The organism is Yersinia ruckeri ATCC 29473 (genome assembly GCF_000754815.1).
Lineage (GTDB): Bacteria > Pseudomonadota > Gammaproteobacteria > Enterobacterales > Enterobacteriaceae > Yersinia > Yersinia ruckeri.
In genome coordinates, this window is record NZ_KN150747.1 from 1418951 (window position 1) to 1880323 (window position 461373).

The following is a 461373-nucleotide window of genomic DNA, read 5'->3' on the forward strand; positions in this document are numbered from 1 at the left end:
CTACTTACTCAAATCAGTCATCCAGATGAACGCATGGCGCGAACAATTCTGTGGCTTCAAGTATCACGAGTATCAATACGGCGTAAAGGCTAGATGCTACAATGCCTGACTGTGAAAGTTAACCTTCGTGGAGTGTGCTGTGTCTTCTTTACCCGTCAGTGTGGTGGTTGACGATTTGCTCTCTGCGCTGAAATCCTCGCCGCAAGTCTTGCTTCATGCCCCAACCGGGGCGGGGAAATCGACTTGGCTGCCGTTGCAGATTTTACAGCGTGGCGGATTGTCAGGGCGGATTATTATGCTTGAACCGCGCCGGCTGGCAGCGAAAAACGTGGCCTATCGGCTGGCGCAACAACTGGGGGAAGAACCCGGCCAAACCGTGGGCTATCGGATGCGAGCAGAAAGCAAAAGTGGGCCCAATACTCGGCTGGAAGTGGTCACCGAAGGTATTTTAACGCGAATGTTGCAACAGGATGCCGAGTTACAGGGCGTATCGCTGGTGATTTTGGATGAATTCCACGAGCGCAGTCTACAGGCCGATTTGGCCTTGGCGTTGTTGCTGGATGTACAACAAGGGCTGCGGGATGATTTAACCCTGCTAATTATGTCGGCTACGCTGGATAATCAACGACTTTCTGCCCTGCTGCCCGATGCGCCAACGATAGTTTCGGCTGGCCGCAGTTTTCCAGTATTACGCAGTTATCAACCCTTATCCAGCCATGAGCGTCTGGAGGATGGTATCGCCAGTCGGGTCAAGCGCTTGTTGAATGAGGAATCCGGCTCGCTATTGCTGTTTTTACCCGGCCTGAGTGAAATTCATCGAGTGATGGAGCGGCTAAACGGTGAGGTGGCGGAAGATACCGATCTTTGTCCACTTTACGGCGCATTACCCCTTGGAGAACAGCAGAAAGCCATTCAACCGGCGGCTGCCGGTCGGCGAAAAGTGGTGCTGGCGACCAATATTGCTGAAACCAGTTTAACCATTGAAGGGATACGTCTGGTGGTGGATAGCGGGCTGGAGCGGGTTGCCTGTTTTGACAGCAAAAATGGCCTGACTCGCTTGGTGACGCAGCGTGTCAGTCAGGCGTCAATGATTCAGCGAGCGGGGCGGGCTGGGCGACTGGAAGAGGGGATCTGCTGGCACCTATTTGCCAAGGAGCAGGCCGAGCGTGCTCCCGAATATGCGGAACCGGAAATTCTCAATAGCGACTTATGCAACTTCTGGCTGGAACTGCTGCATTGGGGTTGCCAGGACATCTCCCAGTTGTGTTGGCTGGATCGCCCTCCGGCTCTGGCACTCACTGTAGCACAAAGCCTACTGAGGCGATTGGGTGCGACAGATGAGAACGGCCAGTTGACGGCAGTTGGCCGATCGATGGCGACGCTGGGCTGTGAACCCCGTCTGGCGGCGATGCTGTGCGCGGCAGCGCAGCAGGGAGGCGATGCGCTGGCAACGGCCGCACTGCTGGCGGCCATGATCGAAGAACCGCCGCGTAGCGGTCAGATCGATCTGCGTTATTGGCTGAGTCGACCTCAGTCGAATTGGCAGCGGCGCGCCAGACAATTGCAACAGCGTCTTAACTCGCGAACGGGCAGTATTGATAGCGATATGGCGGGTGGGTTGTTGGCGCTGGCCTATCCCGATCGTATTGCCCAGCAACGCGGCCAAGATGGACGCTACCTGTTGGCTAATGGTATGGGCGCGGCTATGGCTCAGGATGAGGCGCTGTCACGTTCTCCCTGGCTAGTGGCGGTTAGTTTACTGCAAAGCTCTGGTGGGCCGGATGCACGCATTCTGCTGGCATTGCCGGTAGATATTGATCAACTGGTTAAACAGTCCCCTGAGAGTGTCAACGAGCAAACGGCGGTAGAGTGGGATGAAGAGAAAGGGACTTTGCGTGCATGGCGGCGCTGGCAAATAGGCCGACTGACTCTGAAGGCGCAGCCGTTGGCCAGACCCAACGACGAAGCTTGGCAACAGGCGCTGCTCAATTGGGTACGTGAGCAGGGCCTGAACGTGTTGAATTGGGATGAAAATGCCCGACAAATGCGCACCCGCTTGCGATGTGTGGCGCGGTGGCTACCGAATGTAGAATGGCCAGTAGTCGATGATGAAAGTCTGTTGGAGAAACTTGAGCTGTGGCTACAACCTTCATTGCAGGGTGTGCGTGACTTGCGTGCGTTGCGACAGGTCAATCTGGCTGAGGCGCTTGGTCGATTATTGAGTTGGCAACAACGTCAGCGGCTGGATAGTGCGTTACCAAGTCATTACACTGTACCGACAGGTAGTCGCCTACCTATACGTTACGATGATGATAAACCGCCGATGTTGGCGGTGCGGCTACAGGAAGTCTTTGGCGAACAGTGTAGTCCTCGGCTGGCCGAAGGTCAGGTTGCGGTGGTGCTGGAATTATTGTCGCCAGCCCACCGGCCGTTGCAGATTACTGGTGATTTGGCCGCCTTCTGGCAAGGTGCTTACCGGGAAGTGCAAAAAGAGATGAAAGGGCGTTATCCCAAACATGTCTGGCCGGATGATCCGGCCAATACGCTGCCGACCCGGCGTACCAAGAAGTATCAAAGCTGATGAATTCAGATGTTTCCTCTTCCCCACTGATGAGGCTGAGGAGACATTAAGCGGCTTGCCCGCCAATATGCGTGGAAGTAGTGGAGAAAATAGATGTCTGATGACCGCGAGCCTACGGGGCGCAAAGGTAAGAAACCAGCGGCCAAGGCTGCGCCGAAGAGGCCACTGCGCCGTCGGCGCGATGAAGATGATTATGATGAAGACTATCTGGATGACAATGATCGTGACGATGATGAAGATAGCTATGATGATGATGACGATGAGGATCAACCCATGCCAAGAAAGGTAAAATCGACTCCGGCGCGGAAAAAGCGTCGTTGGCTTGGGTTACTGATTAAGCTATTTATCGTTGCTGTGGTGCTGTTGGCGATCTATGGCGTCTATCTGAACTCGCAGATCCGCAGCCGTATTGATGGCAAAGTCTGGCAACTGCCAGCGGCGGTCTATGGTCGTATGGTCAACCTTGAACCGGGTATGGCTTACAGCAAGAAAGAAATGGTGAATTTGCTGGAAGGCATGCAATACCGCCAAGTGAGCCGCATGACTCGACCAGGTGAATTCACGGTGCAGAACAACAGTATCGAAATGCTGCGTCGGCCATTTGATTTCCCAGATGGTAAAGAAGGCCAGATCCGCGCCCGATTGGTGTTTAAGGATGATCGTTTAGCGCAGATCATCAACCTGGATAACCAGCGTGATTTCGGCTTTTTCCGCCTCGATCCCAAGTTGATCACCATGTTGCAGTCGCCGAATGGCGAGCAGCGCCTGTTTGTGCCTCGCGCTGGTTTCCCTGATCTGCTGGTGGATACTTTGTTGGCCACCGAAGATCGCCACTTTTATGAGCATGATGGCATCAGCCCGTATTCTATTGGTCGCGCGGCCATTGCTAATCTGACTGCTGGCAAAGCGGTACAGGGCGGCAGTACACTGACGCAACAGTTGGTAAAAAACCTGTTTCTAACCAATGAACGCTCTTTGCTGCGTAAAGCCAACGAAGCCTATATGGCGCTGTTGGTGGATTATCGTTACAGCAAGGATCGTATTCTCGAACTGTATCTCAACGAAGTGTATCTCGGCCAAAGTGGTAGCGATCAGATTCGCGGTTTCCCGTTGGCCAGCCTGTATTACTTTGGCCGCCCAGTGGATGAGTTGAGTCTGGATCAACAGGCGATGCTGGTGGGAATGGTGAAAGGGGCGTCGCTGTATAACCCGTGGCGCAACCCGACACTGGCGTTGGAACGACGTAATCTGGTACTGAAACTGTTGCAGAATCAGGGCATTATCGATGAAGAACTGTACACCATGCTCAGTGCTCGACCATTAGGCGTACAGCCGAAAGGCGGGGTAATTACACCGCAACCCGCCTTTATGCAGATGGTACGTCAGGAACTACAGCAGAAACTGGGTGACAAGGTTAATGATCTGTCCGGCGTGAAGATCTTTACCACCCTCGATCCCGTTTCACAGGATGCCGCTGAAAAATCCGTTGAAGATGGTATTCCTGCACTGAAAGCGGCGCGTAATATCAAAGACTTGGAAGCGGCGATGGTGATTGTCGATCGCTTTAGTGGTGAAGTTCGCGCGATGGTTGGTGGGGCACAGCCGCAGTTTGCCGGCTTTAACCGTGCCATTCAGGCTCGTCGTTTGGTGGGTTCTCTGGCGAAACCGGCAACGTATCTGACGGCATTAAGCCAGCCGGATAAATATCGTCTCAATACCTGGTTGGCCGATCAGCCGATTTCACTTAAACAGCCGAACGGCTCGATCTGGCAGCCGAAAAACTATGACCGCCAATTCCGTGGGCAAGTGATGCTGATGGATGGGCTGGTGAATTCTCTGAACGTACCGACAGTTAATCTGGGGATGGCGCTGGGGCTGGATCAAATCAGCGCGACCTTGCAGCGTTTGGGCATTCCAAAATCGGTGATCAATCCGGTTCCGGCCATGTTGCTGGGAGCCATCGATCTGACGCCGGTAGAAGTGGCACAGGAATATCAGACTATTGCCAGTGGTGGTAATCGTGCTCCGTTGTCAGCGGTGCGTTCGGTGATGGCAGAAGACGGTACCGTGTTATATCAGAGCTTCCCTCAGGCCGAACGTATGGTACCGGCACAGGCGGCTTATCTGACGTTATATACCATGCAGCAAGGCGTGCAGCGCGGCACATCCCGTTCATTGTCGGCGAAGTTTGGCAAATACAATCTGGCGGCAAAAACGGGTACTACCAACGATCTGCGTGATAGCTGGTTTGCCGGTATCGACGGTAAGGAAGTCGCGATTGTGTGGGTTGGTCGTGATAACAATGGCCCGGCCAAACTGACCGGTGCCAACGGCGCGTTAACCCTATATCGCCGTTATCTGGAAAACCAAACACCGTTGCCACTGGTGCTGCAACCACCGGAAGGCATTAGCCAGATGAACATTGATTCTGCCGGTAACTTTATCTGTGACGGCGGAAGCTGGCGTACCATTCCTGTGTGGACAGAAAATCCGCAAGGTCTGTGTCAGGCTGCCGCTGCACCGGTTGAAGGTGATGGCGTCGCTGGCTGGATCAAAGATATGTTCGGGCAGTAAGACGACCTGGCTGGACGATGGCGTGTCGCGTAACTGGGGATGAGGGTTTTCGCTGGCACGTATCGTAACGCCAGGGCGGATAATTATCTTCAGTACGATGTGGGTTAATGCGCAGGCCAATTTGCTAGCGAGCGTTATTGGCGCACTTTATTGTGTTTGCCTGCGGCCGGTGACCATCCTGGGAATTGTGGCCTTCTGATCTGAGTTCGATAATAAAAACCCGCAGCGTCATTGCGGGTTTTTTATACGAAAAATCAAGCGGAACTTACAGCTTGGCGAAGCAGCGGCGGGCAGCATCCACGGTGTTCTGAATGTCCTCTTTGCTGTGAGCGATGGACATAAAGCCTGCTTCAAACGCCGAAGGTGCCAGATAAACGCCTTCTTCCAGCATCAGATGGAAGAAACGTTTAAAACGCTCAACATCGCAGCCCATGACATCCTGATAGCAAGTCACTGATTCGGCGGTGGTGAAGAACAGGCCGAACATACCACCAACATGGTTGACGACCAACGGAATGTTTTCTTCTTTTGCTGCGCACAGCAGGCCAGTAGCCAGCAGCTCGGTCAGCTCGGTCAGCGTTTCATGTACACCAACCTGCGATACTTCAGTCAGACAGGCATAACCGGCGGCCATGGCAATAGGGTTACCGGACAGTGTCCCAGCCTGATAAACCGGGCCGGTGGGTGCCAGTGCTTCCATAATTTCCTGACGTCCACCAAAGGCACCGACTGGCATGCCGCCACCGATGATTTTACCCAGACAGGTTAGGTCCGGCTCTACGCTGTAATAACTTTGTGCGCCAGCCAGTGCGACGCGAAAGCCGGTCATCACTTCATCGATAATCAGTAACGCACCAAATTCATCACAAAGTTCGCGCAAGCCTGGCAGGAACTCTGGCAATGGCGGTACGCAGTTCATATTGCCAGCAACCGGCTCGACAATAATACAGGCGATATCCTGTGGATATTGCTCAAATGCAGCACGGACCGAGGCCAGGTCATTGTAAGTGCAAGTTAAAGTGTGCTTGGCAAAATCAGCGGGAACCCCCGGCGAGTTTGGCTGACCGAGCGTCAGGGCTCCGGAACCGGCTTTAACCAGCAGGCAGTCAGCGTGACCGTGATAACAGCCTTCAAACTTAATGATTTTATCGCGATGAGTATAACCGCGCGCCAGACGAATGGCGCTCATGGTGGCTTCGGTACCCGAGTTAACCATCCGCACCATATCCATGGTGGGAACCAGATTGGTCACCAACTCAGCCATTTTGACTTCCATTTCGGTTGGCGCACCGAAGCTCAGGCCACGTTCAACGGCTTCAATCACCGCATTACGCACTGCCGGATGGTTATGACCGAGCACCATCGGCCCCCAAGAGCCGACATAATCGATATAGGCTTTGCCATCCACGTCGAACAGGTAAGCGCCATCAGCCCGGTGGATAAATAGTGGTACGCCACCGACACCGGTGAATGCACGCACCGGAGAATTAACCCCGCCTGGGATCAACTGTTGCGCCTGGGCATACAAACTTTCGGACTTATTCATTAACTGGCTCCTGAATTGGGCGTGGCGAGGAATTTATCCGGTCATTCTAAAGTACTGGCGACGGTTATCAAATAATTGGCTATCTTTTGTGGGGAAATGAGGCTATCAACCTGATTTTGTATCAGGATTCGGTGCTTGGATAACGGACAGCATCCTGCGCCAGATCATATCCTGGCGGATTATTGGCAGGCGAATCGGCTGGTTGTGCGCTAAAATCGGCACACCGTCTATTTGTATTACTTATTGTTCAACTGATACATAACCTCACTATGACTGACTCAACAGAACAGACTTCCAATATTGGCGATTTACGTATGCGCCGTGGGCACTTTATTCGCACATTGATTAACCGAGACAAAACACCCCTGATTATTTTGGTCATGGCTGGCGTTGTCGGGGTGATTACCGGTTTGCTGGGTGTCGGCTTTGATCGCGGTGTCGATTGGATTCAGCAACAGCGCCTGGGAACTTTGGCGAAAGTCGCGGATTACGCCATTCTGGTCTGGCCGCTGGCCTTTATCATGTCTGCCTTACTAGCGATGGTTGGTTATTATCTGGTGCGCCGTTTTGCGCCGGAGGCGGGTGGATCCGGTATTCCCGAAATTGAAGGCGCACTGGATGAAATGCGCCCAGTACGCTGGTGGCGGGTCATTCCGGTGAAATTTATCGGCGGTCTCGGTACGCTGGGTGCCGGAATGGTGCTCGGCCGTGAAGGGCCGATGGTGCAAATGGGTGGAAACACGGGCCGCATGGTGGTGGATATTTTCCGATTGCGTAGCGCGGAAGCGCGCCATTCGCTGTTGGCTACTGGTGCTGCTGCCGGTCTATCGGCGGCGTTCAATGCGCCACTGGCCGGCATTTTATTCGTGATCGAAGAAATGCGAACCCAGTTCCGCTACAGCCTGGTTTCCATCAAAGCGGTGTTTGTCGGCGTGATCATGTCGACTATTGTCTACCGCTACTTTAACGGACAAAAAGCGCTCATTGATGTCGGTCGCCTCGGCGATGCGCCGCTTAATACTCTGTGGTTGTATCTGGCGCTGGGTATTTTGTTTGGAGTGGTAGGGGTGATATTTAACGCGCTGGTATTTCGTACTCAGGACATGTTTATACGTTTCCACGGTGGGGACTGGCGTAAGCTGTTAATTATCGGCGGGTTGCTGGGAGGACTCTGTGGTCTGCTGGGCGTAGTTCAAGGCGAAACGGCCGGCGGTGGATTCTCGCTGATCCCGATTGCGGCGGCGGGGAATTACGGCGTCGGCATGTTGTTATTTATCTTTATTGCCCGCGCAATTACCACATTGCTGTGTTTTGGCTCTGGCGCGCCGGGCGGGATTTTTGCACCTATGCTGGCTCTGGGCACTATGCTGGGAACGGCATTCGGCTTGTCTTGCGGCCACTTTTTCCCCGAATATAATATTGAGGCGGGCACCTTTGCCATTGCGGGTATGGGCGCACTATTTGCCGCTTCGGTTCGCGCGCCGTTGACTGGCATCGTGTTGGTGTTGGAAATGACCGACAACTATCAACTTATTTTACCGATGATTGTGACCTGCTTGGGTGCGACACTGATAGCCCAGTTTATGGGGGGTAAGCCATTGTATTCCGCCATATTAGCCCGCACATTACAACGTCAGGAGCAGGCAGCAGAAGCGGCGAAAACCAGCAAAAGTGCGCTTGAAACAGGTAAATAAAATATAACATTGAATGCCAATACTTGAACCAATTACTCAGGTATTGGATAATTGGCTCATAGATCAGGCTGCCATTGTAGTAACCTGCAACTCGAACATCGGTTGGGAGTAAAGAGTATGAGCGATGAAACGGTATTGCCCCTTCAGTTTACCGAGGCTGCGGCGAAGAAAGTAAAACTGCTGATTTCTGATGAAGAAAATCCGAATATGAAACTGCGGGTGTACATCACCGGTGGCGGCTGTAGTGGGTTTCAGTATGGTTTTACTTTTGACGATCAGGTTAACGATGGCGATATGACTATCGAGAAAGAAGGGGTTGAGTTGGTTGTTGATCCGATGAGTCTGCAATATCTGGTGGGCGGTGCGGTGGATTACACTGAAGGTCTGGAAGGTTCACGTTTTATCGTAACCAATCCTAACGCCAAATCCACCTGTGGTTGCGGTTCTTCCTTTAGTATCTGATTATTTTCGCCCTATTGAGGCATAAAAAACCGCGACCTACAGGTTCGCGGTTTTTTTTAATCTGGCCATCACCATTCAAAAGTGGGTAATTTCAACCGCCAACGAATGGCCGCCAGCCGAATACCCAGTGTCATTATCATGCCGAGCATCATCGCCTGTTGCAGCGGCAGACCAAAGGTGTAGTAAGCGGTGGCGTGGGCAATACCGCCGATAATACAGGCGGTGGCATAGATTTCGGTACGCAAAATCATCGGTATTTCCCGCGCCAGTACGTCGCGGATAATACCGCCACCTACGCCGGTAATTACACCCATACAGATGGCAATCAGCGGGCTAGCTCCAGCGGCAAAGGCTTTATTCACGCCAATGCCGACAAATACCGCCAGACCGATGGCATCCAATACGGGCAATATCCACTTGGGTGTACGCCGGGGTTGCCGTACCAGTAAAATAGTCACCAGACAGGTCACCATCGCTACTACCAGATCCGTCGGATCTTTAACCCAAAATACCGGACCATTGGCCAGTGCCATATCACGGATCGTCCCGCCGCCAACGGCTGTCACTACCCCCAGCACCAAGACACCAAAAGGATCCATCCGCAGTTTGCCTGCCAGCAATACGCCGGAGATCGCAAAAACCGCCGTACCTAAAATATCCAGCCAGTAGACCAACATCAAGATGACTCCGAGACAGGAGAGGGAACGCTGGCCAATTGTTGGCACAGTTGGTGAGCGGCCAGCAGGATACGCGGCCCTGCGCGATTAAACCAGTCTTCATTGATGGCGACAATCGGCACATTGAGCTGCGGTTGCCAGAAGGCGGAAACCGCTTTGATTTGATCGCTTCCTCCGGCAATGATAATGGCGTCAGGTTGACGGCTTAAAACTTGTTCACGACTGATCTGGGGCCAGGGAACCCGGCTAGTGGCAAAGATATTTTTGCCGCCACATAAAGAAACCACCTCACTTTGTAAGGTATGACCCGAGGTTGTGAAGAGTGGCTGGGTACCAAATTGTAGAAATACCCGTAATGGTACTGTTCGGGCATAGCGTTGCACCAGTTGGTCGCGCTGTTGACGAATGTAGTTGGCAGTGTGATGAGCCTGTTGTGGCTTGGGACTGTGGATCGCTAACCGATCCAGATCGTCGGCGATCTGGTCAATAGTGTCGGGATCGGAATAAAAAATCGGAATACCAAAACGGGCTAACTGATCTAATGGCCTTTGGGCATTACCGCCGCGCCAGGCTAAGATCAGATCCGGTTTTAGCGCCAGAATTCGCTCGACGTTAATACCTTGCCAGGAAGCGACGTGCTCCAGTTTTTTAGCCGCTTCGGGATAGTCGGAATAATCGCTGACAGCCACCAATTTGTCACCTAAACCGGCAGCATAGGCCAACTCAGTCGTACTGGGTGCCAGACTGATCACGCGTTCGGCAGCGGATGCCGATATGGGTATTCCCAAGGTCAAAAAGCCGCAAAGCAAGAGTCTGCGGCAAGAGGTCAGTATTAAGCCGGCTTTCATTTTTACGCGCGCTGTGCCAGTGTTTTCAGCATCGCTTCAATCATCAGCGTCGACTGTTCAGCGGCCTTCACCAGGAACTCATCAAAGCTCAGGTGAGATGCCTTATCGGCAACGTCAGAAATGGCTCGTACCACCACAAATGGGGTGCCGAAAGCGTGACAGACATGACCTATCGCTGCCGCTTCCATTTCTACTGCGGCGACGCTCGGGAAAGTGTTACGGATACGCGCCAGAGGCTCTGCACCGTTGATAAAGGCATCACCGCTGCAAATCAGGCCACGGACGGCGTTCAGATCTAATTTTTTGATGCAGGTTTCAGCCAGCTCAATCAGGTTGGCATCCGCGACAAATGCCGCAGGACAACCCGCCATTTGACCCGGTTCATAGCCAAAAGCGGTCACGTCGGCATCGTGGTAACGTACTTCCTCTGAAATCACAATATCGCCAACGTTCAGTGTTGCCGCCAGGCCGCCAGCCGATCCAGTATTGATCACGACATCAGGCTGGCAATGTTCCAGCAACAATGTGGTCCCCATCGCCGCAGATACTTTACCAATACCTGATTTCAGTAGCGCCACTTCTACACCGTGCAACTTGCCAGTATAGATTTCACATCCTGCGCGGGAAAATGTCTGACGGTTTTCAATCTTGTCACGCAGCAGGGTAACTTCTTGCTCCATTGCACCAATGATGCCTACTTTCATAACGGTTCTCGCTGATTTTAATCGATGGATAAGCATGTTTTTATTACAGGGTAGTTTATCATGGTAATGAGCCGTAGATAATGCACAAAGGCATTGCATCTCAGGAGTAGTGAAGATGTTATATCACCCAGTGCCGCACCTTTAGGGGGAAGTATGTCCGGGATCGACTTTAAGCAGAAAATCAGTTTTCAGCGGCCATTCGGCAAAGCGATTACAGCTGAGGATGAATACGACATCATTCGTCAGTTCGAAAGTGATCGTGGGCGTATCGTCAATTCGGCGGCTATTCGTCGTTTACAGCAAAAAACCCAGGTATTTCCACTTGAGCGCAATGCTGCGGTGCGTAGCCGTCTGACACATTCGCTGGAAGTTCAGCAGGTGGGGCGGCATATTGCCAAAGAAATTCTTAATCGCTTTAAACAAGAGAAGCGCATTGATGAACTGGGTTTGAGTAAACTGCTCGATCCTTTTGAAAGCATTGTTGAAATGGCCTGCCTGATGCACGATATTGGCAATCCGCCATTTGGTCATTTTGGTGAATCCGCCATTAATAACTGGTTTGCCAAGCGAATGGATCCCACCCGTTGCGGATCGGAACCGCACAGTCACGATCGTTGTGAGGTCAGCTTCTTGCGTTTATCTGAAGGGCAACCGGAACTGAACCTGCTACGCAGCCGTATCCGTCAGGATCTCAGTCACTTCGAAGGCAATGCGCAGGCTATTCGCTTGGTTTATTCGCTACTGAAACTTAACCTGACCTATGCTCAGGTTGGCTGTATTTTGAAATATACCCGTCCGGCTTATTGGTCAGCGCCGCTACCGGAGAGCCACAGTTATTTGATGAAAAAGCCCGGATTTTATTTGGCCGAAGAAGCTTATGTCGAAAAACTGCGACGGGAACTGAATATGGGTGAGTTCGACCGTTTCCCGCTAACTTATATTATGGAAGCTGCTGATGATATTTCCTATTGTATTGCTGATTTGGAAGATGCAGTAGAGAAAAATATCTTTACTGTAGAGCAGCTATTAGGCCATTTAAGAAATGAATGGGGCGAAGGTGTTCCAGGCGATCTGTTTGATAAGATTATAGGTCAGGCCGCCGGTAAAATTGAATCGGTTCAGGGAAGAAGAAGTTCAGAAGACCAATTCTTTATGTATTTACGGGTTTATACCGTGGGTCGATTAGTTCCTCATGCGGCCAAGCGATTTATTGATAATTTGCCTGCGGTATTTAATGGCATCTTTAATCAGACTTTATTGGAAGATTCCAGCCCTGCGTGTCAGTTATTGCAAGTTTTTAAAGCCGTAGCGGCAAAGCATGTATTCAATCACCATGAAGTTGAACAATTGGAGCTGCAAGGCTATCGTGTGATTAGCGGTCTGTTAGATATTTACAGTCCGCTATTATCTATGCCACAGCCTGCTTTTGCCCAGTTAGTGGCGCAAGACAGCCACCGTGGTTACGCGATTGAAACGCGGCTGTACCATAAACTCTCGATTAAACACCGTCTGGCTTATGTCGAGGCCGTAGAAGGGCTACGTCATTTATCCCCGGAACAACAAGAAATTCGCGAGTATTATTATCGAGCCAGATTGATTCAGGATTATATCAGTGGCATGACGGATCTGTATGCCTATGACGAATATCGCCGGTTGATGGCCGCAGAATAAAGCCACTAATGACAGATTATTTAAGCATAATTAAGTCGAGTTTTGTAAAGACGGAAAATAATTTTTACTATTACAAATTAAGCATTAATGAACTTAACGGAATGCAGTTAATCTTATTTCACATGGCGCCATGAGCTAGCCAGAAACGATTAATTAACTTGTTATTTGTATATAGAGAGAAAGAGAACCGACCCATGAAAAAAACTACGTTAGTGTTAAGTGCATTGGCATTAAGTATCGGTTTCGCCATGGGGCCGGTCTCTGCCGTTGCCGCAGAAACCGCCTCGTCCAGCACCCAGCAGCTCCCTAGCTTGGCACCGATGTTAGAGAAGGTTATGCCGTCGGTGGTCAGTATCAATGTCGAAGGCAGCGCACCGGTGCAAAATGCTGGGGTGCCAGATCAACTTCAACAATTCTTTGGCGGGAACTCTCCGCTGTGCCAAGAAGGATCTCCTTTCCAGGGATCGCCATTCTGCCAGGGTGGACCGGGCACCAACGGTGGTGATCAGCCAAGCCAGAAAGCTTTTCGCGGGTTGGGAGCCGGTGTCATTATTGACGCGACTAAAGGTTATGTCGTCACCAATAATCACGTGGTAGAAAATGCCAACAAAATTCAGGTACAGCTGAATGATGGGCGTAAATTTGATGGCAAAGTGATCGGTAAGGATCCTCGTACCGATATCGCTCTGATCCAGCTTAAAGACTTTAAAAACCTGACCGCGATTAAATTGGCCGATTCCGATCAACTCCGTGTGGGCGATTATACGGTAGCGATAGGTAACCCTTATGGCTTAGGAGAAACCGCTACCTCGGGTATTGTTTCGGCATTGGGGCGCAGTGGTCTGAATGTGGAAAATTATGAGAACTTCATCCAGACGGATGCGGCGATTAACCGTGGTAACTCCGGCGGTGCCTTGGTCAACCTGAACGGTGAGCTGATCGGGATTAATACCGCAATTTTGGCACCGGACGGCGGCAACATCGGCATCGGTTTTGCTATTCCGAGCAATATGGTGAAAAACCTGACGGCGCAGATGGTGGAATTCGGTCAGGTAAAACGTGGTGAACTCGGTATTATGGGCACTGAGCTGAATTCCGAATTGGCTAAGGCGATGAATGTGGATGCACAGAAAGGTGCCTTTATCAGTCAGGTATTGCCGAAGTCTTCAGCCGCTAAAGCCGGAATTAAAGCCGGTGACGTGATCGTCACCATGAACGGTAAGGCCATTTCCAGTTTTGCGGCCTTCCGTGCTGAAATCGGTACGCTGCCGGTGGGCAGTAAAATGACGTTGGGTCTGCTGCGGGACGGTAAGCCACTGACCGTGGATGTGACGCTGGAGCAAAGCACTCAGGCACAGGTTGAATCCGGCAATATTTATACCGGTATTGAAGGCGCTGAACTGAATAACTTTGATTCTGCTGGCAAGAAAGGAGTGAAGGTTGATAACGTGAAACCTGGCACTGCTGCCGCACGCATCGGCTTGAAAAAAGGAGATATTATCGTTGGTATTAACCAGAAACCGGTACAGAATCTGGGCGAGTTGCGCAAGATTCTCGACAGCAAACCACCAGTGTTAGCGTTAAATATTACCCGTGGTGATGCCACTATTTACCTGTTGATGCAGTAGTTATCTGTCTGTTTGCGAGGAGGGCAGGGTGATGAATCCTGCCCTTTTGTGATTGTTCAGTCTGCTTTACTTATTGATTCGTCAGCGCGTGGTGGCATCGTAATAGGGTTTTTTGCCGCTTGAATGACATTATCTATTTCATCAAGCAGTTCCAGCCATTCCGGCATTAAATCCTGACTTCCCACTTTTTGCCGTAGTTGCTGTTCAATATAGAAGCACAGCCGCTTTAACCGCGGTACACCGCTACAGGCGCAGCTACCATGCAACTTATGGATTAAATCGACGATATGGCCATCTTCTGCGCCATCGATAATCGCTTGTACTCGCTGTATAACCTGCGGCAGAAACGCCACCAGCATCGACAGCAACTCCTGCGCCAAATCTTCTTTATTGGCCGCCTGGCGAATCGCCAACGGCCAGTTGATCGAGCCTTCCCAGGCATTCGGCAGTGCATTTATCACGCTGACAGTCTTTTGCTGATGGGCGGGTTCATGTTGATAGAACCGCGCCAACGCCTGCGTCAAGCGGGTTTCATCAATAGGTTTGGCCAGATAATCGGCCATGCCGATCTTGAGAAACTGTTCCTGCTGACCACTGATTGCGTGGGCGGTGACGGCGATAATGGGCGTATTAGTATGGTTGGGTAGCTGGTGGATAAGCTCGCTGGCACGAATACCGTCAACTTCAGGCATCTGAATATCCATCAAAATCACATCCAGCGTGTGGTCACGAGCGATAGCGATGGCGGCTTCGCCGCTTTCACACAGGATAGTTTCTTCTACCTGTTCTTCCAGTAAGGTGCCAATGAGTTTCAGATTCGCGGGGTTATCATCGACCGCCATGACTCGTAGAGGCAAACGTGAGCCTTTGGTGACCGGTTCTACGGGGGCAGGCAGCGCGAGAGGGGTTTCTTTCAACAATAGTGGCATAAGCCGATTGGCAGAAACAGGCTTCACTAGACAGGCTTTGGCTCCTAGCTGTTTTAGCTGTTCTGCATCGATCTGCGATTGGCTTGGCAGAGCGAGAATAACCTGATCGGCCATTTTCAGCGCGGCGATTAACTTATCCTGATGACCTGCCATATTGGTGCGGAAGGGAATAGGGACACCGAGCAGCAGAATATCGTAGTGTTTATCGGCTAACTGAGCCAACGTCGGGCTGTGTGTTACCCGCAGCGGCGTGATGCTCAACATATCCAATGTGGCCTGCGCCGCCGCCGGATTCCGTTCTACATAGGCAAGATGCTTGCCAGCCAGGCTCTCCATCGTGGGTTGGCGGTATACCATGCCTTCATGCAGGTCGAGAGTGATATGGAAACGGAAGGTTGAACCTCGGTTCAGCTCGCTGTGGAAGCTGATATCGCCATCCATCTCTTTCACCAGACGTTCGGTGATAACCAAGCCTAATCCTGTGCCACCGTGGCGACGTGAAATACTGGCATCCGCCTGACGGAATGCTTGGAATAGTTGGGATTGCTGCTGTTCGGAAATACCAATACCGGTATCCTGAATTTCTACCGCCAGCTTGATTTGTCGACGGGTGTGAGAACGCAGGCTGACATGAATATCGACGTTGCCATTCTCGGTAAACTTAATCGCATTACCCAATAGATTGGTCATCACCTGTTGCAGACGCATTGAGTCGCCGACTACCTGTTCCGGCACATCGTTATTGACCTGCATGGTGAGTTCCAGCCCTTTCTCATGGGCGGTATGAGCCAGCAAAATCACCACTTCATCCAGCGTTTCCCGCAGTGGGAAAGGAATATGTTCCAGCACCAGTTTTTCTGCTTCCAGCTTGGAAAAGTCCAATACATCATTAATGATGGATAACAGATTATTCGCCGAACGTTGAATAGTTTGCAGGTAATCGGTTTGTGTCGGCGTGAGTGAGGTTTTTAACGTTTGTCGGGTAAAACCGATAACGCCATTCAACGGCGTCCGCAATTCATGGGACATATTGGCCAGAAACTCGGATTTAATGCGCGCGGCTTCCTGAGCCCGCTTTTTGGCTAACCCCAGCTCGACGTTCTGGATTTCCATCTGCTCCAGCGTTTCCCGCAAATCCGACGTTGCCTGATCAATATTCTGTTGCATTTCCTCATGATAGGCTGCCAACGACATGGCCATCGAGTTAATCCCGTTTTTCAGAATATTCAATTCTCCCAGCATATGCCCCTCAACCCGACTGTCTAGTTGACCACGTCGAATCCGATCGACGGTATTGACCATATTACGGATTGGGCCGGTCACGTCACGCATCAGACGATAGGCAAACAAAATGGCAATACACAGGCTGAACAACAGTAACAGCGTGGAAATAAACACTTCTTTGTACTGTTGCAGTCGAACCGATTGTAAATCCAGATCTATGGAGATATAGCCCAGCGGGCGGTTATTAATATTGTCTTCTGGCGGTTTATCGCTGGATAAATTGTATTCCGAAACGATTGGCATACGCAGTATCAGTGAATCACCGCGATAGGTCAGCATCAGGGAATTGGGGATCGGTATGTTATTCGGCAGTCTTAATTGTGACGAGTTGTAATTATAGTTAGAAGTGACAAAAAGATTATTATCTGTGTCAAAAACGGCAATTGACCGAACAATATATGAATGGCGTCGATGTAACAGATTAATTAACTGTCTTACTGTATCGCGGTTGCGAAATGTCATGCCGTATTCACTGGCCACAGCTAGCGGTTCAATAATACTGGTACCGGCGTTAACTACTTGGTTTTGCAGCTCATTATAGCGATGCACCATAAAAGATGTACTGAGTAACAGCCCAAGAAGCAGCGTAGGGGCTAAGATTAGTATCATCATGCGCGCGCGAAGACTGTATTTGGTCATGGTATTCCAATGTGGGAGAATGAGCAGCTTACAAAACCCAGTGCATAATCAATCAACTATTATGGCGCAATTCTACTCTCCAAACCGTCGCGTGACGACACGACAAATGATAACTGTGACCGCAAACGATCTCGATCCCTTCGGGCAGGGTGTTGCACATTATCGGGGCAAAGCAATTTTCGTCCCCGGCATATTGCCCGGTGAACAGGCTGAGATCCAATTAACTGAAGATAAACGCCAATTTTCCCGAGGCAAGGTTAAACAGCGCCTAAACACTAGTGATGAAAGAGTTTCTCCTCGCTGCCCACATTTTGGTACTTGTGGTGGCTGCCAGCAGCAACATGCCGCGACAGATTTACAGCAGCGCAGTAAAGCTGCTTATCTGCAACGCCTGATAGCGCGCGAAACCGGGGTAGCACCTGAAGCAGAATCAATCATTTGTGGGCCGGAATACGGTTATCGACGGCGGGCGCGTTTGGGGTTGTGCTATCAATCTAAGCAGCATCGTCTGGTTATGGGATTTCGTCAGGTGGCTTCTCACGATTTGGTGGCCATCAACCAATGCCCGGTGCTACGGCCTGAATTGGAGTGTTTATTAGCGCCACTTTACCGCTGTTTGTCAGCATTGCCGTCAGTTAAGCGTCTCGGGCATGTAGAATTGGTGCTAGCTGACAATGGACCATTGCTGGTATTACGTCATCTTGATAACTTAAAATCGACTGATCGTGCAGCACTGTTGGCTTTTTCTCTACAGGAAAATGTAGCGATATATCTGGCTCCAGATGAAAACCATCTGGAGAGGCGGGTGGGTGATGAACCTTATTACCAGATAGACGGTCTACGCTTAGCCTTTAATCCACGCGATTTTATTCAGGTCAACCCTACGGTTAACCAGAAAATGGTTGCGCAGGCGCTGGAGTGGCTGGATGTACATCCCGATGAGCGGGTGCTGGATTTATTCTGCGGTATGGGGAATTTCACCTTGCCGCTGGCGCGCCATGCCCGGCAGGTTGTCGGTATAGAAGGGGTTGCGACGCTGGTAGCGAATGGGCAGTATAATGCGCAGATTAATTCGCTATCGAATGTTTCGTTCTTTCATGAAAACCTGGAAGAAGACATTGATAAACAGCCGTGGGCAGCGCAGGGCTTTGATAAAATATTATTGGACCCGGCGCGGGCTGGTGCTGCTGGAGTGATGTTACATATAGTGAAGCTGGCGCCGAAACGTGTGGTGTATGTCTCTTGCAATCCCACCACGCTGGCACGAGACAGTCATGTGTTATTAGACGCCGGTTACCGTCTTGCTCGTGTGCGTATGTTAGATATGTTTCCGCACACGGGGCATCTTGAGTCAATGGCGCTGTTTATACGATAGAGGCCAATGACCACTGAGTAGGGAGAAGTTATGGTTGCGGTAAGAAGTGCACATTTGAATCCGGCGGGCGAGTTTGCTCTCGACGATTGGATCGCCAGCTTGGGTCTTCCCAACCCGCAGTCATGTGAGCGATTAGCCGAAACCTGGCGTTACTGTGAACAACAAACAACAGGCCATCCTGATGCTTCGCTATTACTATGGCGCGGCTTGGAAATGGTCGAAATACTCTCAACTCTGAGTATGGATAATGACAGTATGCGCGCTGCGCTACTGTTCCCGTTGGTCGATGCCAATATCATCAACGAAGAAACCCTTACCGAACAATTTGGCAAGGGCATCACCTATCTGGTACATGGCGTACGGGATATGGATGCCATTCGCCAGTTAAAAGCCACCACCAACGATTCGATGAGCTCCGAGCAGGTGGATAATGTCCGCCGGATGCTATTGGCAATGGTGGAAGATTTCCGCTGCGTGGTCATCAAACTGGCGGAACGTATCGCCCATCTGCGGGAAGTGAAAGATGCCCCGGAAGATGAAAGAGTATTGGCGGCTAAAGAGTGTTCCAATATTTATGCGCCATTGGCTAACCGTTTGGGTATCGGCCAGATCAAATGGGAACTGGAAGATTTCTGCTTCCGTTATCTGCATCCCGATGAATACAAACAAATTGCCAAACTACTCCACGAGCGTCGCATCGATCGCGAGCAATTTATTGATGATTTTGTCGCTTCATTACGTCAGGCCATGGCTGATGAAGGTATAAAAGCTGATATTTATGGTCGCCCCAAACATATCTACAGTATCTGGCGCAAAATGCAGAAGAAGTCACTGGCATTCGACGAGCTGTTTGATGTCCGCGCCGTGCGGGTGGTGGTAGAGCGTTTGCAGGATTGCTATGCGGCACTGGGTATCGTTCATACTCATTTTCGGCATTTGCCCGATGAGTTCGATGACTATGTCGCCAATCCAAAACCCAATGGCTACCAATCAATCCACACGGTGGTGCTGGGGCCGCGCGGTAAAACGCTGGAAATTCAGATCCGTACCCGCCAGATGCATGAAGATGCCGAACTGGGCGTCGCCGCACACTGGAAATATAAAGAAGGTGCGGTGGCAGCAGGGCGTTCTGGCTATGAAGGCCGGATTGCCTGGTTGCGCAAGCTGATTACCTGGCAGGAAGAAATGGCGGATTCCGGTGAAATGCTGGATGAAGTCCGTAGCCAGGTCTTTGACGATCGAGTGTATGTGTTTACGCCAAAAGGCGATGTGATTGATTTGCCAGCAGGTTCCACGCCGCTGGACTTTGCCTATCATATTCACAGTGATGTCGGTCACCGGTGTATCGGTGCGAAGATCGGTGGGCGCATTGTGCCTTTCACTTATCAACTGCAAATGGGGGATCAGATTGAAATCATCACCCAGAAGCATCCCAACCCAAGCCGTGACTGGCTGAATCCGAATCTCGGTTATGTGACCACCAGCCGTGGCCGCGCCAAAATTCATAACTGGTTCCGCAAACAGGATCGAGATAAAAACATTCTGGCGGGTCGCCAAATGCTGGATGACGAATTGGAACATATGGATATCAGCCTGAAAGAGGCCGAAAAACTGTTGGTTCCACGTTATAACATGAATTCTTTGGATGAAGTGTTGGCGGCTATTGGCGGTGGCGATATCCGTTTGAACCAGATGGTGAATTTCCTACAAGGGAAACTCAATAAACCGACGGCGGAAGAGGCCGATCTGCAAGCGTTGCGCCATCTCACGCAGAAAACCCAGCAGCCAGCCCGTAACAGTAGTAAAGACAGTGGCCGCATTGTGGTAGAAGGTGTGGGTAATCTGATGCATCACATTGCCCGTTGCTGCCAGCCGATTCCAGGCGACGAAATCATCGGCTTTATCACGCAGGGGCGAGGGATCTCCATCCACCGTGCTGATTGTGAACAATTACAGGATCTGCAATCTCACGCCCCGGAGCGCATTGTCGATGCGGTGTGGGGGGAAAGCTATTCCAGTGGTTATTCGCTGGTGGTGCGTGTAACAGCGAATGACCGCAGCGGCTTATTGCGTGATATCACTACCATTTTGGCGAATGAAAAAGTGAATGTTTTGGGTGTCGCCAGCCGTAGTGATACGAAAAAAATGCTGGCGACCATCGATATGAATATCGAAATCTATAATCTACAGGTATTAGGACGCGTGCTGGCGAAGCTCAACCAGTTGCCGGATGTGATCGATGCCCGGCGGTTACATGGTAATTAATAGGTAACTTTAACTTTAATGATAATGGCTTCTTGCCATTTTAATCGTGGTCAGCGCTGCTCCTCCAGGATACGCGCTGACCACGATCCACAATCCAGCACTCGCTACGCTTTGATTATCCAAAATAAAAGTGAATAAATAACTATGACCACCACTGAAAACACCCCAGCGTCCGCGGCTTTGGCCTTACAGCGCCTGTTGGATATCATGCGTACTTTGCGTGACCCTGAGAATGGCTGTCCATGGGATCGTAAACAGACTTTCGATACCATCGCACCCTACACGCTAGAAGAAACTTACGAAGTGCTTGATGCGATTCAGCGGAAAGACTTTGACGATTTACGAGATGAACTCGGGGATTTACTGTTTCAAATCGTGTTTTACGCGCAAATGGGACAAGAACAGGGACGATTTGCCTTTGACGATATTTGTCACGCTGTCAGTGACAAGCTGGAACGTCGTCATCCTCATGTCTTCCCACCATCTGGGCAATCGATGGCAGAAAGCGTGCCGGACAGCGCAGAAATCATTGCTGGTTGGGAACAGCGCAAAGCCGGTGAGCGAGCGGACAAAGCCCTGTATTCTGCATTAGATGATATTCCCAATGCGCTGCCAGCCTTGATGAAGGCGCATAAAATTCAGAAGCGTTGTGCGGCAGTCGGCTTTGATTGGAATACGCTTGGCCCAGTGCTGGATAAAGTTTACGAAGAAATCGACGAAGTGATGTTCGAAGCGAAACAGGCTGTAGTGGACGAGGAAAAACTGGGCGAAGAAATCGGAGATTTACTGTTTGCTACGGTCAATTTATCCCGCCATTTGGGGCATAAAGCGGAAAATGCTCTACAGGCGGCAAATCGTAAATTCGAACGGCGTTTTCGTAAGGTAGAACAAATAGTTACAGCTTCTGGTCGCACAATGGAAACCGCTTCACTGGCTGAAATGGAAGCGGCCTGGCAGCAAGTTAAAAAGCAAGAAACTGAAATCTAAGGTGTTTTAATTCATTTGAACGATGGTTGTTGAATTTTAATTACGTTAATATATTGAATTATAACGGATAGGAAGACGATGTTCAGCGCGCTTTATACCGGGAAAACCCGCTAAGGCGTTTAGATCATTTGTAGCGAAACCAAGGTTCGAGTATACTACTTTCCCGTCCTGGTACTTCCATCGTCTTTAAACCTAAACTCTCAGGTTCAGCATGACAACTAATTATATTTTTGTGACCGGCGGGGTTGTATCCTCTCTGGGTAAAGGCATTGCCGCAGCCTCTCTCGCGGCTATTCTTGAAGCCCGTGGCCTCAAAGTTACCATCATGAAACTGGACCCGTATATCAACGTGGATCCGGGCACCATGAGCCCGACACAACACGGAGAAGTTTTCGTCACCGAAGATGGTGCTGAGACCGATCTGGATTTAGGGCACTATGAGCGCTTCATTCGCACCAAAATGACTCGTCGCAACAATTTCACTACGGGTCGTATCTACTCTGAAGTTCTGCGTAAAGAACGCCGTGGTGACTATCTGGGTGCGACTATCCAGGTTATTCCTCATATTACCAATGCTATCAAAGAACGTATCATTGAAGGTGGCGAAGGTCACGACGTGGTATTGGTTGAAATTGGTGGCACTGTAGGTGATATCGAATCTCTGCCATTCCTGGAAGCGATTCGTCAGATGGCGGTTGATGTTGGCCGCGAGCATACTTTGTATATGCACCTGACACTGGTTCCTTACCTGGCTGCGGCTGGCGAAGTGAAAACCAAGCCAACACAACATTCGGTCAAAGAACTACTTTCTATTGGTATTCAGCCAGATGTGCTGATTTGCCGTTCAGATCGCGCCGTTCCTGCTAATGAGCGGGCAAAAATCGCCTTGTTCTGTAATGTGCCAGAGAAGGCGGTTATCTCCCTTAAAGATGTTGATTCCATTTATAAAATCCCTGGCCTCTTGAAATCACAGGGCCTTGACGATTATATTTGTAAACGATTCAGCTTAACTTGTCCTGAAGCAAATCTTGCCGAGTGGGAACAGGTATTATACGAAGAGTCCAATCCGGGTGGTGAAGTCACTATTGGGATGATCGGTAAATACGTTGAACTGCCGGATGCCTACAAATCCGTGATCGAAGCCTTGAAGCACGGCGGGTTGAAAAACCGTCTTACCGTGAACATCAAGCTGATCGATTCTCAGGATGTAGAAACCCGCGGCGACGAAATGCTGAAAGGGCTTGATGCTATCCTGATTCCGGGTGGTTTCGGCTACCGTGGTGTGGAAGGCAAAGTGGCTGCGGCACGTTATGCTCGTGAACACAATATTCCTTATCTGGGTATTTGCCTGGGTATGCAAGTTGCACTGATGGAGTTTGCCCGTCATGTCGCGGGTATGGAAAACGCCAACTCCACCGAATTTGTGCCAGACTGTAAGTATCCGGTGGTCGCGTTGATCACTGAATGGCGTGATGAAGACGGTAACGTCGAAGTCCGTACGGAAGAAAGCGATTTGGGCGGTACCATGCGTGTCGGTGGGCAGCAATGCAACCTGACCGACGGTAGCTTGGTACGTCAGATGTATGGTGAACCAACGATTGTTGAACGCCATCGCCATCGCTATGAAGTAAACAATATGTTGTTGAAGCAGATTGAAGCTGCCGGTTTACGTGTTGCTGGGCGCTCTGCGGATAACAAACTGGTGGAAATCATTGAGTTGCCAAATCATCCGTGGTTTGTTGCTTGTCAGTTCCACCCTGAATTTACTTCGACGCCACGTGATGGTCACCCGTTGTTCGCCGGCTTTGTGAAAGCGGCTGGTGAGTATCAGAAGCGCCAGGTGAAATAAAATATTTGATAGGGGGGCGGCTGAGATGTCGCCCCCTCTGTCTGGAGTTTTAGTTTAACTTGTACTGAGGAAAATCTAATGTCCAAAATCGTTAAAGTCATCGGTCGCGAAATCATCGACTCCCGTGGTAACCCAACTGTAGAAGCTGAAGTTCATCTGGAAGGCGGTTTCGTTGGTTTGGCCGCTGCACCATCAGGTGCTTCTACCGGTTCCCGTGAAGCACTGGAACTGCGTGACGGTGACAAGTCCCGTTTCCTGGGCAAAGGCGTTTTGAAAGCGGTTGCTGCGGTTAATGGCCCGATTGCTCAGGCTGTGATGGGTAAAGATGCTAAAGACCAGGCGAACATCGATAAAATCATGATCGATCTGGACGGTACCGAAAATAAATCCCAATTCGGTGCTAACGCTATTCTGGCTGTGTCTCTGGCTGCTGCCAAAGCTGCCGCCGCGTCTAAAGGCATGCCTCTGTACGCACACATTGCTGAACTGAACGGTACTCCAGGCCAATACTCTATGCCACTGCCGATGATGAACATCATCAATGGCGGCGAGCACGCAGACAACAACGTTGATATCCAAGAGTTTATGATTCAGCCTGTTGGCGCTAAAACGCTGAAAGAAGCTGTCCGTATGGGTTCTGAAGTGTTCCATCATTTGGCTAAGGTATTGAAAGCCAAAGGTATGAACACTGCTGTGGGTGACGAAGGTGGCTATGCGCCAAACCTGGGTTCTAACGCCGAAGCACTGGCTGTTATCGCTGAAGCGGTAAAAGCAGCGGGTTACGTGCTGGGCAAAGACATCACTCTGGCTATGGACTGCGCAGCGTCTGAATTCTACAAAGACGGTAAATATGTTCTGGCTGGCGAAGGCAACAAAGCTTTCACTTCTGAAGAGTTCACTCACTTCCTGGAAGAACTGACCAAACAGTACCCAATCGTCTCTATCGAAGACGGCTTGGACGAATCTGACTGGGCTGGCTTCAAATATCAGACCGAAGTTCTGGGCGACAAAATCCAGCTGGTGGGTGATGATCTGTTCGTCACCAACACCAAGATCCTGAAAGAAGGTATCGAAAAAGGCGTTGCTAACTCTATCCTGATTAAATTCAACCAGATCGGTTCTCTGACTGAAACTCTGGCTGCTATCAAGATGGCGAAAGACGCCGGTTATACTGCGGTGATCTCGCACCGTTCAGGTGAAACTGAAGATGCGACCATTGCTGACCTGGCGGTGGGTACTGCAGCTGGCCAGATCAAAACCGGTTCAATGAGCCGTTCTGATCGCGTTGCCAAGTACAACCAATTGATCCGTATTGAAGAAGCTCTGGGTAACGCAGCACCATTCAACGGCTTGAAAGAAGTTAAAGGTCAGTAATTTCTGAACCTGATATTTATTAAAGAACCCGCTTCGGCGGGTTTTTTTTTGTTCTTTATCTGTATGGTTAGCCAAAATGAATTTTACCTGGTTTGGTGCCTACGGCAGAATCTGCGATAATTGGCGATTACCCGTTGCCAGATAGAGATACTGATGCTGTACCCGATTAATGAGATGTTCCAGACTTTGCAGGGTGAGGGTTTTTTCACCGGCGTTCCAGCGATATTCGTCCGTTTGCAAGGTTGCCCAGTAGGGTGCAGCTGGTGTGACACTAAGCATACCTGGGAGAAGAATGTCGATCGGGAAGTCGATGTGCAGCGAATTTTAGTGAAAACTGAAGAAAGCGATGCTTGGGGAAATGCCAGCGAACAGCAATTATTAGCGATTTTTCGCCAGCAGGGTTACACGGCACGCCATGTAGTGATTACCGGTGGAGAACCTTGTATTTACGACTTGTCACCGTTAACTACTTTGCTGGAGCAAGAAGGTTTCAGTTGCCAGATTGAAACCAGCGGCACTCACGAAGTCCACTGTTCGGCTACAACCTGGGTGACTGTCTCGCCAAAAGTAAATATGCGCGGCGGATTAACGGTGCTGGATCAGGCATTAATCCGGGCTGACGAAATAAAACATCCAGTCGGACGGATAAGAGACATTGAAGCGCTGGATATATTGCTGGAAAGATTACATGACGATAAGGCGCGGATTATTGCATTACAGCCAATTAGTCAAAAAGAAGAGGCGACTCGGTTGTGCATCGAAACCTGTATTGCCCGCAACTGGCGTTTATCCATGCAGACTCACAAATATCTGAATATAGCCTGATATTGGTAGGCACAGGGCTGAATGATGCTCTCCAGCCCTGACCTTACCTTGCCATATTAACCGCGATAAATGCAGCCTGCCGAGCAGGTTTCTTTTACCATTACTGCACTTAGCTCCGGCAATTGTGGTTTTAGCTGCTGCCAAATCCAGGCTGCCAATACTTCACTGGTTGGATTCTCCAAACCAGCAATATCGTTCAGATAATGGTGATCCAGACGATCCCAAATAGGCTGAAAGGCCGCTTTCAGCTCGGCGAAGTCCATCACCCAACCGCTATGAGCATCGACTTCACCAGTTACTTCCAAGCGAACCATAAATGAATGGCCGTGTAATCGACCACATTTGTGGCCTTCCGCGACATTCGGTAACCGATGTGCAGCTTCAAACTGAAAATCTTTAAACAAAGTGGTGCTCATCATTCAGGCCTTTTTGACTCAAAAACCGCCGCATAGTACCGGAAACTGGCCGCGCAAGCTATGTTTGCCGTCATCGTCGGACAGGAATTCTGCATCGGCTATCCACTATGTTTTTGATTTTCCCTCCCCAGTCAGCCATTTTTTCGGATAATTGGGGACGGATAAATTTTCCCATCAGTTGAACAGTTTAATTCGTATCCCATAGCGGAAAAACTGCTTAGTTGTTTTGGTTATTAATTATTTCTATCGCTTCTTTAAGGGTTACCATCCAGATGGTTAACCTTACAAACATAAAGATTTAGTTGCCGAAAAAATATCGGACTGACATTGGCTAAAGCACAAGGGAATTCGTACTGCGATGACGACTCAGGCTCCTCCAACTTCATTACTCCCGCTTTCGCCGGAGCAACTTGCGCGCTTGCAAGCGACAATCGGTGAGTTTTCACCGACACAACTGGCCTGGCTGTCTGGTTATTTCTGGGGCAGGGCTAATCAACAACCCGAAACGGCAACGCCAGCCGTTGCTGCGCCGGAAGCATTGACCATCACCGTAATTTCAGCCTCGCAGACCGGTAATGCTCGTCGTCTGGCGGAACAGCTACGTGATGATTTATTGGTGGCAAAGCTCAATGTCAATCTGGTGAATGCCGGTGATTACAAATTCAAGCAAATTGCGCAAGAACGGCTATTAATCATTATCGCCTCAACCCAGGGCGAGGGGGATCCAGCAGAAGAAGCGGTAGCGCTGTATAAATTCCTGTTCTCTAAAAAAGCCCCCACGTTGCCTGAAACCGCATTTGCGGTATTGGGTCTGGGCGATAGCTCCTATGAGTATTTCTGTCAGGCTGGGAAGGATTTCGATACTCGCTTGGCCGAGCTGGGTGCCGAGCGTTTGCTGGAGCGTATCGATGCTGATGTTGAATACCAAGCACCGGCTAGCCAATGGCGGCAGCAGGTCGTTGCCCTTCTGCAAGCTCGAGTGCCAGTGCAGTCAGCCAGCGCTGTGGCACAAACGCTAAGCGGTACGCTTGATGAGATCACCAGCAGCCCCTATAGCAAAGGCACACCGTTAACGGCACAGTTGGCGCTTAACCAGAAAATTACCGGTCGCTATTCAGAAAAAGATGTTCGTCATATTGAGATCGATCTCGCTGATTCCGGTTTGCGTTACCAACCGGGGGACGCGTTGGGAGTATGGTATGAAAATGATCCGGTATTGGTCGATGAGTTGCTGGGCTTATTGTGGTTGAAAGGTGATGAGCCGGTAACCGTTGATGGCAAGACGCTCCTATTGGCGCAGGCATTGTGTAGGCACTTTGAATTGACGCAAAATACCGCAATAATTGTGGATAAATACGCGGCACTGTCCCGTGATGAAAAACTGATTGCCTTACTGGCAGATAAAACCGAATTACAGTATTACGCTCATAACACGCCGATCGTTGATATGGTGCGTCAGGCACCGGCGGACTTGAATGCCGATCAACTGATTACCTTGTTACGTCCACTTGCCCCTCGTTTGTATTCAATTGCCTCGTCTCAAGCGGAGAATGAAACAGAAGTGCATATCACCGTTGGTATCGTGCGTTACGATATTGATGGACGCCCACGGAGCGGCGGAGCCTCTGGATTCCTTGCCGATCGTTTGGACATTGACGGTGATGTCCGCGTGTTTATCGAGCATAACGATAATTTTCGTCTGCCAGCCAGCCCTGAGACTCCAGTAATAATGATTGGCCCAGGCACGGGTATTGCGCCATTTCGCGCCTTTATGCAACAGCGTGATGCCGAAGGTGCTACGGGTGAAAACTGGTTGTTCTTTGGCAATCCGCATTTTACTGATGATTTTCTGTATCAGGTTGAATGGCAGCGTTATGTCAAAGAAGGCCTGCTAACGCATATCGATCTGGCTTGGTCGCGGGATCAGCCACAAAAAATATATGTGCAAGACAAACTGCGCGAGAAAGGTGCGGAGGTGTGGCGCTGGATTCAACAAGGTGCCCATATTTACGTCTGTGGTGATGCAAATCGTATGGCTAAAGATGTGGAAAAAGCGTTACTGGATGTGGTGGCTGAGCACGGTGGGATGGATGCCGAGCAAGCTGACGAATTTTTAAGTGAGCTGCGCTTTGCGCGCCGTTATCAGCGAGATGTGTACTGATGAATGATAAACACCCTGGACCACGGGTAGTGATGGGTAAATTGTCTGACGGCGAACGGATGAAGTCGCAAAGCAATTACCTGAGAGGCACGATTACCGAAGACTTGAATAACGGTCTGACTGGCGGTTTTACCGGTGATAACTTTCTGTTGATTCGGTTTCACGGAATGTATCAGCAGGATGACCGCGATATTCGTGCCGAGCGGGCCGAGCAAAAGCTGGAGCCACGCCATGCCATGATGCTGCGCTGCCGTTTACCCGGCGGGATTATTACGCCACAACAGTGGCTAGGCATTGATAAATTTGCTGCGGATAACACCCTGTACGGTAGCATCCGTATTACCAATCGTCAGACTTTCCAGTTCCACGGTATTCTGAAAGATAAGGTAAAACCTGCTCATCAGTTATTGAATCAACTGGGGCTGGACGCGCTGGCGACCGCTAACGATGTTAATCGTAACGTGCTTTGTACGTCTAACCCGGTGGAGTCCGAACTGCATCAGGAAGCCTACGAGTGGGCGAAAAAGATTTCCGAGCATTTGCTGCCCCGCACTCGTGCCTATGCGGAAATCTGGCTGGATGCGGAAAAAGTGGCGACAACCGATGAAGAGCCGATTCTGGGGGCGACATATTTACCCCGTAAATTTAAAACCACTGTAGTTATTCCTCCACAAAATGATGTGGATCTGCACGCTAATGATTTGAACTTTGTGGCTGTGGCTGATAAAGGTAAATTAGTTGGTTTTAACGTATTGGTGGGTGGCGGTTTATCCATTGCTCACGGTGATAAAAATACTTATCCGCGTCAAGCCAGCGAATTTGGTTTCATTCCGTTGTCTCACACCTTGGCGGTGGCTGAAGCCGTCGTCACGACTCAACGTGATTGGGGCAATCGTACGGATCGTAAAAATGCCAAAACCAAGTATACGTTGGAGCGCGTTGGTGTAGAGGTGTTTAAAGCAGAAGTCGAGAAACGCGCGGGTATCAGCTTTACTGCGGTTAAACCCTATCAATTTACAGGGCGTGGTGATCGTATCGGCTGGGTAAAAGGGATAGATAAAAAATGGCATTTGACGTTATTTATCGAAAATGGTCGTCTGTTGGATTATCCCGATCGCAGCCTGAAAACTGGCGTGGCAGAAATTGCTAAAATTCATCAGGGTGATTTCCGTCTAACCGCCAATCAGAATCTGATTGTGGCAGGCATAGCGGAAAAAGATAAAGATCGCATCGAAGCATTAGCCCGCCAGCATGGTTTGATCGATGGCAGCGTGAGTCGCCAACGTGAGAATTCAATGGCTTGCGTCTCTTTCCCCACTTGTCCGTTGGCGATGGCGGAGGCGGAGCGTTTTCTGCCAGAGTTTGTTACTCAGATTGACCGTATTCTGCAAAAGCACCATTTAGCCGACGAACATATTGTTATGCGCATCACTGGCTGTCCGAACGGCTGTGGTCGTGCATTGCTGGCAGAAATGGGATTGGTGGGCAAAGCCGTTGGACGTTATAACCTGCATTTGGGCGGTAACCGCCAAGGCACGCGGATCCCACGGATGTATCGTGAGAATATTACCGCTGATGAAATTTTGGCGATTACCGATGAATTGGTCGGACGTTGGGCTAAAGAGCGTCATATTGATGAAGGTTTTGGTGACTTTGTTATCCGCGCTGGAATTGTAAAACCGGTGATTGATTCAGCCCGCGACTTTTATGAATGACAGGAGATAATGTGAACACATTTAATCTCAATGAATTAAATGCGTTACCGAAAGCAGAACAGGCGGCAGTGCTGGCGTTGGTTAATGACCAGTTAGCGCTATTATCCGCGCAGAGTCGGGTGCAATGGGCGCTGGAAAACTTGCCGGGCGAATTTGTGCTCTCTTCAAGCTTTGGTATTCAGGCTGCAGTATGCCTGCATTTGGTGACCCGTCAGCGGCCTGATATTCCGGTCATTTTGACGGATACCGGCTATTTGTTCCCTGAAACTTATCAGTTTATTGATGATCTGACTGAGAAATTGCACCTGAACCTACAAGTGTTTCGCGCTGCGCACAGCCCCGCTTGGCAGGAGGCTCGCTACGGTAAACTGTGGGAGCAGGGGGTAGAAGGGATTGAACGTTACAATGAACTCAATAAAGTGGAGCCGATGAGTCGCGCGCTGGAAACGCTTGGTGCACAGACCTGGTTTGCTGGCCTGCGCCGTGAGCAATCGGGTAGCCGGGCAAACCTGCCAGTATTAGCCGTACAGCGCGGAGTGTTCAAGGTATTGCCGATCATTGATTGGGATAACCGGCAGGTCTACCAATACCTGACTGAACACGGCCTGCATTACCATCCATTGTGGGACCAAGGGTATCTATCCGTTGGTGATACCCATACCACTCGAAAATGGGAACCGGGTATGAGCGAAGAAGAAACGCGCTTTTTCGGCCTAAAACGAGAGTGCGGATTGCACGAAGGTTAAGGTACGTGGTTGATACGATTTCTCAGAGAGTTAGCGGGTTATTAATCGGGAATCGGGTTACACGAGGGCAGCTGCCGTCCCTCGTGGTGAGTTTACAATAACCTGATAGCACAGACGGTTTTTTACATCGCTAACTCACGATTTTGTCTCTTGCCAGTTCGGCTAAAAATTGGCTGCGATTTTTATACGCCGGGTGTGAAGCAATAAATTTATCGATGGCAGTGAGCAAGTTTTGTGACATCGTCAGATTGAATTTTACCGCTTTTCTTTCGTATCGGGTCGGATCGATGTCGACAAACCCCAATATCCCGCCTTCCTCTTTTAAACGTGGGTCGCCAATATAGCGCTGCGGATCTCTGGGTGGAGTGGGTAACGGAAAGCCTTCATCCATCAGCGTTTCGATATGCACCGCGAAAGCCTCTTCGGCATTTTTGCTGATATCGGCAAAGGTATTACCGGCGAAAAAACAGCCTTCAATATCGGGAAAGTAGCCATCGAATCCTTCGGTGCTACTGAAAATAAAAATTGGGTAGATCATAGTAACCCCCTAACGTATTTTAGCGTTGGTTAACTCAGTGTAATCCCAGAGATTCGCTGAATTTGCTTCAGCAAGCCTTTGGAAATATCTTTACGCGGATGAGGGAGCGTGATGATTTTAGGTACTCCGGGCCGGATCATGGTGATATGGCTGCCACCATTGTTTTTTTTCCGCCTCTGATTTGCCAACCCGCATCCTGCAACTTTTTCATTAATTTTCCACTGTCCATGTGGTCTCCTGAGTGAGTTGCTGGTGGTTATTATACCCACCATTAATGTCCCGTCAATAAGCTATGGGTATGATACCCACTGCGATTTATACGTGAAAAGAACGAAAAAGGGCGATCATAGTGATCGCCCATCGCTGTATTTACGGGGTTTTTTATCAATACTGCGTGCGGTCTCGCAGGTGAAGCATTATTTTTCCGCCTGAGCCAATTTTTCTACCAAGGGTAATAAAATCTTCACGCTATCCCGTGAACGTTTGCTGATCCTGCCGGGCAAGTGGCGGTCGAGATAATTCAGGTTATCCCACTGACTTTGGTGGCGGCTTTCCCCTTGTGGGAAGTGTGGACTGATCGCCCGTTGCTGACAGCCATCTTTTTTACCTAATTGATAATTAGTGGCTTCAACGGAAAGCACCGCAATACCAGCTTTATCAAAGGCATCCTGATCGGCGCGACAAGTCGTTTCCGGTGTCTTGGTTGGGCGAGTCATCGCGGGAATACCCGCTTGGCGCGCCAACTTCAACGCCAGATCGCGGCTTTGAGTGGCGAGGCCTTTGCTATCATGCTGGCCGGGATTGAAATACAAACGATCGCCAGTGATCAGGCTATCCAGATTGATCACCAACAGCGTATTCTGTTTTTCTTCGGCACTCATACGTTTCAGGTAATTGTCGCTGCCCTGTGCGCCGACATCTTCTGCACTTAATGCGACAAAGCGCAAGCTGTAACGAGTCGGAATATCTTTCAGCCGTTCAGCCAGCTCCAGCATGACCCCAACGCCCGAGGCGTTATCATCGACACCTTGCAGTGTCAAACCACCGAGGTTCTTGTCCAAATCCAAATCGCTGTGCGGCGTATAAGTATCGAAATGAGCCATGATCACCACTTGCTGTGGCTCATTGCCGCTACGTGCGGCGATCACCGAGGTGGCGCTGAGGGTTCGCCAACTCTGCTTACCATTTTTGCTGGTATACAAGTAGCGAGTGTTAAAGCCGCGCTGGTTACTTTGATAGCCCATTTGCTCAAAACGTTGATTGATGTAATCGGCGGCGAGTAATTCAGCAGGGCTGCCAGCCATACGCCCGGGGAAGTAGGTAGCGATATGGCGAATCTGTTGTTCCGCAATACTCCCCAAGGGAGCATTTTTAACCGTAGAGGCCGCCGCGTGCAGTGGGTATACGGTGCTACAACAAAGAGTAAAAAGCGCCAGCTTTAGGTGAAGGCGGGAAAACATACCGAAATATCCTTTTTATATTGTCATGTTGGTGCAAATGGGTATGGGCAACGCTGCTCTTTCCGTGGCTTAGTATGAGACCGGCAGCGCAATTAGACAATTTCCACCGCTCCTAATTATCATTATTTTTTATGTCTTAACAATTAAGATTTTATTGGAGAATGATTATCTTCGCCTCTGCGAGGCTGACAGCATCGGCTTTATATCATTACGGAACTTGTAATTACTTTTCGTCATTTCATAAGGTCATAGCCGCCCCCTATAGTCACCTTACGCTTTATCATGAAATCGAAGGCTGCTGTGGACTATCTACCAATATTTGCCGACTTGAAACAACGTCCGGTGCTGGTCGTTGGCGGCGGCGAAGTCGCTGCGCGAAAAATAGATTTACTCCATCGCGCGGGCGCTCAGGTGCGGGTAGTGGCGCAGACACTCGCCTCCGAAATCCAGTCACAATATGAGGCTGGCCGATTGCATTGGGTGGCTAAAACCTTTGTACCGGAACAGCTTGATGATGTTTTTCTGGTTATTGCCGCGACCAATAATAGTGCGCTGAATGCTGAGGTTTTTGCTGCGGCAGATCAGCGGCGAATTCTGGCCAATGTGGTGGATGATCAGCCACGCTGTTCCTTTATCTTTCCTTCTATTGTCGATCGTTCTCCCTTGGTGGTGGCGATTTCTTCCAGTGGTCAGGCTCCGGTACTGGCGCGGATCTTACGTGAGAAACTCGAAGCCTTACTGCCCACCAGTTTAGGTCAGGTAGCCACCGTTGCTGGGCGCTGGCGTGGCAGAGTTCAGCAGCGATTGAACTCAATGAGTGCCCGCCGTCGCTTTTGGGAGAATGCATTCACTGGCCGTTTTGCCGCGTTGATGGCTAATGGGCAATTAAAGCAGGCAGAAAGTGAGCTGGAGCATCACCTCAGTCAACCACCGTCTGAAAGCGGTGAAGTCGCACTGGTTGGTGCCGGTCCCGGTGATGCGGGTTTACTGACATTGCGTGGTTTACAGGTTATTCAGCAGGCTGATGTTGTGCTGTATGACCACTTGGTCAGCGCGGAAGTACTGGATTTGGTACGCCGAGATGCAGAGCGAATTTGTGTGGGAAAACGCGCAGGTGCTCATTCCGTTGCACAGGAAGAAACTAATTCTTTGCTGGTAAAACTAGCCCGTCAAGGAAAGCGGGTAGTGCGTCTGAAAGGTGGCGATCCCTTTATTTTTGGCCGTGGAGGTGAAGAACTTCAAGTGGTTGCGGCGGCGGGAATACCTTTTCAGGTTGTTCCCGGTGTTACCGCGGCTGCGGGGGCCACGGCTTATGCGGGGATTCCATTGACTCATCGGGATTACGCCCAAAGCGTTACCTTTATAACGGGTCATTGTCGGGCTGACGGCGACGCACTGGATTGGCCAACTCTCGCGCGCGGACGTCAAACATTAGCTATTTATATGGGAACGGTTAAAGCTGCTGAAATTAGCCAACAATTGATTGCTCATGGCCGATCGGCGCATACGCCAGTCGCGGTGATTGGTCGTGGAACCCGTGCCGACCAGCAGGTATTAACCGGCACATTGGATCAACTGGATACATTAGCACACCAGGCACCAATGCCAGCATTGCTAGTGATTGGTGAAGTGGTGGATTTACATCACCAGATTGCCTGGTTTGGGCAGCAACCGCAGATTGAGCAGCCGATCAGGCCGTCAATCATGAATTTGGCATAAAGGATCTGTTATGGACGAAAAACGACTCACTCATTTACGGCAATTGGAGGCGGAGAGTATCCATATCATCCGTGAGGTGGCCGCTGAATTCGGTAATCCGGTGATGCTGTATTCTATCGGCAAAGATTCCTCGGTCATGCTGCACTTGGCGCGCAAGGCTTTCTTCCCCGGCAACTTGCCGTTTCCATTGCTGCATGTGGATACTGGTTGGAAATTTCGTGAAATGTACCAATTCCGCGATGATACGGTTAAAGCATTCGGTTGCAAATTGCTGGTACATCGTAATCCAGAAGGTGTGGCGATGGGGATTAACCCCTTTAAGCACGGTAGCGCCAAACACACCGATATCATGAAAACCGAAGGGTTGAAGCAGGCTCTGAATAAATATGGTTTTGACGCGGCTTTCGGCGGTGCGCGTCGTGATGAAGAGAAATCTCGTGCTAAGGAGCGGATTTACTCGTTCCGCGATCGTTTCCATCGTTGGGATCCAAAAAATCAGCGACCGGAGCTGTGGCATAACTACAATGGCCAGATTAATAAAGGCGAAAGCATTCGTGTTTTCCCGCTTTCCAACTGGACCGAACTGGATATCTGGCAGTATATCTTTCTAGAAAATATCGAGATTGTTCCGTTGTACCTGGCTAAACCACGGCCAGTGATTGAGCGAGACGGTATGCTATTGATGGTGGATGATGATCGTATCGACCTGCAACCCGGCGAAGTCATAACGCAAAAAATGGTGCGTTTCCGCACCTTGGGCTGCTGGCCACTGACCGGCGCGGTGGAATCACAGGCTGAAACCCTGCCGACGATTATTGAGGAAATGTTGATTTCCACCACCAGCGAACGTCAGGGGCGCATGATCGACCGCGATCAATCCGGCTCCATGGAACTTAAAAAGCGTCAGGGATATTTCTAAGGAGCGGCCCGATGAGCAATATGATTTTACACAATACGGCAATGGCGCAACAAATCGCAGATGAGGGCGGCGTTGAAGCTTACCTGCACGCTCAGCAGCATAAAACGATGCTGCGTTTCCTGACCTGCGGCAGCGTGGATGATGGAAAAAGTACCTTGATTGGCCGTTTACTGCACGATACCCGCCAGATCTACGAAGATCAGTTAACTACGCTACATACCGATAGCAAGCGTATCGGTACACAGGGCGAGAAACTGGATTTGGCCTTGCTGGTAGATGGCCTACAGGCTGAGCGTGAACAAGGCATCACTATTGATGTGGCTTACCGCTATTTTTCCACCGAAAAGCGTAAATTTATCATTGCCGATACGCCCGGACATGAGCAATACACGCGCAATATGGCCACTGGCGCATCAACTTGCGATCTGGCGATTTTGCTGATCGATGCGCGTAAAGGGGTATTGGATCAGACCCGCCGCCACAGTTTTATCGCTACTCTGCTGGGGATTCGTCATTTGGTGGTAGCGGTAAACAAGATGGATTTGGTGGATTACCAGCAGTCAGTTTTTGAACAATTTAAAGATGATTACCTTAGTTTTGCCGAACAGTTACCGACAGATCTAAATATCAAATTTGTACCGCTGTCAGCGCTGGATGGCGATAACGTTGCCACGCCGAGCGAAAAAATGAGCTGGTATACTGGCCCGACATTGCTGGATGTGCTGGAAACCGTGGATGTGGTGAATGCCAGCCGCCAGCAGCCGCTGCGTTTCCCCGTGCAATATGTTAACCGCCCAAATCTTGATTTCCGTGGTTATGCTGGCACCTTGTCTGCCGGTGTGTTGCGAGTGGGACAAAAAATCAAAGTCCTGCCATCTGGCGTTGAATCTACCGTAGCAAGAATTGTGACTTTTGACGGTGACTTGCCACAAGCGACTCCCGGCGAAGCGATCACGCTGGTTTTGAGCGATGAAGTGGATATCAGTCGCGGTGATTTATTGGTTGATGCGAACGATCCCCTGAAACCAGCGCAAAATGCGTTGGTGGATGTTGTTTGGATGGCAGAGCAACCGTTGGTGGTTGGCCAAAGTTACGACATCAAAATTGCCGGTAAAAAGACCCGAGCAAGAGTAGAGAATATACAGTATCAGGTTGAAATCAACTCACTGACACAGCGGGTGGTGGAAAGTCTGCCATTGAATGGCATTGGTTTGGTGGAGTTGGCTTTCGATGAGCCATTGGTATTGGATAGTTATCAGCGTAATCGCGATACTGGCGGAATGATCTTTATTGATCGCTTAAGTAATGTCACCGTCGGTGCGGGTTTGATCCGCGAAACCCTGGAGTCGGTTTATCAGGAAACCAACGCATTCAGTGCCTTTGAACTGGAGTTAAACGCCTTGGTTCGCCGCCACTTCCCGCATTGGGGTGCGCGTGATTTGTTAGGAGGGAAGTAACTTGCCAGCTAACCCTAAGGCTTTTGATAGCGGACAAATTCGGCCTGCGGATGAGAATGTTGTCTGGCATCCTCATGCGGTGACACGGCAAGATCGTGAACGGAAACAGGGCCATCAGGGCGTAGTACTCTGGTTTACGGGTCTGTCGGGTTCGGGAAAATCAACGCTGGCGGGTGCACTGGAACAAGCGCTGTTTGCCCGCGGTGTCTGTACCTATTTATTGGATGGGGATAATGTACGCCACGGGCTCTGTCGGGATTTGAGTTTTTCCGATACCGATCGACGGGAAAATATTCGTCGGGTAGGCGAGGTGGCGAAACTGATGGTGGATGCGGGACTGGTGGTGCTGTCCGCCTTTATTTCACCTCATCGCGCCGAGCGGAAGATGGTGCAGAATATGCTGGCTGATGGCCAGTTCATTGAGATCTTTGTCGATACGCCTTTAGCTATTTGTGAAGATCGCGATCCAAAAGGCCTGTATAAAAAAGCCCGAGCCGGGGAACTGAAAAACTTCACCGGTATTGACTCGGTTTATGAATCGCCAGAGCCGGCGGATGTTCATTTAAAAGGTGAACAATTAGTAACACATTTGATTGAACAATTGTTAGACGTACTGCGTGAGAGAGCTATTATCAAATCCTGAATGTACCCGCGGCGAAGCGCCAACAGAGCGCGCCGGTGAAGAATAATCTTAGGGATTTTATGCAGAATGTCACTCAAATCATGATAGATGAACAACAGGAAACGGAAGAACCATCACACTCGTTTCTTGGTGGAATCTCGGGCTTTAGCTTCTATTGGTTAGCTTTTGCCATCCCATTTCTGGTTTATGGTTCGAATACCGTATTTTTCTTGCTCTATACTTGGCCGTTCTTTTTGGCACTGATGCCGGTATCGGTGTTAATTGGCATTGTCCTGAGTCTGTTTCTACGCGGAAATATCGTCTTTACTCTTGCCGGAACCGGCATGGCGGTGATGTGCCTGTTTTGGATGCTGTTCTCATTTCTGAGCGGCTGGTAAAAAATTGGCGGGTCATTTGCCGGATACTTTCGTCAGATTACCGCCATTAATCGCTGTTTTATTGCCTTTTCGCGACTTTCTTCCGTTTGCTATTCTGCTGTGTGTCTCACCTTCACTCATTGTTTTAGGCTTTTTCCGCTGATTAAGTCTGAGGAATTCCGTGACAGACAAAATCTAAAGCCAACGCGGATAGTTGCAGAATATCCCACCGATAAGCTATCGAGTAAAAGTTCATTAATAGTGATGGAAATTGCGTAATGATTGCGCTTATTGCCACTGTTTTGCAGATTTGCATAGTATTTTTGTCAGAAATCGTCCTTAATCTTACACTCTGAGGCAATTTCCCACTCAGAGTGGAGTCCGACGAAAAGTTATGGGATGATTAGTCAGTTTTTCAGGGGGCGGAGATGGGAAAACTTACGCTACTATTGCTGGTTTTACTTGGCTGGTTACAGTATTCACTGTGGCTGGGCAAGAATGGTGTTCATGATTTTGTCCGCGTGCAAGACGATGTTGCGGCCCAAGAGGGTAACAACGGCAAGCTCAAGGCGCGGAACGATCAGCTATTTGCTGAAATTGATGATTTAAACGGTGGTCAAGAGGCGATCGAAGAACGCGCACGCAACGAACTGGGCATGATCAAGCCCGGTGAAAGTTTCTATCGTTTGGTTCCTGACCAATCCAGACGTAATGCGGGTAACCCTTCGACACAAAATAACGCGCAACAATAAATAATGAGTAACTTCGCAGGTTCCCTTCCTGAAGTCATTGCTGTATTGCCGGCTGCTGGAATAGGCAGTCGTATGCAAGCCGATTGCCCCAAGCAGTATTTGACCGTGGGTGGCAAAACAATACTTGAGCATGCTATTGGTGCGTTGCTACGCCACCCACGAATTCAGCGTGTCATTGTGGTCATTAGCCCGAATGACAGCCAGTTTGCTAGGTTGTCGATTGCACAGGATCCACGAATCAAGTGGGTTTATGGTGGCAATCAACGAGCCGACTCCGTGATGGCAGGCTTATTGAGTGTAGCGCGCGAGGAGAATCCGGCCTGGATATTAGTGCATGATGCCGCCAGACCTTGCCTGCATCTGGATGATTTGAATAATTTACTGTTGATTATTGGTCGTTCCAAAATAGGTGGTCTGTTGGCTGCACCGGTACGGGATACCATGAAGCGCGGTGAAACAGGGGTTGATGCGGTGGCTCATACGGTAGATCGACAGGATCTCTGGCACGCATTGACGCCGCAGCTATTTCCATTCGAATTGTTAAAACACTGCCTGACCCGCGCCCTGAATGAAGGTGCAACGATAACGGATGAAGCTTCGGCTCTTGAATACTGTGGCTATCACCCACTGCTGGTCAATGGTCGGTCAGATAATATTAAAGTCACACGCCCGGAAGATTTGGCGCTGGCTGAATTTTACCTGACCCGTCTCTATCATAAGGAAGGCTCATAATGCGGATTGGACATGGTTTTGATGTACATAAATTTGGTGGGGAAGGCCCGATCATTATTGGCGGTGTGCGGATTCCTTATACGCAAGGGTTATTGGCGCATTCCGATGGTGATGTCGCGCTGCATGCAGCCACTGATGCCCTGTTAGGGGCCGCCGCTTTGGGTGACATCGGCAAGCTGTTCCCGGATACCGATCCTGCTTTTAAAGGTGCTGATAGCCGCGGCCTGCTGCGTGAGGCATATCGACGTATTCTTGAAAAAGGCTATCAGATCGGTAACTTGGATATCACCATCATTGCTCAAGCGCCAAAAATGGCTCCCCATATTCCACAAATGCGCGTCAATTTGGCAGAAGATCTACAGTGCCATATGGATGATGTTAACGTTAAAGCCACGACTACAGAGAAACTGGGTTTTACTGGTCGTGGTGAAGGCATTGCCTGCGAAGCTGTCGTGCTGTTGGTCAAGAGAGATAAGCAGTAATGGATATGGAAAATCTGACATGGCTGCACGGCCAGCCCGAGGCTAGCGGCGTGTTGAAAGCGAACCCTGAAGATTTCGTCGTCGTCGAAGATCTGGGCTTTGAGCCAGATGGTGAGGGCGAACATCTTTTAGTGCGTATCCGTAAGAATGGTTGTAATACGCAATTCGTTGCTGATTACCTATCGCGATTTGCCAAAATTCATCCTCGGTTGGTGAGTTACGCTGGCTTGAAAGACCGCCACGCGGTTACGGAACAATGGTTCTGTCTGCATTTGCCAGGTAAAGAAACGCCGGATATGGCAGCCTTCGAACTGGAAGGTTGCGAGGTGCTGGAAACCGTAAGGCAGAAACGTAAATTGCGTATTGGCTCGCTGAAAGGTAATGCTTTTACGCTGGTTTTACGTCATATCAGCAATCGTCAGGATGTGGAGTCGCGCCTGAATTTAATTGCCGCTCAAGGCGTTCCCAACTACTTTGGTAGCCAACGCTTTGGTCGTGGTGGCAATAATCTGGTGCAAGCGCGCCGCTGGGCCAACAATGAAATTCAAGTAAAAGAGCGCAGCAAGCGCAGTTTCTATCTGTCGGCCAGCCGCAGCGCCATGTTTAACCTGATTGCCAGCGCCCGTTTAGCTGAGCAGCGCGCAACCCAAGTGCTGGAAGGTGACGCTTTGCAGCTTAGCGGTCGTGGTAGCTGGTTTGTCGCTCAAGCGGAAGAGTTGGCAACGTTACAACAACGTCTGGATGCCGGAGAGTTGAAGGTTACGGCACCGCTGCCGGGTGACGGCGATTTAGGCACTCAAGGTGAGGCGTTGGCTTTTGAACAACACTGCCTGACCGAGCAAACTGAGCTGTTATCACTGATGCAGCGTGAACGCGTTGAAGGTGCGCGCCGAGCCATATTGCTACAGCCACAGAATATGAGTTGGGACTGGTGGGATAATGTCACCCTTGAGTTGCACTTCTGGTTGCCTGCGGGCAGTTTTGCAACTAGCGTAGTCAGAGAAATCATGAGATTGGATAACGGCGATGCTGCGGATCTTACTGAGTAATGATGATGGTATTGCCGCGCCGGGTATCCAGATACTGGCGATGGCATTGCGTAAATTCGCTCATGTGCAGATTGTTGCACCAGATCGTAATCGTAGCGGCTCATCCAACGCATTAACGCTAGAAACATCGTTGCGAATCACAACGTTGTCGAGCGGTGATATTGCCGTTCAGCACGGTACTCCGACAGACTGCGTGTATCTTGGCGTCAATGAATTAATGACTCCGCGGCCAGATATCGTGGTTTCGGGAATCAATGCTGGCCCCAATTTGGCGGATGACGTTATCTACTCTGGAACCGTTGCGGCAGCGATGGAAGGGCGTCATCTCGGATTCCCTGCGTTGGCAGTTTCGTTAAACGGTCATCAGCATTATGATACCGCTGCGGCAGTGACTTGCCGCTTGTTACGAGCGTTGCAGGACGCACCGCTGCGGACTGGCAAAATTCTTAATGTCAATGTGCCGGACCTACCGCTAAACGAGATCAAAGGTATAAAGGTCACACGCTGTGGCAGCCGACATCCGGCCGATAAAGTCTTTCGCCAACAGGATCCGCGTGGCTTAGATATGTATTGGATTGGTCCTCCGGGCGATCAATGTGATGCTGGACCGGATACCGATTTTTCCGCAGTGGAGCAGGGATATGTTTCAGTAACACCACTTCAGGTGGACTTAACGGCTTATACGGCACAAGAAGTTGTTAAAACCTGGTTAGCCAGGACTGAGGTTGATGGAGAATGGTAAATAAAGCGATGCAAACTTTGCTGCTGCAATTGCAACAACAAGGCATTCGTGATGAACGCCTGTTACAGGCAATTGAAGCTGTACCACGCGAGCAATTTATTGATGAAGCGTTTGCGCATAAGGCTTATGAAAATACGGCACTGCCGATAGGCTCCGGCCAGACGATTTCTCAGCCTTATATGGTGGCGCGGATGACAGAACTGCTGCAACTGACGCCAACATCCAAAGTGTTGGAGATAGGTACCGGTTCCGGTTATCAAACCGCGATTCTGGCGCATCTGGTTGATCATGTGTGCTCGGTTGAACGAATCAAAGGGTTACAATGGCAGGCTAAACGTCGGCTTAAATTATTGGATCTGCACAATGTCTCAACCCGCCATGGTGACGGCTGGCTGGGATGGGCATCGCGCGGGCCATTTGATGCGATCATTGTTACGGCGGCACCACCAGAAATTCCAGAAGCCTTATTGCAGCAACTTAATAACGGTGGAAGATTGGTTCTGCCAGTGGGAGAGCAAAGCCAAACGCTAAAATATGTTCAGCGTCGTGATCGCGAATTTATGATTGAAACAGTGGAAGCGGTTCGCTTCGTTCCGCTGGTGAAAGGAGATCTGGCCTAAGCCGAATTTATAAATAACATTTTTAACTTGGGCTATTTATTATGGCCGGGTGTCCGTTGGGCTGATGCCATCAATGGATAATACAGGTTTACGGTAGGGCAGAGGTGGTGCTAACAACACCCAAGGTGCTGCATCTTGTTTCTTCTGTGCTTTTACTTTGATATTCAAAGTACGCAGGAGGACCTTTCATCATTAGAAAAATGAGTGAAACATTCACACTCAACTAGGATGTAAAGGGTATTTGGAAATATCGCTTATTATTGCTGTGATGGGGGAAGCATGAGCACGGGAAGCCCAATGATTACTTTACGCCGGGTTGCGGCGTGTACGGTTGTGAGTTTGTGGTTGGCTGGTTGTACAAATGATGCCTCAACATCTGCGCCGATATCGACCGTTGGTGGTCAATCGTCAGGTTCAGTGATGAGTAGGAATAATACATCAGGTGAGAGAATTGTTTATAACCGCAGCTACAATGCTATCCCCAAGGGGAGCTATAGTGGTAGCACATATACAGTGAAACGGGGCGATACCCTGTTTTATATAGCTTGGATCACAGGTAACGATTTCCGAGATCTCGCCAATAAAAATAATATTTCAGAACCCTATGGTCTGAATGTGGGCCAGACAATCCAATTGGGCAACGGCTCAGATGGCGGAATGATCACGGCTTCTAATGCTACCTCTAATGGGGTATCAAAAGCACCTTCCAACATCCAAAACTCCTCTTCAGTGGTTGATTCACAATCAACTAGCGCGTATTCTGATAATTCGGGTAAACAGAGTGTTGGTAGAATGTTGCCATCATCAGGTGCTGTTGCTTCTACAACTACACCTGTTACCGCACCGAGCAGTCCTGTTGGCATCCCTACCAGCAATGGTGGTCCAGTCAGTAGCTGGAAATGGCCGACCGACGGGAAAACCATCGATAGCTTCTCTGCTTCAGAAGGAGGCAATAAAGGGATTGATATCGCGGGTTCGCGTGGGCAACCGATCTTCGCCACAGCAAATGGGCGAGTGGTGTATGCTGGCAATGCGCTGCGAGGCTACGGTAATCTGATAATCATCAAACATAATGATGACTACCTGAGCGCCTACGCTCATAACGATACAATGCTGGTCCGGGAACAACAAGAAGTGAAGGCGGGACAAAAAATAGCGACTATGGGTAGCACCGGAACCAGCTCAGTTAGATTGCATTTTGAAATTCGTTACAAGGGGAAATCCGTAAACCCGCTGCGTTATCTTCCGCAGCGATAGATTGGGCAGAATACGCTGATATTCTGCTCGCGGTATCTCACGGGTAGGAGCAGCATATGAGCCAAAATACGCTGAAGGTTAACGAGTTAAATGAAGATGCGGATTTCGATGAAAACAGTACGGAAACTGAAATTTTTGATGAAAAAGCATTAGTAGAAGATGAACCTAGCGAAAGTGAATTAGCAGAAGATGAGCTGCTGGCGCAGGGTGTTACCCAGCGAGTGCTGGATGCCACGCAGCTCTATCTCGGTGAGATTGGTTATTCGCCGTTGTTGACCGCCGAAGAAGAGGTTTATTTTGCCCGACGCGCATTGCGCGGAGATGTGCCGTCGCGTCGGCGCATGATTGAAAGTAATTTACGGCTGGTGGTGAAGATTGCCCGTCGTTACAGTAACCGTGGCTTGGCATTGCTCGATTTGATCGAAGAAGGAAATCTTGGTCTGATTCGGGCGGTGGAAAAATTTGATCCAGAGCGCGGTTTCCGTTTTTCCACTTACGCAACCTGGTGGATTCGTCAGACGATCGAACGGGCGATTATGAATCAAACCCGAACAATTCGTTTACCGATCCATATCGTCAAAGAATTGAACGTCTACTTGCGCACCGCGCGAGAACTTTCTCATAAATTAGATCATGAACCGAGTGCAGAAGAGATTGCTGAGCAACTTGATAAACCGGTTGATGACGTAAGTCGTATGTTACGCCTGAATGAACGTATTACTTCCGTTGATACACCATTGGGCGGCGACTCTGAGAAAGCACTGTTGGATATTCTTTCTGACGAGAATGAAAACGGGCCGGAAGATACCACGCAAGATGATGATATGAAACAAAGTATCGTCAAGTGGCTGTTCGAACTGAATGCCAAACAGCGTGAAGTGTTGGCTCGTCGTTTTGGTTTATTAGGCTACGAAGCAGCAACCCTAGAGGATGTTGGTCGGGAAATTGGCTTAACCCGTGAGCGTGTTCGTCAAATTCAGGTTGAAGGCTTACGCCGCCTACGTGAAATATTGCAAACACAAGGTTTGAGTATTGAAGCTCTATTTCGTGAGTAATAAATAAGGTTTGTCTGTCTATATCAGACTTACTGAATAATTGCGCGATAGATTCAATATTAACCTAAGCACCATAGCGTTATGTCATGATGATTTTAGGGTGAGATAAAAGCGGTAGTGAAATTAAATAAAAACGGTGAGCATTTTGCTCACCATTTTTTTGCTTATATTAACTCAATCAACAACGTGAATGTGACGGTACTCAGTTTGTTTATTGTATTCTGACTCACCAAGATGAGCCGCGAAAACAATTTCTGATAACATAAATCCTATTGCCAGTTCTGAGCCGTTGTTACACCATACCTTTCAATCGATAAAGCCATTCCAGTGCTTGGCGTGGGCTTAGCGAATCCGGATCCAGCATTTCTAGCGCTTCGACTGCCGGTGACACTTCCTCATTCAGTAACGTCAGCTGTGAGCCATCAATATTACTGCTGGCTGCGTTATTGGAGAGTGACTCCAATTCCTTCAGCTTTTGTCGCGCACGCTTAATCACTTCACGAGGGACTCCAGCCAGTGCGGCAACCGCCAGACCATAACTTTTACTGGCGGCGCCCTCCTGTACGCTATGCATAAAGGCTATAGTCTCACCATGCTCCATTGCGTCGAGATGTACGTTGACGACACCTTCCATTTTCTCCGGTAGCGTAGTTAACTCGAAGTAATGGGTAGCAAAGAGCGTCATTGCCTTGATGCGGCTCGCCAGATTTTCGGCGCAGGCCCAAGCTAAAGACAGACCATCATAAGTAGACGTCCCTCGGCCGATTTCATCCATGAGTACCAGGCTTTGCTCGGTCGCGTTGTGCAGAATATTGGCCGTTTCGGTCATTTCAACCATAAAGGTTGAGCGGCCAGATGCCAAATCATCTGCGGCACCGACGCGGGTAAATATGCGATCAACAGGGCCAATAACCGCATTATCTGCTGGTACAAAGCTCCCCATATGCGCCAGCAGCACAATTAATGCCGTTTGACGCATATAGGTACTTTTACCTCCCATATTTGGCCCAGTAATGATCAGCATTCGACGTTGTGGTGAAAGTGACAGGGGGTTGGCAATAAAAGGATCGCGTAGCACCTTTTCTACAACGGGATGGCGGCCTGCAACGATTTTGATGCCTGGATTATCACTAAGCGTTGGGCAGGTATAATTGAGTGTTTCTGCGCGTTCTGCCAAATTGGCAAGCACATCAAGTTCTGCCAGAGCGCCTGCGCTTGATTGAAGTGCCGTAAGGTGGGGCAGTAACCTATCGAAGATCTCTTCATACAGCGCTTTTTCAATCGCTAATGCCTTTCCTTTGGAGGTGAGAACTTTATCTTCGTACTCTTTTAATTCCGGAATAATATAGCGTTCGGCATTTTTTAGCGTCTGTCGTCGGACATAGTGGATCGGTACCAAATGGCTTTGGCCCCGACTGACCTGAATAAAATAGCCATGAACGCCGTTAAAGCCAACTTTCAGCGTATCCAGACCCAGTTTTTCTCGTTCGCGGATTTCCAGACGATCGAGGTAGTCAGTCGCACCATCAGCCAGACTGCGCCATTCGTCTAATTCTGCATGATAACCAGAAGCAATGACGCCACCGTCGCGCACTAAAACCGGAGGGGTTTCTACAATTGCCCGCTCTAGCAGATTCTGCAATTCGTCAAACTTACCCACTTGCGATAATAGATATTGTATGTGTGGAACAGCAATTTGGCTCAATAGTTGATGAATTTCAGGTAATTGCTGAAAAGCGTGGCGCATACGAGCCAGATCCCGAGGACGTGCGGTTCGTAAGGCCAAACGAGCCAATATACGTTCCAAGTCACCCACCTGACGTAGCGGCTGCTGCAATTCAGCGGTGATATTCTGTAAGCCGCCTATTGCCTGCTGGCGGTGGGCCAAGGCATCTCTATCTCTAATGGGCATATGCAACCAGCGTTTAAGCATTCGGCTACCCATTGGTGTGACGCACTGGTCTAAAATAGCGGCGAGCGTATTATCACTACCACCCGACAAATTTTGTGTCAGCTCCAGATTACGGCGGGTTGCCGCATCCATAATGATGCCATCTTGTTGCCGCTCCATCGTCAACCCGCGAATATGTGGCAGAGAGGTTCGCTGAGTATCTTTAACGTATTGCAACAAGCAACCTGCAGCGCGTAGCGCTTGATGTGCCTGCTCTACGCCGAAGCCGATAAGATCGTGGGTACCAAATTGCATATTGAGCTGCTGGCGAGCCGTATCCAGTTCAAATTCCCAAAGAGGCCGACGGCGTAAGCCGTGTCGTTGTTCAATCAATGGCATTTGTTCAAAGGTTTCTGGATAGAGCAACTCTGCCGGATTGGTGCGCTGTAGCTCTGCCGCCATTGTCTCTGTATCCGAGGGTTCCGAGACACGAAAACGGCCGGAGCTGATATCCAAAGTGGCATAGCCGAATCCACGGGCATCTTGCCATATAGCCGCCAGCAGGTTGTCCTGACGCTCTTGTAGCAAGGCTTCATCGCTGACGGTACCGGGTGTGACAATGCGTACGACTTTACGTTCTACAGGGCCTTTACTGGTCGCGGGATCGCCTATTTGCTCACAGATGGCTGCGGACTCACCCAGTTGAACCAATTTGGCCAGATAGTTTTCAATGGCATGATAAGGTACACCGGCCATAGGAATAGGTTCACCGGCAGAGGCTCCGCGCTTGGTTAGCGAGATATCCAGCAGCTGAGATGCACGTTTGGCATCATCATAAAACAACTCGTAAAAATCACCCATCCGGTAAAACAATAGAATTTCAGGATGCTGAGCTTTTAATTTCAAGTACTGCTGCATCATCGGGGTGTGTGAATCTAAATTCTTATTGTCAATCATAGACATATTTTGTTTATTCCATTGAATTTAAAGTGAATTGTGATTTTTATTGTTATCATTAAGTATCACGTTGTCTCGTGAAGAATCACTAAAACCCGCTTGTAAGTGTAGGTTGTTATGTAGGTTATGGTAAATTGCACTAAATAAACGCACAACCTACACTTGGGAAAAAAGCTGGATTTCAGTCTCTGTAAATCAAGTGGTTAGCCATAAAATGGATCTTATATGACGGATAAACCAGCAGGCAAACCTTTGTCATCCAAAGCTATTGAAATGATGAAGCCTAGGGACAAAAACAAGGCTGATATAGGTGAAAACTGGGGCTTGCGTGTGACTTGCGGCGCTTCGGGTATCAAGACCTTTTTCTACCGCTATACTAGCCCAGAGACCAATAAGCTGTCACAGGTAAAAATTGGAAGCTTCCCGCAAACCTCGCTGGCAATGGCAAGGATATGAAAATCTGGACCTCGGTGGACAGTTAGTGTTTTCTAACTGTAGCCGGAGGTCTGGATATGATGAATGCTAAAGCGAAGCGAGATATAGCGCTCAAAACAAAAGCCTTAAACTATGCAAATAATGCCAAAAATGTCGCTAAAACCTGCCGACATTTTAGTATTAGCAGGCAAACCTATTACACATGGAAAAAAGCCTATGAGTGCTATGGAGAACAAGGGTTAATCAATCATAAGCCTTGCCCAGAAAATCCTACTCGACGAGTGGCAAAGCACATTGAAGAGCAAATAATTTACTTGCGCACAACCTATCATTTTGGACCTCAGAGAATATCGTGGTACTTGTTACGATTTCATAATATCAAGGTATCTCGCTCTGGCTGTTATTACGTCCTTCTTCGAAATAGACTAAATCAACTTCCACAAAATCAACGACAACGCTCTAAGCCGTTGTTCAAGCGCCATGAGAAACAGGTTGACCTGCCCCCAGGATTAGATACAACCTTCAGTTAGTAATGTCGGTTGGTTTTTCTTCATATTTCCTGTTTCGCCAGTCCGTTGCGAATTCAGCTGGTGTCTGGTAATCCAGCGATGAATGGGGACGGCACTCGTTATAATCCTGCCGCCAGTCATTAATCGTTTTCCGGGCATGAATAATATCGCTGAACCAGTGTTCATTCAGACACTCATCGCGAAAGCGTCCGTTAAAACTCTCAATAAATCCGTTCTGCGTTGGCTTACCTGGCTGGATAAGCCGTAGTTCCACACCATGCTCAAAGGCCCATTGATCGAGCGCGCGACAGGTAAATTCCGGGCCCTGATCGGTTCTTATTGTCGTCGGATAGCCCCGAAACAACGCGATGCTGTCCAGAATACGCGTGACCTGAACGCCTGAAATACCGAAAGCAGCGGTGATCGTCAGACACTCCTTCGTGAAATCATCCACACAGGTCAAGCACTTGATCCTGCGACCGTTGGCCAGTGCGTCCATAACGAAATCCATCGACCATGTAAGGTTCGGCGCATCCGGGCGCAGAAGCGGAAACCGTTCGGTCGCCAGCCCTTTACGGCGTCGTCTGCGTTTTACGCTCAGTCCATTAAGGTGGTAAATACGGTATACCCGCTTGTGATTGACGTGAAGGCCCTCCCTACGCAGCAACTGCCAGATGCGCCGATAACCAAAACGTCTGCGTTCAAGCGCCAGCTCAGTAATACGCCCTGATAAATGTGCATCAGCAGCCGGACGCTGAGCATAATAACGGCAGGTCGACAGGGACAAACCTGTAAGCCTGCAGGCACGACGTTGCGACAGACCGGTCGCATCACACATCAACACCACGGCTTCCCGCTTCTGGTCTGTCGTCAGTACTTTCGCCCCAGAGCCACCTGAAGCGCCTCCTTATCCAGCATGGCTTCGGCAAGCAGCTTCTTGAGCCTGGCGTTCTCTTCCTCAAGCGACTTCAGGCGCTTAACCTCGGGCACCTCCATACCGCCATACTTCTTACGCCAGGTGTAAAAGGTGGCGTCGGAAATGGCGTGCTTACGGCAGAGCTCACGGGCAGAAACCCCGGCTTCAGCCTCGCGGAGGATACTGATGATCTGTTCGTCGGAAAAACGCTTCTTCATGGGCATGTCCTCATGTGGCTTATGAAGACATTACTAACATCGCCGTGTATTAATCAACTGGGAGCAGGTCAAGGTTCCGGGGCATCATGTGCAGGTTGATGTTAACTTCTTGTTTTTTAATAGCCTTAATGGCCAACGGATTAAGCGTTTTCAATATACCGCAATTGATGATGCGACTCGGATACGTGCCTTAAAAATTTATGGGCGGCATAATCAAGCCAATGCGATTGATTTTATTGATTACGTTGTGAATAAATTTCCTTTCCGAATAAAAACCATCAGGACAGACAATAGCCATGAATTCCAGGCGAAATTTAACTGGTAGGTGCACGAGTTAGGTATGGAGCATGTTTATATCAAACCAGCGACACCGAGATTAAATGGAAAAGTAGAACGTTCTCATCTGACCGACAAACAGGAGTTTTATCAGCTTATCGATTATACGGGTGATGTTGACCTCCATGAAAAATTAGCGGAATGGGAGGCATTTTATAACTGTCATCGCCCCCATTCAGCACATGGTGGAAAAACACCTTATGAAGTGTTAAAAACTAAATTGGGTATGTAAGCTCAAATGTCAACCGAGGTCCTGAGTGACACACCTGCTGGCCACGTTCGTTATTGTTGCCCTACCTGTCCCCATGTTTTTCAGCTTGGTTTTATCATCAGTGATAGCTGGGGCAGCTACTACGCACGGGAGGTTCCACGCGAGATGTATCTGACCGGGAAAATCTTCACGCAGCGTATCGAACGCAACAACTTGACGTTCAGAACGCGCCTCAGGCAACTGCACGCTTTATTGAGCTCCACGAGAAAGTCATTGGCACCTTCATCGAAAAATACCACTTCAACTGATTGGATGAATTACCGTCGAGACTAATACAGATAAACACTAGATAAATATCACACTTAAGGTAAGATCAGGCATACAAAATTTTCGCTACTAATCTGTACAATCAATAATAGGTTAATTTATGAAAAAAATCATTTTAGAAAAACTTAATGAAGCTTTAGAGCAAACTGACGTAGAACAACGTTATGAGGACATACGTGATGATCAAATCTTACTCGAAAGCGGATTAGACTCACTAGGATTTGCGATTCTTGTTGCGTTACTTGAAGAAGAACTCGACTTTGACCCATTCCAACAAATGGAAGATGCTGTATATCCAACAACCTTCGGTGAATTTGTAGCTATTTATGACAAGTACTCTGCCTAACCCAAATTATTTGATTGATCTTGTAAAACGCGTGCCTCGTAAAAGGTTTTTTCTTTCCACACAGGCATCATCTTATACCTATAACGATGTCGTTGAGCTCTGCGATAATTTCCGCATGAGTTACTCTCAATTAACGAATAAAAACTGTGCCATTATTTCTGATGACCGCGAGTCATTAGCATTACTCCTTCCTGCAATCGACAGCATTTGTCACAATGTTTTGTTGCTACCTAAAGACGCAGAAGGACACGAAGATGAATTCTATCAATCTGCTGATATCCACTACGTTGTCTCTTTATCAGCAGGCCAAGTCCGAGACATAAAAGAAGTATCAGTCCAACAGTCCATTAAAGGTCAAACAAAAAGGGCTTATATTCTCGCGACATCAGGAACCACTGGTATACCCAAATTAGCCAGTTACTCATTACCAGCATTACTCGCAACATCGAAAAACGATATCAAACGAGGGGAAGAGTTTACTTGGGGGTTAACCTATGATGTTAATCGATTTGCAGGTTTGCAGGTTTATCTTCAAGCTCTAGCTTCTGGTTCAAAGCTCGCTGTACCATCAAGCACGGCAAGCATGGGGGAAGTTATTGCGCTTTTTATTAACTCGTCTGTGAACTGTTTATCGGCGACACCGTCTTTTTGGCGCAAACTGATGATGGAGCCTGAACACTCTCGGCTTAGTCTAAGGCGAATTACGCTCGGGGGAGAAATCAGTAACCAAAGCGTACTTTCAGCGTTAGAACAACGTTACCCTTCTGCGGCAATTATCCATATTTATGCTTCAACTGAAGCGGGTGTAGGTTTTGTGGTTAAAGATAAAAAAGAAGGCTTTCCTTCTTCATATCTAACTAATGAGTCCAATCTTGCCTGCCAACTAAAAATTATTGATGGCATCTTATGGATAAAAAACGCTAATAGTTGCACTAAGTTTGTAAAAGGAGATTTAGAAGTCAATGATGAGGGGTTCGTCAATACGGGTGATATGGTCAATCTCGAAGAAGGTCGTGTACTTTTCTTAGGGCGTGAAAGTGGCTCAATCAATGTTGGCGGCAATAAAGTTATGCCCGAAAAGGTGGAGTCTGTACTTGAACAACATTCATACATTATTATGGCAAAGGTTTTTTCCAAAGCCAATCCAGTACTTGGATCCCTCGTTGCCTGTGAAGTCGTTATTAATGAGAGCGCAAAAGGACTATCCCCTAAAGAGATCAAGCGTGAAGTTTTATCATTCTGCAAAGCAAAGCTTCAACCATTTGAAATGCCAGCATTGCTCAAAGTTGTTGAGTCAATAAAAACTAATATGGCAGGTAAAAAGGTAAGAAATTAATGAAAAATGTCATCATTACAGGTTGTGCAAAAGGACTTGGTCTAGAAACATCAAAAATGCTTGCTGACGCAGGGTATAATGTCCTTGGTATTAGCCGCACACCAACTGAAGAATATCAGCAACTACAAGCAAACAACCCTAAAACAGTCTTCTTCTATCAATTTGACTTTGCCGAAGTAAAAGAGATATCAGCACTCGTTAAACAACTCACTAAAGAGCATGGGCGTATTTTTGGCTTAATCAATAATGCCGCACTTGGACATGATGGGGTATTGGCAACGATGCATGAAACTGATATATCCCTGCTTCTGAAGGTTAATGTTGAAGCACCGATCATACTGACAAAGTATGTGTCTCGCTCCATGCTACTCAATCGTGTTGGCCGTATTATCAATGTTGGCTCAATTATCGGGTCTACAGGTTTCAATGGGTTAAGTGTTTATGGTGCAACCAAGTCGGCATTGGGTGGTTTTACTAAGTCATTAGCAAGAGAATTAGGGAAATCGCAAATCACAGTAAATACGCTTGCACCTGGATATATGGAAACCAACATGACCGAAGGTTTGGTTGGAGATAAGCTAGAAAAAATCAAAAGACGAAGCTGTTTAGGACGCCTAGCCAATGTGAAAGACGCAGCTAGCATGACCCTTTATTTACTTTCGGATGATGCCGCAGGTATAACTGGCGCTACGTTTACAATTGATGCAGGGAGTACAGCTTAATATGGGATTGACAATTAATTTATGTGCTGTTTCTGATGTTGAAAATCTAATCTCTTTTATAGATTCGGATTGGAAAAAGGATCATATTTTTGTTCGGGATCGAGAACTTTTTGATTGGCAACATAACGGTTTAGATTGTTATCATTTCGTTGTAGCTAAAGACGATGATGAAATTGTTGGAATTCTTGGCTATATCCCATTATCTCAATACTCTCCTTTGTTAGTTGAAAATAATGAGTTATGGCTTGCAATTTGGAAGGTCAAGGAAGGGGTAAAAAAACCGGGCCTTGGCTTGATGATGCTAAACCACTTAAATAGGGTATATAAAAAACCAACAATATGCTCTATAGGCCTAAGCCCTCAAGTTATTTCTATCTATAAAGCTTTAAAGTATAAAGTAGGTGTTCTTTCTCATCATGCTTTTTTTAATCAATATTTCAATGATTTTAGCATTGGAAAGCCTGATGGAAGCCACTTAGTATCAATTCTAAAAAATAATTTAATCCACGAAGTGTCTGATAGCATCGATGCCATCCCTGATTCATTCTTTTCCAATAATCCTAAGAAAAACAATGAGTATATAAAAAATAGATATATAAATCACCCAAGGTATAATTATAGGTTTTTATCTATCTATGATAATAGAGATCTGTTATCGGTTTCTGTTTATCGAGAAATAAAAATGAATGATACTAAAATAGGTAGAATTGTTGATTCTTTTGGTGAGAATATAATGAATTCTAAGTTTAATTATGCGCTATCTAATTTTTTAGATAAATCCAAATATGAATATGTGGATTTGGTTTCCAATTTGCCGTATAATTCTGGTAGTGGCTTTATAAGCTCTAGTGACTCTGTCATTATCCCCAACTACTTTGAACCATTTGAAATGAGAAACATTAAAATAGACTATGCTTACAAATCAGATAAAGAGTTAGTCATTTTCAGAGGCGATTCAGATCAGGATAGACCAAATATATGAATAAATTAACAGTGGTAATGTATCATTACGTAAGAAACATAAAAGAGTCTAGATACCCAGATATAAAAGGGTTAGAACTAGACTGTTTTATTGAGCAGTTGGATTTTTTCATTGATAACTATCACATCGTCACCATGGAGGAAGTCATATCTTCTTATGCTGGCAAAACTGAGCTACTCAGCAATTCTCTCTTGTTAACATTTGATGATGGGTATGCTGAGCATTTTAATCATGTGTATCCTATTTTAAAGGAGCGTGGAGTCCAAGGTTCATTTTTTGTTCCAGCAAAAGCTATTTTAGAGCACCAGTTATTAGATGTGAATAAAATACATTTTATATTAGCATCAATAAGTAATATTGATGATATGTTGTGTGATATTCGCAATGATATTAACTATTACAAAGAAGAATATAATTTACATTCTTTTGATGAATACTTTTCAGAGCTCGCTATACCTAATCGTTTTGATACGAAAGAGATCATTTTTGTAAAACGTATCCTTCAACATGCACTTCCTGAAAAACTAAGGAATTTACTATCTGCTAAGTACTTTAAAAAGTATTTAGGTATCCCTGAGGTGGTTTTTGCGAAAGAGCTATACATGAGTCAAGAGCAACTTAAGCAACTTGTACGAGATGGAATGCACGTCGGTTGTCATGGTTACGATCATTATTGGTGGAATAAATTAGACCAAGAGTCATTAAAAGTTGAACTTGAAAAGTCTAAGGGGTTTCTTAAATCTTTAGGTTGTGATATGTCGAAATGGACAGCGTGTTACCCCTATGGCTCTTCTAGTGATTTAGTTGTTGCTGAACTGAACTCACAAGGTTGCAACCTCGCATTCACTACAGTTGTAAAGCTAGCAGATATTGATTATAACTCTAAATTATTGATACCTAGATTAGACACCAATGACTTTCCTCCAAAGAGCGATAACTACAAGTGTTACAGAACATAAAGTCTAAGTAGTTGCCAAGGAAAATCATAAATACCTAGTGAGTAGCTCATTATTTTAGACTGTAAATTCAGATCCGGCTGGAAATTAAAAACTAGAGTCGCAGTCACTGGGAATTTGTAAATATCTCAGCGCAGCATGTCGTCTGGATGTAAGTACACCCATTTTAGTTCCACGTACTTTTTGAGATTTCCGGTTTTTCAGCCATCAACCGGTATTCTTCCGGCGTCAGGTTATTCAGGGATTCATGAGGTCGCTCGCTGTTATATTCATTCAGCCAGCGCTCCGTGATTTCCCGTGCTTCATTCAGTGTCCTGAACAGATAAAAATCCAGCACTTCTGTCCGGTAAGTTCGGTTAAAACGTTCGATAAATGCATTTTGTGTCGGTTTACCGGGCTTAATAAACTCCAGCATCACGTCATGTTCTTCAGCCCATTGTGCCAGAACAAGTGATATCAGTTCCGGCCCATTATCCATCCGCATTTTCAGCGGATATCCACGATTTGCCACGATCCTGTCCAGCACACGCACAACCCGTTGCGCCGGAATATTCAGGTCAATTTCAATCGCCAGAGCCTCGCGGTTAAAGTCATCCACGACATTGAACGTCCTGAATCGTCTGCCACAGACCAATGCATCATGCATAAAATCAATTGACCAGCTCTGATTCAGTTGCTCCGGTGTTGCCAGTGGTGCCGGATTACGCACCGGCAGACGTTGTTTTCCCTTACGACGAAAATTTAATTTCAACAGACAATAAATTCGGTGAACCCGTTTATGGTTCCAGCGGTGACCCTGCCTGCGCAGCACCTGAAACAACTTCTTAAAGCCGTATCGCGGATAGCGTTCTGCTGCCTCAGTTCGCCCCTGAATCACCGGTTGTAGTGGATCAATAATTCAGGACACCTCGAAATCCTGTTAATGTTAAAACAGTGAACGTGAGGTGATGCATGATCAAAAATCGTCGGATTAAACGCACATTTTCCCCAGAGTTCAAACTCGAAGCTATCGAACAGGTTGTTGAATACCAGCGAGATGTACGGGAAGTCGCTCAGGCGCTCGAACTCAACCCTGACCATTTGCGCAAATGGATACGGCTGTATAAGCAGGAAATTCAAGGTATTGAGCCCGTTGGCAATGCCATTACTCCTGAACAACGCGAAATTCAGCAGCTTAAAGCACAGATAAAGCGTCTTGAGATGGAAAAAGAAATACTAAAGCAGGCTGCCGTGCTGATGAGCGAAGCCCCCGGAAAGTTATCGCGCTAATCACACGGCTAAAAGCAAAGTTGGCCTGTGCAGATCCTTTGTCATTTATTCGGTATTCACCGTAGCGTTTATTACGCGCAGGTAAAGCGTCCTGTTAATGCACAAAGAATTGAAAATGCACAAAGAATTGAATTACGAAGTCGGGTGAGAGAATTCCATGACTCTCAGTCGTGGTGCTGCAGGTAGTCGGGCAATCAGTCAGATATTGCGCCAGAGTGGCGTTAATGCAGGTCGATGGCTGGCGCGACGACTGATGCAGGAATGCGGGCTGACTAGTCGCCAGCCTGTTAAACATCGCTACCGGGTAAATGAAGACAACAGTCCGGCATTACCAAACTTATTGAACCGGCAGTTTAACCCCGCCACACCAAACCGCGTCTGGTGTGGTGATATCAGTTTTATTCGCCTGCAGGACAGATGGTGCTATCTCGCGCTTGTTATTGATTTATATTCACGCCGGATTATCGGTTCAGCCCTCTCATTAACCGCTGATGCTGATGTGGTGTGCCGGGCTTTGCGTAACGCTCTGGAAACACGACCTCGTGATGGCCGTCTGCTGTTTCATTCAGATCAAGGGGTTCAATATAAAAGCAATAAATACAGGAAATTACTCTGGCGTGATGGGGTAATGCAAAGTATGAGTCGCAGAGGGAATTGCCTGGATAATTCGCCGATAGAAAGAGTCTTTCGCAGCCTTAAAAGTGAATGGCTTCCGAAAGGTGGTTATAGTGATTTTAGCCATGCAGTACGCGATATAAACCAGTGGATAAATGGTTATTACAACGTTTATCGCCCTCATACGAACAACGGTGGTTTACCGCCTTGCCTGCATGAAGAAAAGTGGAGACAGGTTATTCCGGTGTCCTGATTTTGTGATCCACTACACATAGCGATCTCCTCAAAGGGACATAGTCAGTATGTCGGAAGATCTCTAAAAGTGAATGGTTCTTTTAAGTGTGATACTTACACTATAGCCAGCAACATCTCAAATACTCATAGTGAGAGGGCAAAAAGCTCACTGCATTCTTGCCAGCAATTTTTCTAACTCAATAGAGGCACTGGATAGAGACTTTGCATTCTCAAGTGACTCACATAACTCGGCGAGGTCAGGGCGATCAAAAATCTGACATAACCCCAATACCTTATGGCTTATATGTTGCGCTTTTTTGAGATCTGCGGCTGCCAGAGCATTTTGGATGCTGGTTGAGTAGTCATGTATGGCAACGTGGAATGCAGCAACTAATTCGGGGCTATGCATTTTAAGCGCTCCTGTTACCAAAATGTTCAATGATTAACGAATGCCATGTTTTAACCGATACTGGTTTACGCATGATATGGTTCATGCCCACTTCTTTGGCACGCATATAATCGTCATCTTTCAATGAAGCTGATTGTCCAATGATAAGCACCGACTCGCTATTATTTTGCATTAACTTTCTCAGATGCAGTACTAGCTCAAAACCGTCACTGTTATCAAGACGGCAATCGGTAATAATCATCGGATGCTGATATTGAATCCAGCTTTTATACGCACTTTGAGCATCGGCCGCCGCGTCTACAATAAAGCCCATGGAAGTAAACATTTCGCTTTGAACCGCTCTTAGCAACGGCTCATCTTCTACTATCAACAATCTAGTCCCTTCGGGAAGGGGTAATTTTACACAGTCTTTTGTATTGGTAACCGGTGTGATCTGGTTTTCATCTCTGTGGCTATTGGTTAGCGACAAAATAGCCTGGAAAAACTCCGAGGCATAAATAGGAGCGTTGGATAACTTTCGTTGTTCGTTATTTCTATTACTCAAAATCCACAGAGTATTATTGAAATTGGGTTGCATAAAGAGTGCATGCTCTTCAGTCACGGTGGAAAATGACTGCACTCGAGGAACAACGCCCCAGGGATTAAGGAGATCTTTAATATCATCAATATCTGCCTGCGCGGTTCCCTCAGGCATGATAATCAATAAATGGTTAGGGAAGCGCTCTTGTATTGCATAATGAGCCGGCATAATAGGGAACACTATTTTTACCCGAGAACCTATACCCTGTTTACTGAATATAACCAGGTTTCCACCAATCAAATGTATATTTTTCTTGGCAACAAACAGACCTAGCCCAGTACCTTTAGGGATATAGTTTTCTGATTCATTACTCGTGGGTTGTTGACCCTGATAATAAGGCTCAGATAGCTTTTCAAGCGTCTCCGCAGGTATACCAACACCGGTATCTGTAATCTCAATTGAAAATTTATCTCTATCATCAACACGAACAACAGAGCATTCAATCAGCACGATACCCGAGCGTGTATGTTTTATCGCGTTATTGACAATGTTATTCAGAGCTTGCGAAATTAGTTGTGAATCAATCAGATGCGGCATGAAAAATTCTGGTGACAAGTAGCTGACTTTTATTTTTGTCTTATGTTTCTCAGCAAAACTTGCGAATAATTTGACTGTCGTATCACAAATATCTGATAGATTATGCGGATGAGGATTAGTTTGTACCTGTTTAGCATTGATCTTTGCATAATCGAGTGATAGATCAAGATTATCAAGCAATGACTTCGTCACATGTATAACATTAAGTAAACGATCTTTATGGGCAGTGACAGATATTTTATTTGATAGATCTTCACATGCGGTAAGAATACCAATAAGTGGCGTCCGCAATTCATGGGACATGACGGATATTTCTAGCGTGTTTTTATCTGCAATGCTATGAAGCTCACTCTTTAGCTTTCTGATATTTCTTATAGTGTAAATAAGCATAATGAATAAGATAAAAAGAGCAGAAAATGAAATTAATTTTATTAATTCATTATTTTTTTTGACATCATCAATTGGAATAATCCATTTTGATGCAAGATCATTTTGTTTCTGAGCAGAAATCGACGTTATCACTTTGTTCAGGATATCCACCAGAATTTTATCCTCTGGCTTGGTGCTCATCACGAGAGGGATTTTTTTCCCGGATGGTCGGGAAATTTTCAAAACCCCTTGATACAGTAAATTAACGTTATAGGTGGCATGCGGAGCAAGAACAATGGCCGCCGCAGCATTGCCTTTAGCGACACTTTCAATCGCTGTAGCGGGTGACTTCATGATTTTGTAGGTAATATTTGGATATTGCTCTTTAAACCAATTGATTAAAGACAAGTTGTCAGAAATGCTAACATAGCCTTCGTTAATATCATCTGGAGTATATAAATAAGTGCTTTTACTCCGTTTTACCATAGTTGGCCATGCGGAAAAAAAAGGAATGGTACTAATCAATCCATTAGCTTTAGGATAGTCTTCGGATGTACTAGTGAGTAACTTAACCTTACCGCTCTTTAAATTACTGTATGACTCAACATAGTTTTCACTTGGGACTAACTGAAATTTTATTCCGGTAATTTCCGAAAGCAAATTGATATAATTTCTCGTTAAGCCAGTGTGTATGCCTGAAGCATTAATTGACTCAATAGGGTAGTTATGTGGCTCAACACTATAGGTGATAACAGGGTTATCCTGGATATAACGCTGTTCCTCAGGAGTCAAACTGATTTTATTGTCTGCCTGAATTTCCAATGAAAATAAATTCAGTGAAAATAAAAATATTAATTTATAAGTCGATTTCATTGGCATATTTGAAAAAATCTGCATTAGAGGTGATGCCCAGTTTTTTAAAAGCTCGTATCTTGGTATTTGAAACAGTTTTAAAACTTATATTCAGTTGATGACCAATATTCTTCTGATCTAACCCTGATAGTAGTAAGCGGAGAACTTCAGTCTCGCGTTCGGAAAGATTATTAACAGAGTCATTTTTCCCTGCGGATAGATTACCCATGAGATCTGCAGGGAAATATTTTTTACCCTGTGCAGCATGTGTAATAGCAAAAAACAGCTCCAGTATGTTGCCACTTTTATTGACGAAAGCATGTGCACCAGCCTGGTAGACGATCCTCGCAACAGAAAGATTATTGTGAGCAGTATGCACGATCACTTTTAAGTCAGGTTGAATCTTGAGTATACGTTTTAGTAATGTAATGCCATCTAGCGGGATGTTTGGCTGCTGAAACGCCTCAGGGGACGGTGCCAAAGCATAATCTAACAATAATAAATCAACTTTATGATCTTTTAATAATTTTATTAATCCAGCAGCATGTTCCGTACTACCAACGACATCTAGCGTAAAATCGCTATAAATTAACGGTCGGGTAATATCCCTATTATCAAAAGGGTAATTCTCTAGAATGGCTTTTAGTGCCACACGACTTAAGGATTCATCCTCAGCGACAATAATATTAAGTTTCGAAGGCGTGGGCATATTAATTCTCTAGTGCAGGATGACATCCAATCTGGCCGTGTCAGTAACACATTAGGATGGCGTAACAGTTAATAGTATGTTTTTTATGATTTTTTTATTTTCGTCAATCTTACTAATATCTACAGTGATTATATTATCACTCATCATCTGTAATTCATCCTCTTTTTCTATCCGGGCACTTAGATAAACTTGCTGTTCGGATAACAAAATATCATCTGACATTTTAAAACGAAAGTGATGTGCCTGCGCGCTCTTTGACGTTAAAAAGGCAAATTCTTGAATAACTAAGCTACTATTAGATTGAGGTTTTTTTCTACTAATAGTGATAATTACATTAGAGTTATTAGGAATATCCTTAGCGAAGGAAGAAACTCTCCCTTCAATAGTGATTGCATAATTATTCGAATTTCCGCCTTGAGTTATTGAACATCCATTTAGGATAAAAGCCATTAAGAGCACTAACCCTAGCTTGATATGGAAATGCTTTGTTACATTAAAAAAATCATTCTATAACTCTCATATAGTGACGTAGTCAAAAATAAATATGGTTGCAGCTACAAGCAGCAGCGAGGTTGCCAGCGTTTTTAAAGAGCGGGTCTTTACAGAAATACTCCCATGGCTATGAGAACTGGCCGCTTCGGGTTCAATGATCTCTTGTGTTCCAACATATCTGACGCCAATACGAGGGAGGGTCATAATTGGATCTTCCTCAACACCGATGTTTGAAAACGAATATCTCAGTTGCTTAATTAACTTGTAGTAACTGCTATCCGTTACAATAATGCCGCGAGATTCCCAAATAGTATGTATTATTTCTTTTTTTTCACACGTTCTCTCTAATAACATCTGAAGAAGTCGAGACTCATTTTCAGAAAGACGAGTTTCTTTCTTATGCATTGATAACGTTCTTTGCAATGGATGGAAAATTATATTTCCATTAAGTCGTGAGATTTTAGCTGTATGCATATCATCGTTTCCTTATATAAATTTATTCGTTACCAGGTGTAGTATTTTCTGGGGAGTATTAAACGATATAAAATTCTATAAGTCTAACGGTCTATATCAATTGAAGAGTAATCTCCATTCCTATAGAGATTATTCCGCATATATATTAATAGTATTTGAAATTAGATGGTTGATATTTCAGTGTTAAAAATGGCGTTAATGAACGTGAATATAAAAATGAGATTGGACATAAATACTAGGATAAGAAAAGGAATTTTATAATTCCACACCAAAAATACGCTTTTTATGCTTTGAAAAGTCAGCGCCAGAACTCACTGTTTTCATTATATCATCCGCATATTTATCTCGCCGATATGGGGTTTCGGAGTGATAAGCTCCAACGGCCTTCCAGCTATAGCCATATTTTTTAAATTTTAGACTGAGTAAATAAGCACCTGCATGAATGTTATTGCAAGGGTCTAGAAGCATAGGTTTGCTGGTGATGATTCCGGCTGATTTCAATGAAGCAATATGAATAGAGTTGACCTGCATGAGTCCGAAGTCGTGACTACCATTCTTGTTACTATTGAGTGCTTTCTCTTTCCAGCTAGATTCTTTGTTGATAATAGCCTCAAGAATTATAGGGGGAATGTTCCACCGTTTAGAGGCTTGAATAAGATAACTGGCCGAAGCGGGCGATAAAGTTGCCAGAAAGGTGAAGATGGAAAGTATTATATATAGTGTATTTTTCATATTCTGTTATCTATAAATTTCTTTTTCGTCGTCATCATCATCAAAGTTCGATGATTCATTTAAAATTTTATTTAAGTACTCTGAAGTGATATTTTTAGTGATGGTGTATAGGGTATATGCCGGTGAAATAACCTCTTTTAATAAAGTGATATCATTCGTATCGGTTGAGCTATTTAGCTGTGAAAAAAATTCGCTTACGATCTGATTACTACTTTTCTGATCAATACCTTTTAGATGCTCATGGATGTATTGGATAGCTGTTTTTATATTGATGTTTTTATCATTCTTCAGCGTATCAGTTAAATTTTTTATTATTTTATTAATATCATCATTACTTTTAGATTTGTGAGTCACTGTGGTTACAGATGAATCTAAAATAGGTAGTGATGTAGAGTAATTATTAATTATTGTCATTTTTAACGCATTCCTTTAGTAGCGTATTTGAAATTATTTTTTTTAATTCTTTATATTTTTTAACATTCTCAACAGTTAGTTGATGAGATGCAATAGGTGAAAAAATGCTGCTTAATACCTGATTTGGGCTACTATCAGGATTGAAATTTATAATCTTGTCACCTGTCTTTAGTAAGAGATGCTGTCGATGGCTTTTTTCTATTTTTATTTCCTCATTGTCTTTAAATGTTGATTTTACTTTTTCGTAATATTTACTTGGTACGTATATTTCTAGAGCAGAATGATGAGTATTCATATTAGCGAAATGTTCTGCGACAATCTCGACGGTTCTTGGGTCGCTAAATATTTCAACTAACTTGTGTTTCAACCGCTTTTCTGTTTCGCCAACGGCCTGATGATAGGCATGTTGATAGTGGCTCAGTGATGATATTAAGTCTTTTAAAAACAACCGAATACCAGCCTCGTAACCCTGCTGTTGTGACTGGTTCTTGATATGTTCACCGTCGTTACAGGCTTGCTGAAAATACAATTTAGCTTATTTTTTAGCATAACTAATAATACGACGATGATAATCATCTGCCTTTATTACGGTGTTCTTTATTAATACTTTTTCCTGTGCTACTTTATGAGCCAGGAGGTTATTATCTGCCGACATAGTGACATACCTTTTCTACGACATTGTAAGGTTGACGTGGAAAGTAAAATGAACCCAATAATCTTCTTACCTGATTACTGAACATATATTCAGATCTGCTTTTTAGCATGGGATCAAATAGAGAAATCAAATCGATTATCTGAACTGCGCCCGCAGCAACAATATGATTGGGGGTCACAGTACTAATTTTTTCTGCCATCAACAAAGTGCTACGAGTTTCTGCTAAAACATACTTTCTCATCTCAACATCAGCCGGGCTCAAAAAATAGGGGCAATGTGTTGTATCTAGTGAGAGTAATCCTAGTCCCCAGGCTATTTCACGCAAATTTCCCCACGACTTTTTAATCATCGGGGGAAGGTTGCTAGTCATTTTCTCTGGTAGTGGAAGTTGAAATTTCTCTATCAAATACTGGTTTTGAATTGCTTGTAACATTTCCGAAAGGCCATGATAAGGGCGATTCATATGATCGTGATGAAAGTAGCTACCAGGTGACAACAATATTTGTAGATCTTGCATGATATCAATACCTACTTGGATTTATCACTTTCAATGGGCGCTTGTGTAGGTATATTCTTTTTCGTACCAGCAACAAAAATAGATCGACGGAAAAAGAAAATAACAGCAACAAGCAAACCTATACCAGCAATACCCAGGGGTATAATCTTGGATATTGAATTATTTGATTGAGTACTCGAAGCCACCATACGTTGAATAATAGGGCGTTCGACAATTACGACAGAAACATTATCGTAAGTACTATCTGAAAAACTGTTTTTAAGGAACAGTTTGATTTTACTCATCAAGATCTTAGTATCTTCACTACCAGCATAAGTGACCAGACTGGAGATACTCTGTGGCTGAGTCACTTTAGTATTTGTCGATAATGGATAACTGACATGTACCCGAGCGTTAACCACACCAGGAATAGTCGTAATGGATTGCTCAAGCCGCTGTTCAATTAATGATAACAGGCGTGTTCGTTCAGCCTGAGGTGAGGCTACGAGTGAATCACCGGGAAAAGCTTGAATAATCTCAACCGCATCTTTTGACGGCAAATTATATTGCTTGAGTAAATCTACGGCGGCAATGAAGTCATTTTTTGCTACATTGATAGAAAAGCCCAGTTTGCCATTCTCATGTTTGGTACCTTGAATACCATTTTGTTGTAGCGTAGCCAGGACTTCATTACTTTGTCGCTGATCCAGTTCAGTCAATAAATTTTGTTTATCGCAAGCTGTTAACAATAACGTTGAACCGGCAAATAACAGTGCACGTATGATTTGCATAATTATTGAGACTTAATCAGTGTTTCTACCGCTGAAACGGCTTTGTGGGTAAGAGAACTGGCGAACGTCATGGTAGTGGTATACTCATTATGGCGTTTTTGGTAAGCCAGCAGTTCTGCCGGGTTGGTAATATTACCGTGAGTAACCCAGTCTTCAAGCGCAGCTTTTTCCTGGCTACTGGTTACGGCCTGTTGAGAGAATAAATTTTTCACTTTTTCTTCAAGTGATGCTGTACCTACGGCTGAAATTTCTTCAGCGGCAGAGATTACGCTTTTAATCGGCAAAAAATTGATAAAATAAGACATGAAAACCTCAACGTTAAATAGCGGCTGACTGACTATCAGCCGCAGAGATATTAGGTATTACGAATAAGGGTCATAACCAGATCTTTCAGGTTTTTTGCCGTATTCGATTGAATGTTACGTAAGGCATTATATTCTGCGGATAGCTGGGTAAATTTTACTATTGCCACCGGATCCGTTGGATTATCTGCCATTTCTTTCTCTGCCGCGGCGAGAGCCTCCATTTTCCCTACTACAGGGGCATGAAATATATTGGCTTTATCAAGTAGGAAATTATTACCTACACCTGTTGCAGTAGGTTTTTCATAATTAGATAGGTCCCAACTTTTAGATGGAAGTGTTAGTGGGTCTGATGCCATGATGTTCTCCAGTGATAAATATAGAGGTTAATTTATTGTTTAAAATACCAATGATTATTGTCTAACAAGATATAACCACTTTGACTATTCAAAAATGATTTTCCTGCCAGATAATCGGTAGCTAATGAAATTGAGAACTGAACATAGTTATCGCCCCAATTCTGATTAAACTCGGTTACAAATTTAATTAATGACATAAACTGCTTATCATTAAGGTCGGTGTTAACAATAATGACCGGTTTTTTACTGTCATTAATTAACTTGAAAGGAATGTTATTGGATTTTATACCATTAATCGCTTCGTCAAGAATATCTTTTCTGTCATAGCTTTTGATCTCAATCTGGTTGGCACATTTTAGTTTTGACCGCACAGTGGTTTTAATCGTTTCTATTTCTGTTTGGTTATTAATCCTTCTGACTAGCTTAACCAAGGGAGAGCATGGCGTAGTGAGATCAACTTTAAGTACTGAACCTGTACTTGTTTGCACTAAGGCTTCCAATTCTTTCTCAAAACTATGAATAAGTTTAGTTGTAGCTTGTCCTGAATAACTCTCAGTGATCAATCGCTGAGAAACCCAATCCATATCCCGCTGTGTTTTCGCCAGTATCAAACTCGTATTCTCACCTGAATTAAGTATCGTCAAGGGAGCCGAGCTACCGGCTAATAATTCTGAAAGTGTAATGATTTTTTGCGAGTCCTTATCTCCACTGGCCAAAATAAAGGCAAAGAGACCGGCAATCAACAAAATAAAAATCACCAAGCAGGGAAGCGGCTTTAATTTATTTTTTCTTACTTTCTCTGACAATTCCAGATTTTCTATGAGAGTTGGGTTATGCTTATCCGCAGGTAATACCTGTGAATTGTAGTGCCACTCATCATTGACTGGTTTAATCAGTATCGGAAAATTGTCAGCAAATAATAGAGTATGAAAAACGATATCAATACGTTCATGTCGTTTCTCGCTATCTTCCAATATGGCATATAGGCCACCAGGTAAATCCTCACTATCGCTTTGACGATGCAGTGTAAATTTGTACTCACCTTCATCAGTCGGTAAAGAATAGGTTGTTAACTCGGAGTCTTCCTCCGTCACTGTTTCGTATTCGATACCCGGGGCTACGACGATCTGGCAGAAGTTGGGCTTGACCAACAGTTCAGTACCCGCCATTGGCCCGAAGGCAATTTTTATTATGTAGAGTTCAGTACTCATATTATCCATTAGAATAGATCCTGTCTCAGGGATGGCTTTAGGTATATCAGTGGCATACGGATATGTCATTTTGCCGCCTACCCTTGCAATAGAGCTATTATTAATCATTCAAAATAATTTTATTCGGAATAACTCTGACTCTCCTAGACCTGATATTAAAGAAACCTATATTCATAAGAGGTGGATTTTTTTCCATCTAATTCTGTAGAGCGAGGAGTGAACTTTCGTTAGATTCTTATTCAGAAACTTGGCGGTTGATGAAACTGGCAATCAATAACTAAGGTATGCCTAGTGATGAATATGCTAATAAACAAAGAAACAGAGGTTGAAGAGTATCTTCCAACGCTAGAATGCATGGTTGTTTATGTCCAGCCTGAGACAAACGATGCAAAATTATTACATTCTTCTATGATAGATAGATGTAATAATGTGATTGTTTCCCCTGCGGTAATTATTACACCATCGTTAGATGAACTTGATCCACTATCCGGTAGTTGGTATATCACGAGTATACCAATATTTAGCGCCATCGAGATACTCGCAACGCTTGATGAAGCAAAATATAAAACTGGTACTAAAGATAATATGACTCATGGTCGTGAAATTAAAATGAGTGATTTTATTACGTTACCGATGGATTATGTAAGCCCTGAAACCAATAAATTATCGGTAAGTGACCTGCTTATTGATGAAGTCATGGGGAGTAAAAATAATATCTCCCCGTTATTGGCTATTTTACGAAAATACGAAGCTTATGGGATGTTTCGCTATCTTATTTCACAGTCTGCCAATGGAGAACATATTAAAGTTGAGCAGCTAAGTAAGAAATATGGGTTGTCATCACCTTACTTTAGATTTCTTTGCCGTAAAAATTTCAATTCATCAGCCAAGAAAAAAATGATGAGTTGGCGTACGGCTACGGCGGTATTACTGCTTATCGAAAGCGATATGTCAATATTAGATGTTGGTCTGAGCTGTGGGTACTGCTCGGCATCTCATTTTACGTTAGATATTAAGAAAAACTTTGGTCTTACCCCATCAGAGATCAGACGCCTGGAGATGAATTTATATGAAAGGTAATCCTTTCGTCCACATTAAAATAGCGATGTTGCTATCTACAGTTGCTCTGACTGGTTACGTTTCCTCTGCCTCAGGGGAAATTATGATTGCAACCCCCGTCGCTCAAGAAAAAAGCTTGGATTCGTTCGTCGCTAACAATGTTCCGATCGCCAAGGTATTTGATGCGGTCTCATCCCGATTAGGGAAACCTATTATTCTCAGCAAAACTGCGCTGCAGAAGAAGGTCACGGGTAATTTTGATCTCTCTCAGCCAGCTGAAATGTTCAAATCGTTGGCCCGTCGTACCGCATTAGTCTGGTATGACGATGGAGCAAGTATTTATATTTACGATAATAGTGAAATTCGGAACCAGCTAATCAGCACTCGTTCAACAAGTTGGAATGAATTGATCAATTATCTTAAAACTGCGGGGATTTACGATTCCCGGTTCCCCGTTCGTTCACAAAATAAGAGCTCGGTGATTTATGTATCGGGTCCGCCGATGTATGTAGAGCTGGTTACTGCTGCCGCTCACTATCTTGATGAACAGAATCAGATGCAAGAAACGGCTGGTCGCGACGTTACGGTTATTCCACTGAAACATTCATCAGTCAATGATCGTGTTTACACTCAGCGCGGCCAAACAATTACCATACCGGGCATGGTCTCGGTGATTAATTCTTTATTCGAGAACGGTATTCCGGGTAATAAAATCACTGTAGTGCCGCGCGGAGATACGGCGGAACATCAAATCGAGGAAGGTTTTCCCAAGCCGCCTTCGGTGAAGAATTTAACCGCCAATAACGTTGGAATAAATCGTGGTGAGAATAGCGATAAGTTTGCGGTAGTTGCGCATCCAAACAGTAACAGTTTATTGGTGACTGGCTCTGCAGAGCAAACTCGCTATATACATCAATTGGTGAGAGCTTTGGACTCTTCGCGCCGGCAGGTAGAGCTTTCATTGTGGATTATTGATATATCCAAGAAAAAGCTTGATGAAGTCGGGGTTCGTTGGAGTATCGGTGATCTCAAAGCCGGCGGCGGCGGCATTGCTTTTAACCAAAGCACATTATCAAATAGTGCCAAGTTTTTGGCTCGAGTGGATGCGATAAGCCGCACCGGTGATGCGCAAATAGTGTCTCGCCCGATTGTATTGACCCAGGAAAATATTCCTGCGTTATTCGATAATAATTCAAGTTTCTATGCTCGCCTGGAAGGCGAACGGGTCGCTAAACTTGAGCAAGTGACATACGGCACTATGGTCAGCGTATTACCGCGAATTTCTCAAGGTGATCAGGTTGAGATGGACGTTAATATTGAGGACGGTAGTCCTGGACGCGCAGGCAGTAATGATGTTGATCAAATTGGCGGTTTACCTATCGTCAATAGAACCAATATCAGCACCGTAGCGCGTATTGCGAAAGATAGCAGCTTGCTTATTGGTGGTTATACTCGTGATCAGTTAGAAGAAAGTGATGAAAAGATTCCGCTGCTAGGTAGCATCCCTTATTTGGGGCGGTTATTTAGTTATCGTAGTAGTAATCAACAAAAAATGATCCGTGTTTTCCTTATTCAACCACGCTTGTTAAATGAATCTGAGAGCTGGGATGGACGACAGTTCTCCGAAAAAGATCGCTTAAGCGATCGAATTATCAATAAAAATGAGCAGTTGCAGGCTTCGGTCAAATTACTGCAAACCTATATGAGTCGCACATGGCAATAAGTCCTTTAGGAGGAAACTCTCGCTATTTGGTGGCTCAACGGGATAAAGGTGGCGAAGCGCCAGAAGTTCTAGATGATGCTGAGGAAACATTGCGTGGGCAAGGTGTTATCAATAACACCAGCGAGTATGCCTCTATGGCAATGCTGGCATCGCAATTTAATCGACGCAAAGAATTACGATCTCAGAGTGAAGAGAGCTCGCTGTATACCGACAGGATTCTTGATGATAATGCCGACGAGAAAATCAGTCACATTGAGAAAGTATTTAATCGTGAGGTAATGACGCCTAAACAGTTACGTTCTTATTTGGCTCAATATTTTCCCGATGCCAGCGATATGTTGATGGCTATTTTTGAGTTACTGCGCAGAAAAAAACTGACCGAGAAAATACTCAAAGCACTCAACGAGTTAAAATCGCAGTTACAGGAAGAAGATATTGATCGTGGAACTGAGGCTGGGGTTAATGTCGCATTGTCGGCACGGCTGTTTTCTTCATCGTTAAAAAAATCCTCAAGTGAGTTGAGGAATATCTATCGTGAGTTTATTTGCTATGACGGCCCGACTATATATATTTATGAACAGTGGGTTGATGAAATTGATGGGCAACAGAGAGAAGTGATGCTGCGTTATCTTACCCGCGCGTTAGCTTGTGATTTACAAGCAATACCGACGGGTAACATCAATGTTATCGAATTTGGTAATTTATTTCGTCGGGTAGGTAGTTTACGTGAACTACATTCTGCGGAATTTATGTTCCTGCAAAAAATAATACGATCAGATTTAATTGATAAAAATAAAGGGAATGAGACAGCCCTGGCAAAAATATTCATTACCGGCATCCGGAATGCTGATGATTACGAAAGAATTTTGAGTGAATTTATTGAGAATTTTTTCTCTGTTACAACGCTAGAGACTAAAGCTATTTTTATACAGATGTTAATTACAGGTTTTTCAACGATATCTGTTGATTTGTTTTTTTCTTTAGAGCTAAGAAATGATCTAATTGATTTACTCAAAGATTATATGAGTCGAGTAAAACAGAGAGAAGAAGAACTGGCTAGAGAAGTCTATTGTCAAGGTGCCATTAGAAATGAATAAAATAACAGGGTTACTTCTGAGTTTACGTAATAAACCGGAACTGATGGTATTGTTGGTCATGGTGACGGTTATTGCCATGTTGATTGTTCCATTACCAACATTTCTTATCGATTTTTTGATTGGTCTAAATATTATGATATCCGTGCTCATTTTTATGGGCTCGTTCTATATTACTAAGATCCTTAACTTTAAATCATTCCCATCAATTTTGCTTATCAGCACATTATTTCGCCTGGCTTTATCGATCAGTACCAGTCGATTAATTCTGCTTGAGGCTGATGCTGGTGATATTATCGCAACATTTGGCCAATTTGTTATTCAAGATAACTTGGTTGTCGGGATTGTTGTTTTCGCTATCGTCACTGTTGTGCAATTTATTGTGATAACCAAAGGTTCGGAGCGTATCGCAGAGGTTGCTGCCCGTTTCTCTCTGGATGCTATGCCGGGCAAGCAGATGAGTATTGATGCCGATGCGCGTTCGGGCATCATTGATAATGACCAGGTGAAAATCAGACGTGGTGAGTTAGAGCAGGAAAGTCAGCTATTTGGTTCTTTCGATGGTGCAATGAAGTTTATCAAAGGTGATGCAATAGCCGGCATCATTATTATTTTTGTTAACCTGATTGGTGGTATTTCAGTCGGTGTTGCTCAGATGGGAATGGACATGTCCACCGCGTTGAGTAGCTACACTTTACTGACTATTGGCGATGGTTTGGTGGCACAAATTCCCGCATTACTGATTTCTATTAGCGCCGGATTTATTGTTACCCGAGTGGGCGGAAATGATAAGAATCTAGGTGAGAATATTGTCGCTGAATTATTCGACAATGATTTTTCTTTATTAGTCACTGCGATTATAACCTGTGCTATTGGATTTTTACCTGGCTTCCCAACGTTCATTTTCCTCTTACTGGCTGGTTTATTATTCTCGCTCTACTTTTATCGTTTCTATCAGGGTAAAAAAGGTAATAAAGACTCTGATCATTCGACACAGGAAAGAGAAAATATTCCCAATGATGCGATATCAGGTGAGACAACCAGAGTAAAGAATGATATCGATAATTTTATTCCGGAAACATTACCGATTATTGTTTCTGTATCCATAAATCATAAAGAATCTCTTGAGTCACGAGATTTCTCATTACGAATAAAAAAAGATATATTTATTAAATTTGGCTACCGAATTCCTGATGTTGCGATTAACTACTCTCCTACAGTAGATAATAATAAAATCATTATACTGATTAATGAAATTCCTGCGGGTGATTTTCCTATTCAGTTTGATAGTTTTAAGGTTGTAGGGGCAGCAGAAGAGCTGGATGCTTTGGGATTTGATGTTACTGTTGTTAATGATAACAATGGTTCGGTCAGTACCTGGATAAACCAGAAAGATGAAAGCAAAGCAAAATCTCTGGATGTTAACTTGTGCGACGATATAACAGAAATGACTAACTGTATTAGCGTATTACTATTACGTCATATTCATGAGTTTTTTGGTATTCAGGAAGCAAAAAATCTACTAGATGATTTAGAAGTTAAATATCCAGAACTTCTGAAAGAGTGTTATCGACATGCAACGGTACAAAAAATAACAGAAGTTTTCCAACGGTTATTGGTGGAAAAAATATCGATACGTAATATGAAGCTTATTTTGGAGGCTTTAGTTCAATGGGCACCAAAAGAAAAAGATCCCCTAATGCTGGTTGAGCATATCAGAAGCGCATTGAGTCGATATATTTCTGATAAATTTTCTATCGGCAATGTAATGCATGTTTTGATGGTAGGCAGCAATATTGAAGACACTATTCGCCAGAGTATTCGTCAATCTTCGGGCGGGACATTTTTAAATCTCGAACCCGAGAAGGCAGAGAATATTCTTCAATATTTCTCCGTCGCTACCAGTGATTTAAATGTTTCATTACGAGATATCACGGTATTGGTTCCAGTTGATATTCGTCGTTTTGTCAAAAAAATATTAGAAGGCCGCTATCCGGATCTTGAAGTGATTTCATTCAACGAAATTTCCGAATCAGTAAAAATAAATGTCATAAAAACCATCTAGTGGAGTTGCAAATGAAATACCGATTTATTGAGATGTTAAACGAATTTCTTCAGTCCGTTGGACGTGATGATTTAATTAATGCCGAGCTTGATTGTCATTCAACAATTCAACTTGAGCTGGATAATATGCCGCCAATTAATGTTGATATGCAAACCGATGACGTCATTTTATGGACTGTTATTTCTGAATATGAACCGGTTCGAATCGAAGTTGCCAGTATTCCCTTGCTTAACTCGATTCTGGAATACCAGACATCCTGTTTTATGCCTGGACAGCCAGCATTACAGATAAATGATAATAGCTTGATTATGAGCTGTATTTTACGCGATGAAGCTCTGACTGAACCGATGTTATTCGGTGCCAGCCTTGAAGAGTTCTTTGATCGTAGCGTTCAGATTAATAAAATTCTAATGAACTAAGTCATGAAATTATTTGACTATTGTGCTCACCCCACTCGAATTAATGATGTACTGATTGAGGCCCCTTTGCAGGGGGTCTTTATTGGTGAGGTTTGTGCTATTGAGCGATCGGTTGCGGATGCAGAGATCATCGGAAAAGCGCAGGTCATTGGATTTCATTCAGGGAAAACTCAGCTCAGCCTGATTGGCCGAGCCAAGGGACTTTCTTTAGAAGTCGTGCTACGGCCAACAGGAAAAGCCTATCAGTTCTTGATGGGAGAGCACTTACTGGGCAAAGCCTACAAAGCCTCCGGTGAAGCGATTTGTTCGTTTAGTGACCAGCCAATGGATGCCGCGCCCATGACGCCAACAGAATGGCGATGCATCGATTCACCACCGCCAGAAATGACGCTCAGGCATCCGATTAATAGCCAATTTTCTACTGGCATCAGAGCTGTTGATGGCTTGCTGACCTGTGGGAAAGGGCAGCGGTTTGGTATTTTTGCCTCTGCGGGTGCGGGTAAAACCTCATTGATGAATATGATTATTGCCCATTCAGATGCCGATGTGTGCATTGTCGCTTTGGTGGGGGAACGTGGCCGTGAAGTGACTGAATTTATTCATGAACTCTCTTCATCTCCACGACGAGACTCTACTATTCTCGTTTATGCCACATCGGATAGCCCTTCTATTGAACGCTGTAATGCCGCGTTATTGGCCACCGCTATGGCTGAGTATTTCCGCGATTTAGGGCGCAATGTGGTGCTCTTTGTCGATTCTATGACGCGTTATGCACGGGCATTGCGCGATGTCGCACTCGCCGCAGGTGAATTACCTGCCCGCCGCGGCTATCCAGCATCGGTATTTGAACGGCTTCCTTCCCTACTTGAGCGGCCAGGTAATATGCAGAATGGCTCAATTACCGCTTTTTATACCGTATTGCTGGAAAGTGAGGATGAACCGGATCCGATTGGAGACGAAATTCGCTCCATTCTAGATGGACACATTTATCTCAGCTACAAACTGGCTGGTCGAGGGCATTATCCGGCTATCGATATTTTGAGCAGCATCAGCCGGGTCTTTCCGCAAATAACCACTGACAGCCATCGGAAATCTGCTGCTGAAATGCGCGATATGTTGGCTCGTTTAGATGAAATTCAACTTTATCTGGATCTGGGTGAATATCAACGTGGCGAAAATCCTGCCAATGACCGCGCATTGGATCGTAAAAGCGAGATTGAGGCCTTCTTACGCCAAAGTATGGCGATGAATAGCCCGTTTGAGGAAACGCAAAAGGCGTTGAATGGACTTATATCTTAAAAGTAAAAACTACTTACGGATGATTGAACGACGTTTGGATCGTGCCAGACGGGAATTAAATGTTGTTAACCGAAATATCCTCGAAGTCACCCAACGCATAACTGAAACACATACCCGGGTTGAGGTTTTACATGTGCAAACCCGGCTATTTGAACAACAGGCAGAATTCACCCGTAACGCTTTCTTTGATAGCCGTCGGCAGAAAGCCATCGTTTTGTCTGAAATTGCCGGACTGAAGTATCAATCGGAAACATTAGAGAACGATCTCTCCAAACTTGAAGCAGAAAAACAACGGAGTGTACTGCGGATCGCGGCTTTTAATGGGAAGTGCGTGAAATTCCAAAGTTATCTTGAAGGGTTAAGCCGTAAGCAGCGTTTAAAATTAGACGCTTATCAAGAAGGCGAAATAGAGGAGTTATCAATCCATGGTGGTGTCAGGAACCAGAATGAACGTCGCGGTTAGTACTGTGAGTCACGATGCAGTGCCATACGAAGCGGCACCTTTACTGCCTGCGGCGAATCAGGTTGCCGATCGCCAACAACAGGTCAATAAAAAGAAAATAAATGCGCAGTTAAACCGCCTCAAAGAGCAGCAACAAATGCAGGCCATGCGTAAGAAGAAGCAAGAAGAACTGGCATTAGCGGCACCTCCATTATTTGTGGCATTGCAGCCGGTGGGGATGGGGGCTCAGTTAGAATTATGGCAGAGCTTGCATGAGCAAATTGGCCGGGAAGAAAGGAACATACCTCAGAATCTAACCGTGACTCAGCCCAAGCTGACGAAATTAGATAAAGGTGAAGAACCCGGCGGTGTGAATCAGAGCACGATCCGACCCGGCGCACTGGGTTCAGTGATTTTGGGTGAGAGACTGCCACAAATCGCTGCCACTGATCTGTCTGCGACAAAGATGCGTGAGGCGCTGATTCAAGCTTATGGCATTCAAAATGACAATAGTTCGTTAGCTACGTCTGGTATGCGTGATACCACATTGGCCGCTATGCCGAATGTGCATGATACGACATCGGCCGCTATGCCGAATGTGCATGATACGACATCGGCCGCTATGCCGAATGTGCATGATACGACATTGAGCGCTGTGCCTGAGACTACATCGATATTGACTTCGTCGGGTGTCAATGAGAATCGTGGCCAATTCGCTGAGTCAGCCAGAATGCTTTCAGCATCGGATATTAGTCGTCCCGCTCTACCAACAAGCATTAATGGTAATGAATTCAGGTTGGCTCAATCGAGTTTTGGCGTGCCAGTCAATATCAACAAAACGAGTGAATTAGCGGTAGCAGAATCAACACCAGATATTAATTCTACTGAAAAAGGTGAGTCTGTAGCCGAAATTAAAGATGTCACTTTAAAGAGTGCATCTCGCGATGATGAAGGGCGTTCGTTCTCACAACTAACGGTAAACAACGCACGGACGACTTCGTTGCAAGAGAGTGCTGCAACGCCTGAAAATACGCCAAATAGCAGCAACGCATTGACCCCACAGCCAGAGGAGAGGGTCGGGCAATTGCAGCGTGGGCTGAATTATAAATTTACCTCATGGAATGATGGCTCCTCAGTGAGAGTTGAACTGGCTAAAGCACAGGAAATTCACGCCACGACTTCCAGTGACACTGTTCAGCAAGTTTTGGACGACAGTCAGCATTTACTGGAAACCGAAAGGACGTTGGTGATCGATGAGCACCGAGACGATGAAGAAAGAAAACAGCGGTATCAGCAGCCAGATCATGAAGAAGAAGGCTCGTGATGTTTAATTTTCGCCGGGTTACACGCCATCAGGCGTGTATGAGTCAACAGCAAGTGACCTATGCACCGCAAGCATTACCCGTTACACCAACTGCGGAGCGGAAATACGCAAGGTTTCAGCTTTGTGCAGCAGAAGAGCGTATTACAGCTCTGATTGACTTGGTTGAATGGTGCCGCCACGCTTGGCCAGAGATGGAAAGTCTGGCCTGGGAATGTATCAGTGAAGGGCAATTGCGGCAGCTCTTTAGCGCCGAGATTGAACATCATCGTTTTTTCTCAGGACGTTATGTACCACTAAATATTGAAGTTATCAGCGGCGATATTGTTCAGCAGCCTTGGCTTACGGTGCAAGAAAAACGTTTGGGACGAGTTTTGCTTGAACGAGCACCACTTGGCATGGCTCCCCATCCGATTAATATCGCTGGGTTTATGCACCTCCCTCTGGCAAGTAAATGGATATTGGGTACCAGCATAATCAGTGCCAGTTTATTGCATACATTGGCACTTCGCGATGTATTGCTGATACAAAACCTACTAATGCAGTTAGATATTTCCGGTAAGCGGATAGCGAGATTCCGATCTCAGGATGATGGAGTAATGGTTGTGGAAGAAGTCATACATAATGAATTGGAACCCGAACGTATTGATATTGAAGACGAGACGATGATGGAGGAGCAGGTATTGGTTCCTTTTGATGTTTCGGCAATCAGTATCACATTAACTTTTGTTCTGGGGCAGCGTTCGATAACAATTAATGAGTTGTCGAGCATTCAGTCTGGTTCACAATTTGCTCTTGGGCAGAACACTGAGAAATCTGTCAAGGTTTATGCGAATAAACAGCTAATCGCCGAAGGCGAGCTGATTTATATTGATGATGTGCTTGGGCTTGAAGTAACAAAAATGGCCACTATGGGCTCACTGGAGTAATATATTATGCCCAGTGATGTACCATTAATAGCCATTGTTGCGTTAACAACGTTACTTCCATTTATTATTGCTGCTGGCACCTGTTTTTTAAAGATATCGATTGTTCTGATCATGGTTCGTAATGCTATGGGGGTGCAACAAATACCCTCTAATATTGCTTTGAATGGTATCGCATTACTTTTATCTTTATTTGTTATGATGCCGGTTATTAATGATATTAACGATTATGTACGTGAACAAAAAGTAGAAATGACTGATGTTGACTCTGTTAATCGTTTTGTTGATGGAGGATTGGGTGGCTATAAGTCCTATCTGAAAAAGTATTCTGATCCAGAACTGCTTTCATTTTTTGAGTCAGTTCAACGTGGGCGCAGTGAACATGAGATTGATGTAGAGAAAGAAGAAGTTACATTATTCTCACTATTACCCGCTTATGCACTGAGTGAAATTAAATCGGCTTTTGAAATTGGTTTCTATATCTATTTACCTTTTGTTGTGATCGATTTGGTTATCTCCAGTATTTTACTGGCACTGGGTATGATGATGATGAGTCCAGTAACTATCTCGGTACCTATAAAGTTGATCTTATTTGTTGCTATGGATGGCTGGGCCTTGATTTCAAAAGGACTCGTAATGCAATACATAGAACTTGCGCAACAGTAGCGGCCTATGGAACAGATTATTTATGCTAGTAACAAGGCGATGCTATTAATTGTTGTTTTATCAGCAATTCCGGTATTAGTCGCTACCGTGGTAGGGTTGTTTGTTGGCCTGATTCAGACAGTCACCCAACTTCAGGAACAAACACTGCCCTTTGGTTTGAAGCTGTTGGCAGTATTCGGCTCACTATTTATGATCTCTGGCTGGTTGTCAGACAAAGTGATGAGTTACGCCATGGAGGTTTTATCCATCGCTCTCCAACCGATAGGATAAGGTCGATGAATAAGGAAATGTTAAACCTATATAGTTCGCTGTATGGCACGTTTAATTCAGGAATGATAACCCTGGCTCTAGCCTATATGCGTATTGCTCCGGTATTTTTTTTATTACCTTTTCTCAATACAAAATTACTGAATGGCGTTGTCGTTAAAAATAGTTTAATTATCTATATTTGTTTAGGGTTGTGGCCTTATTTATCTCGGGGGGAGTTCGTTCGCCAGCAGCTAGGAATTGTGGATATTATCCTTTATGAGTTATCTATTGGGGTTATATTGGCATTCTTTATTTGCATGCCATTTTTGATTGCTAATATTATTGGGGAAATAATTGATAACCAGCGTGGTGCCACTATCAGTGACACGATAGATCCAGCCAATGGCATCGAGTCATCTGAATTCTCTGCCTTGCTGAATTACATTGTATGTATGGTGTTTCTTTCCCAAGGAGGAATGTATAAGTTGGTCGAATCGTTTGCAGATAGCTATAAGCTGATGCCATTCGGCCAAGGTTTCTCCCTCTTCGAACCGCTGTTATTGGGAAGCTGGCTCAATACATTAGTTAGCCAGGGATTTATTATGGCGTCGCCAGTATTGGTAACCTTATTCTTGAGCGAAGTGGCTCTTGGGCTTTACTCCCGGTTTTGTCCACAACTGAACGCCTTTTCACTTTCTCTGGCGGTAAAGTCGATCATCGCATTTAGCGTTTTTTTACTTTATTTCCAAAATGAAGTGCCGTCGTTGCTGGTCACAATGGTAGATATTTCTCCGTTGGGGAAAATATTTACTCTTAAATAATAATCTAAGCGTCCTGAATTATTTAACGACGGTTCTTGAGTTGTTGGATTAGGAAATATGATATGGCAGAAAAAACAGAACAACCCACAGATAAAAAGGTACGAGACTCGGCTAAAAAGGGGCAAAGCTTTAAGGGTAAAGACCTGATTGCTGCCGCAGTTTTAGTCTGTGGTGCTTTAGCCATTAGTGGATTCTCAAGTCTGACCGCTTTGGGGCATTTACTGCAAAAAGTGCTTTTATCACCATCAGAGATAAAGATATCTGCATATTTAGATGAATTATATCGTCTTTTTTTGTACGCGGTAATACCGGTATTACTGTGCTGTTTATTACCCGGTATGTTACTTTCTTTGTTACAGAGTCGATTCCGTTTGGCTACTGAAGCATTAAAAATAAATTTTTCGCATCTTAATCCTATCTCTGGGTTTAAAAAAATATTTGGTATCCGTCCGTTAAAAGAATTAGTAAAGGCATTGTTGTATTTATTGGCTTTTGGTACGTCAATTTATACGTTTATTCTGCTATGGCGGCGAGAGGTTTTTATGCTTTACCATGCTGAGTTGGAAGAAATGATCACTCAGTGGGGAAGGTTGTGCATTATATTTATTTTTGTTTTTCTCGCGTCTTCGTTAATTCTATTGCTATTGGATACCCTGACTGAGCTTTTTCTGTTTATTAAAGATCTAAAAATGGAAAAGCAAGAAGTTAAAAAAGAATATAAAGAAAACGAAGGTGACCCGCAGATAAAACAGGCGCGTAAAGAAATACATCGGGAAATATTATCGGAAGAAACTAAAAATGGTATTAAAAATTCTCAAGTGGTCATGGCTAACCCAACTCATATTGCGTTAGGCATCTATTTTGATCCGTCGGTAGCCGAATTGCCTCTGATTATTGTTAAGGCTCAGAATGCTCAGGCCAGGGCGGTGATCGCTTATGCTGAAGAACAAGGGATTCCAGTAGTACGAGATATCCCATTAGCGCGACGGCTTTATCGGAACAACAGTATATTCAGCTTTATACGCGATGATGACCTGTTGGATATTATGAATATTCTCATCTGGTTGAAGAGAATTGAATTGGAAAAACTGGGTATATCGCTTCCTTCTGCGCTAGAGAGCATAAACCAGGAACTCGATGCTACCGACATTGAGGTGCAGGATGAAAACAGCGTGGTTAGTCAAGCGCTGCATAGCGAGCCACCTGAGAAAAAATCGGATTAGGTCGGTAAACAATATAGTTAAATCGGATTGATAACTTTCTGTGTTATTCAAGCGTTTTTTTAAAGAAGGTCTGATAGATCAAATTTAAAATAGCTTTATTGCATAGGGAACGTCTGATTTGAGTGTTAATAACATTAAAGGTATTTGTAATGAATGACTCAAAAGATATGAACCTACCCCAAGATATTGAAAGTGAAGCGGAAGCCGAAAAGTATATTGATGAAGTTTGTCAGGCATTACTTGACGGCGTGACATTTAAAGATATTCACGGCATTCCTGAGTCCACTATGCAGGGGATTTATGCCTATGCCTATGAGTTTTATCATCAAGGAAAATTAGACGAAGCTGAAACATTTTTCCGTTTTCTCAGTATTTATGATTTTTATAACTCTGATTATGTCATGGGGTTGGCGGCAGTTTATCAGCTTAAAAAACGCTATGACAAAGCGACAGAATTATATGCGCTGGCATTTATGTTAGCCAAAGACGACTACCGACCGCTGTTCCATGCGGGTCAATGTAATTTGATGTTAAAGAAAACTTCAGCTGCATTGCATTGCTTTGAATCCACAGTGAACAGCACCACTGACCCTGAGTTGAAACAAAAAGCTCAGGCTTATTTATCCGCACTAACGCAGAACCTGCAAGAGGCCACACCTTAAGCTGTCGATGCGTGAAGATTAACGGAAGGAAAAGGGTATGGCTGTTGATATTAGTAAAATCTCCAGTGAGCGAATCAGGAATGTTCAGCTATTTGCCGGGCAAGGAAATATAGTAAAAATCCAGGATGAGGCAACCAAGGCGCTGTTGGCCTGTGAGGATGCCTGTCGTGAATTGGGTGCCGAGGAGCAGCAACGTCGTCATGGTGTTGAAAATGCACCACAGCTGAATAAACCGGAAAGCCGATCGAATATATCGCTGCTGGCACGGGTAAAAAGTATTTCCGAAGGTGATTCCGCAGCGGAACCCACCACGTCACGGGCAGCAACATCTGAGGGAGCAGAGCATAAATCAACGACTGCTTTCAGCGAAATGCTGGGTTCGATGCTTAACTTGCGCAACATGATGCATGATGTTTCTGTGACTGAAATGCGCAACCGCCTTAAACTGCTTAACATTGAATCCGAGCAGCTGCGTGCTCAGGGCGATAAGCTCGTGGGAGCGTTTGAAGAAAGTAACAATCAGGCTAATAGCGCCAAGCAGCAGGCAGAGAGTAGTCAAAGGACTTACGATCAGGCAAAAAACCATCTGGATGGTTTGAATTCGCAACAGGCTGGCAATGTTAAGCAATTGGACAGCCTGCGGGATGAGCTGACGGCGGTAAAAGCCCAGTGGGCGGCAATCAGTGACGACCTGGCAGCATTACCCTCGCCTCTGACTACCGAAGCTGATAAGCAACAACATCTGACCCTCACACAACAACAAAACCAGTTGTCTGAACGACAGAACCTACTGGCCCGGCAAGTTCCGTCAATTGAGCAAAAAATAAACAGCTTGAATGCTCGTATTATTGACGGAAAAAATTCGTTGGCGCAGTCGGAAAACGAATTAAAAACGGCGATAAATATCGCCACCAGTAAAGTGGAGGATGCATCTTTAAAGCAAAATCAAGTCGAGAAATTTATTCAGACCGTATCCAGCCGTGCGGCCAGCGCGTTGGACACTCCGCGTTATCAAGATGCGATGTCGCAGTTGACCTTGCTCGCTGCACAGTTAAAAGAATTGATCAGTAAACTGACTGTGGATGGCTTAAGCCGGCAACAGGCGGTGCTGGAAAAAATCAACGAAACCGCCCGCCAGAACGCTGAAAAGAAAGCGGAAGAAATGGAAGAGGCGCAGAGAAAATCGGAAGAAGCCAGTAAAGCTGCGTCTTGTGCCAGCAAAATTTTAAGCTATGTGCTCATTGCCGTTTCAGTGATAGCGACGGTCGCCTCACTGGGAACCGCATCTGCTCTGACCGTTGGCATCGCGGCGATCGGTATCGCTATGGCGGTGGCTGATGTGGTGCTAGAAGAAACCGGAAACAGCAGTTTGATGCAAATGCTAGCCACGGAAATTTCCACCGGCATAACCAATATGCTGATTAGTTTTGGTGTTCCCAAAGAGAAAGCCGAAGAGATTGGCAAAATCGCCGGAATGGTACTGGCCGCGATCGCTTTCCTGGCTGTTTCGTTAGCTTCCATGTCCTCCTTTGTGAAAAACGCAGCATCCACAGTAGCCAAAATTGTCGGTAATAGTGTGGTGAAGGTGAGCGCTAAGGTCTTGCCGAAGGCAACCCAAGCGGTAGGCAATATGGCGAGTAAAGTGGGTGAAAAAATCAGTAGCGGCATGTCCAAAGTGAATAAGGCGATGGATATGGGGGAAGTTGTCCAGCGTAAAATTGAGGTGGGCACCAAGGTAGCAGGTGCGGTAACCAGTGCCGCCAGTGTCGCGGTGCCGGGATCGCTGAATCTGGTCGCCGCCGATCATAATTTGGATATGAAAAAGGCGCTGGCTGCTCTGATGTTAAATGTGGAGTTTATTGAAGCAATTAACGATCTGATTAAACGCCTCATTGAGGCGGCGTCCAAGACGACTGAAATGGCAAGCGATAATTTAGAAAGCATGATGGCTGGCATGAAACAGTCACAGGAACAGAAGCAAGCGATTATCAGAACGGCATTTGCTTAAGCCTCTTTTTTCACTCAACGTCCAACTAAAAAAACAATCGGAGCTATCATGACCGCAATTATTGACACCAGACCACAGCAGCAGATTTCCTCTTTATTTAACCAAAGCAATCAGAGCATTAAGGCTGCTGATAGCGAGACTACACATGAGGCTAAAAAAAGTCTCCCTCTCAGCGCATTGAGCCAGAAGGCCGCGAGTTTGGTTGAGTCTTCAGATAAAACCGTAGTTTTGACACCACCGCAGGTCGCGGTGAATGACGCTGACATTCTGTCTGAACTGGACAATATTCAGGCCGTAATGACTCATAGCCAGCAAGGTAATCTGGCTCCTCAATCGTTATTGCAGGCCTTTAGCATTGGCATTTTATCAGGCAGCCTGGCGGAGCCAGTCAACGGCTCGGTGAGTCCTCAAGCTGCTGCGGTTCCTCAGGCCAACGGCTCGGTGAGTCCTCAAACTGCTGCGGTTCCTCAGGCCAACGACGCGGTGAGCCCTTTGGTTGCTGCGGCTCCTCAACTCAAAGGCTCGGTGAGTCCTCTGGCTGCTGCGGTTCCTCCAGTTAAACAAGATATCCCGGTACCCATTACTGATATTGAGCAATTTAGTACGCTACTGGCCGATCCTGACTTTTCCCGCAAAGTCGCTGGTGCCTTGGCTGCGATGGGTATGACGCCACAGGCGCTCAAAGCCGAAAGCCTGACGGTGCAAAATGCGCCGGATAATATCGAGAAGAAAGGGCAGTCTATTGATACGGTCAAAGCGAACAATTTGGTTGGATTCCAAACGGAAGATTTGATTCTGGTTCTGATGTCATTACTGAGCAAAATTCGGGAAAGCGTGGATAAAGGCGATCGTCAGCTACATAGCCGCTTTGCTGAGTTGAGCGCCAATATGTCAGAAAAGGCAGCCCAATCGACGATCAATGAAGGGAAGCAACAAATGATAGGGGCGGTGATTGGTTTTGCTATCGGTGGCTTGATTGCCAGTGCCGGCACCATGACGCAACTCAAAGGGTTGAGTAAGCAGAATAAAGCGATCAACAGCGATCTTAAACAAGTTCATACTTCGAATAATAAAGCGAGTGAACTTAAGCAAAATATGAATATGGGCGCTCGTGACGTGAGTGGCTCTAAAACAACGATTCAGGGTAAAGATAATAAAGCGCTGAAAGTTAGCGAAGAAATCAATCCAGCTCAGAAAGAATTCCGAACGCAGGAACACCAGGCCGCAGAACTTAAATTGCAGCAACAAGCCAATGCCCATCAGATGAGTTTTGACATCAAAACCCATAAGGCACAGAAAATAGAAGCGGCTGGGCAGGCCGTCTCCCGCATGTCTGATAACAGTAATCAGATGGTCACGGGAGTGAATGGGATGGCGGTGAAAAATATCGAAGCCCAAAAAATGACCGAGGATACCGCAGCGGGTACGTTGAAAAATGTGGCGCAGGACAAGGAAAAACAGATCGATAAAACCTCGGACTTGCTGAAAACCATCAGAGAAACCCTGAACGGCATGCAAAACGACAGAAATGCCACTATTAGGGCGATGATTCGCGGTTAATCCGTTACGAGGTAGGGAAACAGTATGAATAATATAGTGATCAGCGATCTGCTGAAAACGAAACCGATGGCTTTCGTCAGCGAGCAGCCAGTAGCCATTGATAATACGCCACAGCATACACCCACAGTCGTGCAGAGCATGGCTAAGTTTATGCATGAAGTATCCCCCCTGGTCGGGGGGGATTTACCGCTGGCAGACAATCTGGATCAGCTGTTAAGGGAAACTACGCTGGTGACTACAGAAAGTCATGCCGTAGCCAATCTTGATAAGGCCATGCAACGTTACCAACGCAGTATGCAAGAGTCACAGTTTGATGATCAGCAGGTGGCGGAGGCAAGCCGTAATGTAAAGCATGCCGTCAACTATACGGTTGATGAATTTAGCCAAAAACAACGTCAACTTATCAAGAGTCTGTCTCAGGCTAGTAAGAACAGCGGCACGCAGCTAAGCAACTATCCAGCCCATATTGCCAATCTGGAGACTGTGGTTAAGGACGTTAAGGCAAACTTTCAGGATGTTTATTCTGAGGTGGTGAAGCAAGCTACGGAATACTTTAAAGATTTTAACCTGGCAATGAGCGAGTTAGATAAATGTATTGAGAGTGGAAGTGATGCCAATAAATTAAACTTTAAGAAAAGAAGCTTCGCCCGTGCTATAGAATTAATCATGTCGAAGTACAGTAATAATGATGATTTATATGACGGTAATGGCATCATATTGAATAATTCTTTCATTGACGCAAAATCTATTTATGAATTTAAAGGAAGTGAGGAAGCGCTGACTTTCTGGCAAGAGAAATTATCGCCAACATTTAATGTAAAGAGAGATGGGGAGATGATAAAGATCTCACCTAATCTTGATACATTAAAAGATGTTTTTGAAAGTCTAAAAGGCCCGGATGGAAAAATAGAGCCATTTGTTTCAGAAAGAAATAATATATTAACCGCCACTTTCCAAGCCTGGCAGGCTGGCTTTGATAGCCTTAAAAATCGTCAACAAACGGCGATAAATCAATTGATGGAAAAATATCGTCATGATATTTCTACTTTTGATAATCTAATTCAGATTCTAATAAAATCCATTGATGATCATTTTAGATATAACGAAGGTTATTTCCGTTAGTTTATTTTGACATGGTTACGCCATATATTTATTACCCAGATGATTTTTCTGGGTAATATTTCATTATTGCCAGGAGATATTTTATGCTACGTGCAAATGCGCCTTTCAGGCCGACGCCTCAAGTAAGACGTTCTCAGCCGGCGCAACCAACCTTATCTTCACCCACATTATCAACGACATTGTCGGGTATTAATCCTGGCGGAGCCGACGCAACGCTTCCGGCAAATTGTGTTATCTCGCCAGGTAACGTCTGTAGTCAGCGCGGTGGAATAAAGAATACGCTTGATAGTGACTGTCATGATAATTTTCGTCATGCCATTGGTGGTGAGATTGCAGAAAAATATCACCAATATTCCTCTGCAATCAGTGCTAGCTGTGTCAGTGATGTTGTTCATATGGGTAATAAGAACGGCATTAAAATTATTGAACGATTATATTCTTTTGCATCTGAAGATACTAAGGTGGAATTGAAAAAAGAAATTCAATCATTTGCAAAGGCATTAACTGATAAAGCCAGCAGGAAAGAGAGTGAGGGGCGTAATAAAGATATAAACAAATTAATTAACACATTCAGTGTTCATTTGATTGATAAAGTCATCGGTAATGATCTTGATGGTTTTAAAGGTCATTATGAAAAGACGATGGTTGATCCTCAGTGCATCAAGATGATGGCTCCCTTTATTGCCAGCGAACAGTTGACGATACCCTTAGATAGTTCGTTATTTAATCAGCATAATATGCAGACGCGCCAGGCTAATACGGAGAGCTGTTTAAATAATGTAAAAGGGTTTGAAGGGAAGAATAAGGCGGGCGGAGCTTACATTACAGATATGCTCAATCTTATGCAGCAGATTGAAAGCAAAGCTTCTTTTATCAATAGTTTCTCTCGTACTTCTGTCGAGTCTGCCATGTTACAGCAGAGCAATGATGATGTTGATAGCATCATGCCATTTCCTCGATCAACTTTACCGCTGTCAGGTATTTAATCCCAACCACAAAATCATCCATTCTCTGGGACGGATGGTGTTAAAGACCCCAATAGGGATATACCGGCGGGAAGTGGTGAGAGTACGACAATTACTTATAATGATCACTCTACAGTTAATAACATCTATATCGAAGGGAATACCGTTGAACCGGCAGGCTCGCCGCTAAACAGAGAGGGTTCCCATAAACTGGATGCCTTGGGTGATATGCTAAATTCACTCACTGATAAGATTCGTGATTTATATCAGAAAATAGACAGTTTGAGCGCGGGTTCTGAAAATCCGGTGTTAAAACAATCTGTGGCGGCAATGAAACCAGAAAATATGGAGCCTCACAAGACTAACCATACTGATGGTGTCATCTCAGCGACACGCTTATCGTCCAGCGGCGGTATTGTCAGTGAGGCGCCAGTGTTATCAGCTCCGGTGACGTTCTCTAACCCGGCATCTGCGGTGGCTGAACATCGGATAAATACGCAGTCCACTGTTGCTCGCTCTGCTACTGAGCCATCATCACGAGTCTACCGTACAGAGATGACCATCAATTTGGAGAGCGTCTCCCAGAAAACGATGAGCCAAACTGGCCGTGTATTGCCTTTAGCTGCGCCAGTAAAAATGATGGTTGAATCGACCACATTGCCGGCTTTATCTGAGTCTGAAGCGAAAAATACAGACAATCAGCCACTCGGTTTATCGGCACAGTTGGCTGAGGCGGCGGCTGAAGTCATTAAAGCAACCAGCGAAATGCTCAGTGCGGCTGAACCGGGTTTCACCTCGGCCAAAAACATAGAAAGCAATGTCTTGCCTTTATCAGAGCCGGTTAAAATGATGGCAGAATCTATGCCATTACCGACCTTACTTCAGTCTGAAGCGAAAAACATAGACAGTCAGCCGTCAACGTTATCTGCTCGCCTGTTTGAAGCGGCAACTGGGGTAATTAAGGCCACGGGTGAAATGATCGATGCGGCTGAACCGCGCCCAGTATCGGCAAAAGAGGCCCCCGGTTTGGCGGCAGATAATGTCCGCGAAAAAGTGACGCTGCGCCACCGTGAGTTTGAAAAACCGGTTGAAGAAAAAGCGCCTCTGGAATTTCAGGTTCTTGCCAGCCAGATGAAAGCAAGAAGAGAAAGCATGGGGAATACCGGCAACGCGGCTGGCAGTCCCCTCCGCAATGTTTCCTTGTCGGCTCTTGGAAAGAGTTCAACGGCGGAGAATACTTTAGGGCTCGATAGGACAAATATCTCTGTGGCGGAATTCCAGCTTAAAAGTGGTGAATTAAGCTCTACGGATGAAGTGAAGGAAGTGAAGGCTCAAGGCTCTTTGCTAAAAAATATTTCCCGCAACGCCTCCGCTCCCGCACGAAGCTGGCCAACGGTTGAAACGGATAACCGCGTATTATTAACTGAAAGAGGAGCACTGCGTAAAAGTATTCCGAAATAATCAGTAACTGATTACCGCTCCCGCGATTAAGATGAAATTTGTTAATTAGAACGGGTATAAGTATGGGAACGTTAACCAATAACACTGTCGGTGATGGTATTGTGGTGGAAAGCAGTTTCGATTGGTTTCAGCGCCAATTGAGGCTGATATCTATTAGCAATCCGTCGGAATATCGGCCTGAGTCTCGCTTGATCTTGGATTTACATATAGATTCACTAGAAATGCTCGAGTTGGTCATTGCCGTGGAGAAAAAAACCGCCCGACCATTGGCAGATGACATATGGTTAGAGTGGACAACGATCAAGGATGTGACTGATTATCTTGATTTAGCCAACGCAGAGCCAGTTAGGTAGTCAGCAGGAAGGATGTTTCCTTCCTGCTGTGATCTTCATTAAATTTATTCCCTATATTAACTTTAAGCTTATTTATCACCTCATAATCATTATTTTATATTTTCCAATCGTAGCTCTATGAGACTGTTACGGGTAGCGACTAAGCTATTTTTGATTTAAATATCAATAATAGATGTATTTAACTGCTCTATTTAATGGTTGCGGGAGAATAGCGTGGAACAGGATTTACAAAAATTTCATACTGCCATTACTGAACTGCTTATTATTATGGGGTTTGAAGCCCCCGATCTTGATAGAAATCAAACGGTGATTACGTTAACCATTGATGATTTTTTTCAAATAGACTGCTGTGCCATTGATCAGGAATCATGGGTAGTCTCGGCCAATCTGGGCCCGGTTGAACGCTACAGTTTACCTAAGTTACAGTCTTATTTGAGGAAGAATTCCCCAACTGATTATATCTGGCAGCCGACGTTTTCCATTGATGAAACCAATAGATTGCTTTACTGGTTGCGCTTACCTCTAAATGGAATAGAAATGCCCATGTTGTTATCGATTATTACCGCGTTTATCTCTGATGTAAACGAACAGGCAACCATAGAAAATATATTTAACCTCTCATCTGATGGAGTCGCACGTTTATTATAAATGGAGTTTTTATGGATAAAATTTCAAGGGTCACTTCTATTAAATTATGCAGTAAACTGAATGAATTGAATAAGGATGTTGATAAAATATACGCGGCGAAAGATCAGGTTTTGGGTTTAAGTAAAAGCGGAAAAGTGGTGATGTTCAATCATTTCAAGGCTTATCTTCACCCACGGCAGGTCAACCGTTTTCAGTGTGCTTATAATGGATTACCGTGCAAGAACAGTTTCTTTCCTACCAAGATAACGGTAGGGCATGCTGCATCAAGATTATCTAACCTATCGGGTGAGCAATTCAACTTTCTCACACTTGAAAAAACGTATTATAATTATAATAAAATCAATGATAAAGAATCATTTTCGGCTGTCGATCCTAAAAGTACTTCTGAATATATAAAAAACAAATCAGTCGACTTTGCCGGGCATGGAAAAGGTCAAAAGCAGCAGGATGGATTGTATCAGGGCCGTTATATTAAAGGACTTTCACATTTTAAAGACATACTGACTGCTTACGATACCATTGTTCGATCTGATGACGGGAAGTTATCACCGGTGAATAGACTGTCAGTGAATGGCGTAGAGGCTGGTTTTCGCAGAGATTACCCGAAGCATGAGAGTCTGGGGCAACATTTTAATATTCTTTATAAAGAACGTCCATCGGTCAATGTCGTATTAGCGACTGATGAAGATATTACAGAATATCGCCTTCCTCGCTATTTTGAACAAGAGGGGGATTATCAGTATGGCGATGAGACTTATCGGGTAAAGATCCTTGCTGAAAAGATATTAGCTGTCGGTAAATTACACGGCAAGGTCACGACTATAGCGATCGACAAAAATAAGGGTCAAGAACCGCCGTTAACGCTCTCAACTTTGCATATTAAAGATTGGAGGGATTTTGGTTCAGTCGATAACGCTGATATGGCGGCGATTACTGCGGAAATTGCTAACCTGCGTCAGATTTCCGGCCGCCCAGAGCATTGCACTATGATGCATTGCCGGGCTGGGGTAGGACGAACCGGCGTAATGGCGGCCTATCAAATGCTCAGCAATCCTGATAATCACTTTTGTCTGGATGAAATTGTGATCGGATTACGCCTGACGGGTAATAACCTGATGGTGCAAAATGATGAGCAATACCATTCATTGCGAAAAGCGGCAGAGAGCTTTAATAAGCCGATAACTTTTGCTGATAAACAGCAAGATAATAAAAAGGATAACCGACCTGCCGATGAGCGTTGGCAGACTCCGTTACCATTAGTCGTGCCTAAAAGTGACTATGCCAAAATATTGCAACAGAGGCTGAAAAATAGTTGAAGCTATCGACAGGTAAAGTGTCGCGATGGCCTATTTGTACATGTACGCATGATTAATTAATTGGCTTGTTTGTAAACGCCCTGCTAATAACAGGGCGTTTTTCTGTCTGTTATTGAGCTGTCTATTTGCGCATCTTCAAAGCAAGATTTTTTAATCTGTTAGCTTTTATCCAACACAATCCATCAATAATCAGGAAGGCCGCCAGGCTGACTCCCATTAGGGGTAGACAGCAGGCCAGCAACAGGGTTGGGGTCAGGCATAGGACTTTACCCATCAACGTTAAGCGGCCAAGTGAGGACAGCAGGGAACCTTGTAGCGGGAAGCGTTGATGCTTAGGGCGACGTCGCCACCACATACTGTAGCCAATAACAATGGTACTGCACAGGCCTGCACCAAAGGCGACCAACAAGAGTTGATTGGCCACGCCGAACAGAATGCCCATATGAGCATCAATGCCCCAGCGAATCAGTTTTGCTACCAGAGGAAACTGTTGAAAATTGAGCTGATCGACCACTTGCATCGTGGTGATATCAAACGCCCTTGCATCCACCTGCGTGGGCCAACTACGATCGATTTCGGTCACGGTCCAAGCATGATTGGCACTGGCTCCGGGGCGAATTTCTACTCTGGCTGCGTCAATTCCTGCTAATCGGGCCTGTTCCAGTACCGCGTCATATCGCCAAAGTCGGTAGGACGGCATTGCCATCCCGGTAGAATGGGCATGGCAGTGAGGGGCGGGTTCTCCGTGGGGTGAATAGACCCGGGTTTCGTAGACACTTTTTTGCCTCATAATGGAGGCCTAATGAAGGAGTGTTTATGTCAGTCAAAACGTTCACTGAAGAATTCAAAATTGAAGCTGTAAAACAGATTAACGAGCAGGGATACCCTGTTTCTGAGGTTGCGGCACGACTTGGTGTTTCCACCAATAGCCTTTACGCATGGATCAAGCGTTACCAAAAACCCGAACCACAGCGCAAGCAGGACGATGCCCTCCAGCACGAAGTAAAGCGCCTCAGGCAAGAACTTAAGCGGGTGACTGAAGAGCGAGATATTTTAAAAAAGGCCGCCGCGTACTTTGCAAGAACGTCAGGCTGAAGTACGCCTTCATTAAAAAAATGTCGACCTTTTATGCGGTACGCCGGTTGTGTCTGGTTCTTGGCCTCCATTACAGCGGTTATTACCAGTGGCTAAAACGGCCTCAATCTCTGCGCGCCAGGCAAGATGAGCGCCAAACAGGCCTCATTAAACAACTGTGGCTTGAAAGTGGTACGGTTTATGGTTATCGAAAAATCTGGCTCGACATGAAAGACTTGGGTGAGCGAGCTGGGCGTAACAGGATCGCGGGCCTAATGAGGCTTGCAGAGTTGGCTTCTCAAACCGGATATCGGAAACGCCGCTATACGGCGGCGGAAAACATCAGTTGCCAACCCTAATTACCTTGAACGCCAGTTCATTGTTCCTACCCCCAATACGCATTGGGTGAGTGACATGACCTATATCAGAACGCATGAGGGATGGTTGTATCTGGCCGTTGTTCTCGATCTTTTCTCGCGTCGGGTTATCGGCTGGAGTATGGGGGGGCGAATGACAGCAGAGCTGGTGATGGACGCGTTGTTGATGGCAGTGTGGCGACGTAAACCAACGGCAAAAGTACTAATCCATTCGGATCAGGGCTCGCAATATACGAGCGAAAGATGTCAGCATTTTATGACCGCTCACAATTTAAAAAGCAGCATGAGTCGCCGAGGTAATTGCCATGATAACGCGGTGGCTGAAAGCTTTTTTCAGTTGCTAAAACGAGAACGCATAAAGAAACGGATCTATAAAATAGAGAAGAAGCGAAGGCGGATATCTTCGATTATGTAGAGATGTTTTATAATGCTAAACGGCGTCACAGTGCCTGTGAAGATCAACCACCTGCAGTTTATGAAAGTGCCTGGTTCATGAGGCACGCAACCGTCTAGGAAACTGGGGTCTATTCAGGGGGCGGATTCTTCCGGGGTGAGTGCCGTAAGCAGTGAGGGTGTTTTCCATGCCAGCGTATCGCGCAAGAGTGAAATATTATCACCAGCCCATTTTGACCATGTCAGGCCGGTAACGGAGATAAACAGTAATAAAGGCAGAAGCGTCAGACCAATCAGCATATGACGTCGGCGATTATGTTGTTTCGAGTGCCTAGCCTGATGTTTTTTACGGCGTTGCGCTGCCCACATAATGACACCACCTAGTGCTGCTACCCACATCCATGAGGCTGCCAACTCGCTGTAATTACGGCCAACATCACCCAATAGCGCTCCGCTGTGCAGTTTATCCAGCCAGGTACGCAAGGGTAAGGAACCGCTGGAACCATATACCGCCATATCACCCAACACATCAAGAGTGACCGGATCAATAAATATTGCCCGACTTTCACCGCTATTCAGCCCCGTAGCATTAAACATGACCCGAGTGCTTTCACCGCTGTGCGGCGCAGGGCGAACAGCAATAATATTGGCCTCTTTACCGACGGCTCGTTGGGCTACGGCGATTTGTTGCATTAATGGTTTAGCGGAACCTTCGCTGGCTGGATACAGCTGTTCCGCATACAGTATTTTTTCAATATTGGGTGCAATGACATACAGGGTGCCGCTTAAAGCGGCAAAAAAAATAAACGGCGCAATAAAAAGGCCAATATAAAAATGCAGACGGGTTACCAGTGCCAGCCAGGCGGCGCGGCTTGAGGAAGTGATTGCGGTCATAAAATTTCCGATAGCGTTAAATAATATCAATAACCCGTTTTCTCCAAATTTTGCCGTACAAACGGGTGAGGCAGGGTTTCCCCTGCCTCTTGTTAGAACGCGGTATTAATCTTGCTTAATTAGCACGCGCCTTTATCTTCCCACACCAGACCCCAACCAGTGGAATCGCCGGTGGTGTCGGTGACTGCTGCATCGCCAGGTACGGAGTTGCCGTCAACCCACCATTTGCTCATATAGATACGGCCGTTATGAGTCACGGTATCATTAGCATTGTAAGAGGATTGTTTGCTCCAAGCTGGTGCAGAACATTGCTTGTCAGCGCCGTCAACTTCAGGTTTAACTTCCGGTTTGACTTCTGGCTTGACGGCTTCAACTTCGCCTTTAACCATAAAGTCGAAGCTCTGCTGCTGAGATTTACCTTGCGCATCGGTGCCGATGATCACCAGAGTGTGTTTGCCGGCTTTCAGGTTAGTCATTGCCATGGAGATATGCTTAGAGCTATCTTCCAGAGTGATATCTTCATAAGCTTTGTGCGAGTTATCAGGTGCGATAACTTCAGCCGTCAGCTCCATCTTGCCAGTGACTTCCAGATTGAAATGAATGGTCAAAGCGCCGGCAGCCATTTGGTATTCTTTTTTCATGCCGTTGGCAGAGAAGCTGGTTTGTACTCCTGTCGCTGCATCTACCGGAGCTTTTTCGATCTGAGTTTCAACACGAACCACTTCGCTGTTGGCATTGGTATAAACGGTATTGGCACCGTGGGTGGCCACTACCTTGCCGGAAGCATTTTTGTTACCTGCACGCAGATCTTTGTGGGTGTTGTTAACCTTGGTCGCCAGTGCGTAAGCCCAGTTGTTTTTCTTGCCTTCTTTCGCATCGGCAATAGCAATTTCCACCGCCAGATCGCTACGCTCACCGCGTTTGTCGAACATGCGCAGTTTCACGATGTCACCGGCACTCAAATCTTCACGCGGCTGAATGCTGCCGACGTTGGTAGCCCATTCAGAAACCACCACTTCACCGGATGCGCTACCGAATTCGGCGTCGATCATTTGATAGAATGTGCCCGGAGTATCAGAAACATCCCAAGCACCGTAAATGACTTGGTAACCGGTACGCTCTGGGACATCACATTCGTGAGTGGTTGAACTTGTGGTTGATGCTGGGCCACCAGGAATCACGCAGAATGGTGTCAGATCGAATGAATCACGCGTCAGAGGTTGGTTAGGGTTCCAATCCTGCTTGGTCATGTAGTATTTGAAGTCGGTAATAGGATGTGCGGCAAGGAATGTCCATTTGAAATCCTGCGGGCCAGACTGCATTTTGACTTTATGCCAGCGTGTTGCGGTTTGCTGATTCAGATTGACACTAAGATAGTTGGTGCCACTGGCCAGTTTGCCGTCTTCTGGACCTTGTTCCGGGAAGCCATCGGCGGTCTCACCAGAACTTTGTGGTTCATATTGTACAGCACCACAATCTTTGTTCATGTTTTTACCCATTTCACTACACAGGAAGTTACGTGATGGTGGGGTTTCGATGTAACCATGGGCCAATGCACTACCGCTGATCGACATAACGACCATCGCTAACATAATTTTATTCAATTTCATATTTTACTCATTATCCTATTAGATAAATAGATTCCGTTGCTCTATGCCAATGGAGTCCAGTTTTATTGTTTAACCTGAAGATTATGTTTTACAACTATTTTGTTACCGAATAATACTATCGGCGGTACAGAACATAGATGAATAGGGTGGGATATCGAAGTGTTTCGTCATTATAGAAATTAAACGATATAAATTAATGCATTAGGTTATTTTTTTAATGGCTGAGTCACTAACTTTATGATTGTTTTTATGATTGTTGTTTTTTATAAGGTGCGAGTGAGTAACTTAATAATAAGGAATTTGCTTATTACAAAAAATGATGGTTTTATTTTATGTAATTAAGGAACTAGTGGTGTTATGGATTTATATCCTGTACTAAAATTATCCTTTATTTATTTTTAACGAGATAATCAATGTTATCAGCTATGCGTAAGTTATCCTGGTGTTTGCCTTTACTATTATTAGCCGGTTGCCAGAATTCGGTGACTCAGGTCAGCCAACCGACGGCTCAACAGCAAATCAAGCAGTTGTCGGCACTGATTGCTGGGGCGCATTATTTACAGAAGGATTGCCAGCGGACGGATGTGCCTGATGAGGCTATCTTGGTTAAAACCGCGTTAAAACTGGCGACGGAACGTCATTGGGATATTAATACACCAGCTTATCAATTACTTGGCGAACATAGCCAGAAACGCTACCAGATGTTGGTGAAAGAGAACAATGCTGATCAGCAGTTGTGTACAGAACTTAATTTATTGATGGTCGATTTTGTGCATGAAGCGCAGCGCAGCGTAAAATAACACCGCGCTGTAATAAGAGTTAACGGTAGTACTGAAGGAATAGAATCCAGCCACCGAATGCGAGAAACGGCCCGAATGGCAGTGCCGTATTCAGTGGTCTGCCCCGTAGGAGACGTGCGGCCAGTGCGAAACTCATGCCGCAGAGCGAGGCGATCAAAAGTAAAGAGGGTAACGCCATCCATCCTAGCCAGGCACCTAATGCGGCTAATAACTTAAAGTCTCCGTAGCCCAGAGCTTCCCGCTTCGTCAACAGCCAGAACGACCAGTAAAGGCACCATAAGATCAAATATCCTGCGACAGCACCAATCACTGCCTCACTTAATGCCAACCGACTATCAAACAGGTGAAAAAGTAGCCCCATCCATAGCAGAGGCAATGTCAGATTATCCGGTAAGAGCAAGTGGTCAATATCGATCATGGTTAACGCGATCAGCATCCAACTGAGTAGTAGTGCGGCCAGTAACGGGCTGCCCAATGGGATGACTGCAGCAATAAACAAGGTCATCAACATCGTCATGATTTCAACCAGCGGGTAGCGCACTGGGATAGATGCCCGACAGTAACGACATTGTCCTTGCAGGAATAGCCAACTGAATACAGGAATATTATCTCGCCATTTCAACGAATGTTTACACTGAGGACAGTGGGAATGAGGTAGACACAGATTAAAACCATGCGGATTTTCGCGGGTTAACATCAGCGGTAGCCGATAAATAGCGACGTTGAGAAAACTACCGACACACAGGCCAAGAACCGCCAGCCCGCCCCACCACAGTGGCGCTATCATTTGAGCCATATAGAGCGCATCCATCATAATATTGCCGCCTCAGCACGTTGTAATACCAAGCTGGTGATATGAACCGCATTAGGGTTCTGCGCATCGACCGCCAGTTTTAGCTGGCTGGCTTGTAAGCCGTACTTTCTCTCGAGTAGTTCCAGCCAGCTCAATAATTGGGGAAAGGGCAATGTAAAGGGGGCTAAAACGGCTCGATTGGCACCGGCTTTCTGCAATGCAATGGTCAGATTTTGTTGTCTCGCACTTTCATGTACTGCCCGATCTGCCGGTACATCAGACCGCAGGGGGTGCTGTGCCTGTAGACGTACAATCCGCTCTTGTTGTTGCAACAAGGTGGCAAAGTCACGTTTAGCCTGCTGTAGGTTCAGTTCGCTTTGCTGCTGATAGTGATTCAGCGGTGCGAGAATGCCCCGAATCAGAATCAGTCCCAGGAGTACCAATCCACCGAGGGAGAAAATCCATTGCTCGCGTTTACTGTAGGTTTGCCAGTGCAGCTTAATCTTTGTCATCATGATGAATTCCTTTGACACTTAACATCGTGTTTTGCCGATCCAGTGCTTGGATGGCAATGCCGAGTTCCTGTGAATATTGACGTGGTAAACGCGACAAGAGTTCCTGTTCGGTCAACTTAAAAGTTAAAGTCAGGGTCTTTTCCTGCCATTCCAGTGTATTTGTTTTCGCTTCTTTCAGCGGCTGTAGCAGCGGTATCATGGCTCGGAGTTGTGCCAGTAAACCCGGTGGCGTGATACCTTTTTCCAATTGACTCATCTGCTGGGCGATGCCCTGAATCCATGATGTTGGCATGACGGCGTCAGGGAAGTTTTTCAGATATAACTGGCGGGTTTGGGCTTGTATTTGGTCAGCTTGTTGCTGGATACGGTAACCGTTGAGTATCGGTTGTATGGCAAAAGTCAGGAGATATATTGCAGCCAAAGCGATCGGTAATTTATTACGACGAGATTGGGGAGGGCGAGGCGGACTGAAATCACCCTGTAACAGGTTGATCGGGCTTTTCTGTGCACCTTCGGCTAACAGGGACCAAATTGGCTGAACGGTTTTTTGTAGCCAGGTTGATTCGTTATCCGGCCGCGGGCTGTAGGTTAGTATGTTTGGCAAGGTAGCATAGCGACCTAAAATACAGTCCAGTTCTTGTTCATCAGCACTGAATCCTTGCTCCGCCGATTGGCGTATCAGCCAGGTGTTTTTTAAGCGAGCGGCAGTCCAGCCAGCGGAAGGTGAAGGCAATGCCAATACATCAGGTAGCGCCTTGGTGGCACGTAAGCCCGCGTTTTGTAACCAGTCTAACCACTGTTGCAGCAGGTTTTTATCCACTGCGGCCAGAGCAAACTGTGCGCCTTGCCGATGCAGTACCGTAAGATGCAACTGCTCGACATCGCCTGGGCAGAATGTTTCCAGTTGCCAGGCAAGCGCTGAAAGGTGCTGACGACGATATTTCCCATTGAATGTGACGGTGTGAAATAGCACGCTTTTAGCGGGAATCAATAATGTTATCTGGCTGGTTGCGGCCAAAGGTTGCAATTCATGTAATGCTGTTTCATCAGCCAGTTCCCCTTCCTGCGAATCGCCCTGTCGCGGACGGTGATGCCAATGGATGGGCTGTCCCGCCTGACTATCGAATGCAATGAATAATTCATTGGTTATTTTTTTGTTGTTGTTTAATAACATGTTTTTCATTTCAATCACCAAAACCGTATTGACGGGAAAGGACGCTAATAGTCTGCCGGTTACGTTGGAGTCGGCTGCGTAACCTATTACTGTGTTGTTCTTCATCCAGCCATAACAACAGCTCAAAGTGGTCGCTGGTCAGCGTGATGGCGGTTTTCGCCCGAGCAAAAGCGCCATGGTTCTCTTCGATAAAGGGTTTGAGATCATTGACGCTGTTCCAGCCATTAGCTGGTCGGCTGGCAATAAGCTGCTGTGCCTCCTCAACAGACATTTCCCCAAGGAACAGGGCTGATAACAGCGGCGCTTGTGCTTGAGATAACGTATTAATATTGATGCGTAAATTCTGATTTGGCAGTGTACAAATCAGCGGCTTCAACCGTAGGTATAGCGCCTGATCGACACCGGGCAGCACTCTGAACTCGCTGATATCCAACAGTGGACGGTTAGCCGGAACCAGTATCGGTCGCTGCTCAAGATACTGTGCAGCCTCGCTGCCTCCACTACGGGAGATATCGTCGTTATCGATCCAGTCGGCCAGCGCAAAAGTCACTTGTTGCGCCCGGGCAGCATCCAAGCCTTGCGTACGCAAGAGATGCTGAAAAACTTGTTGGGAATAAGCTATCGAGGTTTTTTCTTCCTTATTGTTCTCTTTTCCTTGTTCCGGCATCGGCGGCTTTTTCGCGTCCGTATCGACCTCTATTGGGGATTCTGCCTCTGGTTTTGTTTCAGTCGTCCCCCCTACGCCACGGCCCTGAGCTATGCCATTCAGATTAAAACAGGCCTGACGGTCTCGAATACTAAAGTTGACCTGATTGCCGTCCAATGTGAGGTGTTGCGGCGTCCGCGCCCAAGCCTGGCCCAAGTGAACGCTATCTGTGGGTAACGGCAATAATTGTTGGCGCTGAACCAGCGATTCCATACTGAGCAACAGCCACTTGCTTTGCTGATGAAATTGCGCGCTGCTGGCACGGTTAAATGCCCGTAACCCGTAGTCATTCATATTTACCGCGATCATGGTCATCATGGCGGTAATCATCAATACGACCAACAGAGCCATTCCTCGCTGGTGGTGGTTTCTTATCGTTCTATTTTTCATGGTTCGTCGTCAGGAAGATAACCCGTTGCAAGATGCCAAAATCGTCGGTATCCAGCGTGACCTCCACGCCCTCGGGCAGGATTCGGCCATGACTCCAGCTATCCTGCCAACGGCCCTGTGACCAAAAACGCAGCTTGAAGGCGTTAATATTGTCCAGAGTGACACTCAATTGATGCGGTATTTGCTGGTGACTATCTGGTTGCTGATGGCTCACTCGCTGAAGCTTTCCTTGCTGAAAACGCCAGGTTACTTTTTCCAGACTAGAGCGATGGAGAAAAGCCGCAGGATTACGCCAGTTATCGTGAATCAGTGTCAGACTGCGGTTATTTCCGGCCTGCGAAAGGCGAAAGTCATCGGGAAAAGGGGGTAATGCCGACTGCGCAACGGGGCGAATTCGTGCCTGAGAAATATCGCGCTCCATCAGCGTAAAAGCGCGCTGAATAGCCGCCAACCGGGTAGCGTGCTGCTGGGTCAGTTCGCTGTTACGCAAAACCGCTTGCAGTAGTTGATAACCGGCGATGCAAAGGATCGAAAACAAAGTGATGGCCAGCATCATTTCTAACAGGGTGAAGCCCTGCTGTTTAGGCGGGGTCATGATTTAACCTGATAGCTGCGTAATTGGGATAATGGCGCGGCGTAGTGATCGTCCTGACTGACTTCAATTTCCAGTGCGCGTAATTGCGCATCCGAAGTGGCGACCCCACGCCAGCGCCAATACCAAGTGAGATCGGCCATCGTGCTCTCGCCCTGATGCCAATTCTCGGCTGGCCAGACATTTTGCAGGCGCAGCCTGACTAATTGGTTTTCTGCAACCCAGGCGGCAAATTGTTTCTTTTCGAGGTGACTCAGATTTCTGACTTGTTCACCGGTACTTTTAATGACGGCCAGACCGGCTAACGCCAGCACAGCAAGGGCAACCAAAACTTCCAGTAGTGTCATTCCACGGCAATTCATGCGGATGAAGTCCTCTTGGGTTGGTTATGGCTCAGTGCATTATCAGATATTGGCGCAGCCTCAGCATCAGGCTGTATACCTTGCTGGGTGATACGTCGGGTTTGTCCATCCGACTCAGTCAGCGTTAGTTCGAATATCGAGCTTTCTCCGCCAGGGAAAAAGACAATTTTCGGCTCATTAGCCAGGCTATCATCCAGCGTCGAACTGAGTGGAACCGGTTGATCTTGCAGAGTCAGTTCGAGGCTCAGGCTCTCAGGTAACTGGTGCTGTGGCCTTAATTTACGGTGGCTGATGGGGTGCCAGTAATGGCTTGGCCACAGGTAACTTTCCCCTTTATCGTGGGGTTGACCATTCAGTGTCATTAACTGCCATGTATTATTGGTAACGGAAAGCCCGTAGATCTTGCCATCCTGTTCGGCTTGTTGTGCAGCCCACTGTAACGCCATGGCTAACCGGTCTGTTTCCTGATTTATTTCGCGTGAAGACGATAGACTATTGAGTACCAGCGTCGCCATACTGCCCAGTAACACCAGGACCAGCATGATTTCCATTAAGGTAAATCCGCATGCTTTGGTTGTAGCTGCTCTCAAATGCATTAGTGCTTTTCTCCGCCATCAGCACCAATGTCCCAGTTATTAATATCGTCAGCTGTTTGCGAAATGCCATCGGGACCAACGGAATAGACATCTACTGCGCCGTGCTCTCCCGGGCTAGTCAATTGATATGGGCTGCCCCACGGATCGGACGGTAGACGGCGAATATAGCCTTCGGCTCGATAGTTTCGTGGTATCGGTGAAAGAGTCGGTTTAGTGACTAACGCATTCAAACCCTGATCGGTGCTGGGATAGCGATTGTTATCCAATTTGTACATATCCAACGCATTCTCCAGCGTTACCAGATCGCTCACTGCTTTTTGATTATCGGCCCGGTCTTTATTTCCCATCAGGCTGGGAATGGTGAAGCTGGCGAGCACGCCAAGAATAACGATTACCACCATAATTTCCAGCAAGGTAAAACCACCTTGGCAATGTTTATGCGATAACGTAACAGGCTGATTTTTCATGCGTAAATATTCCTTGAATCAATAAATAGGGAATTAACCCATCATGCTATTGAGTTGCAAAATGGGTTGTAGAATGGCGAGGATGATAAACAGCACCACACTGGCCATACTGACGACCAACAGTGGTTCAAATAGTGTCAGTGCGATGGTCATCCGGCTGACGAAGGCGCTTTCCTGAATATCGGCCGCCCGTTCCAGCATGCTGTCCAATTCGCCGCTATTTTCTCCGGAGGTAATCATATGGCGCATCATCGGCGACAATAGGCCGGTATAGTCCAACGCCAGTGCCAAGCTGCTTCCTTCCCGCACTCTCTCGCTGGCCTCAATCAACCGTTGGCGAGCATAGTTGTTGACCAGCACCGAAGCGCTGATATGCATCGCATCCAGTAGCGGTACGGCGCTGGCGTTGAGAATACTGAGCGTGCGGGCGTAACGCGCGAGATTAAGGTCTAGAACAACCCGACCGATTGACGGTAAGCTCAGCATTTTTTTATGCCACCACAGCAGATTTTTGGCGGATTTCAACCACTGACGTACCGCCAGCGCAGTCAATAGACCCGCCAGCAGTATCCATAGGCCAACGTCGCGTAATCCATCACTCAGCGAGATAAGAATGCGGGTAGAAAGTGGCAGAACTTGCTGCATATGGATAAATTGCTCGACCACTTTGGGCACCACGGCGGTGAGTAGAATGGCCACTACGGCAATAGCAACCAACGTCAGCACCAGCGGATAAATCAGCGCCTGTAGCATTTTGCTTTTTAACTTCTGACTCTGTTCAGCATTATCAGCCAGCCTTAATAACACCTTATCAAGATGACCGGATGCCTCGCCGGCCGCGATCATGGTGCGAAACAGCGGCGTGAAAGTTTTTGGAAAACTGGCCAGTGCATCGGCCAACGGCAAACCTTCCAATATTTTATTGCGGACTTGTTCCAGCAATGCACGATGGCGTGGTTTTTCACTTTGCTGCGCCAGCGCCTGCAAAGCTTCCTCCAACGGTAATGCAGCCGCGACCAGCGTCGACAATTGGCGGGTGAGTAACACCAATTCGCTGCCGCTAATATTGTCCTGAGAACCCCTCCAGGGATGGGAAAGCGTGCGTGAGGTGCTGCTTTCCTGTGTCAGACTGATCAGCGTCAATTGTTGCTCGCGCAATTGTGCCCGCGCGGCACGGGATGATTCTGCGCTGAGTGTCCCTCGGCATTTTTTCCCTTTATCTGTAACAGCCAAATAACGGTACTGCATCATGGTTCAGTTGCTCTTGTTACGCGTAAGACTTCTTCAAGACTGGTGATTCCCGCCAGCACTTTCTCTATTCCGTCATGGCGAATAGTTTGGGTTTGCCGATAAAGTTTCCTTTCTAATTCAACCTCGCTACATCCTTGTGAAATGGCTTCGCGTAATGAGTCTGTAACCTGCATCAGTTCATGTATGCCGGTACGGCCGCGATAGCCGGTGAAATTACAATGTTCGCAGCCTTCGGGATGATAAAGGCTATGTGTCCGATGATCGGATGGCGTAAAACCAAAGCGTTGCAAAAACTCGGCGCTGACCTGTTCTTGACGGCGGCAGTGTAGACAGAGTGTGCGCACCAGCCGCTGAGCCAGAACACCGATAAGGGAACTGCCGAGTAGAAACGGCTCCACGCCCATATCACGTAAGCGGCCAATGGCACCGCTGGCGCTGTTGGTGTGCAAGGTGGAGAGCACCAAATGCCCAGTTAACGAAGCCTGTACGGCAATTTGTGCGGTTTCGGTGTCGCGGATCTCACCAATCATGACGACATCAGGATCTTGCCGTAGGATCGCCCGTAGCCCACGGGCAAAAGTCATCTCTACTTTGGGATTAACTTGAGTCTGGCCAATATTGTCCAGATCGTATTCGATGGGATCTTCTACCGTCATAATATTGAGTGACTGGTTATTTATCTGCTGAAGAGCCGCATAAAGCGTGGTACTTTTGCCCGATCCGGTCGGCCCCGTCACCAGAATAATACCGTGAGGCTGTGCCAGAATTTGACCAAATAGTTCACGCTTATCTTCGGTCATACCCGAATGAGACAGGTCGAGTCGCACATTGTTTTTATCAAGCAAACGCATGACTACCCGTTCGCCGTGGTTTGACGGTAAGGTGGAAACACGAATATCGATCGCCCGACCAGCAATACGCAAAGAGATTCGTCCATCCTGGGGTAAGCGTTTCTCAGCAATATCCAACTTGGCCATGACCTTAATTCGCGATACCAACAATGCCGCTAGTTGACGGGGGGGGGAAAGAATCTGGCGTAATTCACCATCAATGCGAAAACGAATGGCGAGTTGGCGTTCGAAAGGCTCGACGTGAATATCTGAGGCGCCTTCTTTAATCGCTTCCCCCAGCATTGCATTAATAAGGCGGATTATTGGTGCGCCATCATCACTGTCTAGTAGGTCATCACTTTGTGGTAGCGCATCGACTAATTGATAAAAATCGATCTCGTTGCCCAGACTTTCCATCATTTGGCGGGCTTGATCGGAGTCTTGCTGATAGCGCGCCACCATACATTGATCGAAAACTTCGTCACTGACGAGTTGCAACTGACAGTGCGGCAGAATCCGTCGGGCTTCCAGCAAGGCTTCCGGGCTGGTGGTTTGTCGAAACACCAGTTGTTCGCCGAAAGTCGGGTGTTGCTGATGCAACACCCCGTGCTGTTGTGCCCAAGCAAAAGGCAGTTGTGGCAGTGACGTCGATACTTGGCTCATCACGCCCCCTTGGTATAAAAGGAATCAACATCTTTTAGCAAATCGCTTAGAGAGCGACCATGGGACAGCGCCTTATCTAAATTTTCATTCACTCTCTGCCCGTTAGCACCTTTATCCGCGCCTTGTTCCTGGCGAAACTTATCGAGTTTTTGCTGACTGGCATCAATATAGCTGTCTTGCTCACGAATGATTGTCGGGCGAATAAACAGCATTAAATTTCGTTTAACCATTTTCTGCGAGGTTGAGCGGAACAAAAAACCAATGCCAGGAATATCGCCTAGCAGGGGAACCTTGCTGGTAATATCATGGCTGGTGCTATCCAGTAATCCACCCACCACGACAATATTGTTGCTCCCAACCATCACGGCATTTTTTACTGTGCGGGTATTGAAAGTCGCGCCAAGATCACCGGTTCCGCCCGGCGTTTTTTCGGCCACGCTGGAAACTTCCTGTTCAATTTCAAGCAACACGGAGTCGCCTTTATTGATTTGCGGTTTGACTTTTAATTTAATACCGACGCTTTTACGGTCTACTGTTCTGAAAATATTATCCCCAGTCGTGGTTTGGGAACCGGTCAGAATAGGAACTTCTTGACCGACGCTGAATTCGGCTTCCATATTGTCAAGCGTGACAATACTCGGCGTTGCCAAAATATCGTTCTGACTATTCGTACGCAGTGCCGTAAACAGGCCACTCCAGTTACCACGATAAAACCCGGTTGCCAGACCCGCGACACCATTCAGTGAACTACCGATATTGTTAGCAGAGATAGAACTGGCCGATGCGCCGGTATCCGGGAAATTGCTTCCACCGCCATGACGGTTAAACCATTGCACGCCGAGATTCAGATCGTCATTGTCCTGAACTTCCACAATGATGGCTTCGACCAAGACTTGCGCCCGACGAATATCTAACTGAGTAATGACTTGTTCAAGATCACGCAGTAGGTCTGGCGCGGCATTGATAATGAGAGAGTTAGTCTGTGCGTCGGCTTTAATAACCACATTTTTTAGCATGGAAACGGCTGCTGTGGTTTGGCCTTTGCCTTCAGGTTGGTGGCTACTGACACCGCTGAGGACGTCCAACAGGCTTTCAGCCTTAGCAAATTTCAGATAAATAACTTTGGTATTACCGTGGATATCACCTTGTTTATCCAACTCTTGCACCGTATCGACCATTCGTTTGCGAACTTGCTCTTCGCCGCCGATCAATACTGAATTGGTGCGCTCGTCAGCGACAATTGTTGCCGACATCCTGCCGTTGGAATTTTTTCCGCTGCTTTTATGCAAGGATTCGGCAATACGAGCGACTTCAGTGGCTGAGGCATACTGCAATTTGATGGTTTCAACCGTATGATCACCGGCTTTATCCACATTTTTAATAATAGCGACCAATTGATTAACCACTGCCGCCCGGCCCGTCAATAACAAGACATTTGACGGATCGTAGTGAACCACAGTACCGAAGGCAGCATCGTTTAACTGGCGCAATAAAGGAGCCAGTTCTTTGGCAGCAACGTTATGCAATGAAACCACGCGCATAACGACCTCATCACCTTCAACCGGGTTTTCACCTTCGATTAACGGAATGGCAGAACCTTTGGCATTTTTGGCTGGGATAATCTTGATTACATCACCGGGCATATTGACCACGGTAAAACCATAAACTTCTAATACACTGAGGAAGAAGGGATAATAGCGTTCAGGTTCCAGTTCCTGATAGCTGCGCACACTGATATTCCCTTTTACTGCCGGATCGATAATGGCGGTTTTATTCAGATTTTTACTGACGGTATTGATAAACTCGTTAATATCCGTGTTCTTGAAGTTTACAGAAAACGTTTCTGCACGAGAATATGGTGCGTAAAGTGCATAGGTCAGGAGTAGCATGATCACGCAGAAAGATAGCGTTCGACGGCTTGATTTATGGGCGCTACGATTAAAATTTAAGGATATATCGCGTTTAAATATCATTTTTTTCATCTTTAATCTAATAGTAAGAGTAAGGCCAGCTAACGCTAATTCAATAACAGAGATTCGTAATTTCCCTGATGATTAATGATGACGCGATCGCCAAAAATCTTTACTACCTCGGCATGGTTTTCTGGTAGTTTATCGCCCTGGCTATATGACTGTTGGCGTTTGTTTTTTTCAATAATAGCTATGCTCTTTTCACGTACTGTACTGCTCAATATTCCTACCAGGCTAACTGCCAATTTGCTATTGGGAGCCTGAAATAATAATGGGTCATCGTAAGATAAATTACCCACACGAAAAGGAGATGGATAAGAGTTTATTGATTTAGATGAGAATAAATTCAACTGTTCCAATCCGGGAATATCTGGCTCTCGTGCGTTTTTCTTATTTTCTGGGAGCACTGGCATCGCTGCATCGGTTGGTTCAATAGACAACCAAAGTGGAATGACATGATGCTCTATGCGCAGCATAATCAGAATGAAAAGCAGTAAACCGACAAAAGTGTTTATCACTGTGTGGTTTAAGTACTTTGTCAAAACAGATGAACGAAAATAATTGTGTATAATCAAATTAAGACCATTAATTAAGGTGTGAAAAAGGAACGGCCAAGGTTAAAAATTCGGGTTAGCGTCGAATTAAGGTGGCTTTTTCGTACTGTATTATTTCCTTTTTTCTTACGCTGATTTATTTTTTGGCTAAAATGAAGGCTATTGGTAGTCAATAAACTTTCGTTCAATTTAAGACCATAATTAGGGATGGTGACAATTAACTCTCCAGCAATATTGTAGCGTTGCAATAATGCTCGCAACTGAAAGATTAGTTGATGGTAATTATTATCACTTATCCGTTGATGGTTTTCGTACCACACCAGATTAATGATTTGTCGTTTACAATTAATCCCTTTAAGTAAGGCAACTAAAAGTCTTTTCTGTCCTTCATTCAACGAGATGGTTTGTTGGCAACTGTTGATAACTAGCTTATTTAGCGAACACTGTAAGGTGAAAATATCTTTATAAGTGAGGGTCTCATCGCTAAGTAATTGGATACATTCCTCTCGCATTAACATGTTTTTACATCCTCAACTTGTACATTAAATTTAATGTTTTTATGATTTAATTCTAGGTGCGCAGTATGCCTTGCATTTTACGCTCAGGCACCCAGCGCTATCTCTCTGTGATAGAGAGTTGTCTTAAAATGGATTTTTTTCTTGCTCCATTTAATAGAACGAAATTAAGTTAACTGATTGATTTTAATTGAATATATTTAACATTCAATTCATCTTAATCCGTAAGAGAGTCTTAGTGATAAACTAATCATTTCTAAAGAGACATACGGCGGAGTACTTTTTTACCACACAATTCATGTTTAACCACTGCTGCTATATGTAGCACTATCAATGTACCCAGCGTAGCGCAAGAAAAGACATGGACAGTGTTAAACATTCCGGTAAGAGATAAGTCATGAATAGGTTGTGGAATAATGAAAAGATCAAAAACATTGATATCTCTTTCCATCATAAGAACACCGGTAATCAAGACTAACGTGATATTCAGATAAAGAAGAAAATGCACAAAATGTGCTATGAATCTGGTGAGTGAGTTGGTATTAATCTCTTCCGGATTTTCTGATGTAAAGTAAAAATAAATTCGGATAATAAAGACAGGGATAAGTAATGTTGTTAGTGAAACATTGATAAATGCGGTCAGAGTTTTTAACTCATCCGAAACATTAAATAGGCCAACATAAAAGCCGGTTACTGTAGCCCAAATGATCACAACAGCAGAAATCCAGTGTAATATCACCTGCTGCCAGGAATAATTTTTCTTCATTTAATTTCCTATTAGAATTAATAGTATGGGGTTGTATAACTCGTTTTTCGCTTTACCCGTCAAAAAAAATTGCCCTATACAAGCGGCAATGAGGGCGTTAACTGGACTAATAAGCGGTAAAGATAATAATAGTAATAACTGACTTTCCGCTTTTGGAGCGAGTGTTACCTGATTACTACTTAGAAATATAGGCAATAAAAATAAACAGCGTTGTTAGATATTAATTCACATTGCTATATTCTGAATGTAGTCTAATAGGAATAGTTGCAAAATGTAATTGGGTGCACTCTCCAATTGTTGTGGGAGTTATCTTACTCGTCATGTTTTGACTTAACGTGGTAGCTATGTAATAAAACATCACTGATGTGTTTTTAAACTTATCTATTTCACTATGCTGAAAATATTATTGTTAACATATCCGTCAATATTTTTTGACAATCATTATCAGAAGATTGACCTCTATTCTACCGGATTGGGCTTTTATGCTGTTTAGTTGATGTAATCTAAAAATTATAGAGTGAGCGCTCTTACACCTCTAGAGTTATTGGCTATCGGTAGCAAGTATGTTTGATATTGCTCCACGATTTTCTGGTGACTAACCGCTAATGATAAGAGGCCGTCTATGAGTAACCATATAATTACGCCATCCCCTGTAAAACTGATTAGCTTCGCAAAGCTAAGCCAACATCATCAAGATAATGACTCTCGCGGAGAAATAAGACGGTCGGGCCTCAGTGTCAAGATGATAAGTCCCCCATTTAATGTTAGCGACAGCCAGCATAATCTAGAGACTGCTGTGAACCGCTATGGAAGAGAGGGCCTTAAAAATGTCAAAAATGAAAAATCAGAAAGCGAGAATTTCATTCCTGGCATGGTGGTAGAAGAGACGAAAACGGGTGGGTTGAAAGTCAATATTTTGATGGGCTCAGTTCCGGCTGAATCTAACTCTAACGTGCAAAAGACGGCACCTGAATGGGGACAAAAATTTGCTGAAGTTAATAACTGTAAACTTAAATGGGAGATGGTCAACTAGCGATAATACCGATCTTTCTTGCTGCGAATTACATCGTAGTACAGATTTATTCGTTAATAAGTAGAAGTATTAACTCGGCGTCTGGCCGTGGTTATTAGAGCCAGACGCTGAGTTATCCTACCGTTTTTTATTGTTTATCTTCATTCCAACCCGGAGATGTCATATCCTGCTTGCTTTCAAAATACAGGAATGCGGGTTTACTTCCTTCTTGAGAACCCAGGCGTGTTTCGATATTTTTATCATCTGTGTTTACACAGAATGAAATTTCACTCTGGCCTTTTTCCCAAGCGGCTTTCACCACATTGGCAATACTTTCCGAATTTCGATACATGGCATTACCAGACCAACCCATCCAAGATCTCGCCACCCATTTCCCTGAACAAGAAGGGGCATTTTCCTGAGTAATTCCATACTCATCCCAATCATTGCTGGTTTCATAGAAATAGAGCATATGCTGTTCTTTAGACGCAACATTCGCGCCATAAAAATGGATATAGATATCTTTATAGGGAAGATCTTCGACGACAGATTTGTCTGGCACATTGAATTTAAGATAAGCAACTTTCTGCTGCTCAGGTGACTGTCCCTTTCCTTTCTTTATCAGCATGCTATCTGCATCACCAAAACGAGACGTCGCATAATCACCACCGCGAACATAACTGTCTGCGCTAGTTGGAAAGGCAGTGAACGGGATGTTCTTGTCACATTTTCTTTCCTGATTCAAACAGTTATCAACGACATACTCTATTGCATCCTCTTTCCATCCATTAAAGAAATCAGCGTGGGCAGTGTAAAGACTACCCCATTTTGGGATCGCCTGACCTTTTACCATCTCAGGATTCATCGATAATTTAAGTGCCGAAATATCGGTGTTTTTGGGTAGATGGTAGCCAATATTCATTTGTAGCTGTGGTATTTTTACCGGATAGTCTGACGGACAGACGCCGTTGATATCATGAACCGCATTTCTTGGCCCGTGGTGCGGCGGTTTGATGTTTTTGCCATCCCAGCAGTTTGGGAAGCTAAATGAAAGACTAAATAGCGTATTTTCACCGTCATAAAGTGGGCAAGATGCCGGAGGGTCATTGTAGTAAGTGCCCCCGTTTTTATTAATGTGACATAGATAGGATACTCCCGGTTTAGAGCGGGTACTTTCATGTTCGCCAATCATTAACTGTAAACCTGCCGGGAATGGGACAACCGGATAGCGAATGTCGGTATTGCGATAATAGGTTTTCATCATCGACGGTTTGATGATTTCGCCGGTACTGGTGTTCAGCATCTGTGGTGACCAGTAGGCTGAGCTGTCCGCTCTTGAAGTACAGGTTGTTTCGGGGGTGGCATGTAAATCACCAACGGTAGTAAAGGCATCAGTTTCTTTATTACCGTAAAAATCATGTACCATTGATTCTCCCGGCAGTCCAAACGCCATCATCGGGTCATCAGGCAAGGTGTGGGATAAACCACATTCTACGTTGAATATTCCCCATTTGGTTGGCGTTTTTTGCTGGGCATTAATAGTGGGTTTGTCACTATTCTGATGGGCAACAACAGTGGCTATTGCATGACCACTTACACTACCAATGAGTAAACTTCCTGATATAAGTAATAGCTTTTTTCTTGCCTGATATTTCATCATAACCCTGTTTAAAGAGACGAATAGAATATGACTATTCTCCATTTCATACGGATAAATGCCCGTGAGAAAAGGTTAAAAACTGGGTTATGTTCTTAAAATAAGCTCGACTAAGGACTTAAAAAAACTCCCAACAAATATCTTGTCAGGAGTCAGTTAACGCTCGGGCAGGTCGTTACGATTGATTTATCCGCAGCGGTTACATTTGGCAGCTTGAATTATCTGGAAGAAATCGTTGCCTTTATCATCAACCAGAATAAAGGCTGGGAAATCTTCAACTTCGATTTTCCAGATGGCCTCCATACCCAGCTCTGGGTATTCCACACACACCAGACTCTTGATGCTATTTTGTGCCAGTACTGCAGCTGGGCCGCCAATACTGCCCAGATAGAAACCGCCATGTTTATGGCAGGCATCGGTGACTTGCTGGCTGCGATTGCCTTTGGCGAGCATAATCATACTGCCACCATGGGATTGCAGTAGGTCTACGTAAGAGTCCATGCGCCCGGCAGTCGTTGGGCCAAGCGAGCCGGATGCATAGCCTTCTGGTGTTTTTGCCGGGCCAGCATAATAGATTGGATGATCTTTTACATACTGCGGTAACCCTTCACCATTCTTCAGGCGTTCTTCCAATTTTGCGTGCGCAATATCACGGCCTACAATAATGGTGCCGCTAAGGGAAAGACGAGTGGAAACCGGATATTGAGACAGTTCGTGCAGAATCTCTTTCATTGGCCGGTTCAGATCAATTTTCACGACTTGACCTTCAGTCGATTGGCGCAGATGTTCAGGGATATATTGCCCCGGATTTTGCTCCAGTTTCTCCAGCCAAATACCTTTACGGTTTATTTTGCCTTTAATATTACGGTCAGCAGAGCAGGAAACCCCCATTCCTACAGGACAGGAAGCTCCGTGGCGAGGTAAACGGATCACTCGTACATCGTGGGCAAAATATTTGCCGCCAAATTGTGCACCTAATCCTAATTCTTGCGCTTCTTTCAGTAGTTCCTCTTCCAACTGAATATCGCGGAATGCCTGACCGTGTTCATTGCCCTCAGTCGGCAAGCCATCGTAATATTTGGTAGACGCCAGTTTTACTGTCTTCAGCGTACTTTCAGCCGAGGTGCCACCGATAACAAAGGCAATATGGTACGGTGGGCAGGCTGCGGTACCCAAAGTCCGCATCTTCTCGACCAAGAAGGTTTTTAGTCGCTCTGGAGACAACAGCGCCTTGGTTTCCTGATACAGATAGGTTTTATTCGCCGAGCCACCGCCTTTGGTCACGAACAGGAATTTGTAATCTTCCCCTTCTGTACTGTACAAATCAATTTGTGCAGGCAGGTTACTGCCGGTATTCACTTCTTTATACATATCCAACGCTGCATTTTGCGAGTAGCGCAGGTTATCCTCTATAAAGGTGTTGTAAACACCACGGGACAATGCTTCTGCATCATTGCCACCGGTCCAGACTCGCTGGCCTTTTTTCCCGACGATAATTGCAGTACCGGTATCCTGGCAGGTTGGCAGAATGCCTTTGGCGGCAATTTCAGAGTTACGTAGAAATTGCAGTGCAACATATTTATCGTTTTCGCTGGCCTCGGGATCATCAAGAATAGCGGCCACTTGTTTTTGGTGAGCAGGACGAAGTAAAAACGAGGCATCGTGAAAGGCTTGTTGTGCGAGTAAGGTGAGGGCTTCTGGCTCGACCTTCAGAATATCATGACCTTCAAACTGCGAAACGGAGACATGATTATTGCTGACCAGATAATACTCGGTATCATCTTCCTTTAAGGGGAAGGGGTCTTGATAGTGGAACGGTTTATTAGACATTTTATCTCACTTGCAACATCAGTTATCGAAACTAAGGTAAATCAAGCCGGTATATTTTTTTAAGTATCCTTTGGCTCCGATCCTACTATATGTGGAGATAGCTAAGCGATGATGCCATACCTTTTATAGGGGGTAGATCGCATTTTCAGTACCTATTTATGGCGTAATCAAAAATAAGCTGTTTCAACGTAGCATTACTGAAGGTTATTTTTTATTTTTCCAAAAAGTCATTACGCCCCCGACGACAATCCCTAGAACGATACCGGTTAAAATCCACTCTGTTAATGTCATTTTACGTTTCCTTTTTATTCTCTATATACAGGTTTCTTTACTCAATAACGGTGTTACTTCTTTTATTTTTGACGTCAGGAACTAAAAAAAATAGTCAGCCGAAGTGGTTATTCGGAGAAATTAAACGCGTGGAACCGTGATAGTTTCAGGATCATCATTCTGATCCAGTGGCGGCATAGTATCTTGAATCATCTGCTCGTCAAAACTAGGGTTCAGCGCTGGGGAAAGTGGTGAACTGACCAGACTGTCCGGCATGGCGATATGGGGTACTGGCGCATCGTTAACAAAGTTGGATTCATCTTGTTTTACCGTGCGACTGAGAGAAACCAACGCGACGCCGCATAAAGCAAAGAAGGCGTATAAAATATTACCGCCCAATGGAGCAATCAATGCCCCCACTGCCAATGGCCCAATACTGGCGCCGACACCGAACGACATAAGTAGACAGGCAGCCAGAGAAACCCGTCTTTCGGGTTCAATCATATCGTTTGCCAGCGCGACAACCAGTGGGTACAAGGTGAATTGCAGCATACTGACGACGAATCCCACACCCAATAGCAGATAAAAGGGAATATGTGACCAGATGGCCAGCGGCAGTGCGGTAACAATGAGTAAGGTGGCATTGATACGAATTAACACAGTTCGATTATAACGATCGGACAATCTGCTCAATGGAATCTGTGCCACCAACCCGGCAAAAATAGACAGCGCCATAAACAGCCCGGTTTGCTCAGTTGTTAATGATTGTAGGCTCGAATACACCGGAGCCAGACCGTAGAAAGAGCCGACGATCATGCCGATGACCAGAGTTGAAGCAAGAATCTTCGGAATTGAACCGATAAAGAATTTTAACTCCATGGGGGCTGGAGACATCTGCCGAGCGTTGCTACGGGTAGTGAGAGCCACGGGGACTAGACACAGGGCGAAGAACAGGGCGACAACCATTAATGTACTGATGCTTAAATCAGGTTGCAGCATTAGTACCACCTGGCCTAGGGCCATACCGGCATAAGTCGCCGCCATGTAGAACCCGAATACGGTGCCGCGCTGATTAGATTCCGCTTGATCGTTAAGCCAACTTTCCAACACCATAAACTGACACATCATGCACAGGCCGATAATCAGACGCAGCACCACCCACGCAGGAATAAACTCGGTTAATCCATGACTCAATACTGCCGCAGTAATAATACCGGCACAGGCAACATAGGCACGAATATGCCCAACTCGGGCAATCAAAAAGTGCCCGATTTTCCCACCGATCACCAGACCGATGTAGTTTGCAGCAATAATAGCTCCAATCAATGTGCCTGATACATTAATCGATATCAAACGCAGTGAGATATAGGTTGTTAGCAGGCCTGAACCCAACAACATGAGTACCGTAGCGGTGTAAAGGGGGAAGAATGCATGCAGAATTTTTTTCACTATATCGTCCTGGTTTATCTTTCTGAAAAATTTTTGGTGTACAGACCTGAAAGTTGGACGCGAAACCGCCGGATCGAAGTATGACGTCAAACCAGTCTGTTCAGGTATGGCCTCTCTATAATCAATTTGATGATTTATAAGTTTCTTCGATACTACCAGCTAAGACTGATAGGTAAAGAGCCGTCTGGGCAAGAGCCTTTGAGGTGACATGCGAAACGTCTCGCATCTCTTGGCAGAAGTGCAGCAGAAATTAAGAGAAGTGCTACTATCGGCACTTCAATATTTCATAGAGTAGGGGGCATGATGAGCGAGACGCTATTACGCCAGCTAAGTATCAAGGTCGGTGAGCGGCTTAAGGCCCGTGGAGCATGGGTGACCTGTGCTGAATCTTGTACCGGCGGTTGGATCGCCAAGGTGTTGACTGATGTTGCCGGTAGCTCCGCCTATTTTGATCGCGGCTACGTGACTTATAGCAATAGCGCGAAACATGACCTGCTGAGTGTGGCAGAAGCAACGCTAGATGAGCACGGAGCTGTCAGTGAAGAGGTGGTTCGCGAAATGGCCGTGGGAGCATTACATGCCGCTCAGGCGGATTTCGCCTTATCTGTCAGTGGAATTGCCGGACCTGATGGTGGAACGGCTCATAAACCTGTTGGTACCGTCTGGTTTGGTTTTGCCACAAAGAGTGGTCAGGTGACAGCGCATAAGTGCATTTTTGATGGTAACCGTGATGAAGTACGCTTGCAGGCTGCTGTTTTCGCGTTGCAAACACTATTCGATGACTTTCTGAAAAAATAGGCTTGATACTGTATGATTGTACAGTATAATTGAGCGCAATTTCCTGCACAAAACAACATTCAGTGGCAACGATGAGGGTGACCTTACCTTGCCTGAGAGGGAGTAAAAATGGCTATTGATGAGAACAAACAAAAGGCATTAGCAGCAGCACTGGGCCAAATTGAAAAACAATTCGGCAAGGGCGCAATTATGCGTCTCGGCGAAGACCGCTCAATGGATGTTGAAACCATTTCTACCGGTTCATTGTCTCTGGACATCGCTCTGGGTGCTGGTGGCTTGCCAATGGGGCGTATCGTTGAGATTTATGGCCCTGAATCATCAGGTAAAACAACGCTAACACTACAGGTTATCGCCTCTGCACAGCGTGAAGGCAAAACCTGTGCCTTTATCGATGCTGAGCATGCTCTTGATCCTATCTACGCAAAAAAACTGGGCGTGGATATTGATAATCTGCTTTGTTCTCAACCAGATACGGGTGAGCAGGCGCTGGAAATTTGCGATGCGTTGACCCGTTCTGGCGCGGTAGATGTCATTATCGTTGACTCGGTAGCGGCCTTGACACCAAAAGCTGAAATTGAAGGCGAAATTGGTGATTCTCATATGGGACTTGCCGCTCGTATGATGAGCCAGGCAATGCGTAAGCTCGCCGGTAACCTGAAAAATGCGAATACCTTACTGATTTTCATCAACCAGATTCGTATGAAAATTGGTGTGATGTTTGGTAACCCGGAAACGACTACCGGTGGTAATGCATTGAAATTCTATGCCTCTGTGCGTCTGGATATTCGTCGCATTGGTGCGGTCAAAGAAGGCGATGTTGTGGTTGGTAGTGAAACCCGTGTCAAAGTCGTCAAAAATAAAATTGCTGCGCCGTTTAAACAGGCAGAGTTCCAAATCCTTTACGGAGAAGGCATTAATATTAACGGTGAGTTAGTTGACTTGGGCGTTAAACATAAACTGATTGAGAAAGCGGGTGCATGGTATAGCTACAATGGCGATAAAATTGGTCAGGGTAAAGCTAATGCCAGCAATTATCTGAAAGAAAATCCAGCTATTGCCGCTGATATCGATAAGAAATTGCGCGAGATGCTACTGAGCGGTACTGGTGAGCAAGGTGCAGTAACTCCTGCTGTAGACTTTGCTGATGAAGCCAGCGATGAAACCAGCGAAGAATTTTAAGCTATTGAACCTGAAGCTCGGGCTATATTAGGAATAATATGTCCCCGATAGATTTCGAGTTGCGGCAAGGCGACAATGGAGTGAATCCCCGGGAACTGAGTCCACTAAGTGACTGGGGTGAGTGATGGCAGCCAACACCGCAGCAGCTTGAAAGATTAAGGGGATATTTTGGCTAAAAACGAAACAGAACTACTCACTCGCGCAATGAGATTACTTTCCCAACGTGACCACAGCGAAATAGAACTGCGTCGCAAACTTGCGGCGCAGCCATTTTCAGCTAAAGGGAACTGGGGACGCGGACAAAAAAGATCGCCTTTGGGGATTTGCAGCAATAATGATGGTAATAACGACAGTTGCCATGACAGCAATATTCATAGCGGGCACAACGCGCATGATGCCGCAGAAGACATTGACCTGAAGGCGATCGACGAAATTATTGCTTATTGCTATCAACATAATTGGTTGGATGATGCTCGTTTTGCTACCAGCTACATTAACAGCCGTAGCCGTAAGGGATATGGAGTTCAGCGAATCAGGTCGGAACTGTCACAGAAAGGTATAGAAAAAGAGCTCGCGCAGTCTGCTTTCGAAATAAGTGAGATCGACTGGTGTAAGTTGGCAAAAGATGTCGCCCAGCGCAAATTTGGTGAAACCCTACCTGTCGAATGGAAGGAAAAAGCAAAAGTTCAGCGTTATCTCCTCTATCGTGGCTTCTTTCAAGAAGAAATTCACTCGATTTACAATGATTTTATCGAATGAATGCACGCGGTATTTTACTTCCCTCCGAAGAAAATTTATCTTATTCCCACTTTTTGTTTGTGAGCTGATTTACAGTACTCCCAATTAGGGAGGCGTTATCGGCTCGCAACCTATTCTTTTAGCTTGATTCCGGGACAATTATGAGCAAGAGCACCGCTGAGATCCGTCAAGCGTTTCTCGATTTCTTCCATAGCAAGGGACACCAAGTTGTATCAAGCAGCTCATTGGTTCCTAACAATGACCCGACATTGTTGTTTACCAATGCCGGGATGAACCAATTCAAAGATGTTTTCCTCGGTCTGGATAAACGTGCTTACACGCGTGCAACCACCTCCCAACGTTGCGTACGCGCAGGCGGGAAACACAATGATCTAGAAAATGTCGGTTATACCGCACGCCATCATACTTTCTTCGAAATGTTGGGTAACTTTAGCTTCGGCGATTACTTTAAACATGACGCAATTAACTTTGCGTGGGAACTGCTGACGAGCGAAAAATGGTTCAATCTACCGAAAGAGAAACTGTGGGTTACCGTTTACGAAACCGATGATGAAGCTTACGACATCTGGGCTAACGACGTTGGAGTGCCGCGTGAGCGCATTATCCGTATCGGAGATAAAGGTGCGGCCTTTGCGTCTGATAACTTTTGGCAGATGGGTGATACCGGACCATGTGGCCCATGCAGCGAGATTTTCTACGATCATGGCGATCATATCTGGGGGGGGCCTCCGGGTTCTGCCGAAGAAGATGGCGATCGTTATATTGAGATCTGGAATATCGTCTTTATGCAATTCAACCGTCAGTCAGATGGCACTATGTTGCCGCTGCCGAAGCCATCCGTTGATACCGGCATGGGGTTGGAGCGTATAGCCGCTGTATTACAGCATGTTAATACTAACTATGAGATTGACCTGTTCCGCGATTTGATTACTGCGGTTGCAGACGTCACTGGTGCGAGCGATCTCAGCAGTAAATCACTGCGCGTGATTGCCGATCATATCCGTTCTTGTGCATTCCTGATTTCCGACGGCGTTATCCCATCAAATGAAGGCCGTGGCTACGTGCTGCGTCGCATTATTCGTCGTGCTATTCGTCACGGAAATATTCTGGGTGCGAAAGAAACTTTCTTCTACAAACTTGTTGCGCCATTAATCACCGTTATGGGGCCCGCTGCGGATGAGCTGAAGCAGCAACAGGCAATGGTTGAGCAAGTTCTGAAAACGGAAGAAGAACAGTTCGCCCGTACATTGGAACGCGGTCTGGCGCTGTTGGACGAAGAATTAAGTCAACTGACCGGCGATACGTTGGACGGCGAAACGGCATTTCGCTTGTATGATACCTACGGTTTCCCGGTTGATTTAACCGCAGACGTTTGCCGAGAGCGCAATCTGAAGGTTGATGAAGCTGGTTTTGAGCAGGCAATGGAAGCTCAACGCCGTCGGGCTCGTGAATCGAGCGGTTTCGGTGCTGACTATAACAGCCTAATTCGTGTTGATACTGCCAGCGAATTCTTGGGCTATGACCACATAGAGCAGCAGGCGACTGTGATCGCGTTGTTCCGCAATGGCGAAGCTGTTGACGAAGTCCATACCGGTGAAGATGCCGTTGTGGTGCTGAATCAGACACCATTCTACGGTGAGTCAGGCGGTCAGGTTGGCGACGAAGGCGTATTGAAAAGTGCAATGGCCGATTTTATTGTGTCTGACACACAGAAATACGGTCAGGCTATTGGCCATTTAGGCCAACTGTCACGAGGCATTTTGCGTGTTAACGATAGCGTTGATGCTGTTGTTGATAGCATGCGTCGTAACCGCATCCGATTGAACCACTCTGCAACCCATTTATTACATGCTGCATTGCGTAAAACTCTGGGCGAACATGTGGCTCAGAAAGGTTCATTGGTTAACGACAAATATCTGCGTTTTGATTTCTCTCATTTTGAAGCCATGAAACCAGAACAAATTCGTCAGGTTGAAGATCTGGTGAATGCGCAAATTCGTCGTAATTTGCCAATCCAAACCGAACTCATGGAGTTGGATGAAGCAAAAGAGAAAGGGGCGATGGCACTGTTTGGCGAGAAATATGACGACCAGGTTCGTGTGTTGACCATGGGTGATTTTTCTACGGAACTTTGCGGCGGTATTCATGCCAACCGTACTGGTGACATTGGCTTATTCCGTATTCTGACCGAGTCTGGTACTGCGGCAGGCATTCGTCGTATCGAAGCTGTAACCGGCGAAGGTGCTATGGCGTTGCTTCATCAGCAAAGCGATCTGTTACAGAATATTGCTCACTTGGTAAAAGGTGACAGCAATAATCTGACTGATAAAATCCGTACGGTACTGGATCGCAGCAAGGCACTGGAAAGAGAGCTACAACAGCTTAAAGACCAGCAAGCAGCACAAGAAAGTGCTTCATTGTCAGCCAGTGCTAAACAGGTGAATGGCGTGAAACTGTTGGTCAGCCGGTTGGATAATGTTGAAGCCAAGATGCTGCGTACCATGGTTGATGATCTGAAAAACCAGTTGGGTTCTGCCATTATTGTTCTGGCGACAACGGCAGATGATAAGGTGAGTCTGATTGTCGGCGTTACTAAAGATCTGACCAACCGAGTTAAAGCAGGTGAGTTGATTGCAGATATCGCCCAAAAAGTGGGTGGGAAAGGCGGTGGACGCCCTGACATGGCTCAGGCTGGCGGTACTGATGTGCAGGCTTTGCCATCGGCGCTGGCTAGTGTAGAGGCGTGGGTCGCATCTCGGCTGTAAGCATGCAATGGTCGTGTAAAATAAATACGCCATACCCCAAAAATAGAGTGTGGCGTTTTTCAAGTTTCTTGTCATAACTTGGTTACAAAGTTAAACGCAAAATTGTTCGTGTCGTCTAAACTTGTATTAGTTAGGCACGCGACCAAGCTACTTACATTTTATGTAGGGGCGATGGCTTACGTTTTCACGGTGTATGATGGATAATGGCGGGGAAACTGAGAGACCCGACTCTTAAAATTTTTCAAGGAGCAAAGAATGCTTATTCTGACTCGTCGAGTTGGTGAAACACTCATGATTGGCGATGAGGTTACGGTTACTGTATTAGGAGTTAAAGGCAACCAGGTTCGAATTGGTGTAAATGCTCCGAAAGAAGTTTCTGTTCACCGTGAAGAAATCTACCAACGTATTCAAGCAGAGAAGTCTCAACCGACGACTTACTGATATTGAAGCAGCGTCTCGCGATATGCGAGGCGCTACTGCTTTACCTTTTCCCTCTATTCTTTCTGTCACTTCTTGTTTTCTTGGTGCTATTTCCTCTGTATTTCCTTTGCTTCAGACCCGCTCGATAATATTTCTTCATTTGTCAGCTATATCTATTTGGATGAGAGTCTGTTCTTGCCTGTTGATAAAATACTCTTTTCGATGGCAAATTGCTCATCTTGGCTGCGAATCGTCCAAGTGAGCGTTAGTTGGGAAAAATTGTTTGACTTATAAGTGCGAGAAAGTAATATGTGCGCCACGCAGTGCCGATGAGCTTCTTTAAAAGCAAGTTAGGCACAATTCGAAAGAAGCGTATGGTGAGGTGGCCGAGAGGCTGAAGGCGCTCCCCTGCTAAGGGAGTATACGGTCAAAAGCTGTATCGAGGGTTCGAATCCCTCCCTCACCGCCATTTACTATGCACCCATAGCTCAGCTGGATAGAGTACTCGGCTACGAACCGAGCGGTCGGAAGTTCGAATCTTCCTGGGTGCACCATATTTTGCAGTATGGTGAAATAGTTAAATGAACGTCAGATAGTATCAGAGATCTATTTGCACCCATAGCTCAGCTGGATAGAGTACTCGGCTACGAACCGAGCGGTCGGAAGTTCGAATCTTCCTGGGTGCACCATCTTTGTTGTTATAGTTTCACTCAGTGAAACACCTCGTAGTAAAAAATCAAACGCACCCATAGCTCAGCTGGATAGAGTACTCGGCTACGAACCGAGCGGTCGGAAGTTCGAATCTTCCTGGGTGCACCATATTAAGAAACCTCGCTTCTGCGGGGTTTTCTGCTTTTAGCGGTATCCTAATGACACTTGCTACGAACCGAGTGGTCGGAAGTTCGAGCCGAGCGTAGCGAGACAACGTTGCTTTAGCAACGGCCCGAAGGGCGAGGCGCTAGCCGAGTCATCTTCCTGGGTGCACCATATTAAGAAACCTCGCTTCTGCGGGGTTTTCTGCTTTATGAGCTTCAAGCGATCTTTTGCATCAAGATCTACGCTGAATGATCAATTCCCTTCATCTGCAATTCTCGTTTTTCTGGTTAAACCGTAATAGGTCCGTTTGTTATCTTGGTTGAACATTACCCATAAACTATTCATGCCATTATTCCGACTGAGTTAATGCCATCACTTAAATCACACGCATGACCGTCATCATGGGAAAACGTTAGCGATACGCGTCACCAATGCGTCAGTGTACTTTTGGCAAATGTAGCCGATGCGGGTATGAGGTTGGTGAGCATGTAGTCTCACAGTGAATAAAACCGCATAGACAGTGATTAGTGCAGGTTTTGCTGCTGATTGCAGTCGCGTCTGGTAGCCCGGGAGATAGCAAAGTAAAACGAGGTGACGATAAACTGTCCCTCATTCGCGATGACGCGGTTTTCTGAATAATTTATCTTTCCCATTTAATTGATTTCTTTAGGTTCACGGAATAACCACTTTAAGTGGGAATTATAATATTATTGTTTAAATACAATTAGTTATACAGTGAGCGACAATTTGGACGGTTTGCGATAAAGTAGCTTTTCCTTTTCTCAATGATCCTGGGATAACGATGTACGATCGCTACGAAGGCTTGATCTTTGATATGGACGGCACGATTTTGGATACCGAATCGACCCATCGTCGTGCGTGGTGCCAAGTATTGATGCCTCATGGTATTCAATTTGATGAGCAGGTAATGGTTGCCTTAAACGGATCACCAACCTGGTTTATTGCTAAGACGATAATCGATAATCACCGGTTAGATCTGGATCCCCATCATTTAGCGGCAAAAAAGACCGCGGCTGTTACCGCGATGCTTATGGATAATGTGAGACCCCTGCCGCTGATTGACGTGGTTAAGGCTTATCATGGGCGTAGACCTATGGCTGTGGGCACTGGGAGTGAGCACAGTATGGCTGAGGCGCTTTTACGCCATCTTGGATTACGACATTACTTCGATGTGATTGTCGCTGCGGATGATGTTACGAAGCATAAGCCGGAGCCAGATACCTTTTTACGCTGTGCCGAGCTACTTGGCATCGCGCCAATGCGCTGCGTGGTATTTGAAGACGCTGATTTCGGCATAGAAGCGGCAAAACGGGCGAATATGGACGTGGTGGATGTCCGCTTGCTGTGAGTAGCATACTGGCGGTAGCAACTTTGTTTGGCAGCAGTTTTCTCAGCGCGACGCTTTTGCCTGGCAGTTCTGAAATTCTATTAGTGACCTTGCTAACTGCTGGCAGTGCGCCCACGGTAATTTTGTTGTTATCTGCAACTCTAGGTAATACGTTGGGTGGCTTAACAAATGTAGTTATAGGGCGTTTTTTACCGGAGTTAAAACCGCAGCGTGGGCTGAATATGACGTTGGGCTGGCTCCAGCGCTTTGGCCCAGCAGCACTATTGCTGAGTTGGTTACCGGTAGTTGGCGATTTGATGTGTGTGTTGGCAGGTTGGCTACGTATGCCCTGGGCTCCAGTGGTTTTTTTTCTTTGTGTGGGAAAAGCTTTGCGTTACATCGTATTAACGGTGCTAACGCTGGAAGGTATCGCCTTGTGGCAATAAAGATGTGGCGGTTTACGTAGTCACATTGGCGTAGTTTCAGTATGCTGACGAGTTATGGTTTTTAACTGCGGGAGGTCGATTTGATCCCGGATGTATCACAGGCGCTAACTTGGTTGGAAGCGCATCCAAAAGCATTAAAAGGAATCCGCCGCGGTATTGAGCGGGAAACATTGCGTGTCACCGCAGATGGCCAATTGGCTGCGACGAGCCACCCTGAATCACTTGGGGCGGCGTTAACACATCAATGGATCACCACCGACTTTGCCGAAGCGCTGTTAGAGTTTATTACTCCAGTTGACGGCGATATCGATCATTTGCTGGCTTTTTTACACGACATTCATCGCTACACGACTCGTAAACTGGGTGACCAGCGTATGTGGCCGCTCAGTATGCCGTGTTTTATCGGTGCAGAGCAGGACATTGAGTTGGCCAAATATGGCTCGTCCAACATGGGTCGATTCAAGACACTGTACCGTGAGGGTTTGAAAAACCGTTATGGTGCATTGATGCAGACCATTTCTGGCGTGCATTACAATTTCTCCCTGCCAATTGAGTTCTGGCAGGCTTGGGCGGGCGTAGAAGATGAACAAAGTGGCAAAGAAGAGATTTCGGCTGGTTATTTCCGTCTGATCCGCAACTATTACCGCTTTGGCTGGGTGATTCCGTATCTGTTTGGTGCTTCACCAGCAATTTGCTCTTCATTCCTACAGGGGAGAGAAACCTCGTTGCCGTTCGAGCGTAATGACAATGGCATGTGTTATTTACCTTATGCCACTTCGTTGCGTTTAAGTGACTTGGGCTATACCAATAAATCACAAAGTAATTTAGGCATTACTTTTAATGACCTGAACACTTATGTGGATGGGTTGAAGCGTGCGATTCATACGCCATCGGAAGAATATGCGGCTTTGGGTGTAAAAGATGGCGATCGTTACTTACAGCTCAACAGCAATGTGCTGCAAATCGAAAATGAGCTGTATGCACCAATCCGACCAAAGCGTGTCACTAAATCCGGTGAGTCACCTTCGGATGCCTTACTGCGTGGTGGGATCGAATATATCGAAGTGCGCTCGTTAGATATCAACCCGTTCTCGCCAATTGGTGTGGATGCAGTTCAAGCCCGTTTCCTCGATCTGTTCCTGATCTGGTGTGTGCTGGCTGATGCGCCGGAAATGAGCAGTGACGAGTTGCTGTGTACCCGTAAAAACTGGAATCGTGTGATTCTGGAAGGGCGTAAGCCGGGGCAGACGATTGGTATCGGCTGCGATAGCACCCGTGAACCTCTGGAAACGGTCGGTAAAGCCTTATTCGATGATTTACGCCGTGTGGCGGAAGTGTTGGATGGGAAAGATAGCCGAGCGTATCAGGATGTTTGTGATCAGTTGGTGGCTTCTTTCGATAACCCTGAACTGACGTTCTCTGCCCGAATTTTGCAGGAGATGAAAGAAAAAGGCATCAGCGGTGTCGGGCTTGAGCTAGCTGAACGTTATCGTGAAATGTTGTGCAGTGAACCGTTGGAAATACTAACGGAAGAACAATTGGCAATAGAGCGTGATGCTTCCTGGATTCGTCAAGATGAGCTGGAACATGGCGATGAGCTAAGCTTTGAGGAGTATCTGGCGATACATGCAGGTCGTTAGAAAAAGAAAAGGCCACAATCAATGTGGCCAAATAACATCACTGTAGACAGGGATGATGATAACAAATGCGCGTCTTTCACTTATTAAGACGGCGGTGATCTGAATAAGTTTCATTGGTTCGAAAAAAAATTCTTCTATAAGAAATAATTTTTTTGAGGAGGTAACACCATGCCATTATTAGATAGTTTTACAGTTGACCACACCATCATGAATGCGCCAGCTGTTCGCGTGGCTAAAACCATGAAAACCCCTCATGGTGATGAAATTACCGTATTTGATTTGCGTTTTTGTAAGCCAAATGAAGAGATTTTGCCGGAAAAGGGCATTCATACTCTGGAGCACTTATTCGCCGGCTTTATGCGTGATCATCTGAACGGTAGTGGGGTCGAAATTATCGATATTTCCCCAATGGGCTGCCGTACTGGTTTTTATATGAGCCTGATTGGAAAGCCTGATGAGCAACGTGTGGCGAAGGCGTGGAAAGCGGCAATGGACGATGTGTTAAAAGTTACTGATCAGCGTAAAATCCCTGAGCTGAATGAATATCAGTGCGGCACATACCATATGCACTCGTTGGAGGAAGCGCAGCAAATCGCTAAAAATATTATTGAGCGTGGCGTCGGCGTGAACCACAACGATGATTTGGCATTACCGAAAGAAAAATTGGCGGCATTGCATATTTAGTCCGATTGACATTAGCGGAAAAAAGACGCGAGAGCGTCTCAGACTGCGATCTCTGGTGGGGAAAACCGGTAGAAGAGTCAAGCGTCCGCGCCAGGGATGGCGCGGAACGAGCCTACAAGGACGTATTCACGGCGTCTTGACGATCTGCCGGTTTTCACCGCAGCTAGCACTTCGTCATTAACCTCAGACGCGAGAGCGTCTTTTTTATTGGCTGAAGAAAGCGAGTCCGTCTTTATTCTTGCGGATGGAGGGACGAATGTGGATGATCAATTGGCGTCACTCTAACCCGCTTAATCATGTTGTCCTGCACATCCAGCACTTCAATTTCGTAATGACCGATACGTACCTGAGCATTAACCTGAGGAATGTCTTCCAGCGTTTCCAGCAGCATGCCGTTAATGGTGCGGGCATCGACAGGCAGCGACCAGTTAAAGGCTTTATTGAGTTCGCGGACGTTGGCTGTACCATCAATAATTACCGAGCCATCGCTCTGCGGATTGACCTCTTCCGCCAGCGTTGGTGACATGGAGGTGGTGAAATCACCGACAATCTCTTCCAGAATATCCTCAACGGTAACCAACCCTTGGATATCGCCGTATTCGTCAACAATCATGCCCACTTTTTCTTTATTACGCTGGAACTTAACCAGTTGAACGTTGAGCGGCGTACCTTCTGGGATAAAGTAGATTTCATCAGCAGCACGTAACAGATTTTCTTTATTAAACTCTTTTTTCTCGGTCATCAATCGATAGGCTTCCCGCACTCGCAACATCCCGATAGCGTCATCCAGAGATTGTCGATACAGCACAATGCGGCCATGAGGCGAATGTGTTAGTTGGCGCATGATAGACTTCCAGTCATCATTAATATCAATGCCTACCACTTCATTACGTGGAACCATAATGTCGCTCACTGTGACCTTTTCCAGATCCAGTACTGATATCAACATGTCTTGATTGCGGCGAGAAATCTGCGAGTGGGATTCATTCACGATGGAGCGCAATTCGTCTTTGCTTACCGCATCACTGGTATGCACATTCCCTTTGATTCCACATAACCGCATCAGCAGGCGGGTAATCGAATTCAGCAACCAAACCAGCGGCAGCATGATTTTCTGTAATGGTGCCAACAGCACGCTACTGGGAAATGCCACCCGTTCAGGATAGAGCGCGGCAATAGTTTTTGGCATAACTTCAGCAAAAATCAAAACCATAAAGGTCAGGACACCGGTGGCAATGGCGACACCAGCGTTACCATATAAACGGATGCCGACAATAGTCGCAAGCGCAGATGCCAGAATATTGACCAGATTATTGCCAATCAAGACCAAGCTAATCAGCCTATCTGGACGGCGCAATAGTTTTTCTACCCGACGAGCAGCACGGTTCCCCTGCTTGGCCAAATGGCGGAGACGATAGCGATTCAGCGTCATCATGCTGGTTTCTGAGGCAGAGAAGTAGGCTGACACTACGATCATAATGATTAAGATAATGATAAGTGTACTAGTTGAGACCTGGTCCAACGCAATATTCCTTATAGCGATAGATGAAGGTTCCTGTCAGGGCAACAGGAACCTCGCTGACGGTTGCTAGTGAACCATGACTTCTTGCAGCAGGCGGCTGCCAAAATAAGCCAGAGTGAGCAAAAATGCGCCAGCAAAGCTGAACCAGACGACACGGCGTCCACGCCAGCCTTCATGATAGTGGCCCCACAATAAAATAATGTAGACAAACCAAGCCATGATCGACAGGACGGCTTTATGGATATTTTCTTTGCTGAATAAATTATCCATATAAAGCAAACCAGTGCAGAGTGTCAGTGTCAGCAGTACTACGCCAATTTGCGTAATGTGGAACATTTTACGCTCAATACTCATCAGCGGTGGCATATCGGCAGTGAATGTCAGCTTCTTGTTTTTCAGTAAATAATCCAGCCAAGCCAACTGCAACGCATACAGTGCAGCAATAATCAGCGTAGCGTAACCCAATAGTGCTAACCCAATGTGGATAAACAACGCTGGGCTACCTTCCAGATGAGTGATAAATTCGCCTGGCATCAGACTGGCCAAAGCCAGATTGATCATGGCGAAGCTGTAGACAATCGGCAGCAAGAACCAACCACGCCCACGAGAAGCAACGAAAGTCATGATCGAACAGATCATCAAACCAACAATAGAACCGATATTCAGCAGGGTTAGGTTTTGGCCATCGCCAACATCAAATATTTGATGTTTCAATGCGATACCGTGGCAAAAGAGTGCCACAACGGCAGAAACCAGAGCCAGTCGTCGGTAAGCGTTGCTCTTCCTCACCAAACTGGGAATAATCAGCCCCAGACTGAGTAAATAGGCAATCAAAGCCAAAATAGAGAACACGGGCATAACGGTTATATAGACATCGGCTGAGTGAATTAGATAGCCAGTATAGCCTTAGCCGCGCCACGCTCCAACCGTTCTCCTACGTGAAGGCAGAGATCGTGCGAGAGCTTCGTGTTATAATCCCATCAATTGTGTCGCCCGGGCGGCCTGTTTCCACGTTGAGCATGAGACGATGTTTGAGAACTTAACCGATCGATTATCGCGCACACTGCGTAATATCAGCGGCCGTGGCCGGCTGACAGAAGAAAATATTAAAGAAACCTTGCGTGAAGTTCGCATGGCTTTGCTTGAGGCTGACGTCGCTTTGCCGGTGGTACGCGACTTTATCAACCGTGTAAAAGAGCGAGCTGTTGGCCATGAGGTCAATAAAAGCCTGACTCCAGGCCAGGAATTCGTAAAAATAGTCAAGAATGAGCTGATCGGCGCGATGGGCGAGGTCAATAACGAGCTCAACCTGGCGGCGCAGCCGCCTGCGGTAGTCTTGATGGCCGGTCTGCAAGGGGCAGGTAAAACGACCAGTGTGGCTAAACTGGGTAAGTTCCTGAAAGAAAAGCATAAGAAAAAAGTGTTGGTGGTGTCTGCTGACGTTTATCGCCCTGCGGCGATTAAACAGTTGGAAACGCTGGCACAGCAGGTTGGCGTTGATTTCTTCCCGTCTGATGTACAGGAAAAACCGATTGATATCGTGAGTCGGGCCTTGCAGCAGGCGAAGCTGAAGTTCTTTGATGTACTGATTGTCGATACCGCTGGTCGTTTGCACGTTGACGAAGCCATGATGGACGAAATCAAACAGATTCACGCCGCGATTAACCCGGTTGAAACGCTGTTTGTTGTCGATGCTATGACTGGTCAGGATGCTGCCAATACCGCTAAGGCGTTTAATGAAGCTTTGCCGCTTACCGGTGTGGTACTAACCAAGGTTGATGGTGATGCGCGTGGCGGTGCGGCTTTATCTATTCGTCATATTACCGGCAAGCCGATTAAATTCCTCGGTGTAGGTGAAAAAACCGAAGCATTAGAGCCTTTCCATCCAGATCGTATCGCCTCACGTATTCTGGGAATGGGGGATGTTCTTTCTCTAATTGAAGATATTGAAAGCAAAGTTGACCGGGCTCAGGCGGAGAAACTGGCAACAAAGCTGAAGAAAGGCGACGGGTTTGACCTGAATGATTTCTTGGATCAGTTAAAACAAATGCGCAATATGGGTGGCATGGCCAGCATGTTGAGTAAGATGCCCGGTGCAGGCCAGTTGCCTGACAACGTGAAATCGCAAATGGATGACAAAGTGACGGTACGGATGGAAGCCATCATTAATTCGATGACGCTGAAAGAACGTGCCAAGCCGGAAATCATCAAAGGTTCTCGTAAGCGCCGTATTGCGGCTGGTTCCGGTATGCAGGTTCAGGATGTGAACCGCCTGCTGAAACAGTTCGATGAAATGCAGCGCATGATGAAGAAAATGAAAAACGGCGGCTTGGCCAAAATGATGCGTGGCATGAAAGGTATGATGCCACCAGGTTTCCCAGGCCGTTAATGCCTTCGTTAACTGCGGTTAATCGTCGCGGTAACAGGGTGATCAATTTCCCGTCGAAAACGGCGGTAAACAATGAAAATTGGGCTCATTGTAAAAGTAGCGGAGAGGAATCTACGCTTTAGATTGCTTTTTGCGCCAAAATGAGTAAAATTTTCGGGCTTTTTATATTGCAACGGAACCCCGTTCCCCGATGGGGTTCCGTTGTTTTATTAACTAAAGAGGATGTTATGGTAACAATTCGTTTGGCTCGTGGCGGCGCTAAAAAGCGTCCGTTCTATCAAGTAGTAGTGACTGACAGCCGTAATGCTCGTGACGGCCGTTTCATCGAACGTGTAGGCTTCTTTAACCCGATCGCATCTGGTCAGGCTGAAGCTCTGCGTTTGGACCTGGACCGTATCGAACATTGGGTAGGCCTGGGTGCAACTGTTTCTGATCGCGTTTCTGCGCTGATCAAAGAAGCTAAGAAAGCAGCTTAATCTGTCGCGGTGGTGGTTATTATGAGCAAACAACTCAATCCAGTGGTTCCCGAGCAGCCGATTGTTCTCGGCAAAATGGGTTCAACTTACGGCATTCGCGGTTGGCTCAGAGTATTTTCATCCACCGAGAACGCCGAAAGTATTTTTGATTACCAACCTTGGTTTATCCAAGTGTCAGGTAAGTGGCAGCATGTCGAGTTGGAAGACTGGAAGCGCCACAGTCAGGATCTGATCATCAAAGTCAAAGACGTTGACGATCGGGATGCGGCGAATCTACTGACTAATTGCGAAATTATTGTAGATTCGAAACAACTACCAGAATTGGACGGTGACGACTACTACTGGAAAGACCTTATGGGTTGCCAGGTAGTGACCACCACCGGCTACGAACTGGGTAAAATCATTGATATGATGGAAACCGGTTCTAACGATGTCATGGTAGTAAAAGCAAACCTGAAAGATGCATTCGGTATGAAGGAGCGGTTGGTCCCGTTTCTTCATGGGCAGGTTATCAAGAATGTCGATCTCACTGCTCAACGTGTTGAAGTAGATTGGGATCCTGGTTTTTGACCTCCGAATTAAACGGTAACGGCGAGTGGAACAAAACAATGTGGATTGGTGTTATTAGCCTGTTTCCTGAGATGTTCCGCGCAATAACCGATTTTGGGGTAACTGGCCGGGCAGTAAAAAATGGCCTGCTGAGCGTGCAGTGTTGGAGTCCTCGTGACTTCACCTACGATCGGCATCGTACCGTGGATGACCGCCCTTACGGCGGTGGCCCGGGAATGCTGATGATGGTGCAACCCTTACGGGAAGCCATTCATGCAGCAAAAGCAGCGGCAGGCGAGGGAGCAAAGGTGATTTATCTGTCACCTCAAGGGCGCAAACTGGACCAACAGGGTGTTTGCGAACTGGCAACGAATCAGAAGATTATTCTGGTGTGTGGCCGATACGAAGGTATAGATGAGCGCGTAATCAAAACCGAAATTGATGAAGAATGGTCAATTGGTGATTACGTTCTCAGTGGCGGTGAACTGCCAGCAATGACGTTGATTGATTCTGTATCCCGCTTTATTCCGGGTGTACTGGGTCATAAAGATTCAGCAGAGGAAGATTCCTTTGCTGATGGATTGCTGGATTGCCCGCACTATACCCGTCCTGAGGTGTTGGAAGGGATGGAGGTTCCGCCGGTATTACTGTCGGGCAACCATGCTGAGATTCGTCGCTGGCGCTTAAAGCAGTCGCTGGGCCGTACCTGGCTTAGAAGACCTGAACTTCTGGAAAGCCTAGCTCTGACTGACGAGCAAATGGTGTTGCTGGCTGAGTTCCGTAAGGAACAAGAGGCCGGAGCGACAGAACTATGAAAGGAACGTTATGCCTTGTGCTAACGATCCTGATATATCAGTTTACCTAGGGTAAGAGACTTATTATGAGCAATATTATCAAGCAAATCGAACAAGAGCAGATGAAGCAAGACGTGCCTGCATTCCGTCCGGGTGATTCCGTGGAAGTTAAGGTATGGGTTGTTGAAGGTTCTAAAAAGCGTCTGCAGGCATTCGAGGGCGTGGTTATCGCTATTCGTAACCGCGGTCTGCATTCTGCGTTCACCGTTCGTAAAATTTCCAACGGCGAAGGTGTTGAGCGTGTATTCCAAACTCACTCCCCAGTAATTGACAGCATTACTGTGAAACGTCGTGGTGCCGTTCGTCAAGCGAAACTGTACTATCTGCGTGAGCGTACTGGTAAGTCTGCTCGTATCAAAGAGCGTCTTAACCGCACTAACTAAGGTATAGCTCAGGCTTCATCCAAAAGTTAATAGTTATGAAGGGGTTAGCCATTGGCTGACCCCTTTTTTTATTTGAGTGGTGGCAACGTGGTGGCAGAGATTTAATCACTGGTGAGAGACATAACAACGCTGCTTTCGTAGACTTCTTTTAAATTGATGGATTCTGTCTGGATATGGTGGCGCGGATATTCACGCTATTCATTTTCAGGAACCTAATTGCGAGCAATGGGAGTCGCAAAATAAGGTAACAGCAGAGATAAGAAAAGAGGTGCAAATATTAGCGTGGCCAGTGCCACGCTAAGAGTATTTATTCACTATTTGGTCGATTATAGACCGTAAACCAGGGTTACTGATGTGGTGGTATCAGTATTTTTTGGGGCGCTGGCCGGTGGTTTGGTATTGTAAGTTACGATGTAAGCCAGGCGCAGAGCAAAGCTTTTATTGATTGCTACGTTCAATGCCGTTTCAGAGTTCAGCGTAGTATCTTCGTTAGCCAGAGCAGAAACACCTTCACTCAATACGGTATTATCAGTCAATTGATAGGTATAATTTGCGCCAGCGTAAGCCAGTGCGTTTGTTTCACGACCACCGCGATAGAATTCGTCATGGCGTACGCCGGGACCAAATTCTACCCGCAGATCGTGTAAACCACCCGACAATACTTGGCGGCCATAGCCGGTAGTCACGACAGAACGGGAATCATAGCCGTTATAGCGATCATTCAGCCAACTGGCTTGCCCGAATATGTAGTTGCGATCGGTCAGGTTGTAACGCGTGCGCCCACCTAACTGATAACGTTCAGAGGACCTCACCTCATTGGAGCTAGTGTTTCTTGCTGACCCCCAAAGGCTATAGGCGGTATTCGGCTGGAACCAGGTTAAGGTCGAGTTGGCTGTCAGGGTTGAGTTATTAGTATTTCCTGATTGAGCGTTATAACCCGCCTCTACATTGCCAACAAAACTGTGTTTAGCCGTAGATGGGTCATCAAGAGCAGTAAACACCGTTGCATCTGCAAATGCGGATGTTGTAAATAATGAAATGGCTAACGTACTGAAATAAAAAGGTAACGCCTTGGTGTGACGCAAAGAAAACATAGTGCTTCCATGGTGAAAAAATAAAATTGAGAATGCGGGCAGCATTGTAGCAACTTGCGATCAAACTTATTCATAAGATATTGCCTATCTTCAAAGAAGTTATATCAAATGACTTTTAAAGATAAGATTATTATTGGCAATTGCTTAGAGTGAGGGAAATTAATGGCAAAGAGAGCAGTCAAAAAGTTATAAACCCTATTTATGTAAATTAATAAGTAATAGTTTTGTCGCCCAATATTTTATTTTTTCGCGTTAACTCATCCGATTTAACTTAACTGGGTGGTTTTTTTTTAAAAAAAGGGGCCATCTTTCAGCCCCTTACTTTTACATGAATGTAGTCACCAGTAGATAGCCGGTAATGCAGGAACAAGCCACGCCAATCAACCCAGGGATGATAAAGCTGTGGTTAATAATAAAACGGCCAATCTTAGTCGTACCTGAGCGGTCAAAGCCAATGCAGGCTAGATCGCTAGGGTAAGTTGGCAACACAAAATAACCATAGGCTGCAGGGAAGAATGCAATCAGCATTTTTGGATCGACGCCTAACTGCAAGCCCATTGGTGCAATAGCTGCTAATGCTGCGGCTTGGCTATTCACTAACTTGGAAACTAAAAATAGCACAATGGCGTAAGTCCAAGGCTGACTTTTTACCACGTCTTCCAGCACCAGTTTCAAGTCTTCCATATGAGCCTGGAAAAAGGTATCACTCATCCAAGCGACACCAAATACTGAGAAAATGGCGACCATCCCGGCTTTAAAAACGGCACCGTTAGCGATATCGCTGGGTTTTACTTTACAACCTATAAGAATAACTGCGCCGGCAATTAACATCATCATCTGGATAACCAGATTCATCGATAAGGGTTTGAATATACCTTTTACTTCATATGCCGGACGTAAATCACCAAATGCACCTAATAACACGACAATGGCAATAGCACTGAAAAATATCCAGGTAGACCAGTAAGCTTGTTTGGGGAAAACCTGATTGAGTAAGGTATCATTACTGCCATAAATGAAGGCACGTTGTTCTGGATCTTTAATCCGCGCCTGAAAATCAGGATCCTTATCTAAATCTTTACCACGACGCAAGCTCCACAATGCTGCAGCCAGCACACCAACTAATGACGCGGGAACAGAAACTGCCAGAATTTCCAATATGCTGTAGGCATGGCCGATGCCATGGGCTGCGCCAATAATAGAAACCAGAGAAACGACAGCCACCGACACGGGTGATGCCGTAATTGCCATTTGTGAAGCGACGGAAGCGACCGCCATTGGCCGTTCAGGGCGAATTCCTTTTTTTATCGCAATATCAGAAATGATCGGGAACATGGTATAAACCACATGTCCAGTCCCGCATAAAAAGGTTAATGTCCAGGTAGTAAAGGGTGCTAATAGCGTAATATGTTGCGGATGTCGGCGTAATAAACGTTCGGCAAATTGCATCATAACATTTAATCCGCCAGCGGTTTGTAATACGGAAGCACAACCAATAACAGCTAATATCGTCAGCATGACATCAACTGGTGGTTTACCCGGTTCAAGGCCAAATATAAAGGTTAAAATAAACAGGCCGATCCCACTAATAAGGCCAAGCCCCATGCCCCCAAAGCGAGTACCTACCAGTAGGCACATAATAATAATTGCAAATTGCAGCGTTATCATAACTATCCTTTGTATTTTTCGGTATTAAAAGAGGCTATTAGCCAATCCTGGTTTTAAATGACATAGATTTATTTACTGCAACCATCAAAGCACAGATCGCTAAAGTAAAAACTTGGCTAATATCAAGGGAGTGTTTTTTATTTAATGAATGAATTAAAACCGAGAGCAAGATCTTGTTTTTATTATTTTTTATCGATAAAAAAGAATAGGGATAATTGGCGTTATGATAACGGAGAATTAATGTCAATAATTTGTTTTAATATTGTTCTTTATGATGATGCGTGTTGAGTTCGTGGTTATATTATTTTGACCAGTGTCGTTCCAGCATTTCGATATTAGCGGAGTTTATACTATTTTCAGTGTTGCCATATTCTCATCATGGAGAATGATAAATCACTGAGTAAACGAAGAGTATTAGATTTTTATATTTTATTGGGTGAGATTTTCAGCATGACTTTTGCTGGTTTTTTATTAAAACGATAAGGTTACGTAATTCCAAGCTTTTCTTTTAGTGTTTTAAGATAACGTCGACTAACTGGAATATGTTTCCCCGTACGCGTCACCACTTCAGCAGAACCATTATCCAGTAGCTGTATTTCCCTCAGTTGCTCAGTATTCACCATATATTGGCGATGACAGCGAATAAACGGCGTTTTTTCCTCCAGTGTTTTCAGCGAAAGTTGGGTATACCCAGATTGAATCACGCCAACGACATGTACGCCGCTTAGTTCAGAACTGAGGTATTCGACCTCTTCTATTTTCAGCAAAAATATTCGGTTATGGCCAGAGCAGGGGATATGTCTAAGCATCGGCTCAGTGATTTTGTGTAAATTATTATTTACATTCAAGCCGCGGCGTAACCGGGTCAGTGTTTTTGCTAATCGTTGCTGATCGAGCGGTTTTAACAGATAGTCAAAAGCATGCTCTTCAAACGCTCTAATAGCATATTCGTCGTAAGCGGTAACAAACACAATATGGGGCATGTTCTCTGGGTTCAACATGCTGGCTAACTCTAGCCCGTTAATGCGCGGCATTTGAATATCGAGAAAGATAACATCCGGTTGTAACCGTTGAATCGCGGGGATTGCTTCAATAGCGTTACTGCACTCGGCGATAACCTCAATATCCTGTTCTTCACTCAATCGCTCGCGTAAATCTTCACGGGCGGGTTGTTCATCATCGACGATGATCGCTCTCAGCATACTGCCTCCACAAATTTTCCTCATTTTATCATGGTGATTTACTGTCTGGAGAACCAACATTGCAAACTGCGACATCCCGCAAAGTTAGCTTCAATGTCGCTGTAAATTTAGTGGTAATTATTTATTTACATATATGGATTGAAAAGTTTACATGACATGATATTGTGAAGCTCAGAAACAACATCGCACACCAAACGACATTCGCTCAACAGAGATAGGTAGGGAATATGATCATGCAAAAAGATGCACTCAATAACGTTCATATCAGTGCTGAACAAATACTGATTACGCCAGAAGAACTGAAAAATCAGTTCCCATTGAGTGAAAATGATCAATATGCAATCGCCTCGGCGCGCAACACTATTGCTGATATCGTTCAGGGGCGTGACCCACGCTTATTAGTGGTTTGCGGTCCTTGTTCCATTCACGATGTGGATGCTGCGTTGGATTACGCTCGTCACCTGAAACTTCTCTCTGCCGAATTAAGCGATAGTCTGTATATCGTGATGCGTGTGTACTTTGAAAAACCCAGAACGACCGTGGGTTGGAAAGGGCTAATTAACGATCCGTATATGGATGGATCTTTTGATATGGGAGCCGGTTTGCATATTGCTCGCCGTCTGCTACTTGATTTGGTGGGGATGGGGCTGCCGCTGGCAACTGAAGCCCTGGATCCGAACAGTCCGCAATACCTGGGTGATTTATTCAGTTGGTCGGCTATTGGTGCTCGTACCACAGAATCACAAACGCACCGCGAAATGGCATCCGGTTTATCGATGCCCGTTGGCTTTAAAAATGGCACTGATGGCAGTTTGGGTACGGCGATTAATGCGATGCGTGCTGCATCAATGGCACACCGTTTTGTCGGTATCAACCAATCAGGGCAGGTTTGCCTGTTACAGACGCAGGGCAATCCTGATGGACATGTGATTCTACGTGGTGGTAAGACGCCAAACTACAGTGCTCAAGATGTCGCGCAGTGTGAAAAACAAATGCAAGAAGCAGGGCTTACTCCATCCTTAATGATAGATTGCAGTCACGGTAACTCAAATAAAGATTTCCGTCGTCAGACGGCGGTGGCCGAATCAGTGATGGCGCAAATTAAAGACGGTAACCGTTCGATTATTGGTGTGATGCTGGAAAGTAACATTCATGAAGGGAATCAGTCATCTGAGCAACCAAGAGAATCCATGCATTACGGTGTTTCAGTGACAGATGCGTGTATTAACTGGGAAACGACCGAAACCCTGTTACGCACCATGCATAAAGAGTTAAGCTCGGTACTGACGGCGCGGACTGTAGGGGAAGAGTAGATGGTGGCTGAACTGACCGCATTGCGCGATCAAATTGATGAAGTGGATAAAGCACTATTGGATTTATTAGCCAAGCGACTCAGTCTGGTGGCTGAAGTCGGCGAAGTGAAAAGCCGCTTCGGTTTGCCGATTTATGTACCCGATCGGGAGTCAGCGATGCTGGCTTCCCGCCGAAAAGAGGCTGAGGCGCTGGGTGTTCCACCTGATTTAATTGAAGATGTTTTACGCCGGATTATGCGTGAGTCATATACCAGTGAGAATGATAAAGGCTTCAAAACGCTGAATCCAGATTTGCGGCCAGTGGTGATCATTGGCGGTAATGGGCAAATGGGTCAATTGTTCAGCCGGATGCTGCTGCTCTCTGGGTATCAGGTCAAAACGCTGGAGCAAGAAGATTGGCCACAGGCCGAATTTATTCTGGCGGATGCTGGTATGGTGATTGTCAGCGTACCGATTCATGCCACCGAAGAAGTGATTGCTCGTTTACCTAAATTGCCGCCAGATTGTATTTTATTGGATCTGGCCTCGGTGAAAAATCGGCCGTTACAATCAATGCTGGCGGCGCATGATGGCCCAGTTGTAGGGCTGCATCCCATGTTTGGGCCAGATGTTGGCAGTTTGGCGAAGCAGGTTGTGGTGTATTGCGATGGACGTCAACCAGAAGCTTATCAATGGCTCTTGGAACAGTTGCAAGTCTGGGGCGCGCGGTTACATCGAATCAGTGCCGTTGAACATGATCAGAATATGGCCTTTATTCAGGCTTTGCGCCATTTTGCAACTTTTGCCTATGGTTTACATCTGGCGGAAGAGAATGTGCAGCTTGAGCAACTGTTAGCACTATCATCGCCTATTTACCGTCTGGAGCTGGCGATGGTTGGGCGGTTGTTTGCCCAGGATCCGCAGCTTTACGCAGATATTATTATGTCGTCGGAAGATAATTTGGCACTGATTAAGCGCTACTACCAACGCTTTGGTGATGCAATCAAACTGTTGGAACAAAGCGACAAACAGGCATTTGTTGCCAGTTTCCAAAAAGTGGAACATTGGTTTGGCGATTACGCCGAGCGCTTCCTACAGGAAAGTCGCTCACTGCTACGTCAGGCTAATGATAATCGGCAATAATCAGGGTGATTGATTGAGGCTGGTGATAAAGTCATCCTGTTGCTGGGATGACTTTTTTATGGGGGTAATAGCGGATTTAACTCGGATTAACCGGTACAACGTTTTCACTTGGATAGCAGCCAAGCACTTTCAATGACCGGGTAATCGGCATTAAGTCGCTCAACGCTTTCTGCATGGCCTCTGAACGCAGGTTAGCCTGCACATCAATATAAAACATTTCCTCCCACGGGTTTCCATTGATTGGTCGGGATTCCAGCTTGGTCATAATGATACCGTGCTCTTTCAATACCAAAAGAGCTTCAACCAATGCACCAGATTGCTGGCCTGTCGCCATAATCAGGGTGGTTTTGGCCGGAATCTGTTCGGAAACATCGATAGCTTTACGCGCCAGCACGATAAATCGAGTGATATTTTGCTGCTGGTTGGCCAAATCATGTTCCAGTACTTGCAAACCGTAGAGTGCGCCTCCGGCTTCGCTGCCTAGTGCCACCGCTTTCGGGGAGTTTAACTGCGCGACTTTCTCCATCGCTGCCGCAGTGCTTTCGCAATATTCAATTTTCCAGTGTGGAAAGCGATTAATAAATTGGCTGCATTGCTGGAAAGGTTGTGGGTGGCTATAAACCGTTTCAATCTGGTTTAAATCGGTTTCTGTTGCCGTCAATACACAGTGGTTAATTGGATTAGTTAGCTCGCCAACAATAGACAGGCTGGTGTGCTGGAGTAAGTCGTAGACATCATTGATTGAGCCGGAACTGGTATTTTCAATCGGTAAAATGGCGTAATCCGCCTGCCCGGTTTCAGCCTGAGTGAAAATATCCTGAAATTTTAGGCAGCCGCACTCAATCAGACTCTCAAAATGGCGGGCGGCATACTGGCGGGCAGCCAGATGAGAGTAGGAGCCTTTTGGTCCAAGGAAGGCGATTCTGGCAGAATGAGCGGCGGTTTGATTAAGTTGATGCTGTAACAATGCCTGCTGCGTCAGTACTGAGTCTTCAATAATCAGTTGGAATAAGCGGGTAATATAAAATCCGTCGAGGTCATAAGGCTTAGCCGCAGTAATCAGCGCCGCTAGCAAATCGCGCTCCCGCTCTTTATCACGAATAGGACGGTGACTGTGTTGTTTGGCTCGTGCAACTTCAACGGCTAATTCACGCCGTTCCGCTAATAGTGCCAGCAGCTTTAAATCTAATGCGCTGATGCATTCTCGTAGCACCAGTAACGGCTTATCTGTCATAGGTCTGCCTTATTATATTCTCAGAATGATTTATGCATAAAAAAAGCCTCCCGCTTGGGAGGCTTGTTTGTTCGTCTTCGCATTCTTTATCACACGACGAAACGCCTCCCAATCAGGGGAAGGTAAAAAAGAATGCGAAGAAAAACACTTTGTGGTTCATGGTATGACCTAATAAATGGTGACTAAAGTTAACTTAACCGTCGCAGGTTATGGCGTCAATAAAAAACGCGCCCGAAGGCGCGTTAGATCCTCAATAAGATGGTCTACCCGTTACTCTTCCTGTTCAGGTTCCTCAATCAGATTGACATCTTTGATACTGGCTGCAGTACGTCGCGCTTCACCTTTATGCTGAACTTTATTGAGTTGTCGTTCGAGTTTCGCGATTAGCTCGTTGATTGCGGCGTACATATCATCATGCTTGGCACTGGCAACCAAAGGGCCGTTAGGCGTACTGATGGTGGCATCAACGACAAATCCTTCAGGGTCTTTAGACAGCACGATATGTGGATTGATCAGTTGGGCCTGCCATTTATCCAGTTTGGTCAGACGGTCTTCAACATGCTTACGAATTGCTGGGGTAATATCCATTTGTTTGCTGGTAATGTTGACTGTCATATGACTTACCTCTTTGTCTTGTCCGTCTTGGATAACTTCAGCATACCTCTCTTTTCAACAAATAGAATGATCTAAATCACATTTATTTGTCACGTTTTGCAAAGACAGATTGAACTGTGAGCCTTTCTAGATAAAGTGATTTAAGGGATTGAATTATTGGATAAAGTATTGCAGCATCGATAGGTATGTCCCGCTGTGTTTTGTTAAACTTTCCGATTTATAACAACCATCATTGAACAACCATTATTGGCTAATGCCAACCAAACTCCATTCGTTGAAAGAATAATGCGGCTTTGCTGCAGACGGTGATTAGCATGACGAATTTAACGCTATTCCTTATTGTGTAGCAACAATGGGGATTACCGTAAATCGCAGGGGGCAAGAACAAAAACGGCAGCTTAACTTTAAGCTGCCGTTTATTTTATATTGGTAACGAGGAACGGTTATGCCGGATTAGCAGCAATCACTTTATTCACTTTGTCGGCTTGCGCATTTAACTGGATTTGCTTGTAGGCATTTTCCATCAGTGGTAGCGCATCACGAGTGGCTTGAGTGCCGGGATAATCCCGCATCATTTGCTCAACGCGGTTAATTACCGCAACGTAAGCACCACGCTTAGTGTAGTATTCAGCAACGGCCAGTTCATGCTTGGCCAGTCGATTCTTTAGATAAACCAGGCGTTTTTGGGCATCTGTTGCATACTGACTATTAGGATGACTTTGAATTAACTGGTTAAAATCGCGGAAGGCAGCTTTTGCATGCTGCGGATCGCGGTCTGAACGGTCAATGCCGAAAAAGCCTTGCAATGCACTGTCATCCAGAGCCATGTCAGTCAGACCACGCATGTATAATACGTAATCAATGTTAGGATGTGTGGGATTGAGCCGCATAAAGCGATCGATCGAGGCTTGAGCCAGTGGCAAATCGGCAGATTTATAATAAGCATAAATCAAATCCAACTGCACTTGCTGGGAGTAAGGCCCGAAAGGATAGCGATTATCTAACGCTTCTAGTTGCGTAATAGCTCCCTTAAAGTTACCGTCCTGCAGTTTTTGCTGCGCGGTAGCATAGAGCTCAGAAGGCGGGTTGTCGGGAACCACGTCCTTGTTACTGGAGCAACCGGTCAGCACCAGGCTCAACGTGGCGGCAGCCACCAGATATTTCATACGCGTCATGACGTTTTGATTATCCTCGAAGTGTTATTCCGGGAGACTGTCCGTTAAGCTCCCGACAAAGATCTAGATACAATAGCACATTATATTAAACGGCATCGCCGTCAAAACCCAACGTTAACGAAGAAGCTGCATATGGCACAACAAGTACAACTCAGCGCAACGGTGGCCGAATCTCAACTCGGACAACGTTTAGATCAGGCTTTGGCCGAATTGTTCCCTGATTATTCACGATCTCGTATAAAAGAGTGGATTCTGGATGATAAGGTTTCGGTCGATGGTAAGACAATTAATAAACCAAAAGAAAAAGTGTTGGGTGGCGAGATCGTCGCGATTGACGCTCAAATAGAAGAGGCCGCTCGCTGGGAACCGCAGGAAATCCCACTGGATATCGTGTATGAAGACAGTGATATCCTGGTTATCAACAAACCACGCGGTTTGGTCGTGCACCCCGGTGCTGGCAATCCAGATGGCACGGTATTAAATGCATTGCTGTATTACTACCCTGAAATCGTCGATGTACCTCGTGCAGGTATCGTTCACCGCCTGGATAAAGACACCACTGGGTTGATGGTCGTGGCGAAAACCGTGCCAGCACAAACCCGTCTGGTTGAAGCGTTGCAAGCGCGTGAAATTACTCGTGAATACGAAGCCGTTGCCATTGGCAAAATGACGGCGGGTGGCTTGGTGGATGAACCTATTTCTCGTCATTCAACCAAACGTACTCACATGGCGGTTCACCCGATGGGCAAACCGGCAGTAACACATTACCGTATTATGGAACATTTCCGCGCCCATACTCGTTTGCGTTTGCGTTTGGAAACGGGCCGTACCCACCAGATTCGTGTGCATATGTCTCATATTAATCACCCGTTGGTGGGCGATCAGCTTTACGGTGGCCGTCCGCGTCCACCAAGAGGCGCGTCGGACAACTTTATCACTGTCCTGCGTGGCTTTGACCGTCAGGCGCTGCATGCCACCATGCTGCGTTTGTATCACCCAATCAGTGGCGTTCAGATGGAGTGGCATGCCGCTCTACCGGAAGACATGATTGAGCTGATCACGGCACTGAAAGCTGACACTCTGGAGTTCAAAGACCAGATGGATTGGTAATGCAGTCGCTGATTCTGCCGCAGTGGCCTCAGCCTGAGCGCGTCAAATCGTGTAGTACAACTCGCGAGGGCGGAATCAGTTCGCCACCTTATCATTCCTTGAATTTAGGGACACATGTAGGTGACGTGGTTGCTGATGTCGCAAAAAATCGTCAGCAACTGATGCTGTTGGCGAATTTGCCACAGGCGCCATTGTGGCTGGAACAGGTTCATGGTACTCGCGTGGTGCGCCTGACTGGCGAACCCGTGGTGGATTTGCAGGCTGACGCTGTATACAGCAACGTTCTGGGGCAAGTTTGTGCGGTTATGACTGCCGATTGTTTACCGGTACTGTTTTGTTCACTGGCGGGAGATGAAGTCGCGGCGGCTCATGCTGGCTGGCGCGGATTATGTGCCGGTGTACTTGAGCAGACGCTCGTGGCATTCAGTGCAAAACCTGCTTCTATTATTGCTTGGTTAGGGCCTGCCATTGGGCCTCGGCAATTTGAAGTGGGTGCAGAAGTGAAGCAGGCATTCGTTAGCGCAGACTCCCAAGCTGCGCTGGCGTTTACTCCGTTTGGTGATAAATATCTCGCAGATATTTACCTGCTGGCCCGTCAGCGGTTACAGGCTGCGGGTATCCATGGGGTATTCGGTGGCGACCTTTGTACCGTCAGTGATGAACAGCGTTTCTTCTCTTATCGCCGCGAAGGAATCACTGGCCGCTTGGCAAGTTTAATCTGGTTGATATAACCTATTGAATCAAGACGGTCCACTGACGCATACCGCAAAACTCAAATATACTTGTTAAGACAACCTTGAAAACTTGAGGGGTGACCTCATTTAATCTCCAGTAGCAGTCTTGACATGTATTGGAGGTGTTATGCGTTTGGATCGTCTTACCAGTAAATTCCAGCTGGCCCTCGCCGATGCGCAGTCTTTGGCTCTTGGGCGTGATAATCAATTTATTGAACCACTGCATTTAATGAGCGCTTTGCTGACTCAAGATGGCGGTACCGTTCGCCCGTTATTAACCTCTGCCGGTATTGATGTGGCGCGTTTACGCACTGAAATCGATCAGGCTCTGGGGCGACTTCCTCAGGTTGAAGGTACTGGCGGTGATGTTCAACCTTCGCATGAATTGGTACGGGTACTAAACCTGTGCGACAAATTAGCGCAAAAACGTGCAGATAAATTTATCTCTTCAGAGTTGTTTATACTGGCGGTACTTGAAGATCGTGGGTCACTGACCGACTTGCTCAAGGCCGCGGGTGCCACAGCCGACAAAATCAGCAAGGCTATTGAACAAATGCGTGGTGGAGACACTGTTGATGATGCTGGCGCGGAAGATCAGCGTCAGGCATTGAAAAAATACACCATCGACCTGACCGAACGTGCCGAATCTGGAAAACTCGATCCGGTTATTGGTCGCGATGAAGAAATTCGCCGCACCATTCAGGTATTGCAGCGTCGAACAAAAAACAATCCGGTACTTATCGGTGAACCCGGCGTTGGTAAAACTGCCATAGTTGAAGGCCTGGCACAGCGTATCGTTAATGGTGAAGTGCCTGAGGGCTTGAAGCATAAACGTGTGCTGTCACTAGATATGGGGGCGTTAATCGCTGGCGCTAAATATCGTGGTGAATTTGAAGAGCGCCTGAAAGGGGTACTGAACGATCTCTCTAAACAGGAAGGCAGCGTTATTCTGTTTATTGATGAATTGCACACCATGGTCGGCGCAGGTAAAGGTGACGGTGCGATGGATGCCGGTAACATGCTGAAACCCGCACTGGCTCGTGGCGAATTACACTGCGTAGGTGCGACAACCCTTGATGAGTATCGTCAGTATATAGAAAAGGATGCCGCGTTAGAGCGTCGCTTCCAGAAAGTGTTCGTTGCCGAACCAACGGTCGAAGATACCATTGCGATCCTGCGTGGTTTGAAAGAACGCTATGAATTACACCACCATGTGCAAATTACTGACCCGGCGATTGTCGCGGCGGCAACATTGTCGCATCGCTACATTGCGGATCGTCAGTTACCGGATAAAGCCATCGACTTGATCGATGAAGCCGGTTCCAGTATTCGTATGCAGATGGATTCCAAACCGGAATCATTGGATCGTCTGGAACGTCGGATTATCCAGCTAAAACTGGAACAGCAGGCGCTGAATAAAGAGTCTGACGATGCCAGTAAAAAACGGTTGGAAATGCTCAACACAGAATTAGAGCAGAAAGAACGTGAATATTCAGAGCTGGAAGAGGAGTGGAAAGCTGAAAAAGCCTCTTTAACCGGTACTCAGAATATTAAAACCGAGCTAGAGCAGGCCAAAATCAGTCTGGAACAGGCGCGCCGCGTCGGTGATCTTGGCAAAATGTCAGAATTGCAGTACGGAAAAATCCCGGAACTGGAAAAACAGTTAGCGGCCGCGACTCAGGCCGAAGGCAACACCATGAAGTTGCTGCGTAACCGCGTAACCGAAACGGAAATTGCCGACGTTCTGGCGCGCTGGACCGGGATCCCAGTTTCGCGGATGCTGGAAAGTGAGCGGGATAAACTGCTGCGGATGGAGCAGGACTTGCATAAACGGGTAATTGGTCAAAACGAAGCAGTTGAGGCGGTATCTAATGCGATTCGTCGTAGCCGTGCCGGTTTGTCCGATCCTAACCGTCCGATTGGCTCATTCCTGTTCCTCGGGCCTACCGGGGTGGGTAAAACCGAATTGTGTAAAGCGTTGGCTACTTTCCTGTTTGACAGTGACGACGCGATGGTTCGTATCGACATGTCCGAGTTTATGGAAAAACACTCCGTATCTCGTTTGGTTGGTGCACCTCCGGGCTACGTTGGTTATGAAGAAGGCGGTTACCTGACTGAAGCGGTACGCCGTCGTCCTTATTCAGTGATTTTGCTGGATGAAGTCGAGAAAGCACACCCGGATGTCTTCAACATCTTATTACAGGTGCTAGATGATGGACGGCTGACCGATGGGCAGGGGCGAACTGTAGACTTCCGTAATACAGTGGTCATCATGACGTCTAACCTGGGTTCGGATTTGATTCAGGAACGTTTCGGTGAAAGAAGTTATACCGAAATGAAGAACATGGTTATGGAGATTGTCGGTCATCACTTCCGCCCTGAATTCATTAACCGTATAGATGAAGTTGTTGTCTTCCATCCGTTAGGTCGGGCACAGTTGGCATCAATCGCCAAGATTCAATTGGCGCGGTTGTACAAACGCCTGGAAGAACGTGGCTACGAAGTCACTATTACCGAACCGGCTCTAGAGTTTCTGGGCGAAGCTGGGTTCGATCCGGTATACGGGGCACGGCCATTGAAACGGGCTATCCAGCAGGAAATCGAAAATCCGCTGGCGCAGCAGATACTTTCAGGCAAGTTATTGCCGGGTATCCCTGTCACATTAGATGTCGTCGATGGGCACATCGTGGCCAAACAGTAAATCGTGGAATGGAACGGGGCAATATTTCGCCCCGTTCTGTTGTTTATTTATCCATAAATGGCGTTTTTGGCGCATTTATAGCCGGTTGGAAAATTATTTGAAATTAGGGGTTGCAGCCTGTCAGGAACTCCCTATAATGCGCCTCCACTGACCGGGAACAACGAAACATACTTCGCCGGGTCAGGAAGAGAACAGATGAGTTTGACTTCGAAAGAAACCAAATAAAACCTTGACTCTTCAGCGGGAAAGCGTAATATGCACCTCCCGCGTTACCGTAAGATTCGCCGCAAGCGAACAGGTAACGAACGCTCTTTAACAATTTATCAGACAATCTGTGTGGGCACTCGCAAGGCGATATCTAGCCTGTTTCGGCAGGCAGAAGAAATATCAAAGTCTTGAAGAGTGACCAAAGCAGTACACATTTGAACTTCGGTTCGAATGCATATTTGCAGAAAGTAATCTTTGAGCATCGCTACCCTCGGGTAGCAAATCAAACAAATCTTAAATTGAAGAGTTTGATCATGGCTCAGATTGAACGCTGGCGGCAGGCCTAACACATGCAAGTCGAGCGGCAGCGGAAAGTAGCTTGCTACTTTGCCGGCGAGCGGCGGACGGGTGAGTAATGTCTGGGGATCTGCCTGATGGAGGGGGATAACTACTGGAAACGGTAGCTAATACCGCATAACCTCGCAAGAGCAAAGTGGGGGACCTTCGGGCCTCACGCCATCGGATGAACCCAGATGGGATTAGCTAGTAGGTGGGGTAATGGCTCACCTAGGCGACGATCCCTAGCTGGTCTGAGAGGATGACCAGCCACACTGGAACTGAGACACGGTCCAGACTCCTACGGGAGGCAGCAGTGGGGAATATTGCACAATGGGCGCAAGCCTGATGCAGCCATGCCGCGTGTGTGAAGAAGGCCTTCGGGTTGTAAAGCACTTTCAGCGAGGAGGAAGGGTTAAGTGTTAATAGCACTGAACATTGACGTTACTCGCAGAAGAAGCACCGGCTAACTCCGTGCCAGCAGCCGCGGTAATACGGAGGGTGCAAGCGTTAATCGGAATTACTGGGCGTAAAGCGCACGCAGGCGGTTTGTTAAGTCAGATGTGAAATCCCCGAGCTTAACTTGGGAACTGCATTTGAAACTGGCAAGCTAGAGTCTTGTAGAGGGGGGTAGAATTCCAGGTGTAGCGGTGAAATGCGTAGAGATCTGGAGGAATACCGGTGGCGAAGGCGGCCCCCTGGACAAAGACTGACGCTCAGGTGCGAAAGCGTGGGGAGCAAACAGGATTAGATACCCTGGTAGTCCACGCTGTAAACGATGTCGACTTGGAGGTTGTGCCCTTGAGGCGTGGCTTCCGGAGCTAACGCGTTAAGTCGACCGCCTGGGGAGTACGGCCGCAAGGTTAAAACTCAAATGAATTGACGGGGGCCCGCACAAGCGGTGGAGCATGTGGTTTAATTCGATGCAACGCGAAGAACCTTACCTACTCTTGACATCCACAGAACTTGGCAGAGATGCCTTGGTGCCTTCGGGAACTGTGAGACAGGTGCTGCATGGCTGTCGTCAGCTCGTGTTGTGAAATGTTGGGTTAAGTCCCGCAACGAGCGCAACCCTTATCCTTTGTTGCCAGCACGTAATGGTGGGAACTCAAGGGAGACTGCCGGTGACAAACCGGAGGAAGGTGGGGATGACGTCAAGTCATCATGGCCCTTACGAGTAGGGCTACACACGTGCTACAATGGCAGATACAAAGTGAAGCGAACTCGCGAGAGCAAGCGGACCACATAAAGTCTGTCGTAGTCCGGATTGGAGTCTGCAACTCGACTCCATGAAGTCGGAATCGCTAGTAATCGTAGATCAGAATGCTACGGTGAATACGTTCCCGGGCCTTGTACACACCGCCCGTCACACCATGGGAGTGGGTTGCAAAAGAAGTAGGTAGCTTAACCTTCGGGAGGGCGCTTACCACTTTGTGATTCATGACTGGGGTGAAGTCGTAACAAGGTAACCGTAGGGGAACCTGCGGTTGGATCACCTCCTTACCTAAAGATACGCATTGCGTAGTGTCCACACAGATTGTCTGATAGAAAGTAACGAGCAAATAAGGCCGGACTGAGAAATTGGTCGGGCTTTAGTACCTTGTTGGGTCTGTAGCTCAGGTGGTTAGAGCGCACCCCTGATAAGGGTGAGGTCGGTGGTTCAAGTCCACTCAGACCCACCAACTCATCTTCCTACTCCGTTGCAGCGGCATTCGTTTATCACCATCAACGTCATGTCACTGTATGTTGTCTGAGAATGAGTTATGCCGATAAGGTATTTTGCTTTTTATATGGGGCTATAGCTCAGCTGGGAGAGCGCCTGCCTTGCACGCAGGAGGTCAGCGGTTCGATCCCGCTTAGCTCCACCATATAAAAAAACTATTTCAAAACGTATTGCTACCGCAAGGTGAGCAGTGTGTTGTGAAATATTGCTCTTTAACAATCTGGAACAAGCTGAAAATTGAAACGATACAGCTGAAACTTGTCTCTCCGTAGCAGTACTGAGATAAGGAGTACCCTGTATCAGAGTCTCTCAAATAATTGCAATGCGATGTGTTTATCCTTTGTTGCAGTGTGAGTGAGAAGATACTCGGCGAAGCGTACAGCGCACGGCAACCGAAGTGAACTTGAGGTTCATGAGGATGGCGCGTACTGCACAATAACGCAGAGTGTGTTCACCACCACACCAGTAAAGAAAAGACACCTTCGGGTTGTGAGGTTAAGCGACTAAGCGTACACGGTGGATGCCTAGGCAGTCAGAGGCGATGAAGGGCGTGCTAATCTGCGAAAAGCGTCGGTAAGCTGATATGAAGCGTAATAACCGACGATACCCGAATGGGGAAACCCAGTGCAATTCGTTGCACTATTGCATGGTGAATACATAGCCATGCAAGGCGAACCGGGGGAACTGAAACATCTAAGTACCCCGAGGAAAAGAAATCAACCGAGATTCCCCCAGTAGCGGCGAGCGAACGGGGAAGAGCCCAGAGTCTGAATCAGTTGGTGTGTTAGTGGAAGCGTCTGGAAAGTCGCACGGTACAGGGTGATAGTCCCGTACACAAAAACACACTGGCTGTGAACTCGATGAGTAGGGCGGGACACGTGACATCCTGTCTGAATATGGGGGGACCATCCTCCAAGGCTAAATACTCCTGACTGACCGATAGTGAACCAGTACCGTGAGGGAAAGGCGAAAAGAACCCCGGCGAGGGGAGTGAAATAGAACCTGAAACCGTGTACGTACAAGCAGTGGGAGCACCTTCGTGGTGTGACTGCGTACCTTTTGTATAATGGGTCAGCGACTTATATTTTGTAGCAAGGTTAACCGAATAGGGGAGCCGTAGGGAAACCGAGTCTTAACTGGGCGTCTAGTTGCAAGGTATAGACCCGAAACCCGGTGATCTAGCCATGGGCAGGTTGAAGGTTGGGTAACACTAACTGGAGGACCGAACCGACTAATGTTGAAAAATTAGCGGATGACTTGTGGCTGGGGGTGAAAGGCCAATCAAACCGGGAGATAGCTGGTTCTCCCCGAAAGCTATTTAGGTAGCGCCTCGTGAACTCATCTTCGGGGGTAGAGCACTGTTTCGGCTAGGGGTCCATCCCGGATTACCAAACCGATGCAAACTCCGAATACCGAAGAATGTTATCACGGGAGACACACGGCGGGTGCTAACGTCCGTCGTGAAGAGGGAAACAACCCAGACCGCCAGCTAAGGTCCCAAAGTCATGGTTAAGTGGGAAACGATGTGGGAAGGCATAGACAGCCAGGATGTTGGCTTAGAAGCAGCCATCATTTAAAGAAAGCGTAATAGCTCACTGGTCGAGTCGGCCTGCGCGGAAGATGTAACGGGGCTAAACCATGCACCGAAGCTGCGGCAGCGACGCTTAGGCGTTGTTGGGTAGGGGAGCGTTCTGTAAGCCGTTGAAGGTGGCCTGTGAGGGCTGCTGGAGGTATCAGAAGTGCGAATGCTGACATAAGTAACGATAATGCGGGTGAAAAACCCGCACGCCGGAAGACCAAGGGTTCCTGTCCAACGTTAATCGGGGCAGGGTGAGTCGACCCCTAAGGCGAGGCTGAAAAGCGTAGTCGATGGGAAACAGGTTAATATTCCTGTACTGGGTGTGACTGCGAAGGGGGGACGGAGAAGGCTAGGCTAGCCGGGCGACGGTTGTCCCGGTTTAAGCATGTAGGCGGAGTGACTTGGTAAATCCGGTTGCTTATCAACGCTGAGGTGTGATGACGAGCCACTACGGTGGTGAAGTAGTTGATGCCAAGCTTCCAGGAAAAGCCTCTAAGCATCAGGTGACATTCAATCGTACCCCAAACCGACACAGGTGGTCAGGTAGAGAATACTCAGGCGCTTGAGAGAACTCGGGTGAAGGAACTAGGCAAAATGGTGCCGTAACTTCGGGAGAAGGCACGCTGGCATTAGGTAAAGAGACTTGCTCTCGGCGCCGAAGCCAGTCGCAGATACCAGCTGGCTGCAACTGTTTAATAAAAACACAGCACTGTGCAAACACGAAAGTGGACGTATACGGTGTGACGCCTGCCCGGTGCTGGAAGGTTAATTGATGGGGTCAGCCGCAAGGCGAAGCTCTTGATCGAAGCCCCAGTAAACGGCGGCCGTAACTATAACGGTCCTAAGGTAGCGAAATTCCTTGTCGGGTAAGTTCCGACCTGCACGAATGGCGTAATGATGGCCAGGCTGTCTCCACCCGAGACTCAGTGAAATTGAACTCGCTGTGAAGATGCAGTGTACCCGCGGCAAGACGGAAAGACCCCGTGAACCTTTACTATAGCTTGACACTGAATATTGAGCCTTGATGTGTAGGATAGGTGGGAGGCATCGAAGCGTGGACGCCAGTCTACGTGGAGCCAACCTTGAAATACCACCCTTTAATGTTTGATGTTCTAACTCGGCCCCATAATCTGGGGTGAGGACAGTGTCTGGTGGGTAGTTTGACTGGGGCGGTCTCCTCCCAAAGAGTAACGGAGGAGCACGAAGGTTAGCTAATCACGGTCGGACATCGTGAGGTTAGTGCAAAGGCATAAGCTAGCTTGACTGCGAGAGTGACGGCTCGAGCAGGTACGAAAGTAGGTCTTAGTGATCCGGTGGTTCTGAATGGAAGGGCCATCGCTCAACGGATAAAAGGTACTCCGGGGATAACAGGCTGATACCGCCCAAGAGTTCATATCGACGGCGGTGTTTGGCACCTCGATGTCGGCTCATCACATCCTGGGGCTGAAGTAGGTCCCAAGGGTATGGCTGTTCGCCATTTAAAGTGGTACGCGAGCTGGGTTTAGAACGTCGTGAGACAGTTCGGTCCCTATCTGCCGTGGGCGTTGGAAGATTGAGAGGGGCTGCTCCTAGTACGAGAGGACCGGAGTGGACGCATCACTGGTGTTCGGGTTGTCATGCCAATGGCATTGCCCGGTAGCTAAATGCGGAAAAGATAAGCGCTGAAAGCATCTAAGCGCGAAACTTGCCTCGAGATGAGTCTTCCCTGGGGCTTTAAGCCCCCTGAAGGAACGTTAAAGACTATGACGTTGATAGGCTGGGTGTGTAAGTGCAGCGATGCATTGAGCTAACCAGTACTAATGATCCGTGAGGCTTAACCTTACAACACCGAAGGTGTTTTGTGTTTGAGAGAATATGATTTTCAGCGAAGTATCCAGATTGGATTGACTGGTTGTGCAGAGATGCATGGCGGGTTGATTGAAACAGAATTTGCCTGGCGGCCATAGCGCGACGGACCCACCTGAACCCATGCCGAACTCAGAAGTGAAACGTTGTAGCGCCGATGGTAGTGTGGGGTCTCCCCATGCGAGAGTAGGACACTGCCAGGCATCAAACACAAGTGATCAGAGTGACATCTGGTGACTAAACAGCAGGGAAATGCTGACCCTAACGGGATTATATACGGAAGTATAAGTAAAAGAATCGGTGGAGCGGTAGTTCAGTTGGTTAGAATACCTGCCTGTCACGCAGGGGGTCGCGGGTTCGAGCCCCGTCCGTTCCGCCACTTATTGCATAACCCTGAATCCTAGATTCAGGGTTTTTTGCATTCTATTGTTCCATGAATTTTTATCAAGGCTTTAGTAATTCAATATCGTTATGTTTTCTGCCCATTTATCCTTTCAGTGTTCAGTGTTCAGTGTTCAGTGTTCAGTGTTCAGTGTTCAGTGTTTAGTTCAAAATGTTAGAATAAATCTTCATCGAAGAATACAACGTCCACTATCTTGTCATACGGGTTTATCTACCCTGATGCTACTTTTCTATCTCTGTACTTTTTCTCTCAAGACATCTCAACATGCTGATATCTTGGCTAAATAGCTAAAGATTAAAAAACATCGAAGAGTTGGTGATTAATTACTCTACTGCAGATCAGTATTGCTAGTCAGTATGGTATTACTTTTTATATGCTCATGAATTATGGTAAAACTCTAGAAAAATAGGTTATCCAGTTGATTGCTAAATTGCGTGATGCAATATCGGCACAGATTATTTTGTGTCAAGGTAATGCAGTCAGGCTACACAGTTAGCATAAATGGGATCAGAGTCCATATTTGTGTTTTTTTATGATACTAATCATCGCTATTATCCATTTAGATTTTAGATAACTGATGCAATTAGCCAGTATCCCATAATGATATGAGTCTACAGCCAACAAAAGAAATGTCGGGTTGAGCAATATCTAAGCGTATAATCACTGAACTATCGGCTGGTTTATCCGGCCAGCTTGCATTTAATGAAAATGGGCAATAGCGTGCCGAAAAGAACATATGCAATGCGGTATGTTGCGGGTCAACCGGTCGAACAAATATTTCCTGGTTCTGCTAGTCAACTGGGGTTGGGGCTACCATTGGGTGTGCCATTGCCGACATCTGAAAACTTGCGGATCATGGTATGGAATATCTTTAAGCAGCAGCGGCCGGACTGGCTGTCGGTACTTAGAGGGTTTGGCCGAGATGCGCAATTGATATTGCTGCAAGAAGCACAGACTACGCCTGAGCTGGTGAGATTTGCTACATCCAATTTTCAGGCTGCCGATCAGGTTCCTGCATTTTCGCTGCCTCAGCACCCTTCAGGCGTGATGACACTGGCAGCCGCTCATCCAGTTTATTGCTGTCCTCTGCGGGAGCGTGAACCATTGCTCCGATTGTCTAAATCGGCATTGGTAACGGTATATCCTATTCATGATGGTCGATTGCTTATGGTTGCAAATGTTCACGCGGTCAATTTCAGTTTAGGTGTGGATGTTTACAGTAAGCAGTTGGAACCTATTGGTGAACAGATCTCTATGCATCGTGGACCGGTTATTCTAGCCGGGGATTTCAATGCCTGGAGCCGACAGCGGATTAGAGCGTTGCAGCAATTTTCTAAAAAAGTTGGATTATCAGAAGTGGAGTTTCTTGCCGATAATCGTAGTCGAGCCTTTGGGCGTCCATTAGACTATGTTTTTTACCGCGAATTAAAAGTGGCAGATGCCGAAGTTCTGGTTACCCGAGCGTCAGATCACAATCCCCTTTGGGTCGAGTTTAAGCTTTAACTTATCGCTATACTTTTTTTAAGCATAAAAAAAAGCACCCCGTAGGGTGCTTTTTAGCAGTTATCTACTTGATTCTCTATGCTTCAGGCGCTTGCTGCCCGTTAACATACAGCGTCAATTTTAAACCAGGTTGCAAACTATTGCCTTTGCTGACTACCGAATTCCATCGCATCACATCGCTGGTATTTACACCGTGACGCTTGGCAATACTGGCGAAGGAATCACCCTTACGAACTTGATAGGTGATACTCTTGCTGGCTGTATTGCTTGCCAGTTGCAGGGTTTGCCCAACTTTTAAGGTACTCGAGGTACGTAAGTTGTTCCAACTCTGCAAATCGCTGGTCTTGATATTCAACCGCTTGGCTATCGTAGATAAGGTATCACCAGAGCGAACCTTATACTGCGAACCTGATGCCGATGTTTTGATGTTTTTCGCCAATTGAGTTGGTTTGGAAACAACAATATCAGCCTCAGCCAGTGAGTCTTTAAACTGCTCTGCATGGGTTTTTGGTAACATAATGTAATGAGGACCGTTAGGTGCCGTTACATTGCGCTTATACCCAGAATTATAAGCTTTCAGCTTGGTCAGTGACATACCCGCCATCTCAGCCGCCTGAGTTAGCTCAATCTGCTGACCTACGTCCACACGCGCTAATGCACGGTTTTCGTTAGTTTCAGGTAACTTGATACCGTATTTCTTGCTGTTCTTGATAATGTCACTCAAGGCCAGCACTTTGGGGATATAGATTGACGTTTCACGCGGAAGCGACAATGCCCAGAAATTGGTCGGTTTACCCTTAGCTTTATTGGCTTTCACTGCTTGCATGACTCGACCTTCACCACTGTTATATGCGGCGATGGTTAATAACCAATCACCGTCAAACATTTTGTTCAGGCGTTCCATCATATCAAGCGCTGCTTTGGTCGAGGCAACCACATCGCGGCGACCGTCATACCATTGGTTTTGCTTTAATCCATAATTTCGACCGGTACTCGGTACTATCTGCCATAACCCTGCGGCGTTGGCGGAAGAAGTAGCGTGTGGGTCAAAAGCGCTCTCCACTATGGGTAGCAGTACCAGCTCCATCGGCATCTTACGTTTCTTAATCTGCTCGACTATCAGGTACATGTACGGCTCTGCCCGTAATGTTACATCGTGGAGATAGCTCTTATTTTTTAAATACTTTCTTTTTTGTTCACGGATCAGGTTGTTTTCCTGAACCTCCATCTTCAGCTCGTCGCTAATGAAGTTCCACAAATCTTTCTGCGCGAGGCCGCCATTACTACTTTCCAGCCATCGCGCGGAACCCTCTCGGGCACTATCTGTGTACTCTCCTGCTTCACTTTCTTGACCTGCCGAAGACAAACTCTGTGCATGCTGCACGGGAACCTGCGCGTCCTGCTTGGACGTTTGGCACCCTACAAGCAAGACTGAGGCGAGAAATATCGCTTTGGTCTTCATGTGTGTGTCAATGTTAGTTGCTTAAAAGACGAACAATCATACTTTGCTTCGACAAATAACACAACTAAAAGCTTCAGAAGCTATCTTTCCTGGCCCTTAATTCAGCAAAAACAAGGGAGTAGTCATTAGATAGTGGGTGAAAGCCTAATTTTCTTTGTAAATCAACGTCATTGCAACGTAAAAAAACATTAATTTCACGCTCTAATTGCAACGTTGAAGGTAGGCTTGATTGGTTTTTTGCTCTTAATATCCTTATTTGTTGCTGATATGTTTCAATTCGTCGATCTTCCGGCAAAACCGTACGGGCAAAGTTAAGATTTGAGAGAGTATACTCATGTGCGCAGCAAATTAAGGTGTCATCAGGCAATGCTGTTAGTTGCTGAATTGAAGCATACATTTGCTGCGGGGTGCCTTCAAATAGTCGGCCACAGCCACCAGAGAACAGCGTGTCACCACAAAATAGATAAGGTGCGCTGTAGTATGCGATATGGCCGAGGGTGTGTCCGGGCACTGCGATAATGGTGAAATCTAGCCCACAAAGTGACAACTGATCGCCATCATTTACTATGATGGTGGCACCTTTATGAGCTGTTTCTTGCGGGCCATAGACCGGAAGGTTAGGGTAGTGGTTGAGTAATTCGACGACGCCACCGACGTGATCATGATGATGATGAGTCAGTAAAATTGCTTCGGGAGTCCACTTTTTTTCTTTCAATTCCGCCAATACAGGCGAGGCCTCTCCTGGATCGACAATCAGACAACGCTGCTGTCGGTTAACCAATAGCCAAATGTAATTGTCTTGAAATGCAGGAATGCTGATAAGATTCATGAGATACCATCGTTGGCACAGCTGATAGAAGATAATAAAATATGAAACCTGCCCAGACACGCCAAAAAATGCATGCTCCCGCTTCCTGGGCTGAGTTGCCTTGGGGGGAATACTATCGTGCGGCGATTGAGCAGCAGCTACAACCTTGGTGGCCAAAATTTTTCGGTTTTCATCTGCTAAAAATTGGGCAGCTAAGCGCGGAAATTGCCAGTGGGAGTTGTGCTATTTCCCATCAGGTTAATGTGGGAGAGCAAGGTCGTAATATGCAGGTCCTCGCCAGTCCTTACCAATTGCCGTTTGCCGAAAAATCAGTAGATGCGTGTCTTTTATCTCATTCACTCACTTATTCAGTTGATCCTCATCGAATTTTGCGCGAAGCCGATAGAGTATTAATTGATGATGGTTGGCTGATTATCACGGCTTTTAACCCGATGAGTTTACTGGGTGTTGGAAAATTGCTGCCAGTGATCCGAAGCCGCCAACCTTATGCCAGCCGGATGTTTACTCAAATGCGTTTACTGGATTGGCTTAGTCTGCTGAATTATGAAGTGATGCATCAATCCTGTTTTCATGTGCTGCCTTGGCATAAACAAGGTGGGCGCTTTCTTGGCACCCACTTACATGCATTGGGCTGTATTAGCTTGATTGTCGCCAGAAAGCGTACGATCCCCCTGACGTTTAATCCGATGAAAATGGGCGTGCGGAAACCTTGGTTAAGCCGCGCTGTCGGTGCAACAAAAAGTTACCGCAATCGGCCCTGAGACACTGAGTTAATCCGGATTGTAGCCAGTATCCTCTAGCGTTGGCGCGTTAGCCGCATCGCGGGCTAATACGTCGCAACGTTCGTTTTCTGGATGCCCGGCATGGCCCTTAACCCATTCCCACTGTACGTTATGACCCAAGATTGCTGCATCCAGCCGCTGCCAAAGATCGACATTGCGTACTGGTTTGCGATCAGAGGTTTTCCAGCCACGTTTCTTCCAGTTATGTATCCATTGGGTGATACCTTGGCGCACATATTGGCTATCGGTGCTGAGTGTGATTTCACAAGGAGATGTCAAGGCTTCCAGTGCGACAATTGCCGCCATCATTTCCATTCGGTTATTGGTGGTGAGGCGATAGCCTGCGCTGAAAGTTTTCTCATGTTGTTTGTAACGTAAAATTGCGCCATAACCACCGGGACCCGGATTGCCGAGGCAAGATCCGTCGGTGAAAATTTCTACCTGTTTGGTCATCTCTGGTAGACTCTTCCTAATCGGTTTAAACCCTAAGTCTGACATAAACGAGCGCTATGAGCACTGCAATATGATCCCTACTCCAACCAGACAGATTGTTCTCGATACTGAAACCACCGGTATGAATAAGCTGGGTGTTCACTATGAAGGTCACCGTATTATTGAAATCGGTGCCGTGGAAGTGATTAACCGGCGGCTGACCGGACGTAATTTCCATGTCTATATCAAACCGGATCGTCTGGTTGATCCCGAGGCTTATGGCGTTCACGGTATCAGTGATGAGTTTTTGCTTGATAAGCCGACTTTCGCCGATATTGCTCCTGAATTTATTGAATTTATCCGCGGTGCGGAGCTGGTTATCCATAACGCCACGTTTGATATCGGCTTTATGTATTACGAGTTTCGCATGTTGCAGCAAGCTATTCCGAATACAGACACCTTCTGTACCATAACTGACAGTCTGTTAATGGCGCGTCGGCTGTTCCCCGGCAAGCGGAACAATCTCGATGCGTTATGCGATCGCTATCTGATAGATAACACCAAGCGTACCTTGCATGGCGCGTTGCTTGATGCCGAAATTCTGTCTGAAGTCTATTTGGCGATGACGGGGGGGCAAACCTCACTTTCTTTCTCGATGGAAGGGGATCAGAATCAATCGGATTCTGCGGCGGATATTCAGCGGATTGTACGCCCAACGTCTGGGCTGACAATTATTTATGCCAATGATGAAGAGCTGGATGCTCATCATCAGCGCCTGGATCTGGTGCAGAAAAAGGGAGGAAGTTGTTTATGGCGTATTTCTCCTGAGGATGAAAATGCCGCAAATGTGGGTTAATTCTCCGTTTGGGTGAAAATATGTGCAAACGGCTTATTTGTCTGGAAAAAGTGTTGACGAAATGAACCCGCAACCGTAGTATTTACCTCGTTCTTAACCGGAACACAGCGTGGTGCGGTAGTTCAGTCGGTTAGAATACCGGCCTGTCACGCCGGGGGTCGCGGGTTCGAGTCCCGTCCGCACCGCCAATATTCAGAAGCCCTGAGTTAGCAATAACTCAGGGCTTCGTCGTTTCTGCGCTTTACCATTTATTTTCCATTCCTTTCTAGCACTCAACCGCATAAAAACCCAGCCGCGAGGCTGAATGCCAGTCACTTCAGGTTTGGTTGAATGATGCCAGTACGATGAGAACTGTCCCGTGATATCCAGAGGCTAGTGCAGTTTTGTACTCGCATTATATAAACCCCCCGGTTTAAGCCAGGGGGTTATGTTAGACACTTAACTTATCAATGGGGGTTATCAGTTACGCCGCTTCGGTTTGACGTGGCTGATTGAGTTGCTTTACCGCTGGCTGGGTAGCCAGCGCCTCCGGTTCAAATTCGTCAACGTTGATCGATCGTAAGCGGCTGGCTTCAGCTTTAATCAGCACATTCGCTTCCTCAGCGCTGATTTTACCCTCTGCCAGAGCACGTTTGGCTAGTTTGTCCAAACGGGTAAATGGCAGGCTTTTTCCGGCTTCTTTACTCAGGCGCTTATGGATTGGCTCTGCGGCAATAACGTCTTGCAGTGCGGCTTCCAGTAGGCCAACCGGGTTGAATTGACTTGGCGTCAGATATTGACCGCGACCAATGCGTGAACGGGTTGCTGATGGCAGTTGCAGCAGTTGCGCCAGTTGGTGATCCAGACGGTCAGACGGTGCGCTGTGAACGCGGCCCAACGGGAATATCACCACGCGCATTAAACCACCAATCAAGCGATTCGGGAAGTTGCGCAATAAGTCGTCCAGGGCTTGTTCCGCCTGATACAACGCATCTTGCACTCCCCAGTGAACCAGTGGCAGATCTTCTTTCTGACGACCTTCATCTTCATAACGTTTCAGCGTGGCGGTCGCCAGATACATTTGGCTAAGAATATCTCCAAGACGTGCAGAGATACGCTCGCGACGCTTCAAGCTCCCACCCAGTACGCCCATGGAAACATCGGACATCAGCGCCAGGTTGGCACTCAAGCGGTTAAGCTGTTGGTAGTAACGACGAGTGCTGTCACTAACCGGAGCGCGGCTGGTACGGCCATTGGTCAGGCCAAGCCAGAAACTACGAATTTTGTTGCTACCGACGTGACCCAGATGGCCAAACAGAGCATCATCAAATCCATTGATATCATTACTTTGTGCTGCGGCCATTTCCGCTAATACATAGGGATGGCAACGAATGGCACCTTGACCGAAGATAATCATACTGCGGGTTAGAATATTGGCACCTTCAACGGTGATACCAATTGGCGCTCCTTGATAAGAACGGGCAATAAAGTTGGATTCACCCAGACAAATACCTTTACCGCCAGCGATGTCCATCGCATCCATGACCGCGCGCTGGCCACGGTGAGTACAGTGATACTTTACAATGGCGGAAAGCACGGCTGGTTTTTCGCCCAGCATAATACCGCTGGTGATGAGAGTTGCCGCTGCATCCATCACGTAGGCGTTACCGGCAATGCGTGCCAACGGCTCTTCAATGCCTTCCATTTTACCGATCGAAATTTTGAACTGCCGGCGGATATAAGCATAAGCACCGATACCCATAGCCACACTTTTCAGACTGCCTGTCGCATTCGATGGTAACGTGATTCCGCGGCCAACGGACAGACACTCAACCAGCATTCGCCAACCTTGACCGGCCATTTTTGGCCCACCGATGATGTAATCAATGGGAACAAAGATGTTGTTACCGCGTGTCGGACCATTCTGGAATGGTACGTTAAGCGGGAAGTGGCGGTGACCAATTTCAACCCCTGGGGTATTTGTCGGGATCAAGGCGCAGGTAATGCCCAAATCAACGGTTTCACCCAGTAAATGCTCAGGATCAGAGAGTTTGAATGCCAAACCCAACACGGTAGCGATAGGAGCCAAAGTGATGTAGCGTTTGTTCCAGGTCAGGCGCATGCCTAATACTTGTTTGCCTTGCCATTCACCCATGCACACGGTGCCAGTATCGGGAATGGCACCCGCATCTGAACCCGCTTCCGGGCTGGTCAGTGCGAAGCAAGGAATTTCCTCACCACGTGCCAATCTTGGCAGGTAATGATCTTTTTGCTCGTGGGTACCGTAATGTTGTAGCAACTCGCCGGGGCCGAGAGAGTTAGGCACGCCAACGGTAATAGCCAGAATGCCGGAAACGCCCGAGAGTTTCTGCAATACGCGTGCCTGAGCATAAGCAGAGAATTCCAAGCCGCCATATTCTTTTTTGATGATCATGGCGAAGAAACGATGCTCTTTCAGGTAAGCCCACAATTCTGGCGGTAAATCAGCCAGTTCATGAGTAATTTGGAAATCATTGGCCAGATGGCAAGCCTCTTCCACTGGCCCATCGATAAAGGCTTGTTCTTCGGCGGTTAACTGCGGTTTAGGGTAGTTATGCAGTTTATTCCAGTCAGGTTTCCCTTGGAATAAATCACCTTCCCACCAGGTTGTGCCCGCATCGATCGCTTCCTTTTCCGTCCGTGACATAGCGGGCATCACTTTGCGGAAAGTACGCAGTGCTGGGGCGGAAAATAGCGAACGGCGCAGCGGTGCGAAGTTCAGCGGCAGTAACACAATCAGCAAGGGCAGCAAGGTCCAGAGCGACCAGACTTGCATTGCACCCATAGCGGCGGTGTATACCAGAAGAAGTAAACTACTGAGGTAAAGGTTCACCCGGTGATAAAACAACACACCAATAAGAACCAGCAAGGCAACAATGCTAAGAATCATCATATGAAGCTCCTGAGTTGTAGGAGGTCTGACCTGTTGAGTGATGTATTGGTTTTAGTTCATCCGATTGTTTTTATCAATACCATTACATATCAATTACAACTTGGTTCACAAATTCGCAGCATTTAAAGTCAAACGGCGTTGCAACAATTCACAACAGCGCTTCTCGCAGTTTGCGCTATCCGGTACACTTCCCGTGGAAGATTATTGATGTCACAGGGCATATAAAGGGGTCCCATGTACCATAATTTAATTCGAAGTGAACTTAATGAAGCGGCTGATACTTTGGCTAAATTCCTCAGTGATGATGCCAATATTGATGCTATTCAACGGGCTGCGATATTGCTGGCGGATTCCTTCAAAGCCGGTGGGAAAGTGCTGTCCTGCGGTAACGGCGGTTCTCATTGTGATGCAATGCACTTTGCTGAAGAGCTAACGGGGCGTTATCGCGAAAACCGGCCAGGTTATCCGGCGATTGCGATTTCGGACGTCAGCCACCTATCTTGCGTCAGTAATGATTTCGGCTACGATTATGTGTTTTCCCGGTATGTTGAAGCCGTAGGTCGTGAAGGTGATGTTTTACTGGGTATTTCGACTTCAGGAAATTCAGGCAATATCATTAAAGCGATTGAAGCCGCGAAGGCAAAAGGGATGAAAGTGATCACCCTGACCGGTAAAGACGGCGGTAAAATGGCCGGTACTGCCGATATTGAAATTCGGGTTCCTCATTTCGGCTACGCCGATCGTATTCAGGAAATTCATATTAAAGCGATTCATATCTTGATTCAGCTTATTGAAAAAGAGATGGTTAAAGGCTGATTACTGTTCAGTATGATATAGCCCGATCACGCCGTGACTTTCCCGGCGTATTATGCTGTTTTCTACCCTGTTCTAGAGGCGGTTATAGCCGCCTCATCGCATGATTTATCTCCAGTCGCATTGACCGAATATTTTGATTTTAGTGACTGCGGTACGCAGTAGAGGAGGTTGGTGATGTGCGAGTTGTTGGGGATGAGCGCGAACGTGCCCACGGATATCTGTTTCAGTTTTACCGGTCTGGTTCAGCGTGGTGGTGGTACAGGACCCCATAAAGATGGTTGGGGTATTACCTTTTATGAAGGTCGTGGTTGCCGCACATTTAAAGATCCACAACCCAGTTTTAATTCACCAATCGCTCGGCTGGTACAAGATTACCCGATAAAATCCTGTGCGGTGATTTCTCATATCCGTCAGGCAAATCGGGGAGAAGTGGCATTGGAGAATACCCACCCCTTCACTCGAGAGATGTGGGGACGTAATTGGACTTATGCCCATAACGGGCAATTGAACGGTTATCGGCAATTAGATACCGGAGCATTCAGGCCTATTGGTCAGACCGATAGCGAATATGCCTTCTGTTGGTTATTAAACCAATTGGCTAGCCGTTATCCCCGCACACCAGGTCATTGGCCTGCTGTATTTCGTTATATTGCGACCTTATCTGAACAATTACGCGCCAAGGGTGTATTTAATATGCTGTTGTCGGACGGGCGTTTTGTTATGGCATATTGCTCTACCCATTTGTATTGGATAACGCGACGAGCGCCTTTTGGTAAAGCAACTTTGCTGGATCAGGATGTAGAAATAGATTTTCAGCAACAAACCACACCCAATGATGTGGTTACAGTGATTGCGACTCAGCCACTGACGGCCAATGAAACCTGGCACAAAATTGCGCCAGGTGAATTCGCTCTATTTTGCCTGGGAGAGCGCATACTCTGAGGCTGGTGTACTGGATATTAACGGGCGATTGATGACATATTGTCCGTTAATAACACCCACTGGCGGTGGCATACGGTTTTTGGCAAAGTAGGTGTAGCCCGGCTGTAATTGACGCCAGAAGTTAATATATGTCGAATTGCGGTGACGCTGCATGTTTTGCTCGGTCATGCGGAAAGGGTAAATACTGATATCTACCTTGCTCTGCCCGTTAATAAATGCCATTTTGACATAGTTGAATATTTCATCCATGTAGGCATCGGTCATGGCATAACAGCCAATTGATTGACAGTCTCCGTGGATCATCAGATATTTCCCCGAGTATCCTTGAGACTTGTCAAAATCATTTGGAAATCCAATATTGATCGCCCGATAAAACTTACTGTCTGGCTTTAAATGCTGCATATCAATGCTGTAGAACCCTTCCGGGCTTTTAAAGTCCCCCTCGCGGCGTTTTGGCCCGAGGCCACCGGAGAAGTTACAAATCCGATAACTTTGGAGAAGACGATATTCTCCCTGTAAGCGGGCATATAACTCCAACGTCCGTTCTTCTTTGAATATCTGAATATAGACGGATGAACCCAGTAATTGCTGTTTTAGCTCTTTGGCCATCGTCACCGGTTCACTGGCTGAACTGGTCACTGATACCGCAGGCAAACAAATTATCAACGCGAGCAACAGCGTGATTTTGCCCATTATAATCCCTGATTATTTTAACTGGAGCCTAGCCAGGCGATCGACTAGGGAGCCACTGTTTTTGTTAGTTTGGATGCGCAGATTATCAGCCAGGATATTTTTATCAATAATTGATTTGTATAAAAAAGGAACTGTGATCGGTTAAATCGAATTAATACCAAGATATTATCGAGTTTTGGTCTAAATTTTAAGCAATTTAATGTCGTTTGCTTGAGCCAGGTCACTGCTTTTATCAGACAGTCACAAGCTAAAATGCTAAAATCGGCGGCATACTTTAGGTATGCTTGTTTTATGGATATCTGACCATTTTATCAAAGGCTGATAGTTTGGTTTTTGTATCTATTAACGCTATTTCTATCAACAGAAATTAACGTCGTTATTTAAATCATTCAATGCCTTCGAGTAAAATGCACGCCATCGCGCTGCCAGTTAATACATCAAATATTAACTGAACGGTTAAAATATCTAATCTTCGCGTTGCTGTACGCCTCTGGATTACGTGCAGCATTTGATACACCTGACAGAATCGTGCAAACCTTATGATTAAAATAAAAAAAGGACTCGACCTACCTATCGCTGGAGCACCTGCTCAAGTCATACAAGAGGGTCCTGTCATTCATCATGTTGCACTGCTCGGTGAAGAGTATGTAGGCATGCGCCCTTCAATGCTGGTGCAAGAGGGCGAACAGGTAAAAAAAGGCCAGGCGCTTTTTGAAGATAAAAAGAATCCCGGGGTACTTTTCACTGCGCCTGCTGCTGGCAGAGTGATTGCAATTAATCGCGGTGAGAGACGGGTACTACAATCGGTAGTCATCGCTGTTGAAAGCGACGAACAAGTGCCGTTTTCTCGCCATGAACCGGCCGAACTGACCAATCTGAGTGCTGAACAGGTACAGAGCACTCTGCTGGCATCAGGTCTATGGACAGCTTTACGTACCCGCCCATTCAGCAAAACCCCCAAACCTGGCACGCAGCCACGAGCAATCTTTGTTACGGCAATAGATACTCAGCCACTGGCTGCTGATCCGCAGGTAATTATTGCCCTGCAAATCGACGCCTTTAACCACGGTTTGAACGTGTTAACGCGTTTGACTGAAGGCAAGGTTCATGTTTGCCACGGTGCAGGGGAAATTATTCGCAGCCAGCAATATGGGCAAATTACTTATAACGAGTTTTCTGGGCCTCATCCCGCAGGGTTGGTTGGCACTCACATTCACTTCCTTGAACCGGTTAGCCAGAAGAAAATGGTTTGGCACATCGGTTATCAGGATGTGATTGCTATCGGAAAACTGTTTGTGGAAGGCGATCTATATACTGATCGGGTGGTGGCACTCGGTGGCCCACAGGTAAGCGAACCGAGATTATTGCGTACACGTTTGGGCGCCAATCTTGCTGAGTTGACCGCCGGTGAGCTGAAAGATGGCGATAACCGCATTATTTCTGGCTCGGTATTGAGCGGCACGGCTTCCTCGGCTACCCACGGCTATCTTGGACGCTTCCATCAGCAGGTTTCGGTGCTGCGAGAAGGGCGGGAGAAAGAGTTGTTCGGCTGGATCATGCCCGGCAGTGATAAATACTCCATTACACGAACCACTCTTGGCCATTTCTTTAAGCGCAAACTCTTTGCCTTCTCCACCGGATTGAATGGTGGTGAACGTTCGATGGTACCGATTGGTAACTATGAGCGGGTGATGCCACTGGATATTCTGGCGACACATCTGCTGCGGGATCTTTTATCTGGTGATAGCGACAGTGCTCAGGCGCTGGGGTGTCTTGAACTGGATGAAGAGGATCTGGCGCTTTGTACTTTTGTCTGCCCCGGTAAATATGAATACGGTCCGGTACTGCGCGACATTTTGACCAAGATTGAGCAGGAAGGATAACTCATGGGCCTGAAAAGTTTTTTTGAGAAAATCGAGCACCACTTTGAAGCGGGTGGAAAGCTAGAGAAATACTATCCGCTGTATGAAGCGGCCGCGACGATCTTTTATACCCAAGGTAACGTGACGCCAGGGGCTTCCCATGTGCGTGATGCTATCGATCTGAAACGTATGATGATCCTGGTTTGGCTGGCGGTATTCCCTGCTATGTTCTGGGGGATGTATAACGTTGGGCAACAGGCTATTCCGGCACTGAATCATTTGTATTCTGGCGCGGAACTGCAACAGGTTATTGCCAGTGATTGGCATTACTGGTTGGCACAAATGTTGGGCGCTTCTCTGGCTCCTGATGCCGGCTGGGTCAGTATGATGACGCTGGGTGCCGTTTACTTTATACCGATTTATGCCGTGGTATTTTTGGTGGGGGGCTTCTGGGAAGTTCTGTTCGCCATTATCCGTCGGCATGAAATCAACGAGGGTTTCTTCGTTACTTCCATTCTGTTTTCCCTGATCGTTCCGCCAACCTTGCCGTTGTGGCAGGCAGCGCTGGGGATTACTTTTGGTGTGGTCATCGGTAAAGAGATTTTTGGTGGCACCGGACGCAACTTCCTCAACCCGGCACTTGCCGGTCGTGCATTCCTGTTTTTCGCCTATCCGGCACAGATCTCCGGTGATCTGGTATGGAATGCCGCTGATGGTTTCTCTGGTGCAACACCATTATCGCAATGGAGTGTTAACGGTAGTCACAGCCTGATGAACGTCGTAACCGGCCAGCCAATCAGCTGGATGGATGCCTTTATGGGCAATCTTCCCGGTTCTATTGGCGAGGTTTCTACGCTGATGATTCTGATCGGCGGAGCCATCATCATGTTCGGCCGCGTGGCTTCCTGGCGCATTGTTGCCGGAGTTATGATCGGCATGATTATCACAGCCTGCTTGTTTAACTGGATAGGTTCCGCGACCAATCCACTGTTTGCTATGCCGTGGTACTGGCATTTGGTGCTGGGTGGTTTTGCTTTCGGCATGATATTTATGGCGACCGATCCAGTATCAGCATCCTTTACCAATAAAGGAAAGTGGTGGTACGGCGGCCTGATTGGCGTGATGTGTGTATTGATCCGAGTAGTCAATCCGGCTTATCCGGAGGGAATGATGCTGGCGATTCTGTTCGCCAACCTGTTTGCACCACTGTTTGACTATGTGGTTGTTCAGGCCAACATCAAACGGAGGAAAGCCCGTGGCGAGTGATAAACCAAGAAATAATGACACCATTGGCAAGACGTTGATGGTGGTGGTCCTACTGTGCCTGGTTTGTTCCGTGGTGGTTTCTGGCGCTGCAGTAGGGTTGAAATCCAAACAACAGGAACAGCGTTTGCTGGATAAGCAACGCAACATTCTGGATGTGGCCGGTTTGCTGCAACCGAGAATGGAAGCCGAGCAGGTCAAACAGGCGTTCACCGCCCGTATTGAGCCGCGTTTACTGGATTTACAAAGTGGCACTTTTGTCGATATTGATCCGGCCAGCTTTGACCGTTCACAAGCCTTACGTGATGATAATCAGAGTATTGCTCTGACAGCAGCGCAGGATCGAGCTGGTATTAAACGTCGAGCTAATCTGGTGGAAATTTATCTGGTACGTGATGAGCAGGGTAGAACCAGCGAGATCGTGTTACCGGTATATGGTTCCGGCTTGTGGTCGATGATGTATGCCTTTGTAGCAATAGATACTGATGGTAAAACCGTACGCGGCATCAGCTATTACGATCAAGGTGAAACGCCGGGGTTGGGTGGGGAAGTTGAAAACCCGATCTGGCGTAATCAATGGATTGGTAAGCGGCTGTTTAATGAGCAAGGCGAACCGGCTATTCGCGTAGTCAAAGGGCGCGCCGATGCTAATGATCCTTACGCCATCGACGGTTTATCCGGTGCGACGCTGACCTCCAACGGGGTGCAGAACACCTTTGATTTTTGGCTGGGTGAAAACGGTTTTGGCCCGTTCCTGAAAAAAGTGCGCGAAGGAGCGTTAAAAAATGGCTGATAGCAAAGAGATTAAACGGGTTTTACTGGGGCCGCTATTTGACAATAACCCCATTGCATTGCAAATCCTCGGAGTCTGTTCAGCGCTGGCGGTAACCACTAAATTGGAAACTGCACTGGTAATGACGCTGGCGGTGACGATGGTGACTGCCTTTTCCAGTTTCTTTATCTCGCTGATTCGAAACCATATTCCTAACAGTGTTCGTATCATCGTTCAGATGGTTATCATTGCATCACTGGTTATTGTGGTCGATCAGATTCTGCGGGCTTATGCCTATGAAATATCCAAGCAGCTGTCGGTATTCGTTGGCCTGATTATTACCAACTGTATCGTAATGGGTCGTGCCGAGGCTTATGCCATGAAATCTCCGCCGATTGAGAGCTTTATGGATGGGATTGGTAACGGTCTGGGTTACGGCGTAGTGCTGGTGCTGGTGGGATTTGTACGCGAATTGATTGGGTCCGGTAAACTATTTGGCGTTACCGTACTGGAAACGGTACAAAACGGCGGATGGTATCAACCAAACGGGTTGTTCCTGTTGGCACCTAGCGCGTTCTTTATCATTGGCATGTTGATTTGGGGCTTACGTACCCTGAAACCTGCGCAGATTGAAAAGGAGTAATTGACGATGGAACATTACATCAGTCTGTTTGTCCGCGCGGTGTTTGTCGAAAATATGGCGTTAGCTTTCTTCCTCGGCATGTGTACCTTCCTCGCGGTATCGAAAAAAGTGTCTACTGCGTTCGGGCTGGGTATTGCCGTCATCGTAGTGCTGGGCATCGCCGTCCCTGCCAATAATCTGGTTTATAACCTGGTGCTGAGAGATGGCGCGTTGGTGGAAGGGATCGATCTGAGTTTCCTTAACTTTATCACCTTTATTGGCGTGATCGCCGCTATTGTGCAGGTATTGGAGATGATTCTCGATCGCTACTTCCCGGCACTTTATAACGCCTTGGGGATCTTCCTGCCGCTGATTACCGTGAACTGCGCTATTTTTGGTGGCGTATCCTTTATGGCACAACGGGATTATAACTTCCCGGAATCCATAGTGTATGGGATTGGCTCTGGCGTAGGTTGGATGCTGGCTATCGTCGCGCTAGCCGGTATTCGTGAAAAAATGAAATATGCCGATGTACCGGGGGGCTTGAAGGGGCTAGGGATTACCTTTGTCACCACCGGGCTGATGGCACTGGGCTTTATGTCCTTCTCCGGTGTGCATCTATAAAGGCAGGAAGAACTCATGGAAATAATTCTGGGCGTAGTTATGTTCACTCTCATCGTGCTGGCATTGACGATGATGATTCTTTTCGCCAAATCGAAGTTGGTTAACACCGGTGATATTCAGGTGGAAATCAATGATGACGCGGAAAAAAGCTTTACCGCACCGGCCGGTGACAAATTACTGAATGTGCTCTCTGGGCACGGTATTTTTGTTTCATCTGCCTGTGGCGGCGGTGGTTCTTGCGGGCAGTGTCGCGTCACGATAAAAGAAGGTGGTGGCGATATTTTACCGACTGAGCTTTCCCATATCTCCAAACGTGAAGCTAAAGAAGGTTGCCGTTTGGCTTGTCAGGTCAGCGTGAAGCAAAACCTGAAAATTGAACTGCCGGAAGAGATCTTTGGTGTCAAAAAGTGGACCTGCGAAGTCATTTCTAATGATAACAAAGCCACCTTTATCAAAGAATTGAAATTAAAAATTCCTGATGGTGATGTCGTGCCATTCCGTGCTGGGGGCTTTATTCAAATTGAAGCCGAGCCTCATCATGTGAAGTATGCCGATTTTGATGTTCCGCAAGAGTACCGTGGCGACTGGGATAAATTTAATCTGTTCCGCTTTGAGTCTGTGGTGACGGAACCTACCGTTCGCGCTTATTCAATGGCCAACTACCCGGATGAGCACGGTATTATCATGCTGAACGTGCGTATTGCTACTCCGCCGCCGAATGTACCGGATGCGCCTCCGGGCATTATGTCTTCGTATATCTGGTCATTAAAAGCGGGTGATAAGGTAGTGATTTCAGGGCCATTTGGTGAGTTCTTCGCCAAAGATACCGATGCCGAAATGATCTTTATCGGTGGCGGTGCTGGTATGGCACCGATGCGCTCGCATATCTTCGACCAGCTCAAGCGCCTACATTCTAAACGCAAAATCAGCTTCTGGTATGGTGCGCGTTCTAAACGTGAAATGTTTTACGAGCAAGATTTTGACCAGTTGCAGGCAGAGAATGACAACTTTAGCTGGCATGTCGCATTGTCAGATCCTCAACCCGAGGACAATTGGACTGGCTATACTGGATTTATCCACAATGTGTTGCTGGAAAATTATCTGAAGAACCATCCTGCTCCGGAGGACTGTGAATTTTATATGTGTGGTCCGCCAATGATGAATGCGGCAGTCATTAAGATGCTGAAGGATCTAGGGGTAGAAGATGACAATATTATGCTTGATGACTTTGGTGGTTGATGTTCTGTCTGACAGCGTTCAACAATAATAGGATTATTGTGTATAAAAAGATAACTCTTTGGCTGGTGTTGCTGATGGGCGCATCATTGCTGGCGGGCTGTGGGCCTGAACAGGTGAATCTCAAGGGTAAAACCATGGGCACTTATTACTCAATAAAATATGTGAGTGACTCGTCCAGCCCATCACCGGAACGCCTTCAGGAGGAAATTGATCGAGCCTTGGAACAAGTCAACGACCAAATGTCGACCTATCGACCAAATTCCGAACTGAGCCGTTTTAATCAAAGCCGGGAAGTGAATAAACCGTTCCCGGTTTCAGCCGCGACAGCCAAAGTCGTGCAGGAAGCGATTCGTATTAATCGACTGACCGATGGTGCATTGGATGTTACCGTCGGTCCGTTGGTTAATCTTTGGGGATTTGGTCCAGAAGGACGTCCCGATAAAGTGCCTTCTGCCGAAGAATTGGATAAACGCCGCAGTTGGGTGGGAATAGAAAAGCTTGCTGTGGAAGGTCATGCGTTAATTAAACGTGTTCCTGAGCTGTATGTTGATCTGTCCTCGATTGCAAAAGGCTATGGTGTCGATGTGGTTGCGGAATATCTGCAATCACAAAACATCAAAAACTTTATGGTCGATATTGGCGGCGAAGTACGCACCCGTGGGAACAACGGGGAAAACAAACCCTGGCGTATCGCGATCGAAAAGCCGGGAGCTGGTGTTGAGCAAAGTGCGCAGGAGATTATCGAACCTGGCAGAATGTCACTGGCAACCTCGGGTGATTATCGTAACTATTTCGAAGAGAATGGGGTGCGTTATTCTCACACCATAGACCCGGCGACTGGGCGGCCTATCAATCATCGACTGGTTTCAATTACCGTGTTGAATACCAGTTGTATGACAGCGGACGGTCTCTCTACCGGGCTGGATGTCCTTGGTCCAGAAAAAGGTATGGCGCTGGCCAATCTGCTCGGTATACCGGTGTTTATGATTGTCAAAACAGAGAACGGTTTCGAAGAACGCTATTCGAAAGCCTTTGAACCTTTCCTGATAAATCGATCCTAGGGGGAGTTTATGTTGACGGTCTTTATCGCTTCTTTTGTCTTCTTTCTTCTGGTGATGGGTGGCATGTCTATTGGCTATGTCATCAAACGTAAGACTTTGCAGGGAAGCTGTGGTGGGATCAGCACCTTGGGAATGGATAAAGTGTGTGATTGTCCTGAACCTTGTGATTCCCGCAAAAAACGAATGGAAAAGGAAGCTGCTCGCCAGAAAAAACTCGATCAGTTCCGTATTCTTTGACATGACAGCCCGGCGCTATGGCCGGGCTGTACTTACCTAGACTTTCTTGTTCAGTATCTTTTTAAACTTTTTGGGCGAATCGACCATGACTGCATCTACGCCCAACGCTTTGGCTTGTTTGTAATCCTCTTCTCCATTGATACCAAAGAACACTATGTGGGCTTTCCCCTGTGAGCGGAAACAGTCCATTGCATTTTTATCCCAAGTCAGTTTGGTTTTAGTCTGTGAGTGTCCTTCACCCAGGGTGAATTTTTCTACCACCACCACTTCAACATCACGTTTCATTTCCAGCCCGTACCAGCGGCCATGATTAACCGTCGGCAATTTACATTGGTGACCCATAGTAATGTTGACCAATATATCTCGTGTATCATCTCGGCTTTCAAATCGCTGAATTCTATTGTTGTCGCTTTCCTCTTTATTAACCTTATCTATTTCATCAAGATAAATTTTTTCTGTTGAGTAAACTCGAGTGCGTTGAAAACCATTGTTTTCTTGTAATGTATTCTTTAGTGCCCGAATAAATTCAGGCGATATCTTTTCAGCATCAGGAGCTTTTATATCAAGATAGAATGTATTTTCAGGATATTTAACCAGTACCTCTTTTAATGTGGGGACATAGGCAGAAAATGCTGTGTTATGGATGTGGTTATAACGTTTTGCTGCATCTGCTTTTGCCAGTTCGGTGGCAGTAAAGTCGCGCACTTTCCCTGATTTATTAGTCAGTTCTTTGAGATCGGATGGCCGGTAGAGTACCGGAATATTATCTTTGGATAACTGCAAGGTAATCCAGATAACATCAGCACCGTTATCAAGCGACTTTTTGATCGCTGGAAGCGTATTTTCTGGTGCATCTGCGGTACCTGCCCGATGAGCGATAATTTGAGGGTGATGAATAATTGATGTATTAGCTGCAACTGAAATGGAACAGCATAATAAAGTGACTGCCATAATATAATTCCGCATAATATAAGCCTCGTATAACTCACTAAAATAAGAAAACAATATGCATACATTAAACTTTACATAAATAGTCAGGAGCGTGTGACTTTATCGAATCTAATGCTTTTTTATTAAAAATAAATGAAAAAATAACGGAAAGCTTAATAACAGTATTCAATCTGGAAATTGGAAATATTTATTGGTGATTAATTTAGGATAATCTTGATAATCGTCTCTTTGGCTGTATACTTATACAGTAGTTGGTTGTCGGTGGGAGATGAAATGCGCAAAATTATCCATGTTGATATGGACTGCTTTTTTGCAGCTGTAGAGATGCGGGATGACCCGAGCCTGCGCGAAATTCCTCTGGCTATTGGCGGTAGTGCTGACCGTCGTGGCGTGATTAGTACGGCGAATTATCCCGCTCGCCGCTATGGCGTTCATAGCGCCATGTCTACTGCAATAGCGCTTAAGCTGTGCCCGCAGTTGAAAGTTATTCCTGGGAGGATGGCGGCCTACAAAGAGGTTTCTTTGCAAATCCGCGAGATATTCTCACGTTATACTTCGCTGATTGAACCTTTATCTCTGGACGAAGCTTATCTGGATGTGTCTGATTGTCAGCAATTCAGCGGTTCCGCTACTCTGATCGCTCGTCAGATCCGTCAGTCTATTTCTGATGAGTTGCGGCTGACAGCTTCGGCAGGTATTGCGCCGATCAAGTTTCTTGCCAAGATCGCATCGGACTTGAATAAACCCAATGGACAATATGTGATTACGCCCAATCAGATCCAGCCATTCTTGCAAAACCTTCCTTTGAGTAAAATCCCTGGCGTTGGCAAGGTTACTGCGAAGCGTTTACAGGATTTGGGACTCACCTATTGCGTGGATATACAACACTATTCACAGGCCAAGCTACTCAAGCGATTTGGCAAGTTTGGCCAAGTGCTATGGGAACGTTGTCATGGTATTGACGATCGTGAAATTTCTCCCGAACGTTTGCGTAAATCTGTTGGTGTCGAAAGAACGCTGGCACAGGATATTCACTGCTGGTCTGATTGTGTTGCGGTCATTGAAAAACTTTATCCTGAGTTGGAAATGCGTTTGCGCAAAGTCAGGCCAGACCTGCAAATTGCCCGACAGGGAGTGAAACTTAAGTTTCAGGATTTTCAGCAAACGACCCAAGAGCATATTTGGTCGGTGTTGAATAAAGAGGATTTATTGCAAGTTGCAAAACAGGTTTGGCATGAACGGCGCGCTGAGCGAGGCGTTAGGCTGGTGGGATTACAGGTGACTTTGCTGGATCCACAAATTGAACGGCAGTTGTTATTGAATTGGGAATAGCCAAGAAATCACCATAAAAAAACGGCGTGCCCACAGGCAACGCCGTCTATATCACTCAATGACTCACCGCGCTTATCGGCGTTCAGGAATCGCTTTCAGCAATGCAGTCAGTAACTGCCAGTATTGGCCTACGCTTTCGATATGTACTTGTTCATCCGGTGAATGTGGGCCGGTCATGGTTGGGCCGATTGAGACCATGTCCATCTCCGGGTAAGGTTTTTTGAACAAACCACACTCCAGACCAGCATGAATCACCATGATGTTTGGCGTTTTATTGAACAGTTTTTCATAAGTTTCCCGCACCAGATGCATAACCGGTGAATTAGCGTCTGGCTGCCAGCCAGGGTAACCACCTTTTGGTGCAGTCTGTGCGCCAGCCAACTGACCCACGGCTGTCAGCATGCTGACCACATAATCTTTACCGCTGTCGATCAGGGAACGAATCAGGCACATAATTTCAGCCTTGTCTTCTTCCATGGTGACGACGCCCACGTTCAATGAAGTTTCAACCACGCCTTTTACTTCATCACTCATGCGAATGACACCGTTTGGTGTCGCATTCAGCAATGCCAGCAAACGATGCTGGGTATCCGCGGTCAGGGCTTTGGCGTTGCTGCTGGTTGGCTCCAGTAACACGGTCAGGTTTTTTTCTACCGTATACAGTTCATTTTTTAGAGTATCCAGATAATTCTGAGTCAGTGTTTTCAACTGATCCACTTTATCGGCGGCAATGGCCAGGATGGTAGAACCTTCACGAGGAATGGCATTACGCAGAGTGCCGCCATTCAAATCCAGAATCCGCAGACCCAGCTCAGCTTCATGTTCGAACAGGAAACGAGCCAGCAGTTTGTTGGCATTGCCCAGACCCAAATGAATATCGGCGCCGGAGTGGCCGCCTTTCAAACCCTTGATGGTCAGTTTCAGCGTTTGATAGCCAGTTGGTACAGCTTCACGCTGTAATGGCAAGGTACTGATAAAATCGATACCACCGGCGCAACCCATATAGATTTCGCCTTCTTGCTCAGAGTCGGTATTGATCAGAATATCGGCTTTCAACCAGTTAGGCTGAAGCCCGAATGCACCATCCATGCCCGCTTCTTCGGTCATGGTCAGTAACACTTCCAGCGGACCGTGTTCTACGTTGTCATCAGACAATACTGCCAGCGCTGAAGCCATGCCGATGCCATTATCAGCGCCCAGCGTGGTGCCACGAGCTTTTACCCATTCACCGTCAATGTAAGGTTGGATAGGATCTTTGGTAAAGTCATGAACAGTGTCGCTATTCTTCTGTGGAACCATATCCAAATGGGCTTGTAGCGCCACCGGTTTACGGTTTTCCATACCTTTGGTCGCGGGTTTGCGTAACAGGATGTTGCCTACTTGATCGCGTTCAGCATGTAAGCTTTTTTCTTTTGCCCAGGCAACGATGTACTGCGCCAGTTCTTCTTCGTGGTAAGAAGGGTGGGGAATAGAACAAATTTTAGCGAAAATATCCCACAACGGCTGAGGCGAAAGTTTAGACAGTTCAGACACTGTAAGTCTCCTTTAACAGCATATTCATATAGGAACCAGATTATTGCCGAGGTACCTGAGATACTGTAGGTTTTAGGGTTGATAACTAATCACCATTGCTATGGCGCGATCGGTCGAGAATATCACTTTCATTGGCATCGCGCGCGTTTAGCTGCACAATTCCCACATTCGATTCACTGAATTACCGGGATAATTGCTGGTTTTTATGTCGTTGTCTCACTATAATCTCGCGCAACCTTTTTCCCCCCTTCTAGACATGACAAGCCACCTCAACACTGGCTGGGACTACATTTTATGAGCGAAAAATACGTCGTAACTTGGGATATGTTGCAAATGCAAGCCCGCAAGCTGGCCGCGCGTTTACTTCCTGCAGAACAATGGAAAGGCATCATCGCGGTGAGCCGTGGCGGTCTGGTTCCTAGTGCAATTCTGGCGCGTGAATTGGGTATCCGTCATGTTGATACCGTATGTATTTCCAGCTATGACCACAATAACCAGCGCGAGCTGACGGTATTGAAACGGGCTGAAGGTGATGGCGAAGGTTTTATCGTTATTGACGATCTGGTCGATACTGGCGGTACGGCGAAAGCGATTCGTGATATGTATCCGAAAGCGCATTTTGTGACGATTTTCGCTAAACCGGCTGGACGCCCTCTGGTTGATGACTATGTTGTTGATATTCCTCAAGATACATGGATCGAGCAGCCGTGGGATATGGCCGTGACCTTCGTGGAACCCCTTGGCGGCAAATAATTTACATAGCTTTAAACGTCCGACGTCGTCGGGCGTTTCATTTCTCCTACGGTATTAGTACACTAACCCCATACTCCCCAAGCCTCAACCGAGGCGGGATCGCGGCTTATGGAGGCTATCGTAACCATGGCACAAGCCAACCTTTCTGAAATCCTGTTTAAACCAAAATTCAAGCATCCTGAAACCTCGACGCTAGTCAGACACGCAGGCTGTAATCAGACAGTGAATATCCATTCTGCATTGGATGGTGATACCGCGTGTCATTGGTATCGGATGATTAACCGTTTGATGTGGACCTGGCGCGGTGTTGATCCTATTGAAATAGAAGATGTGCTGGCGCGGATTGCGATATCCAATGCCGAGCACAGCAATGATGAACTGCTGGACACGGTCATTGGCTATCGCAACGGTAACTGGATTTATGAATGGTCTCACCAAGGCATGATGTGGCAGCAAAAAGCCATGGAAGAGACGGACCCACAGAATGCTGGGCAATATTGGTTGAATGCCGCCAATATGTACAGTATCGCCGGTTATCCTCATCTGCGTGGCGACGAACTGGCTGAGCAGGCCGAAATTTTGTCTAACCGGGCGTATGAAGAAGCGGCCAAGCATCTGCCTTATACCTTGAAGGCTCTCAGTTTTCCTATTCAGGACGGTGGTACATTAACCGGATTCCTGCATATGCCGACTATCGGTTGTGCACCATTCCCGACGGTACTGATGTGTGGTGGTCTGGATATGTTGCAGAGCGATTATTACCGTCTTTTCCGTGATTATCTGGCTCCAGCGGGTATCGCCATGCTGACTATCGACATGCCTTCAGTGGGAGCCTCTTCTCGTTGGAAATTGACTCAGGACACCAGTTATCTGCATCAGCAGGTATTGCAGGCTCTACCGACAATCCCGTGGATTGATGATCGGCGGGTTTCACTGTTTGGTTTCCGCTTCGGTGCCAACGTTGCCGTTCGTCTTGGTTATCTGGAGCCACAGCGTCTGCGCGGTATTGCCTGTATCGGCCCTATTGTTCACCACTTGCTGTGTGACAGTAAAAGTCAGAATCGAGTACCGGATATGTATATGGACGTACTGGCCAGTCGCCTTGGGATGGCAGATGCATCGGATGCATCGCTGAAGGTGGAATTGAACCGCTTTTCACTGAAAACACAGGGGCTACTGGGGCGACGCTGCCATGTTCCCATGTTGGCCGAATATTGGGAAAATGATCCCTTTAGCCCGAAAGAAGATGCGAAACTTATTGTCTCCTCTTCTATCGACGGTAAGTTGCTCAGCATTCCGTCAAAACCGGTTTACGACAGTTTTCATAGAGCTCTGTTGCAAACTTGCGATTGGTTGAAAGATAAAATGCGTTAATTAGTTACTTAAATTTAATAGTTTGCTAAAAAGGTGCGTCTACATAAGGAGATTGCAGCATGACGATATCCAGTGCGCACCCGAAAAGCAAACTGATGAAGCGATTTGCAGCTTTAGGGCCATATCTACGTGAAGGTCAGTGCCAAACCGACCGCTTTTTCTTTGATTGTTTAGCGGTCTGCGTCAATGTAAAACTTGCTCCAGAAAAACGCGAGTTTTGGGGATGGTGGATAGAGCTGGAGTCGAAAGACAACTGTTTTACTTATGTTTATCAGCTCGGTCTGTTTAATACAGATGGAAACTGGAAAGAGCAAAAAATTAAAGATCCCGAGGTGCAGGAAAAACTGGAAACAACATTGCGTGGCTTCCATAAGCGCCTTCATGACATGTTGGCCAGCCTGGAATTAACCCTGGAACCCGCGAAGGATTTCGGCGAACAGCCAATCAAACTCTCCGCATAACCCCCTTTTAGCTCAATAAACCTGTGATTTCGCGTTATGCCTGTTGGCATAACGCCTCTCTCCTGCTACAAAGTCTGCTGTATCATTCCTTTTTATTTGATCCCAATGGCAGAAAAATTATGAGTGGCAGCCAGACGTTGGTTGTGAAATTGGGCACTAGCGTATTAACCGGCGGTTCCCGTCGTCTTAATCGTGCCCATATTGTTGAATTGGTGCGCCAGTGCGCCCAGCAACACGCAAAAGGTCATCGTATTGTTATCGTTACATCCGGCGCTATTGCTGCCGGACGTGAACATCTGGGGTATCCGGAATTACCCGCCACTATTGCATCGAAGCAATTATTGGCAGCCGTGGGGCAAAGCCGCTTAATCCAACTGTGGGAACAACTGTTTTCCATCTACGGCATTCATGTCGGCCAGATGTTGCTGACTCGCGCAGATTTGGAAGATCGCGAACGTTTCCTGAATGCCCGTGACACCATGAATGCCTTGTTGGATAACCGCATTGTCCCTGTGATTAATGAAAATGATGCGGTGGCAACAGCAGAGATAAAAGTGGGCGACAACGATAATCTTTCGGCGTTGGCGGCTATTTTGGCTGGAGCAGATAAATTACTGCTCTTGACCGATCAGGCTGGATTGTACACGGCCGATCCGCGTAATAATCCTGATGCAGCGTTGATCCGTGAAGTCCATGGTATTGATGACACACTGCGTGCTATCGCAGGTGATAGTGTTTCGGGCTTGGGTACTGGCGGAATGGCAACCAAGTTACAGGCTGCCGATGTGGCTTGTCGTGCAGGTATCGATGTGATTATTGCTGCTGGCTCCCAAGTTGATGTCATCCGCGATGTGATCGATAGCACGCCGGTTGGCACCCGCTTCCATGCACTGGAGACTCCGCTGGAGAACCGTAAACGCTGGATCTTTGGGGCACCACCTGCCGGTGAAATCACCGTAGACGATGGCGCGGTTGCTGCTATTTTGGAACGCGGCAGTTCATTACTGCCCAAAGGTATTTGTAGCGTTAAAGGTGATTTTTCTCGTGGCGAAGTGATTCGTATCCGTGATCTGAGTGGTCGTGATTTGGCGCACGGCGTTTCGCGCTATAACAGCGATGCATTGCGTATGCTGGCGGGGCATCATTCCCAGCAAATCAGTGAGATTCTCGGTTATGAGTATGGTCCGGTCGCGGTTCATCGTGACGATATGATTGTCAGCTAAGGAGCTAGCATGCTGGAGAAAATGGGAAAAGCGGCCAAACAGGCATCCTGGCAACTGGGTGTGCTGGGGACAACGCAAAAAAACAGTGCCTTACTGCTGATGGCGGATTTGCTGGAGGCAGAAAGCGACGACATTTTACAGGCAAATGAGCAAGATATGGCTGCGGCTCGGGCAACCGGCATGAGTGAAGCTTTGCTGGATCGTCTGCTACTGACACCTGCACGGCTGACGGCGATAGCCAATGATGTACGCCAGGTTTGTCGCTTGAGCGATCCGGTCGGGCAAGTGATCGATGGCCGCTTGTTAGATAGCGGCCTGAAACTGGAGCGCCGCCGCGTGCCGTTGGGGGTGATTGGCGTGATTTATGAAGCTCGCCCCAATGTGACTATTGATGTGGCCAGCCTGTGCCTGAAAACCGGTAATGCCGTTATTTTACGCGGTGGCAAGGAAACGCATCATACCAATCAGGCTACGGTGAAAGTAATTCAGCGGGCACTTGAACAATGTGGTTTACCTGCTGCTGCCGTACAGGCGATTGAAAGCCCGGATCGTGAGTTGGTCAACGCGTTGCTGAAACTGGATCGCTACGTTGACATGCTGATTCCCCGTGGTGGTGCTGGGCTACATAAGTTATGTCGTGAACAATCGACCATTCCGGTGATAACCGGCGGCATTGGTGTGTGTCATACTTTTGTGGATGCTGATGTTGATTTTAATAAAGCGCTGACAGTGATTGAAAATGCTAAGGCTCAGCGCCCAAGTGCTTGTAACTCACTAGAAACCTTACTGGTTCATCAGGATATCGCCGCGACGTTTTTGTCTGCATTGAGTCGTAAAATGGATAGCGCTGGTATTAGGTTACATGCCAGTGAGCAGGCGATGCCTTATCTGTTGTCTGGTCCGGCAACCGTGGTTGCGGTTAAAGACGCTGATTATGATGATGAATGGCTTTCTCTGGATCTGAATGTTCACGTTGTGACGGACATCGATGCGGCAATTGAGCATATTCGCCAGCATGGTACCAGCCACTCAGATGCGATTCTTACCCGTTCATTATGCAGCGCCGAACATTTTGTGCGTGAAGTTGATTCTTCTGCTGTTTATATTAATGCCAGCACTCGCTTTACCGATGGCGGTCAGTTTGGCTTGGGGGCGGAAGTGGCGGTCAGTACGCAGAAACTGCATGCGCGTGGCCCTATGGGTCTTGAAGCACTGACAACCTATAAGTGGATAGGCTACGGGGATGATTTAATTCGTCGCTAACCGGGCAATAGCCGATAGGTTTTGGTGGCCATTTTTGTGCTTTATGCGGAATGCCAAACTGGCAAAACGCTCGGTTGGCGCTACACTACGTTATCTGATATTTAAGCTGTCTAACGGGCATCTATTCAGTTGCCCGCGTTTTTAGCCAGTTATATATAAATTTTTATCAATCCCTGCCGATATGTCAATTGATGGTTATACTCTTTCGCAGGGTGATCTGAGGTGATTAAATCAATAAACTCATGGTGGGGATTGGCGGGTGAGCGAAATATCCAAAGAACAATATGTTAGAAAAAATCGATTAGCTATCTGTACAATTTTAAGGGATTTGAAAAAAAATAATACCGCCATCATGGTGATTCATACCCATGGGCAATTTATTAGCCGTATTTTAGACGTCAACCCCGAGGCTAATCGGTTTGTTTTTGATTTTGGCAGTGTCGAACAAGAGAATATATTGGCTCAAAGTGCAGAAGAACTGACCTTCATCGCTGAACCTACTGGCGCAAAAATTGATTTTTCCTGCACTGCACTCACGACCATTACCTACCTTGGTCAGCCAGCATTCTATAGTCCCATCCCCGAGTCACTTTATTTTATTCAGCGCCGTGAATATTTCCGCGTGAATATTCCCCAATGGCCACCTTTTTATTGCTACGGTAAATTTCCTGACGGTACCGATTTTAAATATACTCTTGCGGATATCTCTTTAGGTGGAGTTGGGCTATTTACCAGTAAGGATAGCGAATTACCGATTAAAGACTGTGATATCATTCATGACATTGCGTTGGATCTCGGCGAGTTTGGTTCATTCAAATTAGACCTGCAGTTTATTCGTGTGATTGATAAAAAAATTGTTAGTAATAAAGGCGAAACCGTAACTATGCAACGTCTGAGTTTTAAGTTTCCCAAGTTATCACCGATGCAGGAGAAAAATTTGCAACGGGCAATTTTTGAGTTGGAAAAACATCAGATGGCGAAAAATCGGAAATTTCAGGAAGAAATATAGTGATCGAAGTTGGTACTTAGGACGAGATGCTAGCTTCGATTCTGCTGAATGAGAAAATCAATCGGATTTATCTGTGGCGCTTAAAATTAAAATAAAAAAATATGTTGTATTATCATACGTCCACCCCAATATTATAAGTTCATTCACCAAGGGGGTTGATGATGGGAATTAGCGAAGAAGAGAGTATCCGCCGTCTGACGAATGAAAAGAATTCTATTGGTCATACGGCAAAATGGGTCGCAATCATTTCTGTTATTTATTTTATTACTATGTTGTTTTATCAACCAAAAATGGGTGTTTTAACATTGGCTGGTGGTATTTTTATTGTATCGTTGACAATCTGGTTTAAAAAACGTCAAAAAGTAAAATCCTATCAGAAACAACTACAGCAATTAGACGGTAAACAACGGCCATAATATTGTTATGTCATTAATCTGGTCAATGTAAAACAATTAAAAATCTGGCTCGATAGAGACAATGCTCAAGTTGCATCGAGTCAATAAAGGCGAGCGACCAAACCAATCCGCAGATATTGACATCAATATAGGCTAAGAGGTATTCGTTGTTTCATTGCTCACTATGTTTAGATAATCGTTCAGCTTTACTCCGATTTTAGCGTTTTTGCCATGTTGTATCCGGTAATGACGAACGCCAATTGTTCATAGAGCTTTTTGGCTCGAGGGTTATCTGCCGCCACGCGCAATTTGATTTCAAAAATACCCTGTCTGACCAATATCTGCTCTAAAATCTGTAAACTGCGTTTTCCGTATCCCAACTGTTGAAATTCAGGTAACACGCAAAAGTCTTTGATAAAAGCGCAGGTTCCGCCATCATTTACGCTATACCAAAGATAACCCACCCGTTGATGATCATTTTCGATGCAGTAAATCTTATTTTCTGCGGTATTAATGCCGTCAGGTAAGGCTTGTTCAAAGGATAATTGCGCTAGTGATAGTGCTTTATCTTGGGTATATCCATAATTGGTAGCCAAATCTTCAGCGTACTCACCAACAAAAAAATGCTTATAGGCATGTAGTTCGCTAGCGGTTAATTCTCGTAATATCATCATTTATTCTCTTTGTTGATTAGATGTAGTAAAAGTAATCTTATAAAGGCCAGTTATGTCCCATTCAGGCTGATACTAAATGCCATTTAAGCCAAGAATAATATTGACGTTATTGGCAGTCTTTTTACTGCCGAAACAACTTAAACCATTTCCTCCTTAATTTCCTCATAATGATTGAGGTTCTTTACTTAGGATTACGTCCGTTTTCAGTATCCCGTACATAATTAATGCTACTAAACATCAGGCATAACCTGAAAGACGGAGCTAATCATGAAAGTATTCACCTTTATTGCTGCAGCCATTATTGCTACAACTTCATTCTCAAGTCTGGCCGCCCAAGAAATCAACAGTAAACAAGCTAACCAATTCCAGTCTATTGGTATTGTTTCGGTCTCCGGTATCAACGGCTCACCGAGTGATGTTGATGCCGCTTTAAATGCCAAAGCCGTTGCTAATGGAGCAAAGCATTATCGAGTCATTGGTATGAGTACTCCCGGTGATTCAAGTGACTATATCGCAAGCGCAGAGATTTATAACTAACCAATAAAATCTTAATGTTAGAAATATAGATGCAGTACATTGGGTTTCGATTGGAGTCATCAGATTAATCACTGACTGATTTCGTTCGGAACCCTTTTGTTATCCAGATTTTTGGGAGGAAAGTCAGTGTAGTGAGCAATTCCCCCGCTTTAGTCTATCTCTGCCATCCCTGCTAAATATGATTAACTGACTCGGCGCAGCACATCGCCGATATCGTTTCCCCAAGAGCAAACAGCAGAATCTTTTTAAGGATGTTTTTCGAAACATTGACCTTTTTACACTTATTACATCGGAAAATAATTGCCAACGCTAATGGTAATGATTACCATGCGCAATTATTATTTTCGCAGTGAACTATCATGGGTAGAATTTCAGCATTATTCATAACCTGTATTTTATTAATGTCATTTAGCGCTCAGGCTAAAAACATCAACGATATTATGGGGCGGCAGGTAACGGTTCCCGATAATCCTCAGCGTATTATTTTGGGTGAAAGCCGCATGCTATACACGCTGGCACTGCTTGAACCGGGTAATCCAGCCCAGAGAATTATTGGCTGGCCCGGCGATATCGCCTATTACGATGCACAAAGCTGGCAGCAATATCTGCAAAAATTCCCAGAAATGGCCAAAGTACCCATCATCGCTCAGGGAAGTATTCGGCAGATAAATGTAGAAAAAATCATCGAGTTACAACCTGATCTGGTCATTTTATCTCGCTACGCCAAAAATAATGCCGATGAAGACAGCATGCTTAATGGGCTGACTAAAGCGGGTATTCCCGTGGTGTATGTGGATTTACGTGTCGATTTACTGAAAAACACGGTTCCCAGTATGCGATTGTTAGGGGAAGTCCTGAATCGACAGGAAAAAGCGGAATCGTTTATTCATTTCTATCAGCAGCATATGCAGGTTATCCAACAACGATTGGCACACTCTCAGGCCGCGAAACCGAAGGTTATGTTGCACCTGCATTTGGGGCGGCGTGAAAGTTGTTGTACTACGGCTTCGCATGGCAGTCTTGGCGATCTGATTGACTTTGCCGGTGGCGATAATATCGCCCGTTCACAGATAAAAAGCGTTTATGGTGAACTGAACCCCGAGGCTATTCTGATGGCCAATCCAGATGTTTATATTGCCACGGGTATGGCGGGGCCAACAGGCAAGCGTCTTTCCAGTTTACAACTCGGACCAATGGTTGATAGCCATCAGGCACGCAGTAGCTTTCAGCAACTGATAACTGAGCATCCAATCCTTTCCCATTTGAACGCCGTTCAACAACATCGGGCTTACAGCATTTGGCATAACTTTTATCTCAGCCCTTACCACGTAGTGGCCGTTGAGATGTTTGCCAAGGCTTTCTATCCCGATCTTTTTGCTGATATCGATCCACAAAAAACATTCCAACAACTGTATCAACAATTTTTGCCGTTAACTTTTTCAGGGACTTATTGGAGTAACCTCAACAATGAAAATCATTAATATTCGCCGTTTGCATTGGTTCGGTTTGCCTTTGCTATTTGCGATCCCGACCGTTCAGGCTGAAACTGCACCACAGAGTGAAAAAACCAAGATGGTGGTGATAGGCCAGACCAATGAGGAAGAATCGCAAAGTTACCAACCGACCAGTTCCGTCACAGGGACTCGCACCTCAACCAACTTGCTGAATGTGCCTCAGGCCATCAATGTTGTTCCTCCGCAGGTGTTGCGTGATCAGGCGGTCAGAAACATTGATGAAGCTTTGTATAACGTCAGTGGTATTACCCAATCCAATACCTTGGGTGGGACGCAAGATGCATTGATGAAGCGTGGTTTTGGCGATAACCGGGATGGTTCCATTTTGCGCGACGGTGTACGTTCGGCGCAGGCTCGTAATTTTACCCCGACAACGGAACGTATCGAGGTGCTGAAAGGCCCTGCTTCAATGCTGTACGGCATGGGAGAACCGGGGGGCGTCATTAACGTTATTACTAAGAAACCGCAATTAGTACAGCGTAACCATATCGAAGGCTGGGGTAGCAGTTTTAATGGTGGCGGTGGGCAACTGGATGTGACTGGGCCGATTGGGCAATCCGGTTTTGCCTATCGCATGATTGTTGATCATGATGAAACCGATTATTGGCGTAATTTTGGCCGTAATCGGCAAACGGTCATTGCGCCATCATTGATGTGGTTTGGTGATACCACCACGGTTCGTTTGGCTTATGAACATATGGAGTACCTGACGCCTTTTGACCGCGGTACTATTATCGATAGTCGCACAGGTAAACCGGTGGATACGCCACGAAAACGTCGTTTTGATGAGCCTTTTAATGCGACTCGTGGCGATCAAGATAACATCACGCTACACATTGATCAGGAGCTGAATGACGATTGGAAAAGCGCGCTGACTTACGCATATAACCGTAATCGCTATAGTGATAATCAGGCGCGAGCCTTGACTCTGAACCCAGAGAGCGGCGTGCTGACTCGCAAGGCTGATGCAACCGCCAGCGCTGTAAGTCGCGCTCAGGCGGTGCAAGCAACATTACAGGGTGATTTGACATGGGGCAGCATCGGGCATCAAGTGTTGGTTGGTTTTGACTATGAAGACAACCGCACATATCGCGGTGATATGATTCGCGGAAAGAAAAATTCAGATTTTAATATCTATGATCCTGTTTATGATTTGATGCCACCTTCAACTTTGGTCAGTGCCAAAGACAGTGACCAGCGGGAAAATCTCAAAAGCTACGGCTGGTTTGTTCAGGATGCTATTGAGTTAGGTGATCATTGGGTGTTCCTGGCGGGATTGCGATACGACAGTTTTGATGTTTTTGCCGGCAAAGGTCGTCCTTTTGTCACCAATACCAACAGTTCTGATAGCAAATTGATTCCACGAACGGGTGTGGTATACAAATTGACACCCGAAGTATCACTGTATGGTAGCTATAGTGAATCCTTTAAACCTAATTCCTCCATTGCGACACAAATCAGCGAATTGCCACCGGAACAGGGGCAATCTTGGGAACTGGGCAGCAAAGTTGAAATCAGTAATGGCGTCACTGGGACGTTGGCACTGTTTGATATCACCAAACGTAATGTGATGGTGAGTGAGCTGGTGGGAACTGAAACGGTTACCCGAACTGCCGGGCGTGTGCGTTCACAGGGCGTTGAACTGGATGTTGCCGGGCAACTGACTGACAGCGTTAGCGCCATTACCTCTTATGCTTATATTGATGCGCGGGTGACGGAAGATCCAGTGAATACGGGGAATCGGATGGCTAACGTTGCGCGTAACAGTGCATCTTTATTTTTAACCAAAGCAATGGGTTCTACCGGATGGCATGGTGGAGATGATTTACGCTTTGGCGGCGGCATGCGCTATGTCGGAAAACGAGCTGGAGATGCGGCAAACAGTTTTACGCTGGATGATTACACCGTTGCCGATGCTTTTATTGCCTATACTTTGCCCATTCAGAATTATCGGGTGAAATGGCAACTTAACGTCAAGAATTTGTTTGATAAGACTTATTATCCTTCTAGCGGCAATAGTTATCGGGTCGCGATTGGTGAACCTCGACAATTTGTACTGAGGGCTAACGTCGACTTCTGATGCCGGATATTCCTGAATTGTCACTGAGGGCAATCATAGGTTGTGTGTCATATATTTTACAATCCCGTAAAGTTTGCACTACTCCCAATTACAGGTATGATTCGCATTGGCTGACCGATGGTCAGCAATGATGACTTTTACAGGACCGGTCAACGCAATAATGATCGGTTTTTTAATGCAAGAATCTTATCCAGAGAATTTGATGCAAAAGGACGCTCAGGCAATGACTCAAACTATCTTTATGGTAGGTGCGCGTGGTGCAGGTAAAACAACGATAGGGAATGCGTTGGCACAGGCGTTGGGATATCGATTTATCGACACAGATTCATTTATGCAGCAAACCAGTTTACTTACCGTTGCTGAAATAGTAGCCAGAGAAGGCTGGAGTGGTTTTCGCCGCAGAGAAAGCCTTGCGCTGCAAACGGTTACATCGCCTGAAACGGTGGTAGCAACGGGGGGTGGAGCGGTGTTGTCAGCCGATAACCGAGCTTTTATGCGCCGTCACGGTCTTGTGATCTATCTGCGTGCATCGGCTGATATATTGGCCGAGCGGCTGGCGGAAGAGCCGGAGGATGCGCAACGTCCAAGTTTGACTGGTAAACCTATTGTCGAAGAAATGCAGGATGTATTGGCCGTTCGGGAAACGATGTACCAAGACGTCGCCCATTATGTTATTGATGCCAGCCGTGATCCGCAGTGGGTGGTTGAACAAATTCAGTCATTATTGCTTGATGCCATCGTGAAATAATCGGCTATGCACTTGGTAGGACAAAGTATTTTTGCTGCGGATGAAAAAATAGTACGACGCATGGGGTTGGGTTTGAAAGGGGCCGGATCCTTTGCGTCATTTTATCGGGAATTCGTTGCTGATACGATATAGTAAGCGTAAAGTTATCACCTACGTAATAATTTCGGCGCAAACCTTTTGTTTGCGTACATCGGATGCCATTAAGGCGAGGCTGATGAAACATCTCAAGTGGTACCTCCATCGACACCGCAATTTTATGCCAGCGTTCTGGTCAATATTGATTGTGCTATTCGAAACATCACTGGCATTGTATATTCTACGGAATCTCTAAACCTGAGTTTATGCCTTCAGCTTATCTGAAGGTATTATTGATGGTCTCTCACTTTGTTGCTGCATAAAATTGATTACTCTTTTATATTTCACATGAGGAATATATTTTATTTCTTTTATTTTCTTTTCTTTATTTTGGTATGCATTGATTGGTTCTCTTTTGTTATTATCTTTGTGTTTTTTTATGGGAGTTGATATTTAATCTGTCATGTGAATCTTAAAATAAAAACTTGACGCTAAAAGCAAAGGGAATTATTTTTAATTTATCCCTTGGCAGAAACCTGGTTCCATATAGTGAAACTAATAACAATGAGCACATTAGGAAATGCCTCCTCAGTATTAAAGTTATTTGCTAAACAAAATATTATGCATTCCCATCCTGGAATTTCATTCAGTGATGTTATTAATCAGTTATGTTTGGCGAAAAGCACTACGTCACGTTTATTAATGGCGATGGAGTCAGAGGGATTATTAGAGCGAGATCCTGATACCAAGTTATATCATATTGGTCGATTATTATTGTCGATTTCAATTCAGTATCTCTCCACGCCGTTGGTTGATATGGCTGCATCAATGATGATTCGATTAAGTCAGACGACTCGTTGTACAGGCTATATTTCTGCTCTGGATGGGCGGGAAATTATGGTGCTGAGAATGTTTTACGGGCAGCAGTTTTTACCCGTGGTAACACCTGTAGGAACTCGTTCTCCAGCCAACGAAACAGCAGTTGGCCGCGCTATTCTGTCACGCCAAAATGATAGTGAGGTGCGTGAATGTTTTAGCGGTCATTATCGAGCGGGTTCACCAAACTCACCACAGAGTTTAGATGCATTATTGGCGGCGCTGGCACTCGCTCGCCAGTCGGGCTGGACATTCGCACGTAATGAAACCTTGCAAGGTGTTAGCTCCATTGCCACCAGTGTGACAAACAAACATTGCAGCGAAACCATTGGGCTATGCCTATCTTTTTCCAGTCGCGATGAAAAACCATTTTATCAAGATGAACATGTCGAAGCATTAATATCAATGACAAGGTTGTTAGCCGAAAAGTTGGACGATGATTATTGGTTGGGGAAATAATATCCATTAATTTATCGCTTTAATTTTTATTGATTACTTTTATTAAGATTATATATTTTATTCTACTGTGATGGTTGCTGCCAAGTGAAGGTTTAAACACGAAAACGATAATAACTTTGGCATTTTAAAATACATGCTTAATTTAAGTATCAGGAGGGAGTTTTATTTTTTTATTTCAAATTAAGCGCCGACACCAGCGGAACTTAGGGAGAGAAAATGCAGAAGAAATTAGGAAGTCAATGGAGTGATATTAGCACGATTGTCGTGATGATATTTCTCTCCATTGTGGGGGCTATTATTGGCCTTCAATTGATAACAACTTTAGGTGTAACGCCAAACACGTCAATAATCGGTGCGTTATTTGCCATATTATTGGCCAGAATTCCAATCCGTTTTTTCCAACATTATCGTTCCATCCATACACAAAATTTGGCACAAACCGTGATTTCATCGGCTACTTTTGGGGCGGCCAATAGCATTCTATTACCGATTGCTGTTCCTTACGCAATGGGGCAACCACAGCTCATTCTGCCGATGTTTATCGGTGTTTCTGCCGCAATGTTGCTTGATGCTTACCTACTTTATCGTTTATTCGATACCAAAATATTCCCCGCACAAAATGCTTGGCCACCGGGGGTCGCTACAGCAGAGGCGATAACCGCTGGCGATAAAGGAGGACGACAGGCTTGGCTACTGGCGGCTGGGGTGACTATCGGCACCGTTGGTGCCGTGTTGAAAATCCCGATGGCGGCTTTGGGCGCAGCGCTTATTGGTAATATCTGGGCGCTAAGCATGTTTGGCATAGGGCTATTGCTGCGTGGTTATTCCGAACCGGTTGTTGGTATTGATATTAATGCCCATTTTATTCCCCACGGCATGATGGTTGGTGCGGGATTAGTAGCATTGATTCAGGTTGTTCAGGTGATTCGTACCAAGACAGCCGTTGATAAACAGCAACGATACACTCAACCGACCACCGAAGTCAGTAAAGCTCTTGGATTGGGTTCCGTTGGCTATGTGGTGATTGCCACTTTATTGGCATTGGCTGGGGGGCTATACAGCGAGATGTCTATCAGCATGTTGATAGCGTTTGTTTTTTATGCCGCATTTGCCGCATTCATTCATGAATTAATCGTCGGTATTGCAGCCATGCACTCGGGGTGGTTTCCGGCTTTTGCTGTCGCGCTGATTACTCTAATGATTGGCATCTTTATCGGTTTCCCGCCGCTGGCACTGTGTATTTTGACAGGTTTCACTGCGGCGACTGGACCTGCTTTTGCCGATCTGGGTTTTGATTTGAAAGCCGGATTTATTCTGCGTGGTTACGGTGAAGATTTGAAACAAGAGTTACTAGGGCGGCGGATTCAATTATTTACCGCGTTGGTGGCTTTTGCCGTGGCTATTCCCATTGTGTGGTTCGCCCATACCAGTTACTTCGCTCAGAATTTACTCCCGCCGGTTGCCTGGGTTTATGCCAAAACTATCGAGGCAGGCTCACAGACCAGTATTGCCCTTAGTCTACTGATATGGGCGATTCCTGGTGCCATTATCCAATGGGTCGGTGGCCCGCAACGGCAGATTGGCGTGCTGTTATCTACCGGGCTATTAATCAACAATCCGATCGCCGGGTGGGTGGTTTTGACGGGGATTGCCCTGCGCATATTGATTACCCGATGTTGGGGGGAAAAGGCTCGTTCACCCATGTTGATTGGTGCCGCAGGATTTATTGCGGGTGATGCGTTATACAGCTTTTTTACCTCCATCTTATCCGGCAAAGGAAAGTAGTAATAACCCAAGATTGGTTAAATCTTAATAATAAAAGGTGTCCCTGATGAGCTTACAACAAACCTTACGTGTTTTTGAATTGATCGATAGTGGCCATGTTTGTGGCCAGGATGTGGTGGATTTGTTTGTTGATTTTCCGGGGGTTACAGCCAGCACGATCAGGGCTGAAGGACCAAATGGTGTTGCAGATTTGGTTCGGATAGACATAACGGGAAGTTCGGGAAAAATACAGGGGGGGCAAGCACCGACATTAGGCATTATCGGTCGCCTGGGAGGTATCGGTGCGCGGCCTGTGCGCATTGGTATGGTGTCTGATGCTGATGGCGCGATAACCGCCATTGCCAGCGCATTGAAACTGGCAGAAATGCGTTCTAAAGGAGATATTCTGCCCGGTGATGTGGCGATAACCACGCATATTTGCCCCCATGCTCCCATTCGGGCACATGATCCCGTTGATTTTATGAGTTCCCCGATAGATCACATCACCATGAATAGTCACGAGGTGATGGTCGAAGCCGACGCGATTTTATCGATTGATACAACCAAAGGTAATCGCATCATTAATCATAACGGTTATGCACTATCACCGACGGTTAAACAAGGGTATATCCTGCGGGTATCGGAGGATTTACTGCGGATTATGGAGATTACCTGTGGGCATTATGCGGTGACTTTCCCGATTACCATACCGGATATCACTCCCTGCGGTAATGGTATCCACCATTTGAATAGTATATTACAACCCTCGACGGTAACGCATGCTCCAGTCGTTGGTGTGGCTATCTGCACCCAAAGCATGATTCCTGGTTGCGCTACAGGTGCCAGCCACGAGACGGATATCGCCAAGGCGGTTAAATTTACTGTTGAAGTTGCGAAAGAATTTGTCAGCGGAACCTGTCGATTTTATGACGAATCAGAATTTTCCCGCCTTCTCTCACTGTATGGTTCATTGGCGCATCTGCAGCAGCATAAACATGACCATACGGCAACGAGATTATGAAGCCCTCTTTGGTTACATTGACCATTGGGCAGGCTCCGCGCCATGACATTATGCCGTTGATATCCCGCTATCTTCCGCTAGATAAAGTCAGCCACGTTGGGTTATTGGATGGATTAAATGCATTGCAGGTGACTGAACAGTATGGTGCCACGGACACTGATTCAGTGCTGGCTTCACGTTTAGCCGATGGGACTCCGGTTTTTCTGGCTGTATCGAAAGTCGAATGGGGATTACAGCATAAAATAGAGCAGCTTGAAGCCAAAGATTATCGATATATTCTGCTGCTTTGTACGGGTATTTTCCATCATTTGCAGACCCAGAAAGCATTATTGCTGACACCGGACCGGATCATTCCTCCATTGATCGCAGCAATGGCTGGCGATCGCCGAGTTGGCATTGTTCTCCCGGTATCAACACAGCGTCAGCATCAGGTGACCAAATGGACCATGCTTGCCAACCCACCTTGCATTGTCATAGTTAACCCTTATCAAGAGAATGTTCAATCGCTCGGAGTTGTTGCCAGCACTTTGCAAAAGCAAGGAGTGGAGATCGTCGTGTTGGATTGCATTGGTTATCGCTATCAGCATCGTGACTTTTTACAGGAAAAATTGATAAAACCCGTATTGCTATCAAATGTGCTGATAGCAAAACTGGCTGCCGAACTGATTATGTAATGCTGTGTTTAGATAATTATTCTGTTGTTATCGTCACCGGGGCATTTGGCTCCGGTTTTTTTGCATTATTTGTACGCTTTATCAACAACTGTTCCAGTGAATTAGCCAGTGATCTCATTTCGTCGTAATAATCAGTGACAGAATGATTGTTGTGACCCTAATATAAAAACTCATCAATGATTAGGATGCGGGTGCCAAACTATGCTGAAATTTAATGAGTATTTTACCGGAAAAGTGAAGTCCATCGGTTATGACAGTAGCAGCATTGGGCGCGCTAGCGTTGGGGTAATGGAGGAAGGGGAGTACACTTTCAGTACCGCTCAGCCAGAAGAAATGACCGTTATTACTGGCGCATTGAAAGTATTGATTCCGGGTTCACCTGACTGGCAGGTGTTTATGCCAGGAGAGACATTTTATATTCCCGCACAGAGCGAATTTAATCTGCAAGTTGCAGAAGCCTCGGCTTACTTGTGTAAATACCTCAGCTAATCAAGATATTGCCCTCTCCATGCCAGAGGGGGCAACATTATCCATGAGCCAACTTAACGTTGAGCTTCGCCACCCAGCGCCTCGATCAAATTTTTGATCAACGCGGCTAACTCACTGGTCATCAGAATAAAATCGGCATCAAAACGCTGTGCGAAATCGTCCCGATCAATATCATCATTCTGTTCACGTAATGTGTCTGAGAATTTCAACCGTTTCAGCGAACCATCATCAGCCAATATCAATTGCACGCGTTCTTGCCAATCCAGCGCCAGTTTAGTCACCAGTTTGCCCGCCTCAATATGAACAGCAATTTCATCGCTAACTAATGCCTGTTTCTTACAGCGAATAACGCCGCCGTCTTCAAGAATGGCTTTCAGTTCAGCTTCGTCCATTAAGGTAAAACCTGCGGGTAAATCACCGGAGCGAACCCATTCGGTTAGCGTTAGCTCAATCGGATTTTCCAGCGTCAGTGGAACAACCGGTAATGAACCCAAACTCTTACGCAATAATGCCAGCGTATCTTCAGCACGTTTGGCGCTGGCGGCATCGACCATAATCAGGCCATTAACCGTATCAATCCATAAATAGGTTTGGTTAAAACGGCTGAATGCCCGTGGCAGCAGGCTGTGCAGCACTTCGTCTTTCAGAGAGTCTTTTTCGGTTTTTTTTAGTTTACGGTGTTGCTCACCTTCCAGCCGCTCGATCTTGGCCTGTAATTCTTGCTTAATGACGGGTGAAGGCAGGATTTTTTCTTCTTTACGCGCACAGATAACAATCTGACCATTAACGGTATGGGTTAATGCGTCGCTGTGTGAGCCCATCGGCGGTACCCAACCGGTTTTCGCCATATCCTGACTACCGCACGGGGTAAAAGAGAGGGCGCTTAACTGTTTTTCCATTTCATCCGCAGACAGTGAAACTTCCCGGCTCAAACGGTAAACCATTAAATTTTTAAACCACAGCATAGTGTTATCCCAAACTCTGGCGCGCTCAAAGCACGCGTGTTAATCAAACGCAAGGCGGCATAATAACGAATTGAAGCCACAGTCCATAGCAAAATAGCGCAATGAATTTGGCTTTGAATCGAAATATTGGATGAAAAAGCGCTGCAACTGCATCAGTTCTTCAGACTGAAGGGTTCAAATTGTCAGGTGATATCAAATAGGAGAATTCAAAGATTGTGAGAGGCTTGAGGATTGTCCAAACTAGTATACAAAGGCTAATGATTTAGTGGTTTAGTGCTGAGGGCACAGATCAAGTTGAGTTTAGTCAAAAAAATACAGCCGGTTGCAAAGAGGTGAAGCACAATGCGCATTGGTATAGATTTGGGTGGCACCAAAATAGAAGTCATTGCATTAGCCAATGATGGGCGAGAGCTTTTCCGCAAGCGGGTGGAAACGCAACGGCATGACTATCATCAAACAATATTAGCAATTGCCAGTTTGGTTGCCGATGCAGAAAAAGCAACGGATGAACAGGGCAGTGTCGGTGTAGGAATTCCTGGAACCTTGTCTCCTTTTAGCGGAAAAGTGAAAAATGCTAACTCAGTGTGGCTAAATGGGCAGGCTCTGGATCGGGATCTGTCTGAAAAGTTGGCTCGCCCGGTCAGAATGGCAAATGATGCGAACTGCCTTGCTGTTTCGGAAGCCATCGATGGAGCCGGTGCTGGACGGCATTTGGTATTTGCGGCAATTATAGGAACCGGTTGTGGCTCAGGTATTGCCATTGATGGGCGGGTACATTCGGGTGGTAATGGTATTGCCGGTGAGTGGGGACATAATCCTTTGCCGTGGCAAAATGAAGATGAGCTGCACTATCAATCAGAGGTTCCCTGCTATTGTGGCAAAAAAGGATGTATTGAAACCTTTGTTTCCGGTACCGGATTTGCCACAGACTATTTTCGCCTAAGTGGTAATTCATTGAAAGGAAAAGAAATAATCACACTAATGGAACAAGGTGATGCCATTGCAGAACTGACTATGCAGCGTTATGAGCAACGGTTCGCTAAATCATTGGCTCATGTGATTAACTTATTTGATCCCGATGTTGTCGTATTGGGCGGAGGAATGAGTAACGTTGATCGTTTATATCAAACTCTCCCGGATTTGATCCGCCCTTGGGTATTTGGTGGCGAATGTGAAACACCCATTCGCAAGGCTATACATGGTGACTCTAGCGGTGTGCGTGGTGCCGCTTGGCTGTGGCCACAAGAGTAACTTAACCCGGCGTGCCGTAAACCTCGGCCTTCTGAACTGCACTCTAAAAGTTGAACACCCAACGGAGTAAGGCGCGTTTTCTTATCTAACTTGTTGTTTTTGTTTATAAATATATCGCTGGAGGATAGGTGTTGGCGCACCGCCATAGCTAAGTCTATACCGGTTTCCCGTTGTGTCACTATTGCTCTATAACCAACCACAAATGGATGGGTAAGATATCTCGGGTGCGCCACACTCAAGTGTGGCGCATGAATGCACTTACTGTTAACTATATGAATTAAATGTTTTTTTAACAGGTACTCCCTTGAGGGAATCTTAAAGATAAGATCCGTGTTGCTTTAATTTACAGCAAAAATACTGTCCAGCCGGCTAATGCCCAATCCGTTAATTTTCTTCACTTTAATTTGTACTGGTATTCGTTCTTTCATTGCCTCCACATGACTGATCACACCAATAGTTTTCCCGGTAGCGTTCAGACTGTCCAGCGCATCCAGAGCCGTATCCAGTGTTTCCGCATCAAGCGTCCCAAAACCTTCATCAAGGAACAATGAGTCAATACTGGTTTTATGACTAACCAGATCCGACAGTGCTAGTGCCAGCGATAGACTGACCAGGAAACTTTCTCCTCCTGAAAGCGTTCGGGTATCCCGAATGGCATCAGCCTGCCAGGTATCAACCACCAAGAGTTCCAGTGCATCATTGGTCTTGCGTTGCAGTAGATAGCGTCCGTGTAGCCGTGTTAACTGGTTATTGGCCAGATAAACCAGGTGATCGAGCGTTAGACCTTGTGCAAATTTGCGGAATTTATCGCCTTCCTTTGAACCGATTAAGTGATTGAGATAACTCCAATCATCGTATTGTTGCTGACTATTTTCTATTTTATCAAACAATGCTGACTGGGTTACCCGACGAATGGCGTCGCTCTCTAATTGATTACGCAATTCTCCCTGTCGTAGCGTACTGGTCTTTCTTTGGGTCGATAGCTGATCTGATCGTTGTTGCAGATCGGCTAAATCGGTATGCTGATCAATCCCCGATGGGCAAGCCTGTATATGTCGTGCCAGCGCTTCACTCGCTTGTTGTTGACGGATATCTGCTTGTTGCCGACGTTGGCTCAATTGTTGTTGCCACTGCTGTAAGTGCTGTCTTTCATCGTCACTTAATAATGCCGCTGTCAGTGTCTGTTCGTCACTAAATTCACTGTTTGCCAATGCTTGTTGCAATGCTGTTTGAGAGGCAGATGCCCGCAACTGATATTGCTGTAACTGTTGCTCCAGCGTCGCCAGTTCACCGGATAGACGGCTTAGCTGCGATTGCCATTGTTGTAACTCATCAGCGGCCTTCTGCTGCGCCAGTTCCAGTTGCTGTTGTTGTTGACGCAAAGTCTGGCGCACTTCGGCAACCATTCGGTCACCAAATAGAGACAGGCGGTGTTTAATCTGTTGCTTTAAGTCATCGCCAATCTGCTGATGTTGTCGAGTCAGTTCGGCTAGCTGCTCGTTAGCTTCCTGTAAATGGCTACGTTGACTTTCAAGGCGGGTCTCCAGCATTTTTTGTCGTAGAACCAAATCCTGTTGTTCCTGTTGGTGCTGTTGCCAACGCTGCCATTCACTTTCCCGTTGATTCAACCAATTTTGTTGCTGCTCTGGAGCCGGTAACTGGAGTCCCAGTTTGGCTAATGCATCAATGAAAGCCTGTTGTCGTGCTTTGAATTCATCCTGCTGGCGTTGATAGGACTGTTGCAACTCTTTGTGGGCTTGCTGAGTATCCGATAGTCGCTGTTGCAGTAGGGTGATGTCCTGTCGGTTCTTCTGTTGGCTTTGCTCTGCCAGGGCTAATGTATTTTTAGCCTGTTGGCTCTGTTGCTGCAGGTGCTCATACTCTGCCAGTTTCCGCTGACAATCCTGCTCTTGTTGTTCTTGTTGTTCCAGCCAGGTAGTCAGCAAGGTCGGCTCATTGAGCTGGAATGTTAGCGCTAGCGGCTGTGTCAGTGCTTGCCAGGTCTGCTGATAATCAGCAAGTAACTGACTACTTTGCTGTAGTTCCTGATCCAGACGCGCCTGATTTTGCCGCAAGCTTTCTGACTGGGCGCGTAACTCGCTACCAGCAGTGTACAGAGCTTCAACTTGCTTACGCAGGGCAGCAACGCGTAGCGCTGTTTCGGACGGCTTGAGTGCCTGATATTCCGCAATCGCGGGGTGTTCCAGTGCGCCACACAGTGGGCAGGCTTGGCCTGCCTGTAATCGGGTTCTTTCGGCTTCCAGCGTCACGATCTGCTTCTCACGCTCGTACAATGCTTCTAGATCCGTAAGATGCTGTTTCTGCTGTTGGTACTGCTGCCGTTTTTCTTCAAGCTGCTGTTTAAGAACATCAAGTTGCTGTTGTTGAGTAGAGAACTGTTGTCGCTGTTGATCATGCCTAGCCTGTATTTGTTGAGCCAGCGGCGATAATTTGGCAAGTTCTAGTCGACTTCTTCGCTGTTCATTCAGCTCGCCAAGTCGTTGGCGCAATGGGGCTTGTGGAGACTGTTGCTCAAGTAGTAATAGTTGTTGTTGAATATTGCCTGCCAGTTTTTCCGCTTCGACCAAGGTTGTTTGTTGCTGTTTTTCTTGCTGGTTAAGTACGGTGATTTGCTGTTGTTGAGTGTCAATTAGTGTGATTTTTTGCTGCAACTGTTGCGTGCCATCGGCGAGTAATTGCCTTTGCAGATGCAGTTGGTGGAATTGCTCCCGCCACAGCGGCAGGTTCTTTTCCCATTGCTGATGATGAGTGTGACTGATGGCATAGTCAGTCAACTGCCGTAACCGCTGATGTATTGTTTGTAACCGCTGTTCGTCTTGCTCGAACTGCTGGGTATCTTGCTGTGTTTTGGTCTGCAATTGCTGCAACTGTAGATCCAGTTGAGCCAACAGTTTTTTCTGGTTATCTATCTGATTATCCAGAGGAGCAATCTGTTGTTCTATGAGTTTTTCTTGTTCGTCTTGCACTGCAGTATGTTGTTGGCGAGCCTTGGTCGCTTGTTCAAAAGCCAGCGTCAGCGGCGTAAGTCGGAATTGGTATTGCTGCTGTTGTTGCGTTATTTCTGCTATGCGTTGTTGCGTTTGTTGCAGGTCTTGCAAGCACTGATTCCGCGCGATTTGCAAAGGGCGCAGTTTTTCAGCGGGTTCACTGCGCGCTAGCCGTAGCAGGTCAGGTTCTGCTTGCTGATATTCCAGTTCAACTTGCTGTCGTTGCTGGTTACATTGCTGTATATGTTGCTGTTGTTGCTGCAAGGACGTGATCCAGGCGATCTGATGTTGTAAAGCGAGTAGTTCAGCGCCGAACTGCTGTTCTTGTTGGTGCAGTGCGTCGAGTTCTGACTGTAATGTTTGTCGCTGATCTTCATTGAGCAATTCGATGCCGTTGGCGCGAAGATACAGTGTATCCAATTCGGCTTTAGCCTGTTTGTGCTGCTCAAAAACCTGTTCTGATAGCCGCCCGTATATTTCAGTTCCGGTTAACTCTTCCAATAACTCGGCGCGATCGTTGGCATCAGCGTTCAGGAAGGCGGCGAACTGACCTTGGGATAGCATCATCGATTTGGTAAATCGACCAAAATCCAATCCGGTGATAGCGGCTATCTGCGAGAGTTTGTCTCCCACTTTATCAGCCAGAATAGTGCCGTCCTGGCACAAGGCCAGTTCGACTTTAGGTGCCTGCAAGTTGCCCTCAGGCGAGTTTTTGGCTCGCCGCTGGCTCCAGAATGCGCGATAGCTAACACCCTTTACTTCAAATTCGACTTCAGCCAGTGATTCTGCGGTGTGACGGGTCATCAATTCATTCTGGCTGGGTGAAACTTTTATCCGCGGAGTCTGGTGATATAACGCCAAACAGATAGCATCCAGCAGCGTTGTTTTTCCTGCGCCAGTCGAGCCAGTAATGGCAAACAGACCATTGCTGGCGAAGGGCTCGGCGGTAAAATCAATCTTCCATTCGCCTTGTAGCGAGTTAATGTTTTTTAGGCGTAAACTTAAAATTTTCATGGATTCGTTTCTCCGGCCGCGTTATCCAGAGTGACGGAGTCGACAATCTGACTGAACATGTCCCGCATTTTTTGTTGGCGTGGTCCGGAGAGCTCCGCCTCAAGGGCCAGCCTACGTTCAAACACATCGCTGACGCTCAGTTCATTGAGGGTTTCTTTTTCTTGCCGCTGAATATGGCCTGGCTTCTGTTCTTTACAGCGCCGTAATAACACCACTTCTACCGGTAAATTTTCTGTCAATGCCTGAATTCGTCGTTGAATGTCGCTGAGATAGTCTGGTGTTGCGACTTCAATATCCAACCATACGGGCAGTCCGACATGATCGGAAAAGGTTGCAAGCTGTTGTTCTATTTGCTGAAGATTTCCTTTAATCAATTGCATTGGTTGGTGTTGCGGGATAATCAAAGATTCAATGCTGGTGAGTTGCTGCCCGGTAAAGGTTACTAGAAATACGCTCTTTTCTTTATTCAACTCGTCAAAACTAAGAGGAATGGGGGAACCGCTGTAGCGAATATGTTCAGATTTGGCGACCTGTTGAGCACGGTGAATATGGCCTAGTGCAATATAGTCGGCAGGGGGAAAAGCCTGAGCCGGAAAGGCATCAAGCGTACCGATATAAATATCCCTCACAGAGTCGGAGGCGCTGACGCCAACGGTAGTAAGGTGGCCAGTGGCAATAATCGGCAACGGCAGGCCGCATTGTTCACGCAAGCTCACCGCCGTAAGATAAAGCTGATGGTAGTGCGCCGCGATCGCTTCTTGCAATGCCAGTTGTTTCTGCGATCCCGATTCACCGGATTGGCTGATGATCAGATCGCGTGGACGTAGAAATGGAATGGCACAAAGTATCGCTCCAGGCTGATCTTGATGATCCTTGAGAATGAAAACCTGCTGTTCCTGATCGGCACTGGCGTGGGCAATAACTTGAGTATTCAGGCACGCCAAAAGTTCTCGTGACTCATTCAGGGTGGCGACAGAGTCATGATTACCGCCGAGCACCACTAACTGACAACCGGTGCGCTGAAGTGCAACGATGAAACGGTTATATAATTCTCTGGCATAGCTGGGAGGGGAGCCAGTATCAAAGATATCACCAGCAACGATCAACGCATCAACCTGATGTTCTTCAATCTGTTGGATAAGCCAGTGCAAAAAAGCCTGATGTTCTGGAGCGCGGCTTTTTGTGAAGAAATACTGACCTAAATGCCAGTCAGATGTGTGGATGATGCGCATAAAAACTCCCGCTATGGCAGGTTAACAATGGCGCTGATTATAAACGTTGGTGGAATGATGTCGCGGTGAAAAAGGTGCAATTGCGTCATTTCTGGAAGCGCTTCGCAAAGTTGGTTATATCACCTTGCAACGTACTACCGGTTAACCGCTATGCTTATTGGCGGCATAGAAGTGGTTTTTTTCATAAAACTGTCATAAAACTGACGCATAATGGCGCGGAAATCAAATAGCGATCGCTAACATATTGGCAGGATTGACGATGGCAAGACGCATACTGGTGGTGGAAGATGAAGCGCCGATTCGCGAGATGGTATGTTTTGTGTTGGAGCAAAATGGCTACCAACCGTTAGAAGCCGAAGATTACGACAGTGCTGTCGCGCGGCTGTCAGAGCCTTTCCCTGATTTGGTGCTGTTAGACTGGATGTTACCTGGTGGTTCCGGGATTCAGTTTATTAAACATATGAAACGTGAAGCGATGACCCGGGATATACCGGTGATGATGTTGACTGCCCGTGGTGAAGAAGAAGATCGGGTACGTGGGCTGGAAGTGGGAGCCGACGATTACATAACCAAACCATTTTCACCGAAAGAGCTGGTTGCCAGAATAAAGGCGGTCATGCGGCGGATTTCGCCAATGGCTGTTGAAGAAGTGATCGAAATGCAAGGCCTGAGTCTGGATCCTTCTTCACACCGGGTGATGGCGAAGGAAAAAGCGCTGGATATGGGACCGACCGAGTTCAAATTACTGCATTTCTTTATGACTCACCCTGAGCGGGTTTACAGCCGCGAACAGTTGCTAAATTATGTCTGGGGCACTAACGTTTATGTGGAAGACCGCACTGTTGATGTCCATATCCGCCGCTTGCGAAAAGCGCTTGAGCCTGAAGGGCATGACAAAATGGTGCAAACTGTCCGGGGAACCGGATACCGTTTCTCAACGCGCTATTAAGTGGTTAGTGCTGGAGAATTTGTCGTGCTAGAACGCTTATCATGGAAAAGGCTGGCTTTAGAGCTGGTTCTTTTTTGTTTGCCTGCATTACTGCTCGGGATTTTTATCGGTTATCTTCCCTGGCTATTGCTGATTTCAGTGCTGATGGCTCTCGCTTGGAATTTTTATAACCAGCTAAAGCTGTCCCATTGGCTGTGGCTGGATCGTAGTATGACGCCGCCTGCTGGCCGCTGGAGCTGGGAACCGCTATTTTATGGTCTTTATCAGATGCAGTTGCGTAATCGGCGGCGGCGGCGTGAGTTGGCATTATTGATCAAACGTTTTCGCAGTGGTGCCGAATCTTTACCTGATGCGGTGGTGATGACGACTGTCGAGGGGAATATTTTTTGGTGTAATGGATTAGCGCAGAATCTGCTGGGTTTTCGCTGGCCGGAAGATAATGGACAGCATATTCTCAATTTGCTGCGTTATCCTGAGTTTGCCCAGTACCTGCAACTGCAAGAATTTAGCCGCCCGTTAACGCTGCCATTGAATAATGGCCACCATGTTGAATTTCGCGTGATGCCTTATTCGGAAGGACAATTGTTGATGGTTGCTCGCGATGTTACTCAGATGCGCCAGTTGGAAGGGGCTCGCCGTAACTTCTTTGCCAATGTCAGCCATGAATTACGCACGCCGTTAACCGTGCTGCAAGGCTATCTGGAAATGATGCACGATCAGGATCTGGAACCAGCCTTGCGTAGTAAAGCCTTAAATACCATGCAAGAACAAACCAAGCGAATGGACGGTTTGGTTAAGCAATTGTTGACGTTATCGCGTATTGAAGCCGCACCGAATATTGATATGAGTGAACGGGTTGATATCCCGTTGATGCTAAAAGTGTTGCAGCATGAGGTACAGGCGCTGAGTGCGGGTCGCCATGAAATCACCTTCAGAGTTAATGAACAGCTTAAAGTCTTTGGTAATGAAGATCAGTTGCGCAGCGCAGTATCCAATCTGGTGTATAACGCGGTAAATCATACGCCAACGGGAACCAAAATTGAGGTGTGCTGGCAGTTAACGCCACAAGGTGCGCAATTCCAGGTTAGTGACAATGGCCCTGGTATTGGGTCGGAACATGTTCCACGCTTGACTGAACGTTTTTATCGGGTGGACAAAGCACGTTCGCGACAAACCGGCGGTAGCGGTCTGGGTCTGGCTATTGTGAAACATGCATTAAGCCATCACGATACGCGTTTGGACGTGATGAGTGAAATAGGCCTCGGGACACGTTTTGTCTTTACCTTGCCGAAGCGATTGATTGTTCAGCCAGTTTTAACCGAGAATGTGGCGAAAACCTAAGGCCTACGGACAATTTATCTGATGATTAAATGGATTAGGACAACGTTACTTGGCACCCTATTATTGGTGAGTATCCCCGCTTTTGCCATGACATCAGAAGGGATGCTTTCCGGTAATCTTTCCAGCGTAGGGTCTGACACCCTGGCCAACCTGATGTCGTTGTGGGCAGAAGACTTTAATCATCATTATCCGAGTATCAACTTACAGATTCAGGCTGCGGGCTCTTCCACCGCGCCGACGGCGTTGGCGGCTGGTGCTGCTCAACTAGGCCCCATGAGTCGGCCGATGAAGTCGGCTGAAATTGCGGCCTTTGTGCAACGCTATGGTTATGCCCCTCTCGCGGTTCCGGTAGCGGTAGATGCTTTGGTCGTATTGGTACATCAGGACAATCCGTTACCGGGTCTGAGTTTATCGCAGCTTGATGCTATCTATTCGCAAAATCATTTATGCAGTGCATCAAACCCGGTTAATTCTTGGGCCGATCTTGGATTAACTGGTCCTTGGGCAGCACGTTCAATCGAACGTTACAGCCGTAACTCAGCTTCGGGAACCTACGGCTATTTCAAACTACGCGCGTTGTGTGGTGGTGATTTTTGCAGTCAGGTGAATGAGTTACCCGGCTCTGCTTCGGTGGTACAAGCGGTGGCTGCCTCCCTGAACAGTATTGGCTATGCCAGTATTGGTTTTCGCGCTAGTGGTGTGCGCTTACTTCCACTGGCTGAATCCGGTCACGATTATGTTTTGCCAACGGCTGAAAATGTCCGTAATGGCCGCTATCCCTTATCCCGCTATCTTTATATCTATGTTAACAAAGCACCAGACCAACCGCTGGAGCCGCTGACTGCTGTATTTCTCAGCCGGGTATTATCCGCAGAAGGGCAGGACGTGGTCAGCAGAGACGGTTATTTACCGTTGTCGCCTGAAAGCTTGAGAAAAGCACGGGCGATACTCGGTCTGGCCAACTAAACGCCCAAAAGCACATTGATTTTTCGTACAATAAAAATGTCTCTATTGAATTCAAATCAACGAGATGACAATCTCCAACCGATATGACTTGGAGGCTCAGATGTATGGGGTTCTACTTTTAACTCAAAGAAACTCTCCCCGTGGTAAATCACTTATGTTGTAACGGCGTTGACTACCCAAGGTTAATTATTGGCTAAAAATGATACAAATCATATGGCGTGTATTTCTTAATAACCCACAGGTTCAACTGGTATTGACGAATTATCTGGTTGATGACTCTGCTTTTCCGATCCAGACTTGCCTTTCTCCGCTATAAACGTTCTACTTATCCTCCGTTGTTGGTTTATTCCATCTGCATATAACTTCAAAAACACTGCAAACTGTCGAAATTGATTAATCGCATTAGCCCATTTTCGGGGGGCATTAAATCGTTCTCGACTGATCTGGAAAGGCAACGACCCAGGGTTTTCCTTATTGGTCATTTAACTAGGCAACACGACAACCACTATGAGTCATCGTTTATCATCTAAAGATATCTTGGCATTAGGTTTTATGACCTTTGCCTTATTTGTTGGTGCCGGAAACATTATTTTCCCACCAATGGTTGGCCTGCAATCAGGCGAGCATGTTTGGATTGCCGCCATTGGCTTTCTGATTACAGCCGTGGGTTTACCGGTTATGACCGTCATCGCGCTGGCGCGTGTCGGTGGCGGTATTGATGCCCTGAGTAAACCGATTGGTCGCAGCGCAGGTCTGGTACTGGCAACGGTCTGTTATTTGGCCGTTGGGCCACTTTTTGCTACGCCGCGCACCGCCACAGTTTCTTTCGAAGTTGGGATTGCGCCGCTAACGGGTGATGGCCCATTGCCGCTGTTTATCTATAGCGTGGTCTATTTTGCATTGGTCATCGGAGTCTCTCTGTATCCTGGCCGCCTGCTGGATACGGTTGGGCATATTCTGGCTCCGTTGAAAATTGCCGCACTGGCGATTCTGGGGATTGCCGCGCTGCTTTGGCCTGCAGGTCCGTTGATTACGGCTACCGAAGCCTATCAGCAAGTACCGTTCTCTTCCGGTTTCGTCAACGGCTATCTGACGATGGACACCTTGGGCGCTCTGGTCTTCGGGATTGTGATCGTAAATGCTGCTCGCTCCCGTGGCGTGGTTTCTCCCGGTCTGTTGACTCGTTACACCATTTGGGCTGGCCTGATTGCAGGTATCGGCCTGACGCTGGTTTACCTGAGCCTGTTCAAACTGGGCGCCGGTAGCGGTGCTTTGGTGCCAGAGGCACAAAATGGTGCAGTTATTCTGCATGCTTATGTTCAGCATACCTTTGGTGGTCTCGGTAGCTTGTTCCTGGCGGCATTGATATTTATCGCCTGTATGGTTACCGCCGTTGGCCTAACCTGCGCTTGCGCCGAGTTCTTTAGCCAGTATCTGCCGTTGTCATACCGCGCACTGGTATTTATTCTTGGCATTTTCTCTATGCTGGTATCAAATCTGGGTCTGAGCCACTTGATTCAGATTTCGATTCCGGTTCTGACCGCAATTTATCCGCCATGTATTGTGTTGGTGGTGTTGAGTTTTACCCTACGTTGGTGGAACAATTCGTCACGAATTATGGCACCGGTCATGTTGGTTAGCTTGTTGTTCGGTATTCTGGATGCGATTAAAGCTTCGAGTTTTGAGCACTTCCTGCCAGCCTGGACTCAACATTTGCCACTGGCTGAACAAGGGTTAGCTTGGCTACCACCTTCCTTGTTGATCTTGGTTATTGCCGGTTTTTACGACAGAGTTTTCTGCCGTCATCAGGTTACTGCCAAGCAATAGTAGGCATGAAATAAGTATGTTGAGCCACGAGCTTTTGCTCGTGGCTTTTTGCTGAAAGAAGACGGGATACTGTTATGGAATTACCAGTCAAAAATAAGCTAAAACGCGGGCTGACAACGCGGCATATCCGTTTTATGGCGCTAGGCTCGGCGATCGGTACTGGGCTGTTTTATGGCTCCGCAGATGCAATTAAAATGGCTGGGCCAAGCGTATTGTTGGCTTACCTAATCGGTGGCATTGTTGCTTTTATTATTATGCGCGCCCTTGGCGAAATGTCGGTCAATAATCCGCAAGCCAGTTCTTTCTCGCGCTATGCCCAGGATTATCTTGGGCCGATGGCTGGCTATATTACTGGCTGGACTTATTGTTTTGAAATCCTGATCGTGGCTATTGCTGATGTGACCGCCTTTGGTATTTATATGGGCGTCTGGTTCCCTGATGTGCCCCATTGGGTTTGGGTACTGAGTGTGGTACTGATTATCGGCGCGATCAACATGATGAGCGTGAAGGTGTTTGGCGAACTGGAGTTTTGGTTCTCCTTCTTCAAAGTCGCGACCATTATCATCATGATTTTGGCCGGTGTTGGAATCATCATTTGGGGGATTGGCAACGGTGGGCAACCGACGGGAATCCATAATTTATGGACTAACGGTGGTTTCTTCAGTCATGGTTTTGTCGGCATGATGTTGTCATTGCAACTAGTGATGTTTGCCTACGGTGGGATAGAAATTATCGGGATTACTGCTGGTGAAGCCGAAGATCCGAAGAAATCTATACCTAAAGCCATTAACTCTGTGCCTTGGCGCATTCTGGTATTTTATGTCGGTACGCTGTTCGTCATTATGTCTATTTATCCGTGGAATCAGGTTGGCACCAATGGCAGCCCGTTTGTCCTGACCTTCCAGCATTTGGGCATTACTATAGCCGCAGGTATCCTGAACTTTGTGGTCATTACTGCCTCGTTGTCAGCAATTAATAGCGATGTATTCGGCGTGGGTCGTATGCTGAACGGTATGGCAGAACAGGGTCATGCACCGAAGATTTTTGGGGCTATTTCCAAACGCGGTGTGCCTTGGGTGACAGTGTTGGTCATGATGGGGGCGATGTTGACTGCGGTATATCTGAACTACATCATGCCGGAAAATGTGTTCTTGGTCATTGCTTCTCTAGCGACATTTGCCACCGTTTGGGTATGGATCATGATCCTATTATCCCAAATCGGTTTCCGTCGTTCATTGAGTCGAGAGCAGATTAAAACGTTAGATTTCCCATTACGCGGAGGGGTATTTACCTCAGTGCTAGCGATTATCTTCCTGTTATTCATTATTGGGTTGATTGGTTATTTCCCTACCACTCGAGTTTCTCTGTATGTCGGGTTGGCGTGGGTCGCCTTACTGCTGGCTGGCTATTATCTGAAAGTTCGCCATCAGAAAAAACAGGCTGCACTAACAGTATTATCTGAATAATCGTTGCGATCTGTACAGAAATAGACAAGAAGAACCGGGCTAAGCGCCCGGTTTTTTATCCAGCAATACCGGATGACTCTCCCTGTTTTTCCCACCCTTTATCCTGTCATCAAATAGTGATATAGGTGATGGTTAGCCTATTTTTGCCGTCTCCTCCCCCCGACTCCTCCCTGAAATTTACGCTAATAGATGAGTGGGTTCCTATCGCAACGTGGCATGGTTGATGTATCGATACAATTAGATCATGTTATTGCCGCAGCATTGAGTTGTCGCGCGGTAATTTTGCTTAGAGCAGGAGAGTTATATGTTGAGTGGTTGGCATCTGCCGGTCTCCCCTTACATACATCTGCGTGATGATGCGTTGCATATCAGTTTATGGCTGCGGGGCGCTGACTTACCGGAACAGGTTTTTCTTCGCTGTGAACCGGATAATGAAGAGTGGTTATTGAGGATGAAAGGTCGGCAGCACGATGGATTCTGGCGTTATCGTGCGGTTCTGCCTTTGCGCGAAGGCCAGCCAAGTCGGCGCTATTGTTTTAAATTGCTTTGGGCTGATCGTCAGCAGTGGTTTAGCCCGCAGGGCTTCTCGGTTATTCCTCCAGCTCAATTGGGGCAGTTTGCCATTGATATCCCAGATAACGGACCTGATTGGGTTGCCGATCAACTATTTTATCAAATTTTCCCCGATCGTTTTGCCAGTAGTCAGGGAGATCATGGCGTACAAGATGGCAGTTATTTCCACCATGCAGCCGGTTGTCCGGTTGTCCGGCGAGAGTGGAACGAACCTCTGGACGATGTGAATGCTTCCTCCACCTTTTATGGCGGCGATTTAGCGGGTATCTGTGAAAAACTGCCTTATTTACAACAGTTGGGTGTCACTGCCTTGTACCTGAATCCGATTTTCACCGCTCCCAGTGTACATAAATATGATACCCAAGATTATTATCAGGTTGATCCTTATTTAGGCGGTAACGAAGCATTCCTGCAACTGCGGGAAAAAACCAGAGATGCTGGGATCAAACTGCTGCTGGATGGCGTATTTAACCATACTGGCGATTCTCATTGCTGGTTTGACCGTCATCAGCAAGGAACCGGCGGTGCTTGCCACGATGAAACTTCGCCTTACCGCAGTTGGTTCAACTTTTCTCCTGATGGCCAAGTGCTAGATTGGAAAGGCAATTCCAGTCTGCCTAAACTGAATTTTGCCTCAGAGGGGGTGGTCAATCAAATCTATCGTGATGACGACAGTGTTGTCCGTCACTGGCTACGTCCGCCATACAGCATCGATGGCTGGCGTTTAGACGTAGTACATATGCTTGGTGAACAGAGTGGAGCAAAAGGGAATTTGCAGCATTTAGCTGGAATTTATCAGGCAGCCAAACAGGAAAATTCGCAGGCTTATATTTTGGGCGAACATTTCGGCGATGCCCGTAATTGGCTACATGCCGGAGTGGAAGATTCGGCGATGAATTATATGGGGTTTGCTTTGCCGGTGCGAGCCTTTCTAGCGGGGGTTGATGTGGCCGCTCATCCGATAAAATTGGATGCGGCTGAATGCGCGCAATGGATGGATGAATATCGTGCCGGCTTATCCCACAATTGCCAACTTCGTTTGTTTAATCAACTGGATAGCCATGATACAGCGCGGTTTATTACCTTGCTGAACGGCAATAAGTCACGGATGAAAATGGCTTTGGGTTGGCTATATAGTTGGATTGGTGTGCCTTGCTTATATTATGGCGACGAAATCGGGTTGGATGGTGAAAACGATCCCTTCTGTCGTAAAACCTTTCCCTGGGACGAAAGTCGCTGGGATCATGCACTGCTCGGTTTGTGTCGACGGATGATCACTCTGCGTCATAGCAGTATGGCGCTGCGGAGAGGGGGTTGTCAGGTGCTGTATGCAGCAGGTGATTCGCTGGTATTTATTCGTGCTCATCAGCATGAGCGAGTATTGGTCGCCTTGCAGCGTGGTTTGCCTACCCGGTTAAACCTGCCGGTATCACCTTTACTCAACGTTGAAACATGGCAGCGTGAAGAGGGAGAAAGCGAGTTGATGCAGCTAAACAGCGGCGTCAGTTTGCAGTTGGGCGCGGAGAGTTTTACTGTTTGGAAGGGCGTTGGTAAGTACTAACTTTCTTTTGGGCGCGGCGGAACTTGTGGCTGGCGGCTTCTCTGCAAAAGCAAAACCCACTGTGGTAACAACATGCGCCGTGGGTTCAAAATAATTGAAACTCAGAGACTGATTTCTTCCCTTTTTTGATTGCTATTTTTGCCTTATGGTAATCACTCCCGCCGCTGAAATCTGAAAAACTGTGCGGCAATGCAAGTTGAAGAGGATGAAGAATGAGCGCAACTAAAAAGACGGCATTAATCATTGGAGCATCCCGTGGTTTGGGTTTGGGGCTGGTAGATGAATTGAATCGACGCGGTTGGTCAGTGACGGCAACCACGCGTAACCATGCTAAAGAAACCGGTGCCAATTCCACTCGTTGGTTAATGTTGGATATTAATCAGCCAGACAGTATTGATGCTTTTTTACCTCAAATAATTGGTCAAAATTTTGACCTGATCTTTGTGAATGCTGGAGTATCCGGAGCTGATCACCAGTCAGCGTTGAAGGCTACGCCGGAAGAGATTTTAGCTCTATTCCAGACCAATACCCTTTCACCCATTAGAATTGCCGAATATTTACTGCCGTATCGTAACCCTCGCGCTAGCGTATTGGCCTTTATGTCATCACAACTAGGCAGTATTACCAACAATGAAACCGGTCATAAACCGATGTATTCTGCCAGTAAAGCGGCATTGAATATGATGACGCGTCATTTGGTCGCTGAAGTAGCGGATAACACGTTAACGGTATTATCGTTCCATCCTGGTTGGGTGAAAACGGATATGGGCGGAGATGCTGCACCGTTAACCATCAGTACTAGCGTGCAGGGAGTCGTGGATCAAATCGAGAAGCGTTCGGGGAAAGGTGGACATGCTTTTATCGATTATCAGGGTAAGTCGTTACCTTGGTAATAATATCAGGGTATTCAGTGTGGTTTGCCACGTAATGATAGTGCGAAGAACGTAACTTGATGTTGCCAAGGGATATGCGGAGCAGACGAAGCAAAAAAGACCAGTCAGCATGAACTGACTGGTCTTGTCTTATTCGGTTAAACCGAACGAATTCTCAACTGAATTACAGTTTGGAGGCGTTTTTAGACAGGTATTTTGCTACGCCGTCTGGAGATGCACCCATACCTTCCTGGCCTTTTTCCCACTGAGCAGGGCATACATCACCGTGTTCTTCGTGGAATTGTAGCGCGTCAACCATACGCAGCATTTCATCAATATTACGGCCTAATGGCAGGTCGTTAACTACCTGATGGCGCACAACTCCGTTTTTGTCGATCAGGAATGAACCACGCAGCGCCACGCCCGCTTCTGGATGTTCGATGCCGTAGGCTTTCTGAATATCGCGTTTGATATCAGCAACCATAGCGTATTTTACTTCGCCGATGCCGCCGTTTTCGATTGGGGTTTTACGCCATGCGTTGTGAACGAATTCTGAGTCAAAAGATACGCCAACAACTTCAACACCGCGTTTCTGGAATTCTTCGTAACGGTGATCGAAAGCAATCAGTTCTGAAGGGCAAACAAAAGTGAAGTCCATTGGCCAGAAGAACAGGACAGCAGGTTTGCCGTTCAGGTGATTTTTCAGGTTGAAGTTTTCAACGATTTCGCCGTTACCAAGTACAGCAGCCGCAGTAAAATCAGGGGCTTGACGAGTTACCAGAACCATAAATTACTCCTGTTAATAGGGATGGATTAACGAGTTGGGATAAAACTATTGTCACAGCATAGGCAGTTAGGCTTAATCAATAAAGGCTTAAATACCAATCGCTGAGATAGTTTGCGCCTATCAATATAGTGATTTTGTATCTTTTGTCTTTTTAAGATACTGGCTTTAATACAAAGAGCAAGTGGCTTGAGTCAAATAATCGTTATCTGACTTGAGTGAACCATTAAATCTGTTTATGTTGCGCTTTATGCATCATTTGCGGGTAGAACTGCCAGAATACCTGTTCCAGCGGCTTATAATGTTGCTCAATATCGTAAAAAGAGCCAGCTAATGCGACCAGTTTAGGTCTGCGGCTGGCCATGCCTTGTAACACATTAGCGATAAAGGGCAGTTCGGCATAGCGCTCCAGCCAGCGCTCTGGCCACAGATAGGCGTTCAGATTCTGAAAACGATCGGGTGTTTGCGGCAAAAATGGCACGATCTGACTTTGTGCCTGATGAATAAACACTGGCAAGCTCATGTCGGGAACCAGTTCATTCCAATGACGCGCCAAAAAATGATCCCACAATACGTCCAGAGTTATCGGGGCAACGCGTCGTGAGTCAGGACCAAAATAGCCGCGAGCCTCTTTAACCAGCGGTAAAGTATCGGTCATAACATCAACGCGGCGATGCATCATGATGCCAGCTGCAACCTCCTGATTGTAGTCATTCTGCGGGTTGCCGCGAACGAAATCGGCCATCAGGTTGCCTAGCAGGGAGCTGTCGGCCAGCTTGGCCAAATGGAGGTGTGCGAGAAAATTCATTTGCTCAGTATAATGCAAATAACCGGTTATCTTGCTTAATTCTTGCAGCTAACTCTTGTCGGCTCTAGACTAGGCCGCCTGTTTTTGTCGTCTAAGTCTAAAGTGGAAAGCCATGCGTGTTGCCGATTTTTCTTTTGAGCTCCCCGAGTCTCTGATAGCCCATTATCCACAGCCTCAACGTAGTGGCTGTCGTTTATTATCGTTGGACGGTCCGACCGGGACGTTAACGCATGGCATTTTTACCGATTTACTCGATAAGCTGGAAGCGGGTGACCTGCTGGTATTCAACAATACCCGTGTTATTCCTGCTCGTTTATTTGGGCGTAAAGCCAGCGGTGGCAAACTCGAAGTGCTGGTTGAACGCGTATTGGATGACCACCGGGTTTTGGCTCACGTTAAAGCATCCAAGGCGCCCAAACCGGGCACCGAAATGTTATTGGGTGACGATGAAAGTATTCGTGCAACGATGCTGGCGCGCCACGACACCTTATTCGAACTGCGTTTTGATGAAGAGCAGGACGTATTCAGTATCTTAAATGCAGTTGGCCATATCCCGCTGCCTCCTTATATCGACCGTCCCGATGAAGAGGCTGATCGTGAGCTGTATCAGACGGTCTACAGCCAACGTCCTGGCGCGGTCGCTGCACCGACGGCGGGATTGCATTTTGATGAGCCGATGCTTGCTGCGTTACGAAATAAAGGCATCGAAATGGCATTTGTGACCTTGCATGTTGGGGCGGGAACATTTCAGCCAGTGCGAGTAGAAAGTATCGAAGAACATATTATGCATTCCGAGTATGCGGAAGTGCCGCAAGAAGTCGTTGATGCGGTTCTGGCTTGTAAAGCTCGAGGCAAAAGAGTTGTGGCCGTTGGGACGACATCGGTTCGTTCTTTGGAAAGCGCGGCAAATGCCAGCGAAGACGGGGTGATTGCGCCTTTCTATGGTGATACTCGTATCTTTATTTATCCGGGTTACCATTATCAGGTTGTCGATGCCTTGGTGACCAACTTCCATTTACCCGAATCCACGTTGATAATGTTGGTTTCAGCTTTTGCTGGCTATAAAAACACGATGAACGCCTATCAGCAGGCGGTCGTCGAAAAATATCGATTCTTTAGTTACGGCGATGCAATGTTTATCAGCCGTAATCCACTGGCACCGCAAGAGACGGTTAACCAGTAAATTACAGGCCATGGAGTTTCTGTGGTCAGACAATAGCAACATCAGACTGTTTATCTGATGCTGGAGGTTATGTGAAGTACGAATTACAGAAAACCGACGGGCGTGCCCGCCGTGGCCGTCTGGTCTTTGAACGTGGTGTCGTGGAAACCCCGGCATTTATGCCTGTAGGCACCTACGGCACCGTGAAAGGAATGACGCCAGAAGAAGTTAAAGAAACTGGCGCACAAATTTTGCTGGGTAACACTTTCCATCTGTGGTTACGTCCCGGCCAGGAAATTATGAAGTTGCACGGTGATCTGCATGATTTTATGCAGTGGCACGGCCCGATTCTGACAGATTCCGGTGGTTTCCAGGTATTCAGCCTGGGAGCGATGCGTAAAATCAAAGAGGAGGGGGTGCATTTCAAAAATCCGATTAACGGAGATTCCGTTTTCCTTAGCCCAGAAAAATCAATGGAAATTCAATACGATCTCGGTTCTGATATCGTGATGATCTTTGATGAATGCACACCGTACCCGGCAGATTGGGACTACGCAAAGCGTTCAATGGAAATGTCTCTGCGTTGGGCTGCCCGCAGTCGTCAGCGTTTTAATGAACTGAATAATAAAAACGCCTTATTCGGCATTATTCAGGGGGGTGTTTACGAAGATTTACGTGATGTATCAGTAAAAGGACTGGTAGATATCGGCTTTGATGGTTACGCTGTGGGCGGTCTGGCTGTCGGTGAGCCAAAAGAAGATATGCACCGGATTCTTGAACACGTTTGTCCACAGATTCCTGCGGATAAACCACGCTATCTGATGGGCGTCGGCAAACCGGAAGATCTGGTTGAAGGTGTGCGTCGCGGTATCGATATGTTCGACTGCGTGATGCCAACGCGAAATGCGCGTAACGGTCACCTTTTCGTTACCGATGGCGTGGTAAAAATCCGTAACGCCAAGCATAAAGATGATACATCAACGCTGGATGCAGAGTGTGATTGCTACACATGTCGCAATTATAGCCGTGCCTACTTGCATCATCTGGATCGCTGCAACGAAATACTGGGTGCCCGACTTAACACCATCCATAACCTGCGTTACTACCAGCGCTTAATGGCAGGTTTACGTCAGGCTATTGAAGAAGGTAAATTAGAGAGCTTCGTTGAAGATTTCTACGGCAGGATTGGGAAACCTATTCCGCCATTAAACGTTTGATTTAGAATTTATTGTTTTGTAATTATAGATTGAACGGTTAGGATTTTGCGGTTACTTATTTTAACACACTGATGTCACACTACTGATATTGATAACAATGAGGGAATTTTAATGAGTCTTTTCATTTCCGATGCTGTCGCATCTGCTGGGGCTCCGGCTCAAGGAAGCCCGTACTCCCTGGTAATTATGCTGGTGGTATTTGGTCTGATTTTCTATTTCATGATCCTGCGTCCACAGCAAAAACGTTCTAAAGAACATAAAAAACTGATGGATTCTATCGGTAAAGGTGACGAAGTTCTGACCACTGGCGGTTTGATCGGTCGTGTGATTAAAGTTGCGGAAACGGGTTACATCGTTATCGCACTGAATGACACCACTGAAGTGATGATCAAGCGTGACTTCGTGGCTGCCGTTTTGCCGAAAGGTACAATGAAGGCTCTGTAATTTTCGATTTTCCCTAAGGGAACTACCGTGTTGAACCGTTATCCTTTGTGGAAGTATGTAATGCTGATCGCCGTGATTCTCGTCGGTCTGCTCTATGCGCTTCCCAACCTTTATGGTGAGGATCCGGCTGTTCAAATCACTGGCGCGCGTGGTATCGCCGCCAGTGAAACAACGCTGGACCAAGTCCGTACTGTCTTGGAAAAAGACAACATAGCGAGCAAGTCTATTGCGCTGGAAAACGGTGCAATTCTGGCTCGCTTTAAAGATCCTGATGTTCAACTGCGTGCCCGTGAAATCTTAATGGCAGCGTTGGGCGACAAATACGTTATCGCGCTAAACCTGGCTCCGGCAACACCGACCTGGCTTGCCAGATTGGGTGCTGAACCGATGAAGCTTGGCCTTGATCTACGTGGCGGTGTGCACTTCCTGATGGAGGTGGATATGGACACGGCGTTAGGCAAGCTGCAAGAACAGACGATGGATACCATGCGCAGTGATCTGCGTGAAAAAGGGATTCCTTATGCTGCGGTGCGTAAACTCGACAACTACGGTGTTGAAGTGCGTTTTCGCGATGATAAAGCGCGGGATGAAGCCATTAGCTACCTTTCTTCTCGTCACCGTGATTTAGTCATTAACTCCAACGGCAGCAATACATTGAAAGCCGTAATGAGTGATGATCGTCTACGTGAAGCAAGGGAATATGCTGTTCAACAAAACATTACTATTCTACGTAACCGGGTTAACCAATTAGGTGTTGCTGAACCATTAGTTCAGCGCCAAGGTGCTGATCGTATTGTGGTTGAGCTGCCTGGTATTCAGGATACTGCCCGCGCCAAAGAGATTCTTGGTGCGACCGCAACGCTTGAGTTCCGCTTGGTTAATACCAATGTCGATGGTTCTGTTGCTGCATCTGGTCGTGTGCCGGGTGACTCCGAAGTGAAGAATACCCGAGAAGGACGTCCGGTTGTACTATACAAACGTGTCATTCTGACCGGCGACCATATTACTGATTCAACCTCCAGCACCGATGAATATAATCAGGCTCAAGTGAATATTTCACTCGATAGCGCTGGTGGCTCGACCATGTCTAATTTCACAAAGGACAATATCGGCAAGCCGATGGCGACTTTGTTTGTGGAATATAAAGACAGTGGTAAGAAAGATGCCAATGGTCGTGCCATTCTGGTTAAACAGGAAGAAGTCATCAACGTTGCGACTATTCAGTCTCGCTTAGGTAACAGTTTCCGTATTACCGGTATTGATAACCCGAATGAAGCGCGTCAACTGTCTCTGCTGCTGCGTGCCGGTGCGCTGATTGCGCCAATCCAGATTGTGGAAGAACGCACCATTGGGCCAACTCTGGGTTCACAAAACATTACCCAGGGATTGGAAGCCTGCTTGTGGGGGCTGGCTGTATCCATCCTGTTTATGGTGGTTTACTACCGTAAGTTTGGTGTGATTGCCAGTACGGCACTGTTAGCCAACCTGGTGTTGATCGTCGGCGTGATGTCCCTGTTACCGGGGGCGACATTAACCATGCCGGGTATTGCCGGGATCGTGTTGACACTAGCGGTTGCGGTTGATGCCAACGTACTGATTAACGAACGAATAAAAGAAGAGTTTAAAAACGGGCGGTCGATTCAGCAGGCGATACATGAAGGGTACAAAGGTGCCTTCTCCAGTATCATCGATGCGAACGTCACGACGTTGATCACAGCGATTATTCTGTACGCTGTGGGTACCGGTTCGATTAAAGGCTTTGCTATTACGACAGCGATCGGCGTGATTACGTCCATGTTCACTGCAATAGTAGGTACTCGTGCCATCGTCAACCTGCTTTACGGCGGCAAGCGCATTAACAAGCTGTCTATTTAAGGAGTACGTTGTGGCACAGGATTATACTGTTGAGCAACTGAACTATGGTCGTAAAGTCTATGACTTTATGCGCTGGGACAACGTTGCTTTTGGCATCTCGTTGCTGTTGTTGGTGGCATCCATTGCAATTATCTCGGTCAAAGGCTTTAACTGGGGGTTGGATTTCACCGGCGGTACGGTGATTGAAATCAACCTGGAAAATCCGGCAGATCTTGATCAGATGCGTGACACCTTGGAAAAGGCCGGTTTTGAATCGCCAATTCTACAAAATTTTGGTAGCACCCGTGATGTGATGGTGCGCATGCCACCAGCTACTGGCGCAGCAGGCCAGGAATTGGGCAATCGCGTTATCTCGGTTATCAATGAGTCTGTTGATAAGAATGCTACGGTAAAACGTATTGAATTCGTCGGGCCAAGTGTGGGTAGTGATTTAGCCCAAGCTGGTGGTATGGCGCTTTTAGTCGCATTGCTTTGTATTCTGGTGTACGTCGGTTTTCGTTTTGAATGGCGTCTGGCTCTGGGGGCGGTAATCGCTCTGGCTCATGACGTGATCATTACTATGGGTATTCTATCGCTGTTCCAGGTGGAGGTTGACCTGACCATCATTGCATCATTGATGTCGGTTATTGGTTACTCACTGAACGATAGTATTGTGGTCTCGGATCGTATTCGTGAGAATTTCCGCAAGATTCGTCGTGGAACGCCTTACGAAATAATGAACGTATCCCTGACACAAACCCTAAGCCGTACCATTATGACGTCTGCAACAACCTTGATGGTTGTTTTGATGCTGTTCATTTTTGGTGGTGCGATGCTGCAAGGCTTCTCACTGACCATGTTGATCGGCGTGTCTATCGGTACTGTTTCATCCATTTATGTTGCTTCTGCACTGGCACTGAAACTGGGTATGAAACGTGAGCATATGCTACAACAGAAAGTTGAGAAAGAGGGGGCTGACCAGCCTTCCATTCTTCCTTAACCTACAGAACATATAGCATCATTATTGCTCTGCGGATTGCGAGTAACTTAATAAAAAGCCTCATTTTTGAGGCTTTTTGCTATTATTAACGTCGGTCTGGTTATCAGGCCTAATGACCCATTCAATATTGTTTTGGTGCTTATGATGGCCTAAAGGCTGCGTATATGCAGGGCTACCGTACTGCCATCAGCTGCGCTGACATAGGCTCGCCAACAATTCACTAATAATTGCGTCACGCTACGCAACAAATAGGCTTCAGCCTTTGTTGTCGCCGTACTTCGCGGTAAACTATAGGCAATTTTGGGAACAATTATCAGGAAGTGCTATGCATTGCCCATTTTGTGCCGCTGTTGATACCAAAGTGATTGACTCCCGCCTGGTAGGTGATGGTTCACAAGTCCGTCGTCGTCGCCAGTGCCTGGATTGTAATGAGCGTTTCACTACTTTTGAAATAGCTGAACTGGTGCTACCCCGCGTCATTAAAAGTGATGATGTTCGTGAGCCTTTCAATGAAGAAAAGCTGCGGCGTGGGATGTTGAAAGCGTTGGAAAAACGGCCGGTTAGCTCCGACGATGTCGAAATGGCGATTAGCCATATAAAATCTCAATTACGCGCCACTGGCGAACGTGAAGTGCCGACTAAAATGGTCGGTAATCTGGTTATGGAAGCGTTGAAAAAGTTGGATAAAGTTGCCTACATTCGCTTTGCATCGGTTTACCGTAGTTTTGAGGATATTCGCGAGTTCGGTGAAGAAATTGCCAGATTGCAGGACTAGCTCTGCCCACAGAATTTAAGGAATAGCATGCATGCATCCCGATGAAATTTATATGGCGCGCGCTTTTGAACTCGCGCGACTAGGGCGTTTTACCACCTCACCTAACCCCAATGTCGGTTGTGTCATTGTTCGGGATGGGAAGATCGTCGGTGAAGGTTATCATTTGCGTGCTGGAGAGCCTCACGCTGAGGTTCACGCTTTGCGCATGGCGGGTGATGCTGCCAGAGGGGCAACAGCTTACGTCACGCTGGAACCTTGCAGTCACCACGGTCGCACACCACCTTGTGCTGATGCATTGGTTGCTGCGGGCATTCGCCGTGTAGTTACAGCTATGCAAGATCCCAATCCACAGGTTGCTGGTCGTGGTTTGTATCAGCTTAAGCAGGCGGGCATTACAGTCGAGCATGGCCTGATGCTGGCGGAAGCTGAGGCGGTGAATCTTGGTTTTCTGAAACGTATGCGTACTGGTTTTCCTTATCTGCAACTAAAAATGGCAACGTCCCTCGATGGTCGGACTGCAATGGCCTCAGGCGAGAGTAAGTGGATTACGTCTCCACAGGCTCGTCAGGATGTGCAACGCTTTCGCGCCCAGAGCTCGGCAATTCTTAGTACTAGCGCCACGGTGCTGGCCGATGACCCTTCGCTCATTGTACGCTGGACAGAATTGGATGCGGATACCCAGCGAATCTACCCAGAGTTGGCGCTGCGTCAACCGACGCGCATTATCCTGGATAGCCAAAATAGGGTGACACCTGCCCATCAGGTCATTCGGCAACCGGGTGACTGCTGGTTGGCTCGAGTCGATGCTGACCAGCAGCACTGGCCGGACAACGTAGATCAACTGTTGCTACCACGCTACGGTAATGGGGTCGATTTAGTGCTGCTACTGATGCAGTTGGGCAAACGACAAATTAATTCAGTGTGGGTTGAAGCCGGGCCGCAACTGGCGGGCGCGCTGTTGCAAGCGGGGGTCGTGGATGAGTTAATTCTTTATGTCGCGCCAAAGCTGCTTGGAGATAACGCCCGAGGTTTATGCGGTTTACCAGGGATTGATCGGCTTTCTCAGGTACCAGAGTTCAGTTTCAGTGATGTCACTCAGGTTGGCCCTGATTTACGTTTGCGACTGAAACCAAAGTATTAATTTTTTGGCTTCAGGCCAATATTTTCTCCGCTTATTGCCGTCTTGTCAGGCGTTTTACAAATGCGCAGGCGCAGGCAGCGAAAGAATATGATAGAATCCGCCCCCCTGCGGGGTATGAACCGATATTGAGGAAAGCTATGAACGTTATCGAAGGTGTTGTTGCTACTCCTACTGCTCGTGTGGCGATTGCGATTGCGCGTTTTAACAACTTTATCAATGACAGTCTGCTGGAAGGTGCAATTGATGCCCTGAAGCGCATTGGCCAGGTTTCTGATGACAACATTACCGTAGTCTGGGTTCCTGGAGCCTATGAGTTGCCGTTGACTGCTAATGTGTTGGCAAAAACCAATCGTTATGATGCGGTTATCGCGCTGGGTACTGTCATCCGTGGGGGCACAGCGCACTTTGAGTTTGTTGCTGGTGAAGCAAGTTCTGGCTTGGCAAACGTCGCCATGAACAGCGATATTCCTGTTGCTTTCGGTGTATTGACTACCGAAAGTATTGAGCAGGCTATTGAGCGCGCTGGTACTAAAGCGGGTAATAAAGGTGCAGAAGCTGCCCTTACCGCACTTGAAATGATTAATGTAATCAAAGCTATTAAAGGCTGAATTTAGTTAAGTTAAGGGGAATTCCGTGAAACCTGCAGCTCGTCGCCGCGCTCGTGAGTGCGCTGTTCAAGCGATCTACTCTTGGCAGTTGTCTAAAAACGACATCGCTGATGTTGAATTACAGTTCCTGTCGGAGCAGGATGTCAAAGATGTAGACATCACCTATTTTCGCGAGCTGCTGTCTGGGGTTGCGGTTAATGTGACCGCTCTGGATGCATCGATGGCACCGTATCTTTCCCGCCAGCTCGAAGAACTAGGTCAGGTTGAAAAAGCGATTCTGCGTCTTGCGATTTTTGAACTGAGCAAACGTGATGATGTCCCTTACAAAGTGGCAATCAATGAAGCGATCGAACTGGCCAAAATTTTCGGCGCAGAAGATAGCCATAAATTCGTGAACGGCGTACTGGATAAAGTTGCTCCAGTCGTACGCAAACGAAAGTAATCGCATTACATCAACGATATAAATTAAGGTTGTATCTTGGTCTTGATTTATATCGGCTAACCTTTCTGGAATTGTATTATGGCATGTGGCGAATTTGACCTCATTGCTCGCTACTTTGACCGGTTCAGGAGCAACCGCCGGGACGTGGAGTTGGGCATTGGTGACGATTGTGCGTTGCTGACAGTGGGTGAAAAACAACTGTTGGCTATCAGCACCGACACTTTGGTATCCGGCATTCATTTCTTACCGGATATTGATCCGGCAGACTTGGGCTACAAAGCCTTAGCCGTAAACCTCAGCGATTTGGCTGCGATGGGTGCAGACCCTGCTTGGCTCTCCTTGGCACTAACCCTCCCTGAAGTGAATGAACCTTGGCTACAAGCGTTCAGCGACAGTCTGTTCGACCAACTCAATTACTATGGAATGCAGCTGATAGGTGGTGATACTACGAGCGGCCCGTTGAGTCTGACGCTGACGATTCAAGGACTGATCCCCGTTGGCCGCGCATTAACCCGTGCTGGTGCGAGAATTGGTGACTGGATTTATGTCAGTGGAACTTTGGGTGATAGCGCGGCAGGTCTGGCTATTTTGCAAAACCAATTGCGAGTAGAAGATACCAAAGAGCGGGCTGAATTAATCAATCGTCATTTACGACCTCAACCGCGAGTGCTTCAAGGCCAGGCGCTACGAGACTTAGCCAATTCAGCCATTGATATTTCTGATGGGTTGATTTCCGATCTGCAACATATTCTGAAAGCCAGTCACTGCGGAGCTCGCATTGAACTGGATGCTTTACCTTATTCAGATGCGCTAAAGAATAATGTTGAACCTGAACAGGCTCTAGCCTGGGCTTTAAGTGGCGGTGAAGACTATGAGTTGTGCTTTACCGTTCCTGAAATCAATCGTGGTGCGCTTGATGTGGCACTTAGCCACGCCGGAGCAGGCTATACATGTATCGGTCAGATTGCTCCTGTATCGGAAGGAATAAAATTCATCCGTAACCGCAAATCAGTAGATATTGATTTACGTGGCTTTGATCATTTCGCCCCTGCCGGGGCTACCTATGGATGAAGCCAAAAAACGTCTACGCCTGAGTAATCCCTGGCATCTGCTGGCAACTGGCTTTGGCAGTGGATTATCACCCTGGGCACCGGGAACCATGGGATCAATCGCCGCCATTCCATTATGGTTACTCTTGATCCAACTGCCCTGGCAGCTTTACTCCCTGTCTGTGATGTTTAGCATCTGTATCGGTGTCTATATTTGCCACCGAACAGCTAAGGATATGCAAGTCCACGATCACGGCAGTATTGTCTGGGATGAATTCGTTGGCATGTGGATAACTCTAATGGCCTTGCCAGTAAATGATTGGCAATGGGTATTAGCCGGGTTTGTTATTTTCCGCATACTCGATATCTGGAAACCTTGGCCTATTCGCTGGTTTGACCGAAATGTCCACGGCGGCATGGGGATTATGGTCGATGATATTATTGCTGGCGTGGTTGCTGCGGCGGTGATTTATGGGGTGGGGCATCACTGGCCTTTGGCACTCTTCGGTTAACCCTTCATCTTTCACGCCACACCTGCGTTGGCTGCCTTCACGCCCACGGTCACGGTTATTCAGTTGCCGACGCAGAATTAACTCAGACTCAGACTGCTAACAAACCTCGAATCAGTGATCCTGGGTGGAGAAGACAGGCAGAGAGTCAAGTGTCCGCGCCAGGAATGGCGCGGAACGAGCCGACAAGGACGTATTCACGGCGTCTTGACGATCTGCCTGTTTTCGCCGCTGCGAGCACTTTGTCATTAACCTCAATCAACGTAATCGTTCTTCTATTTCTTTCTGGATTCCTGCGGCACTTAAACCAAACTCGGCACGCATCTCGTCTTGTTCGCCCTGCGGAATAAATTGATCAGGCAAACCGATGTTTAACACATCAACCCGCAGGCATTTCGCTGCCAGTAATTCGTTCACGCCACTACCTGCACCGCCCATAATTGCATTTTCTTCCAGAGTAACCAGAAGACGGTGACTGGCAGCCATAGATAATACCAGCGCTTCATCTAATGGTTTGATAAAGCGCATATCTACCAGTGTGGCATTTAGATTTTCGGCAACCTGACGTGCTTCGGATAGCAGTGTACCAAAACACAGAATCGCGATTTTTTCGCCCTGACGACGGACAATACCTCGACCAATAGTCAGTTGCTGTAACGGTTCCAACGTGGTGCCAGTACCATTACCGCGAGGATAGCGAACTGCCGCCGGACCATGATAGTGATAACCGGTGAACAACATTTGGCGACATTCGTTTTCGTCACTTGGAGCCATTATTACCATGTTAGGGATGCAGCGCATAAATGATAAATCGAAGGCTCCCTGATGAGTCTGACCATCGGCACCGACAATACCACCACGATCGATGGCGAATAAAACCGATAAGTTTGGAATGGCAACGTCATGAATGAGCTGATCATAAGCTCGTTGCAGGAAGGTTGAATAGATCGCTACCACCGGTTTGTAACCACCGATAGCTAAACCGGCGGCGAAGGTCACTGCGTGTTGCTCGGCAATAGCGACATCGAAATATTGCCGTGGATATTCTCGTGAGAAGCGTACCATGCCAGAACCTTCGCGCATTGCAGGTGTAACGGCCATGAGTTGGCTATCTTTTGCTGCAGTTTCACACAGCCAATCACCGAAGATTTTGGAGTATGTCGGCAGATCGCTTTTACTTTTTGGCAATGTGCCTAGCGCGGGATCAAATTTGGGAACGGCATGCCAGCCGATGGGATCTTTTTCAGCCGGAGCATAGCCTTTGCCCTTTTTGGTCATGATATGCAGTAACTGCGGGCCTTTCAGGCTACGCATATTCTTCAGCGTTTGGGTCAGCGCCTGTACGTCATGTCCATCAACCGGGCCGATATAATTAAAGCCCAGCTCTTCAAATAGTGTACCTGGTACTACCATGCCTTTCAGATGTTCTTCGGTACGTTTGAGCAACTCTTTGATTGGTGGCAGGCCAGAGAAGGCTTTTTTTCCACCTTCGCGCAGTGTGGAATACAGTTTTCCAGATAACAATTGCGCCAGATGGTTATTTAACGCACCCACGTTTTCAGAGATCGACATCTCATTATCATTGAGTACCACCAACATATCCGGATTGATATCACCAGCGTGGTTCATGGCTTCAAATGCCATCCCTGCGGTGATTGCACCGTCGCCAATGACACACACGGTGCGACGCCCCTTACCTTCGCGTTCGGCGGCTACTGCCATGCCCAGACCGGCGCTGATAGAGGTAGAAGAGTGGCCGACTGACAGCACATCAAATTCACTTTCATCACGCCAAGGGAAAGGGTGCAACCCCCCTTTTTGGCGGATAGTGGCAATCTTATCTCGTCGCCCGGTAAGAATTTTATGTGGATATGCCTGATGGCCGACGTCCCACACCAGATGATCGAAGGGGGTGTTATAGACGTAATGCAAGGCTACGGTCAGTTCTACCGTTCCAAGTCCTGACGCAAAGTGACCGCTGGAACGACTAACCGAGTCGAGTAAGTATTGTCGGAGTTCATCGCACAACTTTGGTAGGCTTTCTTTTGGCAATAAACGCAGTTCCTCGGGGTTCTCCGCAAGTGCCAGTGTCGGGTATTTGGCTATATCAAGACTCATTCGATGCTCATATCAGAGGTGTTTACGTAGGCTACTGTATTTGCCATGTTGGGCAGGCAGTGCCGGTTTCAGGAATCACCTGAGCACCGGTGCGCTGGTTGCAGATAAACATTCTGCATGGGTAATGCCTACTGGATTAATTGTTTCTAATTATCGCGTTCAATTATAAAACTGGCTAGCGCTCGCAATGATGTGGTGTCATAGGATTGTTCGGCCAGAGTATCCAGCGCAGCCAAGGCTTCCTGATATAAATCCCAGGCTTTGGTTTGAGCGGCCTCAAGGCCCAGCAGTGCCGGATAAGTACTTTTACCCAATTGCTGATCGGCTCCCTGACGTTTACCTATTTTGGCGGTATCCCCAATCACATCTAAAATATCGTCCTGTACCTGGAAGGCCAGACCAATGGCATTGGCATAGCGATCCAGTTGTGGCATAGCCAGATGGCCAGCAGTACCGGCGGTCAATGCAGCCATACGTACTGCGGTGCGGATCAGCGCACCGGTTTTATGACGATGAATTTTCTCAAGTTCTGTCAGTGAAATCTGGCGCTCTTCTGCTGCCAAATCCAGCGCCTGACCGCCACACATCCCAGCAACGCCGCTGGCGGTGGCCAATTCAGACAACATACTTATCCGATCTTGCAGGGTAACATCAGGCATGGGCGCGTCGGCCAGAATGCTAAACGCCAGTGTTTGCAAGGCGTCACCGGCCAGAATGGCATTGGCTTCACCAAACTTGATATGGCAGGTTGGTTGGCCGCGCCGCAGATCATCGTTGTCCATTGCCGGTAAATCATCATGCATTAACGAATAGGCATGAATACATTCTACCGCCGCTGCTGGTGCATCCAATGTGGCTAACGGAACGCCAAACATCTGGCCGGTTGCGTAGACCAGGTACGGGCGCAGTCGTTTGCCACCCAACAAGGTGCCATAACGCATGGCCTGCACCAGATCGCTATGGTTAAACGGCAGCGGGGCGATAAAACTTAGCAACGCGTTATTGGCGCGTTGTTGATAGACAGCAAGCTGTTGATTGAATAAAACCGGTTCGCCCATATTCATCTGTGTATTTGGTGTAGACATACTATTCGTTATCCGACGTGAAAGTCGTCAGCGGCGCATCGGCGTCATCGCTGAGTAAAATTTGAACTCGTTGTTCCGCCTGCAACAGGGTTTGCTGGCCTTGCCGGGCTAATTGTATACCGCGTTCGAATTCGGTTAATGCTTCTTCCAGCGGTAATTCACCTGACTCCAGGCGGGTAACAATCTGCTCCAGTTCACTGAGTGAAGATTCGAAACTGGAGCTGTTATTTTCGGTTATGTCTTGCTTGACCGTCGTTTTTTCTGATGCGGATTTTCTAGGCATATTTTATTTTCAACGTTAAGTTGGCGTCAGTGGCCTATCTGGCCGCATTCGGTTTCTGGCTATTGTAACGAATAATGCCGAGCAAATCGTGACGTTTGCGTCGGGTTTTCTTAAGGCAGAGATCATCGATATGGTGATATACTCCGCTCCTTGAATATTATGGGTAAAGCAGACCGCCCGGAGTTGGCCTTACCGATAACATCGTCCATTTACTCAGTGACTGGCTATTTACCGCTGCGTCGTCCGGTCATTCCGACTCCACAGCATTGTTCCATCAATAGCTATCTAATCACTCATCATACTAGACAACTAAAGACCGCCATGAAGTTTATCATTAAATTGTTCCCAGAAATCACCATCAAGAGTCAAACTGTGCGTTTGCGCTTCATTAAGATTCTTACGACTAACATTCGCAACGTGCTAAAACACCTTGATGACTCATTGGCCGTCGTTCGGCATTGGGATCATATTGAAGTTCGCACCAAAGATGAGAATCTTGGCCCTGCTATTTGTGATGCTCTGAGCCGGATCCCTGGGATCCATCATATTCTTGAAGTGGAAGATCGTAGCTATACTGATTTGCATGATATTTTCGAGCAAACGTTGGACACCTATCGCGATACTTTAGTCGGAAAAACTTTCTGTGTACGTGTAAAACGTCGTGGGAAACATGAGTTCAGTTCCGGCGAAGCAGAACGTTATGTCGGTGGTGGCCTGAACCAACACATTGAAACGGCTAAAGTCAAATTGACTGCGCCGCAGGTGACGGTGAATCTGGAGATCGATCAGGACAAGCTGGTGCTGGTTAAAGCGCGTTATGAAGGTTTGGGCGGTTTCCCTATTGGCACGCAAGAAGATGTATTATCACTGATTTCTGGTGGTTTTGATTCCGGTGTTTCCAGTTATATGCTGATGCGTCGTGGTTGTCGGGTACATTATTGTTTCTTCAATCTGGGCGGTTCTGCCCATGAAATTGGCGTTAAGCAGGTCGCTCATTATCTGTGGAACCGTTTTGGTCGCTCCCACAAGGTACGTTTTGTCGCGATTGATTTTGAGCCAGTGGTCGGCGAAATTCTGGAAAAAGTCGAAGATGGCCAGATGGGCGTGGTATTGAAGCGCATGATGGTGCGAGCGGCCTCTCAGATTGCAGAACGCTATGGCGTGCAGGCATTGGTCACCGGTGAAGCGCTGGGGCAGGTTTCCAGCCAGACATTGACCAACTTGCGTTTGATCGATAATGCCTCTGATACTCTGATTCTGCGTCCGCTGATTTCTCACGATAAAGAGCACATCATCAATCTGGCCCGTGAGATTGGCACTGAAGATTTTGCTAAAACCATGCCGGAATATTGTGGTGTGATTTCAAAAAGCCCAACGGTTAAAGCGATAAAAGCCAAAATTGAGGAAGAAGAGTCCCACTTTGACTTCTCGATTCTGGATCGCGTAGTCAGTGAAGCAACCAATGTGGATATTCGCCAAATTGCCGAACAAAGCCGCGAACAATTGGTGGAAGTTGAAACCGTTGCCGAACTGGCTGACAGCGATATCGTGCTGGATATTCGCGCGCCGGACGAGCAGGAAGAAAAGCCACTGAATCTGGAGCGGGTTGAAGTCCGCGCATTGCCGTTCTATAAGCTGAGTACTCAGTTTGGCGATTTGGATCAGAGCAAAACCTATTTGCTGTATTGCGAGCGTGGTGTAATGAGCCGTCTTCAGGCGTTATATCTACGCGAGCAGGGCTATCACAATGTGAAAGTTTACCGACCATAATTTTGGCGGTATTCAGAGGCTCAAGGGCGCTTATGCGCTCTTGAGGTTAATGACAAAGTGCTCGCCGCGATGAAAACCGGCAGATCGTCAAGACGCCGTGAATACCTCCTTGTCGGCTCGCCCCACGCCATTCCTGGCGCGGACGCTTCACTCTTCACCCTGTTTTCCCCACCAGAGATCGCTGGATCGAGGTTTGTCAGCAGCCTGCCTTTGGTGTTTTCATATAACTAATAACGATAATCTTTTTTATCGATACCGTATTTTTTCATCCGCAAATAGAGTTTCTTGCGTGGTACCTGCAGATATTCCGCGACATCGTTAATTCGACCCTGATGAATATTCAGTGCTTCGTTAATAATCTTTAGCTCATATTGATCAATTCGTTCATCCAATGGGCCACCATCCGATTCAGTAGTGAATGCCATGGTATTTTCTGTGAGCGGCATGACGCCGACGGCAAATAACTCAGCAGCATTTAATAATTCACGAATATTGCCTGGCCACGGGCGGCGACATAGGCTTTTGACAAAGGCTTCAGTCAATTGCGGCTGTTGGCGATTCAGGCGGTTACAGGCATTTTCCAGATAATGACGGAATAATACTTCAATGTCGCCGGGGCGTTTGGCCAGCGGCAGACACTCGATCTGGCTCAAGGAAAAGCGGTAATACAGTTCAGGAACCAGTAATTGTTGCGCGGCCAGCTGTGTTGGTAGTGATTGGCTGAGAGCAATCAACCGGAACTGGCACTCTTCTGGGTTTTGCCGGTGTGCCAGCGTGCGCTGCTGTTGGCTATTAAGTTGTTCGATATTTTTAATGACCAGCGTGCCGCACTGAACCTGGTTTATTCCGCGATCCAGATCAAAATTTTTGTCACTACTGGGATCGAGGATCACCAACGGCTTATCCCGGCGTGGACTCAGTTGGTGCAAATAACGAGCAGCCAGAGAGCGACCCGTTCCCAGCTCGCCATAGAAAAATACCGGCACATTGACATCTGCCAGCATCTGTAACCGTTCACGTAGCTGCCGCACCCAACCGCTGTTTCCCAGTAAATGTTCGCTAAGTTGTTCCCGCTGCCAATGACGCCGGATAATCAGGGCTTTTCTGTCGGCCAATGCTTGTTGAACACATTGCAGCAATTTTTCTGGATTAACCGGTTTTTCCAGAAAATCGTAGGCGCCTTTTTTCACGGCTTCAACCGCCATCGGCACATCGCCGTGGCCGGAGATCAGTAAGACAGGTAAATGACGATCCCTGGCTAGCAAGATTTCCAGCAAGGCCATACCCGACAGATTCGGCATGCAAACATCGCTGATAACCATGCCTTGCCAATCGGTGGTTATCAATTCAGCAGCGGCTTGTGGTGAGTTGTAGGGAACCACCTGATAGCCTTCCTGCGTGAGAATTTGGCAATAGGCTTCCAGCACATCGATATCATCATCGATCAATAAAATTTGCTGCTCATTGGTTAGCATGGTTAACACTCCTGAATTGCAATATCACCATTCCGTGGCGGTTTAATGTAGATGCGATCCGCAATTCTCCTCCGCACTGTTCCATAATTGACTGACTTATAGAGAGACCGATTCCCAAACCGACACTTTTACTCGTGGTAAAGGGTTTCAGCAGGCGATCGGCCAACGCCAACGGCCAACCTTGCCCGTTATCACTCAGAATAAGTGAAAAGTTGTTGGTTTGTTGTTCGGTGGTAATTTCAATCACCGGCGGCTTTAGTGTGCAGGCTTCCAACGCATTAGTCAGCAGATTGACCAATACCTGCTGGATGCGGATATCATCGCCATATACCAACGGCAGATTTTCTGGTTTCCGGATCTGGGCATGCAGTGGGCGATGGCGTAGAGCCAGTAAATCCCAGGCGGCATCCAGGCTGGCGTTCAGGTCGATAGGTTGTCGCTGCTGGTCGGCATCGCTACGGCGGGAGAATTGACGTAGTTGTTTGATAATATTCACAATACGTAGAATCAAACCGCGCATTTTATCCAGGTTGGTTTCCAATTGATGGTGATCACCATTTTTCAGCGCCTTTTCGCTGCTGAATAAATACAGCGACATCGCGTTGAGCGGCTGATTCACCTCGTGGGCAAGGGTGGTCATGGTTTGCCCCACCACGGCCAATTTAGCCGCCTGAATCAGCTCATCCTGCGCCGTGCGTAAATCATTTTCGATCGAGCGCCTTTCGTCAATCTCCTGTTTAAGCTGGTTCTTTTGTTGATTAATCTGGCTGATGGTACGGCGCAACAGCTCGGCAATACGGCCTAACTCGTCACCGCCATACACGGGAATAGTGGTATTCAATTCGCCACAGCCTAGGCGAGCCACCGATTGATTGAGCAGAGTAAAGCGTTTAATCAGGCGTGAGCGAATGTAAAAATGGTTGAGGATAAAGGCAAACAGCAGAGCCAGTAAGGTTGCCACGATAATCAATAACCCACTGATACTCATGATATCGCCAAGACGTTGATTAAAGGTTTGTAATTGCTGATGGCTACTGCCTAATTGGTTTTCAATTTGGCTGCGGAAACGGCTCAGGGTTTGCTCTTTCGCACTCAGGGTTTGCTCTAGCAGAGTCAGCGCTTCAGCGCGTTCTTGCATAATTGCCGGCATTTTTTGTTCCGCAATACCCAAGTTAAGCAGTTCATCTATGGTTTGGCGCAACGTGATGGTACTGGGATGCCTAGCTAGCGACTGCATATTGGATTCGGCGGTTTGCTTTAGATAGCGTAGATAACTGATATGGTTATTCAGATTATCAATATTAGGGTTGGCCAATTGTTCCCGCAAATCATCGACAACCTGTGTTTCAATGTGTGCAAGGGCGTATACCAATTGCAGTTCATCTTGCACATTGCGCAGCGTTGTCTGTAACTGGCGGTTCTTATCCTGGCTATTTTTTTGCGTTAGTTGGTCGATTAACGACCCCTGTTGCCAACTAATATCCTGTGAAAGTGAGGTGAGTTCGTTATTAAAATCATCATGTAACCAGTTAATACGCGCGATAATCTCGGTAACTTTCTCTTTAGCGAGAAAGTTACTATAAAGTGCGCCGTCCAGCCGTGAAAGCAATTCCCGACTTCTGGCCAGTGTCGCGGCCAACTGGCGCTGATTATCTGATGTCAGCCGCTGGCTGGCTGCTCCGATAGTATCAAGGCGATGGGCAATCTGATCCCGCATTTGAATTCGTGCTGTGGTATTGGGCGCGTGTTGGAATTCATTCAATTCTTGAATCAGTGCATTCAGATTTTCCTCCAGTTGGAAGGAAGCCTGAATTTTTGGAAAGTAATCATCCAGCGCATAGCGAATTTGCTGGCTCTGGACATGCCATGAATACAGACTAACGGCGCTGACAAATAAGGTCAAAATTGCGCCAAAGGCGAAGGCCCAGCGTAAAATCGAGCTGATAGTGATGCGATAAAACAGTGGGTTCATTTCAGCGATTCCAACTGCTGGATTGCCAGATGCTGCTGTTTTTGGAAAAACTGCTGCCAGAGCATCAATTCAGATTCCGTTGTGTTATCGGCAGGCTGGTTAAAGCGTTGCAGATAATCAGCATCAACTGCCTGCTGTGGACTCACGGGAACGGCGGTCAGTAAGGCGCGAATTTCAGGCAATGGCCGCTTTAAACGAGCTTCAGCACTGTGCAGGGCTTTCCATGCGTCCTGCAACTGATGCAAGCGGAAGGTGATTGCCGTATCAAACAACTGCTGCACCAAGCGTTGGCGTTGTAAAATTTGACGGTAATCTAACGGAGTTTGTTGCAATAAACGCTGCTGTTGTTTTGCTCTGGGATCGGTTACGGGTAATGGCGTGACTGGATATTTCCCGGTGTCGGTGTCCGAAACGGCTTTTTGGCCGTTATCACTAAGTAGAAAATTGATAAATCGGGCGGCATCAGTTTGATGTGACCTATTGTTAGTCATCGCAATAAAGGTGGGTGATGCGCCGCTTTCAGGGAAGTAGCTGAAGGTTAGCTGTGGATCTTTCAGTAGCAGAGTCGCGTAGTTATCAATAATCGGCCCTGCGATACCCAGACCGGTTTTAATTTTATTGGATACGCCAAAGCTGCGGGACGAGATCGTGGCCAGATTGCCAGAAATTTCCAGTAAGGTTTCCCAGCCTTGTTGCCAGCCTCGTTGCTGCAATAATGTTTCTATCATCAAATGGTTGGTATCAGAACGGGAAGGGCTGCTCATCAAAATCATCCCCTGATAACGAGCATCTTTTAGCCCATCCCATGTGACTGGTGTGGGTAGGTGCTTTTCCTTTAAGCGCGCACTGTTGGCCAAAATACCATAACCCGAAATAGCGACTGCCGCCGTTGAACTGCGAAGTGACTCAGGTACTCGCTGCTGGCTGTGCATCGTTAGTGGCGGCAACATAGCCAGGCGCTGGTGATCCTGTAAATGCTGCATCAACATTGGGGATGAGGTCAGCACCAAATCAATGTTATCCCCCATTGGTGTGCTCAATAAACGCTCAAGAGAGGAACTGGTGCGATTCAACGTGCGAATAGGAACTGCCTGCGGCTGCTTATGCCACTCGGTAATGATATGTGCCGTTGCTTCAGGGGAGAATGTGGTGGCAATAACCAATTCATTGCTCAGCGCTAGCGGGGGAAATCCAGTATAGAGAATTACACTCAATAAGATATTACGCAGTGTCATCATGTATTTTTCATCCCCAGACTGATATGTGACTGATGTCAAATAAATAACAAATAAAACGAATTCTTTTTGGCCTGTTGATTGTTCTTATTTGTCCCATTTTTATATTTTTCAGGCCAGAAAAATAAATATAACTAAAAATGAGTTAATTCTGACTCATAAATTATGGCTCATTGTGTCAATGATGGAACATATTGGTACGGTTGCGCCAAACTGTCAGCCGAGGCATGCTTGACGGGTAACATCATGACGCAGTGGTACTGGGCTTATCAACCGCTTTATGTCATAGAACCGTTTAAATTATTCAGACAATGATCTGGGATAACAGATTTATTGGCGTCGATGCCAGGGATATCTATTTCTCAAAATAATATTTTAATAATAATTCTTAAAGGTGAACTATGCTCGCATTTATGAAACCTAAGATAGCAACCCATAAAGTTCCCGACGATAAAGTCATGGCAACATATAATCGTTATCGGGTTCAGGCGTTGTTCAGTATATTTATTGGTTACCTTTCCTACTATATTGTCAGAAATAACTTCACACTTTCTACACCGTATTTAAAAGAGCAATTACACTTGAGTGCCACAGAAATTGGCATGCTAAGTAGCTGTATGCTGATCGCCTATGGAATCAGTAAAGGCATCATGAGTAGCCTGGCGGATAAAGCCAACCCAAAAATTTATATGGCGATGGGCTTGCTGCTATGTGCTTTGGTCAACGTTGGCCTCGGGTTCAGCGGCGCATTTTGGTTGTTCGCCGTCTTAGTCATTTTTAACGGTTTATTCCAGGGAATGGGAGTTGGGCCTTCGTTTATTACCATCGCCAACTGGTTCCCTCGTCGTGAGCGTGGCCGCGTCGGTGCCATCTGGAATATTTCTCATAATGTAGGCGGCGGCGTTGTTGCTCCGATCGTGGGGGGCGCATTAGCCATCTTGGGTAGTGAACACTGGCAAACGGCCAGCTATATTGTGCCAGCCATTGTTGCGGTGGTCTTGGGCTCACTGGTATTACTGCTGGGTAAGGGATCGCCGGTTAGCGAGGGCTTACCTCCATTACCGGAAATCATGCCAGAAGATTTGGTGGTAGAGCCGGTGGCCGCCGGGCAGAAAGCGCCAGAAAATATGTCAGCATTCCAGATTTTCTGTACCTATGTATTGAAAAACAAACATGCCTGGTATGTCTCTTTTGTTGATGTATTTGTCTACATGGTTCGCTTTGGTATGATCAGTTGGTTGCCAATTTACCTACTGACGGAAAAACACTTCACTAAAGGTGAAATGAGTGTGGCTTTCCTGTTCTTTGAATGGGCGGCAATCCCCTCTACTTTATTGGCTGGCTGGTTATCGGATAAGTTTTTCCGTGGTCGCCGGATGCCGTTGGCGATGATCTGTATGGTGATGATCTTCATCTGTCTGATCGGTTACTGGCAATGTGATTCTCTGTTGATGGTGACGTTCTTTGCGGCAATTGTCGGGTGTTTGATTTATGTACCGCAGTTCTTGGCATCAGTGCAAACCATGGAAATCGTACCGAGCTTTGCTGTTGGTTCAGCCGTTGGTCTACGCGGTTTTATGAGCTACATATTGGGTGCGAGCCTGGGAACCAGCCTATTTGGCGTGATGGTTGATCGGGTCGGTTGGCACGGTGGTTTTTACCTGCTGATGGGCGGTATCGTCTGCTGTATTATTTTCTGCTACTTATCCCATCGCGGCGTACTGGAACTGGAGCGTGAGCGCAAAGGCCAGCAGGCGCGTTTGGCGGAAGAGGCTCTGGCCTAACGGAATTTTGGCAGCCGTTCAGAATTGAGCGGCTGCGATCTCAATCAATTTCGATAGTTAAATATGCCCGGCGGCAGAATGAGTTGGCGGGCAACTTCTTCAGCTTTCTCTCTTCCTAGTAACAGGAAAATAATTTTCAATGCAAAATCAATGGATGTCGCTGGTCCCTGACTGGTCAACAGATTAACCCGCCGGTCGTAAACCACTCGCTGATCCATCCATTTATTCGCAGAAATTTTCTCTTTCAACCCAGGGAAACCAGTCATATTTCCTATTGGAAATAAATTATGGTGTTCCAGAACCAACGCGGGCGCGGCACAGATTGCCGCAACCAAATAGCCTTCATTATGAGTTCGCCGTATTTTCTCTACCAATAACGGGCTATCGCGGAAGCACTCGGCACCTTTGATGCCTCCGGGTAACACGACTACCTCAAATTGTTGATCGACAATATCGACTAATCGGGCATCAGCTAATAGCTTTACACCACGCGAGCAAGTAATTACTAACTCCCCATTGCTGGCTACGCTTGCGGTAGTGACTTTAATGCCGCCGCGAACCAGCACATCAATAGTGGTGACCGCTTCGGTTTCTTCACTCCCAGGAGCCAGGCAGACCAGAGCCGATACGCTCATACTCATTTTCCTTTCGTTTAATAAAATGATACAGACGAGTATTGGCAGGTAACGTCATTCCATGATTGCGTGCCCGCTGCAATAAATAGCCAGTAATATAATCAATTTCGGTATGGCGTTGGTTACGCAGGTCTTGCAGCATCGAAGAGGTATTATCCGCGGTGCTTTGGATCACTTCATACACATAATCGAGCAGGCTGCTGGCTGAAGTGTGGAAGCCTTCCATTTCCATCACACTGGCAATTTCGGCACACAACACACGGATTTGCTCTGGATAGCGCTGTAAGTCGCAGTTACGGCACTCGTACCATCCGGTAAGCGGATTAATAACGCAGTTGACTGCCAGTTTGTGCCAACAGGAGGATGCAATATCATTGTGCCAGGCCACATCTGGCAAGGCGTGATGAAGTGTATCGGCCAAATAACTGACATCGTTGCTTTGTGCCAATGCGGGGCCAATATGCGTAATACCGCTGGCGACATGCACAATGGTATTGCCATCACGCCGTGCGGCGTGAGTGGTGACCCCGTGCAGGAATATGTGCCCCTCACGGGGTAATTCTTCCTGAGTTCCCATGCCGTTATGGAGTAGTAAAACCGTGCAATCAGGGTTAAGTTTTGGCAGCAGAGAACTGACGGCGCTGGATACTTGCCAGGCTTTCAGACACACCAGCAATAATTCACTTTGTGCTAAATGCTGTGGATCATTGGTCGGCAAATTTTGGTTGAATTCATCACCTTCCAACGTAATCAGGTTGACAGAGCAGTAGGGTTGGGGCACTCGTAGCCAACCCTGCACATCATGGCCCTGTTGATAAAGGGCAGATAACCAAAGTTGTCCCAGCGCTCCGCAACCAAGTACTGTGATTTTCATGAATGACTCCCTTGGTAAAAACGGAAAAAGCGCAAAATTATTCTAAGTGTTATGCTTCGATTATAGACTTTTTCTTCATTAAACGCTGAGTTAGCACTATTTCTCGCCTGTCATGGGCAGGATGAGTGGCTCAGTTTTGTCTATGGCGATAAAACGAGTATTATGCTCGCCATTCATCTTATCAGGAGGAGGGAATATGCCATCTTTCGACATCGTTTCTGAAATTGATATGCAGGAAGTGCGTAACGCAGTTGAAAACGCCACGCGCGACCTGGCAAACCGTTGGGATTTTCGTAACGTTCCGGCGAGTTTCGAATTAAATGAAAAAAATGAAAGTATTAAGGTTGTCAGCGAATCTGATTTTCAGGTTGAGCAATTACTCGATATTCTGCGCGCTCAACTGAGCAAACGTGGTATTGAAGGGGCAGCGTTGGAAATCCCGGCAGAAATGGACCGCAGTGGTAAAACTTACAGTGTGGAAGCCAAACTGAAACAAGGGATTGAAAGTGTTCAGGCTAAGAAATTGGTCAAATTGATCAAAGACAGCAAACTGAAGGTTCAGGCTCAGATCCAGGGTGAGCAAGTTCGTGTAACCGGTAAAGCCCGTGACGATCTACAAAGCGTTATGACATTGATTCGTGGCGCCGATCTGGGGCAGCCGTTCCAGTTCAATAACTTCCGCGACTAAGTCAACCAGCAAAGAGGAACAGCAACCCCATACCGGTGTGTTCCTCTTTTTTATTCGCCAATTAGACCGCGTTAACCAACTGTTCCAATTGATTGCGGTTAGTCTGTTTGGTATCAACCTTCACATAGGCACTACGCTCTGCCGCGACGACAATGGCTTCAGTGACCCCAGGTTGCGCTTTGATGCGATCTTCCAGTGCCGCGTCTTTTACCGCCAATTCGGACAAAGTAATACGTAAACTACTGACATAAGGCGGCTCCTGCATCGTTATGCTGACGGTAAACCACATCAACGCAATCAATGCGCCGGCAATAAAGACCATATCTGCGCCCTCTAAACCGAATAACCAACCGCCTAAACTACCGCCGATAGCGACACCAATAAACTGGCTGGTGGAGTAAATTCCCATCGCCGTACCTTTATAACCGGCAGGGGATTCCTTACTAATCAATGAAGGCAGAATCGCTTCCATTACATTGAATGCAATAAAGAAAATTTGAATGCCAGCAATAATTCCCCATAGATGTTCCCCCGATGCCCATAGCACCAGTTCGGCAATCAACAATACAAAGACACAGCCGATAAACACCTGTTTCATTTGCCGTTTTACTTCTGCATAAATAATAAAGGGAACCACAGCCATAAAGGAAACCAACATAGTTACCAGATACACTTTCCAGTGTTGCTCAGGCTGCAAACCCGCTTTAGCCATCGCCTGAGGCAGAACGACAAAACTCGACATCAGCAAAATATGCAGGCACATAATGCCAAAGTTGAGCTTCAGCAAGCGGCTATTTTTCAACACCTTGTTGACGCTGCCTTTGACAATACTGGATTCTCGGTTAAGCACATGAGTATCAGTCGATGGCACTACCGCCAAGGTGATGACGATGCCAAGCAGTGCCAAGACGGCAATGGCCCAAAATAAGGCACTTAGGCCAAAAGCGTGAGTCACAATCGGCCCGAGTACCATCGCAATAGCGAAGGTAATACCGAAGCTTACACCAATAAATGCCATCGCTTTAGTGCGGTTCTGTTCGCGGGTGAGATCGGAGAGTAAAGCCATTACTGCGGCGGCGATAGCGCCGGAGCCTTGTAAGGCTCTGCCGAGAATAATGCCCCAAATGGAATCACTTATGGCCGCGATGACGCTGCCTAATGCAAAGATCAGTAGACCCCCGACAATCAGTGGCTTACGGCCAATTCGGTCGGAAACCAGGCCAAAAGGAATCTGAAAAATAGCCTGAGCCAGACCATAAATACCGATAGCAATACCGATAAGTGCTTCACTGGCACCGGCCAGAGCCATCCCATAGGTGGTAATCACTGGCAACACCATAAACATGCCGAGCATGCGCAGTGAAAATACCGTTCCCAGACCCCAGGTTGCCCTAAGTTCTAACGGTGTCATTTTATTATCGTTCATTACCACCTCAAAAAAACCAATTGCACTATTGTAATGATGTTCGTGCCAACCGGTAAATCTATTGATGTTTAGAATGTATTACAGCCAGAGAAGGATTCTTTCAAAAAAAGACGTTATATCGGACCGCCGCCAGAGGTGCTTGAACGAAAGATCGGTATTAGCGGGAAAAACAGATATGAATAGATGAGTGAGATAGATAGGGTAGGAAAAATGACGCGGCCAAGAGGAAATCCGTCTGGCCGCAGTATAAATTTTTCGGTTTACTTATCCGACGTAAGTCAGTAATCCCGCAGATGAAGGGACATTGAAGTCCACAGACATCATTACGCTCAATGACGTGATAGCGATGATTGAGAATATGAAAAGTTTTCTCGCCCATACGCTGTCATTGGTAGCTTTGTAGCCACGCAACGCCATACCTAGCCACCACACGCTCACCGCAGCAGCGACAACCAGATATTTATATCCGGCGTAACCACTCAGGGTCAGCATCAGGGTCGCGACCATAAAGGCCAGAATATAAAGGGTAATATGGTTTTTGGTGACCGATATTCCTTTTATCACTGGCAATACAGGGATATTCGCAGCCTGATAATCTTTAAAGCGGAAAATAGCGATAGCGTAAGAATGCGGCATCTGCCAGATGCTGAAGATCAGTAATAAGATCAACGCGCCGGTGTCGAACTGGCCAGTAACAGCACAATAACCGATAACCGGTGGTGCAGCACCGGAGAGACTACCGATTAATGTACCGTAGACTGACTTACGCTTCATGTAGAGGCTATAAACCCCAACATAGATAATGAAACCAATGACGGCCAGCATCATTGCTAACGCATTGGCCGCCACATAAAGCAACAGCATGCCAGCAATACCCAGTACCGAAGCATAAATCAGGCTTATCTTCGGTTCGATAAGGCCTTTTACCAAGACCCGGTTCTTCGTTCTCTCCATGATGCAGTCGATATCGCGGTCGATATAGTTGTTAAACACACACCCGGAGGCAACAACTAACGAGACACCAATAAGCGTGGCGAGAAAAAGGGGGTAATCAATGTCGCCTTTAGAGGCGAGGAGGAATCCCCCAACGACAGAAATTAAATTGCCGAAAATAATTCCTGGTTTAGTTACTTGTAGGTATTGCTTAATCATCACATGCAGCTCTTTAGTCAACCATCATATTGATGTTGAGGTTGTACATAATCCACAGCGAGCCCACAACAACGATAGCGATAATCATCACGGTGAACAGAAACGCCACCAGGTTCCAGCGTTCTTCCGACTTTCCATTCATATGCAGGAAGTACACTAAATGTACGATAATCTGCACCACGGCAAGGGTGACCACCGTTGCCAGAATCATGGTATGAGAAGCCGTTCCCTGCATAACCATAACAAATGGAATTACTGTCAAAATAATCGACAGAATAAAGCCGATAAGATAGGACTTCAGGCTACCGTGGCTGGCTCCACCGTGGCCAGTAGTTGAATGACTCATTTACATGGCTCCTAACAGATAAACAACGGTGAACACACAGATCCACACCACATCGAGGAAGTGCCAGAACAGGCTCAGACACATCAGACGAGTTTGGTTAGTTGGATTCAGACCACGCTTGGCAACTTGAATCATCATAATGATGATCCAGACTAAACCTGTCGTTACGTGAAGACCATGCGTGGCAACCAGCGCGAAGAAGCTGGATAAGAACGCGCTGCGATCTGGGCCATATCCTTCTGCGATCAGGTGATGGAATTCATAGATTTCCATCGCCACAAAGCCCAAGCCGAACAGGAAGGTCATACCCAACCAGATATTGACCTGGTTTTTGTTGCCTTTGTTCATGCCCAGCATGGCTACGCCGTAGGTAATACTACTGAACAGTAACAGGAAGGTTTCAACCAGAACAAAGTTCAAGTCGAAAATATCCTTACCTGTCGGACCGCCAGCGGTTCCATTTACCAACACTGCATAAGTTGCGAACAAGGTCGCAAACAAAATACAGTCGCTCATCAGGTAGACCCAGAAGCCGAAAACCTTAGTGGCTCCCGCATCGTGGTGCCCATGCTCGGCATGGGCTACGTTGTGGTTAGTCAGAGTTTCAGTTGACATGATTCACGCCTGCTTTGCTGATTTGTTCATGGTGAAGATTTTCGATGCGCTCAACTTCTTCTGCTGGCACATAGTAATCCACATCCTCGTCGAAACTTTTCACGATCCAGGTGACGATCATGCCAACGAAACCAGCGATAGCCATCCACCAGATGTGCCAGACCATGGCGAAGCCAAAGATCAGACTGAAAGCCGCAATGATGACACCCGCACCGGTATTCTTCGGCATGTGGATCTCTTCGTATTTTGCTGGGCGTTTGTAAGCTTCGCCTTTCTCTTTCATATCCCAGAATTCATCACGGTCAACAACTTCAGGTACCACAGCGAAGTTATAGAACGGCGGTGGGGAAGAGGTAGACCATTCCAGCGTACGAGCATCCCACGGATCACCGGTCAGATCGCGATTTTGCTCACGGTCACGGTCACGGACACTGACAAAGACCTGGATAACCTGACACAAGATACCGCAGGCAATCAGCACTGCACCGCCAGCCGCTACCATCAACATCGGGTGGAATTCCGGGTTGATATCCTGACTTAAACGACGAGTCATACCCATAAAGCCCAGCACATACAAAGGCATAAAGGCGACGAAGAAACCGATAATCCAGAACCAGAAAGCACGTTTGCCCCATGTTTCGTTCAGCGTAAAGCCGAAGGATTTAGGGAACCAATAAGTCAGACCGGCGAAGCAACCGAAGACTACGCCGCCGATGATCACGTTATGGAAGTGAGCAATCAGGAACAGGCTGTTATGCAATACGAAGTTCGCACCTGGAACCGCCAACAGCACGCCGGTCATCCCACCGATAGAGAAGGTGATGATAAAGCCAACGGTCCACAGCATGGCAGAGTTGAACTGAATGCGGCCTTGATACATGGTGAACAGCCAGTTGAAGATCTTCACCCCGGTTGGGATGGAAATAATCATGGTGGCAATACCGAAGAAGGCATTTACGTTGGCACCGGATCCCATGGTAAAGAAGTGGTGTAGCCAAACAATAAATGACAGAACGGTAATGGCAATAGTGGCCCAAACCAATGAGGTATAACCGAATAGACGTTTCTTCGAGAAGGTCGCAGTGACTTCGGAGAACACCCCGAATACCGGCAGAACCAGGATATACACCTCCGGATGGCCCCAGGCCCAAATCAGGTTGATGTACATCATCATGTTGCCGCCCATATCATTGGTAAAGAAATGGGTGCCCATGTAGCGATCAAGCGTCAACAATGCAACGGTGACGGTCAGAATCGGGAAAGAAACGATAATCAGGATGTTGGTACAGAAAGCCGCCCAAGTAAAGACGGGCATTTTCATCATCGACATACCTGGTGCGCGCATCTTGAGGATAGTCGCGAAGAAGTTAACACCGGTCAGCAAAGTACCCAGACCTGAAATCTGTAGACTCCATATCCAGTAATCAACACCGACTCCTGGGTTGTACTCGATACCTGACAGTGGCGGATATGCCAGCCAGCCAGTTTGAGCAAATTCACCGACTCCCAGAGAAATGTTGATTAACACCACCCCGACGACGAAGAACCAGAAGCTTAGGGAGTTCAAGAACGGGAAGGCAACGTCGCGCGCACCAATTTGCAAAGGTACAACGATGTTCATCAGACCAACCACGAAAGGCATCGCCATGAAGAAGATCATGATTACGCCGTGAGCGGTAAATATCTGGTCATAGTGATGAGGTGGCAGGAATCCCGCCTCACCCGCCGAAGCCAGCGCCTGTTGGCTTCGCATCATGATGGCATCGGCGAAACCGCGCAACAGCATGACCATGGCCACCAGAATGTACATGATCCCGATTTTTTTATGGTCAACAGAGGTTAACCATTCGCTCCATAACCATTTCCATTTGCCGAAATAGGTCAGGGCGGCAACCAATGCCAAACCGCCAAGAACAATGGCAGCAACGGTAACCATTATTATTGGTTCGTGTAACGGAACCGCATCAAGTGTTAATTTTCCCAACATCGTTTTATTCCTCGGCTCCGGCGTGAGAGTGTTCGCCCATTTCCATGCCTTTGCTCATGTCCATGCCTTTATGCATGTCATCGCTCTTGTGCATGTTCATATCGCCCATAAATTTGCCAATAGTTTCTTTAAACAGCTCTGGCTTAACGCTGGAGAAGTACTCAACCGGGTTATTTTCACTCGGCTCAGCCAACTTATCGAAATCAGCAGTAGTATTCAGGGTGTTTGGCGATTTTTTCACCTGCGCGACCCACTGATCGAAATCACCTTGAGTCGGTGTTGCGATGGCAGTGAATTTCATTCCAGAGAAGCCTTTACCGCTGAAGCTGCTGGAAATACCTTTGTATTTACCTGGCTCATTGGCAATCAGATGCAGTTTGGTTTGCATCCCGGCCATCGCATAAATCTGCCCGCCTAACTGAGGAATAAAGAATGAGTTCATTACCGAGTTAGATGTGATCTTGAAGTTCACCGGAACATCTGTAGGGAAAGCGAGTTCATTAACGGTGGCAATGCCTTGTTCTGGATAGATAAATAACCATTTCCAGTCCAAAGAAACCACTTCAATGGTGATCGGTTCTTTACCTTCAACGACCAACGGTTTGAATGGATCCAATTCGTGAGATGTTTTCCAGGTTATCGTGGCCAGAATGGCGATGATAATGATGGGAACAGCCCATACAACCAGCTCAATTTTGTTGGAATGGGACCAGTTCGGGGTATAGGTTGCATTTTTGTTAGAAGCACGGAACTTCCACGCAAACGCAAACGCCATAAGAATAACCGGAACTACTACGATCAACATTAAACCGATAGCGGTGAGTATCAGCGTTTTTTGTTCGAGTCCGATTGTGCCTTTAGGGTTCATCAATACCATATCGCAACCACCGAGTGATACCGTGGCTGCAAATAAAGACAATATCCCAATATTTTTAATGTATTTCTTAAGTCTCATCTAACGACCTCAATTACAAAGGGCTCTATTGTCGTTTCATGTGTGCGGGCATTTTACGGGAAGGTTGCAAGACTGTAAACATGCTTAAGATTGTGTCAGCGGCTTGTTGACACTTTATGTTAAGGGGGTCACAGATGTTGCTTACCGTGACAATTTACTAATAGCAACAATATGTTGGCGAAGTGAGAGATGAACTAAAGTGACTATACTAAGTAAAAACAATGCCAAGCAGGCTTTTATTGCGGAAAAATAGAGATTTGGCGGGCGATTATTGGTCAGGGTATGTAAATAATATGTACGGAAAAGGTAAATTTAAATATCTTCCGGGGTGACTTAAATAGTTACCCCGGAATTATTTAGTTAGAAATTATATTTAACAGAGTAGATGATACCGTCTTGTAAAAAGTCTTCGCCCAACTTGTTGTAGGCATAACGGTACTGAATACCGGTAGTCAATTGCTTAACTGGTGTCCACCACAACGCGATAGCACCATTCACGCCATTGCGGCCACCGTTACCTGCTGCATAACGTTCTGCACGGTTGAATTCCAGCTCGTTCCAGTTGGTGATACTGAATTTCTCATCGAAAGCGGTAAAATCATAGCCTGCGACCCAGCCGACAACGTAACCGTTATTACCAGAATAATAGGTTTGGTCAACATAATGCAGGGCGACGAAAGGTTTCATCCACACGCCGGCAACAGTTGCGTTATAGCCGATACCGTACAGCGTGTTCACTTCGTGGAAGTTGCTGTAGTCATTGCCCTGAGCGCTTGGCAGAGAGTATGTACCGTATACGTGACCGTACAGGTTGAAACCGGAGTCACCCAAATAGTAGCGGCCGGTGGTTTTAAAGGTATAACGTTGGTTATCACCTGGCTGAGCGGTTTTGGAGTTGAACGGGTTTTCCAAATCGAAGAAGCCGTAAACTTCGCCCCAGCTAAAGCCCGCGCCGCCTTCCAGTTCAATGTAAGCAAAATCGTCTTTATGGGATGAATCACCAGATTTATGCGTAGTGCTCTTCGTCCAGTCTAGGTAGTTCATGCTGATGTTGCCAAAGCCCCATTGATATTCAGCTTGGACAGACGGTGCCAGAGTGACTGCGGTCAACGCGAGAGCGCCAACGAGAATTTTACGCATAAATGCCTCAATTAGGTTGAATTGTTTCTGGTGAAATAAAAGGACACATGTCCTTGATAAAAAGTGCGCACATCATAGTCTGACCGCACAAAAGGATAAAGACCCAGGGGTGATTCGACTCTCATTTTTAGGATAAAATTTCTGGGTGGTTACTTAATTATGTGATCTGCATCTAATTATTTCTAGGGTGACTGTTCCCATCACTGGCCGGAACATATAAAAAAAGCCGGTATGGGATACCGGCTTTTTAAAGTCTCTGTTTAGGTTAAATGGGCACGTCTCAAAGACAGATAATCGAGGATACCGCCCAACATCATGCCGATAATACTGAGTTGGATGCCCCGAAGCAGCAAGGTATCAGCCAGTTGTGTTGCCGATGTCCAGCCCCATGCATTGCAAATCAACAGCACCAGCCAGATGGCGAGTAACACACAACCTACGGTGAGAAAACGCAATGCCCAGCGGTAGCCGGTTTTAAATTCGGTACGCGGCATAAATTCATCAGTTTTTTGCGTGAATTCAAGCGTGTGGCGACAGATATACAGCAATATCAACCCAGGTACCGCTGCGGCGATGGAGAACAGATAAAATAACGACCAACCGTGAGTTTCCACAAACCAGCCAGCCACCGGCCCGACATAGACCCGACCTACAGCCGATAATGCGGATAGCAATGCGAACTGAGTCGCGGAAAACGACTTATTACACAAAGTCATCAACAGCGCTACAAAAGCTGCGGTGCCCATACCACCACAAATATTTTCCAAAAAAATGGCACTGCCCATGCTGAATATATTTTTGTCTGTAACCGATAAAATCCAATAACCTACGTTAGAAACACCTTGTAGAATGCCGAAAATCATCAACGCGCGGAACAAACTGAGTCGCTGCATCAACAGACCGCCATATAAGGCACCGATAATGGTCGCCAACAACCCGAGAGTTTTGTTCACCAGACCGACATCACCAGCGTTAAACCCCAATCCACGAATCAAAAACGGCGTACTTAAACTGGCGGCAAAGGCATCGCCCATCTTATACAGCACGATTAACAGCAAAATCAGCCAGGCGTTATTACGACCAAAGAAATCACGCAACGGGGCAACAATGGCCTGCTCCAGCGTTTTAGGCGCCGCGGGGGGCGCTGCGGGTTCCGGGGCCAGTAGGGTCGCGATCACCCCGATGATCATCAACCCAGCCATCAACCAATAGGTTGACTGCCAGCCGAGATAGCGGTCAGCAATCCACAATGCCAGCCCGCCGGAAACCAACATCGCCAGCCGGTAACCCAACACCGAAACGGCAGCGCCGGTGCCTCGTTCTTCTGCACTGAGCAAATCTGTCTTATAAGCATCGAACACAATATCTTGTGATGCGGAGCAAAATGCGACCAATACCGCAATGGCTGCCAGCCACCACAAATGCTTTGCTGGCTCCATAAAGCCCATCGCCACAATGGCGACGATCAATAATAACTGGCTGATTAATAACCAGCCACGCCTACGCCCAAGAAATGAGGGCGTATAGCGATCCATCAGCGGGGACCACAAAAATTTGAAAACATAGGCCTGGCCGACCAGCGAGAAAATCCCGATGGTTTTCAGATCGACGTTTTCCACCGTCATCCAGGCTTGCAGCGTGCCAGATGTCAGTGCCAGAGGAAGACCGGAGGCGAACCCCAGTAATAAAAGAATAAGCGAATTACGCTGTGTAAACAGGTTTGAATAGCGATTGGACATATAAAACCTATATGCTCTGCTCCAATTTGGGGCAGAGCAACGTTAAGCAACTAACGGATTAGCGAGCGTTCTGCTTGATAAAGTTGTTAACCGTGGTGTCTTGAGCCATATCAGCGATCACGTCACTCAGCACTGTATTAACTGCTTCGGTAATTTTGGTATTGCTGGCGGTAAAGGCACCTTGAACATTGTAGATTGAACGGTAGTTCTTAACCTGCTTGTTGCCGTTTTTAGCCTGTGCAGTGATCGAAATGTCGGCTTTGGTAGTGATGTTATAACGCAGGTTGCCTTCCTGCACATTGGCAAACAGTTGGTTGACCACAATTTGCAAGTCAACGGGTGCATCAGTACCGATCATATAACCGCGAGCAGTCATTTGTTTTTCAAGCACTTCCTGCAACAGGAAACGCAGATCGCGAGAGGGTGTTAAGGCCACTAGCTGGCCATCGCGGTTAACTTTTGCCAGCGCAGCATCTTGACGTTGATCGGCACCGTTAATACTGATGGTAACGCCCATCAATGTTGGATCTTGTGCTGGCAATACTATTTTCGGTGTGACTTCCAGTGTATTGCTGCTGGTAGTACAGCCCGCCAGAATGAATGCGGCCAACAGCGGGAAAAGAATTTTCTTTAGCATGTTCACGTTCTCAATAGTTATGGAATTTTTAATAATCTGAGCGGGATAGCTGCAATATTATTGGCACATCATAGCATTGCCGCGGATGGGGGGAAGATCACAACGAAGACAAATTCACCACAAACGTAGCTTTATAGCCAGAAACCATACAAATAACCTTTTGCTCTGACAATCGGATTATCCTCAACTTATGCGATTTGATGTCGGTGGTGGGCGTAATTACTCAAGAATTATTGTCAAAGGAATGTTATAAATCAGCCAAAACCGACTAATATTGCAGTAGAAGGTGTGCAGTTCTCTGCCGTAGCAGTAAGGAGATGTTATGATTCTGATTCGTGAAAAAATAGAAGAAAAACTCAGGGCGGCATTTGAACCTGTTCACTTGGAAGTGATCAACGAAAGCTACCGTCACAATGTTCCTGCAGGCTCCGAGAGCCATTTTAAAATTGTGATTGTGAGTGATAAATTTGTCGGTGAGCGTTTTTTGAGCCGCCACCGTGCCATTTATGGCATATTGTCGGAAGAATTGGCGGGGGATGTGCATGCGCTGGCATTGCACACCTACACAGACAAAGAGTGGGCTAATTTGCAGGATGCCGTACCTAGCTCGCCTTCATGCCGCGATGCTGGCACCTTGGCGTAAATTAATGCAGTGACCTGATTTCAGTGGAACTTTTCAACTGATTTAGGGTATTAGTAGTAGCGAAATAGACGAACGGCCTCTGGGGCCGTTTGTTTTTTAACTAGCGACAAAACCATTTTTACCACAGCGCTGCCAGTATTTTTGTCGAGGGATCGACGTCTGCGTAAATTTTCGCGCGCTGACATTCACCGCTTTCCTCGACTCGTAACCTATGCACCGCTATAATGTCGCGTCTTATTTTTCCGGAATGGTTTCGGGACGCTTCTGACATCTGGGATACTCGGTTCTGTAATGCGGCCGTCCCGGTTCTTAGAGGATGTTTTCAGGGGCGATGTCATTATTGCAATGATGCTCTCTTGATAGCGGCTTCTGGAGTTGACCGAGCACTGTGATTTTTTTGAGGTAACAAGATGCAAGTTTCTGTTGAAACCACCCAAGGCCTTGGCCGCCGTGTAACTATCACCGTTGCTGCTGACAGCATTGAGAAAGCAGTAAAAAGCGAGCTGTTGAAAGCTGCTAAAAATGTGCGTATCGACGGTTTCCGTAAAGGTCACGTACCGATGAGCATCGTTGAACAGCGTTACGGCGCGTCCGTTCGTCAGGATGTACTGGGCGATCTGATGCAACGCAACTTTGTTGATGCGATCATCAAAGAAAAAATCAACCCGGCTGGCGCACCAAGCTATGCACCGGGTGAGTACAAAGAAGGTGAAGATTTCACTTTCTCTGTTGAATTTGAAGTGTACCCAGAAGTTGAATTGAAAGATCTGGAAAGCATCGAAGTTGAGAAGCCGGTTGTTGAAGTCAATGACGCCGACGTTGATACCATGTTGGAAACCTTGCGTAAGCAACAAGCGACTTGGAAAGACACCGATGGCGCTGCCACAGCAGAAGATCGCGTGACTCTGGACTTCAACGGTTCTATTGACGGTGAAGAGTTTGAGGGTGGTAAAGCAACTGATTTCGTACTGGCTATGGGCCAGAACCGCATGATCCCAGGCTTCGAAGAAGGCGTTGTGGGCCATAAAGCGGGCGAAGAATTCACTATCGACGTGAATTTCCCAGAAGATTACCATGCTGAAAACCTGAAAGGTAAATCAGCCCAGTTTGCTATCGTTCTGAAGAAAGTTGAACAGCGCGAGTTGCCAGAACTGACGGAAGAATTCATCAAACGTTTCGGTGTTGCTGATGGTTCTATCGAAGGTTTACGTGCCGAGGTGCGTAAAAACATGGAACGTGAGCTGAAAGGTGCAGTGCGTAACCGTGTTAAAACTCAGGCAATCGACGGCTTGGTTAGCGCTAACGAAATCGACGTTCCCGCCGCTCTGATCGACAGCGAAATCGACGTTCTGCGTCGCCAGGCTGCACAGCGTTTTGGTGGCAATGAGAAACAAGCTGCTGAACTGCCACGTGAACTGTTCGAAGAACAAGCTAAACGTCGCGTTGTTGTTGGCCTGCTGCTGGGTGAAGTTATCAGCCAGCACGAGCTGAAAGCTGACGAAGACCGCGTTAAGGCCTTGATCGAAGAAATGGCGTCTGCTTACGAAGATCCACAAGAAGTTATCGAGTTCTACAGCAAAAACAAAGAGCTGATGAACAACATGCGCAATGTGGCTCTGGAAGAACAAGCGGTAGAAACACTGCTGGCTAAAGCCAAAGTAACCGAAAAACCAACGACCTTCAGCGAGCTGATGAATCAGACCACTGCTGCGTAATGTTTTTCAGCGCATAACGTTAAGTATCTTTGACTTAGCGTTTTGACTTTTAAGCCCGTCGCCTTTGGCAACGGGCTTTTTTCTTATTGGATAATTGGCGATAACGCAGCAAATTATCGGCTATGGTTACTCTGATTCTGGGCTATATTAAAAAAATGAAAGAAAGCGCTTAATTAAATTCGTAGCAGGTGCCATAAAATGCGTAGGGTAAGAAAGGGTTGCTGAGAGAATAAAAGACTATAGGACTTGAAAAACAGCATCCTTCCCCCAATTATTCTTACAGACGTTTATGTTATACCTTTGCCTTGCGTTGGCTGATTATCATCACTTGGTATGTCTTGAACGACCAACGCCTTATCATGGTCATCATTGCTTATCTCAAGTAGAATCGGTTATGAATGGTGCCAAAGTAAATTCTATTAGGAGATGGTAATGTCATACAGTGGCGAACGAGATCAATTTGCACCTAACATGGCTCTGGTGCCAATGGTGGTTGAGCAGACTTCACGTGGGGAGCGTTCTTACGATATATTCTCCCGTCTGCTGAAAGAACGCATTATCTTCCTAACCGGTCAGGTTGAAGACCACATGGCCAACCTGATTGTGGCTCAAATGTTGTTTTTGGAAGCCGAAAATCCGGAAAAGGATATCTTCCTTTATATTAACTCACCGGGTGGCGTGATTACTGCGGGCATGTCTATTTATGACACCATGCAGTTTATCAAACCAGATGTCAGCACAATTTGTATGGGTCAGGCATGTTCTATGGGCGCATTCCTGTTGACTGCCGGGGCGAAAGGGAAACGCTTCTGTTTGCCTAATTCGCGCGTGATGATTCACCAGCCGTTGGGCGGATTCCAGGGGCAGGCTACCGATATTGAGATTCATGCGAGAGAAATTCTGAAAGTGAAGTCTCGGATGAACGAATTAATGGCTAAACATACGGGCAAACCTCTCGAAGAAATAGAGAGAGACACGGAGCGTGACCGTTTCCTGTCTGCAGAAGAGTCTGTAAAATATGGTTTGGTCGATGACATATTCAACCGCCGTGACTAACCGCGTATTTCTGTGTGCCTATAGGCTATAGTTTAAGCAGTATTGCCTGAGGCACCGGCAGTCCGTTTGATAAAAACGTGACGTACAGAAGTAACGAGAATAGTCTCCCTGTCGCTCTGTTTTTAGCGGCGGCAGATACTAAAGAAGAGGTTTACTGATGACAGATAAGCGCAAAGACGGTTCTGGAAAGCTGCTGTATTGCTCTTTCTGCGGCAAAAGCCAGCATGAAGTGCGTAAGCTGATTGCCGGGCCGTCAGTGTATATCTGCGATGAATGTGTCGATTTGTGTAACGACATTATTCGCGAAGAGATCAAAGAAGTTTCCCCGCATCGGGAGCGTAGCTCATTGCCGACGCCGCATGAAATTCGTCGCCATCTGGATGACTATGTCATCGGACAGGAACCGGCGAAAAAAGTGCTGGCAGTGGCGGTATACAATCATTACAAGCGTTTACGTAACGGTGATACCAGCAACGGGATCGAACTGGGCAAAAGTAATATTTTGCTGATTGGTCCGACGGGTAGCGGTAAAACACTGTTGGCGGAAACGCTGGCTCGTTTCCTGGATGTGCCATTCACTATGGCCGATGCGACCACATTGACCGAAGCAGGCTATGTGGGTGAAGATGTCGAAAACATCATTCAGAAACTGTTGCAGAAATGCGATTACGATGTGCAGAAAGCGCAGCGCGGTATCGTCTATATTGATGAAATCGATAAGATTTCCCGTAAGTCTGATAACCCATCTATCACCCGTGATGTTTCAGGTGAAGGTGTACAACAGGCCTTGCTGAAATTGATTGAAGGTACGATTGCAGCTGTTCCTCCACAGGGGGGACGTAAGCATCCTCAGCAGGAATTTTTGCAAGTTGATACCTCGAAAATCCTGTTTATCTGCGGTGGTGCATTTGCTGGCTTGGATAAAGTGATCGGGCAGCGTCTGAATACCGGTACCGGTATTGGTTTTGGCGCAACGGTGAAAGGCAAATCTGAGAAAGCAACCGAAGGTGAATTATTGCGACAGGCTGAACCGGAAGATTTGATCAAGTTCGGTTTGATTCCAGAATTCATCGGTCGCTTGCCAGTGGTAGCGACTTTGAGCGAATTAAGTGAAGACGCATTGATTCAGATTCTGAAAGAACCGAAAAACGCGCTGACGAAACAATATCAGGCGTTGTTCAATCTGGAAGGGGTTGAGCTGGAATTCCGTGATGAAGCCTTGACCGCTATTGCCAAAAAAGCAATGGCACGTAAAACCGGTGCTCGTGGCCTGCGTTCTATCGTTGAAGCGGCTTTGCTGGATACGATGTACGATCTGCCATCGCTGGAAAGCGTGGATAAAGTGGTTGTTGATGAGTCAGTTATCGAAGGCCAATCAGCACCATTGCTGATTTACGGTCAACCTGAAGCGCAAGCTTCAGGCGAATAATTAGCCAAATAATCCAGACAGTTAGTAAGATAATGGGGGATTTTATCCCCCATTTCTTTTTCCTCGCATTGTAATCGTTGAATGTAAGACATTCGTCCCCATATACTCAATAACCTATTTAGTGAAACTCGTGGTGACCGTGTTTCACGAGATTTCCTGAAATCTGGCGGAAGCTAAACTAAGAGAGAGCTCTATGAACCCTGAGCGTTCCGAACGCATAGAAATCCCTGTATTGCCTCTGCGCGATGTGGTGGTTTATCCGCATATGGTGATCCCACTGTTTGTTGGCCGGGAAAAGTCGATTCGGTGCCTGGAAGCTGCAATGGATCATGATAAAAAAATCATGTTGGTTGCACAGAAAGAAGCGTCGACGGATGAGCCTGGTATCAACGATCTGTTTTCGGTTGGCACTGTTGCCTCAATCCTGCAAATGCTGAAATTGCCCGACGGCACCGTCAAAGTGCTGGTTGAAGGCTTACAGCGTGTGCGTATTACCACGCTGTCAGACAGCGGTGAGCATTTTGCGGCACAGGCCGAGTATCTGGAATCCCCTGTACTCGACGAGCGTGAGCAGGAAGTCCTGGTACGCACGGCAATTAATCAGTTTGAAGGTTACATCAAACTGAATAAAAAAATCCCACCGGAAGTGTTGACGTCTCTGCACAGCATTGATGACGCAGCGCGTTTGGCTGATACTATTGCTGCCCATATGCCATTGAAATTAAATGATAAGCAGGCAGTGCTGGAAATGTTCGATATTACCGAACGCCTTGAATATCTGATGGCGATGATGGAGTCGGAAATCGATCTATTACAGGTCGAAAAGCGTATCCGTAACCGCGTTAAAAAGCAGATGGAAAAGAGCCAGCGTGAGTACTATCTGAACGAGCAAATGAAAGCTATTCAGAAAGAACTGGGCGAGATGGACGATGCGCCGGATGAACACGAAGCGCTAAAACGCAAAATCGAAGCAGCAAAAATGCCGAAAGATGCGCGTGAAAAAACCGAAGCTGAGCTGCAAAAACTGAAAATGATGTCGCCGATGTCTGCGGAAGCGACCGTAGTGCGTGGTTACATCGATTGGATGTTGCAGGTTCCGTGGAACAGCCGTAGCAAGGTTAAGAAAGATCTGGTTAAAGCACAGGAAGTTCTGGATACCGATCATTATGGCCTGGAGCGCGTGAAAGATCGTATTCTCGAGTATCTCGCAGTGCAGAGCCGCGTGAGCAAAATCAAAGGGCCAATCCTATGTCTGGTGGGGCCTCCTGGTGTAGGTAAAACCTCGCTGGGGCAATCTATTGCCAAAGCTACCGGGCGTCAGTATGTACGAATGGCTCTGGGTGGCGTGCGTGACGAAGCGGAAATCCGCGGTCACCGTCGTACCTATATCGGTTCGATGCCCGGCAAATTGATTCAGAAAATGGCGAAAGTGGGAGTGAAAAACCCACTGTTCCTGTTGGATGAGATCGATAAGATGGCTTCCGATATGCGTGGCGATCCCGCTTCAGCGTTGCTGGAAGTTCTTGATCCAGAACAGAACGTAGCGTTTAACGATCATTATCTGGAAGTGGATTACGATCTGTCTGACGTGATGTTTGTCGCAACATCCAACTCCATGAATATTCCGGCACCGCTGCTTGACCGTATGGAAGTGATTCGTTTGTCCGGTTACACCGAAGACGAAAAACTGAATATCGCTAAACAGCATTTGTTGCCGAAACAGTTTGAACGCAATGCCATCAAGAAAGGTGAACTGACCATTGATGATAGCGCCATTATCAGCATTATCCGTTATTACACCCGCGAAGCTGGTGTCCGTAGTCTGGAGCGTGAAATCTCCAAGCTGTGTCGTAAGGCAGTGAAAAATCTGCTGATGGACAAAACGGTTAAACACATTGAAATCAACGGGGATAACCTGAAAGAGTTCCTTGGTGTGCAAAAGGTTGATTATGGCCGTGCTGATACTGAGAACCGCGTTGGTCAAGTCACGGGTCTGGCATGGACGGAAGTGGGTGGCGATTTGCTAACCATTGAAACCGCCTGTGTTCCTGGTAAAGGCAAACTGACTTACACCGGTTCGTTGGGTGAAGTCATGCAGGAATCCATTCAAGCGGCATTGACCGTGGTTCGCGCTCGTGCGGATAAATTGGGGATTAACCCTGATTTTTACGAAAAACGCGATATTCACGTTCACGTACCGGAAGGTGCAACGCCAAAAGATGGTCCAAGTGCCGGTATTGCCATGTGTACTGCGCTGGTTTCCTGTCTGACGGGTAACCCTGTCCGTGCTGATGTTGCTATGACCGGTGAAATCACGCTACGTGGTTTGGTGCTACCCATTGGCGGACTGAAAGAGAAGCTACTGGCCGCTCACCGTGGTGGTATCAAAGTCGTGTTGATTCCAGAAGACAATAAGCGTGATCTGGAAGAGATTCCTGCCAATGTTATTGCCGATCTGGAAATTCATCCGGTTAAGCTTATTGATGATGTTTTAGCCATTGCGTTGCAAAACCCAGCCTTTGGCGCACAGCCCGTTGCGGTAAAATAGTGACGTATAGCAAGAAGTATTGATAAAACTGATGCTGGTAAGCGAAATCCTGCTTGCCAGCCATTTTTTGTGCCGCTAAGTTAGATCGGCTGTCTGACGAAAGCATTCACCTTTAGGTTGCTTGCCAAGGCTAGACAGGATTGATATAACAGCAGCGCTGTCGTGTTGTCCGTAGGGATTCTCGGCGCGACGATAGAATTCTAAAGGGGATGAAAGAGTGAATAAGTCACAACTGATCGACAAAATTGCCGCAGGTGCTGATATTTCTAAAGCGGCCGCTGGGCGCGCGTTAGATGCAATTATTGCTTCTGTTACTGAATCCTTGAAAGCAGGGGATGATGTAGCTCTGGTTGGTTTCGGTACTTTTGCAGTACGTGAGCGCTCTGCCCGTACTGGCCGTAACCCTCAGACCGGTAAAGAAATCAGTATTCCAGCTGCTAAAGTTCCAGGTTTCCGTGCAGGTAAAGGTCTGAAAGACGCGGTCAACTAATGATTGCCTCAGATCTCTCCGGTGCCAAATATTGTTTGTGATAAACAATAACCTGACGCAGTTGAGTTGGTAAGGTAAGATATAAGGCGCATCGCTATTGATGCGCTTTTTTTTCGCTTGGCAGTTGAATTGGCATAAAATGCCGGCTGCGCCACCAGGCAATGAGGGCGTTAGTACCCTGAGTAGTTTTATCGCGCAGCAGCGATTATGGGCTGACGCAAGGAATGCTGGGTCTTCACACCTGCGCAAGAGTTTTTATCCACATTACAGCGGAGTATTGTCACATTATGATGGACAATTTACGCGCGGCTGCAAATAACGTCGTGCTCAAAATCATCCTGGCCCTGATCATGTTGTCCTTTATCCTGACAGGCGTGGGCGGCTATCTGATAGGTGGCTCCAACGACTATGCAGCCAAGGTTAATGGCCAAGAGATAAGCCGTGCCCAGCTAGAACAATCGATGCAAAGTGAACGTAGCCGTTTGCAACAGCAGTTAGGCGAGCAGTTCTCTGTACTGGCTGGCAATGAAGGCTATATGCAGCAACTGCGTCAGCAGATATTGGGTCAATTGATCAACAATATGCTGCTTGATCAGTACGCCAAACAGCTGGGCTTGAGTGCGAGTGACGAACAAGTGAAAGATTCTATTCGTCAACTGCCTTATTTCCAGACGGATAATAAGTTCGACAACAACAAATATCTCGAATTGGTCAATCGTATGGGGTACACCCCGGACCAGTTCGCTCAAATTCAGCGTCAACAGCTGATCAATCAGCAATTGCTACAGGCTTTCAGCGAAACGGGTTTTGCCCTGCCAGCGGAAGCACAGGCGATGTCTGAACTGATTCTGCAGCAGCGGGAAGTTCGTTTGGCGACGCTGGATCTTAAAGCGTTGCAAGCTAAACAGACTGTGACTGATGAAGAACTGAAAGCGTACTACGAGCAGAATAGAAACAGCTTCATTGCACCAGAAGAAATGAAAATCAGTTTCATTGAAATGGATGCAGCGGCGATGCAGGAAAAAATCACTGTTACCGAAGAAGATATTGCTACGTACTACGAGCAGCATAGAAGTAGCTTCACTCAGCCTGAACGCAGAAATTACAGCGTTATCCAGTTCAAAAACGAGGCAGATGCTAAAACAGCGCTGGCAGAACTGAAAAATGGTGCAGATTTCACCACGCTGGCAAAAGAAAAATCCACCGACATCATTTCACGCAAAAATGGTGGTGAGTTAGGGTGGTTAGAACCAGAAACCACGGCTGATGAGCTGAAACAAGCTAATCTGACTGAGAAAGGCCAGTTATCTGATGTGGTAAAATCTTCTGTGGGCTATTTGATCGTTCGCTTGAATGACATTAAACCAGAACAGGTTAAGCCGCTGTCTGAAGTGCATGACGCATTGGCAACCAAAGTCAAGCAGGAAAAAGCTGTTGATGCTTATTATGCGCTACAGCAAAAGGTGAGCGAAGCTGCCACTAGCGATAATGAATCGCTGGCCTCTGCCGAAGAAGCTGCTGGTAGCAAAGCGAAGCAAACCGCTTGGTTCACTCGTGATGCAGTTCCAGCTCAACTGAATTACAAACCGGTTATTCAAGCTATCTTCGAGGGTGCATTAGTCGGCGAGAATGGCGCACCGGGTAGCAATTCAGACGTTATCACCGTTGATGGTGACCGCGCCTTTGTTATTCGTATCGATGGCCACAAGCCGGAAGGCGTCCAGCCGTTTGATCAGGTTCGCGATCAGGTAGCCGAATTGGTTAAACGCCAGAAAGCCGAGCAGCAGGCTCGTGTTGATGGTGAGAAAATTCTGACTGCCTTGAAGCAAGGTAAAGGCGAAGAAGCGATGAAAGCGGCAGGCCTGAGCTTTGGTGAGAAGAAGATGATTGCCCGTGCGCCGGGTGACGATCAACTAGCGCAAACCGTATTTGCTTTACCACACCCACAGGTAGAAAAACCAGTTTATGGTTTATCCCAAGATCGTCAGGACAACATCGTATTGATCGAGTTGCTGTCAGTGACTCCTGGTAAACTGCCTGAAGATGAAATGCCGAACTTCACCACCAAAATGGCAGAAGGTATTAATGGTATTGCTCTGGATGCACTGATTGCTAACCTGCACAAACAGGCGACCATCAAAATGGGTTCAGCCGAGCAGCAATCGCAGTAAGCGTCGCATACATCTGCAAATCGATGTAACAACGAAAGGCCGCTTTAGCGGCCTTTCGCATATCTAGAATCCGTGGTTTACAGGCACAACATGTCTGAGGCAAAGTACAAATGCTGTCAAATACACGGAGGATACAGCATGAATAACAAAGGAAAAACTCTGGCTCTAGTTCTGCTTCTGGCCAGTTTTACGGCTCCTTTTACCGCAGTGATGGCCGCACCGAATCAGCCTCAGGAAAATCAGCAAGCCAAGTCACCAAAGGTTTCTCATCAACTCGCCGATAAACATCGGGATACATCGAAGCTAAAGACACCTTCACCAGGGAGCAATAGGGAAGCTTCATCACAGATTGATGTGAATAAAGCCAGCGCCGAGGAGTTAGCAGCAGGGCTTAGCGGTATTGGGTTGAAAAAAGCACAGGCTATTGTTCGCTATCGTGAAGAGTTCGGTTTCTTTAGCCAGCTTGAGCAGTTATTAGAGGTTTCAGGGATCGGACCCATGTTTATCGAACGGAATCGACAGAAAATAAAAATATAAACTCAGAGATATCGGCTCATGTAGTAACAACATGAGTTCATCGACAGTTATAGCTGAGCTGATGATAGTATTCAGAACAGCTATTTTACCGTTTAAAATCAATGTTTTAAAATTAAAAATATGCTATGCAAGAAAGTGGCGTGTAAATTAAATGTTAAGCAGTTGTGATCTAACTCTAAGTTATATTGTGAGTCTGCTATTAAATGAAGTTACTCTGCTACTATTCGTGAGGTCATACCAGTTTAATTTAACCCGTTCTGTTTTCATTTCTACTTCGCAGCAGAGGTTTTCCCATGCGTACTCAGATCAAAGTCCGTGGTTTTCATATTGATGTTTATCAGCATGTTAATAATGCTCGTTATCTTGAGTTTCTGGAACAAGCGCGTTGGGAGTGGTTAGATGGTGAAGAGGCATTTCAATGGATGAGCCGGAACCATATCGCTTTTATCGTCGTCAATATCAACATTAGTTATCGTAAACCAGCGGTATTGGGCGATGTGCTGCGTATTGATAGCCAACTGATAAAACTCAATGGAAAAAGTGGAGTTCTGAGTCAGATGATTACTTTAGAGACAGATGACTCACCGGTTGCTGATGCGGCGCTGACTTTCGTCTGTGTCGATCTGAAAACGCAAAAAGCACTGCCGATTGACGGTGAATTACGGCAAAGATTGGGTGCACTGGCGCAGCCGATGGATGATGAAAACCAGTCTGCGCAACGGTAAGTCTCACCTACCGAATATCAGTCTATTTGGCTAAAGGCTATGGTTTAACATCAACCTCAGACTGCGGGCAAAACTGGATGAAGCGATCTCAGGTGGGAAGTATTGGCGGAAGAGTCAAGCGTCCGCGCCATATATGGCGCGGAATAAGACGACAAGGTTCTATTGATGGCATCTCGACGATCTACCGCTTTTCACCGTAGCTGCCACCTGATCATTAACTTCTGGTTTAGCGCAAACCCGTTTTATTTTTGAGGCTGGTAGTCACCGCGGTTTTATTCGCCAGATAATTATTTAGGCCTTTGGCGCGTAAATGGCAAGCGGCGCATTCGCCACAGCCATCACCTTGAACGCCGTTATAGCAGGTCAGAGTGTGGTGTCGAATAAGCTCCAACTGCTGGTAGTAATCAGCCAATGCCCATGTTTCTGCTTTATCTAGCCACATTAACGGCGTGATAAAGGCGATATCCCGCGCAATTCCTAAGTTAATAGCGTGGTTGAGGGCTTTAACAAACTCATCTCGACAATCAGGGTAGCCGGAGAAGTCGGTTTCACATACGCCAGTAATGACGGCTTCAGCCTGCACCTGATAAGCGTAGATCGCGGCCAGAGTTAGAAATAGAATATTGCGCCCGGGAACAAAAGTGTTGGGGAGCGTATTGACACTATTCTCTTCGTAAACCGGAACAGGGATATTGTCGCGGGTCAGGCTACTGACTGCCAACTCGTTCAGCATACCGACATCCAGCACTTTATGGGCTTTAGCGCCGAGTTGACTGGTAAGCTTACGGGCGACTTCTATCTCTTCGCGATGGCGCTGGCCGTAGTCGAATGTAATGCAATGTACTTCATCATATTGCTGCAAAGCCTGAATCAGGCAAGTGGTGGAATCCTGACCACCGCTAAATACTACAACTGCTCGTTTCATTCTGCTGCCTCTAGCTCGGAGAGATGCTTGGAAAAATTTATCTTCAACCAAAATTGAATTTTCTAACCATGTTACCCAGTTAGTGAGCTAAAAGGTAGCAACCGACAGAATACAAAGGTTCTGATTCGTATTAATGGTTATTCCGGCGTGGGTGGCAGCCAGGCTCGGCAAAAATCAAACCAGCCATAGGCTGTAAGCATGACGCCTTTGATTCTTGGTGGCGCATTGACCTGATATTGATAATTAAAGAGTGGCAGGATTAATCCGTCAGACATCAGCTGATGATAATGCGCACGCAACAGCGTAAAACGTTCGGATGGCGCTTCAATCTGTTGGGTTTTTTCCAATGATTGCTGCTGCCAATCCCGTGTTTCATCGGGCAGAATGCTTTGCCATAGCGGGTCATGACGCAACCAGCTTTCCATTGTGGCTTCGCGAGACTCCCCCACCAGATGATCAGACATCAGTAAATCTGCTTGGTCACATTGACTTGCGCTTTGCCAGTGTTTGTTACGACAGAATTGCACTTCCAGCTCACAGCCATGAGCTGCCAGCAGCACTTTTAATTCGTGAGCCACTGCTGCCAGTTCTATCGGTTGTTGGTAGAGTAATATCAGATGGTTGGGTAGTGTTACCCCACTATCCTCAGTGAACTGTGGAATCGGCCATCCAGGCAGCATTTCCTGACTGGGAATGATGATTCCCCGTTGCACGGATAAGTGAGTTAGTAAGCCCGATGTTTGAATCAACATGATGATTTTTCTAGCTTGTTCTTGTGTCAGATGGTTGCGTTTAGCATTCATGGCGAGATAACAAAAACCGAGGCTGGTACTACGTTGTACTGGCTTGGCCAGGGGCAAATCTTCATTTTGGCCGATAGTAATGCTGACAGGGTGCGCAGCATTTCCCCCGTTCATCACATCGGGTAGCTGCGGGGCAATCCAGTATTCGATGATTTCGAGATAGGGATGCTGTAAATGATAGAACTCATGCTGTTCCAATCGAACCAGATGTTTTTCAAATTCAGTTAACTTAAACGATCCTGCACCTAATTGTGGCGTCTCAGGATGGAATAATCGGCAGGGGAGATCGGCCAGACGGTGGGCTAGCCAGTAGTCTGGGTATTTAAGTGTAAACTGGATGCATAAAGCATGAGGTAATGTAATCGCGCTAACATTATCCAAACTTGGTTGGCTACGTGGGTGTTGACGTAATATCTCAAATGTTGCCAATAATTGCGTACCACTCAATGGCTCGCCATTGTGCCAGCGCAATTGACTACGTAAATAAAACTGCCAAATTAAACCGTCGTGGCTGATGTGCCAATGGTGTGCCAAATCTGGCTTGGGTTGCGGATCGCCAGTCTGAAATCGAGTGAGGCCAGCATGTAGCGTGGAAATCAGATGTTGTTCTGCTCTACCCGTGGTATCGAGAGGAACGAGTGACTCTAGCTCGCGATAGTAGGGAATACGTAACACCGGGCTGTCGGCTTGCCATTGCCCGCCCATATGTGGGCTAAGTAAGGCATGCAGTTGTAAGGGTTCCAGTTGTGCTAATTGAAATGCACCCTGATGATCGCCTTGATCAAGAAGCTGCCGCAAACATAAGGCTCGTAGCTCATCGGGGGTTTTCAGGCAGTGAATTTTCGCTCGTTTGCCTCTGCCGACTTGCGCATCCCAATTTAGCCAGCCTTGTTGCTGAAATTTCTGGAGCAGTGTGCGGGCATGGCGATCACTGCAAAAAAGTAGCACAGCTAGCTCGTTGACGGTTGCCGTTTTCTCTTGATTGCCAAACTGCTGAAATAAGCGCTGATATTGAGTTAGTCGGTGAAATATACGCATAGTTAAATCCGGAAGTCTTTAAATTAATTGTTCACTATTAGTTCCCTAAATACTACGGCATACTTTTTGCACTGCCATCTGGCTCACAAATTATGAGGTAACTATGTACCGCCTGGCCGCTTTTGATATGGATGGAACCTTGTTAATGCGTAACCATGAAATCGGTAAGGCAACGCTGGATACATTGAATCAATTACAAGCACGTAACATTACCGTGACCTTTGCTACCGGTCGTCATTATCTTGATATGAAAGGTATTCTGACAACATTGGGTATTAATGGCTATCTGATTACGGGCAATGGCACCCGGGTACATGATGCGAAAGGCAACAGATTACAAGGCATTGACTTGTCTGATAACTTGGTGGAGTTTGTTTTGGGTACGGCGTGGGCGACCAGTGCGAGCATGCATGTTTTTCGTGACGAAGGTTGGTTTACCGATCGCGGCGATCCCGGGCTGTTGGCTGCCCATAAGCTTAGTGGTTTTCATTTTCAGCTAACCGAATGGAATCAGTTGCCTTTTGCCGGTACGCACAAGATTTGTTTCTGTGCACCACACCAAGAGTTGATATCGCTTAAAGAACGATTGGCAAAACAAATAGGTCAGGATGCAGATTTGTGCTTTTCTGCCAGTGATTGCCTTGAGATCCTGCCGCGAGATTGCAATAAAGGTACCGCGCTGAGTGCGTTAACTGAACTACTGAATATCGATATTACCGAGTGTATGGCTTTCGGTGATGCAATGAATGATAAAGAGATGCTTGCAAGGGTTGGTCGCGGCATCGTGATGGGAAATGCATTACCGCAGCTCAGGCAGGAACTTCCACAACTTCAGGTTATTGGCCACTGTGAACAGCAGGCCGTAGCCCACTATTTGCAACATTGGCTCAGTTCACCACACCTCACCTATTCCCCCGAATTCTGAGGTGATAGCTATTAGCCAGAGCCGGATAATTATCCGGCTTTTTTTTGTCTATGCCTCGCCAGCCCTCATGTGGATTGACTGCGAGTTTTGCGGATTAAAGATTAGCTAACTCATGATTGAAGGTACTAAGGTCACCAATATTGGCACTGACCCATTCAGGATTGTAATAGGTGTCCAGATAGCGTTCACCGCTGTCACACAGCAAAGTGACAATGGCTCCTGACTGACCTTTCTCGCGCATTTGCTTCGCGAGTTGTAACGCACCCCAAACGTTGGTACCGGTTGATGCACCGACTTTTCGACCTAAAATTCCCTGCAACCAATGTATGGTCGCTATGCTGGCAGCGTCCGGTACCCGTAGCATGCTATTGATGACTTCGGGGATAAAGGATGGCTCTACCCGTGGGCGGCCAATTCCTTCGATACGACTGCCGCAGGTGCCCGTAACTGACCGATCATGATGGTTGAAGCAGTCGTAGAAAACGGAATTTTCCGGATCGACTACAACTAACTGGGTATCATGGCCCTGATAGCGAATATACCGGCCTAATGTAGCCGAGGTGCCGCCGGTACCGGCACTCATGACGATATAATTTGGCACGGTAAAAGGTTCGCGAGCCATTTGGCGGTAAATGCTGTCGGCAATATTGTTATTTCCCCGCCAATCGGTTGCCCGTTCAGCGTAGGTAAACTGATCCATATAATGGCCGTTCAATTCTTTGGCTAATTGTTCCGATGCGGCATAGATTTGCCCTGCATGATCGACGAAGTGGCAGCGTCCACCGTAAAAAGTGATTTGCTCGACTTTTTTACGCGCAGTGCAGCTTGGCATCACGGCAATAAATGGCAGGCCAATCAAACGGGCAAAATAAGCTTCCGAAACGGCTGTACTGCCGGAGGAAGACTCAATAATCGTGGTTCCTTCTTTAATCCAGCCATTACATAATCCGTAGAGGAAAAGAGAGCGTGCCAACCGATGCTTTAGGCTACCGGTTGGGTGAGTGCTTTCATCTTTCAAATACAGATAAATGCCCGGAAATTCGGGTAGATTCAAGCGAATTAAATGTGTATCAGCCGAGCGTTGAAAATCCGCTTCTATTTCACTGATAGCGTGTTTTACCCAAGTATTGGTCATGTTGTTGGCCTGCGATGTGGTGGGCTTCTAATTATTACTAGGTTAACGGTATTTATGGAAAAAATCGTTGCCATTTTTACTTCTTTATTTCTTAATAGGAGAAATTTATTCTCCGGACGAGCCACATGCTAGATAAAATAGACCGCAAGCTGCTGCGTATACTGCAAGAGGATTGTACGCTTTCGCTTCAGGTATTGGCCGAAGCGGTAAACCTGACGTCAACGCCTTGCTGGAAAAGGCTGAAACGTTTGGAGGATGAAGGTTATATTCGTGGCAGAGTCGCATTGCTGGACAGTGAAAAGCTTGGCTTGGGATTGACAGCTTTTGTGTTGATTAAAACCCAACAGCACAACAGTGGCTGGTATCAGGAGTTTGTGCAATTTACCAAACAGATGCCGGAGGTGCTGGCTTTTTACCGTATGGCTGGAGAGTATGATTATCTGATGCAAGTCGAGGTGGCGGATATGAAAAGCTACGACAATTTCTATAAACGTATGGTAAACGGTGTTCCGGGGTTGATCGATGTGACATCCAGTTTCGCGATGGAGAAGATTAAATACACGACAGTGCTGCCTGTTCCAGAATGAATAATTCACTAAAAAATCACTTTATCGATGTTATTCTCTTCGCAAGAAATTTTGCGTTGCGAACGACATCGCTACGCGTGAAAACGATAGGAGATAGCTTATTTCAGTATCCATAGGATATTGATGGGCGTCGCCTTAACACCGTTTTCCTTCATACCATGGAATAAAACTGCGTGAGATTGTTTGCTCAACTAGGTTGGTATTTTCGTCGCGAATGGCGTCGCTATTTGGGGGCGGTGGTACTGCTAATGATTATTGCCATTTTACAGTTATTGCCTCCGAAACTGGTGGGTGTGATTGTGGATGGTATGACGGCAAAAAGCCTGAGCACCAAGATGCTACTGGTCTGGATCGGCGTGATGGTTATCACTGCGGTGGTGGTCTATCTCCTACGCTATGTCTGGCGCATATTGCTGTTTGGCGCATCCTATCAATTGGCTGTGGAATTGCGATCCAACTTTTATCGGCAACTCAGTCGGCAAACACCTGGGTTTTATTTACGTCACCGTACGGGGGATTTGATGGCCCGTGCGACCAATGATGTTGACCGAGTGGTCTTTGCCGCCGGTGAAGGTGTTCTGACGCTGGTGGACTCATTGGTGATGGGTTGTGCGGTATTGATCGTAATGAGTACCCAAATCAGTTGGCAGCTTACGTTGCTTTCTTTGTTGCCAATGCCAGTGATGGCGATCGTCATCAAATACTTTGGTGAGCAACTGCATCAGCGCTTTAAATCGGCGCAGGGCGCATTTTCAGCATTGAATAATCAAGCTCAAGATAGCTTGAGCAGTATTCGAATGATTAAAGCTTTTGGCCTGGAAGATCATCAATCGGAACAGTTTTCTCGCGTGGCCGCAGAAGCGGGGGCGAAAAATATGCATGTGGCCAAAGTGGATGCCCGCTTTGATCCCACCATCTATATCGCGATTGGTTTGGCTAATTTACTGGCGATTGGCGGTGGTAGTTGGATGGTTGTCAACGGCAGTATCACTTTGGGCCAGTTGACCAGTTTTGTGATGTATTTGGGACTCATGATTTGGCCAATGCTAGCACTAGCCTGGATGTTCAACATTGTGGAGCGAGGAAGTGCCGCTTACGGTCGAATCCGCAGTTTGTTGCAAGAAGCACCAGAAGTGGTTGATGGGAAAATACCTTTGCAGGCAGAGCGCAGCATACTGACAATTAATATCCGCCGTTTTGTTTATCCGGGAAGTGATAAACCGGTATTACAAGATATCAAGTTGAAATTAGTACCGGGAGAAATGCTGGGATTATGTGGGCCGACGGGTTCGGGGAAAAGTACGCTGTTGGCGCTGATTCAACGCCAGTTCGATATTGATGACGGTGAAATTTGTTATCAAGGGCGACCTCTGACAGATATTCGTCTGGACGATTGGCGCAGACGCCTTTCTGTCGTGAGCCAAACCCCATTTCTCTTCTCGGATAGCGTGGCCGGAAATATTGCATTAGGCAAACCCGGTGCGACTCCCGAGGAAATCGAGCAGGTAGCCCGTCTGGCTAGCGTGCATGAAGATATTCTTCGCTTGCCTCAGGGATACGCAACTGAAGTGGGCGAACGTGGCGTTATGCTGTCCGGTGGGCAAAAACAGCGGATTTCTATTGCCCGTGCGTTGTTGTTGGATAGTGAAATTCTGATCTTGGACGATGCACTTTCCGCGGTTGATGGGCAAACCGAATACGAAATTCTAAGTAATCTCCGGCAGTGGGGCACGAACCGAACGGTCATTATCAGTGCTCATCGTCTTTCCGCCCTCACCGAAGCGGGAGAGATTATTGTTATGCAGCATGGTGGTGTAGCCCAGCGTGGTGATCATGAACTGCTGCTAAATCAGTCGGGATGGTATCGGGAAATGTATCGCTATCAGCAAATAGAAGCGGCTTTAGATAGTGACGATGGGCAGGAGGCAATATCTCATGAGTAAAGCTCGGCAGCTTTGGCCGACGTTGAAGCGCTTACTCGCCTACGGTTCCGTTTATCGCAAGCCTTTGTTGATTGCCGTATTGATGCTGTGGGTGGCGGCGGCGGCAGAAGTGAGTGGCCCGCTGTTGATCAGTTACTTTATTGATCACATGGTGGCAAAGGGGAATCTGCCGCTGGCGTGGGTTAGTGGTCTGGCTCTTGCTTATCTATTATTACAACTGTTAGCCGCGACGCTGCACTATTTTCAGACCCTATTGTTTAACCGAGCCGCTGTCGGTGTTGTACAGCGTTTACGTATTGAAGTTATGGATGCTGCATTGCGTCAGCCGCTCAGTACTTTTGATACGCAGCCGGTTGGTCAGATTATTTCCCGTGTGACCAATGATACTGAAGTGATCAAAGATTTGTATGTGATGGTGGTTTCCACTGTATTGAAAAGTGCGGCACTGATCGGCGCGATGCTGGTGGCCATGTTTAGTCTGGATTGGCGCATGGCGATGATCGCCATCTGTATTTTCCCCGCCGTGTTGGTGGTGATGGTGATTTATCAACGTTACAGTACGCCAATTGTGCGACGCGTTCGCGGTTATCTGGCTGATATCAATGATGGTTTTAATGAAATTATCAATGGGATGAGCGTTATTCAGCAGTTCCGTCAACAGGCTCGTTTTGGTGAGAGAATGGCCATTGTTAACCGGGCACACTATATCGCGCGTATGCAAACCCTGCGTCTGGACGGTTTTTTGTTGCGTCCATTACTCAGCCTGTTTTCGGCATTGGTACTGTGCAGTTTGTTATTGTTATTCGGTTTGAGTCCTGAAGGTAGCATCGGCGTTGGGGTGCTTTATGCCTTTATTAACTATCTTGGTCGGTTGAATGAGCCACTGATTGAATTGACCTCCCAGCAGTCTATTTTGCAGCAGGCAGTGGTGGCGGGAGAGCGGATTTTCGAACTGATGGATCGCGCACAGCAAGGTTATGGTGATGATGATCGCCCTCTTACTGGTGGCAGTATTAGCGTTAAAAATCTTTCTTTCTCATATCGTTCGGATAAAACGGTGCTGCATAATATGACTCTTGATGTACCGTCACGGGGATTTATCGCGTTGGTGGGCCATACCGGTAGTGGGAAAAGCACACTGGCAAACTTGCTGATGGGTTATTACCCGGTACTACAGGGGGAAATTTTGCTGGATGGGCGGCCACTCTCTACGCTTTCCCATCATGCCCTGCGTCAGGGCGTTGCTATGGTGCAACAGGATCCGGTTGTACTGGCTGATTCCTTCTTTGCCAATATCACTTTGGGGCGAAACATCAGTGAAGAGCAGGTCTGGCAGGCGCTGGAAACGGTTCAACTGGCAACATTGGTTCGTGCCTTGCCTGAAGGGCTACATTCGCGATTGGGTGAGCAGGGGAATACGCTGTCTGTTGGGCAAAAACAGCTATTGGCGATGGCTAGAGTATTGGTACAGGCTCCGCAGATTCTGATTCTGGATGAGGCAACGGCCAATATTGACTCTGGCACTGAACAGGCGATCCAACGGGCGCTACAGCTTATCCGAAAAAATACTACGCTGGTGGTGATTGCTCACCGCTTGTCTACCATTGTTGACGCCGACAGTATTCTGGTTCTGCATCGCGGTATTGCGGTGGAGCAGGGTAAACATCAGGAATTGCTGGCACTGCATGGTCGCTATTACCAAATGTATCAATTACAGCTAGTCAGTGAAAAACTGGTGGCGGTAGATCAGGAGGAAGTTTCCGTTAGCGGATAAATTGTGTCAGGGGGAATTCCCCCCTGATGCCCAGTTAACGCCCAGTATTTTACTCTCTCGCACTAAAATCTGGCGGTCCGCGTTGGTCGAAGAAAGCAACTGCACTTTTGCGACGCACATCGCACTCTTTTGGTGCGCAAACAACGCTCATCCATGGTGTTAGCCGTCTCAACCGCGCTATTCAAGCTGAAAATCTATCCTCAATACCATCCTTTCATCGCTAAATTCGGCTTTAACTTATTTATGGCACAGCCTTTGCTTTATCGTGATGTGGCAGACATAAATTCGAGCTTAATTCGAGAAGGGGCAAATATGAAGCTGGTTACCGTGGTGATAAAACCATTCAAACTGGAAGATGTGCGTGAAGCCTTATCTTCCATAGGTATTCAGGGGTTGACCGTCACCGAAGTAAAGGGATTTGGTCGCCAGAAAGGGCATGCAGAATTGTATCGCGGTGCAGAATACAGTGTGAATTTCCTACCCAAAGTCAAAATCGATATCGCCATTGCTGACGATCAACTGGATGAAGTGGTTGATGTGATCAGCAAGGCAGCCTACACCGGAAAAATCGGCGATGGCAAAATTTTCGTTGCTGAATTGCAACGGGTTATTCGTATCCGTACCGGTGAAACAGACGAAGCAGCGCTGTAATTTCAGGTTCAAATTTAGTGAATAGGGATGGATTAATAATGAAAAAACTTTTATCCATGTTGGGTCTGAGTGCAGTCGCCATGTTGCCTTCAGTAGCAATGGCTGCAGTGCCCGCGCTAGCCGACAAAGCTGATAACGCGTTTATGATGATCTGTACGGCACTGGTGTTGTTTATGACGATCCCAGGCATTGCCCTGTTCTATGGCGGGTTGATCCGTTCAAAAAATGTGTTGTCACTGATGACTCAGGTGATGGTGACTTTTGCTATGGTTTGCGTGCTGTGGATTATCTATGGCTATAGCTTGGCTTTTGGCAGTGGAAATGCTTTTTTCGGCGGTTTTGATATGGTCATGCTGAAGGGAATTGGTCTGACGAATCTCAGTGGTACGTTCTATCAATTAATCCACGTAGCGTTCCAGGCTTCTTTTGCTTGTATTACCGTGGCACTGATTGTCGGGGCTTTTGCTGAACGTATTCGTTTCTCAGCGGTACTGATTTTCAGTGTAATCTGGCTGACATTCTCTTACTTACCCATGGCGCATATGGTCTGGGGCGGAGGTTTTCTGGCACAGGATGGTGCGCTGGACTTTGCCGGTGGTACCGTTGTGCATATCAACGCCGCAGTTGCTGGTTTGGTTGGCGCTTATATGTTGGGCAAACGTGCGGGTTTTGGCAAAGAGGCGTTTAAACCACACAATCTTCCAATGGTCTTTATGGGGACTTCGATTCTGTATATTGGCTGGTTTGGTTTCAATGCCGGTTCTGCCAGTGCGGCGAATGAAATTGCTGCGCTGGCGTTTATCAATACCGTCGTGGCCACCGCTGGTGCGATTCTTTCTTGGGTATTTGCCGAGTGGATGCTACGTGGTAAGCCATCCTTGCTGGGGGCTTGCTCAGGTTGTATCGCGGGTCTGGTTGCCATTACGCCAGCCGCAGGAACGGTTGGTGTAGGCGGTGCGCTGATTATCGGTCTGGTAGGCGGCGTTGCTGGGCTGTGGGGGGTCGTCTTACTGAAAAAATGGTTACGGGTAGATGATACCTGCGATGTGTTCGGTGTTCACGGAGTCTGTGGCATTGTGGGTTGTATCCTGACCGGCGTTTTCACTGCATCATCGTTTGGGGGGACGGGGTACGCGACGGGGGTGACCATGGGGCATCAGGTTGGAGTGCAGTTGTTCAGCGTCGGTGTCTGTATCCTCTGGTCTGCGGTTGTTGCCTTTATTGCTTTCAAAATTGCTGATGTTATCGTCGGGCTGAGAGTACCGGAAGAACAAGAGCGTGAAGGTCTGGATGTTAACAGCCACGGCGAAAATGCTTATAACCAGTAATTATGGTTAAACCGAATAAATAAAGATGATAGCGAAGGGGCGATAACAATATCGCCCCTGCAATTATTTCAACACATCGTAGTTCAACAATTCGGTAGTTAACCCCGGCCAAGTTTATCGGCCATGTAAACGGATAACCCCTTCCTGTACCGTTGATGCTATCAGCACACCTTCTCGGTTATAAATCTGCCCACGGACAAAGCCACGCGCGCTGGATGCTGAAGTACTTTCTACCGAATAGAGTAACCAATCGTCTAATCTGAACGGCCGATGGAACCACATGGAATGGTCGATGGTTGCGATTTGCACCCCCGGCTCAAGGAAGCCGATACCATGAGGTTGCAATGCTGTGGGTAAGAAATTGAAATCTGATGCATAACCCAGCAAATATTGATGAGTGTGCAAATCGTCAGGCATTTTACCATTAGCACGAAACCAGACGTGGCGATAAGGTTCTTCCAGGCTGCCTTGCAATGGATTGTGGAATTTAACTGGACGCATCTCAATAGGCTGATGACCAATAAATTTGTCCCGCAACTTTTCAGGAATCAGGTGGGACAAACTCTGGGCTATTTCAGTTTCGGACTTCAGGCTTTCCGGCGCTGGCACATCCGGCATAGTATTTTGATGTTCAAGGCCATTTTCCGGATTTTGAAACGAGGCTGTCATGAAGAAGATCGGCTTACCATTTTGGATAGCGCTGACGCGGCGAGCACTAAAACTGGTGCCGTCACGCAGGCTTTCAACATCATAAATAATCGGTTTGCTACTGTCGCCTGGCCGTAGAAAATAACTATGAAAGGAGTGAACATGACGATCCGTAGGAATAGTTTGTTTAGCCGCATAAATCGCCTGTCCGACGACCTGTCCGCCAAATACCTGACGTAACCCCAGATCTTCACTTTGACCACGGAAAAGGCCTTCTTCAATCTTTTCCAGATTAATTAAATTGAGGAGTCTCTGTAATGCTTGCCCCATATTGTGGCCCTCTATGTGTTCTCTCAGCATAGTGTGCTGAATGGATAGCCCACTAGTCAATATATTGATAATAATTAACTATTTTAATTAATTATCTTGGATAAGATCGTTATCTGGCGGATATCCAAGATGAATGGCTTAAACTTGGGTTTTGTATTTTACGCTAAAAAAACAGATTAATTAGATTAAAAAACTTTTTTGTTATCATAATGTTTGCATATTGACCATATTCATGCTGATCGAGCCGATTTGTTGTGAGTACTCAATATCCCTACACCGCTTCCAGTCACAGCCTAATCATCTTCATATTACTGAGTCAGGCAACATCAAGGTAATACATGAGTGTATTACCCACGCTGTTCCAGCTTACGAGCGCTTTACCAGCGCCAAGCAAATTGTTTTAGATCGATATGACCATCTGCTGCAAAGAGTACCCCTTCAGCCTGCAACGCAGTTTGTTGCCTCACATAGTCTTCGCCTGTTAATGATATTTCACCATGACGATTGACCACCCGATGCCATGGCAGAGCCGAGCCTTCAGGTAAACGTCTCAATACCCCACCGACCTGACGAGCAGCGCGTGGTGAGCCACACAGCTGAGCAATGTTGCCATAGGTTGTCACTTGTCCGTAAGGAATAGCGGAGACAACTTGGAACACCCGCTGGCGAAAGCTATCGTTATCCTGTGCCATTATTGGTTATTCCCCGTGGAGTGGTCGATGATGCTGAGAATATCCATCATGCAATAGGGATAATGAAGTGCAAAATACATTTCTGATGTAAGTTATGGATGGATTGGGTAAGAAATCACCAGTTGGTATTGAGTGTCTTGCTATTTAACGGGGCATGGTCAATAATGCCCACCGCTTCAGAGTATCAGAAGCCGTCAATGGAGGCTCTGTTGGTTCTCCCGCAACACTAACTTGTGAACTCGGTCAGATCCGGAAGGAAGCAGCCGTAGCAGGCGAGGTGTGTGCCGGGATGTAGCTGGCAGGGCCTCCACCAATTTCAGCCTCATGATATTCTTCCTAACATTATACCCATCATCAATTTTTTGATATTGCTGCTGTCTTAGATGCGATTCGGTCAAAAAAGTCATGAATACAACATATTGTCGATAATAAGCCCGTTGTTAACCCGAATGATGAGTTTATAAAATAAGCAGCTTACAAAGTCCCGAACGCTATCATCTGGTAAATATTTTAGAATATTCCGGCTAAAATTTTATTTTCCGTCAATGACTCATTAGGTTTGAGTGTGTTTAGGCTAACCGTGATTATTTTTTAACTGCGGGTATTTTAAGGACGATAAGATGATAACTGTAGCGATAAATAAATACCCGCATACAGAAAATATCTGTCAGTTTGCGTGAGGCAAACAGCCATGCTGGTTGGCGTGAAAATGGTCTGTGTGTCGATAAAACCAAGTAAACCATTACCACCATTGAGGCCGATATGTTTACCGGCTCAACGTTGTTCGTCTTAACCAGCGTTAAGCGAGTTACTTCACATGTTGCCAGACAGTTGCAGGAATTTTATCGTATAACTTATTCATGGTAAGTTCAGCTAGACGATGATCCGCAGCAGAATAGAATAATTCTAGTTCATCATCAGATAGCTCATACTTATTTTTTTCAATAACACGCTCTAGTGTGTCAATTGTTGTGCATTTTCTTAAACGCATTAGGTAGTCAGTTTTGGTCATAATAAATTTTCTTCTCAATATATAAATAAAGAAACATAGGGTAACGACCCTTTAATTTTTCATCAGGGCACATAGGTATTCCCCTGAAAATAGTCTGAATAATCGGTCTTTTGTTTTCTGCCAGCGGCGTAAATCAGGATCATTGATTCCGTAACTGCTGAACAAGGTATATGTATCGTCTAGATATTCCTCCACCAACTCGCAGAGATCGATTTCGTCTGCGTATTTTATTTTAAAACTCATCACAAATGAAGCTATGTGTTCGATTAAATCATTCAGTTGGAGATTTACCGCGGAGGTTGGATCATTAACCCAGCCGTGGTGGCTATCGCCCAATGTGGCGATACCTTCATCATACAAATTCTCACATAAGAATTTCAACTGAGCAATATCATGTCGCTTAGGTGAGTACTCATCCATATCATCCCCTCCGTTAAGTCTTAATCGGTGTGATAACACATAGTGAGTAGACTGATAATCATTATACGAGCAGTAAAAACAGCTAGGAACTAAATAAGTTTACCGTATAACAAATATAAATCATTTTTCTGGTCGCTGCTCTATCTTTATTACTCAACCTTACAATTTATCGGCAGTCGACGGCTTGTCGTAATCAATTATATCAAAGATTATTTTTTCAGGATGTACAATAAATGTTACAGTGTTGGTAATGAAATCTTCAGTATTGATATCTATACCGACATTAAAGATAGACCATTTATAACGATAAGTCATTGAATAACCATTAATCTGAATGTTCTTAATCACAAGGGTTTCTAATGAACCGGTCATGTAATGTGCATTATCAGAATAATACATTAGCTCAGAGGTTAGGTTTTCTTCAATCGTGCTAAAATTATCTTTTATTACTTCTTATGGCTGAGAAAGTGGGGCGCTGCAATCAGATAAGTTCCCTAAAATCTCTTTGTTCATTAATCATCCATTTCTGTTTTGGTGCGTTTGTTTATTGTGTCAATCGGTCCTAACCGGTGTTCAGAACGCTCGGGGTGGATATTATCCACATGATTTAAATGGTTTTTAAGTGATGATAAAGGCTTAAATTCCTGCTGAGATTTATTTTCTTAATTCACTTATTTATTTAGTGATTAAATCTTAGTCCTGTTTTATCACCCTGCATTTTAGTTACACAATACCTGCTTGTGCCATGTTCTCGTCTTTTCCTGGCATCAAAGAGGGGGGCTTAATATTGGCCTGATTGTGTAGAGGAAGGCCCTTGGCTTAGGTTTATGTTGTTCAAAACTGATAAGTAGAGACGATAAGTATTTCTTAATAGTATCAAAGGTTATCGGGTTATCAATACATCATGGTTAGTAAAGATAATTTAATTTACTGTTACGAATTATTTTAAATTTATTTAAAGACCATTAAACCTACGAATTATTTTACCCTGATCTCATCCACTTCATCGGGTTACTTTTTTTTGGGATTGTCTCTGTTTACGATAAGAGTGGAGAAATGGATTGCAGGTTTGGTGAGCGCGACGCTATCCGAGTGGTTCAGTCATAAAGTACGCTTAAAAGAAGATACCAGTTTACCGGCTTCTATCCTGGTTAATCAGGCGATGTTCCTTGCTTTAGTGGTGATGAATCGGGTTGTAGATACTCTTTAGCTGTATGAAATAGCGTTTCCCCCTGTCAATGCTACAGGGGGAGGTTTTACACTTGTGGGGGAGTTTCAACGTAACGGGGTTGCTTATTAACAGATGTCTGGCAAAGGAAATATAGTGATTAACGTTTTTTCCGCGTACCTCCCTGAACGGCTTTAAAGCGCGGATTAGTTTTACAAATAACAAAAATCCTACCGTGTCGGCGAACTATTTTGCAGTCAGGATGGCGTTTTTTCGCCGAACGTAATGAACTTAAAACTTGCATGGTATCTTCTCGCGTTAATTTAATTCTTATTGAAGAAACGGCCAAAACGTTGCTGGAAGCGCGCAGTGCTACCTTCTTTGGAGAATTCTTTCTGTTTCCCGGTGTAATAAGGATGGGAAGCAGAAGAGACGTCCAGCGTTACGTAGGGATATGTTTTACCTTCTATATTAATTGTCCGCTCAGTCGTGATGGTCGAACCCACAGTGAAGTAGGTGTCGGCGCTGGTATCATGGAATACCACGGTACGATAGGTTGGGTGAATGTTTGATTTCATGGTTACCATACTGTTATGTTATAATATAACAATAATTATGCACTGAGAAATAATGGGTATCAAGTGCTAAATCGCGGTAGAAGAAAAATAACAGGGAGTAGAGCGCTCAGCGCTGGATGTGGGGCATAAAAAAAGCCGCGAGTGCGGCTTTTTAAGAAGGTGAGTACAGCGTCAGGAATTATTTTGCCTGATGATCAACCGGATGAGCATGTTCAATGTCTTCGCTCTTCTTGCTAAAACGGCGGCGAACCACCACGAAGAACACTGGTACAAAGAAGATAGCCAATACGGTTGCGGTAACCATCCCACCCATTACGCCAGTACCTACGGCGTTTTGTGCGCCTGAACCGGCACCGCTACTGATGACCAGTGGCATTACCCCAAGGATAAACGCCAGTGAGGTCATCAGAATTGGGCGTAGACGCATACGGACGGCTTCCAACGTTGATTCCACCAGCCCTTTGCCTTCTTTTTCCATCAAGTCCTTGGCGAACTCAACAATCAAGATGGCGTTTTTGGCCGATAGCCCAATGGTGGTTAATAGACCCACCTGGAAGTAAACGTCATTGTTTAAACCGCGTAGAGATGCTGCGAGTAATGCACCAACGACACCCAGTGGTACCACCAGCATTACGGAGAACGGAATTGACCAGCTCTCATACAATGCTGCCAGACACAGGAATACCACAATCAGAGAAATGGCATACAGCGCTGGAGCCTGATTACCAGACAGACGCTCCTGATAGGACATACCCGTCCAGTCATAGCCTATTCCGCTTGGTAATTTAGACGCCAACTCCTGCATCAGATCCATGGCTTCACCGGTACTTTTCCCCGGAGCCGCCTGACCCAGAATTTCCATTGATGGCAAACCGTTATAACGTTCCAGTCGCGGTGAGCCGTATTCCCATTTCGCCGTTGAGAAGGTCGCAAATGAAACCATTTGTCCTTCATTATTACGCACGTACCACTTGTCGATATCACTCGGTAACATACGGAACGGCGCATCAGCCTGCACGTAAACTTTCTTCACCCGACCGCGGTCGATAAAGTCGTTTACATAGCTGCCGCCCATGGCGGAACCGAGAGTGGTATTGATATCGGAAATAGCAACACCCAGCGCTTGTGCTTTTTCCTGGTCAACTTCGACTTTGAACTGTGGTGTATCTTCCAAACCGTTCGGACGCATCCCGACCAGCACATCAGAATGCTGAGCAGCCATACCCAATAGCTGGTTACGTGCCGCCGTCAGTTTTGCATGGCCAAGGTTAGCCTGGTCAATCAGTTGGAAGTCGAAGCCAGTTGCCGTACCCAACTCGACGATGGCTGGTAGGTTAAAGGCGAATACCAAACCGTCTTTGATTCTCGAGAAGGCTTGAGAAGCACGGCCAACAATTGCTGGCACTTTATTCTCTGCACCTTGGCGCTCATCCCAGTTTTTCAGGCTGATGAACGCCAAACCGGTATTTTGGCCTTGACCACTGAAACCGAAGCCGTTAACGGTAAAGACTGAGTTAACAACGTCTTTTTCTTTATCCAGATAGTAATCCGTTACATGGTCTAGCACTTTCTGGGTACGCTCTTGCGTGGCACCAGCCGGCAATTGAACCATGGTCAGGAATACACCCTGATCTTCTTCTGGCAAGAAGGAAGACGGCAGGCGCAGGAACAACAAGCCCATGCCGATAACAATTGCCAGATAAATCACCAGATAACGGCCGGTACTGCGCAAAATATTGCCTACGCTGTCGGTGTAATGATGGGTGCTCTTATCGAACATCCGATTAAACCAACCGAAGAAACCGGTTTTCGGGCCATGAGAGCCTTTAGCTATCGGCTTCAACATGGTGGCACACAGTGCTGGAGTCAGAATCAATGCCACCAGAACCGACAGCACCATGGCTGAAACGATGGTGATGGAGAACTGACGGTAAATAGCACCGGTAGAGCCGCCAAAGAAGGCCATCGGGATAAATACCGCAGAAAGTACCATCGCGATCCCCACCAAGGCACCCTGGATTTGTTCCATGGATTTCTTGGTGGCTTCTTTCGGCGGTAGCCCTTCCTCCTGCATCACTCGTTCAACGTTCTCGACCACCACGATGGCATCATCAACCAATAGCCCTATCGCCAACACCATCCCGAACATCGTTAGGGTGTTTATCGAATAGCCAAATGCCGCCAGAATGGCGAAAGTCCCCAACAGCACCACGGGGACCGCGATAGTTGGAATCAGGGTCGCCCGGAAGTTTTGCAGGAATAGATACATCACCAGGAATACCAGAATGATCGCTTCAACCAGCGTTTTCACCACTTCGTGGATCGAAATCTTCACGAATGGTGTGGTGTCATACGGGTAAACCACTTTCAGACTGGCTGGGAAGAACGGTTGTAACTTGGCCAGCTCGGCTTTTACTGCTGCCGAGGTGTTCAGGGCGTTCGCCCCAGTGGCCAATTTGATACCGATCCCGGCAGCGGGTTTGCCGTTAAAGCGGGCAATAACGTTATAACTTTCAGCGCCCAGTTGTACGGTAGCCACGTCTTTCAAACGAACCTGAGAACCATCGGTGTTCACTTTCAGCAGAATCTTGCTGAACTCTTCGGCCGAGGTCAAACGGGTTTGCGCAATAATAGACGAGTTAAGTTGCTGGCCCGGAACGGGCGGTGTCCCACCTAACTGGCCTGCGGCAACCTGATTGTTCTGCACTTTAATCGCAGTGATAACATCAACGGGTGTCAGTTTGAAGTTGTTCAGCTTGTGTGGATCCATCCAAATACGCATCGCGTACTGGGAACCGAACAGTTGAACGTCGCCCACCCCAGAAGTTCGACTAATAGGATCCTTAATGTTGGAACCTACGTAGTCAGCGATATCTTCCTGCTTCATGGTGCCATCGTCGGAAATAAAGCCGGCAACCATCAAGAAGCTGCTACTGGACTTCTGAACGCTAACACCTTGTTGTTGCACTTCTTGCGGTAACAGCGGCATGGCCAGTTGCAGTTTATTCTGCACTTGAACTTGCGCGATATCCGGATCGATACCTGAGTTGAATGTCAGGGTGAGCTGTACACTACCCGACGAGTCACTGCTCGAAGACATATACATCAGGCCATCGATGCCGTTCATGTTCTGTTCGATAACCTGAGTTACCGTGTTCTGAACTGTCGTGGCATCTGCGCCTGGATAGTTAGCAGAAATAGAAATTGCCGGTGGTGCAATAGTCGGATATTGCGCTACTGGCAGCTTCATGATCGCTAGTCCGCCCGCCAACATGATAATGATGGCGATAACCCATGCGAATATTGGGCGCTCTATAAAGTACTTAGCCATGAATTACCGGCTCCTTTTAAGACTTCTTCGCTTGTTCAGCTGGTGCAGCATCAGAAACTTCCTGCGCTTTCACCTGCACGCCCGGTCTGATTTTTTGTAAACCGGTTACAATGACGCGATCGCCCGGTTTCAGACCGTCGGTAATCAGCCACTTATCGCCAATTGCCTGAGCCGCCGTTACCGTACGTAACTCTACTTTGTCACCTTCACCGACAACCAGCGCCGTTGCTTCACCGCGTGGATTACGGGTAATACCTTGTTGAGGAACCAACAGAGCATCGTCTCTCACGCCTTCATCCAGACGGGCGCGTACAAACATTCCCGGCAACAATGTTTCATTCGGGTTAGGGAAAATGGCACGGATAGTAATGGAACCGGTGGTTTCATCTACCGTCACACCAGAGAACTCCAGCGTACCGGTTTCGCTATATTCAGTACCGTTTTCCAGTAACAGGCGCACTTTTGCTTTGCCGTTTTCTTGTTTCATGGCTCCACTGGCCAGTTCTTGTTTCAGGCGCAGGAACTCATCACTGGATTGCGTCACGTCCACATACATTGGATCGAGTTGCTGAACAGTGGTTAATGCCGTGGCCTGACCACTACTGACTAATGCGCCTTCAGTCACACTCGACTTGCCAGTGCGGCCGGTAATAGGGGAGGTCACTTTGGTATAAGCCAGATTGATACGCGCACTTTCCAGTGCCGCTTTGGCTGACTGAACCGCAGCATTGGCCTGCATAAAATCAGAGTTCGCTTTATCGTATTCTTGTTTGCTGATGTAATTGGTGCCCAGCAGCGGTTTATAACGGTTAACGGTCAAACGTGCGATTTCGGCACTGGCCTGTGCTTTGGCCAAATCGCCTTTTGCACTGTCATAAGCGGCCTGATAGGTCGCAGGATCAATTTGATACAGAGAAGTCCCAGCGGTGACGTCACTGCCTTCCACATAATTTCGTTTTAGGATAATTCCGCTCACTTGGGGACGAACCTCAGCGACGCGGAATGCGGACGTGCGACCAGGAAGCTCAGTAGTAATATTGAGAGGTTGAGCTTTCAATGTCACGATACCCACTTCAGGCGCTTGTTGTGCATGCGCGCCTTGCGGAGCGTCTTTATCATTACATCCTATAAGTACCAAGCTGCCTGAAAGTACCAGAATTGCAGCCAGAGGCATTACCCCTCTGTTTTTGCTCATAGATAAACCTCAAGTGTCCGAATTTTAATTTACCAATGGATCACAAGCCCTAAAATCCATTGCTGCGAAAATGATATGTGCGTGCTATGGTACATACATTCGCAAATGTATGTAAATCACAACCCCCGAAAAAATAACGTCATGGCACGAAAAACCAAACAACAGGCCCTTGAGACCCGACAGCAAATTCTTGATGCTGCCGTAAAAGAATTCTCTGAACATGGCGTTTCAGGGACATCGCTCGCGGATATTGCTGATTCTGCGGGCGTGACTCGTGGTGCTATTTATTGGCATTTCAAAAACAAAGTTGATCTGTTTAATGAAATCTGGGCATTAGCGGAATTTAACATTGATCAACTTGGAATAGAGTATCAGGCAAAATTTCCTGATAATCCACTGCGGATTCTGCGTGAAATACTTATTTATATACTGATCGCTACTCAGGACGACGATCGCCGTCGAGCATTGATGGAAATTGTTTTCCACAAATGTGAGTTCGTGGGAGAAATGACCTCGGTTCATAACGCCAGAAAAGTCCTCTATCTCGCAAGTTATGAGCGAATTGAAACCGTTTTGCAAGACTGTATTGCGGCTCAACAGCTCCCGCCCGATCTGAATACTCGCCGGACCGCTATTATTATGCGTGCTTATATCACCGGCCTGATGGAAAATTGGTTATTTACGCCAGAATCCTTTGATCTAAAACAAGAGGCAACCATATTGATTGATGCTTTTCTTGAAATGATCGCGCAATGCCTCACCCTACGAGGTGAGGGGATACAACCTAAATAAGATTAACTGGAGTTTAATATGGGTTCTCTGGTGGTTATTGCTAATGGTGCGGCTTACGGTCAAGAGTCATTATTTAACGCATTGCGTTTGTCCATCGCATTAAAAGAGCAGCAGGACGATCTGGACTTGCGTCTATTTTTGATGTCGGATGCTGTCATGGCAGGAATTGCCGGGCAAAAACCGCATGAGGGATATAATATTCAGCAAATGTTGGAAATCCTTATTGCCCAGCAGGTACCGGTTAAATTGTGTAAAACCTGTGCCGACGCTAGAGGAATAACCGCGTTACCATTGGTTGACGGGGTTAAAATAGGTACGTTGGTAGAGTTGAGTCAATGGACGTTGGCGGCAGACAAGACGCTGACTTTTTAGTTAGAATTGCCCAATATTTTCATGGAATGAAAAACTTTTCTTATCATCGGCTGTTGCCGAACGTGGTAGGATTTCTGTCATCTCCACTGATATGAAGTTGGATCATGATTCGCAGGTTTAATACCCACTCGTTTCTATCGTTAACTACCGGCTTTGGCACGCATTATCTCCGTGTCTGGATGCTTTTCAGCCTGTTAATTATGGCGCTGATATGCCTGCCAGCCGCCACGGCTGCGAACTTAAACGGTGATATACCGGTTCGCAGTGAAGTGCAGAATCAGCTTGATGCGTTAGCCAAACTGAAAAATCCAACGCCAGCGGATAAATTGGCTCAGCAGGATCTCACCCGTACCCTCGAGTTTCTCGATGCCATTGATCGAGTTAAACAAGAAAACAGTCAGTTAAAACAGCAATTGGCGCAAGCACCGAACAAGTTGCGACAGGCAACTGACTCACTGGAAGCGCTGAAGAATAATTCTGCCGATACGCTGACTCGTGAATCTCTTGCCAATTACTCTTTGCGTCAATTAGAAGCCCGGCTGAATGAAACGCTGGACGACTTACAATCGGCACAAGAAGACCTCTCGACCTACAATAGCCAGTTAATCTCTCTGCAAACTCAACCAGAGCGAGTGCAGGGTGCCATGTATAGCGCATCGCAACGATTACAGCAGATCCGTAATCAGCTGAATGGGTTATCTCCTGGTCAGGATGGCTTGCGGCCAGCACAGCAGCAAACCTTGCTGACGGAGCAAGTCCTACTCAACGCACAGCTTGATTTACAACGTAGAAATCTGGAAGCCAACACCACGTTGCAGGATTTACTGCAAAAACAACGTGATTACACGACGGCACATATCGATCAGCTTGAACGTTATATTCAGATGTTACAGGAAGTTGTCAGCGGTAAGCGGCTAATTCTTTCCGAGAAAACAGCGAAGGAAGCGCAGACACCTGATGATGCTGCGGATATTCAAAATGATCCACTGGTTAGCCGCGAACTGGCGATTAATCGTGAATTAAGTCAACGATTAATTAATGCCACCAAAGAAGGCAATACGCTGGTTCAGCAAAATATCCGGGTAAAAAACTGGCTAGATCGTGCATTACAGGCCGAACGGAATTTAAAAGAACAAATCACCGTATTACGCGGCAGTTTGCTGCTTTCCCGAATTCTTTACCAACAACAACTGAATTTGCCAGCGAATGGGCTGATCAGCGATATGGGCGTGCGCATTGCCGATTTGCGTCTGGAACAGTTTGAGATTAACCAGCAGCGGGATCAGTTATTCCAAGGGGATGATTATATTCAGAAGCTGATGGGCAACAGTAAAGAAAAGGTCAGCGCGAATGTTGAAGACGCGCTGGGACAAATTGTCGATATTCGTCGCGAGTTACTGGATCAACTGAATAAACAATTGGGTAATCAACTGACGTTGGCGATCAATTTACAGATTAATCAGCAGCAATTACTCAGCGTGAACAGTTCGTTGCAACATACATTAACCCAGCAAATCTTCTGGGTGAGTAGCAATAAGCCAATGAACTGGGTCTGGTTGAAAAGTTTACCTGAAGCCGTTCACAATGAATTGAGCAACCTTAATTTCAAGTTATCACCTAGTGATCTTTTGGATGGTTTGCTGAAATCGCTGATCTTTATTATTCCACTCTCGCTGGTGGTTGGGATAATTCGCTGGCGTTATAAAATCATCGATAGCCATTTAGAGCGTCTTACTGATGATGTTGGTCAGTTAAAGCATGATACCCAGATGCATACGCCTAGGGCGATTTTACTCACGCTATTAAAAGTCTTACCGGGTGTATTGCTGATTTTGGGCATGGGTTGTTGGTGCTTGAATTCAGAACTGAGTATCAGCGACTTCCTGTGGAGTTTATCCCTACAATTGGCGCTGTTCTGGCTGATATTCGATTTGACTTATCGTATGTTGTCACCCGGTGGTATTACCGAACGTCATTTCAACATTTCTGCTGATCGCTGTGCGCATTACCGGCGGCAGATGGTGCGTTTGGGAATGGCGTTGCTGCCGGTCATTTTCTGGTCGGTATTGGGTGAGAAAAGTCCACTGCGGTTGGTCGACGACGTTATTGGGCAGGTGGTGGTGGTGATTGCTCTGGCGTTGTTGGCGGTGTTTGTTTTCCCATTCTGTCGTGATAGCTGGCGCGAGAAAAACAGCCACGCTGTGCGGCTAGTGATCGTGACTGCCATCGCGATAACGCCGGTGATTTTAATTGGTTTGATGGGCGCAGGCTATTTCTATACCGCATTGCGACTGGCTGGCCGTTGGATTGACAGTATCTACTTGCTATTCCTGTGGAATATTGTTTATTTAACGGCGATTCGTGGCTTGGGCGTTGCGGCGCGCCGTCTCGCTTATCGTCGTGCTATTGCCCGTCGTCAGAGTTTGGCTAAAGAAGGTGCCGAAGGCAGTGAGCCGGTAGAGGAACCACCACTGGCGTTGGAACAGATCAACCAGCAGTCATTGCGTTTGACTACCATGGTGTTATTCCTGATTTTTGCCAGCGCTTTCTATTGGATTTGGTCTGACCTGGTAGCGGTTATTTCCTATCTGGACAGTATTACGCTGTGGCATTACAACAGCACGATCGCCGGTGCCAGTGTGCAGCAGGCGGTGACATTGGGTAATCTGTTGGTTGGGGTGATGGCTTTGGTGGTGGCCTATGTGATGACCCGCAACTTACCGGGTCTGCTGGAAGTGCTGGTGCTCTCACGCCTACAATTGCGGCAAGGCACCTCCTACGCCATTACTACCATGCTGACCTATCTGATTACCTCGGTAGGTGCGATTACGGCGCTGAGTTCTCTCGGGGTTTCCTGGGATAAACTTCAGTTTCTTGTTGCCGCCCTGACGGTTGGTCTGGGCTTTGGTTTGCAGGAAATCTTCGCCAACTTTGTTTCCGGTATCATTATTTTGTTCGAACGCCCCGTGCGTATTGGCGATACCGTCACCATTGGCACGTTCTCCGGTACCGTTAGCAAAATTCGGATTCGTGCGACGACCATCACCGATTTTGACCGTAAAGAGGTGATTATTCCGAACAAGGCATTTGTCACCGAACGCTTAATCAACTGGTCGCTGTCGGATACGATCACGCGCATTCTGATCAAGGTTGGCGTGGCTTACGGCTCGGATCTGGATAAGGTCAAAGAGGTCTTGCTGAAGGCAGCCCATGATAACCCGCGGGTGATGTCCGATCCCGAGCCGCAAGTGTTCTTCCTTAATTTTGGGGCCAGCACGTTGGACCATGAGTTGCGTTTGTATGTGCGGGAACTGCGCGACCGCAGTTACACGGTGGATGAGTTGAACCGCTCAATCGATAAGCTTTGTCGGGAAAACGATATTAATATTGCATTTAACCAGCTTGAGGTCTATTTGCACAAGGCCGATGGCTCAGAAGTGCAGGAAGTCAGTCGTCCGATTAATCCGTCGTCAGATCATGGGCGTCAACAACCGGCGGTGTAACCGTTGAAGGGCGGCAGATAGTCGCCGTCTTACCGCATGCGGGATAAAAAGATAAACGAATGAGGGCGAAACCAATGCGGTTTCGTCTTTTTTTGGGCGCGACAGGGTTGGAAACCGCCAAGTCGGAAAATTATTCCTGACGACGATGAATCAGCTTTTGCTGATAGTCACGTTTAACAATTTCCAGTGCCGCCAACGCTGTTTCCGGCGCTATCTCGTTGCACTCCAGCAGATAGATTAAATCTACCGCCAGTTGCAGTTCTGGTGGGGCGTGTTCGACTGACATATGGGCCAACATTTGGGTTTCAGTTTGAGTTAAGTATTTCAATATGGCATCGACGAAGTGTGTGTCGTGCTTTTCCGCGACAGAGTATGGATTGCCAGCAAATCGGGTAAACCCAGCGGCACATTATCCTGAATGACGAGAGTGACTGGGCTTGGCGCTATCGCCGCTCAAACGCTCAGGTTATTTATATGGTGAATCAATCCGGGTTATCTGTCAGTAAATTCGAATACCATTATAGATAATAACTGATGATTACGTAATCATCAGTTGTGCAAATGTGACTAGCCTTCAAAAACCGTTTTCTTTTCGTTCAATACTACGTTCGATACGTAGTAACGCCTGACGGCAACGCATTAAGCGGCCTTCCAACGCCGCCAACTCTTGTTGTATCCGTTGCTGATCGACCAGTCGGGTCTGCTGCCCTAACTGGCTTTCACGATCCTGAATCATGGCGATGATGCGCCGCTCATAATCCTGATGTTCAGCCAGTTTATGATACGGATCTTGGCTAACCATGCGCGGTTTAGGCTGCGCTTTACGCAGCGTCTGGGTTGCCAACTCTCGCTGTAAGGCGGAAATTTGCGCGACCAGTTTTTCCGCTAAAAAAGCGACTTGTTCGGATCGTTGTTCGGCGACAACTTGTTTCAACTGCGCGAGGTTCTTGCGCACTTCCTGCAGATAATCCCGTAAACGGGTGCCGTGGTTGCTGAACAACAGTTGATCGAATCGTGCCTGTGTCGTTGGCGTGTGAGCCTGAGGGGCAATGTCTGCCGACAGCGCTTCTACCTGATTTTCAAGCACCTGTAATAATTTTTCTGTGCTCATGGCATATTCTCCTGATGGCTCTGAGGCTAGCTTGCCTTTGAACCCCGCAGGAAACAAGGGATAAGACTCTGGGGGGATAAATTGATCGATTAATCACGCTGTAGGTGAATCGAGTTAATGATAAAGTAATGATTAGCATTCAAGGCACATAATCGTGGCATCAAATCAAGGGATCTTATGTCTGGTTGGCTATTAATCATTTTAGGATGGATCGCTGTGGTGCTCGCCACGCTGGGTGTCGTACTGCCGTTGCTGCCAACTACGCCATTCTTGCTATTAGCCACTTGGTGCTTTGCCCGCTCTTCACCACGTTTTCATCAATGGTTACTCTATCGCTCATGGTTTGGCAGCTATATTCGTAGCTGGCAACAGCATCGGGCATTACCGCCGGGTACCAAATGGAAGGCAGTATTGGTGACTGTTTTCACTTTTGCCGTCTCGCTCTGGCTGGTAAAAATTTGGTGGGTAAGGGTACTGTTAGTGACGATGCTGATCGTTTTATTAATATTCATGCTGAGAATGCCAGTTATTGACTTATCGCAACAAAAACGGCGCTGATCGTCGGGCACCAGTTGCATTTTATCCACAGTTTGAATAGATTTGAGCGTTTTCGTACGCGGATTGCCTCGTTGGCTCTTTTCAGAGCGTTAAAAAGGGGTGGGATGTATTTTTCCCGGCGGTGTTTGATTGGCATCGGGTGGCCGCGTTTCAGTATGAACAGTAGTTTTATCAGGCACAAATTATGACCGCTACCGCACCTAATACAGCACAGCAGCTCCAGTATATTAAAGACAGCATTCAAACCATTCCTGACTACCCAAAACCAGGGATACTGTTCCGTGATGTTACCAGTCTGTTGGACAACCCTTTGGCCTATGCCTCCAGCATTGAAATGTTGGTTGAGCGTTATTTGAACGCTGGCGTTACTAAAGTTGTTGGTACCGAAGCCCGTGGCTTCTTGTTTGGAGCACCGGTTGCGCTGGCACTGGGCGTCGGTTTTGTGCCGGTTCGCAAACCGGGCAAACTGCCACGCGAAACCATCAGTGAAAGCTATGAATTAGAATACGGCACCGATGCGCTGGAAATACACACCGACAGCATTAAGAAGGGTGATAAAGTTCTGGTCATTGACGATTTACTGGCTACCGGCGGCACGATTGAAGCAACGGCGACGCTGATTCAACGTCTAGGGGGAGAAGTGGTTGCTGCGGCATTCATTATCAACCTGCCGGAACTGGGTGGTGAAAAACGTCTGACTGAACAAGGCATTGAGTGTTACAGCCTGGTGTCTTTCGACGGACATTAATTCCCATTCGAAAAAGTGCGGCCTCGCCGATATAGGTAGAGGCCGTTTTTTGTTATCAATCTGTGGTTATCACTCCACTCGAGTTAGTGTGTTCTGCCGATGTTTGCGCCAGCGCTTCAGTAGCAGAGGCAACAACAGCACGGCGACAGCCAAACCCAACAAGGTTTGTGCAATAGCGCCACTCCACAAAATACCGAAATCCCCATTACTGATCGACAGTGCGCGACGTAAATTCTGCTCGAGCATTTCTCCCAGCACAAACCCCAGAATCAGTGGCGACATCGGGAAGTTCATTTTTCTCAGTAGATAGCCAAAGATTCCCAGCCCCACCATCAGTACCAGATCGAAGGTAGTACTGTGGACCGCATAGACGCCAACCGCTGACACTGCGGCGATTGCGGGTACCAGGAACCATAGGGGGATCGTGAGCATGCGGGTGAAAAAACCGACCAGAGGCAGGTTCATCAACAGCAACATTACGTTAGCAATCAACAGTGAGGCAATCAGCCCCCAGACAATATCTGGTTGTTCGGTGAACATCGCAGGGCCGGGCGTGATGTTATACAGTGTCAGTGCGCCCATCATGACTGCCGTGGTGCCTGAACCAGGAACGCCCAGTGTCAGCATCGGAATAAATGAGCCGCAGGCAGAGGCATTGTTAGCTGCTTCGGGTGCTGCTACACCGCGAATATCGCCTTTACCGAAGCTGTCGCTATTCCCACTGATTTTTTTCTCCGTCATGTAAGTCAGTGCGCTGGCGATGGTGGCTCCGGCACCGGGTAAAATTCCGACGAAGAAACCAATCACAGAGGAACGCAGCGTTGGCCCAACACACTCTGCTGCTTCTTTGCGATTAAACAACAATCGTCCGGTTTTCCTCACCAGTTTTTGTCCCGAGCTGGTACTTTCCAGCATCAGCAGGATCTCGCTGACGGAGAACAGCCCAATCACGACCACAATAAACTGGATACCGTCAGAAAGATGGACACTGTCAAAAGTGAATCGATAAACCCCGGTGTTGGCATCGACTCCCACGGTTGCCAGACCCAAACCAATTAATGCTGCCAGTAATGATTTCAGCGGGTTTTGGCTCATCATGCTGCCAAGACAGGCGATGGCGAAAACCATTAAGGCAAAATATTCTGCCGGTCCAAAGGATAATGACCATTGAGCCAATAGCGGTGCAAATAGAATGATTCCACCGATAGCGATTAATGAACCTACAAAAGAACTAACCGCCGAAATAGACAGCGCAACCCCGGCACGCCCTTGTTGAGCCATGGGATAACCATCAAGTGCGGTCATAATCGCAGCGGCATCACCAGGAACGTTGAGCAATATTGACGAGATGCGCCCGCCGTACTCGCAGCCAATGTAGACTGTTGCCAATAATATCAGTGCCGATTCAGCGGGCAGTTTTAAGGCGAAAGCCAGCGGCAGCAAGATGGCGACACCGTTGATTGGCCCCAGTCCGGGTAGCAAACCAACAATGGTGCCAATAAAGCAGCCAATCAAGGCAATCATCAGGTTTTGCGGCACTAGTGCCACTTCAAACCCTTGAGATAAATACATCCAGGTTTCCATCATTGCCTCGTTAGTTCAGCCATACGCCGAGCGGTAGGGTGACATCCAGTAAATAATCGAAGGCGTAGAATAGCGAAACGCCGATGGTGACTGCTGACAGCAGCGCCTGAATCAAACTGGCTTGAAATAACCGTGCGATACTGAAGGTGAGTAACGCGGTAGCCAGTGGAAATCCAAGCCATTCGAAACTCCAGGCATAGAGCACTAGCGTGATGATCATAACCAGCAGGCGCTGTAATACCTTGCCAGGTGACCACAACACCACGTCGGGTTTACGTAACAGCAGTAATACCGCGCACAGCGCCATCAGCGCCAAAATGGTGATAGGGAAAGGCCTTGGCCCCAGCGGTTCGTAGCTGTACTCGCTTTGAATTCCCCAACCGATAAACAATCCACTGACACATAAAAGAATCCAGATACCGGCGAAAATGCGGTCGCTCATGTTCTTTCCCCTTAATTACTTGGCTAGGCCGAAGGTTTTAGCCTGCTCACGATACAGCTCAACCTGCTGCTTGACGTAAGTATCCAGCGCTTGACCCGTCATGTTGAATTCGAACAATCCGCGCATATCGCGTTGTTTTTTAAATTCTTCGGTTTTCATCAGGGTGTTAAAGGTATCCACCCACCATTGATATTCTTCATCGCTGACTTTTGGTCCAACATAGAAACCACGAATGATCGGCCAGACCAAATTGAAACCCTGTTCTTTGGCGGTAGGAATATCGGCTAATTGACCCGGCAGGCGTTGTTCGGCATAGACCGCCAGCACCCGCAGTTTATCGCCGCTTAAATAAGGCACCATCTCGCTTAAATCACCTGAAACGGCCTGAATGTGGTTACCCAGCAGTGCTGTTACCGGTTCGCCGCCGCCCTCAAAGGCGACATAGCGCATTTTGTGTGGGTCCACGCCCACTTCGCGCGCCAGCAGCGCGGTTTTCATCCAGTCTTGGCTCCCAATAGAGGCACCAGCACCAAATACCACGCTATTTGGATCTTTTTTAAATGCATCCATAAGATCTTTCAGGGTTTTGTACGGAGAATCACTGCGTACGGCGATCATGCCGTAGTCAGTTCCGATCGCGGCCAACCACTTCACATCATTGGCGTTGTAACGACCAAATTTGCCCTGTGACAGATTAAGTAGCGAACCGCCAGAAAAGGCGACAACGGTGCCGAATTCGGCTGGACGTTGTGCCACGATGGCGTTATAGGCCACGGCACCGACGCCACCGGGCATGTAAGTCACCCGCATTGGGCGATCAATGGCTTTGGTTTCTTGTAGTGAAACCTGAATGAGTTTGCAGGTAAGGTCAAAACCACCACCGGGTTTGGCGGGTGCGATACATTCGGTGCGTTTTGGTGGATCCATCGCCAGCACGTTTTGCGCGGCAAAAATCAGAACAGAAGTGGTGAAAGCACGGATAATTATATTTTTCATGTCGTTCCCCAGATTATTTTATTACAAACTGTGAGCTTTCCCGCGATTGCGAGGTTACTAAATTGTTAAAGCAATAACCTTTCAGTTACCTTTCAATGGACAGGAAAAAGTACAGGATGTGACATTATGCGTATCTTGTTGGTGGAAGATCACCCTGAATTATCTCACTGGTTGCAGAAGGCATTGACTCATGTGGGCTTTGCTGTGGATGTGGCGAACGATGGCATTGAGGCGGATCATTTACTGCAACACGAAAAATATGCCTTGGTGGTGCTGGATGTGGCCTTGCCACGATTAAATGGATTAGAACTGTTAGCGCGCTTACGTAAACGCGGTCAAACTCTGCCCGTATTGTTACTCACGGCTCGCACGGATGTCGCTGATCGAGTGAAAGGGCTGAATTCCGGTGCCGATGACTATCTGACCAAACCTTTTGAGCTCGACGAACTGGAAGCTCGTATCCGCGCTTTACTACGTCGAAGTGTAGGCGTGACGCAGCAGGCGTTGCAGTTTGGCTCACTGACTTATCACGACGAAGGTTATTTCTTGTTGGATAACAAACCATTGGCACTCACGCCTCGAGAGTCGGCGGTCTTGACGACCTTAATGCATCGTCGTGGCCGACCTGTGGCGAAACAGCAGCTTTTTGAACAGATTTTCACTTTGTCGGATGAGGCCAACCCCGAAAGCATCGAGTTATACGTACACCGGGTTCGCAAAAAACTCCAGGGCACTGATGTCGCCATTATCACGCTGCGTGGCTTGGGTTATAGTCTGGAATGCAACCATGTCCAAGGCTAGGTGCTATGGACTGCAAACGCCGCGCTCGCTATTTCATCAATTGTTGCTGTTTTTTGGTTTACCGTTATTAATCTTGGGTGGCATCTCAATCTATACCCATTATATCAGCGCCATGAATGCGGCGACGCTGGCTTATGACCGCACCTTGTTGGCATCGGCTCGCACCGTTGCTGAGCGTTTGCTGGTCAGAAATGGCAAGCTGGACGTGGATGTACCCTATATTGTGCTGGATAGTTTTGAACGCAATATGAATGACCAGCTTTACTATCAGGTGATCACGCCTGAAGGCAAAAGCATCGCGGGTTATGATGATTTACCGCCGCTGCCGCCCAACACATCCCGCTCCAATATTTATCCTGCATTAGTCCATTTTTATGATGCCAATTATGACGGAAAGCCGATTCGCGTTGCTGCACTCTATCAACCGATTAACGAAGCGGGTGTCATGGGCATGGCTTTGGTATTGGTGGCTGAAACCCTGGCATCACGGCACAGTTTGGCACAACAAATCATGGTTTCAGCCGTGCTGACCCAAGGGGTGCTGGTGGTATTGACTTTGGCGCTGGCCTATCTGCTATTAAAGCGCATCCTTAAACCGCTGCGTCAATTATCCGGTCTAATGTTAAGGCGCGATCCCGGTGAATTAACCCCGCTGCCGATGATATTGCCTTGGTCAGAAATGGAACCATTATTACTGGCATTCAACCGTTATATTCAACGATTGAGAGAGATGGTTGAACGTCAGGGACGATTTAGCGCTGATGCTTCACACCAATTGCGGACACCGCTGGCGGTACTAAAAACTCAGGTGGCAGTAGCCTTGGCCAGCCACGCGCCCTCACAGTGGCGCGAAAGCCTACAAGCCATGAGCCACACACTGGATAACACCGTAGCGCTAACCGACCGGTTATTGCAGCTATCCCGCATTAAAGTGGTGGAACGAACGTTACAGCCGGTGAATATTTCCCAGGTACTTCGTGATGCCTGTTTTGCCCGCTTGCCACAGGCCCGGCATAAATTGATCGATCTGGGTTATGAAAGCACGGAGGAATTCAACATTCAGGGCGATGGACTATTACTGAGCGAGCTTTGTGATAATTTGCTGGATAATGCGCTGAAATATACTCCGATGCAGGGAACGGTCACTGCACGTTTGCGTCAGGATAAAAGCGCCCAACAGTGCATTTTGGAAATAGAAGATAGCGGCCCAGGCATCGCACAGGATGAAACCGCGCAAGCGCTAATCCCTTTTCACCGCCTGGATAATGTCGGTGACCAGCCGGGAGCCGGATTGGGATTGGCACTGGTGAAAGATATTGCGAATTATCACCAAAGCCATCCCGAGCTACTTTTCGGTGAAACGCTGGGGGGATTATTAGTGCGTATTCGCTTTAGCCTACACCAATAAATAGCCGCGAAGACCAGAGTGAACTTGTGTGATGATTGACCAGCCATCGTGGAAAATCAGCTTTGCATCTGTTCTGATGACGAGTCTTGCTGCAAGGTGCGGTTCAAAGTAATAGGAATGACAATCAACCTACTGGTACAGTATAGTGATAGATTATGCCGGTATAAGCATTCCCATGCTTTGGTATAGAACGCGAATGAAAACAAAATAGTATAAAATATAGTCTACAGCATATTTTTGTTTTTCATGTATAAACTGTCTTCTCAATCTCAGCGATGAAGTATTAATGAGCTATCAGGTCCTTGCCCGCAAGTGGCGTCCCCAAACTTTTGCTGAAGTTGTTGGTCAGGAACATGTCCTGACAGCGCTGGCTAATGGCCTTTCGTTAGGACGCATTCATCACGCCTATCTTTTCTCTGGCACTCGCGGTGTCGGTAAGACTTCCATTGCCCGTTTATTGGCGAAAGGACTGAACTGCGAAACCGGGATAACTGCCACACCTTGTGGCAAATGCGCCAACTGCCTGGAGATTGAGCAGGGGCGTTTTGTCGATCTGATCGAAATCGATGCCGCGTCGCGCACTAAGGTAGAAGATACCCGTGAACTGCTGGACAACGTGCAATACGCGCCAGCGCGTGGGCGTTTTAAAGTTTATCTGATCGATGAAGTCCATATGCTTTCCCGCCACAGTTTCAACGCACTGTTGAAAACGCTGGAAGAGCCGCCGTCACATGTCAAATTTCTATTGGCCACCACCGATCCGCAGAAATTACCGGTAACGATCCTTTCCCGCTGCCTGCAATTTCATTTAAAAGCGCTGGATGTGGAGCAAATTCGTACCCAGCTTGAAAAAGTGCTGCAAGCTGAACAAATAGATAGCGATGCTCGTGCGTTGCAGTTATTGGCGCGGGCAGCCGATGGCAGTATGCGTGATGCTTTGAGCCTGACCGATCAGGCCGTATCTATGGGGCAGGGGCAGGTTACCACCGCCACAGTCAGCCAGATGCTCGGTACGCTGGATGATGAACAACCCCTCGCGATTATCGAAGCCTTGGTCAGTGCCGATGGCGCTCGCGTTATGGCGCAAGTCGAACAGGCCGCATCGCGGGGCGTTGACTGGGAAAACCTGTTGGTTGAAACCCTCAGTTTATTGCACCGTGTTGCCATGATTCAGCTATTGCCATCCATGCTGGATAACCATTATGTAGCGGTAGAACCGCGTTTACGTGAGCTGGCGCGCACCTTGCCACCGACGGATATCCAGCTTTACTACCAAACGTTGCTGGTGGGGCGTAAAGAGTTGGCATATGCTCCCGATCGCCGTATGGGCGTAGAAATGACATTGCTTCGGGCGCTGGCATTTCATCCCAAAGCGATGATTGCGGAACCTGAAATTGTACCGCAGGTTCAGCCGAACATTAGTGCGCCGATGCATACAATACCGTCGCACCATGCCGCTCCACCGCCAGTTGTCGCTGTGACCGCCCCGGTAGAAACGTCACCACCAGCATCGGTGCCGGAATCAACCGCTCAGCTACTACAGGCGCGAACCCAGTTGTTACGGCAGCAAGGGACATCCAGCCCAAAAAAGAATGAGCCGGCAGCGCCTGACAAAGCGCGGCCGGCAATCTCAGCCCTGGAGCGACTGGCTTCAGTGACTGAGCGTAGTCAGCAGCGTCAGGCGGCCAAAGCCATTGATAGTAAGCCAGCCAAGAAAGAGGCTTACCGTTGGAAGGCGCAAAATGAACCAGAAGCTGCGCCTGAACCGGCGGCGACGCCAAAAGCGCTACGCTCGGCATTAGAGCATGAAAAAACGCCGGAACTGTCAGCCAAACTGGCGGAAGAAGCTATTCTTCGCGATCCTTGGGCGGCAGAGATTCATCAGCTACAAATTCCTAAATTGGTGCAGCAGTTGGCGCTGAATGCATTTAAACAACAGATAGAACCGGGTAATATTTGCTTGCACCTGCGTTCGTCTCAGCGCCATTTGAATTCGCCGTCGGCACAAAAAGTGCTGGCTGAAGCACTCAGTGGACTGTATAGCAGTCCGGTTGAACTGAGCGTGATTGAAGACGACAATCCAGCGGAACTGACACCATTGGAATGGCGACAGGCTATTTATGAAGAAAAACTGGCGCAAGCGCGTCAGTCAATTAATACGGATAAGAACATTCAGACTTTGCGCCGATTCTTCGACGCAGATTTGGATGATGAAAGTATCCGACCAATTTAATCGCTGCGGTAAGTGCATGGTGCACAGACGCGGCCCTTGCAGTGAGAGAAGACTATGTTTGGTAAAGGCGGTATTGGCAATTTAATGAAACAAGCCCAGCAGATGCAGGAAAAAATGCAGCAGATGCAGGAAGAAGTCGCCAAATTGGAAGTGACCGGCGAATCTGGCGCGGGCTTGGTTAAAGTAACGATTAACGGTGCGCATAACTGTCGCCGTGTTGAAATCGATCCTAGTCTGTTGGTTGAAGACGATAAAGAAATGCTGGAAGATCTGATTGCTGCTGCATTAAACGACGCTGCACGTCGCATTGATGAAACGCAAAAAGAAAAAATGGCTTCCGTATCCAGTGGTATGCAATTGCCACCGGGCTTCAAGATGCCATTCTGATGCAAACCAGCCCGCTCCTTGAAACATTAATGGAGTCGCTGCGCTGCTTACCGGGCGTTGGTCCGAAATCGGCGCAGCGTATGGCATTCCACCTGCTACAGCGTGATCGCAGCGGTGGAATGCGCCTGGCTCAGGCATTAACCCGTGCAATGTCTGAGATCGGGCATTGTGCGGATTGCCGTACTTTTACCGAGCAGGACAGCTGCACTATTTGTGCTAATCCCCGTCGTCAGCAAAACGGACAGATTTGTGTCGTGGAAAGCCCGGCAGATATACATGCTATCGAACAAACCGGGCAGTTTGGTGGACGCTATTTTGTCCTGATGGGACATCTGTCACCACTGGACGGTATCGGTCCTGCTGATATTGGCTTGGATCGGTTAGAGCAACGCTTATCCAGCGAAACCCTTAGTGAAGTGATCCTGGCCACCAACCCAACGGTGGAAGGGGATGCGACCGCCAACTATATTGGGCAGATGTGTGGGCAATATGGCGTGTTGGCCAGCCGAATCGCACACGGAGTCCCCGTGGGTGGCGAGCTTGAAATGGTCGATGGCACCACACTGTCACACTCTTTGGCCGGGCGACATCCGTTCAAGTACTGATTTTTAATTCAGGTCAGGCGACGATTTATTATTGATGATCACGTCGCCCCTGCTTATGCATTTTTTCTCGCTAACTTCACTTTTTAGACTTGAAACACCGCGTTACAACCCCCATCTGATCTCCATCATTCGACTATATCCGCCTGCATGGTAATTTGGATTGAGGTAACTAATGAGTATGAAAGGTCAAGAAACCCGTGGTTTTCAGTCTGAAGTAAAGCAATTGCTTCATTTGATGATTCACTCGCTTTACTCCAATAAAGAAATTTTCCTGCGCGAGTTAATCTCAAACGCCTCAGATGCCGCCGACAAGCTGCGTTTTCGTGCGCTTTCTGCCCCGGAATTATATGAAGGTGACGGCGAACTGCGTGTTCGTCTGTCCTGCGATAAAGAAAAACGCACCCTGACGTTGAGCGATAACGGCATTGGTATGAGCCGCGACGAGGTGATTGATAACCTTGGTACTATCGCCAAATCAGGCACCAAAGCATTCTTGGAATCTATTGGTTCCGATCAAGCCAAAGACAGCCAACTGATTGGTCAGTTTGGTGTCGGTTTCTATTCGGCCTTTATCGTAGCCGATAAAGTCACGGTTCGAACCCGTGCGGCGGGTGCCCCGGCTGATGCTGGTGTGTTCTGGGAATCTGAAGGTGAGGGCGATTACACCCTCGCCGACATCACCAAAGAAGATCGTGGTACCGAAATCATCCTGCACCTGCGTGAAGGGGAAGATGAATACCTGGATGACTGGCGTTTGCGTTCAGTGATCGGCAAATATTCTGATCACATCGCACTGCCGGTAGAAATCGAAAGCAAAAATGAAGAAGACGGCAGCGCTACTTGGGAAAAAATCAATAAAGCCAAAGCGTTATGGACCTGTGGTAAATCAGAAATCAGCGATGACGAATATAAAGCGTTCTATAAGCATATCGCCCATGATTTTACCGATCCATTGATCTGGAGCCATAACCGTGTAGAAGGCAAGCAGGAGTACACCAGCTTGCTGTATATCCCGGCGCAGGCACCTTTTGATATGTGGAACCGCGATCACAAACATGGCCTAAAACTGTACGTTCAGCGAGTCTTCATCATGGATGACGCAGAACAGTTTATGCCGAATTATCTGCGCTTTGTTCGCGGCCTGATCGATTCCAACGATTTGCCGTTGAATGTCTCGCGTGAAATTCTGCAAGACAGCCGTATTACCCAGAATTTGCGTAGTGCATTAACCAAACGTGTCCTGCAAATGCTGGAAAAACTGGCAAAAGATGATGCAGAACAGTATCAGAAATTCTGGCAGCAGTTTGGTATGGTTCTGAAAGAAGGTCCGGCAGAAGACGGCAGCAATAAAGAAACTATTGCTAAACTGCTACGCTTTGCTTCAACTCATACCGACAGCTCAGTGCAAACTGTTTCGCTGGAAGATTATGTCAGCCGTATGGCGGAAGGGCAGGATAAGATTTACTACATCACTGCCGACAGCTATGCCGCAGCGAAGAACAGCCCACATCTGGAACTGTTCCGTAAGAAAGGCATTGAAGTGCTGTTGCTCTCCGATCGCATTGACGAGTGGATGATGAGCTATCTGACCGAATTCGATGGCAAAGTGTTCCAATCCGTCAGTAAAGCCGATGAATCTCTGGAAAAACTGGCCGATGAAGAAACGCCAGAACAGCAGGAAGCGGAAAAAGCGCTGGAGCCATTCGTTGAACGCGTGAAGACTCTGCTGGGGGAGCGAGTGAAAGATGTCCGTCTGACCCATCGTCTGACCGATACTCCAGCCATTGTGACGACAGAGGCTGACGAGATGAGCACGCAAATGGCCAAACTGTTCGCCGCTGCTGGCCAACAGGCGCCAGAAGTGAAGTACATCTTTGAGCTAAATCCTGAGCATGGCTTGGTAAAACGTGCTGCTGATATCGGTGATGATAGTCAATTCGCTGAGTGGATCGAGCTACTGCTGGATCAGTCATTGTTGGCAGAGCGCGGTACTTTGGATGACCCTAACCAGTTTATTCGCCGCATGAATCAGCTACTGACAGCCTAATTTGTAATGCTATCGCCCCTGACCAAAGGCTTGGTTAGGGGCATTTAGCCACGCAATCACGACCTTTCTCTGCAAAATCCATCTAGTTAACCTCATTTCCTCTGCTAGCTCCTCAGGCAAGGTGCCTTGAGCCAACCCCCGTAGAAATGGTATGGTTACGCGTTTTCTGTAATTTCGATTTCATTCTAGTAAAAACACATAGAAAAACTACATAGCAAGGGGATTTACGCAATGCGTATCATTCTGCTGGGCGCTCCGGGCGCTGGTAAAGGAACTCAAGCGCAATTCATCATGGAGAAGTACGGTATTCCGCAAATCTCTACTGGCGATATGTTGCGCGCAGCTGTTAAAGCCGGTTCAGAATTAGGCTTGAAAGCCAAAGAAATCATGGATGCTGGCAAGTTGGTTACAGACGAACTGGTTATCGCTTTGGTAAAAGAACGTATTACCCAGGACGATTGCCGCGACGGTTTCTTGCTTGATGGTTTTCCACGTACCATTCCTCAAGCAGATGCAATGAAAGAAGCTGGTATCAAGGTCGATTACGTGCTGGAATTTGATGTTCCAGACGAACTGATTGTTGAACGTATTGTTGGTCGTCGTGTGCATGCGCCGTCTGGTCGCGTTTATCACATTAAATTCAACCCACCTAAAGTTGAAAATAAAGATGATGCAACCGGTGATGAATTAACCCTGCGTAAAGACGATCAGGAAGATACTGTTCGCAAACGTTTGGTTGAATATCATCAGCAAACTGCACCATTAGTTTCCTACTATCGTCAAGAAGCTGATGCGGGCCATACCCAGTACTTTAAATTAGACGGAACCCGTAACGTTTCTGAAGTTAGCGCTGAATTGGCGACAATTCTGGGCTAATATAATGGGTATACCAGAGAGGGCGGCCATGGGTCGCCTTTCTTATTTGTTAATCATTAGGTTATGAGTAAGAGTGATCTCTGACATTGTTAATCGGCTGCAATTGATAGTTAAGGGAACAGACTTATGCAAAGCAAATTGGGGGTCTTATTGGTTAATCTGGGAACGCCAGATGCCCCAACCGCTCAGGCGGTAAAACGCTATTTAGCTGAGTTTCTTAGCGATAGTCGAGTGGTTGATACTTCACCTTTGCTTTGGTGGCCGTTACTGCGGGGCATAATATTGCCGATACGTTCCCCGCGCGTTGCAAAGCTTTATCAGTCGGTGTGGATGGATGAAGGCTCACCATTGCTGGTCTTCAGCCGTCGGCAGCAAAAAGCACTCGCAGCGCGGATGCCCGATACGCCGGTTGAACTGGGCATGAGTTACGGTTCACCCAGTTTGCCCGAAGCGATTGAGAAATTATTAGCACAAGGTATCACCAAACTGGTGGTTTTGCCGCTCTATCCGCAATACTCCTGTTCGACCAGTGCCGCTGTTTGGGATGCTGTCGCGCGGATATTGAAAAACTATCGCCGCTTGCCTTCCGTCAGTTTCATTCGTGATTATGCAGAACATCCTGCGTACATCTCTGCATTAAAGCAAAGTGTAGAGCGTTCCTTTGAACAGCATGGCCTGCCAGACCGATTAATACTTTCCTTCCACGGAATTCCCAAGCGTTACGCGCAACTCGGCGATGACTACCCACTGCGTTGTGAGGATACCTCTCGAGCGCTCACAGCGGCACTGCCGCTGCCAGCAGAACAAATTATGATGACTTATCAATCACGATTTGGTCGCGAACCCTGGTTAACCCCCTATACTGATGAAACCTTAAAGAGTTTACCTGCTCAAGGCATTAAGCATATTCAATTGATTTGCCCCGGGTTTTCGGCGGATTGCCTAGAAACACTGGAAGAAATAAAGGAACAAAATCGCGAGATTTTCCTCCACGCAGGCGGTGAAAAGTTTGAATATATTCCAGCTCTGAATGATGATGTGGCGCATATAGATTTGCTGGAGGAGTTGATTGTTGGATATATATAATATATTTTAATATATTCTTATCGCAAGGTGACTATGGCTTCCTTGCTGAAAAATAGTAAGCAAAATAAATATTCTTTATTATTATTTATAAAGGCAATAATTAATGAGTAATGAAATTAGACATAATGGCCCTGCTTCACCGAAACCGAATAATTATGGTTTTTCAGATATGTCTTCTTCAAAAGATGAAATTGATATTTTTGAACTGTTTACTATTATTTTTAGATCAAAGCTTAAAATAATATTAGTAACACTAATTTTTTTAATTAGTGGTTTGGTTGTTTCTTATATACTTCCCCAAAAATGGACCAGTACCTCCATCATCGTCCCAGCTGGTGAGGAACAACTTCAGGTTTTAGATAAGATTACTATCAATCTTGCTGTATTAGATATTAACCTTGGTATAACTTCAAATTATCTGTTATCAACATTTAAACAAAATTTTGATTCTCAAGACTTAAGAGAACAGTATTTAATCAATACTGATTACTTTAAACAAATGATGAAAGATAGTCCGGAAGATGCTATTGAAAGGCGTGCGGTAATTGAAAACATAGTTAACAATAGTATTGGTTCAATTAACCCTATAAAGGATAAGTCAGGCAATGACAACGAATATCGTTATTATAAGTTATCCTACAGTGCCTCCACTGCGGTAGATGCTCGTGATCTTCTGCAAGGTTATATCAATTTTGTTAACAGTACAGTAAACGCTGATGTTAACCTGAAAATACAGCGTGCGGTCGATTTAGCTAAAGGAATGGCGACAGATAAGTATTCTCTTGATCTGCTGCGTGCTAAAAATAGCCATGAAGTGAAGATCGAGCGCCTAAAATATGCTTCTTCTATAGCGGATGTTGCGGGCATTAAAAAACCGGTTTATAGCAGTGGTTCACAGATTAGTGATGATCCTGATTTTCCTATTACAATGGGCGCTGATGCACTCAATCGCAAATTGGAAATTGAGAAGTCTATTACTGATCTTACGACGGTCAATGCTGACCTGCTCAATCGTAAGTTGTATTTGGATAAGCTAAATGCGCTGGAAATCCCTAAAGTGGATGTGGTGCCATTTAAGTATTTGCAGCAACCAACGGAGCCAACTAAAAGAGATGCGCCTAAACGTGGGCTGATTATGGTTCTGTTTGCTCTGGCTGGCCTTGTTGGTTCGGTTGGGTTTGTTTTGGTTGGTCACTTTGTCAGTGAACGTGAGCGTCAGGAAGAAGAGATGCTGAAGTTGGCTAACACGAAAGAATAAATAGTATTGGATCTCACTGATTGATTTAACGGCCAGGCAGGTTTTTCTTCCTGGCCATTTTTTTATAAATCAAGGTATGAACCGACGATCCAGCGATATTGGTTTTTGTACGGGTCGTTATCTCCGCACTAATATTAGCCGATTATACTTATAGTCTTCCCTTATGCTAAAATTCCCGTCCTTTTCATCTTCACACTGCCGATCAAAACCATGAAATTTCCTGGTAAACGTAAGTCCAAACACTATTTCCCGGTCAATGCTCGCGATCCACTGTTGCAGCAAACGCAAGTACAAACCGAGAATGAAGTAAGCACTTCTTATATCGTGGGTATCGATCAAACCTTGGTTGATATTGAAGCTAAAGTCGATGAAGGGTTTATTCAGCGCTACGGGTTAAGCCAAGGGCATTCTCTCGTCATTGAAGATGATGTTGCCGAAGCCCTGTATCAGGAGTTAACCGATAACGGTTTGATTACTCATGAGTTTGCTGGCGGGACTATTGGTAATACATTACACAACTATTCAGTTTTGGCTGATGATAGATCGGTTTTGTTAGGCACCATGTGCAGCAATATCAAAATTGGCAGCTACGCCTACCGCTATCTGTGTAATACCTCAAGTCGTACTGATCTGAATTACTTGCAAGCGGTTGATGGTGCAATTGGTCGTTGTTTTACCTTGATAACGGAAAATGGCGAACGTACTTTCGCGATCAGTCCTGGGCAAATGAATAAGTTACGCCCGGAAAGTATTCCGGAAGCGGTGATTGCTGGTGCATCTGCACTGGTTCTTACTGCTTATCTGGTGCATCTGCACTGGTTCTTACTGCTTATCTGGTGCGTTGCAAGCCCGGTGAGCCGATGCCAGAAGCGACGATGCAGGCAATTATCTATGCCAAGAAACATCAGGTTCCTGTCGTACTGACGTTAGGAACAAAATATGTTATTGCAGATAATCCCCAATGGTGGCGCGACTTTTTGGATGAGCACGTTTCTATTCTGGCAATGAATGAAGATGAAGCACTGGAATTGACCGGATTAAGTGATCCGCTGATGGCGGCAGATATGGCACTGGACTGGGTTGATCTGGTTTTGTGTACTGCGGGGCCTAGTGGCCTGTATATGGCGGGTTATACCGAGGAGGCGGGTAAGCGTCAGACTCAGCATCCTTTACTACCGGGAACCATTGCTGAATTTAATCGTTATGAATTTAGCCGCGCAATGAGGAAGCAGCATTGTGAAAATCCATTTAAGATTTATTCCCACATTGCGCCTTATATGGGTGGCCCTGAGAAAATAATGAATACTAATGGAGCAGGGGATGGCGCATTGTCTGCTGTATTACATGATATTGCTGCTAATGGCTATCATCGTAATAATGTTCCTAACTCCAGTAAGCATGTTCGCAGTTATCTTAGTTATTCATCGTTGGCTCAGGTCTGCAAATATGCCAACCGCGTAAGTTATCAGGTGCTTAATCAGCATTCTCCCCGTTTGACACGCGGTTTACCGGAGCGGGAAGATAGCTTGGAAGAGTCTTACTGGGAACGTTAATCTGCGCGCAGTGAGTGAAAACCATATCGACAAAAGGCCTGCAATTTTGCTGGCCTTTGTCTTTGTTAGCACGTTATTTTAGCTTGGGTAAACTACCTGCTTGTCTTCTTCAGTTAATGTATCGACTTTTAGTATATTAAGCATACTGTTGGCGATCTCACGCTCGCCCATAACCACCTGATCGGCACCACGATCCGAAATATAGATCACTTCATCGTCATAATGCGCTCTGGCAATAATCTTAATATCAGGACGTTTTTCTCGCGCCGAAGCGACGATTTCTCCAGCCTCATAACCATTGGGAATGGTCAGCAGCAGCCAGCGGGCGCAATCCAGACGAGCCAGCGACATGATTTCTACATTGGCCGCATTACCTAACACGGCATGGATACCTTGTTCGCGTAATGCGGTAACCCGGGTTCTGGCGTTCTCAATGACCACCACCGGTACACCTGCCGTATGGAGCTTAGCGCCTAGCAAACTACCGACTCTGCCATAGCCCACCAATACAGCATGGTTGCACAAATTCACTGGGATCTGTTTTTCTTCTTCTACCGCTTCTTCAAGTATTTGATCTTCGATGGTTTCAGTTTTAATCAGATAGCGATCCAATAGGCTAAACAGTAGCGGATTTAGCATTATTGATAATATAGCGCTGGCCAATACCAGGTTACGACCATGTTCTGACATCAACCCTAATGAAATACCTAAACCGGCTAAAATAAAGGCAAACTCACCGATTTGCGCCAAACTGACCGAAATGGTCAATGCTGTGCGTTTTGAGTGTCCAAACATCCGCACCAATAGGAAGGCTGCGGCAGATTTTCCGAAAATAATGATAGCCAGTGAAGCGATCACCGCTAGAGGTTCGCGTATCAAAATCATCGGATCGAACAGCATGCCGACGGAAACAAAGAACAGTACGGCAAAAGCATCTCGTAGTGGCAAGGTATCTTGTGCAGCACGGTGGCTGAGTTCAGATTCATTCAATACCATACCGGCAAAAAATGCGCCTAGTGCGAAGGAAACGTCAAACAGCCCTACAGCACCGTAAGCAATGCCGAGAGCCAGCACCAGCACTGCCAGGGTAAATAGTTCTCTGGAGCCGGTACTGGCTGTTTTAGCCAGTATCCACGGCACCAGGCGGCGGCCAACAACAATCATCAGAGTAATAAAGGCAATCACTTTACCGATGGTTATGGCCAATTCAGTGAACAGCTGGCTCAAGCTGATGTTTTCACTCCCGATAACACCGGCGAATGCAGGCAGTAGAACCAGCGCCAGTACCATAGCCAGATCTTCGACGATCAGCCAGCCAATAGCGATTTGACCACGCTGGCTGTCAATCAACTGTCTTTCTTCCAGTGCGCGTAGCAGAACCACGGTACTGGCGGTGGATAGGCAAAGGCCGAAGACCAGCCCCGTGACCCAATCCCAACCGAGTAGGCTTGAGAGCCCGATACCCAATAGCGTCGCCACCGCGATTTGCGCGATAGCGCCGGGAATAGCAATGGATTTTACTGCGAGGAGGTCTTTAAGAGAAAAATGTAGCCCAACACCAAACATTAACAGAATGATACCGATTTCAGCCAGCTCCGGCGCTAACGAGGTGTCGGCGACAAAACCTGGCGTGAAAGGCCCGGCTAACACCCCTGCGGCAAGATACCCAACCAATGGGGATATGCGCAAGCGGTGTGCCAGTGTACCCAAGAGGAAGGCGAGAACGAGGCCTCCTACAATCGTGGTAATCAAGGGTGTTGAGTGATGCATCCAGACTCCTTCTTGTTATTCGGGCAGTGTTAATTGACAGTAATAGCATCAGTTTATGGTATTTGTGTGAACTTTGCGCGATAAAAAATCATTTTCTCTCAATAAATTCGTCTATTTTCATGTTAATTGATTGAAGTGATTATTTTATGGTTATATTGATTTTATATGCAACAAAACCATTATGTTAGATCTTGATTTTATTCTATCTACTCTATTTTTAATCATTGATTGTTGCTACTTATTATCAATATTTGGCGGTAAGGATGAAAATGTGCTCGGTAGTGGTAAAAATTCGCAGATTGGCTAAACCAGATTTATGTTGGTCACATCCGCCAGTGCTGCCTATCAGTATAAAAATCGATCCGTGGTGTCAAGGCGGAGGCTGCCGGCTGATATATCAGTGCGATTAAACCTATTTTGGGGACACTCAGACTGAATCTGGCCGGTGAATAAGGATAAATCGCCAGAATCAGCGATGGAATCATATGATCTTTACTCTATCTGACATTATTTGACAGGTATCGCAAAAATGTGAAATTTTGGTGTGGTTAATCAGGTTACAATGCAAACTACATCGAGGTATCACCTTGATTCTCACTGCAATCTTGAATTATCACCGGATCTGTATTTATCAGACAGACTTTTACTTGATCCGCTTTTGGCGATTACATGGAGATTTGCCATGCGTTTTTCATTAAATACCACAGCATGTGCATTGGCCGTAACATTGGCCTTTGCCCCAGGATGGGCTAGCGCCTGGGAAAAAGATAAAACTTACGATATTACAGTGCTACATACCAATGATCATCATGGGCATTTCTGGCAGAACGATCACGGTGAATATGGTTTGGCGGCGCAAAAAACGTTAGTGGATAATATTCGCCAACAAGTGGTAGCAAAGGGCGGCAGTTTATTATTGCTCTCCGGCGGCGATATTAATACTGGCGTACCCGAATCGGATTTACAGGATGCAGAGCCTGATTTTCGCGGGATGAATTTAGTGGGATACGATGCTATGGCGATCGGTAACCATGAATTTGATAATCCCTTGAGTGTGCTGCGTCAGCAGGAAAAATGGGCGACTTTCCCATTGCTGTCCGCCAATATTTACCAGAAAAGCACTCAGCAACGTTTATTTAAACCTTATGCTTTGTTTGATAAACAAGGGATCAAAATTGCGGTGATTGGTTTAACTACCGATGATACGGCTAAAATTGGCAATCCTGAATATTTCACCGATATTGAGTTTCGTGTGCCAGCGGTTGAAGCCAAGCAGGTTGTTGAAAAACTGCGTCAGGATGAAAAACCGGACATTATTATTGCAGCCACCCATATGGGCCATTATGACAATGGTAACCACGGTTCAAATGCACCGGGTGATGTAGAAATGGCTCGCAGCTTGCCTGCTGGTTATCTGGATATGATTGTGGGTGGTCACTCACAGGATCCGGTTTGTATGTCGAGCGAAAATCATAAACAGGTAGATTATGTGCCAGGTACGGCCTGTGAGCCTGATCGCCAAAATGGTACTTGGATTGTTCAAGCCCATGAGTGGGGAAAATACGTAGGCCGGGCTGACTTTACATTCCGTAACGGAGAGTTGAAGTTGGCTAATTACCAATTGATTCCAGTTAATCTGAAGAAGAAAATCGAGAAAGCTGACGGTACCAGCGAACGCGTATTTTATACCGAGGAAATTGCTGAAAATCCGGCGATGCTGAAATTGCTGACGCCGTTTGAAGATAAAGGCAAAGCGCAACTGGAAATTAAGGTTGGCAGCGTTAATGGCAAGTTGGAAGGCGACCGCAGTAAAGTGCGTTTCCAGCAAACTAATATGGCTCGGTTATTACTTGCGGCACAAATGGAACGCGCTGGGGCAGATTTTGCTGTCATGAGCGGCGGTGGCGTTCGTGATTCTATTGATGCTGGTGATATTACTTATAAAGATGTGCTGAAAGTGCAGCCGTTCGGTAATACGCTGGTTTACGTAGATATGAAAGGTAGCGAAATTGAGAAGTATTTGGCTGTTGTTGCGAATAAGAAAGTGGATTCAGGTGCTTATGCGCAGTTTGCCAACGTCGGTTTAGTGGCTGATGGTACTGGAGTGAGCGCTATTAACATTCAGGGTAAACCGCTGGAGGCTAATAAAACTTACCGTATGGCGACGCTGAATTTCAACGCATTGGGTGGTGATGGCTACCCGCGAGTTGATACCTTGCCGAGTTATGTCAATACTGGCTTTATCGATGCTGAAGTATTGAAACAATTTATTGAGAAACATTCTCCGCTAGATGCTGCGGCCTATGAGCCGAAAGGCGAGATTGTTTATAAGTAGAGTTATCGACGTTTTCTTTCGTTTATAGGCATGACGATTCTTTATCGTCGTGCCTATTTTTACCCGTTATTTAACGCAGATAAGTGATAACGGGTGGATAGAGATTATTAATCTCGTTTGGCAATATCCGCGAAGATACCATTGAGCAGGCGGCTCAACTCGGCGGGTGCCAGTTCAATATCCAGACCCCGCTTACCGCCAGAAACAAACATCGTATCGTATTGCAAAGCCTGATGATCAATCACTGTAGGTAGGCGTTTTTTCTGTCCAAGTGGGCTGATACCGCCAACCAGATAACCGGTCACACGCTGGGCTAATTGAGGATCGGCCATTTCTACCTTTTTGGCACCCAAAGCGCGTGCCACTTTCTTCAAATCCAACTGGGTTGCCACAGGGGTGACTGCCACGGCTAAATTTTTTGCATCACCATTTAAGGCAACCAGCAATGTTTTATAAACTTGCTGAGCATCCAGCCCTAATTTTTTAACCGCTTCATCGCCGAAATTGGTTTCTGAACTGTCGTGTTCATAAGGATGAAGGGTGAAAGTCACCTTTTGCTTTTCTAATAAAATAACGGCAGGAGTCATGATTTATGTCCGATAAATAATGAATGAAACTGACTGTGTTGGTTCATATTCTTGATGAATCTTTAATGATTTTAATATGTTAGGCTTAACATGGCTTAGTAAGCAAAAAATTAATTCAATAGAATCAAAATTATGACGTGATATTCCTCAATAATAATGAATGCCAGTTGCTTATTCGATCCACAGGTTGCTACCCTAACTTGGCAACAGAGTCGACCATCAGGGAGGCTAAGTTGTTACGTAATAACTAAAACAATGAAAATTCCTCTTTGACTGGCCAATAGAGATATTGGCCATTTTTTTATCAATGAGCGGAACGCATTAATGTCGGTAAATTTCCTTCACCATATAAATGTAATGCACCAACGGCAACCACATAACGTCCGGCAGGCAGCGCCTCTAGCCGCTTTTTCCACAGCTGATTGCGTTTAACCATTAATATTTCATATAAATCGTTGCTGAAGGTTGTGCTCAGTGTGGTGATCTGGTCGCAGGGTTGGCGTTCTAGCCACCAGCTGATCATGGTTTGCAGCATTCGTGCATTGGTATGCCAATGGGCGAGCGTATCTTCAAGCAGCGTCATACCGCTATCCGATAGACTTTCCAGCAGAGAAAGCTGCATCTGAGCGCCTTCCAGTTCAATAATACTCTTGCTTTGTGCCTTAGCAGCATTCAGCAATTGGTAGTCAATACCGTACTCTCCTCGCAGTCCCAGATTTTGCGCTTGTCGCGCCTGAAGCATCAAGGCAATCTGCCAGGCAGGAAGTGATGCCAGATCGAGAGGATCGCATTTTAGTTCTTCGCTTCGCTGCAAAAATTGCTGATAACATTGTTCGGATAAACGATCCATCAACGGCGCTTCATCAGGGTATTGCCCAAACGGAGAGCTAGCGACGGTGATATCAGCTTCGACGATCAATGCATCGGCTTTAATCAGGCGATCCAGCAGTATATCCGGTAACGGAAACATCCCTTCGGTGCCCATATGAATACTGCCAACCAAATGAAAATAGCGTTCGCCAGATAATTGGAGGTCCAGACCCGGATATGGGTAGGATGGTGGCGAGATAATGCCGAGAAAGGTGGCGAGTTGACGTAGAAGTTGACCCATATTGATGTGCGTCCCTGAAGTAGCATTGACTTCATGCTAAACGCTAAATGGCGCACAAGAAAGTGTTGTGCGCCATTAGGTTATCGCTTTGTTTACTGTTTAGGCTTAAAACGCAGTAAACGGTTGGCATTACTGACTACGGTAATTGATGACAGCGCCATTGCTGCCCCTGCGACCACCGGGCTTAGCAAGGTTCCGGTGAAGGGATACAAAATCCCAGCAGCGATAGGAATACCCAGTGCGTTATAGAAAAATGCTCCGAGTAGGTTCTGTTTCATATTGCGCAAAGTGGCTTTGGATAACTCAACTGCATCGGCAACGCCGTGCAAGCTGTGGCGCATTAATGTAATGGCGGCGGTTTCTATGGCAATATCGCTGCCTCCACCCATAGCAATCCCGACATCAGCCTGTGCCAGTGCGGGGGCATCATTGATACCATCACCCACCATTGCCACTTTATTGCCTGCGGCCTGTAACTGTTTAATTGCAGCGGCTTTGCCGTCAGGCAAGACACCCGCAATGACGTGATCGATACCCGCTTCTTTCGCAATGGCATGGGCGGTAATCGGGTTGTCACCGGTCAACATCACCAGTTTATAACCTTGTTGATGCAGGCGTTGCAGTGCACTGACGCTGTCGTTTCGCAGTGGATCACGGATAGACAGTAGCGCCGCCACCTTGCCATTCGCCGTCAGAATGACCGGTGTTGCACCACTTTCAGCTTGTTGTTTCATTAGGGTTTTCAATTCATGAATATCAACTTTCTGCTGCTCAAGCAGCGGCGCATTACCCAGTAGCAATGGCGTGCCATCCACTTCACCGCTGACACCCAAGCCGCGTAATGTTCGGAACTGGCTGGCAGTTGGCAGTGGTAAGCCTTTTGCTCGTTGCAAGATCGCCTGAGCCAAAGGGTGATTGGAGCCGGTTTCCAGTGCGGCAGCCCAGCTTAACGCTTGCTGTTCACTAACGCCGTTAAAGGTATGGATAGCCACGACTTGCGGACGGCCTTCGGTCAGTGTGCCGGTCTTGTCAAACACCAGCGTATTCAGATTGCTAGCCTGTTGTAGCGCATCAGCATCCCGCACCAGCACGCCAAATTCAGCCGCGCGACCGACACCAGAAATGATCGACATTGGCGTTGCCAATCCCAAAGCGCAAGGACAGGCGATAATCAGTACCGTGGTCGCGACCACCAAGGTATATACCATCTGTGGCTGTGGACCGAAGAAGTACCAGATAACACCGGCAAGCACCGCAATGGCAACGACCGTCGGGACGAAGACCGCAGAAATCCGGTCGGCAAGCTGCCCTATTTCTGGTTTACTGCTTTGGGCTTGGCGCACCAGCTTGATAATGCGGGCCAGTGTGGTTTGGCTGCCAATGGCATTAGCCCTAAACAGTACCGAACCATCTTGCACCGCCGTTCCGGCATGGACAATATCACCAGCCGATTTTTGTTGTGGAATCGGCTCGCCGGTCAGCATGGCCTCATCCATCCATACTTCTCCTGATAGGATCTCGCCGTCTACCGGCACACGGTCACCGGTGGTCAAACGCAGTGTCATGCCCAGTTGCACTTCAGCCAGCGGAATCAATTCTTCACGGTCTTCCTTGACCACTCTCGCTGTCGGTGGAGCCAGATCCAGCAAGCGTTCTAGCGCGTTGGACGAGCGTTGTCGCGCGCGTTGTTCCATCGCGTGGCCCAAATTGATCAAACCAATGATCATGGCGCTAGCTTCGTAGTAAAGATGGCGAGCTTCCATCGGGAAGATATCAGGCCAGATATTGACCGTAATTGAGTAGATCCAGGCGGCGCCAGTCCCCAATGCTACCAGCGTGTCCATAGTGGAGCTGCCGTTCTTTAGGCTGACCCAAGCATTACGATAAAAGTGTCCACCAGCGAAAATCATCACCAGTAACGTCAGCACCCCAACCACCAACCAAGGCGTTTGGGTTTCCGGCGTCAGCGTCATACTGCCACCGAACAGACCCCAGGCCATCAGCGGGATACCCAATAGCAAACCCAGCGCGGCTTGCCACTGGAAACGCTTCATATTGGCCTGTGCCATTTCCTGCTGGCGTTCGCGTCGTTTGGCTTCGTCTTCGATAATTTCAGCGCCATAACCAGCTTTTTCTACCGCGCTAATCAGGGCGGAATGATCGGCAGAACCGGTTACCAGTGCGCTGCGTTCCGCTAAATTGACTCGTGCAACTTGAACACCGTCAACGCCTTGTAACGCCTTCTGTACTTTAGACACGCAGTTGGCACAGCTCATACCGGTTAGCAGTAATTGCACATTGTCGATATCGTCGGAGTCAATCTGTGGCGCGGGTGTTTCATTTGCCGGAATAGAAGAGGCCGCTGCCAGAGATTCCGGCGGAAGGTGCATAGCGTGTGTCAGCGGCTCAGTTTTTGGGGCAGGGGCTACCGGGGTCAATATGGCGTGGTAGCCTGCATTTTCTACGGCGGCAATCAGTAATTTCGGTTCAACCTGGCCGAATACTTGGGCACTTTCGGTAGAGACATCCGCGGCGATAACACCTGAAACCGCTTCCAGCGCGTTACGGGTAGTGGCTACGCAATGCATGCAGCTTAAACCAGAAAGTTGTAGTTCAACGTCCGGCTGTTGTACCCATTCGGCCTGATAACCTGCTTGTTTTACCGTTTCAATCAACGCCTGAATATCGGCGTCGCCCGTGATTTTGGCACCGTGAAGGTTAACCTGTGCCTGTTCTACATCAGGTCGATTTTCCAGCGCTTTTTGCACCCGTCCGGCGCAATTCATACAGGTTAAACCCTGTAAAGCAAGCAGCGTAGTATGTGACATGATTAACTCCTTAAAGAGTAAAGAACTTATCCTTTTATCTGCGAGGATAAGTTTAGTCGGTATTAACCTCTTTACCTCGCTGCCAGTCTTTCAATGACAACAAGATGGATTTCATTTGACTGAGAACACTATTTTAACTAGTTATAGAGGTTAAACCTTCCAGCAAGGGTAAGGTCAAGGGGGAAAAGATGAACATCAGTGATGTGGCGAAAAAAACCGGCCTGACCAGTAAAGCCATTCGTTTTTATGAAGAAAAGAAGCTGGTAACTCCGCCGATTCGTACCGATAACGGCTATCGGAGTTATAACGCGCGGCACATAGAAGAGTTGACGTTATTACGCCAAGCACGGCTGGTGGGATTTACGCTGGATGAGTGCCGGGAATTATTGGCCTTGTTCCACAACCCTGACCGCCACAGTGCCGATGTCAAAGCGGCAACGCTGCAAAAGGTAGCAGAAATCGAGAATCATATTCATGAGCTTAATCAGATGCGTCTAAAATTATTGGCGCTGGCGGCTGAATGCCCTGGAGATGACGGTGCTGACTGCCCGATCATTAATAACTTGGCAGGATGTTGTCAGAGTAAGGAAAGTGGCAGCAGCGAAGAGAAGGGCGGATCATAAGAGGATAACTGCCCATCAACAGCAAAGTGCCATGATGGGCGGTTAATTAACGAGTTATTGCTCTGACATTCAAGGTGTTACCTTCAACAGAGATCACCTCGACTTCAGTTCCCACGCTCAGTTCATAGGCACTGTGAATACGCCAGCTGCTGTCGCCGATTCTCATCCGGCCAAAACCGTCTAATGTCGGTTCCGTCAGGGTTGCCCGCAGACCGATCATTTGATGATCACGTTGATTGAGCATGGATGGTTGTGGCTTGATTCGCTGACTCAACCAATACCACCACAGAATAGCGGCGCTCACGGTTAGAATGGCAAATAGCACACCTTGCCATTCCCAACTGAGCGGCAGCAGCCACACCAACAGACCGACCAGCACGGCAGCAATACCACTCCATAACAGATAACCGCTGGCACCCAACATTTCGGCGGCTAATAGCAAACCACCGAGTGATAGCCAAAACCAATTTGGGTTTGCTGCAATCTGTTTCAGCATGGTTATTTACCTCGGCTGTTTTTGCTCTCGCCAATCAGTTCGGCGATCCCACCAATTGCGCCCATCAGGCTGCTGGCATCCAATGGCATCATGACCACTTTGCTATTATTGGCAGAACCAATGTGTTGCAGTGCCTCGGTGTATTTTTGTGCGACGAAATAGTTGATTGCCTGAATATCACCGGCAGCAATAGCTTCAGAAACCATTTTGGTCGCCATCGCTTCGGCTTCGGCTCCACGTTCACGGGCTTCCGCTTGCAGGAATGCGGATTGACGCTCACCTTCAGCTTTCAGAATCTGTGATTGCTTCTCACCTTCAGCGCGTAAAATAGCAGCCTGACGTACACCTTCGGCTTCCAGAATATCAGCACGCTTGGTTCGCTCGGCTTTCATCTGGGCGTTCATGGCAGAAATCAGTTCAGTTGGTGGGCGCACATCGCGGATTTCAATACGAGTGATTTTAATACCCCACGGATTGGTCGCTTCATCAACAATATGCAGCAGGCGACTATTGATATTATCGCGCTGAGACAACATTTCATCCAGTTCCATCGAACCCAGCACGGTACGGAAGTTGGTCATGGTCAGGTTAACGATCGCCAGTTCCAGGTTGCTCACTTCATAGGCTGCTTTGACCGGATCAATAACCTGAATAAAGCAGACGGCGTCAATAGCGACGTTGGCGTTATCGCGGGAGATGATTTCCTGCGAAGGAATATCCAGGACTTGTTCCATCATATTGATTTTACGGCCAATGCGATCCATGAACGGGACAACAATGTTCAGGCCTGGCATCAGGGTTTTGGTATAGCGGCCAAAGCGCTCGACGGTCCATTGGAAACCTTGTGGGACAATCTTGATCGCGGAGAACACCACAACCAGCGCAACGACAATAATAATTGGGATAACCGTAAACATAGTTAACTTCCTGTCGGTTAATGAATATTGTTTCATAATATTACGCGACGACTGGCTAAAAGACTAACTAAAGGGAGGTAAATACGTGTAAGGAGGTATTTTAGTGGTGTAAGTGCTGGAAAGTGCGCGGGAAAATTCCCGCGCGGTGATCATTAATCAGGCTAATCAATACAACAAAGAATACAACTGGCGACGGTATTTGGCTGCTAACGCATCGCCAGTGCCCAGTGCAGCCAGAATATCCATCAATATTTTGCGTGCATTACCGTTAGCGGCAGCCAGATCTTGCTTCAAATGACCCATTAGCAATTCCAGCGCTTCTTCATTACGCCCGACCTGATGTAATTGCAATGCCAACTGAACCGCCAATTCGACGTTTTCAGGCTGCTCAGTTAATTGTTGCTGCAACTGCTGGATTTCCGGCGTATCTGCTGCCTGTTTCAGCAGTTCAATCTGAGCGATCAGACCCTGATAGACAGTATCTTGATCTTGCAGCGGAATGGTTGCCAGTACCGCTTCTGCATCATCGCTGCGATTCAGTTGTATCTGCACTTCAGCCAGTTTCAGACCGATTTCGCTGTTGTATTGGCTTAATTGCCAAGCATCTTTCAGCAGTGGCAAGGCATCCTGTAATTGACCTTCAGCAATGAGTTGAGCTGCTTCGGCAGCTTTCAGCTCCTCCGGCTTTGGCAGTACGCGTTGTAATAACTCGCGGATAACTTCTTCCGGCTGCGGTCCCTGAAAACCGTCAACCGGTTGACCATCTTTAAACAGATAAACGGCAGGAATAGAACGCAGACCAAACTGTGATGCCACCATTTGTTGAGCATCACAATCCACCTTCGCCAGAATAAACTGACCGGCGTATTCGGCGGCCAGCTTGTCCAGAACCGGTGACAGTTGCAGACAGTGCTGGCTACGTTCAGACCAGAAATAGAACAGAACCGGTTGAGTCATGGATTGTTCTAATGTCTGATGCAGGTTGGCTTCGGTAATATCAATAACTGTTGGTGCTAGCATGGCTTTTATCTCTCATCCGTTTTAGCGATAGATGGGGGCAGAATAACTGGCTTCAACCCTCTATCGCGGTTTATCGGTTATCAGGCATTGCCCCGCAGGAGGCTATCCAGCGCCCGACCCGGCAGAATACGGCGCAGTATCGTCATCACCTGTGCCACTACCGTCACGGGATAGCGCAGTTTAGGGCGAGGCGCTTCCAAAGCGTGACGTAATTTGGGCAAAATGGCCTCTGGTGGCAGAGTGAAGCGTTTGGCAATGCCAGGATTATTCACCGGCTTATCAGCTTGTGATTGGTTAACATTTTGCGTGAAATGGGTGCTGATCGGGCCTGGTTCAATCAGACTGACAAATAGACCGCTGCCATGTAATTCCATACGTAAGGCATCCGACCACGCTTCAAGGGCATATTTACTGGCGGCGTAGGCACCACGGCCTGGAGTTGAAATTAGCCCCATGACCGAACTGGTTTGAATGATCCGACCTTCACCGTGCGGCAACATGGCGGGAAGCAATAGCTGGGTAAGCTGGTGAGTACCAAATACATTAGTGGCAAACTGTTGTTCCATTTGCTGACGTGTAATGGTATTCAATGGGCCATATAAGCCAAACCCACCGTTATTAAACAGGCCGTACAGCCGACCGTGGGTCATGGCGATAACTTGCGCAGCAGCACGTTCGACGCTGGCGCTATCATCCAGATCCAGTTCAATGCCTTCCAGCCCTAATTGGGCCATATTCTCGACGTCCTGTGGTTTCCGGCAGGCCGCTAAAACCCGGTAGCCGCGATTTCTTAGATCCTGTGCCGCAACCAACCCAATTCCACTGGAACAACCGGTAATCAAAACCGCTTTTTGCATAACTTTACCTACTGAATGAATCTATTTGCACAGACTAGTGGTTTACTAATAAACGATATTATCAGCTCACTGATATCCTGAATGAATAAATTACTTCATTATTGGGATTCGGTGTTTTGGATGAAAGGCATCAATTGCTTCATCATCCAATCGGCAATGAACGGCTGAGCTTCCCCATTAGGGTGCAAACCATCGTCCTGCATCCACTCTGGCTTGATGGCTACCTGCTCCATAAAGAAAGGCAGTAGCGGAATATCGGCCTGCTTTGCCAGCGTGGGATACAGCGCCGTGAAGGACTCAGTATAACGGCGACCATAGTTTGGTGGAATGCGGATCTGCATTAACAGCGGTTGAGCATTGGCTTGTTTAATCAGATTAATGATTTTTAGCAGGTCTTGCTGAATGTCTTGCGCTGGAAATCCGCGCAAGCCGTCATTCGCGCCGAGTTCGATCAAAACCCAGCGCGGTTGATGTTGTTTTAACAACGCGGGCAGACGAGCCAGACCCTGAGCTGCAGTGTCGCCGCTGATACTGGCATTAACTACTTTGGGGGCAGCTGGCAACGTTTGCCACTGCTTATCCAGACGGGTAGGCCAGGCTTCGGCCATCGGTAAGCGGTAACCTGCGCTTAAACTATCGCCCAGAATCAATAAGGTATCATTTGCAACTGCGCGCAGACTGAATAATCCCAACAACAAAAGGAAGGGAAAATGCCAGCGGAAAACGTTCTTGAAGTTCATCATCTTAGTAAACACGTTGGTCAAGGTGAGCATCAGCTCTCCATCCTTACCGGAGTCGAGCTGGTTGTCAAACCCGCGCAGACCATTGCCCTGATCGGTGAGTCTGGTTCGGGTAAATCCACCTTATTGGGAATTCTGGCCGGTCTGGATGATGGTAGCAGTGGCGACGTTAGCCTGCTGGGGCAATCACTGACTACGCTGGATGAAGAAGGGCGTGCGCAGTTGCGGGCTAAAAATGTCGGTTTTGTGTTTCAGTCTTTTATGCTGATACCCACGCTCAACACTTTGGAAAATGTGCAGTTACCCGCGTTGCTGCGCGGGGAAAACGATCGCCAGAGTAAAGTGCAGGCCACGGAATTATTGCAACAATTGGGGCTGGGGGAGCGGTTGCATCATCTTCCCGCGCAACTTTCCGGTGGCGAACAACAGCGTGTGGCGTTAGCTCGTGCCTTTAGCGGCCGCCCTCAGGTGCTGTTTGCTGATGAGCCAACGGGAAATCTGGATCGCCAAACCGGTGAGCGCATTGCCGATTTGCTGTTTTCTCTTAATCGGGATTATGACACCACGCTGATTCTGGTTACTCATGATGAACAACTGGCTGCTCGTTGCCAACGACGCTTACGCCTGCGAGACGGTCAATTGTGGGAGGAAGTATGATTTGGCGTTGGTTTTGGCGCGAATGGCGCTCACCTTCACTGCTGATTGTGTGGCTGGCGCTGACGCTAGCGGTCGCCTGCGTGCTGGCGCTGGGTAGCATTAGCGATCGCATGGAAAAAGGCCTGAGTCAGCAAAGTCGCGATTTTTTGGCGGGTGACCGGGTACTGAGTGCCTCTCGACCGGTGCCAGAAGGCTGGTTATTGGATGCGCAGCAGCAAGGATTAACGCTTAGTCGTCAGCTATCTTTTATGACTATGACTTATGCTGGCGATAGACCACAACTGGCCGATGTTAAAGCCACGGATAGCGCCTATCCGCTGTATGGCACGTTAAAAACAACGCCGGAAAATGTCCGGCTGGAACCGGGAACCGCGCTGGTGGCTCCCCGGTTGCTGACGCTGCTGGGCGTTAAAGTCGGCGATATTGTGGAGGTCGGTGATGCCTCACTGCGAATTATTGGTGAGGTTATTGAAGAACCAGATTCCGGCTTTAACCCTTTCCAAACCGCTCCGCGCATTTTAATTAATCTAGCCGATGTGGAAAAAACTGGCGCCGTCCAACCAGGCAGCCGTTTGACTTACCGTTATATGTTTGCCGGTTCACCGGATAGCATTCAGCGTTTCGGCGCTCGGATCAAACCCGAATTACAGCCGGATCAACGCTGGTATGGTTTACAGGAATCGGGTGGCACGTTAGGGAAATCTTTGCAGCGTTCGCAGCAATTTTTACTGTTATCGGCCTTATTGACGTTGTTGCTTTCTATCGCCGCAGTGGCTGTGGCGATGAGTCACTATTGCCGCAGTCGTTATGACTTGGTTGCGGTGCTGAAAACGCTGGGTGCGGGGAAAGTGGCGTTAAGGAAACTGATTGTTGGGCAGTGGCTGTCGGTACTGGCTCTGGCCGCTGTATGTGGCAGCGCGGTTGGGTTATTGTTTGAGAAACTATTGATCACGCTGCTTGCGCCGGTACTGCCTGCGGCCTTGCCCAGCGCTGGGTTATGGCCGTGGTTGTGGTCTATCGGCTCGCTGGTGTTGATTTCTTTACTGGTGGGTTTACGTCCTTATCGACAATTGTTGGCCACTCAACCGCTACGGGTGTTGCGCCGTGATGTTGCCGCTAATGTTTGGCCATTGCGCTACTTTATTCCATTGATGTTGCTCGCGGTAGTGGGAATTTTGGCGCTGTTGATGGGCGGCAATAGCTTGTTGTGGGCGATTCTGGGCGGGTTGCTGATTTTATCGATATTACTGGGTTGCATGGGTTGGATCAGTTTACTGTTGCTGCGCCGGCTGACGGTAACGCGATTGCCTTTGCGTCTGGCGATTAACCGCCTATTGCGCCAACCGTGGATGACACTCACCCAGTTGGCGGCATTCTCACTCTCTTTCATGTTACTGTCGCTGTTATTGGTTTTGCGTGGTGACTTATTGGATCGCTGGCAACAGCAATTGCCGCCGGACAGCCCGAATTACTTTTTGCTCAATATGACTAAGGAGCAAGTGCCGCAGGTTCGCACTTTCCTCCGCCAGCACAATATTGAGCCCACCACTTTCTATCCTATTGTGCGGGTACGACTAACCGAAATAAATCAGCAACAGGCGACCGAACGGGTGCATGAAAACGATCCCGGTGGTGAAGCGGTCAATCGCGAACTTAATCTAACCTGGTTGCAGGACTTACCAGCCCACAATCAGTTAACCGATGGGCAGTGGCCACCGAAAGCGGATGAAGTATCGATGGAGCAGGGGATTGCCGACCGTTTGGGTATCAAGCTGGGCGATACTTTAACCTTTAGCGGTGATACTCAGTCATTTTCAGCCAAGGTCAGTAGTATTCGCAAGGTTGACTGGGAAAGCCTGCGGCCCAACTTCTACTTTATTTTTCCGCCAGGCGCACTGGATAAACAGCCGCAAACTTGGCTCACCAGTTTCCGTTATAACGGTGACGATCCATGGTTAACGCGGCTTAACCGACAGTTCCCGACCTTGAGCTTGTTGGATATTGGTTCGATGCTCAAACAGGTTAGCCAGGTATTACAGCAAGTGAGTCGAGCGCTGGAAGTGATGGTGGTGCTGGTGATGGTTTGTGGTTCTCTGTTGTTATTGGCACAGGTTCAGGTGGGGATGCGCCAGCGGCGGCAAGAGTTGGTAGTTTATCGCACCTTAGGAGCCGGAAAACGTCTACTACGCAGTACGTTATGGTACGAATTTGCCTTGCTGGGGCTGGTGGCCGGTATTGCCGCCGCGATGGGGGCCGAAGCTTCTCTTTGGGCTTTACAGCGTCTGGTATTTGATTTTCCGTGGCAGCCAAACTGGATTTTGTGGTGGTTGTTGCCGTTGTTGGGCGCATTATTGCTATCTTTATGCGGCGGGTGGCTAGGGGCACGACTGTTGCGAGGGAAAGCGTTATTCCGCAGTTATGAAGCTTGATACAAGGGCAACCTTGGGTGGCTCGGCATCAACAATAAAACAGCGGCATTCAGGTGGCCGCTGTTTTTATCCGATGTACAGTTCATTTCGGGCGGGGAAATACCCTCTTGGATATCAATTATCCCAGTTTCTGCTGCGCCCAGCGTAAACCGCTTTGGTATTCATCCGGCAATAATCCGGACAATGCGGTCAAGGTCTGAGTTAACCGCTCACTGGATGGATCATTGATGTTAAGGTGACCGACTTTACGCCCATCGCGCACTTCTTTTTCATACCAATGCAGATGAACTAGCGGCTGTGAAAGCCACGCCAGATTCACCGCAGTACCGATTAAATTCACCATGACTGATGGTGTGTTCACCACCGGTTTCGGCAGAGGTAAGTCCAGGATGGCGCGTAGATGCAGTTCAAATTGGCTGATTGACGCGCCATTTTGCGTCCAGTGACCACTGTTATGCACGCGAGGAGCCAGCTCGTTAATGAGCAGATTATCGCCGACGATAAAGCATTCCATCGCCATCACGCCGACATAATCCAGCTTATCCATAATAGTGGATAACATTTTTTCAGCCTGCGACTGCAACCGAGTATCCGGCTGGGGCAGTACTGCACTGATCCGCAGAATACCCTCTTCGTGTAAATTATGAGTCAGCGGATAGAATACGGTTTCACCCTGCTGGTTACGTGCGCCAATCAGAGACACTTCGCCGGAGAAATTGATACCTTGCTCGACAATACATGCGCCGTAGGCATCCACTGGTAAACTCTGTTGGTCGCCGGGACGCAGGCGCCACTGACCGCGACCATCGTAACCGCCGATTCGACGTTTCACGATCGCCAGTTCGCCCAGTAAATCAAACACCTGCGGCCATTGTTCGGTGTTACTGAGTAATTGCCACGGAGCAGTTGCCAGATTCAGGCTATCCAGCAGTTGTTTTTGCGTTAGGCGATCGGCCAGACGCGGGAAAATATCACGATTGACGAAGGCATTATGGGTGGCCAATTCGCGGGTTAATGCGGTTTCCGGCCAGCGTTCAATTTCCGCAGTAATCACACTGTGTTGATAAGGCACGGCTTCTGGTTCTGCATCCAAACCCACCGGGTAGACGGTGATCCCCAACGGCTCACCGGCCTGACGTAGCATTCGACCCAACTGCCCATTACCCAGCACGCAAACCGGTTTCATGCTTCCTCCCGCGGATCGGGATTATTCAGTACTTCATCAGTCTGGCTCTGACGCCAGGCCGCTAACCGACCCGCCAGTGCTTTATCGTGGAGTGCCAAAATTTGCGCCGCCAATAAAGCCGCGTTGGCCGCTCCAGCTTTACCAATCGCCAGTGTACCCACTGGAATACCGCGCGGCATTTGCACAATCGAATACAAGCTATCTACGCCGCTTAAAGCTGCACTTTGCACCGGAACGCCCAACACCGGAACCAATGTTTTAGCAGCCAGCATACCCGGAAGATGTGCCGCACCGCCGGCACCGGCGATAATCACATTCAGACCATTAGCCTCTGCCTGCTCGGCAAAACTGAATAATTTATCCGGCGTACGGTGAGCGGAAACCACTTCTGAATGGAAAGGAATATCCAGTTCGGTGAGCACGTCAGCAGCGAACTGCATGGTGGCCCAGTCACTTTTAGACCCCATAACTATTGCGATTTTAACCCCGGCTGCAATAGCCGAATCGAGGTTGGCTCCCATGGGTTTATGGCTCCTGTGATTGTGCAAACATCGGCCAGAGCGAATTATGTCTGGCGAAGAGGGCGTAGAGCATATCATGAGGCAAAGGCGAGGAAAACGGTTGCGTAGCCAGTTTTTATCGCAAAATAGCGGTTTTTTATGATTTGATAATGCGCAAGATTAAAAGGGGAATTGAATCAGTTCGACAGACTCGGGAGTAACACAGATCATTGAGCCATCAACATGCCAGGCACCTAATACTGCACGGTACGCGGTTTTATCCGCCAGTTTGATACTATGGATCGCCGGACGATGGGTATGGCCGTGAATCATCCAATCCACTTGGCTACGCTGGAAAGTATCAATAACGGTTTGATTATTCACATCCATGATAGCGTTGGATTTACCTTGATTATTCTGCTGACTGCTTTTTCGCATAGAAGCCGCAATACGCAAACGCAGAGAAAGAGGTAATGACAGAAATAACCATTGGATCAGTGGGTTATGTACTCGGCGACGAAAATGTTGATAGTCGGTATCATCAGTGCACAGCGTGTCGCCGTGCAAAATAAGAATTTTGTGGCCGTAAAGGTCAAGACGCTGTTGTTCGGGCAGCAGGATCATACCGCTTTCTGCCGCAAAGCGTTTTCCAACCAGAAAATCACGATTACCGTGAATAAAATAGCAGGGAACACCTTGTTCCTGGACGGTTTTCAGCGCGCTGGCAATTTCGCGATAAAGCGGTTGCGGATCATCATCGCCAATCCACGCTTCAAATAAATCACCAAGAATATATAACGCATCAGCATGAATGGCTTCACGTTGTAAAAAACACAGAAAACCGGCAGTGATTGCCGGTTCCTGAACGCTAAGATGCAGATCTGCAATAAAAAGCGTGCGCATTACGAAGCAATTATTCGCTAATGGTAACGCTTTTGATGATCACGTCTTCTTTTGGCACATCTTGATGCATGCCGCTACGACCGGTTGCAACGCTTTTGATTTTATCAACCACGTCCATGCCATCAGTCACTTCCGCGAATACGCAGTAACCCCAACCATCTGCACGCTCTGAACGGAAGTTCAGGAAATCGTTATCGGCAACGTTAATAAAGAACTGTGCCGTGGCAGAGTGTGGATCGTTAGTACGAGCCATCGCCAGAGTACCGCGGGTGTTTTTCAGACCATTGTTGGCTTCGTTCTTGATTTGTGCGCCGGTTTCTTTCTGGCTCATGCCAGGTTCAAAACCACCGCCCTGAATCATGAAACCGTCGATAACACGGTGAAAAATAGTGTTGTCGTAGAAACCTTTACGGCAGTAATCCAGGAAGTTTTCAACGGTAACTGGCGCTTTGTCAGCGAACGTATTGATGACGATGTCGCCATGATTAGTATGAAAAGTAACCATAATAATATTCCTGCTAGTGTAATATGTGGAATCACAAAGTGAGTCGCTACTCTTTAGACGGCTTTTATAACACATCTCCCCGATTGAGTCAGTATTCGCACCTTGCCAGTGAGTACAGGGCGCAACAGGCGACAGTTACCTCTGGTGTGAGCGGTTACCGCAATCATTATTATTCATTGTCTTACTGGTTGCTCGACCTTGCAATGCAACAAGGATCGCGTTTCAATATACCTGCGGGTTATTTAATGGCTCTTTTATTGGTAATATCCTTATTATACTTTCTTTATTCATACGCGTACGCGCCTAGCAAAAATCACGGACTGTCCCGATGCTAAAAATATTTAATACACTGAGTCGTCAAAAAGAGGAATTCAAGCCTATCCATGCCGGGAAAGTAGGCATGTACGTGTGCGGGATCACCATCTATGACCTGTGTCACATTGGGCATGGGCGTACTTTTGTTGCTTTCGATGTTGTAGCACGTTATTTGCGTTATTCAGGCTACTCGCTGACTTATGTGCGTAACGTCACCGACGTTGATGACAAAATCATTAAGCGTGCCGCAGAAAATAATGAAACCTGTGATCAACTCACATCCCGTATGTTGGCTGAGATGCACAAGGATTTTGATGCGTTGAACTTGGAACGCCCTGATCTGGAACCCCATGCTACGCACCATATCAGCGAAATTATCCAGTTGGTGCAGCGCCTGATCGAACGCGATCACGCTTATGTTGCTGCTAACGGTGATGTGATGTTTGCTGTCGACAGCGATCCGGATTACGGTTTGCTTTCTCGTCAGGATCTGGAGCAACTGCAGGCGGGGGCTCGGGTAGAGATTGCCGATGTGAAACGCAATCCAATGGATTTTGTACTGTGGAAAATGTCCAAACCAGGTGAGCCAAGTTGGGAATCTCCGTGGGGGCCAGGTCGTCCTGGTTGGCACATTGAATGCTCGGCGATGAACGGTAAACAATTGGGCGCACATTTTGATATTCACGGCGGTGGTTCTGATTTGATGTTCCCGCATCATGAAAACGAGATCGCCCAATCGACCTGCGCCCATGACGGCCCATACGTCAATTACTGGATGCATTCTGGTATGGTAATGATCGATAAGGAAAAAATGTCGAAGTCGCTTAATAACTTCTTCACTATTCGCGATGTTTTAGCTTATTACGATGCTGAAACCGTGCGTTATTTCCTGATGTCGGGTCACTATCGTAGCCAGTTGAACTACAGCGAAGAAAACCTCAAACAGGCTCGGGCCTCTCTGGAACGGTTATACACTGCGCTGCGCGGGATGGATACGAATGCGGTTGCTGCCGGTGGTGAAGAGTTTGAGGCCCGTTTCCGTGCGGCAATGGATGACGATTTCAACACGCCGGAAGCCTATTCCGTGCTGTTCGATATGGCGCGCGAAGTCAACCGCCTGAAAGGGGAAGATATGGCGGCAGCGAATGGGCTGGCGGCAGAACTACGCAAACTGGCGCATGTTTTGGGATTATTAGCGCAAGATCCAGAACAATTCCTGCAAAGTAGTGCGCAGACCGATGTCGATAATAATGAAGTCAGTGAAATTGAAGCATTGATCAAGCAGCGCAATGATGCCCGTAGTAGCAAAGATTGGGCGCTGGCGGATTCCGCTCGTGACCGCCTGAATGAAATGGGTATTGTGCTAGAAGATAGCCCACAAGGGACAATATGGCGTCGTAAATAACATCGTGATAGATGCGACGTAGAATCTTGCATTAATTTAATTCATTGCGGTTCTGGTTTTGGCCAGTCACCGCAATTTTTTTGCCTGTAGCTGACATAACGATAAATCTAAGTTTGAAATAATCTTGGCAGTTGATGAATTAACCTACCCGATAAATTTGGGATGATGATTCCACACCAATAAACCTCTCTCTTATACGGTCAATGACTTACCCTCCTTTAGACCTCATATTATTCTGATCGGTGATTATCTGAACTTCGTTCAGGCAGGCGATTCTCTTCGGATAGCACCAAGGATAATACATCTCATGTTAACGCCTTCGACAGGTAAAATTTTATCATGAACCGATGAATACTACCCATCAACGTAACCGGTTAATTAAAACACTAAGGTATGACGCACAATATTTTATTTTTATTATAATCAGAACGATAATTGACTAAAGATAATGGCTTAACCTGTTTGTTTTCTTATTTTAACTTATTAAGGTGTGCTAGTTATTATTTTGATCTTAATTTATTACTATCCAGTAATTAATTTTATTGTAGAATATTGTATGTGATGTCTTGGTACGGAATTCGAGTAGGTGGTTATTCAGTAATAGGGCTGGATCACGGTTTTGAGTGTAACACCGAGGCATTAAAGTTAAGCATGGTGTTGTTAGATTTCTAACCTTCTAGACGTTAAATTGTGTTTTTTATGTGCCTACAGAGCCTTTGTGCTGCAAAAATAACATTTAAATCATAATTCAGAGTAATATTCTGTTGAGGTGAGTTTTTTTGCATGAACTCATGCCGTGTTGAGTTTTAATTCATTTAATGTGTTTTTTTATTCACTTATGCATTTTTGTTACCACTATAAACAACCTGTGATTGATTTGTACCTTATTGAAATATAGTGATTTATTTTTTCTTTGCGATATCGTGCTGATAAATTGGTAGTCTGGAAAACAACTGGCACAGACATCCTTTATCAATGAAATGCTTTTTGTCTAGTAGCTTGAGAAATATGAATGATTTTTTTCTATTAGAACAATGAGTAATAAGCATTTTTATTTACATTGTTACATATTTCTTATTTTGTTACGACTTGGCCTGGTTAAGATTAACCCTGCACTGCTGTATTCCAGTTTGTTGATTTCTTTTTGTTAATCACCTAACATTAGCGACTTCTGAAACTAACTATTTGGGCAATTTCACATACAGACCTTTATCATCATTTACGCCAGGTATTAATAATGAGCCATAAGATAATCTTTAATAATAAAGTGGTTTATGACCATGCTATTGCTGCACTCTATAATATAAATAATAAAAGCGAGATGGTTTTTTTAACGACACCCGCTAATCACTGTTTACTCATTATTACTAACAATCGGCATGAGGTTGTTTCTCAGCGTACATTTTTTACTGAGGTCTGGGAAAACCACGGAGCACCAATTAATAGCAATACCTTTTATCAAAATATTTCTATTATCAGACGAGCATTCAAACAACTGGGTTTAACCGAGGATGTGATAGTTACAGTGCCACGCCGTGGTGTACGGATAGGCAGCAATATTGAAATCTCATCTTTTCCCCCGATCTCGGGTCAGACACCGGAATCAATGGTACTGATAGCGAAAGAATCCGCGGAAGTGAGTAAGCAAGATAATGAAGACACACAGTATCAAGAAGACGTAAAGAATTTCACTCACAATCATTCTGATAACAGAATTGTTGAAGAGAGAGGGGATTTCTACTATTCAGGAAGTAATAATAGTTCTTTTCTCAGACTGGTTAAAACCATCCCTAGCATCTGGGATGTAAACTATCATATTGTTATTGCGTTCATTTTTCTTGCTATTATGGCATTTTCCGCCTCCGTGTTTGACTCTTATTTTTACTCCAAGAGTCGGTTTTATGACTACAAGTCTTCATTTTTATTAGAACAGTGTGATGTGTTCAGCCAAATTTCCCGAGATATAGAAATAAGGAAATCGGTAGAGCACATGATTAAGATAAATAATATTTCTTGCCAGGAACCAAAACGAGTTTACTTTTCTAGCTTTCCGGCACTTCCCCGATTATCGTTGATTGTATGTGATGGTGACATTTTAAAATCAGGTACATATTGTAATTCTTACTACCATAGCTATTGAGTTGATCATGAAAAAAATCATTATGGCTACATTAGTCATCATACTTGCATTAGCCATCTCTTTCGGTTATTCATTTTATAAAAATGCGCCCTCATTGGATGACCGTATCGATTGTTATTCCCAAGTAAGTTATGACTATGTAGTATCAGGTCAGCGTAGCCACGTAAATACAGGGATTTATTTTCATTTATCTAAAGGGCGAGGAATGGTAGATTACTCAGGGGAGATGACTATTGATAATAAAAAATTTAAACTAAAGCGTTATGCTGAGGTCAATTACAATGAAAAGGATTCTTCAATTAACTCACTGAAAACGGTGAGGTTATATATTATGCCAATAGATAACGTGCCGCCTGATATTGCACAGAAATACCTTTATCCCTATCTTACCCGTGAGGGTGGTTGGGTTAATTTTGGTGTTTATCCTAATGCTAATAATGGTTATGTATTTTCAACAACCGCGACCCCCCAGTTCCTGTGTAAAAAATTATAATTTTTTTATGATAATGATGAAGTATACCTGGCTAAAATAGCGTGCATTTATCAGGGGTTCATCATTATCATATCCTATATCCTATATCCTATATCCTATATCCTATATCCTATATCCTATATCCTATATCCTATATCCTATATCCTATATCCTATATCCTATAGTCCTCATTGACACTGAGTTGTTGATGGGTTATTGGTGAGTTGGAATGATTTTTTATTTTTCTTTTTCTTTTTCTTTTTCTTTTTCTTTTTTCTTATTTTTGGATGCTGTCATTATCAAAGGGGGAATTTTGTTACTGCTTTGTATCTACTTAATTTATAGCGATTAAGTTAAGTTAAGATGATGTTCTAGTGCGATTTAAGAACTATTGAAATATATTAATAAGTAAAAGTTTGGTTATTTAAAATTATTGTATTTCTGTTTCCATTCTGAGTGGTCTACTATTTATTCGTCGAGATGTGTCGGGTTGAATAATTTCAATTTCGATTGATGACGCTAGGAATTATGTAAATGGTGATTATATTTCCGTTGCATTATTCCTATCTGCAATCTCAAGTGATGACTCAGTTTTTAATGAGTCTTTAATAATAAAATTCAAACTGAATGGAATTTAGTGATGATGAAATTAAACAAACTTAAAATGGTATTGGGTATGGGCATCGTAGTTATGGCTGCCGCCGCAAATGCTGCGCCAAAGGATCAAGGGCATGGTACCGTTACTTTTAACGGTTCTATCATTGATTCACCTTGTTCAATTACACCAGATACTATTGACCAGACTGTCAATCTTGGACAAGTTTCCAATGTTGCATTAAAAGATGGTGGTAAATCTAAGCCTAAAAATTTCCAAATTAAACTTGAAAACTGTGACACCACAACATTGAAAACGGTAACAACTAAATTTACCGGAGCGACTTCAACAGGTAATCCTGATTTATTAGGTATTACTGGTACCGCTCGTGGTGCAAGTATTGCTATTACTAATGGTTCTGGCGACGTGCTTAAATTAGGTGAATCTGGCAAGCCTCAAACCATTCAGGATGGTAATAACTCATTGGCATTCTCTGCATATTTACAAGGTGATGGCGCATCAGCAACCATTATCCCTGGTGAATTCCAATCTATTGCCAACTTCTCTTTGGCTTATCAATAAGTCAGTTGAATTGTCGTGAATATAAAGCATGCGGAATATACCCGCATGCTTTTATTAAACTTCATGATTGAATAAGAATTTATTTTCTTAGCAGGTAACTATTTGCTGTTACCTGCTAAGAATAGTGCTGAGTATTAATTTAAAGATTATTACAACTAATGGAGATAGTCTGTAATGCTGGCCTATGTTTATAAGAAAAAAGTATCTCGGCCAATAATACTCCTACAGATATTTACTTCATTGGTTTGTGTTATAGGATGGGCACGAGCTGCTGATAATATTGAGTTTAACATTGATGTATTAGATGTTAAAGACCGTTCTAACATTGATTTAAGCCAGTTCTCTCAACGTGATTACATCATGCCGGGCAGCTATGTGATGTCGGTGCATATTAACCAGCTGGTTATTCCAGAACAGTCGATTATATTTTATTCGCCTGATGAGAATCCGAAGTTGAGTTTGCCCTGTATATCACCTGAGCTGGCGGAGCAAGTGGGTTTTAAAGAGGAGATAGTCAATCAATTTAGTTGGTGGCATGAACAACAATGCTTAGATCTCGCGAAAATAAAAGGTGTTGAGGCACGCGGCGATCTCAGTGCATCAAGGCTCTACCTGAGTATTCCGCAGGCTTATTTGGAGTACCGAACCGAAAATTGGGATCCGCCATCAGCTTGGGATCATGGCATTACGGGCATGTTGTTTGATTATAATGTGAGTAGCCAACTGACCATGAGAAAAGGAGCAGAAAAAAGTTATACCACCAGTGGTAATGGTATTGTCGGAGCAAATATTGGCGCCTGGCGTTTACGTGCAGATTGGCAAGCTCAGTCCGAGCGGCAGGTTAATTCAATGTCAGAGGGTAAACCCCAATTGGAATGGAGCCGTTACTATTTGTACCGTGCAATGCCTTCTTTGGGGGCGAAACTCACACTTGGTGAAGACTTTTTAAATTCAGACTTGTTCGACAGTTTTCGCTTTACTGGTGCGAGCTTGCATTCGGATGACAATATGTTGCCACCTAATCTGCGGGGTTATGCGCCAGAAGTCATTGGTATTGCCAGAACAAATGCCCGAGTGATCATCAGTCAGCAAGATAGAGTACTTTATGAAACTCAGGTGGCTGCGGGACCATTCCGAATTCAGGATATCAGTGATTCGGTGTCCGGAAAATTGGATGTGCGGGTCGAAGAACGAGACGGTAGTGTGCAAACTTTTCAAATTAATACTGCCACTATCCCTTATCTATCTCGTCCGGGCAGTGTGCGTTACAAAATGGCGCTTGGGAAACCCTCAGACTGGTATCACCATACTACGGGAGCAACGTTTGCTACTGCGGAGTTTTCCTGGGGCGTGAGTAATGGCTGGTCGCTGTATGGTGGTGGAATTACTGGGGGAGACTATAACGCATTATCTTTAGGAGTAGGGCGCGACCTGATGCTTTTTGGCGCACTTTCCTTCGATATCACAGAGTCACGAGCACAATTTCCACAACAAGAAGTTTTAACAGGTTCTTCTTATCGCCTAAGTTATTCAAAAAACTTTGAGCAATATGATAGTCAGGTGACATTTGCGGGTTACCGTTTTTCTGAGCGTGATTTTATGACGATGGGGGAGTTTCTTGCTGCCCGTGAAAAAAACGAAAATGTGCGTTTGGGAAGTAATAAAGAAATGTACACCGTCAGGCTAAATAAACAGTTACGCTCGCTGGATGTCAGTACTTTTTTTGATTACAGCCACCAGACGTATTGGGATCAACCGACCAATGATCGCTACAGTTTTTCGCTGTCACGTTATTTTAACTGGGGAAAGATCAGTAATTTGAATTTATCGTTATCAGCGTACAAAAACAAAACTAATAATATCAACGACAATGGGCTTTATTTATCGCTATCTATGCCGCTGGGTGAGAATGGAACCATCAGTCTTAACAGTTCGAATGGTTCAGGGGCTAATTCGCAATCTGTTAATTATTATAACCAAATTGATAGCCATAATAATTATCAGATAAGTTCAGGGCATTCACAGCAGGGGGGGATGTTTGGTGGTTATTTTAGTCATAGTGGTAACAGCGCGGAAATAAACACTAATGCTAGTTATCAGGAAAACCAATTTTCCTCGTTAGGATTATCGTTACAAGGGGGGATAACGGTAACAGCAAAGGGAGCCGCTTTGCACCGTGCCAGCACTCAGGGGGGAACACGATTGATGATAGATACTGATGGAGTTGCTGGTGTGCCAGTACGCGGCTATGGCGCGACGACTAACACTAATACATTTGGCAAAGCTGTGATAACGGATGTTAATAGTTATTACCGTAATAGTGCCAGCATCGATTTAGACAATCTGGCCGATAATGTTGAGGCAACAAATTCAGTTGCTCAAGCCACTCTTACGGAAGGCGCTATTGGTTATCGGCAATTTAAGGTTATTGCAGGTGAAAAAATGATGGCAATAATCCGATTGGCTGATGGTTCTGCTCCACCTTTTGGTGCCACTGTAATAAATGAGAGTCAACAAGAAACAGGTATTGTGAGTGATGAAGGAAGTATTTATTTAACCGGTATTAATTCTGGGGAAAAAATGACGGTAACTTGGTCGGGTAGAGAACAATGCAATATTACCTTGCCAAAAATACTGCCCAGCATGACTCAGTCAAATCTGTTACTACCCTGTACTTCTATTACAGAAAACCACACAGGTTCTTTACCCAACAATAATGGCTAATTAAAACTAGATAACACAGGCAATTTATTATGAAACTACAGAGTATTTCCTTTTTATTACTGACGAGTGTTTTGGTCAGCCAGCAGACCTTGGCTGCTATCGCATTAGACCGCACTAGAGTGATTGTGAATGGTGGTGATAAGTCAGTCAGCCTTACTGTTAGCAATCAGAATAAGCAATTACCTTATTTAGCTCAGGGATGGATTGAAGATGAGCAGGGTAATAAAATTGCCTCACCGTTAACAATATTACCACCGATTCAGCGTATTGAGCCGGGAGCGGAGAGTCAGTTGAAAGTTGTTGCAATGCCTGCGTTAGATAAATTGGCTCAAGATAGAGAAACACTTTTTTATTTTAATCTACGTGAAATACCACCACGTAGTGATAAACCTAATACTTTACAAATTGCGCTACAAACTAGAGTCAAATTATTTTATCGCCCGAAAAGTATAGTACCGGGTAAAGCGGATATGGTGACGCCTTGGCAAGATAAGCTAACACTTGTTCGGCAAGGTAATGATTATCAAATAAATAATCCTACGCCTTACTTTATTACTTTGGTCGATGCCGCCAGTAGTATAAAAGGAAAAGGGATTGAAAATTTTAAACCGATAATGGTTGCACCAAAGTCTTCATTAAGCCTAGGGGTCTCTGCCGCGGCTTTAGGGAATGCTCCAGTGCTGACTTATGTCAATGATTACGGCGGTAGACCACAGCTGGTTTTCAATTGCAGTGGCAACAACTGCCAAGGTAAAACGATAAATCGTGATTAACACAAATGAAATTTAAGAAAAAACTGATTTTTTATTTTTTGGGTTATATCACTACTCTCCCTATTACTCATTTGGCGTATGGGGAAATAACACCAGTATCTATTACTGGCGTTATTTTAGCCCCGCCACCGTGCATGATAAATGGTAATAAGGATATTTCCGTTGACTTTGGGAGTAGAGTGATGACCAAATTGGTTAATGGGATTAACTATTTGCAGGAAATAAACTATTCTGTGACCTGTAATAATGCACCATCAAATAGTATGAGAATGCAGATTGAAGGTGATTCAGCCGGTTTTACTACTAAGGCATTAAAAACTACTAATGTAAATTTAGGTGTTGAAATATTGATTAATGGAAATAATCAAAGCGGCTGGTTCAATTTCACTTATCCTTCGATGCCTAAATTGGAGGCGGTACCGATTAAACGTAGTGGTTCCACATTAACTACGGGGCCTTTTATGGGAATAGCAACCTTAATAGTAGAGTACCGATAAATAGAGGTTATATTATGCTACGTATTTTAGTCTATTATTTCATGTTAATAAATGGCTTGGTGTATGGTGAGAATGCATACTCTTCTAATATGTATTTTCACGGTACTTTAATTGAGCCGCCTCCATGCATAATTAATGGAGATAAACCCATTAATGTTGATTTTGGCGATTCAGTAGTCACTACCAAGGTTGACGGGGTTAATTATAAACGTCCCGTTGACTACACGCTAAATTGTGAAAATAGTCAAACATCTATATTGAAAATACAAATAAAAGGCAATACCAGTGCTTTTGATTCAACGATACTGTTGACTTCATCTCCTAATTTAGGTATTCAGATTTTTAGTGATGGAGTTAAGTTATCTGTTAATGAATGGGATATTTTCGCACATAACACCCCCCCTGTATTAGAGGTCGTTCCGATTAAAAATAAAAATGCCATACTGAAGGGCGGTAAGTTTGATGCGACAGCTACATTACTCATTGATGTTATATAAAATGAGATAAATAATGAAATTATTAATTTCAACTATTCTGCTACCCGCTATTTTTCTCTTTTCAGAAAAACATGCTCTCGGTGCTGATATTAGCTTACATGGCACATTGATAGAATCACTGCCCTGTACAGTCAAACCTGATGATCAGAGTAGTGAGGTACGCCTAGGAGCAATATATGATAAGTATCTTTATCAATATCAACGCACTGCGGGAAAGGTATTTTATCTACATTTAGAACACTGTGATCTGAGCTTGGCCAATAGTATGACTATTCTATTCACTGGGCAGGAAAACCCCAAACTACCAGGACTGTTGGCGTTGGAAAAAGGGAGTCAAGCTAGTGGAATCGGGATTGGCCTGGAAACAGTGCCAGGTAAAAAACTCGCGCTTGATAAACCCAGTGACCCAATTCCACTGATTGGAGAGGATAATATTATTTCTTTACGTGCATATATAGCCGCAGAACAAAATGCAATCGAACAACGATCAATTACTCCCGGTTTCTTCAGCAGTATTGCCACCTTCAGCATCTCTTATAACTGAATGACATTCATTATTTTATTTTTGCAAAAAGCACTTTGCATCGAATGGATTAACTATGATACGACATATTGCTTTTTTCTTTAGTTTATTACCTGTTTTTTTCATCGGAGTAGCTTATAGCGCCGTCACTGTTGATCCCAATACCCGTCGGCTCAGCGGTTCATTCAGCGCTGCTGATCAGCCCTATGAACTGACGCGTACTAACGTCAGGCTGGCATCGAATAACTACTCCATGGATATTGTGCCTGGTCATCAGTCTTCTAGCCGATGTATCCCTGCCACGGATGCCACTGTTTTACCGCCTGGGTGCATTGATGTTATGGTTGGCTATCAAACGCAAAATATGGTGAGTTACTCGCAAGTTGCCACTTTTACCAACCAATATATCAATGCTGGTGTCACTCTTCCTAGTACGGTCAATCTGAATGTCGATAATACGTTAATTGCTTGTCATGGTGCAGTCCCTGCTATCAGAACTATTGTCAGAAAGTGTTTATCAGTAGTGATTCCCGCAGCAATTGTTGAACCGCCATGTACCATTAGTACCGCTCCGATAACGATTAATCACGGCTCACTTAATGCTAATGTAGTTAATGGAAATACGGCATCGAATTATTTATCGATCCAATGTAGAACTGGCCAATATTTGACGGTGACACCCGCAGCCACTGATATAACTTTACGTTCTGATGGCAGCTTGAAAACAAAAATAAGAGTTAATGATTCTAGCAGTGCTAACGGTGGTAGTCTGGTTTATGCTCCAGCAGGAGGCTATATTACGGTAAAAGTATCATCAACTTTGAATTTACCCTATGGTTCTGTTACTGCTGGCAGTTTTAATGGAAGCACTGTACTGACTATAAACGTTATTTAGTTTTACTTGTGAATTTTTAATAAAAACAGCTCCTTATATAAGTAAGGGGTTACCCTTAAATATTGATATGATATGCTTATTTTATAATGTTCGCATATCCTTATGCGGTCATGATGAAAGTGAAAAATATAATACTAGCCATTACTTCATTATATATGTTGCTTATTATGCACATATACATTCCCAATATGGGTGGTTCGGGATTGCTGCTGCCTGGTAATATAATTGGCTGGATTGTGATATTGTTAATCATACTTTATGCATGGTGTCACTTTGACCACTTTAGCATATTAAAGGTTAATTCATCATGCTATTTATTTCTAATTGGTATATTATTTCTATCTATACCAATATTTAATCAAAATATTTTCTCTAACCAACAAGGTACTATTAGGGTACTTGCCGTTTTCGGTGGGTTAGTATGCTATTTGACATTTTTACAATGCCAATTTAGTGCTAAAGATAAAATATTTATACTATGGATATTAGTCGGTTCAGCTTTAGTTGAGGCTGTATTGGTGTTATTGCAAGCGTTCATCCTGTCTGAAAATAATTGGATGGAGTTTGACATCTTATCCTCGCGTCCTTATGGTATTTTCCAGCAAGTGAATGTAATGGCTAGCTTTATTTCTACTGGGTTAGTCATAGGCATTTATTTGTATATCATGAGGAATGATAGGAAAGGTTTTTTCCCGATAGGAATACGAACTATTGATGTTGCTAATATTACTCTGCTTTTTTCACTCTTGTTGTTTTCAATGACCATAGTGTTGCTTCAATCTAGAATTGGTTATTTAGGATCTATATTGAGTGGTGGTTTTTTACTGATGACTCATTATAAGAATAATAAATTACATTGTTTTATAGTAGTATTGTTTATTATTGTCGGAGTATTCAACGGTTTTCTTATTTTATCGGAAAATATTATTACACAAGTTTCGCATTCATCTTCTAACAATGAAAGATTATTGATATTAAAATACACATGGGAAATGATTCAGCAAAAAATGTGGTTGGGCTGGGGATATGGTGGTTTTGAGTACGGTTTTCATCATTTTTTGGCGGGAAAAATACCAGCAATATCTATGAATCGCGTTACTCACCCCCATAATGAATTGTTGTTTTGGTGGGTTGAAGGCGGGGTTTTTGCTTTGGTCGGAATGCTATTTTTATTGGCGGGTTACCTTCGATTGTTATTTTATCCCCGTAATAAAATTAGCGCATCATTATGGTTACTGACACTGCCAATTACGTTACATATGATGACTGAATATCCATTATATCAATCAGTCGCTCATATCATTACATTGATTTTGTTATTGTCATTGATCACTAATGATACGAAAGTTAATTCTGGTTTAATTCCAGTGAAAATGAAGTTTTTCAACTCTGTGGTTGTGCTTTTTTCATTGTGTGCTTTGTATTTTATGGTCACTGGATTTAAGACGTCAATAGTATTGACGAACTTAGAACGAGGAAGGTTTATTTCATTCGCACCTGCCAGAGAATTATATAATCCATATATAAATATCACTAGGTATAAATTTGATGAGCAGATGCATAATTTGATATTATTCAATACCAATAAAGACTCGAAACTATTGCAAGACTATCTCATCTGGGGGGATGAGTATTCAAAGTGTTACGTTAATATAAATGTATATTTTAATATGATAAAAATAGCAAATTTTCTAAATATGCACGGGAAAGTTAAACAGTTAGTCAGTGAGGCCCGTTTGTTATTTGGTTACCGTGACGACTTTATTGTTTATCTCGATGGTCTATAAATGTTGTCATGAATAAAATCTTGCTGTGGGTTGTCTTGTGCTAGCGATAGAAAAATCAGCATGTATAAAAATCGATTTTTATAGGTTAAAAATAACATATTAAGTTAATGCTTTTTATTCGCTAGCCCATTAAAACTAAAAAATGCGGTTCTGACGTAGGTCAGTAACCGCAATTTTTTAGCCAGAATCTGTTGCAATAATTGGCTAATTAAAACTTGCCATAATCAATGGCAACTAAGCTTTAACTTGTACTTTCATGCCTTGAAACTCAACAATTTGGTCAGCTAGAATTTTGCAGCGTTTACGGGTTTCTACATTTCCGTCAACCTTTACCTGTCCATCAGCAATCGCGGCTTTTGCTGAGGCACCGCTGTCGTTCCAACCTTGCAACTTCAATAAATCACAAAGCTCGACGTGCGGGTGTTTTTCCAAATGAAAAATGTCCATTACTATCCTTTAAATCAATTTTCGTTGATACCGTGATATTCCTCGCAGGCTTGCAAGGTATTTTGAATCAGTGTTGCTACGGTCATTGGACCAACACCACCAGGAACTGGGGTAATCCAACCGGCACGTTCAACGGCGACATCAAACTCTACATCTCCCACTACTTTACCACTTTCCAAGCGGTTGATGCCGACATCAATTACGATCGCGCCTGGTTTAATCCAACTGCCTGGAATAAAGCCCGGCTTACCGACGGCGACAACCAGTAAATCAGCACGCTCAACATGCGCGCGTAGATCTTGGGTAAAGCGATGAGTCACGGTGGTTGTGCAGCCAGCCAGCAGCAACTCAAGGCTCATCGGGCGGCCTACAATATTGGATGCGCCAACCACAACGGCATTCAGACCGTAGGTGTTGATACCACTACGTTCCAGTAGAGTAACGATGCCACGAGGAGTGCAAGGACGTAGCTTTGGCGCACGTTGACACAAGCGGCCGACATTATAAGGATGGAAACCGTCTACGTCCTTGTCTGGGCTAATACGTTCCAGCACTTTTACGTTATCAATACCGGCAGGTAACGGCAGCTGTACCAAAATGCCGTCAATTTCAGCATCTTTATTCAGAGTATCAATCAAAGCCAGTAATTCGGCTTCAGAAGTACTGGTGGGCATGTCGTAAGAACGAGAAAGGAATCCCACTTCTTCACAGGCTTTGCGTTTACTACCCACGTAAATCTGTGAGGCTGGATTTTCACCCACCAGCACGACCGCTAGGCCAGGGGCACGTTTACCCAAAGCCAAACGCTGTTGAACCAGTGCAGCGACTTCAATTCTGACTTGCTGCGCAATCGTTTTACCGTCAATAATTTTTGCTGACATCAGTGGAGGAGTCCATCAATTAAAAAAGCGGGAATATCCCTATTTTGTCAGAAGCGAGGCGCGCTGTCAGGCGTAGAATAACGAATAAATGTACAGGTGAGTGGTTGTAAGGCGAAAACCCATTGACTCGCAGGTGTCTGCCCGTATAATCCAACTCCGCAACTGACCATCCGCAGCAAGTTATCTTGTGGAAAATCAACAATGCGCCCTTAGCTCAGTTGGATAGAGCAACGGCCTTCTAAGCCGTAGGTCACAGGTTCGAATCCTGTAGGGCGTACCATTTTCAAGTAAATAGACGTCAATCGACGTCTTTTTTTATGCCTGAAATTCAGTGAGTTGGGTGATTTTGGCGCGTCGAAATTCTCTCAGAGTCTACCTACATCTACCAGCATCAAGTAGTATCTGTTGGTATGTGTGATGGTACATCCCCGTTCAATGAAATCTTGTACCAACAGCCAGCAACGGAGGGCCTCAAATGGCATTAACCGATGTGAAGGTAAGAAGTGCAAAGCCCACGGATAAGCCTTATAAGCTTACTGATGGCGAAGGCATGCATTTAATGGTTCATCCTAATGGTTCTAAATACTGGCGCTTACAGTACCGCTTTGATGGTAAACAAAAGATGTTGGCGTTGGGTATCTATCCTGAGATTTCGTTATCTGAAGCCAGGCAGCGGAGAGATGAAGCTAAGCGGCAAGTCGCAAACTATATCGATCCCAGCGAACAGAAAAAGGTTGAGAAACAAGCTCGCAAAGTGACAGTGGAAAATACCTTCAAAGCTATCGCATTAGAATGGCATGAGTACAAACGTCCTAACTGGTCGAAGGGTTATGCTGAAGACATTATGGAGGCGTTTGAAAACGATATCTTTCCGGATATCGGTAAGCGCCCAATTGCAGAGATAAAGCCTCTGGAGATCCTTAGTTCACTTCGCAAACTCGAAAAACGTGGTGTACTCGACAAGTTGCGCAAAATCCGTCAGGCCTGCAACCAGGTGTTTCGTTACGCTATTGTCACTGGTCGAGCTGAAAGTAACCCAGCCTCAGAGTTGGCAAGTGCATTAACCCCGCCAAAATCTGTTCATTACCCTCATTTGCTAGCGGATGAACTTCCTTCTTTTTTAGAGGCTCTCACCGCTTACTCCGGCAGCCCAATAACTCGGCTAGCAACAAAGATTCTGATGTTGACGGGAGTTCGTACCGTTGAACTTAGAATGGCCGAATGGAAAGAATTCGACTTCGATAAGCGAGTTTGGGAAGTACCGGTAGAAAGGATGAAGATGCGCCGCCCACATCTGGTGCCATTGTCCGATCAGGTAGTGGGAGCACTACGTGAAATCCATGCTGTGACTGGTCGCTACAATCTGGTATTTCCTGGGCGTAACGACATCACTAAGCCGATGAGCGAAGCGAGTATTAATCAGGTACTGAAAAGGGTGGGGTATCACGGGAAGGCGACTGGCCATGGTTTCCGGCACACGATGAGTACTATCTTGCACGAACAAGGCTATAACACGGCGTGGATCGAGTTACAGCTTGCTCATGTGGATAAGAACACCATTCGTGGCACGTACAACCATGCTCAATATCTGGAGCAGCGTAGGGATATGTTGCAGTGGTATGGGGATTATATTGACAAACTAGAACTCGGTGGGGGTGTGGTTCACGGGGAGTTTGGTAGCCGAGCCTAAGTTAACGTGATTTTTCTTAATTAGATCAACAGTGCTAGAGCGAAAGTGCTGGCACTGTTGGTTTCAGCAGCCACTTGTTTTTTTTCGGTGAGATAATGGAAGGTTTGCGCTGGGTTGGTGACCGTAATCTGGCCGGAACCGATGATCGCGAACACCGTCAAAAAAGTAATGCGTGTGATGGACTATGATACCTAGGTTGAAATTGCGGACGTATTGTCACCGCCAAGGTTTTTGACCATATTTCAGAACTATGGCTTGTAGTTCGTTGATTGAGTCGGGATTGTGGTCGAAGGATGCGGTAGAGCGGCAGATGAGCCATCACGAGCGTAACTCTGTACATGCTGCTTATATTCATAAGGCGGAACACCTTGATGAGTGTTCTTGACCCGCCATATCCTACCAGTTATGCAGCCAATAGAAGATATCTTGCGTTGCATGGGTACCCTATCACCAAAAAAGTCAGTTACCATTAATGGCAACTGACTTTGATATCAGCGATTCAAGCTAAGAATAGGTCTGGTAGCAGGCCGAGATATGGGAATGGTTAGCCAGTTTTGTGGTAGCAAATCTTGGATTTTGTCTGGGGAATTTGTCCCTTTGGAAGAGGCCCAAGTACAATTCAAATTGCTGAAGTCGCCGACTCTAGATTTAAACAATAATTCCAAGTGCTTAATCCGGTCCGGGTCTTTGGTCATGTACCCAATAGGCAAACTCACCCCGCTATCGGTATTAGGTTGACCATGGTACTGAATCAGGCCAAAAATGTCGGGAATTACAAACAACTCGAGTCGATCGAGGGCTAACGGGGTCGACAAACCACATGGGAATATATTCTTCAGGTACTGTCGTACATCCCAGTGTCCACCTTGATGAATTAGGGATACTTTTGCATCGCTATCTTTCTGCTCAAGAATGCTTTTGAGATCCTGAACAAAGCGATCTATGTCTTCTGAGTTGGCCCCCCAAAATGGAACATTGCTCGGCATCCACAGTGCTTTTAGATCTGTAACTTCATCCTGCTCGTGTAGTGTTTTACGAATCCATTGCAACGCATCACGCCGATTTTCAAGTAGATATAAGGGTCCAAATACACCACGCGTATCAGTCGAGCCATAACCAGTCTTGCTCTCATCTCGGGCAAGCATCCAACGTGAGTAGTCTACCCGGTATCCGTTGACAAAATTTTTCAACACGTGGTCATTAGCTAATTGGCAGTAAGTTTCCGCATCTGTGCCTTTTTCTTCGATGTAGTTCGAGCCAAGGAAATCTGCGATATGGGCTTCCAGCTTACTGCTGAGGGGGCGACTCTGGTTAGGGCCCAGCCGTTCAGCGGAGCGGATCAACTGTTTTGGCTCACCCTTAGCCTGCTGATAGGTGAACTCAATATCGACTGCTAGCTGAAGTACATCACTAGCACTGCTGCCCATCACTTTGTAAAGTTGGGTACGTTGACGTTCGTGCTCGTTGTTGCGAGTGATTTCTAGATGGCTGCGGAACTGTCGACCGAATTCTTCAATGATTTTATCCATTCCTAATCCCTTTGCGGATTCGGGCATGGCAAGCTCTGGTAGACCGAACATCAACCGACTCAGCCGCTGTTCTTTACGTACTGTCAAAGCGAAAGCGTCAAGTATTACATGTTCGGTCTGCTCGTTGTATTTAACCAGCATTGGTACGCCATCACCATAACCGACCTGACTCTTTAACAGTGGACTGGGGACTAGGTAACCTTGGTTATCCAATGCGGCTAGGCGTTTATCTTCTAATGAATTAAGCAACTCTTCTTCTTCTCGCTCCGAGAGCCCGAAGAATTCACGGAGCTCGAGGGGCAACATCCGTTCAAAGAGTATAAGTAGTCGGCAAGCAAATAGCTCAATGGCAGGCATGGGCTTTTCTTCGGTCCATGCTACGTTCATGATGTATTTTCGGGCGGGAATCAGGATGGTGATGCGGTTCCCAACACGAGCTTTAGTATCTGTAGAAAGCGAGATCATACTGGTATGCCTTCCTTGTTGAATTCAAGAGTCGTAATCATCTGGTAATGGCTATTGTCTTGTATTGCTCGCTCAGTGATGTATTCATACACTGAGCCCAATGCAGAGTCATTGTTATCTTTACGCCACATCCTGCCAGCCCCAAGGATAACTAAGCGCTCCTGGGCACGAGAAATAGCTACGTTGATTCGAGGCGTATCCCGCAAAAAGCCCTGCAGGGCGTTGGGATTGTCCCGCACTAAGCTAAGAATGATGATCTTGTTTTCCTGACCCTGGTAAGAATCGACAGTGTCGATCCGGATTAGGTGACGCAGCGGGCCCATCCACTCAGCTTGATTGAGCTGAGTCTCAATCTCATTTTTTTGGGCTCTGTACATGGTAATGATACCGATCGGATGAGGGTGTTCATTTGTGACCGTTCGTTGCAGGTGTTCAACAGCATCTGCATCTACTAGCACTCGCAACGAATGCAATAACAAATCTATTTCATGCTGGTTGGTGTAGCCAGGTTTAGTCTGTTTCTCACCCTGCTCAGAGGTTGTATCGATCCAGCTAACCCCCTTGTTCCATGGGGCGGGTAATTCATCGAACCATGCCTTGGCTGGTCCTCGTCCTGTGTGCAGCTTACCAATATCATCTGCGTAAAAACAGGCTGAGACTAGATCGCCTATGGGTTCAATCATTCGGTATTGTGTATCCAGAGTCACTCCACCACATGCATTGAAGGCCCGCTCGAAATCAGATTCCACGAAGGCTTCTTTGCTCACATCGAGTAGTTTGCTGGCGTGTTTTATATGCCCATTCTGGTAAAATGGTGGTAACTGCTTATGATCGCCCACCAATAAGACGCGTTTTGCACTTTGCAATGCAACCATCAACTCACTGGCCTGAGCACGGCCAGCCTCATCGACAATAACCCAATCAAATTGGCTCTGATCCAACTCTAAACTGCGACGTCCAACCCCAACGAGTGTACCGCAGGCTAATTGTTTGGTTTTCAGCATAAAGCGGTCATAGCCAGCCTCTCCAGAGCGCAGGACATCGAGCCACTCCTGACTTAGGGATAACAATCGATGCAGGCGATCCACCTTGACGGGGTTGTTCACTCCATGGCTCTGAGCCAAGATTTGAAGTAGCTTGTCTAGTAACAGCTCACTATTTGTTGGCAACTCGCCAAATGCACTGTTGAACTGCTGGCGGACGATTGTCTCAATTGTTTCCACCGTCTGATTTCTTTGGTGCGTTAATTCCACTAACTGGCTCACATGGATCTCATTGGACTCTCCGCCAGTGCGCACCAGCTTTTCTCGCTGACGTTCATACTGTCCTAATTGCACCAACAAAGGAGCTAGACTACGGTGTAATCGCGTTGCATCTTGAACCAGCTCATGTGGTAGCTGTAGTCGGGTGGAGAGGGCGCTAACCCGTATGTCATATTCCCGGTGAAACTTGTGGCGGATCTTCTGCTGCAAAGCTCGGGTATGTGTAGGCAGCATACGATCATCGATCAGCGATTCATTGCCAATTCGAATAGTATCCAGTTCCAGACCCTTGTCAGAGCAAAGCTCTCTCGCCTTTATCGCGACGTTATCCACCGCTGAGTGCTGTTGGCCCACCAGTAAGATGTTGTTCATACCGGCATGTTCAAACAGATAGTGGATGAATTTACTGACAAAAGTAGTTTTACCAGTACCTGGCGGTCCTTGAAGCACACCGACAGGGCCTTGTCCTACTAAGAACTGAAATGCTTCAAGTTGTTTATTATTTGTTTCCTGTCCTGGAACATCGTACAACTCCCGCAGTTTCTGAACTGTCGGACGATCCGCCATTTCTCTCAGGGCTGGTTTTTGTCTGGTATCAAAATAGTCAGCCAAGTTGGGTATGAGCGACTTTTTCGTCATAACCCGGTTCAGAGCCTTAAGTCTCAGATCCCTTGATGATTTGCTGCGAATGGATTCTAGTTGAAGTGATTTTCCGGGTATAAACTGCTTACTAGCCCAATGGTTAACCGGCTGTATCGCCATATAGCTACCGGTCGTCTCGTTGATCAAGAGCTCACCAAGCTTTTCATCTGACTTAGGCTGATAGATATAGTAGGTCTCATCTGCATCGATCTGCAGATCCCGTCCATCGAGGCACAAATAGGGGTACATCGGGTATCCACTATCGCTGACTTTTTCCTCAACGTTAGATTCAATTTGAAAGCTTTGGCGAAGTTGCCCTTCCGTATCAGCCAACGCTTTCCATAATTTATCTGGGGACAACTCCAAGCGCTCTTCATCCGTCAAAGGAACGTCATAAACTTCCTCGGAAAGACTGAATTGCTCAATAATGGCATCAATCACAGCCTCCATGCTTAGAATTGCATCAACCAGAGTGCACTGCTCATCTAGAGGGCCATTTTGCAGAGCAATAGGCCGGGATAGTCGCCCAACAGAACGCCGTTGGGCGCTGACTACATCACTCAGTGGAATAGAAGCTGTGTGTCGGACTTTGGTTATTTTACGTGCTTCAACATCTAGGTTTACTTGTAGATAAGCTGTATTACCCGTAATAAAACAAGCAAGTTCTTTAGTAGGGCCGTGGACTCGGCTATTAACCCATTTGCAGTTGAAATAGTAACCGCCGTCGATTGTGTCCAAAAGTGTGGGCGCTGTCGGAAAGCTGTTAGCTCTCCAGCTCAACAAAATAGGTTCTTTTTTTTCAATCTCTGCTTGTTCTGACTGTTCTGACTGTTCTGACTGTTCTGACTGTTCTGGCTCTAGGGCTGTATGCAGTGCATTGAGCAATGGGGTAAGAGAGACTGGGATTTGAGTTTGATTGTCACGAGCTCTAATGAATTCCTCTTGAACTTTCGGTGGCAATTCTCCTGCGAAAAGCTCTTCGACGATCTTGAAGACGGCACATCGGTCACGACCATAGGCATCAGTTATGGCAGGGTTTGATGGCCCATACTCAGTATTAAACGCCTCCGTTTCACTACCGTAATCGAGCACGTCTACAAGCATGATTTTCTCGGCATTGCAGTCTTTCACAAGAATATTCTCTGGATGTAGATCTCCATGGGCAAATCGCTTTTCGTGAAAATCAATTACGGTACTAACCAGATTAATTGCAAGATCCCGCTTGTCTTTTTGAGACAATGTAAGATCCAATAGATAACTTGGCCAAGTTTCACCTTCCACATATTCTGTAGCGACAAACAGCCCCTGAGGATTCATTAAACCGAAGTCCACGATCTTTGGAGTTGCTAAAGTGGCGTCCTGGAACTGTTCCAGACGTTTCAGAAACTGTAGTATTCGACGGTTGGAGCCGGGTTGATTTCGAGAGACCTGAACGTTGTCCCACAACTTCACAAGCATTTCCTGGTTATCTTTATGAGCCAAGAAAGCCTTCTTGCTGCTCCCGCTGGCTAAGGCCTTGAATGCATCCTGAAGCTTATCTGGTGAAGGGGGAAAGGCCTGTAGTATTAAGTATGGTGTGAGATCTTGGCGTCGGTGGGGGCTGTGCATCAATTGCTCAAAGATCTGTTGGGAGTCCTTATCTTCTGCAGGGCACGTTCCGGTGAGGGAGTTGAACTCTGTCAGCATGCTAGGAGCACCTTCAAAGCGTTCAACTGCATCCCAAGAGAGAGCTTTTTCAAACCAAGAGTTCAGTAGGCCATCGAAAGGATCGTTTACGGGAATGGTCCATTCGGGGACTCCATCCACTTGCTCAAGCTTCTGATTGAAGCAGATCTGATAAGCCACTGAGGCCAGTAGGAAGACATCAATACGAAAAGCATCAATGATGTCACCTTCACACATAGCATCTTCGGGCAATGCGACTGGTGAACTTTGAAGCAATTTTCGATGTTCGGCCACTGTTCCAGATTCGGGAAAAAATGCGGCGCCAAAGCCAGATGCCAGAATACTATCGTGATTGTTGGCATACCAGAGGTTGTGTGGGTCAACATCACGATGAGCAATGTTCAACGCATGTAAGTCAGCAAACGGGGCCAAAAGCGCTCGTACGCGATCCATCCGTTGCTCCCTTGACCAGGCTGCAGAATCACTAGCGATGACTTCATCCAAGCGCTCGGTATTTCGAGGCAATTCATATAACTCACAGAAATCCTCCGTGACGTCATCGATGGAAACGTCGTTGACGTACCTAAGCAGGTAATCACGCATATTGCTGTTATCGCGAATGAATTTGCCTATCCGATTTTCACGGAGGGCAATATCAGCCCAGGTCGATTGTAAGGCATGCAGGGTACCTAATTGATTGAAGTCCCAGCGGCGGATCAGTCCCTTCGCTGAGGGCATTGACCGGTCTTGAGCCAAGTATTCCTTGTAGATTGAGTTTCGGTGAGCAAACCAAGATTTATTCGTGTGAGCCTGAAAGTTACCAACAACAAGCTCTTTTTTCTGAATCTTTGGGCCTTCGATAAATTTGTAGATGATCTGCAGGGATTTTTCAGAGTTTGGCCTCGCTTTCCCGGTTGAGTTGAAGAATCCGGCCAGTTTTTTATTGGCGACGAGAGTGTCATACTTTTCAGGAGCTCGAATAGCAAGAAACTCATCCAGTGAGTGAACGAAAGGCCTTTCTATGAGGGGAAGATTTTCTGGAGTAGCGTTTCCGCATAGTACAACATGGGCCTCTACGGTGAGCCAATAACCGAGGTTGTGTGACAACTCTCTATCAAGTAGCTTCTGTAGGCGTAGGGCATGTTCTCGTTTGATAGCAAAAGGGCTTTTGCCACGGTTTTGGCCATTCTGGATCCACATCCCATTGTCATATTCGATTATACCATTCCACTCTTTCAGCTCGACCAAAAGCAGACGGTCATGAGTAATTATAAGGCAGTCGATTTCCATTGGCCCTTGAGCATCCGACGCAACCAACCCCGCAAATCCGTGCCAGCTGCTTTGAAACTGCTGCTCCATTTTACTGATTGCCCTAAGCTCACTTGCGTGAAGTCCAGCTCCACCCACTTTTTTTATGTCCATCGACCTTATGCCCTTATTTCAGAGGTTTTATAATTTATTGAATATAAATTATTTTTATTGTCTGAAGCGGCAATCAGTTATAAGTCAAACTTCATGCCAATCCTCAATTTGATAAATCAGCTATGAAGGTACTTCTTGAAGTTCTCCGCCTGCTCTAGCACGCTCTTGTAGACTGCATCGTTGGCTACCGGTGGGAAACCATAGCGGTGTAATAGCAAGATAAGATCTACTTTCAGCTTGGCCTTGATATCGTCGCGGTTGCTCCAGTCGGGGTACTGGGCGCTGTCGTCGACAATAACCTTCATATCCTTGGCCAATTCCAACATCTTATCCTTGTCATAGGTGAAATCGTACTTCTCACACATATGCGCCAGGATATCGAGAAAGGCTTTCTCTTCCATATCGATGCCAATATCGGCGAACGACATCATCTCGGTCTTAATGTCGTAGATCATGTCGGCCATCTGCTGGGTGAAAGTATCGAACTCTTCACCGTTGAGCACGTCGTTCTCTTTACGCTGATTATACTGTTCAACCAATGCCTGGAAACGCTTGGAGAAATTGATGCCCTGAAGCTGGTTCACCTTTTGAAAATCACTAATAGCTTTTGCCAGCATCTTTTGCAGCAGTTGCATCCGGGTATTAGGCAACTTGATCTTGCCAATGCGAGCCATGTACTCATCATCAAAGATGTCGATGGTCTCAGCTTTATCTTCGCCTAAGGTGAAGATCTCCTCTACTCCTTCAGCCTTGAGTGCCTCGGCAATCATCTCACGCACTTTCTGATTCATCTGCGCGGTGTCTGGCGCATCGCCCTTAGTCAGCTTGAAGACGATAGAACGCACGGCCAGATAGAAATGAATTCGCTCTCGCTCATCCTGAGTGATCTCTTCACTGCCAACGCAAACGTCATAGGCGGCTTTCAGGCGTTTCACCAATCCCATAAAGCGCAACTCAATCTTCTTGGTCTGCAGCGCAAACTCGGCGGCCCGGTTGAGGCATTCCAGCTGTAAGGTCGGCGCGGCAGAGAAGTAATTGCGGCTATCGAAAGTATGGAACACCTGAGCAAGCAGATGCAGGTGATTACGCACCTCAATCAGTGACTGTTGGACATCTTCAAAGTTGGATTTATCAGCCTTCGAGTACATGGCCAATGCCATGTTCATCCGGCTTTTAATGCCGATGTAATCGACTACCAACCCCTTTTCCTTACCCTCAAACCGGCGGTTTACACGCGAGATAGTTTGGATCAGGTTGTGCTTTTGCAACGGTTTATCGATGTATATTGTATCAAGTTCGGGCACGTCAAAGCCGGTCAGCCACATGTCCACCACAATCGCAATTTTGAAGTTGGACTTAGGGTTCTTGAACTGTTTGTCCAGCTCACGGCGGTACTCCTTAGTACCGAGCAAGTTATACATGGCCTCATCATCATCTTGGCCCCGAGTCATTACCATGTTGACCAGAGGAAGACTCATCAGTTCTTTTTTCTCTTGCTCGGTAAGGGTGACACCATCGATAGCCTGTTTCGCCTCGAACCAATCGGGGCTCTGTAGCTTCAGACTCTTATAGAAATCGTAGGCAATCTCCCGGCTGGCACAGACAAACATCGCCTTACCTTTGATGGTCGAACCTTCCGTCACCCGTTTTTCGTAATGCTGTGCGAAATCCTTGGCCAATGCTTCGATGCGATCCGGATCGCCCAAGATGGAATTCATATTGGCCGTGGTTTTCTTGCTCTCTTCAATCTGGTGTTCACTGGCACCTAACTTTTCGCATTCTTGATAGTACTGCTCGATCTCTTCCAGCCTGCTGTTATCAAGCACCACTTTGGCCGCTCGTCCTTCGTAGACAATTCGCACCGTGATTTCATCATTAACCGATTCGGTCATGGTGTAACTATCGATGGTGGGGCCAAATACATCCAGAGTGGCGTCGATAGGGGTGCCGGTAAAGCCAACATAGGTCGCATTAGGCAGCGAGTCGTGCAGATACTTAGCAAAACCATAGGTTTTCTTCACTGTGCCGCTCTCAGCGTCGATGCTGATCTTAAGGTCGAGGTTAATCTGGCTGCGGTGGGCTTCGTCAGAGATACAGATGATGTTGCTGCGACTGGAGAGCAGTTGAATATCTTCAGTGAATTTATGAATGGTCGTGAGGAATACCCCGCCGCTGGCGCATCCGGCCAGCTTGTCCCGCAGATCCTGACGGCTGGTGACCGGTTCAATCACTGCATCTCCGATAAAAGCGGTGGCATTGCAGAATTGCTTCGCGAGCTGTTCATCGAGATCGGTGCGGTCGGTAATGAGAACAATGGTCGGACTGGCAAAATCGACGCTCTTCATCAACAACCGGGTAAGAAACTGCATGGTATAGCTCTTGCCGCAGCCCGTGGCACCAAAGTAGGTTCCCCCTTTACCAGTGCCACCGATATTCTCGCCGTTGGCCGCTATCTGCTTGCGCTCTTTTTTAATGTTGTAGTAAAGCTTACGGGCGGCGTAGTACTGCGGATAGCGACAGCAGATCTTCACTTCCTGTTTGCTGGTGTCTGGGAAGAAGACGAAGTTCTTCAACACGTCCAGCAGACGGACCGGATGAAATAGCCCTTGGATCAGGGTGTAGAGACCATTGATGCCATCTTGCTCTGTGGACTCGTTACCGTTCACCTTGCGCCAAGCGTAGTAGAACTCGTAAGGAGCAAACAGGTTACCTAGCTTATTGTTAACTCCGTCACTGAGAATACACAGAGCGTTATAGACAAACAGCTTAGGAATGTCGCGCTTGTAGCGCACGCATAGTTGGCGCCAGGCGTCATAGGTGGTGGCCTCTTCTTCCCGTACCGCCGATTTAAACTCGAAGACTACCAGCGGCAAGCCATTCACATACAAGATGGCATCGGGGATACGCAGTTGCAGCCCGCCGTCACGGGTCTGTCCTTCTATCTCTAGTTGACTAACCAACCGGTAGATATTATTGCCCACCTCGACCATATCTTCGCCATGCCCTGTAAATAAGCTGGCTAACTGCTCTGACAAGGTGCTGGTATCCATCAGCTCGATATAGAGGTCTTTCTTATTACGATCTTCACGTTTAAGTAAAAAGCCGTTGCTGAGCCAGTGGCAGAAGGTTTTATTGCTCTGGTAGAGATCGCTGGCAGGCAGTGTCTGCAACTGATGGAGGATGTGAAAAATCTCCCCTTCCGTGATCCCCTCAGCCTGATACTGGTTGACGAGAAACTGGCGCAGGTCATCCGTAATAAGCACTTCACTTTTATCGATGCGCGGCACATTGCTACCGACAAAATGAGGGTAACAGGATTGGCCTTCCGCATTCGAGTGCTGCCCCAGTAGGGAGATAATGGCCTGTTCCAGCTTCGCTTCCGTGAAAATATGGCTCATGGCAATGGCTTCTTCTTCGTTTTGTGGTCGGTATAGCCGATCAGTAATAACCGCCTCACCATAAATAAATCGTGTGGCGTTAGGAGGGTTTATGCCAATACTTCGTCTGCGGTGTCGACCTCACTATCGCTAATGCGCAGATCACCGGAGATTAGTTTGGGTAGCAAGGTATCTCGGAGTTTGATGAGCTCGGAGTTCTGTTGACGGTTTGATACCTGCTTTTCAGAAAATGACTTAAATGATCGCTCTGCTTTCTCTGCAATATCAAATGGCGGTAAAACCACGAATTGCTCTGATAGAATTTTACGACTAAGTTCTGTTTGTCCAGTGCTTCCCTCGCCCAGTCGCTCAATTAATGCTTCCAGAGAAAGCATTAATTGACCAAAAGTAAAAATAGGGCATGCATTATCACTCACCCTTACGACAGTGACATGCGAATCAGCAACTGTAGTTTCAGATAGATGAGTTACTTGTGCTATCCGCCCCAAGGTTCCAACCCCTGTAGAATTAACTAATACTGAATAGACCCGGGTTTCGTAGACACTTTTTTGCCTCATAATGGAGGCCTAATGAAGGAGTGTTTATGTCAGTCAAAACGTTCACTGAAGAATTCAAAATTGAAGCTGTAAAACAGATTAACGAGCAGGGATACCCTGTTTCTGAGGTTGCGGCACGACTTGGTGTTTCCACCAATAGCCTTTACGCATGGATCAAGCGTTACCAAAAACCCGAACCACAGCGCAAGCAGGACGATGCCCTCCAGCACGAAGTAAAGCGCCTCAGGCAAGAACTTAAGCGGGTGACTGAAGAGCGAGATATTTTAAAAAAGGCCGCCGCGTACTTTGCAAGAACGTCAGGCTGAAGTACGCCTTCATTAAAAAAATGTCGACCTTTTATGCGGTACGCCGGTTGTGTCTGGTTCTTGGCCTCCATTACAGCGGTTATTACCAGTGGCTAAAACGGCCTCAATCTCTGCGCGCCAGGCAAGATGAGCGCCAAACAGGCCTCATTAAACAACTGTGGCTTGAAAGTGGTACGGTTTATGGTTATCGAAAAATCTGGCTCGACATGAAAGACTTGGGTGAGCGAGCTGGGCGTAACAGGATCGCGCGCCTAATGAGGCTTGCAGAGTTGGCTTCTCAAACCGGATATCGGAAACGCCGCTATTACGGCGGCGGAAAAACATCAGTTGCCAACCCTAATTACCTTGAACGCCAGTTCATTGTTCCTACCCCCAATACGCATTGGGTGAGTGACATGACCTATATCAGAACGCATGAGGGATGGTTGTATCTGGCCGTTGTTCTCGATCTTTTCTCGCGTCGGGGTATCGGCTGGAGTATGGGGGGGCGAATGACAGCAGAGCTGGTGATGGACGCCTTGTTGATGGCAGTGTGGCGACGTAAACCAACGGCAAAAGTACTAATCCATTCGGATCAGGGCTCGCAATATACGAGCGAAAGATGTCAGCATTTTATGACCGCTCACAATTTAAAAAGCAGCATGAGTCGCCGAGGTAATTGCCATGATAACGCGGTGGCTGAAAGCTTTTTTCAGTTGCTAAAACGAGAACGCATAAAGAAACGGATCTATAAAAATAGAGAAGAAGCGAAGGCGGATATCTTCGATTATGTAGAGATGTTTTATAATGCTAAACGGCGTCACAGTGCCTGTGAAGATCAACCACCTGCAGTTTATGAAAGTGCCTGGTTCATGAGGCACGCAACCGTCTAGGAAACTGGGGTCTATTCATACATCACCGAGTTTAAGTGCTCTCCCATCAGTTCTCTTTGCTTCTTGATCATGACGGCGAGCTGGTTCATAGGATACCTCGTGATTACGAATACACTTTTGATTAATGACTTGAACTCCACCCTCGTCGATATATTTTGGTGAAATACCACGACGTAATTCGCTCGTTATCTCGCCGAGAATCTTTACTTTCCATCCTTTCGGCACCCAACCACCCAAACCAAGTGAAGGTTCGGAGCATTCCTCAAAAGCTGCAGGGAATAGCTGGCGGATATCCTCCGGCAAGGGTTTGAAGTCAGCACTTTCACGCACGGCTTTGCGGGCCTCTGCGCGGCGCAGCAACTCATCAGAGAACTTTAAATCCTGCTCGAAAAAGCCTGCATCCAACGCGTTATCGACTACGGGGTCAAAATCCACAAACCATGATTTAAAGAGCGCTTGTGCCATTAGCTCTAGGGTTTTGTTGATTTGGCGGTTGAGTGTGATTTTGTTATCAATTCCTCTTAACAATTTCGCACCATATTGCTGATATGTCAGCGGTGGAATTCTAATTGGAATTTCCTTTAGAGCCTTGCCTGTTAGATGCTTTATTGTCGTGCCTGTAAAAAATGGCTCAATATGGCCTGCTCGAGTAGAAAATAGGAACCAATAGTATAGATATTCACTATCCAACCCAGATAGCGTTCTTACTCGATGTAATGCCTTCTGAATCTTCATATTTGGGATCTCATCTTCCCAAATTGCACATCGTCCTGGCTCGCCACCTTCACAAATGATCAGGTCACCTTTTTTAAGCCCATAACGAGTATGTTCATGTGCTTCGAACTTCATTTCCGCAAGGTCATCAAGCTCAAATTCCCCCCACCTTACGTTACTGTTACCAAGGTAAGGATGGTATTCACCAGTATTTTTATTTTTGTCTAGCATTTTTCCTAGACAAGAATCGATGTAGTCACCTAATTTGGCTTGCGTCCAATCACTCTCCATAACCCAATGCCTCCATATTGGCACGAATCGCCTGATCCAGCGTTGCCGCTTCATCTAACTGTCGATAAAGAGTTTGGGTCAGTTCCTGCATCTTGGTTTCAAAAGCAATCCCATCATCCTCAATATCAGCAGCCCCGACATAGCGGCCAGGAGTCAGCACATAGTCGTTGGCCTTCATATCATCAAGAGTCGCGACTTTGCAGAAACCGGCCTGATCCTGATATTGCTCGACACCGATCTCGTTGGATTCGATACGGCGCTTGAGTTCGCTCTCGCTACTGCGCCAGGCGTGGAAGGTATCGGCTATGGTAGCGATATCCTCTTTAGTCAGCTCTTTTTGGGTACGGCTCACCATCGTGCCAAGATTGCGGGCATCAATAAACAGGGTCTCGCCGCGACGATCGCGATAGCCATATTGAGGGTTGGCTTTTTTGCTTTTGCTGATAAACCACAGGCAGACCGGGATTTGGGTGGTGAAGAACAGCTGTCCTGGCAAGGCAATCATGCATTCGATACGGTCATCTTCTATCAGCTTTTGGCGGATCTCGCCTTCACCGCTGGTATTCGAGCTCATGGAGCCATTAGCCAGCACAAAGCCTGCAGTACCGTCTTCACTCAGCTTGGAGAGCATGTGCAGGATCCAAGCATAGTTAGCGTTGCCGGTAGGAGGAGTGCGAAAACCTGCAAAACGTGGATCGTTGGTGAGCTCCGCTTCGTTGCGCCAGTCCTTCAGGTTAAACGGTGGATTGGCCATGATAAAATCGGCCTTGAGGTCCGGGTGCTGATCGGCAAAGAAGGTATCAGCAGCACGCTCTCCCAGATTGCCGGAAAGACCGCGTACTGCCAGGTTCATCTTGGCTAACTTGTAGGTGGTGCTAGTGAGCTCTTGGCCGTAAATAGCGATGTCCCTGCTTTTACCCTTATGACTCTCGATAAATTTGAGGGACTGCACAAACATACCGCCTGAACCACAGCAAGGGTCATAGATCTTGCCTTGATAGGGTTCGAGCATTTCAGCAAGCAAGGTCACCACTGCTTTAGGGGTGTAGAATTCACCACCGCCTTTACCTTCGCTGGCGGCAAACTTGCCAAGGAAATACTCGTAGACGCGGCCCACGAGGTCCTCTTCCGTCAGATCGCTTTCGTTGGCGAGAGTGTCGATATTCTCAATACTATCGATGAGAGAAGCGAGCCTTTTCACCTCTAACCCCTGACGGGAGAAGTAGTTATCCGGCAGGGCACCTGTCAGCGACGCATTGCGTTTCTCTATAGTAGAAAGGGCCGTATCGATAATCACCGCGATATCATCTTGCTTCGCGCGGGCTTTGACAAAAGACCAGCGGGCTTCTGGGGGGAGGAAGAAAACGTTATCCTGCTGATAGAAAACATCCATATCGACAAAGGCTTCCTGGCCGTTATCGATTAACTGCTTGCGCTTGGCTTCGAACTTGTCGCTAATAAATTTCAGGAATACCAGGCTCAACACCACGTGCTTGTATTCGGAGGATTCCACGCTGCCACGCAGCTGGTTGGCGGTATCCCAAAGTGTTTCTTCGAAGCCTTTGCCAGCTTTCTTGGTTGGTGATTTAGCCATGTAAATGCGTTCTCTTTTTCTTATGAAAAACAATCGGATTCCCATGAATTGGAAACTAAGCTCTGAAGAGCGAAAAAACCATCCTAGGTCAATTACGACGTGGGCTTCCGACAATGTTTGCAAAATGATATTGACCGGGATTATCTCATAGAACCAGCCTGACTTTATTGCCTTTGGCCAAAATAGATGCATGTTTGGTGTCATTACCGATGGGTAAGGCAATAGGTCGATCGTGAGTAGCATCATTATAAATAGTGGAATTGGCGGTTTGTACCAAAATCAGTGGTGAACTAGCTTGCCGCAGTGTTGGTGTCGAGTAGCGCCCTTTAACAGTATCTATGCTTGGTAAGTTGGCCACAAAATTGGAATGTTTTTCTCGGTCTAGCTGGTTATTGAATGTTGAGTCAAGGCCGATCTTATCGGTCACTGATGGAGTAGTCGGTTATTGACGCGATTGTGTAATACGCTGTTGCATCCAGCTTTCCACTTCGCTCTGTAGCCAGCGAGAGCTGCAGTCCAGTTTGATGGGCTTGGGGAAGAACCGTCCTGCATAAGTTTATAGAACCCCTTGTCGGGCATGACCGTGTAGGTGGTGATAAAGGTTATATCAATGAGCTGATCGTTTAGCAGGGTGGGGTGATGTTCATGATTACATCTCCTTTAAGTCAGTTGGTTAAAGGAGAAATGACTGTCTTCAGGACGGTATTGCAGCCTCCTCAGGGGATGGACGGTCGTGTAAAAAATAAAAGTAATGATGGTCTTAATACACACGGCGGGGATGTGTCTATGTTATCTGACACTCCCCCCAAATGAACGGTCTTCCTTGCTGTAGGCCTTGGTGTGTTCTTTAGCAAAGTAGCTCAGGTGGCGTCGTAATCCCAGGTACTGTTGTCCAAAGCGGTCCACCTGAAGACTCTCCAGATAATGTGGCGTGTTGTTGAAGGAAACCAGCGTTCGGTACTCAGGAAAGTCGAGTAGGCCTAATGCACTTAGCCAGGCCTCGCTGATATAGCTCCCCAGGTTATGGTCTTCCTTCGAATAATCCCCTAAACCATTGAAAGTATCTTTGTTAACGAATATCGCTGCGTGATAGTGAGATTTACCGCTGCTCCCTACCTCACGTACCCAGACGTATCTCAGGTCCGTTGGACATACCTGAGACTTTTCCCGTTTACGTCGTTGCTGATGGGCTGCTATACGCGCCCTCAGCGCCCCTGTGAAGCGTTCCATTAAACCGGTCTTCAGATTAGGGGTGCAGGCAATACTGTCACCTGTATCGCGGTACTCAGGCAGTCTGAGTACGAAGGTGAAAACGGATGTTCTGGCGTGGGCTTTTGTTGCTTTGCTGATGATTTCAGTAATACGACTCATATAGTCAGAGTTTAGGGGGCCAAATTTACTGTTGGTCATGAAGATTACTCCTGGGGCATATTTCAATCGTGCGCAGGCCCTGCCAGAGTAAATGGCAGCGATGGAGGCACGAATGAGGGTTAAAGTGACATTAAGTAGAAAGGCATGGTGCTGTAAGGTATGTGTCAACGGTCGATAATGAGAAACTTGACAGTGAATGCTTTTGTCAGTTGAATCTATGCGATGCAGAACAGAGGTGGGTTTAGTTATTGGTGGTCATCATAACTTAATGGATATCATAAGGTGTAAACTATGCTGTTATTATTAATGATATCTATACCTTCCATTAATTATATTCCAAAAGTGTTTTTTAATGTGCCATGTAATATCCTCGGTGACAAAATTAATATGATTTCGTTTATTTTATTCACTCCTTAACTGGTTGGTTTTATATATTTAGCAATCCATATTCATATGTCTTTCTGTATATTTTATTGTGTATGCTTATCCATGTATGTAATATATATACTGTATGGGAATAGGATGAAATTACTTTATAGTGCCTTGCAGATAGCGGTTGGACATATTTACTATGCTTAAATTTTACTCCAGGGTTATCAATTCAGAACTTAAAAGAAAGCATTGTTTTCTGAAAGACCGGGAGCTCTCATGAAACCACTCCTGCTTAATCCATTTTGGGCTTCTGCTAGACCTCACTGGTGATGGTACAGCCTTTCTTTTTTACCAACATGCTTCAGTGACCACGCGAGTCAGTTATACGCTGCTGCACCCAGGCTTCCACTTCACTCGTAAGCCAGCGGGAGCTGCGCCCCAGTTTGATAGGTTTCGGGAACTGTCCTTCGCTGATGAGTTTGTAGAACCATTTATCGCTGCAGTTGGTGTAGGTAGTTATGAATACCATATCAACAAGCTGATCATTCAGCAGAGTAGGTGATGTGTTCATGGTGGAATCCCCTTTACGTGAAAAGTGAAAGGAGGAATGACTGTTCTCAGTGTTGTGTTGCAGCCTTCCTCAGAGGATGGGAAGGTCGCGTAAAAAAATAATGATTACGCAATGTTCACTCTGCCTGTTCAGCATCATTACAAAGGTATGGTTGGGCTGAAGTTGAAAATAGGCAATGCAGATGGCGGAGAGTGAAGGCAGGGAGTTGCTGTTACGGGCAGGGATATCTCATTTTTAGCATCATTATGATAAACATTAAATAAAACAAAAGCAGGTCACTTTTATAACCTACTTTAATTTTTATTTACATCTAAAAGTAGGTTACAATCACGTATTGATGCGACTGCCTGCCAGGAATGTGAGATGGATGGCTGAGTGCCGGAAAGCGGTTATCAGGTGGTTTTACTTTTGATGCGGTGGTCATGATAGGAGACGGAGAAGATGGGTTATAAATACAAGGCGACGATGTACTATTCTGATGAGGATACAGAGCAGTTTCTCAGGGGAAAGGCAACGAAGCCTAATGGAAAGAAAAGTGCATCGCATTACCTTTATGCGTTAGTTAGCAGAGAAAGAGAGAACTTGGATATCATTAATACTACTGTAGGTGAAACAGAGGTAATCAAACTGTATCCCCAGTTTACGGTTGGGAAGAGAATTGATTTCAGTGGCCAGGTTTCTTTTTCGTCATTCATCTCTATCGGTGAAAAGAGAAATAAAACGGCGGATAATAGACTAAAATTAAAAAGCCTGATGGATGCTATTGATAATGCAATCGCTTCTGATTTTGCTTTGGACATGCGAAGATTTAAAATATCAGATGATAAAACCGATGAATACAGCTTCTCAGTTATCCTGAAAACAGAGGTGGACTGCTATTATAACGATGACGTTTTACCAGGTGAGAATTATAAAGGGATTTTTAGAGCTACATGTATAATTATTAATGTCAGCCGGTCTGAATGGGGACGGTTGGACGGGAAGTATGATTTTGAGGGGATAAAATATTTTAAATACGAGGAGGTTTTAAAAGCTCAGAATGGAAGGTTTAAAGGGTTATGTAAAATAGCCGAAATAGATCCCCGAGACAAAATTGGCGCATTTTTCATTCCTGTACGTGTAACTTCAAAAGAATTTCCATATGACAGAATACCTGCAGGTGGATTCTGTATTCAGGGGGTTAATGTCGACTTCAACAAGGGAAGAGTGAAACTCAAATCAATGAATACTAGTCAGAAGGAAAGGCATTTCGGATCAGGTATAGGCTGAGCCGGTTTAGTTATAAAAATCCACAGACCAATATCATCTCTGTGATAACCAGATTGAATTATTATCACAGGTGATATTGATGAACAACGAACATCCGGCAGATATGCCGCTGGCGAGGATACTCTCCCGTCTGCCAGCAGATACAGTACGTGAGATACAGCATCATTTCAGTCGTGCCATCTCTTATGAACCCTACATCGGACTGATGGGCAAAACCGGTGCAGGCAAATCCAGCCTGTGCAATACGCTCTTTAGCTCTCCTCCTGCAAGCGTCGATGCAGTGAAAGGATGTACCCATCTTGCTCAACAGTACAAAACCTCTGATGGTCTGCATGCACTTAACATTGTTGATTTTCCTGGGATTGGTGAAACACCAACGCTTGATAAGATGTATGCCCATTTGTACCAACACTGGTTGAATAGGCTGGACCTGATCGTCTGGGTGCTGAAAGCCGATGACCGCGCATGGAATGATGATATCCGATGTTACCGGCAGTTGGTTTCTCAGGGCACAGATCCCGCCCGCTTTCTGTTCGTTATCAACCAGGCCGATAAAATCGAGCCTTGCCGGGAATGGGATGCTACAGCCCACCAACCTTCTCTGCGGCAGATGCAGAACCTGCAGGAGAAGGTGACTCAGGTGAATACCGTGTTTTCTCCCGTTCATCCTGTCTTGGCGGTTTCTGCCTCTGAAGGTTTCAATATACCTCGGTGGGTCGAAGCCCTAATCACCGCTTTACCCGACAAAGCCATCAGTGCTGTGACCCGTCATCTTGAGCCTGAGTATCGGACGGAGAAGGTTACCACTACGGCACAGGAAGGCTTCACCCGCGTTGTAGTTAACATCTTTGACGAAAGCGTGGAGGCCCTGCTTGAGTCACATATTTTAAGAAAGTGGTTAAAACAGATCCGCTACCGACTGATCTCTCTGGCCAAGTTGCTCTGGCATCGCTTCTTTTAACGTATGCCCGACAACCTGCCATGCGTTCGATCTGTTTCGCCGATCGAATACAGATAACACATAGTTTTTGGCTATCAATTTAACACTAATGATCGATTTTGCCGATAGATTTGAACGATCGGTCTCGGCTAATTGATCTTTATTAACGATTATCCCTCCTCATTGTATCCTGATACGATCCCCCTCTGGGGAGGTTGTTCAATCCCAAAACTTTCTAATTTATTATTAATAAAGGAATATTTCTCTATGTTGAAACCTTATCCGTTTCTCAAGCAAGACACCTACGCCTGGTGTTTGTCCATTGGCCTTCCAATACTCTGGGTACCCTTCGCCATTTTCTGCCCTAAAGAGATTGCCCTTGGCCTGTATATGGTGTTTTCCCTTATTTGGGTGCTGCTGGACCGACTCAGCTTGATGAAGCAAGAAAAACTCGCACCTTCATTTTTATATTTCCTATTACCGATGGTTTATCTGCGACAACGGGACGAGCGTCAGGGGAAACCTTGGCGTTTGTTACAGGTTTGGCTGATTTGCACCGTTTTGTCAGCCGTGGCCGGTAATCATTTTAAAAAGCAGTCGGGTACCGAACAACTTGCAAAGAGCGCCTGTTCTACTGTTAGCCAGATCATGCAACGTGAAGGCATTGATGAACGCTGTATTCGCGTAACGGATTTAAAGGAAGAGGTCAGCGGGCGTTTTTATCGGGCTCAGGCACTGATGAACACCGGTAACAAGGAGCCAATGACCATTGAAGTTAGGGGCAGGGATATTTATGTCGTATTACCCGAACTGGGGGAATGAAAATGACAGATCACTTAAAAAGTATCGCCAGCGTTCTGCTGTTAAGTACCGGGCTGTTGCTGTCATGTATGAACGCTGCCCAGGCTGAAGGTCAGCGCTGTGCAAAGCCGGTCTTTTATGCGCAGACGCTCAACCATAATAAAGAAGTCGAAATCTGCATTAATACCCCATACGTTTCTTATTCCTTCGGTAAAACCGGCGCAACAAATAAAGAGATGGATATCACTGTTCCAGCGGCCAGCACCACTTACGCGTACCAGAGTAATCAGGTCATCAGTATTCAGGAATTTACTGTGCGAAACGGAGAAACCCGCTACCAGGTATCCGTCGGAACAAACGATGAGGGAGAGCCAGTAGCTTCACTTTATGTATTTAAGGGCGCTCCGGACACCGGAAAACTGCTGGCAGAGATAAAGCTCGATTCTCATACGGTGGTGAACAACATCAGCCACGCATTGGCGGATGACGGTATCGCCCAGGCCGATGGCTTCTGATGCTACATCTGGCCTGTGTGCCAGGATACAAACCGTTGTTAATAAGGAATTTTAATGATGTTTAAAACCCTGCTTACCACCATGCTACTTGCCGTCGCGCTTCCTGCGCTGGCGGATAATGCACCGCTGTCTGTCAATGCACAGGAAACTTATCTCCCGAAAGTTAATTTTCCAGTCTGGCAACTGACGCTGACCAGCCTTGAAAATGACATCACTATCCAATCAATCACCCTGAACCGGGGTAACTGCCTGATTTCAATGTCGGGGAGGGGACAGAATGTGAATAAGCGCCTGGGTTACGGTCAGACACTGTCCTTTACCACTCCTAGTAACAGCAGCTTCACGCAGTGTCGCCCTCTTGAGCTGAGCGTACAAACAAGTAAAGGCGCTTTTACCTTTAACTGGAAATAACAGCTTTATCGCATTCTGGATAAAATGGGTCCCAAATTTTCACCGGTAAATACTTAGCCGGTCATACATTACTGCACTGACAGGGCTGTTCCTCCTTCGGGAGGAGCAGCCCTTTTCTTTTTCTACCCGATAGGGAGTTAACCATGCGATTAGCCAGCCGCTTTGGATCCGCCAATCTTGTACCCCGTGACCGTCCGCTGATACGTGATGAACTTGCACACTATGTACCCAGCATCTTCAGTGAAGATAAACATGAATCACCCATTGACTAAAAAGGAGATTCATCATGTCTGCTGAATACAACTCTCACAACAATAATGACGCGACAACTACGACAGCGCTTCAGCCCACGCCCGTTGCTGATAGTGCGCGTATTCATTTCTGGCCGGAGCACTTTGGTAGTATCCCGCAGTGGATAACGCTGGAGCCCCGTATTTTCGCCTGGCTTGACCGACTATGTGCAGAATACCACGGTGACTGCTGGGCATTTTATACCCTGTCCAATGGCGGTGCCTTTATGGTGCCAGACACTGAGCAGGACTATGTATTGTTTAATGAACTCAACGGCAACGGGGCCACCGTTAGCCGTGAGGCGGCGGGAGTTGTCGCCTGTCTCATGACGTACAGCCACCACGCCTGCCGTACCGAGTGTGATGCCATGACGGAACATTATTATCGTCTGCGGGACTACGCCCTTAGCCATCCTGAATGCAGCGGCATCATGCACATTATCGACTGAGGATTTTTACCATGGAGAAGCAACTGGCTTTGTTTCCGTCCGCACTACCACTTTCAGCGCAGCTGACTATAAAACAGGCACTGGCCTTGTTGGAGCAGCACTTGTGCGAACCGGGTGCATCATTTACCTCAACCCATGCCACCCGTGACTGGTTACGTTTGAAAATGGCAGGGCTTGAACGTGAGATGTTTATGGTGCTGTTTCTGGACAACCAACACCGCCTGCTCGAGTGCGAAACGCTGTTTAGCGGCAGTATCAACAGCTCCGAAGTACATCCCCGTGAAATTGTCAAAGCAGCACTTCGCCACAATGCCGCTGCCGTGGTCCTGGCACACAACCATCCCTCTGGCTATGCAGAACCCAGCGAGGCAGATCGGCAGGTTACTCAGCGGACAGTTAACGCGCTTACTCTGGTGGAGGTGCGGGTGCTGGATCACTTCGTTGTCGGAGGTAAGGAAGTGGTTTCTTTTGCCGAACGTGGTTGGTTGTAAGAGATGCCAAAAATAGAAGCTTTGTCCGACAGAGAAAGACCCTACGGTCGCCCGGTTACCGATGACGATCTCTGTACCGAATGCTATTACCTCATCCATTACCCTGGCAGTTTGTCGTTGTGCAGCCGGTTAGCTGAGGGAAACCGTTGGCCCTGCGCCATCATCGCGGACGGTGACGCGCTTTACTGCGAGCGTTTTATCGACTGTCAGGAATAGCGTGTTTTCCCCTATGACTAAAGGAATACTGAAATGAAACCTACTCCATCCAAAACTATCCCACCGAAGGACACTACCGCCTGTCTGCAATGGGGGCTTCGGCACGACATCACGCCGTGTTTTGGCGCAAGACTGGTACAGGAAGGCCAACGCCTGCATTTTCTGGCTGATCGTGCTGGTTTTTGCGGTGTATTCAGCGAGGAAGGGGCCCGACATCTGGATCAGGCTTTCCCACTAATAATGAAACAACTGGAACTGGCATTACTCTCCGGTGAGCTTGATCCTCGCTACCAGCGGAGCATCACGCTGAGCCACAATGGCCTGACCTGCGAAGCCGACGCCCTCGGGTCGCACGGCTACGTCTACATCACTATTTATCCGACACCTTCAGTAACGGCATAAACCCCAAAAGTTTATCCTTAGGTTACCTCAACGCCTTCACAGTCCCTTTCCTTTCACATTACGAGATAATAACCATGCAAACTTTACCCGTATCTCCGACGCGGGAGGCTCAGCTTGGCCCGTCACCCGCAGCTGTCTGGAAACAACTCCTGACGCATCTGTTTGAGCACCATTACGGCCTGACGCTCAATGACACTCCCTTCTGCTACGAATTCGTAATACAGGAACATATTGAATCCGGCATTTTGCTGAAAGATGCCGTGAATTTTGTGGTCGAACGCTATGGCCTTTTACGTATTGATCGCAGTAGTTTCTCCTTTGATGAGCCGTCACCGTTTATTAATTTTACCGATATTCTTCGAGCCAGACGAGCAATCGGACTGATGAATACTTAAATTCTCAGAGCCCATTTCCTGATTTCCACCCCCGAACTTTCTCTTATTTCTACCCGCCGCATAATGCGCCAGCTATGCCCGGTTGGCGTGTTTGCTTTTATGCATGGAAAACACATTATGCAGACAGAACCCGAAGTATTAACTGACCATACTGAGCTTATATGCTCGACCAATATTGAGCGCATCGTTTCCAGACGTAACGCAGCACTGGCACAGACTGAAGCCCTTATCTGCCAGCTTGAAGGCATCTCGGCAACCACCAGCAGCATTGGCGGTGGAATTGCAAGAGACTGGGCCATGCGACAAGACTTTCGCTGCGGCTGCTGGCTTATGGAGAAAACAGAAACGGCGATGAAAGTGATCACCTGCAATCTTGATCGCGGTATATGGCGAGATTTGATGAAGAAATCGGGAATGCTCAGTTTGATGGACGCTCAGGCAAGGGACCAGTGGAACAAAAGTCTTGAGGATGAGAATATTCCTGCCATCAGTGAAACCAACATACTCAGTACCTTTGAGCAGCTACATCAGAGCAAAGATGAGGTATTTGAGCGCGGGATTATCAACGTCTTTAAGGGATTGTCATGGGATTACAAAACTAATAGTCCGTGCAGCTTTGGGAAGAAGATCATCATCAACAATCTCGTTACTCATAATCGCTGGGGCTTTAGCCTTAACTGGGGTTGGCGACGGGATCAACTGGCAGACCTGGAGAGAATGCTGTTTCTGCTGGATGGCAAACCCATCCCTGACAACCGGGGTGATATCTCTACCCGATTGATGGAGCATATCCAGGATAATCCGGCTAAGGACGTTTACGAAGAGGAGTTCTTCAGCATTCGTTACTTTCAGAAGGGAACCGCTCATCTGACTTTTAAGCGGCCTGAGCTGACTCAGAGAATGAATGATATCATTGCCAAACATTATCCGGGCATGTTGGCCCAGCGATAATGGGCTGTATTTTCTGACAAATTTATCTGTTGGTATAAATGTTGGTACAAATTTTATCGAACACGATTTTATCCATATAAAACATATCAATACTTGATGTATTCGAATCCTGTAGGGACCATAAAAATCAATAAGTTACCCTCTAATTATCAGCAAATTTTTTTTAAAGTGCCAGATTAGTGACATTAATCCCCAATATCGTCCAGAGCTACGCCATATATGGTCTAATCATTCCGGAGTTAACTCGCATCCTCACTTGTGTGGCTTAGAGACCGAAACCCTGTTCATCAGGCGCACTTCCTCCTGAGGGGTGCCGTAATACAATGAACATAAAAGCCTTCTTTGCTTGCCAAGATTGAGCGGATTGATCAGAGCGGCGAGTTACAATATTTGGGCTCCCAAATAACGCCAAAGAGTGAAATAGTAAATTGAGAGCCACTTTCATTACGGCTCTCAATTAATTAAAAACATTCAGTTATTAAATAAATAATACCAACCAAAGAAACCAATCCGGTAATCAGTAATCCTGCCGCTACTGCAGAGTAACTCACTGTTGTTGTCATGAACCAATTTTTAAATATTATCCACATAGCCATCATCCCGTTTTGTTTGGCAAGAGAATGACAGTGAAATCAGAGGGATGAAAACTGGTTGTACAGATCAATAAACGATTATTGATCGTTCAAAACGATCGTTAGCCAGTGAAAAACAATGAGAAAGAAAATGACTCAATGTGTCATGGTTGCTAACGGTAGTTAGATATTCCTTCTTAATCAATTAGATACAGATTACTACGACTTGCTTTGTTCGATGGAACTAGAACTACACCCTATTTAAAAACATATATATATGGAAAAACATATATGTATGTTTACATAATAATTAATTTCAGTATGATTTCATCAAGCCATAAAGGAACTCATATGACATTTACCCCCTTACAGCTCTTCAAAATTCTCTCTGACGAAACTCGCTTGGGTATCGTGCTGCTTCTCAAAGAGCTAGGAGAGCTGTGTGTGTGCGATCTCGGTGTTGCGCTTAATGAATATCAACCTAAGATCTCCCGCCATCTGGCTATGCTGCGGGAAAGTGGAGTATTGTTGGATCGCAAACAGGGAAAATGGGTTCACTATCGTTTATCTCCACATATTCCTTCATGGGCTGCACTGATCGTTGAACAGGCTTGGATAAGCCAGAAAGATGAAATCCAGGTTCTCGCCCATCATCTGGCATCAGTAAACAGCTCTACCAGCGGTAAAACTATTTGTACCTAAAAGTTGCACCTAAAAAAGGTGTAGCTAAAAAATTCGCATTAACACATGCGAAAAATCATATATATGGGGATTCTATGTTACTGGCAGGAGCTATATTTATTCTGACCATTGTATTGGTTATCTGGCAACCGAAAGGTTTAGGTATTGGCTGGAGTGCCACACTCGGAGCGATCCTGGCTTTGCTGTCCGGAGTGGTTCATATTGCCGACATTCCCGTGGTGTGGAATATCGTCTGGAATGCCACTGCTACCTTTATTGCGGTAATTATTATCAGCCTGCTGCTGGATGAGTCAGGTTTTTTCGAATGGACTGCACTGCATGTTTCCCGCTGGGGAAACGGGCGAGGTCGTTTACTGTTCACGTACATTATTCTGCTGGGTGCTGCCGTCGCGGCATTGTTTGCCAATGATGGTGCCGCACTTATCCTTACCCCGATTGTTATTGCCATGCTGTTGGCATTGGGGTTCAGCAAGGGCACCACGCTGGCGTTTGTGATGGCCGCCGGGTTTATTGCCGACACTGCCAGCCTGCCGCTTATTGTTTCGAATCTGGTTAATATTGTCTCGGCAGACTTTTTCCATCTCGGGTTCACGGAATATGCCTCGGTGATGGTTCCGGTGGATATCGCTGCGATTAGCGCTACGCTAGGAATGTTGCACTTATTCTTTCGCAAGGATATTCCAAAAACCTATGATCTTGAGTTGCTGAAAGTACCGGCTAAAGCCATTAAAGATCCGGCAACGTTCAGAACTGGCTGGATAGTTTTACTCCTTCTGCTGGTTGGCTTTTTTGTACTGGAACCACTGGGTATCCCAGTCAGTGCCATTGCCGCTGTGGGGGCATTAATCCTCTTTGTTGTAGCCAAAAAAGGCCATGCGATCAACACAGGTAAAGTGCTGCGCGGTGCACCGTGGCAGATCGTGATTTTCTCGCTGGGGATGTATCTGGTGGTTTATGGCCTGCGCAATGCCGGTTTAACGGAATACCTTTCTGGTGTCCTTAATTTACTTGCCGATCAAGGACTTTGGGCGGCCACTATGGGAACCGGTTTCCTGACCGCATTCTTATCTTCGATTATGAATAATATGCCAACGGTTCTGATTGGAGCCTTGTCTATTGAGGGCAGTACCGCTACGGGGGTGATTAAAGACGCGATGATTTATGCCAATGTGATTGGTTGCGATCTGGGGCCGAAAATCACGCCTATCGGTAGCTTGGCAACGCTGCTCTGGCTCCATGTTCTGTCACAGAAGAATATGATAATTAGCTGGGGATATTATTTCCGCATAGGGATTATCATGACTCTCCCAGTGCTGTTTGTAACGCTGGCCGCGCTAGCGCTACGTCTCTCTTTCAATCTTTAGTGAGATATTAATATGAGTAACATTACCATTTATCATAACCCGGCCTGCGGTACTTCGCGTAACACGCTGGATATGATCCGTAACAGTGGTGAAGAACCGACAGTTATTTTTTATCTTGAGACGCCACCAGGACGAGATGAACTGGTCAAGCTCATTGCCGATATGGGAATAACAGTACGAGCGTTATTACGTAAGAATGTGGAGCCTTATGAACAATATGGGCTTGGCGAAGACAAGTTTACCGATGATCAGCTCATCGACTTTATGCTACAGCATCCCATATTGATTAATCGTCCTATTGTTGTCACTCCCCTGGGAACGCGTCTGTGCCGCCCCTCAGAAATGGTACTCGATATTTTGCCAGCCTTGCAGAAGCGAGCATTTACCAAAGAGGATGGCGAGAAAGTCGTTGATGATGCGGGTAAACGCGTTAAATAAATTGAAGGGAGGGGCATCCCTCCCGGTTTATCATTTGCTGTGGTGCTAATGCAATATGCGTGGTGGGCTGGCCTTTAACTTCATTACTTGCTGAGTTCTGCCCGAAACCTCATGACGATAATACCTATTTTGGGAAGTCAGGAATTGCCTAATCCATCTTGGATGGCTTAGTCGTTTTGTTATTTTAATAAAATGTAACTACTGAATCAGCCTAAGTTTTTCTTAAGTATTCATCATTACACTCCTTATTATCAGTAAAAGGAGCGATTATGAGCATGAATATTCAGGCACCTTACCAGTTGTTGTTTGCTCAGAATGAGCAAGAAGAAAACCTACTGAAACAATATATACAGCGGGAGTATAGCCGTGAGTTCAATGCCATTATTCCGCATTTTTTACCTCATTTATTAGGACTCTATCGCGCCGATGGTGTCCTTGTTGGAGCCTGCGGTCTGAATCGTGGTGATTCCGGAGCATTATATCTAGAGCGTTATTTGGACGCGCCTATTGAGATGATTATTGCCACGCAAACCAGGCGTTCAGTTTTACGTCATCGTCTGGTGGAAATTGGTAATTTTGCCTGCTCGGAATCGGGAGATGCGCGAATTATGTTTGCGGCTATTTGCCGGTTGTTATGTGAGAACCAGCTTGATTATGTGGTATTTACTGGTACCCGAAAATTACGCAATATTTTTCACCGATTAAATCTAAATCCACTGGAGCTAGCCCCTGCTCTGGCAGATCGTCTCGGTGAAGATGCTTTAGCGTGGGGGGAATATTACCAGAGCCAACCTTGTGTGATGGTAGGGGATTTAAATCAGGGCCGCCAAGTCCTGAGTAAAACCAGTTTGTTACTTTCCTTGTTTGCGCCAATGCCCAGTATTTTTACATTTCAGATGAGGACGCAGCGATGATCCTTTTTGAACGACTGGCGGAAATGGCGGCACAAGCACCGCTACGTCCTGCGTTGTGCGATAGCCATCGGGTGATTAGCTATGGTGAATTACTGCCTAAAATAGAAGCACTGGCAGAGCGACTCCGTAATGAAAAAATATCGCGACTTGCACTCTTTCTGGACAATAGTCTTGATTGGGCTCTTATCGATTTAGCGGGCGCATTAGCCCATATTGTTATTATACCGGTACCGGTTTTTTTCAGTTATGAGCAACAAAATTGGCTACTGGATAGTAGCGGTGCGGATGCTTTGATTGGCCCAGCACGTGCAGGTTGGATCTCAACCGTATCATTTGAATACAATCTACAACGTCGCCAACCGGTATCGGTACCTGAATTACCGCGGCATACCGCAAAAATTACTTATACATCAGGAACTACAGGTCATCCCAAAGGGGTATGTTTGAGTTGGCAGCATCTGATGCAAGTCAGTTTATCGCTTATTGAGCGGGTGGCTCCTGCCAATGTGCAACAGCATCTCACACTGCTGCCTCTTTCAACATTACTGGAAAATATGACTGGGCTGTATGTTCCACTGCTAAGCGGTGCGTGTAGCCGTATCCCCTCGCTTGCTGAAGTGGGTTTTACCGGTTCCAGCCAATTCTCCTATCCGATCTTGGCTCAGGCTATTCAACAATGGCGGCCACACAGTTTGGTACTGGTACCTGAGCTTTTACGGTTGTTAGTGATGCTGTGCGCCATTAATCCAGATTTGGCCGCGAGTTTACGTTTTGTTGCGGTCGGTGGCGGTAAGGTCGCCAAAGATTTAGTGGCTAAATCGCATCAGTTAGGATTGCCCGTTTATGAAGGCTATGGGTTATCAGAATGTGGTTCGGTCGTTGCCCTGAATACATTGGGGAGTCTTTTGCCCGGCTCAGTGGGTAAGCCATTAGCGCATTGTCAGATCAACATCGCGCAAGATGGAGAAATTCTGATTTCTGGGTCGACAATGCTGGGCTATTTGGGTGAACCTGCACCCGAAAACGCTGTAGCGACGGGCGATCTGGGGCAGTTTGATCATCAAGGTTTTCTTCATATTACTGGACGTAAAAAGAATGTTCAGATTACGGCATTTGGTCGGAATTTTTCACCAGAATGGGTTGAAGCCGAAGCGCAAATTTTTCCGGCAATCTCTCGTCTTGTCATCTTTGGTGATGGGTTAAGTGCCAATGTGGCCTTGATTCAACCGACACCGGGTTATGAAAATAACCTTTCAGATCAAATAGACCAACTGAATAAGCGATTACCTGATTACGCACAGATCCACCATTATCTTCTGGCTCAGTTCAGTGTAGAGAACGGTTTACTAACCAATAATGGGCGCCCGAAAAGGCAACAAATTCTGGCCGAATATCACACCCGTATCAATCAATTAACTGCAGGAGAGATTGTATGAATTTTTATCAACAATTACAGCATGATACTGCGGTGGACAGAGATAAACTCCTTTCTGCGCCAGTGATAGCGGCTTGCCGTAGTGGCAATATTAATACCGAAATGTATATCGCCTTTTTGACTCAGGCCTTCTATCACGTCAGTCATACCGTTCCTTTATTGATGACGGCGGGCGGCCGGATGAGTTCAGAACATGAGTGGGTTCGTGGTGCTATTGCCGAATATATTGATGAAGAATATGGGCACCAAGAATGGATATTAAATGATATTCGCACTTGTGGGGGAAATGCTGAGGCTGTTCGTCATGGTCAGCCAGTATTGGCGATAGAATTGATGATCGCGTTTCTCTACGACTCTGTCTCCCGGCTTAATCCTATGGGTATTTTTGGCATGGTACATGTCCTTGAAGGAACCAGTGTTGCTATTGCGACTTCGGTTGCTCAACAGCTCAAACAAGGCTTAGGGTTACCGGAAAAAGCCATGAGCTACCTCAGCTCACACGGTGAACTGGATAAGGAACATTTGGCTTTTTTTGAATCATTAATGAATCAGGTTGAAAAAACCGACGATCGGGCAGCGATCATTCACTCTGCCAAGGTGGTTTACCAGCTTTATGGAGATATGCTGCGTGGCCTGATGGGGCAACCGCAATGAAGCTGAATAATAGCCGTATTCTGCTGACCGGAGCCAGTGGCGGTATTGGTCAGGCATTGGCTCACGCATTGGCGAAGCGGGGAGCCTGTTTGATATTGCACGGGCGTAATGAAATGGCTCTTACACAGCTTTTGCATGCATTACCCCATCCGGAAAAGCATCAAATATGGATCGCCGATCTTTGTGACACTGCGGCATTGGCAAAACAGGTTGAGGTATTTAGAGAACAATCTGGTATTGATATTTTAATCAATAATGCTGGCACCAATCACTTTGCGTGGCTTGAGAGCCAAAGTGAACAACAAATAATACAGCAATTATCACTAAATATTCAGGCACCCATATTACTGACTCGAGCTTTGTTACCCTATATCAATAAACCGGGCATGATTATGAATATTGGTTCCAGTTTTGGCAGTATTGGTTATGCTGGATATAGCGTGTATTGCGCCAGTAAATTTGCTCTACGTGGTTTTAGTGAGGCACTGGCTCGGGAATTAAGTGGTTCGGCCATTCATATTCTTTATTTTGCACCTCGAACGACACAAACTACGCTTAATTCAACGGCTGTTTATGCCATGAATGCAGAATTAGGGACAAAAAGTGACAGTGCCGAATGGGTGGCAAAACAGGCCGTTATTGCACTGGAGAAAGACGTCACACGGCGGTGGTTAGGTTGGCCGGAGCGGTTCTTTGTTAAATTAAATGCACTTTTTCCCGGCGTTGTAGATAAAGCTCTGGCTAAACAACACGCGATTATTGCTCGTTATGCCGATGCTTCCAGTAATAAGAAGGATTCACAATGAAGACGCTATTGCTGTTGCTCACATGTTTTGGCAGTACCGCGGTTTATGCCCAGAATGAGTTGGCCGATATCCAGAATCAATGGGCTGTTTGCCAATATCAGGTGGCGGCAAAACAAAAAGAATCCTGCTTGGAAAAACTCAGCACTGTTGCAGATAAAGCCAGTTCAGCCAATGGTTCACGCGCTGATCTATTAATTTGGTCTGCCATCGTTAAGAGTAGTTGGGCGGGAGAGAAAGGGGGACTTGGCGCATTGGATTTGGTTAAAGATGCGAAAGTTAAGTTGGAACTGGCCATAAAACTCGATGCTAATGCGTTGGATGGATCGGCTTATACCAGCCTTGGAACCCTTTATTATCAGGTTCCCGGTTGGCCCATTGGTTTTGGCGATAAAAAACAAGCTGAAGTGCTATTAAAAAAAGCGTTGCAGGTTAATCCCACTGGCATCGATCCCAACTATTTCTATGGTGATTTTCTATTGGAGCAAGGGCACAAAGCGGACGCAAAAATCTATTTACAGAAAGCGCTAGCGGCTCCGGCGCGTTCAGGCAGAGAATTAGCAGATAAAGGCCGTCATCAGGATATTCAACAGAGACTCGATAAACTCTGAAGTTTCACTTAGGCAAAGGTAGCGCCACGATGCACAGAGAACGGCATAGTATAGAAAAGATAGGTTGGCTCCGTGCCGCAGTTCTTGGCGCTAACGATGGGATTGTCTCTACCGCCAGTTTGTTACTGGGGGTGGCGTCGGCCAATGCAACACACCAGAGTCTTCTTTTGACCGGTATTGCCGGTCTGGTTGCCGGTGCTATGTCGATGGCTACAGGGGAATATGTCTCGGTGTCTTCTCAGTCCGATACTGAAAAGGCCGCATTGGCACAAGAGCAAGCGGAACTGGATGCTGATTTTCAAGGTGAATATCGTGAATTAACCTCGATTTATGTCCATCGCGGCCTTGATGTGGCATTGGCCAGACAAGTTGCTGAAAAACTGATGAGTCATGATGCGTTAGGGGCGCACGCGCGTGACGAACTGGGGATATCTGCAATCACGGCTGCCCGCCCATTACAAGCGGCGTGGACTTCGGCGATGAGTTTTTCGGCGGGAGCATTATTACCCTTATTGGTCGCGCTCATTGTCTCGGTTGATTGGGCAATTCCAGCGGTTAGCTTGTCAGCATTGATTTCTTTAGCCATTTTGGGCGGTATTGCAGCGAAAACCGGTGGCGCACCAATACGGCAAGGCATCATTCGGATAACTTTCTGGAGTGCGCTTGCGATGGGGGTATCATCGGTGGTTGGCATGTTGTTTGGCTTGGTAACCAGTTGAAAGCAGAATAAAGTAGAAACCGAATAATCGAATTTTTATTTCCGATAGTTAATGTTTACTTAATGTAATAGGTATAAATTTAAGTATCAAAATTCAGAGGATGTGTTATGAACAGAAAATTTGCACCTAGCCAAATTTTATTCCATTGGACTATCTTTATCTTGGTTGTACTCACTTATGCCGCAATGGAATTAAAAGGTTTTGCTGCCAAAGGCAGTGATATCCGTGAATTGATGAAGACCATTCATTATACGTTAGGTGTTAGCGTAATGATTTTAATGTTGATTCGCATTATTCTAAAAGTGACACATAAAGATCCAGCTATCACCCCCACCCCCCCACGTTGGCAACTTGTTCTTTCAAAAGCTGTTCATGGTGTTTTGTACCTTTTATTTATCAGTCTGCCATTGCTTGGCGTTCTATCTCTGTATTATGGACATGTCGAATGGTCATTTTTCTCGTATGCCATGCCGGTAGCAGTAGAAAATACTGAAAATAGTATTATGCAGCATGATTTAAAAGAGATTCATGAATTAATTGCTAATACAGGTTATTTCATTGTCGGCTTACACGCGGCAGCAGCAATATTTCACCACTATATTATGCGCGATAATACGTTACTCAGAATGCTGCCAGGAAAGCACTAAATTATATAAAATAGATTGTCGGGGCATCGATACTGAAGCCTGTGAACCTTCCCATTGTCACGATATCTTGTCCCGCGCCTTCCTTGGCGCGGACGCTGGACTTTTCTATCTGTCTTTCCCCCCGAGATCGCCAGTTCGCAGTCTAAAGCACTGGCATGCTTTTTAGTCCGAACTTTGGATTGAGCCGATGATATGTGGTTTTTTAACGCCCCGGTTTATTTTGACCTGCTCCACAACGCATAAATATTTTTCATCTAAAATCATCGGGTTTAACTACAATTGTAGAATGGCTCACACTATCCTACAGTTAAAGGGTTCTAATGTTAAAAGTGAGCCTAGGGTTAGGGCAAGTTAATACATGAGGGAGTCAGGCGTCATCCCTCTTTATCTATCGGTGATTGTTGTGGGGGCGTGGATGATTCACGCATTTGCTGTATCGGATCATAAATGTAGGACTACCGCCGTTTGGATAAAATCGTTTCGCTATACATCGCCGGATAAACGTGATCTCAGGATTGATTTTTTAAGAGGGATTGCTTTGGTGATGATGGTTGTCGCCCATATTGAAGTGATTTCTTTTTTTAATATATTAACTTGGGAACGTTTTGGTTTGACTACCGGGGCTGAGGGATTCGTTATTCTCTCGGGATTTATGCTAGGTGTGATCAACCGCCAGCGTTTAAAAAAAGAGGCCTGGTTAACGATTAGTTATTCATTGTATAGACGAGCAGTCAAAATATACGTCACTAATTTGTTAATTATACTGACTATTTTATTAATAACTAAAATAAGCTTTATAAAGACTTTTGAAGTTACCCATTTTACTGATCGTTTTTCAAAAGTCAGTTATACATTATATCCAATTTATGACCAGATAAAAGAGTCTTGGTTTAACATGGTGCTCTATTTACAAATTGGGCCTCATCAGAGCCAAATTTTGGGGTTGTATTTTTATCTATTATTAGTAACTCCTTTGTTTCTTTATTTATTGAAGCGTGGGTGGGTAAGTATATTGTTATTCTTATCCTTGGCTTTATACATAACTTATCATGTTACTGGGGTAAGAATTACATCAGCAGAATTTGAGTTTGCTTTCCCACTTTTAGCCTGGCAACTTATTTATGTATTTGGCATGACGATGGGTTGGTATAAAGAAGAATTGCTTTCTTTAGCTCGTACCCAGGCAGGTTATTGGGGTTTATCCGTTATAGTATTATTTACGCTTTTAATGATGTTTATTGCACAGAATCATACTAATCCATTTATGCCTTATGAGACTATGCTTCATGTTATAAGTGCGCATAACTTTAATTGGCTCTATGATAATTTTGCTGCAAAAAATGCATTAGGGCCATTACGTGTCATAAATGATTTTAGTCTATTAATAACATGTTATCTGATGCTGACTTATTTTTGGACGCCTATAAATAAATTATTCGGATGGTTTTTAATAACATTGGGGCAGCATTCTTTATATGTTTTTATCATCCATGTTTATGTGGTTTTATTGGTCAATCAGATGGTGAACTTTAGTTTATGGCATCGAGCATGGTTGCTAAACACACTAGTTCACCTGAGTGCCTTAATGATTCTATGGTTATTGGCAAAATATGATGTCGGTAGAAGGTTTATTCCTAACTGATTTGTATTTTTGAACATAAATTAAAGAGACTCAAAATGAAAAATACTCCATTGACTCAAGATAAAAATCAGATCAGCGAATTTCGTAATAGTATACTTTACGAACTGAAATATTCTCTTGGGGTGACACGGCAAACTGCATCATCCAGTGATATCTTCAGTGCGTTAGCATTAGTCGTTCGACGCAATCAAATGGATGATTACCTATGCACACAGGAACGACATTTTCAGTCAAGAAAAAAACGTATTTATTATATATCGATGGAGTTTTTGATTGGTCAGTCTCTCCGTAATAACTTGATAAATCAAGGTATCATGGAAACGGCCAAAGCTGCGTTAGAATCTCTCGACGTCGATTTTGAAAGCATTGTTAAAAGTGAAGAAGATGCAGCATTAGGTAATGGGGGATTAGGACGTCTGGCCGCTTGTTTTATTGATTCTATGGCAACCTTGGATATTGCTGGTTCGGGTCACGGCATAAAGTATGAATATGGTTTATTTCATCAACAAATTCAAGATGGGAAGCAGATAGAAAAACCCGATGATTGGCATTCTGCACATTCCCCTTGGCTGATAGAGCATCAAAGTCAGTCGATGATCATTCCGCTTTATGGGCGGATTATGGAGATAAAAGATCAGAATGGTCATTACAATCCGATGTGGATGGATTGGAAGATAATCATTGGTGTTCCTCATGACTATCTGGTGTCAGGTTATAATAATAACACTGTAAATTCATTACGTTTATACAGTGCTAGTGCTTCGGATTCTTTTGATATTCATATATTTAATCATGGTGATTATCTAAATGCGGTTAATCAAAAAATCGCATCAGAAAATATCTCTAAGGTTCTTTATCCATCAGATGAAGTACTGGCTGGTAAGGAATTGCGCCTGACGCAAGAGTATTTTTTGGTGGCATGCACATTACGTGATGTTATGCATGATTTTTTCTTACATTCTACCCATCTCAATCAGTTGCCAGAATTTGTAGCTATACAACTAAATGATACTCACCCGGCACTCGCCATTGTTGAGTTAATGCGAATATTGGTTGATGAACATGCTGTTGACTGGGATATCGCTTGGGATTTAACTCAACGAGTTTGTGCCTATACCAATCATACGCTAATGCCTGAAGCATTAGAAAAGTGGTCGGTTAATTTATTCGAATTATTGTTACCTCGGCACCTACAAATTATCTATGAAATAAACCGCCGTTTCTTATTGGAAGTACACAGATGGCAACCTGAACGTGAAGACTTATTAGTGTCAATGTCTCTTATCGAAGAAGTGCCAGAAAAGAAAGTTCGCATGGCCTACCTTGCCATTATTGGTTGTCATAAAGTTAATGGTGTGGCAAAACTTCATTCCGAATTAATTAAATCAAATCTTGTACCAGACTTTTATCGTTTTATGCCGGATAAGTTCACGAATCAAACGAACGGTGTGACACCTCGGCGCTGGATTCAACAGGCTAACCCCCGTTTATCTTCATTCTTGGATAGTCACTTAGGTAATGAATGGGTTACCAATCTGACTCTTCTCACCAAACTGAAAGCGTTAGCTAATGATAATTGTGTTATTGCTGATTTGGCGGAAATAAAAAAATCCAACAAAATAAAATTAAGTCAGATCATTACTCGTCAGCAAGGATTGATTATTAATCCGGAAGCGATGTTTGATTGCCAGATTAAGCGTATTCATGAATACAAACGGCAGTTATTGAATATTCTTTATGTTATCAGTCTTTATCAGAAAATCATTGATGGCGCAGTCTCTATTTACCCTAAAGTACATATTTTCTCGGGTAAAGCGGCACCAGGTTATGCGATGGCTAAATTGATCATACAGTTGATTAATCAAGTTGCACTTAAAGTGAATAATGACCCTAGGGTTAATGAACAACTTAAAGTGGTTTTTTTAGAGGACTATAAAGTTTCACTAGCGGAACATATTATTCCAGCCGCTGATTTATCTGAGCAGATATCTACAGCAGGAACTGAAGCATCAGGTACCAGTAATATGAAGCTGGCTATGAATGGTGCGCTAACCATTGGAACGCTAGATGGTGCAAATATTGAAATAAGAGATGCTGTCGGCCATGAGAATTTCTATGTTTTCGGTTTATCAGCTGAGCAAATTGCTGAAAAAACAGCCAGAGGACGATCGTCGTATGACGAATATTTATCTCATGTAGAACTTAAAGCCGCTATTGATTCACTTATCTCTGGAACTTTTCATTCTGATAAAAATCTGTTTTCACCCATATTCCATATGTTGGTGAGCCACGGTGATCATTATTTCCATTTGGCTGATTTTGACAGCTATCGTCATGCACAATATCAAGCGTTAACCGACTATAGTGATACTTACAGTTGGCACAAACGAGCATTGAATACGATCAGTGGTATGGGCGATTTTTCCAGCGACAGGACTATTCTCGGGTACAGCAAGGATATTTGGGGGGAGGCTAATATTAAGTGAAATTTTGCAGAACACTCACGGTATTACTCTGCGGGTTACTTTTTTCCCCGCTAGTGACTGCTGATGAACCAACTAACACCCAAGCGGTTAATTTATTTACCAGCCCTTGGTCTCGCCTTTTCTCTGGTGATGAGGCGAGATTTTCAACGGCACTCAGCTATAACTCACCACTGAAAAAGAGTCTGATTAATGTTCCTACCGGAAGGGATTCTTCAGAAAAAGTATACAAATTGAATCAGAAGGGACTGTTTAGTATGCAATATTCCCCGATAAGTTACTTTTTTGCCAATATGACGGTTCGGGTTCCATTACAAAACACAAATAAATACAGTACCAATTATGTTTACAGCTTTGGTTATGATGATTGGCATCCCGGTACTTTTAGCCTGGTGTATGGCAATTACAGCGATAATAATAGTTTTTTCCCTGCGACAGGAACCCAGAGCACTCGATTTGAACAAGGTGCCTGGACGCTGGGCTATAAATTTACCTTACCCAAGACGGCAGAGTCTGCGTTATTGATTAACAAAGATGACACGCTGGTTTGTCAGGTTGGTTATAGCTATGTGCCACGTTACTTTTCTGATGCTTCATCGACTATCAAGGATAATAAACATACCTTGTTAGGGAGTTGTGGTTATACCTTACAACAACACTATTTCTTGCGTGTATCGGCTTTTTACTATCCAGATAAGGCTCAGCAGCAACCTTGGAATTATGATTACACCTATAGTTTTGGTTATACCTCGGGCTATGCCCCAGGCTCTTGGTCAATTCACTATGATAATTACTCGGGGACTCGCTATCCGTGGCGACAGGATGCGAATGCGAATTTTCGGAGTGGGACAATCAACCTCAGCTGGACATTACCCTTATAAATTGAAGGTATAAGAATTTGTGCTACGCTTAATATCGTAGTGAATAGTGAAGTAAGCATGATGTTTTGGCGAGTATAAAAAGGTCAGGGATGTTGGGCATCTTTTACTGGGAACGATGTTTAATAGAGTGTGTTTACATGCAGCCTTTGGATAACTTATGCAACCTCATCCTTCCGTTACAGGTGTCAAATCTATTCTTGTTGTTGATGACTCGGCAAGTTATCGGTTTTTATTGGTTAACTTACTAAAAAACTGGCAATTCACTGTTTTTGAAGCGGAAAATGGCCAGGATGCATTGATGATCCTTGACAATAACTCGATAAATATGGTGATCAGTGACTGGGAAATGCCTGTCATGGATGGGTTGAAACTCTGTACAACTATTCGTAAGCACTATGCTGACCGGTATATTTATTTGGTATTGATAACAGTGAGGCAATCCGTCGAAGATTTGATCGCCGGACTTGATGCTGGTGCTGATGATTTTTTGTCAAAACCGATAAATCAAAGTGAGCTGCGCGCACGTTTGCATGCAGGTGAGCGGATATTAATGCTAGAGGCAACCCTCGCCGCTCGTAATCAGAAACTATCACTGGCCTACCAACAAATAGAAGATGATTTGCATGCTGCCGCGAAGCTGCAACGTAGTGTTTTGCCAGCAGAAAAATTAATGGTCAACGACTTTCAAGCCGAATGGATGTTTATACCTTCGGCTTATGTTTCTGGTGACTTGTTAAGCTTTTTTCAACTAGGCGATCAACATATCGGTTTTTATAGTATTGATGTAGCAGGGCATGGTGTGGCCGCTGCAATGCTCTCATTGTCAGTGGCACGCCAATTTCTTAATGGACGCACGGTGGATAATTTACTGATTTCACCTTCTGCTACCTCCTCTGGTTATCAAATTACTCCGCCACATAAAGTTGTGGGTGAGCTTAATCGCCGTTTTTGTATAGAGAATGATGACGTAGACAGTTATTTCACCCTTATTTATGGTGTTATTAATGTGCAAACCGCGTCTGGGGTGCTTTGTCAGGCTGGGCATCCAACGCCATTTATTGTCAGTTGTTTGGGTCAGATCACCCCGATTGGTGATGGTGGCGCACCCGTTGGATTGATTGATTCAATGGATTATCAGGACTCGGTCTTCAATCTTGCTGCGGGTGATCGGCTTTATTTATTTACCGATGGCATTGTTGAATGTGAAAACTTTGAGCAAGAGCTATATGGCGAGCGGCGATTACAAGACTTATTGGCCATGAACCCGAGAAACAGTATCCCAACTGTTTTTCGTCAGGTACAGCAGGCATTGGAAGGTTGGCATTCGTTAGAAAAAAATGAACATCAAAGTGATATTCATAATGGTCGTTCTATATTTAGTGATGATATCTCGTTACTGGTGATCGAACACAATAATAATTCTCCTCTCCTCACTGCATTGTAAGGACGAAATAATGAACTTTGAAACGCAGACAATTGACAATGTATTGGTGATCACCCCGTTAATTAGACGGCTAGACGCCTCGGTTTCTCTGAAGTTTAAGGAAGATATACAAGCAATGATTGCTCAAGGAGCCAAAAATATTTTATTGGATTTTAGCCGGGTGGATTTTATCGACAGCAGCTGTTTAGGTGCTCTGGTTTCATTGTTGAAATCCTTAAATGGCAGAGGAGAACTTGCTATTTGCTCACTGAACAACAATATCCACGGCATGTTCAAGTTAACCCGAATGGATAGGATATTTACTATCGGTACTCATCAATCCGAGACATTACAGCAGATGCAGTCCATAACGCGTTAATTTGTAAGGGATACCTATTTATGAAAGCCATGATCCTTGCAGCCGGGAAAGGAACCAGAGCCAGACCACTGACAACCATACTGCCAAAGCCAATGATCCCATTGATTCGCAAACCTATTATGGAATCGATTGTTGAGCATTTAAGAAAGTATGGTTTTAATCAATTAATGGTGAATACCAGTTATCTTTCTGTCGACATCGAAAATTATTTTCGTGATGGCCATGCTTGGGGAGTGGAAATAGGTTACTCCTACGAAGGTGTTATGGAAGGTAACACTTTTGTCGATAATGTTTTGGGTTCTGCCGGTGGTATGAAACACATCCAAAATTTCTCGGGTTTTTTTGATGGAACTTTTGTCGTTGTGTGTGGCGACGCACTGATTGATGTTGATTTTGACCAGGTATTGGCTTTCCATCGAGCCAGAAAAAGTGTGGCGACCTTGGTGATGCGCCCAGTATCAGTGGATCAGGTAAACAAATACGGAATTGTTGTCACTGATGAGCAAGGCAGAGTCACTAAGTTTCAGGAAAAACCTAAATCCGAAGATGCATTATCAAACAATGCCAATACCGGAATCTATGTTTTTGAGCCTGAGATATTCGATTATATTCCTGATAATGTTGAATATGATATTGGTAGCCAGTTATTCCCTAAACTTGCTGAATTAGGCGTTCCTTTCTACGGTATATCCTTACCATTCCAATGGGTTGATATTGGATCTCTGCAGGATTTTTGGCATGTTAACCGCATGATTCTTAATCAGGAATTACCTGATTATCCGATGCCGGGAATTCAAATTGCCCCTCAAATTTGGTGTGGGTTGAATGTTAAAGCTGATTTTTCGACCCTGGATATCGAAGGGCCGGTTTATATTGGCAGCAGTACAGAAATACAATCTGGAGTGACCATTAAAGGGCCTGCAATCATTGGAGCTGGGTGTTTATTAGAGCAGGGAGCCATTATCGATCAAAGTTTTATTGCTGATTATACTCGGGTCGGTGGTATCGCACATTTGTATCAACAGATGATTTTTGCTGGCAAAGTGATCTCGCCGGACGGCATGGCAATTGATTTATCTGAAGCGAGTTTGAACTGGCTCATTGATGATCAACGGCGTAAAGATATTATCCTGGCGGAGAAATCTTTGTTCAGTGAGTTTCTAGACAAAGATGCATTAATATGAGTTGCCGTCGGAATGACTCACAAGGCTGGCTAATGAGGATAAGTTTGCCTGCGTCACTATCGAGCCTATCCATTCTACATGAAAAGTTACTTCAATTTATTCAGCCATTGCAGATTGACTCATCCAGCAGTTATGCAATGGAACTTGCATTAAATGAAGCATTTATCAATATTGTGAAACATGGTGTTAACTATGATGCAACGCAAAATATTATTATTGTGATGCACTATAAAAATAACCAGCTCATTCTGACCTTACAAGATCAAGGGAAGTCCATACCTGCTGAGTTCTTGCAAAATAAAAGCGGTTTATCTCATTTCCCTGAACGGTCTGCACCAGACTCCTGGCCTGAGAATGGAATGGGGATAATGATGATGTTTAATGCTGTCGATGAGCTAAATTATAAAGTTATAGAGGGTGTCAATTACCTGTCTTTGATAAAAAAAATAGAAGATAAAACGTGAATGTTACATTCATTTATAAAGTAACATTCTCTACATTTTCCCTAAAGTGGGTTGGTTAATCTCGCATATCTTCTTAGATTGATTGAGGTTGTGATAATGGCTTTTTATTTCTCTTCTTTTGAAAACAGAAAACCACCATCACCATTGAAAACTCATTGGGTTACTGAGTTTTTATGGCAAATACTAGCGGTTGCTGCACTTATCCTGGGAGCAAATTATATCCGTTGGCGCTGGATGAATTCACTTAATTACGATGCGCTTTGGTATTCTATTCCGTTGGTCATAGCTGAAACGCTGGCCTATATTGGTTCTGTTTTATTTACTATCAATCTCTGGAAAGTGAGAGATGTTCCGGTCTTGCCAGCACCTGAAACCATCGATGATTGTATTGCTCCTGAAGACAGGGATGAAAAGCGTCCGATAAAAGTTGATTTGTTTATTGCTACTTATAATGAAGATGTTGAATTGGTTCGCTTATCGATTCGGGATGCACTGGCCGTAATCTATCCCTTTTCCTTAGATTATCGTATTTATGTGTTAGATGATGGCAAACGAAGTGAAATGGAGGCTGTCGCAACAGAAGAAGGAGTTAATTATTTAAGTCGTGAAAATAATATCGGTTATAAAGCCGGTAATCTTCGCCACGGTCTGGAAATGACTGATGGTGATTTTATTATTATTTGTGATGCCGATACGCGTGTTTTTCCCACCATACTTACTCATACTTTGGGTTATTTTCGTGATGTTGATGTTGCCTGGGTACAGACACCTCAGTGGTTTTATGATTTACCTCAGGGTAAGCGATTGCCTGTGTGGGCAAAGCAAAAATTAGGTTCAACAGGTTATTTTATTGGCAAAGGTATCGAGAGGTTAGTCGGCCCTCTCACTGTGGGGCATGATCCATTCTTTAACGATCCACAAATGTTTTATGATGTGATTTTACGCCGACGCAATTGGGCTAATGCCGCTTTTTGTTGTGGAGCTGCCTCTATTCATCGGCGTGAAGCTATTATGCAGGCCGCTCTGCGGCGCTATGTTGATAATATAGAAGATGAAATCGAACAGTATACTAATGAGTTAATCGACGGTGAAACCAAGGCTGATTTGGCTCAGGCTATGTTGCCTTATGTGGCTCATGATACGGAATTGATGCCGTATAAATTTCATGTATCAGAAGATATCTATACTTCTATCGTTTTACACGGTGATCCCGGACGTCAATGGCGCTCAGTCATGCATCCGCAAATAGAATCAAAAATGCTTTCTCCCCAAGATTTACTGGCATGGATGATCCAGCGATTTAAATACGCTGCGGGTTCAATGGATATCGCTTTACATGATAGGCTTTTTACCAGTAAGCGGATTAAGCTCAGTTTTATTCAAAAAATAATGTACGGAACCACCTTTTGGTCCTATTTTGCCTGTATTTGGAACACCGTGTTTTTAATTGCGCCGTTAATTTATTTATTTACGGGCATCCCGCCGGTTTCGACTTACTCATCTCCTTTTTATCTTCATTTTCTGCCTTTTATGATCATCTCTGAATTGGCATTTATGTTCGGAACTTGGGGTATCTCAGCGTGGGATGGAAAATCATCTTTTCTTGCTTTATTTTCCATGAATTTACGGGCACTGGATACGGTGTTGCGGGGAGAGAAAATCAAGTTTCATGTGACCCCTAAAGAACGGCAACAGGGTAATTTTTTATCCTTGGTTAAACCTCAACTGGCGATTATCGGACTGACTTTAGTGGGGTTGATTTGGGGCGCTATTCAAATAGCTGAAGGGAACGTAAAAGATCCCTCTGGCTTTGTTATAAATATCTTCTGGGGAGCAGCAAACATAGCGGCCATGATACCAATGGTCTTGGCCGCACTTTGGCAACCTGAGTATACTGAATCTACTGTACAGGAGGAGTTCTGATGTCATTCAAATATAACCTCCTTAAAGCGAGAAGTTATCTGGCCATGGTGATAGGTATTTTAATCGCGTTTTCTATTGTGATATATGTCGAAAAAAATTCTCAAGATGTGGGCGATTCCCGTGTCCATATTCCCTTGAGTGTGGGGCGGCCATTAATACCGACTCCACGCCCCCTGAGCGCGGAAGAAATTATTTGGGCCAAGACTGCGTGGCAATATTTTATAAATAATACCCAACCGAGTGGTTTAGTGAACTCGGTAGATCAATATCCATCGACCACGATGTGGGATACCAGTAGTTATTTTATGGCGCTGATTTCAGCTCAACGTATTGGCATTATTCAACAAGATGAATTTGATCAGCGGATCAGTAATGCATTGGCCGCATTAGCTAAATTGCCTTTGGTTGAGGGGAAACTACCCAATAAAGCCTATAATACGCAAACATTGGCTATGGTTAATTATAATAACCAACCCAGTTTGCAAGGAATCGGCTGGTCGGCTATTGATATTAGTCGTATGATGGTGCCATTAAATATATTGGTTTGGAATTACCCACAACATGCTGTTGAGGTAAATAAGGTTATATCTCGTTGGCATTTAGATGCGTTAGTCGCCAATGATCAATTACAAGGCTCTGCGATTAATGATAAAACTCATACCATTTCTTTGCATCAGGAAGGGCGTATGGGTTATGAGCAATATGCGGCGAGAACGCTACAGTTGGTCGGTATTAATGTCAGTTTAGCCATTGATTATACTGCACATCTTAAATTTATTAATGTTGAAGGAATATTAGTTCCTGATGATGACCGGGTCTCTAAAAAAGATGGGGCAAATACATTTATTGTCAGCGAACCCTATATGTTGACAGGATTAGAGCTGGGGTTTGATGATAATTCATCTGAATTAGCATGGCGAGTTTTTAAGGCTCAGGAAAATCGCTTTCAACGTACAGGTATTTATACTTCAGTTAGTGAAGATCACGTAGATCAAGCGCCTTACTTTATTTATAGCACTTTGCATTATGCTGATGAAGACTGGGCAGTGATTACGGAAAAAGGCGAACGTGTTGATCAGCTGCGACAGCTATCAACTAAAACGGCATTTAGTTGGTATGCTTTATGGCGCACGCCCTATAGTGAACAAACCCGAAACCAATTAAATCGTTTGATGGATCAAAACAAAGGTTGGTATAGCGGTATTTATGAAGTGAACAATAAGATAAATACATCATTTAATGCTAATACTAATGGCGTAGTATTAGAAAGTTTAGCTTTTATCAATAGTGGAAAACTACTTTGTATTGCCTGTGCTCAGGCGATACAACCCGTTGGTGCAATAGATAAACAACTAAAGTAGGAAGGTTTTATGATGGAAAATCAGTCAGTTTTGATAAGATCAAGCACCATGATGAAGGTGGGGTGCTTGATTTTTATTCTCTTGGTTATGCCGTCTATTAAGGCCTATTCTGCATTGCCTAATGATAAATTAGCGGCAGAAAACTACCCAATACGACACGGTGAGTTAACTCCGCGAGAAATGGCAATTGCCGTTAACGCTTGGCAATATTTTGTACATAATTTTCAGCCTACTACGGGGTTGGTTAATGCGGTAAATAATTATCCCTCAACGACGATGTGGGACAGCGCCTCTTATTTGTCAGCACTGGTTTCAGCCCGTGAATTGGGAATCATTAATAAAGAAGAATTCGATCATCGAATGCTGCCATTCTTGAAGACCTTGAATAATCTGTCGTTATTTCAGGGGCAATTGCCAAATAAAGCCTATAACACCATCACCGCTGAAAAAGTTAACTATATGAATAAACCTGGTGAAATAGGCTTTTCCGCTATCGACAGTGGTCGAATGTTAATTTGGTTGAAGATTATCAAAGAACGTTACCCTGAATATGCCAATAGCATTGATAACGTTGTCTTGGGGTGGGATTTCTCACATGCTATCGACAGTTGCGGTACGTTATATGGGGCAATTTTGGACAAAAATAATGTCCCTATGTATGTACAAGAAGGGCGTTTGGGTTATGAAGAATATGCCGCCAGTGGTTTTCAACTTTGGGGATTTTCAACGTGTCAGGCATCTTTAGCACAACCTTATGATTTAGCTAATATTTACTGCGTATTGGTTCCTTATGATTCACGAGACCCGCGAACTCATTATCAACATAATTATGTGGTTACTGAATCTTATATTTTACATGGACTTGAAATGGGTTGGGATCGCAGTGACGACCGTGCCAATAAAGTTGGAAGCTACAGCCACCCATGGATGAGGGATTTTGCTAATCGAGTCTATCAGGCACAGGAAAATCGTTATCGTGAAACCGGGATACTGACCGCGCGTTCAGAACATCAGTTAGATAAAGCACCTTACTTTGTTTACGACACTGTTTTCACCGATGGTTATAACTGGAACACGATCACTGACAAGGGGGTTTTTGTACCTGAAGATGCGGCACTATCCTTAAAAGCGGCGCTGGGTATGTGGGCATTATGGCAGTCGCCCTATACCGACAGGTTATTTGATGCCATAGAGAATGCCAATATTAAGGGGAAGGGTTTCAATGAAGGACTTTACGAAAATGGGCAGGGACCAATAAACGAATTTACGGCAAATAATAATGGCATCATGTTGGAAGCCTTATTATTTAAAAAAGAAGGTAAAATACTTCGTTTCACCAGTGGTGACCCTAGCCACAGCGACTATATTCCCTCACTGTGGGAAAGGCAGCTTATTAACGCATTTGATGAGAATAACAGTAAAAGAAATCGACCATTTATTGATGCAACTCCTAGTTTGAAAGCATTCTGCGATAAAAATGGTCTCGCAATACGTAAAGCGTCAGATTGTAAAAGCTGTCAATGCGCGCAGTGTCAGGATGAAAACAGCAGCAATAATTTATTTAAATTACCGGCAGCCACATCATCATGCGCAAAACAGTGAAATCTGCCGCGATTGCCTGGGTGATGGGTTCAGGGCTACTAGGTGCTGCGTTTATAGGCGGTATGTCTGTGGGGAGCAGCATTATGCACAGCACCGTGGCCTATTCTGTCCGCAGTGGTGTACTAGCGGATAATCAGCAATTGTGGGCGAAAGTTGCTTGGCGTTACTTTATTAAAAATACACAGGCGGGAACCGGATTGGTTAATTCTCTGGATAATTACCCGGTTGTTAACCTCTGGCAAATCGGCGATACATTGATCGCATTAACCGCCGCTGCGCAATTAGGACTGATTGAGCGGCAGGAATTTGATCAGCGTTTGTCGCAATTATTGGCCACAATAGGTCGTTTACCACTGGTGGACGGGAAAGTGCCAAATCAGCGGTACAATACCGTCAATGGACAACTAACTGATTATGCTAACCAACCAAAGCCACTGGGATGGTCAGCACAAGATATCGGTCGTTTAATGATCGGCTTAAAAATCGTGGGCAATTTTTATCCTGAATATGCTGAGTATCTGGATAAGATTCTATTACGGTGGAATTTTTGTCAGGTAATTGATAATAATGGATTATTATTAAAATCGGCTGCGGTTAATGGTCAGTTTATAACAAAATCGGATGGGGTACTGGGGTACAGCGAATATACCGCAGGTGCGTTTGGACTGTGGGGTTTTCCTGTAGGAATATCAGCAAATCTTCCTTATAACACTAGATTTATTTATGGCATTCCGATCGATTTCGATATCAGAGATCCCCGGATAACTCATATGCCATCTGTCGTCGTCAGTTTGCCTTATCTACTGACTGCAATGGAATTAAAGAATACTCCTACCTTTAAACAACAAAAAAAACGCATTGAAAATGTCTATCGGGTACAAGAAAAACGCTGGCAAAAAGAACATATATTAACAGCCCGAAGCGATTACTTGACCTCAGTTGCACCTTATCATGTTTACGATACGGTATTCGCTAATGGTTACCATTGGAATACGATCGACGAGGGTGGGAAGTTTTATCCAGAACTGGCATTGGTATCGACACGTGCCGTTTTTGGCTTATGGGTTTTGTGGAATAGCCCTTATACCGATGCATTAATGCAGTTAACCCAGATGCAGTATGATGATCAACGCGGATGGTATGAGGGGCGTTATGAAAATAATGGATCTTATAATAAGACCATCAGTCTGACGACTAACGCTATGGTATTAGAAACTCTGCTCTATAAAAAGGTAGGGAACTTAATTAACACTGAACCTACTACGGGATATCTCGACGTACGCATGCGTGATATTTTTTCACGACCACAGTTATGTCTACCGCAGGAAAGAGCCTCAAGTAGAGCGGTAGCGTCGAAATGAACATTAATGGTCGGTATCGTGCTGCTATTTTAAGTTTGGCGCTTCTTTTACTGCTTATCTCGCCAGTTATTTATGCTCAGTTGCCGTCCACTACAGATTTGGCCGGTCAATGGCGGGTAAAAGACGGAAATCCACCGGCCACTGAAGCCTGGAGTGGTACGCTGGATGATGATTCGTGGCAACGGCTGAAAGTACCCGCTAATTGGTATAGTGAAGGAATCGATCATCAAGGGATATTGTGGTATCGCACTCGATTTACATTACCGGTTTTAGATACTGATAATATGGCAACCTTAATATTTGATGGCGTCGATTATCAAACAGAGGTTTGGCTCAATAATCAGAAAGTCGGGCAACATAAGGGCTATTTTCAGCGGTTCAGCATCGATATCACCGATGCTGCTCAGCGTGAGAATGTGCTGGCTATGCGGGTAGATAGCCCTGACGAAACTCCGGGTAAAGTTTGGTCATTTCATAAACAACTGATTAAAGGGGTGCTCAATCATCATGATACCCGGCCAGGCGGTGCTTGGTCGGCGCACGGACAGGACGCTAATTCGGGCGGTATTTGGGCGCCGGTAGCGTCACATATCAGCCGCGGAGCGGTGATTGACAACTTACTGGCGGTGCCGGATTGGTCCGAGGGGCTTGAACATCCGATTCTAAAAGTGAGTGTGGATTATCGGGCTAACCGCAACCGCTCGGTTATTATGCGGCTACGCCTTATTCCCGATAATTTTATCGGGCAATCTTATCAACTGGAAAAAAGTGTTTCACTGGTTGCCAGCCAGCATAATGCACAAACGCTCACGACTAATTTTCTTATTGATAATCCTGCTTTATGGTGGCCGTCTGGTCATGGTAAACAAAATCTTTATCGGCTGGAGGTCAGCTTTTCCGATCGACTTGGGATCATGGATACGAGCCATGTGCGCACCGGATTACGACAAATAGCGATAGATTCGCGAGAAAAAAGTTGGTCAATCAATGGTAAGCGCCTGTTTATTCGAGGCACTAACTACATTGGTAGCCCGTGGCTGGGAACGCTGGCTCCCGCCGATTATCGTCGTGACTTAGTGATGATGATGCAGGCCAATATCAATGCCATAAGAGTACATGCCCATGTTGCAGGACGTGCTTTGTACGATCTGGCTGATGAGATGGGTATACTGCTCTGGCAAGATTTCCCGTTGCAATGGGGATATGACAATTCAGCCACTTTTGCCAGAGAAGCGGCAAGGCAGGCTGCAGATATGACGCGGCAGTTTGGCAGCCATCCATCGATTATAGTGTGGTCTGGGCACAATGAACCTCCTTGGGATGCCACTTGGATGCAATATCGTTATTCCGACTGGCGACCGGGTATCAACCGGGTATTAACCGCGAGTGTGGCGCAGGTTCTCGCTCAGGATAATAGCCGCATCACTCATGCCTATTCAGCAACTGGCGAGCACTACTGGCAAGGTTGGTACTCTGGGCAGAAAAGTGACCACCTTAAACCGGCAACGACTTCAATAATTAGCGAATTTGGCGCGCAAGCTTTACCCGATTTACCGACGTTAAAAACCATCATTCCCACGGCGGAACTGTGGCCGAAAACGACGGATAAAAAGGATCAGGGCTGGCGCATCTGGGCATATCATAATTTTCAACCTCATGAGACATTTGAATTAGCCAAAATCACTCGTGGGCCAAATATCAATACGTTTATTACTCATAGCCAACAATACCAGGCAAGTTTAATCCAGCTTGCCGCAGAGAGTTATCGACGGCAACGTTATCAACCAGTTGCGGCTTTATTTCACTTTATGTTTACCGAAACATGGCCATCAATTAATTGGGGGATAGTTGACTATCTCCGTCATCCCAAACCCGGTTATTTTGCTTTGCAGCGAGCTTATCAACCCATTTTACCCTCGATTGAACCTAAAACTGAACATTGGATAGCAAACCAGATCGGACGCATTGGATTGTGGGCTATTAATGATAACTGGCAGGACTATCCGCAGGCATCATTACATTGGAGAATAACGCAAAATGGAATGGTGCTCTCTGCGGGGATGCAGCCAATAAATCTAATGGCAGATAGCGGCCAAAAAGTGATTGAATTACAAGTCATACCTCGTAGTTTTCACGAGATAAATGTGACGAGTGATATTATCAATAAGCAGGAGGAAATATTGGGTCACAATGAAATGCAACTTCAGGTTCAGCCATGAGCAGCACTGCTTTTTGTTAGTAGAAATCAATTAAGTTAATTTTGAACGCTATTTTTACTGTCTAAAATGACAGAGTGATCCTAAGCTTTAGCCCATAATCATTATAACTGGATGGATTTTATATGAATTCTTCTCCGTTCAACGTCCATAAGCAAAAAGTCCATCCTTCTTGGCTTTCATTTAAGTTACAACAAAACATTCTACTACCACTGATTATTTTTATTATGGGATTGGCTATTTCAGGTGCGGGTGCCCGATGGCTTTATAATGAAATTGAAGCCAATGCTAAAGTCGATTTCCAACGTAACGTTGATCGAGTTTCTGGTGAGGTTATTCGTCGTTTTTCTCAGCCGATATATGGGCTGAATGGCGCTAAAGGGACATACGCGACCAATAACCAATTAACCCGCGCACAATTTCATGCTTATGTGGCATCGCGTAATTTGCCGGTAGAATTTCCTGGTGTCAGGGGATTTGGTTTTATTCAGCATGTTGAACGTAGTCATTTGAATGACTTTATTGCTGAAACTCGGGCTGACGGAGCACCAAATTTTGCATTGCGTCAGTTACAGGATAAGCAACATGATGATTTATATATTATTAAATATATTGAGCCAGCAGAAAAAAATCAAGGTGCCGATGGGCTTGATATTGGTTCAGAGTCCGTCAGACGAGAGGCTGCATTATCAGCAATAAACAGCGGTAAGCCGACACTTTCAGGTACTATCCGTTTGGTTCAGTCAAACGTTAATACCCCTGGCGTATTGCTTTTTGTCCCTGTGTATAAATGGGGGACTAATCCTACAACGCCGGCAGAACGGCAGGCATCATTAGTTGGTTTGCTCTATTCACCCATTGTTATTGCTGATCTATTGCGTGATATCCCAGAGTTTGTAAACGGGAGAGTAGACGTTGAATTGTTTGACAGCCTTAACGAGTTATCGAATCAAACGCTGGTCTTCGATGCAGATGGTAGTAAATATGCCGATTTTATACCAGATGAAAAGCATACAAATCAAACAATAGCCGCCAGAATATTCCATAATACCAATATATTGCCGCTTCCTGGTCGAGAAATGACGCTGCGAGTCAGTAGCACTCCAGCATTTGAAGAGTTGACGCAACGCTATGCACCCTGGTTGATATTGGTTTTTGGTTTTTTATTAAGTTCAGCGTTGGCATTACTTATCTGGCAGCAAGTTAGCGGACGTAATCGCGCAGAGATGCTGGCTCGGAATATGACCGCCGATCTTGAACGTTTGGCTTTAGTGGCAAAGAATACCTCTAATGCCGTTATTATTACCGATGTAAACCGTAAAATCGTTTGGGTTAACGAAGGTTTTGAACGTATTACCGGATATAGTCGAGCTGAAGCATTCGGCAAGTCGCCGGGGAAATTACTACAATGCAAAGATACCGATCAAGCCGTAGCAAGCAAAATGCGAACCGCGCTGGATGCGGGTGAATCATTTAAGGGTGAAATAGTCAATCGTGATAAATCGGGGCGGGAATATTGGATTGAGCTGGAGATTCAACCTCGCTATAACGATCAGAATGAACCTATCGGCTTTATGGCTATAGAATCAGATATCAGTGAACGCAAAGCAACTTATCAACGCCTTGAAGCCGCCTTACGCGAGAATAATGCTTTACTTAGTACCCTTAATTTACATGGCATTATTTCTACTGCGGACAGCACTGGGACAATCACGGATGTTAATAATGCATTTTGTAATATCAGTGGTTATAGGCGCGAAGAACTTATTGGACAGACTTACCGGCTAGTGGATTCTCACACTCATTCAGCTGAGTTTTGGCAATCGATGTGGAATGACATTGCCAGTGGGATATCGTGGCGAGGAGAGATCTGTAATAAGGCTAAAGATGGCTCTCTATATTGGGTTGATACTACGATTGCACCCTTTAACAATAGTGCCGGGCAGATTGAGCGGTATATTTCCATTCAAGTTGATATCACTGCCAATAAAGAGCAACAGGCAAGTTTAATTATCGCTAAAAATCAATTGGTTAGGGCTGCTGATGTGGCTGAGTTAGGCATTTGGACGTTGAATGTTTCAGATGGCTCACTGTCTTTTGATGATCGAATGAATGATATCTATAGCTTGCCTGAGTCATTGCGTAATACACCTATCCCTTTAACGTATTGGTATAGTCTTTTGCATCCAGAGGATATTTCTGAGGTTAAAAAAGCGATAGAAACTGCGCTGGAAAATGTCAGTGTTTATCGCCAGATTTTTCGTATTTTTGTGAAAAACCAAGTTCATTTTATTCAGTCGACTGGAACAGTAGAACGGGATGAAAATGGAAAAGCGATGTTGATGATGGGGATTAATCGGGATATCACGCAACAACGCGAAGCCGAGAATATACTGAAAACAGCAAGAGAAACTGCGGAAGAAGCCAATAAGGCCAAATCTGCATTTTTGGCAAATATGAGCCATGAACTCCGCACCCCAATGAATGCAATTCTCGGTATGCTGACTTTATTGCGTAGAACCGGACTCGATAGAAAGCAGGCTGATTATGCAGCTAAAAGTGAAACGGCCACACGGACTTTATTGCGTCTATTAAACGATATTCTGGATTTCTCCAAAATAGAATCCGGTAAAATGGCTTTGGAATGTATACCTTTTGATATTCACGTGATGCTGCGTGATTTGGCGGTCATCTTATCCAGCAATCTGAAGGCGACAAAGGTTGAAGTGTTATTTGATATTGACCCGTCACTTCCCCAGTTTGTTGAGGGTGATAGCATGCGGCTTCAGCAGATATTAACCAATCTCGGTGGCAATGCATTGAAATTCACCGAACAAGGTGAAGTGGTACTTTTCATTAAGGTTATAGATCGGAGTCGCCATCAGGTTAGGTTGCAGTTTGGTGTACGCGATACTGGAATAGGTATTGCCCCTGAGAATCAAAAAACTATTTTTAGTGGTTTTACACAAGCAGAAGCATCAACAACACGTAGATTTGGTGGCACAGGATTAGGATTGGTGATAAGCCAACGTTTTGTTGCACTCATGGGCGGAGAGCTGACGTTAGAAAGCCAGCTTGGTAAGGGAAGTTTATTCCATTTCACCATAATGCTATCTCTGCCTTCAGACACCAATTTGGTTATTAATAATGAAAAACCAGATGTTCTGGCAACCAGAGCTTTGGCATTGAATAATTTACGCGTCTTGGTTGTTGATGATAATCCGACGGCTTGTGAGCTCATTAAGCAGATGGGGGAATCACTTAAATGGATAGTGGATGTCGCAACCAATGGTAGTGATGCACTACAACGGATAAAACAGCAGTATGATAATGGAGTTGCCTACGGTGCTTTATTTATTGACTGGAAAATGCCAGGTTTGGATGGTTGGCAAACCAGTAAATATGTCCGTGAAATGATGCCAGTAGGTAACTTGCCAATGATTGTCATGGTAACCGCCCATGATCGCGAAATGTTATTACAGCGCAGCGAAGAAGAGCAGGCATTGCTGGACGGTTATCTGGTGAAGCCGATCACGGCTTCTATGTTGTTGGATTCAGTGATTGATGCATTAAGTGAACATCAACAGCCAGATGTCCCCAAATTGGTCACCGCTGAAGCTTCGCACCGATTGTCTGGTATAAGGCTATTAATTGTTGAAGATAATTTGAATAACCAACAAATCGCCCGTGAATTACTTGAGGATGAGGGCGCGGTGGTTAGCATGGCCAATCACGGTAAAGAAGCGATTGAAATATTAGAACATAATCCATCTTTATTTGATCTCGTCTTGATGGATTTACAGATGCCGGTTATGGATGGGTTTAATGCTACGCAATATATTCGGAAAAGTATTGGATTAAAAAACTTACCGATTATAGCCATGACGGCCAACGCCATGGTATCGGACCGCGATGCCTGCCTTGCTGCCGGAATGAACGACCATATTGGTAAGCCCTTTGACTTGAATAATCTAATACACATTATACGAAAATACACGGGGCAAACAGATGTTATCACTACGGTAAATCGTACCGCATCCTTCACATTATCTCCTGAGTTGAAAACCGTTGCAGCTACGGCAGGAATTGATGTGGATTCCGCCCTTAATAGATTGGGCGGGGATTTAACGCTGTACCAAAAAATGCTATCGCTGTTCAGTGATGATTTGGCTAATTTGCCTACTCAGTTGGAGAAATTGTTGGCTAAAGGTGACCTCCTGTCAGCATCCCGTCTGCTGCATACAATCAAGGGACTCGCTGCACAGTTGGGGGCAAATGAACTCTCTTTGAGTGCGGGACAAAATGAGGCGTTATTGAATAACGGTGTGATGCCTACAGCTGATAGAGTGAATCAGTTATTGAGTGAAATACGCAATAAAGTCTCCGCTACCCATGCTGGAACAACGGCATTAATTCAAATACTATCGAAAGACCATTCTAAAATTACCTCGGTAGAGGAGTTTGATATACAAGCTATTGAGCTGGAAGTAAATCGTTTGATATTGCTATTACAAAGCTCAGATATGGCTGCATTAGAGGTAATGAATAAATTAATGATAACTTTCGGTAAGCAACTCAATGGAAAGTTATCTACTCTTAATGATGCAGTAAATCAATTGGATTTTGCTAAAGCTATCCAGTTATGCCAAAGCATGATGGATAATCTCCCGACTCAAAGAAATGAGAAGATATGACTATACCCCATTCTTTTTCTCAAGATTTGACCTTGAATTTACCCGGGGTGGGAAAGCCCAAGATCCTTATTGTTGATGATCATCCGATCAACATTCAGATCCTCTATCAAGCATTTTCTGCCGATTATCATGTGTGCATGGCCACCAGTGGCAAACAGGCTATCGACGTCTGTATCAATCAGCATCCTGACCTGATTCTATTGGATATTGAAATGCCTGGCATGAATGGTTTTGATGTCTGTGCCAGGCTCAAGTCATCTCCAGACACTCAGGATATTCCCATTATCTTTATCACTGCGCATATTGATGAAGAGACAGAAACCCGTTGTTTTAACGAAGGTGCTGTCGATTTTATTAGTAAACCCATTAACAGGAATACCGTTCGGGCTAGAGTGAAAACGCACCTGTTACTTAAGGCTCAATCTGACTTACTACGTGAACTGGTATATTTAGATGGATTAACCGAAGTACATAATCGGCGTTATTTTGATAAGCAGTTAGATCTAGAGTGGAAGCTGTCTAATCGTAACCATACTTCACTTAGCATGATTATGATTGATGTTGATTTCTTCAAAAAATATAATGACTTATATGGTCATCAGGGTGGGGATGATTGCTTACGGAGAGTCGCCAAGGTTATTCGAGATGCGCTTAGACGACCTGCCGACCTGGTTGCTCGCTATGGCGGCGAAGAATTTGTTTGTTTGCTTCCTGATACCGAGCTGGCTGGGGCAATGGATATTGCGGAAATGATCAGACTACGAATTCTTGAGCAGAAAATCCCCCATACTGGATCCACCGTTTATCCCTTTGTCAGCATCAGTCTGGGTGTCTGTTGCAAAGAGACTCATAACACTTCCGCGCCAGCAGATTTATTGCTTCAGGCGGATTCCCAACTCTATCAGGCAAAGGAAAATGGTAGGAATCAAACTTGTGGTGAGTTTTTAGTGTCTTCTAAGGGGAATTTCCCCGTTTTCAACGGGAACGTTAAGTAGAATTATGCCACCTAAACGGCCAAATATACTGGTGTTGACAATATGCGCATGTACGCCATTTTCGGGAGTTTTTATGACTCAAGGCACAAAAACTCCCGAAGGGGCTTCCAGACGGTAAGGGCAACGGATGTTATGGTAAATCAATCGTCTTTGAGTCTGTTTTTACTGTTAATACTCAGCATTTGCGTAAATTGATGACTGATGTGCAGCAGCGTATCACGCCCCGTTCCCGCCTTAGACTGCATCGCCAGCCCTTTCTCAAACGTGAGAATAAGGATTGCGGTCTCCTGAGCGGTTCCCATGGTATGAATTTCCTTGTTGGCAATGCCGCGCTCTATCAAAGCACAAAGCGCAGCGAAAAATGCCTGTCCAGAAGCACGAAGTCTGGTAAATGTTTCTGATGGCTTCTTATGATAAGTAAACAATTCAAATAGAAGCATACAACCATGTGGATAATCTGGTTGAGTGATTACTTCGATAAAACGGTTCAGAAACAATTCCAGCTTGGCAAGGACTGACAATCCTGGCTCTTCAATGCTAGCGATAACCGGGCTCATATACGTCGATATATAGCGTTCCATTACCAGAGAAAACACCTGCTCTTTACTGCCAAATGATGCATATAAAGTTGGAGGATTTATCCCTGCGACTTTCACAATCTCAGCAATCGATGTCCCTTCGTAACCCTGCAACCAGAACAGATGTAGCAATTTGTCCAGTACCTGTTCCCGATCGAATTTTTGTGGGCGGCCCGCTTTTTTATTATTGTTTTCTATCATATTTATCCTTACTAAATAATATTTTGTATTGATCGATACAAAATAAATTGACATGCGTTAATGATCTCATGATAATGTATTGTATCAATCACTACAAAAAAAGCGAGATTATGAATTCATTCAAAGGCAATGAGAAAAAAGGTTTTTTAATAAGTTTGTGGGCGACTGCACTTATCTTAATTTGGTTGGGTATTTTCAAATTTACTCCGACAGAGGCAGCAGCAATTAAACCTTTGGTAGAACATCACTTTTTAATGGGTTGGTTGTACAGCATATTGAGTGTTCAAACTGTATCTAATCTGGTTGGGATGAGTGAAATCATTGTAGGTATAGCTCTGTTAGTTGGATTGAAGCAGCCTTTTGTTGGTTTCTGGTCTGGGATCGCTGCTAGCGTTATTTTCTTGGTAACGTTGAGTTTTATGTTCACCACACCCGGGATTTTTAAAGTGGTTGATGGTGTGCCTGTCACCGAGTTTTTCTTATTCAAAGATTTGGCATTTTTAGGTATTAGCTTGAGTATTATCGGACGTAATCAAGCAGTTATCCGTCAATTAGCTCAAAATTAATCCATCATGAAAATATCCCGCTTGTGCGCTTTGATACCTCTGGATGTTTGGGTAAAACATTGAGGGCGATTGAACGAATTTCTGAGCATATTGATTAACCTGCTCACCCCTGTATTTAATCAGCTTATCTATAGTAGACAATAAGGGCACTCTTGTATGAAGATTTATACCATCGCAGCGACTCTGGCGCTGTTATTTAGTGCAAATTCTGCTTTTGCAGCCAGTCAGATTAACTCTGAGCAGGCTATGAATCAGCAGCATATTGGTTCTATACGAGTTCAAATTCCTAATGGTACTTTGGATCAGTCTGTGGAGGCCCTAGCGCAGAAAACGGCTCAACTAGGGGGGAATTACTTCCGTATTACTGGAGCAGGGACTCCCGGCATGGGCAACAGTGCTACTGCTACCGCTGAAATCTATAAATAATTACGAATGCTTACTTGTTAATACTTTTACAATAAAAAAGGATCTTCTTGAGATCCTTTTTTCTGCACGTAATCTCTTACTCTGTAAACGAAAAATACACCTGAGGAGGTGCTTTTTCGCAGGTTAAGTCAGTTGAGGAACAGCTTCACAGAATAACTGAGTATACGAGAAGGTAGATACCTTAATTATTCTTTCAGTTTAGCCTCAGTCAGACTCATTCTTCAAGGGGGGAGTTTGTGCTTTTTGTACGTCTAGCACATTACTGAGTTTGTTCAGTTTATCTAATAATACTAATTCACGCATACATTAGCATTATTAGAGACGAGTTATTACAGCGGGTTTAAAAGACTCGCTACGTCAGACTACGCCGTATTTTAACAAATATTATCGCTCCTAAAAGAAACGGTTAGCATCGCGAGACAAAAAATAGGCTTTCCGTACATTATGTTTCGAATTTCAAATACCTCCTTTCGCAATTAATCGCGACGAATGTCATTTACCTTATTTGTTATTGTGAATAACAATTGTTTTGTTATATTTTTGATCATTTTTTTTGATAAAATGGCAGGAATCAATGGATCCACTCGTTAGAATTTGAATATTATCGCTATCGTCCGTGAGGATAACAATGAACAACCGGCATATTGCACTTTGGGGTTCGGCCACTGGTGGTCTACGGGCTGCTTTTCACAAGGATAAGGTGATTAGTTTTAATGATAACTTATCCTATGGTCCACTTTACGATGTAGTCAATCAGCAACAATTATCAGCCCGCTTGGAATGGGTGGATAAAATGTATCGCAAGAAATGTGTGCCTGACTGGCGTGAATATGAACATGAGGCGCGTATTAGTGATGTATCAGTGGCCGAGTTTCAACTGGATTCTGATGAAGAAGTGACGGTGTGGATTGGTGATAATGCGGATGAACAGTTAATGTTGATGGCATTACTACCAAAACTGGCATTACAACAGGTTGCAATAGTGAATGTAACGGATGAAGTAGATCGAAAAATGGTGGCTCTTTGCCCGATTGAAATGCTGGTTCCGTTATGGCAAAAACGTAAGCTTTTGTCTCCAACTGAGCGACAACGGCTGATCAAAGAGTGGACTCATTTGCGTAATGAAAATGCACAGCTTCATGTTTACGAACATGGTGTGGTTGTCGGTAAAGATCCAGATTTTTACGATCACTTATTGTTCTCGGCCTGTACTGATACTTTCACCCGAGGTTCTAGAGTGATTGGGGATGCCATATGCGCGTCACCAGATTATGTAGAGGATACCCTCCTTGATTACCGTATGAGGATCATGGCAGATAATAAATTGTTAATATTGGATAATCCTAAATTGAATATGAATAAGGTGAGTGTAAAACTTGCTTGATAATCATGGCACGGTAAGACCGTGCTTTAAATTAACATCTTAGATGTTAATGTGAATCGTAGGTTAGTTGATTTCATTGAATGCTAAAATAGTCGATGACTGGCAGGATGATTTATTTTATTTATTGCCCGGTTGAGATCGTATATTTCCTACAGAAAATTAGAAGGATATAAATCGAGATGTAAATTTATTAGATAATAATATACGTGAAAGTAGCACGGATGCGACAAATACAGAAAGCAACAGTGTAAATCTCAGTTTAATGTCCGATGGGTTATAGGCATTGGATATAAAGTAGAAAATTCCATCGTGTAGAATATACACCCCGATCATCGATGGGCTTATATAGGCCAATGTTTTTTTGATCCATTCATACTTGGTATCAAAGTTATCAAAAATGACAAAAAGACATAAACTAATGATTAATAAATGAAAGTTGTCAAGGAAATATCCAGCATTGATTGTTTTATACACATGTAAGGACATGAAACTTTCATAGAAATACATAGAGATAGCGGTAGGCACAATCAGTAATTTTGCCGTGATTCTGACTTTGATGTTTTTGGTCATTTCTTTACATCTATTCGAGCAAAGGAAGCGGCCGACCATATAGTAAAATATCCAAGTCCATAACCTAAAGTATTGAGGGAAATCGATTAAGTAAGGTTTTTCAGTCAACGTACTAATAATGTCTATTGATACTGAAAATAGCAATAAAGTGCCTAAGGTAATTAGTGTGCTTTTACGGCTCTTCAGTATTATTGCAATAATAGGGTTGATTATATAGATAAGCGCTATACTAAAGAGTAACCAACTCTGTAGAAAATATCCTTTTTTGAATCCCTCTTCATCGATAAAGTAAAATAGCACGTTCCAAAAAATTATTATTGTAAGTATTGATTTTATTTTTTTAAAAATATCATTTTTGGTTATTTCTTTAATCGAGTCGATATAACCTATTATCATAAAGAACAGCGGCGTCGCGATAATGGATAAAAAATAGAGGACACCCATGACTTCACCACTTAAAAAGCAGGTGTCAGTGCAGGTTTTACTGGCAGAGTAAAATGTTACTGCTGAAAAGCAACTAAGGCTTTTCAGTGCATGAAGGCCGACATTTCTCATAATGCTAAAGCCAAACAGGACAGTTCATTCAACCTGAATGGCTTGTATTGATCCTGAATTAATGATGCTACCGGCCAAAAGTTATCTCTGATGTCATTTTGTGGTTTATTTGTTTTTAATTTATTGTTTTTCATCAGAAAATAGTCTGTCTGTCCGTTAGTTAACGATATTTTTACACAAAACCCAATTTCTGTCACTGAGCAATCCCTATCTGCAAACCAAGGAAGAGCTTATTCATGGATTTTTATCATCTAGATATTGACCATTTCTGCTTATTTTACGCTGATTGCTTTAAGAATATCACTACTAAAAAAGGGTGCTTGTTGCTCTATATAGCCTAAAAACATGCTGTGCTTTACTGATTGAACGCAAAATACGGCGGTAACATAGCGGTCGCCAATATAGGCACAGCCATCAAAATGATGGGGTGACGCGCGCAGGGTGCTGAACAACAAACCATGTGTTAATGGTGATTTTGTCAACCTTGCGCCGGTGTTTTATACGCGAGTGTGGGGAGTGCCAGTCGTTCGCAGAAAAACAAACTTTATCGCTTAAAATCAATTAATTATATTTTCGGCTTCATTTTTTGGATGTGAGCAAAATGATAAGTTGCATGGTGGTTGATAATGATAGATATCTGGCTCTCGGAATCATGTCTATGGTTAAAAAGATTTTTGCAGATACTGGATGTAACGACGAAATCAAATTTTATAAACGTTCCAGTTATCCCCTTGATATTGTGTTCATTGGTGTCAATGAAGCTAATTTTTTTGAGGCGTTAGAACGGTTGGAGAAAGTTGCCATTGATACAAAAGTCTTCTTGATTGCTAATTTAAGGTTAAGCAGTTTTTTCCTGGGGGCACCAGGATTTCACAATGTCACCATGATTTATCGTGAAGATGCGTTGGAGGCATTGGAGTCTAAAGTTATCGGCGTAATTAAAAAAATGTTTCATGTTGTCGCTGATACATTCACCGAACGGAAAAAGCTCCAACCCGAAGTAGTTCAGCATGATGAAATCAGCTTCCTTACACGCAATGAAAATGCGGTTCTTGCCTTATTTAATGAAGGTTTTTCCGGCGGGGATATTGCTAAGATACTAAAGAAAAGCCAAAAAACGGTTAGCGGGCAAAAACGTTCGGCAATGCGAAAGTTGGGTGCCAGAACTGATGTTGAGTTAATAAAGATGTTTATGTTTAAGTAGTCGAAATTTGGGTTTAGCCATTGATGGGCAACTGCTCTCTGTTATTGCTTTGTATGTGTACAAGAACCTGGCAGGCTGATTTATTTGCTATCAGATTAACTGTTGAAGAAACTCAGTCCCCATAGTGCTATGGGGCTGAGTAGGCACAGAAGGCAGGTTTAAATATTTTTCAATTTGGCTAATGTACTATCAATATCGATTTCATGGTCAGAGAAGGTATAAGTTACATTTTGGTGTGTCGTCACTGACAGCATTTTTAACGGAACGGTTTTCTCCGCAATATCTTCTTCTTGAGGACGAATCTTGTTCATCAACAAACCGACAGAAAGCACGGTGTTGGCTTTATCGACTTCTGCCTGAGCCGGAACTTCTTTTATAAATGTTTTGAATGACTTAATGCTACTGAGTTTAATTCTTTCATTGGCAATGAAGATATATTTACTTTCAATGGCAACTTTGACAGCAAAGGCGGATAAACCTTTATTGTTCGTCGTCGGTTCAAAAGTGACTTCCGCGTTCTTCTTAATCATCTCGGGATTAGCAACTTTAATAACGTGAAAATAACGGTTATCTCCGTTTTCGTCGGTGATAAAACCAAAGCCTTTATCTTCAAAAAAAGTTGTTATTCTACCGTTCATCATGCATCTCGTTTAATTCAGTCTATTAGTTACCTATGATACAGGGGAATTCAGTACAGATACAGTCTGATACCGTTACAGAGATTTTTCCGTAGCAGGCTGCAACAGATTCGTAACGTAAACCTGTTGTCAGGTAACCTGTTTATCCTGATGGTTTGGTTGATACTGGTGCTTTTATCTATTTTTCTTATTTTTGTGATCTGCATTCTGGACAAAATGCGATCCAATTGCTGTACTGTAATTGACACGAATATTGTGTCCAACTATTCACGTAAAGGTAAGTTTGATGTCTAAGATTAAAGGTAGCGTTAAGTGGTTTAATGAATCCAAAGGTTTCGGCTTCATTACCCCGGAAGATGGTAGCAAGGACGTATTCGTCCATTTCTCTGCCATCGCTAGCAATGGTTTCAAAACTCTTGCTGAAGGCCAGCGTGTAGAATTTGAAATCACGAACGGTGCCAAAGGGCCATCTGCTGCTAATGTTATCGCTATCTAAGTAGCCAATATTCTTAAAAACCCGCCTCAACACTGGCGGGTTTTTTATTGCCCGAAAACGGCGATTTGAGCTATTTGTTATTTATTTTCAAACTGTGAGCAACGTGATGTGAGCCGGTGGTCGATCAGTATCGCTACGTTGAAAAAATTAGAATAAATAGGTTTTTAGAAAAAAAACTATAACAAGTAAGCAAAGAGCGACCGTTAGCAATTCAGTATATGTTTTAGGTAATCCGAACATAAGCTTTTCTCAGTACTTCAGTAACCGTCAGAGGTGACTGTTGTTAGGGTACTGATTATCTGATGTGGATATTAAGAAAACATTAAGATGTGAAAATAAGCGAAGTTAATCAGGGCGGAGATGTTCATCGCCCTGATAAGCGTAATTACTGTGCGGTCCACATATTATTCACTAGCATAAATGCCAGCATCGTCATCGCCAAAGAGCCTGCAAGGTTAAATAATACTGTCAGGGCTGCCCAAAGGAATCTACTGTCCTGTATCAGATAAACCACTTCTAGTGAAAATGTTGAGAATGTGGTCAGACCGCCGCAAAAGCCAGTAGTAATAAGCATCTTCCATAGGGGATCGAGATGTGCCATTCGATTAAACAGAGCCAAAGCCAAGCCAATAATAAAGGCGCCAATCAGGTTTACCGTTAAGGTACCAACCGGCACGTTAGGTGTTATATCGTTTAATTTTAGGCTGATTAACCAACGCAATGTACTGCCTATGCCGCCGCCGATAAATACTGCCAGTAATGTAGTTAGGAACATAAATACCTTTTTTGCCAATGGGTAGTTATCAGAACGGCTTGGGCATAACGCTACGCGCCTTTCTGAGAAGGTTACGTAGACATCATCAGCCTTGAGGGGCGGTTATGGAGGAATGTCATCTCCAGTGCTTTAGACAAAAGCTTACACTGACTTTTTCTTATTTTAAACTGGCAAAGTCTGATAGCCTGTTTTTAAATGACACTGTATCAAATACATTGAGGAAAAAAAGTGAAAATCCGGCAGGCAAGACTTAGCGACGAGATGGCTATATCCCAATTATTGGTAGCATTAGACTATCCGGGGACTGGGACTTTTTTACAGCAGCGGTTACAGCAACTTATTGAACATCCTGATAGCCGTTTACTGGTAGCGACGCTAGGTAGCGAAGTTTGTGGTTTTATTTCTTTGCATTTTATCCCGCAGATCGCGTTAGTGGGGGAGTTTTGCCGTATTAGCTATTTGTGTGTCAGTGAGAAGGTCAGAGGTGAGGGAATAGGTAAGCAGTTACTGGATGAGGCAGAAAAAATAGCCTGCGAGCGCGGTTGTGATCGTATGGAGTTACATAGCCACTCCCGTCGGATAAAGGCACATTCGTTTTACGCTCGAGAAGGTTATGAGGAATCGCCTAAATATTTTGTAAAACGCTTACCTTTCATTGCTATTTATCCATAGCTATTTATATTAAAAATCATCCTATTACTTGGCCAGCTCAATACGATCCCGTCCATTGTTTTTGGCATGATAGAGCGCGGAATCTACAGCTTTTAACCATTGTTGGTAGTTGGCCATCTCAGGTTTGAATTCTGCTACCCCGGCACTTATTTTCAGTTGTAGGCCTGGGGATTGTTTAAACTCTATTTCAGCCAGTTTCCCCTGGATTCTGGTTAATACTTCACGCGCCTGCTCAGCTGTAGTATTGGGTAAAATTGCACCGAATTCATCCCCGCCATAGCGGCCGACAATATCTATAGCCCTAAGCCCCAGTAATAGCTCTTCGGCTAATACAGTAATCGCATCATCGCCTACGGTATGGCCATAGGTATCATTAATGGTTTTGAATTGATCAATATCGATCAAAACCAGAGAGGAGCAGTGTTTATAACGGCGACAGCTATCAAATTGATTATGAAGCTGATGTTCCCAATGCCGCCGATTATATAACCCGGTTAATCCGTCGCGCACACTGATACGCAGTAGCTCCTCCTTATTTTCTACTAGCCGCTTGGCAGTATGAAAAGTAACCCATCCCAGAAGTGAAGGATAAATAAAAATCATCGGCAGGCAGCTGTAAACTTGACTGATCGTTGTTTCAGGCTGAAACGATAAATTAAATAACCAGAAAACCAATAGACTGCTGGAAATCTGCAGTAACAGTCCTTTGATGAATAGGGATTTGCCGCCCGAGGCAATGTTATTCATGCTCATCATCGAGAGAATAACAACGGAAGGCAGTGCATTGAATGACATGACTGCCACCCATGTGCCACCTAAAATAGAATCGATACTTAGATTAATTAACTCTTGCCGATGGGGGAAATCGGCATTAATAGAGAGTTGGTAAGCGACATGTGGCCAAATCAGGCCGTTAATCATCAGCAATAGCCAGATCCAGACCGGCATGGCCTGAGTGATGAGGACTGAGGTGACGCATAACATACCAATCCCCAAACCAAAAATTCGGGGAATATAAATCCGTTTGGCAAAATGTACCCCGGACTGACGCGAATTTGCTCTGCTGTATAAGGACAATTGGTGCCCCCAATTTAATCTGATTTTAAGGAATGCCGAAAAGCAAGATTCAGAATGAGTCAACATTCAGTAATTCAGACTCCTGCATCAATCATAGTTCACTAATGAAATCTGTTACATCTTACTATTGTTTTATCCGACATTTTATTCATAAATAACCCACAATTGATTTATCCAGAATTCTTAGTCCTGATCGAATAGAAGGAGTGTATGGAAGGTATCAGTATCACGAAACTGCTGGTGGTGGGTATATTGATTGTGCTGTTGTTTGGTACTAGCAAATTGCGCACATTGGGCGCGGATTTGGGTGCTGCGCTGAAAGGCTTTAAAAAAGCGATGGGTGATGATACAAATCCGCCAGCCAATAGCGCTGAGAGCAAACCTATGCCGCCAGTTGAGCATAAAGATTGAGTTGCCTGCGCCTGAATTAACAGCGGGAGTGACATCGGTTGAATAAGAAACGGATATCCCAAAAGGAGGTCCGTTTTTGCTGGTCAGCCGTTTTAGTTGTAATGAATTATGTCAGGACGACATAATAAATGATCAGCCTGAAACTGAATTCAGGCTTATTCAATTATTTGACTTCTTCGCCTTTGGCTTGTAAGTCTGCATGGTAAGACGAACGAACAAACGGGCCACAGGCCGCATGGGTAAAGCCCATCGCCATCGCTTCGGCTTTCATTTCATCAAATTCTTCTGGGCTGACATAACGTTGAACCGGTAAATGGTGGCGGCTAGGCTGTAAATACTGACCCAGAGTCAACATCGTCACACCGTGACGTCGCAAGTCACGCATAACTTCAACGATTTCCGCATTGGTTTCTCCCAGACCGACCATTAAACCTGATTTGGTCGGGATGTTAGGGTGCGCTTCTTTGAAACGTTCCAGTAATTTCAGTGACCATTCGTAGTTTGCGCCTGGACGAACCTGACGATAGACACGCGGAACGTTTTCCAGATTATGGTTAAACACGTCCGGTGGCGTTACTGTCAGGATATCCAGCGCTCGATCCATGCGGCCACGGAAATCGGGTACCAAAGTTTCGATCTTGATGGTCGGGTTTTTTGCACGAATAGCAGCGATACAATCAGCAAAATGCTGAGCACCGCCATCACGTAAATCATCACGGTCAACGGAAGTGATGACCACGTAACGTAGACCCATATCTTTGATTGTCTGTGCCAGTTTTTCTGGCTCGTTGGCGTCTGGCAGTGTTGGACGACCATGGGCGACATCACAGAAAGGGCAGCGGCGGGTACAAATAGCACCTAGAATCATAAAGGTCGCTGTACCGTGGTTAAAGCACTCTGACAAGTTAGGACAAGACGCTTCTTCGCAAACCGAATGCAGGCCATTTTTACGCATCGCCGCTTTGATGCCTTGAATACGGCTGGAATCAGCAGGAAGCTTGATTTTCATCCATTCGGGTTTGCGTAACAGCTCCTGACGTTCTGTGACCACGGTTTTCACCGGGATTAACGCCATTTTATCTGCATCACGGTATTTAACGCCGCGTTCCATCTGAATCGGTTTACTCATAATCGTACAGGTTCCAGTTCTGAATCTCTAAAGTGAGATTTTTCATTAAAATCAACGAAATGAGGCATTCGTTAAAAATTTTTTGAAAATTGTTTAAAAATTATATCATCTTTATCCTGATCCGTTCAGTCCCCAATTTTATATTGGTTTGTACTGCCAGAGTGCAGGATTGTAAGGAAAAAACCTTATTAAGAATGATAATCCTCTGCCAGCCAGGGCTTCAGGTCGGTACCCTGATAGCCAAGTTGACGAATAAACGCGTTGACCAATATAGGTTGAACATCAGCGACTGTTATCTCTGGGCATAACGCGCTCAGCTGTGTCATTTCCATTCCGGCATAGCCACAGGGATTAATCCGATGGAATGGTGATAAATCCATATCAATATTGAGCGCCAGCCCGTGAAATGAACATCCTTTACGGATGCGTAGCCCCAGAGAGCAAATCTTCTTTTGCCCAATATAAACACCGGGGGCATCAGGACGTGCGTGAGCTTCAACGCCAAAATGCGCCAAAGTATCTACCACGGTATTCTCGATGGCTGTAACCAACTGACGAACACCTATTTTGGCGCGCTTTAGGTTGATCATGACGTACATCACCTGCTGGCCGGGACCGTGATAGGTGACTTGTCCACCACGATCGCTTTGAATAACCGGAATGTCTCCGGGCATCAGCAGGTGTTCGGCTTTCCCTGCCTGACCTTGCGTAAATACCTGTTGATGTTCGACCAACCAGATTTCGTCCTGAGTGGATTCATCGCGGCATTCAGTGAAGGCGTGCATGGCTTGAGATACAGGGGCATAGGGCTGTAACCCCAACTGGCGTAAAATGATCTTGTGTTGTTGCAAGCGAGACATCATCTGGTTACAGAAATGGTGGCGCCAGTATACCAGCACCGTCGCAGGGAATCAGCGTTGAGAGGTGAAAAAACGGTAGTGAAATAATAATTACTAAAGAATCATGGAGATACAGATAAGATAAGGTTCTGCTTTATCTTTCACGCTGCGGCTATGTAGGCCACTGTCATTTACCCCGATGACTGCATGGGCTAACCTTTCGGGGACATACAGTTATCACTTGACCACAACGCGAAATCTATTGGGTATTCGGTATGAAGACTGAATGGAGAACCATGGCTAAATTACAGAACCATGCGCACCAGTTCGATTTTGCCTAATTCTTCATACAGGATTTCTACCTGATCGATATGTACCGCATTGATAGTGATCGATACAGAGTGATAGTTGCCTTTGCTGCTCGGTTTCACCTCAGGGGTATAATCACCCGGAGCATGGCGCTGTACCACCTCAACCACCTGGTCAACCAGCTGTGGTTCAGCGATGCCCATTACCTTGTAGGTAAAAGAACAAGGGAACTCAAGCAGTTCGTTCAGTTTAGTTTTCATGTGCGCTCCTGGGTTGTGGCCGGACAGTGTATAAAGCGAAATGCAAATCACTTCCAGCTATAAAAGTATAACTCCCGCCTGAGCGGGAGATTCATATTAATTATAATATGGGGATAGCTTTTAGACTTTCAAGCCCGTTAGCTTAACCGAACCAATGATGGAACATCAGTTTGATATAATCGACCATGCGGCTGAAGATACCGCCTTCTTTCACTTCGTTCATCACCACCAGTGGGCGTTGATCGATAGTTTTGCCATCCAGTTGGAAGTTAATGCTGCCAACAACCTGATTCTTGGCCAGTGGTGCATGAATTTCTGGGGTATTCAGCACATAGCTGGCTTTAAGGTCTTTCATTCGGCCACGTGGAATCGTCAGGTAAACGTCTTGATCTACGCCTAACTGTACGCGATCGGTATCGCCGAACCAAACGGGTTCAGAAGCAAATTCCTTGCCTACTTTCAATGGTGCTACGGTTTCAAAGAAACGGAAGCCCCAGGTCAGCAGTTTTTTGCTTTCGGTTTCACGGCCTTTATAAGTATGACCACCAAGTACGGCTGAAATCAGGCGCATCTGGCCTTCAGTGGCGGATGCCACCAAGTTATAACCCGCAGCATCAGTATGACCGGTTTTGATGCCGTCGACATTCAGACTGGTATCCCACAGTAAGCCGTTACGGTTCATCTGACGGATGTTATTGAAGGTAAATTCTTTTTCTTTGTAGATGGCATATTCGTCTGGAACATCACGAATCAACGCCTGACCAATCAACGCCATATCGCGCGCGGAGCTGTATTGACCTTCAGCATCCAGGCCGTGAACCGTTTTGAAGTGGGTATTTTTCAGGCCTAGCGCGTTGACGTAGTTATTCATCAGATTCACGAAGGAATCTTGGCTGCCAGCAACATAATCGGCCATAGCGACACAAGCGTCATTACCTGATTGAAGATTGATACCACGAGTTAGCTTGGATACGGGAACCTGATCGCCAGGTTTCAGGAACATCAATGATGAGCCTTGGAACACTGGGTTGCCAGTCGCCCAGGCATCTTTACCGACGGTAACCATATCTTCGGGGCCGATTTTGCCTGATTTGATTGCCTGACCAATAACATAACTGGTCATCATTTTAGTCAGACTGGCAGGGTTGCGGCGCGCATCGGCATTCATTTCTGCCAATACTTTCCCGGAGTTGTAGTCAATCAGTACATAAGCTTCCGCGTCGATTTGTGGCACGCCGGGAATCATGGTTTTCATATTGACGTCATCGGCGTTGGCAACGGAAGTTGCGCTTATGACGATAACGGTGCCGAGCGCTATGCTCTTGATAAAACGAGGGGTAGTTACATATTTCATGATCAGGATAACAACATCCGTGGGAGTAAGTTAAGAACGTGCCACACTATAGCAGATGAGGTGTTGGCAGACATCAGACAATCCCTATCTCTTGCGGCGTTTACACATTTTTACTTGTGAGCCATAATCCGATATTTTATAGCCTAACCTATTGTTTAAAAACAGATTAGGCCATTTTTTGTTAAAAGAGAAAAATTGCTACAAGGCATTTCTGAACAGCATGGGTCATCAGCGATTACGGTGCAGCGATAATAAACGACTGCTGCTGGGCTTCAGCGGATAAGCGTTGTTGCAATTCCGTTGCTTGCTGACGGCTACTGAATGGCCCCAGTTGTACCCGATGGACGTTACCTGCGCTGGACACTTTACCTGGCACGTCAAATCGCTGACTCAAATCTTGCTGCCAACTCGCGGCACGTTGAGCATCGGTCAATGCACCAACCTGAACGATATAGGTACCGGATGCCAATGCTGCGGCGGGTGCCACAGCAGCTACGCTGGCGGCTGAACCTGAATGACTGACAGCAGCTGGTACCACAGGCTCGGTTGTTTCCAGAATGCCAGCGGGTACAGAAGAAGGGGCGCGCAGAAAACCACTGCTTTGCGGTGCTACAGGTTGCGCGGCATCATCACCAGACAGTTTACTGTTATCAATGGGCAGCGCGGGAACGCTTTCCGCTGGTGCATCTTGCTGGATGGGGTTACCCATTGGGCCTGAGGCCAAGTCAGGCCGGCTTGGCAGAGCATAACTCTGTTTAGCGATGGTGGTGCCCACCATTCCCGGGCCAGAGAGTGAGCCATCCGGTGCGACGTTGATAAAGTCGATCTTGACCTTAGTGTTGTTTGAGATATTCAAACGATCAGCGGCAGCCTTGGATAAATCGATTACACGACCTGGCGTATAAGGGCCGCGATCGTTCACTCGCACCACAATTTGGCGACCATTGCTGACGTTGGTAACTCGCACATAACTTGGAATGGGCAAAGTAGGGTGAGCGGCGGTCAGCGCATTTGGATCAAAAATCTCCCCAGTTGCGGTGGTATTGCCATTGGCTTCTTCACCATACGAGGAAGCAAGACCGATTTGGCTGAAGTTTTGCGCATCTTTTATCACGCTGTACGATTGACCATTAACCTTATAATCCTGATTGAAGTTAGGATTGAAAGGTTCGTAACGAGGTTCGGCACCACCGATCTCTTCGACCGGGCCATTATAGGTTTGCTGCGCCTGTTCAATAGGTGCTTGATTTTCGTTAGTACAAGCTGATAACAGCACGCTGACGACGCCGATCCAAAGCCATTCCTTACGCATTGCTCACCTCTATAAATTCTTGGATAACATTTTCCGATGAGTATGTATCGACATCACGATACCAAACCCGGCCATCAGAACTATCAGTGCCGAGCCTCCATAGCTGACCAACGGCAAAGGTACGCCAACAACGGGCAAAATTCCACTGACCATCCCGATGTTAACAAATACATACACGAATAAGATCAACATCAGACCGCCGACCATAACCCGGCCAAAAGTAGTCTGCGCGTGAGCGGCGATAACCAGCCCACGCATAATAGTGCATAAATAGAGCGCTAACAGAATCAGTACTCCTACGAGACCCAGTTCTTCAGCCAAGACGGCGAAAATAAAATCGGTGTGGCGTTCCGGCAGGAATTCTAACTGCGACTGGGTGCCTTGCAACCAACCTTTACCGACTAATCCACCGGAACCGATAGCGATTTTAGATTGAATAATATGGTAGCCCGCGCCCAGAGGGTCGCTTTCCGGGTCTAATAGCATCATGACGCGGTCTTGCTGGTATCCATGCATCAGGAAGAACCAGAGAATAGGGATAAAGCAGGCGAGTAGAATCGCCGCAATAGCAATCAAACGCCAGCTCATGCCAGCCAAGAAAAGCACAAATAACCCGGAGGCGGCAACCAGAATCGACGTGCCCAGATCTGGCTGGGCGGCGACCAGCAGCGTTGGCATAAAGATGAGAATCAGTGCGATACCGGTATTTTTTAGGGTTGGTGGACAAACATCGCGGTTCATAAAACGCGCCACCATCAATGGTACGGCAATTTTGGCAATTTCCGAGGGTTGGAAACGAACGAATCCAAGATCCAGCCAGCGCTGCGCACCTTTACTGATCTGGCCGAACGCATCCACTAATACCAGTAAAATCACACAAACAATATAGAGATAAGGTGCCCAACTTTCATAGACGCGGGGCGGGATCTGCGCCATGACGATCATGACGCACAGACCGATGGCGATTTGCCCGAGTTTGCGCTCCATCATGCCCATATCCTGACCGCTGGCGCTCCACATGACAAAGGCGCTGTAAGCCAGTAGTGAAAGAATGCAGATCAGGAACGGTAGGTCGATATGCATTTTGGACCACAGAGATCCTTTTTGTTGGCTTTCAGTCATGATGTACCCTAATCACCTTCAGTGCCGGGAGGCGTCGGTGCCGCATCCGGTAGTTCAGTATTGTTGTCTCCCAACAGGATGTGATCGAGGATCTGGCGGGTAATGGTACCCACTGCCGGACCCGCGCCGCCATTTTCCAAAATAATGGCGACGGCAACCGTTGGATTCTCGTAAGGCGCAAAGGCCGTCATCAGTTTATGGTCACGTAAATGTTCGGCCACTTTGTGGGCATTATAGGTTTCATAACTGTATACCTGAGCTGTACCTGACTTGGCTGCCGCTTTATACGGCGTGCCTTCAAAAAACTTGCGTCCGGTTCCGTTAGGACGATTAGCCACGCCATACATGCCGTCTTTTGCCAGCTCCCAGAAACCGGAGTGAATATCGCCGATCTGGATCTGTTCTTGCTGACGATAAGGTACCAGTACGCCATTTATCTTGGTGCTTTGAAGCAAATGGGGAGTTTTGATATTCCCGTCGTTGATCAATGTCACCAGCGCCTTGGCCATTTGAATCGGTGTGGCTGTCCAGTAACCTTGCCCTATACCCACAGGGATAGTATCTCCTTGATACCAGGGCTTTTTGTGACGTTTTTGCTTCCATTCTCGCGTCGGCATAATGCCAGCGCGTTCTTCCGACAAATCGATGCCAGTATATTCGCCGTAACCAAATTTGCTCATCCATTCGGATAAACGGTCTATCCCCATATCATAGGCAACCTGATAGAAGAAAGTATCTGCCGATTCTTCAATGGCTTTGGTTATATTGAGGCGGCCATGACCCCATTTTTTCCAATCGCGGAAACGTTTTTCTGAACCAGGCAACTGCCACCAACCGGGATCGAACAAACTGGTATTTTTATTGATGACGCCAGCACTTAATGCGGACACGGCAATATAAGGTTTGACCGTAGAGGCTGGAGGATAAACCCCTTGAGTGGCCCGGTTGATTAACGGGCGATTCGGGTCGTTCAGCAGGCCTTGATAATCTTTGTTGGAAATACCGTCAACAAAGAGATTGGGGTCGTAGCTGGGATTGGATACCAGAGCCAGAATTCCGCCAGTTCGCGGATCGGTAACGACTACGGCTGCGCGACTGCCGCTGAGTAACTGCTCAATATAGGTTTGCAGATGCAGATCCAGCGTCAGGTAAATATCTTTTCCGGCTTGTGGCGGCTGCTCATGTAATTGTCGGATTACGCGACCGCGATTATTGACTTCGACTTCTTCATAACCGGTTTTGCCATGTAATACAGATTCGTAATAGCGCTCGATGCCCAACTTGCCGATATCGTGAGTGGCAGCGTAGTTTGCCAGAATGCCTTCTTTGTCCAGGCGTTCGACATCTTTGTCGTTTATTTTCGATACATAGCCAATTACATGGGTCAGAGCGGAACCATAGGGATAGTAGCGGCGTTGATAGCCTTTGACTTCAATTCCGGGAAAGCGAAATTGGTTGACGGCAAAGCGGGCGACCTGAACTTCGGTCAGCGGAGTTTTTACCGCAATAGAGGTAAAGCGTCGCGAACGTTTCCGTTCTTTCTGGAAGTTGGCGATATCTTCATCGGTAAGATCGACAATAGGACGCAAAGCTTCCAGTGTCGCTTTCAGATTTTCGATTTTTTCCGGCATCAGTTCGAGCTGATAAATCGTACGATTCATCGCCAAAGGAACGCCATTTCGATCGTAAATCATGCCGCGGCTAGGGGCGATGGGCACCAATTTGATACGATTGTCATTAGAACGGGTGCGATAATCTTCGAAGCGAACGATCTGTAAATTATACAGATTGGCGATCAGCACGCCGATAAGCAAAAGAATACCAATAAACGCCACAAGCGCGCGGCGCACGAACAGGGCTGATTCAGCCGAATAATCGCGAAAAGGGTTACGTTCTTTTTTCATCCCGCTCAATACTTACTCTGGTCAAAGTCACCACGTTGCTCAGGTACATCACCTGATTATTCACGGTGATAAGGATGATTAGTCGTAATACTCCAGGCACGATACAGGCTTTCTGCGACCAGAACGCGCACTAAAGGATGAGGTAGCGTCAGCGGAGAGAGCGACCAGCTCTGCTCGGCGGCGGCTTTACAGGCCGGAGCTAAACCTTCCGGCCCACCAATAAGCAGACTGACATTGCGGCCGTCCTGTTTCCAGCGTTCCAACTGTTGAGCCAACTGAGGCGTCTCCCAGGGGGTTCCTGGGATATCCAGAGTGACAATGCGGTTGTTCTTGCCTACCGCAGCCAACATCAGTTCGCCTTCTTTTTCCAGAATGCGCTTGATATCTGCATTCTTGCCCCGTTTCCCCGCGGGTATTTCTATCAGCTCAAAAGGCATATCTTTGGGAAAACGGTGCAGGTAATCCATAAAGCCGGTCTGCACCCAGTCAGGCATTTTTGTGCCGACGGCAACCAGTTGCAGTTTCACCGTTTAACTCCAGAGTTTTTCAAGTTCATACAGGCGACGGCTTTCTTCTTGCATCACATGTACGATCACGTCGCCCAGATCAACAACGATCCAGTCGGAAACCCCCTGGCCTTCGATACCTAATGGAATCATGCCAGCTTTGCGAGATTCCTGTACCAGATTATCAGCCAGAGCCATAACATGGCGGGTAGATGTACCGGTACAGATAATCATGCAATCAGTGATGCTTGACTTCCCTTTAACGTCGATGGAAAGAATATCCTGGCCTTTCAAGTCATCGAGCTTATCGATAACAAATTCTTGGAGCGCTTTACCTTGCAAAGGTTCCCCCTCGGGTGATTTATGTCCATAACCTTCGTAAATAATACGTTTTGCCGGGATTTCTTCCCAGTATGCAATCTGTTACGAAAAGTTATGCTGTATTTATCGGCAGGATGCCGCTGAAAGCCAACTGCTTACTGCATTTCTACAGGGGTTTTCAGCGAATACCTAAAATTAAGCGGCGAAGTATATCATGGGACTAAGGCTCGCGATATAAACCCTGTAATTCGATATATTGCTGAACTTTGCGCGGTAACAGGTCATCACAGCCTAGCCCATTGCGCCGCCGTCGGCGAATCTCAGTGGCGGAAATATCCAAAAGTGGTGTGTCAGCCAGATAAATAAATCCCTGTGGTTGCTGGCTCAGTTTTTCTGCCTGCGTGACCTGATGTTGCTCCAACCAGCGTTGAAGCGCCGGTGTATCCAGTGTTTCGGCATAGCCGGGGCGAGCACATACCAGCAAATGACAAACCTCCAGCAGGGATTGCCAACGGTGCCATTTATGCAGAGTAAGCAATGAATCCTGACCGATAATAAAGGCGAGTGGTAATTCAGGCCCTGATTCGGCTCGCAGTGATTCCAGTGTATCTATGGTGTAAGACGGCGTCGTGCGCTGTAGCTCCCGGTCATCAACGCGGAATAACGGGTTGCCTTCGATCGCTAACTGCACCATTTTTAGTCGTTGCTGAGCAGAAGCCTCAGGCTGTGGACGATGAGGCGGAACACGGTTGGGTAGCAAAATAACCTGCTGTAACCCAACTTGCTGCGCCAAGGCTTCAACCGGATGCAAATGACCAAAATGGATCGGATCAAAAGTGCCACCAAACAGGGCATGTAAACCAGGATCTGGCGCCGCTTTATCCGCGTATTTATCCGGCATTAATGAAGCTCTCAGGTAATATTTTTCCACAGATCAGCATAGATAACGTCTCCAGCTCTGGCCAGACTGATTGGCCATAATCCTGTTTGAGGCAGATTTCTATTCGTGTCAGTAAATGAACCGCTTGTTGTAGTTGCTGTAGCGTCAGGCGCTGTAGTGCCTGCGTTATCAACTGACGGCGGTTTTGCCACACTTTGTGTTGATCGAATAACGTACGTAGCGGCGAGTTGGCCATTTGCCGTTTCAGTGTGAGCAGCAATAGCAGTTCCCGTTGTACAGTTCTCAACAAGATAATCGGCTCACTGTCTTCTTGCTGAAGTTGTTGCAGAATATGCCATGCGCGTTTGCTTTTGCCCGCGAGCAGTGCATCCAGCCAATGATAGGGCGTAAAATGTGCGGCATCGTTGACCGCTTGCTCCACTCGAGGCAATGTCAGCTTGCCATCAGGATAAAGTAGGGACAGACGCGCCAAAGCCTGCGATAAGGCCAGCAGATTGCCTTCGTAACAGTAGCAAAGCAGTTGAACCGCCGCGTCATCAACATCGAGATGGATGCTTTTTGCCCGCGTCTGAACCCAGCGAGGAAGCTGAGCTTGTTCCGGTGCCAGACAATTCACCAAGGCACCGTGAGGGCTAAGTGCCTTAAACCAGGCGCTATTCTCCTGTGCTTTGGTCAGCTTGTTAGCGCGCAGCATCAGAAGAATATCTGGATGCAGCAGGGTCGTCAGCTTGACTAACTGTTCGCTCATCGCTGCCGTTAAACCCGTATCAGGAAAAACCAAGAGTAAGGTTTGGCGATTGGCGAAGAGGCTCATGGCCTGACAAATACCGAAGATAGAATCCCATTCAGTATGGGTGTCTAAGGTCATGGTGTAATGTTCGGTGAAATCTTGTTGGATAGCCGCTTGGCGAATGCGATCCTGGCTTTCCTGCAATAACAGTGGCTCATTGCCACATAATAGGTAGCAAGCGCGCAGCCCCTCATGGAGCTGCGCGGCGAGTTGTTCAGGATAAATACGAATCATGGGGCTGAAGTAGCACTGGTCACTGATTTGGCCGTAGTTGTAGCCGTTTTGATGCTTTCTTCCTGGGTCTTTTTAATGTCCTCTGCATGTACGGTCAGTAATTTCCGTACCAACTGCTGAGCGGCCTGTTCACGCATTTCCTGTGCAATAATGTCGCTTTCTGCTGTTTTTGCCAGGGCAGTCAACGGGTTATCAAAGAAAGAGCGGAAAACTGTCACATTAAGTGGATAAATGTCATGCCCTGGAATCAAGACTTGCGCTTGAACGTGCAGAACCATTTGGTATTCTGCCGTTACGCCGTTCTGGAATACCGAAACGGTATCCTGACTTTGATTTGATCCCAAAATACGCAGAGTCGGCAGATCCTTACGCATGGCATCGTCAACAATAGTGACGTTACTCAGCCGTAATTGCTGACGAACCGAACGAGCCAGCGGCCCATAAGGGTCGCCACTCTCCAACAGCAGTGTTTGCAGTTCCTGAGGCACTTGTGTTGTGCCTCGCAGATGAAAACCGCAGCCAGCGGTGACTAGCACCGCTAACCCCAGCAACAGCGTCAGAATACGATGTCGCACAACTCCTCCTTGTCTTAACCTACTACCAGGTTAAGCAGTTTGCCTGGGACATAGATCACTTTACGAACGGTAACCCCATCCAAATATTTTGCCACCAGATGTTCCTGACCTGCGCGTTCACGCACGTATTCTTCAGTTGCATCGGCTGGCACTGTGATTTTGCCACGAACTTTACCGTTTACCTGTACCACCACCAGCTTGGAATCTTCCACCATCGCTTGTTCATCAGCCACTGGCCATGGCGCGGTATCAATATCACCTTCACCACCCAATGCCTGCCACAGTGTGAAGCAAACGTGAGGCGTGAACGGATACAGCATACGAACCACGGCCAATAGCGCTTCTTGCATCAATGCGCGGTCTTGTTCGGTTTCCTGCGGCGCGCGACCCAGTTTGTTCATCAACTCCATCACCGCTGCAATGGCAGTATTGAAGGTCTGGCGGCGGCCAACGTCATCGGTCACTTTAGCGATGGTTTTATGCAGATCGCGGCGCAGTGATTTCTGATCTTCTGTCAGCTCGGCAACAACCAGCGGCTGGGTGGTACCTTTATGGGAGTGGTCAAAGACCAGACGCCATACGCGTTTCAAGAAGCGGTTAGCCCCCTCGACGCCAGATTCTTGCCATTCCAGCGTCATTTCTGCCGGTGAAGCAAACATCATAAACAGACGAACGGTATCTGCACCGTATTTCTCAACCATGACTTGAGGGTCGATACCGTTATTTTTCGATTTCGACATTTTGCTCATACCGGCATAAACCAGTTCGTGGCCTTCGCCATCTACGGCTTTAACGATACGGCCTTTCTCATCACGCTCAACGATGGCATCAACCGGAGAAACCCAGATACGCTCGCCATTAGTGCCGCTGTAGTAGAAGGCATCGGCCAGAACCATACCCTGACACAACAAGCGCTTGGCTGGCTCATCAGAATCCACCAGACCCGCATCGCGCATCAACTTATGGAAGAAGCGGAAGTACATCAGATGCATGATAGCGTGTTCGATACCACCTACATATTGATCCACTGGCAGCCAATAATTCGCTGCAGCGGGATCCAGCATGCCTTCATCGTATTGTGGGCAGGTATAACGTGCGTAGTACCAAGATGATTCCATAAAGGTATCAAAGGTATCGGTTTCTCGCAGACCCGGCAGGCCGTTGACAGTGGTTTTTGCCCACTCAGCATCGGCTTTAATTGGGCTGGTAATGCCATCCATCACCACATCTTCCGGCAACAGAACTGGCAGCTGATCTTCCGGCGTAGGCACAACGGTACCGTCTTCCAGTGTGATCATCGGGATTGGCGCACCCCAGTAACGTTGACGAGAAACCCCCCAGTCGCGCAGGCGATAGTTGACTTTACGTTGGCCAACGCCCAAAGCAACCAGCTTATCGGCAATAGCATCAAAGCTGGCCTGGTAATCCAGGCCGTCAAACTCACCTGAGTTGAACAGCGTGCCTTTTTCGGTCAGTGGCGCAGTGCTTAAATCTGGTGCACTACCGTCAGCGGACAGAATCACGGGCTTGATCGGCAGATTGTATTTGGTTGCGAATTCCCAGTCGCGCTGATCGTGACCCGGAACGGCCATTACTGCACCAGTACCGTAGTCCATCAACACAAAGTTGGCGACCCAGATAGCCACGGTTTCACCGGTTAACGGATGGATGGCCGACAGGCCGGTAGCCATGCCTTTCTTCTCCATCGTAGCCATTTCGGCCTCAGCGACTTTGGTATTGCGGCATTCATCAACAAACTCGGCCAGTGCCGGATTGGTTTTAGCGGCTTGCAGTGCCAAAGGATGACCCGCAGCAACGGCTACATAGGTCACACCAAAGAAGGTATCTGGGCGGGTGGTATAGACCGTCAGTTTTTCTGCGCTATCGGTGACATCAAAGGTGATTTCCACCCCTTCAGAACGGCCAATCCAGTTGCGCTGCATGGTTTTCACCTGCTCTGGCCAGCTTTCCAGCTTATCCAGATCGTTCAGCAACTGATCGGCATAATCAGTGATTTTGATAAACCACTGTGGAATTTCTTTGCGTTCGACTTTGCTATCACAACGCCAGCAGCAACCGTCGATAACTTGTTCGTTTGCCAGAACGGTCAGATCGTGCGGGCACCAGTTCACCGCCGAGGTCTTCTTGTAGACCATGCCTTTTTCGTACAATTTGGTGAAGAACCACTGTTCCCAACGGTAGTAGTCAGGCTTGCAGGTGGCAATCTCGCGATCCCAATCATAGCCGAAGCCCAGTAGTTTCAACTGGTTCTTCATATATTCGATGTTGTCGTAAGTCCAAGGCGCTGGGGCGGTATTGTTTTTAACCGCAGCCCCTTCTGCTGGCAGACCGAATGCATCCCAGCCAATCGGCTGTAGGACATTTTTACCCAGCATGCGTTGGTAACGGGAGATTACGTCGCCGATAGTGTAGTTACGAACGTGCCCCATATGTAGGCGGCCAGACGGATAAGGCAGCATAGAGAGGCAGTAATATTTCTCTTTGCTTGCGTCTTCAGTCACTTTGAAAGTTTGCTTCTCTTGCCAATGAAGCTGAACTTGCGATTCGATATCTTCCGGGCGGTATTGCTCTTGCATGGCAGCCAGTGGTCCTATAGTTAAAACAGCTACGCCTGTAGCATCATCTGTTTATTATCATAAAGTGAGATCCGCATAGCATAGCTGATAAGCGGCAGCCGCAACAACACTCAGCAGGCCACAGAAACGTTTTTCTGCGTAGCGGATAGCATTAATCTTCAGAGTGAGGGCGGTCACAACCCGAGGAACCCACGACATCATATATTTACGACTAAAATAAATAGAGATAACTTTAATTATCAGGCTAAAGAAAAGTCGTATCACAGGTTAACGAGGAGGGCGTATGAACAAGGTGGCTCAGTATTATCGTGAATTAGTGGCATCGTTGACTGAACGCTTGAAAAATGGAGAGCGTGATATCGATAAGCTGGTGGTCAGCGCTGAACAACGACTCAAGGCGGTGGAGGAACTGACACATAGTGAGGTCGATCAGATCACCCAGGCTGTTCGACGCGATTTGGAAGAGTTTGCCCGCAGCTATGAAGAAAGTAAGGACGAAATTACTGATAGCGTTTTCATGCGTGTCATTAAAGAGAGTTTATGGCAAGAGTTGGCGGATATTACCGATAAAACCCAGCTTGAATGGCGAGAAGTGTTTAAAGACGTCAGCCATCATGGGGTTTATCACAGTGGAGAGGTTGTCGGGCTGGGAAATCTGGTGTGTGAGAAGTGCCATCACAATCTGGCCTTTTATACCCCGGAAGTCTTGCCGCTATGCCCAAAATGCGGCCATGACCAATTCCACCGTCGTCCATTCCAGCCGTAGCCTAAAAAGGCACGCCACCCGCATGGCGTGCCTTCCACCCATTGACCTTCCTAGAAAGGGAGGTCAATGACCGGATATCGGTAGGCTTTGGGTCGATTAGTGCAGAATCTTGGCGAGAAAATCTTTTGCTCGCTCAGATTTAGGATTATTGAAGAAATCGTCTTTATTACTGTCTTCGACAATTTTCCCTTCATCCATGAAGATCACTCGGTGTGCCACTTTGCGGGCAAAACCCATCTCGTGGGTCACGACCATCATAGTCATGCCTTCGTGAGCCAGTTTGACCATGACGTCCAGCACTTCGTTAATCATTTCCGGGTCGAGTGCTGACGTTGGTTCATCAAACAGCATCGCAATCGGATCCATGCACAAGGCGCGGGCAATAGCGACTCGCTGTTGCTGGCCACCGGAAAGCTGAGAAGGGAATTTATCCGCGTGGGTTGATAATCCAACGCGCTCCAACAATTTAAGTCCTTTCTCCCTAGAGGCTGCTTTATCACGTTTCAATACTTTTACCTGCGCCAGCGTCAGGTTTTCGATGATCGATAAATGCGGAAACAATTCAAAGTGTTGGAATACCATGCCAACTTTGGAGCGCAACTGCGCCAGATTGGTACCTTTATCATTGACGCCAATGCCATTGACCAGAATGCTGCCTTTTTGAATGGGTTCCAGCCCGTTGACGGTTTTAATCAGAGTCGATTTTCCTGAGCCTGAAGGGCCACAGACCACGACCACCTCACCTTTTTTAACTTCGGTGGAGCAATCGCTCAAAACCTGAGATTGACCATACCACTTAGAAACATTTTTCAGGGAAATCATCAAACAGTCCTTTTCTTCAAATAGTTAACCAGCATTGATGCAGCAATGCTGATAACAAAATAAACCAAACCGGCGAACAGAACCATTTCGACCTGAGTACCATCACGCTCACCGATAGTGGTGGCGGTGCGGAAGAAATCGGCCAGGCTGAGTACATATACCAGCGATGTATCCTGGAATAACACGATGCCTTGGGTCAGCAATAAGGGAATCATTGCTCTAAATGCCTGAGGCAGAATGACCAATCGCATAGACTGACCTTGTGTCATGCCCAGAGCCAATGCGGCAGATGATTGACCTCGGGAGATGCTTTGGATACCTGCACGGATAATTTCCGAGTAATAAGCTGCCTCAAACAGTGAAAAGGCTACCATGGCAGAGATCAGGCGAATATCTGTTTTTGGTGATAACCCAAGCACATTTTGTAATAAGCTTGGAACCACAAGATAGAACCATAGCAATACCATAACCAAAGGCACGGAACGGAACAGATTAACGTAGAGAGTCGCAAACCAACTGACGGCCTTGATGGACGATAAGCGCATCACCGCCAGTAAGGTTCCCCACAGGATGCCAAACACAATTGAGATAACAGTAATTTTCGCTGTAACAACCAGTCCCTGAAGCAAATAGGGCATGCTGGGTGCGATAGAACTCCAGTCAAATTCGTACATTATTTACTCCCCAAATTACCGGGTAACTGCACTTTCTTTTCCACCAATCGCATAATCAGCATGATAACGGCGTTGATTAATACATAAGCCAGAGTGATTGCAGTGAAAGATTCATAGGCATGTGCTGAGTAATCCAGCAACTTCCCAGCTTGAGCTGCCATATCTACCAGACCAATGGTTGAAGCAATGGCTGAGTTCTTCACCAAATTCAACATTTCTGACGTCATTGGCGGAATAATGACCCGATAAGCATTGGGCAATAGTACGTAACGGTAGGTTTGCGGCAGGGTCAGTCCCATGGCGAGTCCCGCCGCTTTTTGTCCGCGAGGTAGTGATTGGATCCCGGCTCTGACTTGTTCACAAACGCGTGCGGCAGTGAATAGGCCAAGACATAACATGGAAGACAGGAAGAATTGTATATTCGGATCCAATTCGGTTTTAAACCACATGCCGATGTTAGTCGGTAGCAGTTCAGGAACCACCAGATACCAGGTAAAAAATTGCACAATAAGCGGTACGTTACGGAATAATTCCACATAACAAGTACCCATGGCAGCGAGAAAACGATTGGGAACGGTTCTCAATATGCCGAACAATGAGCCGATAAAGAAGGCGATAACCCATGCACACAGTGACAGTGCTACCGTGACCTGAAAACCGGACCAAATCCAGCCGAGGTAGGTGGTATTACCGAATGGGGCGGGTTGTAAAAAAATCCCCCAGTTCCAGTCTATAGACATAACTAACTCCCTTAAAAGGGCGGTGAACCCACCCTGAAGACTGATGATTAATCGCTGTACCGTGGCAACGAAGGGGAAAATAAAAAAATGCGGAGTGGGGAACGGCCACCCCGCATCCTGTCTACCAAGCGTTCATCATCAATCACGAGGACAGTATTCTGTCCCGAATATTATTTTTTTAGTTCAATGCCTTGTCGTTAGGTGCTTTGAACAGTTTTTTCATATCATCTGACAGTGAGAAGTTCAGGTTCAGGTTTTTCGGTGGAATGGGCTGAGTGAACCAACGTTCAAAGGATTTGGTCGCTACGCCTGAGGTTTGTGCGGTGGCAATAGTCTGATCCATCAGCGCTTTGAACTGCGGGTCATCTTTACGCAGCATACAACCATAGGCTTCCTGAGATTGAGGCGTGCCTACAATCTCCCACTCACCGGCTTTCTTGGCTTTAGCGCGCTCACCGGCCAGCAATGCATCATCCATCATAAAGGCAACGGCACGGCCACTTTCCAATGTGCGGAAGGAGTCACCGTGGTCTTTGGCGCTGATAATGCGCATGTCCATTTTGTTTTCTTCGTTCAGCTTGTTCAGCAATACTTCCGAAGTGGTGCCGGAAGTCACCACGACAGCTTTACCCGCCAGATCTTTAAAGTCTTTGATACCAGAGTCTTTTTTAGTCAAAAGACGAGTGCCGACCACGAAAATGGTATTGGAGAACGCGGCTTGTTTCTGGCGCTCCAGATTGTTGGTGGTTGAACCACACTCAAAATCAAAGGTACCGTTTTGCAGTAGAGGAATACGGTTTTGTGATGTCACAGGAATCAATTTGACCTGCAAATCAGGCAAATTCAGTTTCTTTTTCACGGCATCCACGATCAGATTGGAATAATCCTGTGAGTATCCGACCACTTTTTGCTGGTTATCGTAATAAGAGAAAGGAACAGAAGATTCGCGGTGCCCAACGACAATCACGCCGTTATCTTTGATTTTTTTCAACGTGCCAGTCAGTTCTTCTGCATGGGCTACGCTACTTGCCATTCCAACTAACAGTAGCGATAACGCCAGTTTACGCATTTGCATGGTCCAACTCCTGTGATGTTGTGTTACTGCTTGATGTTGTGATGCTAAAAATCGCCTTATCTGAATCGGGTGTATCACTTTCATTTCTCATATTTATTGCCATCTGGCAGCAGCGTGATATATGACCAAGAAAGTTAACACCACTTTATTAACGAGCGATTTATTGCCTTACTTGTAACAGATTATCGTGACAAAAATATCGATTGTTATGTTTGTGATATCAAAATGTTTGTTTTTTGAGACGGAAATCGCACCAAATAGAGGCAATAAAACGGATATGCACCGAATTCGTGCTATCAATGCGCTTAAATTGTGCGAGAAAAGCACTAACCTGAACTCAAAACAAAAATCTTGTGCGATATCGACCAGAGTCAGAAGAAATCTAGCAAGGTTTGTGCCAGTCATTGGATCTCCCACGGTAAGTGGAAGCGAAAAATAGGGGAGAAGCAGGATTATTCGGCGGGAGTTGGCGGTTATGTTATTGCTAGATCGTTGTTCGTTTGGGGCAACACGGTTGCACAGTTCAGGGTCAACACTAATTTTTGCGCGGCTATTCACTCTCAAGCGGTCACTCCAATCGGGAGTCAGAATACCGAGAAATGGGTTTTGTCGCAGATGATGAAGGCTATCCAGCCGGTTGTTTCTTGGGCGGTTCGGCAGTAGTCAGGTTTTATGGCCTTCCACCTGGATAAAACCCGTTTCACTGTCATAATGCGGGCGCAGAAATGACGCCCGCATTGATCAGCGGTTACGTGAGCGAATCATACAAGTCAGTGTTAGCGCGCCCAAAACCAGTGTAATAACCCATAGCGGCCAACCGCCAAAACGGGCATATGGCGTTAAGCCAGTAGTTGGCGTGACTTTTATTTCCAACACTTCACGCGTGAACTGAGGAAGTTGAGCCAGTACATTGCCGTCGGCACCTACTGCGGCAGTGATGCCGTTGTTGGTGCTGCGCAGCAGAGGACGACCTAACTCCAATGCTCTCATTCGCGCCATCTGGAAGTGTTGCCACGGGCCGATGGAGTGACCGAACCAGGCATCATTGGAGATCGTCAGCAGAAAATCAGAGTCTGCATTGAAGTTATCCCGCACTTGTTGACCCAAAATAATCTCGTAGCAAATGGCTGCGGTCATATTGAAACCGGCAACGGTAACCTGTGGTTGCGTATAATTGCCGCGACTAAATGAAGACATTGGCAGGTTGAAAAACGGTGCCAGTGGACGCAATAACGATTCCAGCGGTACGTATTCGCCAAAAGGCACCAAATGGTGTTTGCTATAACGATTAACGGTTGGGTAGTGGTAGGGTTCTTTATCACCAAGCACAATCAGGCTGTTAAAGAAACGATAGCCGTCGGGGGTGTTGCGAGCATCAACAATGCCAGTAATCAGGCTACTGTGATTGGCGCGCATCAAACCATCCATCATGGTCAGGAAAGTGGCCTGGTCGGTTTCGATATCAGGAATAGCCGATTCAGGCCAAATAATAATCGGTGCTTTACCCATATAAGGCTGAGTACTATCCAGATAAACCTGAAGGGTGCTGATCAGTTCTTTCGGATCCCACTTCAGCGACTGCGCAATATTGCCCTGAACCAAAGCCACGTTTACCGCTCGCTCTGGCTGCGGCGTAAACCAGTCCAACTGACGCAGCGGCCACGGCAGCAACAGCAATGCTACAGCGACAATGGCAGGTAGCAGGCGGCATTGGTGGAATGCGTAAGCGAGTAACCCACTGATGGAAACCAGAATAAAGGTCACACCATCAACGCCCAGTATTGGTGCAATGCCTTTCAGCGGGCCGTCAAGTTGGCTATAGCCGAATTGCAGCCACGGGAAGCCGGTGAGTACCCAACCACGCAAGAATTCAGTGAGTTGCCACAGCACTGGAGCCGCTATAGCCAGTCGCCACCAGGTGGCTTTGGGGCACAAGCGAGTCAATACACCGGCAAATAGCATGGTGTAGAGAGACAAGTAGGCTGCCAGCAGTACCACCAAGAATAAATTAACGACCGTTGGCATACCGCCAAATTCAGCGATAGTGACATAGACCCAGTTTACACCAGTGCCAAATAACCCCATTCCCCAGATAAAACCGATGAATGCAGACTGTTTGCTGTTGCGATTCAAGGTTAGGCTGAGTAAGCCAAATAGGGAGATTAGCGAGGCAGGCCAGAAATCAAAAGGAGAAAATGCCAGCGTACCACTGGCACCAAAAAACAGCGCCAGTAGGGCGCGAACCCACTGACGATTAAGCAATGAAACGATAGTCATTGAGGATTTATTCTTCCAATTTCGGTTGCGGTGCATCGTCCGGGATTTTAACGTGAACTTGAATAATACGTCGGCTATCGGCCATGGCAACCTTAAACAAGTAACCTTCAATTTCAATGGTTTCACCGCGCGCCGGCAGATGACCAAAGGCTTGCATCACTAAACCACCGATCGTGTCCACTTCATCATCATTAAAATGAGTTTTGAACACATCGTTAAAATCCTCGATCTGCGTCAATGCTCTGATGGTATAGGTATGACGGCTGAGCTGACGAACGTCACGATCTTCTTCGTCATCGTACTCATCTTCAATTTCGCCAACGATCAGTTCCAGAATATCTTCAATGGTAACCAGCCCGGAGACGCCACCGAACTCATCAATGACAATTGCCATATGATAACGCTGGGAGCGGAACTCCTTCAGCATCCGGTCGACGCGTTTACTTTCCGGCACAACAACTGCCGCCCGTAGTACTTTGTCGATGCTGAATGGCTCGGAATCTGTGCGCATAAACGGCAGCAAATCCTTAGCCATCAGGATGCCCTCAATGTGATCTTTGTCTTCACTGATCACTGGAAAGCGGGAATGGGCGGATTCGATAATCACATCCAGGCACTCATCCAGCGTTTGGTTACGCCTGAGTGTGACCATTTGAGAACGCGGGATCATAATATCCCGTACGCGCTGTTCGGCGATATCCATCACGCCTTCCAGCATGTCACGGGTATCAGGATCGATCAGATCGTTCTGTTCAGAGTCACGGATAAGCTCTACCAGATCGCCACGGTTTTTAGGTTCGCCGTGGAACAATTGGTTAAGGATGAGAGTAAAGAACCCTTTTTTGGGACTGGGGCTATCATTGTTTTGTGAATGGTCGTCGCTCATGGCGTTTTAGTTAAGTTTACTCATGTTAAGTATTGTCATTATCAGCAGCGCCAATTTCACGCTGCCAACGCATTATTCGGGGTCTTTTTCTGAGATATACGGGTCGGGATAACCCAAACCTTGCATTATTTCAGTTTCGATAGACTCCATTTCTTCGGCTTCATCGTCAACGATGTGGTCATACCCTAGCAGATGGAGACTGCCGTGAACAACCATATGCGCCCAGTGGGCTAGCAAGGCTTTGTTCTGTTCAACGGCTTCCTGCTCAACAACTTGGCGGCAGATGATTAAGTCACCCAACAGTGGCAATTCTATTTCAGGTGGTGCCTCGAAGGGAAAGGATAGTACGTTGGTTGACTTATCTTTACCACGATAGGTCAGATTCAATTCATGGCTTTCCGCCTCATCCACCACCCGAATGGTGACTTCGGACTCTTCCTGAAACTGAGATAACACCGCTTCCAGCCAGCGCTGGAAATCCGCTTCGGTTGGTAGACCCTGGCTGTTTTCACAGGCAATTTGTAGATCGAGTATAACCTGGCTCACGGAGCCTCCTGCTCTGAAGGGGTTGGGTTTTCACGCTTACGCTGTTCTGCGATGGCGTCTTTGCGTTTTTGTTCTGCGGCTTCCCAGGCTTCATAGGCAATAACTACCTGAGCGACAACGGGATGTCGCACAACGTCTTCACTGTGGAAGAAATTGAAGCTGAGCTCCTCGACATCCGATAACACTTCTATCGCATGGCGCAAGCCAGATTTCTGGTGACGTGGTAAGTCGATCTGCGTGACATCGCCGGTAATCACCGCCTTGGAGTTGAAACCAATGCGGGTCAGAAACATTTTCATCTGCTCGATGGTGGTGTTCTGGCTTTCATCCAAAATGATAAAGGCATCGTTGAGCGTGCGGCCACGCATATACGCCAGCGGAGCCACTTCAATCACGTTGCGCTCGATCAGTTTTTCTACGCGCTCAAAACCCAGCATTTCAAATAATGCGTCATAAAGCGGGCGCAGGTAAGGATCGACTTTTTGACTGAGGTCACCGGGTAGAAAACCCAGTTTTTCCCCGGCCTCAACGGCGGGACGCGTGAGTAGAATTCGGCGAACATTCTGCCGCTCAAGTGCATCAACGGCTGCCGCAACGGCCAGATAAGTTTTACCGGTACCCGCCGGGCCAACGCCAAAAGTGATGTCATGATCGAGAATATTGGCGATGTATTGCGCCTGATTTGGCGTCCGCGGTTTGACCATGCCGCGTTTGGTGCGAATGTTAACCGCTTTACCGTAGTCGGGAACGCTTTCTGCGGTTTGCTCCAGTACCCGGCTCTCTTTGACCGCCAGATGGATCTGTTCCGAATCGATATCGGGAATGATGCCGCGAATTGGGGCGGTGTCTACGTAGAGGTGGCGCAGGATTGCTGCGGCTGCATTGACGCAGATATTCTTACCGACCAGCTTGAAACGGTTATCACGGCGATTGATTTCAATGCCCAACCGGCGTTCAAGCTGTTTGATGTTGTCATCAAAAGGGCCACACAGGCTCAGCAAACGCTGATTATCAGTGGGCTCAAGCAGGATTTCTTGTGTCGCTACGTGCAAACTGTTTCTTTGGGTCACTGAGTTCCTCTAGGTCACATCGGGCCAGTTGATACTAATTCACATAAGGTGATAAGTATTGGTGACTTATATTTAATATCAATAATACATGTCATTTGGGAATTATTCATGGTGAGCGCGGTGGACGCAAGCCCACGGCTGATCTATCTGTGCGATGCTACGCAGAAAAACCGGTTCTTTGCAGAGTGGTTACTTTATATGATTCAAATGGTGAATACATAAAAAGCAACCATTAGAAAGGCTATTGGTCAAAATTAAGGCTGGTATTGCGCAACGCCAATATCATTCTCTTTGCGGGTGCGGGCAATCACGGAGGCCGGTGATTCTACTGTGCGTAAATCCATCTGTTTTTCGGTGCGAACGACCACGCCGCGTAACGAGTTTGTGTAAACGTCCACAATGTTTACATCGACAAATGTCCCAATCATCTCAGGCGTGCCGACAAAATTCACAATACGATTATTTTCGGTACGACCCGCCAGTTCCATTACGTCTTTACGTGAAGTCCCTTCGACCAATACACGCTGGACGGTGCCGACCATTGCCCGGCTATAGTTCATTGCCTGCTGCGTGATGCGTTCTTGTAGCGCATGCAGTCGCTGTTTTTTCTCGTCATCGGAAACGTCATCCGGCAAGTCTGCCGCTGGCGTTCCAGGGCGGGAGGAATAGATAAAGCTGTAGCTCATATCGAAATTCACCTCGGCAACCAGCGTCATGGTTTGCTCAAAATCGGCCTGACTTTCACCTGGAAAGCCGACAATAAAGTCTGAGCTGATATGAATATTGGGGCGAGCTTTGCGCAATTTCCGAATGATGGATTTATATTCTAATGCGGTATGGGCGCGTTTCATCATGGTTAGAATCCGGTCTGAGCCGCTCTGCACGGGCAAATGCAGGAAACTGACCAGCTCGGGCGTATCTTCATATACCGCGATAATATCATCGGTAAACTCGATAGGATGGCTGGTGGTGAAGCGAATGCGGTCAATACCGTCAATAGCTGCGACCAAGCGTAATAACTCGGCAAAACGACAAATATCGCCGTCATAGGTTGCACCTCGATAAGCGTTAACATTTTGCCCGAGCAGATTCACTTCGCGTACGCCCTGAGCGGCTAATTGGGCAATTTCAAACAGCACATCATCGACCGGGCGACTGACTTCTTCGCCGCGCGTATAAGGTACTACGCAGAATGTGCAATATTTATTGCAGCCCTCCATGATGGAGACAAAGGCTGTGGGGCCATCGGCGCGTGGTTCGGGTAAACGGTCAAATTTTTCTATTTCCGGGAAACTGATATCCACGATCGGGCTGTGGGTTCCCAGAACGTGGTTGAGCATTTCCGGTAGGCGGTGCAAGGTTTGCGGCCCGAAAATAACGTCGACGCAAGGCGCGCGTTGGCGAATGTGATCGCCTTCTTGAGAGGCGACACAGCCGCCAACGCCGATCACTAACTGCGGATTAGTGGCTTTCAACTGCTTCCAACGGCCTAGCAGGGCGAAGACTTTTTCCTGCGCTTTTTCGCGAATTGAGCAGGTGTTCAGCAATAACAGATCGGCTTCTTCAGGCACGTCAGTTAGCTCATAACCGTGGGTGCTGGCCAGCAGGTCCGCCATTTTGGACGAATCGTATTCGTTCATTTGGCAGCCCCAGGTTTTGATATGGAGTTTCTTTGTCATCGGATTTTATTTTGCTCCGTGCGGTGTGAATAACGCAAAGGCTTGGTACTTGCTGGGCATTGTAGTCATTTGGTCGAGCGGAGACCAGTATGGAAACGCTGAGTTAACCTGCCGGTTGGAGAAAAATCCGGTACACTGACGCGAGACAAAATGCCCGAAATAGTGGGCGTAACCTTAATTTCTTGAAGCGTAGCCGAAATGAAAAAATCTCAACAAAGTTACGATGTTGTCGTGGTGGGTGGCGGGATGGTGGGGGCTGCTACCGCTTTAGGTTTGGCGCAAAGCGGTTGGTCAGTGGCGTTGCTGGAACATGAGGCTCCGGTACCCTTTGATAGCCAGAGCGCGCCGGATTTACGGATTTCGGCCATTGGCTGCACTTCCGTTGGATTGCTCAAGCAACTTGGTGCATGGTCACGCGTGCAGGAAATGCGTTATGCCCCATATCGTCGGTTGGAAACCTGGGAAATGCCTGGCTCAACGGTAGTATTCGATGCGGCATCGCTAGCGCTACCTGAATTAGGTTTTATGGTCGAAAACCGGGTTTTGCAGTTGGCGCTATGGCAACAGATCGAAACGTGCGCAAATTTAACGCTACTGTGCCCCTCACGGCTACAAAGCATGGCGAGAGTAGATAGGTGCTGGAAACTGACTTTAGACACGCAGGAGCAGATACAGGCGCGTTTAGTCGTGGGTGCCGATGGTGCCAATTCGCAGGTTCGCCGTCTGGCCGGTATTGGCACTAGCGGTTGGCAGTATCGCCAGTCCTGTATGCTCATTTCCATCAATACGGGGGCACCGCAGCAGGATGTCACCTGGCAGCAGTTTTTCCCCTCAGGCCCGCGAGCATTTCTGCCGTTGTTTGATCATTGGGCCTCGTTGGTCTGGTACGACAGTCCGCAGCGTATTCGTCAGTTGCAGAATATGCCGCTGGAACAGCTCAATCAGGAGATTACGCGCGCCTTCCCTGATCGTTTGGGACGGGTTAACGCCGTGGCAGCGGGTTCTTTCCCATTAACCCGCCGTCACGCTCAGCGTTATGTGCAGGCGGGGTTGGTATTATTAGGCGATGCAGCGCATACCATCAATCCACTCGCTGGGCAGGGGGTTAATCTGGGATATCGTGATGTCGATGCGTTGCTGGATGTGTTGAGTCAGGCACGCGATCTGGCTGAAGATTGGAGTAGCGAAGCGGTATTACTGCGTTACCAGCGTAAGCGCCGCAGCGATAACCTGATGATGCAAAGCGGTATGGATTTGTTTTACAAAGCGTTTAGTAATGATTTACCGCCAGTGAAAATGATACGCAACCTAGCATTGATCGCTGCACAACGAGCGGGAAAACTAAAGGAGCACGCGTTGAAATACGCTTTAGGATTATAGCACTGTGCATGACAAAGCGGCTCGCATCTTGGTGAGTCGCTTATGTTGACTAGATTAGCCGCCACTTTCCCTTTCTCACGTTGAACGCTAACGTTTACAGAAAGCAAAAAAGCAAAAAGCCCGCCGAAGCGAGCTTTTCTAAATATGGCTGGGGTACCAGGATTCGAACCTGGGATGCTGGAATCAGAATCCAGTGCCTTACCGCTTGGCGATACCCCAAAAGATGGTGGCTACGACGGGAATCGAACCTGTGACCCCAGCATTATGAGTGCTGTGCTCTAACCAGCTGAGCTACGTAGCCATCTTTAAATCTTTTAAAGTTAAGAAATTGTATGGCTGGGATACCAGGATTCGAACCTGGGAATGCCAGGATCAAAACCTGGTGCCTTACCGCTTGGCGATATCCCAACTGAAATACAATTCTTTTTTATCACAACCCTGCCTAACAGTATTCCACTTCAGAGAAATGGCTGGGATACCAGGATTCGAACCTGGGAATGCCAGGATCAAAACCTGGTGCCTTACCGCTTGGCGATATCCCATCTACTGTGACAACCGATGAAAATGGTGCGGGAGGCGAGACTTGAACTCGCACACCTTGCGGCGCTAGAACCTAAATCTAGTGCGTCTACCAATTTCGCCACTCCCGCATACATGAAAAAGATGGTGGCTACGACGGGAATCGAACCTGTGACCCCAGCATTATGAGTGCTGTGCTCTAACCAGCTGAGCTACGTAGCCATCTTTTTTCTGCACAACCTTCATCGGCGTTGCGGGGCGCATTATGCGTATATGACCGATTTGCGTCAACTAGTTTTTTACCGAAAAAGCGCTGAAAGGGTTCGTTTGTTTGGCTTGTGAACAGTCCGGCGATAAATTAGCCAATTATGTGGATTCGCTGTTGAATTTTACGACAAAATAAAAGGTTATAACCAATACGTCTATTGACTTGAAAGGGAAACCGACGATGGGTGTTTCTGATAATAAAGCAGGGCGGCCCGAAGGTAGCCCTGATTAAGCTTATTTACCGCGCTCATTTCCCTTTAATGGCGAGGGAAACAACGGATTATTTGTAGGCATCCTGATGAACGCCAACGGCGCGACCTGAAGGGTCATCCATATTCTTAAATGACTCATCCCATTCAATGGCTTTCGCTGAAGAACAAGCCACCGATGGGCCGCCCGGCACACATTCTGCGGCGCTTGGCAGCGGGAATAACTCTTCAAAGATCGTCCGATACAAATAGCCTTCTTTCGAGTTTGGCGTGTTGTAAGGGAAGCGGAAGTGGGCTGTTTCCAACTGCTGGTCGGTGATTTGTTCTGCCGCCATGGCTTTTAGCGAGTCAATCCAACTGTAGCCAACGCCATCGGAGAACTGCTCTTTCTGCCGCCAGGCCACACTGTGAGGCAAATCGGCAGAGAAACATTCACGCAAAACATGTTTCTCCATTTTGCCATTACCACACATTTTATCCTGTGGATTAATGCGCATTGCCACATCGAGGAAGTTTTTGTCCAGGAAGGGAACGCGGGCTTCTACGCCCCAGGCGGACATTGCTTTGTTGGCGCGGGCACAGTCATACATATGCAATGCCAGTAACTTGCGTACGGTTTCTTCATGCAATTCTTTGGCGTTTGGTGCTTTATGGAAATAAAGATAACCGCCGAAAACTTCATCGGAACCTTCACCAGATAACACCATTTTAATGCCCATTGCTTTGATTTTACGAGACATTAAATACATCGGTGTTGATGCGCGGATAGTGGTGACATCGTAAGTTTCAATGTGATAGATCACATCGCGAATCGCATCCAGCCCTTCCTGCACGGTGAAATGAATTTCATGGTGTACCGTACCCAAATGGTTGGCGACTTCCTGCGCGGCTTTCAGATCCGGTGAGCCGACCAGACCTACAGCGAAGGAGTGAAGTTGTGGCCACCAGGCTTCACTGCGCTCATCGTCTTCTACTCGACGGGCGGCGAATTTTTTGGTAATGGCGGAAATCACGGAAGAGTCCAGTCCACCGGATAGCAACACGCCATAAGGCACATCTGACATCAGGTGGCTTTTAACCGCTTCTTCCAGCGCGTTGGCCAGCTGATTTTTATCCGTCACATTGTCTTTTACGTTGTCGTAATCGAACCAGTCGCGTTGGTAATACTCGCGAATCTCGCCGTCTTGGCTCCATAAATAGCTGCCAGCAGGAAATTCTTTGATCGTGCGGCATACCGGCACCAACGCTTTCATCTCCGAGGCAACAAACATATTGCCATGCTCGTCGTGACCCATGTACAGAGGAATTATCCCCATATGGTCGCGGCCGATCAGGTAAGCATTCTTCTCTGCGTCATACAGAATAAAGGCAAACATGCCTTGTAGATCGTCAAGAAAATCAGGGCCTTTCTCCTGATATAACGCCAGAATCACTTCACAGTCAGAACCGGTCTGGAATTCGAAACGATCGCCGTACTGTTGGCGCAGAATTTGATGATTATAAATTTCGCCATTGACCGCCAGAACATGGGTGCGCGCCTTGTTATATAGCGGTTGTGCACCTGCATTTACGTCAACAATCGACAGACGTTCATGAGCCAAAATAGCATTATCACCGGCATAAATCCCGGACCAATCCGGCCCGCGGTGGCGCATTAAACGCGACATTTCCAATGCGGTTTTACGTAACTCGATTGGATCGGTTTTAAGATCGAGCACCCCGAAAATAGAACACATAATTATCTCCCTAACTTTTTAGCTTTTGGCGGTAATGTTGTTGAAATACTTTATCGTTGTAGGGTTGAACGACCCTATCCCGCGATTTTTCACGCTGCAGTGGTATCAGTGCCCTTACCGCAACCCGAAATCTGCAAGAATATAACGACCAGTAATAAGAAAAGTATGCAAAAAATACGCCAATTTGGAATGCGGTTGTTTTGTCGATTTAGGCGGCGTGGATTATTCACATAACAAGAAAATGCGCTAAAAAGGGGCGTTAATGCAAGAACTTTGGTGCAGCGCACCAAAAAAGGGAATCCTCGACATCTTTCGTCTGGCACTGGCGCTGGTTGCCGGACTGTAAGGCAAAAACTACAGGTTATTCAGCCAGCAAGAAGGCGGGCCGGGTAGATTTTCAGTGCGGTGCAGCGATGGGTTTGTATCAAGGAAGCGACGTGGCGGCAATGGCCGCCAACGGAAACAGTCATATAATATCGATATCTGCTACTGACGGGTAAACGTAGCTCGGGCGGAATGGCATGGTTTCAATATCGTCCAGGGTGGAAACGCCAGACAATACCAGAATGGTTTCCAGACCTGCCTGAAAGCCGGCCAGAATATCGGTACGCAGATTATCGCCAATAATGACGGTACTTTCTGAATGACCCTGCATTTTATTCAGCGCTGCGCGGATAATCCACGGGCTGGGTTTGCCGACATAAAACGGTTTGCGGCCAGATATTTTTTCAATAGGCGCACATAATGCACCACAGGCTGGAGCAAAGCCTCGACCGTGGGTGTCTGGATTGGTAGCGATAAAGCGCGCACCATTAGCCACAAAGAAGGCCGCTTTGTGCATCATTTCCCAGTTGTAAGAGCGTGTTTCGCCGACAATCACAAAGTCGGGGTTGATATCGGTGATAGTAAAACCGGCTTTATACAGTTCATGAATTAATGCACCTTCACCGACAACATAGGCTTTTTTACCTTCCTGACGCCGCAGAAAATCTGCCGTGGCCATTGCCGAGGTATAAAAAGCACTTTCCGGTACCTCCAAGCCCGCTGCGGCGAAGCGGTTGGCCAAGTCTTGCGCGGTTTGCGAAGGATAGTTAGTCAGGATAACCAGCGGCATGCCTTCTTGTTGAATGCGAGCCAGAAAGGCGTCAGCACCCGGAACGGCGGTGTTGTCATGCAACAACACACCGTCAATATCACAGATAACGTTTTTAATTGTCATTGTTTTCATTACTCATTAGTACGGCAGTACGCCACTATAGCATGCGGTTATGAGGCGTGTGGATGACTCCTGCCTGCCGATAATCAACACTTAGTTTTCCAGCAATCGCTGTAGCAGTACACCGTTTAGCATGGCACGTTTGGCCAAGGCGAAGGCACCGATAGCCGAGGTGTGATCTAATTGTGATGTCACCACCGGCAGGTTCTTGCGGAAATCTTTTAGGACTTGATTATTGATACAGCTTTGAATCGCTGGGAGCAGGACTTTTTCCGCTTCAATAATTTCACCGGCAATCACCACTTTTTGTGGATTAAACAGGTTAATAACAATGGCAATGGCTTTACCGAGGTAACGACCCACGTGATCGATCACTTCATTGGCCAGCAGATCGCCACGGTTGGCGGCCTTGCAGATAGCGCTAATGCTGCAATCGTCCGGCGTCAGCTTGCTCGGATACCCCTGGCTCAGCAAATGACGTACGCGATTTTCAATGGCGGCGTTGGAGGCCACGGTTTCCAGACAACCAAAGTTACCGCAGTAGCAGCGCTCGCCCAGCGGATCGATCTGGATATGGCCAATTTCGCCGACGTTGCCGTTGCTACCGAGGAAAATTTGGCTATTGACGATAATACCGGCACCGGTTCCGCGATGCAGACGAACTAAAACCGAATCTTCACAGTCTTTGGTTGCACCAAAGTAGTGCTCTGCCAATGCCAAGCTGCGGATATCGTGGCCGACAAAACTGGTCACGTTGAATCGAGCCTGCAAATTATCCACTAGCGGCCAATTATTCACACTGATGTGGGGCATATAGCGGACGATACCTTTGTTGGGCTCGACCAAACCGGGAAGAATAACGGCAATTGCGATCAGTTCACGCAATTTGCGTTGAAACTGTTCGATAAATTGGTTGATGATGGTAAAGAGCGCATGTTCCAGCGTTTCTTGTGTCCGTTCAGGTAGGGCGTAATGCTCTTCCCCAAGGGATTTTCCGCTCATATCGTACAGCGTGATGGTGGCATCATGACGACCAAGGCGGATGGCAATAGTGTGGAACTGGCGATTTTCAGTGACAATGGAGATCGCACGGCGACCACCGGTGGAGGCTTGCTGATCGACTTCTTTGATCAACCCGCGCTCCAACAGTTGACGAGTAATTTTAGTGACGCTGGCGGGAGCAAGCTGGCTGTGATCGGCAATTTGAATGCGCGAAATCGGGCCTTGCTGATCAATGAGCCGATAAACGACGGCACCATTGAGTTGTTTAACAAGATCCACATTGCCAATTTGTGCCTGTCCGCCGGTGCTCATTAATATATCTACTCGCTTTTTTTCAAACTTCGTTGCCGTTAACGATAGTTTTTGTGATTTTATAATCGCGGGTAAAGGCAGTCAGGTTGGCTACTTTGCCGATTTCAATGCTTCCTAACTGCTTATCCACGCCAATAGCGCGGGCCGCATACAGTGTTGCCATGCGCAGTGCTTCGTCCAGAGAAATGCCAACATGTTCGACGCTGTTCTGCACAGCTTCAATCATCGTTAGCGCAGAACCACTCAGGGTTCCGTTTTCGTCCACGCACAGTCCATCGCGATAGTATATTGTTTTACCGGCAAAAATGAACTCTTCAATATCAGCACCTGCGGGCGCTGTCGCATCCGTCACCAATACCAGTTTGTCGCCCTTCAAACCTTTGGCGTTGCGGATACTGGCCCACGCTACGTGATGACCATCGGCAATCACTCCGGTATACACTTCCGGGGTATCGAAAATCGCGCCCATGAGGCCCGGTTCGCGCCCAGTAATATACGGCATGGCGTTGTACAGATGGGTTGCAAAACGGATACCTGCAGCAAACCCGGTACGAGCTTCCTGATAGGTCGCATTCGAGTGTCCGGCAGAAACGACGATGCCAGCATCCGCTAACTGACGGATATACTTGGCATCGACCATTTCCGGTGCCAATGTCACCTTGGTAATCACGTCCGCGTTGGCACATAGATAGTCGATCATTGCCGCATCGGGTTGACGAATAAATGCCGGATTGTGCGTTCCCTTTTTTAACGGACTTAAATAAGGGCCTTCCAGATGCAGGCCGAGAGCCTGATGCGGGTGTTTTTTCAGATAGGCACGCATCACTTTGATGCCGTGCTTCATATAATCGTCGCTACAGGTAATTAGCGTGGGTAGGTAGCTGGTACAACCTGACTTTTCGTTGGCGCGCTGCATGATTTCCAGCGTCTCTTCAGATATGGCCTCAAGAGAGTCGTTAAATTGTACACCACCGCAACCATTTAATTGAACATCAATAAAACCGGGGGCCAGGATGGCTCCACCCAGATCGCGCTTCTCAATCTCGGCAGGTAAATCCGCCTCGGGACAAACGCGTTCAATTAAACCATTAGCTACGATAACCGCGTGATTATCCAGTATTTCATGGCCGGTATAAATACGACCGTGAGTTAAAGCATACATCGGAGCCCCCTGAAGACAATTAAAGATCTTTGACGTTTTCTGCTTCTAATTCGTTGAAGTATTTTACGGTTTTTACTTTCAATTCCATAGTGGATGCTTCGTCACACACCATAACGGCCTTCGGATGCAACTGTAGGCAGCTAATGGTCCACATATGGTTGATGTTCCCTTCAACGGCTGCTTGCAGTGCCAAGGCTTTGGCATGACCTGTCACCAGAATCATCACTTCTTCAGCATCCAGCAAGGTTCCAACACCCACAGTCAGGGCGTATTTAGGCACCAGACTGGCATCACCACCAAAGAAGCGGGAGTTCGCGATACGGGTTTCTTGGGTCAGGGTTTTGATGCGAGTACGAGAGGCCAGTGACGACGCCGGTTCGTTAAATGCGATATGTCCGTCGTTACCCACGCCACCCATAAACAGGTTGATTTTTCCGTAGGATTTAATTTTTTCTTCGTAGCGCCGGCATTCTTCATTCACATCCGGGGCATTACCGTTCAGCAGATTAATGTTTTCTTTCGGAATGTCGACATGATTGAAAAAGTTTTGGTACATAAAGGTGTGATAACTTTCCGGATGTTCGGTTGGCAGACCAACGTATTCATCCATGTTGAATGTCACAACGTATTTGAAGCTGACTTCACCTGCTTTATGCATGGCAATCAGATGCTTATAAGCTTCCAGCGGTGTGCCCCCAGTTGGGAGACCCAATACGAAAGGACGTTCTGCGGTAGGTTTAAAGGCATTAATGCGGCTGACGATATGTCGTGCAGCCCATTTGCCAACTTCTACAGTAGTTTTCAGTGGGATAAGTCTCATCATGCACCTCATGGCTTAGTCAATAGTGTCTATACTGTACGCGGTTTGAATCACTGTTCTAAGGGTAACTCAGATTTTGATTCTCGTTTTGGTACAATGCTGTGTTGATTTTTCGGATGATAAAATAAGTTTTGTGTCATAGCCAGCAAATTGGTGTTTTTTGACTGTTTTTTGGTGACGTTTATCACAAAAAAGGAGGTTTTAATTTGCGATACGAAATAATTTTTTTACACTCCATAATTGAGTAATACCTGCTGTGCGTTTTTCTAAAAGGTAGTGAGCAATACCAATAAACTACTTAAAGGGTCCGATATCGGACGAATAGGGGGAAAGGTGAATATTCTTAGTTACTTGCAAAAAGTGGGTCGGGCTTTAATGGTCCCTGTGGCCACGTTGCCTGCAGCCGCGATACTGATGGGTGTTGGTTACTGGATCGACCCAGTTGGCTGGGGTGGAGATAACGCACTGGCGGCGTTATTTATCAAATCCGGTGCTGCAATCATCGATAACATGTCCGTACTGTTCGCCATTGGTGTGGCTTACGGTATGTCTAAAGATAAAGATGGTGCAGCCGCACTGACCGGCTTCGTCGGTTTTCTGGTTCTGACCACCTTATGTTCACCGGCCGCCGTGTCGATGATCCAGAAGATTCCATTGGATCAGGTTCCCGCTGCTTTTGGTAAAATCAACAACCAATTCGTGGGTATCTTGGTCGGTATTATTTCTGCCGAGCTGTATAACCGCTTTAGCCACGTTGAACTGCCAAAAGCTTTGTCCTTCTTCAGTGGTCGTCGTCTGGTTCCCATCCTGACCTCTTTCCTGATGATTGCTGTGGCCTTCGTCCTCATGTACCTGTGGCCGTTGATTTACAACGCACTGGTTACTTTTGGTGAGTACATCAAAGACATGGGTTCAGTGGGGGCTGGTATTTACGCCTTCTTCAACCGTTTACTGATCCCAGTTGGTCTGCATCATGCCCTGAACTCGGTATTTTGGTTTGACGTTGCCGGTATTAACGATATTCCTAACTTCCTGGGTGGCCAACAGTCTATCGACGCCGGTAAAGCGGTTGTCGGTATTACAGGCCGTTATCAGGCTGGTTTCTTCCCTATCATGATGTTTGGTTTGCCAGGTGCTGCATTGGCGATTTATCACTGTGCGCGCCCGGAAAATAAAGCCAAAGTAGCCGGTATCATGCTGGCGGGTGCATTCGCTGCCTTCTTCACCGGCATCACCGAACCACTTGAATTCTCCTTCATGTTTGTGGCTCCAGTGCTGTATGTCATCCACGCTGTGTTGACCGGTATTTCCGTGTTCATCGCCGCCAGTATGCATTGGATCGCCGGTTTTGGTTTCAGTGCCGGTCTGGTGGATATGGTGCTTTCTTCACGCAACCCACTGGCAACTCATTGGTACATGCTGATTCCACAAGGTCTGGTATTCTTTGTCATTTACTACGTGGTATTCCGCTTCACTATCAACAAATTCAACCTGTTGACTCCGGGTCGCGAACTGGCGACTGCCGGTGACGAAACCGACGGTTACGATGTTGATATTGATAATGCAAATCCGAACAACGAAAGCGAAATCAATGCGCTGGCACGTCGTTACATCGGTGCCATCGGTGGTTCAGACAATCTGACCAACATTGATGCCTGCATTACTCGTCTGCGTCTGAATGTGAAAGATTCTGCCCTGGTTAACGACAGTCTGGCTAAGCGCCTGGGCGCATCCGGCGTTATTCGTTTAAACAAACAAAGCGTACAAATTATCGTTGGCACCCGTGCCGAACTGATTGCCAGTGCTATGCGTAGCGTGTTGGCGGGTGGCCCGATTCCTGCGGCAAGCACTGTGGGTGCGGCGGAAGCCAAGCCTCAGGCGGTGATCAATACACCCAAAACCGCTTCATTGATGTTGGTTGCACCGGTGACTGGCGAAGTGGTTGCGTTGGAATCTGTGCCTGATGAAGCCTTTGCCAGCAAAGCGGTAGGCGACGGTGTGGCGATTCGCCCAACGGATAACATCGTGGTTTCTCCGGCTAAGGGCACCATTGTAAAAATCTTCAATACCAATCATGCGTTCTGTCTGGAAACGGAAACCGGTGCTGAAATCGTTGTCCATATGGGTATCGATACGGTGAAACTGAATGGTAAAGGTTTTACTCGTCTGGTTGAAGAAGGCGCGGAAGTTGATGCGGGTCAACCGATTCTGGAACTGGATCTGACATTCCTGAATGAGAATGCACGTTCGATGATCAGCCCGATAGTGGTTAGTAATATCGACGATTACGCCGGTATTACCTTACAACCAGGCAATACTGTAGTTGCGGGTCAAAGTAACCTGTTTGAGATTCGCGGCAAGTAAGGCGCTAATAGGTTAACTAATTGTTTCGCATTACAAACAAATCAGCGGGAAGAGAGTGATCTCTTCCCGCTTTTTATCGTGAAACGCCAATCCCCCCTTTTTTACTGTAACAAACGGTTGTTTCCGGGCCGGGCTTGTTGGATTATAGGCGGTTATGTGTTTGCGCTTTGCATTGAGGAATAAAGCAATGAGTGAGGCAGAAGCCCGCCCAAGTAATTTTATCCGTCAAATTATCGACGAAGATTTAGCCACCGGTAAGCATACATCGGTACATACTCGTTTTCCGCCGGAGCCAAATGGTTATTTGCACATTGGTCATGCGAAATCCATTTGCCTGAATTTTGGTATTGCGCAAGATTATCAGGGTCAGTGTAACCTGCGTTTTGATGACACCAATCCGGTCAAAGAAGACGTCGAGTTTGTCGAGTCCATTAAACAAGATGTTGAGTGGTTGGGCTTTGAGTGGAGCGGAAAAATCCACTATTCATCCGATTACTTCGATCAACTGCACCAATATGCGATTGAGCTGATCAACAAAGGCTTGGCCTATGTTGATGAACTGAGCGCGGAGCAGATGCGTGAATACCGTGGAACCCTGACGACTGCGGGCAAAAACAGTCCGTATCGCGATCGCAGCGTAGAAGAGAACTTGGCGCTGTTTGAAAAAATGCGTGCCGGTGAGTTTGCCGAAGGTGCTGCCTGCCTGCGTGCGAAGATTGATATGGCGTCGCCATTTATCGTGATGCGCGATCCCGTATTGTACCGTATCAAATTTGCAGAGCACCATCAGTCGGGCAACAAGTGGTGCATCTATCCGATGTATGACTTTACTCACTGCATTTCCGATGCGTTGGAAGGAATTACTCACTCTCTTTGCACTTTAGAGTTCCAGGATAACCGTCGTTTGTATGATTGGGTACTGGATAATATCTCTATCGATTGCCATCCACGTCAGTATGAGTTCTCTCGTCTGAATCTTGAGTACACCATCATGTCTAAGCGCAAGCTGAACCAGTTGGTGACTGAGAAGCTGGTAGAGGGTTGGGATGACCCACGGATGCCGACTATCTCCGGCCTGCGTCGTCGTGGCTACACTGCTGCCTCTATTCGCGAGTTCTGCCGCCGTATTGGTGTGACCAAGCAAGATAATAATGTCGAAATGATGTCATTAGAATCTTGTATCCGTGATGACCTGAATGAAAATGCACCGCGCGCGATGGCTGTGCTGGAACCTATCAAGGTTATTATCGAGAACCGCGAAGCGGGTGAAGAATGGCTGACGATGCCAAACCATCCGAATAAACCGGAAATGGGAACCCGCCAGGTACCATTCGATCGTGAAATTTATATCGATCGGGCAGATTTCCGCGAAGAAGCCAACAAACAGTACAAACGTTTGGTGCTGGGTAAAGAAGTTCGTCTACGTAATGCCTATGTGATTAAGGCTGAACATGTCGAAAAAGATGCAGAAGGCAATATCACCACCGTTTATTGCAGCTATGATGCTGATACGCTAAATAAAGATCCGGCTGATGGGCGTAAAGTTAAAGGGGTTATTCACTGGGTTTCAGTGGCTCATGCGCTGCCAGCGGAAATTCGTTTATACGACCGTTTGTTTAGTGTGCCAAACCCGGCGGCGGCAGAAGATTTCCTGTCAACCATCAATCCAGAGTCTCTGGTTATCCGCCAAGGCTTCGTTGAGCCAAGTCTGGCTGATGCTAAACCGGAAAAAACCTACCAGTTTGAACGTGAAGGTTACTTCTGTGCGGACTGCCATTATTCCAGTGCAGAACGTTTGGTGTTCAATCGCACTGTCGGCCTGCGTGATACTTGGGCGGCTAAAGCTACAGCCTAGCTGTCACGTTTAGCATTGAAAAATGCGTAGCTTAGGTTAGGAATGCTCGTCAGTTAAGTCTTTGAAGGTGGCTGCAGCGGATAACGTTGCGGCCTCTTTTTTGCCCATAATTGGCTGGTGGCCGCTGGGTTGAGTTTTTACTTTTTGACATCCTCCAGCCTTAATTGGCGAAATTGTTACCCTGTTCAGCGCTGGCTCTAACTTGCCGCAGTGGGTTCCGGTTTCATCGAATGAGTTAACGACCCCATCTCTCCACCGGCTTTACCTCCTGCATGTCCCTGCGATATCGATCATCGTTATTGGCCGCTGAGATTTTAGCGCACGCCAGATAAATATCCTTTCCCATTCCTTCACTCCTTTACGCCTAATGTTTATTTTACTAAACACTTTTCGGTGAGAATGTACGAAGAATCATCATCCAATGCAGTCTAGCCCGATATGAAATTGACAGATTTTATGCTGCTTTTTTATGTGCTGTGGATTTCATTACAATATTCGCATTGCGAATTAACGGCGCAATAAAAAACCGATAAGAATGTTTCCATTGACCTGTCAACCTGCGCTGAAACCTTTCAATCATCCTATATTGACTTTTTTATTCACTGTAATCATTGGTTTTTCATCAACATATGAATTTATTGTGGGTTTGGTAATATTTTTTCATAGTTGTGTGCTCATTGTCATACTTTGACTAATTTTCTGTTTTTTTAATTGATAATTCGCGTCGCGAAAAATAGTCTGTATTTAGCAAATAATGCTAACGAGGGTTTCTCCTCACCGATTTTAACCCCTGGTGGGTTTTTTCAGCGGAGCTTGTGAGCTGTGGTGGACACAAGACAACGCAATTTAAATGTGATGTCAAAGAGGATTTTTTTCATATGGTTACGCACTGTGCTAAACGTAAGACGTTAGCGCTCGCAGTCGCGGGCGCGGTGTTAGGGACTGGGTTCATGATGGCGCCTGAGGCGCGAGCTGAAGGTTTTATCGATGATTCAACGCTGACCGGTGGTCTGTACTATTGGCAGCGCCAGCGTGATCGTAAGGACTTAACGCCGGATAGTGCGGACTACGGCAAATATGTCGCCAACCTGCATCACTCGACTTTTAACGCCAACCTCGACTTCTCCTCCGGTTATGCGGCTGACATGTTCGGTATCGACCTGGCTGCCTTCGGCGCAGTAGAGATGAGCAACAGCGGCCCGGCGGCACCAAACGAAATCGGTTTCAGTGACGCCAAAACCCGTTGGGATGAGAAATGGACTGGTGACACCAGCGGCGTGAGTATTTACAAAGCCGCGGCCAAATTCAAGTTAGGCAATTTCTGGGCTCAGGGTGGCTACATTCAGCCAAAAGGCCAAACTCTACTCGCTCCACACTGGAGCTTTATGCCGGGCACATACCGCGGGGCTGAGGGTGGCGCGAAATTTGATTTCGATACTGCTGGCGCACTTTCCATGTCTTATATGTGGACTGATGAATACAAAGCGCCTTGGTATCGGAATATGTATGAATTCCGTCAAATCGATAACAAGACCAGCGTCAGTTATCTGCATTCCTTCGGTGCTAAATACGACTTTAAAAATAAGTTAGTATTGGAAGGCGCATTTGGTCAGGCAAAAGACTATATGGATCAGTATTTTGCTAAAGCCTCCTACGCATTCCCAGTTGCAGGTAACGACCTAAGAACCTCTTATCAGTTCTACGGTGCGAAAGACAAAGTCAGCGGCGGTGAGAACGACGTTTATGATGGGCTGGCATGGCTGCAGGCGTTGACTCTCGGCTATACCACTGGGCCATTTGACCTGCGTCTGGAAGGAACAATGGCGAAAGCCGAAGGCCAACAGGGCTTCTTCTTGCAACGTATGACACCAAGCTATGCTAGCTCTAACGGTCGTCTCGATGTCTGGTGGGATGCGCGTTCCGACTTTAACGCCAACGGTGAGAAAGCATTATTTGCCGGTGTGATGTATGACCTGGTTAACTGGAATATGGCCGGCTGGTCTGTAGGGACTTCCTATGCTTATGGCTGGGATGCAAAACCGAGTACTAATCCTCAGTTTGATCAGGCTACCCGCTTAAAAGAATCCGCCTGGAACTTCGACGTGCTGTACACCCTACAAGAAGGTCGTGCGAAAGGTACCTTATTCAAACTGCATTACACCATGTATGACAACCACACCAATATCCCAAGCTATGGCGGTGGTTATGGCAACATCTTCCAAGATGAGAAAGACATTAAATTCATCGTGATTGCACCTTTCACCATCTTCTAATCTGCGAGCCCCGGTGTGCAACCGGGGCACCTTACGGGATATAAATCATGAGAAAATTGATTGGTGTGGTCGCCGTTGTTTTGGGGTTGAGCGCCTGTGTTCAGCAACCGCCAGCACAGCCGGAAGATTTGAAACTTAAACAAGCTTACAGCGCCTGTATTCAGGCAACTGAAGGTTCACCGGAAAGATTGGTTCCTTGTAAAGCGGTGCTAAAGGTATTGAAACAGGAAAAAGCCCATCAGGCCTTTGCTGAGAAAGAAAATGTTCGCGTGTTGGATTACCAGCGTTGCATTGATGCGGCTCATACCGGAAACGGTCAGGTTTATGCTTCTCAATGTGGAAAACTTTGGCAGGAAATACGCAACAACAACTAAGGATGAATGAGGTTAGTGATGAACAAATTCAAATTACATGCGTTAGCTGCGCTGACTGCAACTTTTGGTTTTATGAGTGCGGTTCACGCCAGTCCTGCCGATCAGCTGGTTGTTGATCAACTGAGCCAGTTAAAAGTTAATTTCAAAATGCAGGATAACCGCGCCGCAGAAAAGGGGACGGATTGTGCTGCATTGGGTGCCGACTGGGCATCATGCAATAAGACACTGATTACTCTGACCAACACCGGGGATAAAATCCAAGGTAAAGATTGGGCTCTGTATTTCCATAATGTGCGTCAGGTGTTGGCGGTGGGTAATGACCAATTCAAAATTACTCATGTGACTGGCGACTTGCACAAAATTGAGCCGACCGACAAGTTTAGTGGCTTCCCTGCGAATAAAGCCGTTGAAATTCCGATTACCGGCGAATATTGGCAGTTATTTGAAACCGATTTTATGCCACGCTGGTACGCCACTTCTGGCGATGCAAAACCCAAGGTTTTATCCAGTACTGATACCGAGAATATCGATCAGTTCCTAACCCGTTTTACTGGCGACCAGTGGAAGCGCACCAAGGACGATAATAACGTTCTGATGACGCCAGAATCGCGATTCGTCAAGAACGAGAGCCTGAAAACGTTGCCAGCAAAAAGCCTGCGTGGGCAGATCGTGCCAACGCCGATGAACGTCAAAGTACATCAAGGCGATGTTGACCTGAGTAACGGTGTTGCGCTGGAACTGAGTGCGTTGCCAAAACCTGCAGCAGATGCCGTGCAACAGCGTTTTGACATGCTGGGCGTGAATGCAAAAGCTACGGGCTTCCCGATCAGTACTCAAATTAAGCCTTCGGCCTTTAAAGGTGATTTGGCGGTTTCTGGTGCCTATGAACTGAAGATTGGTGAGAAAGGTGCGCAGGTTATTGGTTTCGATCCAGCCGGCGTATTCTATGGCTTGCAATCCATCCTGTCACTGGTTCCAACAGATGGCAGTAAGAAAATTGCCATGCTGGATGCCAAGGATGCACCGCGTTTTGAATACCGTGCATTGTTCCTCGATGTTGGGCGTAACTTTAAAACCAAACAGGCGGTATTACGCCTACTAGACCAAATGTCAGCCTATAAGCTGAATAAATTCCACTTCCATCTCAGTGATGATGAAGGCTGGCGTATCGAAATTCCTGGCTTGCCGGAGTTGACCGATGTCGGCAGTAAACGTTGTCACGACCTGACAGAAACGACCTGTTTGTTGCCGCAATTGGGTTCAGGCCCAGATAGCAATAATCTCGGCTCCGGCCACTTTAGCCGTAGCGATTACATCGATATTCTGAAATATGCGAAAGCGCGTCAGATCGAAGTTATTCCTGAAATTGATATACCGGCTCATGCGCGTGCTGCGGTGGTTTCAATGGAAGCCCGTTATAACAATCTGATGAAAGAAGGGAAAGAAGCGGAGGCGAAAGAATTCCGTCTGCTTGATCCGACTGATGATTCCAACACGACATCAGTACAGTTCTACGATCGTAAGAGTTACCTGAACCCATGTCTGGATTCCTCAAAACGCTTTGTTGATAAAGTGATTGGCGAAATGGCTCAGATGCATAAAGAGGCCGGAATGCCGCTACAAACTTGGCATTTCGGTGGGGATGAAGCGAAAAACATCCGTCTGGGTGCCGGTTATCAGGATAAAAATGGCAAGATAGAGCCAGGAAAAGGCATTATTGATCAGAGCATCGAAGATAAGCCTTGGGCGAAATCTCAGGTTTGCCAGGATATGGTCAAACAAGGCAAAGTCCAGGACGTTGCGCACTTGTCCAGCTACTTCGCTATTGAGGTCAGTAAACTGGTCAATGCCCATGGTATTGAGAAAATGCAGGCTTGGCAGGATGGCTTGAAAGATGCCAAAGGCGCGCAGGATTTTGCTACTAAGCGTGTGGGTGTGAACTTCTGGGATACGCTGTATTGGGGCGGTGCGGACAGCATTAACGATTGGGCCAACAAAGGCTATGAAGTGATCGCATCCAATCCGGATTACGTGTACTTCGATATGCCGTATGAAGTGAATCCACTCGAACGTGGCTACTACTGGGCGACCCGCTTTAATGATGAGGCCAAAGTTTTCAGCTTTGCACCGAACAATATGCCGCAGAATGCTGAAACTTCCGTCGATCGCGATGGCAATCATTTCAGCGCCAAGAGTGACAAACCTTGGCCGGGAGTCACTGGCATTTCAGGCCAATCTTGGAATGAAACCGTACGTACTGATGAACAGTTGGAATATATGGTCTTCCCTCGAGCATTGCCGCTGGCGGAACGTGCATGGCATCGCGCATCTTGGGAACAGGATTATCAGGCTGGCCGTGAATATAAAGGTGGAGAAACCCAGTTTGTTGATATCAAAGCATTAAGCTCTGATTGGCAACGTTTCGCCAATATTATGGGGCAGCGTGAATTGGCTAAATTGGATAAGGCCGGTATCGCTTATCGCTTGCCGGTTCCAGGCGCACGGATTCAGGGAGGATTACTGGAAGCCAACGTGAGCTTGCCGGGGCTGGCCATTGAGTATTCGGTTGATGGCGGCAAGCAATGGCAGAAATATGATATGAAAGTGCAGCCGAAAGTCAGCGGTGAAGTGATGATCCGCTCTACCAGCCCTGATGGTAAACGTGCCAGCCGTGCTGAAGTGGTGAGTTCTACATTGTAATCATGAGTCTGAGTCGATGTACTGGCCCTGGGAACTGGGGCCATATCCAGTGTTGTAAATCTGTGTCTGGTTATTTTCTGTTATAAGTTGAGTAGAGAGTCATTTCCCCGGTGCTCCCGGGGTTTTTTTTGCCGGTTATTTGGCAAGCTAGGCGGTCTATTTTTAGCGATAAAAATTTATTCGGACACAATGTATTTATAGGGTGAATGCATTAATATTTATGTGTTTAATTTAAGAATAAATAAAATCTTGGTGTAGCGGAGAAAAATAAAATCATGGAAAATAAAAAGACCACTCAAATTCTATGCTTATTATGCGGCATAGAAAAAGGTGGCCTATGTTAAAACCTGATTAATCAGATTTTATTTTTTGTCATGAAACGTTTCATCGACACGGCAATCGCCGCCTTCACAGTGACCATATAAATATAGGCTGTGGTTTGTCAGCTTGATGCCATGCTGGGTTGAAATCTCGCGTTGGCGAACTTCAATGGATTCATCACTGAACTCAATCACTTTGCCGCAATCTAGGCAAATCAAGTGATCATGGTGATGCTGCTGCGTCAGTTCAAAGACCGATTTGCCGCCTTCAAAATTATGGCGGGTCACGATACCGGCATCGTCAAACTGGTTGAGTACACGGTAAACCGTAGCCAAGCCAATCTCTTCGCCCATATCGATCAGTTTTTTATAAAGATCTTCCGCACTGACGTGATGGCAATCTGGTTTTTGCAGCACTTCCAAAATCTTCAGGCGCGGAAGCGTTACCTTGAGGCCAGCGTTCTTTAATGCTCTATTGTTGTCAGTCATGCGGATTCAGTCCTGTTACTTTGTTATTCAAATTGAGGCTGTTCAGCCTGTGACATCGGTAGGCACAAAAAATATAATTGCGTCTCATTATAGAACCGGTAGCTCAAAATGAAAACCATAGGTTATTAACCAAGATATAATTGCACACTTTGCAAGATTAATCATGCAGCGTATTGATGAACGGGGAGAACAGATGACCCCAGTGTACAGTGTTGGCGGTAAAAGTTACAAATTTAAAACTGCCTAATTTATTTAACACCTTATTATCTTCTGGTGTTTATGGTTTTTAATCGAATAATTATATAGTTACAGAAAAAATTCATGCCCTGAGTTTGAAACCGGACTCAGGGCATGTCGGCCAGATTAACCAATGATATCCGACAGGCTCAGCTCTTCGCTGATTTGCTTCACCCAGGCGGTAACGCGTTCGTTGGTTAGCTCAGGCTGGCGATCTTCATCAATGGCCAAGCCGATAAAGTGATCGTCATCAGCCAGACCTTTGGATGCTTCAAAATGGTAACCGGCGGTAGGCCAGTGACCCACAATGGCAGCACCACGAGGTTCGATGATGTCACGTACTGTCCCCATGGCATCGCAGAAATACTCTGCATAGTCTTCCTGATCGCCGCAGCCGAATAGCGCAACCAGTTTGCCATTAAAATCGATCTCTTCCAGTGTCGGGAAAAAGTCATCCCAGTCACACTGTGCTTCACCGTAATACCAAGTTGGGATACCGATCAGCAAAATATCGAATTTCTCTAAATCTTCTTTGCTGCTTTTGGCAATGTCATGAACCTCTGCAACATCTTTACCCAGTTGCTTTTGGATCATCTTGGCAATGTTTTCGGTATTGCCTGTATCGCTGCCAAAGAAAATGCCTACAGTTGCCATATAGCTTTTATACCTTCTAAATTCAATTGGTTATGTTAATTTCCTAGCCTACTAATCCACAATATAGCACATTTTTAATCGCGCTTGTGGAAATGGGTTTTCTTGCTGAGTCCTGACTTCTCTCATCAAATTAACTGACTGATTATTAAGCTGTTGTCACCAAAACGAATCATCAAGTACGGCTACGGTGACTAAATACCTAACAAAAATAAGATATTAAGTCCCCAGGATCTCTTTTCCCATCGTTTGTCATCATGTCAGAAAATCCCCGATCGTTGATATCGAGTTCATGCGATATAAATTTTTCATCTGTCGCTCAACCTTGGGGAGCAACTGCCGATAACCGTGATAGAAACCAGAGGGTTTCTATTTGCGGTGCCACGAGGGCCTCATCAAATCTATCTTTGATGAGGAAGGATAAATCGTTAGCTGTATGGAACGTCCTAAAGCACTTTTCGGTCATCAAGTCCCGTGAGGGCAATAGTGGTAACAATCCGACAATAAATAGAAAAGGAACGAACATGCAGTTTTTAAAGAATATTACCATCAGAGCGGCGTTACTTTGGGTTTTTGGGGCATTTAGCCTGCTCTGGGGTGGGGTTTCTGCTTACACATTGTTCTCGCTGCATGAACTGACAGACGCTTCGAATGCTAACAGCGTTCTGGTGGAGAATATCAATCTGGTCAATCAGGGGAGTGACCAGTATTTTCGCACCGTCACCCGCTTAGGACGTTCGGTAGACCATCGTCTGGCGGGTAACATAGCCGAGGCCGATCGCGAGTTGAAATCGTCCAATAAGGCGTTAGAGAACCTGAAAAATAGCTTGGCTCAGTTTAAAGCCATCGATCATGCACAGCTTAATCCGGTATTGGTTAACGAGGTGATCTCAAGCTGGAATGGGTTGGTTATTCAAGGGGTTGATCCTCTTTATCAGGCCGCTGTGGTTAACGATAATAGCGCTTACCAGCTGCTGTCCAAACAGACGGTTCCTGCCTTGAGTCGCCAGTTTGGCGCATCGGCAGAGAGTTTTGACAAAGCGGCATCGGAACAAATTGGTGTAGTGAAGGTGCAATTTGCCCATTTGACCAAAGTGAGCAGCATTACGCTGATTTCTGCTTTGATCGCGGGTTTGCTGATTTTATTGGCGACGGATCGTTTCCTGGTAGCGAACCTGGTGCGACCTCTTCACCAGATGCGCGATCATTTCAAAGTGATTGCATCTGGCCAGTTAGGGCATCCTATCGTTGATTTTGGACGTAATTGTATCGGTCAACTGTTCCCGTTATTGCGCGAGGTACAAACCAGCTTGGCTAATACGGTGAAAACCATCCGCGATAGCACCGACAGTATTTATCATGGTGCGGCGGAAATTGCGGCGGGGAATACCGATTTATCTTCTCGTACCGAGCAACAGGCGGCAGCGCTAGAAGAAACGGCGGCCAGCATGGAGCAGTTAACGGCTACGGTAAAACACAATGCGGATAACGCACACCACGCCAGCCAATTGGCTGCGACAGCATCGTCAACGGCGAAAAAAGGTGGCGAACTGGTAGCTGATGTGGTTCACACGATGGCCGATATTTCAGCCAGCTCGAAGAAGATTGCTGAAATTACAACCGTCATTAACAGTATTGCTTTCCAGACCAACATTTTGGCTTTGAACGCTGCAGTGGAAGCCGCGAGAGCCGGTGAACAGGGCCGAGGTTTTGCCGTGGTTGCCAGCGAAGTCCGCAGTTTGGCGCAGCGCAGCGCACAGGCAGCCAAAGAAATTGATGGCCTAATCAACGAATCGGTCAGTCGCGTGATCAGCGGTTCTGCTCAGGTGGAAAGTGCGGGTAGTACGATGAATGAAATTGTTCGTTCTATTACCAATGTGACCGATCTGATAGGCGAGATTGCTTCCGCATCTGATGAACAAAGCAAAGGTATCAGTCAGGTTGGCCAAGCCGTGGCCGAAATGGATAGCGTGACGCAGCAGAATGCTGCATTGGTGCAGGAAGCCTCACGAGCGGCTGCATCTTTGGAAGATCAGGCTGCGAAGTTGAATCATGCTGTTGCGGTATTTAAGTTGAAAGATGACAAGGTCACACCGGCGGCTAAAACCAAGGTAACCCCAGTGAAAGCGCCGATGGCCCCACGCACAGACAATAACGCGAATTGGGAAACCTTTTAATTAGAGCTGATTTAAAGAGAGTAAATATGGAGTGGCGTAATGGACTACGCCACTCCAGCATGGTAACCGATGGCATTAAAGCCCTTCCTGATCTTTAGCCAACTGGGCAAGCAACATTTGCTCAATCAGTTCGCTACGGCTGATGTTGCGCTGCTCTGCAAGGCTATTGAGAGCATCTACCGCATCTGCATTAATCTTCAGTTCCACGCGCCGTAAGCCACGTACTTTATCGCGCCGTAGTTGATTTCGCTTATTAATTCTAAGCTGTTCATCACGGGATAATGGGTTTGTTTTCGGTCGCCCCGGACGGCGTTCATCTGCGAACAGATCCAGCGTCGTGCGATCCGTTTGTTCTTTTGCCATAGGTAGCGGTACTACAAGGGATTGACATCAGAAAGCGTTGAGCCTTTCCAGATGATTCGGTTAACACGTTTCAGGTTACAACCGCTAACCTGAATTTGCATTTGTCCTCGGTGCGGCCTGAATATTACGGCTGAACGCGGTGGCAAAATTATAGCGCGCCATAATACCCTAGCCGGTGAAGCGACGACAATGGCTAACTGCAATTAGATTGGGCTAATTCGTTCTTTTTTGCACAATTTTTCCACAGGAAATACATTTCTTTTCCCCAGGGTTCAATTTTTAAACAATCCCGTTGCCTCGGTTTTTATTGGGTGTCGATAAAACGATAAATCGCACGTAACACCGCCTCGGGTTTTTCCGCGTGAACCCAATGACCGCAGCCGGAAATAACATGGGCGCGCGCCTGCGGGAACTGGCGAGCGATTTCAGCCCGATAGCTATCCTGAATATACGGGGATAATTCAGCGCGAATAAACAGAATCGGATGTGGCCAGGCAGGAATAGGTTGCCAACCGACAATATTCTCGTATTGATCCCTCAGCGTCGCTACGTCAAAACGCCATTCACCACCCTGGAATGATTTCAGCAGGAATTGAATGACACCTTCTTCCTTTATTATTTCGCGCATAATTCTCGCGGCGTCCTGGCGCTGAGTCACGCCAGCATCGGTGACGGCAGCGAGGGCGGCGAAAATTTTATCGTGACGACGAGTTTGATAATCAATCGGTGCAATATCGATCGCGACCAGTCGTTCGATACGGTCTGGCGCAATAGCGGTGAGCGCCATGGCGACTTTCCCGCCCATGGAATGACCAATAATAATGGCTTTCTGTATCTCTAATTGGTCGAGTAATTCCAATACATCCTGCGCCATTATCGGGTAATTGATTTGCGGAGAGCGGGGCGATAAACCGTGGCCGCGCAAATCGATTTGCAGCACGGTGTGCGTCTGTTGCAGGTCGCGCGCAAGAACACCGAGGTTATCAAGGTTGCCAAACAGGCCGTGGATCAGTACTACTGGTAGTTTATCAGTAGAAGAATGTGCGCTTTGTAAGCGAAAGTTCAATTTCATGGCGAAGTTCATACTGAGAGATATTGCGGTTAGGGTATCATGACTGAATGATGGTGTGCTGCTCCGGAATGACGCGGATGATTAAAGCTAAGGTTATTTGGTGATGGACGCGGTTTTTCTCGGCCAGAACTGTCATGGCGCTATTCGTTAGCCCGCTTTAACTTTATAATCCTTGATATGAATACAGAAAGTAGAAAAACAGTACTGGATAAAGATGAAAACTATTGAAGTCGACGAAGAGCTTTATCGTTATATTGCCAGCCATACGCAACATATCGGCGAGAGTGCCTCCGATATTTTACGCCGTATGTTGAAATTTACCGCTGGCCAACCGGTACGTACAGTTTCGGCTGGTAATGACACCGCCAAGACTCCGGCAGTTGTCGTTCCTGGGCCTCGTGATCGCGTTCGGGCGTTGCGTGAACTGCTGCTTTCCGATGAATATGCGGAACAGAATAAGGCGGTTAACCGTTTTATGCTGGTACTTTCGACCCTTTATACCCTGGATGCCGCTGGATTTGCTGTAGCGACGGAATCTCTGCATGGACGTACCCGGACTTATTTTGCCGGCGATCAACAGACGTTACTGCAAAATGGCACCCATACTAAGCCTAAGCACGTTCCAGGTACGCCATATTGGGTTATCACCAATACCAATACCGAACGCAAGCGCAGTATGGTGCAACACATCATGCTGGCAATGCAGTTCCCACCGGATTTGACCGAAAAAGTGTGCGGGACTATCTAACTGATATCTATACCCGAAAGATATCGAGTGGCGGCCAACTGCGCGACGACTCGATATCTGGCGGGTAATAGGCCTCCTTCATTGGGCTGGAGCCTGTTGAAGATGCTTTTTAGCTTATAGGAGTAGTGACAGTGGCTTATCATCCTCGCGCTGGGCAGCCTACCCGGCAAAGTGACTTGATTAATGTTGCTCAACTGACATCACAGTATTACGTGTTGCATCCTGATGCTGAAAACCCGGCTCATGGGGTTAAATTCGGTACATCCGGCCACCGTGGTAGCGCGTTGCGCCACAGCTTCAATGAAGACCATATTTTGGCTATTGCCCAAGCGATCGCCGAAGTGCGTCATCAACATGGCATTACTGGTCCTTGCTATGTGGGTAAAGATACCCACGCACTGTCCGAGCCAGCGATTATTTCCGTACTGGAAGTCTTAACGGCGAATGGCGTTGATGTGGTGGTTCAGTCAGATAATGGTTTTACTCCGACGCCCGCGATTTCCCACGCGATCCTGATGCATAATCGGCAGAATAAAACACTGGCCGATGGCATTGTCATCACGCCTTCCCATAATCCGCCGGAAGACGGTGGGATTAAGTACAATCCACCCAATGGCGGCCCGGCAGATACCAATCTGACGTCTGTGATTGAAAAACGCGCAAACCAATTACTGGCAGAAAAACTTTCTGGTGTGAAACGTCAATCGCTGGATAAAGCCTGGCGCGGTAATCATTTGCGTGAGCAGGACTTGATTCAGCCGTATGTTGAAGGTTTGGTCGACGTTGTCAATATGCCCGCCATTCAACGCGCGGGCATGAAATTGGGTGTGGATCCGCTTGGGGGTTCCGGCATTGCCTACTGGCAGCGTATCGCTGAGCACTACAAATTGGATCTGACGCTGGTCAATGACGCTATTGATCAGACCTTCCGCTTTATGCATCTGGATCACGATGGTGTCATCCGGATGGATTGCTCCTCTGAGTGCGCGATGGGCGGTTTGCTGGCGCTGAAAGATAAATTTGAGTTGGCCTTTGCCAACGACCCAGATTACGATCGCCACGGCATTGTTACCCCCGCAGGGTTAATGAATCCGAATCATTATTTGGCGGTTGCCATTAACTATCTGTTCCAGCATCGTCCCGGTTGGGGGGCTGATGTGGCGGTAGGCAAAACGCTGGTTTCCAGCGCCATGATTGACCGCGTGGTCGCCGATTTGGGGCGCAAGTTGGTAGAAGTACCGGTTGGCTTCAAATGGTTTGTTGACGGCCTACATAACGGCAGTTTAGGTTTCGGCGGTGAAGAAAGTGCTGGCGCTTCTTTCCTGCGTTTCGATGGAACGCCGTGGTCAACGGATAAAGATGGCATCATTATGTGCCTGCTGGCGGCAGAAATTACGGCTGTGACGGGGCAAAATCCGCAGCAGCATTATAACGAACTGGCTAAACGTTTTGGCGCACCTAGCTATAACCGTATTCAAGCACCGGCGACTCAGGCTGAAAAAAATGCCTTGTCCAAACTCTCGCCAGAAATGGTTACCGCCAATACCTTGGCGGGGGACGTGATCACTGCGCGATTAACTGCTGCTCCGGGTAACGGTGCTTCAATTGGCGGTTTGAAAGTCATGACCGATAACGGCTGGTTTGCCGCTCGTCCGTCCGGTACTGAAGATGCGTATAAAATCTATTGCGAAAGTTTCCTTGGGGCAGAACACCGCGAGAAGATTGAAAAAGAAGCGGTAGATATTGTCAGCGAAGTGCTGGCCGGGGCGAAATAAGCCGGAAAAACTCTGCTGAAAAGGTGTGAATAACAGGCAGTCCTATGGCGGGGCTGCCTTTTTTATTCGGCTATCCTAATGCGACCAGCAAAGCACCCACACTAATCAGGGTCACACCGACACCAGCGATCAGCGAAATTTTCTCGCCGAACAGAATAACGGCCAATATTACCGCAAATACCACGCTGAGCTTATCAATGGGGGCAACCTGAGAAACCGTGCCACTTTTTATTGCCATAAAATAAAATAGCCAGGAAAGTGCTCCCGCCACGCCACTCAAGATGATAAATAACAGTGCTTTTTTATCGGCAAGTACCGCTCCCACCAGATTAAACTTCCCCTGAACGACCACGACAGCGATTAAAAACAGCGCCATAACCACAGCACGAACGGCGGTAGCGGTGTTGGCATCCAAGTGCTGTAAACCGATTTTGCCAAAAATAGCGACGAGGGAAGCCGTCAGTGCCGACAGCAAAGCATAAATTAACCAGGTACTCATGATGAATAAGACCCATTAGCAATAGAAAACCCGATGCTACGCCAATAACCTTTTTTTGCCTACCGTAACCGATTGTTTCATTAGGCTACTCTACCGACTCTGTTACTCAGGCGATGGCATCAGGCAGAGAAGGGTGCGGAGCTTGGTACTTAACGCGGTAGGGTATCTGGAATAAAGCGGTAGCCTACGCCCGTTTCGGTCAGTAAATGCTTGGGTCTGGTGGGATCGTCTTCCAGTTTCTGCCGCAAATGGCCCATATAAATCCGCAGGTAATGATTATGTTCGACATAGTTCGGCCCCCAAACCTGATTCAGTAGTTGCCGCTGAGTGATCACTTTTCCCGCATTGGCCAATAGGGCGGTGAGCAGGCGAAATTCGATCGGCGTTAAGTGCAGTTCTTCACCCGCTCGCTTAACCTGACGATTAATCAAATCTACGCTCACATCGGAAAAACTGACAATAGGATTTTCCTGGCCAGCGGCACCGTGGCGGCGTAGCGCAACCCGGACTCGGGCTAACAGTTCACTGATACCAAAGGGTTTGCTCAGGTAATCATCGGCTCCGGCATCCAGCGCGGCAACTTTATCTTCTTCACTATTACGGGCGGAAAGGACGATGATCGGAATAGCACTCCATTGACGTAAATCCCGAATGTAAGTCAGGCCGTCGCCATCGGGTAAACCCAGATCCAAAATGATTAAGTCCGGTTTGCGCGTACCCGCCTCGATCAATCCTCGTTGTAGTGTTTCGCTTTCAAATACGCGCCAGCCCTCACTCTCCAAAGCAGTGCGAACAAAGCGGCGGATTTCTTTTTCATCTTCAACAATCAAAATGGTAGCTGGAGAGATAGTCACATTTCCTCAGGATTATCGTTACCCATATCAGGTGGGGTTTCCAATGGCAGAACAAAATGGAAAACGGCACCGCCGTTCTGGCCTTTTTCTGCCCAGATTCTGCCTCCGTGTACATCAATAATGGCACGGCAAATGGCTAATCCCAAGCCCACGCCCGGAATTGCGGATTCTTTATTGCCACGGGAGAATTTATCAAAAATCAGTTGCTCCTGCCCGCTGGTAATACCGGGGCCATTATCCCAGACTTCTACATCCAGCCATTCCCCCAGCGCTTTGGCACGAATACCCAGTGTGGCAGCTTGCCCGGCATATTTATGAGCATTTTCCAGCAAGTTAATGAAGACTCGCTCCAGCAAACTGCCGTCACAGTTAATCAGTACCATTTCGCTAGGTAAATCCAGTTCAATGGTATGAGAACTCAAAGTCGTTTCCAGCATATGCAGGGCGCTACCGACGATCTCTTCCAGCGATTGCCATTCTTTACGCAAGTTAAATCCGCCGGATTGAATGCGTGCCATATCCAGCAAATTATTCACCAAGCGGGTGGTACTTAATACTTGCTGGCGAATCTGGTTGGCTTGCGCGCCGTGACGAGAGCCTTCCGCCGCCAGATCTAATGTCAGGATTTCTGCCTGACCAAACAACACCGTCAGCGGGGTGCGCAAATCGTGGGATAACGCAGCCAGCAACGAGTTGCGCAATTGTTCCCGTTCGGCATCCAGCTTGGCGACTTCGGCGGTGCGCGCCAGATGCAGTCGCTCCAACGCATTGGCGATCAGGCTGGTAAAAGTCTGCAAAAGTCGTTGTTGTTCCGGCACCATTAACTGACGCAAGTTAGCCGGCTCGATAGCCAGTACACCAAAAGTCCGCTTGGAGGTGGTAAGAGGAAGGAGCTGATAAGGTACGCCAGGTAGGGTATCTGTGCCCGCACCCGCTGGAGCGCCATGGTCAAAACTCCAACGGGCGATAGCTTCATCTACTGAAAAAGTATGACCGTCTTCAGTGCCAATCTGCCGTAAACTTCCGTCTTCCTGTGGTAATAGCAGGCCGGTTTTAGCCTGAAAGCTGCTGGAAAGAAAATGGCGGCTGGTCTTGGCAATATCAATGCAGGTCAGAGCACGACTTAGTCCACGAGACATTTCGTATAAATGTCTGGCTCGCTGTTCTCGATAACGCGCGATGCGCGCCTGATAGCGCACGCCTGCGGTTAGATTCCCCACAACGATCCCAACAATCAGCATGACTGCAAAAGTGACCAGATATTGCACATCGGTGACTGCCAATGACCAATGGGGTTGAACAAAAAACAGGTCGAAGCTGGCGACGTTGAGTACCGCCGCTACCACAGACGGCCAGCGCCCGTAAAATAAGGCAATAATCACCACACCTAATAAATACACCATCACCAGGTTGGCCTGATCAAAACCGGGAATGAGCCATTGGGATAAAATGGTGATGACAGCGCAAAGTCCGATGGCTGCGGCACATCCGCGCAATTGCATGCGCCATTTTTCGTTAAAGCTACGGGTGTCAGTTTCTTTAGTGGTCGTGGGCGGCGTATCCGTTTCCAACGATACAATCACCAAATCCAGATCGGGTCCCAATTTACCTAAACGGTCAGCAAAGCTGTCGCGCAGTTTCCATCGTTTTTCACTGCGGCGACCAATAATGATTTTGCCCAGATTTTGCTCACGTGCGTAGCGTAAAATAGCGCGTTCTTCAGCCGTGTCGGAAAGGGTGGCGGTTTCGGCGCCCAATTCTTGCGCCAGCTTGAGTGAACGCAATATTGCCCGGCGTTTGGCTTCCGGCAAGGCATGAAGTCGCGGAGTTTCTACATAGACCGCATGCCAGATACAGCCCAAACGCGCGGCTAATCGTGCGGCGGTGCGCACCAGTTTTTCATTACCAATATTGTGGCCGATACACAGTAAAATGGCATCGCGTGTATGCCAAACCCGTTCACGACCCTGAGTATCTCGAAAGGCGCGCATCTGATCGTCAACTCGATCGGCAGTGCGGCGTAACGCCAACTCCCGCAGGGCAATCAGATTACCTTTGCGGAAGAAATGCTCGATAGCGCGCTCAGCCTGACCGGAAATATACACCTTGCCTTCACTCAGGCGTCGACGCAGATCGTCAGGTGGCAAATCGACCAGAACCACTTCTGTGGCCTCATCGAACATATGATCAGGCACGGTTTCTCGCACCCGAATACCGGTAACACCGCCGACAACATCATTCAAACTTTCTAGATGCTGAACATTCACCGTAGTCAGTACATCAATGCCCGCATCCAGTAGCTCTTCCACATCTTGCCAGCGTTTAGGATGACGGGAACCGCTGGCGTTACTGTGTGCCAACTCATCCATCAGTATCAGTGCCGGGTGGCGAGCCAGTGCAGCATCCAGATCAAACTCGCGGACCTGCCGATTGCGGTGGGCAATGCGCTTTAAAGGGAGCTGGGCAAGGCCTTCCAACAAGGCGGCAGTTTCACTACGACCATGGGTTTCCACTACGCCAACCAGCACATCCAGCCCTAACGCCCGCAGGCGTTGTGCTTCTTGCAACATGGCATAGGTTTTCCCCACGCCAGCACAAGCGCCGAAAAAGACCTTTAATTTGCCGCGTGGTTTCTCGTTTGCCACCGCGAGCAAGCTGTCAGGATTCGGACGGGTTGGTTCGCTATCCACTGGGACTTTCCTTATTGTTTAATGGGCTTCAGGCTATCCAGCGCCATATTTAATGTCAGCACGTTTACCACGTTTTCACCGATGAAATTAGGTGCAGCTTTCTGTTCGTTTTTGGTAATCAACTGTTGTACTGCCGATAACGGCAACTGACGAGCTTTAGCCACGCGATTAGCTTGATAATAGGCGGCCTCTAACGAGATTTGTGGGTCTAGGCCACTGGCTGAGGCCGTCACTAAATCCACAGGAACCGAGCCGGATTGGTCGGGATTAGCCAGACGCTGTGCTGCGACGCGTTCGCTGATGATTTTATCCAGCGCCGGATTACTGGAGGCTAAGTTACTACCACCAGACGACATGGCATTATAAGGCATATCCGCAGTGACTGATGGGCGACCGGCGAAATAACCCGGTTGGGTAAAGGACTGCCCGATGAGGGCTGAGCCAACGACTTCGTCACCCAGATTCATCAGCGATCCATTGGCTTTATCGGTAAAGATAACCTGTGCCAGACCCGTAGTCAGCAGGGGATAGGCAATGCCAGTCATTAGGGTTAATAAAATCACCAATACCAACGCTGGGCGTAAATAAGACAGCATAAAAACCTCGTTATTCATACAAGCCGGACAACACTGACCCGGCATTAATTAGTGGATAAATTAGCCCATGTTCAATGCGGTCAACGCCAGATCGATCAGTTTGATCCCGAGGAAAGGCACCAACAAACCGCCTAAACCGTAGATCCATAGATTACGGCGTAACAATGCCGATGCACTCATCGCCTTATAGCTGACGCCCTTTAACGCCAGTGGAATCAAGAACACAATCACCAAGGCGTTAAAAATGACCGCAGACAAAATGGCTGACGAAGGCGAGTGCAATTGCATCACGTTCAGTGCGTTTAACTGTGGATAGGTCGCAGCAAATGCCGCTGGGATAATGGCAAAATACTTCGCCACATCGTTGGCGATACTGAAGGTCGTCAGAGAGCCACGGGTCATCAGCATTTGTTTACCGATGTGTACCACTTCAATCAATTTGGTGGGATTGGAATCCAGATCCACCATATTACCCGCTTCTTTCGCCGCCTGAGTACCGGAATTCATTGCCACGGCAACGTCAGCCTGAGCCAGTGCCGGTGCATCATTGGTTCCATCACCGGTCATTGCCACCAAGCGGCCCTCGGCCTGATATTGACGAATCAGCGCCAGTTTGGCTTCCGGTGTCGCTTCGGCCAGAAAATCATCCACCCCAGCTTCGGCGGCAATAGCCGCGGCGGTTAGACGATTATCACCGGTAATCATCACGGTTTTAATCCCCATTTTGCGTAACTCGGCAAAACGTTCTTTAATTCCGCCTTTTACTATATCTTTCAGTGCAACGACACCTAAAACTCGCGCCCCTTCAGCCACCACCAGCGGCGTGCCACCGGTTTTAGCGACGCGTTCAACCAGGTCGTCTACAGCGCGTGGGAAATGACCGTGATTAGATTCCACGTGACGGCGGATAGCATCCACGGCACCTTTGCGAATCATGCGGTCTTGCACGTTTACACCGCTCATACGGGTTTGAGCGGAGAAGGGCACAAAGGTTGCATTTAGTGCGTGGATATCTCGTTCGCGTAGATTGAAGCGCTGTTTAGCCAGAACGACAATGCTGCGGCCTTCTGGGGTTTCATCCGCCAGCGACGACAACTGTGCCGCATCAGCCAATTGCTGCTCAGTGACACCCGGAGCAGGCAGGAACTCCGATGCCTGTCTGTTGCCCAGCGTAATGGTGCCGGTTTTATCCAGCAAAAGCACGTCCACATCTCCGGCGGCTTCAACGGCTCGTCCGCTGGTGGCAATCACGTTTGCGCCCAGCATTCTACTCATTCCGGCCACACCAATGGCGGAAAGCAAACCGCCGATAGTGGTAGGAATCAGACAGACCAACAAGGCGACCAGCACGGTAATGCTCACCGGACTACCGGCTTGATTGGCCTCAACGCTAAATAGCGAGAACGGATACAGGGTTGCTGTCGCCAGCAAGAAGACGATGGTCAATGCGACCAGCAAAATAGTGAGCGCCACTTCATTGGGAGTTTTACGCCGTTTCGCGCCTTCAACCATTGAGATCATGCGATCGAGAAAGGTTTCTCCAGGGTTGACGCTACACTGCACAACCAACCAGTCGGATAGCACGCGAGTCCCGCCGATCACTGAAGAGAAATCCCCTCCGGATTCGCGAATCACCGGTGCAGACTCGCCGGTGATGGCGCTTTCATCCACCGAGGCACCCCCTTCCAGCACTTCGCCATCGCAAGGCACGATATCTCCGGCTTCGATCAAAACCAGATCACCCTTACGCAGGCTATCAGCAGAAACTTTTTCCTGTGGTGCATCGTAGCGCGCCGCGATCAGTTTTTTGGCCCAGCTAGTCTTTTTTACGCCTTTCAGGCTTTCGGCCTGTGCTTTACTACGCCCTTCAGCCAACGCTTCGGCGAAGTTGGCAAACAGCACGGTAAACCATAACCACAAAGCGACGTTACCAGTGAACAGAGCGTTGCCACCAGTTTGACCAGCGAGAATGGCCAGCCAGATGGCGGTAGTCAACCAACTGCCCAGATACACCACGAACATCACCGGGTTACGCCATTGGACACGCGGGTCCAGCTTTTTCACAGCATCGATCAGCGCAGTGCGAACCAGTGCAGGCTCAAAGATCGCGCGTTGTTTGCGAGTCATATGTGTTCTCTCTCTACAACCAAATTATTGTTAACATCAATCATTTATTAATAATTAGTGTGTTAACCAGATTTGCAGATGTTCAGCCACCGGGCCTAATGCCAGGGCAGGAATAAAGGTCAGCGCCCCCACGAGCATGATCGTTCCTACCAACAGGCCGATAAATAATGGGCCGCAGGTGGGTAAAGTGCCATTACCGGCGGGTTGACGTTTCTTACTGACCAGAGAGCCGGCAATAGCCAGAACGGGCAGAATGACGCCAAAGCGACCGAGGAACATGGCCAATGCCAACAGTAGGTTGTAGAACGGAGTATTGACACTCAGGCCAGCAAAGGCGCTGCCGTTGTTGTTGGCTGCCGATGAAAAAGCGTAAAGTACCTCACTGAATCCGTGCGCTCCCGGATTGAGAATACCCGCCCGTCCGGCGTCGGTGCTGAGTGCCAGAGCGGTGCCCAAGAGCACCAGAGTCGGCGTGACCAAAATGGCCAGAGCGGTCATTTTCATATCGAACACATCGATTTTTTTGCCCAGATATTCGGGTGTGCGGCCAATCATCAACCCAGCGATAAACACGGTTAACAGCACGAACAGCAGCATGCCGTAAAGACCAGAACCCACGCCACCGAACACGACTTCGCCAATTTGCATCAGCCACAGCGGAACCATCCCGCCTAATGCAGTAAAGGAGTCATGCATGGCGTTAACTGCACCACAGGATGCGGCGGTGGTTACCACGGCATACATACTGGAAGCCAGAATGCCAAAGCGGCTTTCCTTACCTTCCATATTGATATTGCTATCTGCGCCCAGCAGCATTAAATGTGGGTTACCTGCTGTTTCGGCATAAATCACCACCAGCACGGCAGCGATAAAAATCAGCGCCATCGCCCAAATTAATGTATGCCCCTGACGGTTATCACCGACCACCTGACCAAATGAAAAGCACAGGGCGCAAGGGATAAGAAAGATGGCTAGCATTTGCAATAAGTTGCTGAAAGCCGTTGGATTTTCAAATGGATGAGCGGAGTTGGCACCGAAGAAACCACCGCCGTTGGTACCCAGCAGTTTAATGGCTTCCTGTGAGGCTACCGGACCCATTGGCAAAATCTGTTTTGCTCCCTCCAGCGTCGTGATGTGCTGGTAGGCTTCAAGATTTTGCAAGACGCCCTGGCTGACAAATACCAGAGCAAGGATCAGCGCCAACGGCAATAACAGGTACAGCGTGATGCGCCAAATATCGACCCAGGCATTGCCCAGCGTCGTGGATGAATGACGGGCAAAAGCGCGAATCAGGGCAAAGACCACGGCAATACCGGTGGCGGCGGACAGGAAGTTTTGTACCGTCAAACCGGCCATTTGGCTGAGGTAGCTCAGGGTGCTTTCCCCGCTATACGCTTGCCAATTGGTGTTGGTGACAAAACTAACCGCAGTATTCAGCGCGAGATGCCACGACATCCCCGGAAATTGTTGCGGATTGAGGGGTAATGATCCTTGAGTTATTAATAATATGAATAACAGCAACGCACCCAACAGGTTAAAAAGCAAAATCGCCAGTGCGTACTGCCATGCATTCATCTCTTCATTTTTGACTCCACTACAGCGCCAAATAGCAGACTCTATGCGCTGTAATCTGGGGAAGGGTTCTCCTTCAATCAAATGAGCCAAAAAACCACCCAATGAACGGGATAGCACCAATAGAACCAGTAGGAAACTGGCGATAAACAGGAAAGCTGACGCTGCCATTTAAAAGTCCTCCGCATTAAACAGGGCATAAACCAGATAGCCAAGCAGCAGCAGGACTAGCAGCGCACCAGAAATGATGCTGAAACTCACGTGACACCTCCACAGGTGTAGTTTTTCGATAACATGAGGTTACAAAGCTCTAAGTATAGTTCCCGATAAAAAATCGGTCTGGCGTGTAAAAAAAGTATAAAGACGGTCAATAAAACGTCATAAAGCGGCGTTATTTTGAGTTAGTGGGTTTCTGTCGTGAAATTCTGAGTAGAAAATTCATACCTATTTAAAAATAGTGTTGATTGTAAATTTCCACGGCTCGCAAGGTAGCTATTTTGTAATCATTCATGGATTCTAATTAACCGTTCGGTAACAAAATTACATTTTTAGGCTAATTTTGGGATTTTTTCTGTCTTTCAGTGGTCGGATGAGTGGTAAAGTTTCATCCTATGCGGTAAAATTTTGTTCAGTTTTCACATTCACTAACTTATTTATTTTTTAGTGCCAGACTGTAAATCCATTTCGCAGACGCTGTTTCGTCAGCATTACAGAACGGTGCTTTTAAAGGAGGATCGCTATGTCTATGTACAATGTATATCCATTGCATCAGGTTCTCCTGCGCCGTAGCGCAGTAATCCTGATGGGTGTCTTGGCTTCACCAGTGATGCTATTTCGCCGTGATCGCGCACGTTTTTACAGCTATTTGCACCGTATTTGGCTGAAAACCAGCGATAAACCCGTTTGGTTGGCGCAGTCTGAATCCGCCGCGCGGGATTTTTACTGAATTTATCGATAAATAAAAAACCGTTATGAAATCAATGCCGGTCAGCGTTCGCTGGGCGGCATTTGTTATTTCAACGGTAGCAAAGCCGCGTAATGAACACTTTTAGCGGTAATACCATTGAATCGTGCGATAAAAAATATCAGGCAACCCAAGCAAAATCTTGTCATTCTGATGGTTCTTCACGCCTACAGCACCAGACATTACCCCGAAAAATAGAATTTATCCGCCAATCCGGTTATTTGATGCAATAACCGTTATGCTTTATTAGTAATAAGACAGATCATCCTATAAACACACAGATATATAGGAGCCTGTTTTTTCTGTATTTGATGGATAATCCGAGGGAGTGAACGATGGGTGAAAAAATTCCAGTGGGTATCAGTGCTTGCCTGCTTGGCAGTACCGTTCGCTTTGATGGCGGACATAAAAAACTGGGTTTTGCGACTGAAGAATTGGCTCCTTATATAGAGTTTGAAATGGTATGCCCAGAAATGGCCATCGGCTTGCCGTCACCTCGCCCAGCATTGCGCCTGGTACGCCAGCAAGATAAAGTCATCATTCGTTCCAGCAATGATGACAGTCAGGACATGACCGCTGCCATGCAAAGCTTCTCGATGGAAAGGGTTAAGCATTTCGGTCACTTATGCGGCTACATTCTGTGTGCAAAATCACCTAGCTGCGGCATGGAGCGAGTCCGGGTTTACAGCGAAAAAGGCGATTTCTCGAAAAAAAATGGCACCGGTATTTTTGCTCAGGAATTACTCAAACAGATGCCGTGGCTACCAATAGAAGAAGACGGTCGTCTACAAGACTCACAACTGCGTGAGAATTTTGTCGAACGCATCTATGCCCTGGCCGAGCTCAATGCCCTATGGAAAGAAGGGTTAACCCGTGGTGGCCTGATGGCGTTTCATAGCCGCTACAAACTGTCATTGCTGGCTCATTCCCAACCAGAATATCGTCAGATAGGGCCGTTTGTTGCCACCATGGACCAATGGACATCACTGGAAGATTTCGCCAAAGAATACCGCCTTCGACTCATGCACCTGCTCGCCAACAAAGCCACCCGAAGTAATCACACCAACGTATTAATGCACGTGCAAGGTTATTTCCGCCGCCATCTCAATCCAGCTCAAAGGCAAGAGCTAGCCCAGCTAATCGATCGCTATCGACAAGGCATGCAGCCGCTATTAGCACCAATAACGTTAATAAAACACTATATGGCGGAATATCCAGACCCGTATTTAGCGCAGCAGCGGTATTTTGATCCGTATCCGGAAGCGTTGCGGTTGCGCTACGGTCACTAGGTGATCGGCTACTGCGCGTCGCCATTTCGGGATTACGCAGTGCTCAGAATCCTCACGTACTATGTGTACGCTCCGGTTCTTGTGCGCTGGGCGCACCCGAAGTTGGCTAGCTCGCTACGCCCTCGACTTGGTCGGTGATCGGCTACTGCGCGTCGCCATTTCGGGATTACGCAGTGCTCAGAATCCTCACGTACTATGTGTACGCTCCGGTTCTTGTGCGCTGGGCGCACCCGAAGTTGGCTAGCTCGCTACGCCCTCGACTTGGTCAGTGATCGGCTACTGCGCGTCGCCATTTCGGGATTACGCAGTGCTCAGAATCCTCACGTACTGGGTTTGAGTGAATCGGTTATCTCTATTTAGTTAGACAAAAGGATAATAATGGCCACCCACCTAATCTGGTTTCGTCATGACCTGCGTGTCACGGATAATCTGGCACTGCACGCCGCTTGTCAGGATCCGCAGGCTCAGGTGATCGCGGTATTTATTGCTACGCCACAGCAGTGGGCCGCTCATAATATGTCGCCAAAGCAAGCAACCTTTATCCAGCAAAATCTACAATGTTTACAGCAGGCGCTCGCTTTGCGCAGTATCCCTTTGTATTACCACCAATGCCATGATTTTGATGCCTCGCGGCGTTGGTTAGCGGCTTTCAGCCGGGAAAAACAGGTCGATAAACTGTTTTATAATCATCAATATGAATTGAATGAACGGCGACGTGATGCTGAACTGGAAGACAGTTTGCGCGGGCAAGTTGCCTGTCAGGGATATCACGACAGCCTACTATTGGCACCTGGTAGCGTACTGACTGGAAACGGCGATATGTATAAGATTTATACCCCGTTTCGTCGCGCTTTTATTCAACGCTTATTAATAAGTGATTGCCAGTGTGTACCAGCACCGAGAGCTCGTGGAGAGCCGATTACCACCATCCAGCCACTTGCGCCGTTCGACTATCCGACTGAAAACGTGGATAGCGTCCTGTTTCCAGCAGGAGAAGAGGCGGCATTGCAGCGTTTGCGTCAGTTTTGCCGGGAACCGGTGCGGGATTATCACCAACAGCGAGATTTGCCAGCCATTGCCGGAACCAGCCAGTTATCGCCTTATCTGGCAATCGGGCAATTATCCCCTCGTCAGTGCTTTAACCGGCTGAGGGTTGAATGCCCTGATATGTTGGAACAGCCAGATAGCGGTGCCTTTAGCTGGCTTAATGAACTGATTTGGCGTGAGTTTTATCGGCATCTCTTGGTCGCTTATCCGCGATTATGCCAGCATCGCCCATTTATTGGCTGGACGGATGAGGTACGATGGAACACTGACGCAGAGAGGCTACAGGCATGGCAACAGGGCATGACCGGTTATCCGATTGTTGATGCAGCTATGCGCCAGATGAATGCTACTGGATGGATGCATAATCGGCTGCGAATGATAACGGCCAGTTTTTTGGTCAAAGATTTATTGGTGGATTGGCGTCAAGGCGAGCGTTATTTCATGTCCAAATTGTTAGACGGTGATCTGGCTGCCAATAACGGCGGTTGGCAATGGGCAGCATCCACTGGCACGGATTCGGCACCTTATTTTCGTATTTTCAACCCGACAACCCAAGGGGAGCGATTCGATAAACACGGTGTCTTTATCCGTCACTGGTTACCTGAGTTAGCGGCGGTACCAGCCAGTGATATTCATCAACCTTGGCGTTGGGCGCAGCGGCAACAGCAACATCTGGACTATCCGTTGCCGATGGTTGATCACAAGCAAGCCAGACTGGATACCCTGGCTGCATTTGAGGCCGCCAGACGGTTTCATCCCCAAAAGAGTTAATAGCAAGGAGCC

Annotated in this window: 399 protein-coding genes, 15 tRNA genes, 3 rRNA genes, 2 other RNA genes, 12 pseudogenes, 1 riboswitch and 2 other annotated features; of the genes and pseudogenes, 253 read left to right on the top strand and 178 right to left on the bottom strand. The window is 46.6% G+C overall.

Annotation, left to right across the window (positions count from 1 at the left end; all coding sequences use genetic code 11):
- Positions 1–139: 139 nt before the first annotated feature.
- Positions 140–2581 (top strand): ATP-dependent helicase HrpB, encoded by a 2442-nt coding sequence (gene hrpB, locus DJ39_RS06240; RefSeq protein ID WP_004719118.1) that lies wholly within the window; start codon positions 140–142, stop codon positions 2579–2581.
- A gap of 93 nt (positions 2582–2674) precedes the next feature.
- Entirely contained in the window at positions 2675–5155 is a 2481-nt protein-coding gene (gene mrcB, locus DJ39_RS06245) for a bifunctional glycosyl transferase/transpeptidase (protein ID WP_004719119.1), read from the top strand.
- Positions 5156–5420: 265 nt separating this feature from the next.
- On the opposite strand, the gene hemL is transcribed toward mrcB, so the two are convergent.
- Positions 5421–6701, bottom strand: a complete 1281-nt coding sequence (gene hemL / locus DJ39_RS06250) for a glutamate-1-semialdehyde 2,1-aminomutase (RefSeq protein ID WP_004719120.1) — start codon at positions 6699–6701, stop codon at positions 5421–5423.
- A 269-nt stretch (positions 6702–6970) separates the two neighbouring features.
- Here hemL and clcA point away from each other — a divergent pair, with 269 nt between their 5' ends.
- Positions 6971–8395 (top strand): H(+)/Cl(-) exchange transporter ClcA, encoded by a 1425-nt coding sequence (clcA, locus tag DJ39_RS06255; RefSeq protein WP_004719121.1) that lies wholly within the window; start codon positions 6971–6973, stop codon positions 8393–8395.
- Positions 8396–8512: 117 nt separating this feature from the next.
- Complete coding sequence (erpA, locus tag DJ39_RS06260; protein ID WP_004719122.1) at positions 8513–8857, top strand: iron-sulfur cluster insertion protein ErpA; 345 nt, start codon at positions 8513–8515, stop codon at positions 8855–8857.
- A gap of 68 nt (positions 8858–8925) precedes the next feature.
- Here erpA and DJ39_RS06265 read toward each other — a convergent pair whose 3' ends face one another.
- Genes DJ39_RS06265 through mtnN form a run of 3 tightly spaced genes read right to left on the bottom strand, consistent with a single transcriptional unit; the run spans position 8926 to position 11086 of the window.
- A complete protein-coding gene (locus DJ39_RS06265; RefSeq protein ID WP_038251239.1) occupies positions 8926–9534 on the bottom strand; it encodes a TRIC cation channel family protein in 609 nt (202 codons plus the stop codon).
- The gene (btuF, locus tag DJ39_RS06270; protein ID WP_049688027.1) at positions 9534–10382 is read right to left on the bottom strand and encodes a vitamin B12 ABC transporter substrate-binding protein BtuF; all 849 of its coding nucleotides are present in this window, start codon (positions 10380–10382) and stop codon (positions 9534–9536) included. The genes DJ39_RS06265 and btuF overlap by 1 nt, the downstream gene beginning before the upstream one ends.
- A gap of 2 nt (positions 10383–10384) precedes the next feature.
- A complete protein-coding gene (gene mtnN, locus DJ39_RS06275; protein ID WP_004719124.1) occupies positions 10385–11086 on the bottom strand; it encodes a 5'-methylthioadenosine/S-adenosylhomocysteine nucleosidase in 702 nt (233 codons plus the stop codon).
- Between the two features lie 153 nt (positions 11087–11239).
- Between mtnN and dgt the strand changes: the two genes are divergently transcribed.
- Both dgt and degP read left to right on the top strand, forming a co-directional pair.
- Positions 11240–12757 (top strand): dGTPase, encoded by a 1518-nt coding sequence (dgt, locus tag DJ39_RS06280; protein ID WP_004719125.1) that lies wholly within the window; start codon positions 11240–11242, stop codon positions 12755–12757.
- Positions 12758–12951: 194 nt separating this feature from the next.
- Positions 12952–14385: a serine endoprotease DegP gene (gene degP / locus DJ39_RS06285; RefSeq protein ID WP_004719126.1), complete on the top strand. Its 1434-nt coding sequence runs from the start codon at positions 12952–12954 to the stop codon at positions 14383–14385.
- A gap of 56 nt (positions 14386–14441) precedes the next feature.
- Here the strand turns inward: degP and barA are convergent, their stop codons facing one another.
- Positions 14442–17237, bottom strand: a complete 2796-nt coding sequence (gene barA, locus DJ39_RS06290) for a two-component sensor histidine kinase BarA (RefSeq protein WP_045844460.1) — start codon at positions 17235–17237, stop codon at positions 14442–14444.
- Between the two features lie 61 nt (positions 17238–17298).
- Here barA and rlmD point away from each other — a divergent pair, with 61 nt between their 5' ends.
- The 6 genes from rlmD to queE all read left to right on the top strand — a co-directional run bounded on the left by rlmD (position 17299) and on the right by queE (position 25912).
- Complete coding sequence (rlmD, locus tag DJ39_RS06295) at positions 17299–18612, top strand: 23S rRNA (uracil(1939)-C(5))-methyltransferase RlmD (protein ID WP_038251687.1); 1314 nt, start codon at positions 17299–17301, stop codon at positions 18610–18612.
- Between the two features lie 30 nt (positions 18613–18642).
- Positions 18643–20877, top strand: coding sequence for a GTP diphosphokinase (gene relA, locus DJ39_RS06300; protein WP_004719129.1), 2235 nt, complete (start codon positions 18643–18645; stop codon positions 20875–20877).
- Positions 20878–21021: 144 nt separating this feature from the next.
- Positions 21022–21864 carry a nucleoside triphosphate pyrophosphohydrolase gene (gene mazG, locus DJ39_RS06305; protein WP_004719130.1) on the top strand — a complete coding sequence of 281 codons (843 nt, stop codon included), beginning with the start codon at positions 21022–21024 and terminating at the stop codon, positions 21862–21864.
- A 211-nt stretch (positions 21865–22075) separates the two neighbouring features.
- Positions 22076–23713, top strand: a complete 1638-nt coding sequence (gene pyrG / locus DJ39_RS06310; RefSeq protein WP_004719131.1) for a glutamine hydrolyzing CTP synthase — start codon at positions 22076–22078, stop codon at positions 23711–23713.
- A gap of 78 nt (positions 23714–23791) precedes the next feature.
- Positions 23792–25087 (top strand): phosphopyruvate hydratase, encoded by a 1296-nt coding sequence (gene eno, locus DJ39_RS06315; protein ID WP_004719132.1) that lies wholly within the window; start codon positions 23792–23794, stop codon positions 25085–25087.
- A 153-nt stretch (positions 25088–25240) separates the two neighbouring features.
- Positions 25241–25912: a 7-carboxy-7-deazaguanine synthase QueE gene (gene queE, locus DJ39_RS06320; RefSeq protein ID WP_038251241.1), complete on the top strand. Its 672-nt coding sequence runs from the start codon at positions 25241–25243 to the stop codon at positions 25910–25912.
- A gap of 56 nt (positions 25913–25968) precedes the next feature.
- Here the strand turns inward: queE and queD are convergent, their stop codons facing one another.
- Positions 25969–26328: a 6-carboxytetrahydropterin synthase QueD gene (gene queD, locus DJ39_RS06325; protein WP_038245031.1), complete on the bottom strand. Its 360-nt coding sequence runs from the start codon at positions 26326–26328 to the stop codon at positions 25969–25971.
- Positions 26329–26686: 358 nt separating this feature from the next.
- Here queD and cysJ point away from each other — a divergent pair, with 358 nt between their 5' ends.
- The 3 genes from cysJ to DJ39_RS06340 are packed head-to-tail and all read left to right on the top strand — an operon-like array spanning position 26687 to position 30950.
- On the top strand, positions 26687–28489 hold the full coding sequence (cysJ, locus tag DJ39_RS06330) for an NADPH-dependent assimilatory sulfite reductase flavoprotein subunit (RefSeq protein WP_004719136.1): 1803 nt from the start codon (positions 26687–26689) through the stop codon (positions 28487–28489).
- Entirely contained in the window at positions 28489–30204 is a 1716-nt protein-coding gene (cysI, locus tag DJ39_RS06335) for an assimilatory sulfite reductase (NADPH) hemoprotein subunit (protein ID WP_038245036.1), read from the top strand. Before cysJ ends, cysI begins: the two co-directional genes overlap by 1 nt.
- Before the next feature lie 11 nt (positions 30205–30215).
- Entirely contained in the window at positions 30216–30950 is a 735-nt protein-coding gene (locus DJ39_RS06340) for a phosphoadenylyl-sulfate reductase (RefSeq protein WP_004719137.1), read from the top strand.
- A 130-nt stretch (positions 30951–31080) separates the two neighbouring features.
- Here the strand turns inward: DJ39_RS06340 and DJ39_RS06345 are convergent, their stop codons facing one another.
- The 3 genes and pseudogenes from DJ39_RS06345 to DJ39_RS06355 all read right to left on the bottom strand — a co-directional run bounded on the left by DJ39_RS06345 (position 31081) and on the right by DJ39_RS06355 (position 32948).
- Positions 31081–31488 (bottom strand): type II toxin-antitoxin system HicB family antitoxin, encoded by a 408-nt coding sequence (locus DJ39_RS06345; protein WP_004719138.1) that lies wholly within the window; start codon positions 31486–31488, stop codon positions 31081–31083.
- 29 nt (positions 31489–31517) lie between these two features.
- A pseudogene (locus DJ39_RS06350) lies at positions 31518–31717 on the bottom strand (type II toxin-antitoxin system HicA family toxin).
- Between the two features lie 187 nt (positions 31718–31904).
- Positions 31905–32948 (bottom strand): aminopeptidase, encoded by a 1044-nt coding sequence (locus DJ39_RS06355; protein WP_004719140.1) that lies wholly within the window; start codon positions 32946–32948, stop codon positions 31905–31907.
- Between the two features lie 300 nt (positions 32949–33248).
- Here DJ39_RS06355 and cysG point away from each other — a divergent pair, with 300 nt between their 5' ends.
- The 11 genes from cysG to DJ39_RS06410 all read left to right on the top strand — a co-directional run bounded on the left by cysG (position 33249) and on the right by DJ39_RS06410 (position 42419).
- Positions 33249–34667, top strand: coding sequence for a siroheme synthase CysG (gene cysG / locus DJ39_RS06360; RefSeq protein ID WP_004719141.1), 1419 nt, complete (start codon positions 33249–33251; stop codon positions 34665–34667).
- A gap of 10 nt (positions 34668–34677) precedes the next feature.
- Positions 34678–35586 (top strand): sulfate adenylyltransferase subunit CysD, encoded by a 909-nt coding sequence (cysD, locus tag DJ39_RS06365; protein ID WP_004719142.1) that lies wholly within the window; start codon positions 34678–34680, stop codon positions 35584–35586.
- Between the two features lie 11 nt (positions 35587–35597).
- Positions 35598–37043, top strand: coding sequence for a sulfate adenylyltransferase subunit CysN (cysN, locus tag DJ39_RS06370; RefSeq protein ID WP_004719143.1), 1446 nt, complete (start codon positions 35598–35600; stop codon positions 37041–37043).
- Position 37044: 1 nt separating this feature from the next.
- Positions 37045–37686, top strand: coding sequence for an adenylyl-sulfate kinase (gene cysC, locus DJ39_RS06375; protein WP_004719144.1), 642 nt, complete (start codon positions 37045–37047; stop codon positions 37684–37686).
- Between the two features lie 59 nt (positions 37687–37745).
- On the top strand, positions 37746–38063 hold the full coding sequence (locus tag DJ39_RS06380) for a DUF3561 family protein (RefSeq protein ID WP_004719145.1): 318 nt from the start codon (positions 37746–37748) through the stop codon (positions 38061–38063).
- A gap of 407 nt (positions 38064–38470) precedes the next feature.
- Positions 38471–38794 carry a cell division protein FtsB gene (gene ftsB / locus DJ39_RS06385; protein WP_004719147.1) on the top strand — a complete coding sequence of 108 codons (324 nt, stop codon included), beginning with the start codon at positions 38471–38473 and terminating at the stop codon, positions 38792–38794.
- 3 nt (positions 38795–38797) lie between these two features.
- A complete protein-coding gene (ispD, locus tag DJ39_RS06390) occupies positions 38798–39526 on the top strand; it encodes a 2-C-methyl-D-erythritol 4-phosphate cytidylyltransferase (RefSeq protein WP_004719148.1) in 729 nt (242 codons plus the stop codon).
- Positions 39526–40008 (top strand): 2-C-methyl-D-erythritol 2,4-cyclodiphosphate synthase, encoded by a 483-nt coding sequence (ispF, locus tag DJ39_RS06395; protein ID WP_038245050.1) that lies wholly within the window; start codon positions 39526–39528, stop codon positions 40006–40008. The genes ispD and ispF overlap by 1 nt, the downstream gene beginning before the upstream one ends.
- Complete coding sequence (truD, locus tag DJ39_RS06400) at positions 40008–41057, top strand: tRNA pseudouridine(13) synthase TruD (RefSeq protein WP_004719149.1); 1050 nt, start codon at positions 40008–40010, stop codon at positions 41055–41057. Before ispF ends, truD begins: the two co-directional genes overlap by 1 nt.
- Positions 41035–41799: a 5'/3'-nucleotidase SurE gene (gene surE, locus DJ39_RS06405; RefSeq protein WP_080547529.1), complete on the top strand. Its 765-nt coding sequence runs from the start codon at positions 41035–41037 to the stop codon at positions 41797–41799. Before truD ends, surE begins: the two co-directional genes overlap by 23 nt.
- Complete coding sequence (locus DJ39_RS06410; protein WP_038245053.1) at positions 41793–42419, top strand: protein-L-isoaspartate(D-aspartate) O-methyltransferase; 627 nt, start codon at positions 41793–41795, stop codon at positions 42417–42419. The genes surE and DJ39_RS06410 overlap by 7 nt, the downstream gene beginning before the upstream one ends.
- A 39-nt stretch (positions 42420–42458) precedes the next feature.
- Here the strand turns inward: DJ39_RS06410 and DJ39_RS18320 are convergent, their stop codons facing one another.
- Positions 42459–42587 carry a hypothetical protein gene (locus DJ39_RS18320; RefSeq protein ID WP_004719152.1) on the bottom strand — a complete coding sequence of 43 codons (129 nt, stop codon included), beginning with the start codon at positions 42585–42587 and terminating at the stop codon, positions 42459–42461.
- Positions 42588–42716: 129 nt separating this feature from the next.
- Between DJ39_RS18320 and nlpD the strand changes: the two genes are divergently transcribed.
- Positions 42717–43676 carry a murein hydrolase activator NlpD gene (nlpD, locus tag DJ39_RS06415; RefSeq protein ID WP_038245055.1) on the top strand — a complete coding sequence of 320 codons (960 nt, stop codon included), beginning with the start codon at positions 42717–42719 and terminating at the stop codon, positions 43674–43676.
- Between the two features lie 56 nt (positions 43677–43732).
- Positions 43733–44731, top strand: coding sequence for an RNA polymerase sigma factor RpoS (rpoS, locus tag DJ39_RS06420; RefSeq protein WP_004719154.1), 999 nt, complete (start codon positions 43733–43735; stop codon positions 44729–44731).
- Positions 44732–45023: 292 nt separating this feature from the next.
- On the opposite strand, the gene mutS is transcribed toward rpoS, so the two are convergent.
- Entirely contained in the window at positions 45024–47579 is a 2556-nt protein-coding gene (mutS, locus tag DJ39_RS06425; protein WP_004719155.1) for a DNA mismatch repair protein MutS, read from the bottom strand.
- Positions 47580–47804: 225 nt separating this feature from the next.
- Here mutS and DJ39_RS06430 point away from each other — a divergent pair.
- A pseudogene (locus tag DJ39_RS06430) lies at positions 47805–48032 on the top strand (Arm DNA-binding domain-containing protein); the annotation flags it as partial.
- Between the two features lie 59 nt (positions 48033–48091).
- Positions 48092–48508: pseudogene (locus DJ39_RS06435) on the top strand (helix-turn-helix domain-containing protein); the annotation flags it as partial.
- Between the two features lie 28 nt (positions 48509–48536).
- Here DJ39_RS06435 and DJ39_RS06440 read toward each other — a convergent pair.
- A protein-coding gene (locus DJ39_RS06440) for an IS3 family transposase (protein ID WP_087931081.1) occupies positions 48537–49657 on the bottom strand; the annotation gives its coding sequence in 2 pieces (ribosomal slippage) (positions 48537–49399 and positions 49399–49657; 1122 coding nt in all).
- Between the two features lie 64 nt (positions 49658–49721).
- On the opposite strand from DJ39_RS06440, the pseudogene DJ39_RS17735 reads away from it, so the two are divergent.
- From DJ39_RS17735 to DJ39_RS06485, 7 genes and pseudogenes are all read left to right on the top strand, one after another.
- Positions 49722–50225: pseudogene (locus DJ39_RS17735) on the top strand (integrase core domain-containing protein); the annotation flags it as partial.
- A 78-nt stretch (positions 50226–50303) separates the two neighbouring features.
- A pseudogene (locus tag DJ39_RS17380) lies at positions 50304–50512 on the top strand (IS1 family transposase); the annotation flags it as partial.
- Positions 50513–50631: 119 nt separating this feature from the next.
- Entirely contained in the window at positions 50632–50877 is a 246-nt protein-coding gene (locus tag DJ39_RS06465) for an acyl carrier protein (protein WP_004723351.1), read from the top strand.
- Complete coding sequence (locus DJ39_RS06470) at positions 50858–52213, top strand: AMP-binding protein (RefSeq protein ID WP_038245305.1); 1356 nt, start codon at positions 50858–50860, stop codon at positions 52211–52213. The genes DJ39_RS06465 and DJ39_RS06470 overlap by 20 nt, the downstream gene beginning before the upstream one ends.
- Positions 52213–52935 (top strand): SDR family NAD(P)-dependent oxidoreductase, encoded by a 723-nt coding sequence (locus tag DJ39_RS06475; protein ID WP_038245303.1) that lies wholly within the window; start codon positions 52213–52215, stop codon positions 52933–52935. The genes DJ39_RS06470 and DJ39_RS06475 overlap by 1 nt, the downstream gene beginning before the upstream one ends.
- Before the next feature lies 1 nt (position 52936).
- Positions 52937–53917, top strand: a complete 981-nt coding sequence (locus DJ39_RS06480; RefSeq protein ID WP_004723353.1) for a hypothetical protein — start codon at positions 52937–52939, stop codon at positions 53915–53917.
- Entirely contained in the window at positions 53914–54876 is a 963-nt protein-coding gene (locus DJ39_RS06485; RefSeq protein WP_038251242.1) for a polysaccharide deacetylase family protein, read from the top strand. The genes DJ39_RS06480 and DJ39_RS06485 overlap by 4 nt, the downstream gene beginning before the upstream one ends.
- 163 nt (positions 54877–55039) lie before the next feature.
- Here DJ39_RS06485 and DJ39_RS06490 read toward each other — a convergent pair.
- Positions 55040–55732: pseudogene (locus tag DJ39_RS06490) on the bottom strand (IS3 family transposase); the annotation flags it as partial.
- 92 nt (positions 55733–55824) lie between these two features.
- On the opposite strand from DJ39_RS06490, the pseudogene DJ39_RS17875 reads away from it, so the two are divergent.
- Positions 55825–57010, top strand: a pseudogene (locus DJ39_RS17875) (IS3 family transposase).
- A gap of 147 nt (positions 57011–57157) precedes the next feature.
- Here the strand turns inward: DJ39_RS17875 and DJ39_RS06505 are convergent.
- The 13 genes from DJ39_RS06505 to DJ39_RS06565 form a co-directional block, all read right to left on the bottom strand.
- Entirely contained in the window at positions 57158–57400 is a 243-nt protein-coding gene (locus DJ39_RS06505) for an Hpt domain-containing protein (protein WP_004722145.1), read from the bottom strand.
- 1 nt (position 57401) lies between these two features.
- Entirely contained in the window at positions 57402–59783 is a 2382-nt protein-coding gene (locus DJ39_RS06510; RefSeq protein WP_230596552.1) for an ATP-binding protein, read from the bottom strand.
- Positions 59743–60447 (bottom strand): response regulator transcription factor, encoded by a 705-nt coding sequence (locus DJ39_RS06515; RefSeq protein WP_004722140.1) that lies wholly within the window; start codon positions 60445–60447, stop codon positions 59743–59745. Before DJ39_RS06515 ends, DJ39_RS06510 begins: the two co-directional genes overlap by 41 nt.
- A 51-nt stretch (positions 60448–60498) precedes the next feature.
- The gene (locus tag DJ39_RS06520) at positions 60499–60897 is read right to left on the bottom strand and encodes a hypothetical protein (RefSeq protein WP_038251248.1); all 399 of its coding nucleotides are present in this window, start codon (positions 60895–60897) and stop codon (positions 60499–60501) included.
- Between the two features lie 66 nt (positions 60898–60963).
- The gene (locus tag DJ39_RS06525) at positions 60964–61413 is read right to left on the bottom strand and encodes a winged helix-turn-helix domain-containing protein (RefSeq protein WP_038244581.1); all 450 of its coding nucleotides are present in this window, start codon (positions 61411–61413) and stop codon (positions 60964–60966) included.
- Positions 61414–61668: 255 nt separating this feature from the next.
- Positions 61669–62145, bottom strand: a complete 477-nt coding sequence (locus tag DJ39_RS06530) for a lytic transglycosylase domain-containing protein (RefSeq protein ID WP_038251250.1) — start codon at positions 62143–62145, stop codon at positions 61669–61671.
- A 6-nt stretch (positions 62146–62151) separates the two neighbouring features.
- Positions 62152–62559: a hypothetical protein gene (locus tag DJ39_RS06535; protein ID WP_038251252.1), complete on the bottom strand. Its 408-nt coding sequence runs from the start codon at positions 62557–62559 to the stop codon at positions 62152–62154.
- Entirely contained in the window at positions 62546–63088 is a 543-nt protein-coding gene (locus tag DJ39_RS06540; protein WP_004722132.1) for a hypothetical protein, read from the bottom strand. The genes DJ39_RS06535 and DJ39_RS06540 overlap by 14 nt, the downstream gene beginning before the upstream one ends.
- A gap of 112 nt (positions 63089–63200) precedes the next feature.
- Positions 63201–63731, bottom strand: a complete 531-nt coding sequence (locus DJ39_RS06545; protein ID WP_038251258.1) for a hypothetical protein — start codon at positions 63729–63731, stop codon at positions 63201–63203.
- 11 nt (positions 63732–63742) lie between these two features.
- Entirely contained in the window at positions 63743–64501 is a 759-nt protein-coding gene (gene sctJ, locus DJ39_RS06550) for a type III secretion system inner membrane ring lipoprotein SctJ (RefSeq protein ID WP_004722128.1), read from the bottom strand.
- A 2-nt stretch (positions 64502–64503) separates the two neighbouring features.
- Positions 64504–64806, bottom strand: coding sequence for a type III secretion system inner rod subunit SctI (gene sctI / locus DJ39_RS06555; protein WP_004722125.1), 303 nt, complete (start codon positions 64804–64806; stop codon positions 64504–64506).
- A 50-nt stretch (positions 64807–64856) separates the two neighbouring features.
- Entirely contained in the window at positions 64857–65162 is a 306-nt protein-coding gene (locus DJ39_RS06560) for an EscF/YscF/HrpA family type III secretion system needle major subunit (RefSeq protein ID WP_038244571.1), read from the bottom strand.
- 32 nt (positions 65163–65194) lie between these two features.
- The gene (locus DJ39_RS06565) at positions 65195–66442 is read right to left on the bottom strand and encodes a PrgH/EprH family type III secretion apparatus protein (protein WP_157836122.1); all 1248 of its coding nucleotides are present in this window, start codon (positions 66440–66442) and stop codon (positions 65195–65197) included.
- Positions 66443–66667: 225 nt separating this feature from the next.
- Here DJ39_RS06565 and DJ39_RS06570 point away from each other — a divergent pair, with 225 nt between their 5' ends.
- The 22 genes from DJ39_RS06570 (at position 66668) to DJ39_RS06675 (ending at position 89775) form a co-directional block, all read left to right on the top strand.
- On the top strand, positions 66668–67453 hold the full coding sequence (locus DJ39_RS06570) for a helix-turn-helix domain-containing protein (RefSeq protein WP_049688193.1): 786 nt from the start codon (positions 66668–66670) through the stop codon (positions 67451–67453).
- Positions 67443–69155, top strand: a complete 1713-nt coding sequence (sctC, locus tag DJ39_RS06575; RefSeq protein ID WP_038244568.1) for a type III secretion system outer membrane ring subunit SctC — start codon at positions 67443–67445, stop codon at positions 69153–69155. Before DJ39_RS06570 ends, sctC begins: the two co-directional genes overlap by 11 nt.
- Positions 69146–70252, top strand: a complete 1107-nt coding sequence (sctW, locus tag DJ39_RS06580) for a type III secretion system gatekeeper subunit SctW (RefSeq protein WP_038244567.1) — start codon at positions 69146–69148, stop codon at positions 70250–70252. Before sctC ends, sctW begins: the two co-directional genes overlap by 10 nt.
- Positions 70245–72314, top strand: a complete 2070-nt coding sequence (locus DJ39_RS06585) for an EscV/YscV/HrcV family type III secretion system export apparatus protein (RefSeq protein WP_038244565.1) — start codon at positions 70245–70247, stop codon at positions 72312–72314. Before sctW ends, DJ39_RS06585 begins: the two co-directional genes overlap by 8 nt.
- 11 nt (positions 72315–72325) lie before the next feature.
- Positions 72326–72733, top strand: a complete 408-nt coding sequence (locus DJ39_RS06590) for an InvB/SpaK family type III secretion system chaperone (RefSeq protein WP_038251261.1) — start codon at positions 72326–72328, stop codon at positions 72731–72733.
- Positions 72734–72736: 3 nt separating this feature from the next.
- Entirely contained in the window at positions 72737–74032 is a 1296-nt protein-coding gene (sctN, locus tag DJ39_RS06595; RefSeq protein ID WP_004722110.1) for a type III secretion system ATPase SctN, read from the top strand.
- Positions 74016–74495 carry a hypothetical protein gene (locus DJ39_RS06600; protein ID WP_038244563.1) on the top strand — a complete coding sequence of 160 codons (480 nt, stop codon included), beginning with the start codon at positions 74016–74018 and terminating at the stop codon, positions 74493–74495. Before sctN ends, DJ39_RS06600 begins: the two co-directional genes overlap by 17 nt.
- On the top strand, positions 74479–75798 hold the full coding sequence (locus DJ39_RS06605) for a SpaN/EivJ family type III secretion system needle length determinant (protein WP_038251262.1): 1320 nt from the start codon (positions 74479–74481) through the stop codon (positions 75796–75798). Before DJ39_RS06600 ends, DJ39_RS06605 begins: the two co-directional genes overlap by 17 nt.
- Positions 75798–76724, top strand: coding sequence for a FliM/FliN family flagellar motor switch protein (locus tag DJ39_RS06610; protein WP_038244561.1), 927 nt, complete (start codon positions 75798–75800; stop codon positions 76722–76724). The genes DJ39_RS06605 and DJ39_RS06610 overlap by 1 nt, the downstream gene beginning before the upstream one ends.
- A 6-nt stretch (positions 76725–76730) precedes the next feature.
- Positions 76731–77387: an EscR/YscR/HrcR family type III secretion system export apparatus protein gene (locus DJ39_RS06615; RefSeq protein WP_004722106.1), complete on the top strand. Its 657-nt coding sequence runs from the start codon at positions 76731–76733 to the stop codon at positions 77385–77387.
- A gap of 6 nt (positions 77388–77393) precedes the next feature.
- On the top strand, positions 77394–77657 hold the full coding sequence (sctS, locus tag DJ39_RS06620; protein WP_004722103.1) for a type III secretion system export apparatus subunit SctS: 264 nt from the start codon (positions 77394–77396) through the stop codon (positions 77655–77657).
- A 5-nt stretch (positions 77658–77662) separates the two neighbouring features.
- Positions 77663–78457 (top strand): type III secretion system export apparatus subunit SctT, encoded by a 795-nt coding sequence (gene sctT / locus DJ39_RS06625; RefSeq protein ID WP_004722099.1) that lies wholly within the window; start codon positions 77663–77665, stop codon positions 78455–78457.
- A gap of 62 nt (positions 78458–78519) precedes the next feature.
- On the top strand, positions 78520–79680 hold the full coding sequence (locus DJ39_RS06630; RefSeq protein WP_004722097.1) for an EscU/YscU/HrcU family type III secretion system export apparatus switch protein: 1161 nt from the start codon (positions 78520–78522) through the stop codon (positions 79678–79680).
- Positions 79681–79847: 167 nt separating this feature from the next.
- The gene (gene sicA, locus DJ39_RS06635; RefSeq protein WP_004722096.1) at positions 79848–80342 is read left to right on the top strand and encodes a type III secretion system translocator chaperone SicA; all 495 of its coding nucleotides are present in this window, start codon (positions 79848–79850) and stop codon (positions 80340–80342) included.
- A gap of 37 nt (positions 80343–80379) precedes the next feature.
- The gene (gene sctE / locus DJ39_RS17115; RefSeq protein WP_004722094.1) at positions 80380–82350 is read left to right on the top strand and encodes a type III secretion system translocon subunit SseC family protein; all 1971 of its coding nucleotides are present in this window, start codon (positions 80380–80382) and stop codon (positions 82348–82350) included.
- A gap of 48 nt (positions 82351–82398) precedes the next feature.
- The gene (locus tag DJ39_RS06645) at positions 82399–83910 is read left to right on the top strand and encodes a hypothetical protein (RefSeq protein WP_004722092.1); all 1512 of its coding nucleotides are present in this window, start codon (positions 82399–82401) and stop codon (positions 83908–83910) included.
- Between the two features lie 24 nt (positions 83911–83934).
- Positions 83935–85032: an IpaD/SipD/SspD family type III secretion system needle tip protein gene (locus DJ39_RS06650; protein WP_004722090.1), complete on the top strand. Its 1098-nt coding sequence runs from the start codon at positions 83935–83937 to the stop codon at positions 85030–85032.
- 83 nt (positions 85033–85115) lie between these two features.
- Positions 85116–86018: a hypothetical protein gene (locus tag DJ39_RS06655; protein ID WP_038251263.1), complete on the top strand. Its 903-nt coding sequence runs from the start codon at positions 85116–85118 to the stop codon at positions 86016–86018.
- A gap of 207 nt (positions 86019–86225) precedes the next feature.
- Positions 86226–87458, top strand: a complete 1233-nt coding sequence (locus tag DJ39_RS06660; protein ID WP_038251264.1) for a hypothetical protein — start codon at positions 86226–86228, stop codon at positions 87456–87458.
- A gap of 62 nt (positions 87459–87520) precedes the next feature.
- The gene (locus tag DJ39_RS06665) at positions 87521–87811 is read left to right on the top strand and encodes an acyl carrier protein (protein WP_004722084.1); all 291 of its coding nucleotides are present in this window, start codon (positions 87521–87523) and stop codon (positions 87809–87811) included.
- Positions 87812–88024: 213 nt separating this feature from the next.
- On the top strand, positions 88025–88459 hold the full coding sequence (locus DJ39_RS06670) for a CesT family type III secretion system chaperone (RefSeq protein ID WP_004722082.1): 435 nt from the start codon (positions 88025–88027) through the stop codon (positions 88457–88459).
- An 11-nt stretch (positions 88460–88470) separates the two neighbouring features.
- Positions 88471–89775 (top strand): protein-tyrosine phosphatase family protein, encoded by a 1305-nt coding sequence (locus tag DJ39_RS06675; protein WP_004722080.1) that lies wholly within the window; start codon positions 88471–88473, stop codon positions 89773–89775.
- A 121-nt stretch (positions 89776–89896) separates the two neighbouring features.
- Here the strand turns inward: DJ39_RS06675 and DJ39_RS06680 are convergent, their stop codons facing one another.
- The gene (locus tag DJ39_RS06680; RefSeq protein WP_139127573.1) at positions 89897–90565 is read right to left on the bottom strand and encodes a PepSY-associated TM helix domain-containing protein; all 669 of its coding nucleotides are present in this window, start codon (positions 90563–90565) and stop codon (positions 89897–89899) included.
- Between the two features lie 26 nt (positions 90566–90591).
- On the opposite strand from DJ39_RS06680, the pseudogene DJ39_RS06690 reads away from it, so the two are divergent.
- Positions 90592–91739 (top strand): annotated as a pseudogene (locus DJ39_RS06690) (IS3 family transposase).
- Between the two features lie 15 nt (positions 91740–91754).
- Here the strand turns inward: DJ39_RS06690 and DJ39_RS06695 are convergent.
- Together DJ39_RS06695 and gbpA are read right to left on the bottom strand one after the other, a co-directional pair.
- The gene (locus DJ39_RS06695) at positions 91755–92513 is read right to left on the bottom strand and encodes a PepSY-associated TM helix domain-containing protein (protein ID WP_230596561.1); all 759 of its coding nucleotides are present in this window, start codon (positions 92511–92513) and stop codon (positions 91755–91757) included.
- Positions 92514–92632: 119 nt separating this feature from the next.
- The gene (gene gbpA, locus DJ39_RS06700) at positions 92633–94123 is read right to left on the bottom strand and encodes an N-acetylglucosamine-binding protein GbpA (protein ID WP_004722689.1); all 1491 of its coding nucleotides are present in this window, start codon (positions 94121–94123) and stop codon (positions 92633–92635) included.
- A 425-nt stretch (positions 94124–94548) separates the two neighbouring features.
- On the opposite strand from gbpA, the gene gspS reads away from it, so the two are divergent.
- Positions 94549–94923 carry a type II secretion system pilot lipoprotein GspS gene (gene gspS / locus DJ39_RS06705; protein WP_004722686.1) on the top strand — a complete coding sequence of 125 codons (375 nt, stop codon included), beginning with the start codon at positions 94549–94551 and terminating at the stop codon, positions 94921–94923.
- 19 nt (positions 94924–94942) lie between these two features.
- On the opposite strand, the gene DJ39_RS06710 is transcribed toward gspS, so the two are convergent.
- The 14 genes from DJ39_RS06710 to DJ39_RS06775 form a co-directional block, all read right to left on the bottom strand.
- On the bottom strand, positions 94943–95734 hold the full coding sequence (locus DJ39_RS06710) for a prepilin peptidase (RefSeq protein WP_004722684.1): 792 nt from the start codon (positions 95732–95734) through the stop codon (positions 94943–94945).
- Positions 95734–96231 carry a type II secretion system protein GspM gene (gene gspM, locus DJ39_RS06715; RefSeq protein ID WP_230596562.1) on the bottom strand — a complete coding sequence of 166 codons (498 nt, stop codon included), beginning with the start codon at positions 96229–96231 and terminating at the stop codon, positions 95734–95736. Before gspM ends, DJ39_RS06710 begins: the two co-directional genes overlap by 1 nt.
- Positions 96215–97414 carry a type II secretion system protein GspL gene (gene gspL / locus DJ39_RS06720; protein ID WP_004722681.1) on the bottom strand — a complete coding sequence of 400 codons (1200 nt, stop codon included), beginning with the start codon at positions 97412–97414 and terminating at the stop codon, positions 96215–96217. Before gspL ends, gspM begins: the two co-directional genes overlap by 17 nt.
- A gap of 1 nt (position 97415) precedes the next feature.
- A complete protein-coding gene (gene gspK / locus DJ39_RS06725; protein ID WP_230596563.1) occupies positions 97416–98501 on the bottom strand; it encodes a type II secretion system minor pseudopilin GspK in 1086 nt (361 codons plus the stop codon).
- Positions 98491–99096, bottom strand: coding sequence for a type II secretion system minor pseudopilin GspJ (gene gspJ, locus DJ39_RS06730; protein WP_038251265.1), 606 nt, complete (start codon positions 99094–99096; stop codon positions 98491–98493). Before gspJ ends, gspK begins: the two co-directional genes overlap by 11 nt.
- Positions 99093–99455: a type II secretion system minor pseudopilin GspI gene (gspI, locus tag DJ39_RS06735; RefSeq protein WP_038244547.1), complete on the bottom strand. Its 363-nt coding sequence runs from the start codon at positions 99453–99455 to the stop codon at positions 99093–99095. Before gspI ends, gspJ begins: the two co-directional genes overlap by 4 nt.
- A complete protein-coding gene (gene gspH / locus DJ39_RS06740) occupies positions 99452–100051 on the bottom strand; it encodes a type II secretion system minor pseudopilin GspH (protein WP_045844477.1) in 600 nt (199 codons plus the stop codon). Before gspH ends, gspI begins: the two co-directional genes overlap by 4 nt.
- On the bottom strand, positions 100051–100518 hold the full coding sequence (gspG, locus tag DJ39_RS06745) for a type II secretion system major pseudopilin GspG (protein ID WP_004722674.1): 468 nt from the start codon (positions 100516–100518) through the stop codon (positions 100051–100053). Before gspG ends, gspH begins: the two co-directional genes overlap by 1 nt.
- Positions 100519–100551: 33 nt before the next feature.
- Positions 100552–101769, bottom strand: a complete 1218-nt coding sequence (gene gspF, locus DJ39_RS06750) for a type II secretion system inner membrane protein GspF (protein ID WP_038244544.1) — start codon at positions 101767–101769, stop codon at positions 100552–100554.
- Positions 101766–103262, bottom strand: coding sequence for a type II secretion system ATPase GspE (gene gspE / locus DJ39_RS06755; protein ID WP_038244542.1), 1497 nt, complete (start codon positions 103260–103262; stop codon positions 101766–101768). The genes gspF and gspE overlap by 4 nt, the downstream gene beginning before the upstream one ends.
- Positions 103262–105235 (bottom strand): type II secretion system secretin GspD, encoded by a 1974-nt coding sequence (gene gspD, locus DJ39_RS06760; protein ID WP_038244541.1) that lies wholly within the window; start codon positions 105233–105235, stop codon positions 103262–103264. Before gspD ends, gspE begins: the two co-directional genes overlap by 1 nt.
- A 44-nt stretch (positions 105236–105279) precedes the next feature.
- The gene (locus DJ39_RS06765) at positions 105280–105750 is read right to left on the bottom strand and encodes a type II secretion system protein N (RefSeq protein WP_004722671.1); all 471 of its coding nucleotides are present in this window, start codon (positions 105748–105750) and stop codon (positions 105280–105282) included.
- A gap of 71 nt (positions 105751–105821) precedes the next feature.
- Positions 105822–106304, bottom strand: a complete 483-nt coding sequence (locus DJ39_RS06770) for a winged helix-turn-helix domain-containing protein (RefSeq protein WP_004722668.1) — start codon at positions 106302–106304, stop codon at positions 105822–105824.
- 253 nt (positions 106305–106557) lie between these two features.
- Positions 106558–107067, bottom strand: coding sequence for a cytochrome b (locus DJ39_RS06775; RefSeq protein ID WP_004722667.1), 510 nt, complete (start codon positions 107065–107067; stop codon positions 106558–106560).
- A gap of 622 nt (positions 107068–107689) precedes the next feature.
- On the opposite strand from DJ39_RS06775, the gene DJ39_RS06780 reads away from it, so the two are divergent.
- Positions 107690–108100 carry a hypothetical protein gene (locus DJ39_RS06780; protein ID WP_038251266.1) on the top strand — a complete coding sequence of 137 codons (411 nt, stop codon included), beginning with the start codon at positions 107690–107692 and terminating at the stop codon, positions 108098–108100.
- Positions 108101–108227: 127 nt separating this feature from the next.
- Here DJ39_RS06780 and DJ39_RS06785 read toward each other — a convergent pair whose 3' ends face one another.
- From DJ39_RS06785 to DJ39_RS06795, 3 genes are all read right to left on the bottom strand, one after another.
- Positions 108228–109739, bottom strand: a complete 1512-nt coding sequence (locus tag DJ39_RS06785) for a DUF1996 domain-containing protein (RefSeq protein WP_004722664.1) — start codon at positions 109737–109739, stop codon at positions 108228–108230.
- Positions 109740–109922: 183 nt separating this feature from the next.
- On the bottom strand, positions 109923–111566 hold the full coding sequence (fumA, locus tag DJ39_RS06790; RefSeq protein ID WP_004722663.1) for a class I fumarate hydratase FumA: 1644 nt from the start codon (positions 111564–111566) through the stop codon (positions 109923–109925).
- A 411-nt stretch (positions 111567–111977) separates the two neighbouring features.
- On the bottom strand, positions 111978–113285 hold the full coding sequence (locus DJ39_RS06795) for an MFS transporter (protein ID WP_004722660.1): 1308 nt from the start codon (positions 113283–113285) through the stop codon (positions 111978–111980).
- Positions 113286–113588: 303 nt separating this feature from the next.
- On the opposite strand from DJ39_RS06795, the gene pncC reads away from it, so the two are divergent.
- The 14 genes from pncC to luxS all read left to right on the top strand — a co-directional run bounded on the left by pncC (position 113589) and on the right by luxS (position 124140).
- Complete coding sequence (gene pncC, locus DJ39_RS06800) at positions 113589–114083, top strand: nicotinamide-nucleotide amidase (protein WP_038244530.1); 495 nt, start codon at positions 113589–113591, stop codon at positions 114081–114083.
- Between the two features lie 108 nt (positions 114084–114191).
- Complete coding sequence (gene recA, locus DJ39_RS06805) at positions 114192–115262, top strand: recombinase RecA (RefSeq protein ID WP_004722658.1); 1071 nt, start codon at positions 114192–114194, stop codon at positions 115260–115262.
- A gap of 204 nt (positions 115263–115466) precedes the next feature.
- A complete protein-coding gene (recX, locus tag DJ39_RS06810; RefSeq protein ID WP_004722657.1) occupies positions 115467–116021 on the top strand; it encodes a recombination regulator RecX in 555 nt (184 codons plus the stop codon).
- A 140-nt stretch (positions 116022–116161) separates the two neighbouring features.
- Positions 116162–118786 carry an alanine--tRNA ligase gene (gene alaS / locus DJ39_RS06815; RefSeq protein ID WP_004722655.1) on the top strand — a complete coding sequence of 875 codons (2625 nt, stop codon included), beginning with the start codon at positions 116162–116164 and terminating at the stop codon, positions 118784–118786.
- Positions 118787–119041: 255 nt separating this feature from the next.
- Positions 119042–119227, top strand: a complete 186-nt coding sequence (gene csrA, locus DJ39_RS06820; RefSeq protein WP_002209449.1) for a carbon storage regulator CsrA — start codon at positions 119042–119044, stop codon at positions 119225–119227.
- 355 nt (positions 119228–119582) lie between these two features.
- Positions 119583–119675, top strand: a tRNA-Ser gene (locus tag DJ39_RS06825).
- A gap of 8 nt (positions 119676–119683) precedes the next feature.
- A tRNA-Arg gene (locus DJ39_RS06830) sits at positions 119684–119760 on the top strand.
- A gap of 58 nt (positions 119761–119818) precedes the next feature.
- Positions 119819–119895 (top strand) — tRNA-Arg (locus tag DJ39_RS06835).
- A 53-nt stretch (positions 119896–119948) separates the two neighbouring features.
- Positions 119949–120025: transfer RNA gene (locus DJ39_RS06840), tRNA-Arg, on the top strand.
- 43 nt (positions 120026–120068) lie between these two features.
- Positions 120069–120193, top strand: a non-coding RNA gene (locus DJ39_RS17385) — RtT sRNA.
- Between the two features lie 631 nt (positions 120194–120824).
- Positions 120825–121391, top strand: a complete 567-nt coding sequence (gene yqaB / locus DJ39_RS06845) for a fructose-1-phosphate/6-phosphogluconate phosphatase (RefSeq protein ID WP_004723379.1) — start codon at positions 120825–120827, stop codon at positions 121389–121391.
- A complete protein-coding gene (locus tag DJ39_RS06850; protein WP_038251270.1) occupies positions 121388–121816 on the top strand; it encodes a YqaA family protein in 429 nt (142 codons plus the stop codon). Before yqaB ends, DJ39_RS06850 begins: the two co-directional genes overlap by 4 nt.
- A gap of 80 nt (positions 121817–121896) precedes the next feature.
- A complete protein-coding gene (gene gshA, locus DJ39_RS06855; protein WP_004723377.1) occupies positions 121897–123456 on the top strand; it encodes a glutamate--cysteine ligase in 1560 nt (519 codons plus the stop codon).
- A gap of 168 nt (positions 123457–123624) precedes the next feature.
- A complete protein-coding gene (gene luxS / locus DJ39_RS06860; protein WP_004723376.1) occupies positions 123625–124140 on the top strand; it encodes an S-ribosylhomocysteine lyase in 516 nt (171 codons plus the stop codon).
- A 232-nt stretch (positions 124141–124372) separates the two neighbouring features.
- Here luxS and DJ39_RS06865 read toward each other — a convergent pair whose 3' ends face one another.
- Both DJ39_RS06865 and DJ39_RS06870 read right to left on the bottom strand, forming a co-directional pair.
- Positions 124373–125662 carry an HlyC/CorC family transporter gene (locus DJ39_RS06865; protein WP_038244519.1) on the bottom strand — a complete coding sequence of 430 codons (1290 nt, stop codon included), beginning with the start codon at positions 125660–125662 and terminating at the stop codon, positions 124373–124375.
- Positions 125663–125728: 66 nt separating this feature from the next.
- Positions 125729–126520 carry a cytochrome C assembly family protein gene (locus DJ39_RS06870; protein ID WP_038244517.1) on the bottom strand — a complete coding sequence of 264 codons (792 nt, stop codon included), beginning with the start codon at positions 126518–126520 and terminating at the stop codon, positions 125729–125731.
- A 169-nt stretch (positions 126521–126689) separates the two neighbouring features.
- Here DJ39_RS06870 and ffh point away from each other — a divergent pair, with 169 nt between their 5' ends.
- The 5 genes from ffh (at position 126690) to rplS (ending at position 130313) form a co-directional block, all read left to right on the top strand.
- Positions 126690–128051, top strand: coding sequence for a signal recognition particle protein (gene ffh, locus DJ39_RS06875; protein WP_004723085.1), 1362 nt, complete (start codon positions 126690–126692; stop codon positions 128049–128051).
- A 227-nt stretch (positions 128052–128278) separates the two neighbouring features.
- Positions 128279–128527 (top strand): 30S ribosomal protein S16, encoded by a 249-nt coding sequence (rpsP, locus tag DJ39_RS06880; protein WP_004723087.1) that lies wholly within the window; start codon positions 128279–128281, stop codon positions 128525–128527.
- Between the two features lie 21 nt (positions 128528–128548).
- Positions 128549–129097, top strand: a complete 549-nt coding sequence (gene rimM / locus DJ39_RS06885; protein WP_038244514.1) for a ribosome maturation factor RimM — start codon at positions 128549–128551, stop codon at positions 129095–129097.
- 38 nt (positions 129098–129135) lie between these two features.
- Positions 129136–129891, top strand: a complete 756-nt coding sequence (gene trmD, locus DJ39_RS06890; protein ID WP_004723089.1) for a tRNA (guanosine(37)-N1)-methyltransferase TrmD — start codon at positions 129136–129138, stop codon at positions 129889–129891.
- A 65-nt stretch (positions 129892–129956) separates the two neighbouring features.
- Positions 129957–130313, top strand: coding sequence for a 50S ribosomal protein L19 (rplS, locus tag DJ39_RS06895; protein ID WP_004393427.1), 357 nt, complete (start codon positions 129957–129959; stop codon positions 130311–130313).
- Positions 130314–130639: 326 nt separating this feature from the next.
- On the opposite strand, the gene DJ39_RS06900 is transcribed toward rplS, so the two are convergent.
- The 3 genes from DJ39_RS06900 to btsR all read right to left on the bottom strand — a co-directional run bounded on the left by DJ39_RS06900 (position 130640) and on the right by btsR (position 134277).
- Positions 130640–131407 carry a DUF481 domain-containing protein gene (locus tag DJ39_RS06900; RefSeq protein WP_004723092.1) on the bottom strand — a complete coding sequence of 256 codons (768 nt, stop codon included), beginning with the start codon at positions 131405–131407 and terminating at the stop codon, positions 130640–130642.
- A 324-nt stretch (positions 131408–131731) separates the two neighbouring features.
- Positions 131732–133075: an anaerobic C4-dicarboxylate transporter gene (locus tag DJ39_RS06905; protein WP_004723093.1), complete on the bottom strand. Its 1344-nt coding sequence runs from the start codon at positions 133073–133075 to the stop codon at positions 131732–131734.
- A 485-nt stretch (positions 133076–133560) separates the two neighbouring features.
- Positions 133561–134277 carry a two-component system response regulator BtsR gene (gene btsR / locus DJ39_RS06910; protein WP_004723096.1) on the bottom strand — a complete coding sequence of 239 codons (717 nt, stop codon included), beginning with the start codon at positions 134275–134277 and terminating at the stop codon, positions 133561–133563.
- Positions 134278–134510: 233 nt separating this feature from the next.
- Between btsR and DJ39_RS06915 the strand changes: the two genes are divergently transcribed.
- Both DJ39_RS06915 and tyrA read left to right on the top strand, forming a co-directional pair.
- Positions 134511–135590: a 3-deoxy-7-phosphoheptulonate synthase gene (locus DJ39_RS06915; RefSeq protein ID WP_038251272.1), complete on the top strand. Its 1080-nt coding sequence runs from the start codon at positions 134511–134513 to the stop codon at positions 135588–135590.
- The gene (tyrA, locus tag DJ39_RS06920) at positions 135591–136712 is read left to right on the top strand and encodes a bifunctional chorismate mutase/prephenate dehydrogenase (RefSeq protein WP_004723100.1); all 1122 of its coding nucleotides are present in this window, start codon (positions 135591–135593) and stop codon (positions 136710–136712) included.
- A 76-nt stretch (positions 136713–136788) separates the two neighbouring features.
- Here the strand turns inward: tyrA and pheA are convergent, their stop codons facing one another.
- From pheA to bamD, 4 genes are all read right to left on the bottom strand, one after another.
- Positions 136789–137946 carry a bifunctional chorismate mutase/prephenate dehydratase gene (pheA, locus tag DJ39_RS06925; protein ID WP_004723102.1) on the bottom strand — a complete coding sequence of 386 codons (1158 nt, stop codon included), beginning with the start codon at positions 137944–137946 and terminating at the stop codon, positions 136789–136791.
- 36 nt (positions 137947–137982) lie between these two features.
- Positions 137983–138107: a sequence feature (Phe leader region), on the bottom strand.
- On the bottom strand, positions 138059–138106 hold the full coding sequence (gene pheL / locus DJ39_RS18165) for a pheA operon leader peptide PheL (protein ID WP_193553631.1): 48 nt from the start codon (positions 138104–138106) through the stop codon (positions 138059–138061). It overlaps the preceding feature by 48 nt.
- Before the next feature lie 109 nt (positions 138108–138216).
- A complete protein-coding gene (gene raiA, locus DJ39_RS06930; RefSeq protein ID WP_004723103.1) occupies positions 138217–138561 on the bottom strand; it encodes a ribosome-associated translation inhibitor RaiA in 345 nt (114 codons plus the stop codon).
- Between the two features lie 443 nt (positions 138562–139004).
- A complete protein-coding gene (gene bamD, locus DJ39_RS06935; RefSeq protein WP_004723105.1) occupies positions 139005–139736 on the bottom strand; it encodes an outer membrane protein assembly factor BamD in 732 nt (243 codons plus the stop codon).
- A 132-nt stretch (positions 139737–139868) separates the two neighbouring features.
- Between bamD and rluD the strand changes: the two genes are divergently transcribed.
- From rluD to DJ39_RS06985, 10 genes are all read left to right on the top strand, one after another.
- A complete protein-coding gene (gene rluD / locus DJ39_RS06940) occupies positions 139869–140846 on the top strand; it encodes a 23S rRNA pseudouridine(1911/1915/1917) synthase RluD (RefSeq protein WP_004723107.1) in 978 nt (325 codons plus the stop codon).
- On the top strand, positions 140846–141577 hold the full coding sequence (gene yfiH, locus DJ39_RS06945; protein WP_038251277.1) for a purine nucleoside phosphorylase YfiH: 732 nt from the start codon (positions 140846–140848) through the stop codon (positions 141575–141577). The genes rluD and yfiH overlap by 1 nt, the downstream gene beginning before the upstream one ends.
- Before the next feature lie 130 nt (positions 141578–141707).
- Positions 141708–144281, top strand: coding sequence for an ATP-dependent chaperone ClpB (clpB, locus tag DJ39_RS06950; protein ID WP_004723111.1), 2574 nt, complete (start codon positions 141708–141710; stop codon positions 144279–144281).
- Between the two features lie 503 nt (positions 144282–144784).
- Positions 144785–146327, top strand: a 16S ribosomal RNA gene (locus tag DJ39_RS06955).
- Between the two features lie 102 nt (positions 146328–146429).
- A tRNA-Ile gene (locus DJ39_RS06960) sits at positions 146430–146506 on the top strand.
- 110 nt (positions 146507–146616) lie between these two features.
- Positions 146617–146692: transfer RNA gene (locus DJ39_RS06965), tRNA-Ala, on the top strand.
- 348 nt (positions 146693–147040) lie between these two features.
- Positions 147041–149947 (top strand): 23S ribosomal RNA (locus DJ39_RS06970).
- Between the two features lie 111 nt (positions 149948–150058).
- Positions 150059–150174: ribosomal RNA gene (gene rrf / locus DJ39_RS06975) — 5S ribosomal RNA — on the top strand.
- Together the 16S, 23S and 5S rRNA genes with 3 tRNA genes alongside form the textbook arrangement of a ribosomal RNA operon.
- Positions 150175–150273: 99 nt before the next feature.
- A tRNA-Asp gene (locus DJ39_RS06980) sits at positions 150274–150350 on the top strand.
- Positions 150351–151076: 726 nt separating this feature from the next.
- On the top strand, positions 151077–151877 hold the full coding sequence (locus DJ39_RS06985) for an endonuclease/exonuclease/phosphatase family protein (protein WP_004720230.1): 801 nt from the start codon (positions 151077–151079) through the stop codon (positions 151875–151877).
- Positions 151878–151953: 76 nt separating this feature from the next.
- Here the strand turns inward: DJ39_RS06985 and mltD are convergent, their stop codons facing one another.
- Positions 151954–153339, bottom strand: coding sequence for a murein transglycosylase D (gene mltD / locus DJ39_RS06990; RefSeq protein ID WP_038243626.1), 1386 nt, complete (start codon positions 153337–153339; stop codon positions 151954–151956).
- 73 nt (positions 153340–153412) lie between these two features.
- Positions 153413–154168, bottom strand: a complete 756-nt coding sequence (gene gloB / locus DJ39_RS06995) for a hydroxyacylglutathione hydrolase (RefSeq protein WP_038243628.1) — start codon at positions 154166–154168, stop codon at positions 153413–153415.
- A 41-nt stretch (positions 154169–154209) separates the two neighbouring features.
- Here gloB and DJ39_RS07000 point away from each other — a divergent pair, with 41 nt between their 5' ends.
- Positions 154210–154929 carry a class I SAM-dependent methyltransferase gene (locus DJ39_RS07000; protein WP_038243630.1) on the top strand — a complete coding sequence of 240 codons (720 nt, stop codon included), beginning with the start codon at positions 154210–154212 and terminating at the stop codon, positions 154927–154929.
- A gap of 9 nt (positions 154930–154938) precedes the next feature.
- Here the strand turns inward: DJ39_RS07000 and rnhA are convergent, their stop codons facing one another.
- On the bottom strand, positions 154939–155403 hold the full coding sequence (gene rnhA, locus DJ39_RS07005; protein WP_004720238.1) for a ribonuclease HI: 465 nt from the start codon (positions 155401–155403) through the stop codon (positions 154939–154941).
- A gap of 70 nt (positions 155404–155473) precedes the next feature.
- On the opposite strand from rnhA, the gene dnaQ reads away from it, so the two are divergent.
- A complete protein-coding gene (gene dnaQ, locus DJ39_RS07010; protein WP_004720240.1) occupies positions 155474–156238 on the top strand; it encodes a DNA polymerase III subunit epsilon in 765 nt (254 codons plus the stop codon).
- Positions 156239–156349: 111 nt separating this feature from the next.
- Positions 156350–156426: transfer RNA gene (locus DJ39_RS07015), tRNA-Asp, on the top strand.
- A gap of 275 nt (positions 156427–156701) precedes the next feature.
- Here DJ39_RS07015 and fadE read toward each other — a convergent pair.
- The gene (fadE, locus tag DJ39_RS07020; RefSeq protein ID WP_004720242.1) at positions 156702–159149 is read right to left on the bottom strand and encodes an acyl-CoA dehydrogenase FadE; all 2448 of its coding nucleotides are present in this window, start codon (positions 159147–159149) and stop codon (positions 156702–156704) included.
- Between the two features lie 234 nt (positions 159150–159383).
- Between fadE and lpcA the strand changes: the two genes are divergently transcribed.
- On the top strand, positions 159384–159965 hold the full coding sequence (gene lpcA, locus DJ39_RS07025) for a D-sedoheptulose 7-phosphate isomerase (protein ID WP_004720245.1): 582 nt from the start codon (positions 159384–159386) through the stop codon (positions 159963–159965).
- A 174-nt stretch (positions 159966–160139) separates the two neighbouring features.
- Entirely contained in the window at positions 160140–160907 is a 768-nt protein-coding gene (locus DJ39_RS07030; RefSeq protein WP_038243637.1) for a class II glutamine amidotransferase, read from the top strand.
- Here the strand turns inward: DJ39_RS07030 and dpaA are convergent.
- Positions 160878–161600, bottom strand: a complete 723-nt coding sequence (gene dpaA / locus DJ39_RS07035) for a peptidoglycan meso-diaminopimelic acid protein amidase (RefSeq protein WP_004720248.1) — start codon at positions 161598–161600, stop codon at positions 160878–160880. The two genes, DJ39_RS07030 and dpaA, sit on opposite strands and share 30 nt — an antisense overlap.
- Positions 161601–162139: 539 nt before the next feature.
- Between dpaA and DJ39_RS07040 the strand changes: the two genes are divergently transcribed.
- Genes DJ39_RS07040 through nqrM form a run of 8 tightly spaced genes read left to right on the top strand, consistent with a single transcriptional unit; the run spans position 162140 to position 169280 of the window.
- A complete protein-coding gene (locus tag DJ39_RS07040) occupies positions 162140–163483 on the top strand; it encodes a Na(+)-translocating NADH-quinone reductase subunit A (protein ID WP_004720249.1) in 1344 nt (447 codons plus the stop codon).
- Between the two features lie 3 nt (positions 163484–163486).
- Entirely contained in the window at positions 163487–164728 is a 1242-nt protein-coding gene (locus tag DJ39_RS07045; RefSeq protein WP_004720250.1) for an NADH:ubiquinone reductase (Na(+)-transporting) subunit B, read from the top strand.
- On the top strand, positions 164718–165518 hold the full coding sequence (locus DJ39_RS07050) for a Na(+)-translocating NADH-quinone reductase subunit C (RefSeq protein ID WP_038243642.1): 801 nt from the start codon (positions 164718–164720) through the stop codon (positions 165516–165518). Before DJ39_RS07045 ends, DJ39_RS07050 begins: the two co-directional genes overlap by 11 nt.
- Complete coding sequence (locus DJ39_RS07055; protein WP_038243644.1) at positions 165511–166140, top strand: NADH:ubiquinone reductase (Na(+)-transporting) subunit D; 630 nt, start codon at positions 165511–165513, stop codon at positions 166138–166140. Before DJ39_RS07050 ends, DJ39_RS07055 begins: the two co-directional genes overlap by 8 nt.
- Before the next feature lie 6 nt (positions 166141–166146).
- Positions 166147–166743: an NADH:ubiquinone reductase (Na(+)-transporting) subunit E gene (nqrE, locus tag DJ39_RS07060; RefSeq protein ID WP_004720256.1), complete on the top strand. Its 597-nt coding sequence runs from the start codon at positions 166147–166149 to the stop codon at positions 166741–166743.
- A gap of 15 nt (positions 166744–166758) precedes the next feature.
- Entirely contained in the window at positions 166759–167982 is a 1224-nt protein-coding gene (gene nqrF / locus DJ39_RS07065) for an NADH:ubiquinone reductase (Na(+)-transporting) subunit F (RefSeq protein ID WP_038243647.1), read from the top strand.
- Positions 167983–168020: 38 nt separating this feature from the next.
- On the top strand, positions 168021–169043 hold the full coding sequence (locus tag DJ39_RS07070) for an FAD:protein FMN transferase (protein ID WP_004720260.1): 1023 nt from the start codon (positions 168021–168023) through the stop codon (positions 169041–169043).
- 9 nt (positions 169044–169052) lie between these two features.
- The gene (gene nqrM / locus DJ39_RS07075) at positions 169053–169280 is read left to right on the top strand and encodes a (Na+)-NQR maturation NqrM (protein ID WP_004720261.1); all 228 of its coding nucleotides are present in this window, start codon (positions 169053–169055) and stop codon (positions 169278–169280) included.
- A 36-nt stretch (positions 169281–169316) separates the two neighbouring features.
- On the opposite strand, the gene DJ39_RS07080 is transcribed toward nqrM, so the two are convergent.
- On the bottom strand, positions 169317–170246 hold the full coding sequence (locus DJ39_RS07080) for a glycerophosphodiester phosphodiesterase family protein (protein WP_004720263.1): 930 nt from the start codon (positions 170244–170246) through the stop codon (positions 169317–169319).
- A 258-nt stretch (positions 170247–170504) separates the two neighbouring features.
- Between DJ39_RS07080 and dinB the strand changes: the two genes are divergently transcribed.
- The gene (gene dinB / locus DJ39_RS07085; RefSeq protein ID WP_038251278.1) at positions 170505–171563 is read left to right on the top strand and encodes a DNA polymerase IV; all 1059 of its coding nucleotides are present in this window, start codon (positions 170505–170507) and stop codon (positions 171561–171563) included.
- A gap of 72 nt (positions 171564–171635) precedes the next feature.
- Here dinB and pepD read toward each other — a convergent pair whose 3' ends face one another.
- Positions 171636–173096: a beta-Ala-His dipeptidase gene (gene pepD / locus DJ39_RS07090; RefSeq protein WP_004720268.1), complete on the bottom strand. Its 1461-nt coding sequence runs from the start codon at positions 173094–173096 to the stop codon at positions 171636–171638.
- Positions 173097–173390: 294 nt separating this feature from the next.
- Between pepD and gpt the strand changes: the two genes are divergently transcribed.
- From gpt to DJ39_RS07125, 7 genes are all read left to right on the top strand, one after another.
- Positions 173391–173849, top strand: a complete 459-nt coding sequence (gene gpt / locus DJ39_RS07095) for a xanthine phosphoribosyltransferase (RefSeq protein WP_004720269.1) — start codon at positions 173391–173393, stop codon at positions 173847–173849.
- A 126-nt stretch (positions 173850–173975) separates the two neighbouring features.
- Positions 173976–175223, top strand: a complete 1248-nt coding sequence (frsA, locus tag DJ39_RS07100) for an esterase FrsA (RefSeq protein ID WP_038243924.1) — start codon at positions 173976–173978, stop codon at positions 175221–175223.
- Between the two features lie 59 nt (positions 175224–175282).
- A complete protein-coding gene (gene crl / locus DJ39_RS07105; RefSeq protein ID WP_004720274.1) occupies positions 175283–175684 on the top strand; it encodes a sigma factor-binding protein Crl in 402 nt (133 codons plus the stop codon).
- Between the two features lie 119 nt (positions 175685–175803).
- Positions 175804–176907, top strand: a complete 1104-nt coding sequence (gene proB / locus DJ39_RS07110; RefSeq protein ID WP_038243654.1) for a glutamate 5-kinase — start codon at positions 175804–175806, stop codon at positions 176905–176907.
- Between the two features lie 9 nt (positions 176908–176916).
- Positions 176917–178170, top strand: coding sequence for a glutamate-5-semialdehyde dehydrogenase (gene proA / locus DJ39_RS07115; protein ID WP_004720278.1), 1254 nt, complete (start codon positions 176917–176919; stop codon positions 178168–178170).
- Between the two features lie 259 nt (positions 178171–178429).
- Positions 178430–179179 (top strand): flagellar brake protein, encoded by a 750-nt coding sequence (locus DJ39_RS07120; protein WP_038243657.1) that lies wholly within the window; start codon positions 178430–178432, stop codon positions 179177–179179.
- 161 nt (positions 179180–179340) lie between these two features.
- On the top strand, positions 179341–179595 hold the full coding sequence (locus DJ39_RS07125) for an ABC transporter ATP-binding protein (protein WP_038243658.1): 255 nt from the start codon (positions 179341–179343) through the stop codon (positions 179593–179595).
- Positions 179596–179780: 185 nt separating this feature from the next.
- On the opposite strand, the gene DJ39_RS07130 is transcribed toward DJ39_RS07125, so the two are convergent.
- The gene (locus tag DJ39_RS07130) at positions 179781–180248 is read right to left on the bottom strand and encodes a GNAT family N-acetyltransferase (protein WP_004720285.1); all 468 of its coding nucleotides are present in this window, start codon (positions 180246–180248) and stop codon (positions 179781–179783) included.
- 267 nt (positions 180249–180515) lie between these two features.
- Here DJ39_RS07130 and DJ39_RS07135 point away from each other — a divergent pair, with 267 nt between their 5' ends.
- The 9 genes from DJ39_RS07135 to ppnP all read left to right on the top strand — a co-directional run bounded on the left by DJ39_RS07135 (position 180516) and on the right by ppnP (position 190485).
- Positions 180516–180785: a YdgH/BhsA/McbA family protein gene (locus tag DJ39_RS07135; RefSeq protein ID WP_004720287.1), complete on the top strand. Its 270-nt coding sequence runs from the start codon at positions 180516–180518 to the stop codon at positions 180783–180785.
- 359 nt (positions 180786–181144) lie between these two features.
- Positions 181145–182266 carry an ABC transporter substrate-binding protein gene (locus tag DJ39_RS07140; protein ID WP_038251279.1) on the top strand — a complete coding sequence of 374 codons (1122 nt, stop codon included), beginning with the start codon at positions 181145–181147 and terminating at the stop codon, positions 182264–182266.
- Positions 182253–184379 carry a TonB-dependent siderophore receptor gene (locus DJ39_RS07145; RefSeq protein WP_080547536.1) on the top strand — a complete coding sequence of 709 codons (2127 nt, stop codon included), beginning with the start codon at positions 182253–182255 and terminating at the stop codon, positions 184377–184379. Before DJ39_RS07140 ends, DJ39_RS07145 begins: the two co-directional genes overlap by 14 nt.
- A gap of 223 nt (positions 184380–184602) precedes the next feature.
- Positions 184603–185127 carry a shikimate kinase AroL gene (aroL, locus tag DJ39_RS07150; RefSeq protein WP_038251695.1) on the top strand — a complete coding sequence of 175 codons (525 nt, stop codon included), beginning with the start codon at positions 184603–184605 and terminating at the stop codon, positions 185125–185127.
- Between the two features lie 639 nt (positions 185128–185766).
- Positions 185767–186537, top strand: coding sequence for an IclR family transcriptional regulator (locus tag DJ39_RS07155; RefSeq protein WP_004720297.1), 771 nt, complete (start codon positions 185767–185769; stop codon positions 186535–186537).
- Positions 186538–186753: 216 nt separating this feature from the next.
- On the top strand, positions 186754–188322 hold the full coding sequence (locus tag DJ39_RS07160; RefSeq protein WP_004720300.1) for an OPT/YSL family transporter: 1569 nt from the start codon (positions 186754–186756) through the stop codon (positions 188320–188322).
- Positions 188323–188368: 46 nt separating this feature from the next.
- Positions 188369–189322 carry a DUF1177 domain-containing protein gene (locus DJ39_RS07165; RefSeq protein WP_038243662.1) on the top strand — a complete coding sequence of 318 codons (954 nt, stop codon included), beginning with the start codon at positions 188369–188371 and terminating at the stop codon, positions 189320–189322.
- Positions 189319–189996 carry an AroM family protein gene (locus DJ39_RS07170; protein WP_038243665.1) on the top strand — a complete coding sequence of 226 codons (678 nt, stop codon included), beginning with the start codon at positions 189319–189321 and terminating at the stop codon, positions 189994–189996. The genes DJ39_RS07165 and DJ39_RS07170 overlap by 4 nt, the downstream gene beginning before the upstream one ends.
- Positions 189997–190197: 201 nt before the next feature.
- On the top strand, positions 190198–190485 hold the full coding sequence (gene ppnP / locus DJ39_RS07175) for a pyrimidine/purine nucleoside phosphorylase (RefSeq protein WP_004720307.1): 288 nt from the start codon (positions 190198–190200) through the stop codon (positions 190483–190485).
- A 53-nt stretch (positions 190486–190538) separates the two neighbouring features.
- Here the strand turns inward: ppnP and rdgC are convergent, their stop codons facing one another.
- On the bottom strand, positions 190539–191450 hold the full coding sequence (rdgC, locus tag DJ39_RS07180; RefSeq protein WP_004720309.1) for a recombination-associated protein RdgC: 912 nt from the start codon (positions 191448–191450) through the stop codon (positions 190539–190541).
- A gap of 342 nt (positions 191451–191792) precedes the next feature.
- Between rdgC and mak the strand changes: the two genes are divergently transcribed.
- Entirely contained in the window at positions 191793–192701 is a 909-nt protein-coding gene (mak, locus tag DJ39_RS07185) for a fructokinase (protein ID WP_004720310.1), read from the top strand.
- A gap of 338 nt (positions 192702–193039) precedes the next feature.
- On the opposite strand, the gene DJ39_RS07190 is transcribed toward mak, so the two are convergent.
- Positions 193040–196723, bottom strand: a complete 3684-nt coding sequence (locus DJ39_RS07190) for an SbcC/MukB-like Walker B domain-containing protein (protein WP_038243670.1) — start codon at positions 196721–196723, stop codon at positions 193040–193042.
- Positions 196720–197955 (bottom strand): exonuclease subunit SbcD, encoded by a 1236-nt coding sequence (gene sbcD / locus DJ39_RS07195; protein ID WP_004720314.1) that lies wholly within the window; start codon positions 197953–197955, stop codon positions 196720–196722. The genes DJ39_RS07190 and sbcD overlap by 4 nt, the downstream gene beginning before the upstream one ends.
- Positions 197956–198214: 259 nt before the next feature.
- On the opposite strand from sbcD, the gene phoB reads away from it, so the two are divergent.
- The 7 genes from phoB (at position 198215) to DJ39_RS07230 (ending at position 207531) form a co-directional block, all read left to right on the top strand.
- Positions 198215–198904, top strand: coding sequence for a phosphate response regulator transcription factor PhoB (phoB, locus tag DJ39_RS07200; RefSeq protein WP_038243676.1), 690 nt, complete (start codon positions 198215–198217; stop codon positions 198902–198904).
- Positions 198905–198928: 24 nt separating this feature from the next.
- On the top strand, positions 198929–200245 hold the full coding sequence (gene phoR / locus DJ39_RS07205) for a phosphate regulon sensor histidine kinase PhoR (RefSeq protein WP_038243678.1): 1317 nt from the start codon (positions 198929–198931) through the stop codon (positions 200243–200245).
- Between the two features lie 21 nt (positions 200246–200266).
- Positions 200267–201211, top strand: coding sequence for a PstS family phosphate ABC transporter substrate-binding protein (locus DJ39_RS07210; protein WP_038251280.1), 945 nt, complete (start codon positions 200267–200269; stop codon positions 201209–201211).
- Between the two features lie 507 nt (positions 201212–201718).
- Positions 201719–203038 carry a branched-chain amino acid transport system II carrier protein gene (brnQ, locus tag DJ39_RS07215; RefSeq protein WP_004720323.1) on the top strand — a complete coding sequence of 440 codons (1320 nt, stop codon included), beginning with the start codon at positions 201719–201721 and terminating at the stop codon, positions 203036–203038.
- Between the two features lie 74 nt (positions 203039–203112).
- Entirely contained in the window at positions 203113–204504 is a 1392-nt protein-coding gene (gene proY, locus DJ39_RS07220) for a proline-specific permease ProY (protein ID WP_004720326.1), read from the top strand.
- A 304-nt stretch (positions 204505–204808) separates the two neighbouring features.
- Positions 204809–206638 carry a maltodextrin glucosidase gene (gene malZ, locus DJ39_RS07225; protein ID WP_004720329.1) on the top strand — a complete coding sequence of 610 codons (1830 nt, stop codon included), beginning with the start codon at positions 204809–204811 and terminating at the stop codon, positions 206636–206638.
- Between the two features lie 212 nt (positions 206639–206850).
- Complete coding sequence (locus tag DJ39_RS07230) at positions 206851–207531, top strand: SDR family oxidoreductase (protein ID WP_004720331.1); 681 nt, start codon at positions 206851–206853, stop codon at positions 207529–207531.
- Positions 207532–207694: 163 nt separating this feature from the next.
- Here DJ39_RS07230 and DJ39_RS07235 read toward each other — a convergent pair whose 3' ends face one another.
- A complete protein-coding gene (locus tag DJ39_RS07235; protein WP_004720333.1) occupies positions 207695–208297 on the bottom strand; it encodes a peroxiredoxin C in 603 nt (200 codons plus the stop codon).
- 223 nt (positions 208298–208520) lie between these two features.
- Complete coding sequence (locus DJ39_RS07240) at positions 208521–209102, bottom strand: ACP phosphodiesterase (RefSeq protein ID WP_004720335.1); 582 nt, start codon at positions 209100–209102, stop codon at positions 208521–208523.
- 112 nt (positions 209103–209214) lie between these two features.
- Here DJ39_RS07240 and queA point away from each other — a divergent pair, with 112 nt between their 5' ends.
- The 11 genes from queA (at position 209215) to pgpA (ending at position 219306) form a co-directional block, all read left to right on the top strand.
- Positions 209215–210285, top strand: a complete 1071-nt coding sequence (gene queA, locus DJ39_RS07245; RefSeq protein WP_004720338.1) for a tRNA preQ1(34) S-adenosylmethionine ribosyltransferase-isomerase QueA — start codon at positions 209215–209217, stop codon at positions 210283–210285.
- A 71-nt stretch (positions 210286–210356) separates the two neighbouring features.
- Positions 210357–211481 carry a tRNA guanosine(34) transglycosylase Tgt gene (tgt, locus tag DJ39_RS07250; RefSeq protein ID WP_004720339.1) on the top strand — a complete coding sequence of 375 codons (1125 nt, stop codon included), beginning with the start codon at positions 210357–210359 and terminating at the stop codon, positions 211479–211481.
- A gap of 111 nt (positions 211482–211592) precedes the next feature.
- Positions 211593–211925 carry a preprotein translocase subunit YajC gene (gene yajC / locus DJ39_RS07255; protein WP_038243687.1) on the top strand — a complete coding sequence of 111 codons (333 nt, stop codon included), beginning with the start codon at positions 211593–211595 and terminating at the stop codon, positions 211923–211925.
- 27 nt (positions 211926–211952) lie between these two features.
- Complete coding sequence (secD, locus tag DJ39_RS07260; protein ID WP_071665756.1) at positions 211953–213800, top strand: protein translocase subunit SecD; 1848 nt, start codon at positions 211953–211955, stop codon at positions 213798–213800.
- 10 nt (positions 213801–213810) lie between these two features.
- Positions 213811–214779: a protein translocase subunit SecF gene (gene secF / locus DJ39_RS07265; protein ID WP_004720345.1), complete on the top strand. Its 969-nt coding sequence runs from the start codon at positions 213811–213813 to the stop codon at positions 214777–214779.
- A 325-nt stretch (positions 214780–215104) separates the two neighbouring features.
- Positions 215105–215554: a transcriptional regulator NrdR gene (nrdR, locus tag DJ39_RS07270; RefSeq protein ID WP_004720348.1), complete on the top strand. Its 450-nt coding sequence runs from the start codon at positions 215105–215107 to the stop codon at positions 215552–215554.
- 31 nt (positions 215555–215585) lie between these two features.
- Complete coding sequence (gene ribD, locus DJ39_RS07275; RefSeq protein ID WP_004720349.1) at positions 215586–216695, top strand: bifunctional diaminohydroxyphosphoribosylaminopyrimidine deaminase/5-amino-6-(5-phosphoribosylamino)uracil reductase RibD; 1110 nt, start codon at positions 215586–215588, stop codon at positions 216693–216695.
- Positions 216696–216832: 137 nt separating this feature from the next.
- Positions 216833–217303 (top strand): 6,7-dimethyl-8-ribityllumazine synthase, encoded by a 471-nt coding sequence (gene ribH, locus DJ39_RS07280; RefSeq protein ID WP_004720352.1) that lies wholly within the window; start codon positions 216833–216835, stop codon positions 217301–217303.
- Between the two features lie 25 nt (positions 217304–217328).
- Positions 217329–217745, top strand: coding sequence for a transcription antitermination factor NusB (gene nusB / locus DJ39_RS07285; RefSeq protein ID WP_004720354.1), 417 nt, complete (start codon positions 217329–217331; stop codon positions 217743–217745).
- 78 nt (positions 217746–217823) lie between these two features.
- Positions 217824–218816, top strand: coding sequence for a thiamine-phosphate kinase (gene thiL / locus DJ39_RS07290; protein WP_038243691.1), 993 nt, complete (start codon positions 217824–217826; stop codon positions 218814–218816).
- Entirely contained in the window at positions 218809–219306 is a 498-nt protein-coding gene (pgpA, locus tag DJ39_RS07295; protein ID WP_038243694.1) for a phosphatidylglycerophosphatase A, read from the top strand. Before thiL ends, pgpA begins: the two co-directional genes overlap by 8 nt.
- A gap of 255 nt (positions 219307–219561) precedes the next feature.
- On the opposite strand, the gene dxs is transcribed toward pgpA, so the two are convergent.
- The 3 genes from dxs to xseB form a co-directional block, all read right to left on the bottom strand.
- Positions 219562–221421, bottom strand: coding sequence for a 1-deoxy-D-xylulose-5-phosphate synthase (gene dxs, locus DJ39_RS07300; protein WP_004718654.1), 1860 nt, complete (start codon positions 221419–221421; stop codon positions 219562–219564).
- A 146-nt stretch (positions 221422–221567) separates the two neighbouring features.
- Positions 221568–222485, bottom strand: a complete 918-nt coding sequence (gene ispA, locus DJ39_RS07305) for a (2E,6E)-farnesyl diphosphate synthase (RefSeq protein ID WP_004718655.1) — start codon at positions 222483–222485, stop codon at positions 221568–221570.
- Positions 222486–222507: 22 nt separating this feature from the next.
- Positions 222508–222789, bottom strand: coding sequence for an exodeoxyribonuclease VII small subunit (xseB, locus tag DJ39_RS07310; RefSeq protein ID WP_004718658.1), 282 nt, complete (start codon positions 222787–222789; stop codon positions 222508–222510).
- Positions 222790–223110: 321 nt separating this feature from the next.
- On the opposite strand from xseB, the gene thiI reads away from it, so the two are divergent.
- Entirely contained in the window at positions 223111–224559 is a 1449-nt protein-coding gene (gene thiI, locus DJ39_RS07315; protein ID WP_038251697.1) for a tRNA uracil 4-sulfurtransferase ThiI, read from the top strand.
- Positions 224560–224786: 227 nt separating this feature from the next.
- Here thiI and pgtA read toward each other — a convergent pair whose 3' ends face one another.
- Genes pgtA through DJ39_RS07330 form a run of 3 tightly spaced genes read right to left on the bottom strand, consistent with a single transcriptional unit; the run spans position 224787 to position 229244 of the window.
- Positions 224787–226034 (bottom strand): two-component system response regulator PgtA, encoded by a 1248-nt coding sequence (gene pgtA / locus DJ39_RS07320; protein WP_038243697.1) that lies wholly within the window; start codon positions 226032–226034, stop codon positions 224787–224789.
- Positions 226021–228006, bottom strand: a complete 1986-nt coding sequence (gene pgtB / locus DJ39_RS07325) for a two-component system sensor histidine kinase PgtB (RefSeq protein ID WP_038243700.1) — start codon at positions 228004–228006, stop codon at positions 226021–226023. Before pgtB ends, pgtA begins: the two co-directional genes overlap by 14 nt.
- On the bottom strand, positions 228003–229244 hold the full coding sequence (locus DJ39_RS07330; RefSeq protein ID WP_004718663.1) for an ABC transporter substrate-binding protein: 1242 nt from the start codon (positions 229242–229244) through the stop codon (positions 228003–228005). The genes pgtB and DJ39_RS07330 overlap by 4 nt, the downstream gene beginning before the upstream one ends.
- 398 nt (positions 229245–229642) lie before the next feature.
- Here DJ39_RS07330 and pgtP point away from each other — a divergent pair, with 398 nt between their 5' ends.
- Positions 229643–231025 carry a phosphoglycerate transporter PgtP gene (gene pgtP / locus DJ39_RS07335; protein ID WP_038243702.1) on the top strand — a complete coding sequence of 461 codons (1383 nt, stop codon included), beginning with the start codon at positions 229643–229645 and terminating at the stop codon, positions 231023–231025.
- Between the two features lie 44 nt (positions 231026–231069).
- Here the strand turns inward: pgtP and yajL are convergent, their stop codons facing one another.
- Positions 231070–231660, bottom strand: coding sequence for a protein deglycase YajL (gene yajL / locus DJ39_RS07340; protein ID WP_038243705.1), 591 nt, complete (start codon positions 231658–231660; stop codon positions 231070–231072).
- Positions 231620–232534 (bottom strand): 2-dehydropantoate 2-reductase, encoded by a 915-nt coding sequence (gene panE / locus DJ39_RS07345; RefSeq protein ID WP_004718670.1) that lies wholly within the window; start codon positions 232532–232534, stop codon positions 231620–231622. The genes yajL and panE overlap by 41 nt, the downstream gene beginning before the upstream one ends.
- 196 nt (positions 232535–232730) lie before the next feature.
- Here panE and DJ39_RS07350 point away from each other — a divergent pair, with 196 nt between their 5' ends.
- Positions 232731–233222 (top strand): YajQ family cyclic di-GMP-binding protein, encoded by a 492-nt coding sequence (locus DJ39_RS07350; protein WP_004718671.1) that lies wholly within the window; start codon positions 232731–232733, stop codon positions 233220–233222.
- A 61-nt stretch (positions 233223–233283) separates the two neighbouring features.
- Here the strand turns inward: DJ39_RS07350 and DJ39_RS07355 are convergent, their stop codons facing one another.
- The 9 genes from DJ39_RS07355 to DJ39_RS07395 all read right to left on the bottom strand — a co-directional run bounded on the left by DJ39_RS07355 (position 233284) and on the right by DJ39_RS07395 (position 243219).
- The gene (locus DJ39_RS07355; protein ID WP_004718673.1) at positions 233284–234648 is read right to left on the bottom strand and encodes an MFS transporter; all 1365 of its coding nucleotides are present in this window, start codon (positions 234646–234648) and stop codon (positions 233284–233286) included.
- 264 nt (positions 234649–234912) lie between these two features.
- Positions 234913–235800, bottom strand: coding sequence for a heme o synthase (gene cyoE, locus DJ39_RS07360; RefSeq protein ID WP_004718675.1), 888 nt, complete (start codon positions 235798–235800; stop codon positions 234913–234915).
- Between the two features lie 13 nt (positions 235801–235813).
- The gene (locus DJ39_RS07365; protein ID WP_004718677.1) at positions 235814–236146 is read right to left on the bottom strand and encodes a cytochrome o ubiquinol oxidase subunit IV; all 333 of its coding nucleotides are present in this window, start codon (positions 236144–236146) and stop codon (positions 235814–235816) included.
- The gene (locus DJ39_RS07370; protein ID WP_038243708.1) at positions 236147–236761 is read right to left on the bottom strand and encodes a cytochrome o ubiquinol oxidase subunit III; all 615 of its coding nucleotides are present in this window, start codon (positions 236759–236761) and stop codon (positions 236147–236149) included.
- Positions 236751–238748: a cytochrome o ubiquinol oxidase subunit I gene (cyoB, locus tag DJ39_RS07375; protein ID WP_038251281.1), complete on the bottom strand. Its 1998-nt coding sequence runs from the start codon at positions 238746–238748 to the stop codon at positions 236751–236753. Before cyoB ends, DJ39_RS07370 begins: the two co-directional genes overlap by 11 nt.
- Before the next feature lie 4 nt (positions 238749–238752).
- The gene (gene cyoA / locus DJ39_RS07380) at positions 238753–239703 is read right to left on the bottom strand and encodes a cytochrome o ubiquinol oxidase subunit II (protein ID WP_038243712.1); all 951 of its coding nucleotides are present in this window, start codon (positions 239701–239703) and stop codon (positions 238753–238755) included.
- 360 nt (positions 239704–240063) lie between these two features.
- Positions 240064–240843, bottom strand: a complete 780-nt coding sequence (locus tag DJ39_RS07385; protein WP_004718684.1) for a nucleoside-specific channel-forming Tsx family protein — start codon at positions 240841–240843, stop codon at positions 240064–240066.
- A 260-nt stretch (positions 240844–241103) separates the two neighbouring features.
- Entirely contained in the window at positions 241104–242582 is a 1479-nt protein-coding gene (gene ampG, locus DJ39_RS07390; RefSeq protein ID WP_004718686.1) for a muropeptide MFS transporter AmpG, read from the bottom strand.
- A gap of 58 nt (positions 242583–242640) precedes the next feature.
- Positions 242641–243219 (bottom strand): lipoprotein, encoded by a 579-nt coding sequence (locus DJ39_RS07395; protein WP_004718688.1) that lies wholly within the window; start codon positions 243217–243219, stop codon positions 242641–242643.
- 322 nt (positions 243220–243541) lie between these two features.
- Here DJ39_RS07395 and bolA point away from each other — a divergent pair, with 322 nt between their 5' ends.
- The 9 genes from bolA (at position 243542) to DJ39_RS07440 (ending at position 254533) form a co-directional block, all read left to right on the top strand.
- Complete coding sequence (bolA, locus tag DJ39_RS07400) at positions 243542–243862, top strand: transcriptional regulator BolA (protein ID WP_004718690.1); 321 nt, start codon at positions 243542–243544, stop codon at positions 243860–243862.
- 410 nt (positions 243863–244272) lie between these two features.
- The gene (gene tig / locus DJ39_RS07405) at positions 244273–245577 is read left to right on the top strand and encodes a trigger factor (protein ID WP_004718694.1); all 1305 of its coding nucleotides are present in this window, start codon (positions 244273–244275) and stop codon (positions 245575–245577) included.
- A 432-nt stretch (positions 245578–246009) separates the two neighbouring features.
- Positions 246010–246633 (top strand): ATP-dependent Clp endopeptidase proteolytic subunit ClpP, encoded by a 624-nt coding sequence (gene clpP / locus DJ39_RS07410; protein ID WP_038243716.1) that lies wholly within the window; start codon positions 246010–246012, stop codon positions 246631–246633.
- Positions 246634–246790: 157 nt separating this feature from the next.
- A complete protein-coding gene (gene clpX / locus DJ39_RS07415) occupies positions 246791–248062 on the top strand; it encodes an ATP-dependent protease ATP-binding subunit ClpX (RefSeq protein ID WP_004718697.1) in 1272 nt (423 codons plus the stop codon).
- A 193-nt stretch (positions 248063–248255) separates the two neighbouring features.
- The gene (gene lon, locus DJ39_RS07420) at positions 248256–250610 is read left to right on the top strand and encodes an endopeptidase La (protein WP_004718700.1); all 2355 of its coding nucleotides are present in this window, start codon (positions 248256–248258) and stop codon (positions 250608–250610) included.
- 217 nt (positions 250611–250827) lie between these two features.
- Complete coding sequence (gene hupB, locus DJ39_RS07425; protein WP_004718701.1) at positions 250828–251100, top strand: nucleoid-associated protein HU-beta; 273 nt, start codon at positions 250828–250830, stop codon at positions 251098–251100.
- Between the two features lie 287 nt (positions 251101–251387).
- Complete coding sequence (gene ppiD / locus DJ39_RS07430; RefSeq protein ID WP_004718703.1) at positions 251388–253271, top strand: peptidylprolyl isomerase; 1884 nt, start codon at positions 251388–251390, stop codon at positions 253269–253271.
- Positions 253272–253409: 138 nt separating this feature from the next.
- Positions 253410–253808 (top strand): ComEA family DNA-binding protein, encoded by a 399-nt coding sequence (locus tag DJ39_RS07435; RefSeq protein ID WP_004718704.1) that lies wholly within the window; start codon positions 253410–253412, stop codon positions 253806–253808.
- Positions 253809–254101: 293 nt separating this feature from the next.
- Positions 254102–254533, top strand: a complete 432-nt coding sequence (locus DJ39_RS07440; protein WP_004718705.1) for an acyl-CoA thioesterase — start codon at positions 254102–254104, stop codon at positions 254531–254533.
- Positions 254534–254759: 226 nt separating this feature from the next.
- On the opposite strand, the gene queC is transcribed toward DJ39_RS07440, so the two are convergent.
- Together queC and DJ39_RS07450 are read right to left on the bottom strand one after the other, a co-directional pair.
- Positions 254760–255458 carry a 7-cyano-7-deazaguanine synthase QueC gene (gene queC / locus DJ39_RS07445; protein ID WP_004718707.1) on the bottom strand — a complete coding sequence of 233 codons (699 nt, stop codon included), beginning with the start codon at positions 255456–255458 and terminating at the stop codon, positions 254760–254762.
- 137 nt (positions 255459–255595) lie between these two features.
- Positions 255596–257299 carry an SgrR family transcriptional regulator gene (locus tag DJ39_RS07450; protein WP_004718709.1) on the bottom strand — a complete coding sequence of 568 codons (1704 nt, stop codon included), beginning with the start codon at positions 257297–257299 and terminating at the stop codon, positions 255596–255598.
- A 103-nt stretch (positions 257300–257402) separates the two neighbouring features.
- Here DJ39_RS07450 and cof point away from each other — a divergent pair, with 103 nt between their 5' ends.
- The gene (gene cof / locus DJ39_RS07455) at positions 257403–258224 is read left to right on the top strand and encodes an HMP-PP phosphatase (RefSeq protein WP_004718711.1); all 822 of its coding nucleotides are present in this window, start codon (positions 257403–257405) and stop codon (positions 258222–258224) included.
- Positions 258225–258318: 94 nt separating this feature from the next.
- Here the strand turns inward: cof and DJ39_RS07460 are convergent, their stop codons facing one another.
- Positions 258319–259359 carry a PLP-dependent cysteine synthase family protein gene (locus DJ39_RS07460; RefSeq protein ID WP_004718713.1) on the bottom strand — a complete coding sequence of 347 codons (1041 nt, stop codon included), beginning with the start codon at positions 259357–259359 and terminating at the stop codon, positions 258319–258321.
- 125 nt (positions 259360–259484) lie between these two features.
- Between DJ39_RS07460 and DJ39_RS07465 the strand changes: the two genes are divergently transcribed.
- The 5 genes from DJ39_RS07465 to amtB all read left to right on the top strand — a co-directional run bounded on the left by DJ39_RS07465 (position 259485) and on the right by amtB (position 265642).
- Complete coding sequence (locus tag DJ39_RS07465; protein WP_004718715.1) at positions 259485–259946, top strand: Lrp/AsnC family transcriptional regulator; 462 nt, start codon at positions 259485–259487, stop codon at positions 259944–259946.
- Between the two features lie 173 nt (positions 259947–260119).
- Complete coding sequence (locus DJ39_RS07470) at positions 260120–261889, top strand: SmdA family multidrug ABC transporter permease/ATP-binding protein (protein WP_038243722.1); 1770 nt, start codon at positions 260120–260122, stop codon at positions 261887–261889.
- The gene (locus tag DJ39_RS07475) at positions 261882–263663 is read left to right on the top strand and encodes a SmdB family multidrug efflux ABC transporter permease/ATP-binding protein (RefSeq protein WP_038243724.1); all 1782 of its coding nucleotides are present in this window, start codon (positions 261882–261884) and stop codon (positions 263661–263663) included. The genes DJ39_RS07470 and DJ39_RS07475 overlap by 8 nt, the downstream gene beginning before the upstream one ends.
- A 312-nt stretch (positions 263664–263975) precedes the next feature.
- Positions 263976–264314, top strand: coding sequence for a P-II family nitrogen regulator (gene glnK, locus DJ39_RS07480; RefSeq protein WP_007886947.1), 339 nt, complete (start codon positions 263976–263978; stop codon positions 264312–264314).
- A 38-nt stretch (positions 264315–264352) separates the two neighbouring features.
- On the top strand, positions 264353–265642 hold the full coding sequence (gene amtB / locus DJ39_RS07485) for an ammonium transporter AmtB (RefSeq protein ID WP_004718723.1): 1290 nt from the start codon (positions 264353–264355) through the stop codon (positions 265640–265642).
- A gap of 114 nt (positions 265643–265756) precedes the next feature.
- On the opposite strand, the gene tesB is transcribed toward amtB, so the two are convergent.
- The gene (gene tesB / locus DJ39_RS07490) at positions 265757–266620 is read right to left on the bottom strand and encodes an acyl-CoA thioesterase II (protein WP_004718726.1); all 864 of its coding nucleotides are present in this window, start codon (positions 266618–266620) and stop codon (positions 265757–265759) included.
- 377 nt (positions 266621–266997) lie between these two features.
- Entirely contained in the window at positions 266998–267312 is a 315-nt protein-coding gene (locus DJ39_RS07495; protein ID WP_004718728.1) for an MGMT family protein, read from the bottom strand.
- 207 nt (positions 267313–267519) lie between these two features.
- Here DJ39_RS07495 and ffs point away from each other — a divergent pair.
- Positions 267520–267616, top strand: an RNA gene (gene ffs / locus DJ39_RS17400) — signal recognition particle sRNA small type.
- A gap of 504 nt (positions 267617–268120) precedes the next feature.
- On the opposite strand, the gene ymoA is transcribed toward ffs, so the two are convergent.
- From ymoA to DJ39_RS18365, 3 genes are all read right to left on the bottom strand, one after another.
- Positions 268121–268324, bottom strand: coding sequence for an expression modulating protein YmoA (ymoA, locus tag DJ39_RS07500; RefSeq protein ID WP_038243726.1), 204 nt, complete (start codon positions 268322–268324; stop codon positions 268121–268123).
- Between the two features lie 51 nt (positions 268325–268375).
- Positions 268376–268744 (bottom strand): Hha toxicity modulator TomB, encoded by a 369-nt coding sequence (tomB, locus tag DJ39_RS07505; RefSeq protein ID WP_004718732.1) that lies wholly within the window; start codon positions 268742–268744, stop codon positions 268376–268378.
- 159 nt (positions 268745–268903) lie between these two features.
- Entirely contained in the window at positions 268904–269143 is a 240-nt protein-coding gene (locus DJ39_RS18365; RefSeq protein ID WP_004718733.1) for a hypothetical protein, read from the bottom strand.
- A gap of 649 nt (positions 269144–269792) precedes the next feature.
- Between DJ39_RS18365 and DJ39_RS17885 the strand changes: the two genes are divergently transcribed.
- Entirely contained in the window at positions 269793–269954 is a 162-nt protein-coding gene (locus tag DJ39_RS17885) for a hypothetical protein (protein ID WP_004718735.1), read from the top strand.
- 118 nt (positions 269955–270072) lie between these two features.
- On the opposite strand, the gene ykgO is transcribed toward DJ39_RS17885, so the two are convergent.
- From ykgO to DJ39_RS07525, 4 genes are all read right to left on the bottom strand, one after another.
- A complete protein-coding gene (gene ykgO / locus DJ39_RS17405; protein ID WP_004718738.1) occupies positions 270073–270216 on the bottom strand; it encodes a type B 50S ribosomal protein L36 in 144 nt (47 codons plus the stop codon).
- Positions 270217–270235: 19 nt separating this feature from the next.
- A complete protein-coding gene (locus DJ39_RS07515) occupies positions 270236–270490 on the bottom strand; it encodes a type B 50S ribosomal protein L31 (RefSeq protein WP_038243728.1) in 255 nt (84 codons plus the stop codon).
- A gap of 178 nt (positions 270491–270668) precedes the next feature.
- The gene (gene acrB / locus DJ39_RS07520) at positions 270669–273821 is read right to left on the bottom strand and encodes an efflux RND transporter permease AcrB (RefSeq protein WP_004718742.1); all 3153 of its coding nucleotides are present in this window, start codon (positions 273819–273821) and stop codon (positions 270669–270671) included.
- 16 nt (positions 273822–273837) lie between these two features.
- Entirely contained in the window at positions 273838–275016 is a 1179-nt protein-coding gene (locus DJ39_RS07525; RefSeq protein WP_038243734.1) for an efflux RND transporter periplasmic adaptor subunit, read from the bottom strand.
- Between the two features lie 141 nt (positions 275017–275157).
- On the opposite strand from DJ39_RS07525, the gene acrR reads away from it, so the two are divergent.
- The 3 genes from acrR to mscK all read left to right on the top strand — a co-directional run bounded on the left by acrR (position 275158) and on the right by mscK (position 279683).
- Positions 275158–275808 carry a multidrug efflux transporter transcriptional repressor AcrR gene (gene acrR, locus DJ39_RS07530; protein WP_004718746.1) on the top strand — a complete coding sequence of 217 codons (651 nt, stop codon included), beginning with the start codon at positions 275158–275160 and terminating at the stop codon, positions 275806–275808.
- A gap of 18 nt (positions 275809–275826) precedes the next feature.
- On the top strand, positions 275827–276180 hold the full coding sequence (locus tag DJ39_RS07535) for a DsrE/DsrF/TusD sulfur relay family protein (protein ID WP_004718748.1): 354 nt from the start codon (positions 275827–275829) through the stop codon (positions 276178–276180).
- Positions 276181–276359: 179 nt separating this feature from the next.
- Positions 276360–279683, top strand: a complete 3324-nt coding sequence (mscK, locus tag DJ39_RS07540; RefSeq protein ID WP_004718749.1) for a mechanosensitive channel MscK — start codon at positions 276360–276362, stop codon at positions 279681–279683.
- A 130-nt stretch (positions 279684–279813) separates the two neighbouring features.
- Here the strand turns inward: mscK and rsmS are convergent, their stop codons facing one another.
- Complete coding sequence (gene rsmS / locus DJ39_RS17410; protein WP_004718752.1) at positions 279814–279969, bottom strand: pleiotropic regulatory protein RsmS; 156 nt, start codon at positions 279967–279969, stop codon at positions 279814–279816.
- A gap of 288 nt (positions 279970–280257) precedes the next feature.
- Positions 280258–280794, bottom strand: coding sequence for a primosomal replication protein PriC (gene priC / locus DJ39_RS07545; protein ID WP_038243736.1), 537 nt, complete (start codon positions 280792–280794; stop codon positions 280258–280260).
- Between the two features lie 177 nt (positions 280795–280971).
- Between priC and DJ39_RS07550 the strand changes: the two genes are divergently transcribed.
- Positions 280972–281352 (top strand): DUF454 family protein, encoded by a 381-nt coding sequence (locus DJ39_RS07550; protein WP_004718755.1) that lies wholly within the window; start codon positions 280972–280974, stop codon positions 281350–281352.
- 184 nt (positions 281353–281536) lie between these two features.
- The gene (gene apt, locus DJ39_RS07555; protein ID WP_004718756.1) at positions 281537–282100 is read left to right on the top strand and encodes an adenine phosphoribosyltransferase; all 564 of its coding nucleotides are present in this window, start codon (positions 281537–281539) and stop codon (positions 282098–282100) included.
- A 69-nt stretch (positions 282101–282169) separates the two neighbouring features.
- Here apt and DJ39_RS07560 read toward each other — a convergent pair whose 3' ends face one another.
- From DJ39_RS07560 to DJ39_RS07570, 3 genes are read right to left on the bottom strand one after another with little or no spacing between them, the layout of a single operon-like run.
- A complete protein-coding gene (locus DJ39_RS07560; RefSeq protein WP_038243738.1) occupies positions 282170–283684 on the bottom strand; it encodes a tripartite tricarboxylate transporter permease in 1515 nt (504 codons plus the stop codon).
- A 10-nt stretch (positions 283685–283694) separates the two neighbouring features.
- Entirely contained in the window at positions 283695–284126 is a 432-nt protein-coding gene (locus DJ39_RS07565) for a tripartite tricarboxylate transporter TctB family protein (protein WP_004718761.1), read from the bottom strand.
- A 15-nt stretch (positions 284127–284141) separates the two neighbouring features.
- Positions 284142–285122 carry a Bug family tripartite tricarboxylate transporter substrate binding protein gene (locus DJ39_RS07570; protein ID WP_004718764.1) on the bottom strand — a complete coding sequence of 327 codons (981 nt, stop codon included), beginning with the start codon at positions 285120–285122 and terminating at the stop codon, positions 284142–284144.
- A 126-nt stretch (positions 285123–285248) separates the two neighbouring features.
- Here DJ39_RS07570 and tctD point away from each other — a divergent pair, with 126 nt between their 5' ends.
- The 10 genes and pseudogenes from tctD (at position 285249) to DJ39_RS07620 (ending at position 297376) form a co-directional block, all read left to right on the top strand.
- Complete coding sequence (gene tctD / locus DJ39_RS07575) at positions 285249–285923, top strand: transcriptional regulator TctD (protein WP_004718766.1); 675 nt, start codon at positions 285249–285251, stop codon at positions 285921–285923.
- On the top strand, positions 285910–287331 hold the full coding sequence (locus DJ39_RS07580) for a sensor histidine kinase (RefSeq protein ID WP_038243741.1): 1422 nt from the start codon (positions 285910–285912) through the stop codon (positions 287329–287331). The genes tctD and DJ39_RS07580 overlap by 14 nt, the downstream gene beginning before the upstream one ends.
- A gap of 286 nt (positions 287332–287617) precedes the next feature.
- Entirely contained in the window at positions 287618–289564 is a 1947-nt protein-coding gene (gene dnaX / locus DJ39_RS07585) for a DNA polymerase III subunit gamma/tau (protein ID WP_004718770.1), read from the top strand.
- Positions 288897–288961: a sequence feature (DnaX frameshifting element), on the top strand. It overlaps the preceding gene by 65 nt.
- A gap of 54 nt (positions 289565–289618) precedes the next feature.
- Positions 289619–289951, top strand: a complete 333-nt coding sequence (locus DJ39_RS07590) for a YbaB/EbfC family nucleoid-associated protein (protein WP_004718772.1) — start codon at positions 289619–289621, stop codon at positions 289949–289951.
- The gene (gene recR / locus DJ39_RS07595) at positions 289951–290556 is read left to right on the top strand and encodes a recombination mediator RecR (protein WP_038243747.1); all 606 of its coding nucleotides are present in this window, start codon (positions 289951–289953) and stop codon (positions 290554–290556) included. The genes DJ39_RS07590 and recR overlap by 1 nt, the downstream gene beginning before the upstream one ends.
- A gap of 178 nt (positions 290557–290734) precedes the next feature.
- Positions 290735–292603 (top strand): molecular chaperone HtpG, encoded by a 1869-nt coding sequence (gene htpG, locus DJ39_RS07600; RefSeq protein WP_004718775.1) that lies wholly within the window; start codon positions 290735–290737, stop codon positions 292601–292603.
- 231 nt (positions 292604–292834) lie between these two features.
- Positions 292835–293479 (top strand): adenylate kinase, encoded by a 645-nt coding sequence (gene adk, locus DJ39_RS07605; RefSeq protein WP_004718777.1) that lies wholly within the window; start codon positions 292835–292837, stop codon positions 293477–293479.
- Positions 293480–293605: 126 nt separating this feature from the next.
- Positions 293606–294565, top strand: coding sequence for a ferrochelatase (gene hemH, locus DJ39_RS07610; RefSeq protein WP_004718780.1), 960 nt, complete (start codon positions 293606–293608; stop codon positions 294563–294565).
- Between the two features lie 103 nt (positions 294566–294668).
- Positions 294669–295823 (top strand): LPS O-antigen length regulator Wzz(fepE), encoded by a 1155-nt coding sequence (wzz(fepE), locus tag DJ39_RS07615; RefSeq protein WP_004718781.1) that lies wholly within the window; start codon positions 294669–294671, stop codon positions 295821–295823.
- 210 nt (positions 295824–296033) lie between these two features.
- Positions 296034–297376: pseudogene (locus tag DJ39_RS07620) on the top strand (inosine/guanosine kinase).
- 78 nt (positions 297377–297454) lie between these two features.
- Here the strand turns inward: DJ39_RS07620 and ybaL are convergent.
- On the bottom strand, positions 297455–299146 hold the full coding sequence (ybaL, locus tag DJ39_RS07625) for a YbaL family putative K(+) efflux transporter (protein WP_038243756.1): 1692 nt from the start codon (positions 299144–299146) through the stop codon (positions 297455–297457).
- A gap of 682 nt (positions 299147–299828) precedes the next feature.
- Between ybaL and ushA the strand changes: the two genes are divergently transcribed.
- Positions 299829–301481: a bifunctional UDP-sugar hydrolase/5'-nucleotidase UshA gene (gene ushA, locus DJ39_RS07630; RefSeq protein WP_004718796.1), complete on the top strand. Its 1653-nt coding sequence runs from the start codon at positions 299829–299831 to the stop codon at positions 301479–301481.
- A gap of 107 nt (positions 301482–301588) precedes the next feature.
- Here the strand turns inward: ushA and ybaK are convergent, their stop codons facing one another.
- From ybaK to copA, 3 genes are all read right to left on the bottom strand, one after another.
- Positions 301589–302068, bottom strand: a complete 480-nt coding sequence (ybaK, locus tag DJ39_RS07635; protein ID WP_004718798.1) for a Cys-tRNA(Pro)/Cys-tRNA(Cys) deacylase YbaK — start codon at positions 302066–302068, stop codon at positions 301589–301591.
- Between the two features lie 304 nt (positions 302069–302372).
- A complete protein-coding gene (locus DJ39_RS07640) occupies positions 302373–303179 on the bottom strand; it encodes a TraB/GumN family protein (RefSeq protein WP_004718800.1) in 807 nt (268 codons plus the stop codon).
- 92 nt (positions 303180–303271) lie between these two features.
- Complete coding sequence (gene copA, locus DJ39_RS07645) at positions 303272–306007, bottom strand: copper-exporting P-type ATPase CopA (protein WP_004718802.1); 2736 nt, start codon at positions 306005–306007, stop codon at positions 303272–303274.
- A 188-nt stretch (positions 306008–306195) separates the two neighbouring features.
- Between copA and cueR the strand changes: the two genes are divergently transcribed.
- Positions 306196–306630 carry a Cu(I)-responsive transcriptional regulator gene (gene cueR, locus DJ39_RS07650; protein WP_004718805.1) on the top strand — a complete coding sequence of 145 codons (435 nt, stop codon included), beginning with the start codon at positions 306196–306198 and terminating at the stop codon, positions 306628–306630.
- Positions 306631–306676: 46 nt separating this feature from the next.
- On the opposite strand, the gene DJ39_RS07655 is transcribed toward cueR, so the two are convergent.
- The 5 genes from DJ39_RS07655 to tesA all read right to left on the bottom strand — a co-directional run bounded on the left by DJ39_RS07655 (position 306677) and on the right by tesA (position 310660).
- Entirely contained in the window at positions 306677–307126 is a 450-nt protein-coding gene (locus DJ39_RS07655) for an NfeD family protein (protein ID WP_004718808.1), read from the bottom strand.
- A 2-nt stretch (positions 307127–307128) separates the two neighbouring features.
- Positions 307129–308043, bottom strand: coding sequence for an SPFH domain-containing protein (locus tag DJ39_RS07660; RefSeq protein ID WP_004718809.1), 915 nt, complete (start codon positions 308041–308043; stop codon positions 307129–307131).
- Positions 308044–308208: 165 nt separating this feature from the next.
- Entirely contained in the window at positions 308209–309063 is an 855-nt protein-coding gene (locus DJ39_RS07665; RefSeq protein ID WP_004718811.1) for a thioredoxin family protein, read from the bottom strand.
- An 80-nt stretch (positions 309064–309143) separates the two neighbouring features.
- Complete coding sequence (locus DJ39_RS07670) at positions 309144–309920, bottom strand: SDR family oxidoreductase (protein WP_004718813.1); 777 nt, start codon at positions 309918–309920, stop codon at positions 309144–309146.
- Positions 309921–310018: 98 nt separating this feature from the next.
- Complete coding sequence (gene tesA / locus DJ39_RS07675; RefSeq protein ID WP_038243768.1) at positions 310019–310660, bottom strand: multifunctional acyl-CoA thioesterase I/protease I/lysophospholipase L1; 642 nt, start codon at positions 310658–310660, stop codon at positions 310019–310021.
- Here tesA and ybbA point away from each other — a divergent pair.
- The gene (ybbA, locus tag DJ39_RS07680; RefSeq protein ID WP_004718820.1) at positions 310631–311317 is read left to right on the top strand and encodes a putative ABC transporter ATP-binding protein YbbA; all 687 of its coding nucleotides are present in this window, start codon (positions 310631–310633) and stop codon (positions 311315–311317) included. The genes tesA and ybbA overlap by 30 nt on opposite strands.
- Positions 311314–313746, top strand: coding sequence for a putative ABC transporter permease subunit YbbP (ybbP, locus tag DJ39_RS07685; RefSeq protein WP_038243772.1), 2433 nt, complete (start codon positions 311314–311316; stop codon positions 313744–313746). Before ybbA ends, ybbP begins: the two co-directional genes overlap by 4 nt.
- 118 nt (positions 313747–313864) lie before the next feature.
- Here ybbP and purK read toward each other — a convergent pair whose 3' ends face one another.
- The 4 genes from purK to ppiB all read right to left on the bottom strand — a co-directional run bounded on the left by purK (position 313865) and on the right by ppiB (position 316840).
- Positions 313865–314932 carry a 5-(carboxyamino)imidazole ribonucleotide synthase gene (gene purK, locus DJ39_RS07690; RefSeq protein ID WP_038251282.1) on the bottom strand — a complete coding sequence of 356 codons (1068 nt, stop codon included), beginning with the start codon at positions 314930–314932 and terminating at the stop codon, positions 313865–313867.
- The gene (gene purE, locus DJ39_RS07695) at positions 314929–315453 is read right to left on the bottom strand and encodes a 5-(carboxyamino)imidazole ribonucleotide mutase (protein WP_004718827.1); all 525 of its coding nucleotides are present in this window, start codon (positions 315451–315453) and stop codon (positions 314929–314931) included. The genes purK and purE overlap by 4 nt, the downstream gene beginning before the upstream one ends.
- A gap of 159 nt (positions 315454–315612) precedes the next feature.
- Positions 315613–316335: a UDP-2,3-diacylglucosamine diphosphatase gene (locus DJ39_RS07700; RefSeq protein ID WP_004718831.1), complete on the bottom strand. Its 723-nt coding sequence runs from the start codon at positions 316333–316335 to the stop codon at positions 315613–315615.
- A gap of 10 nt (positions 316336–316345) precedes the next feature.
- Positions 316346–316840 carry a peptidylprolyl isomerase B gene (ppiB, locus tag DJ39_RS07705; RefSeq protein ID WP_004718833.1) on the bottom strand — a complete coding sequence of 165 codons (495 nt, stop codon included), beginning with the start codon at positions 316838–316840 and terminating at the stop codon, positions 316346–316348.
- A 328-nt stretch (positions 316841–317168) separates the two neighbouring features.
- On the opposite strand from ppiB, the gene cysS reads away from it, so the two are divergent.
- The 11 genes from cysS to DJ39_RS07760 all read left to right on the top strand — a co-directional run bounded on the left by cysS (position 317169) and on the right by DJ39_RS07760 (position 330045).
- Positions 317169–318560, top strand: a complete 1392-nt coding sequence (gene cysS / locus DJ39_RS07710) for a cysteine--tRNA ligase (RefSeq protein ID WP_004718836.1) — start codon at positions 317169–317171, stop codon at positions 318558–318560.
- Positions 318561–319797: 1237 nt separating this feature from the next.
- Entirely contained in the window at positions 319798–320700 is a 903-nt protein-coding gene (locus tag DJ39_RS17120; protein WP_004718841.1) for a winged helix-turn-helix domain-containing protein, read from the top strand.
- Between the two features lie 7 nt (positions 320701–320707).
- Positions 320708–321193 carry a hypothetical protein gene (locus tag DJ39_RS07720; RefSeq protein ID WP_004718843.1) on the top strand — a complete coding sequence of 162 codons (486 nt, stop codon included), beginning with the start codon at positions 320708–320710 and terminating at the stop codon, positions 321191–321193.
- A gap of 622 nt (positions 321194–321815) precedes the next feature.
- Positions 321816–322349 (top strand): fimbrial protein, encoded by a 534-nt coding sequence (locus DJ39_RS07725; RefSeq protein WP_038243953.1) that lies wholly within the window; start codon positions 321816–321818, stop codon positions 322347–322349.
- 174 nt (positions 322350–322523) lie between these two features.
- Positions 322524–325073, top strand: coding sequence for an outer membrane usher protein (locus DJ39_RS07730; protein ID WP_004718849.1), 2550 nt, complete (start codon positions 322524–322526; stop codon positions 325071–325073).
- Between the two features lie 29 nt (positions 325074–325102).
- The gene (locus tag DJ39_RS07735) at positions 325103–325846 is read left to right on the top strand and encodes a fimbria/pilus periplasmic chaperone (RefSeq protein ID WP_004718851.1); all 744 of its coding nucleotides are present in this window, start codon (positions 325103–325105) and stop codon (positions 325844–325846) included.
- 5 nt (positions 325847–325851) lie between these two features.
- Positions 325852–326343, top strand: a complete 492-nt coding sequence (locus DJ39_RS07740; protein ID WP_004718852.1) for a fimbrial protein — start codon at positions 325852–325854, stop codon at positions 326341–326343.
- Positions 326344–326357: 14 nt separating this feature from the next.
- On the top strand, positions 326358–326840 hold the full coding sequence (locus tag DJ39_RS07745) for a fimbrial protein (RefSeq protein ID WP_049687939.1): 483 nt from the start codon (positions 326358–326360) through the stop codon (positions 326838–326840).
- Positions 326841–326853: 13 nt separating this feature from the next.
- Positions 326854–327384: a fimbrial protein gene (locus DJ39_RS07750; protein ID WP_004718857.1), complete on the top strand. Its 531-nt coding sequence runs from the start codon at positions 326854–326856 to the stop codon at positions 327382–327384.
- Between the two features lie 55 nt (positions 327385–327439).
- Positions 327440–328258 carry an MrpH family fimbial adhesin gene (locus DJ39_RS07755; RefSeq protein ID WP_004718859.1) on the top strand — a complete coding sequence of 273 codons (819 nt, stop codon included), beginning with the start codon at positions 327440–327442 and terminating at the stop codon, positions 328256–328258.
- Positions 328259–328368: 110 nt separating this feature from the next.
- Positions 328369–330045, top strand: a complete 1677-nt coding sequence (locus DJ39_RS07760; RefSeq protein ID WP_162013023.1) for a PglL family O-oligosaccharyltransferase — start codon at positions 328369–328371, stop codon at positions 330043–330045.
- A gap of 234 nt (positions 330046–330279) precedes the next feature.
- Here the strand turns inward: DJ39_RS07760 and ybcJ are convergent, their stop codons facing one another.
- Together ybcJ and folD are read right to left on the bottom strand one after the other, a co-directional pair.
- Positions 330280–330492: a ribosome-associated protein YbcJ gene (gene ybcJ / locus DJ39_RS07765; protein ID WP_004390634.1), complete on the bottom strand. Its 213-nt coding sequence runs from the start codon at positions 330490–330492 to the stop codon at positions 330280–330282.
- A gap of 14 nt (positions 330493–330506) precedes the next feature.
- On the bottom strand, positions 330507–331373 hold the full coding sequence (folD, locus tag DJ39_RS07770) for a bifunctional methylenetetrahydrofolate dehydrogenase/methenyltetrahydrofolate cyclohydrolase FolD (protein ID WP_004718865.1): 867 nt from the start codon (positions 331371–331373) through the stop codon (positions 330507–330509).
- A 203-nt stretch (positions 331374–331576) separates the two neighbouring features.
- Here folD and DJ39_RS07775 point away from each other — a divergent pair.
- A tRNA-Arg gene (locus DJ39_RS07775) sits at positions 331577–331653 on the top strand.
- Positions 331654–331848: 195 nt separating this feature from the next.
- Positions 331849–333063: a tyrosine-type recombinase/integrase gene (locus DJ39_RS07780; protein WP_004718866.1), complete on the top strand. Its 1215-nt coding sequence runs from the start codon at positions 331849–331851 to the stop codon at positions 333061–333063.
- 20 nt (positions 333064–333083) lie between these two features.
- On the opposite strand, the gene DJ39_RS18110 is transcribed toward DJ39_RS07780, so the two are convergent.
- Positions 333084–333224 (bottom strand): hypothetical protein, encoded by a 141-nt coding sequence (locus tag DJ39_RS18110; protein ID WP_162013022.1) that lies wholly within the window; start codon positions 333222–333224, stop codon positions 333084–333086.
- Here DJ39_RS18110 and DJ39_RS18245 point away from each other — a divergent pair.
- A pseudogene (locus DJ39_RS18245) lies at positions 333199–333439 on the top strand (hypothetical protein); the annotation flags it as partial. The gene DJ39_RS18110 and the pseudogene DJ39_RS18245 sit on opposite strands and share 26 nt — an antisense overlap.
- A gap of 115 nt (positions 333440–333554) precedes the next feature.
- On the opposite strand, the gene DJ39_RS07785 reads toward DJ39_RS18245, so the two are convergent.
- From DJ39_RS07785 to DJ39_RS18170, 4 genes are all read right to left on the bottom strand, one after another.
- Positions 333555–335057: a hypothetical protein gene (locus DJ39_RS07785; RefSeq protein WP_038251284.1), complete on the bottom strand. Its 1503-nt coding sequence runs from the start codon at positions 335055–335057 to the stop codon at positions 333555–333557.
- Positions 335054–340048 carry an AAA domain-containing protein gene (locus DJ39_RS07790; RefSeq protein ID WP_004718872.1) on the bottom strand — a complete coding sequence of 1665 codons (4995 nt, stop codon included), beginning with the start codon at positions 340046–340048 and terminating at the stop codon, positions 335054–335056. The genes DJ39_RS07785 and DJ39_RS07790 overlap by 4 nt, the downstream gene beginning before the upstream one ends.
- A 116-nt stretch (positions 340049–340164) precedes the next feature.
- On the bottom strand, positions 340165–343446 hold the full coding sequence (locus DJ39_RS07795) for a type I restriction endonuclease subunit R (protein WP_004718874.1): 3282 nt from the start codon (positions 343444–343446) through the stop codon (positions 340165–340167).
- A gap of 89 nt (positions 343447–343535) precedes the next feature.
- On the bottom strand, positions 343536–344003 hold the full coding sequence (locus DJ39_RS18170; protein WP_207973446.1) for a restriction endonuclease subunit S domain-containing protein: 468 nt from the start codon (positions 344001–344003) through the stop codon (positions 343536–343538).
- Positions 344004–344029: 26 nt separating this feature from the next.
- On the opposite strand from DJ39_RS18170, the gene DJ39_RS07810 reads away from it, so the two are divergent.
- A protein-coding gene (locus tag DJ39_RS07810) for an IS3 family transposase (RefSeq protein WP_155274691.1) occupies positions 344030–345180 on the top strand; the annotation gives its coding sequence in 2 pieces (ribosomal slippage) (positions 344030–344267 and positions 344267–345180; 1152 coding nt in all).
- A gap of 15 nt (positions 345181–345195) precedes the next feature.
- Here DJ39_RS07810 and DJ39_RS07815 read toward each other — a convergent pair.
- The 6 genes and pseudogenes from DJ39_RS07815 to DJ39_RS07835 all read right to left on the bottom strand — a co-directional run bounded on the left by DJ39_RS07815 (position 345196) and on the right by DJ39_RS07835 (position 350093).
- The gene (locus DJ39_RS07815; protein ID WP_038251704.1) at positions 345196–346185 is read right to left on the bottom strand and encodes a restriction endonuclease subunit S; all 990 of its coding nucleotides are present in this window, start codon (positions 346183–346185) and stop codon (positions 345196–345198) included.
- Positions 346175–347779: a class I SAM-dependent DNA methyltransferase gene (locus DJ39_RS07820; RefSeq protein WP_004720069.1), complete on the bottom strand. Its 1605-nt coding sequence runs from the start codon at positions 347777–347779 to the stop codon at positions 346175–346177. Before DJ39_RS07820 ends, DJ39_RS07815 begins: the two co-directional genes overlap by 11 nt.
- 145 nt (positions 347780–347924) lie before the next feature.
- Positions 347925–348137, bottom strand: coding sequence for a hypothetical protein (locus tag DJ39_RS07825; protein WP_004720071.1), 213 nt, complete (start codon positions 348135–348137; stop codon positions 347925–347927).
- Positions 348138–348221: 84 nt separating this feature from the next.
- Positions 348222–348409 (bottom strand): annotated as a pseudogene (locus DJ39_RS18250) (helix-turn-helix transcriptional regulator).
- A gap of 159 nt (positions 348410–348568) precedes the next feature.
- On the bottom strand, positions 348569–349189 hold the full coding sequence (locus tag DJ39_RS07830) for an inovirus Gp2 family protein (protein WP_038251287.1): 621 nt from the start codon (positions 349187–349189) through the stop codon (positions 348569–348571).
- A 694-nt stretch (positions 349190–349883) separates the two neighbouring features.
- Positions 349884–350093, bottom strand: a complete 210-nt coding sequence (locus DJ39_RS07835) for a helix-turn-helix transcriptional regulator (protein ID WP_038251288.1) — start codon at positions 350091–350093, stop codon at positions 349884–349886.
- Between the two features lie 441 nt (positions 350094–350534).
- Here DJ39_RS07835 and DJ39_RS07840 point away from each other — a divergent pair, with 441 nt between their 5' ends.
- The 36 genes and pseudogenes from DJ39_RS07840 to DJ39_RS08010 all read left to right on the top strand — a co-directional run bounded on the left by DJ39_RS07840 (position 350535) and on the right by DJ39_RS08010 (position 388690).
- On the top strand, positions 350535–351362 hold the full coding sequence (locus tag DJ39_RS07840) for a hypothetical protein (RefSeq protein ID WP_004720076.1): 828 nt from the start codon (positions 350535–350537) through the stop codon (positions 351360–351362).
- Between the two features lie 79 nt (positions 351363–351441).
- Complete coding sequence (locus DJ39_RS07845; RefSeq protein ID WP_230596577.1) at positions 351442–352323, top strand: GTPase family protein; 882 nt, start codon at positions 351442–351444, stop codon at positions 352321–352323.
- 246 nt (positions 352324–352569) lie between these two features.
- Positions 352570–353124 (top strand): hypothetical protein, encoded by a 555-nt coding sequence (locus DJ39_RS07850; protein WP_004720086.1) that lies wholly within the window; start codon positions 352570–352572, stop codon positions 353122–353124.
- Between the two features lie 2 nt (positions 353125–353126).
- Positions 353127–353618 (top strand): hypothetical protein, encoded by a 492-nt coding sequence (locus DJ39_RS07855; RefSeq protein WP_004720088.1) that lies wholly within the window; start codon positions 353127–353129, stop codon positions 353616–353618.
- A gap of 54 nt (positions 353619–353672) precedes the next feature.
- Entirely contained in the window at positions 353673–354029 is a 357-nt protein-coding gene (locus tag DJ39_RS07860; RefSeq protein WP_004720091.1) for a hypothetical protein, read from the top strand.
- Between the two features lie 143 nt (positions 354030–354172).
- Positions 354173–354298 (top strand): annotated as a pseudogene (locus DJ39_RS18255) (DUF932 domain-containing protein); the annotation flags it as partial.
- Between the two features lie 17 nt (positions 354299–354315).
- Positions 354316–354768 (top strand): antirestriction protein, encoded by a 453-nt coding sequence (locus tag DJ39_RS07870; protein ID WP_004720092.1) that lies wholly within the window; start codon positions 354316–354318, stop codon positions 354766–354768.
- An 11-nt stretch (positions 354769–354779) separates the two neighbouring features.
- Positions 354780–355259 carry a RadC family protein gene (gene radC / locus DJ39_RS07875; RefSeq protein WP_004720093.1) on the top strand — a complete coding sequence of 160 codons (480 nt, stop codon included), beginning with the start codon at positions 354780–354782 and terminating at the stop codon, positions 355257–355259.
- A gap of 3 nt (positions 355260–355262) precedes the next feature.
- A complete protein-coding gene (locus DJ39_RS17895; protein WP_139127562.1) occupies positions 355263–355475 on the top strand; it encodes an antirestriction protein in 213 nt (70 codons plus the stop codon).
- Between the two features lie 33 nt (positions 355476–355508).
- Positions 355509–355877 carry a type IV toxin-antitoxin system YeeU family antitoxin gene (locus DJ39_RS07880; protein WP_004720095.1) on the top strand — a complete coding sequence of 123 codons (369 nt, stop codon included), beginning with the start codon at positions 355509–355511 and terminating at the stop codon, positions 355875–355877.
- 74 nt (positions 355878–355951) lie between these two features.
- Positions 355952–356272 (top strand): TA system toxin CbtA family protein, encoded by a 321-nt coding sequence (locus tag DJ39_RS07885; RefSeq protein ID WP_004720097.1) that lies wholly within the window; start codon positions 355952–355954, stop codon positions 356270–356272.
- Between the two features lie 117 nt (positions 356273–356389).
- Positions 356390–357223 (top strand): DUF4942 domain-containing protein, encoded by an 834-nt coding sequence (locus DJ39_RS07890; protein WP_038251289.1) that lies wholly within the window; start codon positions 356390–356392, stop codon positions 357221–357223.
- 923 nt (positions 357224–358146) lie between these two features.
- Complete coding sequence (locus DJ39_RS07895; RefSeq protein WP_038251290.1) at positions 358147–358497, top strand: transcriptional regulator; 351 nt, start codon at positions 358147–358149, stop codon at positions 358495–358497.
- A gap of 74 nt (positions 358498–358571) precedes the next feature.
- Entirely contained in the window at positions 358572–359861 is a 1290-nt protein-coding gene (locus tag DJ39_RS07900; protein ID WP_004720102.1) for an arsenic transporter, read from the top strand.
- Between the two features lie 12 nt (positions 359862–359873).
- The gene (gene arsC / locus DJ39_RS07905) at positions 359874–360299 is read left to right on the top strand and encodes a glutaredoxin-dependent arsenate reductase (protein ID WP_004720103.1); all 426 of its coding nucleotides are present in this window, start codon (positions 359874–359876) and stop codon (positions 360297–360299) included.
- Between the two features lie 269 nt (positions 360300–360568).
- Entirely contained in the window at positions 360569–361213 is a 645-nt protein-coding gene (locus DJ39_RS07910) for a thermostable hemolysin (protein ID WP_038243845.1), read from the top strand.
- The gene (locus tag DJ39_RS07915; protein ID WP_038251291.1) at positions 361210–362649 is read left to right on the top strand and encodes an AMP-dependent synthetase/ligase; all 1440 of its coding nucleotides are present in this window, start codon (positions 361210–361212) and stop codon (positions 362647–362649) included. The genes DJ39_RS07910 and DJ39_RS07915 overlap by 4 nt, the downstream gene beginning before the upstream one ends.
- The gene (locus DJ39_RS07920; protein ID WP_045844502.1) at positions 362646–363302 is read left to right on the top strand and encodes an iron-containing redox enzyme family protein; all 657 of its coding nucleotides are present in this window, start codon (positions 362646–362648) and stop codon (positions 363300–363302) included. Before DJ39_RS07915 ends, DJ39_RS07920 begins: the two co-directional genes overlap by 4 nt.
- Positions 363299–364108 (top strand): SDR family oxidoreductase, encoded by an 810-nt coding sequence (locus DJ39_RS07925; RefSeq protein WP_038251292.1) that lies wholly within the window; start codon positions 363299–363301, stop codon positions 364106–364108. Before DJ39_RS07920 ends, DJ39_RS07925 begins: the two co-directional genes overlap by 4 nt.
- A complete protein-coding gene (locus DJ39_RS07930; RefSeq protein ID WP_172460315.1) occupies positions 364105–364716 on the top strand; it encodes a tetratricopeptide repeat protein in 612 nt (203 codons plus the stop codon). Before DJ39_RS07925 ends, DJ39_RS07930 begins: the two co-directional genes overlap by 4 nt.
- A 29-nt stretch (positions 364717–364745) precedes the next feature.
- Positions 364746–365435, top strand: a complete 690-nt coding sequence (locus DJ39_RS07935; RefSeq protein WP_004720119.1) for a VIT1/CCC1 transporter family protein — start codon at positions 364746–364748, stop codon at positions 365433–365435.
- 107 nt (positions 365436–365542) lie between these two features.
- Complete coding sequence (locus DJ39_RS07940; RefSeq protein WP_004720120.1) at positions 365543–366082, top strand: cytochrome b; 540 nt, start codon at positions 365543–365545, stop codon at positions 366080–366082.
- A gap of 415 nt (positions 366083–366497) precedes the next feature.
- A complete protein-coding gene (gene opgC, locus DJ39_RS07945; protein WP_049688077.1) occupies positions 366498–367724 on the top strand; it encodes an OpgC domain-containing protein in 1227 nt (408 codons plus the stop codon).
- 35 nt (positions 367725–367759) lie between these two features.
- Positions 367760–370210 (top strand): glycogen/starch/alpha-glucan phosphorylase, encoded by a 2451-nt coding sequence (locus DJ39_RS07950; protein WP_004720124.1) that lies wholly within the window; start codon positions 367760–367762, stop codon positions 370208–370210.
- A gap of 53 nt (positions 370211–370263) precedes the next feature.
- The gene (locus DJ39_RS07955; protein ID WP_004720126.1) at positions 370264–371088 is read left to right on the top strand and encodes a hypothetical protein; all 825 of its coding nucleotides are present in this window, start codon (positions 370264–370266) and stop codon (positions 371086–371088) included.
- Positions 371089–371245: 157 nt separating this feature from the next.
- A complete protein-coding gene (locus DJ39_RS07960) occupies positions 371246–372532 on the top strand; it encodes a PP2C family protein-serine/threonine phosphatase (RefSeq protein WP_004720128.1) in 1287 nt (428 codons plus the stop codon).
- Positions 372533–372542: 10 nt separating this feature from the next.
- Positions 372543–372890: an STAS domain-containing protein gene (locus DJ39_RS07965; protein ID WP_038243857.1), complete on the top strand. Its 348-nt coding sequence runs from the start codon at positions 372543–372545 to the stop codon at positions 372888–372890.
- Positions 372891–372910: 20 nt separating this feature from the next.
- Positions 372911–374074 (top strand): nucleotidyltransferase family protein, encoded by a 1164-nt coding sequence (locus tag DJ39_RS07970; protein WP_004720132.1) that lies wholly within the window; start codon positions 372911–372913, stop codon positions 374072–374074.
- 32 nt (positions 374075–374106) lie between these two features.
- Positions 374107–374538 (top strand): ATP-binding protein, encoded by a 432-nt coding sequence (locus DJ39_RS07975; protein ID WP_004720134.1) that lies wholly within the window; start codon positions 374107–374109, stop codon positions 374536–374538.
- 96 nt (positions 374539–374634) lie between these two features.
- Positions 374635–376461, top strand: coding sequence for a glycosyltransferase family 2 protein (locus tag DJ39_RS07980; protein WP_004720136.1), 1827 nt, complete (start codon positions 374635–374637; stop codon positions 376459–376461).
- Positions 376461–377822, top strand: a complete 1362-nt coding sequence (locus tag DJ39_RS07985; protein WP_038243860.1) for a DUF3131 domain-containing protein — start codon at positions 376461–376463, stop codon at positions 377820–377822. Before DJ39_RS07980 ends, DJ39_RS07985 begins: the two co-directional genes overlap by 1 nt.
- A gap of 51 nt (positions 377823–377873) precedes the next feature.
- Positions 377874–379424, top strand: a complete 1551-nt coding sequence (locus tag DJ39_RS07990; protein WP_069971714.1) for a DUF3131 domain-containing protein — start codon at positions 377874–377876, stop codon at positions 379422–379424.
- 23 nt (positions 379425–379447) lie between these two features.
- Positions 379448–380785 (top strand): DUF3131 domain-containing protein, encoded by a 1338-nt coding sequence (locus DJ39_RS07995; protein WP_004720144.1) that lies wholly within the window; start codon positions 379448–379450, stop codon positions 380783–380785.
- Positions 380782–383004 carry a glycoside hydrolase family 2 protein gene (locus DJ39_RS08000; protein ID WP_049688073.1) on the top strand — a complete coding sequence of 741 codons (2223 nt, stop codon included), beginning with the start codon at positions 380782–380784 and terminating at the stop codon, positions 383002–383004. The genes DJ39_RS07995 and DJ39_RS08000 overlap by 4 nt, the downstream gene beginning before the upstream one ends.
- A gap of 122 nt (positions 383005–383126) precedes the next feature.
- Positions 383127–387695, top strand: a complete 4569-nt coding sequence (locus DJ39_RS08005) for a CHASE domain-containing protein (protein ID WP_004720146.1) — start codon at positions 383127–383129, stop codon at positions 387693–387695.
- A complete protein-coding gene (locus DJ39_RS08010; protein ID WP_045844509.1) occupies positions 387692–388690 on the top strand; it encodes a diguanylate cyclase domain-containing protein in 999 nt (332 codons plus the stop codon). Before DJ39_RS08005 ends, DJ39_RS08010 begins: the two co-directional genes overlap by 4 nt.
- Before the next feature lie 140 nt (positions 388691–388830).
- Here the strand turns inward: DJ39_RS08010 and DJ39_RS08015 are convergent, their stop codons facing one another.
- Complete coding sequence (locus DJ39_RS08015; protein WP_004720150.1) at positions 388831–389469, bottom strand: TetR/AcrR family transcriptional regulator; 639 nt, start codon at positions 389467–389469, stop codon at positions 388831–388833.
- 110 nt (positions 389470–389579) lie between these two features.
- Between DJ39_RS08015 and DJ39_RS08020 the strand changes: the two genes are divergently transcribed.
- The 3 genes from DJ39_RS08020 to DJ39_RS08030 all read left to right on the top strand — a co-directional run bounded on the left by DJ39_RS08020 (position 389580) and on the right by DJ39_RS08030 (position 391845).
- A complete protein-coding gene (locus DJ39_RS08020; protein WP_038251714.1) occupies positions 389580–390035 on the top strand; it encodes a DUF417 family protein in 456 nt (151 codons plus the stop codon).
- Positions 390036–390191: 156 nt separating this feature from the next.
- On the top strand, positions 390192–390461 hold the full coding sequence (locus DJ39_RS08025) for a YdgH/BhsA/McbA-like domain containing protein (protein WP_004720154.1): 270 nt from the start codon (positions 390192–390194) through the stop codon (positions 390459–390461).
- Between the two features lie 628 nt (positions 390462–391089).
- Positions 391090–391845 (top strand): DUF3658 domain-containing protein, encoded by a 756-nt coding sequence (locus DJ39_RS08030; RefSeq protein WP_004720156.1) that lies wholly within the window; start codon positions 391090–391092, stop codon positions 391843–391845.
- 159 nt (positions 391846–392004) lie between these two features.
- Here the strand turns inward: DJ39_RS08030 and DJ39_RS08035 are convergent, their stop codons facing one another.
- Positions 392005–392970, bottom strand: coding sequence for an acyltransferase family protein (locus DJ39_RS08035; protein ID WP_004720158.1), 966 nt, complete (start codon positions 392968–392970; stop codon positions 392005–392007).
- Between the two features lie 272 nt (positions 392971–393242).
- Positions 393243–393452: a hypothetical protein gene (locus DJ39_RS17900; RefSeq protein ID WP_139127563.1), complete on the bottom strand. Its 210-nt coding sequence runs from the start codon at positions 393450–393452 to the stop codon at positions 393243–393245.
- 131 nt (positions 393453–393583) lie between these two features.
- On the opposite strand from DJ39_RS17900, the gene DJ39_RS08040 reads away from it, so the two are divergent.
- A complete protein-coding gene (locus DJ39_RS08040) occupies positions 393584–394174 on the top strand; it encodes a helix-turn-helix transcriptional regulator (protein WP_004720162.1) in 591 nt (196 codons plus the stop codon).
- A 158-nt stretch (positions 394175–394332) separates the two neighbouring features.
- Here the strand turns inward: DJ39_RS08040 and DJ39_RS08045 are convergent, their stop codons facing one another.
- Positions 394333–394812, bottom strand: coding sequence for a cold-shock protein (locus DJ39_RS08045; protein WP_004720164.1), 480 nt, complete (start codon positions 394810–394812; stop codon positions 394333–394335).
- A gap of 286 nt (positions 394813–395098) precedes the next feature.
- Between DJ39_RS08045 and cspE the strand changes: the two genes are divergently transcribed.
- Complete coding sequence (cspE, locus tag DJ39_RS08050; protein ID WP_002210315.1) at positions 395099–395308, top strand: transcription antiterminator/RNA stability regulator CspE; 210 nt, start codon at positions 395099–395101, stop codon at positions 395306–395308.
- Between the two features lie 385 nt (positions 395309–395693).
- On the opposite strand, the gene crcB is transcribed toward cspE, so the two are convergent.
- Positions 395694–396083, bottom strand: a complete 390-nt coding sequence (gene crcB, locus DJ39_RS08055) for a fluoride efflux transporter CrcB (protein ID WP_004720167.1) — start codon at positions 396081–396083, stop codon at positions 395694–395696.
- 69 nt (positions 396084–396152) lie between these two features.
- A riboswitch (Fluoride riboswitch) is annotated at positions 396153–396215 on the bottom strand.
- A 96-nt stretch (positions 396216–396311) separates the two neighbouring features.
- Between crcB and DJ39_RS08060 the strand changes: the two genes are divergently transcribed.
- A complete protein-coding gene (locus DJ39_RS08060; protein WP_038243868.1) occupies positions 396312–396755 on the top strand; it encodes a GNAT family N-acetyltransferase in 444 nt (147 codons plus the stop codon).
- A 24-nt stretch (positions 396756–396779) separates the two neighbouring features.
- Here DJ39_RS08060 and DJ39_RS08065 read toward each other — a convergent pair whose 3' ends face one another.
- Complete coding sequence (locus DJ39_RS08065) at positions 396780–397898, bottom strand: diguanylate cyclase (RefSeq protein ID WP_004720172.1); 1119 nt, start codon at positions 397896–397898, stop codon at positions 396780–396782.
- Positions 397899–398042: 144 nt separating this feature from the next.
- Here DJ39_RS08065 and tatA point away from each other — a divergent pair, with 144 nt between their 5' ends.
- A complete protein-coding gene (tatA, locus tag DJ39_RS08070; protein ID WP_004720174.1) occupies positions 398043–398243 on the top strand; it encodes a Sec-independent protein translocase subunit TatA in 201 nt (66 codons plus the stop codon).
- A gap of 163 nt (positions 398244–398406) precedes the next feature.
- Here tatA and lipA read toward each other — a convergent pair whose 3' ends face one another.
- The 13 genes from lipA to leuS form a co-directional block, all read right to left on the bottom strand.
- A complete protein-coding gene (gene lipA, locus DJ39_RS08075; protein ID WP_004720176.1) occupies positions 398407–399372 on the bottom strand; it encodes a lipoyl synthase in 966 nt (321 codons plus the stop codon).
- A gap of 188 nt (positions 399373–399560) precedes the next feature.
- Positions 399561–400235, bottom strand: coding sequence for a lipoyl(octanoyl) transferase LipB (lipB, locus tag DJ39_RS08080; protein WP_004720177.1), 675 nt, complete (start codon positions 400233–400235; stop codon positions 399561–399563).
- Positions 400236–400516: 281 nt separating this feature from the next.
- The gene (ybeD, locus tag DJ39_RS08085; RefSeq protein ID WP_038243870.1) at positions 400517–400780 is read right to left on the bottom strand and encodes a DUF493 family protein YbeD; all 264 of its coding nucleotides are present in this window, start codon (positions 400778–400780) and stop codon (positions 400517–400519) included.
- 142 nt (positions 400781–400922) lie between these two features.
- The gene (dacA, locus tag DJ39_RS08090) at positions 400923–402134 is read right to left on the bottom strand and encodes a D-alanyl-D-alanine carboxypeptidase DacA (RefSeq protein ID WP_004720179.1); all 1212 of its coding nucleotides are present in this window, start codon (positions 402132–402134) and stop codon (positions 400923–400925) included.
- Positions 402135–402369: 235 nt separating this feature from the next.
- Positions 402370–403446, bottom strand: a complete 1077-nt coding sequence (gene rlpA / locus DJ39_RS08095; RefSeq protein WP_004720181.1) for an endolytic peptidoglycan transglycosylase RlpA — start codon at positions 403444–403446, stop codon at positions 402370–402372.
- Positions 403447–403455: 9 nt separating this feature from the next.
- Entirely contained in the window at positions 403456–404568 is a 1113-nt protein-coding gene (mrdB, locus tag DJ39_RS08100) for a peptidoglycan glycosyltransferase MrdB (RefSeq protein ID WP_004720182.1), read from the bottom strand.
- Positions 404569–404576: 8 nt separating this feature from the next.
- On the bottom strand, positions 404577–406472 hold the full coding sequence (gene mrdA, locus DJ39_RS08105; RefSeq protein ID WP_004720183.1) for a peptidoglycan DD-transpeptidase MrdA: 1896 nt from the start codon (positions 406470–406472) through the stop codon (positions 404577–404579).
- 56 nt (positions 406473–406528) lie between these two features.
- Positions 406529–406999 carry a 23S rRNA (pseudouridine(1915)-N(3))-methyltransferase RlmH gene (gene rlmH, locus DJ39_RS08110; RefSeq protein ID WP_004720186.1) on the bottom strand — a complete coding sequence of 157 codons (471 nt, stop codon included), beginning with the start codon at positions 406997–406999 and terminating at the stop codon, positions 406529–406531.
- 3 nt (positions 407000–407002) lie between these two features.
- The gene (gene rsfS / locus DJ39_RS08115; RefSeq protein ID WP_004720187.1) at positions 407003–407320 is read right to left on the bottom strand and encodes a ribosome silencing factor; all 318 of its coding nucleotides are present in this window, start codon (positions 407318–407320) and stop codon (positions 407003–407005) included.
- A 199-nt stretch (positions 407321–407519) separates the two neighbouring features.
- On the bottom strand, positions 407520–408200 hold the full coding sequence (gene nadD, locus DJ39_RS08120; RefSeq protein WP_038243456.1) for a nicotinate-nucleotide adenylyltransferase: 681 nt from the start codon (positions 408198–408200) through the stop codon (positions 407520–407522).
- Entirely contained in the window at positions 408190–409224 is a 1035-nt protein-coding gene (gene holA / locus DJ39_RS08125; RefSeq protein ID WP_038243458.1) for a DNA polymerase III subunit delta, read from the bottom strand. Before holA ends, nadD begins: the two co-directional genes overlap by 11 nt.
- Positions 409221–409799 (bottom strand): LPS assembly lipoprotein LptE, encoded by a 579-nt coding sequence (lptE, locus tag DJ39_RS08130; RefSeq protein ID WP_004720193.1) that lies wholly within the window; start codon positions 409797–409799, stop codon positions 409221–409223. The genes holA and lptE overlap by 4 nt, the downstream gene beginning before the upstream one ends.
- A 14-nt stretch (positions 409800–409813) precedes the next feature.
- Positions 409814–412396 carry a leucine--tRNA ligase gene (gene leuS, locus DJ39_RS08135; RefSeq protein ID WP_004720194.1) on the bottom strand — a complete coding sequence of 861 codons (2583 nt, stop codon included), beginning with the start codon at positions 412394–412396 and terminating at the stop codon, positions 409814–409816.
- 283 nt (positions 412397–412679) lie between these two features.
- Between leuS and DJ39_RS08140 the strand changes: the two genes are divergently transcribed.
- On the top strand, positions 412680–413162 hold the full coding sequence (locus DJ39_RS08140; protein ID WP_004720199.1) for a zinc ribbon-containing protein: 483 nt from the start codon (positions 412680–412682) through the stop codon (positions 413160–413162).
- Between the two features lie 96 nt (positions 413163–413258).
- Here DJ39_RS08140 and DJ39_RS08145 read toward each other — a convergent pair whose 3' ends face one another.
- The 9 genes from DJ39_RS08145 to miaB all read right to left on the bottom strand — a co-directional run bounded on the left by DJ39_RS08145 (position 413259) and on the right by miaB (position 422931).
- Positions 413259–413984 carry an amino acid ABC transporter ATP-binding protein gene (locus DJ39_RS08145; protein ID WP_004720202.1) on the bottom strand — a complete coding sequence of 242 codons (726 nt, stop codon included), beginning with the start codon at positions 413982–413984 and terminating at the stop codon, positions 413259–413261.
- Entirely contained in the window at positions 413984–414658 is a 675-nt protein-coding gene (gene gltK, locus DJ39_RS08150) for a glutamate/aspartate ABC transporter permease GltK (protein ID WP_038243466.1), read from the bottom strand. The genes DJ39_RS08145 and gltK overlap by 1 nt, the downstream gene beginning before the upstream one ends.
- Positions 414658–415398, bottom strand: a complete 741-nt coding sequence (locus DJ39_RS08155) for an amino acid ABC transporter permease (protein ID WP_004720204.1) — start codon at positions 415396–415398, stop codon at positions 414658–414660. Before DJ39_RS08155 ends, gltK begins: the two co-directional genes overlap by 1 nt.
- Before the next feature lie 178 nt (positions 415399–415576).
- Positions 415577–416473 carry an amino acid ABC transporter substrate-binding protein gene (locus DJ39_RS08160; protein WP_004720206.1) on the bottom strand — a complete coding sequence of 299 codons (897 nt, stop codon included), beginning with the start codon at positions 416471–416473 and terminating at the stop codon, positions 415577–415579.
- Between the two features lie 741 nt (positions 416474–417214).
- Entirely contained in the window at positions 417215–418750 is a 1536-nt protein-coding gene (gene lnt / locus DJ39_RS08170) for an apolipoprotein N-acyltransferase (protein ID WP_004720207.1), read from the bottom strand.
- 7 nt (positions 418751–418757) lie between these two features.
- Entirely contained in the window at positions 418758–419636 is an 879-nt protein-coding gene (corC, locus tag DJ39_RS08175) for a CNNM family magnesium/cobalt transport protein CorC (RefSeq protein ID WP_038243474.1), read from the bottom strand.
- A gap of 72 nt (positions 419637–419708) precedes the next feature.
- Positions 419709–420182 (bottom strand): rRNA maturation RNase YbeY, encoded by a 474-nt coding sequence (gene ybeY / locus DJ39_RS08180; RefSeq protein ID WP_038243476.1) that lies wholly within the window; start codon positions 420180–420182, stop codon positions 419709–419711.
- Entirely contained in the window at positions 420179–421252 is a 1074-nt protein-coding gene (locus DJ39_RS08185) for a PhoH family protein (protein ID WP_004720213.1), read from the bottom strand. Before DJ39_RS08185 ends, ybeY begins: the two co-directional genes overlap by 4 nt.
- Before the next feature lie 254 nt (positions 421253–421506).
- Entirely contained in the window at positions 421507–422931 is a 1425-nt protein-coding gene (gene miaB / locus DJ39_RS08190) for a tRNA (N6-isopentenyl adenosine(37)-C2)-methylthiotransferase MiaB (protein WP_004720216.1), read from the bottom strand.
- 198 nt (positions 422932–423129) lie between these two features.
- On the opposite strand from miaB, the gene ubiF reads away from it, so the two are divergent.
- Entirely contained in the window at positions 423130–424311 is a 1182-nt protein-coding gene (gene ubiF, locus DJ39_RS08195) for a 3-demethoxyubiquinol 3-hydroxylase (protein ID WP_004720218.1), read from the top strand.
- A gap of 145 nt (positions 424312–424456) precedes the next feature.
- Here the strand turns inward: ubiF and DJ39_RS08200 are convergent.
- The 11 genes from DJ39_RS08200 to nagB form a co-directional block, all read right to left on the bottom strand.
- Positions 424457–424530 (bottom strand) — tRNA-Gln (locus DJ39_RS08200).
- Positions 424531–424535: 5 nt separating this feature from the next.
- A tRNA-Met gene (locus DJ39_RS08205) sits at positions 424536–424612 on the bottom strand.
- A 32-nt stretch (positions 424613–424644) separates the two neighbouring features.
- Positions 424645–424719, bottom strand: a tRNA-Gln gene (locus DJ39_RS08210).
- A gap of 59 nt (positions 424720–424778) precedes the next feature.
- A tRNA-Gln gene (locus DJ39_RS08215) sits at positions 424779–424853 on the bottom strand.
- A 23-nt stretch (positions 424854–424876) separates the two neighbouring features.
- Positions 424877–424961, bottom strand: a tRNA-Leu gene (locus tag DJ39_RS08220).
- Positions 424962–424975: 14 nt separating this feature from the next.
- A tRNA-Met gene (locus tag DJ39_RS08225) sits at positions 424976–425052 on the bottom strand.
- A gap of 325 nt (positions 425053–425377) precedes the next feature.
- Positions 425378–427042: an asparagine synthase B gene (gene asnB, locus DJ39_RS08230; RefSeq protein ID WP_004721839.1), complete on the bottom strand. Its 1665-nt coding sequence runs from the start codon at positions 427040–427042 to the stop codon at positions 425378–425380.
- A 466-nt stretch (positions 427043–427508) separates the two neighbouring features.
- The gene (locus tag DJ39_RS08235) at positions 427509–428261 is read right to left on the bottom strand and encodes an HAD-IIA family hydrolase (RefSeq protein ID WP_038251294.1); all 753 of its coding nucleotides are present in this window, start codon (positions 428259–428261) and stop codon (positions 427509–427511) included.
- 90 nt (positions 428262–428351) lie between these two features.
- Positions 428352–429572 (bottom strand): DNA-binding transcriptional regulator NagC, encoded by a 1221-nt coding sequence (nagC, locus tag DJ39_RS08240; protein WP_004721841.1) that lies wholly within the window; start codon positions 429570–429572, stop codon positions 428352–428354.
- 22 nt (positions 429573–429594) lie between these two features.
- The gene (gene nagA / locus DJ39_RS08245) at positions 429595–430734 is read right to left on the bottom strand and encodes an N-acetylglucosamine-6-phosphate deacetylase (RefSeq protein WP_004721843.1); all 1140 of its coding nucleotides are present in this window, start codon (positions 430732–430734) and stop codon (positions 429595–429597) included.
- Between the two features lie 19 nt (positions 430735–430753).
- Positions 430754–431554 carry a glucosamine-6-phosphate deaminase gene (gene nagB, locus DJ39_RS08250; protein WP_038243483.1) on the bottom strand — a complete coding sequence of 267 codons (801 nt, stop codon included), beginning with the start codon at positions 431552–431554 and terminating at the stop codon, positions 430754–430756.
- A 333-nt stretch (positions 431555–431887) separates the two neighbouring features.
- On the opposite strand from nagB, the gene nagE reads away from it, so the two are divergent.
- The 5 genes from nagE to DJ39_RS08275 all read left to right on the top strand — a co-directional run bounded on the left by nagE (position 431888) and on the right by DJ39_RS08275 (position 441120).
- Positions 431888–433918 carry an N-acetylglucosamine-specific PTS transporter subunit IIBC gene (gene nagE, locus DJ39_RS08255; protein WP_004721849.1) on the top strand — a complete coding sequence of 677 codons (2031 nt, stop codon included), beginning with the start codon at positions 431888–431890 and terminating at the stop codon, positions 433916–433918.
- A 187-nt stretch (positions 433919–434105) separates the two neighbouring features.
- On the top strand, positions 434106–435773 hold the full coding sequence (gene glnS, locus DJ39_RS08260; protein ID WP_038243489.1) for a glutamine--tRNA ligase: 1668 nt from the start codon (positions 434106–434108) through the stop codon (positions 435771–435773).
- Between the two features lie 878 nt (positions 435774–436651).
- Positions 436652–438046, top strand: coding sequence for a chitoporin ChiP (chiP, locus tag DJ39_RS08265; RefSeq protein ID WP_038243492.1), 1395 nt, complete (start codon positions 436652–436654; stop codon positions 438044–438046).
- A 47-nt stretch (positions 438047–438093) separates the two neighbouring features.
- The gene (gene chiQ / locus DJ39_RS08270; RefSeq protein WP_004721857.1) at positions 438094–438420 is read left to right on the top strand and encodes a ChiQ/YbfN family lipoprotein; all 327 of its coding nucleotides are present in this window, start codon (positions 438094–438096) and stop codon (positions 438418–438420) included.
- A gap of 18 nt (positions 438421–438438) precedes the next feature.
- Positions 438439–441120: a beta-N-acetylhexosaminidase gene (locus tag DJ39_RS08275; protein WP_004721859.1), complete on the top strand. Its 2682-nt coding sequence runs from the start codon at positions 438439–438441 to the stop codon at positions 441118–441120.
- Positions 441121–441482: 362 nt separating this feature from the next.
- On the opposite strand, the gene fur is transcribed toward DJ39_RS08275, so the two are convergent.
- Complete coding sequence (gene fur / locus DJ39_RS08280; protein ID WP_004721860.1) at positions 441483–441929, bottom strand: ferric iron uptake transcriptional regulator; 447 nt, start codon at positions 441927–441929, stop codon at positions 441483–441485.
- 363 nt (positions 441930–442292) lie between these two features.
- Positions 442293–442820 (bottom strand): flavodoxin FldA, encoded by a 528-nt coding sequence (fldA, locus tag DJ39_RS08285; protein WP_004721863.1) that lies wholly within the window; start codon positions 442818–442820, stop codon positions 442293–442295.
- A 521-nt stretch (positions 442821–443341) separates the two neighbouring features.
- On the opposite strand from fldA, the gene DJ39_RS08290 reads away from it, so the two are divergent.
- Positions 443342–444994 carry a methyl-accepting chemotaxis protein gene (locus DJ39_RS08290; RefSeq protein ID WP_004721864.1) on the top strand — a complete coding sequence of 551 codons (1653 nt, stop codon included), beginning with the start codon at positions 443342–443344 and terminating at the stop codon, positions 444992–444994.
- A gap of 75 nt (positions 444995–445069) precedes the next feature.
- Here DJ39_RS08290 and ybfE read toward each other — a convergent pair whose 3' ends face one another.
- Together ybfE and ybfF are read right to left on the bottom strand one after the other, a co-directional pair.
- Entirely contained in the window at positions 445070–445357 is a 288-nt protein-coding gene (gene ybfE, locus DJ39_RS08295) for a LexA regulated protein (protein ID WP_004721866.1), read from the bottom strand.
- Between the two features lie 304 nt (positions 445358–445661).
- Positions 445662–446429, bottom strand: a complete 768-nt coding sequence (ybfF, locus tag DJ39_RS08300; RefSeq protein ID WP_038245915.1) for an esterase — start codon at positions 446427–446429, stop codon at positions 445662–445664.
- A gap of 214 nt (positions 446430–446643) precedes the next feature.
- Here ybfF and seqA point away from each other — a divergent pair, with 214 nt between their 5' ends.
- Both seqA and pgm read left to right on the top strand, forming a co-directional pair.
- Complete coding sequence (seqA, locus tag DJ39_RS08305) at positions 446644–447177, top strand: replication initiation negative regulator SeqA (RefSeq protein ID WP_004721870.1); 534 nt, start codon at positions 446644–446646, stop codon at positions 447175–447177.
- Positions 447178–447308: 131 nt separating this feature from the next.
- Positions 447309–448952 carry a phosphoglucomutase (alpha-D-glucose-1,6-bisphosphate-dependent) gene (pgm, locus tag DJ39_RS08310; RefSeq protein ID WP_004721872.1) on the top strand — a complete coding sequence of 548 codons (1644 nt, stop codon included), beginning with the start codon at positions 447309–447311 and terminating at the stop codon, positions 448950–448952.
- Between the two features lie 70 nt (positions 448953–449022).
- Here pgm and DJ39_RS08315 read toward each other — a convergent pair whose 3' ends face one another.
- From DJ39_RS08315 to DJ39_RS08345, 7 genes are all read right to left on the bottom strand, one after another.
- Entirely contained in the window at positions 449023–449451 is a 429-nt protein-coding gene (locus DJ39_RS08315) for an EamA family transporter (protein WP_004721874.1), read from the bottom strand.
- Between the two features lie 149 nt (positions 449452–449600).
- A complete protein-coding gene (gene kdpE / locus DJ39_RS08320; RefSeq protein ID WP_038245914.1) occupies positions 449601–450305 on the bottom strand; it encodes a two-component system response regulator KdpE in 705 nt (234 codons plus the stop codon).
- Positions 450302–452995, bottom strand: coding sequence for a two-component system sensor histidine kinase KdpD (gene kdpD / locus DJ39_RS08325; RefSeq protein WP_004721878.1), 2694 nt, complete (start codon positions 452993–452995; stop codon positions 450302–450304). Before kdpD ends, kdpE begins: the two co-directional genes overlap by 4 nt.
- Positions 452996–453006: 11 nt before the next feature.
- A complete protein-coding gene (gene kdpC / locus DJ39_RS08330) occupies positions 453007–453591 on the bottom strand; it encodes a potassium-transporting ATPase subunit KdpC (protein ID WP_271301296.1) in 585 nt (194 codons plus the stop codon).
- Between the two features lie 60 nt (positions 453592–453651).
- Complete coding sequence (kdpB, locus tag DJ39_RS08335) at positions 453652–455718, bottom strand: potassium-transporting ATPase subunit KdpB (RefSeq protein ID WP_004721882.1); 2067 nt, start codon at positions 455716–455718, stop codon at positions 453652–453654.
- Between the two features lie 54 nt (positions 455719–455772).
- Positions 455773–457461, bottom strand: coding sequence for a potassium-transporting ATPase subunit KdpA (kdpA, locus tag DJ39_RS08340; RefSeq protein ID WP_004721885.1), 1689 nt, complete (start codon positions 457459–457461; stop codon positions 455773–455775).
- Positions 457462–457551 (bottom strand): K(+)-transporting ATPase subunit F, encoded by a 90-nt coding sequence (locus DJ39_RS08345; protein WP_032907040.1) that lies wholly within the window; start codon positions 457549–457551, stop codon positions 457462–457464.
- Between the two features lie 478 nt (positions 457552–458029).
- Here DJ39_RS08345 and DJ39_RS08350 point away from each other — a divergent pair, with 478 nt between their 5' ends.
- The 3 genes from DJ39_RS08350 (at position 458030) to phrB (ending at position 461361) form a co-directional block, all read left to right on the top strand.
- Complete coding sequence (locus tag DJ39_RS08350) at positions 458030–458236, top strand: YbfA family protein (protein ID WP_038245917.1); 207 nt, start codon at positions 458030–458032, stop codon at positions 458234–458236.
- 353 nt (positions 458237–458589) lie between these two features.
- Positions 458590–459543: a YbgA family protein gene (locus DJ39_RS08355; protein WP_038245903.1), complete on the top strand. Its 954-nt coding sequence runs from the start codon at positions 458590–458592 to the stop codon at positions 459541–459543.
- Between the two features lie 378 nt (positions 459544–459921).
- A complete protein-coding gene (gene phrB, locus DJ39_RS08360; protein WP_004722206.1) occupies positions 459922–461361 on the top strand; it encodes a deoxyribodipyrimidine photo-lyase in 1440 nt (479 codons plus the stop codon).
- Positions 461362–461373: the final 12 nt, after the last annotated feature.

What these genes read in the sequence shown, in the direction of transcription:
- mrcB (WP_004719119.1), top strand. Translation starts at nt 2,675, where the DNA reads ATGTCTGATGACCGCGAGCCTACGGGGCGCAAAGGTAAGAAACCAGCG.
- hemL (WP_004719120.1), bottom strand. Translation starts at nt 6,701, where the DNA reads ATGAATAAGTCCGAAAGTTTGTATGCCCAGGCGCAACAGTTGATCCCA.
- clcA (WP_004719121.1), top strand. Translation starts at nt 6,971, where the DNA reads ATGACTGACTCAACAGAACAGACTTCCAATATTGGCGATTTACGTATG.
- erpA (WP_004719122.1), top strand. Translation starts at nt 8,513, where the DNA reads ATGAGCGATGAAACGGTATTGCCCCTTCAGTTTACCGAGGCTGCGGCG.
- DJ39_RS06265 (WP_038251239.1), bottom strand. Translation starts at nt 9,534, where the DNA reads ATGTTGGTCTACTGGCTGGATATTTTAGGTACGGCGGTTTTTGCGATC.
- btuF (WP_049688027.1), bottom strand. Translation starts at nt 10,382, where the DNA reads ATGAAAGCCGGCTTAATACTGACCTCTTGCCGCAGACTCTTGCTTTGC.
- mtnN (WP_004719124.1), bottom strand. Translation starts at nt 11,086, where the DNA reads ATGAAAGTAGGCATCATTGGTGCAATGGAGCAAGAAGTTACCCTGCTG.
- dgt (WP_004719125.1), top strand. Translation starts at nt 11,240, where the DNA reads ATGTCCGGGATCGACTTTAAGCAGAAAATCAGTTTTCAGCGGCCATTC.
- degP (WP_004719126.1), top strand. Translation starts at nt 12,952, where the DNA reads ATGAAAAAAACTACGTTAGTGTTAAGTGCATTGGCATTAAGTATCGGT.
- barA (WP_045844460.1), bottom strand. Translation starts at nt 17,237, where the DNA reads ATGACCAAATACAGTCTTCGCGCGCGCATGATGATACTAATCTTAGCC.
- rlmD (WP_038251687.1), top strand. Translation starts at nt 17,299, where the DNA reads ATGGCGCAATTCTACTCTCCAAACCGTCGCGTGACGACACGACAAATG.
- relA (WP_004719129.1), top strand. Translation starts at nt 18,643, where the DNA reads ATGGTTGCGGTAAGAAGTGCACATTTGAATCCGGCGGGCGAGTTTGCT.
- mazG (WP_004719130.1), top strand. Translation starts at nt 21,022, where the DNA reads ATGACCACCACTGAAAACACCCCAGCGTCCGCGGCTTTGGCCTTACAG.
- pyrG (WP_004719131.1), top strand. Translation starts at nt 22,076, where the DNA reads ATGACAACTAATTATATTTTTGTGACCGGCGGGGTTGTATCCTCTCTG.
- eno (WP_004719132.1), top strand. Translation starts at nt 23,792, where the DNA reads ATGTCCAAAATCGTTAAAGTCATCGGTCGCGAAATCATCGACTCCCGT.
- queE (WP_038251241.1), top strand. Translation starts at nt 25,241, where the DNA reads ATGCTGTACCCGATTAATGAGATGTTCCAGACTTTGCAGGGTGAGGGT.
- queD (WP_038245031.1), bottom strand. Translation starts at nt 26,328, where the DNA reads ATGAGCACCACTTTGTTTAAAGATTTTCAGTTTGAAGCTGCACATCGG.
- cysJ (WP_004719136.1), top strand. Translation starts at nt 26,687, where the DNA reads ATGACGACTCAGGCTCCTCCAACTTCATTACTCCCGCTTTCGCCGGAG.
- cysI (WP_038245036.1), top strand. Translation starts at nt 28,489, where the DNA reads ATGAATGATAAACACCCTGGACCACGGGTAGTGATGGGTAAATTGTCT.
- DJ39_RS06345 (WP_004719138.1), bottom strand. Translation starts at nt 31,488, where the DNA reads ATGATCTACCCAATTTTTATTTTCAGTAGCACCGAAGGATTCGATGGC.
- DJ39_RS06355 (WP_004719140.1), bottom strand. Translation starts at nt 32,948, where the DNA reads ATGTTTTCCCGCCTTCACCTAAAGCTGGCGCTTTTTACTCTTTGTTGT.
- cysD (WP_004719142.1), top strand. Translation starts at nt 34,678, where the DNA reads ATGGACGAAAAACGACTCACTCATTTACGGCAATTGGAGGCGGAGAGT.
- cysN (WP_004719143.1), top strand. Translation starts at nt 35,598, where the DNA reads ATGAGCAATATGATTTTACACAATACGGCAATGGCGCAACAAATCGCA.
- DJ39_RS06380 (WP_004719145.1), top strand. Translation starts at nt 37,746, where the DNA reads ATGCAGAATGTCACTCAAATCATGATAGATGAACAACAGGAAACGGAA.
- ftsB (WP_004719147.1), top strand. Translation starts at nt 38,471, where the DNA reads ATGGGAAAACTTACGCTACTATTGCTGGTTTTACTTGGCTGGTTACAG.
- ispD (WP_004719148.1), top strand. Translation starts at nt 38,798, where the DNA reads ATGAGTAACTTCGCAGGTTCCCTTCCTGAAGTCATTGCTGTATTGCCG.
- ispF (WP_038245050.1), top strand. Translation starts at nt 39,526, where the DNA reads ATGCGGATTGGACATGGTTTTGATGTACATAAATTTGGTGGGGAAGGC.
- truD (WP_004719149.1), top strand. Translation starts at nt 40,008, where the DNA reads ATGGATATGGAAAATCTGACATGGCTGCACGGCCAGCCCGAGGCTAGC.
- surE (WP_080547529.1), top strand. Translation starts at nt 41,035, where the DNA reads ATGCTGCGGATCTTACTGAGTAATGATGATGGTATTGCCGCGCCGGGT.
- DJ39_RS06410 (WP_038245053.1), top strand. Translation starts at nt 41,793, where the DNA reads ATGGTAAATAAAGCGATGCAAACTTTGCTGCTGCAATTGCAACAACAA.
- nlpD (WP_038245055.1), top strand. Translation starts at nt 42,717, where the DNA reads ATGATTACTTTACGCCGGGTTGCGGCGTGTACGGTTGTGAGTTTGTGG.
- rpoS (WP_004719154.1), top strand. Translation starts at nt 43,733, where the DNA reads ATGAGCCAAAATACGCTGAAGGTTAACGAGTTAAATGAAGATGCGGAT.
- mutS (WP_004719155.1), bottom strand. Translation starts at nt 47,579, where the DNA reads ATGATTGACAATAAGAATTTAGATTCACACACCCCGATGATGCAGCAG.
- DJ39_RS06465 (WP_004723351.1), top strand. Translation starts at nt 50,632, where the DNA reads ATGAAAAAAATCATTTTAGAAAAACTTAATGAAGCTTTAGAGCAAACT.
- DJ39_RS06470 (WP_038245305.1), top strand. Translation starts at nt 50,858, where the DNA reads ATGACAAGTACTCTGCCTAACCCAAATTATTTGATTGATCTTGTAAAA.
- DJ39_RS06475 (WP_038245303.1), top strand. Translation starts at nt 52,213, where the DNA reads ATGAAAAATGTCATCATTACAGGTTGTGCAAAAGGACTTGGTCTAGAA.
- DJ39_RS06480 (WP_004723353.1), top strand. Translation starts at nt 52,937, where the DNA reads ATGGGATTGACAATTAATTTATGTGCTGTTTCTGATGTTGAAAATCTA.
- DJ39_RS06485 (WP_038251242.1), top strand. Translation starts at nt 53,914, where the DNA reads ATGAATAAATTAACAGTGGTAATGTATCATTACGTAAGAAACATAAAA.
- DJ39_RS06505 (WP_004722145.1), bottom strand. Translation starts at nt 57,400, where the DNA reads ATGCATAGCCCCGAATTAGTTGCTGCATTCCACGTTGCCATACATGAC.
- DJ39_RS06510 (WP_230596552.1), bottom strand. Translation starts at nt 59,783, where the DNA reads ATGCAGATTTTTTCAAATATGCCAATGAAATCGACTTATAAATTAATA.
- DJ39_RS06515 (WP_004722140.1), bottom strand. Translation starts at nt 60,447, where the DNA reads ATGCCCACGCCTTCGAAACTTAATATTATTGTCGCTGAGGATGAATCC.
- DJ39_RS06520 (WP_038251248.1), bottom strand. Translation starts at nt 60,897, where the DNA reads ATGGCTTTTATCCTAAATGGATGTTCAATAACTCAAGGCGGAAATTCG.
- DJ39_RS06525 (WP_038244581.1), bottom strand. Translation starts at nt 61,413, where the DNA reads ATGCATACAGCTAAAATCTCACGACTTAATGGAAATATAATTTTCCAT.
- DJ39_RS06530 (WP_038251250.1), bottom strand. Translation starts at nt 62,145, where the DNA reads ATGAAAAATACACTATATATAATACTTTCCATCTTCACCTTTCTGGCA.
- DJ39_RS06535 (WP_038251252.1), bottom strand. Translation starts at nt 62,559, where the DNA reads ATGACAATAATTAATAATTACTCTACATCACTACCTATTTTAGATTCA.
- DJ39_RS06545 (WP_038251258.1), bottom strand. Translation starts at nt 63,731, where the DNA reads ATGCAAGATCTACAAATATTGTTGTCACCTGGTAGCTACTTTCATCAC.
- sctJ (WP_004722128.1), bottom strand. Translation starts at nt 64,501, where the DNA reads ATGCAAATCATACGTGCACTGTTATTTGCCGGTTCAACGTTATTGTTA.
- sctI (WP_004722125.1), bottom strand. Translation starts at nt 64,806, where the DNA reads ATGTCTTATTTTATCAATTTTTTGCCGATTAAAAGCGTAATCTCTGCC.
- DJ39_RS06560 (WP_038244571.1), bottom strand. Translation starts at nt 65,162, where the DNA reads ATGGCATCAGACCCACTAACACTTCCATCTAAAAGTTGGGACCTATCT.
- DJ39_RS06565 (WP_157836122.1), bottom strand. Translation starts at nt 66,442, where the DNA reads ATGACATATCCGTATGCCACTGATATACCTAAAGCCATCCCTGAGACA.
- DJ39_RS06570 (WP_049688193.1), top strand. Translation starts at nt 66,668, where the DNA reads ATGAATATGCTAATAAACAAAGAAACAGAGGTTGAAGAGTATCTTCCA.
- sctC (WP_038244568.1), top strand. Translation starts at nt 67,443, where the DNA reads ATGAAAGGTAATCCTTTCGTCCACATTAAAATAGCGATGTTGCTATCT.
- sctW (WP_038244567.1), top strand. Translation starts at nt 69,146, where the DNA reads ATGGCAATAAGTCCTTTAGGAGGAAACTCTCGCTATTTGGTGGCTCAA.
- DJ39_RS06585 (WP_038244565.1), top strand. Translation starts at nt 70,245, where the DNA reads ATGAATAAAATAACAGGGTTACTTCTGAGTTTACGTAATAAACCGGAA.
- DJ39_RS06590 (WP_038251261.1), top strand. Translation starts at nt 72,326, where the DNA reads ATGAAATACCGATTTATTGAGATGTTAAACGAATTTCTTCAGTCCGTT.
- sctN (WP_004722110.1), top strand. Translation starts at nt 72,737, where the DNA reads ATGAAATTATTTGACTATTGTGCTCACCCCACTCGAATTAATGATGTA.
- DJ39_RS06600 (WP_038244563.1), top strand. Translation starts at nt 74,016, where the DNA reads ATGGACTTATATCTTAAAAGTAAAAACTACTTACGGATGATTGAACGA.
- DJ39_RS06605 (WP_038251262.1), top strand. Translation starts at nt 74,479, where the DNA reads ATGAACGTCGCGGTTAGTACTGTGAGTCACGATGCAGTGCCATACGAA.
- DJ39_RS06610 (WP_038244561.1), top strand. Translation starts at nt 75,798, where the DNA reads ATGTTTAATTTTCGCCGGGTTACACGCCATCAGGCGTGTATGAGTCAA.
- DJ39_RS06615 (WP_004722106.1), top strand. Translation starts at nt 76,731, where the DNA reads ATGCCCAGTGATGTACCATTAATAGCCATTGTTGCGTTAACAACGTTA.
- sctS (WP_004722103.1), top strand. Translation starts at nt 77,394, where the DNA reads ATGGAACAGATTATTTATGCTAGTAACAAGGCGATGCTATTAATTGTT.
- sctT (WP_004722099.1), top strand. Translation starts at nt 77,663, where the DNA reads ATGAATAAGGAAATGTTAAACCTATATAGTTCGCTGTATGGCACGTTT.
- DJ39_RS06630 (WP_004722097.1), top strand. Translation starts at nt 78,520, where the DNA reads ATGGCAGAAAAAACAGAACAACCCACAGATAAAAAGGTACGAGACTCG.
- sicA (WP_004722096.1), top strand. Translation starts at nt 79,848, where the DNA reads ATGAACCTACCCCAAGATATTGAAAGTGAAGCGGAAGCCGAAAAGTAT.
- sctE (WP_004722094.1), top strand. Translation starts at nt 80,380, where the DNA reads ATGGCTGTTGATATTAGTAAAATCTCCAGTGAGCGAATCAGGAATGTT.
- DJ39_RS06645 (WP_004722092.1), top strand. Translation starts at nt 82,399, where the DNA reads ATGACCGCAATTATTGACACCAGACCACAGCAGCAGATTTCCTCTTTA.
- DJ39_RS06650 (WP_004722090.1), top strand. Translation starts at nt 83,935, where the DNA reads ATGAATAATATAGTGATCAGCGATCTGCTGAAAACGAAACCGATGGCT.
- DJ39_RS06655 (WP_038251263.1), top strand. Translation starts at nt 85,116, where the DNA reads ATGCTACGTGCAAATGCGCCTTTCAGGCCGACGCCTCAAGTAAGACGT.
- DJ39_RS06660 (WP_038251264.1), top strand. Translation starts at nt 86,226, where the DNA reads ATGCTAAATTCACTCACTGATAAGATTCGTGATTTATATCAGAAAATA.
- DJ39_RS06665 (WP_004722084.1), top strand. Translation starts at nt 87,521, where the DNA reads ATGGGAACGTTAACCAATAACACTGTCGGTGATGGTATTGTGGTGGAA.
- DJ39_RS06675 (WP_004722080.1), top strand. Translation starts at nt 88,471, where the DNA reads ATGGATAAAATTTCAAGGGTCACTTCTATTAAATTATGCAGTAAACTG.
- DJ39_RS06680 (WP_139127573.1), bottom strand. Translation starts at nt 90,565, where the DNA reads ATGAGGCAAAAAAGTGTCTACGAAACCCGGGTCTATTCACCCCACGGA.
- DJ39_RS06695 (WP_230596561.1), bottom strand. Translation starts at nt 92,513, where the DNA reads ATGACCGCAATCACTTCCTCAAGCCGCGCCGCCTGGCTGGCACTGGTA.
- gbpA (WP_004722689.1), bottom strand. Translation starts at nt 94,123, where the DNA reads ATGAAATTGAATAAAATTATGTTAGCGATGGTCGTTATGTCGATCAGC.
- gspS (WP_004722686.1), top strand. Translation starts at nt 94,549, where the DNA reads ATGCGTAAGTTATCCTGGTGTTTGCCTTTACTATTATTAGCCGGTTGC.
- DJ39_RS06710 (WP_004722684.1), bottom strand. Translation starts at nt 95,734, where the DNA reads ATGGATGCGCTCTATATGGCTCAAATGATAGCGCCACTGTGGTGGGGC.
- gspM (WP_230596562.1), bottom strand. Translation starts at nt 96,231, where the DNA reads ATGATGACAAAGATTAAGCTGCACTGGCAAACCTACAGTAAACGCGAG.
- gspL (WP_004722681.1), bottom strand. Translation starts at nt 97,414, where the DNA reads ATGAAAAACATGTTATTAAACAACAACAAAAAAATAACCAATGAATTA.
- gspK (WP_230596563.1), bottom strand. Translation starts at nt 98,501, where the DNA reads ATGAAAAATAGAACGATAAGAAACCACCACCAGCGAGGAATGGCTCTG.
- gspJ (WP_038251265.1), bottom strand. Translation starts at nt 99,096, where the DNA reads ATGACCCCGCCTAAACAGCAGGGCTTCACCCTGTTAGAAATGATGCTG.
- gspI (WP_038244547.1), bottom strand. Translation starts at nt 99,455, where the DNA reads ATGAATTGCCGTGGAATGACACTACTGGAAGTTTTGGTTGCCCTTGCT.
- gspH (WP_045844477.1), bottom strand. Translation starts at nt 100,051, where the DNA reads ATGCATTTGAGAGCAGCTACAACCAAAGCATGCGGATTTACCTTAATG.
- gspG (WP_004722674.1), bottom strand. Translation starts at nt 100,518, where the DNA reads ATGAAAAATCAGCCTGTTACGTTATCGCATAAACATTGCCAAGGTGGT.
- gspF (WP_038244544.1), bottom strand. Translation starts at nt 101,769, where the DNA reads ATGATGCAGTACCGTTATTTGGCTGTTACAGATAAAGGGAAAAAATGC.
- gspE (WP_038244542.1), bottom strand. Translation starts at nt 103,262, where the DNA reads ATGAGCCAAGTATCGACGTCACTGCCACAACTGCCTTTTGCTTGGGCA.
- gspD (WP_038244541.1), bottom strand. Translation starts at nt 105,235, where the DNA reads ATGATATTTAAACGCGATATATCCTTAAATTTTAATCGTAGCGCCCAT.
- DJ39_RS06770 (WP_004722668.1), bottom strand. Translation starts at nt 106,304, where the DNA reads ATGTTAATGCGAGAGGAATGTATCCAATTACTTAGCGATGAGACCCTC.
- DJ39_RS06775 (WP_004722667.1), bottom strand. Translation starts at nt 107,067, where the DNA reads ATGAAGAAAAATTATTCCTGGCAGCAGGTGATATTACACTGGATTTCT.
- DJ39_RS06780 (WP_038251266.1), top strand. Translation starts at nt 107,690, where the DNA reads ATGAGTAACCATATAATTACGCCATCCCCTGTAAAACTGATTAGCTTC.
- DJ39_RS06785 (WP_004722664.1), bottom strand. Translation starts at nt 109,739, where the DNA reads ATGATGAAATATCAGGCAAGAAAAAAGCTATTACTTATATCAGGAAGT.
- fumA (WP_004722663.1), bottom strand. Translation starts at nt 111,566, where the DNA reads ATGTCTAATAAACCGTTCCACTATCAAGACCCCTTCCCCTTAAAGGAA.
- pncC (WP_038244530.1), top strand. Translation starts at nt 113,589, where the DNA reads ATGAGCGAGACGCTATTACGCCAGCTAAGTATCAAGGTCGGTGAGCGG.
- recA (WP_004722658.1), top strand. Translation starts at nt 114,192, where the DNA reads ATGGCTATTGATGAGAACAAACAAAAGGCATTAGCAGCAGCACTGGGC.
- recX (WP_004722657.1), top strand. Translation starts at nt 115,467, where the DNA reads ATGAGATTACTTTCCCAACGTGACCACAGCGAAATAGAACTGCGTCGC.
- alaS (WP_004722655.1), top strand. Translation starts at nt 116,162, where the DNA reads ATGAGCAAGAGCACCGCTGAGATCCGTCAAGCGTTTCTCGATTTCTTC.
- csrA (WP_002209449.1), top strand. Translation starts at nt 119,042, where the DNA reads ATGCTTATTCTGACTCGTCGAGTTGGTGAAACACTCATGATTGGCGAT.
- yqaB (WP_004723379.1), top strand. Translation starts at nt 120,825, where the DNA reads ATGTACGATCGCTACGAAGGCTTGATCTTTGATATGGACGGCACGATT.
- luxS (WP_004723376.1), top strand. Translation starts at nt 123,625, where the DNA reads ATGCCATTATTAGATAGTTTTACAGTTGACCACACCATCATGAATGCG.
- DJ39_RS06870 (WP_038244517.1), bottom strand. Translation starts at nt 126,520, where the DNA reads ATGCCCGTGTTCTCTATTTTGGCTTTGATTGCCTATTTACTCAGTCTG.
- ffh (WP_004723085.1), top strand. Translation starts at nt 126,690, where the DNA reads ATGTTTGAGAACTTAACCGATCGATTATCGCGCACACTGCGTAATATC.
- rpsP (WP_004723087.1), top strand. Translation starts at nt 128,279, where the DNA reads ATGGTAACAATTCGTTTGGCTCGTGGCGGCGCTAAAAAGCGTCCGTTC.
- rimM (WP_038244514.1), top strand. Translation starts at nt 128,549, where the DNA reads ATGAGCAAACAACTCAATCCAGTGGTTCCCGAGCAGCCGATTGTTCTC.
- trmD (WP_004723089.1), top strand. Translation starts at nt 129,136, where the DNA reads ATGTGGATTGGTGTTATTAGCCTGTTTCCTGAGATGTTCCGCGCAATA.
- rplS (WP_004393427.1), top strand. Translation starts at nt 129,957, where the DNA reads ATGAGCAATATTATCAAGCAAATCGAACAAGAGCAGATGAAGCAAGAC.
- DJ39_RS06900 (WP_004723092.1), bottom strand. Translation starts at nt 131,407, where the DNA reads ATGTTTTCTTTGCGTCACACCAAGGCGTTACCTTTTTATTTCAGTACG.
- DJ39_RS06905 (WP_004723093.1), bottom strand. Translation starts at nt 133,075, where the DNA reads ATGATAACGCTGCAATTTGCAATTATTATTATGTGCCTACTGGTAGGT.
- btsR (WP_004723096.1), bottom strand. Translation starts at nt 134,277, where the DNA reads ATGCTGAGAGCGATCATCGTCGATGATGAACAACCCGCCCGTGAAGAT.
- DJ39_RS06915 (WP_038251272.1), top strand. Translation starts at nt 134,511, where the DNA reads ATGCAAAAAGATGCACTCAATAACGTTCATATCAGTGCTGAACAAATA.
- tyrA (WP_004723100.1), top strand. Translation starts at nt 135,591, where the DNA reads ATGGTGGCTGAACTGACCGCATTGCGCGATCAAATTGATGAAGTGGAT.
- pheA (WP_004723102.1), bottom strand. Translation starts at nt 137,946, where the DNA reads ATGACAGATAAGCCGTTACTGGTGCTACGAGAATGCATCAGCGCATTA.
- raiA (WP_004723103.1), bottom strand. Translation starts at nt 138,561, where the DNA reads ATGACAGTCAACATTACCAGCAAACAAATGGATATTACCCCAGCAATT.
- bamD (WP_004723105.1), bottom strand. Translation starts at nt 139,736, where the DNA reads ATGACGCGTATGAAATATCTGGTGGCTGCCGCCACGTTGAGCCTGGTG.
- rluD (WP_004723107.1), top strand. Translation starts at nt 139,869, where the DNA reads ATGGCACAACAAGTACAACTCAGCGCAACGGTGGCCGAATCTCAACTC.
- yfiH (WP_038251277.1), top strand. Translation starts at nt 140,846, where the DNA reads ATGCAGTCGCTGATTCTGCCGCAGTGGCCTCAGCCTGAGCGCGTCAAA.
- clpB (WP_004723111.1), top strand. Translation starts at nt 141,708, where the DNA reads ATGCGTTTGGATCGTCTTACCAGTAAATTCCAGCTGGCCCTCGCCGAT.
- DJ39_RS06985 (WP_004720230.1), top strand. Translation starts at nt 151,077, where the DNA reads ATGAAAATGGGCAATAGCGTGCCGAAAAGAACATATGCAATGCGGTAT.
- mltD (WP_038243626.1), bottom strand. Translation starts at nt 153,339, where the DNA reads ATGAAGACCAAAGCGATATTTCTCGCCTCAGTCTTGCTTGTAGGGTGC.
- gloB (WP_038243628.1), bottom strand. Translation starts at nt 154,168, where the DNA reads ATGAATCTTATCAGCATTCCTGCATTTCAAGACAATTACATTTGGCTA.
- DJ39_RS07000 (WP_038243630.1), top strand. Translation starts at nt 154,210, where the DNA reads ATGAAACCTGCCCAGACACGCCAAAAAATGCATGCTCCCGCTTCCTGG.
- rnhA (WP_004720238.1), bottom strand. Translation starts at nt 155,403, where the DNA reads ATGACCAAACAGGTAGAAATTTTCACCGACGGATCTTGCCTCGGCAAT.
- dnaQ (WP_004720240.1), top strand. Translation starts at nt 155,474, where the DNA reads ATGATCCCTACTCCAACCAGACAGATTGTTCTCGATACTGAAACCACC.
- fadE (WP_004720242.1), bottom strand. Translation starts at nt 159,149, where the DNA reads ATGATGATTCTTAGCATTGTTGCCTTGCTGGTTCTTATTGGTGTGTTG.
- lpcA (WP_004720245.1), top strand. Translation starts at nt 159,384, where the DNA reads ATGTACCATAATTTAATTCGAAGTGAACTTAATGAAGCGGCTGATACT.
- DJ39_RS07030 (WP_038243637.1), top strand. Translation starts at nt 160,140, where the DNA reads ATGTGCGAGTTGTTGGGGATGAGCGCGAACGTGCCCACGGATATCTGT.
- dpaA (WP_004720248.1), bottom strand. Translation starts at nt 161,600, where the DNA reads ATGGGCAAAATCACGCTGTTGCTCGCGTTGATAATTTGTTTGCCTGCG.
- DJ39_RS07040 (WP_004720249.1), top strand. Translation starts at nt 162,140, where the DNA reads ATGATTAAAATAAAAAAAGGACTCGACCTACCTATCGCTGGAGCACCT.
- DJ39_RS07045 (WP_004720250.1), top strand. Translation starts at nt 163,487, where the DNA reads ATGGGCCTGAAAAGTTTTTTTGAGAAAATCGAGCACCACTTTGAAGCG.
- DJ39_RS07055 (WP_038243644.1), top strand. Translation starts at nt 165,511, where the DNA reads ATGGCTGATAGCAAAGAGATTAAACGGGTTTTACTGGGGCCGCTATTT.
- nqrE (WP_004720256.1), top strand. Translation starts at nt 166,147, where the DNA reads ATGGAACATTACATCAGTCTGTTTGTCCGCGCGGTGTTTGTCGAAAAT.
- nqrF (WP_038243647.1), top strand. Translation starts at nt 166,759, where the DNA reads ATGGAAATAATTCTGGGCGTAGTTATGTTCACTCTCATCGTGCTGGCA.
- nqrM (WP_004720261.1), top strand. Translation starts at nt 169,053, where the DNA reads ATGTTGACGGTCTTTATCGCTTCTTTTGTCTTCTTTCTTCTGGTGATG.
- DJ39_RS07080 (WP_004720263.1), bottom strand. Translation starts at nt 170,246, where the DNA reads ATGCGGAATTATATTATGGCAGTCACTTTATTATGCTGTTCCATTTCA.
- dinB (WP_038251278.1), top strand. Translation starts at nt 170,505, where the DNA reads ATGCGCAAAATTATCCATGTTGATATGGACTGCTTTTTTGCAGCTGTA.
- gpt (WP_004720269.1), top strand. Translation starts at nt 173,391, where the DNA reads ATGAGCGAAAAATACGTCGTAACTTGGGATATGTTGCAAATGCAAGCC.
- frsA (WP_038243924.1), top strand. Translation starts at nt 173,976, where the DNA reads ATGGCACAAGCCAACCTTTCTGAAATCCTGTTTAAACCAAAATTCAAG.
- crl (WP_004720274.1), top strand. Translation starts at nt 175,283, where the DNA reads ATGACGATATCCAGTGCGCACCCGAAAAGCAAACTGATGAAGCGATTT.
- proB (WP_038243654.1), top strand. Translation starts at nt 175,804, where the DNA reads ATGAGTGGCAGCCAGACGTTGGTTGTGAAATTGGGCACTAGCGTATTA.
- proA (WP_004720278.1), top strand. Translation starts at nt 176,917, where the DNA reads ATGCTGGAGAAAATGGGAAAAGCGGCCAAACAGGCATCCTGGCAACTG.
- DJ39_RS07125 (WP_038243658.1), top strand. Translation starts at nt 179,341, where the DNA reads ATGGGAATTAGCGAAGAAGAGAGTATCCGCCGTCTGACGAATGAAAAG.
- DJ39_RS07130 (WP_004720285.1), bottom strand. Translation starts at nt 180,248, where the DNA reads ATGATGATATTACGAGAATTAACCGCTAGCGAACTACATGCCTATAAG.
- DJ39_RS07135 (WP_004720287.1), top strand. Translation starts at nt 180,516, where the DNA reads ATGAAAGTATTCACCTTTATTGCTGCAGCCATTATTGCTACAACTTCA.
- DJ39_RS07140 (WP_038251279.1), top strand. Translation starts at nt 181,145, where the DNA reads ATGGGTAGAATTTCAGCATTATTCATAACCTGTATTTTATTAATGTCA.
- DJ39_RS07145 (WP_080547536.1), top strand. Translation starts at nt 182,253, where the DNA reads ATGAAAATCATTAATATTCGCCGTTTGCATTGGTTCGGTTTGCCTTTG.
- aroL (WP_038251695.1), top strand. Translation starts at nt 184,603, where the DNA reads ATGACTCAAACTATCTTTATGGTAGGTGCGCGTGGTGCAGGTAAAACA.
- DJ39_RS07155 (WP_004720297.1), top strand. Translation starts at nt 185,767, where the DNA reads ATGAGCACATTAGGAAATGCCTCCTCAGTATTAAAGTTATTTGCTAAA.
- DJ39_RS07160 (WP_004720300.1), top strand. Translation starts at nt 186,754, where the DNA reads ATGCAGAAGAAATTAGGAAGTCAATGGAGTGATATTAGCACGATTGTC.
- DJ39_RS07165 (WP_038243662.1), top strand. Translation starts at nt 188,369, where the DNA reads ATGAGCTTACAACAAACCTTACGTGTTTTTGAATTGATCGATAGTGGC.
- DJ39_RS07170 (WP_038243665.1), top strand. Translation starts at nt 189,319, where the DNA reads ATGAAGCCCTCTTTGGTTACATTGACCATTGGGCAGGCTCCGCGCCAT.
- ppnP (WP_004720307.1), top strand. Translation starts at nt 190,198, where the DNA reads ATGCTGAAATTTAATGAGTATTTTACCGGAAAAGTGAAGTCCATCGGT.
- rdgC (WP_004720309.1), bottom strand. Translation starts at nt 191,450, where the DNA reads ATGCTGTGGTTTAAAAATTTAATGGTTTACCGTTTGAGCCGGGAAGTT.
- mak (WP_004720310.1), top strand. Translation starts at nt 191,793, where the DNA reads ATGCGCATTGGTATAGATTTGGGTGGCACCAAAATAGAAGTCATTGCA.
- DJ39_RS07190 (WP_038243670.1), bottom strand. Translation starts at nt 196,723, where the DNA reads ATGAAAATTTTAAGTTTACGCCTAAAAAACATTAACTCGCTACAAGGC.
- sbcD (WP_004720314.1), bottom strand. Translation starts at nt 197,955, where the DNA reads ATGCGCATCATCCACACATCTGACTGGCATTTAGGTCAGTATTTCTTC.
- phoB (WP_038243676.1), top strand. Translation starts at nt 198,215, where the DNA reads ATGGCAAGACGCATACTGGTGGTGGAAGATGAAGCGCCGATTCGCGAG.
- DJ39_RS07210 (WP_038251280.1), top strand. Translation starts at nt 200,267, where the DNA reads ATGATTAAATGGATTAGGACAACGTTACTTGGCACCCTATTATTGGTG.
- brnQ (WP_004720323.1), top strand. Translation starts at nt 201,719, where the DNA reads ATGAGTCATCGTTTATCATCTAAAGATATCTTGGCATTAGGTTTTATG.
- proY (WP_004720326.1), top strand. Translation starts at nt 203,113, where the DNA reads ATGGAATTACCAGTCAAAAATAAGCTAAAACGCGGGCTGACAACGCGG.
- malZ (WP_004720329.1), top strand. Translation starts at nt 204,809, where the DNA reads ATGTTGAGTGGTTGGCATCTGCCGGTCTCCCCTTACATACATCTGCGT.
- DJ39_RS07230 (WP_004720331.1), top strand. Translation starts at nt 206,851, where the DNA reads ATGAGCGCAACTAAAAAGACGGCATTAATCATTGGAGCATCCCGTGGT.
- DJ39_RS07235 (WP_004720333.1), bottom strand. Translation starts at nt 208,297, where the DNA reads ATGGTTCTGGTAACTCGTCAAGCCCCTGATTTTACTGCGGCTGCTGTA.
- DJ39_RS07240 (WP_004720335.1), bottom strand. Translation starts at nt 209,102, where the DNA reads ATGAATTTTCTCGCACACCTCCATTTGGCCAAGCTGGCCGACAGCTCC.
- queA (WP_004720338.1), top strand. Translation starts at nt 209,215, where the DNA reads ATGCGTGTTGCCGATTTTTCTTTTGAGCTCCCCGAGTCTCTGATAGCC.
- yajC (WP_038243687.1), top strand. Translation starts at nt 211,593, where the DNA reads ATGAGTCTTTTCATTTCCGATGCTGTCGCATCTGCTGGGGCTCCGGCT.
- nrdR (WP_004720348.1), top strand. Translation starts at nt 215,105, where the DNA reads ATGCATTGCCCATTTTGTGCCGCTGTTGATACCAAAGTGATTGACTCC.
- ribD (WP_004720349.1), top strand. Translation starts at nt 215,586, where the DNA reads ATGCATCCCGATGAAATTTATATGGCGCGCGCTTTTGAACTCGCGCGA.
- ribH (WP_004720352.1), top strand. Translation starts at nt 216,833, where the DNA reads ATGAACGTTATCGAAGGTGTTGTTGCTACTCCTACTGCTCGTGTGGCG.
- thiL (WP_038243691.1), top strand. Translation starts at nt 217,824, where the DNA reads ATGGCATGTGGCGAATTTGACCTCATTGCTCGCTACTTTGACCGGTTC.
- pgpA (WP_038243694.1), top strand. Translation starts at nt 218,809, where the DNA reads ATGGATGAAGCCAAAAAACGTCTACGCCTGAGTAATCCCTGGCATCTG.
- dxs (WP_004718654.1), bottom strand. Translation starts at nt 221,421, where the DNA reads ATGAGTCTTGATATAGCCAAATACCCGACACTGGCACTTGCGGAGAAC.
- ispA (WP_004718655.1), bottom strand. Translation starts at nt 222,485, where the DNA reads ATGAATATGGGCGAACCGGTTTTATTCAATCAACAGCTTGCTGTCTAT.
- xseB (WP_004718658.1), bottom strand. Translation starts at nt 222,789, where the DNA reads ATGCCTAGAAAATCCGCATCAGAAAAAACGACGGTCAAGCAAGACATA.
- thiI (WP_038251697.1), top strand. Translation starts at nt 223,111, where the DNA reads ATGAAGTTTATCATTAAATTGTTCCCAGAAATCACCATCAAGAGTCAA.
- pgtA (WP_038243697.1), bottom strand. Translation starts at nt 226,034, where the DNA reads ATGCTAACCAATGAGCAGCAAATTTTATTGATCGATGATGATATCGAT.
- pgtB (WP_038243700.1), bottom strand. Translation starts at nt 228,006, where the DNA reads ATGAACCCACTGTTTTATCGCATCACTATCAGCTCGATTTTACGCTGG.
- DJ39_RS07330 (WP_004718663.1), bottom strand. Translation starts at nt 229,244, where the DNA reads ATGATGACACTGCGTAATATCTTATTGAGTGTAATTCTCTATACTGGA.
- pgtP (WP_038243702.1), top strand. Translation starts at nt 229,643, where the DNA reads ATGCTCGCATTTATGAAACCTAAGATAGCAACCCATAAAGTTCCCGAC.
- yajL (WP_038243705.1), bottom strand. Translation starts at nt 231,660, where the DNA reads ATGAGCGTATCGGCTCTGGTCTGCCTGGCTCCTGGGAGTGAAGAAACC.
- panE (WP_004718670.1), bottom strand. Translation starts at nt 232,534, where the DNA reads ATGAAAATCACAGTACTTGGTTGCGGAGCGCTGGGACAACTTTGGTTA.
- DJ39_RS07350 (WP_004718671.1), top strand. Translation starts at nt 232,731, where the DNA reads ATGCCATCTTTCGACATCGTTTCTGAAATTGATATGCAGGAAGTGCGT.
- DJ39_RS07355 (WP_004718673.1), bottom strand. Translation starts at nt 234,648, where the DNA reads ATGAACGATAATAAAATGACACCGTTAGAACTTAGGGCAACCTGGGGT.
- cyoE (WP_004718675.1), bottom strand. Translation starts at nt 235,800, where the DNA reads ATGATTAAGCAATACCTACAAGTAACTAAACCAGGAATTATTTTCGGC.
- DJ39_RS07365 (WP_004718677.1), bottom strand. Translation starts at nt 236,146, where the DNA reads ATGAGTCATTCAACTACTGGCCACGGTGGAGCCAGCCACGGTAGCCTG.
- DJ39_RS07370 (WP_038243708.1), bottom strand. Translation starts at nt 236,761, where the DNA reads ATGTCAACTGAAACTCTGACTAACCACAACGTAGCCCATGCCGAGCAT.
- cyoB (WP_038251281.1), bottom strand. Translation starts at nt 238,748, where the DNA reads ATGTTGGGAAAATTAACACTTGATGCGGTTCCGTTACACGAACCAATA.
- cyoA (WP_038243712.1), bottom strand. Translation starts at nt 239,703, where the DNA reads ATGAGACTTAAGAAATACATTAAAAATATTGGGATATTGTCTTTATTT.
- DJ39_RS07385 (WP_004718684.1), bottom strand. Translation starts at nt 240,843, where the DNA reads ATGCGTAAAATTCTCGTTGGCGCTCTCGCGTTGACCGCAGTCACTCTG.
- ampG (WP_004718686.1), bottom strand. Translation starts at nt 242,582, where the DNA reads ATGTCCAATCGCTATTCAAACCTGTTTACACAGCGTAATTCGCTTATT.
- DJ39_RS07395 (WP_004718688.1), bottom strand. Translation starts at nt 243,219, where the DNA reads ATGCTAAAGAAAATTCTTTTCCCGCTGTTGGCCGCATTCATTCTGGCG.
- bolA (WP_004718690.1), top strand. Translation starts at nt 243,542, where the DNA reads ATGATTCTGATTCGTGAAAAAATAGAAGAAAAACTCAGGGCGGCATTT.
- tig (WP_004718694.1), top strand. Translation starts at nt 244,273, where the DNA reads ATGCAAGTTTCTGTTGAAACCACCCAAGGCCTTGGCCGCCGTGTAACT.
- clpP (WP_038243716.1), top strand. Translation starts at nt 246,010, where the DNA reads ATGTCATACAGTGGCGAACGAGATCAATTTGCACCTAACATGGCTCTG.
- clpX (WP_004718697.1), top strand. Translation starts at nt 246,791, where the DNA reads ATGACAGATAAGCGCAAAGACGGTTCTGGAAAGCTGCTGTATTGCTCT.
- lon (WP_004718700.1), top strand. Translation starts at nt 248,256, where the DNA reads ATGAACCCTGAGCGTTCCGAACGCATAGAAATCCCTGTATTGCCTCTG.
- ppiD (WP_004718703.1), top strand. Translation starts at nt 251,388, where the DNA reads ATGATGGACAATTTACGCGCGGCTGCAAATAACGTCGTGCTCAAAATC.
- DJ39_RS07435 (WP_004718704.1), top strand. Translation starts at nt 253,410, where the DNA reads ATGAATAACAAAGGAAAAACTCTGGCTCTAGTTCTGCTTCTGGCCAGT.
- DJ39_RS07440 (WP_004718705.1), top strand. Translation starts at nt 254,102, where the DNA reads ATGCGTACTCAGATCAAAGTCCGTGGTTTTCATATTGATGTTTATCAG.
- queC (WP_004718707.1), bottom strand. Translation starts at nt 255,458, where the DNA reads ATGAAACGAGCAGTTGTAGTATTTAGCGGTGGTCAGGATTCCACCACT.
- DJ39_RS07450 (WP_004718709.1), bottom strand. Translation starts at nt 257,299, where the DNA reads ATGCGTATATTTCACCGACTAACTCAATATCAGCGCTTATTTCAGCAG.
- cof (WP_004718711.1), top strand. Translation starts at nt 257,403, where the DNA reads ATGTACCGCCTGGCCGCTTTTGATATGGATGGAACCTTGTTAATGCGT.
- DJ39_RS07460 (WP_004718713.1), bottom strand. Translation starts at nt 259,359, where the DNA reads ATGACCAATACTTGGGTAAAACACGCTATCAGTGAAATAGAAGCGGAT.
- DJ39_RS07465 (WP_004718715.1), top strand. Translation starts at nt 259,485, where the DNA reads ATGCTAGATAAAATAGACCGCAAGCTGCTGCGTATACTGCAAGAGGAT.
- DJ39_RS07475 (WP_038243724.1), top strand. Translation starts at nt 261,882, where the DNA reads ATGAGTAAAGCTCGGCAGCTTTGGCCGACGTTGAAGCGCTTACTCGCC.
- glnK (WP_007886947.1), top strand. Translation starts at nt 263,976, where the DNA reads ATGAAGCTGGTTACCGTGGTGATAAAACCATTCAAACTGGAAGATGTG.
- amtB (WP_004718723.1), top strand. Translation starts at nt 264,353, where the DNA reads ATGAAAAAACTTTTATCCATGTTGGGTCTGAGTGCAGTCGCCATGTTG.
- tesB (WP_004718726.1), bottom strand. Translation starts at nt 266,620, where the DNA reads ATGGGGCAAGCATTACAGAGACTCCTCAATTTAATTAATCTGGAAAAG.
- DJ39_RS07495 (WP_004718728.1), bottom strand. Translation starts at nt 267,312, where the DNA reads ATGGCACAGGATAACGATAGCTTTCGCCAGCGGGTGTTCCAAGTTGTC.
- ymoA (WP_038243726.1), bottom strand. Translation starts at nt 268,324, where the DNA reads ATGACCAAAACTGACTACCTAATGCGTTTAAGAAAATGCACAACAATT.
- tomB (WP_004718732.1), bottom strand. Translation starts at nt 268,744, where the DNA reads ATGGATGAGTACTCACCTAAGCGACATGATATTGCTCAGTTGAAATTC.
- DJ39_RS18365 (WP_004718733.1), bottom strand. Translation starts at nt 269,143, where the DNA reads ATGTATTATTCTGATAATGCACATTACATGACCGGTTCATTAGAAACC.
- ykgO (WP_004718738.1), bottom strand. Translation starts at nt 270,216, where the DNA reads ATGCAAGTTTTAAGTTCATTACGTTCGGCGAAAAAACGCCATCCTGAC.
- DJ39_RS07515 (WP_038243728.1), bottom strand. Translation starts at nt 270,490, where the DNA reads ATGAAATCAAACATTCACCCAACCTATCGTACCGTGGTATTCCATGAT.
- acrB (WP_004718742.1), bottom strand. Translation starts at nt 273,821, where the DNA reads ATGGCTAAGTACTTTATAGAGCGCCCAATATTCGCATGGGTTATCGCC.
- DJ39_RS07525 (WP_038243734.1), bottom strand. Translation starts at nt 275,016, where the DNA reads ATGAGCAAAAACAGAGGGGTAATGCCTCTGGCTGCAATTCTGGTACTT.
- acrR (WP_004718746.1), top strand. Translation starts at nt 275,158, where the DNA reads ATGGCACGAAAAACCAAACAACAGGCCCTTGAGACCCGACAGCAAATT.
- DJ39_RS07535 (WP_004718748.1), top strand. Translation starts at nt 275,827, where the DNA reads ATGGGTTCTCTGGTGGTTATTGCTAATGGTGCGGCTTACGGTCAAGAG.
- mscK (WP_004718749.1), top strand. Translation starts at nt 276,360, where the DNA reads ATGCTTTTCAGCCTGTTAATTATGGCGCTGATATGCCTGCCAGCCGCC.
- rsmS (WP_004718752.1), bottom strand. Translation starts at nt 279,969, where the DNA reads ATGTCAGTCGAACACGCCCCACCAGAACTGCAACTGGCGGTAGATTTA.
- priC (WP_038243736.1), bottom strand. Translation starts at nt 280,794, where the DNA reads ATGAGCACAGAAAAATTATTACAGGTGCTTGAAAATCAGGTAGAAGCG.
- DJ39_RS07550 (WP_004718755.1), top strand. Translation starts at nt 280,972, where the DNA reads ATGTCTGGTTGGCTATTAATCATTTTAGGATGGATCGCTGTGGTGCTC.
- apt (WP_004718756.1), top strand. Translation starts at nt 281,537, where the DNA reads ATGACCGCTACCGCACCTAATACAGCACAGCAGCTCCAGTATATTAAA.
- DJ39_RS07560 (WP_038243738.1), bottom strand. Translation starts at nt 283,684, where the DNA reads ATGGAAACCTGGATGTATTTATCTCAAGGGTTTGAAGTGGCACTAGTG.
- DJ39_RS07565 (WP_004718761.1), bottom strand. Translation starts at nt 284,126, where the DNA reads ATGAGCGACCGCATTTTCGCCGGTATCTGGATTCTTTTATGTGTCAGT.
- DJ39_RS07570 (WP_004718764.1), bottom strand. Translation starts at nt 285,122, where the DNA reads ATGAAAAATATAATTATCCGTGCTTTCACCACTTCTGTTCTGATTTTT.
- tctD (WP_004718766.1), top strand. Translation starts at nt 285,249, where the DNA reads ATGCGTATCTTGTTGGTGGAAGATCACCCTGAATTATCTCACTGGTTG.
- DJ39_RS07580 (WP_038243741.1), top strand. Translation starts at nt 285,910, where the DNA reads ATGTCCAAGGCTAGGTGCTATGGACTGCAAACGCCGCGCTCGCTATTT.
- dnaX (WP_004718770.1), top strand. Translation starts at nt 287,618, where the DNA reads ATGAGCTATCAGGTCCTTGCCCGCAAGTGGCGTCCCCAAACTTTTGCT.
- DJ39_RS07590 (WP_004718772.1), top strand. Translation starts at nt 289,619, where the DNA reads ATGTTTGGTAAAGGCGGTATTGGCAATTTAATGAAACAAGCCCAGCAG.
- recR (WP_038243747.1), top strand. Translation starts at nt 289,951, where the DNA reads ATGCAAACCAGCCCGCTCCTTGAAACATTAATGGAGTCGCTGCGCTGC.
- htpG (WP_004718775.1), top strand. Translation starts at nt 290,735, where the DNA reads ATGAAAGGTCAAGAAACCCGTGGTTTTCAGTCTGAAGTAAAGCAATTG.
- adk (WP_004718777.1), top strand. Translation starts at nt 292,835, where the DNA reads ATGCGTATCATTCTGCTGGGCGCTCCGGGCGCTGGTAAAGGAACTCAA.
- hemH (WP_004718780.1), top strand. Translation starts at nt 293,606, where the DNA reads ATGCAAAGCAAATTGGGGGTCTTATTGGTTAATCTGGGAACGCCAGAT.
- ybaL (WP_038243756.1), bottom strand. Translation starts at nt 299,146, where the DNA reads ATGCATCACTCAACACCCTTGATTACCACGATTGTAGGAGGCCTCGTT.
- ushA (WP_004718796.1), top strand. Translation starts at nt 299,829, where the DNA reads ATGCGTTTTTCATTAAATACCACAGCATGTGCATTGGCCGTAACATTG.
- ybaK (WP_004718798.1), bottom strand. Translation starts at nt 302,068, where the DNA reads ATGACTCCTGCCGTTATTTTATTAGAAAAGCAAAAGGTGACTTTCACC.
- DJ39_RS07640 (WP_004718800.1), bottom strand. Translation starts at nt 303,179, where the DNA reads ATGGGTCAACTTCTACGTCAACTCGCCACCTTTCTCGGCATTATCTCG.
- copA (WP_004718802.1), bottom strand. Translation starts at nt 306,007, where the DNA reads ATGTCACATACTACGCTGCTTGCTTTACAGGGTTTAACCTGTATGAAT.
- cueR (WP_004718805.1), top strand. Translation starts at nt 306,196, where the DNA reads ATGAACATCAGTGATGTGGCGAAAAAAACCGGCCTGACCAGTAAAGCC.
- DJ39_RS07655 (WP_004718808.1), bottom strand. Translation starts at nt 307,126, where the DNA reads ATGCTGAAACAGATTGCAGCAAACCCAAATTGGTTTTGGCTATCACTC.
- DJ39_RS07660 (WP_004718809.1), bottom strand. Translation starts at nt 308,043, where the DNA reads ATGTTTACGGTTATCCCAATTATTATTGTCGTTGCGCTGGTTGTGGTG.
- DJ39_RS07665 (WP_004718811.1), bottom strand. Translation starts at nt 309,063, where the DNA reads ATGCTAGCACCAACAGTTATTGATATTACCGAAGCCAACCTGCATCAG.
- DJ39_RS07670 (WP_004718813.1), bottom strand. Translation starts at nt 309,920, where the DNA reads ATGCAAAAAGCGGTTTTGATTACCGGTTGTTCCAGTGGAATTGGGTTG.
- ybbA (WP_004718820.1), top strand. Translation starts at nt 310,631, where the DNA reads ATGCCAGCGGAAAACGTTCTTGAAGTTCATCATCTTAGTAAACACGTT.
- tesA (WP_038243768.1), bottom strand. Translation starts at nt 310,660, where the DNA reads ATGAACTTCAAGAACGTTTTCCGCTGGCATTTTCCCTTCCTTTTGTTG.
- ybbP (WP_038243772.1), top strand. Translation starts at nt 311,314, where the DNA reads ATGATTTGGCGTTGGTTTTGGCGCGAATGGCGCTCACCTTCACTGCTG.
- purK (WP_038251282.1), bottom strand. Translation starts at nt 314,932, where the DNA reads ATGAAACCGGTTTGCGTGCTGGGTAATGGGCAGTTGGGTCGAATGCTA.
- purE (WP_004718827.1), bottom strand. Translation starts at nt 315,453, where the DNA reads ATGGGAGCCAACCTCGATTCGGCTATTGCAGCCGGGGTTAAAATCGCA.
- DJ39_RS07700 (WP_004718831.1), bottom strand. Translation starts at nt 316,335, where the DNA reads ATGCGCACGCTTTTTATTGCAGATCTGCATCTTAGCGTTCAGGAACCG.
- ppiB (WP_004718833.1), bottom strand. Translation starts at nt 316,840, where the DNA reads ATGGTTACTTTTCATACTAATCATGGCGACATCGTCATCAATACGTTC.
- cysS (WP_004718836.1), top strand. Translation starts at nt 317,169, where the DNA reads ATGCTAAAAATATTTAATACACTGAGTCGTCAAAAAGAGGAATTCAAG.
- DJ39_RS17120 (WP_004718841.1), top strand. Translation starts at nt 319,798, where the DNA reads ATGAGCCATAAGATAATCTTTAATAATAAAGTGGTTTATGACCATGCT.
- DJ39_RS07720 (WP_004718843.1), top strand. Translation starts at nt 320,708, where the DNA reads ATGAAAAAAATCATTATGGCTACATTAGTCATCATACTTGCATTAGCC.
- DJ39_RS07725 (WP_038243953.1), top strand. Translation starts at nt 321,816, where the DNA reads ATGAAATTAAACAAACTTAAAATGGTATTGGGTATGGGCATCGTAGTT.
- DJ39_RS07730 (WP_004718849.1), top strand. Translation starts at nt 322,524, where the DNA reads ATGCTGGCCTATGTTTATAAGAAAAAAGTATCTCGGCCAATAATACTC.
- DJ39_RS07735 (WP_004718851.1), top strand. Translation starts at nt 325,103, where the DNA reads ATGAAACTACAGAGTATTTCCTTTTTATTACTGACGAGTGTTTTGGTC.
- DJ39_RS07740 (WP_004718852.1), top strand. Translation starts at nt 325,852, where the DNA reads ATGAAATTTAAGAAAAAACTGATTTTTTATTTTTTGGGTTATATCACT.
- DJ39_RS07745 (WP_049687939.1), top strand. Translation starts at nt 326,358, where the DNA reads ATGCTACGTATTTTAGTCTATTATTTCATGTTAATAAATGGCTTGGTG.
- DJ39_RS07750 (WP_004718857.1), top strand. Translation starts at nt 326,854, where the DNA reads ATGAAATTATTAATTTCAACTATTCTGCTACCCGCTATTTTTCTCTTT.
- DJ39_RS07755 (WP_004718859.1), top strand. Translation starts at nt 327,440, where the DNA reads ATGATACGACATATTGCTTTTTTCTTTAGTTTATTACCTGTTTTTTTC.
- DJ39_RS07760 (WP_162013023.1), top strand. Translation starts at nt 328,369, where the DNA reads ATGATGAAAGTGAAAAATATAATACTAGCCATTACTTCATTATATATG.
- ybcJ (WP_004390634.1), bottom strand. Translation starts at nt 330,492, where the DNA reads ATGGACATTTTTCATTTGGAAAAACACCCGCACGTCGAGCTTTGTGAT.
- folD (WP_004718865.1), bottom strand. Translation starts at nt 331,373, where the DNA reads ATGTCAGCAAAAATTATTGACGGTAAAACGATTGCGCAGCAAGTCAGA.
- DJ39_RS07780 (WP_004718866.1), top strand. Translation starts at nt 331,849, where the DNA reads ATGGCATTAACCGATGTGAAGGTAAGAAGTGCAAAGCCCACGGATAAG.
- DJ39_RS07785 (WP_038251284.1), bottom strand. Translation starts at nt 335,057, where the DNA reads ATGATCTCGCTTTCTACAGATACTAAAGCTCGTGTTGGGAACCGCATC.
- DJ39_RS07790 (WP_004718872.1), bottom strand. Translation starts at nt 340,048, where the DNA reads ATGGACATAAAAAAAGTGGGTGGAGCTGGACTTCACGCAAGTGAGCTT.
- DJ39_RS07795 (WP_004718874.1), bottom strand. Translation starts at nt 343,446, where the DNA reads ATGAGCCATATTTTCACGGAAGCGAAGCTGGAACAGGCCATTATCTCC.
- DJ39_RS18170 (WP_207973446.1), bottom strand. Translation starts at nt 344,003, where the DNA reads ATGAGGCAAAAAAGTGTCTACGAAACCCGGGTCTATTCAGTATTAGTT.
- DJ39_RS07815 (WP_038251704.1), bottom strand. Translation starts at nt 346,185, where the DNA reads ATGGAGAGTGATTGGACGCAAGCCAAATTAGGTGACTACATCGATTCT.
- DJ39_RS07820 (WP_004720069.1), bottom strand. Translation starts at nt 347,779, where the DNA reads ATGGCTAAATCACCAACCAAGAAAGCTGGCAAAGGCTTCGAAGAAACA.
- DJ39_RS07830 (WP_038251287.1), bottom strand. Translation starts at nt 349,189, where the DNA reads ATGACCAACAGTAAATTTGGCCCCCTAAACTCTGACTATATGAGTCGT.
- DJ39_RS07835 (WP_038251288.1), bottom strand. Translation starts at nt 350,093, where the DNA reads ATGAACACATCACCTACTCTGCTGAATGATCAGCTTGTTGATATGGTA.
- DJ39_RS07840 (WP_004720076.1), top strand. Translation starts at nt 350,535, where the DNA reads ATGGGTTATAAATACAAGGCGACGATGTACTATTCTGATGAGGATACA.
- DJ39_RS07845 (WP_230596577.1), top strand. Translation starts at nt 351,442, where the DNA reads ATGAACAACGAACATCCGGCAGATATGCCGCTGGCGAGGATACTCTCC.
- DJ39_RS07850 (WP_004720086.1), top strand. Translation starts at nt 352,570, where the DNA reads ATGTTGAAACCTTATCCGTTTCTCAAGCAAGACACCTACGCCTGGTGT.
- DJ39_RS07855 (WP_004720088.1), top strand. Translation starts at nt 353,127, where the DNA reads ATGACAGATCACTTAAAAAGTATCGCCAGCGTTCTGCTGTTAAGTACC.
- DJ39_RS07860 (WP_004720091.1), top strand. Translation starts at nt 353,673, where the DNA reads ATGATGTTTAAAACCCTGCTTACCACCATGCTACTTGCCGTCGCGCTT.
- DJ39_RS07870 (WP_004720092.1), top strand. Translation starts at nt 354,316, where the DNA reads ATGTCTGCTGAATACAACTCTCACAACAATAATGACGCGACAACTACG.
- radC (WP_004720093.1), top strand. Translation starts at nt 354,780, where the DNA reads ATGGAGAAGCAACTGGCTTTGTTTCCGTCCGCACTACCACTTTCAGCG.
- DJ39_RS17895 (WP_139127562.1), top strand. Translation starts at nt 355,263, where the DNA reads ATGCCAAAAATAGAAGCTTTGTCCGACAGAGAAAGACCCTACGGTCGC.
- DJ39_RS07880 (WP_004720095.1), top strand. Translation starts at nt 355,509, where the DNA reads ATGAAACCTACTCCATCCAAAACTATCCCACCGAAGGACACTACCGCC.
- DJ39_RS07885 (WP_004720097.1), top strand. Translation starts at nt 355,952, where the DNA reads ATGCAAACTTTACCCGTATCTCCGACGCGGGAGGCTCAGCTTGGCCCG.
- DJ39_RS07890 (WP_038251289.1), top strand. Translation starts at nt 356,390, where the DNA reads ATGCAGACAGAACCCGAAGTATTAACTGACCATACTGAGCTTATATGC.
- DJ39_RS07895 (WP_038251290.1), top strand. Translation starts at nt 358,147, where the DNA reads ATGACATTTACCCCCTTACAGCTCTTCAAAATTCTCTCTGACGAAACT.
- DJ39_RS07900 (WP_004720102.1), top strand. Translation starts at nt 358,572, where the DNA reads ATGTTACTGGCAGGAGCTATATTTATTCTGACCATTGTATTGGTTATC.
- arsC (WP_004720103.1), top strand. Translation starts at nt 359,874, where the DNA reads ATGAGTAACATTACCATTTATCATAACCCGGCCTGCGGTACTTCGCGT.
- DJ39_RS07910 (WP_038243845.1), top strand. Translation starts at nt 360,569, where the DNA reads ATGAGCATGAATATTCAGGCACCTTACCAGTTGTTGTTTGCTCAGAAT.
- DJ39_RS07915 (WP_038251291.1), top strand. Translation starts at nt 361,210, where the DNA reads ATGATCCTTTTTGAACGACTGGCGGAAATGGCGGCACAAGCACCGCTA.
- DJ39_RS07920 (WP_045844502.1), top strand. Translation starts at nt 362,646, where the DNA reads ATGAATTTTTATCAACAATTACAGCATGATACTGCGGTGGACAGAGAT.
- DJ39_RS07925 (WP_038251292.1), top strand. Translation starts at nt 363,299, where the DNA reads ATGAAGCTGAATAATAGCCGTATTCTGCTGACCGGAGCCAGTGGCGGT.
- DJ39_RS07930 (WP_172460315.1), top strand. Translation starts at nt 364,105, where the DNA reads ATGAAGACGCTATTGCTGTTGCTCACATGTTTTGGCAGTACCGCGGTT.
- DJ39_RS07935 (WP_004720119.1), top strand. Translation starts at nt 364,746, where the DNA reads ATGCACAGAGAACGGCATAGTATAGAAAAGATAGGTTGGCTCCGTGCC.
- DJ39_RS07940 (WP_004720120.1), top strand. Translation starts at nt 365,543, where the DNA reads ATGAACAGAAAATTTGCACCTAGCCAAATTTTATTCCATTGGACTATC.
- opgC (WP_049688077.1), top strand. Translation starts at nt 366,498, where the DNA reads ATGATTCACGCATTTGCTGTATCGGATCATAAATGTAGGACTACCGCC.
- DJ39_RS07950 (WP_004720124.1), top strand. Translation starts at nt 367,760, where the DNA reads ATGAAAAATACTCCATTGACTCAAGATAAAAATCAGATCAGCGAATTT.
- DJ39_RS07960 (WP_004720128.1), top strand. Translation starts at nt 371,246, where the DNA reads ATGCAACCTCATCCTTCCGTTACAGGTGTCAAATCTATTCTTGTTGTT.
- DJ39_RS07965 (WP_038243857.1), top strand. Translation starts at nt 372,543, where the DNA reads ATGAACTTTGAAACGCAGACAATTGACAATGTATTGGTGATCACCCCG.
- DJ39_RS07970 (WP_004720132.1), top strand. Translation starts at nt 372,911, where the DNA reads ATGAAAGCCATGATCCTTGCAGCCGGGAAAGGAACCAGAGCCAGACCA.
- DJ39_RS07975 (WP_004720134.1), top strand. Translation starts at nt 374,107, where the DNA reads ATGAGGATAAGTTTGCCTGCGTCACTATCGAGCCTATCCATTCTACAT.
- DJ39_RS07980 (WP_004720136.1), top strand. Translation starts at nt 374,635, where the DNA reads ATGGCTTTTTATTTCTCTTCTTTTGAAAACAGAAAACCACCATCACCA.
- DJ39_RS07985 (WP_038243860.1), top strand. Translation starts at nt 376,461, where the DNA reads ATGTCATTCAAATATAACCTCCTTAAAGCGAGAAGTTATCTGGCCATG.
- DJ39_RS07990 (WP_069971714.1), top strand. Translation starts at nt 377,874, where the DNA reads ATGAAGGTGGGGTGCTTGATTTTTATTCTCTTGGTTATGCCGTCTATT.
- DJ39_RS07995 (WP_004720144.1), top strand. Translation starts at nt 379,448, where the DNA reads ATGGGTTCAGGGCTACTAGGTGCTGCGTTTATAGGCGGTATGTCTGTG.
- DJ39_RS08000 (WP_049688073.1), top strand. Translation starts at nt 380,782, where the DNA reads ATGAACATTAATGGTCGGTATCGTGCTGCTATTTTAAGTTTGGCGCTT.
- DJ39_RS08005 (WP_004720146.1), top strand. Translation starts at nt 383,127, where the DNA reads ATGAATTCTTCTCCGTTCAACGTCCATAAGCAAAAAGTCCATCCTTCT.
- DJ39_RS08010 (WP_045844509.1), top strand. Translation starts at nt 387,692, where the DNA reads ATGACTATACCCCATTCTTTTTCTCAAGATTTGACCTTGAATTTACCC.
- DJ39_RS08015 (WP_004720150.1), bottom strand. Translation starts at nt 389,469, where the DNA reads ATGATAGAAAACAATAATAAAAAAGCGGGCCGCCCACAAAAATTCGAT.
- DJ39_RS08020 (WP_038251714.1), top strand. Translation starts at nt 389,580, where the DNA reads ATGAATTCATTCAAAGGCAATGAGAAAAAAGGTTTTTTAATAAGTTTG.
- DJ39_RS08025 (WP_004720154.1), top strand. Translation starts at nt 390,192, where the DNA reads ATGAAGATTTATACCATCGCAGCGACTCTGGCGCTGTTATTTAGTGCA.
- DJ39_RS08030 (WP_004720156.1), top strand. Translation starts at nt 391,090, where the DNA reads ATGAACAACCGGCATATTGCACTTTGGGGTTCGGCCACTGGTGGTCTA.
- DJ39_RS08035 (WP_004720158.1), bottom strand. Translation starts at nt 392,970, where the DNA reads ATGAGAAATGTCGGCCTTCATGCACTGAAAAGCCTTAGTTGCTTTTCA.
- DJ39_RS08040 (WP_004720162.1), top strand. Translation starts at nt 393,584, where the DNA reads ATGGTGGTTGATAATGATAGATATCTGGCTCTCGGAATCATGTCTATG.
- DJ39_RS08045 (WP_004720164.1), bottom strand. Translation starts at nt 394,812, where the DNA reads ATGAACGGTAGAATAACAACTTTTTTTGAAGATAAAGGCTTTGGTTTT.
- cspE (WP_002210315.1), top strand. Translation starts at nt 395,099, where the DNA reads ATGTCTAAGATTAAAGGTAGCGTTAAGTGGTTTAATGAATCCAAAGGT.
- crcB (WP_004720167.1), bottom strand. Translation starts at nt 396,083, where the DNA reads ATGTTCCTAACTACATTACTGGCAGTATTTATCGGCGGCGGCATAGGC.
- DJ39_RS08065 (WP_004720172.1), bottom strand. Translation starts at nt 397,898, where the DNA reads ATGTTGACTCATTCTGAATCTTGCTTTTCGGCATTCCTTAAAATCAGA.
- tatA (WP_004720174.1), top strand. Translation starts at nt 398,043, where the DNA reads ATGGAAGGTATCAGTATCACGAAACTGCTGGTGGTGGGTATATTGATT.
- lipA (WP_004720176.1), bottom strand. Translation starts at nt 399,372, where the DNA reads ATGAGTAAACCGATTCAGATGGAACGCGGCGTTAAATACCGTGATGCA.
- lipB (WP_004720177.1), bottom strand. Translation starts at nt 400,235, where the DNA reads ATGATGTCTCGCTTGCAACAACACAAGATCATTTTACGCCAGTTGGGG.
- ybeD (WP_038243870.1), bottom strand. Translation starts at nt 400,780, where the DNA reads ATGAAAACTAAACTGAACGAACTGCTTGAGTTCCCTTGTTCTTTTACC.
- dacA (WP_004720179.1), bottom strand. Translation starts at nt 402,134, where the DNA reads ATGAAATATGTAACTACCCCTCGTTTTATCAAGAGCATAGCGCTCGGC.
- rlpA (WP_004720181.1), bottom strand. Translation starts at nt 403,446, where the DNA reads ATGCGTAAGGAATGGCTTTGGATCGGCGTCGTCAGCGTGCTGTTATCA.
- mrdB (WP_004720182.1), bottom strand. Translation starts at nt 404,568, where the DNA reads ATGACTGAAAGCCAACAAAAAGGATCTCTGTGGTCCAAAATGCATATC.
- mrdA (WP_004720183.1), bottom strand. Translation starts at nt 406,472, where the DNA reads ATGAAAAAAGAACGTAACCCTTTTCGCGATTATTCGGCTGAATCAGCC.
- nadD (WP_038243456.1), bottom strand. Translation starts at nt 408,200, where the DNA reads ATGCCGGATAAATACGCGGATAAAGCGGCGCCAGATCCTGGTTTACAT.
- holA (WP_038243458.1), bottom strand. Translation starts at nt 409,224, where the DNA reads ATGATTCGTATTTATCCTGAACAACTCGCCGCGCAGCTCCATGAGGGG.
- leuS (WP_004720194.1), bottom strand. Translation starts at nt 412,396, where the DNA reads ATGCAAGAGCAATACCGCCCGGAAGATATCGAATCGCAAGTTCAGCTT.
- DJ39_RS08140 (WP_004720199.1), top strand. Translation starts at nt 412,680, where the DNA reads ATGAACAAGGTGGCTCAGTATTATCGTGAATTAGTGGCATCGTTGACT.
- DJ39_RS08145 (WP_004720202.1), bottom strand. Translation starts at nt 413,984, where the DNA reads ATGATTTCCCTGAAAAATGTTTCTAAGTGGTATGGTCAATCTCAGGTT.
- gltK (WP_038243466.1), bottom strand. Translation starts at nt 414,658, where the DNA reads ATGTACGAATTTGACTGGAGTTCTATCGCACCCAGCATGCCCTATTTG.
- DJ39_RS08155 (WP_004720204.1), bottom strand. Translation starts at nt 415,398, where the DNA reads ATGTCTATAGACTGGAACTGGGGGATTTTTTTACAACCCGCCCCATTC.
- DJ39_RS08160 (WP_004720206.1), bottom strand. Translation starts at nt 416,473, where the DNA reads ATGCAAATGCGTAAACTGGCGTTATCGCTACTGTTAGTTGGAATGGCA.
- lnt (WP_004720207.1), bottom strand. Translation starts at nt 418,750, where the DNA reads ATGACTATCGTTTCATTGCTTAATCGTCAGTGGGTTCGCGCCCTACTG.
- corC (WP_038243474.1), bottom strand. Translation starts at nt 419,636, where the DNA reads ATGAGCGACGACCATTCACAAAACAATGATAGCCCCAGTCCCAAAAAA.
- miaB (WP_004720216.1), bottom strand. Translation starts at nt 422,931, where the DNA reads ATGACAAAGAAACTCCATATCAAAACCTGGGGCTGCCAAATGAACGAA.
- ubiF (WP_004720218.1), top strand. Translation starts at nt 423,130, where the DNA reads ATGAAAAAATCTCAACAAAGTTACGATGTTGTCGTGGTGGGTGGCGGG.
- asnB (WP_004721839.1), bottom strand. Translation starts at nt 427,042, where the DNA reads ATGTGTTCTATTTTCGGGGTGCTCGATCTTAAAACCGATCCAATCGAG.
- DJ39_RS08235 (WP_038251294.1), bottom strand. Translation starts at nt 428,261, where the DNA reads ATGACAATTAAAAACGTTATCTGTGATATTGACGGTGTGTTGTTGCAT.
- nagC (WP_004721841.1), bottom strand. Translation starts at nt 429,572, where the DNA reads ATGAGCACCGGCGGACAGGCACAAATTGGCAATGTGGATCTTGTTAAA.
- nagA (WP_004721843.1), bottom strand. Translation starts at nt 430,734, where the DNA reads ATGTATGCTTTAACTCACGGTCGTATTTATACCGGCCATGAAATACTG.
- nagB (WP_038243483.1), bottom strand. Translation starts at nt 431,554, where the DNA reads ATGAGACTTATCCCACTGAAAACTACTGTAGAAGTTGGCAAATGGGCT.
- glnS (WP_038243489.1), top strand. Translation starts at nt 434,106, where the DNA reads ATGAGTGAGGCAGAAGCCCGCCCAAGTAATTTTATCCGTCAAATTATC.
- chiP (WP_038243492.1), top strand. Translation starts at nt 436,652, where the DNA reads ATGGTTACGCACTGTGCTAAACGTAAGACGTTAGCGCTCGCAGTCGCG.
- chiQ (WP_004721857.1), top strand. Translation starts at nt 438,094, where the DNA reads ATGAGAAAATTGATTGGTGTGGTCGCCGTTGTTTTGGGGTTGAGCGCC.
- DJ39_RS08275 (WP_004721859.1), top strand. Translation starts at nt 438,439, where the DNA reads ATGAACAAATTCAAATTACATGCGTTAGCTGCGCTGACTGCAACTTTT.
- fur (WP_004721860.1), bottom strand. Translation starts at nt 441,929, where the DNA reads ATGACTGACAACAATAGAGCATTAAAGAACGCTGGCCTCAAGGTAACG.
- fldA (WP_004721863.1), bottom strand. Translation starts at nt 442,820, where the DNA reads ATGGCAACTGTAGGCATTTTCTTTGGCAGCGATACAGGCAATACCGAA.
- DJ39_RS08290 (WP_004721864.1), top strand. Translation starts at nt 443,342, where the DNA reads ATGCAGTTTTTAAAGAATATTACCATCAGAGCGGCGTTACTTTGGGTT.
- ybfE (WP_004721866.1), bottom strand. Translation starts at nt 445,357, where the DNA reads ATGGCAAAAGAACAAACGGATCGCACGACGCTGGATCTGTTCGCAGAT.
- ybfF (WP_038245915.1), bottom strand. Translation starts at nt 446,429, where the DNA reads ATGAAATTGAACTTTCGCTTACAAAGCGCACATTCTTCTACTGATAAA.
- seqA (WP_004721870.1), top strand. Translation starts at nt 446,644, where the DNA reads ATGAAAACTATTGAAGTCGACGAAGAGCTTTATCGTTATATTGCCAGC.
- DJ39_RS08315 (WP_004721874.1), bottom strand. Translation starts at nt 449,451, where the DNA reads ATGAGTACCTGGTTAATTTATGCTTTGCTGTCGGCACTGACGGCTTCC.
- kdpC (WP_271301296.1), bottom strand. Translation starts at nt 453,591, where the DNA reads ATGCTGTCTTATTTACGCCCAGCGTTGGTATTGGTGATTTTATTAACC.
- kdpB (WP_004721882.1), bottom strand. Translation starts at nt 455,718, where the DNA reads ATGACTCGCAAACAACGCGCGATCTTTGAGCCTGCACTGGTTCGCACT.
- kdpA (WP_004721885.1), bottom strand. Translation starts at nt 457,461, where the DNA reads ATGGCAGCGTCAGCTTTCCTGTTTATCGCCAGTTTCCTACTGGTTCTA.
- DJ39_RS08350 (WP_038245917.1), top strand. Translation starts at nt 458,030, where the DNA reads ATGTCTATGTACAATGTATATCCATTGCATCAGGTTCTCCTGCGCCGT.
- DJ39_RS08355 (WP_038245903.1), top strand. Translation starts at nt 458,590, where the DNA reads ATGGGTGAAAAAATTCCAGTGGGTATCAGTGCTTGCCTGCTTGGCAGT.
- phrB (WP_004722206.1), top strand. Translation starts at nt 459,922, where the DNA reads ATGGCCACCCACCTAATCTGGTTTCGTCATGACCTGCGTGTCACGGAT.